Here is a 415,497-nt window from a genome sequence, read left to right as displayed (position 1 = left end):
AACTCAGAAGTGAAACGTATTAGCGGCGATGGTAGTGTGGGGTTTCCCCATGTGAGAGTAGCACACTGCCAGGCTCCTATTCCTAAGAAGCCCTGTTCGTATGAGCAGGGCTTTTTTTATTTATAAACCAAATAGCAACCCAACTTCGTTCCCTTCTATTTATTACTTCTAAAGTATCTGTTGGTGCATGACATATTCAAATCGAAGCCTGTTTCCAACTCCTATAAGCTCCCTTTTGTGCTAGTATTCTGTCCGAATTTAATTCCCAAATTTAGAATAAAGAATAATGCTAGAAAGAGTAAAAATTGTATTAGTTAATACTTCCCATACCGGAAATATAGGCTCTGCGGCTAGAGCGATGAAAACAATGGGGCTCTACGACTTAGCCCTAGTTCAACCGGTGTCTGAACCTGATGGAAAGGCGAGTGCCTTAGCAGCAGGAGCAGGAGATGTTTTATCAAAAGCTGAAATTTTTAATTCCTTAGATGAAGCGATTGCTGATTGTGGCTTAGTCATCGGAACCAGTGCTAGATCTCGAACGCTCTCTTGGCCGATGTTAAGTTCACGTGAATGTGGGGAAAAAATCATAGCCGAATCTACTAACCATAAGGTGGCATTAGTATTTGGTCGTGAAAATAGTGGCCTCACAAATGAAGAGCTACAGCTTTGTAACTACCATGTATGCATTGATGCTAATCCCGAATATAGTTCATTGAACCTTGCGGCTGCTGTGCAAACATTGTGCTATGAAATCCGAATGGCCTTTTTAGCACAAGATAAAATTAAACCGAGTCAAAGTGAATATCCTTTATCTGAAGAGCTGGAACAGTTCTATGTACATTTAGAGAAGACACTTAGGCATACAAATTTCATTATACCTAAGCACCCTGGTGTAGTTATGACAAAGTTACGTCGATTGTTTAATCGAGCTAGGCCAGAAGCACAAGAGTTAAATATTCTTAGAGGAATTTTAAGTTCAATCACCAAATTAAAAAGGGACGAATGAGCTATTGATCAAGATTTAGCAAAATATCTAATACTTGACTGTTTTAGTAGGGTATGTGAATATCCGCTCAAATTAACAACGGTTGCTGCTATGAAACTAACATCAAAAGGTCGTTATGCTGTTACTGCGATGCTTGACGTCGCACTACACTCCCAAAAAGGTCCAGTATCTCTTTCAGACATCTCATCAAGGCAGGCCATCTCTCTTTCTTATTTAGAGCAACTATTCTCTAGATTAAGAAAAGAAGAATTAGTGACTAGCGTACGTGGTCCAGGTGGAGGTTATCAATTGGGTAAAGAGCCCAGTGAAATTTCTGTTGGACAAGTAATTAAAGCAGTTGATGAAACGATTGATGTGACTCGATGTAATGGTACCGCTGACTGTCAGGCAGGTGAGCGTTGTTTAACACATAGTTTATGGCACGATTTAAGTGAACGCATAACCGCGTTTCTTGATAATATTACCCTAGGTGAGTTGATGGCTAATGCCGATGTACGTTTAGTTGCTGACCGCCAAGATCATATACTTCCATCAAAGGAAATTGAAATTAGTCTGCAAATGTAAGGTGTTTTAAAGGATGCCATCTCCTATTTATCTTGATTATGCCGCAACGACGCCGGTTGACCCTCTTGTAGCTCAGGCAATGTCCAAGCACCTTTCAATAGGGGGAGTCTTTGGAAATCCAGCTTCTCGTTCACATTGGTATGGTTGGCAAGCCGAGGAAGCGGTAGAAGTAGCGCGCGAAAATACGGCAGACTTAATTAATGCCGATCCAAGAGAAATCGTATTTACCTCTGGTGCAACGGAAGCCAACAATCTCGCATTAAAGGGAATTGCCCAACAATACGGTGATAAAGGGAAGCATATAATTACCGTCAAAACTGAACACAAAGCGGTACTAGACCCTTGTCTATGGCTTGCCGATAATGGTTTTGAAGTTACTTTTCTTGATGTAGGCAGTGATGGTCTATTAGATATAGAAGTGCTTCGTAGTGCTCTGCGGCCTGATACCATCTTAGTCAGCATTATGTTAGTGAACAACGAGACTGGGGTCATACAGAATATCAACTCAATTTCAGCGCTTTGTCAGGAAAATAGTACCTATTTTCATGTTGATGCAGCTCAAGCATTGGGGAAAATCCCGATAGATGTTCGAGATAGCGACGTCGATCTAATGTCATTTTCTGCTCACAAACTTTATGGACCAAAGGGTATTGGCGCATTGTACGTTAGGCGTAAGCCAAAGGTGTTTTTGCAGGCGCAGATTCACGGTGGAGGCCATGAAAGAGGAATGCGCTCAGGTACACTTGCAACGCATCAGATTGTGGGGCTCGGTGAAGCTTGTAAAATTGCTCAGGGCAAAATCCATGATGAAATGGAAGGCATTCGTGCACTTAAAGTCAAATTTTGGAAGAAAGTTCAAACACTCTCGGGGGTTTTGCTAAATGGCAATTTCGAACAATCTGTTCCGGGCATCTTAAACCTGAGTTTTGAAGACGTTGAAGGTGAAACCTTGCTTATGGCGCTAAAGGATTTAGCTGTATCATCTGGTTCGGCCTGTACTTCGGATAGTTTGGAGCCTTCTTACGTACTACGAGCAATGGGGCTTTCACCAGAGTTGGCGCACAGCGCTATTCGTTTTAGTTTCGGTCGTTTTACTTCCAATGAAGATATTGAGCAGGCCGCAAATATCGTTTGCGAAGTCGTTCATAAGCTGCGTTGATCGCTTAAATTCGTACTTTTTAGCTTTTGTGTTCCGAGTTTTACGCGAAAAAATATAAAAAAGTCATGTTCAAGCATAGGAAACGCTTGTGTAATTGCATATAATCCGCGCCGTTTTTAGTTTTAATAAATGGAGCCAACAGATGGCACTTGAACGTACTTTTTCTATTATCAAACCTGATGCCGTAGCCAAGAATGTCATTGGTGCGATCTACAACCGCTTTGAATCTGCAGGCTTACGCATTGTTGCTTCAAAAATGGTTCACCTAAGCAAAGATAAAGCAGAAGGTTTTTACGCAGAACACAAAGAGCGTCCTTTCTTCCCAGCTTTAATCGAATTCATGACTTCTGGCCCTGTAATGGTTCAAGTTTTGGAAGGCGAAGATGCAGTTAAGAAGAATCGTGAAATCATGGGGGCGACTAACCCAGCAGATGCACTAGCGGGTACTTTACGCTCTGACTATGCTGAGTCAATTGACGAAAATGCGGTACATGGTTCTGATGCGCCTGAATCAGCGGCTCGTGAAATTGCTTACTTCTTCGCAGACGAAGAAATTTGTCCTCGTACTCGCTAAACCAGCGAATAAGGAAAAAGAATAAGGGCGCTTTAAGCGCCCTTTTTGCTGATAGAGATAATGAATTCGCTTTTTGTGAGTGAAATTTGTACAATCCCAGCCCCGATTTATAGGGCATAGTATTTTGAAACTCATTTGAGGATAGAGACATGAGCGCAATGGCATCGCCAGCTTCTAAGATCAACTTGTTGAATTTTGATAAACAAGGGCTGCGTCAGTTTTTCAAAGATATGGGAGAAAAGCCCTTCCGCGCCGATCAGGTGATGAAGTGGATATACCATGAAGGCGAAGATGATTTTCAAAATATGACCAACCTTAATAAAGCGCTTAGGGAAAAACTCATTGAGACTTGTGAAATTAAGGCGCCTGAAATTTCGGTTTATCAAGAGGCAAGTGATGGCACCATTAAGTTCGCTATGATCCTAGACGGTGGTCAAGAAGTCGAAACGGTCTGGATCCCTGAATCAGATAGAGCGACATTGTGCGTTTCTTCCCAAGTCGGCTGCGCGCTAGAGTGCAGTTTCTGTAGTACCGCGCAACAAGGGTTTAATCGAAACCTAACGGTTTCGGAAATTATTGGCCAAGTGTGGCGAGTGGCCCGATTCATCGGACTAAACAAAGACACTTCGAAACGCCCTATCACAAATGTTGTAATGATGGGAATGGGCGAACCTTTGCTTAACTTGAACAATGTCGTTCCGGCGATGAACTTGATGCTCGACGACTTTGGTTTTGGTTTGTCTAAACGCCGTGTAACTTTGAGTACCTCGGGGGTTGTACCTGCGCTGGATAAGCTAGGCGATCAAATAGATGTTGCTCTGGCGATTTCCCTTCATGCACCTAACGATAAACTGAGAGATGAATTAGTCCCCGTAAATAAAAAATATCCCATTGCAGATTTTTTGGCGGGCGTACGTCGCTATCTAAACAAATCCAATGCTAACCAAGGTCGAGTAACTGTTGAATACGTGATGCTTAATCAAGTGAATGACAGCATGGAACAGGCTCATGAATTGGCACAAACATTAAAAGATACACCATCAAAGATAAACCTAATCCCATTTAATCCATATCCCGGCTCTCCCTATACTAAGCCGAGCAATAGTCGAATGGACCGTTTTGCTAAAGTGTTAATGGAGTATGGATTTACTGTGGTAGTTAGAAAAACGCGTGGTGATGATATTGATGCAGCCTGTGGGCAATTAGTCGGTGATGTGGTTGACCGCACAAAACGTGTAATGAAAAAACAGGCAAAAGGCCCTTCTATTGAGGTTTTTGCCAGTCATTAAGTCTTCACTTCTAATTGTGCAAGTTTGTATTCTCTGGCAATCTTGCACAGTCCACATAAACTAAAATTATTTAGTCAACTGAATTAAATTTGCGGGGATTCATGGGAGTAAGGAAAAAATACAGTCGCCATTTTGTCAGGTTATCCTATCTTTCCCGTTTTACTATTTTCCTTGTTGCTTTATTCCTGTCGGCTTGCGCCAGCCGCTCCCCTCAAGAAAGTATTGATCGACAAGAAGCGGCAAAGACTCGAATTTCGTTAGGACTAACTTATTTGCAAAATGGCAGTTATGCTCAAGCCAAAGCAAATCTTGATAAAGCACTCAAATTTGCACCTGAATTAACAGATGTACATTTTGCACTCGCTTATTATTATCAAACAATCGACGAAATCGTTTTAGCAGAAAAATCGTACCAAAAAGCGCTAAGTATCAATTCTGAGGATGCTGATTTACTGAATTCCTATGGCGCATTTTTGTGTTTACAAGGCCACTATCAATTAGCAGAAGATTATTTACACAAAGCTATTCAGACACAACAATACAGTCATGCAGCGGCTTCATATGAAAATTTAGCTATTTGCCAACAAGCGCAAGCCGATACCGCGCAAGCAATACGTTATCTTGAAACCGCCATTAGCCATGATCCAACACGAATTAAAACAGCATATTTACTGCTTGAATTGAATGTCTCGCAGAAGCGTTGGGAAGAGGCTCAAAAAGCCCTTACAAGGTACGAGCGACTCGCTCCTGTAACTGCCCAAACGCTTGATTATGCCGTTAAAATTCAAAAGGCTTTAGGCAATATGGACATTGCGGATGGGTATGCTAAAACACTATTGAAGTTGTACCCTGAGCATGACATTGCTAAAAAATACTTGAAACAAACCTCTCCAGAATTAAAACAGATTCAGAATCCTGCATTGGAAAAGAAATCGATGTCGGATAGAATTCACGTGGTTCAGCCCGGAGAGAACCTGTACCGAATTTCTTTGAAGTATAATGTCCGTATGCAACGCTTGATTGAGTGGAATAATTTAACGGATGGAACGCCGCTGCATACTGGTAAAAAACTATTTGTTTCTGACCCCAACGCTAACTAGCGGGAATTGTTGTAAGAATGAGTAAAAACGACGACACATTGGAAGAAGTAGAATTTGTTGGCCCTGGTGCCATGCTGAGAACTGCGAGGAAAAAGTTGGGGTTATCGCAAGATGAAGTCGCAGAAAAACTTCATTTGAGAGCTTCCATCATTTCCAGCCTCGAAGATGACCAATATTCAGCAGATATTTCCCCTACCTTCACGAAAGGTTATTTGAAGCTTTACTCAAAGCTGCTTGGCTTAAATGCTGACGATGTATTAGATGCGTACAAGAAGTTAGGTAAGCTGGAGAAAGAACCCGCCAAATTGCAAAGCTTTTCTAAGCAAGTTGCCCGTCAAGCCAGCGATCAGCGACTTATGATGGTGACGTATCTGGTACTTGTTATTGTCATCGCCTTGGTTGTTGCTTGGTGGTTCCAGCAAGATGAAGCGCCCTTTGAGTCAATGATAAGCGGTGTGCAAAAAAAGGAGACAACGTCTCCTAAAGAAGAAACAAAACCTGAGGTTGAAGAGTCACTTCAATCGAATGCTTTACCTGTTATTTCTGATACTTCAGAAACAGAAAGCATGAGCAGTCCATCCGATACAGCTGCACCTGAGAACGATGCAACAGAAAGTATGGTTAACGACGTCACCGATGATAATGTCGAGACTTCCGAGACTTCCGAGATTTCCGAGACAACCGAGACTTCAGTTTCCGAGAGCGCTGACATTGAAACAACTGTGAATGAACTGCCTCCTCAGGTTGATACCAGTAGCGAAGAGGTTTCCTCAGATCAACAAGAAGTTCAGCCAGTGCCAGTTGATATAGAAGTGACGGAAAGCAATAGTGATAATACAGAACAAGAGCAAAAAGCGGCAGTAGAAGAGGGAGCCGATGCAACGACCACAACGGTAAGTGAAGCGCTTGATATCGTACAAGAACCAAGTGTCCCTTTAGGCGATGCCGTTGACCTTGTGTTTGAATTTGCGGGCGATTGTTGGATGAAGTTAACTGATGCCACAGGTGAAGATGTGGCGTACGGCATTAAAAAATCAGGTCGTGTTATGCCCGTTTCAGGCATCCCGCCATTTGAAGTGGTGCTTGGTGCGCCAGAAGTTGTGCAAATTAGCTACAATGGTGAAGCGATTGATATGACACAATTCAGAGCAGGTTACACTGCACGCTTTACTTTACCTTTGAGTGAATAGCCGAGTTTTAGAGAGTTTATTATGTTGACCGAGTCTCCGATTAAACGTCGAGAATCTACACAAATTCATATTGGTAAAGTTCCCGTTGGCGGCGGCGCACCTATTGCTGTTCAGTCGATGACCAACACCCTAACAACAGACGTTGAAGCCACTATTAATCAAATTAAACGAATTGTTGCTGTGGGCGGTGAAATTGTCCGTATTTCAGTGCCGACAATGGACGCTGCCGAAGCATTTAAACAAATTCGTAAACAAGTTGATGTGCCGCTGGTTGCCGATATTCATTTTGATTATCGGATTGCGTTAAAAGTGGCTGAATATGGCGTTGATTGTTTACGCATCAATCCCGGCAATATTGGTAAAATGGATCGCGTTAAAGCCGTTGTTGATTGCGCTCGAGACAACAACATTCCAATTCGTATTGGTGTTAACGCCGGTTCTTTGGAAAAAGACATTCAAGAGAAGTTTGGTGAACCGACACCCGAAGCGCTTGTTGAATCTGCAATGCGTCATGTCGATATTCTCGACAAGCTTAATTTTGACCAATTTAAAGTGAGCGTAAAGGCGTCCGATGTATTTCTTGCTGTAGGCGCTTATCGTCTTCTTGCGCAACAAATCAAACAACCTTTGCATTTGGGGATTACCGAGGCCGGTGGTTTTCGAGCTGGCGCAGTAAAAAGCGCGGTTGGTTTGGGAATGCTATTAGCAGAAGGAATTGGCGATACAATTCGCATTTCGTTAGCAGCTGACCCAGTTGAGGAAATTAAAGTCGGCTTCGATATTTTAAAGTCACTGCGTATTCGCAGTCGAGGTATAAACTTCATTGCTTGCCCAACCTGTTCTCGTCAAGAGTTTGATGTCATAGGCACAGTGAATGCGCTTGAAGAACGTTTAGAAGATATCGTGACACCAATGGATGTTTCCATCATAGGGTGCGTGGTAAATGGTCCTGGCGAAGCAGAAGTGTCTGACTTAGGGTTAACGGGGGCCCGCAATATGAGCGGTTTTTATCTTGATGGACAACGCCAAAAAGAGCGCATTGCAAACGATAACCTTATTGATACGCTAGAGCACAAAATTCGTGCTAAAGCAGCAGTTCTCGATGAGAAAAATCGCATACCCACACAAACGATTTAATTTTCAATTTCCATATCTTTTTTAGAAAGCGCGAAGCTGCGTAAAACGCTCGCGCTTTATCCACCTCAAGCGTTGTTGTTTAACGAGAAAATCCCTATAATGCAGGGCTTTTTGCTAATTAGTAATTTAATAATCCCCCGAGAGAACCGACGCCGTGAGCAAATCTATCCAAGCAATTCGAGGAATGAATGATTGTCTGCCTGAGCAAACAAGGCTATGGCAATGGATGGAACAACAAATTCGCACTGTTGTTGCCAGTTATGGGTACGAAGAAATTCGTATGCCAATTGTAGAAAGCACGGACCTTTTCAAACGATCTATTGGTGAAGTAACCGATATTGTCGAAAAAGAAATGTATACCTTTGAAGATAGAAATGGCGATAGTTTAACGCTTCGACCTGAAGGGACGGCAAGTTGTGTTAGGGCGGGCAATGAACATGGTTTGTTATACAACCAACAACAGCGTTTATGGTATATGGGACCTATGTTCCGCCACGAAAGACCCCAAAAAGGGCGTTACCGTCAGTTCCATCAGTTTGGAATAGAGGTTTTTGGCTTGCACGGTCCCGACATCGATGCCGAAGTGATCTTATTAAGTGCGCGCCTATGGAAGCATTTCGGAATCCAAGACAACGTTGTACTTGAGTTGAACTCCCTTGGTTCAAACGAAGCTCGTGCGCAGTACAAAGAAAAGTTGGTTACGTTTTTATCGCAACATAAAGACAAGCTAGATGAAGATAGCTTGCGTCGTTTAGAAACAAACCCGCTTCGCATTCTTGATAGTAAAAATCCAGAAGTTCAGGCCGTTGTTGCCGACGCACCGAAATTGTCCGACAACCTCGATGCCGAATCTCAACAACATTTCCAAGATTTATGTGAACGATTAAGCGCTTTAGGTATCAAATACCAAGTTAATGAACGCTTAGTGCGCGGTTTAGATTATTACAATCGCACCGTTTTTGAATGGGTGACAAAAGACTTAGGCGCGCAAGGCACAGTATGTGCCGGTGGTCGCTATGATGGTCTTGTGTCGCAGTTGGGCGGAAAGCCTACACCCGCAGTTGGTTTTGCTATGGGCTTAGAACGATTAGCACTTTTGCTTGAGCAAGTGGAAGCATTGACCATTCGTGAGGCCGTTGATGTATACATTGCCGCAACCGGAGCGGAGGCAGAAGTAGCAGCAACACAACTTGGTGAAACTTTAAGAGATGCCCTGCCGCAAATTAGGGTTCAAAACCATTGCGGAGGCGGAAATTTCAAAAAACAAATGAAGCGTGCTGATAAAAGTGGTGCGAATATTGCGCTAATTATTGGTGAGAGTGAACTGCAAAACAGTGTTGTTACACTTAAGCATTTACGTCAGGAAACTGAGCAACAAAGTATTCCTAGGCAAGATGTGGTTGCCACAGTAGCTTCACTCACTAACGTAAGCAAATAACAGATAACAGGTACACAGAGACCGGCAGAGGATCAAAATGGATCAATTCAGAACAGAAGAAGAACAAGTCGAAGCCATTAAAAAGTTTTGGAAAGAAAACGGAGCGGCCATCGTGCTAGGTGCAGTGCTTGGATTCGGTGGTTTGTGGGGATGGCGTTATTACAATGCAGAGCAGTTAGCATCCCAAGAACAAGCTTCAAATGCTTATGAGTCAGCTGTGCGCTCGCTTGGACAAAGCCAAGAAGCTTTTACGGAAGTGAAAGCCTTTGTTGATGAAAATAATGAGAGTAGCTATGCCGTTATGGCCGCGCTTCGTTTAGCGAAAGAAGCGGTAGAACGCGGTGATTTATCGGAAGCACAAAAGCAATTGGAATGGGTGACTAACAGCCAAGCCGATATTGTCATTAAAGACATCGCTTTACTTCGATTGGCGCGTGTACAAGCTGAGCAGGAAAACTTTTCTGCGGCGCAAGCGAGTTTGAACAAAATTGTTTCTGAGTCTTATCTCGCGCAGGTAGAAGAAATTAAGGGCGATATTTATCGGAAGCAAGGTATGTTTGATGAAGCTGAAAAAGCCTATACCGCCGCGTTAGGCAGTGATGAAACCAATGATCTTCTACAAATGAAACTTGATGACCTAGCATCTCAAAAGCAAGGATAGAGCAGTGGTAAAAGGAAAGCATTTTTTAGCAGCTTTAGTACCGGTACTTTTCCTAAGCGGCTGCTCGAGTATACCTGAGTGGGTTAATCCAACCACTTGGTTTGACGATGAAGAAGAACAAGACGTTCAGCAATTAAAGCCAATTGATGAGCTATTTCAGCCTGATATTAAATGGGATTCTGGTGTTGGTGATGGCGTGAAACACTATTTTTCCCGTCTGTCTCCTGCCAATGCATACGGCAAAGTATTTGCTGCTAATCGCCAAGGGCTTGTTAAAGCGGTGGATGAAAATACAGGCGATAAAGTGTGGGAAATTGATTTGGCTGAGTACCATAATGAAGGGTACTTGTCTGCTGTCACTAACCTTTGGGCAGATGGTATTTCTGCTAAAATCTCAGGCGGGTTAGTTGCTTCCTATGAAACCTTGTATTTCGGTACAGAAAATGGCCTCGTTCTTGCGCTTGATGAAGCGACAGGTGAAATTAAATGGCAACAAAAGGTCAAAGGTGAAGTGCTTGCTACCCCCGTTGTTGATGGCGGCTTTGTTGTCGTGAATACGGGCTCCGGCATATTGTATGGATTAGATGCTGAAACTGGCGAAGAAAAATGGATTTATGAGTCCGAAGTGCCGCCATTAACGCTACGCGGCATATCCGCACCGGCATTAAGTGCAGGGGCGGCGATTGTAGGAACTGCAAACGGCAAGTTATCCGCGGTGGTACTAGAATCAGGACAAGTCGCTTGGGAGCAAGTTATCGCATCGGCTTCAGGGACAACAGAGCTAGAACGCTTAGTTGATATTGATAGCCAAGCATTAGTGCTCGGAGGCGTAGTCTATACCATTTCATACAATGGCACATTAGCGGCAGTTGAATTACGAACTGGACGTGTTATTTGGAAGCGTGAGTATCGCTCTTATCGTCGTATTAGCTTAGATGGAAATACATTGTTTGTGGTTGATGATAGCAGCCAAGTTTACGGTTTAGATCGTCGTACAGGCGTTGAGTTATGGGCACAAACAACACTTCGAGGCCGCGATCTCACCGCGGCAACACCAATGGATTCGTATGTGGTCGTTGGTGATAAATTTGGTTTTTTACATTGGTTACGCCAATCTGATGGTCAGCTCGTTGCCCGTATCGAAGTGGGAGGCGACGATGAAGAAGAAGGAATTTATGTTGCACCCGTCAGAAATGGAAAAGTGCTTTATACTCAAACCAGAGACGGTGATCTGGTCGCGATTAGCATTCCTTAACGTTACCGTCTAAATCTGGTCTGGAGAAAAAGAAAGCATGTTGCCTGTTATTGCCTTGGTTGGTCGCCCTAATGTTGGTAAATCGACCTTATTTAACCGTTTAACCCGTACACGGGATGCTTTAGTGGCAGACTACCCCGGCTTAACTCGGGATAGAAAGTACGGTCAGGCTAAATATCAAGGATTGCAATTTATTGTTGTTGATACTGGTGGCATCTCGGGTGATGAACACGGTATTGATGCTGCAATGGCTGGTCAGTCACTTCTTGCAATTGAAGAAGCCGATATTGTTTTATTTCTCGTTGATGCTCGCGCCGGTTTAACCGGGGGCGATGAGGGAATTGCAAAACATTTAAGAAGCTCTAAAAAACCTGTTTATATTGTGGCGAACAAAGTTGACGGTATAGATGCAGACAGTGAAACCGCAGAGTTCTATGCGTTAGGTTATGACAATGTTTGGCAAATCGCGGCTAGTCATGGACGTGGTGTCAGTCATTTACTTGAATCTGTATTGGAGCCTATTGAGTCTCAATATCCTGAGATGCGTATTCCTGAGCGAAATCTTGAAGAAGAAGAGCTTAATGCCGAAGCGCAACGGGAAAAATTACAATCGTTGCCTATTAAGCTTGCTATCGTCGGTAAACCTAATGTAGGTAAGTCAACGCTTACTAACCGCATACTTGGTGAAGAACGAGTTGTTGTATACGACCAGCCGGGCACAACGCGAGACAGTATCTATATTCCAATGCAACGTGATGAGCGCGAATACGTGCTTATCGACACCGCAGGTGTGCGTCGTCGCAAGAAAATTTCCGATACCGTCGAAAAGTTCTCTGTTGTTAAAACCATGCAAGCCATTGAAGAAGCCAACGTAGTGTTGTTGGTGATTGATGCGCGCGAAGGCATTAGCGATCAAGACTTAAGTTTACTTGGTTTCGTTTTAAACTCGGGTCGCGCCTTAGTTTTAGCCGTCAACAAATGGGACGGCTTAGACATGCGCGTTAAAGATGATATTAAGCGCGAGCTGGATTATCGTCTTGGTTTTATCGACTTTGCTCGATTGCACTTTATTTCCGCACTGCACGGAACGGGTGTTGGTCATTTGTTCGAATCAGTACAAGAAGCCTATGGAGCCGCAACAAAGCGTGTCAATACGGCACTATTGACGCGTATCATGGTTTCAGCGCAAGAAGAACATAATCCGCCTATGGTGCGAGGACGTCGCGTTAAAATGAAGTATGCGCACGCAGGTGGATATAACCCTCCTGTGGTTGTTATTCATGGAAATCAGGTTGCGGATTTACCAGAGTCTTACAAGCGTTACTTGATGAATTATTTCCGCAGAGCATTGAAAGTCATGGGAACGCCTATCAAAATAGAGTTCCGAGAGGGTGGTAACCCTTATGAAGGCAAAAAGAATACGTTAACGGTTTCACAGCAACGTAAGCGTAAACGTCTGATGAAGCATCATAAAAAGAAAAAATAGCACGTTAGCGTGCCGAAATTTCTGTAATTGAAAAAGGAGCTTTTGCTCCTTTTTTCGTTTTTGAATATCAAAATGACTATTTTACGGGACGTTAAACAGCGTTAGCTTAACTGACCGTGCTGTTAATTTCGCCATCGGCAAAGCGAGTTACGATGTTATCGCCGCTATTTACCTGTTCCGCTTTTTTCACTAGCTTCCCATTTTTATAGGTAAGGGTATAACCCCTTGCTAAGGTCGCAAGCGGGCTAACGGTATCCAATAACTGACAGACGTTTGCTAGTTTTTGACTCTTATTAGCCAACATTTGTTTTTGTGAATGAGCAAGCTTTTCTTGAAGGTATTGCAGCCGTTGTTGTAATCCCGAAAACTGGTGTTTTGGATGCACTTGAGATAATCGAGAAAGTTGCTGCTCACTTTGCATTGTTTTTTTCAAAAAGGTGTCTCGCCACAATGCGGCTAGTGTCATCTGCAAGTTATCAACACGTTGTTGCTGTTGTAAAAGCTGATTTTTAGGATGACAGCCTTGAAGCTTATGTTGCAACAAAGCGTATCCATGTTCCTTAGCGCGGAGTTGATCTTGCCAATTTTTCAATAAACGTTGCCTTAAATGATTCAAGGAATCAATGGCATTCTGTAACGGTGGTGCAGCAATCTCAGCGGCGGCAGAGGGCGTTGGTGCTCGTATATCTGCGACAAAATCGGCAATAGTGAAATCCACCTCATGACCCACCGCGCTAATAACAGGAATGGGAGACTGATAAATCGTTCGGGCTAGCATTTCATCGTTAAAACACCACAGGTCTTCCATGGAGCCGCCACCGCGTCCCAAAATAATTACATCTACTTCATTGCGCTGATTCGCTACATGCAATGCTCTACAAAGGTTATCGGCTGCTAACTCTCCCTGAACCAAGCTCGGATACAGAATGACTTCAGTCGTTGGGTTTCGGCGTTTTAACACGGTAATAATGTCATGCCATGCGGCACCCGTATCCGAGGTAATTACACCGATGCGCCTAGGGTTAACAGGAATGCTCTGTTTATCTTCTTGAGCAAATAACCCTTCTGCTGCCAATTTTTGTTTCATCTGCTCGAATTGTTGTTTTAATAACCCTTCACCTTCGGGTTCCATGTGAGTGGCAATTAGCTGAAAGTCGCCACGGGGCTCATACAAACTCACATTGCCTCTTACGAGCACTTTATCGCCATTTTTAGGTGTAACTCGACTAAAGCGATTATTACCTTTAAACATGGCTGCTTTAATTTGAGCACGAGGATCTTTCAGAGTGAAATACCAATGTCCCGATGATGCAGCAATGAAGTTGGAAATTTCTGCGGAAATCCATATTTGCCCAATTTCGGACTCTAAAATGTGCTTGGCAAATTTATTGAGTTTACTAACAGTGTAGATATGGCTTTGCGTTTGGCTGGTCATTAAATTTCTCGGTTAGGAGATGTTCATAGAATATTGTCTCTTTCAGTTTACCTGATTAATGAAACCCGCTACAATTGCGCCGCAACAAAATCCCCAATATAGGTCGTTTTACATGTTGCGTTTAGCCAAAGAAGCTCTCACTTTTGATGATGTGTTACTTGTTCCTCGACACTCTACAGTGTTACCCCATCAAGCCAGTCTCAAAACACGTCTAACCCGTAAAGTTGAATTGAATATTCCGATTGTTGCTGCGGCGATGGACACCGTAACCGAAGCGCCGCTTGCGATTGCGTTGGCCCAAGAAGGCGGAATGGGGTTCATCCACAAGAACATGTCCGCTGAGCAACAAGCTCAACATGTTCGTACCGTTAAAAAGTACGAAAGTGGGGTGGTATCCGATCCCATCACCGTTTCCCCTAATGCCACTCTCAGACAAGTCGAAGAAATGGGCCGCCAGCACGGCTATTCAGGTTTCCCTGTTGTTGATGACCAGCATAATCTTATTGGTATCGTGACAGGACGCGACTTGCGTTTCGAAAAGAATTTATCTTTACCTGTTAGCAGTGTGATGACGCCAAAAGAGCGTCTAGTTACGGTAAAAGAAGGCGCAGAGGCAGAACAAGTTTTGTTTTTGATGCATGAACACCGCATCGAAAAAATTCTTGTTGTTGATGACGACTTCAAATTACGCGGTTTGATTACCGTTAAAGACTTCCAAAAAGCCGAAAGTAAGCCAAATGCGTGTAAAGACCATCTTGGACGTTTACGTGTGGGAGCTGCTGTTGGCGTGGCAGCAGACAATCGCGAACGCATTGAATTACTCGTAGAGGCGGGTGTAGATGTGCTGCTTATTGATACATCTCATGGTCACTCGCAAGGCGTGCTAAACGGTATTGCAGAAGTAAGAAAAGCCTATCCTGACTTACAATTAATTGCGGGCAATGTGGCAACTGCTGAAGGTGCTAAAGCACTAGCAGACGCGGGTGTTGATGCGGTTAAAGTCGGTATTGGTCCCGGCTCTATTTGTACAACGCGTATTGTGACAGGGTGTGGTGTACCACAAGTTACCGCTATTGCTGATGCGGTTTCTGCTATCGGTGATTTGGGCATTCCTGTTATTGCTGATGGTGGTATTCGCTTCTCCGGTGATATAGCAAAAGCCCTTGTTGCTGGTGCAAGCTGCGTAATGGTAGGCAGTTTATTGGCAGGTACAGAAGAAGCGCCGGGTGAAGTCGAGCTGTATCAAGGTCGTTATTATAAATCTTACCGAGGAATGGGCTCATTAGGAGCAATGAATCAAAAACACGGTTCATCGGATCGCTATTTCCACATTGATAATTCAGCCGAAAAACTTGTGCCAGAAGGCATCGAAGGCCGCATCGCCTATAAAGGGCCGATTGCTAACATCGTGCATCAACAAATGGGTGGATTGCGTTCTGCAATGGGGTTAACAGGCTGTGCCACTATTGATGCGTTACGCACGGAACCAAGCTTTGTAAAAGTGACGGCGGCAGGTATGGGAGAATCTCATGTTCACGACGTTACTATCACAAAAGAAGCGCCAAATTACCGTTTAGGGTAATAAAGCAATTCGGGCTACCTAATTAGAAATAGATAATCGGTAGCCCATACCTCCAGCCGATTTAACGGCTATGATGATTAAAGGAACACAGCCGTGTTTCTTCCTCCAATTTGTACATTTTTGGAATGAGTAGGCCATGATGACTGACATACACAAGCACAAGATCCTAATTTTGGATTTTGGATCTCAATACACTCAACTAATAGCCAGACGCGTGCGTGAAATCGGTGTTTACTGCGAGCTTTGGGCTTGGGATGTCGACGAAGAAAAAATCAAAGCGTTTGCACCAAACGGCATTATTTTGTCGGGAGGTCCTGAGTCTGTTACCGATACAGGATCGCCTCGAGCGCCTGAGTATGTATTCCAAGCCGGAGTACCCGTGTTGGGCGTTTGCTATGGCATGCAAACAATGGCGGTGCAGCTTGGGGGCAAGGTTTCTGGTTCATCAGAAAGAGAATTTGGCTATGCTCAAATTGAATTAACCGGTAAAAGCTCATTGTTTGATCGTATCGAAGATCACATTAATGCTGACGGAAACGGTGAGCTCGACGTTTGGATGAGTCACGGCGATAAAGTGATTGAATTGCCAGAGGGTTTTGAATGCATTGCAAAAACCGATACCTGTTCTTACGCAGCAATGGCCAATGTAGAAAAACAACTCTATGGCGTGCAATTCCACCCTGAAGTCACTCACACTCGTCAGGGCGAGCGCATTTTGGCACATTTTGTATTGGATTTGTGTCAATGCGAAGCGCTTTGGACACCTGCTTCTATCATCGAAGATGCTATTGAGCGAATCAAAAAACAAGTGGGTAATGATGAAGTTATTCTTGGTTTATCTGGTGGTGTCGATTCTTCTGTGACCGCTATGCTTTTGCACCGAGCCATTGGCAAACAATTAACGTGTGTATTTGTTGATAATGGCTTGTTGCGTTTGAATGAAGGTCAACAAGTCATGGATATGTTTGGTGATCATTTCGGTTTGAACTTAATTAAGGTGGATGCCGAATATCGCTTCTTAAATGCGCTTGCTGGTGAACACGACCCAGAGGCGAAACGTAAAATCATCGGACGCGTATTTGTCGAAGTTTTTGACGAAGAAGCGAAAAAGTGCGAAAACGCGAGATGGTTAGCGCAAGGTACCATTTATCCTGATGTGATTGAATCTGCGGGTTCCGATACAGGCAAAGCTCATGTAATCAAATCTCACCACAATGTAGGGGGCTTACCTGAGGATATGGAGCTGGGTTTGGTTGAGCCACTTCGTGAATTGTTCAAAGACGAAGTTCGCCGCATTGGTCTAGAACTGGGTTTACCTTACGACATGCTTTATCGCCACCCATTCCCGGGACCGGGCTTGGGAGTTCGCGTACTTGGGGAAGTGAAAAAGGAATACTGCGACTTATTACGCAGAGCCGATGCCATCTTCATTGATGAGCTGCATAACGCAGATTTGTATCACAAAGTCAGCCAAGCGTTCACGGTTTTCTTGCCAGTTCGCTCTGTTGGCGTTATGGGAGATGCGCGTAAATACGATTGGGTAGTTTCACTACGAGCCGTTGAAACAATCGATTTCATGACAGCGCGCTGGGCGCAGTTGCCTTATGACTTTTTGGGCAAGGTGTCGAATCGTATTATTAATGAAATCGACGGTATATCTCGCGTGGTATACGACATTTCAGGAAAGCCTCCTGCTACCATTGAGTGGGAGTAGTCTTTTACTTGTCGTTTATATTGATGTAACCAAAGCCAAGGATGGCTTTTGATTATCCAGCATGTGTTTTATGATGAATCACTCAATAGTCAAAAACGAAAAGCAGTTCAGTTAGACGTTTAAATCAACCACTTCAACAGGGCTGACATGCTAAAAGGTATCTTCTTTATTTTTCTGTTTCAGTTAATTGGAGAAGTGGTACAAAAGCTACTTCAACTCACGTTTCCCGGGCCGGTTATTGGCTTAATCCTCCTCGTTATTTTTCTTCTCGTCACCGACAACACGCCATTGAAGTTGATTTCGAAGCCTTTTGAAAATGAAGTGGTTCGAACCGCAGAGGGGATCTTGTCCTACCTTTCTTTGTTGTTTGTGCCGATTGGCGTAGGCGTTGTGATTCATATCTCGTTGATAGAAGACCAACTGTTACAAGTGCTTGTTTTATTGTTTGTTGGCACGTTAGCTACTATCGGTGTTACTGCATGGGTAATGCAGCTTATTCAGAAACGTAAGCAGGGAGCGGCGCATGACAACGAGTGAGTTGTATGATATTTGGGTATACCTACAAGCCGAGCCATTGTTTTGGTTAACACTGACCATTGGGGCCTATTTGGTAGGAGATTGGTGCTATCAGAAATCCAATAAATTTCCTTTAGTTAACCCCGTCGCCATCAGTATTCTTATTGTATCTAGTACCTTGTTTATTTTTGATATTGAATATGAACGCTACTTCTCCGGTGCTCAGTTTATTCATTTTATGCTTGGTCCTGCGACAGTAGCACTAGCCATTCCTATTTATAAAAAGTGGCATTTAATAGTGGTTAATGCCAAAGCAATTTTTGTTTCCGTTTTTGTGGGAAGTTGCTTTGCAGTTGTTAGTACTTACTTCATAGCAAATGGCCTTGGAATTAGCGAGAAAGTCATGCTTACTATGCTACCCAGAAGTGTAACAACCCCGATTGCGATGGGAATCTCTGAGGTTATTGGTGGCATTCCATCATTAACCGCAATCATGACCATTACCACGGGTATTATTGGGGCAACTTTCGGCGCCTTTATCCTAGATATACTCAGAGTAAACTCTGCTTCTGCTAGGGGTTTTGGTATTGGGTTAGGGAGTCATGGTGTCGGCACAGCAAAAGCCATGAGTCAGAATGCTGAAGCAGGCGTGTTTGCAGCGGTAGCGATGGGGTTAAGCGGCATTGTGACTTCACTCATTATGCCGCTATTTATGCGATTAATTAGCTAACGGAAGGTTGGCAGAACAAGCTTTTCAGCAATTTATTGTTTCTTTAAATCTTCAAATTGCTTATTTAAATCGTATTTTTCGTCGGTCACAATCTTTTCAAGAGTAACGATCCTTTCTTGAAGGTCGGCAATTTTTTGATTGAGCTCTGATTCACTTTTCTTATTCATTGTGGCGCGACGCTTATTGGATGTAAGCTCAACAATTGCCCAGCAAATGATGGCAACAATAGCAACTGCGGTCATATTCATTACGTGTTCCTCTTTCGTATACGACTTGCTAGGTAAATAATGGTTTTTTACGTCTCTTAGGTCAATCCTTTTAACATGGTGTTTCAATTTACTCCTTCGTATAATTGCCATCGCTATTAATTACCTAACACGAAAGCGAATATGACTCACGAGTATTGGATGAAGGAAGCCTTGAAGCTGGCTGAGCGGGCTGCGGCTGTTGGTGAGATTCCCGTTGGTGCTATTGTTGTCATTAACAACCAGCGCGTGGGTGAAGGTTGGAATCAATCCATTCTTAATCACGACCCATCCGCTCATGCGGAAATGATTGCTATACGCCAAGCTGCAAAAAGAGTAGGAAACTACAGGCTTATTAATGCTGATTTATATGTGACACTGGAGCCGTGCTCCATGTGCGCAGGTTTGCTTGTCCACAGTCGGGTCGCTCGCATTATTTTTGGTGCATCGGATTATAAAACCGGTGCCGCTGGTAGCATCATGAATTTAGTTCAGCACCCAAACCTTAACCATCAGGCTGAGATTGTCGGTGGTATCTTAGAAAATGAATGTGCTAATAAATTATCGGATTTTTTTAAACAAAGGCGGGAAGAAAAAAAACGCTTGAAGTTAGCAATGAAAGAGGCGGGAGACAACGCCAGTTGGGAGGAGTCTTAACTTGCTTCTGCCCAACTAGCGCTTTCTAGTTGTTGTTGGAACTTCTGTCTTCTGTGTGACAATTTTTGGTGTAGTTTCTTAATAAGGTGTCTTCTTCTCGACCCATTATTGAGTGAGCGTCGTTTCAATGACATTTTGTTTTTTCTCAAGTTAATCTCCTATATAGGTTTCATCATTTTAATGAACAAAATGGCTACGCATAACCAGCTTGCTCGATTAGTGACAGTGTCTCAGTCAATTGTGTCAGAAACATGGCAAATCAAGGTTTATACATATTTTCTAACGAATTGGATGGCGTATTCGGCCATATTGTGTCGCTATAAGAAGAGCGACTTTGCAATATGTGATCGATTGGATGGTTAAAAAATTTCATCCAAGGCTGAGGAATATTACACAAACTGACCGGATGGTAAAGAATAACGATGTAAAAGTATATGAAAGTTTTAATAAAGACTTTCAAAAAATGCTTTATCTTTACGCTAATTAAGGTTGTTTTTCGGTCAGATAAATCAGGCTATCGTAATAACGGCGGATATTTGAAACATAGGTCAGCGCCTCATGGCCTCGTGCATAGCCATATTGAGTTGTACGGTAATAGCGTTTCTTACTTAATAGAGGAAGGTGTTTTTTAACATCTATCCAAAGGTCGGGATTGCCACCGAGCTTTTGCGTTAGCACTCGCGCATCTTCTAAATGACCAAGTCCAATATTATAAGCTGCAAGAGCGAACCAGATCCTATCGGGAGAGCTAATTCTTTCGGGAATGCGACGTAATAAGCTCTCAAAGTATTGAGCGCCACCACGAATGCTTTCTTCAGGATCAAGGCGAGAATTCACTTCCAATTCTTGTGCCGTTGCAAGCGTCAACATCATTAAACCACGCACGCCAGTTGGGGATTTAGCTTTCGGGTTCCAGTGACTTTCTTGATAACTCATCGCCGCCAATAAACGCCAATCAATACTGGAGGAATATTTCTTAAACCATGCTTGATATTGAGGAAGAGTCTGATTGGCTGCTTGTAGAAAAGCTTTGGTGTCAACATAATTAAATTCCTTTATGTGACCAAAGTATTTTTCCATCAATACTGCGAGCGTGCCATTGTCATTGACCTCACCAAAATATTCCACTAAAGCGGCAAGTAAAGAATCATCCTGATGTTTAGCGAGCGCCCATGCTAAAGGCTGCTCTTGAACAACGGTAAAACCTACACTTAAGTTGGGATGTAAGCGGCGTAATACGGCTAAGCTGTTTGAATCAACGATGGTGTAGTCCAGTGCGCCACTTTGAATGTTTAGCGCTAATTCTTCAACATCCTCCAATTCCGAAATTTTCCAATCAATATTGCGCCATTTGGATTGCGCCTGTTCATTTGAAGTGAGCCAATCCTCAAAGCCGCTTCCCTCGGCAATGACCAATTTACCGTCTAAATCTTCGGGGGACTTCGGGCGCACAATACCTTGCTTATAGACTAATTTCTGGCTTGCGCGTTGATAGCTTGGGGCAAATTTAAAACGTTCTTGATTGCTGGTCTTAGCAATGCCCACGGCGATTAAATCGATATGGTCTTGCTCTAAAAGTGGGTATAACGAAGTGCGGTTGTAATGAGGATACACCTCAAGCGCCACCCCCAAATGATCAGCAAAACCTTTAGCAAGCTCATACTCCAGCCCTTCCGGTCCTTTTGCGCCTTGATAATAAGTGTTAAAACTGTATTGCGTGCCTACTTTTAAGACGCCCGCATCCAGGATCTTTTGTAATTGATTTTGTGGCTTGAGAAAGCGATCACAGGCTTGAAGAATCAAAACGAGAAAAAACAAAAGCAGTATTTTGACAGAATTGGTAATTAATCTTTGCACAGGAATACGTTGTTTAATGCAATCAGTCTTTATTCTGACGAATTTACTTTTCAACTGCCAGTTTATTCACGTTAATTACTGCACAAATCTTTATCAGCGGAAGGGTTTTAGTCTATAATCGCCGCCTTCTTAAAAGGTTCACTCAGCATGTAGTTTATCTCCAAATTGTTTAAAGAAAGATCAGGTCTTGGTCGGCATTTTGGTTTGTCACTGGCGCGATGTCGGTGATTCATTGTTGGCATGGTTGTCTACAATGAAGTGAACACATTTGAGCATTTGAATCTCTATTCTCGGCAATCTAAACCCTACAACGGTGGTATTTAGTATTATGTTGACGTTGCGCGGTGCACCGGCACTTTCCGGCTTTCGAATCGAAAAGTTACTTCACGCTTTGCAAGCAATGGGTCTGCCCATTACTTCAGTTTCTACTCATTACATGCATTTTGCGCATCTTAGTGCGGATTTAGACGCACAAGAAACCGAGTTGCTGAAAACCTTATTAACCTACGGACCAAAGCTAAATGACAGTCAACCTGAAGGTGAGTTGTTCCTGGTAACGCCTCGCCCCGGCACCTTGTCACCTTGGTCTTCGAAAGCCACGGACATTGCTATTAACTGTGGTTTAAGCAAAGTCAAAAGATTGGAACGAGGATGCGCTTATTATCTTCAATCTGATGCGCCGCTCTCTGAACAAGATAAGGCAAAAGCCACTACTGTTCTGCATGACAGAATGACAGAATCAGTGTTTTTTGAATTAGACGATGCACAAGCGTTGTTTGTTGAATCTGAGCCTAAGCCTTTTAATCGCGTCGATATTTTACAAGGTGGAAAAGCACAGTTATCGCAAGCGAATATCGATTTGGGCTTGGCCCTTGCAGATGACGAAATCGATTACTTAGTCAAAAGTTATCAAGGATTGGAACGTAATCCAACGGACGTTGAATTATACATGTTTGCCCAAGCAAACTCGGAACATTGCCGACATAAAATTTTCAATGCAGATTGGACAATCGACGGCGAAGTACAGCCTAAATCCTTGTTTAAAATGATTAAGAACACTTTCGAACAACATGGCGATCATGTGTTGTCTGCTTATAAAGATAACGCCGCGGTGATGACGGGCTCAAAAGCAGGGCGCTTTTTTGCCGATGCCAGCGATGCAGAATATCGCTACCACCTTGAAGATATTCATATCTTAATGAAAGTGGAGACCCACAATCACCCAACCGCTATTTCACCCTTCCCAGGCGCAGCGACGGGTTCTGGCGGTGAAATTCGTGATGAAGGCGCAACGGGCAGAGGTTCTAAGCCAAAGGCCGGATTAGTCGGCTTTAGCGTTTCCAATTTAGCTATTCCCGGTTTCGAGCAACCTTGGGAACAAACCTACGGTAAGCCTTCGCGCATCGTTAGCGCTCTCGATATTATGATTGATGGTCCGCTAGGTGGCGCGGCTTTTAACAACGAATTCGGTCGTCCGAATATTCTCGGTTACTTCCGTACATACGAAAACCAAGTGAATAGCTTTAACGGAGAAGAAGTTCGCGGCTATCACAAACCGATTATGATAGCGGGGGGCTTGGGTAACATTCGTGAAGATCACGTACAAAAAGGTGAGATCACCGAAGGCGCAAATCTGATTGTACTAGGCGGCCCAGCAATGAATATCGGCCTTGGTGGTGGCGCGGCGTCGTCTATGGCATCGGGTCAATCTAACGAAGACTTAGACTTTGCTTCTGTGCAGCGCGATAACCCGGAAATGGAGCGTCGTTGTCAGGAAGTGATTGACCGTTGTTGGCAGCTTGGCGACCAAAACCCGATTCAATTTATTCACGATGTTGGCGCAGGCGGGTTATCTAACGCTTTCCCTGAGCTCGTAAACGATGCTGGCATGGGCGGCGTGTTTGAATTGCGTAATGTGCCAAATGATGAACCGGGTATGTCGCCTCATGAAGTCTGGTGTAACGAATCTCAAGAGCGTTATGTATTGTCGGTTTCTGATGAAAACTTGCCATTGTTCACCCAAATCTGTGAGCGTGAGCGAGCGCCATTCGCGGTTGTTGGTAAGGCCACCAAAGAGCAACACTTAACTGTTACCGATGAGCACTTTGATAACAGCCCAATCGATATGCCGTTAGATGTATTGCTAGGCAAACCACCAAAAATGCATCGCGATGTGCAAAGTGCGCAGTCTCAAGGTTCTGAATTTGATGTTAAAAACATCGACATTCAAGACGCCGCAGAGCGCTTACTGCGCTTGCCCGCCATTGCTGAAAAAACTTTCTTAATTACTATTGGCGACCGTTCGGTAACGGGCATGGTGACGCGCGACCAAATGGTAGGTCCTTGGCAGGTGCCTGTGGCAGATGTCGCAGTAACGGCATCTGCGTTCGATACTTATCATGGTGAAGCCATGGCAATGGGCGAGCGTACACCAATCGCCTTACTTAGCTATGCGGCATCAGCGCGTATGGCGGTCGCCGAATCGATCACCAATATTGCCGCAGCCGATATTGGTGATTTAACACATATTAAACTTTCTGCAAACTGGATGGCAGCGGCGGGTCATCCCGGTGAAGATGCGGGTTTATATGAAGCGGTTCACGCCATCGGAGAAGAGTTGTGTCCGGCACTCGGTTTAACCATTCCTGTGGGTAAAGACTCCATGTCGATGCAAACCCGCTGGCAAGACGGCGAAGACGAAAAAGCCGTTATCGCGCCCCTATCCTTGGTTATTTCCTCTTTTGCACGTGTTGAAGATGTCAGAAAAACCTTAACGCCTCAGCTTCGCACGGATAAAGGCGATTCGGTGTTAGTGCTGGTGGATTTAGGTCAGGGCCAAAATCGTTTAGGTGGCTCTTGCTTGGCGCAGGTTTACAATCAATTAGGCACAGTTCCTGCGGATTTAGACTCGCCAGAATTGCTAGGTGGTTTCTTTAATGCCGTTCAAAGTTTGATTCAGCAGCAGCAAGTGTGGGCGTATCACGACCGTTCAGACGGTGGTTTATTTACAACGTTGGCTGAAATGGCGTTTGCGGGTCACTGCGGTATCAGCGCGCAGCTAGATGGTTTAGGTGAAGATGCCGCTTCCATTCTTTTCTCGGAAGAATTAGGTGCAGTATTACAGGTTCCCGCATCGGCGTTGGAAAATGTGCAGGCAACATTTGCAGAGCACGGATTGTCGGATTGCACACACGTTATTGGTTGCGTTACTGAAAATGACGAATTGTCATTTAGCTATCAAAATAACGTGGTGCTGCATGCGAAACGCAGTGAATACCGTACTTTGTGGGCGCAAACAACACATCACATGCAATCCATGCGTGACAACCCAGAATGCGCCAAAGAAGAATTAGCGTTGAAATCGGATGCCAATGATCCGGGTATGTTTGCTGAGCTAACGTTCGATATCAACCAAGATGTGGCCGCGCCTTTCATTGCAAAAGGTATTAGCCCGAAGGTGGCTATTTTACGTGAACAAGGTGTAAATTCGCATGTAGAAATGGCGGCCGTGTTTGACAGAGCCGGTTTTGCTGCGGTTGATGTACATATGAGCGACATTTTACAAGGAAGAGTGAATTTATCGGACTTCCAAGGGCTGGTAGCCTGCGGCGGTTTCTCCTACGGGGATGTGTTAGGGGCAGGTGAAGGATGGGCAAAAACCATTTTGTTTAATGCCCGTGCTCGCGAACAATTTGCTACCTTCTTTAGCAACCCAAATACCTTCAGCTTAGGCGTATGTAATGGCTGTCAGATGCTGTCTAATTTGAAAGCGTTAATTCCGGGTGCTGAACATTGGCCACGTTTTGTGACTAACCGTTCTGAACGTTTTGAAGCGCGCTTTGCCATGGTCGAAGTGATGCAAAGTCCATCGTTGTTCTTCACTGATATGCAGGGCTCAAAAATGCCAATTGCGGTTTCGCATGGAGAAGGCCGCGCAGAGTTTACCGATGCTGCTCACCTTGATGCTTTAGTGAACGCAGAGCAAACCAGTTTGCGTTACATTGATCACCAAGGACAAGCCACAGAACAATATCCGCTAAATCCAAATGGTTCGCCACAAGGTATTACTGCGGTGACTTCTGAAGATGGCAGGGCCACAATTATGATGCCGCATCCTGAACGTGTTTTCCGTACCGTCGCAAATTCGTGGCATCCAGATGATTGGAGTGAAGACAGCCCTTGGGTACGTATGTTCAGAAATGCACGAGCATGGTTGAAGTAATCTAAAGTGCTGTTATAAGAACACAACTTTGGCTAATTCGCCCGAATGAAAAAAGCCAAAGTTGTGTGAACTTCCTCGAAATTGCGTCATTTATTATCCGAAATTGTCAAAAAATACCAAAAAATGACATAAATTCCTTTTTTTTTCATCAAGTTGTTGTTTAATTACATGACGTTGTATATTATTTGCGCTCGGATAGTTGTATTTGTCGAATCCCTTTTAGGGTAAGGCTTGTACAGTTTGTATTCGCTGATAATTAAAATAATAAAAACTGAGAATTTTATGAATCGTTCTTCAAAAGGTTTCGGGTTAATCGGTGTCTTTTTGGCAGTGGTCGTTTTGATTGTCTCCGCAGTGATGAGCACAAAAGTGTCATCTGATGAACCTAAAGTGGAAGTGAGTCAGTCAGAGCAATCGGAATAATATTCTGATAGTTGGACTAGCGGAGCAGAATTAATAAAAAGGACCTTTTCATATAACCTTTCAAGTCATGCTTGACTAGGTGCAATGCTCTATTCTCTTAATCTATCCCTTCTTATTGTTAAATCTAAATCTCCTTTTTATCCAGATTTGTGCTTTTCCCTGTTATCCAGTTTCAGTTGTTCATTTTTCTTTAACAACACATATACCGCGCCATAGCCGCCATGTTGTTTTATTGCGGTATGAAACGCCAATACTTCAGGCAGGCTGCGGAGCCAAACATTGATGTAGCTTTTGTAAAAACCCGGGTAAGGCTTACTGTGAATGCCCATGCCGTGTTTTATTAGTAAAGCGCGATTGCCAAATTTGTAGTTATCGACAATAAAGTGAAATACCTTTTCGTGTGCGTCTTTAAACTTCATCCCTTGCAGACTTAGCATACGAGTAATGTCGTACTTTCCTAAACGCAGGTTCTTAAACACACCTTCTTGAACCCCCTCTTTTTTGTAGGCGATAACATCGTCCGGCGCAATCGGTTGTACCGATTCCGTTGTTAAGTGGTTCTGATAGCTCCCTAACTCCTTTTCTAATGCTTGTCGCTTAAGTTGCTTGGCTAGGATGTCGGCTTCAGAGGGCGCGTGATAAACGGTATCGACTTGTTTCAAAGGTTTAATGCCATCGAGTTGGAGCATTTCGGCTTGAAAGTCGGAGGGGGAAGCGTTGTTATCTTGGCTCATTTTCATCATCCTAAAAGCGAATGGGCTAGAAAGTATATATGAGAAGGGAAGGGTTGTGCTAAAGCATTTGTCAGCAAATCCCCTGTTTGCACCCGTAGAATGGGATTACGACAAAAAATATAATTTGGTCTTGGTGTTACACCCTGATATCGAAGGAAAACCATCGTCATATGCTGCTCGCTCCATCTTATATTATTAACCAAAAAGAATGCGGCGAACCTATCGATAAGTTAAATCGTAAAATGCAAGCTGTATTGCCCCAGTAAGGCGACATATATTAGGGAGAATGACTCAATTCTCCCTGTGTTTCATCTAAGACTTTTCTTACATAGCTGGCTGCTATTCATCTATTGTTATTGTGCTAACCGCCCAATCCACCTTACTTTTTGGCCATACTTTTGGCTTGCTAGGGGCTTTACCGGGCATAATCGTGGTGCCTTGTCCGGGCTGTAATAATTCTACTTTTCCGTATTCGTTTTCAATGCTAATTGGATGCTCTCCATCAATAAACAGAATGTCGATTTGATCTGGTTTCAAATACCCTCCCCAAAAGTCGGTGCCTCTGATCCCGATACTTCCAAGTGGTGTTTTGACATTAAATGAAGGGTCTTTCATTTTCGTTATTTTGCCGGTGATGGCACGAAATACCCCTTTTACCAGCTCAAAACTTGCACTAGGTTGTGCTTCTTCCGAGTAAAGATAGGTATCAATAACTAACGACGAATTCTCTCCTAAGGTAAAGAGCGTGCCGTCTTTCAAACGAAATTGTGATCTGGCTTCTTCCCCAGTATTAACAATATCTTTTTGTTGGAGCGTGGATTTACGCTTCAGCGGGATAACCGATTCCTGCCTTTGGGCTTCTACTTTCTTCTTGACTGTAATGACCTGTCCGATAGCAGAGTCGGTCTCGGCTTGTAGTGAAAACATGGCGCAAATGGCAATGAGTAATATAAAAAAACGTTTAAACATAAGTGTTGGTCCTTTTACTGCAAGCGATTGATTCGAATTAGGAGTGAAATGGCTATTCATTGATTATATGAGCTAAAGGGAAGTGTAGTGCAAAATTATTTTTCCACAGATTACTAGGCATAGTGCTCCGATCTGTCTTCTTAGTGTGGGGAGTAGGGGGCTATGACAGTCATTAAGGACAACATAATAGTGTATGTGGTGATAAATTTAATAGAACTAAAGGCACAAAAGCAAATAAGTTAGTAATTATTTACCATAAATGTATCGCCAACCATGGTGTCCCCACCGCGACTCGAACGCAGTTCTAAAGCTCAAGAGGCTTCAGTCGTTTTTTCGGTTGTTGCAGCAAGCACTTCTTCAAAGATAAGTAGTCCGTCTCCTGACGTGTCGCCATTATCAAATCTGTCTTCTGGAGATAAAAACTTATCAGCGTCAGGAACAACAATGTTTTCGTCGCCAAACTCTGCCTTTAGCTCAGCTACACACTGCACTATTTCGTCTGCAAGGTCCGAAAAGTCCGGGGCTTCACATCGACGGGATGCCGTTGCTTCAGCAAGAGTGAGGAAACCGTCATCATTTGCGTCTTTGCGATTAAATCCGCGTTCGGTTTTACTGGTGGCTTTGGCTAATCACTCTGAGTGATCAATAATGCTATCGCCTGATGTATCAATACGCTCAAAGGCTTTTTCGGAATGAAAACCGTGACTAGGTCCTTTGCTGGGGCCATGTCCGCGAGCGTGAATAGTAGGCGCGATCAATAATGTGCTAACCGTAATTGTTGCAATAGTGGCAGCGATTTTTTGGTGTTGAAATGGGTCATATCAAAATCTCCTTGGGTTTCTATTTTGATGCTGCTATTAGGATAAGTTCTCGTTACTTTCAACGATTAAAACGTGCAGTCTGGGTATTGGTTGACAAGGAGAACGAAAAAATTTTCATATTTTTTCTCGATTGAGTTTTAGAACCACAAATGAACACGGCTGTATCCCCCATAAAATAAGATTTACAGGGAGGGTGCTAGCCGCCACAATATTTTTTAATAACGATAATAAAGATTAACCCTTTGTGTAGCTTTCACGTTCCAAGTCACTGATCTCTACAGTGAGAGATGTATTCATCAGCTTGAGCTGGGTCAGCGCTGACAGAACGGATTCTGATAATGTTTGCCTTTGTTCCGGTGTTCTTCCGCTGAGCATTTTGACCGTAACATGAATAAAGTGCTCATGTCCTCCCATCAGTCGATAGTCATCAAACGGGATACTGCGCAATTTGATATCTTCCGGGCTAAATAGCTGGGCTGTCAGACAGCCTTGTAGAACGGCCTTTTGGATGTTGTCGACTTGTTCTTTTTCTGTCAAAGGTCGAGAGTATTCAATAATGCAATGTGGCATATACGTTCCTATGTTGTCAGCTTGTGACCGATTGATTCGTTGCGATGATATGTCCATCTGCATGGGGCTTTTTTAGCAGCAGTAACATTAATGGGGTAACGAGCAGCGTTAGCAGGGTGGCAAACACTAGCCCAAATGAAACACTGATACCGAGGGGTTGCAGTATATCTTTACCCGGCCCAAAACCAATGGCCAATGGGACCATGCCTGCCACGGTTGTCAGGTTGGTGACAATCAAGCTGCGCAGTCGAATGAATAAGCTATGGGCAACGGCTTCGACTTTGTCATGGTGATGAATTTGATGATTAAATTGATCGATCAACAAAATAGAATTGTTAACGGTTAAGCCAACTAATATTAATACACCGAGTAAAGAGTTTATCGAAAAGGTGCTATTGAAATAGTATAACGCCAGAGTAGCGCCGCTAATGCCGAAGATGATGACACTCACAATCATCAATGCCTGACGAATACTGTTGAATTGTAGCAGTACGATTAAGAATACGGCGAACATTGAAAATATCAGCGCGATTTGCAGAGAGCTTAATGCTTGTCGGATTTCGGTTTGCGTGTCGTTAAACAGAATCGGAATGTCGTCCAGACCTGACTGAGTTTTAAGGTATTGGATCAGCTGCTTTTTGAATTGTTCAATATCAGCCGATTTTACATTCTTATTAAACCAAGTATCGACTTGGTATCGAAGTACACCGTCTTTGCTATAGTATTGACGCCAATCTTTTTGGCTTTCCAGATAGACCAAGTCCTTGAGAAATACCGCGTTGTCGTCAATAGACAACGGCACGCTCAGGAGCTTGGTGAGACTGTCTTTGGTGTTGTCTACTTCCACTTTCAAAGGAATGTTGCCCTTATTGAGTTTTACGTCATACAGCTTGCGAGGCTCAGCGCTAAATTCAATGAAGTCTTGTAATTGAACAATTTCATCCTGATAGGATTGGCTATTCAACAGATGATCGACAACTTGCTCGTTTAGATGCACATTGAGAGACTGTGAGCGCTTATTGCCGGGCTTATTTTTGCTTTTACGTACGAGCTGTTTTTGCTCTTTGGTGAACAGATAAGTCCATTGTGCTAACTCTCGATTCCGTGATTCATTTTGACCTAAAAATTGAATTTCCAAGCTAGGGTAATCTTTTAAATTTAATGCTGATGTCACCCAAGGGCTAAAACTGATATCCGCATGTTCATTGGGCGGAAGGACTTCACCTAAGCGTTTATAAACTTCGTCAAAGGTTTGATAGCTCTTCAGGTGCAATGACAAAAACGCCACATTTTCCCGGACATCGGTATAAACGTATTTCAGGTGTTGTGACAAGGTGGTATAGAGGACTTCTCTGATGGGTTTAATAATGGTGAGTTTATTTTTATCATTTAAACCGGATTCGTTGAAAACGATATTGATGTCAATGATTTCAGCTTTAGGTTTGGCGACGATTTCGGTCCTGAGCTGGGGAGCAAAATGGTAAATGGAATATAAACAGCCCATAAATACAGAAGCGATCAGTAAAACACGTATTGCGCGTTGCTGATTAAAAAAGCGTAAATAAGCGGCAGTGGCCCGAAACATCATGCTTTGTTGTCTGACCTCATCAACATCAATGTGCTCGGTGAGGGCGCGTTTTTTGGTGAGTGCCATATAACAAACGGGCACAAAAAAGAGGCTGAGAAAGCTGGATGCAAATAAGATGGTCACCGTGACCAGAGAAATATCTTTTAAGATGGCAGATACTGCCGGGGCGGTAAAAGCCAAAGGCAGAAATACGATGATGGATGTGAGCGTTGACGTCAAGATAGGTGGCGTGATGCTTTTCATCGCTGCTTGCATTGTTTCAGTGTTTAACACGCCCGATTGCTTTTGCTGACGCTCTAGCCTGTCCAAAATGATAATGACGTTGTCTACTACTAATCCTATGCATATGCTCATACCGCCCAGAGAAAGCAGGTTGATGCCAACGTCGAGTAGCTTCATAAACAATATGCCGATCATGAGCGCAATGGGCATGGTGATGCAGATAATAAATGTACTTTTTAGCTTCCGATAAAATATCAACACTAACAATGCCGCCGTCATCATACCCATGCATAACGCATAGATGATGCTCATAATGGCATCTTCGATAAATCGCTTGGGATTATTGAGAATGATGACATCCCCAATATCCTGAGTGAATTCATGTACTAATTGTTGGAATTGGGTTGATACCTGATAGATATTGGCATCTGGCTTTGGCCAAACCGCGATGGATACGATGGGTTTTTCGTCAAGCTGGAAAAAGCGGTGGTTCACTTCGGTTTCGATTTGAACGGTTGCGATATCCGAAAGGTGTATGGGTTTGCCCAGAACAGCATTAACTTTGATATTTCTGAGCTGATCTAGAGATTGAAAGCTTTTCTTGAACTTAATACTGAGGCGACCTTGATCCTGAGTATTGAGTTGCCCTAATTTATAATCGTACTGATGCTTCGCCAGTGTATCCAGAATCTGATCAAGAGAAATGCCATACTCCAACAGTTTATACGGCTTAATTCGTACATTGATAAAGGGCACTTCTTTTTGGGAGATCTTACTTGCTGCGACGCCTTCAATTGCATCAAGTTGTGGTTTGAGGATGTCCTTTAATAATTCGCTAAGTTCTTGGTTACTATATTTTTTAGAGGTAATGGCCAGATAGTTTTCGGAACTGGGGTCCAGAATATCGACGATAGCGTCTGGCTCGTGCTCGGGTAATTGAGCTTGATAAAAGGAAATAACGGTGGCGACATCGCGCTTTGCCGTTTCGGGAGTCACGTTCCAATCAAAGTGAATATGGAATCGTATCAAACCTTGTTTATAAGTACCTTCTACAGATTTGACGTGCTCAATACTTTTCATTGAGCGCTCCATTTCAATTCCCCATTCCTGATAGAAACTGAACATGTCTTGAGTCGCTCTTAAGGTGACCCTAACTGTGGGTTTATTGACGATTGGATACAAAGAAATCGGAATGTGACTGGCGAGTAACATGCCACATAAGGTGATGAAAACGGTAAAGCTTAGAATGAACTTAGGTTTTTGATATAACAGCATTGAGGTTTACTACTTTGGGGAATTTGGCGTTTACAGTGAGGTAAACTGGAGCTTAACAAAGTTGCCGATCTTATAGTGAGTTGAGCATATGGGATCAGCAAAGCAAGCATTATTATTGATACTAATTTCGGCTTCTACCGTGGGTATTTTGCCGTGTTGAATCGGGTGACTATGCAAGGAACTGATGATGCCAGATGTTTGATATGGTTCACCATCGGGATCAAATATAACACTCACTTCCTGTCCAATATTCAGCTTTTGGCTTGTTGGTGGGTAGCTTAATGCTCGGATTTGCATATCGGATTTGTGATTCAGCCTTACAACCGCTTCATATTGTTCAATCTTTTCACCTTCTCTCACTAAAACTTCGCTAACCTCAATACTGTCAATGTCGTTGATGATTTGCTTACGCGAGATATTGGGGTTGAAAGGTGTAACGTCGAATAAAGGTTGCCCTTTGGTTAATGTGATTCCGGAGCGTACATGGATATCGCTCACAACGCCCTCGAAAGATGAATAAATCAGATGTTGGCGGCTGTAATCCACATTACCTATCAGAAAGAGGGCTTCTGTTGCCATTGAATAGGTTGAAATGATGAGTAGAGTCAAAGACATGACTACTACTTTAAGATGTCTTAACATGACGAAGCACCTTTAGTATTGTTTTAAAGTACTGCTAAATACAAGGTCAGCATTGGTTCCTAGCATTTATCGGTAAGGAACCAATGTTGTACTGATCGAAAATTTACAACGTTTGACCGACTTAAAGATTCGCTTCTAGCGCTCTTACTCGTGGGATAACTAACTCAGTGAAATATTTCATTTCTTCTAAATGTGGCCAACCTTGCATGATGAAAGTCGACACGCCACCCGCTTTATACTTCATGATGTAATTAGCAACTTCATCGGGATCACCAACCATTGCAAGCGAAGAGCCGCCGCGAATTTGAACCGCACCTGTCCATAAGATTTCATTTAACCAACTGTTTCCGGCTTTTTTGGCTAAGTTGACGATGTCATTTACGGCCTGAGAGTCACAGGTCTTCATAAAGTCACCTAAAAACTTTACCCATTCAGGATCAGTTCCGGCTAGCATTTCTTCAATGCGATCCAGTGCTTGTTGTCTTTCTGGGCGCACAATAACTGACATGCGGATCCCCATTTTATGCCCGGACTCAATACAAGGCTTGGCACTTTCGGCGATGTTTTCTGCGGTGTCGCTGTAGCGCAACCATAAGGCATTGTGTTTGGCGGCAAATAGGCGAGAGATTTCGGAGTTACCGCTGACCATAATTTCAGGTCTGTCGGACGACGTGTTGTCATAGCCTATGTGCAACTCGCCATTTTCAATCTGGTAATATTTACCTGTGTAGTTGACTGGACCCTTGTTTTTTTCCCAAAACAGCTCACACACATCAAGAAACTCATCTAATCTTGCTTGACGCTCTTCTTTGGGTAAAAAGTCACCATAGTATTTTTGTTCAACAGGAGAAATGCCTGCCACCATGTTGATAGAAACCCGGTTTTCGCCAAAGCCACTAAGCGAGTTAATCATTTGAACAAATGTGGTAGGCGCAACCATGCCTGCACGATAGGCAATGATAAATTTGATCTTCTTGGTTGCGCGAATGAGCGAGCCTACATAGGTAAAGGCATCTGCACAGTGATAACCGACCCCTAACAGTAACTGCTCAATTCCCATCTCTTCAGCTTGCTGTGCATAGCTGATGAGCTCGTCCACATTGAACGAATATACAGAACGAATGCCACTATCGTGGTTTTTAGCGTTGCCACCAACTGGCACATTCCACATGAAGCGAGCAGGCTGTACTTGTTGAGTCATTTTTAATCTCCATTTTATGCGTCTTTGTACTCTAAAATCAGCTCTTCTTCTAACATTGTATAAAGGCTATCCAGAGCGTTATTAATGTTGTTCACATCGACTTCCCATAGGGCATTCAATATGAATATGCCACGGGTTGATTCAGGTAAAGTCGCTCCCTCTTCAACGGCTATTTCGCAGATGTCAGGTTGGTGATGTAAGCCCTCAGTAGAGAGCCGACTGATGGTTCTGCCGGGTTCTCCATATTGGCTAATGAAGACGGCCGCTTTTGTTATTGTTTGTTCTTTACGGCGCAGACTTTCCTGCAAAGCACTTAAGGTTTGTTGAAATGCGCTGCGCTGTTCTGGCGTGTCGGCAATGAGCGACATCACCCACAGTTCCAGAAAAGAATATTGTCCAGTAAAGACTTCCACGCTTTGATTTATCAGCGCCCCTCCCATACGGGCGTTGATTTCAATAATGTTCCACGTTTGAGAAGCGCGGTCATATCGGGTTTCAATGTGGTAAGCGCCTTGATCCAAGAGCAAGGTTTTTAAGCAGTTGGCAACAAACTGTTCTCCAGACAATTGTTCATCGTCGGACAGATTGGGAGCGGGAAGGGTGTTGCCTGTTTCTAAGGTGGTACCGAATAGGTCGCTTACGTATTTCGCATGGGTTCCAACTACGGTGCATTGAGCATCAAAAACAATCACCTCGAAACTGTATTCTTCACCTTGAATGAACTCTTCTGCGAGAAAATCGTACTGGTTGTTAAAGATATTTTTGAATCTTAAATCGGTTTGCATTTCATTTTGCAAGGCTTCAATGGTTTCAAATTTGAGTTCATCTTTTAATTTGAAACAAGCAAAGCTTCCGATCCCTCGTCGCGGTTTGACAAAATATTCTTGAGTCTGAGATTTTATCTCTGGCAGGTTTTCTCTGGTGATCACATGGCAATCTACCGAGCTTAATCCTGCGTTGTATAACGCTTTTCTGCAAGTGTATTTGTCCATGCAATTTGCAAGTGAATCCGGGTTTGCATCTTGCACACTCAGGCTGTTGTTTATGCTAGCCATCAATACTCGATAACCTTCATAGGTCGCTAATGAGGCGATGACATGGTATTGCGCTTTGGCTTCATCGACTGCGGTTTGAACATTTTGAGCAGTCAAATCATCGTCATCAATGACCCACGTTTTTTCCGCATAAGATTGCACTTTAGCAAGGTTGGCTTCACTAAGCGGATTGGAAGATATCACTAGCATTTTAATGCCTCGTGATTGGCAATATTGCGTAACCTGCCCACAATACACATGTGAACGAGCTTGGTGGACTAGCATGATTAATGCAGGTGACTTCATGATGCGTTTAACTCTTCAGCGTTAAATTCAAAGTGTTGTAAGACGTATTCCATCGCGTTTTGGACATTCTCAAATTCGTTATCGGCAAAAAGGAAGCGTCCGGCTTGCAATGCACAGTAGCCACGAGGTTTGGTAACAATACTGCCAATTTCTGGCACCAATTCGTTATATAAGGTGTCTACTTTGCCTTTAAATGGTGTTGCTTTAGCGACTTTTACCGGTAATTCAGGCGGCAAACCAAACAATAACCAGCCACCTGATTTGTGTTCAACTTGGGTCAGATTGGGTTGCTCACCCATGATCATGGCTGTCCAAGCGGCAAATAAATTAACGCCGGTGCAGTCTGCAATCATGTAAGGAATGTCGGCGCCTGCGACTCTGGCGGCGGTCTCCAGAAAAACCAGTTCGTTTTCAGGGGTAACAATGAGTTCCAAATGAAAAGGGCATGCAGATAAATGTAATGCGGTGATACAGGCTTCGGTAAAAGCATTTGCTTGCTGATAAAGCGGATCATTTGGCTCAATAATGTAAGAGCCTGTCGGTGTGCCTCTTAAATAATCAAATAGCGTATTGATATAGACACTGGGGATACAAAACTGAACCTTACCTGCCGCATCAACAATGCCGTCGATGTGAAGCACTTTTCCTTCAACGAATTCTTCTAGTTCCCAATTTTCACTATCGACAAGCGCCAACGCGGCAGTTAACTCTGCGTCGTTGGTAAGCTTTTGAACACCGATGCTCGATGCGCCGTTGGTCGGTTTAAAAATTAATGGATACCCGGTTTTAGCGACAAAGTCTGTGACTTCTTCTCTTGTGATTTGTGGGTGAAGATGCATGAAGTAGGGGATTCGAAGACCCGCGTCGCCGACATATTGTTTCATGACCACTTTGTCTCTGGCTCTGAGCGTTTCTGCAATGTCAGGCCCGGGAATATCGTGGGCTTCACGCAACTCTGCCAGCAAATCCATATGATTTTCACTGAATGAAATCAGCCTGTCGACTTTTCCAAGACGTGTAATTTCGTTTTCAATGATGTGTTTTAGTTCATTGTTCTGACCAAAATTTTCGATTTTAATCAGCTGGTGAGGATGAACATTGCTGGGAACACCGCTTAAACCGCGGTCGTCGGCGATATAGGTAACATGATGAACAGTGTGATCAATAAAATCATCATAGTTAATTAATTCAAAATCCCATCGTTCAGAATCTGGAAATTTATTGAAGGGATTGAGGATAATAATGTTCATTACACCTCACTCCATAGCGTTTGCCGAGCCGTTATTGCTTCTATTAAGCGTTCGTTTTCAAGGGCTGTTCCAATAGAAATTCGAATATATTCCGGTGCGTTATAGGCAGACATTTGGCGGGTAATGAAACCATTCTCCAACAAGTCCTGATATAGTGCGTTGGCGTTGGCTCCAAAATGCCCCAAAACGAAATTTGAATGGCTGTCTGAGGTTGAAATACCCAAAGTATTGAGTTGTTCATTTAGCCACTTTCGTCCGGCTTTAATGCTATTGATGGTGTTTTCAGAATAGGCTGTATCTTGAAGTGAAGCGATTGCTCCTTGATTAGCTACATGGCTGATAGGAAAAGGCTGTTGCTGACGGTCCAACCACGAAATCACTTCTGGGTGAGCGAGACCATATCCAATTCGCATCGAAGCCAGTGAATATGCCTTTGAAAAGGTTCTGGTGATGATGAGGTTGGGATAGCGTTCAAAAAGTTCAGGGCTAATATCGACAAAGGGAATATCGGCGAATTCAGCGTAAGCCTGATCCAATACGACAATGGTTTTTTTTGAAACTTGCGACAAGATCCACTTAATTTGCTCACCGTTTAGCGCTGTGCCTGCGAAATTGGTGGGATTGTCAATGACTAACAAACTGGTTTGGTCATCGCATTGTGCAACTAGATTTTCAGCGACATGAGCAAAGTTATTGTCGCTGGCTGCGGTGTTAATCTTAAGCCCGGTTTTTGTTGCTAATAAAGGATAAGCAAAGTAGCTATGACTAGAGAAAACAACATTGTTCCCTGGCAGATTAAAAATTTGGAAAATCAGTTCCAGAACATTGATTGAACCGGTTCCCAATATGATCTGGGAAACGTGTAAATTAAACTGGTTTGCGATCGCGCCTTTTAGCTTATCGTAGTCAGGGTAACGATTAGATTCAGCTAATGCTTGCTGCATCGCCTCAATAGCGAGCGGGGAAGGCGGGAATGGAGACTCGTTACTGGCGTACTTGTAAACGTCTTCGATTTCGTATTGTTGCTTAATCTTCTCGGTTGTTAATCCGGGCTTATAAGGAGCTAATAAGCGACAATGACTTGAAACCAATTCGACACAGTTCATACGTATATTCTCTTTACAGATTGCAGGCAAGTTGTCTTTCATTTACTCGGGCGCGAATGCTGGCGAGTGAAGAAAGGCAACCTAGTGAAAGTGAACTCAAAAACGGTTATTCACCAACGTAAGTTCGGCGATAGTTATTTATCGCTTTAACTAATTTGCTTGCACTTTGTTTGATGACATCAGCACTTGGTAAACCGGTTTCGGATTCAATCTGAGCGACGACTTTTTCAGCTTCATCTTCGGTCAGACCTGCGCAATTTACGCTAATTCCAACGATCTTGCACGGACGCATAAAGGAGCCAAGCGTTTCATATATTTTTATGAGCTCATTTAGCGGTAATAAGGGGATTTGTTCCCAATCTTTATGTGCTTTCAGACCCGCTTCATGGCATAAAATTAGGGCTTGAGGCATCGCGCCATGAAGTAGTCCCAGTGTCACACTGCTATATGCGGGGTGAGTAATAGAGCCTTGGCCTTCCAATAATACCACCTCGGCTTGGGTTCCTTTTACGCTATCCAAAATTAACTTCTCTGTCGCACCTGCAATGAAATCGCCGGGGACGGCATCGATGGCGATTCCTTTACCTGAGATATAAATTCCGCTTTGGCCTGTCGCAGCAAAAACGTTTTCGATGCCTTGATTGCTTAATTCGTTACAGATTTCTAATGCGGTTGTCTTTTTACCAACTCGGCAGTCTGAACCGACAGTATGAACAACAAACTGTTCGATATCTTTGATGAGGTTTTGGCTGGTGGTGAGATCTTTAGGAGGCTCTTTAGTGTCCCAGATGACGGCACCTGTTTTCTGGGCTAATTCGGCAAACTCTGGATCGTCTGCTAATCGGAAGTGAATACCACTAACGACATCCATTCCTGATTCGAGCGCCATCTTGATTTGTTCTCTGTAGGCGGCAGGTAATTCATTGTGGAATAGACCGTTTCCAATCAAAAATATATCTGGTTTGCTATCTATTACATCGCTTAACGATTTGACTACCGGAATGTCTCCGGCATAGCCAAGAATCTCCTGACATTTTTTACCTTCTTGTGTCGAGTCAATGACGGCAATGCATTTTTCGGCATGATACCGAAGAAAAGACGCGGCGACCTTCGCATTTATTGAATTAAAACGACCTTCTGCATAAATAACAACTTTCTTCCGATTAAAAATTACCATCTTTCCCTCAAAAAATTTTACTTTATCCGCCTTATGGTCGGGATAATAATAATAATGCTTCATTTATGTCAACTGAATCAAAAAAGAGTAGGTATGTTTTATTTATGTAAAATAAGTAAAAAAATGGCTGCTAAACAATGTGTTAGGTATTTTTTTCTACAAAAAAGGATTGAGTTTGTAAGTTTTATTTTTTAAGGGGTGAAATTTACTCGCCTTGGTGAATGAAAAGGCGTAAATAAATTAAAAGCTTTTTTTACAAATGGTTACAGTGGCGTTATGTGCTTGGAGAGCGCGGTTTTTCTGCGGGTCGATTATATCACCAACATTACAGAATAAAAAATAACCATTAATGTGTTGAAATTGGGAATTAATTATCGTTAAATTTCGCGGTGTTTATGGGTTAAAATTGCTGTGATGCCTAAAATTAGTTGTTTAGGTGTTATTTTGACTCATTTTAATATCCAAAACTTAGCGGTAATTAATGGAACCATATGATGATTAAGGATTCACAAAAGAACAATTTTCTATCATTCCCGTTGTATATGAGCGGGGCTATTATTCAGCAGTACCACGGAGCCGAAGCTGGCGCGGAACACGCCTATGAACATGGCTATACACATTGGTATATTGATGGTGCGAATAAAGAAGACAGACCAAGTGAATGGTCATCTGAGCGCATTAAAAACATGCGTAATAAGATACAAGAATTGGGAGTGAGTCCAGTTTTTCATGGTAATTTCAAGGCTCCTTTGGCAAGCGATGTGCCTGAATTGCGTAAAGCAGCCTTAGAGTACCTAAAGACAGAAATAGATTTGTCGGCCGAATTAGGCGCGCCCGTGATTTTACATGGTGGTGGAATTGTTGAGCCTCGTTCAGTAAAAGAAGCAATTGAGCAGGCCCTGGAAGGTTATGTCGAAACTATCCAAGAGGCGATGTCTTATGCGCAGAGCAAAGGCGTTGAATTGTGGCTAGAGAACCTGTCTAACTATCAACGTTTTCATCCTTTCTATTATGTTTTTACTAATATCAAACATTACCGTTATGTTCTCGACCGAGTGCCGGGTATCAAGATGATTTTTGATGTCTGTCATGAGACGGTTGGGGGTGGCGATCCTCTGGCGGTGTTTAATGAGTTACATGATCGTATCGCCGCTTTTTCATTTAGTGATACAGATGGTACTCGTGATTCACATTGGCCATTGGGCAAAGGAAAAATTGATTGGAATGGCTTAACTAAATGTATTGTCGAAAAAGACTGGCATGGTTTGGTGGCATTTGAAACCAGAAATGTCGAGCCAAAAGAAAACATTCAGTTTGTGAATGCTTTATATGATAGCAACGTGCTACCTGAGAACGCGGTCCCTGAGGTTGTGTAGACAATACTAAATTGTTTTAATAGCTATTTTTCCATAAAGACCCTGTCTTTTGGAGACACTCAATTCAGTTTTCTATCTATGCAGCCTAATAGAGGTTAAATCGGCTTGTTCGCTGGTTTAACTCCTTGTTGGTTTAATTCAAGGAACCCCGATGAAAATTCTCGTAATAGGAAATGTCCGCCCGGGTCATAAGTCTCTTATTGAACTGGGGCATGATATTGTTGTCCTTATGCGTAAAGAGCATAGCCATGTGCCGGATGTTAGCTTTCCTTATCAATGTTTGACGCTTATGGATAATCAGGCGAGCTCTCAGGAATATGCAGCGGTGGCAGAGGCATTGCATCGCTTTCATCATTTTCAACGCATTGCTTGCTTTAATGATACGTATCAAGCTGATGCCGCCGTTGTTGCAGAACTCCTATCAATTCCGTACCCGCATACGTTAGAACTGGTAAATACCTTAAACGATAAGTACGAGACGCGCAGACAATTAGCGTTAAAGGATATGGACGATACGTTTTTTCAAATCGTGCATACCGAAGACTCCTTGTATGAAGTGGTCGCGGAACATCAATGTCCTCTCATGTTTAAACCCCTACATGGCAACGCTAGTAGCGGGGTTTCGAAATTGAGTGGCGTGGAGGATATCGAACCTGCGCTTGTTAAGCTGCGTGAATCGGGTTTTGGTTTTCCGGTACTGGTTGAAGCGTATCTTACCGGGCCAGAGTTTAGCGTGGAGGCTATCTCAGAAGGTGGTCAGCATGTGATTATTGGGATCACAGAGAAGTTAAAAGACGATATAACCTTCATTGAACTTGGTCATATTTTTCCAGCTCAGCTTGACGAACAAGTTGAAAAGCAAATTAATCAGTACGTTGACGATGTGTTGTCGGCACTAGGGGTGACTGATGGACCTACTCATACCGAGATTATTTTAACCGAGAGTGGCCCTCGGATCGTGGAAACGCATTCCAGAGCGGGAGGTGATAATATTTTTCGGTTGATGGAATTGTCGACTGGAATTGATATTTATCAATATGAAGCTCGCCAATTAGCAGGTGAGAGCATTCTGAATGATGCCCTTGAGAATAAAAGTATCAAGCGTACATCGGCAGTAAAATTCATTGGATTGGGCTTCGATCAAAATACCGGTTTTCAATCTGTTGAGCATTTAGAAACCGCCAGAGAAATTGAGAATGTGGATCAGTTGGTTGTTATTAAACAACCCGGTGACGCATTGCCACCAATGAGAAGCAGCAGAGAGCGTGCAGCCTTCGCCATTGCGACAGGCCATGATAGTGAGAGTGCAATGGGTGTTTGTGAACAGGCGCTCGGTCAATTGAAGTTTAATATTACATGGAGACATGATTAGTGCCTTGGTTGGTAATGAGTGAATTCTCGATAAATATCGCTCGGGGAATCTTTACACTTGCTATTGGTATGCTGCTGTACGAACAAAGTGAAAGCTTATGGGCGTTTGCGTTTGTATTTGCGAGTGAGTTTTTCATTGGCTTGTTTTTACAAGGTCTGGCGGGGTCGTTGGTAGATAAGATAGGTCCATCTAAGGTCTTGTTAACTGCTACCTTTGCCAGCTCATTAGTGCTAGGTGCGCCTTTTCTTCTCACTGGGGATCTTAACACTGTCATTCTGATCCAAATTGCCATCTGCCTCAATCTATTCCGTCCTTTTATTCGTAACTCTGTATTTGTGTTAACGCCAGAGCTGGTAGAAAAGAGTAAGTTGGAAAAACTCAACGCTTATATTTCTATGGCACTACAATCTGGTCAAATCATCGGTATGGGATTAGCGGGTCTGTTGTTGGAGTTATTTGAGTCGGTCTGGACGATTTATGCAGTTTTCTGGGGGTACTTAGGAGCGCTTATTTTTTATGGGTTAGCTACGCTCAAGCATAAACGTATTCAGGTTCAGAAAGGAAAAGCTGAAAATCAATCCAAAGGGAGTTGGAAAGAAGCGTTGCAGTTTTTACGTACTCATCATCATGCTGTGTATTTATATTTAGTCGCAACCCTCGATTTTATGGTGTTGGGTTTGTTTAACTTATTGTTAGCTCCCGCGGTAAAACACAATTTTGATAACCTTCCTCGTTGGTTAACCTTTATTGATGGGGCGTTTGCTGCGGGAGCGATTCTTGGTGGCATCTTTATCGCCAAACGACAATTTGATGGGCGACAGCGTTTATGGCTAACAACGCTATCTATGGCAATGGTGATGTCTGTTTTTGTCGGGTACGCATTGAATTGGAGTGTGTGGTTAATCATGCTATTCACTTTTGCCTTTGGCATTCTCACTACCGTTTCGACGGTGACTTGGATGTCGGCTCAGCAGCGTATTGCGCCGAGTGAGATTAAAGGGCGATTGGCTTCTGTGAGATATATTTCTAATGCATGTTTTGCGAGTATCGCTGTGTTCATCGTTTCTTTTGCCAACGATGTGAATTTAACGCTCGCATCATTTGCAGCAGTGGCATGTATTGGATTTATGCTTTCTTTGGCTTGGATGTTTAATTCGTCAATGGAAAGCGAACCATCGCCTTCAACAGAACCGGAGACGAGTATTTAGCGTAGCGTGATATAAGAGTCCAGTTTTAATGGTTCAGATCATTCATGGGAATAGGGTATAAGTTTGTATAGAAAATATAGGGCAAGGCACAACTAAGGCACCGTTTGGGCAAAGAATAAAATTAGTTAGTGATTATTTACCACAAATGCCATGATATTCATGGCGTCCCCACCGCGACTCGAACGCAGATCTAAAGCTTAGGAGGCTCTTGTTTTATCCAGTTAAACTATGGGGACAATGCTGCCGATTGCAGCAGCATTATACGTATTGGTGAAGATTATCAAAGTGTTACTGTCTGACGACGAAGTCATTTGGCTGAATATTGGCCAGTGGTACAGCGCCAACAGGACGCAATATAGCATGGTCATGAAATACGCGTGCGACCTGTACTGTTGTTGGGTGAATCTCATATTGATAATGTGGTGAGCCATCCACATTGAAGAATTGTCTCATTTGGAAAATCTTAAGTTGATCGCCTTGCTTTACGCCTTGTGCTGAGCCCATATTGGCCGACAACTGGTTGTTACTCACTTGAATGATTCTTCCGTAGGCGGGTAGGCAACTGAGCCTTTCATCAACTTCTTGTACTATATTTTGTACTACGCGTTTTATTCCTGCGCCAAAATTAGAACGCCAGAGTTTGCCGCTGTTTACATCCAGTGTTTCAAAACGATCAAAAGGCCATTCGGCTTCGCCACGAAAAACATTATCCATGAGCAACTCTCCTGTCGCGCCATCAATTAATTTTGTATGAATGGCAATATTTCGCACAGCAGACTCATTGTCCCAGAACGTCAAATAATCGACATATTTATCTTCAGGTATATCTACGCTGAGGTTTTCAATTTCGTTTAATAAAACAAACTGGGCTTGCTTCTTGCGTGCCATATCCATGGCTTTACGTTCAATATCTGGCATGTTGGGCGAAAAGTAAAACGGTTCTACGTGGTTAATATGGGAGTAACGAGCATACCTATTAAAGGATTCCTTTATAACGCCAGCCATAGGTTTGCCAATATCAAAAATGTTGCCAATGGTCGCTTGGTGACGGTTAGACATGGGCAACCATGCGGTGACGATGTTCTTTTTGTAGTCCGCTGCTAGACATTGGGTGTCTTGAGGGAAAATATCCGCACGAATTGAAACGGTAACAATGTCGCCATTATAGGTTTCGTTAATTAATTCAATGTTTGACACCTCCCCTGACGCTCTTACTTCAAAGCGATCATCTTGCAATAAGCCTTGAGCCATACGTTGTACGCTGGTTACTGATGCGCCGGAAAACAGCAACGCTTGTTTGATCGCCTCTTGCGTTGCTTCCTGTCTTGCGAGGGGCTTATTACCATTATTGATGACGGCTTGTCCCGTAGCTTCAAACCAAATTGCGCTTGCGCTGTGACTAAAACTCACTAGCGCTGCCAATACAACATAATTGAAGAATTTATTCATAACACATATCCAGAATTATCAAGGCTGTACTACTCATTGATGATCAATCGTTTCATGCTGTTATTTAACAACAGCTCATTACTGATTGGGTATTATGTATTTGCTATGCATTTTCTGTACCGTTTGTTTTATTTTAAATTAAGGCATGAATATTGTATGTAAGCTGGGTATAACGATGAGCATTAATTTCAGAGTTGCTTGTAAGTTGACGATCAACTCATCTTTACTCTAGAGGTGCATTATGAATGCCAAAATAGGAATCGCGTTTGCTGGTTTATTTGGATTGTCGGCATGTAGTAGCGTGTTTGAAAAGCAAGTTGAGTGGGAATACGTGCAACCTAGCAGTTATCCCGTGATTAAAGCAGTAGGATACGCACCTATTTCAGCTCAACCCGGCGCAACCGATTCAACAAAGATGTTATTGGCAATCAAGGCTTCTAAGTTAGATGCATACCGAGAGTTAACTGAGCAAGTCTATGGTCAGAAAATTGGTGGTAATCAATCTTTAGAGCAGTTCGTGTTAACTAACACGCAGTTGAAATCATCGGTGCAAGGTATTATCCGCGGTGCAGAAGTTGTTAAAACTTATCCTGTCGGTGAAGATACCTATGCAACTGAACTCAGCTTAGATTTCAAAAAGGTTTACGACATTTATATTTCTACCGCTCGTCCAAAGCGTATTAAAGATGTTCACTATTTCTAGCGTTACGCCTTAGGGCGTGTTTGCATTAATTAAGCAATTACAACGGATTTTAAAAACAGGGAAGTAAAAATAATATTGCTGGGGGGAAGATGGATAGAAGAGTTTAGAAATGGAATGTGTTGTTAGGCTTTGACACCCCCGAGTTTAGTTCCCCCTTGTGCTCTGCCTGTTTTATCGTAAGTCATTGATTCTTTACTTCTAACTTCAATCAGCAATTTTCTTAGATGCTCAAGGCGAAGTTGACCTTGCTCAACTGCTTTAGCGTTGACCTTGGTGCCATATTTACATTCTTCAAGCAGCTGCTTTGCCTGTGCAAACAAGGTTTCAACTTCTTCTGGGTACTGCGCATTTGCGTCATACAGAGAAGAGATAACCTGATCCTGCTGTTGAATGTCATCTAATGTTGTTTGTTTATTTTCGACAAGCTTAAGTAACGCTTCTGCGTCGCGAGCCGTAATGAGCTGTAACTCATTATCCAATAATTGCTTTAATTGGCTAAGTAGGGTGATTTGTTGTTTAAGCGCTTCACTTAACGACATACTTTAAATCACCCTTAACCTTTAGAAAGACCAAATAATTCTGATTCTGCTTTTGCAATCTTGCTTGCTAAAACCTCAGCATTCACTTTGTATTCACCGTTTTGGACCGCCTTTTTCAATTTGTCGACCTTTTCGGAATTCACCGGGGCATCAGACCCTTTCTTTTGAACCTGAGATATTTGCTGGGCAGATTGTGTAAGCGAGACAGAGTCTTGCTTTGGTGCAGAGGCAGCAGCTTGTGCTTGCTTCTGATCACCTGCGGCTTGAGCCTGTTGCTGTTGGTTGAGCTTTTGACTCTCCAACTGCGGCTTGGGGCCACTGTTACCTATGTTATTGATAGCCATAACTATTTCCCACCACTTGATTATCCTCTTCTTCTATATCGGCTGATTCACCGCGCTCTTTAGAGAAAATAACCATTTTTTATCGTTTTGGGGATGATTTTTTCGATCCCAATAATCTTTGTTATAAAGATCAGTTAATAAGTGTAGCGAAAGCCTCGCCCGAATAGTAGTAAAATCTTGTAAAAAGCCATATTTTTATTGGCCTTAACCACACATGAATTGCTTTATATCAACCTGTAATTAGGTATGAAATTTGAATACTTTATGTACTTAAATGCTCACGACAACTTGGTTAACACTAACCACTCTTGCACTAATCCGCTTTTTGGAACGCTTGTTACGGATCAAAATAGTGTCTCCTATATTTCCATCTTGCTCAGCCATGCCAGTGGCTTTAATCTGCATCCCTTCCACTTCCGCAACAATTGTTACTGCATCGCCTTTGCAAACAAAACACAACATGTTTGGGCTAATAGGATAGCCGGGGCGACTGCGCCTTTTTAATCGAGCGCCAATCAAATCCTCTTCTTTTCTGAAGGTTGTGCCACGTAGGCGACTTCTCTCTATATCAACCACTTCTAGGTTTGCAGATGTCAAAATGCTGCCGGGTGACAAAGCTGAGCTTGGTACGACAACGGGTTGCATTTCTTCCACAGTGACAACTAAGTAAATAAACCAATCATTGCTTGGGCAATTAACTTTCACAGTAACATTACGTTGATGAAACGAGCCCGAGCTTGACGTTTCAAGTGGCAACGGGCAATGTGGCACTTGAATTCTTTGATCAATTTCTTTCGCTTTCACGGTTAATGTTGAGTCAGGACCGGGCGATATATTACTAAGCACATATTGTTCAGCAGCCTCTGTTACTTGGTGATGCGCCGAATTTTGCTGCGCAACTGAAACGAAAGACGTGCTAATACCTAGCAAGAATACGGGAAATTTTAATCTTTTTAGTATCTCAGATGTATTTTTCATGTTCACTTGCAGTCAATTTGGCTATGCTTTGAAGAAGGCATATTTTACAAAATAAAGAGATCGTCAACTTTCAGGCAGTCTTCAACCTCTTAGCGTTAGTTAAGGTGGGTATCGCAAGTTCTGTGCCTGTTTGACTCTAACTGAGGATTTTATGGCTGGAATATTAGACTCTGTGAACCAACGGACGCAATTAGTTGGTCAAAACAGGCTTGAATTATTGTTGTTCAAGTTACCTGGGAAACAACGTTTTGGAATTAATGTCTTTAAAGTAAGGGAAGTACTTCAATGCCCTCCTTTGACATCTATTCCTAAATCGAACTCGTTAATTCGTGGTGTGGCGCATATCCGTGGTCAGACTATTTCTGTAATTGATTTAAGCTTAGCAATGGGGGGGCGTAAAATTGAAGACGTCACCAATTCTTTCATTATTATTGCTGAGTACAATAGGACGGTGCAGGGCTTTCTGGTTGCCTCTGTTGAGCGTATTATTAATATCAACTGGGAAGCGATTATGCCGCCCCCTGAAGGCACTGGGAAAGCCAGTTATTTAACCGCTGTAACGGAAGTGGATAAAGAACTGATCGAAATTCTTGATGTTGAAAAGATCTTAAACGAAATTTCCCCCGCAAATGCAGAAGTAAGTGACGAGTTTGCGAACAATGTTAAAGTGGAAAATCCGAAAGGAAAAATCATCTTTATTGCCGACGACTCATCTGTTGCTAGAAGCCAAGTGAAAAAGGCTTTATCGAGTTTAGGACTCAATATTGAGGTGGCAAAAGACGGCAGAGAAGCGCTTATCAAATTAAAAGAGATTGCTTCTGAAACTGGAGATGTAACAGATAGAGTAGCGGTACTCGTGTCTGACATTGAAATGCCAGAGATGGATGGTTACACCTTAACAGCCGAGATAAAAAGTACACCTGAGCTTGCCAAGCTGCATGTTATTCTTCATACCTCATTGAGCGGGGTATTTAACCAAGCGATGGTTCAAAAAGTGGGTGCCGATGACTTTATTGCCAAGTTCCACCCAGATGAGTTAGCAACCTCAGTGCAAAAATGGATGGAGACTGATTAGGTCTCCTTCTATTTAATCGCTAACAAAGTTCTTTTTATTCCACTCTCCATAATGAGAAAAGTAGAGTAAAGTAGTGGGAAGTTAATCGGGCTTTCATATAACTATATGAGTCCGTTTACATTGGTTTAAAACGGTTATCAATTGCCTACAGGAAAAAGACATAGTGCCGGATAAGCAAATTCATGATGACGATTATCTTCGTTTCAGACATTTTCTGGAGCGTCGGTGTGGTATCGTGCTTGGCGACAATAAACAGTATTTGGTGCGTAGTCGCTTATCTCCGCTCATGCGTAAACATGGTTATCAACAACTGTCAGAGGTTGTTGATGAAGTCGTCAACGAAACTTGTAGGGGATTAGTGGACGAAGTCATTGATGCAATGACGACAAATGAAACCTTATGGTTTAGAGATAGTTATCCATTTCAATTACTGTCAGACACTATTTTGCCAGATTATAAATCTCAACCTTCTCCGCTTAAGATATGGTGTGCAGCGTGCTCCTCGGGGCAAGAACCATATTCGGTGGCAATGACAATTAAAGAGTTTTCGCGACGTTACCCCGGGTCATTTCGCGCAGGTGTTCAGATTTTGGGCACAGATATTTCGTCGGAGATGTTAGAGCGTTGTCGCGAAGGACGTTATGACAACCTGTCGCTTTCTCGCGGATTGTCAGAGGAACGTCGACGTCAGTTTTTTGACGATATGGGGCAGGGCGTGTTAACAGTGAAGAACGAAATAAAAAGTATGGTTCAATTTCGCTCGCTTAATTTATTAGATTCCTTCTCGATGCTCGGTAAATTCGATGTGGTTTTTTGCCGAAATGTCCTGATTTATTTTTCCGCAGAAATGAAATCCCGAATTTTGAGTAAAGTTGCTTCGTCATTAAATCAAGGTGGTGCTTTATTTTTAGGCGCTTCTGAGTCTATGGCGGGGTTGTCTGATGACTTTGAATTAGAGCGTCGTCCCACAGGGTTATACTACATCAAAAAATAATTAGGTAGAGGTGTCAGCAAACACCTTTACTTCACCTTTCTCTCCTCATTTCTTTCCCGTTTACTTATTTTGACCTAATTAAAGCCTTTAAAATCAATCATTTATTTGTAATTTTATTTTTGGCATTAAGTTTGCTTTATCAATCCTGAGATTAGTTTTTTGACACGGGAGAATTGCAATGGCGATAAGTTTAGACCGCTTAACTGCTTTTCAGCATAAAGCAGTAAACCTTCGAAATGATCGTATGGAAATTATTGCTGGCAACTTAGCCAATGCAAATACACCAGGTTATAAGGCGCGTGACATTGATTTTAAAGCGGCAATGCAAAGTGCAACTTATGGCCAGTCCCACCATATGTCTCGAACCAATGAAAAGCACCTGCAAGGCAGTTCGAACATTCTCCCCAATGAAGTTAAGTTTCGAGAAACGACACAACCAGATACCGGCGATGGTAACAACGTAGAAGTGCAATTAGAGAGAAATACCTTTCTAGAGAACGGGTTACGTTATCAGGCCAGTCTGCAATTTCTGGATGGAAAATTTAAAGGTTTCAAAAAGGCGCTCAGTGGTGGACAGGGCGGCTAAAAAATTATGGTACATAGTTTGCTTAACTTTTCAGTGGATGGCTTATTTGCCGCTTGGAATTGAAAAGCAAACTGTTGCAAGCAAGTTTCAATATTGCAAATAAATGCAAGGCATTAAGTCAAAGCGGAGGCAGAGAGTATGAGTCTGTTTAATGTAATGAGTATTGCGTCGACAGGTATGCATGCTGAAAACGTAAGGTTAAACGCGACAGCAAGTAATGTGGCTAACGCCAATAGTGTGAGCAGTAGCTACGATCAAACGTACAAGGCTCGTCATCCTGTCTTTGCTGCTGAGTTAGATAAGGCCAATCAAAGCCAAGTCGGAAGCGGAGTAAAGGTGCTTGGTGTTGTTGAGAGCCAAAAGCCTCTGCAAATTGAGTATTCTCCGGGTCATCCACAAGCTGACGAAAACGGTTATATCTACAAACCAAACGTCAACATAGTAGAGGAAATGGCAGATATGATGTCTGCTTCTAAGAGTTATCAAACTAATGTTCAAGTTGCTGATACGACGAAGAATCTGTTCCGTCGAGTGCTCCAGCTTGGGCAAGGCCGTTAGGGGTAAACAATGTCCGATGTTAATAATCGTAGTGGTCTGGATCCCAATTTATTTTGGCCAACTGAAACGCAAGTTCCAGTTTCAGACGGCAATAATCAGCAGCTTACTCAAGAAGATTTCTTCTCGATGTTGACCGAGCAGCTAGCGAATCAAGATCCATCAAAACCTGTTGATAATGATCAAATGGTCGCACAGATGACGAGCTTCACTATGGCTGACAGTTTGTCTAAGTTGAATGACAAATTTGATGCTTTTGCTCAATCAATGAATTCTAACCAAGCGCTACAGGCAACTAGTTTAATCGGGCAACAAGTTTTAGTGAACACGGACTCCGGCTCAACTTGGAAGGACGGTAACGTGTTTGGCTCTGTGGTAGCCGATACCGATGTGTCAGACATGCAAATTCAAATAACAGATGAATTTGGGCGTGTTGTTCGTTCCATTGATGGTGGAGATCAGACCGCAGGCAATATTACCTTTGGTTGGGATGGAACCGATGACAACGGCAACTTCTTGCCTCGGGGCAAATATAAAATTGAAGCAACCGGAACCGTAGACGGTCAGGCGCAACCATTACAAGTCAGAATGGATGCTCAAGTGACAGGCTCCGCAGTCGCAGTTCAAGATATGCAAGATGTACAGATCATCGTTGAAGATCAAGCTGGACAAGTCATCCGTACGATGAATGTCGGCAATCAACGAGCAGGTAATATCGACTTTGGGTGGGATGGCACCAATAACAATGGTGAGTTAGTTCCTCCTGGAAATTACAAAATCAAAATTGAAGGAACGGTAAACGGACAAGATGAAGCTTTGCCGTTTGGCGTAAACAGGCGTGTTGCCAGTGTAAGTGTCACCGGGAGTGGCTCTGACGGGGTGTTATTAAACCTTGGCGGCGATACCAATATTCGACTAGCTGACGTGATCCGCGTCGGTGGTTAAATGAAGAATCCAAGAGGAGAGTAATCCATGTCTTTTAACATTGCATTGAGTGGTGTATCTGCTGCTCAAAAAGACCTAGACACTACAGCAAACAACATTGCTAACGTAAATACTGTTGGATTTAAAGAATCGCGAGCAGAATTTGGTGATGTTTATGCTGCATCATTGTTATCTGGTGGTCGAACCAAAGTAGGTGATGGTGTACTAACAACTGAGGTAGCACAGCAGTTTTCTCAGGGGAGTTTACAATTTACCAATAATGCGCTGGATTTAGCGATTACCGGAAATGGCTTTTTTGCGACGGTACCGGAACAGAATTCTCGAGATTTTTCATTTACCCGTGCTGGTCAATTTAAACTCGATGACGACAACTTTGTTGTTAATTCAAATGGGGATCATTTACTTGGTTTCCCTGTTAACGGCGATGGTACATCAGCTTCTGTTGCATTGAGTACAGCAGAACCTGTACGAATTCCAGATTCATCAGGTTCACCAACGCCTACATCAGAAATTGCGATGAAAATGAACTTGCCTGCGAATGCCGATGGCGTTGACCCAGCCTTGTTCAATCCAGATGATCCGCTAACTTATAATGCATCAACGTCCGTCACGATTTATGACTCGTTAGGTGATTCTCACGTCATGACGTATTACTTTATGAAAGATGCTGCCAACGCGAACGAATGGGTTGGGGTGGTTCACGTTGATAATACGCCAATTCCAATTGTTGATGATGCCGGTGCCATTCCTGCACCTGCAACAAACGTTGCTGGTGACACCTTCGCAGCACCGGGTACGCCAGCGTTTAGAATGGTATTTTCACCGGGCGGTGATTTTATTCAAATGGAAAACTCTGCCGGTCAGGTTCAACCAACCGGTGATGTGAGAACCGCGGCTTTAGGAAATCCTCCTATCACCAACGGTGCATCTACAACACAGCAGTTAACGCTTGACTTTGCACTTGATGCTGCCAATGCAACACCTGATGAACCAACGCAGTTTGCTTCAAACTTTGAAGTTACTCAGTTGGAGCAAAACGGTTTACCTGTGGGTCGATTAACAGGAATTGACATTGGTCCTGACGGCTTGGTTCGTGCCACATTCTCTAACGGTACATCGACTCCAATTTCTCGTGTTGCACTTGTGCGTTTTGCCAACGAACAAGGGTTAACACAAGCGGGTAATACCCAGTGGAAAGAAAGTATTTTATCGGGAGAGGCGCTAGCTGGTGAAGCGACTACAGGGACCTTTGGTGAAATTAACTCATCGGCATTAGAGCAAGCCAACGTTAACTTAACGACCGAGCTTATCGATATGATCATTGCTCAGCGTAACTTCCAAGCTAACTCAAGAGCACTTGAGGTCAACAACTCACTTAACCAGACAGTATTGAACATTCGATAGAGACCATTTCATAACCTAGTTCCTTTGAACTTTGGCCGCCTTCGGGTGGCCCTTTTTTTACCTCCCTTATTGATTTCCTTCTCCTATAAAGCATCATTTCGAACACTTTGGCATCACCCTTGCATAATTCATCTTAAGTATCATAACGTCGGATTATTGTCATGGATAAAATGTTGTACATCGCGGCCAGTGGCGCTAGTCAGGACTTACTAGGCACGGCAGTCCGCTCAAATAATTTAGCGAATGCACAAACAACAGGTTTTAAAGCTATGTTGACTCAGGCGCGAGCGATGCCCGCGTTTGGTGATGGGTTGCCAACCCGTGTTTTTGCCATGACCGAGTCTCATGCTACCAAAATGAGTAGCGGTCCGACGGTGCAAACAGAACGCGCCATGGATCTTGCAATTCAAGGAGATGGTTGGTTTGCAGTACAAGATAAAAACGGAAATGAGGCATACACCCGAGCAGGTTCAATGCAGGCGGGTCCTGATGGCTTATTAAAAGATGCTCATGGAAATCCGTTAGTAGGTGAAGGTGGCCCAATTTTTCTGCCACTGCCTGTAGAGAATATCACCTTTACTAACGATGGCACGATTACCGTTCGGCCACAAGGTGCGCCAGCTAACGTGCAAGAAGAAATTGGCCGTTTGAAGTTGGTCAATCCAGATACCAAACAGTTAGCTCGAGGTGATGATGGTTTGTTCCGTCAAAAAGATGGCAACGATGCTGACTTAGATCCCAATGTTCGCATTCGTAGTGGTGCGCTTGAATCGAGTAACGTTAATCCTATTGATGAAATGATGACAGTGATTGGCCTACAACGACACTACGAAATGCAAGTGAAACTGATGAAAGAAGCGGATGAACTATCTGTCCGTGGTAATCAGATGTTGAGAATTATTTAACGACTTAAACGAAAGCTTAATCAGGGTGGAGGTGACCTATGCACCCAGCATTATGGATAAGTAAAACAGGGTTAGATGCAGCGCAAACCGATGTGTCTGTTATCTCAAACAACTTGGCAAACGCCAGCACGGTTGGTTTTAAGAAAGACCGCGCTATTTTTGAAGACCTGTTATACCAGAATATTAACCAACCAGGCGGGCGCTCGTCTGCGGATACAGAACTTCCCTCAGGCTTAATGCTTGGTGCGGGGAGTAAGGTTGTCGCTACACAAAAGGCGCATACGCAGGGCAATTTGTTAACAACAGATAATGCACTGGATATGTCAATTCAAGGTCGTGGGTATTTTGAAATACTTCAGCCGGACGGCACTATCGCCTATACACGAAACGGTCAGTTCACATTGGATGATCAGGGACAGATAGTAACGCCAGGGGCAGGTTTCTTATTGCAACCTAATATCACCATTCCTGAAGATGCACAGCAAATCAATATTGCGCAGGATGGTGAAGTGTCTGCCACCGTCAGAGGTCAGGCTGATCCCATTGTCTTAGGCCAAATCAATTTATCGGACTTTTTAAATCCGGCAGGGTTGCAACCCATTGGGCAGAACCTCTATGTCGAAACGGCAGCGAGCGGCAACCCCATTCAAGGGATTCCCGGCTTAGAAGGCATAGGTTCGATTGCACAAGGCTCGTTGGAAACATCCAACGTCAACGTAACAGAAGAGTTAGTGAATTTAATTGAAAGCCAGCGTTTGTACGAGATGAACTCGAAAGTGATTTCATCAGTAGACCAAATGCTAAGCCAGGTCATTCAGCAGCTTTAATGAATACATTAATGTGAGGGCGGTAACATGAGGTACGGTAAGAAGTTAGTCAGTGTGGGTGCGGTAGTAGTTGGCTTATTAAGCGGCTGCTCGTCAACGGTTAAGCATGATCCGTTACCGAACGACCCGTTTTACGCACCCATTGTTCCAGATATGGCCATGCAAAAGGTGTCAGATGACGGCAGCATTTTCCATGCAAGCCTAAGCAACAGTTTATATTCCGATGCCAAAGCGCGTCGTATTGGTGACATTATTACCGTTATCTTGCGTGAAAATACTTCCGCAACCAAATCTGCCAGTACCACACTCGAAAAAGAAAGTGAGGTTGAACTAGACCCCATTCTTGGTTTAGGTGGCAACCCGGTCAACATCGGCAATGAGTCCATCCAATTAGATTTCAGCTCCACTAACGACTTCGAAGGTGATGCTCAGGCAAACCAAAGTAATAACCTTAGCGGCAATATTTCCGTGACCGTGATTCGAGTTTTGCCCAATAACAACTTAGTCATTCGTGGCGAAAAATGGCTCACCTTAAATAATGGTGATGAGTATATTCGATTAACTGGCATTGTTCGTCCAGCGGATGTGAATCCTGCTAACGAAGTGCTTTCAACCAAAATTGCAAATGCCCGCATTCAATATAGTGGAACCGGTCAGTTTGCGAAAACGCAAGATCGTGGCTGGCTAGGTAAGTTCTTCCTATCAACAATTTGGCCTTTCTAGGGGGAAGACATGAAACACATCATTGCGCTTTTTGTTTCTATTTCGATGTTGCTACCAAGCTTTGCTTATGGGCAACGTATTAAAGATGTCGCCTCTATTCAAGGGGTACGTAGCAACCAATTGGTTGGTTACGGTTTAGTCGTGGGCTTACCGGGGACGGGGGAACAATCGCCTTTCACCGAGCAAAGTTTTCGTGCCATGTTATCGAATTTTGGCATCGCACTACCAAGCAACACCAAGCCAAAAATCAAGAACGTTGCCGCTGTTGCCGTTCATGCCGAATTACCGCCTTTTATCAAACCGGGTCAAACAATTGACATTACGGTTTCTTCTATTGGTGAAGCAGAGAGCCTTCGAGGCGGTACATTATTGCAAACTTTCTTAAAAGGTGTAGATGGAAACGTGTACGCCGTTGCTCAGGGAAGCCTTGTGGTTAGTGGCTTTGGGGCGCAAGGTGCAGATGGTTCTCGCATTGTTTCTAATACTCCAACGGTTGGTCGTATCGCAAATGGCGCGATTGTTGAAAGGGCAGTAACAAGTGGTTTAATGGCGAACGATTATTTGACACTCAATCTGAACTACCCTGATTTTGGCACGGCTAAAAATTTGGCAGATACCATCAACCGTCGATTAGGCGCAGATCCGTCAAAAGGTTTTATTTTAGCAACGCCCATTGATGCTGCATCGGTTCGCGTTTCGGCGCCAAGAGATGTGGGGCAGCGTGTTGGCTTTGTTGCAACACTCCAGAGTTTTGAGTTTACCCCAGCAGAGGCGCCAGCAAGAGTCGTTATTAACAGTCGCACTGGCACCATTGTTATCGGTAAAGAGGTGAGATTGTTACCTGCTGCAATTACTCATGGTGGTTTAACCGTCACTATCGCGGAAACTCAGACGGTTTCTCAACCGAATGCATTTGCCGAAGGCGAAACCGCAACCACGACACAGTCCATTGTGGATGTCAGCTTAGATGATACTCGTATGTTTAAGTTTGATCCCGGTGTGACACTTGACCAATTGGTGCGCGCAGTGAATGAAGTTGGCGCAGCGCCAGGGGATTTAATGGCGATACTTGAAGCGCTTCGCGAAGCTGGAGCGTTACAAGGTCAGCTCATTATCATCTAGGTGAGAGTGATGGATATTTCATCTCAAATTCAAACACAAATCGACCAAGCGCAAAGTGCCTATGACTTCTCGGGCTTAGATAACCTAAGACGTGGAGCACAAAAAGGTGATAGTTCAGCGCTAGAAAAAACGGCGAAGCAATTCGAAGGGATTTTCATCCACATGATGTTGAAGTCCATGCGAGCGGCGGAAGATGTGTTGGCAGATGATAGTAATCCATTGAACTCAAGCCAAGTGAAGTTTTATCGCGATATGCACGACCAACAGCTTGCAACCAATATGGCCGAGACTGGCTCTATGGGATTAGCCGAGTTAATAGTGCAACAACTCGACCCTAAAGGCAGTGGCGTCATGCCTGCGGGCTTGGTTCGCAGTGGCGCAAATTTAGAAGATATTGTTCGCGCTGCTGGCTCCTCTCAATCTTCCGGTTTGGGCGATGCGAAAGCATCAAATGCGGAGGCTAGCTCGTCGGATAAGGCAGAAAAAAGAGCGGCTTTCCAATCGCCTCTAGATTTTGTGCGCTCCTTGTTACCCGTAGCGGAAAAAGTGGCAGGCGAGATTGGTGTTGAGCCAAAAGCATTAGTAGCCCAAGCCGCGGTAGAAACTGGCTGGGGAAAATACATGATTCATTCCGGTAAAGGCGAAAACAGCCACAACTTGTTTGGTATTAAGGCTGATCGAAATTGGAATGGTAATAAAGAAGTAGTGGAAACGTTGGAATACGCACAAGGCGTTCCACAAAAACAAAAAGCGGCATTCCGTGCTTACGGTGATTTCCATGAATCAATGCAAGATTATGTGAAGTTTATTAAAGAGAGCCCGCGTTATCGTGGTGCAGTAGAGCAATCTGCCAATCCTGAAGCTTACTTTAAACAACTACAGCAGGCGGGATACGCAACGGATCCTGCCTACGCAGATAAAGTGATGTCGGTAATGAAAAGCGACACCTTATCATCCATTTCCAGCGCGTTAAGCGGCTTATAATTGTTGGGAGCAGAAGGTCATGATAGATTTATTTACGGTTGCTAGTTCCGGCTTAAATGCAAGCTCCCAGCTACTTAACACGGCTGGTAAAAACATCGCAAACGTTAATACTCCGGGGTACATTCGTGAACGCACTTACCATGTTACTCAGGAATTAGGCGGTGTTGGTCGAGCCACAACGGAGCGTGTGCTTGATACGTTTGCTCAAGACCAGCACCGACGCGATGTGTCGGTGTTAGGTTTAGCCGATACCTTTGCATCTAAAACCAATCAGGTTGATAACATTTTCGCCAACGAAGCAAATAGCCTTTCAGGGGCAATGAGTCGCTTTTTTGGCGCTATGCAAACAGCAACTGATGAGCCTACTAATGTTGCTGCAAGGCAATTGGTACTTGGTCAGGCTGAATCCATGATGGGGCAGTTTGCAACCATGGAAAAATTCCTGAACTCTAAACAAGACGAAATAAACGATGAATTAACGACAACTATTAGTCGAGCCAATGAGTTAATTCAAAATATTTCGACTTTGAATAATCAAATCCGAACGACTCAATTTAATAACCAAGATGCAGAACCGGGCGCGTTAAAAAACCAGTTGGATCAATCCATACTTGAGCTTGCTGAATTGACTTCAATTCATACGCGGGACAATGGAGATGGGACAACATTAGTAAATTTAACCTCTGGTCAATCGCTGGTTTTGGAAGATGGCTCATTTAACTTATTCGAGCTTACCGGCGACCCAGATTTAGAACGTCGGGATTTAACTCTCGCTACACCGGATGAAAGCATTAATATCCAATTAGCCGAGCCAAATGTCGGCGGCAAAATTGGCGGCTTATTCAAGTTTAGAGACGAAGTGTTAGAGCCAACGCGTCGAGAAATCGGTCAAATTGCGTTGTCGATGACAGATGCGTTGAATCAACAAAACCGTTTAGGCATGGACCTCGATGGTCAGCTAGGCAGCAATATTTTCACTTTGCCAACATTCCAAAGCCTAAACTACGCGAATAATTCCGCTGCTACTTTATTAGTGAATGGACGCGTTTCTGAAGGCGGACATTCGTCGTTAACCAGTGCTGATTACCAAGTCACAATTGATGCGGTTAATGCTGGGCCAACGCTTGATGTGACCGTGGCCTTTTTAAATCCTGATGGCTCACCTGTTTTAGATACATCGGGCAACCCCATCACACAAACGCTAACAGGTGTTACAACTGGCGCGGGTAACTTTACGCCGGTTAATGGCGGCATCGAATTAGAGTTTCCTAACGGCGGAGCATATGCGGTCGGCGATCGTTTCTTGATGCAGCCAACTAAAGAAGCTGCGGCTCAAATTGAAGTGAGCATGACTCGGCCGGAAGACTTGGCGCTTGCCTCGCCAATTCGAATTGAATCAGACATAAACAACCTTGGTGACGTAACTATTATCAATTCGGTTGTTAGCAATACAAATGTCGATACGGCTGCGCCTTTTGACGCTAACGCGTCGGCATTTGATGGCGCTGGGGGAATTAGTAATGGTGTTGGTGTCGGTAACGCGCCTGCGCGAATTGTGTTCACATCACCCGATACCTTTGAGGTGCAAGATGCGGGTGGTGCGGTTATTACCACTGTAGCGGGTGCAACCAATTTAGATAGTGTGATGGCCCAAGCACAGGCATCCGGTGGTTGGCCTTTTGGGGCTTTCCCCGATTACCCCGGCTATGACTTCAGCATTCAAGGTGTGCCCAAAGCGGGAGATACGTTCAATATTAATTTTAACACCAATGGTACAGACGATAACCGTAATGGCTTGGCGTTATCGGATTTACAAAGCCAAGATACCATGGTGCGAGATAGCGGCTCCGGCAGCAGTAATTTGATTAGCTTTCAAGAAGCGTACTCCACTATCGTGAGTGATATTGGTGAAACTGCTGCTACGGCCCAAGTATCACAAGGTGCCGCGACGGCGATAGAACGTCAATCTAGAGATTTATTTGAATCAACATCGGGCGTTAATCTTGATGAAGAGGCCGCAAATTTGATTCGTTTTCAACAGGCATATTCGGCATCTGCTAGAGTATTATCAACAGCTCAGAGCTTGTTCGAAACTATTTTGAGCTCAGTAGGGTAGGTAAATCGTTATGCGTATTTCTACAAATCAGCTTTATGATCGTAGCTTACGAAATATTTTGGATAACCAAGGTCAGTTATCTGATATACAGCAACAACTCGCTACCGGAAAACGAATTCTCAGACCATCGGATGATCCCGTTGGTGCTTCTCAAGTGGTACGGATTACCGAAGAGTTGGAGCAAATTGAACAATTCAAGAAAAACAACATCCTGCTAGAAAACTCCTTGTCCCAAGAAGAAGCAGTGTTACAAAACGTCACAGAAGCCGCTTTGAAAGCAAGGCAGTTAACGATTCAGGCGGGGAACGGTATCAACGGAACAGAAGATCGAAAAGCCTTAGGGGTGGAGATCGGTCAAATCCGTGATCAGATTTTTGACTTAATGAATTTTCGTGACGCTAATGGTGAGTATATCTTTGCCGGTTATCAATCCGATTCACCTGCCTTTATTTTCGATGCAACGGCTACTGGCAATCGTTATATTTTTCAGGGTGATGATGGGCAAAACGAAATCCAAATATCACCCACAGTAAAAGTAGAAGGCGGTGACTCAGGTAAAACCGTATTTGAGGATGTACTGGCAAGGTTAGATGCAAATTTAACGGGTGGGACAACCACATCAAGTTTCCGAATTACACAGCAAAATGCATTCGATACTTTCCATAAAGCCAATTACGATGCAGTGACCCCGGCGAACAATGTCTTTCGGGGAACGATAAACGCTGCTGGCGACCAAATTGATTTTATTAACGTAGGTACGGGGGCCGCAGCAGGCTCGGTTGCCTATACCCCCGGACAAGACTTCACTTTTGGAGGGATTGAATTCAATAGTCCGGGAACGGCAGGGCAAACGTTAGAATTTACTTTGCAGCAGCCAGAAAAGAAAAACTTAGCGCAAACGTTGGATGATTTGTTTACGGCTTTGAACGATCCCAATATTAGCGATGCGGACTACGTAAAAGCCATTGATAGTGCCTTGATTGGCCTTGATAACGGTTTAACCGCGGTTGCGGACGCAAATTCTGCGGTAGGTGGTCGCTTGAATGTTGCGGAATCAGTTTTAAAATCTAATTTGGATTTGGAAATTGCAAACAAGGCTGCCCGTTCTGATATAGAAGAAGTGGATTATGCGGTTGCTGCATCAGAGCTAAGTCGACAAGATACTGCCTTGCAAGCTGCACAAGCGACTTTTTCCCGTGTAACACAGCTATCGTTATTTGACTTTATTTAACGCGAATTTTTTACGCTAGGGTGTTTTGTTTAAAAAACGCCCTGTTTAAATAGAATTGTGGTGTTGTGACCATGATGGTCCCCGTGGGGTTAAAGCCCGGGGACTTCCTCCGCTAAAGCAACGAAATCTTCAATATAGTGAATATTCCTATCGCTTTCTCTTACTCCTAAATAGATATGTTTATGAATGCCTTTTTTGCTCAATGGAATGCCGACAATATTCAACGTTGGTTGATACTCTTTTACTAACCAGCCCGGCAAGGCCGCTACGCCGCGTTTGGCGGCAACCATTTGCAGCATAATTTCCGTGGTCTCAATAATTTTGTGTTTTTTCACTGTGCATCCTGCGGGGTGTAAAAATTGGGAAAAAATATCTAAGCGTTGCGGTTCAACAGGATAAGTGATGAGAATCTGATCGATTAAATCGTTTGGTTCAACGTAAGCTTTTTGGGCTAGAGGGTGAGAAGCTGAGACGATAAGTTGATGCTCATAATCAAAAACTGGAATAAAATCGACGCCCGGCTTATAAAGTGGATCGGGTGTGACTAACATATCAATCTCGTATCCTCGTAATGCGCCCATGCCACCGAATTGGAATTCTTGTTTTACGTCTAAATCGACATCAGGCCATTGCAGTAAGAAAGGCTCAACCACTTTCAATAGCCATTGGTAACAAGGGTGACATTCCATTCCAATACGCAATATCCCGCGATGCCCTTTCGCCAATTGAGTTAATAACAACTCAGCATGTTCAAACTGCGGGTTGATTCTATTTGCTAATGAATTCAGTAGTTTTCCAGCTTGCGTTAGTTGTAGAGTGCGTCCCTGCTTCTCCCAAATTTTGACTCCAAGATGGTTTTCAAGTTTTCTAATGGAGTGGCTAATTGCGGATTGACTTAAACAGAGACTGTTCGCAGCTTCAGTAACCGTACCCGTTTTAACCACGTTTTGAATAATGGCTAGGTGATGTCTATCTAACATAATATATGAACAAAACTCATTGAATTTCGAAAATATACCACTTTGTTACATGAATGAAAGACTACAAGGCGATTTGCGCAAGGTATATCTGACAGCGTTGGTTTTCATGAGCGGAGTAATAACTTAAATAAAGTGTGTCATCAGTTCTTTGGAACTTTGCTAATCCGGGGTAGGCGTTATCGCCCGCAGATGGGAGTAGCAATCTATCCAGAATTTTCCCCGTAGATTTTTGCATCACAACTAACGTGGTTTTCGGTTGCCGGTTTAGCCATTCTCGTCCAGCAATAAAGAAGGAATCGTCATCACGCTCATAAAATACAGGACTACCGATGTAAGTATTAAGATCTTGCCAGCGCCATTGTGTATACGGGGATTTCGCTCTGCCAAGTTGTGCTGTGAAGGTGTCGGCGTCGCGCCTAACAATAGCAAAAGCATCGCCATTTTCTTCAAAGAATAAATCGGACTCATTAGGATAACCAAGCCCATGTGTTGCTAAGCCCAACACACTCTTTTTCAGCAATTCATAGGTGCGGCCGGGTACGCCTTTATATAAATCTAAGGATTGCTCAACGCGGTTATAGGCAAGTCCATAACTTTGCCCTTGATGCCAGCGTAATCGCCAAAGCCACCAGTAAGTCGGACCAAAATATTGTGCTTGAGACCAGCTCTTACCCGTGTTTGAGCGCCAAACTAAAGAGCGGCTCCAATGCGTTCGGTTTTGCGCATCGGGAAATCGGGCATAGGCAATTAGCATCAACTCTCCGTTAGCGGCAATGCAAAGTTTGGGATCCCGTAAATCAGCGTTTGGAACAGCAATGCGTTCTTGCCACAAGATAACGCCAGATTGATTAAGTGTCAGAATTCGAATGATCCCATCACCACTGACGTGATTGGTTGCTTCCCGAAAAGTACAAAACAATTGATTGTTGTAACAGCAGAGATCGGTAAATGCATTGTGTTTTGCATTTTGCCAGAGCGTTTTTAGCCAATTAATTTGCATGATTTTTACCCGCCCATTTTAAGTGCCGCTTTACGCATTATTGCTGACTCTATCAGGTTCGTATAGGCATTTCATCCGACGAAAAATGTTATTCCAAAGAATAGTTTAGAAAAAAGTTTAAAAAATGACTTAAGGATTTTTTTGGGACGACGATAACCTAAGCGAGAGAGCCAGTGACAGTAATTTGCATAAGTAACTTACTGTTTTTATTCAAATAATGACGAGAATTCGTCAACTGCCCATTATTGTCTAAATAAAATGGGCGGGTCAAGAGTGTAGGAGTAAACCCATGGCAGGTTTATATGTAAATACCAATGTGTCTTCATTGAATGCACAACGTCAATTATTCAATTCTGGTAATGAATTAAGCACTTCGTTCGAAAGATTATCTTCAGGTTTCCGTATTAACAGAGCCGCTGATGATGCTGCAGGTCTTCAAATTACAGACCGCATGACTTCTCAAATTCAAGGTTTAAATCAAGCTGTACGTAACGCAAACGATGCCATTTCACTATCGCAAACGGCTGAAGGTGCATTACAAGAAGTTACTCAATCACTTCAACGTGTACGTCAATTAGCAGTGCAATCTCAAAACGGTATCAATACATCGGCTGACCGTTTAGCGCTTCAAAAAGAAGTTTCTGCACTTAAAACAGAAATTAGCCGTGTTGCTCAAACCACTCAATTTGCAGGTGTTGACGTACTAACTGGTGGTTATTCAGCCGCATTCTTAGTCGGCGCGAACGCAGGTCAGACAATTTCTATCAACTTGTCTCGCTCTGGTGGTTTCGGTGCTTCCGGCTTAGGTTTGACTAATACAACGGTTCAAACTGCTGAAGGTGCGTCTGCGGCTATCGCTTCTATCGACGCTGCAATTTCAACTATTGGGGCGACTCGAGCAGACTTAGGTGCGCTTCAAAACCGCTTCCAGTCTACAATTCGTAACTTGAGCAACATCTCAGAAAATGTATCAGGTGCACGTTCACGTATCAGAGATACTGACTTCGCAACTGAAACTGCCGAGTTGACTCGTAACCAGATCATCCAACAGGCAAGTACCACTGTACTGAGTCAGGCGAACCAGCGTCCACAGTCAGCATTGTCATTGTTGGGTTAATCAAACGGTTAACCTTCATCCAGAGGAAACGGATTTCTCTGGTTAGTTTCTAAAGCGCCAGGAGGTAGGTCCTTAAGGTCAATACTGAAACTAACCAAATAAGAGCAAAAGCTCGCCCTCAAGAGAAAGCAGTTTGGTCGGGGAAACCCGACCAAATTTGTCATTTCAAACCAAAAGAGGGAGTGGGATGAGACAAAAATACAAACTATAAATAATTGAAATAATTGGACTTTTTTAATTAATTAAAAAAAGTCTAAAGGATTTTTGCTGTCCGAACGATAAATAGAGCAAAGGCACTGAGCATTAAAAACAAAAACAAGCCAGCGTCTAGGTAAAGGTCAATACAAAAACAATAAAAACCAAGACCTTACCAATCCAGATAAAAAACAAAAATAAATATATCTGGGCTTTAAACATAAAAAATCGTTAGGAGAAACAGCAATGACTTTATTCGTAAACACGAATGTGTCGTCTTTGAATGCGACACGCCAATTATTCAATTCAAACCTTTCTTTAAACACTGCTTTTGAGCGTTTGTCTTCTGGTTTCAGAATTAACAGCGCCAAAGATGACGCGGCAGGCTTACAGATTTCTGACCGTATGACGGCGCAAATCCAAGGCTTGAACCAAGCGGTTCGTAACGCAAACGACGGTATTTCACTAGCGCAAACAGCGGAAGGTGCATTATCTGAAACAACAACAGCGTTACAACGTATTCGTGTACTTGCAGTGCAATCACAAAACGGTATTAACTCTTCTGCTGACCGCTTAGCACTCCAAAAAGAAGTGTCTGCGCTTAAGCAAGAGATCAGCCGTATCGCAACAACAACTCAATTTGCCGGTGTAACCATCCTAGATGGATCATACTCAGCTGTGTTCTTGGTTGGTGCAAACGCGGGTCAGTCAATTAGTGTCAATATTTCTCGTCCGGGTGGCGGTTATGGAACCTCAGGCTTAGGTCTGGCGAACTTAACCGTTGGTACCGCAGGTGGGGCTTCAGCAGCACTAACCTCAATAGACTCTGCAATTTCAATCATTGGTGGTATCCGTGCAGATTTGGGTGCGATTCAAAACCGCTTCCAGTCCACTATTAGAAACTTGAGTAACATCTCTGAAAACGTTTCTGCGGCAAGATCACGTATCAAAGATACAGACTTTGCCATCGAAACGGCAGAATTGACCCGTGCTCAGATTCTTCAGCAGGCAAGTACAACTGTACTTAGTCAGGCGAACCAAAGACCGCAGGCAGCACTTAGCTTACTAGGTTAATAACGCTTGAAGAATGAGACTTCAGTTACCAAGCGTGTGGGGACAGGCAGGTAACTGAAATCTAAAGAAAAGGTCGGTGAGCAAAATGTGGGGACAGGCTGCAATCCGACCGTATAAGGAATGAGTGGACATTTTTAAAAGCTATGCATCAATGTGCTAGGGACAGCACGGTTACCTACTACTAAGAAAAAATCAAGGTAACAGCCGACTTACAGAACCAACGCCAGGAGGTAGTGAGGTATTGAGGTATTAGGCCATCAATCCCGCAAGTCGGCTAGAGCAAAAGCTCCCCTGAAGCATAGGCTTTTGTTGTTTAAATGCCCAGCTATTGTCTGTCGAATAATCGTCAGACGAAATAGATAAAGCACATAGCGTGCCAAAAGTTTTAAACAACAAAAAACCGGAACGTAAAAACAAAAATAAATATCCGGTAGAAAAATCGTTAGGAGAAGAGCCATGACTCTATTTGTAAATACAAATGTGTCTTCATTAAATGCAACAAGACAGCTATTCAATAGCAGCACACAATTAGGTGTTTCTTTTGAACGACTATCTTCAGGGTTCAGGATTAACAGCGCAAAAGATGATGCGGCAGGATTACAGATTTCTGACCGGATGACCGCGCAAATTCAGGGCTTGAACCAAGCAGTAAGAAATGCGAACGATGGGATTTCGTTAGCGCAAACCGCAGAAGGGGCGTTATCTGAAACCACTACTGCGTTGCAACGAATTCGAGTTTTAGCCGTGCAATCACAGAACGGGATTAACTCATCGTCGGACAGATTAGCATTACAAAAAGAAGTGTCTGCTTTGAAGGCAGAAATTAGCCGGATAGCATCAACAACTCAGTTTGCTGGTGTCACCATTTTGAACGGGACATACTCGGCTGTTTTCTTAGTGGGAGCGAATGCGGGTCAAAGTATTGGCGTCAATATTTCCAGAGCGGGCGGTGGATATGGCACATCTGGTTTGGGAATGTCGGATTTATCGGTTGCAACTGCGCCGCAAGCGTCGGCCGCATTAGCCACAATTGATTCAGCGATTTCAATTATTGGTAGCAAACGAGCCGATTTAGGTGCGATACAAAACCGATTCCAATCAACTATCAGGAACTTAAGTAATATTTCTGAGAACGTGTCGGCGGCAAGATCCCGCATCAAAGATACAGACTTTGCCGTCGAAACGGCAAATTTAACCAAGAATCAAATTATTCAACAGGCCAGTACCACAGTGCTGAGTCAGGCGAACCAAAGACCGCAAGCAGCCTTGAGTCTTCTGGGATAATTCGCCAACTAATTAAGCGTTTTACACAAGGGTGGAAGTGAGAGGCCAACCCGTGAAGCGCTGACCAACAGGGTCAAGAGTGTAGCGTTTTGGCTGAGAGGCCAGTGTTTTTTCTAACAGTTTTTGCTCGTACTCCTAACGTGAGCATCTCGGCTGGGTCGTTTGACCCAGCTTTTTTAACGCGCAAAGGAGTAAGGTGTCGAGCGCCATTTATTTGACAGATAATGGAGGTTTGTGACCTCTTTAAATGGATGTCAACCGATAAGCTGGCAAAAGGAAGTCAGTACGAATTTGCAAGAAAAGGCTGCAAATTAGTATTAGATCACATAAACACACAAGAACAGTAGCCAGAATGTTTGCTAGGATTATCAAAAGTTTCAATGAAATTAGATAGTTTATGAAAGGGGGGGAAATGAGAGGCCGGCCCGAGAAACGCCGACCAACAGGGTCAAGAGTGTAGAAGTTTTGGTTGAGAGGCCAGTATTCTTTCTATTACCTGCTAGTCGGTCAAAACTGTTATAGTAAGTTTTTGCTCGTACTCCTAACGTGAGCAAGTTGGTCGGGTCATATGACCCGGCCTTTTTTATTTCCATTGCATCCCAAACATCCGTTTATCGCGGTCTCTTCAATCCGCTAGGGTGTAGCCAAAACACATTGTCAATTTTTTGTTGTTACTAGGCTACCAACTTGCTTACGAGAATTATAAAGCAGTTACCGTGCCAACTTTTCACAATGCTAATAAAACCAACCAATAATGGCGCACAATATCTTCAACAATTTGCTTCTTGTCAATCTTCCATGATCTTATTTTAGCCCTTTCACCCCTATTTCAAGCAAAATAAACTCAAATAAAATATTTGCAAATCAATGGTTTAAAAATAAATTTAAAATATATTAAATTTTTTCTAAAGATGCTTTAGTCGGTGTCGATAACTATAGCTGAGGGGTAGTTTAACTTGTTGGATTTGGTTAGAGGTAGCCAAGCCAGCGTTAAAGAGTTAACACATTGAGGCAATGTCTAGCTGTTTAGGCGTTGAAATATTAGGCGAACTGAATTGTAAATGATAGAGGTGTCATTAGATTCGGTTCTCAGGAGGTATTATCATGGGTTTATTTGTAAACACCAATGTTTCTTCTTTGAATGCACAACGTCAGTTGTTCAATTCTGGAACACAATTAAGTACATCTTTTGAAAGATTGTCATCTGGTTTCCGTATCAATAGTGCTGCGGACGATGCTGCCGGTCTACAAATCTCTGACCGCTTAACTAGCCAAGTACAAGGTTTGAACCAGGCGGTACGTAACGCAAACGACGCAATTTCCCTTTCTCAAACTGCTGAAGGTGCATTGCAAGAGGTGACTCAATCACTTCAACGTATTCGACAATTAGCGGTTCAATCTCAAAACGGTATTAACTCTTCTGCTGACCGTACAGCACTTCAATCAGAAGTATCTGCACTTAAGCAAGAAATCAGTCGTATCGCACAAAATACTCAATTCGCGGGTAATAACATTCTTGACGGTAGTTTTTCTGCTGCATTCTTAGTGGGTGCAAACGCAGGCCAAACTATCTCAGTTAATATCTCGCGTTCTGGTGGGTTTGGAGCGTCAGGTCTTGGTTTATCCAATACTACAGTTGGTACTGCGCAAGGTGCATCAGCGGCTATCGCATCAATTGACTCAGCGATTTCATCGATTGGTTCAACTCGAGCGGATTTGGGTGCATTGCAAAACCGTTTCCAATCGACTATTCGTAACTTATCTAACGTTTCTGAAAACTTATCTGGCGCACGTTCTCGTGTACGTGATACAGACTTCGCAACAGAAACAGCAGAATTGACTCGTAACCAGATCATCCAGCAGGCGAGTATCTCGGTATTGAGTCAGGCGAACCAGAGACCACAGTCGGCATTATCCTTGCTAGGGTAAATTAAGCCGCACTCGGTAATGGTAATGAATATTGGCAAGGCTACTATAATTTCTTATAGTGGCCTTCTTTTGTTATTAGCAGTCTTTCCTCAAACTTAAATGAGGGGGAGGTGAAAGATGGATGTTGATTTAACGCGTTCTAGTGAACTTGCCAATGTGTTGACCAGCAACCAAAATGCGAGTGAGCGTTTGTCTGAGTCTCGGTCGTTAAATGCAGAAGTCAGTGGGCCAAATTCTACTAATGCTTCCAGCGAAAATGCCGATATACAAGGTAACAGTGTTGAGCTAAACCCTGCTAATCTTGAATCAGCTGTTGGCGAAGTTAGTGAATTTGTGCAATCACAAAATAGAAACTTAAATTTCTCGTTTAATGAAGATTCAGGCCGGTCAATAGTGCAAGTAACCGATTCGGAGACAGGTGAGTTAATACGCCAAATTCCATCGGAAGAAGTATTACGTTTATCTGAACGAATCAAGAATTTGCAAACCGATGTCGGCGCTGCGGTAGGAGTTTTGTTCAACAAAGAAGTTTAGTCCATATAGAGGTTAATCATGGGTATCCAGAGTTTAGGTGTTGGTTCTGGTCTTGCGTTAGACGATTTAGTGTCGCAGCTTATTCAAGCTGAACGTGAACCAAAAGAAAGAAGGCTGAACGAGCGTGAAGAGAATTTGGATGCTGTTATCTCCGGGATCGGCGCGCTACAGTCAAAGCTCAGCGATTTCGAAGATTCTGTAGAAGAATTACGAAGTGATTTTAACCTTAATGGACGAGAGCCTTCGATTTCACATCCTAGTTCTCTTTCTCTCGGCGAAGGGGAGCAAGGTCCTTTTACAGCAGAAGCCTCTAACAGTGCGCTTGAAGCTTCCTACGATGTCGTTATCACCAGTCTCGCCGAAGGTTCTCGCCATCAGACATCCGATGGTCAATTTGCTGACGCGAGTGCTTCAGTGTTGTCTGCCGGTTCCGGTAGCATTAGTTTTAAATTTGGTACTTCTGCCGATACTTTCGATATTAATGTGACTGCGGGAACCAGCTTACAACAGCTGGCTAATTCAATTAATAATTCTGCCGATAACCTTCAGTCCGATGGCCTTACCCCACTTGTCACGGCAAACATCATTGATACTGGCACTGCAGCCGGTGCGAAACTGGTTTTCACCTCGAATTTAACGGGGCAAGGTAATGATCTCATTGTTGTTAATAACAACGATTTAGCTGATTTAAATCGCATTACAACAACCGACTCAACAGAAACACTTAATAATGATCTGAGTTCTAATGGTTTAGCACGAGCTGCGGCCGACGCAACGGCTACCGTTGATGGCATTGCTGTTCAAAGTAGCACTAACCGCTTTGAAAATGTAATTCAAAACGTGGCGTTTGACGCATTAGAGGTTTCGCCAGATACCAATGGAGATGGCACGCCAGATGGCAAGTCGGTGCTAACGATTGGTAACGATAGAGATGGTCTCGACAAAAAAATCCGCGATTTCAAAGATGATTACAATACGTTAGTTGAGGAAATTGGCCGTTTAACACGATTTGGTGAGTCCGATCTGGAAGAAGATGGCCCACTTGCCGGTGACTTTATGGTTCGAGGGTTGCAAAATCAATTAGCGACCATTATTGGCGGTAACGTACCGGGGTCATCCCTTGGTACTCTATATCAAATCGGGCTATCTTTTGATGATGATGGTAAGCTTGAGATTACCGCAACGGACGAGTTTGGTTTTGGAAGTGGTGAAGATCGCTTAAAAGAAGCACTGGAAAATAATTTCGATGAAGTAGCGACAATATTCACCGATTCCGAAGATGGTATCGCAAAGAATATATACGACTATGTTCGAGAGTTTACACGTTTTGGCGGCTTGCTACGTTCTAGAGAGCAAACCTTTAAGGATGAAAAAAGTAATTTAGAAGAAGAAAGAGCGAGATTTGAGCTTCAGATGTTAAGTTTTGAGCAGATACAAAGAGATAAGTTTCTCGCGTTGGACCAAACGGTTTCGCAATTAAACCGAACAGGTAACGCACTTTTAGCTTCGCTCGGTGGCGTTTAGGGGGGAATTAAATCATGGCGCTCAAAGGTATTAATGCCTATAAAAAAGGTAATTTAAAACAAGAACTGTCATCGGCCGATCCTCATAAAATCACTTTAATGTTGATGCAAGGCGCATTAGAAAGAATGGCTTATGCGAAAGGGTCGATGGAACGCAAAGAGTACGAGAAAAAGTCTGAACATATTTCTAGAGCCGTAGCAATTTGCATGAATTTACGTGACACACTTGATATGGAAGCGAGTGCAGAACTTTCTGGCAATTTATATGCATTATATGATTACATGATCCAACGCCTTACAGATGCTAATATTCAGAATAGTCAAAGTATTTTGGACGAAGTTATGGGGTTAATGCTGCCAATTAAAAGTGCTTGGTCGCAGATTCCAGAAGCTGCGAAACAAGAAGCTTACGAAATGCAACGTCAAAAGAGACAAACTGCAGTTTGAACAAACATATCTCACTTATTCACGATCTTACACCTTTTAGCCTGGAAGCAAATTGCCAGGCTATTTCCGATTTATTTGCCCAAGATGAATTAGACGCGGATGCTTTGCTAATATTGGTTCAAGAAAGGGACGAGCTTATCCTCAAGCATTTACCAACTTTGCAAAGTGAGGAAAAAAAGGAATATATTAACAAGGAGTTAGAGGTTAACAATAAACTTGTTGAAATCACCAGCCATCTACAAAAAGAACAAAAGCAGCGCCTTTTGGGGTTAGTGCGTGGACGGTCGGCGGTTTCTAAATATAAATAATGATCTTAGCTGCTTATCATCTGAGCTAAGGTTGTGAACCGCAGTTGGTAACGAATAATGTTTGATAATAAATCGATTCTAATTACAGGTGGCACAGGCTCATTTGGGCACGCTTTCGTTGCCCGCTTACTAAAAACCTACAAACCTAAAAAGCTCATCATTTATTCCCGCGATGAATTAAAACAATACGAAATGCAGCAAAAATTCGACCAACCTTGCATGCGCTATTTCATTGGTGATGTGAGAGACGGGCAGCGTTTAAAAGCGGCGATGCGAGATGTCGACTTTGTTATTCATGCTGCTGCGCTAAAACAGGTTCCTGCTGCGGAATATAACCCGAACGAGTGTATTAAAACCAATATTATGGGGGCGCAAAATGTAATAGATGCCGCCATCGAAAACAACGTTCGTAAAGTGATTGCACTTTCCACTGATAAGGCTGCAAACCCCGTTAATTTGTATGGTGCGACCAAACTTGCATCAGATAAACTTTTCGTCGCTGCGAATAATATTTCTGGGGCGAAGGGGGCTCGCTTTGCCGTCGTAAGATATGGCAATGTCGTTGGTTCTCGAGGTTCAGTTGTTCCGTACTTTCGTTCGCTCATCGCCGAAGGTAAAAAAGTGCTACCTGTGACTCACGAAGAAATGACGCGCTTTTGGATTACCCTGTCTCAAGGCGTTGAATTTGTTGTTAAAAACTTCACTCGAATGCAAGGCGGTGAAATTTTCGTTCCCAAAATACCTTCCGTACGCATCATTGACTTGGTAGAAGCGATGTCAGGTTCAAGAGACTTTGACATTATAGGTATTCGTCCAGGAGAGAAGCTTCATGAAGTAATGGTGCCTGAAGAAGTTGCTCATCATTCACTTGAGTTTGATGATCATTATGTCATCACTCCCCCTATCACCTTTTTTGATAAAAACATTGATTATTCAACTAATCATAATGGTGAAAAAGGTAAACCTGTTGAAGAGAAATTTGAGTACCACTCTGGTACAAATCCGCATTTTTTAAGTATTTCTGAGCTAAGGGAACTTGATCGCGAGAATCCTTAATTTTAGCTGCACTCGGATAATATTATGATTCCCTATGGAAAACACCATATAGATGCCGCAGATATAAACGCTGTGGTTGACGTATTGGAAAATCAATTTTTGACACAAGGCCAAATGGTACCTCAATTTGAGCAGGCCCTTTGTGACTATCTCAACATTACACATTGCGTCGCGGTTAACAGCGGAACTTCTGCTTTGCACATTGCTTGCTTAGCGGCAGGGGTTGGGCCCGGCGACGTCGTTTGGACATCACCAAATTCTTTCGCGGCTTCAGCAAATTGTGCCCGTTATTGTGGGGCGGACGCTGATTTTGTTGATATTGATCCAGCAACTCGAAATATCAGTGTTGAAGGATTAGCGACTAAATTAAAACAAGCAGAAGCTGCCGGAAAGTTACCTAAAGCGATTGTAGTCGTGCATTTCTCAGGAATGTCTTGTGACATGCAATCTATTCAAGCACTAACAAAACCTTACGGCATTATTCTGATTGAGGATACGGCACATGCTCTCGGCGGTACCTATCAGGGACGAAAAATTGGCAGTTGTCATTTTTCTGATATGAGCATTTTGAGTTTTCATCCTGTCAAAGCGATTACAACAGCAGAAGGTGGAGCAGTAACAACAGCGGACCCTGAACTAGCAAAACGATTAGTGTTATTTGCTAAGCATGGTATTACCCGTACGGATATACAATCCCCGGAAGCGCATCAGGGCGAGGGATGGTATTACGAGCAGCAATTGCTGGGCTTTAACTACAGAATGAGTGATCTTCATGCTGCATTAGGCATTACTCAGCTCAAAAAGTTGGATCAGTTCATTGTTCAACGTCAACAACAGGCGCAGCGATACAGTGAGTTATTAAAGTGCCTACCAGTGATTTTGCCAAGTGTTTCTGAGCAATCACAAAGTGCATGGCACATTTATGTGATTGAGCTTAAGCAGCATTGCCGAAAAACGGTATTTAATGCTTTAGTCGATAAGGGCATTGGTGTGAATGTGCACTACATACCTATTCACACGCACCCCTATTACCGCTCTTTAGGCTTTAATTGGGGCGATTTTCCTCACGCAGAGCAATACTACAAAATGGCATTAACTTTGCCTCTATATCCGTCATTAACGGAAGAAGAACAAATATTTGTAGTGAATAGCTTGAAAGAGGTCTTAAATTGAATGTAGCAATTATTCCTGCTCGTGGTGGTAGCAAACGTATCCCCGGAAAGAACATCCGTTTTTTTTGTGATAAGCCGCTAATTGCCTATTCTATTGAGGTGGCGCGGGAGAGTGGGGTGTTCGAAAAAATTATTGTTTCTACTGATAGCGAAGATGTTGCTGAGGTGGCTCATCGCTATGGGGCGGACGTTCCATTTTTGCGTCCTGAGTCTCTATCCAACGACATAGTGGGTACACGACCAGTGACCAATCATGCGATTGAATACTGTCAGAAGCACTTCTTTGAACCTGAATACGTTTGTTGTATTTATGCGACGGCTCCTTTTCTACAAGCAGAATACCTGAAAAATGGGCTAGATCAGTTAAAGGCAAACCCACTCAAAAAGTTTGCATTTTCTGTGACGAGCTTTCCATTCCCGGTGCAGCGTGCAATTAAATTGAAAGACGGTGGGGTAGAGGCAATGTACCCAAAGGATATTTGGAAACGTTCTCAAGATTTAGAAGAAGCGTACCATGATGCAGGGCAGTTTTATTGGGGGACGACAGCAGGCTATCTTTCCGACGAAGCGATTTTTTCAAAAGCTAGCATACCAGTTGTGTTACCTCGTCACTTGGTACAAGATATTGATACTCAAGAAGACTGGACTAGAGCAGAATTAATGTATAAAGCCTATTTAGGTGGTGAGCAGCAAAAGGAGTCTGCATCATGAGCGACGCGCTCCCGAAGCAAAAAATTCTATTAATTCGTATGTTAGGCCTTGGGGATGTTACCTGTGTGGGTATTCCTGCCATTCGTTATTTTAAAAATAAATTCCCTGATGCTGAATTGCACTTTTTGACGTATGCAGCGGCAGAAGAAGTGCTGACCTTAGCTGAACCTGAGGTTACTGTGAAAGCCATGAAGAAAGGTGAATGGCCGGATGACTTCTTGCCTGCTTTAGAAGCATTTTTGGGCTTAGCTGAAGATATTATCGGTGAGGCTTACACGCAAATCGTTAATTTAGATACGTGGTTTATGCCATGTTTCCTCGCGCGATTTTTGAAGGATGCGGGAGAATCCGTTAGTGGTAATTACATCGCTAAGTCACTGCAAGAATTGCTAAACGAATTTCAAGCGCAAACACTTCGCCCAGAATTTGTTAATGATCCGTCTGAGTACATTGAAAGCTCTTTTATGGCAATGCCTCGATGGCATAGTCCTTGGTGGGAGTTTGGTACGCTGCCTGATTATGGTTATCCTGAATTCTTCTTACGTTCATGTTGTGGATTCTCTGACATAGAAATGGACATGAATATTGACGTTGCTAGTAACGAAAGGTTTGAAAAACTACGTAAGCGTAAAAAAATCGTCGCATTGGCAACGCAAGCAAGAACCGATGAACGAAGTTATCCCTATGGTGATAAACTCGAAAGCTTATTAAAACAAGCCGGGTTTGAGGTCTGGACAGGGTTTGATGGCAGTGTTTCAATGCGTAAAACCTTATCGAACTTAAAAGCAAGCGACTTGTTAGTGACCGTTCCATCTGCGCCGCAGTGGTTAGCGACAACGGTGGGTTGCCCTAGTTTAGTGATTAGTGGTGTAATTGACCCACGTACATTAATGCCTGACTATGCAACTGATCCGAGTGAAACCCCAGTTCCAGCGGAAGAACTCGTTGAAAGTATTAAATCCATTTTTTCTGAGCAAGACGCCGCCAATGCATAGAGTCGTCACATGAAAACACAATCCGAAATACTGAAACCCATTCAAATAGGGGATTACGTCGTTGGGACGCAATCCCCTTTTATCATTGCAGAGCTTAGTGGTAATCATGGGCAGGACATCAGTGTTGCCAAACGTATGATTGATGAAGCCGCAAAGGCTGGCGCTCATGCGATTAAACTGCAAACTTATACACCGGATAGTATGACATTGGACGTGGATAATGAGCACTTCGTTATCAACGAAAAAGATAGCCTCTGGTATGGAGAGTCGTTGCATAAATTGTATGCGCGTGCGGCAACACCTTATGAATGGCATGAACCCCTTTTTCAACATGCGAATTCATTGGGAATGGAGGCGTTCAGTTCTCCTTTTGATGAAGATGCAGTCGACTTCCTAGATGCGCTTGGTGTACCTTGCTTCAAGATAGCTTCATTTGAGCTTACCGATCTCCCGTTAATCCGCAAGGCTGCAAGCAAAGGGAAACCGCTGATTATGTCTACGGGCATGGCAACATTAAGTGAAATAGAAGAGGCGGTCTCAACAGCAAAACAAGCCGGGTGCGATGAAATTATTTTATTAAAGTGTACAAGCACTTATCCAGCATCACCTGAAAATACTAATTTACTCACTATCCCTCATATGAGAGAGGCATTTGGTTGCCATGTTGGTTTATCGGACCATACTGCTGGGATTGGTGTTTCTGTTGCTAGCGTTGTGCTGGGTGCGCCAGTTATTGAAAAACACTTTGTGTTGGATAGAAGCGCGGGTGGTGTGGATGCGGAGTTTTCGATAGAGCCGAATGAGCTTAATGCGCTGGTTTTAGAGTCAGCGCGGGCTTATCAGGCTTTAGGTAACGTTGTTTACGGTGGTTCCAAAGCTGAAGAAAAAGCAAAGTATTATCGTCGCTCAATTTTCATTTCTGAAAATATTAGTGCTGGGGATAAAATCACCAAAGATAATATTAAAATTGTTAGGCCCGCTTTAGGGCTTTCGCCAAAACACTTGGATGATGTGTTAGGGCAAACGGTATCAAAAGATTTAACTAAGGGCACTCCCTTAAGTTGGGATGTGATTTCTCGCTCATGAATGTGTGGTTTCGGGTTGATGCTTCATCGCAAATAGGCGTTGGGCATCTTATGCGTTGTTTGGCCTTGGCTCAATTACTCGATGAGATAGGCGCGGAGATCGTTTTCTTTGTCAATGATGAGACTCGGGCCATTTGCTTATCCCGTCACGACTGGATTGGCAAACTTAAGCTCATTCCTACAGAGGTGACTGAAGTCGATGAGAGCAACTGGCTAGCTGAACAAGAAGGCTTCGACAGCATTCGTGCGTTAATTCTGGATGGGTATCAATTTTCAACCGAATATCGCGCAGCGCTACGAAAGGCGCTACATAAGGTCAAGTCACGACTGGTTCTTTTCGATGACACCAACAACTCCGGGCCACTTCATGCGGATGTCATTATTAATTCAGCAGATAATGCAAATTTGCTCAACTACATGCAAACAGCACCAGATGCTCAATTGTGCTTAGGGGCAAGCTATCGTGTTTTGAGAAGAGAGTTTTCAATATTGCCGCAGCACCCATTTTCCATGCGGAATAGCCTTAGCATTATGATGGGTGGCAGCGATGTTAATAATCTTACTATTCCTATTCTAGAGTCACTCGTAGAGTCTGAATTCGACGGTTCTGTGCGCGTATTGACAGGGGCCGCATACCCCCACAAAGAAGAGTTAGAAAGCGTTATTAAGCACGCCAATTTACCAATTCAACATTTGCACAATTGTCAGCAAGTTGCCGAGGTTTTTTGTTCATCTCGATTAGCCGTTTCCGCTGCGGGTTCATCACAATTTGAATTGTTGGCATGTGCGACCCCCTCTATCTTGCTTACGGTGGCAGATAATCAGGTTTTGGCAACTCGATCTGCGGTGGAACAAGGTTGGTGTCAAAGCATCGATTTACAAGAGAAAATGGGATTAGATGCCTTGCTAGTGCTGGTTTCTGATCTTTGGCAGGATGAACAAAAGTTAATAGAGATGTCGTCTAAGGCAAAGTCATTAACACAGTTCAATACTCTTAATGAAGCCGCTTTACTGACTGCCGTGCTTGGAGAATAGTGAGTGGTACTGGAAGGTTATCAGGTTAGATTAGAGCCTGTAAAAGCATCAGATCTCCCCATGCTACGTCAATGGCGTAACGACCCTAAAATTAGTCAGCATATGTTGTCTAACGCATTGATTACGGAAGAACAACAGTTACGTTGGTTCGAAAGCATTGTTAATGATAATTCTCAGCAACATTTTGTTATTTACTATAAAGGGGCTCCGATTGGATCTGCGAATATTAAATCCGCTGATGGTGTGTGTTTAAGAGACAGCAACTGCATCGAGCCGGGCTTGTATATATATGAAGATAAATATCGGGCAAATTTGTTGGCCTTTGCTCCCACATTATTGTTAAATGACTTTAGCTTTTACGACATCGGTGTCGAAAAATTGAAAGCCGTTGTATTAGCGGAGAATTTGGCTGCTTTGAATTACAACAAAAAGTTAGGATACGAAGTCGTCAGTGAAGGACCATTAATCGAAATAGAGTTGGAACCGCTACGTTATGAAGTAGCAAGCAAGCCATTAAAACGCTTGCTATCAAGGGTTTCTGGAGGAAAATAAAGTGGCGTCTGAGAATCAAAGTAAACTGATTGCAGCCTTTGCGACCGCATTAAATATAGAGCCTTCCTTAGTAAAGGATGAACTTGCCTACAATACCATTCCTGAGTGGGATTCTACCGCTCATATGTCCCTTGTGGCAGAAATAGAAGATGCGTTCGATATTATGTTGGACACAGATGACATCATCGATATGAGTTCCGTGCAAAAGGCAAAGGAAATAGTGGTTAAATACGGAGTTGAATTGTGATTTTACAAGGGAAAACCATTCTAGTAACGGGAGCTTATACAGGTATAGGCTTAGCAACTGCAAAGTATTGCTTAGCAGAAGGGGCGCGAGTTTTTGCCAATGTCAAAGAAGAGCATATGGTTGGGCCCACCTATGATGCACTCTCCGGTGAAGCTGAGATATTGCAGTATGATGTAGCTGATGCACAATCTGTTAGAGCCGCGTTTGCAAAAATTGAGGCTCAAACCCATTCAACGCTTGATGGATTAGTAAATAATGCGGGTATTTTTCGAGAAGAGTCTTTTTTGGAAACATCCCTTGAGCAGTTTTCTGAATTGTTAGATGTGAATGTGAAAGCCACATTTTTCCATTCTCAACTAGCGACTAAGTTAATGCTTCCAAAGAAATCTGGCAGTATTGTGAATATGTGTTCTTATGTTGGAACTCATGGCGCAGCGTTTTTTGCAGCTTATGCCTCAACCAAAGGTTGCCTTGCTTCCATGACTAAATCTATAGCAAAAGAAGTTGGTGCCGATAACATACGAGTTAATGGTGTAGCACCGGGCTTTATTGCCAGTAATATGACAGCGCATTATCAAGATGAAATTCACGATATGCTTATGACCAACGTCGCTATGGCGAGACCTGGGCAGCCTTTAGAGGTTGCTAGTGCGGTTGGTTTTCTGCTTTCTGAGCAAGCATCTTATATTAGCGGGCAAATCCTAGAGGTAGACGGTGCTGCGTTTTTCTAGAGGTTAGAATTTGGCGGCTTTTTACCAAGATTTATCAAGATGGGGTGAGGCAGTTGCGGTAAGCTACGCCACTTCATCTGGTACATTTACGCATATTACATATCAACAACTACAAGCAGCTTGCGACCAATTTATCGAGCAATTAAATGCGTCTGGTCGAAGCTTAATAGGCATTGTTTGTCATAATAACTTGCCCACCTTAGTTGCATATATCGCGTGTTTACAAGCAAAACATCCTGCGTTATTAATTGATGCATCCTACTCTGAGTCACAGCTTGACTCTCTTCAAGCCCACTTCGCATTTCACTACCTTGTCGATTCAGGCACTGTCACGCCAATACATCAACAGAGATACGTGTTTGATAAGCGTTTGGCTTTGTTGTTATCTACATCAGGCTCCACAGGGTCGCCTAAACATGTCGCGTTGAGCTATCAAAATATAGAGGCTAATACCCAGAGCATTTGTGCTTATTTACCCATTCAGCAGGAAGATGTCACCCTTACAACGCTCCCCTTCAACTATTCTTACGGACTCTCTGTTATCAATACGCACCTTGCAAAGGGCGCTCATGTTGTTATGAATCAGCACTCCGTGGTAAGTAAGGCATTTTGGCAAATTTTAGAAACGCAAAAGGTTAGCTCCATTGCTGGCGTGCCGTATACCTATGAAATGTTGTTACGACTCGGACTTACAAGAAAAGAACTACCATTCTTAAAGTATTTTACTCAGGCCGGTGGAAAGTTAGATGAGAAAAGAGTGCGAATGCTGTCTGAGTATGCGCAGAACAACAGTAAATCCTTTTTTGTGATGTATGGTCAAACAGAGGCCAGTGCAAGAATGGCCTACATGGAACCCAAAAAATTGCCGTATAAACCCCAAAGTATTGGGAAAGCCATTCCTAACGGGCAGTTTTCACTCAATACTGAACAAGGAGAGATTATTACTCACCCAAATACGGTTGGTGAACTGGTATATCAGGGGCCAAATGTTATGTTGGGCTATGCTCAAAATACCTCTGAACTTGCCTATTTTGATGAGTTGAGCAAACTGAGAACCGGCGACTTAGCTTATTTTGATGATGAAGGGGATTACTTTATAGCTGGTAGGCTCAAGCGTTTCGTAAAAATATTTGGAAAACGCATTGCTCTTGATGAGGTTGAACAATTATTGAGTACCAAAGGAGTAGAGACCTATGCCGTTGGCGACGATAATACGTTGCGTATTGGGGTGTTGTTGGAAAAAGATGCAGATGAGAATGAGCGTTTGTCGAATGTGTTGAAATGGCTTACTTCAGAACTTAGTATTCATCATTCAACGATAAAAGTTATGGCGCTTGATCATCTTCCAAGGACCGCAAACGGAAAACCTGACTACGAAGCATTAAAACATGATCTTCTAAAATCTTAAGGCAGGCTAACAAATACGATGCTTTCCAATTCGAACGATAATTTAAGTGACAACATAGAAAGCTATGAAACGGCGTTCAATGGCTTGTTAAATGAAGATGGTTTTAGCTTATTACAGGCAGAAAAAACGGAACGCTTAAAGCCATTACTTCAGCAATTACATCAGCATCATCTGTCTCATTGTTTACAATATCAGAATATCTTTTCTTCATATGACATTGGGCCATTTTCTCTAAGTGGCGAGCTGCAACATTATCCCTATTTAGCAGTTCGCCTATTTAAATACTTGTCATTATCAAGCGTGTCTGATGAGGTCGTGTTTAAAACTTTATATTCATCGGGAACCACATCTCAGACGCCAGCCAAAGTCATTTTGGATAGGGATACGGCGGTCAGGCAGTCCAAAGTATTGGTGAAAATTCTACAAGGATTTATTGGCAAGTCTCGCTTGCCAATGCTGATAATTGACAGCCCTGATGTGGTCAATGGTCGAGAAACATACAGTGCTCGAGGTGCCGGCATTCAAGGGTTGTCATTATTTGGTCGCGATCATACCTATGCGCTTGATAACCAAATGCAGCTTAATATGCCTGTGATTGAAGCGTTTTGTGAAAAGTACCGAAACAAGCCAGTGTTGCTATTTGGTTTTACTTTTATGGTGTGGAAATACTTTATTCAAGCGCTTAAAAGTAAAAACCTTTCATTCGATTTACCAGATGGGATACTTATTCACAGCGGTGGTTGGAAAAAGCTAGAAGCCGAAAAAGTTAGCAATCATAGTTTCAAGCAAACAGTAGCGGAAACACTAAACTTGAGTCGAGTACATAACTTTTATGGCATGGCAGAGCAAGTGGGTTCTATTTTTGTTGAGTGTGAAGCGGGACATCTACATACACCTGTTTTTGCCGATTTATTAATACGTGATCCTTTTACCCTTGAGCCATTGACGTTGCATCAGAAAGGGTTGATTCAGGTGATCTCTACTTTACCCACTAGTTATCCTGGGCACAGCATTCTTACAGAGGACTTAGGCGTTGTACTCGGCGTTGATGACTGCGCTTGTGGGCGTAAAGGTAAGTACTTCTCTGTTGAGGGGCGACTACCTAAAACAGAAATGCGAGGTTGCAGTGACACAGCCCAATAAAATTGATGCACCTGACTTTCAAGTTCAAATACTGGTGCCAACATCGTTATCGAATGAAGGCGAACCCGCTTCCTGTGATAGTCGAGGGCTAGGGTGTGTGCTTGAGCGTATGCAACTTCTTCCTTTAGAGCCGTTTAATGCCCCAACACTCACCTTTCTTCATGAGTTCTCGAAGGCGTTATTATTGGAGAAGGAACCTGAACTGAAAGCGCTGGGTTTTTGGTTGAGAAAGAGCCAAGTTGTTAAATGGCAAAAGGAATATGAAAGTTCACTGGAAAAGGATGCGGAAAATCATATTTTTCGTTTCCCTTTAGGCCGTATTTTACATTTTACCCCAGCCAACGTAGATACCATGTTTGTTTATAGCTGGGTTTGTGCGTTGGTACTTGGCAATATTAATGTTTTAAGATTGTCTCGTCAGACGTCTTTTGTTAAACAGCGTCTACTGAGTATGATTAATACTCTATTTCAAAAACCGCAATTCAACGCGTTGTCTGAACGCAATATCTTCATCACTTATGAACACCAAGCCCACATTACATCGGCGCTATCAAGCCTATCCGATGCTCGTATATTATGGGGAGGGGATGAAGCGGTTAATCAAATTAGAAGCGTCCCCGCAAAGCCTAAAACACGTGATATTGGCTTTTCTGACCGCTATTCAGTTGCGGTAATCAACGGTGAAAAGCTTACGTCTAATCATGAGCTTGCGGAGGTGGCAGAAAAGCTGTGGCGAGATATTCAACCCTACCAACAGCAAGCGTGCTCTTCTCCTAAAGTGCTGTTTTGGTTAGGTGATGACAGCCAAAAAAATGCTTTGGCTCAGGCATTGAATCAATTGGCAGAAATGTATCAAGCGCCTGAGCTGACCCGGAAAAATGAGCACCTTGTCACTACTCAGTTAATTCAGTCGCAAAGTAAAGAAATAAATATTCTTTTATCTGAGCACTTATGCATACTTGAGCTGCCAACGTTTAGTCCAGAGAAACTAAATTGGCATGCAGGTAATGGCTTACTTTATGTTGTTGACGTGGCTTCCTTAGACGACGCGATTGAAAGTGTTGATGAACGTTGCCAAACCTTAATCTATTGGGGAATCGACAGGCAGCTTTGGGTTAAGTTGATGCAACAATCGCCGATAATAAGTTTAGATAGAATCGTCCCATTAGGTCAGGCACTTGATTTTAATGTGATCTGGGATGGGTTTGATTTGATGGAGCAACTTCAAAGAAAAATAACTATTCTTTAATCTTGCTAAACAGTGTAAGTGAGAATTGATAAGCTTTAAATGGCAGTCCCTTGGTGATTTCTGCGGCAATATTCACTCAACTTCCAAAAGGATAACGGCATGGCGAACACCCTAGAAAAACCCAAAGTGATCATCTTTGGTGCAAGTCAGTCAGGCTTAAGTGCATTAGACAAGCTGGCCCAAGATTATAGTGTGCTTGCGTTTGCAGATAACGCGATGGAAAAGGTAGGGGCATCGTTGAAAGGCATTCCGGTTATCTCGCCACTGGCACTATCTAACTATGATTTCGATAAAATCCTCATTGCGAGCGAGTTTTTTGAACAGATTCAAAAACAACTCACATCTGAATTGAATATTTCTCCTAATAAATTAGAAGTGCTTTCAACTTCCTACATTAAGCCTCTGATGTTAGGTGGCGATGGTGACATGCTTGCTTTGGCTGAATTTATTTTATTTTTGGTATGCGATGCACTTAAAAAAGCCAATGTACAATTTCATGTGGACGCAGGAACCTTACTTGGTATTTATCGTGATGGTGGCTTGATTCCTTGGGATGACGATCTTGATATTGCCGTCCCAAGTGAACAAGCTCTAGAGGCCGAACAAGCGCTAATATCAGTATTGCCTATCCTAGCGCAACACACTGGTAAAGCGTGGGATGTTCAGGTTCACAAAGCCAGTCGTGACTTTGGTGCCGTACCCAAAGGGGCGATTAGGGGAATTAAACTAAAATGTGTGGAAGATGGTGTTACTTTACCTATGTTGGATATTTTCCTGAAATATATCCAAGGTGACAATATGGATTATGCGTTGTCTTCTAGAGGTTTAAGTATGCCCAGCTACCACCTAAAAACGCTTGATTACGTAGAGTTTAAGGGGCAGTCAATCCCTATTCCTTCTGATGTGGAAGGGTATTTACAGCGCCACTATGGTGACTGGAAAACACCTGTGAAAGATTGGCACTTAGGTATGCTGAAAAATGCCACTGTATTTGAATAATTCTGTTCAAAATGAAGTAATTAGGTAAACTAGCGCCCATGAATACCTCTGCATCGACATCTGCTTCAAAACTTAAAACCGTTATTACCTACGGCACCTTCGATTTGTTCCATATTGGTCATTTGAAAATGCTGCAACGCTTGCGTAGTTTGGGCGATAAACTCATCGTTGGGGTATCAACAGATGAGTTTAATGCTGATAAGGGTAAGCAAAGTGTTTATGCCTATCAAGAGCGTGCTGAAATTGTGCAGGCCCTATCCTGTGTAGATCTCGTAATCCCTGAGAATAGCTGGGTACAAAAACAGCACGATATTCAGCATCATGAAGTCTCAATTTTTGGGATTGGCGAAGATTGGCGCGGCGAGTTTGATCATTTAGCGCCTTTGTGTGAAGTTGTTTACTTACCCCGAACACCAAGCATTTCCACCACGGAAGTGAAAAAAGCCTTATCTAGCCTAGATGCCGATAAAATCCAGCAAATAAAAGCTGGTTTGGATGGTGTTCTTAGCATTGTGAAAGCGATTGAGTGATATATGGAAGACTATCTGTTCTTACCTTCTCAACTTCACCAAAAAAAAGTGCTGTTATACGGTTCTGGTTCTTCAGCCCGTTATTTCATTGAACATTTGCAAGGACAATGTGAACTTGTTGCGATAACAGATGCCCAGATAAACACAGAGTCGCTATGCGGCTTACCCTGTTTTTCCATTGATGAAGCAATGGGCCTAATGTTTGATTATATCGTTGTTGCCTCGTGGGCAATTTCCGACATTAGCCAACGACTGAAAGACATTGGAGCGAAAGGCGAGCACATTTATTGGTTCCAACATAATAAAAATCGTGTTGTAGAGCATGATCATAACGATGCTTTGTCGGCTCACAGGGAGTTTGCCCAAGAGCAAGTGTTGTATGCGTTTTACGATTTGGATGTGGCTAGGGCAACCTTTGATGTATTGGGTTTTTTGTGTTTAGCAGAAGCACAGCGGCAAAAGCTAGGATGCGATAGTGTCCATGTTGTCGTTGTTAATGCGTCCAACAACGATTTTAATATTGCTGCTCGTGGCATCATTTCTACGAATGAACATATCTGGCGTAAGCGGCAAATCTTAGCGCAATCCTGTGGCTTGCTACCTTCTTGTCATGGTTTTACCTTAACAACCACAAAAGAGGAGGCTGCATCGTTGCTCTTTCAGGCGCAGCATGTGTTCCCGCACAACTATTCCGTTGAGCAACCGATTGCTTGTTGGGAATTTGACCAACTTTTTAAACTAACGGAACAGGGTGAAAAGGTCGCGTATTTACAAGCTTCTCTTCAGGCGAGGCAATGTGTGCAGCAGTATTTAGATTACATGAACCCTGCTAAAAGTGGTGCTTGCAAAAAAGTAGTAACGGTTACAATCCGGGAGTCGCATATTAAGCCTGCACGAAACAGCTTATTTAGCGAATGGTGTGCATTTCTTCGTCAGCTAGACAAAAATATTTATTTTCCTGTGATTTTGCCCGATACAGATAGATGCTGGTCGGAAAATGTTTTAGCGCTAGCTAGCGAAACCGGGTGCGATATTTATCGGGACCCGTGTTTTAACGTTGAACTTAGAATGGCGTTGTATGAGCTAAGCCACATTAATTTAGGGGTTAACAACGGTCCAATGCATTTGTGCGCGCTTAGCTCACATTGCCGATACATAATGTACAAACAGGTGACGGAAGATTACGCCCACACCTCTACCCAATCTTTCCTAGATAGAGGTTTCACCATAGGGGCTGATTTTGCAGGAGCAAACGCAATGCAAAAGCTGGTATGGCAAGATGACACCTTTGATGTCATTAAGTCCAGCTTTGATAAATTGGATAGCATGGTAGTGTCGCAAGAACAAAATGAGACATGTTAAAAGTAAGAACAAGTAATCTTATAAATGTAAATGCAGAGCAAACTGCGTTTATAAACAACTAAATTTAGTGAAATCTATATGAATAAAAGTGTAGCCATTTGGGGAACAGGATCATTAGCTCAGCGCTACTTGCAAGCAAGCGATGCCTTATCTGAGGTCGTCTGTTTTGTTGATTCTAATAAAGAAGGTGAGTTTCAAGGGAAACCGGTGATGTTGCCGCAGCAATTAACAAACAATGTAGTAGAAAGACTCATTATTTGTTCCACTTACATCAATGAAATCATCGCGACGTGTAGAAGCCTCGGGTTTGATGATTCTCGCATTTCTATTGTTTTGCCTCGATCCTTACAGGAAGTGGCTTTTAGTGATTTCATATCTCTTTCTAAAGAAAACTATTACTACTTACCTTGGCTTTCATTAGAGGAAACATTATCGACTTCATTAAGCAGTGATATCGTATTTCCAGATGTGTACAAAGAAATTGTTAAAAGTATTGCCTACGTGTTTATTTCCTCTGTGGAAGGAGACTTTGCGGAGTTTGGTACCTGTTCAGGTTATTCAAGCTCACTTATAGCAAAAACCATTAACTACTATTCAAGTCACTTATCATCTCATGAAACGATGCACTTGATGAAACCTCGCGAATTGTGCCTATTCGACAGCTTCCAAGGCTTTCCTGCTTCAACAAAAGACGCGGATTTACAATCGCCTCATGTCGCTTCAGGCGCATGGGGAGAAGGGACGGCAAAGGGGCTATCTGCTAACGAACTTAAACAGTTATGCAGTCAGTTCCTAGATGAACAAAATATCAATATCTATGAAGGTTGGTATAAAGATACGCTTTCCAGCATCGAACCTGAGCGCAAATTTGGCTTTGTTCACCTTGATTGCGATTTATACGAGTCTACCTACGATGTGCTTTACCATTTGTTTGAGCAGGCTCATTTAAGCGAAGGGGCGAAGTTGTTGTTCGATAATTGGTATTGTAATCGTGCCTCTAAGTCCTTTGGTGAGCAAAAAGCATGGCATGATATATGTGAGCAATTCAACGTAGAATGCACGCATGTTGGCATGTACGCTGCGGTTGGACATAAAATCATTATTCATAGCTACAACAAGAAATAGAAAGAGAGATATTATGAAAGTATTGGTAACAGGTGCTTGCGGATACAAAGGAACAGTGCTTGTTCCGAAATTGCTAGAGCAAGGTTATGACGTTGTAGCGTTGGATACTCAATGGTTTGGCAACTTTTTGCCTGAAAACCCCAATTTAACTGTGCTTAAACAAGATGTTCGCGATACGCACGCCATTAATTTAGAGGGTGTGGATGCCATTATTCATCTCGCTTCCATTGCCAACGATCCATGTGGAGACCTAAACCCGAAATTAACATGGGAAGTGAGCGCGCTAGCTACCATGCAGCTTGCCGATAAAGCAAAACGTTGTGGTATTAAGCACTTTATTTATGCATCTTCTGGCAGTGTGTATGGCGTGAAAGAGGAAGAGCAGGTTACAGAAGAATTGCCGTTAGAGCCTATTTCTGAATACAACAAAACGAAAATGGTATCTGAGCGCGTATTGTTAAGCTATTCCGAAGACATGACCGTTCAGATTGTTCGTCCGGCTACAGTCTGTGGTTTGTCCAAACGTATGCGTTTGGATGTGTCGGTGAACATGTTAACAATGCAAGCGCTAACCAATGGTCGTATTACCGTATTCGGTGGCAAACAAACCCGTCCCAATATTCACATTGATGACATTACCGATCTATATGTATTTTTGTTGCAAAATCCACAAGTGACTGGTGTTTATAACGCTGGCTTCGAGAACATTTCTATTTTGGATATTGCCAATATGGCTGTAGAACAAGTTTCTAATTTAGAAGGAAAAGAAGCTGAAATTATCGTCACCCCTTCAAATGACCCACGTTCATATAGAATTAACTCAGACAAATTACTCGCAACTGGTTTTGAGCCGAAGAAATCGGTGCAAATTGCCATAAATGAAATTATTGATGCCTATATGGCTGGTGCGTTAAAAGATGAAACGCGTTTTCATAACCTAAAATGGATGCAGGAAAATAACTTGGCATGATTACCTTAATCAATCAGTACGTTGCGCGCTTGCAGTCGGTTTTAAATGATGTCGACTGGTCTCCCGTGGAAGTGCTTGCAGAAGCCCTTATTGAGGCCGTTGAAAACAAGCGACAAGTGTTTTTGTGCGGAAACGGCGGTAGTGCTGGTAATGCAATTCACTTAGCTAACGACTTTTTGTATGGCATTGAGCCCAACGGTCGGGCGTTAAATGTTGAGGCGTTGTCTGCTAATTCCGCAGTGTTAACTTGTCTAGGCAACGACATAGGCTACGACAATATCTACGCACATCAGCTTAAAGTTAAAGCTAACGCCAAAGACATACTGATAGTGCTTTCAGGAAGTGGCAACTCGCCCAATATTGTTAATGCGCTAGAACAAGCGAATACACTAAACATGCAGAGTTTCGCGATTTTGGGCTACAGTGGCGGCAAAGCGAAGGCGCTTGCGCAGTACCCTATACACTTTAATATTGATGACATGCAAATTTCTGAAGATACTCAGATGATTGTCGGGCATATGCTTATGCAGCATTTGGCGAGCGTACTAAAAAAGGGTTGTGAATAATGGGACGTAAAGTTTGTGTTGTTGGCAGTAACTCATTCTCTGGAGCCAATTTTTGTAAGCATCTGATAGAGCAAGGCTATGACGTTGTTGCTATGAGTCGCTCCGCAGAGCCAGTTGATGCATTATTACCCTATAAATGGGTTACGCCTGAGCAGTCCTCTCGTTTGAAATTCTATCAGCTCGATTTAAATCAGAATCTTAGCGAAATTGAATCGCTTCTCGACAAGGAAAAACCATCGCATATTTATAATTTTGCAGCGCAAAGCATGGTCGGGCAAAGCTGGGATTTCCCGGAGCATTGGTTTATGACCAACGCAGTATCAACCATCAAATTCCATAACATGCTGCGCCAAAAAGATTACATGGACAAATATATTCATATTTCTACACCAGAAGTGTATGGCAGTTGTAGTGGCTTTGTTCAAGAAGATCACGTGTTTAATCCGAGCACGCCTTATGCCGTTTCCAGAGCCGCGGCAGACATGAGTTTGAAAACCTTCTTTGACGTACATCAGTTCCCCGTTATTAGTACTCGGGCGGCGAACGTTTATGGTGAAGGTCAGCAGTTGTATCGCATCATTCCCAAAACCATTATGTGTATTTTGCTTGGTGAAAAACTGCCATTGCATGGCGGCGGGCATTCAGAACGTTCGTTCATTCATATGGATGATGTATCCGATGCCACTTTAAAAATCGCTGAAAAAGGCGAGCTTGGTAGCGCCTATCATATTTCCACAACGGAAACGGTATCGATTCGTCAATTAGTGCATATGATTTGCGAAATGATGCAAGTACGTTTTGAAGATGTGTGTGAGGTGACAGAAGATCGTCCGGGTAAAGATGCCGCTTATTTGCTTGATGCATCGCGTTTGCGCGAAACCTTAAACTGGCAGGACAAAGTATCCTTGAGCCAAGGTTTGGAACGAACAATTCGCTGGGCAAAGGATAACTTCGATGTGCTTCGTCAGCAGCCAAAAGTGTATATTCATAAGCCTTAATTAAAAAACAGGCAGCTTTGACTGAAGCCGCCTGTATCATAGTCTTTAGGTTATGGGTTTAAAGGTAAGAAACCTATGGTATCGGAGCAAGTTCCATCATTGCCCCCTCTAACACGTAAAACTCGCCAATATTGACCGCTACGCACTGGTGCTGTCATTGAACCATAATTTTCTAACCTTGAGACTAAGGCATCTGGTGAAGGTGTATCGCCAACCTGAATGAAGTGCTGAGCTTGCGTGCATTTCCCTCCATTCAAATAGATAATGAAACCGTCTGTAGAAGCTTGATAAACCGTGCTTACAGCGTAAGTTTGCCCACCAAGCGCCGGGTGATTCCATTGACCAAATTGGCTTGTTGTGTTGCCCGAACCTGCAACGGCATCAAGGGTAAAGTTGTCTAGTAAAACTTGTCCGTTATCTTTTGCTTCAACTTCAATTACGATAGGGTTTCCGGCGGTCGCTGTTTGTCCTGTGCTGAATGTTAATGTAACTGGGGAAAATGCCCCGCCATTTGGAATGAGCGGATTAATCGCAGTGAACACAGTGTTACCGCCCGCTTTTACTTTGACGATATAGTTAGGGAAGTTGGTGTCTAATCTATCACCCACATCAAAGGTTAAAGTATAGTCAGTATCAGACGCCAAATTGGTATTTAGCGTTTGCGTGACTAGTGAGTCGCCATTTAGATACAGCACATTCTCGTGTGATCCTGCTCCCGCCTCACCGATGATAAGTGACTCTGGGGGATTATAAACCCCAGCATAACCATCAATAACAGCCCAACCCTGTACACTGTTGGTGAAAGCTCCGTCTGATAGGACTTGAGAATCTAAGTCAGGATTGGTAATGGTGATAGGTGTTGCAAGGGTATTTGCAGATAGAAGTGCTAGGCAGCATGCTAGTGACTTTAATTTCATATTGATTTCCTTAATAAAAAGATACAGCTATTTTTCTAATCCTTAACGATGCTTATTTGGCTAACTTTGGGATAGAGCCTTTAAATAATCATCGCACAGTTAGTTATCGCATAAGCTTTGGGTTTCTTTAGGAATAAAGGAGCCTATAATCTCGCTGAAATATGTTTTGCATCAAAGGCTCAAGGCTGATGTTGCGATTTAATTTTCAAAGATTTTTGTAAATAGGACGATATAAGAATATCGGTATAGGTGAGCGGATGCGGCTCATCGCAAAGATTAGGAGTTTCGATGAACAACTATCATGTGGTTCGAATTGCCCCCGTTGTCAACCTGACTTTAAGACAAGAGATTGCCGCGGATCCAAGCTATCAAGGTCTAAGCTACGATGCTTATTTAGAAAAAATTCTAGCGGGTAATTATAACTATTCGGATGTGTTTGCTTATGAGATGCGTAAACTGGGCAATCGAGTTGATGAAATAGTTTACGATGTTGAAGGGTTGCAAAAGCAGTGGGCCAAAGAAAATGATTTAGCAATGGCCGATGGAGAGTTGTGGCAGGTAAAAATTGTTCTTGAGCAGCTTAAATCGCTTAACCCTGATGTAGTTTATTTGCAAGGGTTTACTCGCATAACCGCTGCTGCTATTTACGCTATTCAAGATGAATTACCCAACGTGAAAAAAATAGCCGTTCACTCTGGTTTTCCTAATGGTCATGATGTCGTCACCAAAGACACGATTATTTTTGCGGCATTTCCTAATATTCAAAAATCCTTCAGTGAATTGGGCTGTGAAACCCACCTAATTTATCATTTCTGGGATGAGCGTATTTTAGCGCGCATGAAACCTACGCAACGGGAAATTCCATTTAGCTTTATTGGCACTTCTGGCAACGGTTTTGGTCCCGGCCACAAAACCCGGTATTGGGAGTTACTTAAGCTGGCACATAACACGCCATTAGAAGGCTGGATAGACGATAAAGACGCCTTTGTGGATCCTGAAAGTGATACAAACCCATTCATCGAATTTCCTTTGAAAGAGCAGTATTACAAAGACTTAGATGCGGATTACAGTACGTATCCTAACCCCTTTGCGCCAATGCGTTACTTGATGCCAAAAGGTACGGTCCATAAGCCTGTTTATGGTGATGATTATTTTCAAACATTGCATGATTCACTAGTCACATTTCAACGCCATACCGATGCCATGTATTCTGAAATTGGCGCGATGCGAGTATTCCAAGCAACCGGCGCTGGAGCATGTTTGTTGACCAATGACGGTGACAACATGAGTGATTTGTTTGAGCGCGATACCGAAGTGGTGACTTATACCTCGCTGCATGAATGCATTGAAAAAGCGAACTACTTGATTGAGCATCCTGAAAAAGCGCGTGAAATTGCCAAAAAAGGGCAAGAACGCACGTTGCGTAGCCATACAGCGAAAGAACGTTATGCAGAAGTGCATCAGCATTTAGTAAATGCATTGAAGCATTGTTAAATACTTTATTTTGAGTATGTTAACGCTAACTCAGCGAAAGGTTTAACCCCCGATTTAACTTAGGAAACACAATGGAAATCGATTTACTTAGGAACTATCCAAAAAGCAAACGCGATACCAAAGGCCGTAGCGAAATTATGACGGAAGAAGTGCGTGCTATTGCACGACAATACGGCAAGGAATTTTTCGATGGTGACCGCTTGTACGGGTATGGTGGGTTTCATTACAATCCGCGTTTCTGGAGCCCTGTTGTCCCTGATTTTGAATCACATTTTGCGCTTACTGCTGATAGCCGATTTTTAGACGTTGGTTGTGCGAAGGGCTTTACCTTATTTGATTTAATGCAGCATATCCCTGGCATTACGGTTGCCGGAATTGATATATCTGAATATGCCATTGAGCATGCGAAAGAAGAAGTGAAGCCCTTTTTGCAAGTTGGTGACGCTATGTCGTTGCCTTATGACGACAATCAGTTTGATGCGGTCATTAGCATTAATACCGTACACAATCTGGAAAAAGACGACTGTGCCAAAGCGTTGCAAGAAATTATGCGCGTGAGCAAAGGTAAAGCGTTTATTACGGTAGATGCGTATCGTGACGATGAAGAGAAAGAGCGCATGATGCAATGGGCATTAACGGCAAAAACCATTTTACATGTGGATGAGTGGAAAGCCTTTTTTAAAGAAGTGGGTTACACCGGTGATTATTACTGGTTTATCCCGTAAAAATCCTTTTTAATAATGGCGGCTTAATATCATTCAATATGTTGAGCCGCTGCATTAACAGCCATTTTGTTAACGTTCACACGATTCGTACTAATATTGAGACATGCCTCGCTTTCTCACCTGCCTGTTATTCATCTAGTTTGACTTCTGCCGCAAAGTTTTGACCGTGGGTTCCATTTAAAGGCTGATTAAATCTAAACCATATTTTACTAATATAGCCAGTTTTTTACTCATCTGTTATTCCTAAAAATAGCTTCCCTGTCGTGTGTGTTGGGGGGCCACAATAACAATAAGTACAGAGGAAGAGAAAGATGAAAAAATTCATGCAAAAAGCTATGGTCGCTTTGACCTGTAGCTGTCTTATGGCGCCTGTCGTATTCGCTGATATTAACGCATCAGTAGATCGTGTTCGTTGGAAGAAAAGCCTGTTTAGTTGGACAGACCACGGTGAATATCCAGAATGGAAAAACGAAGGTATTTGGACGGAATACCGCAAAAATACGTTTGTTTCTAAAGTGTGGCAACCAAGCCGAGGTAACGTACGCACAATGGTTATGTTGATCGCGGGCCAGCAGGGCTTTTCGGGTTCATCCGGTGCATCTAACTGTTTGACTGGACAAAATCACACATGGGATCAGGATTGGGGTAAAGGTGATAAATCGAGAAATACGCTTTTAAACGGCCAGTCTCTTGCTGCCAAACTAGCTAGTTCAGGCCACTTGAGCTCATCGAATACCTTTTTCAGTGTCGTACTGAACAGTAACTTTAACTACGAAAACACCGCAAGCGCAAAAGATAAAGCTGAGAATGCCTTTACTCAATGGTTTTTAAAACATGGTTACTCGAGCCAAGTTGACCGAATTGTGCTTTTAGGTTCGAGCCGCGGAGGTGCGTTGGCGACACGTATGGCACGAGAAATTCGTCGACATTCTGGCTGGGGGAATACTCCCATTTATGTTGGTTTATTAGATGCCGTTGCCAATGATTTGCAAAATGAACTAAATACAGCCGATCAGCCTATTTGCAGAAACCCACTGAATGGTGATTACTATTCTCGTTATGCTGACCTTGGTAAATATTTCTCGGGCGTGACTAAACCCAAGTTCCGTCATATCGCCACAGGTGCTCCTGTTGTTGCGGGCGCGGTTCATTCTTTCTGTTATAGCCAAACATCTTGGTATGAGCATAGCTGGGCGAATTTGAGTCATACGCAAATTGGCCGCTGTAATAACAGTGAAGGTGGTGCCTACGATTACCGCTATATGGATGCAGGCATTGATAAGTTACTCGATTGGGTCGTTGCACACCTATAATTAATTGAAAGCCAAGGAGAAGGACCTCTTTGGCTCTTACGATGAAAATCCTAAGTGATCTCAAGTTTGGATTGAAGTAGTGCATACGTTTGTATTGTTAAAATTCTGGCAATTTCTTGGTTTACGCCATAGCCTTTTTTGATGCTGGTTTATTTATACCGATTCAATATGTTTGTTTCTCCTTGGTTTTGTGCCCATCATTTCGTCCTAAACTCATCCAAATCAATTGTTCCGATTTTACTTGCAACTATAGCGCTGTTCTCATGCAGTCCTCAGTCAGAGCATTCAGGGACTCAGGCAAAGCTCACAGCGCAGGCAGGAAAGCCTCTGTCCTCGGAATCTGGCTTATTGCAGGTGTCATCGCCGGATTGGCGTGATCAAATTATTTATTTTTTGATGACAGATCGTTTTAACGATGGTGATGTTTCAAATAACGACTTAGGTCTAGGTGAGTTCAATCCGACAAAAGAGAGCCATTACAACGGGGGGGATCTCCAAGGCGTCATTGATAAGCTTGATTACATTCAACGTTTGGGCGCAACAGCGGTTTGGATGACGCCGCCGGTGAAAAACCTTTGGTGGAGTGAAGCGTCGCAATACGCTGGTTATCATGGGTATTGGGCGCGAGATTTTAAAAGTATCGACCCGCATATTGGCACACTAGAGGATTACCAGAGGTTATCTAAATCCCTACACCAGAGAGACATGTATTTAATTCAGGATATTGTGATTAACCACAGCGCGCCGTTGTTCACTTACAAAGGCGGTTATGATCCTGATAACACTCGCCAAAATTTCACCTTGTTAGGCGATAAAGCCGATATATTCCCCACACAAACGCCGTTTGATAAAGCCGATAGACTCAATCACAAACATGCTCAGGCAAATATTTATAATTGGACACCGAGCATTAACGACTACAACTCGTACGAGCAGCAATCGCGTTATCAGCTAGGGAATTTGGCAGACATCAACACACGTTCCCCCGAGGTTTTAAAGGCGTTTAAAGAATCATATCGTTATTGGATGAAAGAAGCTGGAGTCGATGCTTTTCGGGTCGATACGGCAAAATATGTTGACCATGATTTTTGGCAGCATTTCTTTCACGATGAGGATGGCATTCAAGCTCAGGCTCGTGAGCTTGGAAAGTCTCATTTTCTCACATTTGCCGAAGTGTTCGCCTTTTCTGAACCCTATCAAGACAACGGTGAACAAAATCTCAGGTCATATTTAGGCTCAAAGAGCACTCCTGAGTTTAATTCCGTTATTAACTTCCCTTTGTATCAATCCATAAATAAAGTGCTAGCGGAAGGGCAGCCAAGCAAACAGTTGGCGTATCGCCTAGAACAACATATGCACTATCCTGATCCTTTTACCGTTGTTAATTTTGTCGACAACCATGATGTAAAGCGCTTTTTATCAGCAGCATCTATAGCAAATTTCAAGCAAGCCTTGAGTGTTATTTTTACGATTCCGGGCATTCCGGTTATCTATCAGGGCAGCGAACAAGCGCACAAAGAAGCGCGACAAGCCATGTTTTCCGGCGGGTATTTAGCGGAATCAGATCAGTTTGACACCACTTCTGAAATGTTTGTTTTTATTCAATCTTTGGCAGAGCTAAGAAAACGTTATCGGGTGCTGTCCAGAGGGCATTTAACGTTGCTCGATGCGAATGAATATGGCGCGGGGTTACTGGCGTATCGTCGTGACTATCAGGGTCAAACCGCATTGATATTAATGAACATTGCTCCACATTCTATTTTGGTAGAGGGTTTGAGCATTAGCGCGCAAAAACAGAGAATAAAAGAAAAGAATGATGCTTCTTTAAACTCATTACACCTAGTGTTCTCCGAACAACTGGACTCGCCCCCAAGCTTGAACAAAGCCGGTGAGCTCAATGTGGTTTTGCCCGCTAATGCTATCGCCTTGCTAGTGACCAATGTTGCGCCCGATGACGCTGGAGCGAAACCCATTTCGGTGATACAAACTGATTCTGCGCTTAGTGATGTGATTGTTGAACTGGATAACCATATTAGTGGTGAGGTGTATACCCAAGACATTGAAATTAGTGGCAGTATCACCACAGGAAAAGAAACCCTGAAAGCCATAATAAATGGCAACTTAGACAAAGCCATTACACTCCATTCAGATGAAAATGGGCGCTTCGGTTTTGTGTTTCCCGTTAGAAACTTGGGTGAGAGCCAGTACACTTTACAGTTCTATGCGCCTCGCTATCAAATAACGTCCTCCATTCAGCAGTTCACAACGCGAGTGCAAAAGCCTGAATATGGTGTTGTTGTTGAAGATAAAGCTAACGATGCTCATGGACCCACTGGGCAGTATAAATCTCCGCAACATGAAAACAGTGCTGGGCAACGGGAGATCTTAAAAGCCGATGCAAAGGCTGCGGGTGGGAATTTAATACTGACCCTAGATATGCAAAAGGTGACGAATGTTTGGGGCGCGGCCAATGGTTTTGATAACGTTGCTTTTAGCGTTTACTTTAATTTCCCTAAAGCGCTAGCGGGGCCGATACAGTCGGCAAAAGTCTTGCCTTACCTGAATGCGAGTATGCCTCATGACCTAACATGGTCTTTAGGTCATATTATTTTTGGCTGGGGCAATTCACTGTTTACTCCGAATCTCAGTTTGCCACAAGAGAAAGGCGATAAGCTTGGTATGGCGCCAGAGGTGAATGTGGATTATCAAAAACAACAAATTCAATTCATCTATCATGGCGACTCATTTGGTGTATCTAGTTGGCAAGGTGTTCAATTTTATGTTGCTACTTGGGATATGACGGGAGAAGGCACTTTCCGCGAGCTTTTACCTGAAGTGGGTCCATGGCATTTTGGGGGAGCGACCGCGCAATCGCCAAAAATTATGGATGATATTTTATTAAGATTTTAGGTGAAAAAATCTAATGGTTTTGTATAAATGTACTTTTTATCCTAATTTTATAGCGTTTATGCATGTGTATACTCTGCGCTAGCTATTTTTATGGAGATGAATGTTTTACCTGACTTGAGGGGGTAAAACCTAAGTTTAATGCGTGTTGTAGTAGAATTGTCAGCTTTCTTTTAATATTTGAGTGGGAATCTTTCTAATAACCGCTTAACGTTAACCATTTCTTAACGCTTTTCTTTCTAAATAAAGGATGAAATATACTAAAGTTGAAAGGCTTGAGTACGGAATCTTCATCATCATATTAAGCAGTAAAGCTATCTTGACTATACAAGTTGTAGGCTTGCTCAGATAAACCGGAAGCTAATGTTGGTAGTTTGTTAAAATCGAGTTAAAACAAGTCTCTTTTTTCACAAACATGGTTCTAAATGTCATGAACGAGACTCAAATCCAACAAGCAAAAATGTTGTCCCCAAAAAGAAATTCGACAGAGGCAACAAGCATTGAGCAGTTAGCAGAAGAGCAATTACAGCATTTTGGCATCGACCCTAAAAGTGAGTACGGGCAAAGTTTAAATCAAGCGGCGAGCCACTTGTACCAAGCTCAACTTGATATTAACAATTTATGGCAAGTTACAAATCGCACGCTAGAAGGTTTAGATAGAAAAGATAAAATCGCCTATTTCAATGCGAAAAAATTCCTATCGTTTCAGATTGCAAAGGTATTAGATACACTCCAAAACCCATTCCGCGCCACTTTCCAAAGCTTGCAACAACAAACGGGATCTCAGGTAGGAAAAACACACTATCCATTGTTTGATAACGTGACGGCACTTTTTTCAGCAACGCCTGTGGTTGTGCGCACCGCTACTTATGTTTATGCCTGTACAGAGTGGGTAGATGATGCGTTTCAAGGAAAGGAAGCGACTCACCAAATTTATTCGCGTTTGCTTAATCCCACGAATATTTCGTTAGCTAATGCCATTGTTGAGCTTGAAGCGGGTCCTTATGCCGCGGACTATTTGGCATGGAACTTTAACTCAGGGATGGCTGCCATTGATGCAATGCTATCGAATGTGTTGTCTCATGGCGATGTGCTGGTGGTTTCTCGCAATGTGTATGGCGGTGTTTTCCAACTTTTAGAGGATTTCTTCGCGCGTGAAAATCGCATGGCAATTCAAATTGAATGGTTTGATGGTTATAGCGAAGCAGAATTTAGTGAATTCCTACAAAAGTCCAAAGCTAAGCACGAAGCTCGTCTAAAAAATAATGCATTGCATGTGTATGTTGAATCGCCTTGTAACCCGCATGGATATGTTTTAGATGTGCCGGGGATTTGTCGCGTTGCTCATGCTAACGGACACTTGGTTATGTTAGATTCGACGCTTGCAACGCCGGTATTGAATCAACCATTACAGCGTAAGAATAAAGATGAACGTCCAGATTACGTTGTTCACAGCTACACAAAGGATATTTGTGGTAGTGGCGCAACAACCGCCGGTGTAGTGATTTCAGAAACCTATCGTATGTTCCAAGCGAAAGGCCAAGCGGTAAATGGCTATGACTGGAGCAAAACCATGTTCTGGGATGTGTATTACATTAAGGGAGCCTTCCTTGATTCGGAAAAAGCCTTTGATGTTCTTACAGGAATGAAAACCCTTGAGCAACGTATGCTCAGTAAGTGTATTAATACCAAGGTGTTGAGCGAGTTTTTATTCTCCCATCCTGATATGAATGTGAATTGTCATGCGATTGATTCGCACCCTAACGCTAAAATTAAGAATGATTTAATGCGTCATGGTTGGCCATGCGCATTGTTTACTGTCGACATGGAAAAAGCAGGGTTAGACAGAGATACCTTCGTGCGCTTCTTTGATGCATTAGAGCCAGCTTTTAGCCATCAGGTGAGTATTGGGCAAAATAACACGATTATACTTTGCCCTGCGTTAACGTCGCACTCGGAAATGGGCGAGAAAGACCAGCACGATGCTGGTATCTATTTAACGACTATGCGTATTTCCACAGGAACAGAGAGCATTAAAGAGTTGATTGCACACTTCTTAAATGTAGTGCGTTTGCATATTGACCCGGTGAAGCCCGGCTTTAGCGAAGGTTTTATGTCTCCTGCTCAGGTTGATCAGTTGTATTTGGATACAGCAAAAAATATGTGCGCTCAGCATTATGAAAGTGTGGCGTCTACCGAGGAACTGCTAAATGGTCGTTTTTCAGGTTAACAAAGGCTGCTAAGCAGGATTCTAGGATGCTTCGATAGTAGCATGTCTAAAAAAATGAAAAGCCCAGTGAGCGGAGAGCTACTGGGCTTTTTATGTTAGAAATTGCATTGAGGCAAGAGCAAAGAACGATTGACTTTATGCCGCCGGATAAAACCCGCCAAGAACAGCCGATCTTCTTGCGCCTGTAACTGATGGCATATTGCCAGCTATACGATGAATATGCGCATAGGCAAGCCAAGCAAAAGCGGCGGCTTCCACAGAGTCAGGATGAATTCCCAAGGCTTCTGTTGAATAAACTGGAATGGTATTACAAGCACTTTGTAATACTTGCATTAAAGCCGTGTTACGGGCACCTCCACCGCAAATGTACACTTCTTCTAAACCCTCGAGTTGGTTCAGGTGTAAGCATATGCTCTCTGCGGTAAAAGCCAACAACGTGCGTTGCACATCGACGGGATCGATTACTTGATAGTTTCTTTTAGAGGCGAGTATTTGATTTAACCAAGTCAGATTAAATATTTCACGGCCAGTACTTTTAGGGTAAGGCTGAGATAGGTATGGGTGAGACATAAGAGCGGTGAGTAAATCTTCATCCACTCGGCCTTGGTTTGCCCACATGCCATTTTCATCGAAAGAGAAGTTTTTATGCTGCTTACACCATGCGTCCATTAAGACGTTGCCCGGGCCTGTATCAAACCCTAAAACAGGTTGCTGGGGAGATGCGGGTAGCCAAGTAATATTAGCAATGCCGCCAATGTTAACAATGGCTCTGTTCTGAGCATTTTTTATCGCATTCGAATCGTCAGTGCGAGAGGAAAAAACGGCTTGATGGAAAGCAGGTACAAGAGGAGCACCTTGCCCCCCAAGCGCTATGTCTTTACGCCTAAAATCCGCCACAACATCAATATCGGTGATAGTAGCAAGAGTATTGGCATCACCTATTTGTAGTGTAAACGGATGAGATAGTTCAGGGTGGTGTCTGACCGTTTGTCCGTGACTGCCAATGGCTTGGATGTCCTGCGCCGATAAACCATGCTTTTTCAACATGGCAAATACGGCATCACTAAACGCTAAGGCTACGGCAATATCGGCTTCACCTAGGTTTACAATTTCATTGTGATCAGGTTCACATAAGCTGTGAAGCGTCGTTGCTAAGGCCGGCGGGTAGGGATGCGTAAAGCAATCAACAAGCTTAGAATTGCCCAGATGCATATCGAGCAAGGCGACATCAATTCCATCGACGCTGGTGCCGGACATCAATCCAATGTAGAGCTGGCTTGAACTCATTGGTTCATAGCCAGCATAATGCGGCGGTTTTTTTCTAATTGCGTTTGATAGTTGCTTGCTAAAGCAAGGAATTCATCGCGTTCTTTGGAGGCGATAGGGGTTGCTTTAGGCAGGCTAACGGTTCGAGGGTTTTGGTGAACCCCATTGACTAAAAATTCATAATGTAAGTGAGGCCCACTTGCTAAGCCTGTTCGGCCTACTAAACCAATGGTTTGACCCTGTTTAACCCAGTCACCCTTTCTAACTTTACGCTTAGAAAAGTGTAAGTATTTGGTGACGTATTTTTCACCATGCTGAATAAACACATGATGACCATTGTACTTGTCATAAGTGGCTTTAATGACGCGTCCATCACCTGCTGCCACGACAGGGGTTCCTGTATTGGCTGCATAATCGATGCCTCTGTGTTGCTTCCAGCGTTTTAAAACGGGGTGGAAGCGGCGAGGTTTAAAGCTAGAACTGATATATTTGAAGTTCACTGGCGCGCGTAAGAAGCTCTTACGCATACTACGCCCTTCGGGTGTGTAGTAGTTACCGTCTTTATATCGAATTGCGGTAAAGGTTTCGCCTTGGTTAGTAAACTCGGCGGCCACGATATCGCCATATCCTGCAAACTCACCTTCAACGAAGTTTTCTTCAAAGATCACATTAAAGTAATCGCCATCACGAATATCTAGCGCAAAGTCGATGTCCCAGCCGAAAATATTAGCTAGGCTCATAATCTGATTATCGGTTAAGCCTGCCTTAACACCTGCATTCCAAAAGCTGCTTTTGATGTCACCAGTGGCAAAATCTAAGCGTTTGCTAATGGCTTTTTCTTCAATGTGGGATGCGTATAAATCGCTATTGTGTTCAATAACCAGCGTTTTGGTTTTAGAGAAAGGGTAGCGAAGTGCCTGAAATTGCTCGTCGTCATCCAGTAAAATTTGAATGGTCTCGCCAGGCATCATTTTCAACAACTTTTTAGCGTCTTTGCCAGCACGACTCACATGATGCACATCACGAGGGGATAACCCTGCTTTTGCAAAAATCTTGGCAAGGTTGTCGCCAGAGCGAACGATATAACTCTGCCAATCTTGTTTAGTTGTGTCTTCCAGCTGTTCCTCGGTCACGACCACTGTTGGCTGAACATCAAGCGTGTAACGTTTGCCAAGTTCTAACTCTACGCTTTTGGTTTGACGCGAGGCTCGGGCGGGTTCAGAGGGAAGTGCAGCGAAAATAATAACGATTAAAGACACCACCGCTACCATCCATTTATGACGGTTCGGAAGCGCTTTTATGGTGTGGATTATTTGTTGTTTTACCATAGTAGCCAATATATCTGCCATGAAACTAAAAATAGCACAATTCGCAGAATATACCCATTTCACTCTATTTTCTAGGCGCAATCCCCTTTATTTGCACTTTTATGAGCAGTAGAATGCGGCATTCCTTAATTCCCCTGTAGGTTGAGAAAAGTACATGTCCGATTGGCAACAAGCGTTCGCAGAGTTAAAACGCGGCGCAGATGAAATTTTGTTGGAAGAAGAGCTGATTGAGAAGCTCAAAGAAGGTAAGCCGTTAAAAATTAAAGCTGGCTTTGATCCAACCGCACCAGACCTACACCTTGGTCATACTGTTCTGATCAATAAACTCAGAGCGTTTCAAGATTTAGGCCATGAAGTGATTTTTTTAATCGGTGATTTCACGGGTATGATTGGCGATCCGACTGGTAAAAACGTTACGCGCAAACCTTTAACGCGTGAAGACGTGCTTGCCAATGCTGAAACTTATAAAACGCAGGTATTTAAAATCCTCGATCCAGAAAAAACGCAAATTCGTTTTAACTCTGAGTGGATGGAAGACCTTGGTGCAGCCGGCATGATTAAACTGGCCGCGCGTCAAACGGTTGCCAGAATGTTAGAACGTGACGATTTCAAAAAACGTTACGCGAATGGTCAACCTATCGCTATTCATGAATTTTTGTATCCGCTTGCTCAAGGCTGGGACTCCGTTGCCCTTGAAGCCGATGTTGAGTTAGGCGGCACAGATCAGCGCTTTAATCTATTAATGGGGCGCGAGTTGCAAAAAGAAGAAGGCCAGCGCCCACAAACGGTTCTAATGATGCCGCTACTTGAAGGGCTTGATGGCGTTCAGAAAATGTCGAAGTCGTTGAACAATTACATTGGTATTACCGATGCGCCAAACGATATGTTTGGTAAAGTGATGTCGATTTCCGATGAGTTGATGTGGCGTTACTATGAATTATTGAGCTTCCGTCCGTTGGATGAAATTGAAGGTTTCAAACAGCAAATAGCCGATGGTGCGAATCCTCGCGACATCAAAATTTTGCTGGCGAAAGAAATTATCGAGCGCTTTCACAACGCACAAGCCGCAGAAGGTGCGCATCAAGACTTTATTCAACGCTTTCAGAAGAACGCGATTCCTGATGACATGCCGGAAGTCTCTCTTGCGTTATCCGATGAAGGCATTGCTATTGCTAACTTGTTGAAAGAAGCAAACTTAGTGGCATCGACCTCAGAAGCCATACGCATGATTAAACAAGGCGCAGTGAAGATTGATGGCGAAAAAGTCACGGATAACAAGCTTATGTTAACCGAAGCAGGCGAGGCAGTGTATCAAGTTGGTAAGCGTAAGTTTGCGAGAGTAAAGCTTGAAGCGTCAATCTAAATTAGCTGTGTTTAATTGTTCGTTACCCGATTGGTGATTTATCGCAAACTCGAGGTAGATACAGCCATGCGGCTGAGGGGTTGCTCCTAATTCTCTAAACGTGATTGGAGCAAGCATGTCGTCATTTTAACAATTGTTGTTTTAGCTAATAAGAAAACCCTTGTTCTTGAAAAAATGCAAGGGTTTTTTATTGAATAAACTCGTTCCTAACACACTGATTTAAAATACTAAAGTGACAATTTTTAGCCTGTGTATTGGTTTCGTTGTGTTGGGTCATCCGACATATATTCTACAAATTCCACTTCGTAACCGTCTGGGTCTAGAAAATAAACGTTCTTCCTAAATTCAGTTGGATTTCCCGGTTTGTGAATTGTGAATCCTGCGTTTTGTAAGCGTTCAATTGTGGCGTCTAGGTTGTTGGTAATAAAACCGAAATGCGCTAAGCCTAACTGGTTTGATTGTAGATCACGGTTTTCTCCTGTGCCTGAATCTGCGAATGATAGGTAGTCGTTTTCATCACCAAAATGCAGCCACGTACGTTTCATACCATACCAATCTTGTTCACCTTGTCCTCTTACTTTCCAGTAAGGAAAAGCCGCGCGATAGAATGTCAGTGTGGTTTCTAAATTCGTCACTACCAAATTAATGTGTTCGATATGCATCTTGCTCTCCCGATTAACGCGCTGTTTTCATGAATAGAGTAATTTGGTTTGCTATGCTAAAACCTCAAGTTAACTTGAGGTAAAGCGTTTTTTTCATTTACACTGTTAGTTTTTAAAAATTAGGCAAAACAAAGCGTTCTTAGATGATAAGAAACAGGTGAAAACATGCAGAAAAAAGCATTGTCAGTTGGCATGGTAGCGAAACGCTGTGGTGTTTCCGTGGCTACGCTGCATTTTTACGAGGATAAAGGGCTTATTCATAGTCGACGCAACCAAGGCAATCAGCGGCGTTATGCGCCCGATGTACTGCGCCGAGTGTCAGTTATTAAAGCGGCACAAAAGGTAGGAATTAGTTTGCAGAGCATTAAAGCGGCGCTGGATACTTTGCCGAATCAACGCACCCCAAACAAAGAAGATTGGCAACGTTTGTCGGAAAATTGGCATCAAGATTTAAGCGATCGCATTCGCTATATGACGCGGTTGCGGGATTCGCTTTCGGGCTGTATTGGCTGTGGGTGTTTATCCATGACAAATTGCCCTATTTATAATCCAGACGATGTACTTGGGAGCCAAGGGGATGGACCGGTTATTCTTGATCAAGCTTCGAAAGAGTAAAGCCCAAATTTGTTTACGACACCCAATCCATCAGGCTTTGCCATTGATAGTAACCCCATAACCCCAAGCGACGAAACGGCGCGAATGGAAAGTCTTTAGGGAAAGTGTTGTATATGGGAAGTTCTGGGACATCATTTTTACTGGTGACAAGCTGGGCTAAGCGTTTTCCTGCTGTGTGAGTGAAAGCCACCCCTGAGCCGCAATATCCCATGGCAAAGTGAATATTAGGATCGCTTGGTAAACTACCAATATGCGGAATTTCATCTTGTGACACACTGACCCAACCGCTCCAAAAATAGTCGATTCTGGCATCGTCTAAATTGGGGAAACTGGATTTTAGTGCGTTAATCAACTTGCGCTTAATCAACGGACTATCGTGATTATACCCCCAAACCGCGCCGCGTCCGCCAAACAAAATTCGGTTGCCCGGCAATAAGCGGTAATAGTATTTCAATGCACGCGTATCCATGCACATTAGCCCTGCTTGTTTTACGAATTTGAGTTGTTCATCGCGCAGAGGGTGGGTCACGAGTACGCTGGATAACACCGGAAACTGAGCACGATAAAACACCGGCAATGATTTATTCGGCGTGTAAGCGTTAGTCGCAAGTATGATGTGATCGCAGTAAATTTTCCCCTTGGTAGTGGTAACAACGTACCTTTTTCCGTGGCTTGCATTTTGTGCCTTTTCATAACTGAGCACAGGAGAGTTCTGAAAAACATGAGCACCATTCTCACGAGCAAGTTCGGCCATTGCTAAGGCCATTTTTAATGGATTAATCCCAAAGGAAGAGGAATTGTATAATCCACCAAATTGTTGGTGGGTTTCAATAAAGTGCGTATCAACCTCTTGAGCCGACAATAACGACAACTTAGATGCATAAGTGCTGGGTAAATCGTTAAGTTGTTGCTCGAATAAGTTGATGTCTTTGGCTTTGCTGGCAATTTTTAAATAGCCACCTTGTACCAAGTCGACTTGCAGGTTGTTACTGTCAATAAAGTGTTTGAGATTATCGACTGCTTGATAGTATTCGCTAATAATGCCTATGGCTGCATTCTTACCGTAAGCGCTTTTTAGTGCGCTAAAACCAAGGCGACCCGAGCCGGGTAGGGCAAAGCCAGCGTTTCTTCCTGCGCATCCCCAGCCAACGCTGTTGGCTTCCACAAGAGCGGTTTCGACGCCTTTTTCGCGTAACGCGATTGCCGCAGAAAGCCCAGTGAAACCTGCGCCAATAATAACAACTTCGGTTTGCACCGTTGCTTCAAGCTGTGGAAAGTGCAGGCGCTTCCCAGTGTTAAACGCCCAAAAGCTTTCTGGGTAGGGTTGATTTGGGCTTAATTGGGGATGGGCAAGTGGATCGTACATATCTTAAAACTTGATCATCATTTCAGCGGCGGTACAGGTGCAAAACTCGCCGCAAACGGGGCACATGTAGCCATGAGAATCAAACCAACCTTGCCAACGATTTGGGTGGTCTTTAACCAATTCGCCACCACATTTCGAGAAGTATTTAAACGCACTATTGCCGGGACTCGCACGCCAAATATGGGCTAACCCGGCTTTCGCGCCTTGCAGTTTTGCCTGTTCGATTGAACGCTTGAGTAGCGCCGAACCAATACCTAAACCACGATAAGTTTCATCTACTGTGTTGCATTTGAAGTAACACACATCGCTAATGGGGAAGCCCCAGAGATCTGGTGAGCACCATTCATCAATGGTCCATTGTTCCGCAGCTTGGGTTAAACGAAAGCCTACTAGTTTATCGCCTAAATAGGCGACTAGACTGGCATTGATACCATTTTTGTGACCAGCATCAAAGAGATACTGAACTTGTTTATCGTCTAAATAGTTATCTCCGTGCACATGATTGCCCAAGGCAATAACGGCGGCAAAATCCTCGGGTTGATAGGCTTTATAAATTACGTCTTCTTTGGTGTAGGACGTCATTATCCCCTCCGTTGTTTAGGCTTGCCAGTTCAACAAATGCATCCAAAGGCTGGCTTTAAAACCGTTGTGCTGGCAAAAAGTGGCTGAGTATAAAAGCGGCGAAGGAGTGACGCAATAGTTGCACATTTTCACCAGAGTGGTTAATAATCGCTATTCTTACACATCGGACCAGTATTCAGTGAGCACTATTTATGAACTTTGATGACATGCTTCAGTGGGTGAAAGTAGCAGAAAACCCTGAAAAGATTGTTATTCCCGGCATCCCAAAAGATTGGGCGCAAGGGCGCACCGCATTCGGTGGAGCCTCTACTGGCTTGGTGGCGGCTGCAATGAATAAGCTTATTCATGATGGCAGGGTGATGCGATCTATTGCGGTGAACTTCGTTGGTCCCATTCATTTAGAAAAGCCTTTTACGATTCAGGTGGAAAAACTCAGAGAAGGTCGCAATGTGACTCACACTGGTGGCCGAATTATGCAAGATGACAAAGTCTGTTTGATTATTCAGGCTTGTTACGGCTTTGGACGTTCTTCAAAATTAACGCTACCGGTGACGGAACGTCATGAAATGCAAATTCCTAAAAAACCAAAGTTTATTCCTCAAATACCTAAAGTAGTGCCTAAGTTTCTTCGTCACTTTGAACTGGCTATTGAGAAGGGACTCCCTTTTACAGGGCGTAAAGACGTAGCTGTGCATGGTTGGGTGAAGTTTAAAGAAGCGCCAGACAAGATTACTGATGCTCATACGTTAGCCATGATAGATGCGTGGCCGCCGACGATGTTGCAAAATTTACGTTGGCCTGCGCCTGCAAGTTCTTTGAGTTGGTATGTTGATTTTTTGCATCCTCATAAAAGTATTGAGCCTGCGGATTGGTTTGCGTATCAAGCGGAGGCGCAAACCGCAGGTGATGGCTATATTCAAGAGGAAGCAAATTTTTGGAATGCACAAGGTGAGCTTGTGGCGGTGAGCCGTCAAACCGTCGCTGTATTTGATTAAACGGGTGAAGTATTGAGGTTAGGCAACGTGACTCCATTGAGATTTCATACATGCTAAAGCCTCAGTGGCATTAATACGTAAGAAATCGCTGGTTTGACTCTGCTTTTCAATTACGTTGAATAACGGCGCTAGAGCGGCGGTTTCTTTTTTGGTGCTGAGTAATTGCAACTCACTCCAATCATCGAACATGCGTCTTTGAATAGGCCCTTGCTCTAGTATTTTAAAATGTTTGTGGCGACGATCTTTGGCAATACTCTCTGCAAGGTAGATGACCGCTTTTCGGTTTCCTTCAATGCGCTGTAAAAAAAAGCCATTCCGATAAACTAAAATACCTGAAATTTGTTTTTCTCTATTAAGCTCGGAAGCCGCTTTTTGAATGATTTCGAGTTCTTCATGCAACCCAAGCGGGTGCAATTCAGACTGACTCATATAAGTAAGTTGAAATAAATTCATAACGTTAATTACTGATGTTCGTTGTCAAAAGATTTCTCACAATCCTGAATTAGAGTAAACACCCAATTGGGAATAAGGAAAGTATTCTAGAGAATAAAAATTTACCCAAATTAACTAACTGTTTGAATTTTAATGGTAAATAAATTTTTTTATTTACGGTGCCTTTAAGCGATAAAGGTGAATTTTAAATAAAAAAGATGGTAAAACGTGAAGGCGCTAAAAATAAAAAAGCGCCGAGGTGGCGCTTTTTGGTAAATAACTTCTAAGTGAACAAAAAACTTAGTATTTGTAGCTTTCTGTTTTATAGGGGCCTTCAACAGGAACGTGGATGTAATCCGCTTGTTGTGTTGTTAGCTTAGTAATAACACCGTCGAAGCCTTGAACCATGTAGGCTGCCACTTCTTCGTCTAACTTCTTAGGAAGCACTTCAACACGCATTGCGTTAGCTTTATCTGCATCGTTCATGTTAGCAAACGCTTGCTTGTACAAGTGAATTTGCGCTAATACTTGGTTGGAGAATGAACCATCCATAATACGTGAAGGGTGGCCTGTAGCGTTCCCTAAGTTAACCAAGCGACCTTCAGACAACAAGATGATGTTGTCGTTTTCGTCATCACTACGATAAATTTTGTGAACTTGTGGTTTAACTTCGTCCCAACGCCAGTTTTCACGCATGAAAGCTGTGTCGATTTCGTTATCGAAGTGACCGATGTTACAAACAACAGCCCCTGACTTAATCGTGCTAAGCATGGCAGAATCGCACACGTTAACGTTACCTGTAGTCGTAACAATGAGGTCAGTGCTTTGCATCAGTGCTAAGTTGATGTCGTCTGCTTTGCCTGTGTTTACACCATCGTTGTACGGGGAAACCACTTCGAAGCCGTCCATGCAAGCTTGCATGGCGCAGATTGGGTCGATTTCTGTTACGCGTACAATCATGCCTTCTTGACGAAGCGATGCCGCAGAACCTTTACCTACGTCGCCGTAACCGATAACCAACGCTTTTTTACCAGAAAGAAGGTGGTCAGTACCACGCTTAATTGCGTCGTTTAAGCTGTGGCGGCAACCGTATTTGTTGTCGTTTTTAGACTTAGTCACAGAGTCGTTGACGTTGATAGCTGGCACTTTCAATTTGCCTGCTTCAAGCATTTCAACTAGGCGGTGAACACCGGTAGTGGTTTCTTCGGTGATTCCGTGAACATTTGCTAGCACTTCAGGGTATTGATCGTGAAGCATTGCCGTTAAGTCGCCGCCATCGTCAAGTACCATGTTGGCATCCCAAACTTTGCCATCTTTTTTGATGGTTTGTTCAATACACCAATCGTATTCTTCGTCTGTTTCGCCTTTCCATGCGAAAACCGGTACACCAGCGGCGGCAATCGCTGCTGCTGCGTGATCTTGAGTAGAGAAGATGTTACATGAAGACCAACGTACTTCTGCTCCAAGAGCGATGAGTGTTTCAATAAGAACACCCGTTTGAATTGTCATGTGAATACAGCCGAGGATTTTAGCGCCCGCTAGTGGCTGTTCTGCACGGTATTTTTCACGAATCGCCATTAATGCAGGCATTTCGCTTTCTGCAATTGTTAATTCTTTACGGCCCCATTCTGCGAGGGAAATATCAGCAACTTTGTAGTCACCGTCTTTGATCATATTTGCTGTCGTCATCGTTAATCCTGTCTGACAAAGTTATTTTGTGTGAATTCATTACTTCTACCTGACACTGTACAAGCCCGCTGAGACCAAAGCCAGCATAGCCAAAAACACAGCCAAAGACTGAAGTATGCCTAATCTAGCGCGGCTAATGTCACCTGAATCAGGTGCCTTATTTCCACCACACTTGGGTAATCTTATTTTACACTTATTGTAGTAAGCAGGGCCACCCAATTGTATATCTAGTGCTCCACCAAATAGGGTTAAAAGTAGAGTATGCCCTGATGCAACGCCATTTTGACGGCGAACTGCTTGAATTGCTTTGCTCAAGTTAACGGCAACAATAAACAAAACGCCAGTTAATCTCACTGGAACCCAGTTTAAAATAAAACTAACCCAAGATACGGGGCGGCCAAAATGTTTGTAGTGCGGGTTTTTAATATTCCATGTTTGAGACATTTCATAAATGAATCGGTATATCAGCGCTGCGATGCCGCCGCCAATCAAGTACCAAAAAATCACACTCATGTATTGATAGCCGAAACGTAACAGTAACGTTTCGATGGTGGCCTTACAAATGCCCATTTCAGATAAAGATTCTGTTTCTCTTAGTGTCCAACGGGATAACTCATATCTCGCAAGTGCTTTTTTACGCTTTTCCAGCGCCTGTTGGATCTTTTTACTGCCTTCAACAACAGGCTGAAAACGCAACGCAATGAGTAACAGCAGCCCATCAAAAAAGAAGGTGAACTCGGCAAAAAACAAAACAATAGCTACGATGAAAACAACGGGAACGCTAAGTACCACGATGGCAAGCGCCCCTGATATTTTTTGTTGGGCGGGTGAGTTGCTTTTATCTTTATGAACTTTAAGCGCCATGGTTTTCGCCATGCTGTTCAATAACGTCAGTGGATGGCTTCTGGCTGACCAAGGAATGACTTTCTCCAATAACATCACCACCACCATAGTGGCGATGGAAAGTAGAGGAATATTGGCAATTTGATTGAGTTCGTCTGTCACAATTTAGGTGTTTTCTTCGATAAGGTTTTCAATCATTCCTAACACGATTTGGGCTGATATTTCACCTGCTTTTTCAAGGTATGTTTGAAATGAAATGGTAGAGGTTTTTCCTGCAATATCGGATAGCGAGCGAATCACCACGAATGGGGTGTTCAATGTGTAACAAGCCTGCCCAATGGCAGCGCCTTCCATTTCAACTGCGCTCATGTCTGGAAAGGTGTTTCTTAACTTCGCCGCAGCATCGTCGCAACCGATAAAGGCATCTCCGCTGCAAATTAGCCCTTGTTTTGTGGTGAGGTGAGTGAGGTTGGCGGCTGCCTTCGTCGCAGCCTTGATTAATCGGTTGTCACTGACATAGCGGGCTGGCATGTCAAACACCTGTCCCGGTTCAAACCCAAAGTGGGTAACGTCGACATCATGATGCATGACTTCATTTGCTACTACGACATCACCAATGTTCAATTCGGTGTCGAACCCGCCAGCAGAGCCCGTATTGACGACATAGTCGGGGGCATAGCACTGAATCAGCGAGGAAGCCGCAATGGCGGCCGCTACTTTGCCAACACCGCAACGGACCAACACGATGTCGACCCCATGCAATGTGCCAGTAATGAAATGTAGTTGCCCATGTTGAAATGTATTTTTGTTATCCATTTGCGCTTGCAAAAGTGCTATTTCTTGCTCAAGCGCACCTAAAATGCCAACTTTCAAACTCTGTTTTCCCCTTTAGGTCGGATACTAAGACAATCTATTTTTAAAGTCTTCGTAGGTGAAATGACGCACTAACTCAAAACGCCCGTCTTTCTTTAGTATGCCAATATCGGGATGTTGTACGCCATTGAAGAAAGTTGTTTTTACCATGGTGTAATGGACCATGTCTTCAAAAATTACACGATCACCAACTTGTAGGGCTTGATCAAAACTGTACTCGCCAATCACATCGCCAGCTAAACAAGAGTTACCACCTAGCTTGTAAGTGAAGGCTTTTTCGTTAGCTTCTTCTGCGTCAGTAATGGTTGGACGATACGGCATTTCAAGTACATCGGGCATATGCGCGGTAGCGGAAATATCTAAAATGGCAATTTGCCCTTGGTTTTCCACAATGTCGATGACTTCGGCAACTAGCGGCCCTGTTTGCCATGCAACCGCTGAACCCGGTTCAAGAATAAGTTCAATATCGTATTTTTCACGGAAGGTTTTTAAGGTTTGGATAAGATGATCAACATCATAACCTTCTCGTGTCATTAAATGTCCGCCGCCTAAGTTGATCCACTTCAATTGTGGCAACCATTTAGCGAATTTGGCTTCAACAGCTTTGATAGTGCGCTCTGTAGCGAATGAATCGCATTCACAAAGGTTGTGAATATGGAACCCGTCAATGCCATCAAAGCTATTGCCTTGCGTTTCCCATGCTTCGAGTTCTGCTGCTCGTACACCAAGGCGAGAGCCTGGTGCGCTGGGATCATATAATTCGGTGTCTGCTTCTTGGTGTTCAGGATTAACGCGTAATCCCATTGAGACCCCTTTGTTAGCAACTTGCTGCTGATAGTGCTGCCATTGATTCAAGCTATTGAAGGAAATATGGTCGACTAGCTCAACTAACTCGTCGATTTCTTTTTGCTTATAAGCTGGAGAATAAGCGTGAACTTCTTGGTTAATTTCTTCTCGAGCGAGCTTGGCTTCCCATACTGAGCTTGCGGTTGCGCCTTGAAGATATTGTTTAACAAGATCAAATGTCGACCACATCGAAAAGCCTTTTAATGCCAGAATGATTTTGGCACCAGACGCCTCTTGCACTTTTTTCATCAGTTCAAGATTGGCCTGCAAACGAGACTCTTCGCACACGTAACAGGGCGAAGGTATGTCGTTGCCGTAAAAAATAGCTGGGGCTTTTCCCTGATATTGGCTCATATTGCTGCTTATTCTCCGCTTAAATTTTTAAGTTACTTTTTAAATGGACTTTCGTCGCATTCAATCACATGCCAAGGCAAGCCGTGTTCATTAAGCATTTCCATGAATGGATCAGGATCGAATTGTTCCATGTTCCAAACGCCCGGTTTATGCCACTTACCTTGTAACATCATGGTCGCACCAATCATGGCAGGTACACCTGTTGTATAAGAAACGGCTTGCGCGCCTACTTCTTCGTTACAAACCGCGTGTTCACAGTTGTTGTATATAAAGATGGTTTTTTCTTGGCCATCTTTGATTCCTGTAATGTAAGTACCAATACAGGTTTGGCCTGTGTAGCCTTCTGCTAAAGAACCCGGATTAGGTAACACGGCTTTCAAGAACTCTAGTGGCACGATTTTCTGACCTTGGAATTCAACCGGTTCAATGGATGTCATGCCAATGCCTTCTAATACACGTAAGTGCGTTAAGTAAGCTTCACCGAAAGTCATCCAGAAGCGGGCGCGTTTTAGCGTTGGGAAGTGCTTAACAATGGATTCCAATTCTTCGTGGAACATTAAGTAAGACGCACGGACACCGATGTTTTTGTAGTCCAAATCTTCGCGAACGCTTAATGGATCGGTTTCTTTCCACTCGCCATTTTCGAAATAACGACCGCGTTGGGTAATTTCACGGATGTTGATTTCAGGATTGAAGTTGGTTGCAAAGGCTTGGCCGTGATCGCCGCCGTTACAATCAACAATATCCAAATAGTGAATTTCGTCGAAGTAGTGTTTTGCAGCATAAGCGGTATAAACATTGGTTACACCCGGATCAAAGCCACTGCCGAGCAATGCCATAATGCCTGCTTTTTCAAAACGCTCTTGATAAGCCCACTGCCAAGAATATTCGAATTTAGCTTCGTCTTTCGGTTCATAATTGGCTGTATCTAGATAATCTACGCCGGTTTCCAAGCACGCATCCATAATCGGTAAGTCTTGGTAAGGAAGAGCTAAGTTAATTACTAGCTTAGGCTCTACTTTGCGAATAAGTTCAGCAACTTGTGTTGCATCGTCGGCATCAACGGCAAATACGCCTTTAATGCGATCTTTTCCACACGCTTCTTGTAATGCTTCACACTTAGAAAGTGTGCGACTAGCTAAGTAAATTTCATCAAAAAGTTCAGGTGAACGGGCACATTTTTTCACTGTTACTGTGCTCACGCCGCCAGCGCCGATAATCAGTACTCTGGACATGGATTTCTTCCTCAATAGAACCTGTAAAAAATGGCTGCATCGTACCACCAATTTTAGGCAACGCAACTGGTTAAATAAAAGACTTGCTGTTTAGGGCGTGTTGATCTTTCGTATACAGACGCTGTCCTCTGGGTTCGTTATCTATACACGAAAGATCAACACACCCAAATAAGTTGAGATGATTTTTTTTACTGCAAAATGAGCACGACATAGGGGCTTGGTCTTGGAGGAGTATAAGAAAATTTTGGTAGGAAAATGGGATTGAAGTCGGCGTCCTTGCCCTTGATGAACAACGGGTTGCTAATTAGCTAACGCTTTGGGAGCGTTTGCTTTACCTGTAGCGATATTTAAGGGCGCAAGCTGGCTTTCAGTGCTTGACGCTTTTGATGCAATACTGGTTCGGTGTAGCCACTTGGCTGCTTCATGCCTTCAAATATTAAATCCTGTGCAGCTTGGAAGGCGATACTGTTTTCAAGGTCTGGCAACATGGGTATGTATTCAGGGTCGTTAGCGTTTTGCTCGTCAACAAATTTGGCCATTTTAGCCATGCTTTCCCGAACTTGCTCTTCTGTGATGATGTTGTGACAAAGCCAGTTGGCTAAATGTTGACTGGAAATACGCAATGTTGCTCTGTCTTCCATTAGGCCAACATTGTTAATGTCTGGCACTTTGGAGCATCCCACACCTTGGTTAACCCAGCGTACAACGTATCCTAAAATCCCTTGTACGTTATTGTCGATTTCACGTTGCAATTCGTCAGCTGAGAGCGTGGTGGACTCGTCCATTAGTGGAATGTTGAGGATGTCGTCTAACCCATCAAATTCTTCAGCTAATAAGCTTTGTTGAACCGCAGCAACATCCACTTCGTGGTAGTGCAACGCATGTAGAGTGGCGGCCGTCGGTGAAGGTACCCAAGCGGTATTGGCACCCGCCTTTGGATGGGCAATTTTGGCGCTCATCATGGCGGCCATGTTATCTGGTTCTGGCCACATGCCTTTACCTATTTGCGCACGACCGCTCATACCTGCGGCTAAGCCTGTAGCAACGTTTGAACGTTCATAAGCCTGTATCCATGGCAAGGTTTTGAGAGTGGCTTTGGGGGCAAAGGGGCCAAATAACATAGAGGTATGAATTTCATCACCAGTTCTATCTAAAAAGCCTGTGTTGATAAAGACAACTCTGTCTTTGGCGGCGGCAATACACGCGGCAAGGTTAACACTGGTGCGTCGTTCCTCATCCATGATGCCCATTTTTAGTGTGTTGGGTGCTAAATGTAAGAGGGATTCGATACGATCAAATAGGGTATTGGCAAAAGCCACTTCTTCGGAACCATGCATTTTAGGTTTAACAATGTATACACTGCCTTCACGGCTGTTTTGTACTTTGCTGTTGCCTAACAAGTCGTGTTTGGCAATGAGACTGGTAATGACGCCATCCATAATGCCTTCAGGAATTGCTTCGCCATTGAGCAAAATCGCATCGCTAGTCATTAAGTGACCCACATTGCGCACGAACATCAGTGCTCGTCCGGGGAGTGTGAGTGTTTTGCCGTTCTTATCTTTGTATTCACGGTCTGGTCGCATTTTGCGCAGAATGCTTTTATCGCCTTTCGAAATTTCCTCTTTCAATGTTCCTCGCATTAAACCAAGCCAATTACGATAAACATGTATTTTGTCTTCTGCATCAACGGCAGCAACGGAATCTTCACAATCGATAATTGTGGTCAATGCCGATTCTACGGCGATGTCTTTCATGTGGGCGATGTCATCTTTGCCAATTGGATGCTCAGCATCGAATTGGAGTTCGATATGTAACCCATTGTGAATCAACAAGATGCTTTCAGGGGCTTTTGCTTCACCTTGATAGCCTTGGTAAGCGATGTCACTTTGGAGACAGGTTTCTGAACCGTCTTTTAAAGTGACTACCAGTTGATTGTTGGTAATTTGGTAATTGGTTGCATCATGGTGACTTCCTCCCTTTAAAGGGAAATGCGTATTTAACCAATTACGTGCGTAGGTAATGACCTTTTCGCCTCTTTGCGCATCATAACCGGGCTCTTCATTGCCCGTTTTTGGGATGACATCTGTACCGTAAAGAGCGTCGTAGAGGCTTCCCCAGCGCGCATTTACAGCATTTAATGCATAACGCGCATTACTAATTGGCACTACAAGTTGAGGCCCTGCAAGTTGTGCAATTTCAGCGTCTACATGTTGAGTGCCAATTTTAAACGGCGCAGGTTTTGGCTCAAGATAACCAATATTTTGTAGCAAGGTTTTGTATTCGTCGGGATTCGGGCGTCCCAGATGTGCTTTAGCGTAACGGTCAATTTCCTGTTGAAGTTGTTCGCGTTTTGCTAAAAGGGCTTGATTGACAGGCACTAAATCCACTAAAAGCTGTTCAAAATCAGCCCAAAACTGTGTTTGTTCAACTTGTGTTCCCGGAAGGGCTTCCTCATTGATGAATTGGAATAAGCGGGCATCGATAGTCAGTTGACCAATAGAAATAGTGGAATCGCCAGGATTCTGCATAACTTACTCCTTGCAGGCTTTCGATAAACTGTAGTGCGGAGGCGTTTCCTCCGCAATAAATGCCAGTGTATGCAGAACTTAGGGTTAAAACTTAATTTATGGTTTTTATTTTTATGATAACTTTGGTGAATGGCTTAGATTTGAGGCTACATCAGCAATTAAGCGTCTGAGCCAAATGTGCCCTGCATCTTGATGCAACAAAGAGCTCCACGCCATCTTTAACCCAATAGGAGGAATATCAAAAGGAGGCTCTAGAATTTTCACTTGGGGATCGTCTGCATACATGTTGGCAATTTTGCTAGGAAGGGTTGCTACTAAATTCTGTGTTCGAGCTAACTGTAGAGCAACATGATAGTGACGAGTGAAGACCCGAATGTCACGTTTTTGCCCGAATTTATTGAGCTCCGAGTCTACCCACCCTAGTTTCTGGACTTCGGTAGGGTCGATACCAACGCCAACACCAAAACCCGTTTTACTCACCCAAACATGTTGCGCTTTTAGATAATTTTCTAAGTCAAATGAGTTTAAAACGGGGTTGTTTATGTTAACCACACAGGAGAATGCATCGTACCAAATTACCTTTTGATGGAAGGAAAGTGGCAGTTCTTCAAAGCGGTTAATTGCCATATCTACCTTTCCATGCTCAACGTCATGGAAGGTTACATCGCTTGGTGTAATAACGTCTAAGACGATTTTTGGTGCCTTTTCTTGAAGTGCGCCTAATAAAGAGAGCAATAATGTGGATTCTGCATAATCACTTGCCATAATCCTAAATGTGCGCTTGCTTTCAAGGGGATCGAAATCTTGCTCTGGCTGAATTGCATTTTCAAGTTTGCCAAGGACATCACGAATGACGGGTTGTAGCTCTAGCGCACGTTTGGTGGGGGTCATACCATCGCTAGTGCGAACTAAAATGGGGTCGTTGAAGAGGTCGCGTAAACGTCTTAGCCCGTTACTCATTGCCGGTTGAGTGATGCTAAGTCGGTTGGCTGCGCGAGTGACGCTTCCCTCTCTTAACAGCACATCTAAATAAACTAAAAGGTTAAGATCGATTTTATTTATATTCATAATATTAATGTCGGCAATTAAGTTTATAAATTTATTGAATTGTACATCGTAGAACTACACTTGTCAGCGAAAGGTTTACAAAACCCGTGAATTTTTATCACTCGGTTTTCTATTTAGAGCATAAAAGTTAGAGGAATCAACTATGTCTAGCGGATATTTTGATGAGCAACAAGAAATCGCCAATTTAGAACGTGACTGGGCGGAAAATCCCCGCTGGAAAAACATCACGCGTACATACAGCGCTGCTGATGTGGTTCGTTTGCGTGGCTCTGTTAAACAAGAAAACACTCTCGCTCGTCGTGGAGCAGAAAAGCTTTGGGCTTTGGTTAATGGCGAAGCAAAGAAAGGGTATGTGAATTGCTTGGGTTCACTCACTGGTGGACAAGCTGTACAGCAAGTTAAAGCGGGTATCGAAGCGATTTACCTTTCGGGCTGGCAGGTAGCAGCAGATAACAATAGTGCTTGCAGTATGTATCCCGATCAATCTTTATATCCTGTTGATTCAGTTCCTACTGTAGTAGAGCGCATCAACAATTCATTTACCCGCGCAGACCAAATCCAATGGAAGAACGGTGTGCGTCCGGGGGACGAAAACTTCATTGATTATTTTGCGCCAATCGTTGCCGATGCGGAAGCTGGCTTCGGTGGCGTACTGAATGCATATGAGCTTATGAAGTCTATGATCAAAGCCGGAGCTTCAGGCGTTCACTTTGAAGACCAACTAGCGTCAGTTAAGAAGTGTGGTCATATGGGCGGTAAAGTGCTTGTGCCTACTCAAGAAGCCGTTCAAAAGCTTGTGGCTGCGCGTTTAGCAGCGGATGTCGCAGGCATTCCAACATTATTGTTGGCGCGTACAGACGCAAACGCGGCAGACTTAATTACGTCTGACATCGACCAATACGATGCACCGTTCTTAACAGGTGAGCGTACAAGTGAAGGTTTCTATCGTGTTAACCCGGGTATTGAGCAAGCAATTTCTCGTGGCTTAGCGTATGCGCCTTATGCAGATTTATTGTGGTGTGAAACGGCAACGCCCGATTTAGAAGAAGCGAAAAAGTTTGCAGATGCGATTCATGCTAAATACCCAGGAAAATTATTAGCTTATAACTGTTCTCCGTCATTCAACTGGAAAAAGAATCTTGATGATGCGACTATTGCTAAGTTCCAACGTGAACTGGGTGCAATGGGTTATAAGTACCAGTTCATCACTTTGGCGGGCATTCATAACATGTGGTATAACATGTTTGAGCTGGCACACGCTTACTCAGGCGATGAAGGTATGAAGCATTACGTTGAAATGGTTCAAGAGCCAGAATTTAAAGCAGCAGATAAAGGATATACATTTGTTGCTCACCAACAAGAGGTTGGGACAGGTTATTTCGACGATTTAACCAACGTTATCCAAGGTGGTGCCTCGTCGGTTACTGCACTGACGGGCTCTACCGAAGAAGATCAGTTCTAAACGTGTTAATTGCATAACCTTTAGGGAGCTTAGGCTCCCTATTTTTTTGCGTGCGATTGGGTACGCGCCTCACGTCTGTGTTTGTCATTCTTTTCATGCAGCATCATCTTAATCGTGAATACTTATCGGGAAGTAGGTTGATTTGAACGGCTTATTGCGAAAACTACGAACAGCTCGAACACCGGCAACTCTAGGGTTGTTACTTGCTTTCTTTGGAACACTATTATTTTCATTTAAATCCATCGTGGTGAAATTGGCATACCATCACGGAATTGGTGGTGAACAACTCATCGCATTAAGAATGCTTTTTTCGGCACCTATTTACCTTGGTATTTTCTTATGGCATCAAATTAGAAAACCTATCTTAGTGACTAAGTTGCGCGATATTTTCTGGGTTTTAATGGTGGCAGGTATTTTTGGTTATTATTTGGCGAGTTTGTTGGATTTGTGGGGGTTAGAGTTAATTTCTGCACAGTTGGAACGTCTCATTTTATTCACTTATCCGGGGTTTGTGATGCTCCTCTCTTTTATGTTGTTTAAAAAAGTACCAAGCAGAACTACTGTGATTGCACTATTGCTCACCTATGTTGGCATTGCCACTGTCGTTGGCGTTGAAGCTCAAGGGCAATGGCAAGATGTGTTAACAGGTGGAACGCTCGTTCTTATCAGTGCTTTTTTGTTCGCTTGTTACTTATTGTTAAGTAAACGAGGAATTGCCGCTTTAGGCAGCCAAGTTTATACTTGTTTAGCCTTGCTTATCGCATCGGTGGCAGTCGCCGTACACATGATGCTTGCTGGAAATATCAATCTTGTTGGACTGCAATGGCAGGCTTATTTTTGGGCTGCGGTTATGTCAATTGTGTGTACGGTGATCCCTTCGTTGCTTATTGCCGGAGCGATTGGGCGATTAGGCCCTCAGTTGACCAGTATTTTAGGAGGGTTAGGACCGGTAATGACCGCAGGCCTCGCCGTTATTGTACTTGGAGAAGTCTTCACAATCTTGCATTTGATTGGGACGGCACTTGTGGTAGCCGGCGCTTGGCTGGTGGTGTTTGAGGCTAAATCTGCTTAGTTTGGTCATAAGGGCCGTAACTCAGCCCCCATTTTTAGGTATTAAAGGTCATTCAAAAAGTGCTCAATGTCTTTGCCTGTGAGCTTTTTCATTTGAACAAACAAATACCAAATGGCTGCAATCAGCAAAACCATTGACGGTAAAACGATGACGGGGTAACTCAATGCTGTCATTTTCCCTAGCTCTTCGTTATACGCTTCTGTGCCGGGCTGACTCACAACTATCCATTTAGCCAAAATGTAATTCAATGCTGATGACAAGAAAAACGAGGCCGCAACAATTAGCGAGCTGAAGTTGAGTTTCTTTTCAAAGAGCGAGCGTTTACCTTGTTTTTCGAGCTCATCATGTAGCACCGACATGTTGATGACTTGGTCATTGAGGATGAAGGTTTTAACGAGAGGGTATTTTGTAAACTGAGAAATGAGCACTGCGACACCAATAATGCCGGGGATCATCGCTTCTTTAATGGCAATGTATTGAGGGTCAAGCTCAAGTAAACTAATGCCGCCAGTCAAAAAGACACTAATAATCCCTAAGATGGAAATTGCGTTGACTTTCCCTGATTGTTTAAGATCCCAAAGTCCATATCCGATAGGAAAGGCGAGGGCAACAACAATACCTAAGCTTGGTCCTAAATATTCATCCGAACTTAACTTAGTGAGAATAAGCGTTGGAATAATGATATTGAAGATAAGATCTTTAAATAGGCCGCCTTTTTTGGGTATTGGCTTTGCGACTTGAGAGGAATTTTCGCTCATATTTGATTTGTCCAAATCAGGTGAATTTTGTTCGGTAAAAGTTTACCGATTATAAATGAAATATTGTTCTATCGCATCATTGGCTCTGTGGTGTTGGCCAAAGGTATGCGGCAATTAACCCTGAAATCAAACCGAATAAATGCGACTCCCAGGAAACAAAGTTTTGGAGCGGAAGAATTCCGAAAATTAATCCACCGTATAGTAAACCGACAAATAGCGATATGAAAAGCAGGCGAGGCTTTTTACTGAGAAATCCCGCTAGCACCAAAAAGCCAAAGTAGCCATAGATTAAACCGCTGGCCCCTAAATGGAAGGCTGGACGCCCCAAAAGCCACACCAGTAATCCTGTCACAATAATGATAAAGGCACTCACCATTAAATAGCGCGTCTTTCCCCATTGCAAAACGAGATAAGTAAATAGGCAAACAGGGAAGATGTTAGAAGTGAAATGCCAGAAGCTGCCGTGTAAAAAAGGGCTAAAGAAAATGCCTGTTAAGTGTTCTAAACTTCTTGGCAAGATGCTGAATTGGTTGAGCATTCTGCCAGTAAAAATATTGATAACCTCCAAAACGGTTAACAAAACAAATAAAGCTACACTGATTTGTAAAGATGATGGAGTAGAGGATTTCATTATGATGACCTTCCATTTACTACAGAATAATGTGAGGTAAATAACGGGAAGTATCTTGTGTGATCATGGAGGCATCTTCCCGAATGGATATACCAGCAGCTTGGTCGCCCACTAACCAACTGCCAATTAACGTATAGTTGTCGCCAAATTTAGGCAGCGGACAGTAAGCTTGATAGATATATCCTTCCTCTCCGTAGGGGCCGCCAGTATTAATGTGTGCCTTGCCTTGCTCAATTACGCTGATGTTGGCTCCTTCTCTGGAAAAAATGGGCTTTTTTACCAAAGGTGTAGAAGAGCTTGTTGGTAATTCCGATTCGAACCATGACGGAAGCAGATTAGGGTGATTAGGAAACATTTTCCAAAGCATGGGGAGCAAAGCTTTATTGGATAACACCGATTTCCACATGGGTTCAATCCAATTTACCTGTGCGGCTTCTATATGTTCACCGAAATCTTCTCTTTGCATGAATTCCCACGGATACAGTTTAAATAATGTGTCGATGGTATGGTCGTGCGTGTCGGTGAAAAAGCCAGTTTCGGATAAGCCGATGTTTTCAATAAATACAAAGGGGGCGTCGATGCCTGCTTCGCGCGTGCAGTCTTGCAAATATTGCGCTGTACCACGGTCTTCTTGGGTGTCTTCACAACAAGAAAAGTGGATGTGAGAAACGCGGTAATGCTCCGCGATGTAGCGAAGTTGATGGACGAGTTTCTCTTGAAGCGAGTTAAATTGGTCTGAGCCACGGCTCAACTTTCCACGATTAACTTGTTCTTCCAACCATAACCATTGCCAAAACCCAGATTCGTACAAGCTTGTCGGGGTATCGGCATTGTTTTCGTAGAGCTTCGCTACTCCTTTACCTTGATAAGCGAAATCCAATCGAGAATAAAGGCTGGGATCTTTGTTGCGCCAAGAGTCAGCAATCTGTTGCCAAAATAACTCAGGAATTTGAAAGAGACGTAAGAGCTCCTCGTCCTTTACCACGTTATCGACGACCTCGAGGCACATCTGATGAATCTCTTCAGTTGGAGCTTCAATGTCGTTTTCGATTTGCTCAAGGCTGAATTGATAATAAGCGGTTTCGTCCCAGTACGGTTCGCCATCAAAGGTGTGAAAATGAAAGCCAAACTCTTCGGCTTTCTGACGCCAATGTGGACGCTCGGGAATTTGAATTCTTAACATGTGGATAGTGAAGGGAAGGCTAACCTCCCCAACCACCTCTTGAACTGCCCCAAGAGGATTTTGCTCTGACTGATGAACCAAACCCACCGCGTTTGATGGTTTTGGAGACCGTTGGTTTAGGAGAGAAGGCCTTTTTGCTAACTTTTACTCTACGCTTTCGGATGTCACCGTATTCGTAACCATCTGCACTAATCCAGCGATAACGGTAAGGAGAGTACCGAGAATAAGAAGTGAAAACCGGTGACGAATAATATCGTGACGAGCTTAAGTTGCTTAGCATGTAGCCGGCCATAAAGGGCATGAACCAGCTATTGCCATCATTGCTTCGATAAGATGTGCATTGTCCGGCGCCAAATTCGTATTCACAAGCCGATTGCTCTGCATATTTTGGTGCTGTTCTTTGCGCTTCCTCTAATGCATTGCGGTAGGCCAATTCACATTGTTCCGCTTGCTCAGGCATTTGACTCACACAATCTTGTAGATTGGTGAAGATCATTGCTTGCTCTCGGTTATCACCACAGGCGGTTAGCATAATTGAAGCAACACCTAAGGAAAGAGGTTTGGGAGCAAACACCTTACGCATTCTTCCCAAGTTAATTTGGGCGCTGCGTTTCTGATGAATTATCGGGTTAGTCATAATGCGTCTCCCGAAGCGTTAGTACGTCATGCAAGCTGCATTGAGTAAACCGACAGCAATGGACATAGCCGCGAGCATAATGCCTGCGGAGTCTTCATTGTTATCAATTCGCTCTACGATTTTAGGCATAAAAGTAAAACGTAAGAGAGCAAATGCAAAGCATTGTGCCACCAGTGCAACGGCACCCCAAATTACAAAGTCGACCAAACCTTGCGAGTTAGATGCTGCACTTCCTAGTGCAATCGCAAAACCAATCATGGCACCACCGAATCCGATAGCGGCTGCGGTGTTTTTGTCTTCTTTAACCAGTTTCCATTCGTCATGCGGCGTCACAAATGCGTAGGCAATTTTGAAAACAAATAGAAGGGAAATTGAAATAATAAAGTAGAGCGCGAAGCTGTCGAGTCCTGAAATCGATTCTAATACTGCATCCATAATACCATCCTAATTTAGCCGTTTATTGTGATGTCACTTGGTTGGATATTAAATCCGGTACTGGTTACCAAACAACGATCATGATTTTGATTAATAATTTTTTCTTCAGCACTTATCATTAGTGCTTCAATGTTATTGGTATCTAATTCTCGCTCATAAAGCATAATAAACTGGTCTGTTTCTGAAATATCGCCGTCTTCTTCATACGTTTTTTCAGTCATGGCAACGGGAGGCGATTCTTCACCTACCGCTTCCCAGACACGCTGAAAAGTTTGGCCTTCCAGTTCATAAGTGGGTTTAGATACGTTTGATGTCAATGTGTGCTGCCATTGCTGTTCATTGCCAATGGTCTTGGTATTGTAGTAATACCACAGTTTGACATCGGTAATATGATTTTCCGTGTCGCCACCATCCATAACCACTTGTAAGAAAGCATCGTCATCGGTGTAAAAACGCAGAATTTTACCACCCGTATCCAAATTCACTTCGCCAACAGCTTGAATGATATGGGCGCTTGTGGCGCCTTCAATGATAAGTTCAGGTTCAATGAGTCTAAGTTTTAATGGATCAATTTTAAATGAACCCCCTAAGTACAGCCCCATAATTTCCGGTGCTTTAGGTGCGCTTTTTTGCTTCGATTGATTAAATTTACCAAATAACTTACCCAGCATTGAATTTGTTCCATTGTATGTTTTTAATACGGTTTTGGGCGATATAAAATATTTTATCGCCTGCTTGGATCACTTGCTCTAAAGAAGGGTTGAGTTCGAGATGTTGCCTTGACCCTCCAACAGCTAGCCCAATAAAGGTAGCGCCATAGTGCTTTTTCATCCCCAAGAATACATGTTCTACTGTCATGGACTCGGTGTTTGCGGGGATATTGACGGAGAACTGTGCTTGTCCGCCATCATCAACATTGAGTAAATCGTGATGCAGTACGCTTGAGCCGGGATCAAAGGCCGACTTCGCTAACATTTCAACACTTACGCTAGGCATGCATTCGGCGTTAGGGCAGTGCAGTTGCAGTAATCTGACGAGATTGTCGTCGTCGAAATAGGCGAGTAAATGAGAATCAGGGTTGCGGCTGTTCACATATAACGACGTTGTCATGGTTAGGTCGTCTTGTGGATTATCAATAATAATGACAGCGGCATCTGCGACACAGCAACGATTCATGTCTTCATCTTCACTGAAAGAGTTCACTTTCACGAAGTCGATTTTTCCCGGCATAGGGTTTTCGATATCGGCCTTTACGCACAACACGACATCGCGATGTTCTTCAATGTCTTTTTGTTCTCGTAATAGAAGATGTAATAGTTGGATTGTGCGTTGACCATTCCAGCCGATAACCAAAATGTGATTGGAAACGTTGAGATTTTTCAAACCTCTTACTCCTTTACGCCATTGATCGCTGGTCCATGATGCAGCACGACCAATGATTAATGCAAATAAACTCAGCCCAACAGGAATAACGAATAGGGAAACAATCCATTTTCCTGCTTGTGTAGAAGGAGATATATCGCCATAGCCTACGGTAGACGCGGTGACGATAATCCAATAGAAGAATTCATGAATATTCGAGAATGCGGTTTCACCAGCAAGCGCCAGTAATCCCCAAGAGATAACACAGTAAGTGAGAAGCACGATCAAGGTCGTGCTCCACTTCATTTCCAGAAATTGCCTGAGTAGTAGTTCCTTTATTTTCTGTAACATCAAACCGTGTTATCACTCCTATACTACGTGCGGCGGGTGTTACTTTCCTAGGATACGCGCTAGCTCATCCTCTGCGGATTCTTTTCCACCTTTAATACCGGCACTGGCGAGACGCTTTTCTAAGTCACTGGTGGACTCATCGGCCGCCAATTCTTCGGCGGCTTGCAGTTCTGCTGCCCGCATGTTTTGTTTGCTTTGTATACGATCTAGCGACTCGGTCGCAGTTTTCATTTTACTATTAGCACCTAAGTGACGAGATGATACGGCAACCTGTGCTTTTTGAACAGATTCAGTTGCTTTCACCATGTCTACTTGTTGCTCTAAGCGACGTAAGTTTGCTTTTGCTTGTGCAATATTCTGAGACAGTTGCTTATCAGATTGCTGAAATTGCGCTAAAAACTGAGCTTCAGCTTCGCGCTCTTCTTTCAACTCGGTGACTTTTTGCGCACAATCCAAGGCTAATTGTTTATCGGTGTCGATGGCTTTGCGGGCATGGACCTCGTATTCGGCAATCGACTCGTCCAGCTTATCGACTTTTTGTTGTGCTAATTTACACTTGGCTAAAATTTGTGTACGTGCATGATCCGATTTCCGCAGCTCTTCTTTGGCTTCGCGAATTTCTTGATCTAAGATGCGAAGTGCTTGGCTATCGACCACGGCTTCTGCGGCTTCTGTTGCGCCACCTTTAATTGCGGTTACTAACTTTTTCCAAACAGACATGATGCTTCTCCGGTATTTACTTTAGGTACTCTTGGTAGGCATCTAAAAATGCCTCAACATTTTGGAACAGGGTTTCGATTTCAATTAATACGCTGGATTCTTTTGATTGCGCACTAAGTGAACCGAAGGCGGTGTAGTAGTCTTCACCATTAATATTGGAAATGCCTACGGTTGTGAGTGGGAAAATCATGTGGCTTCGCAATACCGCGGCGTTTAATGCCGCTATATCTGCCACTTCTGCTTCTGCAAAAAGAAGTGATTCTACGAGAATTTGTTCGCCACTGATTGCCATCCATGCGTCTAGGCCATCAGCATTCGCAATCAATAAACAGTCATCTTCACGCGTTACAACATAGTCAGTTTGTTGGCCAACTAACGTGGCAAGTTGATCGAGATCCCAATTCATACTTTATCTCCTATTGCTTGGGCTCATGAGAATGCTTTGTAAGACTTCATCATAGCGATGGCGCTTAAATAATGTCAAACTTTGTTTTTTCAATTGAATAATAAAGGTTATGTATGTAAATTATCATTCACGTTTGTGATGGAGTTTTTCATGTCTAAAAATTTAAGTCAAGCAGACTGGCGACAGATGCTACAACGGTTGATTAAAGCAGAAATGACACGTCGAGGAGTGAAGTACCAAAATCTTAGTGAAAAGCTGAAGGAGATTGATGTACATCAGAGCGCAGATAACTTACGAAATAAAGTAAACAAAGGCATTTTGGGAGCGGATTTATTGTTACAGATTGTGTTTGTGCTGAATCTACCACAGATCAAACGCTCGGAGATCGTGAACATTTTTGAAGCGATGGGCGTGAAACTTGATTAGCGGCTTTGATTCTTGTTGCAGTGAACATCCCTGTTACACGGATATAGTTCGTTTTTAAAGAAGTTAGTTGGCTTTATGTTTACCCATTAACAGGGCGATTTGGTCAGCCAGCACCGACTCCATTGTGCTAAGTGTTTCGTTATCTTTCTGACAAGATTTTGCATGAACTTCATTGGTTTTTGCGATGGCCCTGAGATCGTGCAAGTTATTATTAATCGCTAAGGTAACGTTTGATTGCTGCTGGATAGCACGAGCAATCTCGTTATTTAAATCGCTAATTTTAGTAATGGCATTAGTGATGGATTTTAAGTTTTTGTCTGCGTCATAAACTTTTTGAACGCTAATTTGCGATGTACTTTCGCCTTGCTCTATCGCTTTTACTGCCTCATGAGCGCCTTGTTGTACATTTGTTATCATTTGTTGAATTTCTTCGGTGGATTGTTGAGTGCGAGCCGCCAGCGTCCTTACTTCGTCGGCAACAACCGCAAAGCCTCTCCCTTGTTCGCCCGCTCTTGCCGCTTCGATAGCGGCGTTTAATGCCAACAAGTTGGTTTGTTCGGCAATGCTTTTTATCACATCCAGTACCGAACCGATGTTGGTTGCGTCCTCATCTAGTTTAGCAATGACGAGACTGGTGTCTTTGATTTGGCTCGAGGAGTGGGTAATGGTATCGATGGTTTCTTGCATGAAGGCAATGCTCTGAGTGGCAGTTTGTTCAGCTTTAGCGGCAACTTCTGCTGCATTTTCTGCATTCGCAGAAATGTGCTCTGCCATATCGACCATGCTTTGCATTGAATTACTGACCATATCCGTTTCTTTGTTTTGTTCGGCCACACCTTGGTTAATGGCGTGAGCGCTGTCGGTAAGACTAAAGCAGACTTGTTTTAAACCTTGTTCAGCGCCGCTCATTTCAGAACAAATTCCAAGTAATTTTTGTCTGAGCACCTCAATAGCTTTCGACATGGCGCCTATTTCGTCGCTTCGATAGAAAGCCAGTTCATCATTGAAATTACCTTTACTAACTTTTCTTAAATGTTCTATCAGCAATGTAATGGGGTGTACCACCTTCTTATTCATAAAAATCAATGTTAAAAACATGCTGAGCAGTATGGTAACTAAAATAGCAATACTGCCGTACAAAACAGAATTGGCGGCACCTTTTGAATACATAGAGCTGTTTGTGAGTATGGCTTTGTTTAAGTTTTCGGAGAGGGTTTCTAAAATTTTCGTTGGTTCCCTATCTATGCCCCTTACTACCTGATCGGCTTGTTTGTAGCCGAAATCACTGTTAACAAACACGCGAAATGCTTGTTGATATTTTGGCAGTAGCCCCATGTGGATTTCTTGGAAGCGCTGCATGTCTTGTCGTAAAGAGGGGGAAACATCCAGCGTTAGAAAGGTATCCGTTTGGTTTTGAATCGTATGATGGTGGTTGTTAAAACGCTGCCAGTATTTTTCTCTGTCTGCTTTTTCATGACCCCGTAATAGTACATTCTTCCATTCTTGAACTTGTCGTTTAAAGTTCAAATTCATGTTATTTGCTATTCCTGCGGCATTAACTTCGTTGGACATGAGCGAGTTAAAATCGCCAATGTCATCAGATAAGACAATAAAGCTGTAGATCGCAATAAAGCCCACAGATAAAATACCGCCGCCGAGGAGACCTAAAACTTTGTAACGTAGTTTTCTGTAACGTGCTGGGATCATTTTTAAACCACAAATCGATTCCGCGGGTTACCGCATAATATAAAGGCGGCACTTTATCGGTCACAGATGACAATAGAATGACAAGGTGAATAGGTCTGGGAATGATATTAACTTTATGAAATGTAAAGAAAAAATGAACCCGAAAATCGGGTTCCTAAAGTAATTGGGAGAAAGACGGAAAAGAAATATTCCGTACCTCAGGACTATACAGAAGTGGCGCTAAAAGTGTCATGTTTTAGGTTATAAGCACATTCCTTAAGGTATCTATTGGTATACAAAAGTACGCGTTATGAGCTCAGTTATTGGGGCTTTAATGTTACTAAGGTAGTGAAAAATAAAAGGAATTTTACTTGGGTGCCGCAGAATATAAGCGTGACTTTGCACGACAAAGGTGTGCAGTGACGACAACAAAGTGAGATTTATGAAGTTATCTGATTTTAGCTATGAATTGCCTGAAGCGTTAATCGCGCGTTATCCAACTGAGCAGCGCACTGCCAGTCGTTTACTCTGTCTGGATGGAAACTCCGGTGCGCTAGAGCATAGACGCTTTACCGATGTTTATGACAAGCTGAATGCAGGTGATCTAATGGTGTTTAACAACACCAAAGTGATTCCGGCTAGAATGCTTGGCCAAAAGGAATCTGGCGGTAAGCTTGAAGTGTTGGTTGAACGAGTTTTGGATGAACATCGGGTTTTAGCTCATGTACGTTCCAGCAAATCGCCTAAACCGGGCAGTAAGCTTATTCTTGAAGGCGCGGTTCACGCAGAAATGGAAAGTCGTCAAGAGAGTTTGTTCGTACTTCGTTTTCTACATGATGAATCGGTGTTCACCTTGCTGGAGCAGTACGGTCATATGCCATTACCACCCTACATTGAACGAGAAGATGAGCTTAGTGACAAAGAGCGCTATCAAACGGTTTATGCTGAAAAGGCGGGTGCGGTAGCAGCCCCTACTGCGGGTTTGCATTTTGATGAATCAATTATTGACAAGTTAAAAGCCAAAGGCGTGAATGTAGCGTTTGTGACACTGCATGTTGGGGCTGGCACGTTTCAACCTGTGCGGGTTGAGAATATCACTGAACATCAAATGCATTCCGAATATGCAGAAGTGCCGCAGGATGTGGTCGAAGCGATCCTTGAGACTAAACGCAATGGTGGAAAAGTGGTGGCAGTTGGGACAACGTCTGTTCGCTCTTTAGAGTCGGCAGCACAACAGGCAAAACGCGAGGGGAAAGCGTTGGAGGCTTTTGCTAGCGACACCAGTATTTTTATTTATCCCGGCTATGAATTTCAGGTCGTCGATGCCATGGTAACTAACTTTCATTTACCAGAATCAACGTTGATAATGTTAATTAGTGCGTTTGCAGGAAAAGAAAATGTGATGCAAGCGTATAAAGTAGCGGTTGAAGAAAAGTATCGTTTCTTTAGTTATGGTGATGCTATGTTCATTAGCAAGCGAGATATATAGCTTTTTGTCATGCGCGAGAACGAAAAAAGCCTCTACATAGGTAGAGGCAAAACCTTGAGGAAGTTTTGGTAAAACTAGGCTGCGATAGGTCGCGTAAGAGGCGCTTTTCTATCTGGATTATTGGTGCCAGCAACAATCGGTTTTTGGGGTTCTTTAAATCGGACCGGTGCTAATTTGGCATCAATGCAGTTGCGAATATCTTGAGGCTTATAACCACCTTTTACTTTGATTCTTAGATGGGGGATACGAGCGGCGTCTAGTGCGCCAGCAACAAACCAATCTCTTTGTGTTTTATAGCCTTCGCCTCTGTTGTGTACTAAGTCAATTCCAACAATAGGGGTCATGTCGCTTTTTGAGCACAAAACAAAATCTAAGTTCCTGCCGCTTGCTCGTTGCATCGCTGTTCGAATGGTGCGTTTAGCGGTGTTCTTCCTGACGTCAATAATATCGGTGAGTTTAACTCGACAAATAATGCGATACTGATGACCCACAGCGGTTTCTAGTAGTTCCAGAAATTGTCTCTCCACTGGGGTAAACAAAGTGGTGCGCTTTCTGAATGGAAATGCTAGGCCACCGTCATTCAGCTTGATTGCAAAAATGGTGACGGCAATCAATAAAATGATAAGTACAATAACAAGTTCCATATTCACTCCGTCAAATAACTGAAATTAAAGTTGAGAGCGTTTGCTCTTTCCCAGACTAAAGCACGGAGTGTGCCAACTTATTTATTGATAACGAGCAAATCCACCTGAGTGCCTTGACCATCTTTCGATATGACGACTCTATGCTGGTTGTTCTCATCTTGAATAACAACCCGTCCTAACTGGCTTTGGGTAATTAAAAGCTGGCTTTTTGAAGCTGTGTAAAATGACTCAATTTGCTCTAGACTCAATCTCGTATGAAAGCTAATAGATGCCGGAAAACTGTCATCAAATTGATGGCAAGTGGTGGCATCGCTTGGTATAGGCAGAGAATAAAAGTGCGATGGGCAAGAGGTCGCGGCGAGACTTTGACTAATACCGATTAATGCTAATAACACCGTCGGTTTTATGGCGCTCAAGTATTTTTTCCAGTGTATTGACGCGGTTGAGGTCCAAGACAACATAATAAGACTCCCTATGTGATGGTATGCCTAACTATATGCAGTGTTTGTTGTGACGGCGAGAAAGAATAGGTATTGGGGATTTATCGCGGGTATGTTAAACACAAAAAGAAGGAGGCCAAGTGCCTCCTTCAATGAACTATGTTTCTCAAGGTTTAATGGCTATTCGCAACTTCAGGTAGTACCGTGCCCGTTGCTTTATCAGGGTAGCCCACTTTCATTACTGATGAGAGTGTTACAGCAATATCTTCGGGGGACGTTAATCGAGTAATACGTTGAGGTTTTAACTTCCAACCCGCAAAGTACATAGGTACATGTGTATCGTACTTATAAGGTGAGCCATGCGTTGCCGCAGAATAGCTCTTCATAATCGCTGATGGCGCTTGTACCAGTACAATGTCACCTGAACGTGTTGGAACAAAGTTGTTGTAAACGCGTTGGCTAACATCATCGCGGAAGCCTGGCTTTTTCAATACCTCTTTGGTGTAAGCTCTATCAACCGCAGGATCTTTGATAACTTCTTTAATGAAGTCTTCTGCGAAATCGTCTGCGTCGACATCTGCTTTCTCTAATGCAGCATGGTCAAAATAGATATTGGGTAGCTCGGCCGATTTAATAAAGGAGCTTTCTGAACCGTATTTTTGCATTAGCGCTTTATTGACGGTGTCTACTGCTTTATCAACTTCACCCCTTAGGCCACTAAAACCGCGTGCTTTTTTATATTCAGGAATGGCATCAACGCCGTGATCAGCCGCAATAACAAGCAAAACGTTATCTAAGCCAATTCGTTTATCTAAATAGTAGAAGAACTCCGCTAGTAAGCTATCTAGCTTAATGAGACCATCTTCTGCTTCGATGCTATTTGGACCATAAGTGTGTCCAATGTAATCATTCACTGAGAAACTCATAGACAAATAATCGGTAATATTGTCGTTACCCAGTTTCTCATTCTCGATGATGGACTTAGCAAAATTGATGGTCATTTCATCGCCAAACGGGGTGCTTGCGATCATTCTGTAGTAAAGATCATTGGTTAGTTTCGGCATATTATGCGGGAAACCACGATTAAATCCCTTAGGTGGAATTTGGAAAATGCGGTTTTGTGCATCGTTGTGGTAGTCATCTTCGTTAAGAGAAAGGCGCCACTGTTTTCCGATATAACTGTCTTTTAAACCTGATTCATTAAACTCCTGTGCCCACTCTGGTAATGCATCGTAGTAATAGTTGCTCGTGACAAAATTACCCGTTGATTTGTTGTACCAAAATGCTTTGCCGAAGTGCCCGCCAGTTAATACAGCTCCTCTGTCTTTGATCGACACGGCGTAGACTTTGGCTTTGCCATTGCTTCCCATATAAAGTTGATCGGAAAAGGTTGATGCATTGAGGTTGGCTGGAGAAGCACCTGAACCAGCATCACCTAACATTTTTGCTTTGTCGTCGGCAACACAGTACATGCCTTGTTCTGTGATAGGATCGTACCAATGATTTGCTACGATTCCGTGGTGAGCTGGGAGAGTGCCTGTCGCTAGTGTCGCATGCCCTACAGCCGTTAACGTTGCGGCATGACGATAATGGGTATTATCGTAGGTGATGCCTTGCTCTAAGAAACGATTAAAGCCTTTACGATTACGTTGATTGACAAAATGCTGTTTGTACCTATGTAGAAGATCACCACGAAGTTGGTCGATTGTGAGTTGTACGATCAGTTTAGGTTGCTCAGCAAGCGCCGCTTTGGAGAGCACACACAAGGAAAGAATTGCTAAAAATTTTTTCATGGTTAAACGGTTGATGCTTTAAAAGCTGATAAGGTTAGCGTAAAGATGAACAAAGAGTCACGCTTAAAGTGACAATTTTGATATGAAAAAGGGCCTAATGGCCCTTTTCTTAGATGAATGACGCTTAGAGTACGCCTAATTCTTTCAGACGCTCTTTCAGGTAGCTATCTGCGGTGTAACGTTCAGAAAGTTTAACTTCCGGTTTTGGGTGCAAGAATAACGGTAGCGAAATTCGTGATTTGGTTTGATCTTGCCCTTCTGGGTTAATAACTTGATGGGTCGTTGATGGGAAATAATGCCCTGATGCTTCCTGAAGCATGTCACCAATGTTGACAATCAAGTTGCCAAAATCACAAGGGACATCTAACCAATTTCCATCTTTACCTTTTACCTGTAAGCCCGGCTCGTTCGCGGCTGGCAAAATAGTTAATAAGTTGATGTCTTCATGGGCAGCAGCACGGATTGCGCCTGCTTCTTCGTCGCCTTGTAAAGGAGGGTAATGCAATACACGAAGTAAGGTTAAATCACTACCGTCAATCATGCTGGATAGGGATTGGCTGTAATGTTTAGAGATGTTTTCAGGGCTATACGATTCTACCCAACCTAACAATTCTGCTGCTAGGGACATTGCTTCATCGTAATAAGTTGAGATTTCCTGCTTAAGCTCAGCTGGACAACGGCCCCAAGGATAATAGTGGAAATACTCTTTTATATCCTTGATTTTAAAGCCTTTAGCGACTTCTGATATATCAGGCGGGAAATAACCATCTTGCTTATCTTTGTCAAAAAGAAAGTCGTGTTTTGCCTCTGAGTCGAAGAACTTTTGCCAATTTGAGTAAATGCTGGAAACTAATGCTTGCTTGATGGGATGGTTTTTTAATACACCAAATCCCGTTTCTCTTAGCGATTCAACAAACTGTTGAGCAGCGTTTTCTGCTTGATAGTCTACGGCAACAAGTTTCATTTTCTACCTCTGATAAAATAACAGTGCGGCGATGTTAGCAGGAGTTCGCATCGCCGATTTGATCTTAATCATAATTTAGTAAAACGCTCAGCATCAGGAGCGTAAATTATGAGTGAGTTTACAGGCTTAGGAAAAAGCCAGCCATAGCCGCGCTCATTAGATTAGCAAAACTAGCAGTTATAACGGCTCTTAAGCCTAATTTAGCGATGTCACTGCGGCGGCTGGGGGCCATTGCACCAATTCCACCCATCAAAATGGCGATAGAAGAAAAGTTGGCAAAACCGCATAAGGCAAATGTGATGACAGCTTGGCTGATGTCACTTAATTGCTCTTTGTGGCTGACAAAATCGAGATAGGCGACAAATTCATTTACGACGAGTTTTTGCCCGATGAAACTACCAGCTAAATTCGCTTCATTCCATGGAACACCCAGCAACCAAGCTAAAGGCTGAAAAACAAAACCTAAAATAACTTGGAAAGTGAGATCGGGTGAACCGAATAATCCACCAACGTAACCAATTAAACCGTTAAGCATGGCAATCAACGCGATAAAAGCCATAAGCATTGCACCGACATTCGCGGCAATTTTTAGTCCACCGGCTGCCCCTTCTGCTGCTGCTTCAAAGACGTTGGCACTGGCTTCGATTTCTTCATCCAGCTCATTGACATCATTCTTCGCCGTTTCGGTTTCGGGCATTACGATCTTAGCCATTAATAACCCACCGGGAGCAGCCATGAAAGAGGCTGCAACAAGGTATTTGATTTCGACCCCAAGACCGGCATATCCCGCCATAACGGAACCTGCAATAGAAGCCATACCGCCAACCATCAAGGCAAATAGTTCAGAGCGTGTCATAGAAGAAATAAACGGTTTTACGACTAACGGGGCTTCCGTTTGACCAACAAAAATATTGGCGGCTGCATTCATCGATTCGGGACGACTCGTTTGCAAAATGCGTTGCAAGAAACCGCCAATTGCTCTGATCACCCATGACATAATGCCGATGTGATAAAGCACACTGATTAATGCAGAGAAAAAGATGATCACCGGGAGCACTTTAAAGGCAAAAATGAAGCCAAGAGAATCCCCGCCTAACTTGCCAAACATAAAGTCGATACCGGTTTGACTGTATTCAATAACGTTTCTTACGCCGCCTGCAACGACCAGCAAAAACTGTTTTCCAGGGGGGAAATACAACACCAATAGCCCAACGGCAGCTTGAATGGCAAATGCGCCCGAGACCGTTCTCCAATTTATTGCTTTCCTGTTGTAAGACAGACCATAAGCAATAGCCAGCAAAGCTATGATTCCCAGCAAGCTAATCATACTGAATCCTATTTATTATTTTAGTATTTGTTTGATATGGGACTTTATAACGTCCAAAGCGATGCGGTTTTTCCCTCCTTGGGTCACCACTACATCCGCAATAAAGCGGCTTGGTTCAATAAATTTATGATACATAGGTTTGACGGTTTCTTGGTACTGCGAGATAACGGAATCTAAATCACGATTACGTTCTTGAATGTCGCGTTTAATACGGCGTAACAAGCAAATATCAAGCGGTGTATCAATAAATACTTTCACATCAAACAAAGGGAGTAACTCTGGGCTTGCCAGCAATAATATGCCTTCAACAATAATAACTGGCGCTGGTTGAATGAGTAATTTTTCTTCCAGACGAGTATGTTGTTCGTGTGAATACAGTGGGCATTCTATTGCCTCACCAGATTTCAATTTTTGCAAATGGTCAGAAAGTAGAGAATGCTCGAACGCTTGAGGATGGTCGTAATTGGTTTTTAAACGTTCTTCCATTGATAGATGCGATTGATCACGGTAATAGTGATCTTCACATATAACAATAATATCTGCCCCTGATTGCGCAATTTCTTCTTTAATCGTTTTCGTAAATAAGGATTTGCCGGAGCCGGAGCCACCCGCGATGGCGATAATGCGCGATTCATTCATTTGGTAAAAAGTAGTCAATTTGCAAATGCGACAAGACTACCAGCGAATTTGAAAAATGCTAGCGGCACGATGCATAGTTTCAAATAAAAAGTCATTTTTATTACAGAAAATCGTGTTTTTTATTTGCCAATCAATTCGTAGTCATTCGCTGATAACCCCGAGAGTGAAAAATTATTCAACTTTGAGCGAGAACCTTCACCTTGAGCCTTTTTAGGATAGAACTTCAATTTAGCTTCAGATTCTGTTTGGAAGACTTCATCAAGTGCATTACGAATTTCACTCAACATTTTATCGATGTTTGCATTGAAATCGGGGCGCTTTCTTTTGGTGTGTCCTAAATCCATCAAACGAGAAAAATATTTGCTGGTGAGTGCTAAAAACTCTTCAGGCAGAGCTTTGTTGTGATACAGCGATGCTTCTTGCTCATCGGCACAGAAATCCAACATAGCAAGATAGAAGCAAAAGGGTTTGTTGGCTAACGGAACGGCTACGTCTCTTTCCCGATTGATATAAAGGGTTCGTGTGGTTAGGTCGAGTATTAACTTACAAGGCTCTTCAACAAGATCCCCGGATTTGGCATTGAGTCGTGCTTTGTCGCCTATAAGAAAGGGAATCGCTAAGTAGGTTAGCAAGCAAGCAAGTGTAATGGGCACAAGATAAATAATAAGGTTAGTTTGAGAAGGTAGCAGGGCAAACTGCACAATAATGGTTTGGCGAGGGAAGAGTAAACTTCTAGCAAAACGATGCTGTATCGCTTCATCTATCTTAATTTCGGTATTTTGAATGGCCAATGTTCGTATTGGGTGGCCTTGAAGCGCGAGATATTGGTTCAGTTGGTTAATGTAATTAATCACTTTCGATGTATTAACCGCCTGATTAAATCGATTATCGGCTAGCTTTAATTCGGGAATATCAAGTGCAATGCGGTTTAATGTAGCATCTGTAAGCCTCCCCGTAGCGTAATTTTTGAAGGTCATGGAGGTGTAATAGTGCAGAAATATAAATAAGCAAAGAAGTACAACAAACGCACTAGCAATTCTTCCCCAATGTTGTTTTAGCGGCTCAATATTCACGTTATTCAGCCTCACAAGGTTTGATAATGCTTATATTTTTATAATATTTCGAGAATTGCTCATTTTCTGCTTGTTGCGTCAGGATTTTTTGAACTTCACACTTTAAATTTGTATTGCGCTCAAGCATTTTTAAATACCATTTACTGCCACTAATTTGCTCTTCTAATGGGGTGATGTAGTTTCTAGAAAAGTGTTTCTCATCCTCTTCTTGCCAGTAAGTTGAAATGATGTCGACATGACCGGATTGCAGGAGTTGGCGAAGTTCGGAGTGGGATTTGGCATAAACTAATTTCACTTGTTGTGTGGACAGGTCCAGATCTTTTAACAAGCGTATAGGGGCAATATAGCCTGAACGGCTGGTTGGGTAGTCTAAAATACCGATACGTTTTCCTAACAAGTATTCTTTCGTCAGAATAGGTTTTTCACGTGCAGACATTAAGAATGCTTGGTAATCAGCATAAGAAGCAATCATCTCGTAGCCGTAGGTTGTGTCGGAACCAAATGCATTAATAAAGTTTTCTTTTATTAAAATCAGATCAACAACACCTTTACCAATTAATTGTAAAATATCGCGTTCTTCTGTTTGCCAATATGCCGTGACTTTTCCAAATTGTTTCCCAACTATGGCACTATCGCATAATTGTTGTAAAATTCTTTTGGCCATAAAAGAATTTGGTGCAAGTAAAATCAAAGAATGCGGATTTGATTGATTTTTGGTTTGACAAACATCTTCGAACTCAAGAATTCGAGGCAAGGGTTTATCTACCACGCTAATTTGGCTTTTAGCTGCATACCAAATTAAGATAACAGCGAGTAAAAAACAGAGGTACCAGTATGCCTTTGACATTCGAATTAATAACACGGTTTAGGTGGAAGTTTGCTTTCAATTAGTCCAATTTCACCAATTAACCTTACTTATTGCAATAAGTAAAATTACTAGAATGTGCTAACATACTGAAAAATAAATAATATTGATAAAATATTATGAATATTGTTAAGTGCTAGCAATTTTTTTTCTATCAACGAGAATGCGCACATTAACTTCATAAATTGACTGATTTATAATCAGGGGAATATTTGTAAAAAAGCGGATAATTAAATTGCCCGTATATTTCCCCGGAAGTGAAAAGAATTTCATCTTGGTGGTTTTTTTATAAGTTTTAAAATTAGAATTATTTGCAAAAAGTAATTTCTATAACGGCACAAGTTTATACGAAATAAACGCGTTAATAGGAATGCAATATAATGTTTTTAAAATCGCCAAAGATATAGCGGAAAAAATTCGTTTTACACTCAATAACACTTAGGAAAACACAATGAAACACTCCAATCTCAACCGCATCGCTCTAGCAGTTGCGTTGTCTGTTGGCATGGGTTCTACCGCAATTGCGCAGGAAACTGCATCAAGCATTCGTGGTACGGTTATGACTGATAGCGGTCAGTTAGTATCAGGTGCAACTGTTACTATCACGGACAACCGTACTGGTGCTGTAAAGGTTGTTGAATCTAACCAGACTGGTTCCTACTCTGTACGTGGTATGCGTGTTGGTGGCCCATATACCATCGAAGTTAATGATGCCTCCGGTTCTAAGAAAATCGAAAATGTTTTCTTGAACTTAGGTGAAACCAAGAGTGTAAACCTTGGTCTAGAATCGCAAGAACAACTAGAAAGCATCGTGGTAACAGGCTCTGTTGTTAACTCAACCTTCGGTGCTTCTGGCCCAGTTGCTAACTTCGGTTTGGAAGATTTGGAAAATGCGCCGTCAATTAACCGTGATATTAAAGACTTGGTTAAAATTGACCCTCGTATTTATGTTGACGAGGCTTTTGGTGACTCAATCCAATGTGCGGGTGCAAACTCGCGTTTCAACAGCTTAACGGTTGACGGTATTCGTACTAACGATAACTTTGGTTTAGGTAGCAGTGGTTATCCAACAATCCGTATTCCTTTCTCATACGATTCAATCGATCAGGTTGCTGTTGAACTAGCACCTTTCGATGTTCAGTATGGTGGTTTCACAGCGTGTAACATCAACGCCGTTACTAAATCTGGTGGAAATGAATTACACGGTGGTGTGTTCTTCGATTACACAAACGATGATTTACGTGGTGATAAGTTAGAAGATGACGACATCGCAACAGGCGCATTCAATGAGCGTCGTTTCGGGTTCAACGTTGGTGGTGCACTAATTGAAGATAAATTATTCTTCTTTACTTCTTACGAGAAATTAGAAGGTGCAACATTGTTTGACCGTGGCGCTGGCGACTCAAACGCAGCGGTTCGTGTTCAAGGTGTTTCTCAAGCACAACTCGATCGCATCGAGCAAATCGCTCGTGACCTTTACGATTATGACCCAGGTGCTTTCGCTACTTCTATTCCGGTAGAAGACGAAAAAATCATGGCGAAGTTGGATTGGCAAATTACTGATGCACACCGTGCTTCATTAGTTTACAACTACAACGATGGCGACATCATCCGTGAATCAGACGGTGATTCCAACGAATTCGAATTCTCTAATCACTACTACGCACAACGTGGTGAGTTTGAGTCTTATGTTGCGTCTTTGTATTCAGACTGGACAGACAACTTCTCAACTGAATTCCGCATCGGTACATCAGACTTCGAACAGTTTGTAACGCCGTTAGGTGGCACAGACTTCGGTGAAGTTCAAATCACAACTAACTACGATCACGATGGTGACGGTAACGCATCTCGTGCAACAGTTTACTTAGGTGCGGATGATTCTCGTCACGCTAACAAACTTAAGTATTCAAACGATACCATCAAAATTGCTGGTACTTATATCACTGGTGATCACATCATCACAGGTGGTTATGAATACGAAAGTCTAGATGTATTCAACCTATTCGTTCAAGAAGCAGAAGGTGAGTATCGTTTCAGCTCTATTGATGATTTCGAAGCGGGTCGTCCAAATCGTATTACATACGAAAATGCTGCATTCACTAACGATCCTAACGATGCCGCTGCATCATTCGAGTATGAAATTCATACAGCTTATATTCAAGACGAGTATTTCTGGCTAGACCAAGACATGACTATCACTTTTGGTCTACGTTATGACTGGTACACAAGTGATGATCTTCCTCCTTTAAACGAGCAAGTCGAAGAGTTGTATGGTTTCTCAAACCAGCAAAATTTAGATGGTCTTGATTTATTGCAACCGCGTTTAGGTGTTAACTGGTTAATTAACGATAACCTAGAGCTTCGTGGTGGTATTGGCTTGTACTCTGGTGGTAACCCGAACGTTTGGATTTCTAACAACTACTCAAACAATGGTGTTATTCAGTTAGAAGTTCAAGACCGTACCTTAGATGATGACGGCGTAACTGATACTCTATTTACACTTCCTCACGCTGGTGGTGGCCGCCCAATTTATGATATTCCACAGCACCTTTATGATTCAGTAGCGAATGGTCAAGGTGGTAATGGTGGTATCAACTTGCAAGACCCTGACTTTGATATTCCATCAGAGTGGAAGTACGCCATTGGTGCCACTTACACCTTTGACAATGAATATGTGTTAATGGCTGATGTGTTGTACAGCGATAAGCGAGATGCAGCAATTATCCGCGATCTTTCTCGTGTTCAAGTAGGTACAGCCCCTGATGGACGTCCAATTTACGATTCTGTAAATGGTCGTGGAGAAGACTTCTTTTTAACCAATGTTCGTGGTGATTCTGGCGATAGCCTAAGTGCTTCATTAGCGCTAACTAAATCTCATGACTTTGGCTTAGATTGGTCAATCGCGTACGCCTACACTAAAGCTGAAGATGTCAGCCCGATGACGAGCTCGGTTGCTTTCTCTAACTACATCAGCCCAGCAGTATCTGATCCAGAAAATCCAGGTACAGCGACGTCCAACTTTGAGATCCCTCATCGTTTCACACTTCGTTTGAGCTATGCACATGAGTTCTTCGATGGCTATGAAACGAAGTTCTCTGTGTTTGGCACAATCAACGAAGGTCGCCCATACAGCTATGTATTTGATGGAGACTTAAGCGGTGGATTCGGTAGCTCTGTAGGCTTTATCGACCACAACTTGTTGTACATCCCAACCGTTGACGACCCGAACGTAGTTTATGCTGAAGGCTTCGACCTAGATTCATTCAATGCCTTTATCGAATCTGAAGGTTTGGCTCGCGGTGAAATCATGGAGCGTAACAGCATTAACAGTTCTTGGTTCCACAAGTTCGACGTTAAGATTGAGCAAGAATTCCCTGGCTTCTACAAAGGTCATAAGGGTAGTGCATTCTTAATTATCGAAAACTTCGGTAACTTGTTGAATGACGATTGGGGCGTATTGTATGAAGCAAGCTTCCCTCGTGCTCAAGAAGTTGTATCGGGTAGCATCAACGAGCAAAACCAGTTTGTTTATGAAGAGTTCATTGAACCTGCGGGCCAAACTCGCGTAGCAGACGCTTCATTGTGGGAAATCCGCATGGGTGTTAAATACAAGTTCTAATCACTGAATTTATGAATCAGAAGCCGGCTTTCATCGCCGGCTTTTTTATGTGTGATATAGTGTGTTTTACCTGCTGTATGAGGTTGATATTTTTTAATGAAGTTGCTTATTCGCTTTTTATTATTGTTAGGAGTTTGTTTTTCCTTGAATGCAAAAACAATCAAAGTCGCTACATTTAATGCCAGCATGGATGGAAGTAATTACGTCGCAAAAGGTGAAAAACCTAAAGGAAATGAGTTAGTAAGTCGTTTAGCGACTGGGCATGAGCAGCAAATTAAAAATATTGCTGAAATTATTCAACGTGTGCGCCCAGATATTCTTTTAATGAATGAATTTGACTACATTGCTGATTCTCAAGTTGGTGTAGAAGCTTTTTTGAAAAATTACCTAAAGAAAACCCAGTCAGGACAGTCCCCTATTGATTATCATCACTATTTTGTTGCTCCGGTGAATACTGGTGTTCCTATGAAGCTAGATGCTAATGGTGATGGGAATTCCAATGATGTTTTTGGATTCGGACATTATCCCGGGCAATACGGAATGTTGCTATTAAGCCGATACCCTATTGATACCAAAAATGTGCGGACGTTCCAGCGTTTTTTGTGGAAAGATATGCCTGATAATTTGCTTGTAGAGATTAAGGATGAAAATGGCGTCCCTTGGTATCGCCCCCAAGGAACCGAGATAATGAGGCTATCTTCAAAATCACACTGGGATATTCCCGTGAACGTAGACGGTGAGGTTATTCATGTGTTGGCAAGTCATCCTACACCTCCCGTATTTGACGGGCCAGAAAATAGGAATGGTAAGCGGAACCACGATGAAGTTCGCTTTTGGGTGGACTATCTAAACAAAGATGCCTATTTTTATGATGACCAAGGAAAACGCGGTGGGTTCACAGGTCGGCGTTTTGTTATTGTAGGTGACTTAAACTCGTCAATGGTTGAAGGTGATTCCTACGGCGATGCTATTAAAAAGCTGTTGATGCATCCACTTGTCAATCAGAGTATTACGCCAACCAGTGCGGGTGGTAAAAAGACGAGAAAAGATAACCCATATAGTGAAAGCCATACGGCAGCGTGGGGAATGCGAGCGGATTACGTATTACCTTCCGTTGATGGTTTTAATATCGAGGGTGGGGCCGTTTATTGGCCGGAAAAAGAAAGCGCTGAATTTCGTTTAGTTGCGGATAGATCAGCATCATCGGATCATCGATTAGTGTGGCTTAAGCTATCGCTTAGGCAATAAGTAGGGAGATTGCCTTCTTGGGTTGGATTGATAAAGCTAAAGGGCTGTTTGTTGTTGTCGTTGTTGCAATCACTTTATATCTCTTTTTTGCTTCGGATAAATCCGTTAAGCCTGAGTCTTCAGTGTTAAGTGAGCAAACCGAGGTATTTCAACTCGCTTTCTTTCCAGAGCCTGAGCCAGATCAGGCTGCATCAACAGCCCAAAAAGATGCGCCTAATACCACTGAGAATAATAATCAATGTGAAACGTTAATTAATAAGCGTGTGCTTACACCTGATTGGGCAAAATCAAAAGTGTTGGCGTTGAGGCACTTATTAGTTGATGAAAATACATTGTTACCTTCTTACGACTTTGCGTTTAGCACATTAGGCTTAAGTGTCGTTAAAGCACGAGAGTTATCATTAGATTCAACTACCCTAAAATCTAAACCGCGTTACCAAAATACGGTGTTACCAGAAGCAACTCACAGCCAATTAAGGCTTATTACCAATTTGATTCGCTATGGTGAGCTGCTGCCTATTAAAAAAGCCCTTGTTAATGGAGAGTTTCCATTTAATGTCGCTATCCGAAAAGGTCGCGGCGTAACGACTTTACTTGAGCATATTATATTGGACTCAGATAACCCCGAGCCATTCATTCAACAGATGATGGAACTTGGGGTTTTGCCAACCTATACCGATTTGGCGGCAGCAACTATGTTCAGCGTTGATACGGAAACGGTTATGGACATGTACTATGCCAGTGGCTTAACTGCAAATAAGGTTTTGCGCCTTGGGGGGCGCTATCAATCGTTACTTACCCATGCTGTTGAAGTGAAAAACCCAGAGCTTATCGCTTTTTGGTTAGAGCAAGGGAGTCAAGTGAACCCCGACCCTTATTCGCCAAATGCCTTGGATATGTTGCAAGAGGCTGAGACACAAATCGGCACAGAAAAAATTCATGAACTGATCATCGCGATGCTGCATGTTGGCGCATCGCCAAATACCTCAATGGGAGCTGATTGGGTAAAACAGCACCTTTCAGACTCTGAGCGACAACAATTTGCTAGCTTACTTAAGCCATCAACGCCCTCTTTGTTAAGTTCCGAGGAACTTATGTCGGCACAATTATTAGTGGAAAAGGTGCGTCAGCTTATTTTACCTTCGGTCGTAGATTTCGATATCAGTGCTGAGCCAGCACATCCCTGCTTAGCTGAGAGTTCTCGCTATGTCATGCATTACCTTGAAAATAATGCAATGCAGCAACGAGGAAATAGTGTCGTTAAACAAAAACAGGAAAGAAAGACATTGCTCTCGAAGTTTGAGGAGGCTGAGTCGTTATATATTCAACAAGAAGACATTGAAGCGCATTTAGCTTCCGATAACAGCATAGAAAGTAAGGAGTTAGTGGAAGCTTACAGACGGGAAGTGTTGGATCGCGAAGTAAAGGAAAGACGCCAAGAAGCCAGACAAAGTAATCGCGATATTGACACCTTGAATCAAGAAGCCAAATCTTTATTTCAGAGTGTGCTTGAGTTGGTTAAATCCCGCCGTTGGCAAGAGGCCATTGACCATGTTCGAGCTGAGGGTGGGCCGGAAGCATTGAGCTTCTTGGTCAATCTTTTGATTCTTTATAATGCACCCAATGAATATGTATTTAGCTTGTTAGATGATGGTGTTGAGCTATCTTCGACAATCATGTACCAATTGTTGAGGCAAGATGATGTCAATCTGGCAAAAGCGCTTATCCCATATGGGCTCGATTTGAACTTTAAAAACCCGTTGGGTGAGAGTGGGATAAAATTGAGTGTTAATTTTCGAGCTGAGAATATGTTCCACTTTTTGCTGTCTCAGGGCGTGAATTTATACAGTGAGCGGCATACATTCGATGCTTTAGATTCCGCATTGCAACATATTGATATACAGCATGGCAAAGATGTCTTTGTGAAAGGATTAATTGAAGCTGGGGCACCGATTAGGCTCAGTCACAGGCAATGGGTAGAACGGAAAAAAGTCACCTCACCGCAAACCTATGAATACCTTGTTGAGCAATATCCTCAGTTAAAAATGCCCTGAATGTGAGTGGATAGAACGGCTGCAAATAGCCGTCCAATCCATGCATAGTCGTGGTTAAACTGCTTCAAACATGCGCTCGACTTGTTGTCGCATTTGTTCAATTTCGTCAATGTTCGCAGGAGCGATGAAAATAGTATCGTCTCCAGCGATTGTGCCTAATACGCCCTCTGAGCGACCTAATGAGTCCAGCAATCGAGCAATGAGCTGTGCTGCTCCGGGTGTGGTACGAATAACGATCATAACGTTATTGTGTGTGACGTCTAATACCAGTTGCTTCAATGAACTTTTAGCCGTTGGCATCCCTAATTCGGGGGGTAAGCAATACACCATGTCACCCTTGGCATTGCGAGCCCTAACTGCGCCGAATTTGCTCAGCATTCGTGACACTTTAGATTGGCTGATGTGAGAGAAGCCCATATCCTTTAGCGCTTCTACGATTTCTCCTTGAGACCCGTAACTTTCGTTATTTAATATTTCTCGGAAAGCTTTAATTTCGTCTTCTTGCTTCGATGCCACTTTGTGTCCTCATTACATTACGTTTTGATATTTTCCATATCACTATTAAAAATGCAATCTAATCTCTCTAGACGCCCTCAGCACTTGTATGAAGGGCTAAAGAGAAGTATCTTTACGGCCTCATATTATTACGCTTGCGTAAAGCACTCATAGGAGAATGAAATGAAAGTAGCAGTCTTAGGCGCTGCCGGTGGTATTGGTCAGGCTTTATCTTTATTGTTAAAAACCAATTTACCAGCGGGTTCTGAGTTGTCCTTATATGATGTTGCTCCAGTCGTACCTGGTGTAGCTGTAGATTTAAGTCACATCCCTACCGATGTGAAAGTAAAAGGTTTCGGAAAAGACGATTTAGCAGCAGCATTAACAGGCTGTGACATCGTACTTATCCCAGCGGGTGTACCGCGCAAGCCGGGTATGGACCGTTCTGACTTATTCAATATCAATGCAGGTATCGTAAAGAACTTGGTTGAAGGCATTGCAGAAAACTGCCCTAACGCATGTACTTGTATCATCACAAACCCTGTGAATACAACCGTGGCGATTGCTGCTGAAACGCTAAAAGCAAAAGGCGTTTACGACAAGAACAAATTGTTTGGTGTGACGACACTCGACGTTATCCGTGCAGAAACATTCGTTGCTGAGTTGAAAGATAAAGACCCTGCGAACATTCACGTTCCTGTTATCGGTGGTCACTCAGGCACAACGATTCTACCATTGCTTTCTCAAGTTGAGGGTGTTGAATTCTCAGACGAAGAAATTTCAAGCTTAACTCACCGCATTCAAAACGCGGGTACAGAAGTGGTTGAAGCGAAAGCTGGCGGTGGTTCAGCAACGCTTTCAATGGGCCAAGCGGCTGCACGTTTCTGCTTGTCTCTTGCTAAAGCAATGCAAGGTGAAGACGTTATCGAATACACATACGTTCAAACGGATGACAGTGAAGATGCAGCATTCTTCTCTCATCCAGTACGTTTGGGCAAAAACGGTGTTGAAGAGATCTTACCTTACGGCGAGCTAAGCGCATTCGAACAAAAAGCAAAAGAAGACATGCTTGAAGGTTTGCGTGGCGACATCAAGTTAGGCGTTGACTTCGTAAACGGCTAATTATTTGTCAATACATTTCAAGTAAGAATGATAAAACCGGTACTAATGTGCCGGTTTTATTATGTGTGTTATTTTTCGTCCGATAAAATGCTAATTTGCCCCGCACTCTTGTTAATTAATGCTTCTTTGAGGTCTGCTGTTTGCCTCGCATCTAACGATAACGTCATGCTCAGCGAGTCGGAATAATCTCTCGATAAAATGTCGGCGCTAAACTCTTGGCAAAGGTGCTCTACTAAGCTGATTTGTTCATAACCACACTGTAAGGTTATGTTGTCTTGAGCAATTTTCTCAATGGTTGGTAGCGTGGCAAGGGCTTGCTTTACCCCGCCGCCATAGGCTTTTACTAAACCGCCTGTCCCGAGCTTTACGCCGCCAAAATAGCGTGTAACCACTGCGGTAATTTCACCTACGCCACTCCCTGAAAGTTGCGCTAACATTGGGCGACCAGCAGTACCGGAAGGTTCGCCGTCGTCGCTGCATCCCCAAAAGGTTGAGTCTTCTGGCCTCGAAGCTACAAATGCCCAGCAGTTATGTCGTGCGTCTTTGTGTTTTTCTTTAATGCTTTCAACAAAGGCTTTGGCAGCCTCTACACTGGGTGTATGTGCAATATATGTGATAAACCGGCTTTTTTTGATTTCTTCTTCAAAAATATGCGAAGAAGCGGGGATAAGGTAGGGTGTATTTGGCATCAGAGGGCATGAATTGTTTTAAAGACCTCTGTATTGTCTTATTTATCGCGGTTGCTGCGCAAATAAAAATTAGAATTGGCTGATGCTAGTGGAAATCCTCTTTCAAACACAAGTTATCTGAAAGAGGATTCTGGTTTTGAAAGTTAGTTCTTCGGATTGGTTAATGATCTGTACAGTAACGGAATATAGTTCTTGACTAAAACATCTTGATTATCAATTACACCATCTCTGTTGGCGTCTGCCGCTAACAAGAGGATTTGCATTAATTCTCTATCGTATGAGCCGTAGTTGACGAAGCCAAAGAGTTCTCGGTGCGAGTTATTACGCTTTTCTTCTGTATACCAAAACACATAACAATAATCCTTGAGTCTGCTTTCAGGATTATTGAAGTTTTCTTGGCAATAACCATTAATGAATGCATCAAATTTTGGAAACTTAAACCCTTCAGTGCCTTCAATGTTTGTTACCCAAGCTTTTTCTTTTAGGGTCTTGATTATGGCTGTTCTCGATAAGCACGATGAGCCGTCTGTTTTACAGATTTGTTCTAAGCCGGTTTTTTCAAAAGCGTGCATTGGAATGGCTAAGTGACTTAAATCGTTAGAGGCGGTTAATCCGAGCTCATATTCTCTCCATCCACATGCTTGGGAGCCTGATGGGTGTCTGCATGTGAAATTCACATACTCTCCGTTAGGAATGGCATATTCGAGTAATTTGTCCATTTGAGAAGATATTGCAGGGATAGTTTTTAAGCAATTCTCTTCACATGAATAGTTGTGCTCAATGTCTTTTGTTGCTTCAAATAAATCAACAATTAGTTCTACCCAAGCGATGTAATGCATAACGCTGAGTTCTTCGATAGGCGTTTGAAGCTTTAACCAAACTTGTTCATAAATCATGCGCCTAATGTTTTTGGCTCGGCATGAAATGCTTTGATCTCGTACTTGGCTCGGTAGGTCACTTACCAAACATACTTCGCTGTTGTTTGGGTGCTTAAGAAGTATGTGCTTCAACGCTTGAGATATACCTGCTGCTGAGCGCAATTCTACCTTTGCATGGTTTTTTCTATATAACTCGGAGTTGTTTTGTGGACTTCTCCATAGGTAGTAACCATCTACTTTTTCTTCGGAGCGGCAGGAGGCTGGAGCGCCATTTTCAAAGTCGTAATTGAAGCAAGGTTGGAAATACCATTCTGCTGTATTAATTAAATAGTTTTCTACGCGTTCTAGAACGGGGTCATCTTCTTCTAGATTAAATAAATGTGGCTCGCTATAAATACTTGTATTTGATATTAAATTATTAATTTCGTAATAATAATTTGGCTGAACTCTATCTATTTCATCTGCATTAACATTGTTAAGCGGATAATCTGGAATGAATTGTAAATATGACGCAAAGAAATCTTCAACATCGGCTCTTGTCGACTTAATATTTAACTGAACAGTGTTAACTTCATCATCTATTTTACATTCCAAAGTAGCTATATCGTTTAGATAAGATGGGATGAATGCACCAGTCATGCGATTTTCATCAAGCGTCATTTCGCTATCGTTTAATGTACAACGGGTGTTTTCGTTTTCGGAGTTAAGGGTGAGAGTGATATTTAACGCAGTGCCGTCAATTTCGCCGTTAACATACCTAATAACACTTTCTGCTTCGGATAAAGGTGTTGGTTCCGATTCACCAATAATCACATTAGAAATAACCGATGGAGATGATTCTACTGGAACTGGGGGAGGGGTGTTAGGTGTTTCAGAAGTGCTAGAGCCGCTTCCACCGCATCCACTTATCAATAAACTAATTAGGACCGATAATTTAAAAAAATGCTTATTCATTGTATTTTCCGTTTTTTACTTTAATTCCTGCGTACTGCATGCCTTCTAAGCGCTGTGATGATAACAGAATAAAGCGCTTTGATGATCTGGTTTTCCCTAAATTTCCTCTTAATTTTATAGTTAGTGTGTTCTAATTTAGGTTCAACATTTCTTCCGGCGAGACGATATAAGTTTAAGCCCTAGTAACTTTTTCCTAATGAAGAATCATCAATCATGACAGCAAAAAAACAAGCGAAAGAGCAGCAGTACAGCGGGAACTTTGATTTTGATAAAACCGAGCTGGGTTGGATGACTAATCAGGTCTGGCATGAAGACCCAAAGCGTGTGGTGTTTGTGTTATCCCGATACAAATTTGTTGCCAAAATGCTGGCTGGAAAAGCGCGTGTTGCTGAAGTGGGATGCGGTGATGCCTTTGGTTCTCGTGTGGTGGCAAGTGAAGTCGGTGCGCTTACTGTTACCGATTTTGATCCGCTTTTCATTGAATCTATCGAAAACTCCCCTAACAAACGCTGGCATGAACAAGCGTTGGTTCACGACATTACCCGTGGTCCATTAGCGGTAGAGCAAGGTCCGTTTGATGCCCTGTATTGCCTTGATGTATTTGAACATATTGAGCCTGAGAAAGAGCATCGGATTGTTGAAAACCTAAAACAGTCAACTCATGATGATGGCGTAGTGATTATTGGCATTCCTTCTTTAGAAAGTCAGCAGTATGCTTCTGAGCAAAGTAAGATAGGCCATATTAATTGCAAATCGGGTAACGATTTTAAAGCGCTCTTACAGCAACATTTTCGTCATGTTTTCCTATTTTCAATGAATGATGAAGTGGTGCACACAGGCTTTTATCCGATGGCGCATTACTTGTTTGCAGTTTGTGCTAAATAAGGATTAAGGAGCAAGAATGAGCAGTATCAAACAAGACGCATTGGTGTTTGGTGCGGGTGTCGTCTTCGAGAAATTTGTGCAGTCGGGCGACCTTAAACCTTACGAAATTTGTGCGCTGTTGGATAACCACAAAACAGGTGACTTCCTCGGTTATCAAGTTGAAAAGCCAAGCAAGGCGCTTATCCAAGCACAGGAATATGACCTAATCATTCTGACACTATGGGATAAACCGGAGGTCATTGAGGCGGTGTCTGAGCAACTTATCGCCCTTGGCGCTTCAGCCGATAAAATTAAAGTATATAGCTATGATCGCCATACTTTATGTGATTTGTCTGAACATAAAGCCATGTTGCAAGCTATTCAGGATGACGACATTCTTTACGCTTATTACGATTTAAACCGAAGCTCTGAAACTTATGATGTGACCTCCTTTTTAGCTATTGCCGATTGTTATCGGGAGCAGCAAGGTTTAACGCATTTGCATATGGTGATTGTTGCCCGCGATACTCAATGGCAGGCTCAAGCCTATTGTTTGGAGGAATCTGAGCGCCTATGGCGAGCCGAAAACATTGTTAAGCAAGCATGTGCGCTAATTCCTGCGTGTAAAGGCATGACTTATTGCACGTCGCGCACCCAAGCACAAATGTATTTAGACAACCAAGTTCATCATTTCCCAGCGGATTACCGATTAGACAACCCGCCGCCGATTTCCGTCCACAAAGACTTTTACTTTTGGTTGGACCAAGGCATCGACCCAAGGCGTTTTCATTCTACGCCTAAAGCCTCGCATTATGTTCAACAGTGGGTTGAAAATCAGTTGCCGCAAGGACAACCGCGATTTATTTCCGTGACGTTGCGCGAAAGTACACTTCAGCCTAAACGTAACAGCGACATTGAAGAATGGAACCAGTTCTTTGTGTGGTTAAGTGAGCAGCATCCAGAATTGTCGGTAGTGGTCATTCGAGACACTGAAAATGCGTTTTTATCCGAGCCATTTACCGCGCCAAACGTGTTCTATTTTCCTGTGGCCTCGTTTCATATGGACTTACGCATGGCACTGTATGAAGCAGCGTATGTTAATACTGGTTGCTCCAATGGACCAAAGCAGTTATGTCATTTGAGTAAAACCGCATCTTACATTACCACCAAAATGATAGTGGAAGATTACCAAGGCTCCAGTAGTGAGCGCTTTATTGAACGTAATATTGAAATAGGCAAAGACTTCCGTTTTGCCGATGAAAATCAGCTAATTGATTGGAACCCAGATACCCAAGCGTGTTTGATTGAATCCTTTATTAGATTTGAATCAATTCGTCCTTTGAGCTAACGCTTTACAGTACGCGAGATGCGTATCAGCGCGTTAAAGCAAGTTAAAGTCATAAAGAGGATAAGCAAATGTACGTTCATGCATTAGAGGAAATGAGTCAACATTCGTTGCTTTCGCAAATAAACGAAGCGGAAGGGTTTTATCTTGGGCAAATGTCCGAAACGGATTTGGCGCAATTACGCGCATGGGTAAAAGAGCAGTTTTTACATACGATTCAATGTGTTGCGCCAGAACATGTTGCTCTGTACAAAGATGCAGGGTTGGCGAATTATCATCGAGTTTACCAGAGCACACATTTTGACCATGGCTCAGTATGGCGTAAATCTGCCCGCGTGTTAGGTCCGTTGGCGGTGGCACAGGTTCAGCAATTGCAATTTTATCAAACGTTAACTCAGCATTTGGGCGAGTTTCTTGTGTCTGATGAAGAAGGGTTTGGTTGGCCGGGCATTTATTGGCGTTTGGTCAGACCTGGAGCGTCAGATATTGGTCCGGTTCATGCCGACAAATGGTTCTGGGATTTAGGCCACGGCACTATGCCGGGAGAGCCGGATGAATATTATATGCCGGGAGAGCCGGATGAATATTATCGATTAAAAATTTGGATGAGCTTGTATTCGCAGCCGGGTAAAAGCGGCCTGCGTGTAGTGCCAAGTTCGCAAAAAAGTGATGAGTGGCGCTATCACGGCGAAGAGCGTGGCGGCATGACGAAGCCAGTATTGGATGAAAAAGAAGAAGATTTAGATTTGGTTGGCTTGCCTTTGGGGGCGGGTGGTTTTGTGGTTTTTCACGACAAACTTCTGCACGGCGGTATGCCCAACTTAGGTGACGATAGCAGAGTGAGCTTAGAATTCACCATGTTGGTGAAAAATCACAAATAGATAAGAGATAACTAATCAGTAATGGGCCTTTTATACAGAAAGGCGAAGGCAAAAGCATGAGCGCAGACGTAGCAGAAACTATCGCAAAAATTCGACAGCAACTGGTTGCTGTATCGAATCAAAATAAAGTGCCGCATTTGGCATGTTCTCTTTCGAGTGTGGAGATCCTCTACACTTTGTATTTTAAAGTGATGAATATTCGCCCAGATGAGCCGGATTGGGCGCCGCGCGATCGCTTTTTGCTCGGTAAGGGCCATGCGGCTGCCGTTTTGTACAGTGTGTTGGGCTATCGTGGTTATTATCCACCAGAGCAAACCATGACACTTGGACAAAACGATAGCGCCTTTGAAGAACATCCCGGAAAGCACCCGCCAGCAGGTGTCGAGAATATTTCCGGCTCTCTTGGTCATGCGCTCGGGCTGGCTACTGGCATGGCAAAAGCCGCCAAAATTACTGCTTCACCAGCGCATTTTTATGCTTTAGTTGGGGATGGCGAGCTAAATGAAGGGACGAATTGGGAAGCGGCAATGTTTGCGCCTGCGCATCAGCTCGATAACCTGACAGTGATTGTCGATTTCAACAAACTACAAGGCACAGGCAGAAGTTGCGACATCATGCAACTAGAGGATATGGAAGCGAAGTGGAAAGCCTTCGGATGGCAAACCGCAAGAGTGAATGGTCACGATGTTGATGCGCTTTATCATGTGCTCAAAAGTGATTACATCGAAGCTGGAAAGCCGCGCGCGATTATTGCTGATACCGTGAAAGGAGGCGGGGTGTCGTTTATGGAAGATGACAACAACTGGCATTATCGTATTCCGACTGAAGAAGAAGTGGAATCTGTGGCAAAAGAGTTAGGTTTAGTGAATTAATTAGCAGGAAATAGAGACAAAAATGAGAAACAAATTTGCTCAATGTTTAACGAATATGGCTTCGGAAAACGACAAAATTTGCCTGCTATACGCGGATATTGGTAATCGCCTGTTCGACAAATTGAAAGCTGTTGCACCGGAAAGAGCCATTAATGCAGGTATTGCCGAGGCGAACATGGCAACCATGGCGTCTGGCATGGCAAACCTCGGTATGCGCCCGTTTATTTATACTATTACGCCTTTTACCACTGCTCGCAATTTTGAACAGATAAAAATCGATTTAGCCTACGCCGATATGCCAGTGGTAATTGTTGGTACTGGTTCGGGATTATCTTATGCGAACTTGGGCCCAACGCATCATAGTTTTGAAGATATTGCACTAATGCGTGTGTTGCCAAATATGCAGGTGGTATGCCCCGCGGATTCATTGGAATTAGAAGCGCTCATGCCGCAAATGTTAACAGTGAATCACCCAACTTACCTTCGTATTGGCAAGAAAAACGAACCGCTAAATTATGAAGAAGTGCCGGATATTCAATTAGGTAAGGCGCATGTGCTGAAGGAAGGTTCAAGTGTATTACTTCTGTGTACAGGCACGGCATTGCATCTAGGTGGCAAGTTACATCAAGCGCTTGAGGAAAAGGGTATTTCCGCTGAGTTAACCAGTATGCATACGGTAAAGCCCCTTGATACCGACTATTTACAAAAATTAGCCGATTTTGATGTGGTGGTGACACTAGAAGAACACAGTTTAATTGGTGGCTTTGGTTCAGCTATTGGCGAGTGGATTATCGATCATTATTCAAAGCCAGTGAATTTGTTGCGTTGTGGCATTCCAGACGCATTTATTGATAAAGTTCATGACCCAGATTCGGCGCGGAAGCGTATAGGATTAACCGAAGCAGCTATACTTCCTAAGATACTGGCTAAATTAGAAGGTTAACCACGTCATTATGATTCGAGTTGGCATCGACTTTGACAATACGATAGTGAATTACCAGGGTGTATTTCATAAAGCTGCGGTTGATTTGGGCTGGCTACCTGAGTCCGTGGGAACGAGTAAACAGGAAGTAAAGCACTACTTTATCGACAGAAATGAAGAATCCCGCTGGACAGAACTTCAAGGCGTGGTGTATGGCAAAGCCATTCGTCATGCAAAACCATTTGAAGGGCTTACACAATCACTGGTGCAAATGAAAACCGATAACATGTTGCTTTTCGTTATTAGCCATAAAACCCAATATCCGATTATTGGCGATAAACTGGACTTTCATGCCGCCGCCCGACTCTGGTTGGCAACAAATGGCTTAGAGCGGTGCTTCGACCAAGTATACTTTTGCCCGGAGAAGGATGAAAAAGTTCAGCAAATTGCTGACTTACATCTTGATTGGTTTATTGATGATTTGCCTTCAATTCTTGAGCATGACGATTTTCCTGAGCATACCAAAGGGGTGTTGTTTGATCCCGATGACCATCATCAAACATTCAGCTCTGCTCGACGGGTGAGCCATTGGTCTGACATTCCACATTTAATTCGGGGAGGCTAATGTTGCCGAGTTTTGCTCAATGGTTAGATGAGTCTTCATTTCGATGGCTTGAGAAAGCATTAGGGGTCGCACCTGAGTCCATCCAAATTGTAACCGGAGGAAAAAACAACCGAGGATTGCAAGTTGTTGCCAATGGTCGCCCGTATTTTGTTAAACAATACTTTGACGATGATTGTCACCGTTTTCACCGAGAAACTGCTTTTACAAAACTCCTACAAAAACATCAGGTTGGCGCAGTTGCTCAACTGATTGATTGCCGTGGCGCTTCTGAATTAGGAGGCGAGGAAAGTGAAATCGCGATCTTTAGCCATTTGTCAGGGCAATTACCAAACGAAATCTGTATTTCAGCTAAACAAGATGTGTACATTCAACAAGTAGCGAATTTTATTGCCAGTGTTAATCAAGATGTGGTGAGCCAAGATGCCTCGCATTTGTTGCCTGCTCGAGGGGGACTAAGCCTTGCTGCTGAATTTATTCGAGAAATTCAGCGCAGAATGCAAAGTTTATTCTCGTTGGAGGTAGAAAATGTGAGTGACTTGGAAACACCGTTATACGAATCAATGCGAGAGTGGTTGAAAACCGTATTTGAGCCTGCTTTTCGACGAGTAGAAAAGCAAGTCATGCATGATTTTGGCGATGATCTTCACGCGCCATTTGAGCGAGTATTATCGCCTTCCGATATTGGTTTTCATAACACTTTGTTAGACAGCGAAACGGATACTTTATCTTTTTTTGATTTCGAATACTCAGGTTGGGATAGCGCCGAAAAACTAGTCACAGATTTTTTTGCCCAGCCGCGTTTTGAGCTTCACGCTCATTGGATCGCATCCTTTTGCGAAATTGCCTTTCCCAAACAACCGAATTTAGTTGAGCGATGCACGAGCTTATTGCCTTTATCGCACTTAAAGTGGGCGTTAATCTTTTTAAATGAATTTAAGCACCCTGATGACGAGCGACGTTTATTTGCAAGTAAACATCAGGAGGAGCGCAATAATGCCTTCAAAAGAAAGCAACAACAACTGGATAAAGCAAGACACAGAGTAGCTCGTGCCGAGTAGCTCGCGTTACCAATCAGCATTAATTTGAAAAATAAGGATGAGCAATTCATGACGCAAGGTATGAAAGCCGCAGTGCTTTTTGAAACGGGTAAACCGTTACAAGTGGTTGAAGGCGTTCAACTGCCTGCGCTAGAAAGTGGGCAGGTACAAGTAAAAGTACATTACTCCGGGCTTTGTCATTCTCAGTTGGCCGAAGTAAGAGGGCATCGAGGAGAAGACAAGTGGTTGCCGCACTTATTAGGTCATGAAGCCGTTGGAACGGTTAAAGCTATTGGTAGCGGCGTCACCAAAGTCAAAGAGGGTGATAAAGTGGTGCTTGGTTGGATAAAAGGACAAGGCATGGACGTTGCCGGTGCGCGTTATCCGTTGGCGCTAAATGGGCAATCGTACTTATTAAATTCAGGTGGCGTAACGACGTTTAGCGAACAGACGATTGTTTCTGAAAACCGTTTAGTAACGCTACCACAGGGCATGCCTGATAAGCTCGCAGTATTGCTTGGGTGTGCGTTACCAACTGGAATGGGATTGGTGTTTAATGAAGCCAAACTGTTACCCGATGATGACGCTTCCCAAGGGAAAAGTATCGCAATTTTTGGATTGGGTGGCGTTGGCCTAAGTGCATTGATTGCGGCCTACGCAACCAAGCCTAAAACACTTATTGCGATTGATGTTGAAGCGCACAAGCTCGAGTTGGCAAAGCAGCTTGGCGCAACCCACTGTATTAACTTATCAACGCAGGATTTAGACACCGAATTGAAACGTATTTGTCCACAAGGTGTCGATTATAGTTTTGAAGCGGGTGGTAAGGCGAAAACCATTGAAATGGCTTTTCGTTCAGTGAAAGATGGCGGCGGTCAATGCATCTTTGCTTCGCACCCTCAAGAAGGTGAGCTTATCCAACTTGAACCACATGCTTTTCATCGTGGTAAACATATTCGTGGGAGTTGGGGAGGCGGCAGTCAACCAGATCGCGACATCCCTTATTTTGTTGAACTATACAATGCCGGACGATTACCAAACCTTGCCTTGTTATTGAGTCACGAATATTCGTTGGATGACATTAACCAAGCGTTAGATGATTTAGAACAACGAAAAATCACCCGCGCATTGATTAATGTATCCACATAGGACTGAGGTCTGATTCTCAAACGTCGATAAAACTGGTAAAACCTGTTGTTAATAATCTTTTTGGGCCAGCATACTCATTAATGCAAAACGACACTGTTTTCTTCACGTTAGCCGCCATTACTGAGTGCTAGGTAAACGTATTAAGGGTAAATCGATGAATACCACGAATATTTACGACATAGGGCTGGATAAGAATGAAGCAAACTTTGTCCAGCTTTCGCCTATTTCTTTCCTTCGCCGCACAGCAAGTGTCTATCCACAACGCACAGCGGTGATTCACGGACACATTCGACGTAATTGGGCGGAAACTTACATCCGTTGTAAACAACTCGCTTCAGCATTGGAAAACGTTGGTATTGGAAAAGGTGACACGGTGTCGATTATGGCACCCAATATTCCAGAATTCGTCGAAGCGTCTTTTGGTGTACCTATGTGTGGCGCAGTGCTTAATTCACTGAATATTCGTTTAGATGCTGAGGCGTTAGCTTTTATTTTGAATCACAGTGAAGCCAAGGTGTTATTGACGGACAGGCAATTTTCTTCGGTCATTAGTGAAGCGCTGGAAATTGCAGGACGCGATATTTTAGTTATTGATATTGACGACCCTATTTACGACGGCGAAGGCGATCTGATTGGCAAGCAGGATTATGAAGCCTTTATCGCAATAGGGGAGCCTGACTATCCATATCGTTTGCCAGATGATGAGTGGGACGCCATTGCGCTTAATTATACCTCTGGTACTACTGGCGATCCTAAAGGCGTTGTTTGTCACCATCGCGGCGCCTATTTGAATGCCGTTGGCAATGCCTTCACTTGGGGAATGACACACTTCCCAGTGTATTTATGGACACTGCCTATGTTTCATTGCAACGGGTGGTGTTTTCCTTGGGCGGTTACATCCCTTGCAGGAACTCATGTTTGTTTGCGTAAAACAGAAGGTCACGCCATTTTAGAAGCAATCAAAGAGCATAACGTAACGCATTTATGCGGTGCACCGATTGTCATGAGTATGATGATTCAAGCAAACGATGAAAAGGATTATCAACTGGATAGTCCTATTGCGATGATGACAGCTGGCGCAGCGCCACCTTCTTCGGTTATTGGTAAGCTCGAGGCAATGGGATTTGATGTTACTCATGTTTACGGTTTAACTGAAATTTATGGGCCGTCCATTGTGTGTGCGTGGAATCCCGATTGGAATGAGCTTTCTGCCAATGAGCGAGCCGTGTTGAAGTCACGCCAAGGCGTACCATACGAATTGCAAGAAGAACTCATGGTTGCTGACCCTGACTCCATGCAGCCTGTGCCAAGTGATGGAAAAACCATTGGTGAAGTGTTCACTAAAGGTAACATCACCATGAAGGGGTATTTGAAAAATCCCGAATCGACGAAAAAATCCTTTGCTGGTGGCTGGTTCCACACAGGGGATTTAGCGGTTATGCATCCGAATGGATACATCGAGATTAAAGATAGATCTAAAGATATTATTATCTCTGGTGGAGAGAACATATCCTCCATTGAACTTGAAGATGTATTATATCGACACCCTGCTGTTGCTGCTGCGGCAGTCGTTGCTAAGCCTGATGATAAATGGGGTGAAGTCCCTTGCGCTTTTATTGAGTTGAAGGAAGGACTTTCAGCGACAGAAGAAGAGATTATTGGGTTTTGTCAGGAGAATGTTGCGCGCTTTAAGTGCCCGAAATTTGTGGTATTTGGTGAATTAGCAAAAACCGCGACAGGTAAGATTCAAAAGTTCATTTTAAGAGAGCAAGCGAAAGCTGTGTAATCGCTGTTTTGATTTATCCCTTTTTTGTCGTGAATAATGGTCTCTCAATCGAGACCATTTTTTTATGATCATTGTTCACTTACCTAGGTAGTAAAATAATTACCAAAAATAGTTGTTTCCTGACAATTTTTTTTTAAGAATGGTAAAGCTTGGTTAAATAATTAGGCTGTTTTCTAAGGCGATACTAAGCGAACAACACATCAACAGAATTTTGGCTAAATAAAGGCAATTCCCCGAGTGATGTAGCGGTGCAGCAGTGCGGTTTTAAGCACTAATAGGAGCGTATTTAGTAGGTAGTTGACGTTAGCTCCCAACAATTGGGCAATAACTTTGTTTCGGTCGAAAGTGACTAAAGAAAGGCGGGAGCATTGTGATTGCACTGACGAAAACGGAAACCGAATTTGAGTTGTCTCCAACACTCGCTATCAACGAGCTTGTCGTTAAAAAGCGCGCAGAAGGAAAGGAAATTCTGCACATGGGATTTGGCGAATCGCCATTTCCAGTTCCTCATCGGCTTGCTGAAGCATTAAAGAACAATACACATCATAAACAGTATTTGCCGACAGCAGGTTTGCCAGAATTAAGAGAAGCCGTAGCAAGTTACTATGCTGAGAAGGTCGGTGTGGATACCTCTGCTTACGATGTACTGATTGCGCCGGGTAGCAAATTAATTATTTACAGCCTACAGATGGCCGTTGACGGTGACTTTATCATGCCTGTACCCAGTTGGGTTAGCTACGCGCCTCAAGCAAAAATGCTGGGACGCAATGTGATTAAAATGCCCACGACGTTGGATGATGATGGAATGCATTTGAACGCAGATACGTTACGTACTGTGATAAAAGATGCGCGCGAAGCGGGGCTAAAACCAAGCAAAATCTTATTAAATTATCCTTCTAATCCAACAGGATTAAGTATTCCCGACCATGAGTTGGAAGCAATAGCAAGAGTGTGTGAAGAAGAAGATATTCTCATTATTTCCGATGAAATTTATGGTTTTGTTAATCATCAACGCAGCTACCAAAGTATCTCAAGATTCGCCCCCAATCATACGGCAATTTCATCAGGTTTATCGAAACATCTGTCTTTAGGTGGGTGGCGTATCGGAATTTGTTTTATACCTAAGGCTATCGATGGCATGTTTTCTAGAATGACTAATATTGCTAGTGAACTTTGGTCGTGTGTGCCTGCACCGATTCAAGTTGCAGCAATCGAAGCGTACAAAGGTCATGCTGATATAGAAGAGCATGTGGCAGCATGTAGCGAACTTCACAGCCATATGAATCGGTATATCAGTGATGAATTAAAAGCGTTGGGAATAAAAGCGCCTACACCTCAAGGAGCGTTTTATAATTATCCCGATTTTGAAGAACATCGCGATGCATTAAAAAATGTAGGCGTGGAGACCTCCAAAGATTTAGCTCAAGTTTTATTAGAGAAGTATGAGATTTCTAGCTTACCCGGTGTGGCATTTGGTGCTGATGCGAATCAACTAACGCTCAGGCTATCCGGGTGTGATTATGATGGCGCTGCTGCATTAGCGCAGTTGATGTCATTAAGACGGGAAAATCATGCCTATGCTTTGGATGAAGATTTTATCAAGCAATATGCGCCAAGAGTGTATAAAGCAGGGCAAGTTTTTAAACGATTTATTAACGATACAACTGGTAGTATATAGGAGATACTGAAGTCTATCGCAACTCATACAAGCTGTAACAAATGCATTACCAAGGTTGCGCTATATTTCCGTTATACTGACATTTACCTAAATAATATCTGTAATGACTGTCTGATAAGAGCAAACTAACCAACGATGAAATTTTACCTAACGGCAAAGAATTATGTGCGAGAAAGAGGGCATTCTGCGAAGCAGAAAGCCAGTGCATCTATGCGCCGTAATTTATTGGTAATTAAGCGTGGTTTAGCTATAGAAACACAAGAAACCAAAGTGATGCTGAATATTTATCATCAGTACACAATGGGGAAGGCAAGCAAGGATGAAATGCGTCAGGCGAATAAACAGTTTGTTAATTTAATGCGGGGGTTAGGGTTAGGAGTGCTTACGGTTTTACCATTTTCTCCTATCACGATTCCTGCCATTGTTAAGCTTGGAGAGCGCTTTGGTATTAACGTGCTGCCAAGCTCGTTTGACTTTTCTCAGCCAGAGGTTGAGATAAGCACTGAGACCGAAGCAGAAGTTATTGTGTATTCAGAAACGGAGTCCACTGTTAATGTGGATTCTGCTAGTGATGCAACGTTGTCTCAAGTTTTGGATCCTCAAGAAGATGATCTGGCTAAACGGGATTAGTGCTTTTAACGCTCTAAGAGACTCGCTCTACAGCCGCTTCTGCTAAACCTTTTAATGCATCTTTATATTCTGATTCTGGGATAATCGAGAGCGCATCTAACGCTTGTTGTTTCGCCTTTAATGCTTGTTCTTTAACGTATTCGAGCGCCTTTGTTTCTTCCATTGCTTGTAAGATTGTATCTAGGTTTTCCATACCATTACTGTTTTCAATGGCACTGCGAATTAGCGCAGCTTGGTTTTCATTTCCATTCCACATTGCATATAACAGAGGCAAAGTGGGTTTGCCCTCTGCCAGATCATCCCCTAGATTTTTGCCCATCTCTTGAGCATCGGAAGAATAATCCATAATGTCATCCACTAATTGGAAAGCGGTGCCAAGGTATTTTCCATAATTTTGCATGGCAGTTTCCATTTCAGGAGGTTGACGTGTTAGTACCGCAGCAAGCTGAGTTGCAGCTTCGAATAAGCGCGCCGTCTTATAATAAATGACTTGCATGTAGCTTTCTTCGGTGGTGTCAGGGTCGTTGCAATTCATCAATTGCAGCACTTCCCCTTCTGCAATCACATTCGTTGCTGTCGATAAAATCTCCATTACGCGCATATTATTGAGGCTAACCATCATTTGAAAAGAGCGAGTGTATAGAAAATCACCGACTAATACGCTAGCTTGATTTCCGAATACCTCATTTGCCGTTTTTTTCCCTCGGCGTAAGCTTGATTCGTCGACAACATCGTCGTGAAGTAAGGTTGCAGTATGAATAAACTCGATGATTGCGGCGAGTGTATGCAGATCGTCATTATTTGCTTTAAGTGCACGACACGCAAGCACACACAGCAGTGGGCGCATACGTTTGCCGCCGCTGTTAACAATATAAAATCCGAGCTGATTAACCAAGCTCACATCCGACTTAACTTGAGTTTGAATGAGTTGATTGACGGCGAGCATATCGGGCTCGGATAGCTTTATAATCGCGTTGATATCCATTGGGTTTTAAGTCGGTCCGCTTTATCGGTGTATTTAAGTGCGGCAATTTTACAAAAATTTAGCCAAGTATCCAGTATTTGCTGTATTGACCCTATAAATGAAGTTTATTTCTCTGATTTTGTACAAATTAAATTCAAGATTGGGCTTGCGGGACGAATTCGCTTCACGTACAATTCGCGCCCTGTTTTAGAATCCTAATATACGCTAGAAACGCTAGCGTGAGAGCGGAGTAAGTTATGTACGCGGTTTTCCAAAGTGGTGGCAAACAACACCGTGTGGCTGAGGGCCAAACTGTTCGCCTAGAAAAGATCGAAATTGCGCCAGGTGAAACCATTGAATTCGATAACGTTTTAATGGTTGGTGATGGTGCAGACGTGAAGATAGGCACCCCGTATGTTCAAGGCGGTAAAGTGACTGCAGAAGTAGTGACTCACGGCCGTGGCGATAAAATTAAAATTGTTAAGTTCCGTCGTCGTAAGCATTCACGTTCACAAATGGGCCACCGCCAGTGGTTCACTGAAGTGAAGATTACGGAAATCAGCGGATAAGAGGAGCGAGAACTCATGGCACATAAAAAGGCTGGTGGTAGTACCAAAAACGGACGCGACTCTGAAAGTAAGCGTCTAGGCGTTAAGCGTTTCGGTGGTGAATCTGTTTTAGCAGGTAGTATCATTGTTCGTCAACGCGGCACGAAGTTCCACGCTGGTGACAACGTTGGCTGTGGTCGTGACCACACTCTATTTGCATTGTCAGACGGCAAGGTTCAATTCGAAGAGAAAGGCAAATATAATCGCAAATTTGTGAGCATTGTTGCTGAGTAATTCGTTGAGCGAATTAATTTTTTAAAACCCCGCTTTTGCGGGGTTTTTTATTTTGGTAGAAGAGAAAAATACAAGCTAAAATTCCTAATCTATATTGCTCATATTGGGCATGGAATTTGGCGCGTTATATAGGTATGTACGATGAAATTTGTCGATGAAGTCGAGATTCGGGTTGAAGCTGGAGATGGTGGAAATGGAATAATTAGTTTCCGCCGCGAAAAGTATGTCGCCAAAGGTGGACCTGATGGCGGTGACGGTGGCGATGGTGGCGATGTTTATTTAGAAGCCGATGAAAACCTGAATACGTTGATTGATTATCGATTTGAGCGATTTCACAGAGCTGAACGCGGGCAAAATGGTCAAAGTGCAAACTGTACAGGGAAACGTGGCTCAGACTTAGTGTTGAAAGTACCTGTTGGTACTCGTGCGACTGATGGCGATACACTGGAAGTGTTAGGCGAAACAATGAAGCATGGTCAGCAATTAATGGTGGCGAAAGGTGGGTTCCATGGTTTAGGTAATACACGCTTTAAAAGCAGTACAAACCGTGCGCCACGTAAAAAGTCTAATGGTACACCGGGTGAAATTCGCAACCTTAAATTAGAGTTGTTATTGCTCGCTGATGTTGGTTTATTAGGCTTGCCTAATGCGGGTAAATCTACCTTTATCAGAAGTGTTTCCGCAGCGAAACCTAAAGTCGCGGATTACCCTTTTACCACCTTAGTACCAAATTTAGGTGTGGTAAGAACGGATGCAAGCAAGAGTTTCGTCATCGCCGATATTCCCGGGTTGATTGAAGGCGCAGCAGACGGTGCTGGCCTTGGTATTCGTTTTTTGAAGCACCTAGAGCGTTGCCGAGTGTTGCTACATATGATCGATTTATTACCTGCCGATCAATCTGACCCAGTTGAAAATGCGAAAACTATTATTGGCGAGCTAGAAAAGTACAGCCCTGAGTTAGCTAACAAGCCGCGTTGGTTGGTTTTCAATAAAATTGATTTGTTGTTGCCAGAAGAAGTAGAAGAAACCTGTGAGCGTATTCGTAAAGCGCTTGATTGGGACGCCCCTTGCTTCTATATCTCAGCCTTCCAGAAGGAAGGGACAGACAAGCTCTGTTATGAAATTAGCGATTTACTAGCATCACTTCCTGTTGAAGAAGAAAAAGTCGAAGACGATAAACCGATTGAGTTTAAATGGGATAACTACCATAAAGAAATTGTTGAAGACATTGAAGAAGATGACGATGACCTTGACGACGATGATGATGATTACGATGTTGAAGTAGTTTATCAGCGTTAACAACAAAGGTTTATAAGTGTGCAAGAACAACGTATTTCTATGATAGCGGCAATGGCGAATAACCGCGTTATCGGTAACGATAATGCTATGCCATGGCACCTACCCGCTGATTTAAAGCATTTTAAAGCCACTACACTAGGTAAGCCTGTGGTGATGGGACGTAAAACTTATGAGTCCATTGGCAAGGCGTTACCAAAACGTCGCAATATCGTTGTCAGTGGATCTGGCTTTAGTGCGCCCGATGCAGATATCGTGTCATCTGCTGAAGAAGCGTTACTGATTGTTCCCGATGAGCCAGAAATCATGATTATTGGTGGTGGCAATATCTATGCTCAGTTTTTGCCTGTAGCTTCACGTTTATATCTTACTTTCATCGACTTAGAGGTAAACGGGGATACATGCTTCCCTGATTATGCTGCTGAGGCTGCGTGGGCGGTATTAGAAGAGGAACTTCACAGTGCTGATGATGCTAACCCTTATAATTATCGGTTTGTTACCTTAGAACGAGTTTAAGTTCGAGTTTCTATCTGTATTACTACCCAAATAAAAACGGTGCTTAGGAAGGAAATCCAATAAGCACCGTTTTTTATTTCTGACAATTGTGTTATTTAAAGAATACTGTCAAATACCCTTCCACAAGTTCGCTCTTTTTAGCTTGCTAAACTTGGAACTTACGTACCGAACTTTGCAACTCTTCGGATAAACTCGCTACTTCTTGGCTTGCACGAGAGGTATGCTGCGCCCCCGTCGCTGTTTCTTCCGCAATGGCAACGATGTTCTCTAACTTCTCACTAATATCGCGGGATACAGTATGCTGCTCTTTTGCTGCTTGTTCGATCTGAGTGCTCACATTGTGTGCTTCTTGCACTGCTGCGGTAATAGAGTTTAAGGCTTCAGCTGCTTTTTCTGCCTGTTCAACACACAGAGACGTTTGCTCTTTACCTTTTTGCATGACAGATACCGCTTGTTCCGCACCGCTTTGAAGGATTTCAATCATGGATTGAATCTCCTGTGTTGACTCTTGCGTTCGGCTGGCGAGCGTTCTTACTTCATCGGCTACTACAGCGAAACCTCTACCTTGTTCCCCTGCTCGTGCCGCTTCAATGGCTGCATTCAGCGCCAATAAATTGGTTTGATCGGCAATGCCTCGGATAACATCTAAGATACTACCGATACTGGCACTATCTTGGTGAACTTTATTAATTACCTCTGAAGCTGAATCCACATCTCCCGATAGAACAAGAATGGTTTTCTTGTTGTTTTCGGAAATATGCTTAACGGTTTCAGCTTCTTTATTTGCTTGCCCAATTTGTGCCAATGTATCTTCTGCGCTTTGTGCAACCATTTGAGCAGTGCTGTTCAATTCAGTTGTCGCGGTAGCAACTTGGCTGACTTGTGATTTTTGCTCTTGGATAGAGCGTGTTGTTTGTTCTGTAACGCTAGACGTTTGTTCTGATGCCGCAGCAAGTTGTGTTGCGCCAGAGCTGATACCAGAAATAAGCGTTTTAAGGCTATTGATGAGCGCGTTACAGTTTTTCGCTAATTCGCCAAACTCGTCTTTTGAGCTGTCGTCAAGTTGATGCGTAAGGTCTCCCGTGGCTACAACATTGAGTAAGGTATTGACTTCTCGTAATGGGCGAGTGATGGCTCTTACCGTGAAAAAGCCGATAGCAATGGCCGCTGCAATCGAAAGTAGGGTAATGATGATGGTGCTGATTCGGCTATTAGAAACACTTTCACCCACTTCAGCTTTAATATCATCGGCTTTTTTGTCGCCTAAAGACACGACTTGGTCGAGTTGAGCTGACGTTGAGTCCATTTGTTGAATTGCTGTTTTTAACGTCGCTTCTGATTGCTCAATTAAATTTAGTCTGTGATTATGTTGAGCAATAATACCTGAGGAACCAAGGATTAAATCGTTTAACTCGTTGATATTATCTTTCATTTCTTCCAACGCGCCAGAATCATCTTTGCCGTTGGCTTTACTCAGCATTTCGTCGCTTCCGCTATTGATACGCTCTATTAAAATTCGAACTTCACTTCCAAGCGTTTCTGCTCGTGCTTTCGTTTGAGTTTTGAGGAAATTATTACTGGTTGTCACCACTGACATTAAGGCAGTGTCAACGGATTCGCCGATTTTCGCAGCTGATTTTAGCGCTTTATTTTGGGCAGTAGCGCGACTGTCGTTGAAATCAAGAATGAGGGTTGATGTGTCGTCAACAAAATCTTCAACATCGGATGAAAAGCCGTCTAGGGCTCGATTGATTTCAAGAATTTTACGCTTGTTCTCAAAAATAAGGTTAACAGAGCCAAAATATGCTTGGTAAAGCGGATCAAGCTTGTTCGTAGCATTACGGATACCCTCTTCATTGACGACAACCTGCTTGAGTCGTTTGATGTCCTTTTCGAAGTCATTTTCTAATTTTTTAAACAGGCTTTCTTCATTCTCTAAGCGCGAAAGGTTTGTTTCAAAATAGCTTTTGTAAGTTGATGTATTGACCTGAGATAACAAAATTTTCAGGCGGTCACTGGTAACTAACGTTGGGATAGCTAGATCGATAACCTCATCGGACGCGTCGTTAATGTTGCTGAGATTAATTAGAGAGGTGAAACTAATTACGAATAATAGAACACTGATGGTGGTAAATCCGCCGATTATTCGCAAAGCAACTGTAATGTTCATTACTTCTCCCAATGCTGATTAGAAGCATTATGCTTCCTTAAAACCGCTAAAACCATGTAATTGTATTTTAGTCGGTCGAACTTATTAAATCTTAAATTTAGTTGCTTACTGAGCTTATTTGCATCGTATCTAAGCATATTGCGGAAAGTTTTCCGCCCCAAATGTAACCTGTATCGAGTGCTATACAATGTGAGACTGAGGTGGTTCCTTCCAAAGATGCCCAATGACCGAAAATCAACTTGACCCCTTCAAGAGATGTAATCCGGGAGTGCTTAAACCATGGTATAAGCGGCTTAGGTGCATCTTTTACCGATGTTTTACAAGTATACTCAAGGGTGCCATCTTCACACAGATAGCGCATTCGTGTAAAGGCGTCGATAATAAACCGAAAACGGTCCTTTGCCGTCATTTCGGAAGAAAAAACTACCGAATTTTTGTGGTACATATTTCTTAGAAGTTGAATATAACTATCGCTTTGTAAAGCTTTTTCCACCTCTTGAGAGTAGCCTAGTGCTTCATTTATGTTCCAATAAGGATACAATCCTGCGTGACTTAAAAATGTTTCAGAATTTAATTGTATAGCGAGTGGTTTGTGTCTAAGCCATTCCACAAAATTAGCTGTTTTAGAAGATCTTAGGAGTGGTTCAAAGCCATCTTTGGGATTGTTCTTCTTAATCCCATGGTAAACGGCTAAAAAATGTAAATCATGGTTTCCCAATACCGTATCGAAGCCATCTCCAAGTTGATAGAGGAAGTCTAATGTTTCGAGTGCATTCGGTCCTCTACCAATCAGGTCGCCTACTGCATACAGTTTATCTTTTTGTGGGTTGAACTGTAATTTCTCCAGTAAAGCCATTAACCCGAGATAACATCCTTGAATATCACCTACTACATAAGTTGACATGTGTCTGATTCCACCGTTATTAGGAATATTAATACATACTAATTAATGGCGTTTGGGATCGCTAAACCGAAAGGGGGAATGGGGACTCGAATTTTTTTCCCATTTTCTAATTGCATTTCGTAGTGCCCTTCCATTGCACCTACAGGTGTATCAAGCACGGCACCGCTGGTATAGCTATATGATGAGCCGATTTTGATAACGGGCTGTTCGCCAATGACTCCAGCTCCTTGTACTTCCATTTTCTTTCCATCTGCATCGGTAATAAGCCAATATCGGTTCAATAAAGTGATATTGGTGTCGCTATTATTTACGATCGTAATTTCATAACTAAAAGCAAATTGGTTATCTCTGGTTGCAGGGTGATCTGGCATAAAAGCTGTTTTTGCTTCAACAGAAATATTGTCTGTAACGGATGATGACATAAGGTGTTGACTCTAAACTGATAAATTTTAAGTTACAGCGTTCGCGAGATTGGCATAGTCCGCGAGGGATAGGGTCTCTGCTCTGGCGCCGGGATCAATACCGAGGCGCTCAATAGCCTCGGCATCCAGAATCTCTTTTAAACTATTCCGCAACGTTTTACGACGTTGTCCGAACGCTGCTGAGCAGACCTTTTCCAAGGTTTTAACATTGTTCACTTTAACGCTTTTATTCGCGTGAGGAATAAGCCTAACAACCGCTGAATCCACTTTTGGGGCCGGTTTAAATGCATGAGGTGGTACATGCAGGACTGGGATCACTTGACAGTAATACTGCGTCATTACCGATAATCGACCATAGTCTTTATTACCCGGTACGGCAGCCAAGCGATTAACCACTTCTTTTTGCAACATAAAGTGCATATCTTGAATGTGCTCAATGAACTCAAACAAATGAAACATGAGGGGCGTTGAAATGTTGTAGGGTAAGTTGCCAAAAATACGCAGAGGCTTTCCTGTTTGATACAACGTGGAAAAATCCATTTTCATTGCATCAGCTTCAACAATGGTTAGTTTGTTTTGAATGAAAGGGTGACTGCGTAGACGTTTTGCTAAATCGCGATCTAGCTCAACAACCGTCAGCTTTGATACTTGTTCGCAAACAGGCTCTGTTAATGCCCCCAGACCTGGCCCAATTTCAACTAGGTTTTCACCGTCTTGTGGATTAATAGAGGAAACGATGCCATCTATGACACCTTCGTCGTGTAAAAAGTTTTGTCCGAAACGTTTTCGGGCGGTATGACCTAAATGAGTTTTACTGTTCACTGCTTTGTTGTCCGAGTTGAAGCGAGCTTAATTGCTTCTTCAATGGCTATTCTAAAACTGCCTTTGTCGATGTTTCCAGTTCCCGCTAAGTCTAATGCTGTGCCATGATCAACAGATGTGCGAATAAATGGAAGACCTAGGGTGATGTTCACTGATGCGCCGAATCCTTTATATTTTAATACAGGAAGACCTTGGTCGTGATACATGGTTAATACCGCATCGGCATCATCTAAATATTTCTTTTGGAAAATGGTGTCGGCGGGAAGTGGGCCAACAAGGTCGAGTCCTTTTTCTCTGAGCAGCGCCAGTGTAGGCGAGATAACTTCAATCTCTTCTCTGCCGAGATGCCCATTTTCCCCTGCGTGAGGGTTGAGTCCACAGACATAAATTCGTGGGTTCGTGATACCAAACTTTGTTTTTAGGTCGTGATGTAAAATGGTAATGACTTTATCTAAACGTTCTTGTGTAATCGCTTTATTGACGTAGGCGAGAGGAATATGAGTTGTCACTAAAGCAACCCGTAGCCCCTCTGTTGCCAACATCATTACTACATCGGAGCAATTCGCTTGTAGTGCAAAATATTCTGTGTGACCGCTAAAGGATACGCCTGCCTGATTGATGATGCCTTTATGCACGGGACCGGTAACAACTGCATCAAACTCTCCGCTCATATTAGATTCGCTGGCCTGTTTTAGCGTTTCCACAACGTAGTGGCCGTTTTCAGCGTTCAAATCACCCGGTGAGACCTGAGTTTGCACGGGAATATGGCTAATATAGAGCTGTCCAGCTTCCTGTAGTGCTTTGGTTTCAGGATGATAATCAAGGAGTGTTAAAGGAAAACCTAATATTTGGGCTCGTTGTTGTAACATCTCTCGGTCGGCAAAGACGACGAGTTGTGCATCCCATTTTTCTTGTGCTAACTGGATAATTAAATCCGGGCCGATACCCGCAGGTTCGCCCGGAGTTATTGCTAATTTAATGGACATCGATGCTCCGCTAGTCCGCTAATACCTCAACGTAGGCATTGTCACGCATTTCTTTTAGCCATGAGTCACGCTCTTCGGCGTATTTACGTTTGAAGAGTAACTGATAAGCTCTTTCTTCTTTCAGCTTCTCAGTAACATCATCTACGCGGCTATCAATTAACTGGACAAGGTGCCATCCATGTACAGATCGAAACGGTTCTGATAATTCATCTTTCTCTAAGTTTTCTACCACTTCTTTAAAGGCAGGAACATACATGTTGGGGTCAGCCCAACCTAACTCGCCTCCCTTTAATGCGGAACCCGGATCAACGGAGTGCTCTTTTGCGAGCTCACCAAAGTCAGCTTCTTCATTTAATATTTGTTCACGGAAATCCGCTAGCATTTGTTTAGCGCGTTCCTCAGAAAGAATAATGGTAGGTTTGATGAGAATATGGCGTGCATTGACTTCTTTGACTTCTGCGATTTCAAGCCCGCGAATATTTTTAATTTTAAGAATATGAAAGCCTGCACCGCTTCGAATCGGACCGATAAGGTCATTTTTTCGAGCTCCCTGAACGGCTTCGGCAAAAAGGGTAGGCATGGAGTTTATATTCATCCAACCTAAATCACCCCCTTCTAGCGCTTTTGCGCCTGAAGATGCTGTTGCCGCAATTTTGGCAAAGTCAGAATTCTCATCTTTTAATAACTCGAGCACTTTTCCGGCCCGTTCTTTCGCGCTATCAATGTCTTCTTGTGAGGGTTGAGATGGGAAGCCAACAAGGATATGTCCTAAATGATACTCGACCTGTTCTGCACCTTGTTCATCAATTAACTTGAGCAGATTTGTTACTTCTTGAGGCGTAATATAGACGCGGCGGCGCACATTAGCTCGGGTTACTTCGCCAGTGATGAGTTCAGTGCGTAAATGATGACGATAGTTATCGTAGGTCATGCCATCCGCAATAACCCCTTTTCTTAACTCTTCCACAGTTAAGCCTTGGTCTCTGGCGATGTTCGCAATCGTTTGCTCAAGCTGAGGGTCACTAATTTGAATACCCATGCGCTCGGCTAACTGCATTTGTAGGTTTTGTGTTATCAAACGCTCAATTGCTTGGGTGCGGAGAATATTGTCCGATGGTAGTTCCTGATTGTTCCTAATGGCATTACTCTTTACAGTGGCAATAAGCGTTTTAATTTCGCTTTCTAGGATAACGCCTTGATCGACTATAACAGCGACTTTGTCTAGCATTTGTTGCTGAGCAAAAGCACTTATAGAAATAAATAAGCCGAAGAATACTGATAAAACTCTAGTGTAATTCATGTAATTTATTGCTTTGTTAATTACTTAAAAAATAAGGGCGACGGTAGCCATACAAGCCTTCATCCAACAAGGTGCGACTACTTTTACCACTTCCCATTCCTTTAAACACAAACTTAAAGTTGATACCCGAATCATACGCATTGAAGCTTTGATTACCAAGTGCATCGAAGCGATTGCTTAGGTGACGTTGCCAAACAAGCTGCATTCCCCAGCAACAAGATTCGTATTGAATACCAATGAAACTCTCTGTTGAGCGGTTTAAGTCCATATCACGATAGTAGCGGCCAACCCATTGCCAGTTATGGGTAATGGGCCAAGAAGCTGTTACCCCGAGTTGATCAATTTCATCACCGGAAATGTCCCTAATGTAGCGGTGATTAAGCTGCAATAATTTATTGGCCCCTAAACGGTATTCCAATGCAATATTACTACGCTCAACCTTTTCACTGCGACTGGACACTTGGATTTCAGTGTTGATTGTCCATTTACTGCTAATATTCCAGTCAAGCTCAGCGGCAATTGCTGAGCGATTACTTTCCTTTGATGCTTCCAATACTCGGTTATCGTCAAAGTAGAATATCTGACCCAAACCAAGGCGGAATTGTTCCCTATTATTCTTATCTAAAATACGAGAGGTAACACCAAGCGCAATTTGATTGGTGTCACTAATACGGTCCAAGCCTGTAAACTCTTGCCCTCTGAAGATACCTACTACGTCGTTTAAGAGACGAGTCGTATCGTACAAACCAATATCATTTTGATCTTCATAGCTTGTGTAATGGTACTGGAATTTGGGTTCTAGTGTTTGTGTGACTTGCTGACCAAACCAGCTTGCGGGGCGCTCTAACGACATTGAACCGTATAACCTTACTTGCGCGAGTGTTCTGCTTGCGTGACTATCAAGTTCACCTTCAATGTTGTCTTGAAAATATTCGGTATGCAGTAGGCTGGTTTCTGCAAGGAATTCTGCCCAACTTGTTCGATAAGGTAAGGAGAGTTTGGGGGCAATGTGAATCCGCGTTGCTGATGGCGCATCTTCTTCATTGTTATCAAAGTAGCTCACTTCTGAGTTAATTTGTAACTGATTTAACCCGGACTCCCACGCTTTATATTGCAACTTAAGTTCAGGTAGCGAACGGTAGCTATCAGGATGGTCGCCAATGGTTTCAAAGTCTCTAAATTTCGCACTAAAAAAGAGGTCATCACTGTGATAATTCATTCCGAGCGTTTTGAACAAATGTGTATCTGCGCGGTTATAAAAATCGGAACCGAGGTCTGTGATGTAATTATCGTCACTTAAATCATTCCATTCGGCATGGACTGACCAATTTTCGTCTAAATAGCCTTTATGTGAGAAACGGTAGAAATAACGTTCGTCTAGATTCTCATCTTCTTGATCGTTGTTAAGGTACTCTAGGTGCATTTCGCCGGTATGCAGTGGCGTGAGATAACGCAGTTCCGTTTTCAACTGCAATCCTCTACGCGTCATGTACCGAGGTGAAAATGTCATGTCTATGTTTGGAAGAATATTCCAGTAGATAGGTTGCTCGTAAGACAAACCTGTACGGTTATTGCTAGAAATTTGTGGAAATAGCAAGCCTGATTGGCGTTGCTCTGTTACCGGAAAAGCAAAATAAGGGAGATAAAATACGGGGACATCTTTAATGTAAAAGCGAGTATGTTTTGCCGTACCCCAAAGACTGCCCGGTTTAAGTTCAATAGCACTTGCCTGAATATGCCAGTCCTCAGCGCCGACAGGACAGCTACTAAAACTCACATCCTGTAGTTCAACACCATTTTCTTCACTTAGGACAATACGTTCAGCTTTTCCTCTACCGGGGAGACCTCTCAATTGATATAGCGTGTTATCCAGCTGTAGCCTGTTATCATTGATGTCTAGGTCAACGTTATCACTATCGATTTGAATTGAGGGGTCTGAATATTGGATATTGCCTTCTGCAGACAACTCTTGGCTATCTTTATTAATTAGAGCACGTTCAGCATTAATCAGTGCATTACGATTCGATATTGCAACTTTTCCGTTGAACTCAGCAATAGTATCTTGCTTTATTTCTACTTTTTCAGCCTGTACTACTATTTTGTCGCCATTAGCTAAACCATTGTTTTCAAATGGTTTTAGAGGGGCTAGGCATTGTTCCTGAGCAGCAATTGGCAGTGCGATACCAAAGAACAAAGGAATTCGAATTAAATGGTTATAATACATACAATGTTGAAAAGTGGCGGCCTTAAATGCGCTGATTATCGATAAATTAGAGGGCGATTTTATCGCTTTCATGAGTATTTACCAGCACAGAACGAAAAAAAGCCATATTTCCCTCGATTTAGGTGATCCATGTTTATTAATTTACTCATCTGTTTGGGAATTATAAGTGGCACTGATTTTACTAGTATCCATAATCATAGCGCGAGTTAGCAAGCTTGGTGGACTATTGTGTTTCTTCCTTGCTTTTTAGCATCGTATAAACATAAATCGGCTGCTTTTAGTGAATCGTCAAGGGATGTAGAAAGGGCATCTGTGCAACCAATACTGGTTGTCACGTTAAAGGTATTACCACCAAATTCCAAAGTCGTTTCTGCCAATTCTTTTCTAAACGCTTCGAGTTGATCTAGCACAGATGGTAAAGGTTCTTGGAACAAGATCGCGAATTCTTCCCCTCCGACTCTGGCAGAAAGTGTATGACTAAAATGGTTGTTGATGAAAATGGCTAGCTGAATTAATACCTTGTCGCCGACATCATGTCCGTAGGTATCATTGATTTTCTTGAAGTGGTCGATATCTAAAAGAGCCGTGACAAATGGTTTGTTTTGTTTTTTACTGTCCGCTAACAATTTCTCACCTTTTCGGTAGAAGTAACGTCTGTTATGCAGATTGGTAAGATAATCTCGATTGGCAGAATTTTCGATAACCTCTATATAGCTCATGGTATCGAGATTTTGATTTATCCGCATTATTAATTCTTCGGCTATAAAAGGCTTGGTCAGAAAGTCGTTGGCGCCGTTACGAATGAATTCAAGTCCCAACCTAGGCTCGTTATCCGACGATAGGCCGATAATGGATAGCTTTGATTTAGCGTATTTTTTACGCAGCTCTGTTGTTAATTCAACACCGTTCATATTAGGCATAATGTAGTCTGAAACAATCAACTTGATTTCAGGTGTTGACTCAATGAGTGAAAGTGCTTCTTCCGCACTGCCAGCGTTAACCACCTTAAAGTTCTGGGTTTCTAATACTTGAGTAATCACTTCCCGGGAGAGTTTTGAATCGTCAACTATCATTAATGTGGTAAATTGATTGAAGTAAAAACGGCCCACTTGGTCAATGAGGTATTGAACCGAATTAGTCTGACTTTTAAGTATGAAATCAACAACGTGAGTGTGCAGACTTTTGTGAAAATGCCCTTTCTCCATGGTGCCAGTTATCACGATAATAGGTAAGCCAGTCCGCTTTAGTAGTTCCACTATTTCGCCATTTGGCGCATCAGGAAGATTGAGATCACTAATGGTTAAAAAGTATTCTCTACGGTGCGCTTTAAGAAGGGTAATGGCTTCCTCATAACTACTAGCAACATGAACATCACATCCCCATCTATTTTCAACTTGCGACTTGATAATATTCGCTATACTTCGACTGTCCTCAATGAGCAGTAGAGGCTTTGAAATGTTATTTCTATTGAGTGAAGAAGGGCCTCTTTCACCACGACGAAAGTTCATTGATTAATGCCGCTCCAATTATTTTAATCAGGGTTAAAACTGCTAGGAAAGTTAACAGAGAATGTGATTTGAATACTGAGTAGACGACGCCAGTTTACCAGTGATTCAGTGGTTAACATTCTACTCATAATAACGTGATTAAAAGAGGTTGAATAGATCTAATCTATTAAGAGATTTTGATATCATCTATAGGTATTTTTACTAATAACTATTACACACATCGAGTGGTTACTATTTGTACATGCCTTTGCTATACTTAGAGGTGAGGTATAAAGAGGAGTAGATTATGATTAATCTAGATGCAAAGAATAATTCATCTATTTTGCAGCAAGTGCAAAATAAACAAGATTCGATTTTTGAACGCCTAGCGTCAGGAAAACGAATCAATAGTGCTGCTGATGGTGCAGCCGCGCAGCAAATTATCGACAGACTGACGGCCCAAGAAAATGGCTTAGGCCAAGCTGTCAGAAATTCTCTAGATGGTGTTTCACTCGCACAAGTAGCAGAGGGTGGGCTATCTGGGATTAATAACGATGTTAATCGTATTCGTGAACTATCAGTGCAAGCAGGCAATGGTATTTTAAGTCAATCTGATCGTGATGCGATTCAGTCTGAAATTTCCCAGCTTCAAGGCAATATTCAACAAACTATCGACCAAACTGAATTCGCTGGTAAGCCTCTATTGCAGAGCGAAGGAACATTGGATTTTCAAGTGGGGGCTAATGCAGGGCAGAATATTGGTGTAAACACTCAAGATTTTGCTTCCAGTTTGTCAGGTATTTTAAGTGTCGATGTGTCAACATCTCAGGGAGCTCAAGATGCGCTTTCTATCGCAGATACAGCTTTGGAAACAGTCGGTGGTGCAAGAGCTGAATTAGGTGCTGTTCAGAATCAATTTGAAAGTGCAGCGCGAAATTTAGCGCAAACACAAGAAAATGTGGCAGCCGCAAATAGCCGTATTGGTGATACCGATTTTGCGCAGGCGACAGCCGAGCAGGCAGCAAATAGTATTTTGAGTCAATCTTCCATTGCGGTTCAAGCGCAGGCAAATCAACGCCAAAGTCAAGTATTGAGCTTGCTTGGTTAGTTTCTCATTATCCTTCTCGTATCTCCGCCGCTCAAAGGAAAACCTTTGGGCGGTTTTTGTATCTAATTCCGAATTTTATCAGCGTCTCTTTTTATTATCGTTTTACTCTTCCGTTAAATGCACAACGTACATTGTGAAAGGCGTTGCGTAGTCGTCAAATTAATGACGTTTAAGGGCAATTCTTCCTTGCAAAACTGTCAAAATCCCAGCAAACTAACGCTAACTGTTCGGAACATAACCACTTTCTGTAATGAGCCATATACTAATAATAAGTTCAAAGGAATCGCGCTATAAAAATCTAGAGATTGTTTGTTCATTTATTGGTGAAGAATGTAGTGTCGTTTCACCTGAGCAAGCCTCATCGTTTTTAGAGTCTACGCCCGGTATTCAGGCAGTCATCATTGACGCTGAATGCAACAATGCCACCCAAATTGTTAAATCTACACCTAGTCTACCCTTTATTGCCGTTGCCGATTCTCAGCAGTTAGAGAGCCAACTGGCGAATGTTGTTGGAGAGCTACACGAGCCCGTACGTTATCCCGAGCTGGCACGTTTAATTCATCGGTGTCAGGAATATATACGCCATAAACCCGGTTCCAACGCTAAACCAGAGAAAGCGACATTCCAGAATCTTGTTGGTAAAAGTGCTGAAATTCAAAGAATCCGCTTGATGATCCAACAAGTGGCGCCAACCGACGCCAATGTATTGGTGCTGGGGGAGTCGGGTACAGGGAAAGAAGTGATTGCGAGCAATATTCACTATTTATCGAATCGACAAAAAGGCCCTTTCATTCCGGTAAACTGTGGAGCTATCCCCGGTGAACTTTTGGAGAGTGAGCTTTTTGGTCATGAAAAAGGGGCGTTTACAGGGGCGGTTTCTGCTCGTAAGGGACGTTTTGAACTGGCACAAAGCGGCACATTGTTTTTGGATGAAATTGGCGATATGCCATTGCAAATGCAGGTGAAGTTACTTCGTGTTCTACAAGAAAGAACATTTGAACGTGTTGGCGGTACTAAGCCTATCGATTGTGATGTGCGTATTATCGCAGCCACTCACCGCAATTTGGAAACCATGATTGAAAAAGGCGATTTCCGAGAGGATTTATATTATCGCTTAAATGTTTTTCCCATTGAAAATCCTGCATTAAGAGAAAGAAAAGAAGATATTCCGTTACTGTTGCAAGAAATTGTGTCCCGTTTCGAAGAAAGGGAAGGGAAGAGTGTCCGATTTACCCAAGAGTCCATTGCTTCATTAATGGAGCATCGCTGGTCCGGGAATGTTAGGGAGTTGTCGAATTTGGTTGAACGACTCGTGATTCTCTATCCTAACCAGATTGTTGATGTGCAAGACCTTCCCGCAAAATATCAGCATGTTGAAGTAAATGGGTTTGAGCCAGAGTATCCTGATGAATTGGCTGAACGCGATGCAATTAATGCGTTATTTACTGATGAAGGCTTTGATTTTAGTGACGATAGTGATGATGAAATCATTGTTGATACCACCTCTGAATCACCCGCTGGAGCCTTACCGTCAGATGGGCTTAATTTAAAAGAATATTTGTCTACGCTTGAAGTTGATATGATAAAACAGGCGTTAGAACAACACGATTGGGTTGTTGCTAGAACCGCAGAGTTTTTAGATATGCGCAGAACCACCTTGGTTGAAAAAATGCGTAAATATAATATCAGCCGATAGCATCGCTATCGGCTTTTGTGTCGGATAACTGACGCCTTTCCTATCTCACTCCATTCTAAATTTTTTAATTTAAGCAGTTGATAAATAAGAAGTAAATAATTGGCACACATGCTGCATTAATCCTTGCGTGATTATTTTGACGCGAGGTGAGTATGTTATATTCAGGTCTTCAAACAACAGCAGTTAAATACCATTCAGATGCAACACAGATTGCAATGTCGTGTGCGGCAGCGGAGTCGGTTTCTGCTGAGGTTTTGCAAAAAGAAACGCTCCAAGAAGAAATATTGGCAACGTCAAAAAGTATGAACCATATTCTAGATGTTATGCCAGCAGGCGTTGTTGTTATTGATGCAGAAGGCTATGTTAAGCAAGCTAACCTAGTTGCAAAGGATATGTTGGGTGAGCCACTAGAAGGGCAACTTTGGCGGACGATTATCGCGCGTTCATTCCGTCCTCGCCAAGACGATGGCCATGAAATCTCATTAAGTGATGGTCGTCGCGTCAAACTCTCCATTTCGCCATTAGTTGAAGAACCGGGTCAGTTAATTTTGATGACAGACCTAACCGAAACACGCTTATTGCAGCAACGAGTGAGCCACATGCAGCGCTTATCGTCGTTAGGCAAAATGGTCGCTTCACTCGCTCACCAATTAAGAACACCTTTATCTGCGGCAACCTTATATGCGGCAAACTTACTGAATCCAACGATTTCAGATGATTCACGAGAGCAGTTTTGTCAGAAGTTACAATCTCGCTTAAAAGACTTAGAAAGCCAAATTAATGACATGTTGATGTTCGCTAAAAGTGGCGAAGAACAAGTGGTCACTGAATTATCGTTACGTTCATTAATGACGGAAATTCACGAAGGCGCTGAAGCCATGCTAATTGCAAAAGGCTGTAAGCTAAAAATTAATGTGCCGGAGCCGGATCTCATTATTTTGGGCAACAAAACAGCGTTAGCCAGCGCTTTTCAAAATCTTATTCACAATAGCTTGCACTTTTCTCCTTCTGAAAAACCAATCTCATTTACTGCGAAGCGCAGCATTAGCGAGCCCGATATGGTTGAGGTGATTATTGCTGATGAAGGCCCAGGAATTCCCGAAGCTAAAATGCAGCAAATATTCGAACCGTTTTTTACCACGCGGACGCAAGGTACAGGGTTAGGCTTGGCCGTCGTGAAGTCTGTCGCGCAGGCGCATAAAGGGGAAGTGCTCGTTAGTAATCAAAAAAATGGCGGTGCCAGCATTGGTATGAAACTGCCAATTAGCCGAGTGTGCAGTTCAACAGCGGTTAACAAAACTCAATATGAACCAAGCGCGTTAGTTGCGGGGAAATAAGTCATGTTAAAAGCAAATGTCATGTTGGTTGAAGATGATCCGGGTTTGCGCGAAGCGCTAACGGATACACTCTTACTCGGTGGTTATCACGTTATCGCTTGTGATAGTGCAGAATCTGCTCTTGCACAGTTGCCACAACAAAATATTGATATTGTGATTAGCGATATTCAATTAGGTGGGCTGACAGGGTTAAACCTGCTACAAAACATTAAGAATAAATTTCCAAATATGCCAATGTTGCTCATGACGGCTTATGCAACGATTGATGATGCGGTACAAGCTATGCGTGAGGGCGCTACTGATTATTTGGCAAAGCCCTTTTCGCCAGAAGTGTTACTAAACATTGTTGGTAAATATGCGCCAGCTCAAAAAATCGAAGCTTGTAAACCAGTAGTAGGCGATGCTAGCAGCAAGCAGCTTTTACAGCTTGCCCAAAAGGTTGCGAATACGGATGCCACTGTGATGGTGTTGGGACCAAGTGGTTCTGGTAAAGAAGTGTTAGCGCGTTATATCCACGATCAATCGCAAAGAAATGAACAGCCCTTTATCGCTATTAATTGCGCAGCTATTCCAGAAAACATGCTGGAAGCCACCTTATTTGGTTATGAAAAAGGCGCGTTTACGGGCGCTTTGCAGGCATGTCCAGGAAAGTTTGAGCAAGCTCAAGGTGGGACCATTTTACTTGATGAGATAACGGAAATGGATCTTGCTTTGCAAGCTAAACTATTACGAGTGTTACAAGAACGCGAAGTTGAACGGTTAGGTGGAAGAAAAACCATTAGCTTAGACGTGAGAGTCATTGCGACCAGTAACCGAGATTTACGTCAGGCTGTACAAGACGGCGTTTTCCGCGAGGATTTATATTATCGCTTGAACGTCTTCCCTCTGACTTGGCTTTCGTTGAATCAGCGTCCCGATGATATTGTGCCACTCGCTGAGCATTTATTGGAAAGGCACGCAAAGCAACAAGGCTTGGCGATCCCGAAGTTATCCGCTTCTGCGAGAAATAAGCTGGCACAACATCAGTGGCCGGGCAATGTACGAGAATTAGAAAATCTCATCCAACGCGCGCTTATTTTAAGTGGAGGTCAGCAGATTGAAGTCACTGATCTCATGCTCGATAATTCGCCGATGGACAGTATATCTATCAAGCCGGAGGTGAGAGAAGAACCTCAACAGGCGAGCGTTTTAGGCAGTGAACTTCGCCAGCAAGAGCATCAAATCATACTGGATACACTAGCGTCCTGTAATGGCAGCCGTAAACAAGTTGCAGAAAAGCTAGGTATTAGTCCAAGAACATTACGCTACAAACTCGCCAAAATGCGAGATATGGGGATTGAACTTCCAGCGTAGTGCCGTTTTCCCACATAGCTAGACTCTTATTTACGCTAAAAGTGTTGTCATATTTTTAGCGTAAATAAGCTCGTCAAAAAATAACCTTATCAAAATTGGCTTTAACTAATTGATTTTAAAGGGTTATTTTTTGGCATGTTGTTTGCATTTTATCCATCAGATAGTTAACGAATTGATCCCGTGTCAATTAATAGTCACCCTTAGGAGGGGAGAACGATGGATATTAAAGCGCAAGCTCTTTACAGCGAAATGCAATCTTTGGCGACTCAAGCCCAAGTTGGCATGCCTGAAGTCCCATCTATTCAAACTAATCCTTCATCGAAAGACAATTTCGCCAATATGCTATCCAACGCGATTAACGGCGTAAACGAAATGCAACTCAATGCGAAAACACAAACAAAAGCATTCGAAATGGGTGATCCAAGCTTAAGTCTTGCGGATGTGATGGTCGCAAAAGAAAAGTCCGGGATTGCATTTGAGGCAACAGTTCAAGTACGCAATAAAGTGCTTGAAGCCTATAAACAAATTATGAACATGCCAGTATAAGACGAGGTGAATCATGGCTGATGCAACTGGAACAGAGCTGGCACTTCCTTCGGGTAATGATGATGCCGATAACGAGTTAAACTCAGAGCAAAAATCTGGCTTCATGGAAGCCCTTGGCAGTGTTGATATGCTGCGCCAAATCGTGCTTGTTATTGCATTAGTTATTTGCGTGGCAATCGCTATTTTCATCGTTATTTGGGCGCAAGAGCCGGACTTCCGTCCACTTGCAAAAATGCCAACCGAAGAGCTTATCGAAACCCTCGACTATTTGGACCAAAACCAAATTGAATATCGTTTAGAAGGCAACACCATCTATGTTAATGAAGAGCAATACCGAGACATCAAGCTTGGGTTAACTCGCTCTGGTATCAATCAAGACCCTACCGCAGGTGAAGACATCATCCTTCAAGATATGGGATTTGGTGTGAGTCAACGTGTTGAAAAAGAACGTTTGAAACATGCCCGCGAACAACAAATAGCTAGAACCATTGAAGATATGTCATCAGTTGCTAAAGCCAAGGTATTACTAGCTTTACCGAAAGAAAATGTATTTGCACGCAGAGAGAAAAAAGGCAGTGCAACGGTTGTTGTAACGATGCGTCGAGGCGCGTTACTTTCAGGTGAAGAAGTTGATTCTGTAGTTGATATTGTCGCATCAGCGGTACAAGGCTTGGAGCCAAGCCGCGTAACTGTCACCGACAGCAATGGTCGTCTGCTTAATTCCGGTTCCCAAGATTCGTTGTCAGCGCGTTCTCGCAAAGAATACGAGATTGAAAAGCAGCGCGAACAAGAATACATGGAGAAAATCGACTCTATTTTGATTCCTGTTTTGGGTTTAGAAAATTATACCGCGCAAGTTGACGTTACCATGGACTTTACATCGGTTGAGCAAACACAGAAACGTTACAACCCAGACTTACCCGCCGTGCGTAGTGAAATGACCATGGAAAATAACACCATTGGTAGCGTGGTTGCAGGCATTCCGGGAGCGCTAACTAATCAACCGCCACTGGATGCAGAAATCCCTCAACAAGCAACAGGCTCGAATCAGACACGCTCAACACCGGGGTCAAGCCGAAAAGAAGCAACAAGAAACTATGAACTTGATACAACTATCAGCCATACTAAGCAACAGACTGGTGTCATTAGAAGACTCAGCGTGTCTGTGGCAGTTGATTATCTTAACTCAACTAATGCCGAAGGCGGCAAGGTGAGCGAGCCGCGCTCTCAAGAAGAACTGATGAGCTTGCGTCGTTTATTGCAAGGTGGTATCGGTTTCGATGTGACGCGTGGTGATTCGTTAGAAGTGGTTAGTATTCCGTTTAGTCGTGTTGATCAAGGTTTAGATGTTAAGTTAGAAATCTGGGAACAGCCTTGGTTCATGCGTGCATTGAAGTTGGTTGTTGGCGGTTTGGTTATCATTGTATTGATGCTATTCATTGTCAGACCGATGCTGAAACGCTTAATCTACCCAGAAGACACAACGGAAGCTGAAGAGTATAGTGTGGATGAAGGTCTGGACTTAGGTGACGAAACCATCAGTATGTTGTCCCAAGAGTTTGATGAAGGTCAGGTTGGCTTCTCCCCAGATGGCTCACTGATGCTACCAGATTTACATAAAGATGAAGATGTATTGAAAGTCGTGCGTGCCCTAGTGGCAAATGAGCCAGAGCTTTCAGCTCAGGTGGTACGCGGCTGGCTAATGATGGATGAATAATCATGGCAACTGAAATCGCAAATGTTCAACAAGAAGGCAGTATTATGGATGCCGCTCCAACTTACGATGTTAGTAAGTTGGAGGGGGTCGAAAAGGCCGCCATTCTATTGTTGAGCTTATCTGAAGAAGATGCAGCACAAATTCTAAAGCATCTTGAACCCAAACAAGTTCAAAAGCTGGGTCAAGCCATGGCTACCATGGATGAAATGACCCAACCTAAAATCACGGCAGTTCATAAGCACTTCATCGAAGAAATCCAAAATTACAGTACCATTGGTTTCCATAGTCATGACTTCGTGAAGAAAGCGCTGACAGCGGCGCTCGGTGAAGACAAAGCGGCAAACCTTATCGACCAAATTTTGGTTGGCGGTGGTGCTAAAGGTTTGGACTCCTTGAAGTGGATGGACTCCAAACAGGTTGCTGGCATTATCCGAAATGAGCACCCGCAAATTCAAACCATTGTGTTGGCGTATTTGGAAGCAGAGCAATCTGCCGAAATTTTGGCGCAGTTCCCAGAAAAAGTACGCTTAGACTTGATGATGCGTATTGCCAACTTAGAAGAAGTTCAACCAGCAGCACTACAGGAGTTAAACGAAATTATGGAGAAACAATTCGCAGGTCAGGCCGGTACACAAGCCGCGAAGATGGGCGGCTTGAAGTCTGCCGCAGAAATCATGAACTACTTAGATACCAATATCGAAGGTCAGTTGATGGATGCAATTCGCGAGCAAGACGAAGAAATGAGTCAGCAAATCCAAGACTTAATGTTCGTATTCGACAACCTTGTTGATGTTGACGACAGAGCTATGCAAACCATTCTGCGTGAAGTTCAGCAAGATGTCTTGATTAAAGCAATCAAGGGTGCTGAAGACGAATTACGCGATAAAATCTCACGTAATATGTCGAAGCGTGCGGCAGAGATGTTAATGGATGATTTAGAAGCGCTTGGGCCAGTTCGTGTAAGCGAAGTGGAAACGGCACAAAAAGAAATTCTCTCTATTGCTCGTCGATTAGCGGATGCCGGTGAAATTATGCTTGGCGGCGGTGGCGGCGAAGAATTCTTATAATTAGGATTAAAGCAACATGATAACCAACGAGCCAATTGCAGATGAAGCCGCAGCCGAAGTAAAAGCATGGGAATTGCCTGTTATCGACGAACAAAAAGTGAATACAGGTTCAACCAATGCGTTAGGCCGAACCAGCGAATGGAAGTATGAACCGCCGGAAGAGGAAGAGGTGGTTCTACCGCCGACGCTAGAAGAAATTGAAGCGATTCGCCAAAATGCCTATGAAGAAGGGCTGGAACAAGGTACGCAGGAAGGCTTAGAAAAAGGATATCAAGAAGGTTTTGAGAAAGGTCAAGCTGAAGGGCATGAACAAGGTGTGCAAGCCGGACAAGAACAAGGTTTGCAAGCGGGTGAAGCCATCATTCAGGAACAGGTTGGCGTATGGCAAGAACTGATGCAAAAGCTTCATACGCCCGTTGAATCAGTGCAGCAAGAACTGCAAAAAGAATTGGTTGCGCTCTCTGTTGGTTTAGCGAGAGCGGTGATTAAGCAGGAAGTAAAAACTAATCCAGATGTTATTTTTCAGGCATTAGCAGAAGGCTTGAAAGTATTACCTATCGGCGAAAAATCTTATCAAATTCGCATGAATCCAGAAGATATTGCCTTAATTAAGACACAATATACGCAAGAGGATATTGAACGACATCGTTGGATATTCATTGAGTCACCTGAATTATCTCGAGGTGGTTGCGATATTACGACAGAAAGCAATGCGGTTGATCTGACTGTTGAAAGACGTTGTCGTGACGTGTTGGACAAGTTCTTGCATGAGCAAGGATTATCGTCTGAGGTTGTGGCTAACGACTAAATTTTGACATCGTTAGCATCAGCCTGTTTACACACTTAGGCTGCTATGGATTTTTTAGAAAAAGTCAAAACTCTACAAACGCAAATTCCACATTCCAAACCTGTGGCATCTGGTAAATTAGTGCGAGGCGTTGGCCTAACATTAGAAGCCGTTGGATGCCAGTTACCTGTTGGCAGTCAGTGTTTAGTACAAACAATTGACGGTGAAATCGAAGCCGAAGTGGTTGGCTTCGCTGACGCAGTAACCTACCTCATGCCAACCGAAGCCGTAAAAGGTATTGTACCTGGCTCGCGGGTGATGCCTCTTAATCGAGAAGGTGGGATTCCTGTTGGTATGTCCTTACTTGGTCGAGTAGTTGACGGTAACGGTCAACCCTTAGATGGTCTTGGTGCGATTAAAGCGGAAAAACGGGTTCCATTAACACGCCCACCAATGAACCCTCTGATCCGTAAACCGATTACTCAGCCTTTAGATGTTGGCGTGCGAGCCATTAATTCAATGATAACTGTCGGCGTTGGGCAACGTATGGGGTTGTTCGCTGGAAGTGGTGTCGGTAAAAGCGTATTGCTTGGCATGATGACACGAGGTACGACCGCCGATGTCGTTGTTGTTGGATTAGTGGGGGAGCGTGGTCGAGAGGTTAAAGAATTCATTCAAGACATTTTGGGCGAAGAAGAGCGCCAAAAATCCGTTGTAGTTGCTGCACCTGCCGATACCTCACCCTTAATGCGCTTAAAAGGCTGTGAAACCGCGGTGAGTATTGCGGAATATTTTCGCGATCAAGGCATGAATGTGTTGCTGCTCATAGATTCCTTAACACGCTATGCCATGGCGCAGCGCGAAATTGCATTGGCTGTGGGCGAACCGCCGGCAACAAAAGGTTATCCACCCTCAGTATTTGCGCGTTTACCTGCTTTAGTTGAGCGTGCGGGCAATGGAGCCGAAAATCAGGGTAGCATTACCGCATTTTATACCGTTTTAACAGAAGGGGATGATTTGCAAGACCCGATCGCTGACTCCGCTCGCGCGATTTTAGACGGACATATCGTTTTAACGCGACAACTCGCAGATTCAGGACATTTCCCAGCAATTGACATTGAAGCATCCATTAGTCGTGTTATGCCAATGGTCGTGAGCGACCAGCATCTAGATTCGATGCGAGCGTTAAAACAGGTCTATTCGACTTATCAGCAAAACAAAGACTTAATTAGCATTGGCGCCTATAGCAAAGGCACTGACCCTCGAATTGATCTTGCTGTTCGGGCCGAACCTCATATCAATCAATTCTTACAACAAAAAATGAAAGAAATTATTCCTTATGATGAAAGTTTACAAGGCATGGTTCAACTTATTCAAACCGTGCAAAACAGTTAGTTTAGGGAGTAAAGACGTTGGCAAATTCACAGCTTCATTTAGTTGCCCAATTAGAGCAAGAGAAAGAAGAAAAGGCGGCGATGAACTTCCAATTGGCTCAGAGTTACGTTAACGAGCAAAGAATGAAACTCCAAGGTTTGGAGCAGTACCGTCTAGATTATTTTCGTCAAATCCAGTTAAAAGGCCGTTCAGAAGGGTTAAAGGCCATGACTTTTAACCAACATCAAGATTTTATTGCCAAGCTGGATTCAGCCTGCGAGCAGCAACGAAAGATTATTCATAACGCGGTGTTAGCAGCAGACCAGCGAAAGTCGATTTGGTTACAGCACCAGCAAAAACGCAAAGCCGTTGAAATGCTGCTGGAGAAGAAAAAGCAAGAAGCATTAATGAAAGAAGCCAAGCAGGATCAGAAGTTAATGGACGAAGTCGCAACACAACGCTTTTTCCGAAGGATTAAAAATTAAACAAGTTTTGATTAGTTGGAATAACTCTTGCATTAGTTTTTGCATAAAGTATCGGTATCTTGACGAATTTCACAATACCGTCAGTGGATAAGTTTGAAATTCGATAAAATTCAATTTGTTATGTTGATTTTGTCACATACGTTTTTCGAGGAATGCAAACGATGATGCAACATCTTGCCGCTCAAAAAAATGACCTTGCCTCTCCTAATAAGTTAGGCGCTGGAAATAATGCTTCGAGTCATGATAGAGGACGAGGGCAGGAGTTCGCGTCTGTATTCGATCAAAATCGCCATATTGCAGAAGCCAATGAGCGTGGTGAACGACAAGCGATTCGTGATAACGAAACTCGCCAAGCCAGTAAACGAGCTTCATCCGAAAAGCTAAATAGCGCGAAAGAAGCTGATAAAAGAAGAGACACAGAGGTGCTTGAAGCCGAAAAACAGGCTGATGCTTACAAGCAGGAAACGTCCCGAACTGAGCAAAATGAGCGTTCCAGCGCCGACAAGCCATCTTCAAATAATGCAGAATCCTCATCACAGGAAGCATCAGAACATCATAGTGATGAGGCTGACTGGAGTGCAAAAGAAGCGGAACAGGCTGGAGACGTATCGGGAGATGAACAGATTGGCGAACCTGCTCCTGATGAGCAAGGTGGTGAAGTGGCATCAAAACCAGCAGAGCATTTTGATTGGTTAACGATGTTAGATAAAATCTACGGTCAGTCTAGGGGAGCTATCATTGAAACTGATGGTACAACTCCACCACCCGAGACTGATATTCCAGCCGATATTTCTCAATTATCAGATTTGCAAAAAGCACTAAAAGATATTGTTAACTCTCAATCTCAAACGTTAGAGGAAGTGTCAGAACAGATTGTGGGGAGTGCCGCGAGTACAGATAACACATTGGCAACAGATGAAGCCACTGGTGAAGCGGAAGGTGAGTCATTAGCGGATATTTTAAGTCTGATTGATGCGCTCAAGTCTCAAGATGAAGTGTCTGAGGAAGAACTCGCCAAGCTTGATCAAATGATTGATGAATTTATTGATACAAAACCCGAATTAGCAGGTTCAGCATTAAAAGAGCTAAGCGGCGGTGAATGGCTGAAACTAGATACCAAGCTTGTCGCTAACGTGTTGCAAACACCCATAACAGCAGATAAAGCAGCGGAAAGCTTAGATGAAGTGCTTCAGGTAACAGACACATTAGCGCGTCAAATTGCGAAGGCTGAGCCTGAACAAGTGCAGAAAGTAGCAGAATATGTGGCCCAGCAAATATTACCGAAAGATGCTTCTCCAGAATTAAAAGAAAGCTTTGTTGAAAAGTTAAAAGCAGGGCTGGAAGACTTAAAGTCACAGTTGAAACAAGGCGATAGTGCAGCGGATGTTGCCCAAGTTGTTAAAGATGCATTGGCAAGTGTCACTGATGTGAATTCATCTGTTAATGTTGAGCAGGCGAAACTGCAACAGGTGTTGTCCGTTGCTAGTAGTAGCCTTGAAGTATCTAGTCAATTAACGGAGCAAAAACAACTGGTCGCTGAAACAAGTCGACCTCAGTCGACTTCTACCGTTTCCGCTAAAGAGTTAAATACAGCCCAGTTGGAGGCTTCAAGACAACAACAAGCCGCACAAATGGATAAGACCGTTAACATGCATAAGCCGGAAGCGCCTCAGCATTTGGCTGAAAAAGTGCAGGTTATGGTTAACCAGAAAAACATGGTGGCGGAAATTCGTCTCGATCCACCCGATCTTGGTGGAATGAAGATTAAGTTAAATATGACAGGTGACGCCGCATCCGTTAACTTTGTTGTACAGACTCAGCACGCTAGAGAGGCATTGGAACAAGCTACACCTAGGTTAAAAGAGTTGTTAGATGAGCAAGGCATTGAGCTTGGACAATCTTCCGTTCAACAAGAGTCTAATCAACAGGGGGAAGCGGGTGATGGTCAATTAGCGGATGGTCGTGGTGGAAATGGTGACGGTTCCTCTGAGCTAGAAGAAGACGTACCAGAAGTGCAAACCATTCAAATGGTGAACGGTTCGGTCAATGGTATTGATTACTTTGCTTAAAACAACACAATAAATTTATAGCTTGTTGTAGAATTAAAGAAATGCGGGTTTAATTGCTGCGCTAACAATTTGTTCTAAACAAACCACGAGATTAAGCAATGGCTGACAACGAATTAGAAATGGAAGAAGGCGGTAAAAAAGGCAAGATGATGTTGATCATCATTATTGTCGTTGTACTGGCAATAGGTGGCGGTGCGGCTTACTTCTTCTTAGGCGGCTCCGAAGAAGTTCCTGAGGAAATGATGGCACAAGAAGGAGACGGGGCTCAGGGTGGTCAAACACTCAATGCAGATGTTGGAACGGCTTTATATGTTGCAATGCCAAGACCATTTATCTTTAACGTGCCTGGTTCTGGTCGAGATAGATTAGTCCAGATTAAAGTGCAACTCATGGTGCGTGGCGCAGAAAGTGAAGAATTAGCAAAAATGCATATTCCCATGATAGAAGGAACTTTATTAAAAGTGTTTAGCTCTTCTAGTGCGGATGATTTAGTCACAGAAGTGGGTAAAGTTGCAATGCGGGACCAGTCTTTACGAGAAGTCCAAAAGGCGTTAAACGAGGTCGCAGGTAAAGATGTCGTTGAGCAAGTATTATTTACCGGCTTTGTTATGCAGTAACCAAAGAGGCGTGGTGTGAGCGATTTATTATCTCAAGACGAAATTGATGCCCTGTTACACGGTGTTGATGAAGTCGAAGAAGAAGACATAGAAGATTCGGACGTTAGCACGTCCGCGATGGAATATGACTTTTCTTCACAAGATCGTATTGTTCGTGGGCGAATGCCAACGCTTGAAATGGTAAACGAACGTTTTGCGCGTCATATGCGTGTCAGTTTATTCAACATGATGCGCCGTTCTGCTGAGGTGTCGATTAACGGCATACAGATGATCAAATTTGGCGAATATATCCATACTTTGTTTGTGCCGACCAGCTTAAACATGGTGCGTTTCCGTCCGTTAAAAGGGACAGGGCTCATTACTATGGAAGCCCGTTTAGTTTTCATATTAGTGGATAACTTCTTCGGTGGTGATGGTCGATACCATGCCAAAATCGAGGGGCGTGAATTTACACCAACAGAGCGTCGAATTATCCAGATGCTTTTGAAAATCATCTTTGAGGATTACAAGGAAGCTTGGGGTCCTGTTATGGATGTATCCTTCGAATATTTAGATTCGGAAGTAAACCCCGCGATGGCCAACATTGTTAACCCAACGGAAGTTGTGGTGATTAGCTCGTTCCATATCGAGCTTGATGGTGGCGGTGGGGATTTCCATGTAGCGTTGCCTTATTCAATGCTTGAACCTATTCGAGAACTGCTAGATGCTGGTGTACAGAGTGATAAAGAAGACACGGATCTACGGTGGAGTCGAGCACTTCGCGATGAAATCATGGATGTTAATGTTGAATTGGGCACGCATATGATGGATTTTGATATGCCTTTAGGTAAAGTTATGGATCTAAAAGATGGCGATGTTATCCCGATTGAAATGCCTGAATACATTACGGTTTTGGTGGAAGGCTTGCCTACCTTTAGAAGTAAACTAGGTCGTTCGCGTGAATATCTAGCATTGAAAATTGTTGAGAAGATCCCAAGACCGGTTTCGGTTAAATCTCAGCTACACCTGCTAACGAAAGGTGGACGCAGAATTGACAGTGATGCAGAGCTACAAGTCCTAGAAGAAGATTTGTAGTGCGAAATAAGAAAGAGGTGAAGTATGAGTGGTGAAGACGAAGGCGGTATGGATGATTGGGCAGAGGCAATGGCAGAACAAGCCGAAGCTGAGGCTCAAGAATCAGGAGATGCCGGGTTACTTGGTGCAGAAGATGTGCAGCCCGCCGAGCTTGATGAGCTGGTAGCTGATGAAATCACCGGTGATGAAAAACGTAAACTCGATACAATTCTTGATATTCCTGTTACCATTTCGATGGAAGTGGGCCGGAGTTTGATTAGCATTCGTAATCTGCTGCAATTGAACCAAGGTTCGGTTGTAGAACTCGACCGGGTTGCTGGTGAGCCGTTGGACGTGTTGGTAAATGGCACGTTGATTGCTCATGGAGAAGTAGTTGTGGTCAATGATAAATTTGGTATTCGGTTAACGGATGTTATTAGTCAGATCGAAAGAATTAAAAAGCTCAAGTAAATTCAAATACTTACAGAGAGGTTGGTGGGTTTCACTGCCTCTCATCCTTATTTCCTATCCTTTATTTGCGGAAGAAAAAAACTCCCAGTCAATTGGTTCAGCAAGCACACTAGTGTCCGTTTTTTTGTCACTCATCGTGGTAATAGGCATTGTGTTCATGCTGGCTTATTTATTGCGCCGATTAAATGTCACGCATACGGGATCAAATCAAATGCATGTCGTGGCAACGATGATGGTGGGAACCCGGGAGCGTATGATGGTGGTGCAAGTGGGGGATGAACAGCATCTTATCGGTATTACTGCGAATAATATTAATCATCTCGCAAAGCTTGAACAGCCTATTTCCGGGCCGCAAGTGAATGAAAATCTCAAGTCGAAATTTCAGAGTTTATTAACCAAGCAGCAAACGAAGGTCAATGGAGATTCAGAATGACTTTACGCGTGATTTCATCGTTATTGGTTGCGTTTGTGTTACTGTTTTTACCCGAAGTGGCGTCTGCTGCTCCGGGAATAAAAGCGCTAACCATCACGAGTAACCCTGATGGCTCTCAAGATTACACCATGACTCTGCAAGTGCTGTTTATCATGACGGCACTAAGCTTAATTCCAGCATTTGTGGTGATGATGACATCCTTTACACGTATTGTTGTGGTGATGTCGATTTTACGTCAGGCAATGGGGTTACAACAGGCTCCCTCAAACCAAGTCATTATCGGTATTAGTTTGTTTTTGACCATGTTTATCATGGCGCCCGTTTTTGAAAAAATTAACGAAACGGCACTCCAGCCTTACTTGAGTGAAACCATGACCGCAAGAGATGCGTTTGAAAACGCAAAATTACCTCTTCGAGCTTTCATGATGTCGCAAACCCGAGTAAAAGACTTGGAAACATTTGTTGAAATCGGCGGCTATCAAGATCAGGTTCAAGATGTGGATGATGTGCCTATGACCGTACTTATCCCAGCGTTTGTTACCAGTGAGCTGAAAACCGCATTCCAAATTGGTTTTATGTTGTTTATTCCCTTCTTGATCCTCGACTTAGTTGTTGCGTCGGTTTTGATGGCGATGGGGATGATGATGTTATCGCCAATGATTGTTTCTCTTCCCTTTAAGCTGATGCTGTTTGTTCTAGTTGATGGCTGGAATTTAATATTCGGCACATTAGCCACCAGTTTTGGCATGTAGGAGAGACAAATGAGCCCAGAAGTCTTTGTCGAGATACTCCAAGAAGCACTTACCATGGTCATTATATTGGTAAGCGCCATTATCGTTCCGAGTATGATTGTGGGCTTAATTGTTGCCGTATTCCAAGCGGCAACGTCAATCAATGAACAGACTATCAACTTCTTGCCTCGTTTAATTGTGACGCTGCTCGCGTTAATGTGGGGCGGGCATTGGCTCGTTCAAAAAGTGATGGATTTTACCATTTCAATGGTTCACCGCATCCCGGAAATTGTTGGGTGAGCCGATGAATTTTCCTCTGGATACCATTTATCAGTTTTTAGCGGATTTAATGCTGCCCTTTATGCGCATATCGGGCATGTTTGCAGCAATGATTGGCATTAGTGCTAAATCTATTCCAACGCCTATCCGTGTTCTGTTAACACTGCTTTTGTCTTTTATGATTATGCCGGTTATTGAACCTGTGCATGTAAAAGAAATGGTGAGCGTAGATACCATGGTAATAGTGGTTCAGCAGTTGATTATTGGCGCAGGAATTGGCTTCATTTCTACAATGGTCTTAAACACTTTTGTTATTGCAGGTCAGGTGATTGCAATGCAAACAGGGTTGGGATTTGCGTCAATCGTCGATCCCGTAAACGGTATTAATGTCCCTGCCGTTGGGCAGTTTTATCTGATTTTGGCCACATTGCTGTTTTGGGCCTTTGATGGGCATTTGTCCATGATTCGTATGATTGTAATGAGTTTTCAAGCCTTCCCCATTAGCGAAGGCTGGTGGACCGCAGGTCAAATGAAAAGCATTGTGGATTGGAGTGCCTGGATGTTTGTTGCTTCCCTCACCTTGTCATTAGCGCCAATCGTGTCGCTTCTTATTATTAACTTGGCTTTTGGGGTCATGACTAAAGCAGCACCGCAGCTGAATATTTTTACGATTGGTTTTTCCATTGCACAAATCACTGGTCTAATTATTATGGCTTTAACGTTAAGCAACTTCACTACGCACTTTTTAGCGCAGTGGGAGCGGGCGCAATTATTGATGTGTCAGCTTTTGAGAATTTGCCCATAGAGGAATGCGCTGATGGCTGAAGATTCCCATGATAAAACGGAGGAACCCACATCCAAACGGATAGAGGATGCTCGAAAAAAAGGGCAAATTGCTCGATCCCGGGAATTGGGAACGGCGCTTGTTCTTCTGTTTAGTGCCATCTCTATTTTCATACTTGGACGTGATATTGGTAAGGCCGTATACAATATTATGGGGCGCATGTTTGCGTTGTCTCGGGATGAAACCTATGACTACACGCATATGTTTCAAGCGTGGGGTTTTGCGTTATCAGAAGTGGCTATTCCCGTCATTTCATTTCTAGTGATCACTGTTATCGCAGGCTTTTATGGCAGTATTGCCTTGGGAGGCTACAACTGGTCATGGGAATCAGCTAAGCCTAAAGCAAGTAAGCTGAGTCCTATCGCCGGGTTGAAACGCATGTTTGGGATGAACGGCATTGTTGAATTGTTCAAGGCCCTGGCTAAGTTTTTGATAGTTGGGACCATCACGTTTTCGGTTTTGCGTTTTTTCAGTGATGAAGCGTTGCATTTAGATTTAGAACTTTATCCTCGTAATGTCTATCACGCTCTAGAGTTAATTGGTTGGAGCTTTATCATTATCTGTTGCGCTATGTTGCCTATTGCAGCGTTTGATGTGCCTTATCAGTCATACAAGCATAACGAACAAATGAAAATGACGAAGCAAGAAGTGAAGGATGAGCGTAAGAATGCAGAAGGTGATCCGCTTGTTAAAAGCCGTATTCGTAAGTTGCAGTTCCAAGCTGCTGCAAAGCGTATGATGCAGGCGGTTCCCGAGGCTGATGTTGTCGTCACCAACCCAACGCATTATTCCATCGCCATTAAGTATCAAGATAATGGAGACAGAGCTCCTGTTGTAGTTGCAAAAGGGGTTGATGAGTTAGCAATGCATATTCGGAAAATTGCAGAGGGGAATGATGTCCCCATGGTGGCATCACCTGCGCTTGCTCGTGCTATTTATTATTCCACTGAACTTGACCATGAAATACCGGAAAAACTCTTCATGGCGGTTGCACAAGTATTGGCTTATGTCTTCCAGCTTAAGAAGTGGAAAGCAGGCAAGGGTCATCGGCCAAAATCGTTATCTACGAATCTACCCATTCCGCCAGAATTACGTCGCTAATAAATTGGCAGGATTATTGCTTTTAGCTTGCATCTGTCAATTTTTTAGTGAAACAGCATGCAACTGGCGACTTACTTTAAGCAGGTAGATCAAGCTCAAATCAAACAAATAACCAGCGGGTTAGGCACTCCATTAGTGCTACTTGCTATCATGGGAATGGTTATTCTTCCCATGCCTGCATTCCTGCTGGATATTCTTTTCAGTTTCAACATTGCGCTTTCTCTCGTAGTTATTCTGGTGTCGGTTTTTACCAGAAAACCGGTAGACTTCGGTTTGTTCCCTTTTGTCCTGTTGATTGCAACGGTATTAAGGCTTGCGCTGAATATTGCATCTACCCGAGTTGTTTTGCTTGAAGGTCATGAAGGTGGTGACGCAGCAGGTAAGGTTATTCAGGCGTTTGGTGAAGTGGTTATCGGTGGTAATTTCGCGGTTGGTATCGTTGTTTTCGCTATCTTACTTATTATCAACTTTAAAGTGGTAACTGCTGGTGCGGGTCGTATCTCAGAAGTTAGTGCTCGCTTTACATTGGACGCTATGCCAGGCAAGCAAATGGCTATCGATGCAGACCTCAACGCAGGCTATATCGACTCTGATGAAGCACGTAAACGCCGCGAAGAAATCACCGCTGAAGCAGACTTTTACGGGTCAATGGATGGTGCGTCTAAGTTCGTAAAAGGGGATGCGGTAGCCGGTCTATTCATCATGTTGATTAACGTGGTAGGTGGTTTGTTTATCGGCATGATCCAACACAACTTACCATTTAGCCAAGCCATTGAAATTTATACATTGTTGACCATTGGTGACGGCCTTGTTGCGCAAATTCCATCATTACTTCTTTCTGTTGCAACGGCAATTATCGTAACCCGTGAAAATGATACCCAGGAAATGGGTAGCGTAATGAAAGAGCAATTAGGTAATCCTCGTGCCTTGTGGGTTACTTGCGGCATTTTATTCGTGATGGGCGTTGTACCGGGAATGCCTCATGTTGCATTTTTGGGTTTCTCTGCATTGATTGGTGGAATTGCATACTGGGATCAAAAGCGTGCCAAAGAATCGACAGAGATAGCCAAAGCCTCGGATGCATCGAAAGAGCAAACGTCTAATAAACCCATTGAAGTAAAAGAGCTTGGCTGGGATGACGTACAACAGGTCGATACCATTGGTTTAGAAGTAGGGTATCGTTTAATTCCGTTGGTTGATAAGGCGCAGGGTGGTGAGTTGCTTCAACGTATTAAAGGAGTTCGTAAGAAGTTATCTCAAGAGTTGGGCTTCCTTATTCCACCTGTGCATATCCGAGATAATTTAGATTTGACGCCGAATACTTACAGTATTTCGATGATGGGGGTCAGTGTGGGGGATGCTGAAATCAGTCACGACGATGAATTAGCGATTAATCCGGGTCAAGTTTTTGGCACCTTAGAGGGCACGCCAACAGTTGATCCTGCATTTGGTCTTGAAGCCGTATGGATTCGCCCAGAACAAAGAGAGCACGCTCAAACTCTAGGTTACACAGTAGTAGACGCTGCAACGGTCGTTGCAACTCATATGAGCCAGTTGCTCACCACTAATGCTTATCAATTGCTTGGCTATGAAGAAGTTCAGCAGCTTCTGGATATGCTTGCTAAGAATAATCCGAAGTTGGTTGAGGGCTTAGTACCTGACATTTTACCGTTAAGTACCGTGGTTCGTGTTCTACAGACATTACTATTTGAAGGCATTCCAATTCGCGATTTACGCACTATTGTTCAAACACTTTCTGAGTATGGACCGAAGACGCAAGACCCTGATGTACTGGTCTCTGCCGTGCGCATCGCCCTGAAGAGATTAATCGTTCAGGAGATAAACGGATCTAACCGAGAAATTCCTGTCATAACTTTGGCGCCAGAGTTGGAACAGATGTTGCATCAGTCTCTTCAAGCTGGAGGGGAAGATGGCGCTGGCATCGAACCTGGACTCGCAGAAAAACTTCAATCTTCGCTAAATGAGGCATCTCAACAGCAAGAATTAGAAGGTGAACCTGCGGTACTACTCACGTCCGGGATGTTACGCCCAGTGTTATCTCGCTTCTTGAAGCACAGTATTTCAGGGTTACATGTACTGTCTTATCAAGAAGTCCCTGATGACAAACAAATTAAGATTGTAAGTGCCGTTGGCCAATAATCTGACACTAGCACGAAGGTGATGTATGAAAATTAGACGTTTTTTCGGTAAAGACATGCGTGAAGCGTTAAATCAGGTGAAAACGGAACTGGGCAGTGATGCAGTGATCATGTCTAACAAGAAGCTGGCAGACGGCGTAGAAATCGTAGCAGCTTATGACAATGAGCCAGCGCCAGCACAAACTGCTCCAAAAGCAGGGGCAGGTTCGCCACCAAGGTTTGTTCAAGATACGCCTGTTAAAGCAAAAAGTAGCATCAAGCCTTCAGCTTCTTTAAGTGAAATTATTGGCGAGTCGGGCTCTGATAGTTTAAAAGCATTATTGGAAAAACAGCAGCAATCTTTGGGTGGAGAGTCTGTGCATAATGCACCAGCGACACCTGTAACTAATGCAACAGCACAAGCACCAAAAGCATCTCCAGCCTCACATTATCAGTCGAACCCTGAGACTGAAGTGAGCAAAGCATCGAATACAAATAATGTTGCATCCATGTCAGATTATCAAAGACCAGCTTCAAATCCTTCGCCTGCTGATGACACTGCGATTGATGAAATTCGCCAAGAACTCAAATCATTACGTGATGTTTTAGAATTTCAAGTGTCTGGTTTGTTAAAGCAAGAGAAGCAACGCAGCCACCCTTTACAATCTTTTTTAGTTGCCCGTTTGGTTGATATGGGCATTAGCCAACAGTTAGCCGAAGATGTCGTTTCTTATGCGCCTGAAAGTGCGAATGAGCGCGAAGCTTGGTTGTTTATTCTTAAATTGTTAGCAAATAAATTGAGAACGGGGACTGACGATATTTTGACAAAAGGTGGCGTTGTAGCCTTAGTGGGTCCGACGGGCTGCGGAAAAACAACGACAATTGCGAAGTTGGCCGCACAATTCGCGCAAAAATATGGTGCAGACCAAGTCGCTATGGTAACAATAGATAGTTATCGCATTGCTGCTTACGACCAATTGGCTACTTATGGGAAAATTCTGGGGTGTCCGGTTAAAAAAGCAGCGAACGAACAAGAGTTATCAGATGTTTTATACCAATTTAGAAATAAAAAGTTAGTATTGGTAGATACAGCAGGGTTTGGGCAGCGTGATGCGCGTTTAATCAAGCAGTTAGAGACTTTAAATGCAAACACTGGTATAAAAGTCGACAAATACTTGGTTGTCCAAGCGAACTCCCAAAGACAAGTATTAGAGAAAACGTTCTCTGCTTTCCAGCAAGATGCAATGAAAGGTTGTATATTTACGAAGTTAGATGAATGCTACAGCCTTGGCGAAGCAGTGAGTGTAGCCATCCAAAGGGGACTGCCAGTGTGTTATTCAACAGATGGTCAGCGGGTTCCTGAAGATTTAAGAATTGCAGATGCAAAATATTTAGTATCGGCCGCGGCAAAGCTTTATAAAAAATATTGTTTACCGCATACTACAGCAGAACAAATTAAACGGTCAGCAGTCGCAGTATGATAGAGGATCAAGCGAGTAGTTTGAGAAGAATGAATCAACCAGGATTAACAAAAGTTATAGCAATTACAGGCGGAAAAGGGGGGGTTGGTAAAACCAACATCACCCTTAATACGGCTATTGCTATGGCAAAACTGGGAAAACGCGTTATGGTGCTGGACGCTGATTTAGGTCTGGCCAATGTTGACGTTATGCTGGGATTGCGTGTTAGTAAAAACCTCTCCCATGTCCTTTCGGGAGAATGCACACTAGATGATGTGCTCGTCGAGGGGCCTCACGGAATTAAAATCGCTCCAGCCACAAGTGGAACTCAGTCAATGACAGAATTGACTGCTGCTGAACATGCTGGCTTAATAAGGGCGTTTAGCGAATTACGCACACCGATTGATGTATTACTCGTTGATACGGCAGCTGGAATATCAGGAATGGTGTTAAGCTTTGCCAAAGCGTCGCAAGATGTCATGGTGGTTGTGTGTAACGAACCTACCTCGCTTACTGATGCTTACGCTTTGATGAAGTTGTTAAACAGAGATTATGGTGTTTTCCGCTTTAAAATTGTGGCTAATATGGTTCGTAATGTTAGAGAAGGTCAGGAACTCTTTGCTAAACTATCAAAAGTAACAAATCGCTTTCTTGATGTTGCATTAGAATTAGTAGCAACGGTACCCTACGACGAAAATATTCGCTTAGCGGTTAGAAAGCAAAAAGCAATTGTAGAAGCATTTCCTAATTCACCAGCTTCCATTGCAGTAATGAATTTGGCTAAGACGGCGCTTAAGTGGCCAATCCCGAATCAACCGGGCGGTCATTTAGAGTTTTTCTTAGAGCAACTGGTGAACAAACAGGCGATAAGTGACCAAGCGTGAATAACAAAGCAGCAGCATATCGGCAACTTGACACAAAACAGCAGTTGGTAGAGAAACATGCGCTACTTGTTAAGCGCATTGCTCATCATTTAATGGCAAGATTGCCCGCAAGTGTGTTAGTTGATGATTTGATTCAAGCAGGAATGATTGGATTGCTTGAAGCCGCGCGTAATTTCGATGGTAGTAAAGGCGCGAGTTTTGAAACTTTCGCAGGCATTCGCATCAGAGGTGCTATGCTTGATGATATACGTAAAGGTGATTGGACTCCCCGCTCTGTTCATAAAAACAGTCGAGCCATTGCCGAGGCTATCAACGAAGTCGAAAGAGAAACTGGCGCTGATGCAAAGGACGTAGATATTGCGCGAAAGTTAAATGTGTCGGTTAACGATTATCATCAGATGCTAAATGAAGTAAATGCTGGCAAAATGATCGGCATTGAAGATTTAGGCGTTACGGAAGACGTTCTGACGACAGAGAGCAACAAAGGTTTGGATCGTCCCTTGGATGATCTTATGCAAGGGGAATTTCAAAAAGCATTGGCGCATGCCATTACAACCTTGCCTGAGAGAGAGGCGATTGTGTTGTCTCTCTATTACGATGAAGAGCTAAATCTTAGAGAAATTGGTGAAGTACTGGAAGTGAGCGAGTCGCGAGTTAGTCAGATACATAGCCAGGCTATGATGAGGCTAAAGTCACGGATGCAGTCTTGGCAAGCTGAGTAAATAAGTACAATAATAGCAGTTGATCTGGTCCTTTTTGGAGGCGGTTTTGGATAAAAATATGAAGATTCTTGTTGTTGACGATTTTTCAACAATGAGGCGTATCATTAAGAACTTGTTAAAAGATTTAGGGTTTACAAATGTGCAGGAAGCCGATGATGGCAGCACCGCGTTGCCTATGCTTCAACAGGGTGATTTTGACTTTGTTGTTACTGACTGGAATATGCCAGGTATGCAAGGAATCGATCTTTTAAGAGCAATCCGCGCAGATGATAATCTTAAGGATATTCCCGTTTTAATGGTAACAGCAGAAGCGAAAAAAGAACAAATCGTTGCGGCAGCGCAAGCGGGCGTGAATGGTTATGTTGTAAAACCGTTTACAGCAGCTACGTTGAAAGAGAAGCTCGATAAAATCTTTGAACGTTTAGATTAGTCTGGGCTGATCCTGTTAATCTGAGGAGAGGTCTCACCATGAGCAATCCAAGCAAAGCGCCAATGTCAGTGGAAGATGCCAAGCGCCTCGTTGAGTTTCTAGAAACGGGCAATAACGAGGCTGCCACGGCGTTGTTGGAAGCAACGCAAATACAAGATTCAATGGAATTATTTGCCGAAGTAGGCAAGTTGACTCGACAACTGCACGACTCATTGAATAGTTTTAACATTGATTCAAGAATTGCTGATCTTGCAACTGAGGATATTCCAGACGCGCAATCAAGATTAAATTACGTTATTGAAACAACAGAGCAAGCTGCTAATCAAACGATGGATGCCGTAGAAACGAGTATGCCCATTGCAGAAAAGCTCAATAGTGAAATAACGGAAATCTTGCCTCACTGGAACAAGCTCATGAATAGAGAGCTAGAATTAGGTGAGTTTAAAGCACTGTGTCACAGCATTGATAAATTCTTGAAAGAATCAAGCGCCGACTCCTCCAAGTTAACAGAATTAATGACCGAAGTGCTCATGGCTCAGGGGTATCAGGATTTGACGGGACAAGTTATTCGTCGAGTCATTGAGCTGGTTAAAGAGGTTGAAGACAGCCTTGTAAATGTTCTTAAAGTCTTTGGTGAGCCCGAAGTGAGCGAAGAAACGAAGACTAAGAAAAAAGAAATCGAAGCGCATTCTCCTGAAGGACCAATCATTGATGCAGAATCGCGAGATGATGTGGTATCAGGCCAGGATGATGTTGATGACCTGCTATCGAGCTTGGGTTTTTAGGGGGACTAATCTATGTCTTTTGATCTTGACGAGGATATTCTTCAGGACTTTCTAGTTGAAGCTGGTGAGATTCTTGAACAACTGCAAGAACAACTCGTCGATCTGGAAAATAATCCCGAAGATTCAGATTTACTTAACGCAATCTTCCGTGGGTACCATACAGTAAAAGGTGGTGCGGGCTTCTTGTCCCTTACCGAGTTGGTTGAAATATGTCACGGTGCAGAAAACGTTTTTGATGTCATGAGAAATGGGCAAAGGAAACTAACACCGGAATTAATGGATGTCATCCTACAGGCTACCGATGTTGTCGTTGATATGTTTGAAAAGGTTAAAGCGAGAGATCCGCTAGAGCATGCCGATGCCGCCTTAATTGAAACACTGCATAAATTAAGTAAGCCCGAAACCGAAGACGAAGCACCGATTGTTATCGAGAAAACGTCACCCACTCCCACTCCTGAAACAAACTCCAATGACGATTTAGGCGTCGATTTATTCGATGATGATGAGCCTGAAGCGCCAACGAGTGCTGGCAGTGATGATTCTGGCATCGACGAAATTTCGGAAGATGAATTTGAAAAGTTACTAGATGAACTCCATGGTCCAAATGGTGCGCCTGGTAAGAAAGAATCGAAAACGTCGGAAGCTCCTCCTCCCGCTATTGATGTTGGTGGCGATGAAGACATAACAGACGATGAGTTTGAGGCACTTCTTGACCAGCTCCACGGCAAAGGTAAGTTTAGTGGTAATGGGCAAGATGAAGCAGCTCCAGCTAAAGCAGAAAAGCCTAAAGCGGTAAAAACTTCAACGAATGATGATGAAGATATTACCGATGATGAGTTTGAAGCACTTCTTGATCAGCTCCACGGTGAAGGCAATGGGCCCGGTGCCAAAGTGGATAAAGAAAAAGAGGCGAGCCAATCCTCAGGAGAAAGCTCGTCATCTAAGGAAGCGCCTAAGGCTGATGTTAAACCTGCGCCTGCGCCAGCTGCTGAAGCCAAGCAACCGCCTGCGCCAGCTTCAGCCTCAGCGCCGAAAAAAGATGAAAAGAAACATGCTGCTCCGCCTCAAGCAGAAACGACCGTTCGTGTTGATACTAAACGTTTAGATCAGATAATGAACATGGTCGGTGAGCTAGTGTTAGTTAGAAACCGATTGTTGAGCTTAGGTATCAACACTAACGATGAGAATATGTCTAAGGCAATTGCTAACTTAGACGTCGTTACCGGTGACTTACAAGGCGCAGTAATGAAAACCCGGATGCAGCCAATTAAAAAGGTATTTGGCCGCTTCCCTCGGGTAGTAAGAGATTTGGCGAGAAGCTTGAAGAAAGAAATTGTTCTTGAGCTTATTGGTGAAGAGACAGACTTAGATAAAAACTTAGTAGAGGCATTAGCCGATCCGTTAGTCCACTTAGTTCGTAACTCTGTAGACCACGGTATTGAAATGCCAGATGAGCGTGAAGCAAGCGGTAAACCTCGTACAGGTACGGTGACGTTATCCGCTTCGCAAGAAGGCGACCATATTCTGTTAACCATTGAAGATGATGGTAAAGGAATGGATGCCGAAAAGCTGAAAAGTATTGCAATTAGTCGAGGCGTGTTAGACGCCGATGCCGCGGCAAGGATGTCAGATATTGAGGCATTTAATTTAATATTTGCCCCAGGCTTTTCAACGAAAACTGAAATTTCTGACATTTCCGGCCGTGGTGTAGGGATGGATGTGGTTAAGACCAAAATTAATCAGCTAAATGGCTCGGTTAACATCTTCTCTGAACTTGGCAAAGGAACTCGACTAGAAATCAAAGTACCATTGACGTTGGCGATTTTACCGACATTGATGATTATTGTTGGCGGGCAAACATTTGCGTTACCGTTAAGTTCCGTGAACGAAATTTTAAATGTCGATTTAAGTAAGACGAATACCGTTGATGGGCAGCTGACTATGATTGTTCGTTCAAAGGCTATCCCTCTGTTTTATCTGAGGGAATGGGTTCGTCGTAATCCTGGGGAAATTGAACGAGATAAAGGGCATGTTGTTGTTGTTCAAATTGGAACGCTTCAAGTCGGCTTCGTAGTGGATGCGCTTATCGGACAAGAAGAAGTTGTCATTAAGCCCCTTGATGAATTATTACAAGGGACTCCAGGTATGGCCGGTGCAACCATTACAAGTGATGGTGGTATAGCCCTTATTCTGGATATACCAAGCTTACTTAAAAAGTACGCGAAGAAGGCGCTTAAATAGTGCCAAAACATCACCAATTATACTAAGTGATGATTAAAGCTCTTGTATGATTTTATACAAGAGCTTTCTGTTTTTATGGGGAAACAGAATACTTATTGCTATAACTTAAATAAGAAGTATCTTGCTTTTAATGTTTCGGTTTGTTTTTGTCTAAGCACTCGCCTATAAAGTGCCTTACAAGCTAGATAAGGCGCCTTAGCAAGTTGAAGGATATATTCCCTTATATGTTGATTTTAAAAGTGGCTATACAAGATAACGGAGCCGCTTGGTTTACCGAAAGAGTACGAGATAATGCCCTATAAGGTATTGGTTGTAGATGATTCTACCTTTTTCCGGCGTCGAGTCAGAGAGATTCTAAGTCAGGATCCATTATTAGAAGTAGTCGGTGAAGCCCGAAATGGCCAAGAGGCTTTAGACTTAGTTGATGAGCTAGACCCTGATGTGGTTACTATGGATGTGGAAATGCCAATTATGGATGGTATCTCCGCTGTTAAAAAGATCATGTCCACACATCCTGTTCCTATCATCATGTTTTCCTCATTAACTTATGAGGGGGCTCAAGCAACATTGGATGCTTTAGAGGCGGGAGCACTGGATTTTCTACCTAAAAAGTTTGAAGACATCGCTCGAGACAGAAAAGAAGTCGTGGAGTTGCTGCAAGCAAGAGTCAGGGCTTTAGGCTTACGTAAAAGAAGTATTCGTCGTTTTCGTAAACCCCCTGAGCCCGTTTCTATTCCCGGTAGGACAAAAGCAACGCGGACGTTTATTCGTTCTGCTACTTTAAATGACTCGCTTTCAAGAAGAACAAAGCAGTATAAATTATTGGCAATCGGGACCTCAACGGGTGGACCTGTCGCGCTTCAAACGATCTTAATGGATATTCCAGCGACATTCCCCTATCCGATAATATTAGTGCAGCATATGCCAGGAACCTTTACAGCGGCCTTTGCTGAGCGACTAAATCAGATGTGTCAAATAAAGGTGAAAGAAGCCGAGGATGGTGATGTGTTGAAGCCCGGAGTTGCTTATTTGGCTCCTGGTGGTAAGCAAATGGTCATTGAAGGTTCAAGTAGCAATGCGAGAATTAGTATTACAGAGTCTTCAGTCCTAGAAAATTTAACGTACAAGCCAAGTGTTGATTTGACGTTTACCTCTTTAGCAAAAGTATTTAAAGGGGATGTGCTAGGGGTTATCTTGACGGGAATGGGGGCTGATGGCAGAGAAGGTTGTCGCAAGCTCAAACAGTTCGGTGCTAAGATTTGGGCACAAGACGAACAGTCATGTGTCGTTTATGGAATGCCGCAAGCAGTAACAAAAGCAAATATTTCTGAAAGAAACATAGCGCTATCTGAAATGGCGGATTCTATTCGCAAAGAAATGTAGCTCTGTAGCGACAGAATCTAACCGATTATGCTATTTTGAACGCAGCTAACTAATTAGAAAGGGCAACTTGTGATTATCTGGTCAGTCGCTAATCAAAAAGGCGGCGTAGGAAAAACAACAACGACCGTAACGTTAGGGGCATTACTAGCACAAAGAGGGAAACGGGTTTTACTAATTGATACCGATCCTCAGGCGTCCCTAAGTTATTATTTTGGTATTGACTCGGAGGAGTTGTCGGCTAGTGTTTACGATCTTTTTGTCTCTAGTCAGGAGCTGACAAAAGATAAAGTGTTAGATTGCCTATGTCCGACTAAATTAGATTCATTATTTATTTTGCCTGCTACAATGGCGCTATCAACATTAGACCGCCAAATGGGCAAAAAAGGCGGAATGGGCTTAGTATTACAAAAAGCTCTGAAAAGTGTAGAAGATGAATTTGATTACGCTTTGCTGGATTGCCCTCCGGTGTTAGGCGTTTTAATGGTGAATGCTTTAGCAGCATGTTCTAGAATATTAGTGCCAGTGCAAACCGAGTTTCTTGCGTTGAAAGGGCTGGATAGGATGATGCACACGCTCGTCATCATGGGTAAGTCTCAAGGGAAAACATTTAATTACACGATTATCCCAACCATGTTTGATAAGCGGACTAAAGCAGCGATAGATGCGTACAAAAAGCTTAGAGGAAAGTATGGTAAGTCGGTTTGGTCAAGTGTAATACCGATAGACACTCGGTTTCGAGATGCCAGTCAGGCGCAAACTCCGCCGTCTGTTTTTGCTCCTCGTTCTCGAGGTGTGTACGCCTACAACAGTTTACTTAATTATGTTCAGTCGTTAGAGCCAACATCATGAATAACGGGTCATTCCAAAATGAAGACGTAATGGAAGATTATCTATCCGCGTTACTGACGGATGATGAGCCCGTTGTTGAAACTGTGCAGCGAGACTCGGTAGAGCGCTTGTTGCAGAATGTTGATGCACCGGTGAAAACGGAACAAGTCGAAACGAAAAACGAAGTCGCCGCTCCTGTGTCTGATGAGGTTTTACAAACACAAGAAGTTGCGCTGCCTTCTGCAATTAGTGAAAGGTTGTCTGAGTCGTTGGCTCATGTTGATTTGCCAGAAGAAGTTGGCATCTCAGAAGATAATCTTAAAGCACTAAAAGAAGGTGAGTTTCAAGCGTTGTTTTTTGAAGTGGCAGGTTTGACCCTTGCTGTTCCGCTAACTCATCTTGGTGGAATTCATAACCTTGAAAAGCCAAATCCACTGTTTGGTAAACCGGATTGGTTTTTGGGGGTCATGCTTTATCGTGAAGAAAAGCTCAGTGTGGTCGATACAGCTCAATGGGTCATGCCAGAAAAATGCAACGAAACATTAGCTGATTCGCTTCATTATCAATATCTTATTATGTTAGGTGAAAGTGCGTGGGGTCTGACCTGCGAAAGGTTGATTAATACCGTCACACTTAAGCCCGAAGATGTAAGATGGAGAACTGAGCGAAGTAAGCGTCCTTGGCTAGCGGGTATGGTCAAAGAAAAAATGTGTGCGTTACTCGATATCTCGCAATTAATTGATATGCTTGATAAAGGGTTGGCAAGTAATGAACAGTAAAGCGATCTAGTGGAGCGCATTTCATGAGTGATGAAAGAATAAATACGGCAGAAGACTTGAATGATGAAGTGTTACAGTGGGTTACTTACCGACTAGACGAAGAAACCTATGGCATCAATGTGATGCAGGTTCAAGAAGTGTTGAGATACACTGATATTGCGCCAGTGCCCGGTGCGCCTGATTATGTGCTTGGTATCATCAATTTACGTGGTAATGTCGTTACCGTTATTGATACTCGCTCTCGCTTTGGCTTACCACCAACAGAAACAACTGATAATACGCGTATCGTGATTATTGAGTCAGATGAGCAAGTTGTTGGTATTTTGGTGGATAGTGTGGCTGAAGTGGTTTACCTTAAAACTTCCGAGATTGACAGCGCACCAAATGTTGGAACAGAGGAAAGTGCCAAGTTTATCCAAGGAGTGAGCAATCGTGATGGCGAGCTACTCATTCTCGTTGATCTTAATAAGCTGCTAACCGATGATGAATGGGATGAGTTATCTAAAATCTAAGTGCTCGCATTAATTGGCCTTCGTTTGTACTCCTTGGCTCACTTACATCTAAGTGAGCCTGTGTCCCTTCATAAAACTCTAAAAATTGCATTTAATCTTTGTCTGAATGTCTTTCTGGTGCTTAAATAGGCGAGATTCTTAATCTATACTATTGATTCATTGTGAAAATTTTCTGAGGATGAAGACTTGTTAGTAATGCAGTACATCTCACTTGTTGTTGCTGGCATCGCAATTATCCTTGCTCTTTTTTTGTTTCGTCTTCTACAGAAAAAGCAACAGCATATTTTAACACTTATTCAGGCGTTGGAAGGTAAGCGACAATCCACTGACCGAGCGCATCAAAAATTGGATGAGATGCTTCATGAAGTCAGGACGGGTGCCATTGGCATTGGGAGTAAGTTAAAAGCGGTTGAAGCTGAGTTAAAAGCGCTGAAACAACAACAAATTGAATTAAGCAACAAGCAGGCTGACTTAGCACATCAAGAAGTCAGCTCCCCTATGTATACTCGGGCCGCTAAACTAGTGGCTTCTGGGGCCAGTATCGATGATATTATGGAAGAGTGTGATTTGCCGAGAGCCGAGGCAGAACTGCTTATATCCTTGCATCGAAAATAAAACCATAATTTAAACTTCTTTGGATATTTTGTTGTGTAATTTTGCCCAGTTTTCTGGGTATTTTCCTTGTAGTACATAAGAAAAAGCGATGAGTTCAGCAATAACATAATACAGCTCAGGAGGGATCTCTTGTCCTAAATCCAGCCGAGCTAAAAAGTCGCTCAGGTATTCATCTTCATGGACTAATACACCATTTTCTTTTGCCAGCGCAATAATTTCCTCTGCCAGATCACCAAAGCCTTTAGCGATGAGTTTAGGAGCGTCGCTGTCATCGTATTTTAATCCAACCGCTTTTTTACTGCTTTTATCGGTACTCTCTGAGCTCATGCTTTAGCCTCAAATAATTGATAGGGGCGCTCTTGAAGACTATCAGGAATTTTGCCGAGTTGGCACTGGCACTTTCCCATATCGATGCCAAGCGTTACAAAGCGCTTTTTTAACAGCGGAATAAAGTTAAAGACGAGCTCACGTGTTGCGGTATTGGAAGTATAAAAATCGAGGTCCAAGTTTTTGCCATTTATTTTTGCTTTGGCAAGTACCTGACCAATGTCGCCAACGGGCAATTTCATGGTTAATGCCCAATAAGTTCCCTTCGATTTTTCTTTTTCAGTTTGCTGTTCTTTTTCTTTTTCGCGACGAATACGCACTTCAATATCTTGCCGTCTTTCATTGCCACCAAAAGGGAGCACATAATAAAGACTCTCTTGCCCTTGAAGTTGAGCTTCCGCACTGGATAACTTACTGTACTGGTGCGAAGAAAGTAGCTTATCTATGCCTTTCAATAACTGAAATTTGTTATCTGCTTGTAGAAATTCATTCAGGCTTTTTCCAACTTGTTGCCGTGTTGTTGCTTTGACATTTTGTGCAGCAGCAGGCGAGAAAAGCTGGGTAATGGTTTCTAATTGCGCATTGTTTTTATTTGCGAGTCGAGCGGCGAGAGAAACCTGCATCATACCAATGAGTCCAGATAGAAGTTGGGACTGGTTTTGTGCGGGAGCGTTAAAAGATTGTGTGCTGACCGGTAGTGTGGCCGCGTTGAAGATTTGTTTAATCTCTTGAGCTGTTACATTGGCTGTCGGCCTTGATTGGCCTTCTGATGAGACATCTAGCGCTTTTGTAAATTGAGAAATTAGTTTATCGACAGGTGATTCAGTGTCTAATTTCAAAGAAGACAGCGCTAATTCCAGGCGGTTTATCATTAAGCTTGGGGATTCAATTTTAGCCTGAAGCATACGTAGTAAGGGCTGAATATCAGACTTTGCGCTTTGCGCTTCAACTGAAGCGAGCGCATTTGCTCGTATTGTAGCTGGTGAAATAGTCTCTACTGATTGGCTGGGTTTTATGTTTTGGACTTCAGTGTGTTCTTTTCCCGATAAAGTGCTAGCTCCGCTTTTTACTGGTTCAGATGGCGGTGCAAGGCCAACCTTTGAGGGGAGGGGCTTTTCACCAAAGGCTACGTTAGCGAAGTCGGCCACTTTCCCTTTGAATTGACCATCGAGGGGGATTTTGGCAAGAGAGGGCTCAGTCTGGTTCCACTGTAGCTTCACTTGCTGTTGTTTGTTGACATAAATGACCGGTGAAGTGGTGCTATTTAACTTGAACTCTGTTTGGATTGAGGCAGGAAGGTTTTTTTGGATGTTGAAATGTGACGCCTTGTCATCAAGTTGCAAAGGAATTGCAGTTTGCTTTGGTAAAATGGCGCCTAATACGACAGGCATTTGTTTACTATTTGGATAACCAATATGGGACTGTATCGGTTTGTTTTGTCCCTGTGTGTGAGGTTGAGATACTTCAATTTGTAGTGGACTGTTAACGTTAGCAAGTTTTAAGGATACTTGTTGCCCTGTCTTAAACTGTTGCGCCGCATTATTAACGGTGAGTGTTATCGCCTTAGCGCCAACTTGCAGTGTGAGTTGGTTTCCAACAACGTGTTTTACCTTCGCCTCAACTTCTGGCCCACGTACGGCTGCTAAAATCTCTAACTGATTGGCTAATGAAGTGAGTAACTGTTGGCTCTGTGTCGGCGTTAATTGCAATGATTGGCTTGTGGTTCCGGGTTTAATAAGCTCAAGTAGCGTGTGCGTGGCTTGTTCTTTAATTTTTAACTGAACAGTCTGTCCTTGCTGAGAAGTATTGGGCAACCTTGGAAGCAGCAGAGTTTGGCCCTTCATAATAAGCTGTGCGGCGCCTGTTGGAGAGGTCTGCAATTGTGCTAGCTGTCCATTGAGTTTAGACAGTGCACCTTCGATGCTGCCTGAATCACCTTTCGTTATTGCCTGAGAAGTAATTTGGGAATTGACTATTTGTGCCATAGTTTATTTATCGGTAACTGGCGCTAAGAGATTAATTCTAAATGACGTTAGGGCGTCCCACCAGTGCAGAACCTTAGCAAAAAGAAATAATTATCCTAATAATGACTTAATAACGTTGCAATACTATAGGGTTGTAGGGTACAAATTTGCACCGGCCAACCATTTTGGATGTCTACAAAGTCCATCAAATCTCACAATTGCTGTGCTATTATGCGCGAGTTTTATAACGGTCTGGTGATAAATTGATACAGTTGAAAGCGCAAGATCTCGCTTGCATTAAAAGAGACAAATTACTTTTCAACAATTTGGCGTTAAAGGTTGAAGAAGGCGAGATGCTGGTTATTGCAGGTCCAAATGGTGCAGGTAAGACAAGTTTGCTTCGAATTCTTGCGGGTTTGTCTTCTCCAGAGGCCGGTGAAATACATTGGGGAACCAAAGCAATTGATGACGATGAGTCGGATTATAAGTCCGCGTTAATTTACATCGGGCATAAATTAGGTTTCAGCATTAATTTAACGGCTCTCGAGAATTTACGCTTTTGGATGCAACAGCGAGAACAACCCGTTAACGATGACGTTATTATCGATGTTCTTGATGATTTGGCCTTGGTAGGAATGGAAGATGTGTTAGTGCGACAAATGTCAGCAGGTCAACAGCGTCGAGTCGCATTGGCGCGTTTGTGGCTTACACCCGCTAAAATATGGATTTTGGATGAGCCACTAACCGCTCTTGATAAATTTGGTATTAAGTTGCTACAAGCGAGGATGCTCGCACATATAAAAAGGGGTGGAATGATTATTTCAACGTCGCATCAACAATTCGCGGAAGACATCCCTGTCAGGGTGTTGGAGTTGGAGCCCAGCTAAGTATGAGTGTATTTTGGTCTGTGTTTAAGCGCGATTGGTTACTGGCATTTAGGCAAAATGCCGAGTTTTTACAGCCAGTTTTGTTTTGTTTGCTCGTAGTTACCATGTTTCCTCTGGGGATCGGCCCCTCTCCCCAAACCTTACAAAAGGTCGGCCCCGGTATTATTTGGGTTGCTGCGTTATTGTCTTCCCTGTTAGCGCTAGAAAAGCTATTTAAACAGGATTTCTTGGATGGTTCATTGGAGCAGTTAGTGCTTACTCCTGCTTCTCTGCCTATGCTTGCTATTGCCAAAGTGCTGGTTCACTGGTTGGTGAGTTCACTTCCCCTTTTATTACTTTCTCCGTTGCTGGCTTTGTTTCTCAATCTTACATGGGATATGTATTGGGCGCTTTTGCTTACTTTACTCATTGGAACCCCATTGATGAGCCTAATTGGCGCTATCGCTGTCGCGTTAACTGCGGGCTTGAATAAAGGTGGGACGCTGCTTGGGCTGTTGCTTTTACCTGTTTACATTCCCTTACTAATTTTTGCTACCTCAGCGGTAGAGAGTGCCAGTCTGAATATCCCTTTTGTTGGTCAACTCGCTATCATTGGGGCCATGCTGTTGTTTGCCATCGCACTAACACCCTTTGCTGTGGCATATGCGATTAAAGTGAGTCAAAACTAATGTGGAAATGGTTGCACCCTTACGCAAAAACTGAAGAAACTTATGCGCTTTGCGGACGTCTTTATCCGTGGCTTTTATGGCCTGCTATCGTCTTATCTGTTGTTGGAACTCTTTGGGGGCTCGCGTTTGCTCCCACCGATTACCAACAAGGTGACTCCTTTCGAATTATCTATATTCATGTGCCAGGGGCGATGCTATCAATGGGCGTATATGCAGGCATGGCAATTCTCGGTTTTATCGGCTTAGTGTGGCAAATCCGAACCTGCTATATGGCTATTGCCGCACTCGCACCTGTGGGGGCGGTAATGACTTTTATTGCATTATTTACCGGAGCCGTTTGGGGAAAACCTATGTGGGGAACATGGTGGGTTTGGGATGCAAGACTCACATCTGAGCTCATTTTACTCTTTTTATATCTGGGTGTTATTGCATTGTACGGTGCTTTCGATGACAAGATTCAAGCGGGTAAAGCCGTGGCGGTTATGTCGCTGGTTGGCGTGATTAATTTGCCGATTATTCACTATTCTGTGTACTGGTGGAATACCCTGCATCAAGGCGCGACGATCAGCAAATTTGACAACCCTTCGATCTCTTCTGACATGCTTTGGCCGTTGTTGCTGAATATTCTAGGTTTCGGATTACTCATTGGCGCATTAGCGTGTCGCCGACTTCAAAACGAAATCTTGACGCGCGAAATGCGTAGACCTTGGGTTCAGACATTATTACTAGGAGAGGGCGCCAAATAATGCACTTTTCATCTTTTTCTGCTTTTTTCGAGATGGGAGGTTACGCCTTTTACGTTTGGACCTCTTTTGCCGTGACGCTTTTGAGTATTGTCTTACTGTTTGTAGAGCAGAAGTGGCGTAAAAATCATATTCAACAAGTGGCTAAAAAAGAGAAAAAGCGTTTAGAGCGTATTAAAAAGGCCAAAGATAAAGCGCGACAGAGTTAGGCTAAATTTCACTTAATAAGCGGACTGAATTTAAATTTAAGAGAAAATACTATGAACCCTAGAAGAAAAAAACGAATGTTTGCTGTTTCCTCTGTGGTTGCTGTCATTGCGGCCGCCATTGGGTTAATGCTATTTGCCCTAAGTCAAAATATTGATTTGTTTTATACCCCGTCAGAAATCTTACATGGTAAAGATGGTACTCGTCCTACAGTAGGACAGCGGCTCCGCATTGGAGGCATGGTCGTCGAAGGCTCGGTGGAAAGAGCAGATTCCTCGCTGGATGTAAGCTTTGATCTTGTTGATACCGGTCCCACTGTTAAAGTGGTTTACAGTGGGATACTGCCTGATTTATTCAGGGAAGGACAAGGTATTGTCGCTACAGGAGTATTACAAGAAGGTAACGTTATTCGTGCTGATGAAGTATTAGCAAAACACGATGAAGAATATATGCCTCCTGAACTCGCTGAGGCCATGATAGGCATCAAGCATGAAAAGCCACAATATTCTCAAGGCACTAACTAAGGGGCGCAAGATACATCATGATTGCAGAATTAGGCCATTTTTCATTAGTGTTGGCATTGCTCGTTTCAATGTTAATGTCTATTTATCCTTTATGGGGAGCGCATACTGGCAACCAAATGTACATGGCGATGGCTAGACCCCTATCCGTTGGCCTATTCTTGTTTACCGCGATTGCTTTTGCTTGTTTAACCTATTCTTTTGTTACTGATGATTTTACGTTGTCGTATGTTGCCCATAACTCAAATAGTTTATTACCCATTCAATATAAGTACACAGCGGTATGGGGAGGGCATGAAGGCTCATTTTTGCTGTGGGTGCTAATGTTTTCAGGTTGGACGTTTGCTGTTTCTTTATTTAGTAAAGCTATTCCACAGGAGATGGTGGCTCGGGTACTCGGCATTTTAGGTGTCGTTGCCGTGGGGTTTTACTTATTCATCATTATCGCTTCCAATCCGTTTGAAAGCCTCTTGCCTTTCTACCCTGTTGATGGACGTGATCTCAATCCACTGCTTCAAGATATTGGCATGATCATACACCCTCCCATGCTTTATATGGGTTACGTAGGATTTTCCGTCGCATTTGCTTTTGCTCTTGCAGCGTTGCTATCTGGTCAACTTGATTCGGTTTGGGCTCGTTGGGCAAGACCTTGGACTCAAGCTGCATGGGCTTTCTTAAGTATTGGTATAGCATTGGGCAGTTGGTGGGCATATTACGAATTAGGCTGGGGAGGCTGGTGGTTTTGGGATCCAGTTGAAAATGCTTCTTTTATGCCTTGGTTAATAGGAACGGCATTATTGCATTCTCTGGCTGTTACTGAGAAACGTAAGCTCTTTAAGTCATGGACAATACTGCTTGCTATTGCCGCTTTTTCTTTGAGCCTATTAGGCACGTTTCTTGTTCGTTCCGGTATTCTGATTTCCGTTCACTCTTTCGCGAGTGACCCTGAACGTGGACTGTTCATTTTAGCGCTACTTGTTACCGTCATTGGTGGCTCATTACTGCTCTATGGCCTTAGAGCAAGCCAACTAAAAAGTGTTGGACGCTACGGGTTGGTTTCGCGTGAAGTGATGTTGTTCGGGAACAATGTGCTGCTAAGCGCTGCAACGCTGGTGGTGCTGCTTGGAACGCTTCTACCACTGGTTCACAAAGAACTTGGAATGGGCTCTATTTCTATTGGAGAGCCATTCTTTAACCAAATGTTTACTGTGCTTATTGTGCCATTTGCCTTTTTGATGGGGGTTGGCCCGCTATCTCGCTGGAAAAAACAAAATCTAGTTGATTTAAGAAATCAATTAGTCATGGCGTTTATCATCGCTATATTGGGTGCTCTGGCAATTAATTACTCTTATGACAGCTTAGCAACCATCACGCTTCTTGGTAGTTTCCTAAGTATATGGATTGCTGTTTCAACAATTTTTGAAATATTGCAGCGTACAGGGAATCAGTTTTCACTTTCCTCGCTAGGTAAATTGTCTCGGAGTCACTGGGGGATGGTATTAGGGCATTTGGGCTTTGCTATTTCTATCATGGGAATTGCTGTGACTAGCCATTTTACGACAGAGATGGAAGTAAGAATGTCGGAAGGAGAAACAGTCGCTTTATCTGGATACAATTTTACTTTTAAAGGGATTGTATCGATAGAAGGACAAAACTATTCAGGACATGCAGGGATTGTTGATATTCACAAAGATGGCGACTTTGTGAGTTCTTTACGAGCCGAAAAGCGCTTTTATTCAGTGCAACGCTCAACGATGACCGAAGCTGGAATCGACAGCAATTTGTCTAGAGATCTGTTCGTGGCTCTGGGCGAGCAACTAAAGGATGGTTCATGGGCTTTGCGTTTGTATGTTAAGCCGCTCGTTACTTGGATTTGGATTGGTGCGTTTATTATGGCGTTTGGCGCCTTTTTAAGCATGGCAGACAAGCGTTATCGTTTGTCGAAATTTGCAACACGTAAGAAAGCTGTTTTAGACAATAATGCAGTACCTCAGGGAGTCCCTCAACAATGAAAAAGATTTTGCTGTTTTTAATTCCTCTAGGTGCATTTATCGCGGTAACAGGGTTTTTATTAAAAGGCTTATATTCAGAGCCTCGCTACGAAGTGTCGGTCTCGGTAAGCAAACCGATTCCTGACTTTGAGTTACCAGATGTAATGGATCCCAAAAAACTTTATACCAAAGAAACCTTTTTAGGTCAGAAAACGTTACTCAATGTTTGGGGGGTGTGGTGCGTTACATGCGCGGTTGAGTTGCCTTATTTAACAGAGTTGAGAAAGCAAGGAGTACGCATTGTAGGACTGTACTATCAGCTCAATAATGATCCTGACTTCGATCAAAAGCCATTGCCACAACTACAGTGGGAAATTCGTCAAATGTTAGGTAAGCACGGTAATCCATATCAATTCAATATGTTCGATAAAGATCGCAGTTACGGAATGGATCTCGGCGTGACGGGTGCGCCAGAGACTTTTCTTATTGACGAACTTGGTGTCGTAAAAGTCCATCACGTGGGTGACTTAAATACCAGAGTGTGGAAAGAGAAGTTCTCAATGTATTTTGGGGAGTCTTAAGTGAAGTTGAGTTTACCGATCGTTGTGTTATTGATAAGCGGTTGGATAATCGCGGTCGCACATGCTACAGAAACAACCTACCAGTTAGATGACCCCGCGAAGCAAAAAATCTTTTTGGAGCTTAAGCATGAGTTGCGTTGCCCTATGTGTCAGAACCAGACCATTGGGGATTCCAATGCCATGATTGCGTTGGACTTAAAACGCAAAACATTTGAATTGGTTGAATCAGGAAAGTCGAAACAGGAAGTGATTGACTATATGAAGGCACGATATGGTGAGTTTGTTCATTACAAGCCGCCAGTCACCCCAATAACGATATGGTTATGGTTATTGCCAGCGGGATTTATTGTGGTTGCATTTTTGGTGATGTTTTTTGCAAGACGAAATGCCAAATCTGACCTCAATGAAGCAGGTGAATCCCCACTTAAAAGTGAAGATGCATCGCCTCAGGATTTGGAAGAAGCGGATAAATTGTTGGATAAATACAAGTGACATTATTTTGGATTGGTGCGTTCGCACTTTCTTTAATTGCGGCTATCGCAATTTTCTGGCCTTGGATATTTAAAACACAGCGTACAGAGCATGATAGAGAAAGACTCAATGTGATGCTGGTGAAAGAGCGCGTTACTGAGCTACAACGTGATTTAGAAGAAGGCATATTAACAGCCGAGCAAAAAGCGCAAGCGGAAGAAGAACTAAAACTTTCTTTACTTAATGAAGTTGAACAAAACTCCACTCCTCCTTCTCAAGGCTTATTGAAGTCTAAAGGCTCCAAGATGTTAAGTGTGGGCGCGCTTTGTTGCGTCTTGCTTTCAGGCTGGGCGTATTGGAAAAGTAATGAATTAGCAGATCTTCAAGATTGGCAAAGAGCGAAAGGGCGTTTAGGCGAGCTTGGAGAACGTGTGGTGATGAAGAATGATGAATCTCTCACTTCCAAAGACTTACAAGACTTTTTGCTTGCTCTACGTACTCGCCTTGCTGAGAAACCCGATGATGCCGTGGGGTGGTTGTTGATGGGACGCATTTTTGCATCGCTCCAGAGTGTTGATTATGCAATAGAAGCGTTCGAAAAATCGCTAGCGATTGAACCTGAACGTGTAGGAACGCTGGTCAGTTTTGGGCAAACACTGTTACTGACAGATCAAGAGAATAATATAAAAAGAGCGAAGCAATTGTTATTAAAGGCGGTCTCCATAAACCCCAAAGAAACCGATGCGCTTGGATTATTGGCTATTGCCGCAACTCAGCTAGGTGAAAAGGACCTAGCGAAAACTGCGTGGACAGAATTGGGGAAAGTATTAGAGGAAGATGATCCGTTACAACAAGTTGTTAAGAACAAAATAGCGGAGTTAGATGCGGTAGAAACAGAATTGAAGGTTGCTATTAGTATTGAGCCTGCACTGACATCGGCGTTGCCAGAACAAGGGTATTTAATTGTCTTCGCGCGTCAAGCCAATTCAGATATGAAAATGCCGGTTGCGGTGGTGAAACAACCTTTAACACAATTGCCACTGGTTATTACGCTTTCTGACAAAAATGCAATGATACCGGCTTTAAACTTGTCCAGCCTTGAACTCGCAGATGTTGTTGTGCGGATCTCAAAAGATGACAAAGTTGAAGCGCAAACTGGGGATTTGGAGGGAGAGGTAACAGTCCCTATCACTCGATCTCAGCTGAATGAGATTACTATTGAAATAAATAAGGAGTTACCCTAAATGATTTGGCGTAGCATTATCGTTGCTGGCTGTCTTGTTCTCACAGGCTGTGCTTCATCGAAGAATGTGTCTGAACAAGCACAAAAAGCTAATAATGAAAATACTCCAGAGGTTGATACTTCAGTATCTGATCCTCGCGATCCTCTAGAGTCTTTTAACCGAGTCATGTGGTCGTTTAATTGGGATATTTTGGATAAATACCTAGTGCGACCAGTAGCGGTTTCTTATCGAGAAAATGTCCCGAGTTTTATTCGCCGTGGTGTGCACAATGCAGCGTTAAACTTAGAAGAACCCGCGAGTACCGTGAACAACTTATTGCAAGGCGAAATGCAAGGGATGGCGGTCAGTTTAGGTCGTTTTACTATCAACACGACGATAGGCTTGCTGGGAACGATTGATGTGGCCCGTGAGATGGGGATAGAACGTCGTCCCGAAGACTTCGGAGAAGTGTTAGGGCGATGGGGGTCAGGCACCGGGCCTTATATTATGTTGCCAGCATTAGGACCTCACGATGTGAGAACCACATTGGGTCGGGTTGTCGATAACGCATATTTCCCTCTGGCCGATTTAAACATCTATTTTTCCGTTCTACAAAATGGCGTTAAGTTGCTAGAAACCAGAGCTGATTTAGTCGCACAAGAAGATCAGCTTTACAACTCTTTAGATCCTTATGCATTTGTAAAAGACGCATATTTCCAGCGCCTACAAAACAAAGTCAATAATGGTGTGGAGCAGAAGCAATCAGAGGAAGAAGTCGAGTTAAATGAAGAGTTAGACGCCTATCTCGAAAATATCGATTAACCCTCTATTTACGCTACGCTCATTGTTGGTAAAGACCCTTTGAGACTAATGCCAGTCAGTTAATAGCCGACTGGCATTTTCCTTTTGTTTACTTGTTAGAGCTTTCCTTTAGATATTTGGAAATGATGGTTAGGTGAATTGGTCGCAATATTAATGGGAAAAGCAATAGTGCGACAATCACCCCAACGATAACAGTCACTAAGGCAAACTGCCCAGTCAATAAAACAAAGATACAAGTAAAAATGAAGAGCTTGAGTAAATTCAAAAATAGCTTTTCAGGCAGAGTGAGTTTTTGCTGAGCCGTCGCAATAGCCGCTAGCCTCTCTTGCAGCGGTAAATCTTGTAAACCGGGTAATTGTCTTGCTGTTAAATAAAGCTTCATATTCTCTTATATCTATGCCCATCACAGAAACAAAGTCAGTATAACGCATGTCATCGATTAGGGACTTTCTAAGTGTGGTCGTTACTATATAAAAAAGCCTGCGCTAGGCAGGCTTTAGGTAATGTACGCTAGACGGTCTATTTTACACCATGCATACCCTTTTTCAGTATGGGGGAAATAGCAATCATAAAGATACCCACACCGATACCGACATACATCAAGAATTGGAATAGTTCAGTGTAAGTAGAAATAATAGAGGCAATATCTCCTGTATCCGCTGATGCCGTATCAATAGCAGCCATCTTACCAAGTCGCATTGCGACGGTTTCCGCTAGAGCCGTGGCAAGGAACCAAGTACCCATTGCCATGCCAACAACGCGATGCACAGCAAGCTTAGTTACCGCAGATAGGCCAACAGGCGATAAGCAAAGCTCACCAGTTGTATGCAATAAGTAAGCGAGTACGAGCCACCACATACTTATTTGTCCTGCTTCATTTGGGTATTGAACGCCCACCACTAATGCACCGAAACCAAGACCTACTTGAATAATACCTAAGCCAAATTTTACCGGTGTATTGGGGTTTAATTTGAATTTCTCTAGCCATACCCACAGTGCGGCGATAGGAAGCGAAAGCATCATGATAAAGCCTGCATTCAAGCTACCAAACTGCGATGCGGTAATCTCGAAGCCATTAAACTCGCGGTCTACTACGCGGTCTGCGTAGAGGGTCATGGAGCCTGCACTTTGTTCAAACAGTGCCCAAAAAATAATGGTAGAAGCGATGAGAATGACCAATACGATCATCCTGTGGAATTCTTCACGTGTGCCTTTTAATAGTGAATAAGCTAATAAACCAATGCCTGCTATAACCAGAAGAGTTTGTTGTGCCATGAAGACGAAAGGTTCGTGTTGAACCATCAACCAAATCACAGATAAACTGGCAATAGATGCAAGGTAGATCAGGTGTTCTTTCTTGATGAAGCCGCCGACCTTTTCTTCTAATACTTCAGGGTTAGTAGGTTCCGCTAAACCGTGTAGGTATTTTTGGCCTCGGATAAACGTAACCAAACCAACTAACATACCAATCCCAGCAGCGCCAAATCCGTATCCCCAGCCGTAAGTTTCGCCTAAGTAACCACAGATTATGGTTGCAAAGAAAGAACCCACATTGATTCCCATGTAGAAAATGGTGAAACCAGAGTCACGGCGAGGGTCGCCTTCTGGATATAATTGACCAACAATTGTTGAGATGTTTGGTTTTAAGAAGCCTACGCCCGTTACAATAAGCGCTAACGCGAAATAGAAAACGTTTAGCGCGGCTACATCTTGGATTTTGATAGTTTCTTGAAGTTGTGTACCAGCGGCAAGCACAGAACCGTCAGTTAAGGTAATGGCCGACTGGAGAATCGTTCCTGCATCGTATTGGATAGCTTGGTGGCCTTCGTATGCCATCAATAAGTGGCCTAAGCAGAGTAAAATGCCTCCAAACAGTACGGCTTTTCTCATACCTAGGTATCTGTCGGCTAACACGCCGCCAATAACGGGGAGGGCATAAACTAACCCAGCATAAGAACCTAAAATTTCTAAACCCGCTCCGTCACTGAAAAGGTGGTACTTTGTGAGGTAAAGGAGGAGCAAATACTTCATTCCGTAGAAGGAAAAACGTTCCCACAACTCTGTAGCGAAGCAGACATAGAGTCCCTTCGGATGTCCGAACAAATTATCGGAACTATTAACGCTAATAGCGGTCATAAATCGGCCTCAAAGGTGATGGATTTTGTGTAGCTTTATTCTTTTTATTATTAAGGCATGAGCTAAAGGTGGCTCGATAAGTTCGCCTTAAAAAGTACACGTCATTTTTACATAAAGGAGTGGTTATACCGAGCACGTCAGGCAAAAGCAAGTTTAAACGGCGAAGTTAAGGTTAATCACGACAGCCTGAAAGCTTTACGAATTGGCTGTATTTTGCCCCTCAAATGGATTCTGTATAAAAATTTGGGCGACTATTGTCGGTGCAATAAATAGCGTGATGTTGTAGAATCACGGCCCTTTGTAAGTAGTAGAAAAGAATTACACGTGTTCAGTAATTTAAACAAGCGAGTTTTACTGGAAATGAAAATAAAAATTGGTTTAGCACTTAGTTTATTCATCTTGATGTTCACTGCATCTCCTGTGATGGCTCAACAAGGGTTCCAGCCTTCAGATGAGCAACTTGAGTTGTTTAAACGATTGTCTCCTGAACAGCAAGCCGAGCTTGCAGATAAATATGGGTTTGATCTTGCTGAATTGGGTCTTTCCAAAAAAAACAGTGAGCCGGGTGAAGATTCTTCATCTCCTTTCGTGTTGCCGCGTCCAAATGGCAAAAAGAAAAAGTCATCTGATGAAGAGTATGACGAAGAAGAGGAAGGCAAAAATGATGAGGAAGAAGATGAACTCAAGCCTTTTGGGTATGACCTTTTTGCTGGACAACCTACTACTTTCTCTCCGTTAGCTAAAGCCCCTGTACCTGCCAATTATATTATCGGTTTAGGGGACATGCTGCTGGTCACGCTTTATGGCAAAGAGAGCCAAGAATATGAGCTGGAAGTTAACCGTCAAGGACAAGTCGTCGTTCCGGGCCTCGCACCTATTAACGTTGCTGGTTTAAGCTACTCAGAAGCAAAATCCTACATAAAAAGCCGCATTGAAGAACAAAATATCGGGGTAACTGCACATATCGCTTTTGGTGAGTTAGGGGCTATCCAAATTTTTGTATTAGGTGACGCATATACGCCGGGCACCTATACCGTGAGTTCATTGTCTACCATCACCCACGCTTTATTTGCGAGTGGTGGTATTAAAGAAAATGGATCGTTAAGAAAAATTCAACTGAAGCGCTCAGGTAAAGTTATCAAAGAGTTGGATCTATATGATCTGCTGCTTCGTGGCGATACTAAAGACGATGTAATTCTGCAATCCGGTGACGTTGTGTTTATTCCTTCCGTTGGTAAGCAGATTCGTGTTGACGGTGGTGTTAATAGACCTGCTATTTATGAAGTTCTACCGGATGAAACCTTTGATGATTTACTCAGTATGGTTGGTGGTGTTTCCAATGAAGCCTACGTCAATAAAGTCAGTGTTTATCGTTTCAAAAATGGCACTAAGTTGATTCAAAATCTTAACCTTAATGAGATAGATGCTAAGCGTATTTCTGTGGCTAATATTGCCGAAGTTAAAGTCCCTCTTTCTGCGGATCGCCTGCAAGATGCTATTCAGGTATTAGGTGAAGTGTCTCGTCCCGGTTTTTATGAGTGGTATCAGGGAGTGACATTATCTACCTTGATTGAATCAGAAGTGAGCTTTTTCACTGAGCACTCGGACATTAATTATGGGCTAGTGATTCGTCAATCCAAAGGAAATGTTGAAGCACTTCAGTTTAGTCCGGCAAAGTTACTTCATGGTGAGCATGCGGATATTACCTTATCACCTAACGATAAACTGTTTGTTTTCTCTACGAATACTAAATCCAAACAGCTATTAAGCTTTGAGGAGCTTGCGGGAGAAAAACCTAAATTAGACCTGATCAAGAGTCATGTTGAACAAGACGTTGAAAATCAGTTTTTCTGGGATTTATACGCAAATTTACAAGAGGACGAAGAAGAAAAAACTGAAAAAGAGGAAGTTGAACAGGACCTACCCTCAATCTTTGAATTAGAGAACCAAAGCTTCTCCGAGTTAATCAACAAATACCAAATTTATAAATGGGATGCGAGCTCAAGACACTATCTTCTTTGGCCTGCCTACAAATTAGTGTTGGATGCAAACCGCATCGGCAACTCGTTACCATTAGTTGAAGTAACCGGTAATGTACGTTATCCGGGAACCTATCCTCTAAGTGCTGGTGGAACATTGGAAAGTGCCCTTGATGCAGCAGGTGGTGTGACAGATCTTGCTTCTCCTATCATTAAAGTTTCAAGAGAAACGGAGAGTGGCGTTGAGCAGTTCGATGTTCACGTTAGCATGGCAGAGGACTTTAAGGTCTCAGGTAAAGATAAAATATCGGTATTTACCAAGCCTGAAGCAAATGACTTCGCACAGGTCCAAATTAAAGGTGAAGTGCGTTTCCCGGGCACCTACACAGTGAAACGAGGCGAGTCGCTTTCTAGCTTAATCAAAAAAGCGGGTGGTCTAACAGAATACGCGCACGCTGAAGGGGCAATTTTCACGCGAGAATCCCTAAAACTGAAAGAAAAAGAAAACTTACTTAGCTTAGCGGATGATTTGCGTAAGCAGGTGGCTGCCAAGCGACTCAGTAATAATGTGACTGATAGCACCAATACCGACTATCAAGAATTGCAAAAAGTGTTAAAAGACCTAACCGATACGAAAGCGGTTGGCCGTATGGTCATTGATTTGCCTACCTTATTAGGGGGTGACTCAGATGCCGATGTAGAATTGATCCGAGGTGACACTTTAACAATTCCACCACGTTCACAGACAGTTTCAGTAGTTGGTGAAGTCTTCTTGCCTACATCGCATCGTTTTGAACCTGGATTGAGCATTGAGGATTATCTTGGTCGAAGCGGTGGTATTAAGCATCTTGGTGATGAAGAAAGCGTTTTCGTTATCCAAGCTAATGGCTCGGTTATTCGCCCTGAACAAGGTTTCTGGTTTAGTTCAGAAAGCTCTTCTTTGAAACCCGGTGATACTATCGTCGTACCGCTAGATTCAGCGCCAATTGATAACTTAACCTTGTGGTCATCGGTGACTCAGATCTTGTATCAATCGGGTGTTGCTCTTGCTGCGATCAGCTCGTTGTAATCTGGTTAGGAGCGACGCGTAGTGTTGAAGGTATTGACCGTATTTGGAACACGGCCGGAAGCTATTAAAATGGCGATGGTCGTGAAGGCGCTGGAAGCATCGCCAAACATAACGTCGAAAGTGTGTGTTACAGCTCAGCATCGAGAGATGTTAGATCAAGTGCTTGAGTTGTTTAAAATTGCACCTAACTATGACCTCGACATCATGACTAAACAGCAAGATTTATCTGATGTTACGTCACGTATTTTACTTGGGATGCGTGACATTCTTGAGGCGGAAAAGCCGGATGTCGTTTTAGTACATGGTGATACAACTACCACGTTTGCTACCAGTTTGGCGTGCTATTACGCCAAAGTAAAAGTGGGACATGTGGAAGCCGGGTTAAGAACAGGAAATATTTATTCTCCTTGGCCTGAAGAAGCAAATAGAAAGCTTACAGGGGCTCTCGCCCAACTGCATTTCGCCCCAACTGAAACAGCAAAGCAGAACTTGTTACGTGAAGGTGTGAGTGACGATGTGATTTGGGTGACAGGAAACACGGTAATTGATTCGTTGCTTGAAGTCAGTCACTTGGTTAAGCACGATGAAGACTTGCGTCACGACTTGGTCGAAGGCTTCAAGCAAGCGTTTGGTTTTCAACCCGAACGAGAATTTGTGTTGATTACCGGTCATAGACGAGAAAGCTTTGGCTCGGGATTTGAAAACATTTGCTCAGCAATAGCAGAGCTGGCTGATAAATACCCCAATATTGATTTTATCTATCCAGTGCACTTGAATCCTAATGTACAAGAACCTGTTCGCAGGGTGCTGTCTGACCGTGAAAATGTGAAGTTGATCAAACCTCAGGATTATCTCCCTTTTGTTTATTTAATGAATAACTGTAAGGTGATTTTGACTGATTCGGGTGGAATCCAAGAAGAAGCACCGTCGTTAGGGAAACCTGTCCTCGTAATGCGAGATACAACCGAACGCCCAGAAGCGGTTGATGCTGGAACGGTTAAATTGGTTGGTACGGATAAAAAGCAGATCATTGATCAGTTATCGCTACTGCTCGATGATGCGAGTTGTTATGCCAAGATGGCAGAGTCTCATAACCCTTATGGTGACGGTAAAAGCGCACAACGTATCGCAGACATAATAAGTTCATTATAAAGTTTAGGTAGTAAGCAATTGTTTAATAAAATATCTGTCGTTGGGTTGGGATACATTGGCTTGCCGACGGCAGCCATGTTCGCTTCTCACGAGAAAGCAGTCCTTGGTATTGATGTTAATGAAAACGCTGTCAATACTATCAATGCAGGGCAAATTCACATCATTGAGCCTGATTTAGACATTGTTGTTAGAGAATCAGTCGAAAAAGGGTTTCTTCGAGCCAGCAGTACTCCTGAGCCAGCAGATGCTTTCCTTATCGCGGTTCCCACGCCCTTTAAAGCAGACAAGCAACCCGATTTAAGTTACATCGAAGCCGCTTGCAAAGCGATAGCTCCGGTTTTAGAAAAAGGCAACGTGCTGGTATTAGAGTCGACCTCACCTGTAGGTGCAACCAAGCAAATGGCCTATTGGATCGCAGAAATGCGGCCTGATCTCGCTCTACCTGATTCGGTTAACTCCACAGAGCATGATATTTTTATTGCGCACTGTCCTGAAAGAGTGCTGCCGGGCCATGTAATGCGAGAATTAGTGGAAAATGATCGTGTGATTGGAGGGATGTCTCGTCTTTGTGCAGAAAAAGCAAGGTCTCTTTATCAAATTTTTGTTAAAGGTGAATGCGTTCTTACTGATACCGATACGGCTGAAATGGCCAAGCTAACAGAGAATGCGTTTAGGGACACCAATATTGCTTTTGCCAATGAACTGTCGATTATTTGTGACGAATTGAATATTGATGTGTGGGAGCTGATTAGCATTGCGAATCGTCACCCTCGGGTGAATATTCTGCAACCCGGTCCCGGAGTAGGTGGGCATTGCATCGCGGTTGACCCTTGGTTTATCGTTTCAAAAACACCGGAACTGGCACGACTCATCACCACAGCAAGAGAAGTGAATTCCCATAAGCCAGAATGGACCATCAATAAAATAAGAGCATCACTTCAACAAAAAGCGATCGACTTACAAGTACCACCCAATCAAGTGAAAATCGCATTTCTTGGTGCGGCCTTCAAAGCGAATATCGATGATTTAAGGGAAAGTCCGGCTCTTGATATTATTAAAGCGTTTTCCTCGGACTTAGACTCTGTCATGGTTGTGGAACCTAATATTGACTCTATTCAAGGTGTGGAAAAGTTGGCCGACACTAAGTTGGTAAGTTTAGAAAAAGCCATAGAAACAGCGGACATTTTGGTTTTGCTTGTCGAGCATAAAGAGTTCATCGCTGTGCCTGTAGAGCGGCTCATTGATAAAACGGTTTTAGACTTTAAAGGTGTTTGGAGAAAATAGTGGGCAGCGTGAAGCATATTTGTCATGTGACGACCGTTCATGCTCGTTACGATACGCGTGTTTTTGTTAAACAGTGTGCTTCTCTTGCTAAAGCTGGATTTAAAGTCACCTTAGTTGTCGCGGACGGCAAAGGTGATGAGGTTTGCCAAGGTGTTGAGATTCGAGATATTGGTAAACCCACTGGAAGATTCGCCAGAATCACCAAAATGGCAGTTCTAGCCAAAAATACGGCGTTATCGTTAAAGGCTGACATATACCAACTGCACGATCCTGAGTTAACCCCTTATTTTTTCATTCCCGCGCTTCGAGGACGTAAGGTTGTCTTCGATATTCATGAAGATCTCCAAGGCCAGATTTTCCGAAAGTATTGGTTGCCTAAATGGGCGGCTTATTTATTGCTTCCTTTTGTGAAGGTTTGGGAGTGGTTATGCGCTCGCCTATTTGAAGCATTGATAAGCGTTACGCCGAAATTAGTTAATCGATATTTGACTTATACTGAGAATGTTACAGAAGTGCGCAATTATCCGCTTGCTAGTGAATTTTCCAGTGCGGATTTAAGTGATTATTGTCAGCGTCCGAAAAGCATTTTTTATGTTGGTGGCATTACTTTGGATCGCGGCATAAAAACCATGTTAGATGCGTTACAGCGCTTGCCAGATGTTCGTCTTAACTTAGCCGGGCGGTTTAGTAATGGTGAATTAGAGGGATTCTGCCAGTCGCATCCTTCTTGGGCTCAGGTCGATTATCATGGATGGTGTTCACGGGATGATGTAGCAGCATTGGCGCAAAAAAGTCGAATTGGCATTGTTGTGTTAAGTGCAACAGGGGATTACGAAGACGCGTTACCCGTAAAAATGTTCGAATACATGGCGTCAGGTTTGCCCGTTATTTGTAGTGATTTTCCGCTTTGGAAAAGTATTGTTGATGAAGCCCAATGTGGATTTTATATTGCCCCAGAAAATGCCAAGGCGCTAGCGGACAAGATTCAAACGTTAATGAGCGAAGAAGACACAGCGAAAAGCATGGGTGACAATGGTCGTAGGGCAGTTTCTGAAAAGTTTGAATGGCATGTTGAGTTTAATGAACTTAAAGCCCTTTACGAACGTCTTTTGAATTAGCCATTGGGCATCTGTGGAGGTACTTTTGTACGCGAATCTTATCAAAAGCTTACTGGACCGAGTGCTTGCAATAGTGCTGCTCGTCTGTCTGAGCTGGGCGTTTATTCTTGCCGCAATAGTGCTGATGTTCAGCCTCAAAGGAAACCCTTTTTTTGTACAACAACGCCCAGGATTAAAGGGGAAGCCCTTTAATTTGATCAAATTCAGGACCATGAATAATCTTACCAACGAAGTGGGGGAGCTTTTGCCCGACAATGTCAGGCTAACCTCAGCCGGTAAAATCATTAGGAGCCTGAGCATCGATGAATTGCCGCAACTTCTCAATGTCATCAAAGGCGAGATGTCTTTTATTGGACCAAGACCTTTACTCATGGAATACCTTCCTTTGTATTCTGAGACAGAACGCCATCGCCATGATGTGAAGCCTGGTATTACGGGGTGGGCACAGGTTAATGGTCGAAATAGTTTAGCTTGGAAGCAGAAGTTTAAGTTGGATTTGTATTACGTTCAGAATGTTTCTTTTCGTTTTGACGTGAAAATCGCGTTGCTCACAATATTGAAAGTATTGAAGCGTGAAGGTGTAAATGCATCATCTCAAGTCACGATGGAAAAATACAATGGCTCAAACTAGCATGCTGATGGGATTTTTTGACTCTCCTTTTTCTCATATTTGTCACCGTCAATAAGGATATTTTCAGTGAAGGTACTCTTTGTTCCTTTCAACTATAAGAACCACTATTTCCCTATGGCAGGAGTGTTTGTTGAGGAGCAAATAAAAGCGCTGCAACAAAAAGCTGTTGATGTAAGAGTCTTGAACGTTGTCGCAATCCCACTGCCGAAAGCCATAAAAATGGGAGTAAGGGCGCTAGGTTATCAGAGCCGCACCGAAAACGGTGTTGCCATTATCCAGTATTTGTTCCCTGCGATTCCGAAGTTACCCAAATTGACTCAATGGTTACGTGAAGTTATCCAAAAAAGGCTGGCCAAGCGCTTATTAAAAACGTGGCAGCCCGATGTTTGTCATGTACACATGTTTCCCGGAGGGGGCGTTGCTCGTTGGCTCAAACAAGCTAAACGCATTCCGTATGTAGTGACCGAGCATCTATCAGGCTTCGCAGAAGAGCGATATGATAAAGGACAGTTACAAGTCGCGAAGCAATGCTATCAGGATGCATCGGAGCGTATTGCTGTGAGTCAGCATTTAGCAAACACACTACACCGTTCGTTTCAGCTGTCGTTTCAAGTCTTACCTAATTGTGTTGATACCGCGTTTTTTGTACCTCAACAAGCCGCCGTCACTGGCAATATCAAACGGCTGATTAACATAGGTCGTATGGTGGAAGTTAAGAATCAACTTGGGTTACTTCATGCTTTTGCTGAAGCTAATTTACCTCAAGAGGTGACACTTACCCTCATTGGTGATGGTCCTTTAAAAACGAATATAGAGGATAAAATTCAGGAGCTTGGGTTGATACATAGGGTGCAGTTGCTAGGGCAACTGAATAAAACACAAATACGGGATCAATTGGCGGCTCATGATGCCTTTGTCTTGTCTAGCCATTATGAAACGTTTGGTGTGGTACTCATTGAAGCCATGAGCATGGGGTTGCCTGTGTTATCGACGCCATGCCAAGGTGCCTCAGAAATTATTACGGATGCGCGTGTTGGTTTCATATGTGACGATAAACATAAATTAGCTGAAAGTTTATGTCGGTTTGTCTCGCTATCTTTTGAGTCAAATGTGATTCGTCAGCACGTGTTAACGCATTACTCTTATGACCATGTGTCTGATGAATTGGTTTCGCTCTATCAAGCCTCATATCATCGCTCTCAGATAAACGGTGCCCTGTAATATGGCGGCTTTGAAAGGTTCTGTGAGTCTATTGTCATCGGTTGTTAAGCTGGCATCAGGCAACGTGGCCGCGCAGATAATTCCGTTTGTTGCACTGCCTTTTCTGGCTCGACTCTATTCGCCGCAAGACTTTGGTCATCTCGCTTTTTTTATGGCGTTGTGCACATTCCTTTCTATATTAATGGCGTTGCGTTTTGATGTCGCGCTTGTTTCTGTATCTGAAGCGAAACAAAAAATGGCGTTATTAAGCGCAGGTCGAAGAATGGCAATCTTTCTTGCGTGTTGTATTTTCATCATTCTTTCAATCGCGCTTTTGGCCGGCATCGTAAATCAGCATTATGGCTGGTTTTTGCCTGTCTCGGCGTTAGCACTTGCAATACACAATTTGCATGTCGGTTGGTTAAATGCCAACGAGCACTATTCTGCGATTTCCGGTTTTCTCGTTTTAAGGGCGTTGCTTTGGGTTGGCATTGCAGGGGCATGGCCTTTCGTTTTACCTGAAGTTGAGTTGGGGATTGTTTATGCGTTCGCAGCGTCTTATATCCTTGTTAGTGTTATAGAGTATTGCTTTATAGCCGTCTTAACCTCTGCTACAGCGTTGGAAAAAGTGAGCGTTATTCAGGTTGTTAAAGCATTTAAAGACTTCCCCAAATTTAATCTTCCCCATGCTTTGTTAAGTAATGTGAATGCATCTGCACCGGCTTATGTGTTGCAGTTTTTTGGATTAACACAAATTCTTGGGCAATTTTCCCAGACCAATCGATTGATCATGACTCCGTGGCATATGGTGTCAAATGCCCTATATCGCGTTTTATATCAACATTGTGCAAAAACACTCCAAAGTGAACACCCAAATTTGTCGAAAGTAGGGAAACTGTGGGGGGGGTATAGCGCTGTGGCGATTGTCTTCTATTTCATTCTGTATTTTATCGCTACGCCGCTATTTATATTGGTTTTGGGTGAACAATGGCGAGAGGCAGGGCGCGTTGCACAAATTATGATGCCTTGGTTTGCGTTAAGAACGATAACAGGGGTTTTGGCTTTTATGCCCATTCTTCGAGAAAAACAGCATATCGCGCTGATTTTTGAAATGTTTTATACCGGTGCAATGATTGCCTCATTGGGTCTTGGGGCAGTGCTATATGATGGATTAACGGCTTTGAGCTGGTTTAGTTGGGTTGGGACATTTTTTGTTCTCATCCAGTTAAGTTGGTATCTGGGCTTAATAAAGAGTAAACCATAGTCTTGGAACTTTGCCATGTTAGTGGAATAACCTGTTTTGTCTTGGTGGTGGTTGTATTAGAATTGCGCGGCTATTTGGCGGCTTCAGATAAAAGAATTAGGAAATTTTTAAATGGGTAATTCAGTAGAGTTAATTAGTAAGTTAAAAAAGCGTGATGCGACCATTGGCATCATTGGATTGGGTTATGTTGGTTTGCCGCTGGTATTACGCTTTTCATCTATTGGTTACAAAGTGATTGGCATTGATGTTGATGAGAAAAAAGTCAGTGCGTTAACGAATGGCGAAAGTTATATCGAACATATCGCTTCCAAGGACATTCAAGTTGCTAGAGACACAGGCTTCTATTCCTCCACGGATTTTTCCGAAGCCAGTGCGTGTGATGCGCTCATCATTTGTGTTCCAACGCCTTTAAACAAATACCGTGAACCAGACTTAGGCTTTGTGATTGGCACGGTTGAGTCTTTACAGCCGCATTTACGTAAAGGGCAAGTGTTGTCTCTGGAAAGCACAACATATCCGGGGACGACCGAGGAAGAAATTGTGCCACGTTGTGAAGCTCAGGGCTTTGTCGTTGGTGACGACATTTTTGTGGTTTATTCTCCAGAAAGAGAAGACCCAGGCAACGCGCATTTCTCTACGGCCACAATTCCTAAAATTTGCGGTGGTCACACAAAACATTGTTTGGATGTTGGCTTAGCGCTTTATGATCAAGCGGTTAATCATGTTGTTCCGGTTTCTTCAACTAAAGCCGCAGAAATGACCAAGTTGCTAGAAAACATCCATAGAGCGGTTAATATCGGTTTAGTTAATGAAATGAAGATTGTGTCTGACAAAATGGGCATCGACATTCACGAAGTGATAACCGCAGCGGCTACTAAGCCATTTGGGTTTACGCCATACTACCCCGGGCCAGGATTAGGGGGGCACTGTATTCCAATTGACCCATTCTATTTAACTTGGAAAGCCAGAGAATATGGTTTGCATACACGTTTTATTGAGCTTTCCGGTGAGATTAATCAGGCCATGCCCCAATGGGTTGTGACCAAAATAATGGACGGCTTAAACGACAATGGCGTTGCGTTGCGAGGCGCCAAAGTATTAGTGCTTGGCATTGCTTACAAAAAGAATGTAGACGACATGAGAGAGTCGCCGTCTGTTGAGATTATGGAAATGCTCAAAGAGAAAGGGGCTCATCTTGCGTATAGCGATCCACATGTGCCAGTGTTCCCGAAAATGCGGCAACATGAATTTGATTTAAGCAGTGTTGAGCTAACACCGGAAAACCTAGCGAGTTACGATGTTGTCTTGGTTGCAACCGACCATGACCGTTTTGATTATTCCTTGATTCAACAACATGCCAAACTAATTGTTGATACTCGCGGTAAGTATTTGAAAAATTTTGAAAATGTAGTGAAAGCGTAGAATGACTAGGAAAAACTTTGCAATTGTTGGTGCGTCCGGTTACATCGCGCCACGACACATGAAAGCAATTAAAGAGCTGGATCATAATCTGGCGGTTGCTTACGATCCTAATGACTCAGTGGGCATCATTGATAGTATTTCGCCTGATACTATGTTTTTCACTGAATTTGAACTTTATGAAGATCATTGTTGGCGACTTAAGCGCAATTCTGCAGCGAGTTTAGATTATGTAGCAGTGTGTTCACCTAACTACCTTCATCATTCGCATATTGTTTCGGCAATGCGTTTTGGGGCGGATGTCATCAGTGAGAAGCCACTTGTCACAACGATTGAAGATTTAGATGATTTAAAGCGTGTAGAAGATGAAACCGGAAAACGCGTGTATAACATCCTTCAATTGCGTTGCCATGATTCAATTAAAGCACTCAGAAAAGAATTAGCGCCTGAAAACAAAGCCGGTAAAAAGCACGAAGTTGAATTGACCTATATTACTTCCCGTGGGCGCTGGTATTTAGGAAGCTGGAAAGGTGATTTAAGACGGTCGGGCGGCCTTGCAACTAATATTGGTGTGCACTTCTTCGATATGCTGCACCACCTCTTTGGAGCGCTTCAAGAGAACCAACTACACTACCAAACGGCAACAAAAAGTGCAGGATACTTAGAGTATGAAAATGCTCGGGTAAAGTGGTTCTTGTCTATTGATTCTGACGACTTGCCAGCTGAAGCTAAGCAAAAGCAGACGACCTATCGTTCCATTACTGTGGGTGGAAAAGAAATTGAGTTTTCCGGTGGTTTCACCGATCTGCATACAGTGAGCTATAACGAAATTTTGCAAGGGCGAGGTTATGGAATAGAAGATGCCCGAACCTGTATTCAAGCTGTGGAAAATATTCGCAATGCAGTTCCTAATATTAACGATGAAAGTTTTGTTCATCCTTTCTTAATGGCATTGCTAAATAATAATTAAGCGCGTGAAAGTGTGAGAAAAGGGGCTGGTTCAGCCCTTTTTTCTTAGAAACGAAGTTACGATAAAAGGCTTTATCGCTGAGTGTTAATTCCTAGCCTTGGTCGCTTAGCGATGAAGTGCTACTACCCCCAGAGAACGTCATGTCTGTATATATTCATTCTTCCGCCATTGTTGATGAAGGCGCTCAAATAGGCGAGGGTTCTCGCATTTGGCATTTTGTACATATTTGTGGAGGCGCTCGCATTGGCGAGTCTTGCTCTTTTGGTCAAAATGTCTTCGTCGGGAATAACGTTAAAATAGGCAATCGCTGTAAAATTCAGAACAACGTTTCTGTTTATGACAATGTGTTCCTAGAAGACGATGTCTTTTGTGGTCCAAGCATGGTATTCACCAATGTATACAACCCTCGTTCTTCTATCGAAAGAAAAAGCGAATATCGCGACACATTAGTCAAGCGCGGGGCAACGTTAGGGGCAAATTGCACTATCGTGTGCGGTGTGACCATTGGTCAGTATGCATTTGTAGGTGCGGGCGCTGTCATTAACAAAGATGTAAAAGACTATGCCTTGATGGTGGGGGTACCTGCAAAGCAAATTGGTTGGATGAGTGAATATGGTGAGCAATTGGATTTGCCTGTTACAGGTCACGAATTAGAAGCGGTGTGCCCTCATAGTGGCGATGTGTATTACTTAAAAAATGATGAATTGGTAAAAGCATAATGGAATTTATCGACTTAAAAACTCAGTATCAACAAAATAAGCTAGACATCGATAAGCGTATTCAAACGGTACTTGATCATGGCAAATTCATTATGGGACCTGAAGTTGCTGAGCTAGAGAAAAAACTAGCTGATTATGTCGGCACCGAATTTTGTGCGGGCGTTGCGAATGGTACAGATGCCTTACAGCTGGCATTAATGGCTCTGAATATTGGAAAAGGTGATGTGGTTATCACCACGACATTTAGCTTTTTTGCTACTGCTGAGGTTATCAGTTTAGTTGGCGCTACTCCCGTTTTTGTTGATATTTGCCCAACTACTTACAACATGTCGGCGGAGTCATTAAAGCAGGCAATCACTCAACTAAAGCAAGAAGGGATCAAACCGAAAGCATTAATTGCAGTGGATTTATTTGGCCTTCCAGCGGATTACACACACATTGAAACCATAGCCAAAGAAAACGACATTTTTGTTATTGAAGATGCAGCCCAAGGTTTTGGCGGGCAAATTGACAACAGAAAAGCCTGTAGTTTTGGTGATATTGCAACAACGAGTTTTTTCCCAGCGAAGCCATTAGGTTGTTATGGTGATGGTGGCGCTGTTTTTAGTAATAATGCTGCGTTGATGGAAATAGTTGAGTCGTTGCGTGTACATGGAAAAGGAAATGATAAGTACGATAATGTGCGTATTGGTATGAACAGTCGGCTAGATACCATCCAAGCAGCTATTCTTTTGCAGAAGCTACGCATCTTCGATAATGAAGTTGTCGCTAAACAAGCGTTGGCTGAAAGTTATTCTGCACAATTATCTGAGCGGTTTATCGTGCCACATGTTCCTGAGAATATGAAAAGTAGTTGGGCGCAATATTGCCTCATTCCAAAAATGGGTAACCGTCAGCAGTATATGAACGCATTAAAAGAAAAAGGCGTTCCAAGTGCCATTTATTACGGCAAACCTCTTCATAGTCAAAGTGCATATGAAGGCTTGCAGCATTATGTGGACTTATCGGTTTCGGAGCGTATTTCCGCGTCTATTTTTAGCTTGCCCATGCACGCCTATATGAGCGAAGAAGAAAGGCAGCAGGTTGTAGATACCTTGCTTAACGCCAGTTAACCCAAGTCGCGAAGATAAGCCAAAATGTAAGTTGGGCGTTGCATATAACAACGAAGGACGGTTTAAACTTAGCTGTTCTACACCAGAAGATGTGGAGGTAAATTGCGGCGCAAATCTTCTATTTCTCTCTGTGTTTTTATGTAATACACTCCGCTCGCTCAGCTTATCTTCAGATTATTTATGCATTCTATGTCACAATTCAGTGAGCATATCCGTGATGATGTTCTAAATGGAGTAGAAAATTTGAAAACGAACAAGAAAAACCAAGGTTTCAGTTTGATTGAGCTTTTGGTGGTAATGGTAATTTTGGGCTTATTAGCCTCATTAGTTGGCCCAGCAATGTTTGGAAAAGTTGATTCTTCTCGTGTTAAAACGGCGCAAACACAAATCCAAATGTTAGGTACGGCATTGGATACTTTTCGTTTAGATACCGGGGATTACCCAGATAGACTCAGTGAGCTACGGGTTTCTGAACGCAGAGGATGGGATGGCCCATATCTTCCAAAAGATGTGCCGCTGGATCCATGGGGCAATGAATATACCTACCAAAAGCCGGGTGAAAATGGCCAAGAATACACCTTAAAGTCGTTTGGTAAAGATGGTAAGCCAGGTGGTGAAGACGACTCTGCCGACGTAACTAATTAAGTCGTATGAAATTTACCGACATTCTTATTCAAAAGTTTTCTGTAGCGGAGTCTGAAATTGATCGGGCTTTGCAGTTTCAAGCTAGCTATGGTGGCAAAATCGAGACCATTCTCTCGAACTTGGGCATTGTAAATGGCGAGGTGATTTGTGAGGCGCTAGCGGAGTCACTCCAGTTGACTTATGTCTCACAAGAACAAGTTGAAGAAATGTATCAACGCTTTTCGGGATCACAAGTTGAGCAGAGCAAGTTTTTAAAAGAACGAAATTGGTATCTTCTTGGCGAATCGCCCACGGAGGTTGCCTACTATATCACCTTTAATCCAACCAATTTAGAAGCTATCGAGTACCTTGAATACCTCAATAAGGAATTTGAGCTTTTTGTTAGTTCCGAAGGTACATGGCGCGAATTAACGGGTCGTTTAAGCGCAGACGCTGGACTGGAATTAGCCATAGATGACTTTTCCGACCTCGAGGTCGAGCGTTTAAAAGAGCTAGCCTCAGAAGCGCCAGTGGTGAATTTGGTAAATGCGTTAATCAGCAAATCGTTACAGCTTGGGGCATCTGACCTTCATATTGAGCCTAGTGGCAATATTTTTAAGGCCCGAGCGAGGGTTGATGGCGTGCTTCGGGATTTGGAATTTATCCCAAGTGCGATGTCACTTGCGGTTATCTCCAGAATTAAGATTTTATCGTCGATGGATATTGCCGAAAAACGGCGTCCTCAGGATGGCAAAATTGCCATGAAAATATCAGGTTTCGATCTGGATATTCGTGTTTCGGCGCTGCCGTTGAACGCGGGAGAAAGTATCGTCATGCGTTTCCTTTTAAAGGAGTCGGTGCGCTATGAACTTTCCACGTTAGGGATTTCCGATGATATTCGTCAGTGGATCGATGAGGACCTGACTAAATCATCCGGCGTTATTTTGCTTACCGGACCAACCGGAAGCGGTAAAACCACGTCGTTATATTCATTCTTGAATAAGCTTAACAACGACAAAGTGAAAATTATCACGTTAGAAGATCCTGTTGAGTATCAGCTAGATGGCGTAAACCAAATTCAAGTAAAGCCGGACATAGGTTTCGACTTTGCCGCAGGTCTAAAGAGTATCTTGCGTCAGGATCCCGACATTCTGATGCTAGGTGAGATTCGTGACGCGGAGTCTGCAAAAATTGCGATGCAATCTGCACTTACAGGTCACTTAGTTTTTAGTACCGTACATACCAATGATGCGCCAAGTGCTTATACACGTCTAATTGACCTAGGTGTGGAAGAGTTTTTACTTAATGCTGCGTTAGTGTCGATCGTTGCACAGCGCCTTGTGCGTAAAGTTTGTTCACATTGCAGTGAACCTCATGAACACGCACAGGAACTTAAAGTAAAATACAATTTAGAAGCATATGCGAAACAATTTGGTGTTGAAAATGTTGACTTACGGGTGGGAAGTGGCTGTAAGTCTTGCGCGTTTACCGGTTATCAAGGACGTGTGGCAATCCTCGAATACCTTCGTGTTGATGATGAGATTCGCAGTATGCCCAAAGGGGCTGATTTTTTACTGAAAGCCACGCGCCATATGCAGCAAAATGGCGTTCGGGATTTATACGAAGATGGCTTGTATAAAGCCATTCAAGGAATTACCACGATTGATGAAGTGGTTAGGGTTGCCGGATGATTCAATTCGAATGCACAGTCTACGATCAGCATGGTATTCGTCAGGTTGTGACGATTAATAGCACGACAGAAGAGGCGGCTAAAAGAAAGTTAGTTGAAGCAGGCTATAGCGTTGCTAAAGTCGTTGAAATCAGTGAGAAAAAAGGCACATCACTATTCGCCAAAAATCGACTCACGTTAGAGCAACTCGAATTTTTTAGCGCTCAAATGTCTTTGCTGTTGGGTAACGGTTTAAAACTCGATGAAGCGCTTGAGTTACTGCAAAAAGTAGCGGTTGAGAAGAATATTAAATTTGTTGTTGGAAAAATGCTCAATCAGGTAAGAGAGGGGCATCCGTTATCGGGGGCGCTAGAAAGCCGATGGGGGTTCGACAAACTCTATGTCAGCTTAGTGCAGATTGGTGAATCTTCAGGGAATATCTCAGATGTCTTTGCTGGCATTGCCGCTGATTTAAAGTTCAAAAAAGCGCTGGCCGGAAAAGTCAAACAAGCGGTATCTTATCCCATCTTAGTGTTGGTGTTTTGTACGCTAGCCATTTTGTTTGTATTCAATGTTGTTATTCCTCGCATGTCGGTACTGTTTGAGAACCAAGAAAATCTGCCTTGGTATACCGAAGTTATGCTCGCTTCAGCAAACTTTGTTACCACATACCAATGGTTAATGTTGCCTCTGGTCGTTGCGATTCCCGCTTTATTAATCCAATTAAAGCGCCGACCTGAACTGAAAGCTTCTATTGATACCGCTTTGATCCATATTCCCATGGTGTCTCAGTTAATCAGAATGTTAGAACGTATTCGCTATAGTTCGGCAATGTTTCTAACAATAAAAAGCGGCATCTCCGTTGAAAGGGCGATGCAATACAGTGCTAAGGTTATTAAGAATATTGTTTTACAGCGTCAGGCTGAAGCCGCAGAAATGAAAGTAAGACAAGGTAATGCTTTGGCATCGTCCTTTAAGCAAACCTTGATCTACGATGAAATTCATACGGGCTTGATAGAAGTTGGCGAGCGCAGCGGCGACTTAGAAAGTATATTTAAGGAAATTACCGAGCGTGAACAGTTTAACTTCGATGCTTTAGTGACTCGTTTCACCGCGCTACTTGAGCCTGCGCTGATCATGTTAATGGCGGGTATCGTAGGGAGCGTAGTAGTGGTGATGTTGATGAGCATCATTGCTGTGCAGGATATCGGCTTTTAAGCTTTTAGGGTTATATCATGCGTAAGTCATCGGTTGGGTTTTCATTGATAGAGTTGTTAGTGGTCTTTATGATCATTGCTATGGTGATGTCCGTGGTGGCCCCATCTGTGAACAAAATGTATCGCCAACATATGGCTCAGCAAGAAATACGTTTAATGCAACAGTATGTGAAAGACATTTCCAGTAAAGCGTATTCTCAATATCAAGATCTAACCATTCTGCTGGAAGATAATCGGCTCTCTGTGATGTCTAGTTCAGTCTCCAGTCACCCAGAACAATCCAATAATACAGATGAAATAGAAAGTGAACGTCAGGAGCTATTTTCTGAAAATGCATCGGGGCCTTCAGTTTTAAATGAACCCAATCTATTTGAAGTGTCTTTTGAGTATTTGAATTTCGTGCCAGCTTCTATTGTAGCGTCAAAAAGCGGGCATATTCAGCAACATTCCATTGATGTCATGGTGGGCTCGAAAGGCGTGGTGAAACAGGTTGCAATACGGGGGCTAGCGTTTGTTAATGCGTATTAGTCTGCGAAGCGCTAAAGGGTTTACGCTTATTGAGGTATTGATTGCGAGTGTCATTCTCTTCATGGCTATTGCGCTTGTATCTATGGCGTACAAAAGTGGAATTCGCGCGGAAATGGCTGCTGAAAAGCATGTTTTTAGGGCTGTGGCGCTTGGCTTTATTGAAGCGGCAATCAAAGAAGAACTACGAGCTTCCCCAAGCAATACATCTGGGGAAGGTCGATGGAGTCGATTCGAGTATTCGTGGAAGGTTGTGGATGTTAAAGAAAAATGGTCTAAAGCTGGTCTCGATTATGAATCAAATACCCAAGTGCAATTTGGAAGAAAAGTCTTTCTACAATATATCAGTGTTGAGATAAATGAAGTTGAATATGAATTCACGCATCTCACTTGGGTTTAGAAAAAGTAGTGGGTTTACCCTGATAGAGTTGATGGTCTCTATGGTGTTAATGGCTATTGTCATGTCGCTAGCAACCATGGCTCTATCACAATTTAATGGTTATGCGGATAAGTCGGGAAAGGGGTTTGAGGCGCGAATTAACGGATACCTAAACCTTGAACAATTGAAAGAACTTATCAATCGAACGTCAGATTATTACGTCAAAAATAATAACGGAAATAATGTACTGTTTTATCAGGGAAATGAGAGAGAAATTCGTTTTGTTTCGACCACAGGGTGGCGTGAAGAGCAAGATACACTCAATATTTTGCGAGTTGAAAGTGACAAGCTGGATAATACGTTGGAAGCATTAGTTTTGTATCAACGCCCTTTGTCGCAAGATGTTTTTTTTGAGGTTAATCAGTTTCCATCACAAGATTCATTGCAAGGTATTATATTGATTGATGGAGCTAAGCGTATTGCGTTCGATTATTTGGGTATAGAAAACATACGTCAACTTTACCCCTCAGGAACGACAGAGAATTTCAACAGTAACTTACGCTGGCTTGGGGATTACGACGGTAATGCCGTTGGTTATTTGCCAAGTAAAGTCAGAATGCAGGTTGACTGGCCGGATAACAACTCTTGGCCTGCTATTTTTGAGGTGAAAGCTTTCAATTTGGCTAAGCGGGGCTTGATGCTCGGAGGAGCTCGATAATGCGTGCGCTCCCACAAAAACAGTCAGGAGCAGCCCTGATTTTTTCATTGCTGGTGGCTATTTTATTAGGTGTTTTTGCTGCTTTTTTTACTCACAAGGCGCAGAAAAATATCAAGTTGGCTGAAAGTGTTAGTAAGCGAATTGAATTGAGCCACAAAACTGAAAGTGAATTGAATAAAGCTATTTATGGCGCACTAAATTTAGGTTTTTCGGGTTTGGTTTGGCCTGATTCCGGTGTATTGTATCCCGCCCAATTTTGGGGAAAGCCCGAAAAAGTGTCTGCGCAGACTAACATCTCTTTGTTGGATTTGTCAGCAATGTTGAATGTTGTGCCATTTCGGGCACATGAGTGGCGCTCTGTCCTTCAATATTATGGTAAGGAGAAAGCGGAAGCTGAGGCAATTGTTGATCGTATCGAAGATTGGATGGATACGGACAATTTTAGACGCTTACAGGGGATGGAGGCGAGAGCATATCGCATAAGTGGACTGAGTATTTATCCTCGAAATGATATTATGCAGTCGCTTGATGAGTTGACTTTTATACCTGGGATGGATTCAACACTATTTGCTCAGTTAAAAGATGAAATGAGTTATTGGGGAGCAACGTCTCGCTCGCCTTTGTTAGGAAGCCCAGCGATGATTCTGGCGTATTCATCTCAAGAGCAATATCAAGAGGTAATGCGTAAGCGCGCGGAGTCAGGTCAGTTAAGGGTATTATATAATCGCTTAGAAGGTGTTGATGCGACGTTGGTCAATGATGTGCCTTCTGGTATTTTTAGAATTACGGTGGAAGTTGCATTCGATAATGCTGCAACATTCCGCCGAGAGGCAGATGTCAATATGGCCGGAACGGATGTGATGCCCTTTTATATAAATGGTTGGCAATGAAAAATATTGGGTTAAAAGTAAAAGCCAAATTAGTTGGAATCCTGTCGAATAATATTTCACCGCTTTTTATTGAGAAGCGTGCTGATTCTCAAGTATCAGAGTCGACAAAGCGTATAGGCATTTTGCCAAAGCAAATGTATTTATCGATGGATCGACGTTATAAGGTTATCTCGAAAAAAGAGCTATTAGCGATTGTCGAGAATGAAAAGCTGTTACGCTCACCCTTTAAACAAAGCTATGTCCTGTATCGTGTTGATAGTATTGGGGATGGGGAATGGAATGTTAAATTCTATTTTGTTGACCTAGAAGCTCATCCAGAGGTGCTTCAGTACAAGATGCTATTGCTATGGGAAGAAATTGCTAACTTCCTGCTGAAAAAAGAAAGTCTTTCTGTTCTTCGAGTTAGTTCGTGTTGGGGGGCGGAAAAGGCAACCCTCAATGAAGGGAAAGTGCACCTTTCAAGTGAAAATGCTAAGAGCTTAAAAAACAAAATTTTAAACGTAGAAAATCACGGCACTATTAAAGAAATGCATTTTGATGATAAAGCGTTACATCAGTTAACGGTTGATTATCTAGTGACATTTGCATGGTGGGAAATTGCCGGGACCTTTAATAAGCAAGCGTTTAATCAATCAACTTCCACACAATTCCTCCAGCAAATTAATTATAAGTTTTTGGGGTACGCAGTAATTGCCGCTGTGTTATTGGAGTCAGGTTTTTTAATTGCGTCAACCCAATATCTGAATAATCAAATTGATTCAAATGCAGAGTTAAGACAAAGCTATTCACAGTTGAAGCGCAACTATAACAATTTGCTGGAACGTTATGGGCATTACGCCGAAGCAGAATCGAAACGCAGTTACGCATCAGATGTTCCTAAGTTACTGGGGAGCATCGATACCAAGGCTGGCCTCAGAATTGATCGATTTGATTATATCCAAGGCGAAGTTCGTATTGGAGGTTTGGTAGATGATGTCGATTTATTTGTTGGATACTTGTCCGAGCAGAAGCGTGTTAAACAATTGGAATTCATTTCTCCTATTAAACCTGACAAGAGCGGTAAAGACAGGTTTGCAATCAAATTTGAGTTTATAAATGATTGATAAGTATAAAGAAGAGCTGCAAAAGCCGATAGTTAAGTATGGTTTAATTGCTGTCGCTATTTTGTTTGTACTGCAAACTATATTAGTGCCTTGGCTCGATTGGCGTGGAGAAGTTGCGCAAGATTGGCATAGTAAATCAGCGTTAACGTTCAGTGACGATGATTTGACACTTGCGATTGATGAACTTAAAGCAAAAACTGAAGCGCTTCAAAAAGATTTAGCGACCTTGGGCTCCGACTACAAAAGCAAAGGCAATAGTCAGGTTGTTTTGCCCAGTCAAATTCGGGAGATTAGCCAATCTCACAATATTACGATTAATCAGGTTGCTGTCTCCGAGCTGGAAGACTTAAATTCGACCCTTTCTGTATTTGCATTAAATATTGAAGCGACTGGCACGGTAGATGAGTTGTTTCGGTTTGTTCGAGCGTTAGAACAAGATGATTCCTTGTTCGCTGTTCAGCGCTTGACAGTATACAACCGTCGTAAGCAAGAAATGAAAATAAGGATGGAGCTACGTAAGTATGTTGAAAAAGCTTAATCCTAGTCAGGCGGTTTTAATAGGATTCATTACCTTATTGCTCATAGAGTTTGTGGTGAATGTTCTTATTGATGAATCAAACTCCGGTAGGAGTTTATCAACAGATAGCTGGGATAAGACAATTTTGGCACAGCAGAAAAGTGCAGACTTGTCTCCACTAAATGCGTTATTTGGTTTGCGTTCTGAAGCAGAAATTGAGCAAGAGCGATTGGCCGAGGAGCAAGCTAGGGCTGCTGAGCAATTAGCCCAGAAGCAAAAAGAGAATGAAAAGAAAAAGCGAGATGATGTTCTTGTTTTTGGTAAAGACAATGTTCGTTTATTTGGTATTTCAGTCAATGGTGATGAGAAACTTGCAATCATCTCTGTAAAAAATACAAGTAAAGAAGATAAATTGCTGAAGATTAGACAAGGAGACTCTCTGGCCTTGCAGGATGGTAAAGTTAATCTAACACTGGATAACGTGTTGAGTGACTCTATTCAAGTCTCTGTTATCAATAATATAGAAGAAAAATCGTCGTTCAACTTGGTGATATTTAATTATGGGATTTAGTGTTTTTTCAAAGAGTCAGGTTAAAACTCCTGCGAAGCTTGCCTTGCTTATGTGCATGTCGGGTTTGTTGTTGCAAGGGTGTGCCACAAATAGCGATAGCCCATTTAAATCTGTATTTGAGAAGCAACGTGGGGACAATTCTTCTGAAGCGGCAGAAGCGGAAACGAATAAGTCAGATGAAGGGCGTTCTTCGGGATCGTCTGAGTCTTTATCTCCTTTTTCTGTAGATAGAGGCAATACCATTTCTACGTCATCTGAACAGCTTGAGTTAAGTGATGCGGAAACGATCACCGTTTCTTTTGAACAAATCCCACTAGAGCAATTCATTAACCACTCGTTGGCAAATGTACTTAAAGCTAATTTTGTTATTGAGCCGCAGGCTAACATGAGCGGTAAGTCGGTGACGTTGTCGATCAAAGAAAAAGTCAGTCAAAAACGGTATTTAGCACTTTTTCAAGAGGTTCTTAAACAACACAATCTGACTATGAAAGTGAGAAATGGTGTTGTATTCCTGCTTCCAGTCAATGCGCGTAATGGTTTACCTGATTATGATTACGGCTTTGGGCGCACTAAAGAGAGTGTGCCAGAGGGGTCTCAACCTATATTCCATGTTGTTCCTATTGATTTTATCGACCAAAAAAGTTTAACGACCTTCCTTTTGCGTTTAACGAATGGTTCACCTGAAGCTATGGCTGATCCCAACTTGATTGGCATTAGAGGGGCACGAAATGATGTATTACGTGCGCTCGATGTTATCAGTATGGTCGACGTACCTAAAGTTAAAGGAAAACATATTAGCTTTATCAAACTAGAGTATCTGCCTTCCTCAGAGTTTATTACTCAGGTCGAAGAGTTGCTAGAAAACGAGGGAGTATCGGTCTCACAGGTCGTCAGTTTTGCTGATTTAACACGACAAAATGGCGTCGTTGTGCATTCGAGCAGCCCTGAAGTGATCCAAAGAATTAATTTTTGGCGTGAGAAGTTGGATACACCAGAGTCTACAGATGATAAGCAATACTTTATGTATTACCCCGAAAATATTGAGGCGAAAAAGTTAGCGGAAGTGTTAGGCAAACTGGTTTCTGTATCGCAGGGAGGAAGGGGGTCTTCCAGTAATTCCCGCAGAACAGGGGGGGCGAGCTCGGAATCCAGCGGTGGCGGTAGTGCTGCATCAACCTCAAATAGCTCTAGAGGCAGTTCAGGGGGGACAGATGATTTTAATTATGTCGTTGACGAAAATCGGAATGTGATCATTATTTATTCGGATGCGAGTCGCTATAAAGGGCTTTTACCGCTGCTGAAAAAGTTAGATGTTACCCCGTCCCAAGTGCTGATCGAAGCTCGATTAATTGAAATCACACTGACGGACCAGTTTAGTCAAGGTATTGAGTGGAGCCTCTTTGGTGGCGGCGCAAAGCGTGAAATCGGTACGTCACAATTGAGTTCATTTTCTAACGGAAGTTTTTCCTACACAATCAGTGGAGTTGATTACAACGCAGCGTTAAATTTACTGCAAAGCCAAGATCGCCTTAAGGTGCTGTCAAGCCCACGTATTGTTGTTGCTAATGGGGAAAAAGCCTCTCTCAACGTCGGGACTGAAATTCCAGTACTTTCGACTCAGGCCGCAGATGTTGATAGTGATCGTGTCTTACAAAGTATTCAATATCGATCTACTGGTGTGGATTTGACTGTTGAGCCCACAGTGAATTCTAGCAATGTCATTTCAATGTCCATCTCTCAGAATGTGAGTGAGACTTCTGAAAATGCGTCTTCTGGAATAGATTCTCCTCTTATCTTAAACCGTTCTTTCGATACCTATGTTATTGCCAACTCTGGGCAGACATTAGTGCTTGGTGGATTGATTCGGGAGAATAATTCGTCAGACGACTCAAAGATACCTTTGTTAGGTGATATTCCTGTTGTGGGTAAATTATTTCGAAGTGATTCTCGCTCTACATCAAGGACTGAGTTAGTGGTTCTGATAACGCCTAGAATTATCTCAAATTCGAGTGATATCGACGACATTAAAACCTTATTTCTTGATGAGTTGACGCAATTCGACTAAAAGTAAGAGAATGCTGAGAAATTTTAACGAGTACGGATTAATCTGGCCTTGACATATAGCTATGTAGCTTTGATAATCCACGGCGAGCACATTTTTAAGGAATTGTGCTAATTGCAATTAACACATTCATTTTGAATTGGAGTTTAAAATAATGAAAAAGCTAAATATGAATAGTTTGGCTCTTGGAGTAGCTCTTGCAGTTGCTTCTACTGGCGCTTTCGCTGGTACGATCGCGGGTACGTCCGCAGCAGTTGGTGTTGAAGCAGCAACTACTGGTAGCTTAGTTGCTGCAGGTGGTGTTTTTGAAATCGTTCCAGCTGTTGGTACAAATGCTTCTGACCGTATCACTGTTACTTTAAGTGACGGTGCAACGTTTGCTGATGGTTCATACACGTTATTCACAAGTGACGGCGCTGACGTTGGTAATACGGCCTTTACAACAGTAACTAATCCTGTTGCAGGCGCGTCTTCTATCGTATTCCGTTCAGCGAGTACAGTTTCAACTACAGCTGAGTACGTGCTTTCTAGCTCTTCGGCAATTGCTGGTGTTGGTGCTGGTTTCACTGTAACGCTTCCTAGCCTAGCTGCTGGCAACTCAGTTAACCTAAGCGCTTCAATGAGCGATCTTGGTGGTGTCTATGATATCTACCCAGGTGTTGAAATTTTCGAATATGCTAACCAGTTTAGTGGTGCAGTTAGCGACCTAGCAGATGAGACTATTGATGTTAACACTAATCGTTTAACATTCTTGAATGACGGCTCATCAGATGACATCGCACTAGAACTTAGTGATGCGGCTGTTGCAAATGGTGTTACTTTGAATGACAACGATGAAGTTGATTTCGTTCTTTCTGGTGACATGAGTGGCTTGGTTTCTGTAGCGTTAATTACTACTGAAACTAATGGTGCAAATGCGGTTGAGCGTGGCGAATTTGTTGTTGCTGACGACAATGCATCTGCAACATTCTCTGCGAGTGCTTCTGATGTGTTTGGTACCGCGTCAAGCGTTATCCGCGCTACAGTTGACGGCGAGACTGCTTTGACTACACGTACTTTCACTGTTAAAGCTGACTTGAACTTCGAAACTGAAACTGACAAGAACTTAGTGGCTGAAGGTACTCCTGCTGGTTTGTGGAATATCAACGGTTTACAAGCTAAAGTTGCACACCTAACATTGAATTCTTCTGGCTTTGTTAGCTGGTTGAAAGTTGCTAACGAAGGTACAACTTCTGCGCAAATCAATGCTGACATTATCTACACGCTAGCTGATGGCACAGAAGGTTCTGTTGATAACGCTGCTCTAGGTACAGTTGATGCTGGCGGTGTATTCACAGTTTCAGAAGCTTCTATTCTAGAAGCAATGGGCAACCCTGAAGGTATTGTTGATGCTTCATTAACAGTGACTGTTGCTGGTCAAACTAACTTGATCCACTTGATTGCTGAGAAGAAAGCATCTGATGGCCGAGTTTCTCTACCAGTTTACTACAATATCTCTGGTGCTAACCCACGTAACTGGGTTCAATAATAATATTGAAATAAAGTTATGATCTAAAAAAGGAGCGCTTTGCGCTCCTTTTGTCTTTTTAGTGAGGGTAAAAGACACTTCCTCCATGTAATATCTTTCCTGAATTCTTAGTCTATAAATCTGAATCTAAAAATGAAAATTTTGTATTTCCACCAACATTTTTCCACCCCTGATGGTGGAACGGGAACTCGTTCTTATGAGTTTTCTAAGGCGCTTGTTTCTCGTGGTCATGAAGTAACGGTTATATGTGGTAGTTATGATGTTGGTCGCACAGGGCTTAGTCATGCATTTGTTAAGAATCGACGAGAAGGGTTAGTTGAGGGAATAAAGGTAATAGAGTACCAAGCTCCGTACTCTAATCGATTAGGCTTGTTGAAACGAGCTGCACAATTTTTAAAGTTTTCTTTGGTATGTTGTAAAGAAGTCTTCAAACAAAAACCAGAGTTGGTTTTTTGTACGTCTACACCCTTAACCATTGCTATTCCTGGTATCTTTGCCAAACTTTTTGCTAGAAAAAAGTTTGTTTTCGAAGTTCGTGATCTATGGCCAGAATTGCCCGTGGCAATGGGCGTTATTAAGAATCCTCTAGTGATTTTTGCGCTTAAACTACTTGAGGTTGTAAGTTATAAACTTGCAGATCATGTGATTGCATTATCTGCTGGGATGGCCGCTGGTGTTAGTAAGCATGTTGAAGCCAATAAGGTGTCCATTATTTCTAATGGATGTGATTTACATTATGTTGAGCAAGCTTCTCAATCTATAGATCTTCCAGATTATTTATCTCCTTCTGATAAAGTTTTTATTTACAGTGGAACCTTGGGTATTGCCAATGGCTTGATGGCATTAAATGATGCGGCTGAGGTACTCAAAAAACGGAAAGTTGAGAACATAAAAATTCTTCTCGCTGGTGATGGAATGTTGAGGGAGTCGTTAGAGGCTGATGCTAAGGCAAGAGGCTTACATAATATTTTCTTCCTAGGTAATTTGCCGAAAAAACAAGTTTTTTCAATTTATACACGGTGTACTGGAGGGTTAATGATTTTGGATAATATCCCTGCATTTTATAATGGTACATCCCCAAATAAATTTTTTGATTATTTGTCTGCTGGATTACCTATCATTTGTAACTATCCGGGTTGGATTGAGAAACAATTAGATGAAACAGGGGCTGGCATAGCCGTTAACCCGGATGATGCAGAAGCGTTAGCTGATGCTTTAATTAAAGTTGCAATGGATGAAGAACGAACTGCTGAAATGGCTGAAAAAGCTAAAGAGTTGGCGGTAAGTAAATTTAATAGAGAAGATTTGATTTGTCAGTTTACACAAAAAATAGAAGAGGTTGGTGGACGATAGGATGATGAGTTATAACCGTCTTAGAAAAATAAACACTTGGTATGATAGAAGTCTATTTTTCTTTCTTGCGCTTTCCTTTTGGTTTGGAATGAATCATGTTGGGCGTAACCTCGGTGGTTCAGGTATTGAATTACCCTACAATATCTTTTTTATCATAGGTATCGTTGTTTTTGCGCTATTCGCGGTGTTTAAAATTGCGCTGACCTCTCGCATTAACATTCCCAAACCATATTGGTTAGTTGTGATTTCTGCTCTACTTATTGTTTTTCCCTTGCTTTATGTTAATCGAGTTTTGCTTGATACTGCCATGGAGCGTTTTTATGGTTTAGCAGTAGGGCTCTTTTATTTGCTGCTGTTGTACCAATTAACGTCGTTTAGGTCTAAAAAAGTCGTCTTGATGATTTTGTTCCTATCTACCCTGATTCAGACTTTCTGGGGGCTGTTGCAGTTTTATTTTATCTACGAGTCGCAGGTTTTGTTTTACCGTGCTGATCTAGGTCAGCCTTACGGTGTTTTCCAACAAATCAATGACTATGGAAGCTATTTAGCTGTAGGTTCAGTGATGGCGCTGTATTACGCTTTTTATGCTAAGCAACAAGTTATTTGGAAGTATATTGCCGCGACCCTATTAGTCTTTGCCAATACGCATTTAACGGAGCTTGCTCTTGCCGAAACAGGTAAAATTGTCAATCTAGTATCTGTCTTTGTTTACTTAGCATTTGTGGCTTATGACAAAAAACAAGTTACTAAACCAGTTGTTATTCTGGCGGTTTGTATCATTAGTGCGATTATTCCAAGAGAACTGGTTCATTTTCGACCTCACCCCTCAGAATATTTCCTTCCGGGACAACAGGTAGCTAAGCCTGTTACGGCTTCAGACGCCGTAAATCAAGTAACCAAACAAAGTGAGTTATCGGCTCCCAAACAGGGAGATAATATTTGGTGGCGGTTATTGGGCACTCGCTCAGTTATTTATCCAATAACTATCAAAATGATTATTGAGCATCCCTGGGTAGGTGTAGGTCCCGGTGCTTTTACTAAACAATACTTACTTCATCAGGGCGAATATTTAAAACAATATCCTGATGCGCCGGCAGAATTCAATTTAGATCATCCGCATAATGAAATCCTATATTGGGTTGTTGAACTCGGTCTGTTTTCCGCTCTTGGTTTTTTGCTATTAGTTTGCGGATGTTGGTGGTTATCATTTCGAGGGATAATTGACTGGCGACTTTTATTGATTGGTTTGCCTTTGATTGTTCACTCGATGTTGGAGTTACCTTTGTATCATTCGGCGCCACATGCTTTTTTATTGGTGTCATTGTTTTTTGTTGCCACACGTTCAACAAAGGTACTAAGAATAAAGCTACCTAAGTTTTCAAAGTTATTGATCGTGCCAGTGGCTATATGGGCCTTTGTTCAAATCCAAATGTTTATGCTGTCCACAGTTTATGCATTACAGATGTTTTTATTGTTTAATAAATCTAATAAAACGCATATCAAACTGCTCACGTCCATCAATAACCCAGCAGCGTTTAAATTGCGTCGCGAGTTCGAGATACTTCAATATCGATTACGTAAAGCAAAAGAGTCAGGCAATATCTCCTTTAATGATTTACAGAGCTTCCTGTATTGGTCTTATTCTACTATTCAGTACGCGCCCTTAGAGGTGACTTATCAGAACTTTGTAGAAGGTCTACGGTTGGGGGGTAAACATATTCAGGCATTAAAATACGCGAAAGAAGCAAATTTAATGTACCCAAGAAACGAGAAGTTCAAAGAGTATATAGATTTTTACCACAAACGAAGCGACCTTATTTCTAGTAAACCCAAAGCTGTAGATCAAAAGGAAGGGCGTAATGAATAGTAAACCGCCTCTCGTTATTGTGGGTGCAGGAGGGCATGGAAAAGTTGTTGCAGATGCTGCCCATGCACAGGGAGGCTTTGATACTGTAAGCTTTCTTGATGATAGATTCGAATCATTACCGATTCAGATAGGCTTTCCTGTTATCGGTAATGATAGTCTTATTCCAGAGCTGATAGTGCAAGGGTGTCAGTTTATTATCGCTATAGGCGATAACGATGTCCGAGCGGAGAAATATCAGGCGTTGTGTAAGGCTGGGGCAGATTTGGCTACGGTTATCCATCCGTCTGCAACGGTTGCATCAAGTGTGCGTTTGGGCAGAGGCGTAGTGGTGCTAGCTGGTGCAATCATTAACGCGAGTGCAACGGTGGCTGATAATGTCATTATTAATACAGGGGCCATTGTTGAGCACGATTGCTATATTGGTGCGAATACACATATTGCTCCTAAGAGTGCTTTAACAGGCGGTTGCTCTGTAGGGGAGTCCTGCTTAATTGGAGTTGGGGCAAGTGTGATTCCAGGAAAAACAATCGGTAACCGTGTTACTGTTGGTGCAGGGGCAGCAGTAACTCAGAATATCCCTGATAATCATGTCGCCATTGGAGTTCCTGCTCGTTGGTAGTTGAAGTATAATGGGCACCGAATCTGAGGATGTCCTCGAAGTTGTTAACGGTAAGAATAAGAATGTTAGGAACTAAGTTACCCTCTTGGCCGAATTTTAGTCAGGAAGAAGTCGAAAAAGTCAGTAATGTCTTACGTAGTAATAAAGTGAATTACTGGACTGGCACCGAAGCTCGATCTTTTGAAAAAGAGTTTGCCGATTATTTTGGTGTTGAATATGCCATTGCGTTATCTAATGGCTCCGTTGCCATTGAGCTTGCCTTGATTGCAATGGGTGTCGGGCAGGGGGATGAGGTCGTTGTTACTCCTCGAACATTTATTGCCTCTATTTCAAGTGTTATTAATGTAGGGGCAACCCCCGTATTTGCCGACGTTGAATTAGATTCCGGTAATATCAGCGCCCGCACTATCCTGCCTGTATTAACTGATAAAACTAAAGCAATTATTTGTGTTCATCTCGGTGGTTGGCCCTGTGAAATGGACGAGATCATGGCTTTAGCTAATGAGCATGAGCTGTATGTTATTGAAGACTGTGCTCAATCTCATTGTTCAAGTTATAAAGGGAAGCGGCTTGGTAGTATCGGCCATGTAGGCGCGTTTTCCTTCTGCCAAGACAAAATCATGACAACTGGCGGCGAAGGGGGCATGTTAGTGTGCAATGACAAGGGGCTCTGGTCTAAGGCGTGGTCTTATAAAGATCATGGAAAGAGCTGGTCGGCAGTTTATGAAAAAGAGCACAAAAAAGGCTATCGTTGGCTACATGAATCTTTTGGCACGAATTGGCGTATGACCGAAATGCAAGCCACGATTGGTCGCTATCAACTTACTCAATTAGATGAGTGGGGCCGAATTCGTAAGTCCTATGCTGAACGTTATAACCAAGTTGCAAGGCAGTTTTCCGCAATTGAAGTGCCTGAAGCTGCAAATTACTTTGAGTATGTTCCCTACAAACATTACCTATACGTTAAACCAGACGCGTTGGCAGAAGGCTGGACTCGAGACCGCATAATCCAATCGATTAATGAAAAAGGGATTCCTTGTTTTTCGGGTACGTGTTCGGAAGTTTATTTAGAAAAAGCCTTTGATAATACGCCTTATCGCCCTGTTGAACGCTTACCTAATGCAGCTCAAATGGGCAAAACAAGCTTGTGTTTTTTGGTCCATCCAACGATTACCGAAAATGACATGGATGAAATATGCTCGGCATTACATGCCGTGTTTGAACAAGCTAGTTGTTAAATATTCCAAGAAAGATAGGAACGAATGTTGCTGAAATTATTAAATCTTTCAAGACTGAACAAGAAATTGATTGCTCAGGCGATAGATGCTTTGTCGTTAACGATGGCATTCCTTTTGGCGTTATCAATTCGTCTAGGAGAAATTCATATCCCTCACTCTCCTTATGCTTGGGGCTGTTTGGTATTTTGTATCATCTTCACGATTTCATTTGGCGAAAAGATAGGCGTTTATAAAACAGTTGTGCGCTTCTTTGGTAATCAAAATATCGTTTCAATTTGCTCTGTTGTGGCGGCGTCTTCTATTGTTATGTCGCTGTGCTTGTTCTTTTTCTCCATCTCCTTACCACGTTCAACGCCTATTATTTATGGTTGTTTAGCGATTTTATTGATGTTAGGAACCCGCTTTGGGTTAAGGCTTTTATTCCAACATTATGCAAAAGAACAGCTTGGTGAACCTGTCGTTATCTACGGGGCTGGGTCAGCAGGAAACGAATTAGCGGCGGCTTTAAAGCATGATAATCGCTATATGCCGATTGCCCTTGTTGACGATAATCCCAAATTACATGGCCGGAGAGTTCAAGGTATTGAAGTTTCTCCCCCGGATAAAATTGATGATTTGGTTAAGACCTATGGTGTTAAGCGTATTCTTTTAGCAATTGCAAACTTACCCTCCGAACGCAGAAAAGACATTTATGAGCAGTTTGCTCATCTACGCATCAAGATTAAAACAATACCGGCTTATTCTCAGCTTGTTTCCGGTGAGATGAGCGTTGAGAATCTCAGAAATATCAACGTAGAAGATCTGTTAGGGCGCACTCCTGTTGAACCAATAACGGAATTGATGGATAAATGTATAAAAGGAAAAGCGGTCATGGTCACAGGGGCTGGCGGCTCCATTGGATCGGAGCTATGTCGGCAGATTATTAAATTATCCCCCCGCAAGCTAATTCTTTTAGATAGTTCAGAATTTTCTTTGTATTCCATTCATAAAGAGCTTTTAGGACCATCTCAAGTCGATCCCTCGAATACAATTATTCCGGTGATTGGAAATGTGCTTGATAATGCTCTTATTGAAGATGTGATTAGCAATAATAAGGTCGATACAATTTACCATGCCGCAGCCTACAAGCATGTTCCCTTAGTGGAGCAAAATATTGTTGAAGGCGTGAAAAATAATGTTATTGGTACTTATCGAGTGGCGCAAATGGCGCTCAAATTTAATGTTGAAAATATGGTACTGATTTCCACGGACAAAGCGGTGCGTTCAACCAACGTAATGGGCGCGTCAAAACGCGTTGCCGAATTTGTTTTGCAGGCTTTTTCCACGATGGAAAGTAAAACCTGTTTTAGCATGGTGCGATTTGGTAACGTTTTAGGTTCGTCGGGCTCCGTTGTGCCCCTGTTTAAGTCCCAAATTAAACAGGGAGGGCCGGTCACGGTAACACACCCAGAAATTACACGGTATTTTATGACCATCCCCGAGGCCGCTCAGTTAGTTATTCAAGCCGGAGCATTGGCTAAAGGGGGTGAGGTTTTTGTCCTTGATATGGGAAGCCCTGTTAAAATTGCAGATTTAGCCAAGAAGATGATTCATTTAATGGGATATTCAGATGACCCAACGTCTGAGCGATTTATAGACTTGCAATATTCAGGACTAAGGCCGGGTGAAAAGCTATACGAAGAATTGTTAGTTGATGACAATGCGTTAGGAACTCAACATCAGCGCATTATGTGTGCTCGAGAGTCATACCTAGAGTTAACCGAATTAGAAGCGCTAGTTAAAGCCCTTATTAATGCAATTGATGTTCGCAACCCGGCGACCGTCCGAGAGCTGCTTTTAGAAGCCCCAACTGGCTTTAAGCCGGCTTCACAAGACGCGCTTTCTCATCAAGAGGCGAGCTCCACGCACGATAGGCCCAATTTGCATTAGTGATGAAAATGAACATTTTGATAACTGGGGCAACTGGGTTTGTAGGTCGCCAGCTTGTTAGCGACCTACTCAAGCAAAGCCAAGATATAGAACTGTTTTTGGTTGCCAGAAACGATCCGAGGGAACATCTCCCGATAGCGCATTTGAAAGATAGGAATATTCACTTTATTCAAGTGGATTCTATCGAAAATTTATCAGCGCAGCAGCTTAGTTCCAATATTGATGTCGTCATTCATTTAGCTGCCAAGGCTCATGTGGTTGAAAATAATGAGTTAGCTGGCGAGTACGAACGAATAAATGTGGATGGAACCAAAGCGGTAGCACAAGTCGCTATCGCTAAGCAGGTGAAACACTTCATCTACGTAAGCTCAATTAAAGTCAATGGTGACGAAACATCAATTCAAGCCTTTTCTGAAGACGATATACCTTCACCTGAAGGTGTTTATGCTTTAACGAAGTTTCAGGCTGAACAGTACCTTCGAAGTATATCGAGTTCATCCTTGAGGGTTTCTATTATTCGCCCTCCCTTGGTCTATGGCAAAGGAGTTAAAGCTAATATGAATGCTTTAGTCAGCCTAGTGAAGCGTTTACCAGTATTGCCTCTAGGGGCCATTAATAATCGTCGCTCATTAATCAGTGTTGGGAATTTGAATCATTTCATATTGACAATACTCAGTACAAAACCTGCGGAGCAATACGATTATTCCGTGTTTCTTGTTGCCGATAAATCCCCTGTTAGTACCGCCCAACTTTGTCAAAATATTGCCCAAGCACTTGGTAAATCCATTATGATGTTAAGCATTCCTCCCGCATTAATGGCGTTTGCTTTTAAGCTTATTGGTAAAGGAACGATGTGGAATAAACTGTCTAGTAATCTTGAGATAAGTGGGCAAAATGCCATGAGGTATTATCATTGGGAAGCTCGTTATCCGATGGTTGAAGAGCTCGCCTACTTAAAAGAGGAAAATAATTAAATGCGCTTGTGGTTATTTTTGTTTTCTCTCAGCTTTGTGTCAGCATTTTTAACGTGGTCGTTAATTCGACACACCAAGCAAAAGGCGATGCTTGATATACCCAATGACAGAAGTTCGCATACTGTGCCTACTCCTAGAGGTGGTGGCGCGGCTTTGATTCTAACGTTTTTCATCGGGTTATTTGCTATTTATGTTAAAAATGTTGTTACTGACCCTATGTTTATGGCGCTTATTTTAGGCGGTGGATTTATTGCGTGGATTGGTTGGATTGATGACAAAAGAGGCGTTGATGCAAAGTGGCGTTTACTTGTTCAAACTATTGCCGCAGTCGTTTCCCTCATATTGCTAAAGGATGTTCCCGAGCTTCCATTTTCAGACCGTTTTCCTTTACTTGATTATATTGCTTATTTGGTTGCTTTGCTTGTTATCGTTTGGTCGACCAACTTGTTTAACTTTATGGATGGAATTAACGGCCTTGCTGGATTCGAAACGCTAACGGTAAGTATTGGAGCCGCTATCATTTTATATACATCGGGTGAAACCATGTATTCGGCATCGTTGCTTTTGTTAAGCGTTAGTACCCTTGGCTTTTTAGTTTTTAACTTTCCCAAAGCCCGTATTTTTATGGGAGATGTTGGCAGCAGTTTCCTAGGTTTTGCCATGGCTATCTATGCGATAGGTGTGTCATCAGTCGATGTCATTAGCCCATGGAGTTGGGTGATTCTGTACGGCTATTTTGTCGTGGATTCAACAGTCACGCTCATTACTCGAATGCTAACCGGACAACCGTGGCTTAAAGCGCATAATTTGCATGCATATCAAAAGTGGAGCAGGAAGCTGGGTTCTCACACGCGCGTGACTTTATGCATTGTATTGATGAATGTGTTTTGGCTATTTCCACTTGCGTGGTTAGCAACGACTTTTTACGACTACTCTGCGTTAATTGCGATCGTTGCACTGTTACCCTTAGTCATTGGTGTAGCTCGTTCGAAAGCCGGTGTAAAAGGCGCTGAGCTGAACTCGTAGGACTTAAGTTTGAAAGCCGCTTAACCTGTATTAATTTCCTATTAATACAGGTAGACTACACTGCTTCCAAAGTTAGGTTGAAACTTCTTAAATTAAAGATCAAATTGAATGAACGTATTGGTTACTGGTGCAGCCGGATTTATTGGTATGCACGTCGCTCAGCGCTTATTGGAAAGGGGAGATAATGTCGTCGGTATCGATAATATCAACGACTATTACGATCCAAAGCTCAAGCACGATAGGCTTTCTTTAATACAAAATCATCCTCATTTCGAATTTCATAAAGTCGATTTGGCAGATACGTCAGCTATTAGCGACATTTTTTCAGCGCACAAATTTAACTTAGTGATCAACCTTGCTGCTCAAGCCGGTGTACGTTATTCAATGGAAAACCCTCGGGCTTACATTGATAGCAACATTGTTGGTTTTCTAAATATTCTTGAAGGTTGCCGAAATACTGGGGTAGAGCATTTAGTTTATGCTTCTTCTAGCTCGGTATATGGTGCGAATGAAACACTTCCATTTTCGGTAAGCGATTCTGTCGATCACCCACTTTCCATGTACGCCGCAACCAAAAAATCTAACGAATTGATGGCGCATACTTATAGTGCTTTATATGGCATTCCGACCACGGGATTACGCTTTTTTACCGTTTATGGTCCGTGGGGTCGTCCTGATATGGCCCTATTTAAATTTGCCAAAGCCATTCTAAACGATGAAGAAATTGAGGTCTTTAACTACGGCAATCACCGCCGTGACTTCACCTACATCGATGATATTTGCGAAGGCATTATTCGCGTATCAGATAACATAGCTGCGCCCGACCCAGAATGGTCAGGTGCAAATCCAGATCCCGGTTCAAGTAAATTCCCGTGGCGTGTTTATAACATTGGTAACTCAAGCCCTGTTATGCTGATGGACTATATTAAAGCCATTGAAAAAGCATTAGGCAAAAGTGCATCCATGAAAATGTTGCCACTGCAACCGGGTGATGTGCCTGATACCCATGCAGATGTGGGCGCGCTGATTAAGCAAACGGGTTTTAAGCCAGAAACCACTGTAGAAACCGGTATTGCGAAATTTATTGATTGGTTTGTAGATTACTACAACTATAAATTGTGAGGAAAGAATGAAAAAAGTGTTAGTTACTGGTGGCGCAGGTTACATCGGTAGTGTGTTAGTTCGTTTATTGTTGGCTCAAAATTATCATGTTGTCGTTGTTGATAACTTAAGCTTTGGCGGCGAAAGCATCGTTGAATTACTGAATGCTCCTAACTTTACTTTCGTAAAAGGTGATATTCGTGATGAAGCGCTAATGAAAGACGTATTAGCGGACATCGAATATGTTGCACACCTAGCTGCGATCGTAGGCGATCCAGCTTGTGCTAAAGAGCCGGAAGTAACTCGCTCAATTAACTTGGATGGTTCCAAAAAGCTTTATGAGCTAGCGCAAGAAGCGGGCGTTAAGCGTTTTGTTTTTGCATCTACATGCAGTAACTACGGAAAAATGGAAGACAGCGAAGGCTATGTTCATGAAAACTCGCCATTAACGCCAGTTTCTTTGTATGCAGAAACCAAAGTTGAATTTGAACAGTTCTTGTTAGGTCAAGACAAAGCGACAGGCTGTGTGCCAACTTGTTTGCGTTTCTCCACTGTTTACGGTTTGTCTCCGCGTTTGCGTTTCGACCTCACAGTGAATGAATTCACTAAAGAATTGGCGTTAGACAGAGAACTGGTTATCTTTGGTGAGCAATTCTGGCGTCCTTATTGCCATGTTGTTGATTTGTCTCGTTCCGTGGTTGAAGTATTCAATGCTGACGCAGAAAAAGTGTCTTTTGAAGTATTCAACGTTGGTAATACCAGCGAAAACTATCAGAAGAAAATGATTGTTGATGAGATCCAAAAATTCTTGCCAGAAGCTAAAATCAAATACGTTGAAAAGCAAGAAGATCCGCGCGATTACCGCGTTAACTTCGACAAGATTAAGTCTGTACTTGGGTTTGAAATTACCAAAACTGTACCAGATGGTATCGAGCAAATTCTGCAAGTTGTTAAAGATGGATTCATTGTTAATCCAGACGACGGACGTTATAAAAACGTTTAATTTAAACTGGTTCTATAAGACGTAAACATGTCACAGAATATCAATCAATTGGCAGAGTCATTCTGCCAATTCGTCCAAACGACATTTAAAACAACCGACTTTATCCCTTTACATATTCCCACGCTTAACGGCAACGAAGAAGCTTATGTTGTTGATGCTATCCGTAGCACGTTTGTTTCAACTGTTGGGCAACGTGTGGTGGATTTTGAGCAGCAAATGGCCACTTATTTAGGGGTAAAACACGCGGTTGCTATGGTTAATGGCACAGCCGCTTTGCACATTGCCTTGCTGGCAGTAGGCGTAAAGCCTGATTCCGAAGTGCTAACCCAGCCTTTGTCATTTGTTGCCACTACTAATGCCATTCACTACTGCAATGCAGAGCCAGTATTCATCGATGTTGATGCCGCCTCCATGAGCTTATGCCCGAAAGCCTTGGCGAGTTGGCTTGAGCAAAACGCAGAAATAGTTGACGGGAAAGCCATTAACAAGCATACCCAAAAGCCCATTTCAGCTTGTGTGCCTATGCACAGCTTTGGTTTTATAGGCGACATCGAAGGTGTTATCGAAGTTTGTCAGCAATATGGCATCCCAGTGGTTGAAGATGCCGCTGAATCGCTAGGTTCCACCAAAAACGACCAACATGCTGGAACGTTTGCTTCTTGTGGTGCGATTAGCTTCAATGGCAACAAGATTATGACCACCGGAGGCGGTGGTATGTTAGTGACTAATGATGATGAAATCGCACAGGTTGCGCGCCATTTATCAACCACAGCAAAGGTGCCCCATAAGTGGGAGTACGTGCATGATGTGGTCGGTTTTAATTTCCGAATGCCGAACCTCAACGCAGCATTAGGGGTGGCGCAATTAGAACAAGTGCCTAGCTTTATGCGAGCCAAACGTGAGTTGGCAAAATCGTACCAAGCGTTTTTCGCTGATACCGAAATTACTTTCATTACAGAATTACCCAATACTCAAGTGAACTATTGGTTATGTACGGTGAAACTTGCAGACAAAACGCAGCGTGACGCGTTCTTAACCGTTACTAATGATAGTGGCATCATGACCCGCCCAGCGTGGCAGTTGCTAAATACTCTGCCAGCGTTCAAGCATTGTCAGGCAGGCCCGTTACCGAATGCCACACATTTAGCCGATTGCATAGTAAACATTCCGAGTTCGGTGATTGTTTAAGGTTTTTAACGACTTAAAAGGTGATAAATGAAAGTTTGTGTCGTAACAGGAACCCGAGCGGAATACGGACTGTTTTATTGGCTGCTTAAAGCACTCAATGACGATCCAAGTTTTGAATTGCAGCTAGTTGTTACAGGTATGCATTTATCACCTGAGTTTGGTTCGACTTATCAAGAAATTGAAAAAGACGGCTTTCCCATTCACGACACCGTTGAAATATTGCTTTCTGGTGATTCCCCAGTTGCTATCACCAAATCTACAGGGTTAGCGTTAATGGGGTTTGCAGAAAGCTTTAAGAATCTGCAACCGGATTTGGTTATGCTGCTTGGCGATCGTTTTGAAGCGCTTGGTGCGGCGACAGCGGCTCTGTTTGCCAATATTCCTATTGCTCACTTGCATGGTGGTGAAGCTACATTTGGCGCGGTGGACGAATCTATTCGACATGCTATTTCAAAAATGGCGCATATTCATTTTCCAGCAACCGAAGAATATCGAGCGCGTTTAATTCAAATGGGTGAGCAACCAGAATCGGTTTATAACGTGGGCGCGTTAGGCGTTGAATCCTCGGTGAAAACCCAAGCCTTATCGAAACAAGCGCTAGAAGAATCCATTGGTTTTGATTTAGGCGAGCGCTTCTTTTTAGTGACGTATCACCCTGTTACTTTGGATGTACAAGAGCAGCGCGAAGGCATGCAAGCCATGTTAGAAGCGCTAGATGCATTCCCTAATGTAAAACTACTCATTACGTTTCCTAACGCGGATGCGCACGGTAGGGAGCTTATCGATACGCTTAAACGGTATGTCAGTCAAAATAGCGAGCGTGTTTATCTTACTGAATCCTTGGGGCGAGTGCGTTATTTGAGTGCCCTAAGTCATTGTGCTTGTGTGGTCGGGAATTCATCAAGCGGTGTTATTGAAGCGCCTTCGTTTAGCGTACCAACGGTGGATATTGGTTGTCGCCAACAAGGCCGAGCTAGGGCCGATTCGGTGTTTAATTGTAAGCCAACTAAGGACAGTATTTTAAAAACGCTTAATCACGTTATGGCCCAGAAGTACTCGGCAGCCGACCCCATTTTCACTAATCCCTATGATGGCGGTGAAACAAGCCAGCAAATTATAGAAATACTAAAAGCCATAGATTTAAATGACGTTGGCAAAAAAATATTTAACGATTTGAATTAAGCAGTGAGTTATCGAGTTTTTGTTAATGGCAATGTTTGTCAGTCAACATCGTTTAACAATTCGAATTTAAGAACACACTACATCTAAGCAAGCATTATCAGGAAAGGTTTGAACATGAGCACATTTATTATTGCAGAAGCCGGCGTTAATCATAACGGTGAATTAGACAAAGCTTTACAGTTAGTGGATGTTGCTGTGGAAGCGGGTGCGGATGCTGTTAAATTTCAAACCTTTAAATCGGAAAATTTAGTCACAGAAAGTGCATCAAAAGCAGAATATCAGAAAAAGCTAACTGACAGTGAAGAGAGCCAAATCGATATGCTGCGCAAGCTTGAGCTGCCCCATGAACATCATTTCAAAATAAAAGATTACTGTGAAAGCAAAGGGATCGAGTTCATGTCGACGGCCTTCGACCTAGAGAGCCTCGACTTTCTGTTAACGCAAATGGATTTAAAAAGGCTCAAGCTGCCCTCGGGTGAAATCACCAATTTACCGCTGGTTTTCGAGCACGCCAAAAGTGGATTAGATGTTATTGTTTCCACTGGCATGGCAACCCTAAGTGAAATTGAGCAAGCACTGAAAGTCATTAGTGGCGGTTTTTTAGCGCGCGAAAATATCGATGTAAATCATCAGTGGGATCTGGCTTATACCAACCCACAAGCGCAAACGTTACTAAAAGAAAAAGTGTCAATTTTGCAATGTGTAACCGAATATCCTGCACCAGCGGATTCGTTAAATCTAAAAGCAATTCAAAGTATTCGAGAAACCTTTGGTTTAAACGTGGGTTATTCGGATCACTCCCTTGGCATTTGGGCACCGATTAGCGCGGTAACACTCGGCGCAACTATTGTCGAGAAACACTTTACCTTGGATAAAACCCTTCCTGGTCCAGATCATCAAGCTTCCTTAGAGCCATATGAGCTAAAAGCCATGGTTGATGCTATTCGCAATGTTGAAGTGGCGCTAGGTGATGGCATTAAACGTCCTGTTGCCGCAGAGCTAAAAAATCGCGAGCCAGCTAGAAAAAGTTTAGTAATTACCGCGCCATTAAAGCAGGGTGAAGAAATCACCGCGGCGCATTTATCAGTGAAGCGCCCAGAAAAAGGCATGTCGCCTTCGCGCTACTGGGATTTAATCGGCAAAACGGCTAACAAAGACTACCAAGTTGGCGACTTTCTTGAAGATTAATTTCCAAAAAAGCCGCTAGCATCAAGCAAGACTTCAAAGCGATATTCGAATTTGACTATGTTGAAATACAGGCCAGAGATTGACGGACTCAGAACCATTGCGGTGATGTCCGTTATTTTATTTCATGCTGGATTTGAGTTCATTAGTGGAGGCTTTCTTGGTGTTGATGTCTTCTTCGTTATCAGCGGTTTTTTAATCACCTCCCTGATTTTACAGGAGTTGGAAGAAGGGCGTTTTTCCTTATTTAATTTTTACGAAAGGCGAGTGCGGCGAATCGCTCCTGCACTTGCGGTAGTTCTGTTGGTTTCTGTGCCTTTTGCATGGTGGTTGTTGTCTGAAGATCAGCTTATTAACTATTCCCAAAGCCTCGTGGCGACCACTTTTTTTGCATCCAATGTGTTGTTCTGGTTAGAAAGTGGCTATTTCGATACTGCCGCCGAGCTGAAACCGCTTCTGCATACATGGAGCTTAGCGGTCGAAGAACAGTATTACGTTATTTTTCCTTTACTTTTATCCCTATTTAGCGCGAAAAAAGCGTGGCGTATATTGGGTTTAATTAGCTTTTTGCTGATTGTGAGTTTGATTGCCGCAAACCATTATTCGGCGAGTTACCATTCTCTAACTTTCTTTTTGTTACCGTTTCGCGCGTGGGAGTTGTTGATTGGGGCATTGCTTGCAAGCTTGATGTTTTATCAACATTTACCGAAGCTTTCGGTTGCATGGCATAACCTACTTAGTTTGATTGGCTTATTCGCGATAGTGGGCAGCATTTTACTTTTCGGTGAGCATACGCCAACCCCAAGCTTTTATACGTTGATTCCCACTGTTGGTACTGCTCTGATTATTTTATCGGCGGTAAACGGAACCTTAGTTAACACGTTATTGCGTAGGGTACCGTTTGTGTTGATAGGTAAGCTGAGTTACAGCCTATATTTGTGGCATCAGCCGGTTTTCGCTTTAGCAAAAGCATACAGTTTGCGGGCATTAACCAATATTGATTATCTTGTGTTAATACTGGTGGTGTTTTTGCTATCGGCGGTTACTTATCAATTTGTTGAACAACCTTTTCGAAATCGACAAAAGGTTAGCTCCCCTCGGTTGTTAGTTTTTTATGTTTTGACCTCAATTGCTACGGTTGCTATTGGATTGTATGGACATTTCAACGTTAAGGTTGCTGACCGACTCCAGCTCCAACAGGAAGTGTTGCAATTACCCAGTGCTTTTATGGGAATTGAACATCGCGGGCGAAATTGTAGTTTCCCCAGTATCAAAGAGGATGATGTTTGTGTATTAGCAGGCAAGAAGGTGGAGCCGAGGTCCTTATTTATCTTAGGTGACAGCCAATCTCGGGTTTTGAGTGGCGCACTGTGGCAGGATAAAACGCTCTATTCAGAGTTGGTGGATTTATCGGCCAGTGGCTGTCCTTTTTTACTCGATCTCTCCATCTATGAAGGCGCGGCGCAAAATCCGCAATGTACGCCGGAGTATCAACAACTACGTTTAGACTTTATTAAGCAATTTGAATCTGAATACAAGGTAGTGGTGGTTTCTGCTCATTGGCTACATTACGGCTATGATGATGCCGTGGATAACGGAGTGGGAGGCATCAGCGCTGAAAGGCATATAAAGGCCGCTACTGGATTGAATCAATCATCAGAGCAAGTGCGCGCAAACTTTAAAACCGCGTTAGCAAACTCAATTAAAAAATTAACCCAAGTTGCTGACCGCGTTGTGCTAGTGTACCCCTCCTACTCGAATGGGTGGAGTCCAGTTGAACGCGCAAGAAAACTTGTGCGCCTCTATCCAGAAAAACATGCTACGAGCAAGGCATTATTCAATGCGTTAGCGATTCCTCAGGCGGCGATTAACCAACAAACCGCCGATTTTGAACAGTTTGTAGAGTCATCGTTGTCAACCTATTCAAACCTTACGCTGATTAATTCGAAACAGATAACATGCCGCCCTGATTCTGATGTTTGCATCGCGGGTGAAGACGGACAGTTTTTATTTACTGATGAGTTACATTTATCCGCTGCGGGGAATCAAAAGTTGGTTAAAGTGATCGCCAAGCGCTTGGCTGAATGAATACCGTCTTAATCAAATACATTATAGACGCTGAAATACCCTTTAACGCTGGTATAGAAAACGGAGTTCTGTATAATCCGCAGTTTCTGTGAGGCATATGAAAAGTCGGGCCTTCCCCGTATTTTTTATAAGATTTGAAACCCGTTTCAGTATAAGCGATTGGATTAATGACAAATAAATGGAGAAATGCACTCGCATTTCCGCACTGTTCTGTTCGTGAAGTCATTCAAATTATTGATCGAGAGTCACTACGCGCGGCATTCATTGTAGATGAAAACGACATGCTGCAAGGTGTCGTGACTGATGGCGACATTAGACGGGCGTTGTTAAAAAACGTCGATCTTGATTCTTCTGTAAAAGAAGTCATGCATGTTAATCCGTTAACGTGCTCACCATCGCAAAGTCGAAAAACGATTAAATCTATTATTGAACAGAACAAATTGCTGCATATGCCAATTGTCGATAACGGCAAGTTGATCGATGTGGTCATTCTTGAAGATTTTGTCGATTATGATCGTTTAGAAAACCCTGTCTTTATTATGGCGGGTGGATTCGGTACACGTTTACGTCCCCTTACCGACGATTGCCCGAAGCCTATGCTGAAAATTGGTGGAAAGCCCATTTTAGAAAGCATTATCTCGCGTTTTATCCATGCCGGTTTTTACCGCTTTTATATTTCCACGCATTACAAAGCGGACATGATCAAATCCTATTTTGGCGACGGCTCGTCTAGCGGCATCCAAATTGAATATGTCGATGAAGATTCGCCATTAGGTACGGCTGGCGCCCTCGGTTTATTGCCAGAGAGTTTACCCAACTTACCATTAGTGATGATTAACGGCGACATCCTAACGCAAATCAATTTCCGTCAATTATTGGAATATCATGCCGAAAACAACGGTATTGCGACGATGTGTGTGCGTCAATATCAGTATCAAGTACCTTATGGCGTTATCGAGACGGATGGCAAGCTGATTACCTCGATTACCGAAAAACCCTCTTATAGCTTCTTTGTGAACTCCGGTATTTATGTGCTAGAGCCAAGTATCATCAAGAAAGTCAAAACGAACGAAGTCGTTGATATGCCAGAGCTACTAAAAGCCCAAATGGATGCTGGGCTAGACGTTACTATGTATCCGTTGCATGAATATTGGTTGGATATTGGTAAGATGCAAGATTTTGAGCGCGCGCAGGTGGAATATCACCAAGTGTTTGATGAAGAAAATTAACGTCTATGCTCCAGAATAAGAAGATACTTACAGTCATACCTGCTCGTGGTGGCTCAAAAGGGCTGCCGGGGAAAAATGTTAAAACACTTATCGATAAGCCGTTGATAGCATGGACAATAGAACTTGCTAATCGTTGTGAGTTCATCGATAGAGTGGTGGTTTCCACCGACGATACGGACATTGCTGAAGTTGCTAAAGCCCATGGTGCGGATGTGCCTTTTATGCGTCCAGCGGAGCTGGCAACAGATTCAGCACCAACGAAAGATGCGTTAGTGCACTGTGTTAATGCGCTGGATGAAAATTACGATGTGTTGGTGTTATTGCAGCCAACATCGCCATTACGCACACTCGAAACCTTGCAAACAGGCATTGAATTAAGTGTGCAGGAAAACGCTTCGGTTGTCTCCGTTAGCGAAAGTGCAAAACCCATAGAGTGGATGTTTTATCGTGCAGAAAAAGGGATTGAGTACGTCACTCAAGAACACCCAAGACCAACACGAAGACAAGAATGTAAACCCGTCTATTATGTAGATGGCTGTGTTTATGTGATGCCGATATCCGACTTATTAGCAGGTAAGCCAATTTTCGACGAAAACGCATTAACCGTGGTTTCTCAAAGTGGCGAAGCTGTCGACATTGATACGATTAAAGATTTTGAATTTTGCGAATTTCTATTGAAGGGGAAATAAATGATTATTAAAGCGCCTACGATGGCCGACTTATCCCAATTTGCGCCAGATGCTAAAGTGAAAGACACCAAATATGGTCTTCCTTTAGACGTTAAATATTGTAAGCGTTGTGTAGTATCAAATCAGAGACCAAACTCCGCCGTTGAATATAAGCACAACAAAGATTCTAAAAAGACCACCATTAACTTCACAGAAGATGGTATCTGTGAAGCCTGTGTGCAAGCGGAAAGAAAGAAGCAAATCATTGACTGGGAAGCCAGAGACAAACAGCTTAGAGAGTTATGTGACCGTTACCGTAAAAATGATGGTAGCTACGACTGTCTTGTTCCCGGTTCAGGTGGTAAAGACAGCTTCTATGCCGCGTATAAACTGAAGTACGAATATGGTATGAACCCACTCACCGTAACGTGGGCGCCGCACATGTACACCGATTGGGGTTACAAGAATTTTCACGCGTGGATTAACGCGGGTTTCGATAACCAATTAGTGACGCCAAATGGTCGTATTCACCGACTACTGACCCGTTTAGCGGTTGATGTATTGCTACATCCTTTCCAACCTTTCATGTTAGGCCAGAAGTTCTTAGCGCCGAAAATGGCTGCTCAGCTTAACATCCCGCTAGTGTTCTTTGGTGAAAACGAAGCCGAATACGGCAACCCAATTGCCGAAAACGATTCAGCGCAGCGTGATTGGCGTTACTTCACTGCCGAAGACAGAGACCAAGTTATGCTTGGCGGCGTGAGTGTTAAAGAGCTTGAAGAAGAGTTTGGTGTAACCAAAAACGAGTTATTGCCATACATGCCAGCCGATCCACAAGTGATTGAAGATGCGAAAGTGGAAGTGCACTACTTGGGTTATTACCTAAAATGGCATCCGCAAAGCTGTTACTACTTCTCAGTAGAAAAAGGCGGCTTCCAAGCGTCTCCAGAAAGAACCGTGGGCACGTACAGTAAGTACAACAGCATCGACGATAAAATCGATGACTTCCACTACCATACGTCTGGTGTGAAATTTGGTATTGGTCGCGCCACTTACGATGCGGCACAAGAAGTAAGGTCGGGCGACATTACCCGTGAAGAAGGCGTGGCACTGATTCACCGTTATGATCACGAGTTCCCTGAGCGTTTTGCTAGTGAAGTATTCGATTATTTATCAGTAAAAGAGCACGAGTTGCCAATTGCTTATAAGCAATTTGAAGAACCGACTTTCACACACGATTATTACGAGCGATTAACCAGTAATTTCCGTTCTCCACACTTGTGGATGAAAGACAACGGTATTTGGAAATTACGTCATACAATTAAATAATTATGAGAAATACACGCGTTATCGCCCGTTTAGATGTTAAAGGGCCAAATTTAATCAAAGGGATTCACTTAGAAGGGTTGCGGGTTTTGGGCGATCCTCAAGTTTTCTCTCAAGATTATTTTCAACAAGGTATTGATGAAATCATCTACATGGACGCGGTGGCGTCCTTGTATGGGCGTAACAGCTTGACCGACATCGTAGAAAAAACATCGAAGAATATCTTTATTCCTATTACTGTAGGTGGCGGTATTCGCAGTGTTGATGATGCTTGGGGATTATTCCGTAGCGGTGCCGACAAAGTAGCATTGAATACTGCCGCCATCGCTAACCCGGATTTGATTACCCAAATTGCTAAGCGTTTTGGCAATCAAGCCGTGGTGATCTCAATTGAAGCAAAGGCAAAAGCTGATGGTTCATGGGAGGCGTACGTTGATAATGGGCGAGAAAAAACAGGCGTTGATGTTGTCGAGTGGGCGAAAAAAGTGGAAGCACTTGGCGCAGGCGAAATTCTGCTTACGTCTATCGACAAAGAAGGCACGCAAAAAGGCTTTGACCTTGACTTGGTTAGGTCTGTTAGCAAGCTGGTTAGCATTCCGGTTATCGCCAGTGGTGGCATGGGCAGTTTAGAAGACTTTGACGCCTGTGTTACTGATGCCAGCGCCGATGCAGTCGCCGTTGCTCACATGCTACATTACAAAAAACTGTCGGTTGCCGACATTAAGTCCTACGCAATGTCGAAAGACATTCCTGTCAGACCTATCTCAGAGCTTGCTTCTTAAGTAAGCTCTTTTTTCGAGTAACAAGCGATTGCTGTCTTAGGGGTTTCATGAGTATCAGCCTGCCTAAAAAATTCTTGTTAAATACCAACTGGGTTTTTATTGAAAAAATTTCCAAGGCCGTTATTTCTGGCTTGACGAGCATCCTCATTGCGCGTTACTTAGGCGCAGAAGGGCTTGGCGTTATTGCGATTGTGCTTGCTGTTTTTTCCATATTTTCGGTTGTTGGTACACTCGGACTCGACCGCGTTTTATTAAAAGAACTGGAAGTTTCCAAGTCGGTAGAAACCTTGGTGGGAAGTGTTGTCGCACTTAGGTTTACCGCTGCAATTCTTGGTTTTGTGCTTATTAATGTGTATAGCTTTTTTGCCTACACCAGTGAGCAAGTGCAATGGATGATTTTCGCCATTTCCTTTGCCTTCTTTTTTGCCGTTGGCAATACCTTTGAGGCATTTTATCGCAAGGCGTTACGCTCGGAAGTGGCGACTATGGTTCGCGTCTTGGGTTTACTTGCGTCTGCTGCGGCGAAGATTATTTTCTTGTTTTTCGATGCCAATATTATTTGGTTTGCTATTCCCGCCGTATTAGAAACCTTTTTAGTGTGTGCCTGCTATGTGTTTCTTTGGCGCGTCAAAAAAGACATTGAATTACCACCATTGTGTTTCTCTTTGACTGAATGCAAAAGGCTTATCCGATTGTCGTGGCCATTAACGTTAAGTGGCATAGTTGGCACCCTGTTTTTTCAAATGGATAAGATGTTTTTATACGACTTGGCAGATGAAGCAACGCTCGGTCAATATGCGCTATTAGTGCAAATCGTGTCGATTGTGTTGTTTGCTTTTGCTGCATTCAATATGTCATCTGTCCCTATTTTAAATAAGTTATTCTTTCGCTCAAAAGAGCAGTTTTGGCAGCGCTATCAAGAAGCAACAGCACTGAAGTTTCTTTTGGCTTTATTCGCTGGCGGCGGGTTGATTTTGTTTGGTAATCCAGTCATTACCTTTTTTGTAGGCCCTGAATTTCATTACTCAACGGCAACATTAGTGATTTTTGCGCTATACGTTGTGGTTGTCGCCATGTCGTCGCTCAAAACAGAATATTGTTTACTCAATGGCATAGTTAAGCCACTTTTCTATTTAAGAGTGTTGACCTTAATACTCAATTTTATTTTGAACTATCTGCTTATTCCGCGCTGGGGTATTGAAGGTGCAAGTGTTGCAACGTTGATTAGTTATTTTGCCAACGAAGTGGTTTTCCCTTTGTTTATTAAAGAGATGCGAGTTGCACTATTCAATGAATATAAGTCATTGTTGAGGCTACTTCAGCCGAGCTTCTACTTGAATTTGCGCATTTACCTTTCAAAAGCAAGATAGGTTGGCAAGTTAGGAGACATTTGCATGCAGTATCGCCCAGAAATCGATGGACTAAGAGCGTTAGCGGTACTGCCCGTTATTTTCTTCCACGCAGGTTTTACACTTTTTAGTGGCGGTTATGTAGGTGTTGATGTTTTCTTTGTTATCAGCGGCTACCTTATTTCTCGTATTTTGCTGGATGAAATAGCACAACGTAAGTTCAGCATTACGCGATTTTATGAAAGACGAATAAGACGAATATTACCTGCTTTATATGTGGTGATGTTGGCGTCTATTCCTGTCCCTTGGCTACTGTTTTCCCCGCCGGAAACCAAAGTTTATTTTCAAAGCCTGACAGCCGTTACATTATTTTCCTCCAATATTCTTTTCTTTTTACAAAGTGGTTACTTTGATCTCGCCTCAGAATTAAAACCGTTATTACACACTTGGAGTTTATCGGTTGAAGAGCAGTTTTATCTGTTTTTTCCGGTATTCCTGCTAGTGCTAACAGCGCTTCGACTAAAAGTGCTTGTTCCTATTTTTCTTATTTTTATCGCGAGCTTGTTGTATGCCAACTATGAGGTGTACAACAATCCGAGTGCGGCGTTTTATTTATTACCCAGCCGAATGTGGGAGTTGTTGGTTGGAGCGCTAACTGCGGCTTGGGTGTCTTATTATGGTTTGCCGAATATTTCTCAAAAGCGCCGAGAGGTATTCAGTTTAATAGGCGTTGCCGCGATTCTGTTTAGTATTTTTGTTTACGACCACAATACGCCATTTCCGAGTGTTTATACGCTAGTGCCTACCTTTGGTACGGCATTTATTTTGCTGTTTGCCCGCGATTCGGGATTCGTTGTTAGCCTATTAAGAAACCGTATTTTGGTTGGAATCGGTTTACTCAGTTACAGCTTGTATCTGTGGCACCAGCCACTCATCGCCTTTGTTAAGTATCAACACTATTTTCAAGCCTCTAATGCAGTAATGTTGATAATGGTATTGTTAACTTTTCCTTTGTCCTACTTAACGTGGCGTTTTGTTGAAACGCCTTTCAGAGACCGCAGTCGAGTTGGCTCGAAATCATTGATGGTTAGCACCGTAGTAGTAAGCAGCGCATTTATTATTGTTGGTGTAGTAGGCCATGTGAAAGAAGGCTTTCGAGACCGCTATGAATTGCCGCCTAATGTGCAATGGATAAGTTTGGGCGATAAAATCGATCAGCAAGGAGAGGTTTGCCGCTATGCTCCAGTTGAAAATTATCCGGGTGTGATCGCCTGTTATTTTGGTGATGCATCAAGCGCAACAACGATAGCCTTGTATGGCGACTCTCATGCTGATGCAATGTTGGAAGAGACTCATCATGCTTTTGAAAAGAAAGGCATTAAGGGATTACGTGTGTTTAACGATGGTTGCGGAACCGTCCCACTCATTACCAAGCTGCCGATTAAAGATGGCAAAACGTATTACGATAAATGCACGCAAGCACAAGAAAACCTCGCTCGTTATATTGAGCAGCAGGCGGATGCCGTGTTGCTTTTTGCTCGTTGGACATTGATTTACTATCCGGTTTCAGCGTCGCAAGGCGCTTCCGATGCGAAAACCCCGCAAATTAACGCGCTAGGGTTTGATAATACCGTTGGTGGTGTTGAGCACATTCAATATCGTGAAAATGTGGCAGTAAGAAACGATGGCAGTGTGAGTGTCGCTGCGTTAGAAAAACAGGAAAAAACACAGCAGTTTTTATCCCGCTTAAGCCAAAATATCCCCCTTTATTTGCATTACCCTGTACCTGAGATTGGCTGGGACATTTACAGCGAAAATCTAGAATATTACACCGAGAATGGAAAACCCTTAGAGACGTTGGCGTACCCATACTCGGCTTATCAACAGCGCCATCAATTTGCGACAAGTGTGCTTGATGTTGTTTCAAATCAAAATTCGAACATCGTGCCTGTGCAACCATCGCAGGTGTTTTGCGATACCTTGGTTGAGGCTCATTGTGTAGCGCAATTTAATGGCGAACCCTTGTATTTAGATGATGATCATTTATCCAATGCAGGGGCGCGATTATTACTGAAGAAAACCTTATCGAAAATAGATTTAATAAGTCGATAAAGTTAGAATCGGCGCAAGCAATTACATCCAACAGGAAGTCTCTATTTATGCCAAGTAAAGTTACGATTATTGATTACCACTGCGGCAATTTAAAAAGTGTTGAGCAGGCGATAGCCCATATTGGCGCAGAAGTAGAAATGACCTCCGATCCTGAAGTGATTTTGGCAGCAGAAAAGCTGATTTTACCGGGCGTTGGGGCATTTCCAGTCGGTATGGAAAATATCAAATCGTTGAACTTATTTGATGCGATTATAACAAAGGTCAATGCAGGCACGCCTATTCTTGGTATTTGTCTTGGTATGCAACTTTTGCTTGAGCATAGCGATGAGCACGGTGGTGCTGATGGTTTAGGCTTAATTAAAGGCCAAGTGAAGAAAATTGTGTCTACTAACCCATCGCTCAAATTACCGCATATTGGTTGGTGTAAATTAGAAGTCGTTAAAGAAAATGATGCGCTTCTTTCTCAAGCCGACTACTTTTATTTCGTACATACTTACATGGCACTACCTGAGAATGAATCAGCGGTGCTGGCGAAAGGCCAATACGAAGATGTTGAATTCTGTGCTGCCGTTAGCCAAGACAACATTTGGGGGATGCAGTTCCACCCTGAGAACAGTGCTGATGCAGGATTAGCGATTCTAAAAGCCTTTGCTGAACTACCATTAAAGAGCTAGGGAAATGAACAGTATAAATAAATTATTGCACGATCCTTTTGGTGTGGGGTTGTATTACCTTTTTGAAAAATGGCGCACTAAAGATGGCAGACGTGTACTCAGCACGAATTTGTACAAGAAATTGGCTAAGCAGCTAAATAGCCGAAAATACAAAACGATTGCTGAACAACGTAAGGCGTTTCTCGAAGACTTCCAAAAAGAAAACGACTTTCCCATTCCTGATGACTTTATGAAAGACGGTTGGACGTTATTCGATAGTGAATATTTCCCCTACACAAAAGAAGTCGTAGAAGAATCATTAAAATTATTCGAAGAAAAGGGCCCGGATACCTCTCGCGTTGATATGCCGTATTCGGTGGTTTATGCCGACGAATTACTGGCGAATGACGCATTTTATAACTTTGCCTTCTCGAAAAAGATGATTGCACACGCCGCTAAATATCTTGGCGAATACCCGATCTTAAATAACATCGACTTATTACGCAGCGACCCAACGGACCGTAATGGTTGGTTAAATAGTCAACAGCTTCACCTCGATGTGATCGACACCAAAATACTCAGAGTTGTGGTGTATATTACTGATGTCGATGAAGAAAATGGGCCGTTTACTTTCTTTCCATTGTCTGTTTCTAATGAGATGAAGAAAGATAAAGAACTCAATTACGGCAGCGCAATGTCGAATATGTCGGTTGAAGATGCAAAGTTAACCAAGTACGAAAACGCTGAAAAAGTGATTGTGAAAGGAAAAAGTGGCAGTGTGCTCACCGTCGATTCTTGTAATTGCTTCCATTATGGTTCAAGAGCAAAATCGAAATCCCGCTGCGCCTTGATGTTAAGTTTCACATCTATGTCGTTAGAGAATTTGCGAGATAGAATGAATCTTGATATTTCCGAGCACAAAAACTTAGATGATCCTCTGTATATTAAGTTAGTTCGCAGTAGAGATGCGACAATACAGTAAATGCAAAGGGAGTGAGCTTCATTTATCGCCGTCGAGGTGGTAATATCCCGCGTGGTTTTTACTTGAAGTATTTGTTAAGAGTCCTCGCTAAATAGGGCTCGCCAAGCACTAACCACTTTTATGGCGGTCGTTGATAAGTATGTGGCGCTGAGCGTGCGCATATTTCAAGACCGCTTTTCTAATTTATCCCCGAATGATTAAATCCTGAAATCACTAAGTCAGAATAATTAAAATATGTCGTTAGAAAGCTACAGAAATCGACGAGTTCTTGTTTCCAGTTATCAGCCCTACGTTGTTAAAACCGCGCAGAAGTTTGCTCAGCAATTGAATTGGGCTCCGACTGTTTGGTTTGTGGCAGATGAAAACAGGGAGTTAGTGAAAAACACATTTCCCGATGCGTTTCAGTACGACTTTTTTGATGTAGTAAAAGGCATTTTACCTCAAGGGATGGCATATAATGACTTATTGCCACCGACACCGGATGATTTAGACTTTCTTTCCAAATACGAATTTAACTTTATTTATATGTTAGAGCGCAACGACTCTAACGATTCTGCCTTTGAATACAAAGAACGCTTGGCGTTTTTCTATCATGTTATCTCTTTGTGGAAAAAGGTTATTCAGCAATACCAAATCGACCTCGTATGGTTTGAAGAAGAACCACATCAAGCTGTAGATTACGGTTTGTACCTCACGGCAAAGTTGTTAGGTGTAACCACCATCATGACAACACGAACTATTTCTGAATTAGGCATATTGCCGTATCACGATTTTGAAGAAGGTTTTCCCGAATTAAACACGCGTTATGCCAAAGTGGTAGAGGATTACACCACATCAGGCAAGCAAATCGAGATTTTACCTAGCATCAACGAATATGTAGATAAACTCAATCAAGATTACCAAACTGTATTAAAAGAACATTTATGGGATCAGGTTGAGGAATACAATCAGTTGGCTTCCAATCGCAAGCGTGTGTTTCCTTCACCAAGTGCATTAATCAAAAAAGTGAAAACAGCCATAGATGTAGGTGGCCGCTTTATCAAAAACGTACCGATGCGCTCGGATCAATACAAAGCGGGTTCAACCATGATGACCTCGCAGCATACCTACCGTGAATACGTTTTTAACAAAATGCGAGCGATTAAAAAGAAAGACGCCATCAAAGCGGTTTACAACAACTTGGCGTTAGACGACTTGTCGCGTTTGCCAGAGAATAAAAAATTCATTTATGTGGCGTTGCAATATCAACCAGAAAAGTCCACTTGCCCACTTGCAGGGCGTTTTGTGGATCAACGTTACATGATTAAGTGGTTAGCCTCTATGCTTGGCGATTCATGGCATATTTTGGTGAAAGAGCATCCAAGCCAGTTTATAAGCAGTTACACGCGTTTCGGTGAATGTTTCCGAGATGAGCGTTACTACACAGAATTAAATGATATTCCTAATGTTTCTTTAATGAGCTTGTCTTTAGATTCGTTCACCTTAATGGCGAAGAGCGAAGCGGTTGCGTCTGCTGGTGGAACGGTCTGTTGGGAAGCGATTGCACGCGGATTGCCTGCATTGAGCTTCGCCGTGTCTTGGTTTCGTCCATGTCATGGCGTGTACTTTATTGATTCAGAAAAGGCTCTGCAAACCGCAATCAACAACATTGAGCAAGGCGTTCGTCCAGAGGTGTATTTGGTGAAAGCTTTTGCGCAGCTAATTAAAGAGTACGGATTTGATGCCGCCATTGGTGGGCAAGCGAGTTTGGACCATAAAAACATTGATGCAGAGACCAACGCCAAGGCCCATTTTGATGCGATTACATACCTTCTTAGTTAACGCGCTGTCTCGATCAATTGTCGCCAATGCTTTATACATGCTTTATCGGTATGTGTATGTGGTTGTGGTGCGAGGCTTAAAAGTCAGTCGTGCGGATAAGATGGTGCGCTCTCAGCGTCGTTCTAAATTAGCCGTAATTGGCTGTGGTCCAAGTATTAATCAACTGGATTCAGATTTTTTCGACAAGCTGGGTGATTACGACATTGCGGCGTTTAGTCATGCCGCGTTATTGCCAACACGAATTGATTACTACATGTACGAAATTCCCGAGGGTGAGCTATTAAAGCAGCATGAAGCGCTTTTATATCCAGCTCTAAAGCAGAAACAAGAGGCGGGATTGTTGCATGGCATTACCCTTAAAAATCCGCATTCCAAAAGTTCCTCTTTTCAAGCACTTTTTCCCTCATGCATTAATACCATGACATTCCCTATTCATTTGAAGTCGGCGAAAAAAATAAAGCAGTTTATTAAGCTTATTAGTTTCTTTGGGTTGGCAAAAAAGTATTTTTTTCAATCCAGAGCCTCTTTATTTGCCACTTGTTATTGGGCGGATGCCTTAGGCTACGAAGAAATATTGTTAATCGGTATCGATTTAAATTCGCCTCGGTATTTTTACGAAGAAGAAAATCATTGGTTGACGCACATTATTCCTAACCCTTTTTCGGAAGAAGAATTGCAGGATGTAAAAGCGCATCCAACTAATGATAGTGCGACAGGATTAAAGGTTGAAACCGCGCTCGCTCTGTTAAAAGAGTCGATGCAGGCCGAAGTGTTTATTAATAACCCGAATTCTGCGTTAGCATCGGTGTTTAAATTCAAAGAAAACCCGTAAGTCGCTTCAGCAGCTATTAAATTAATTAAAATGAATAAGTCAGTGTAGAGTCCCGTTATGAGTAATCACGTGCTAATCAACATCGCTAAACAAGCTTTGAATGTGAAAAGACTGCCGGTTTTGCTTGGCAAAGTGTTTCAACGACTAACCGACAAAAAGCAGGAAAACAATGAAGCTAACTTGCGTTGGTTAGCACAGCAACAACAAGATTTTGCAGAATACGCGCAATCTTTAGATGCTGAGTTGTGGCAGGAGTCACTAGCTTATGCAAAGTCTTTGGAAGCTCATGCCAACAAGGTGTTAAGCAATATTGATGTGACGCTGGGTGGTGGTGGTTTTTATCCGTTAATTTACTTTGTAACCCGTTACTTAAAGCCGCAAACCGTTGTTGAAACGGGCGTTGCCGCAGGGTATTCCTCTCATGCGTTTTTATCTGGGTTGCAGAAAAATGCCGATTCAGGTGCTGATGGGCGCTTATTCAGTAGTGATTTTCCATATTTTCGTATTGAAAACCCCGAAAAATACATTGGCATTTTAGTGCCAGAAGACTTAAAAGCACGTTGGCATTTGTTCATTGATGGTGACGCGAAAAACCTATCTAAAATTGCGCAGAGCGTGTCGAGTGTGGACTTATTTCACTACGATTCGGACAAGCGCTATGCTGGTCGCGAGCAAGCCATGCAAGCCCTAAAAACCAAGCTTTCCGATAATGCACTTATTATTATGGATGATATTAACGACAACAGCTTTTTTATGGACTTGTGTTTAAGCGAGCAGCAAAAACAGCCTTATCGAATCTTTGAATTTGGCGGAAAATACATTGGCATGTTGGGCGAGTTAGCCCTGCTAAAGCGTTAGTGTTTTCGCGCTAGTCACTGTTTACTATAAGCAAATGCAACCTATCAAAGTGATGCACATTATAACGGGTCTTGGTACAGGTGGTGCCGAGGCGATGTTGTATAAGTTGTTAAATCAGCAAGGAGCCGATAATCGCGTTGATAATATTGTGGTTTCTTTAACGCCCGGTGGTAAACACCACGCCATGTTAGAAGAAAAAGGCATTCGCGTTATCACATTGAATGTAAAGAAAGTTTGGCTACTTCCCGTCTATTTGTGGCGCTTGCTGAGTGCCATCAAACAAGAAAAAATTCAGATTATTAATGCATGGATGTATCACGCCATGCTATTTGCCTGTTTATTATCTCTTTTCTCCTTAACGCGTGGGCCTCGTTTGTTGTGGAATGTACGCCATAGTTTGCAAAACCTGAATCAAGAGAAACCGAGTATTCGATTGATTATCCGCTTATTAGGTTTGTTATTAGTGTTGCCGGAACGCGTGGTGTTCAACTCGCAAAAAAGTGCGTTGGAGCACCAAAAATATTGGAACATGAAAGACAAAGCGCAATTCATTGCCAATGGCTTTGAGTTGTCTACATGGCTTCCCAAGCGCGAGCTTGCAGATACAACTCAGGATCCACTGCGCGCATTACTCAATATTGAACAAGGTCGCATTATCGGTAATGTTGGTCGAGCTCATCCAATGAAAAACCAGCTCGGCTTGATTAAGCACTTCTTGGCGTTGGCGGATAAATATCCTAATGCACACTTGGTGGTTATTGGCAAAGGGACCGATGCCCTTCCTATACCTGACATACCTGGCAAGTCTCGCATCCATTTATTGGGGGAACGAAATGATGTAAACGTGCTGATGCCGTTTTTCGATTATTTCGTTTTAAGCTCGAATTGGGGGGAAGGGTTCCCCAATGTGTTGGGCGAAGCTATGGCGTGTGAACTTGTTTGTTTAACAAATGATGTTGGTGATAGTGGGTACTTACTTAATGATGCTGACTGGATTGTGCCTCCTTATCAAGACAAGGCGCTAGAATCGAAACTCGGAGAGCTTTTGGATTTAGACGCCGCGCAATGTTCTGTGCTTGGCAAAACACATCGCCAGCGGATGCAGGAACATTTTTCTATAGAGGCAATTAGTGAGCAGTATTTGGATTTGTATCACTCTTTATGCTCTCTTAACTTACAAAGCTAACAATGCAGAGCTAACAACATAGGTTTTTGATGTCCAAGTTATTATATTTTGTCTCTGAAGATTGGTATTTCTGTTCACATCGCTTGGAATTGGCAAAAGCGGCGGTTGCTAAAGGCTATGATGTGTCTATTCTTTGCAATGTTAATCGGCATCGAAGCGTGATAGAAGAAGCGGGTATTCGAGTTATCCCCATGGATATTGATCGCGCTAATACGGGGTTGTTGGCGAACCTGATGCTATTGCTGCAAGTTATCAAGATTTTCTTAAAAGAAAAGCCCGATGTTGTGCATAACGTAGCGCAAAAACCAGTATTGATGGGGACCATAGCGGCGCACTTATGCGGCGCGAAACGTATTGTGAATGCGCTTGGTGGACTTGGGTTTGTCTTTATGTCGAAAACCACCAAAGCCAAAATTTTAAAGTACGTGATGTCCACGCTTTACAAATTGTTGTTTAACTTGCGTCGCACGGTGTTGATTTTGCAAAACCGTGATGATTATCAATTTTTTGTTGAGACAATTGGCGTTAAACAAACGCACTTGTGTTTGATTCGTGGCGCGGGAATTAATATTGAGCAGTTTTCGCATCAGCCATTTCCCAACACCGATAAAGTGCGTTTTACTCTGGTTGCGCGCATGCTAAAAGACAAAGGTGTAGGAGAGTTTTTGCAAGCCGCGAAGCGTGTGAGCGACAAACTAACAAATGTTGAGTTTGTGCTGGTGGGGGATGTGGACGCCAAGAATCCTAATGCCTTTACCGAAAATGAGTTGACTCGCTTGGCTAAAGACGCGGGGGTTATTTGGGATGGCCCAAGTTCGCAAATTTTTGATGTATGGAAACATTCTCATGTTTCCGTTTTGCCTTCTTATCGTGAAGGTTTGCCGAAGTCCCTATTAGAGTCGGCCTCGGTGGGGCGGCCAATTATTACTACAGATGTGCCGGGTTGTAGAGAAGTCGTCGAAGACGGAAAAAATGGCTTTCTGGTGCCGTTGTATGATGTTCAGACGCTTGCTGAAAAGATACAACTTCTTGCTGAAAATAAGTCACTTAGGCAAGAAATGGGGGAGATTTCCCGTAAAATGGCTGAAGAAGAATTCGCATCACATAAAGTTAATGAAAAGACAATACACTTATATGAGCAATAGGTGATAACAGTTGGCTCCTTATATTTGATAAAGACGGTGTCAAAGAAAATGATTCGTAGGGTGGGTTAAGTGAAAGTAACAGTATTTGGAATTGGCTATGTTGGCTTGGTTCAAGCAGCAGTGCTTGCGGATTTGGGCAATGTAGTGACATGTGTTGATGTTGATGAAGCGAAAATTGCGCTCTTGAAACAGGGTAATATTCCCATCCATGAGCCTGGATTAGCAAGCTTAGTTCATTCTAATTACCAATCGGGTAGGCTGATTTTTACCACTGAGCCTGAACCCGCTGTGGCCGAGGCTGAAATTATCTTTATCGCTGTTGGTACGCCGATGGACGAAGATGGTTCAGCAGACTTAAAGTACGTGCTGAACGTATCGCAAACCATTGCTACTTACCTAAGTGAATATACGGTAGTTGTCACTAAATCAACGGTACCCGTAGGCACGGGGGATTTAGTGGAAGCGGAAATGAATCGTGTGTTAGCACAGCGTGATGTCAGTATTGCTTTCGATGTCGTGTCGAATCCCGAATTCTTAAAAGAAGGTGCTGCGGTAGCGGATTGCTCGAAGCCGGATCGCATTATTTTAGGCACAGATAGCGATAAAGCGTTGGCTGCGATGAATGTGCTTTACGCGCCTTTCAACCGTAATCACCAACGCACTATCGTGATGGATCGCCGCAGCGCTGAGTTAACCAAATATGCTGCAAATTGTATGTTGGCAACCAAAATCAGCTTTATGAACGAAATGTCAAATATTGCTGAGCAGGTGGGAGCAGATATTGAAATGGTACGCCAAGGAATGGGGTCAGATCCTCGAATTGGCTACCACTTTATTTATCCCGGTTGTGGTTATGGCGGCTCATGTTTCCCGAAAGATGTGAGTGCGCTGATAAAAACCTCTTCTGAACATCATTACGAAGCGAATATCTTAAAGTCGGTTGAAAAAGTTAATCAGGTTCAAAAAACCAAACTCGAACAGATGATCCGTCTACGTTATGACTCTCTCGAAAACAAGCATTTTGCTCTTTGGGGCGTAGCGTTTAAGCCGAATACTGATGATATTCGCGAAGCGCCGAGTTTAGTATTAATTGATTCATTATTAAAAGCCGGTGCAAGCGTGACGATTTATGATCCGGTTGCGAGCGCTGCGGTTCAACGTTACTTCAATAACCATGCGAATTTGCAAGTTGCTGATGATGTATTTGGCGGCCTTAATGGTGCGGATGGTCTTGTTATTTGCACTGAATGGAAAGCATTTAAGGCCCCCGATTTTGAACAAATTAAGAAACGACTTGCGAAGCCCGTTATTTTTGATGGCAGAAACCTGTATGAGCCCACGTATGTTGAATCGTTGGGCATAGCGTACTTTGCTATTGGGCGTGGACGTTCAGTAAAGGAGAAGAATTAAATGTCGAAGGTGACGAAAGCAGTTATTCCCGTTGCCGGGCTCGGAACTCGTATGCTGCCAGCGACTAAAGCCATTCCAAAGGAAATGCTGCCTATTGTTGATAAACCATTAATTCAATACGTGGTTAATGAATGTGTTCAAGCTGGAATTAAAGACATTGTATTAGTTACTCATGCGAGTAAAAACAGCATTGAAAACCATTTCGATACTAGCTTTGAGCTTGAAGCCGTGCTGGAAAAGCGAGTGAAGCGCCAACTTTTAGACGAGGTCAAAGGTATTTGTCCTTCTGACGTGACTATTATGCACGTGCGCCAAGGCGTAGCGAAAGGGCTTGGCCACGCGATCAAGTGTGCTCATCCACTCGTGGGAGACAGTCCATTTGCAGTTGTGTTGCCGGATGTCATTATCGATGATGCTTGTTGTGATCAGAGCAAAGATAATTTAACCAAAATGCTAGAACGTTATGATGTGACCGGAAATAGCCAAATCATGGTTGAGCAAGTGGCAAAAGATGAAGTGAGTAAATTCGGTATTGTGGATTTATCTGGCGCTGATATTAAGGCGGGTGAGTTTGGCGCGATTTCTCAAATGGTGGAAAAACCTTCTATTGATACTGCTCCTTCTGACTTAGCTATTGTTGGTCGTTACGTATTATCCCCAGCAATTTGGGAGTGGTTAGAGAAAACTCCTCCGGGCGCGGGTGATGAAATTCAGTTAACCGATGCTATTGCTTCATTGATGGACACTCAAGCCGTTGAGGCCTATGCAATGGTAGGTAAAAGTCATGATTGTGGTAGCAAATTAGGGTACATGAAAGCCAATGTTGAATATGCATTGCGTCACCCTGAAATCAAACAAGATTTTAAGGCTTTTCTAGACAGCCTTAGCTAAGCTTGTTCCAGATTAGGAATGCTAGCGGGAGAGGGAAACCGCTAGCATTTACCGTTTCTTGTCACAAAGAAGTTGAAAGCGGGATTACACTTCTATTTTGTCTCTGAATTTAGAAAGCAACTTGTTTCCCACTCCCTTCACCTTAGTAACAGAATCCACACTGGTAAAGTTACCGAATGCTTCTCTGTATTCAACAATGGCTTTGGCTTTTTTAGGGCCGATGCCTGGCAAGCTTTTCAATTGCGCTTCAGTTGCAGTGTTAAGGTTAATAAGATTACTTTGCTCAGCGCCAACACTTGCTACTGATTGTGTGTTGCTATCTGCTGCGAAAGCAGGATTTAGCACGCCAAGCTGAAGTAAAATAAAGGTAATAATCGCTGAAAAATGTTTTTTCATGATTGTCTCCATTTCCATTATTTGATTTAAAGTTAAGTTCCATTTTCTTGAAGCTTTCGCTTCGACTGTTATCTAACCAGTTTCTTATTTTCCCTGCAATTATGGGAAGACATGCTTAATAATGGGGAACAATACTGTGTGAGAAATAACGCTGATAAGGCGAATATAAAGTTGGAGAAAGGGTGATGAAAGCGAAATACAAAAAAGGCGAAACACCGAAATGATTCGCCTTTTGCATAGTGCTAGCAGTGCCGTATTTTGTTGTTACTGCTTTCTTGATTTATAGACGGTCAAGAACTGCTTGAGTGAAATCAGTTGTACCGTGCGTACCACCTAAGTCACGTGTTGTACGGTCGCCCGTTTCAATTACGTCACGCAACGCTGCAATAATTCGTTGTGCTTTGTCACCCATGTTTAAGTATTCCAACATTTGAACGGATGCAAGAATAACGGATGAAGGGTTTGCTAAGTTTTTGCCTGCAATATCAGGTGCTGAGCCGTGAACCGCCTCAAAAATTGAGCAATCTTTACCGATGTTAGCTCCTGGTGCCATGCCCAAGCCGCCAATTAGACCCGCACATAAGTCGGAAATGATGTCGCCAAACAAGTTGGTTGTCACGATAACGTCGAATTGATGAGGGTTCATTACCAATTGCATACAGGTGTTATCAACAATCATTTCTGCGGATTCAATATCAGGATATTGCTCACCAATTTCACGAGCAACTTTTAAGAACAAACCTGAAGTTGATTTCAAAATATTAGCTTTATGAACTGCTGTTACTTTTTTACGCCCTTCGCGTTTTGCTAATTCGTAAGCAAAACGAACAATGCGCTCTGCGCCTTCGCGCGTAATTCGACTCATTGCTTCGGCGGTACTGCCATCCTCTGAAACCACCTGTCCTAGACCAGAGTACATACCTTCAGTATTTTCACGAACAGTTAGGATGTTGATGTCTTCATAACGTGCTTTGGTGCCTTTGAAGGAAATAACTGGGCGCACATTAGCGTAAAGCTGGAATTGCTTACGTAAGCTAACGTTAATAGACGTAAAACCTTCACCAACAGGTGTTGTGAGTGGGCCTTTTAATGTAATTTTGTTTTTAGCGATGAGATCGAGCGTAGCTTGAGGCAATAATTCACCATGGTTTTCCAAAGCGACCAAACCCGCATCGGCGAAATCATACTCAAAATTGCAACCAACTTTGTCGAGCACTTGAAGGGCAGAATCTACGATATCCGGCCCAATGCCATCGCCTTTAATTACGGTAATACGTTGTGTCATCAAAATTTCCTTAGAATTGAATGGCGGCTATTCTTCAAATCTAGCCGATTACGGATGTTTTTGCGGGGCGCTTTATACCACTTCTGACCCATTTTTTCTATATATCGTAGCTCAAACTTTGTTCTTAAACCATTTAGTCTCTTTTTGCTGAGCATTTCAAAATAGAATGTATTATGGGTGGGTAAAAAATGATACCTTTGGGTATTTTAAATTTACTTATGTTAACGTTTTTTGGATGTTAACGGGGAGTAGCTATGTGCTTTTGCAAGCGCTTTTTCTATGGTTTCCTGATAATCAAGCGCCTTGCCTAAGAAGCGCGGTGCAAGTTTGAGCCAGTCTTTGTCAGGCTCTGTAAATGTATAATCCGCTGCCCAATATGTTGCTTTCGCAAGTATTAGTCCAAGCCCCAAAATGTATGCGATCGTATCGTGTTGTTTGGGTGAGTTAAGGTTAAGATTGCCTGATTCTAATGTGCGTAGGGCGAGTAGCAGTTGTTTGGGTTGATCCCAACACTGACAGAGTTTTTGTGCATGTTGGGATAATAGATGTGCATTTTCTGTTTCTATTACGTGAGACAAAGAAGGACCACCCTGCTGATTTACCGTCACCGAAAGTTTGCTTTTTAAGCTTGGGCTGGTGAAAAAACCAGCACTGGCAAACCCTGCCCAACACGCCATCAATTCCGGTGTTAATGGCTTTTTACTCTCTGATATTGTCGCAACTAAGTGTTTGAAGAGATGGCAAAATTGCAATAGCTGTTCTTGTGCAGGAAAGTAATGCTGATTGAGCCTTAGCGTTAAAGCATGATCCATAAGAATCGAGTTGGCTCGTTCGAATCCATGCATTAATAAACCATGTTTCACGTCAGTGATAACGATATTTTCCCGGGACGAAAGTGTCGCAGTTGTTTTGATATGCATGGCAAAAACCGGTTCAGCGAGGATGAGGTTGGTTAGTGTATTGGTGTCTAAATCATCACTGTATAAATGGGCTTGAATTGATAACAAAGTTGGGGGCGGCGTGTCCAACTTAAATAGCTTAGGACGCAGTTGCGGCCGTTCTATCTCGGTATTGCTGCTGTCGTCTGAGTCTATCTGATTTTGATACCCACAATGTTGCAAACTGCTTTCATCCCACCAAGTATCAAAGCTGCTTAGGGTTTTGATAGGTTGTTGGCTGAGCACCTGTTTAATATCAGACGTTGAGTGACTTTCAACCTCATTCGCACAGTCTCTGGTTTCGGCCGAAAAGGCTTTTCCAAAAAGGTGATTTTTGAACGTTGTAAGCACTAATAGATAACGACCATCTTTCAGTGACACCAAACTCCCCGGTGGAACTAATGTTGGGTACTGTAATAAGCCATCAAGAAGTGAATAATCTGCGCTTGATAATTTTCTGGCGATAAGTCGCAGTATTTGCGGGAAAGCTAACGCTTTTTCGGACTTAGTTCGTGTGAGCCTTTGACCAATATAGGTGCCTAAACACAATATTGATAACTCATGAGATTGCTTGTTAATTCGACTTAATATCAGTTCAGGGTGTGCATGGTAACGCAGTTCAGCATGGCGAACTCCTGAAAACCAAATCTCTAAATGTAATTGATTGAGAATACGTAATAGTGGCAAATTATGTTGAGTAATGTGTTTGCGATCGATATTAATACTTGGATCTTTAGCACGTCTGTCTAGAGACTCAATAACCCCGCCAAATTGTGATATCACGCAACAAAGTAAATGTTGTATTGCGGTGTCGTTCCACTGATTGCGGCTGGCAATAACGTAAGTCGCCAGCACCTGATTAAACACCAAGTTAACGCTGTAAGAATATTGCACTTTATAAAATTGAAGCTGGGCTAATAAAGCTTCAGGGAAGTGTTTGCTAACATCAATGAATTCTTCGGAGAATGCCAGCGTTTCTTGAATGAGTGATTGGGAGATACTTTGTCGCTGATACTTATCAATTAATCGTGTAAGCGATTGATAAAGAGAGGCTAAATGTATTGAAAAAGGCTGTGTAATATCGTTTGCTTCGGCACTCAAAGTAGTAACTTTTTAGCTGTCTTTAAATTGATTATAGGCATTTTCACCGAAAGCGATAAGTACATCATTTTTGAACAGCAACGGCGTACATTCATCTTGTGTGGTTATGCCGTCGGGGGTTTTACGTTGAGTACGGTAAAACATGACCTGCACTTTCTCGTTCTCCACCAATTTGGCCTCACTAATATCAGGGGAGCCAAGTAAGTTGATAATATCCTTATGTGTTACACCTAACTTGAGTTTACCAATTTGGATGCTGTTGTATTGCTCACGGTCCTCCCAATTCATATTGTCAGGTTCATCGGGGTAATACAGTACAACAACCGCTGCGAAAGTGATGTAAACGGCAAATCCAATTGAAACCCTTTTAACAATTTTATTCATGAAATTGATATGTAAGCAAAAACAAAACTGAGGTGATTGTAATCTGCTACGGTGATTTTTTCACGAACTAATCTTTATCGAATGGTGAAGATCAGTTCGTGAGGTTTTTTTACATAAGTTTGAATGCTTAAATAACGACCTGATAGCAAGGTTCGTATTTGGTCCCTGGCAGTTTCATCCGGCCTTGTTCAACAAAAGATTGAAGTAGCTCATCCATCAATTTCATTAAGTTATGATCGCCATTGATGGTAAATGGGCCATTCTTACGAATTTCTTCCAAGCCTTCCGCTTTTACGTTACCCGCTACAATACCTGAGAAAGCGCGACGCAGTGCGGCGGCTAACTCGGCCTTAGGCTGATCTAAATTCAAGTTTAAGTTTGCCATATTCTCGTGAGTCGGAGCGAATGGACGCTGGAATTCCGATTCGATTTTCAATGACCAGTTGAAGTGATAAGAATCGCCAGTTTCTTTACGGTATTCTCTGACTTCAGTTTGCTGTGCTTTGATACGTTGCGCCGCTTTCACGGGATCGTCCACGATGATTTCGTAAAGTTTTTGTGCTTCGGGGCCTAATGTTGCTGCAACAAATTGGTCAATCGATTTAAAGTAAGCTTCGCATTCTTTAGGACCCGTTAAGATTATGGGTAATTTTTGTTTTTGGTTTTGTTCATGCAACATGATGCCGAGCAAATACAACAATTCTTCTGCGGTGCCAACGCCACCGGGGAATACGACAATTGCATGGGCTGAGCGCACAAAAGCTTCCAAGCGTTTTTCAATGTCGGGCATGATAACCAATTGATCGACGATAGGATTGGGTGGCTCGGCAGCAATAATGCTGGGTTCAGTAATGCCCAGATAGCGTCCTTGTGCATATCGTTGTTTGGCGTGACCAATGGTGGCACCTTTCATTGGGCCTTTCATGGCTCCCGGGCCGCATCCGGTACAAATATTCATTTCCCGTAAACCTAACTGATAACCCACCTTCTTGGTGTAACGGTATTCTGTTTCGTTGATGGAGTGACCACCCCAGCAAACCACAAGATTAGGGTCCTGTTCGCTGTTAATCACTTCTGCATTACGCAACATATCGAAGACCATGTGAGTAATATGAATGGAATCTCTTAGGTCGAGTTCGTGAGTTTCATATTTAGCTCCCATGTGCAACAAATCGCGCAATACAGAGAACAAATGTTCGTGTACGCCACGCATCAATTTACCGTCAACAAAGGGCATTGATGGTGGGTTAATTAATTCTATTTTTACACCGCGCTCACGGCGTACCAAATTAACGTCAAAATCTTCATAGGAAGCCATCATCGCTTCCAAGTCGTCTTTTTCTGCACCACTATTTAATACAGCAAGACAGCACTTTCTGAAGATTTGGTACAACTCCTTGCTCTTAGATTGGCTTAAACGATCAACTTCAAGTTGAGAAAGTTGGCTCATTACTCCAATTGCATTTAATTGTGTTGTGGTCATTGGATATTTATTCCTCTTTTGAGGTGTTGCTGCCTCGTGAACGAACTAATTGATTCATGCTGTAAATCTCAGGCTTTGCAACGACGATTATTTTACGAGTTACTGAATTAGACCTTGTTTAAGACAAAATCGTACTGTACTCAGTCGCACTTTTTATTGTCGGATTGTTAACGTTACCGCAATTTATTGTGAAAAAGAATAACCCAATTATTGACGAACCAGTCTCAAGTTTGGGAAATGTGTTTCAAAATTGCTTCGGATTGGATTGATGTCTAATCCGCCGCGTCGTGTGTAACGAGCATAAACAGTGAGCTTCTCAGGGTGACAACGGGATTGAATGTCTGAAAAAATTCGCTCTACGCACTGCTCATGAAACTCGTTGTGTTGGCGAAAACTAATTAAATACTTAAGTAAGTTTGCTTGGTCGATTCGCGCACCTTGGTATCGAATCATGATACTTGCCCAATCAGGTTGTGATGTGATCAAACAATTAGATTTTAGTAAGTGGCTCACCAGCGTTTCGCTGACGTGCTCACTAACCGAAGTACGGAGTAACTCGGGTGCGGGCTGATATTGTGAGATTTCGACATCAATATCGTCAATGCACTCTCCTGAAAACTCAGTGATTTGATGAGTTTGGGCAATGCGATGAACAGGCTCAAGAAACACCTCCACACTTTCTCCGGCACATTCCGATAAATCTTTTTTTAGCGTTTTTAGGACGGATTGCTGATGGTCAAAATGCGTTTGATTGAAGCTATTTAAATAGAGTTTAAAAGACTTCGATTCGATTAAATTAGGAGAGGTTGACGGCACGACACATTGAAGAATTGCCACATTGGGTTTGCCTTTTGTGTTCAACCATGAAAATTCATAACCGTTCCAAATATCGACACCGTGGAAGGGAAGCGGGCTTTTCAAACTAATGGCATTTCTGCCCATGGCTCGGGGAACTGCTTGCAGCAACGTTGGGGTATAGTTTTCCTGATAGGTAACTGATTTACCCAAGGTTAAATCGGCGAGTTCATTGGCTTCTGAAATTGTTGAATTTGTCATCTTTTTGATAAACCAAAATACGTTATTTTGTGGTAGTTTGTGCGGGTAACATTACCCTTTACTCATGGTTAAATAGGATATTTTATGCAGTCCAGGACTCAAATTGCGCTAGCAAATTTCATCGGGAAATACATCGCAAGATATGAAGAGGAGGGTGTACCTCTAAAAGTTGATTGTGATGATAGTTGGTTATCTCCTTGTTGTACAACGACGATGGTTGATGGTGTATGTGTTTGGCAGCCTGTCAGGCATGATGTTTCTGTTGATTTTAGTCAAGTTGAGAAAGGCATGGATATGCGAATTCACCAAGACTTTCAAGATTATTTTTGTACATATTGGGCCGACCATCTCAACGCGAGAGCGAGTCAAGGTGATTTACAATTACTCATGGTTTGGAATGAAGATGATTTTATCCGGTTACAAGAAAACTTAATTGCGCACTTATTAATGAAGCGCCGTTTAGGGCAGCGCGATACTTTGTTTTTTGCACAAACAGAAGATGATAATTATATTCTTTCTGTTCTGAATGAGACTGGTGAGGTGATTTTGGAGCCTGTTGGACAAGAACCTAAAAAAGTCATTGCTAGTGATCTCGCAACGTTTTTAAGAGGGTTAGAGCCAGTTGTTTTATAACGTTTTATAGTGCTTTCATATTCTATCCTTGCGGATGTAAAAGCTTGTTGAGTTTTGCTTCCAATAGAGCGACTTTCGTTTCTAGGTATTCGACCCTTGCTTCTAGCGTTGCTGGGGAAGGGCCTTGTGCAGAAAGCGCTTCATTACCTGCTTCTTCACTAACTTCCACTCCTTTTAATGTTGGATTGGCTTTCCAATATTGAACTGCGGCAATAATTTGCGGTAGAGGGTAATTCGCAGGGGCCTTACCTTTGAGTAATCCAACACTGGGCTTTTTGCCTTGCTTGGCGAGTTGGGCGCAAATAAAGAGTAATTTTTCGTCAATCATAATAAGCATCATTTCGTTAAAAAAACGACATTTTAGTAAGAATTACTAACTAAAGGGTAATCTATCGTTTATTTTAATTAAAATTATATAATAATATCAATAAGTTATGATTTGGCATTGTTATTGATAGAGTGGCAACACTAGCACAACTTAATATTGATATGGGAATTAGAATAATGAAATTTAACAAGCTAGCTATTGTTGCGGTATTACCTTTGGCATTGTCACTTGGTGGCTGTGTGGTAAAAATCGATGGAAATGGTGATATTCGCAGTGGATACAGCGATTGGGAAGATCGTGAAGAAAGCAATAGAAAAGCAATTTCAAACCTAAAACTTGATTTAAGTGCCGATCAAGTTAAAAGCATTCTTGGAACCCCTGATTTTACAGAATTCCACAAAGCCGACGGTGAGTACATGGTGTTATTTTATCGTACACAACGCGTTAAAGGCGATGGTATGACAACTAAGGATGAATGCACACCACTTGTCTTCAAAGAAAATAAGCTCATTGGTTGGGGCGACGCTACCTATCGAAAAATTTAAGGATTCGTTCTTCCTATTATTAAGGCGTGTTGATCTTTCGTGTATAATTTTGCAGCGGCCTGTATATATTTAGAACAAAATTCATACACGAAAGATCAACACGCCCTAGCCACGAGAGTTTAAAACCTCGTGGCTTTTTTGCGTTTGAACGTTATTTAGTGGATTTAACACATTATATTTTGTCTCTAATCAACAAAATGCTAAAGGGACTTACCAAAAAAAAGAAAACTGCTATGCTAACTTTCAAGATTAATGTGTTTAAACACATTTTTAAGTCAGTTAAAGCAAACAACTTTTGTTAATTGGTGATTATTAAGCTAGGTATGGGCATTAAATACTTGGCGAACAAATTGTAAGGGCGGCTATGAGCAACGACATAGATGTTGAGAAACGTAGTAAAATCAAAGCGATTTACCTTGCAGACAGCGATTTAAAAGTAGCAGGATCGTTGATCTATCAAGCTTATCGAAATGACTCTGTGTTCCAGGATATATTTCAATCGGATCAAGAAGGATATGGGGACCGTTTGCGTTCTGCAATTCGGGAAGAATTAAAAAACTTTTTGCGTGCAGAACAGCCCATGATTGGATTGTTTGATGATGAGCGTTTGGTCGCGGTCGCATGTTTGAATAGTTCAGAAGCCGCATTTGGCGGTGGGCGTTATTGGCATTGGAAGTTTAAGATGCTACTAACAGCTGGATTTGTAGGAACAAAACAGCTTTTGGAAAAAGAGCAAAAAATTCTAGAAAATGTACCGGTAGAGCACTTTCATATTTTGTCTTTCATTGCGGTCCATCCCGGCGAGAGAGGCTTAGGCTTACCAACAATGTTGTTATCTGCTGTTGAAAGCGCCATGTTGGAAGATGAAAATAGTCAAGGAATTGCGGTGTTTCGGACGCTAGACAGAAACAGAGAATTGTTTGAGTCTTCAGGTTATCGTCCACTAAAAGAAATGGAGGTCGGTAACATCAAAGGTATGTTGATGTTTAGGGATAGAGTTAAACCCAAATAGACGCGGTTAATCAATTCGGTAAGCAGGCATATCGACATCAACTGCCTGTTTACCTTTCATTATCAACTTGCCGTTATATTTATCTTCCCCATTTCCAGAGAATTCAAATTCAAAGATAGTGTGCCAATCGGGCTTGCCTCGGTGCATTCCTATACGAGTCTTAAAACGGGCAACGCTGAGAAGCTGCAATCCTCGCTCTTCGCAAAATGCCGCCAAATAACGATTAGCGGTTTCAGTGATGGCTCTGATATGCCAGAATTGTGCGATGACGACAAAGGCTGCCAGTAAAACAACCACATCCGTTAGAGTAATGTACAAGGTTAGCTCCTTAAATTAGCCGAGTAAAAGAGTGGCTAGGCCAATACTGGGATAAAATACTGCCGCCGCTATGTTATTCGCTAATAGAAATTTTACAAGAGCAGAAAATTTCATAATCCCACGCCATTATGGCTTAACTAAATTGACACATGCAGACACACGTATTAGAACAACCTTATTTACGAGTCAGTCAACTGCTCAAGCAGTTAGAATCTGAAATTCGAGGCGCAGGTCTTTGGTCTGAGGTTGCCCCAGATGAAAAAGCGCTGCAAAGTGCATTGTCATTTTGTTGCGATACTTTGCATTTCCAACAGTGGTTGCAGTTTGTCTTTTTGCCGAAAATGCACACGCTTATTAAACACAAACAGAGTTTACCTTCAAACATGTTGCTTTTGCCGATGGCAGAAGAAACGTTACCTGTTGACAATACGCATGCGTTAAAAGACGTTATTGGGCATCTCGATGCTTATTTCTCTCAGTTAAGTATGCATTCGGTTGTTGACGCATGACTTTACCTATTTTGTATCAAGATGACGCCATTGTGGCTGTCGATAAGTCACCGGGTTTACTGGTTCACCGAAGTCTAATTGATAAGCGAGAAACGCGCTTTGCCATGCAAATGGTACGTGATCAGATTGGTCAGCATGTATACCCTGTTCATCGTCTGGATAGACCAACCTCTGGGGTATTATTGTTTGCGCTATCTTCCGGTATTGCCCGTGAATTAGGCGTGCAATTTTCGGAGAATCAAGTTCAGAAACGCTATACCGCCATTGTTCGAGGCTATACCGATGAAAGCGGCTTTATTGATTACGCCTTAAAAGAAGAATTAGATAAGATTGCCGATAAATTGGCAGATAAAAACAAAGACGCACAACCCGCACAGACTGCTTATCAGCGATTGGCAACGTTTGAACTGCCTTTCGCCGTAGGGCGTTATGCATCTGCCCGATATTCGTTGTTGAGCTTATCTCCCAAAACGGGACGAAAACATCAATTGCGGCGCCATATGGCGCATATTAGTCACCCTATTATTGGTGACACGACGCATGGCGATGGTAAGCATAATAAATTTGTTAGGCAGCAATTTCACTTTCAGGGTTTAGCGTTGAATGCGACCAGCATGTCGCTGCATCACCCTGTAACCAACAAGCCTATAACGATACACACCAATGTCGATGATCGGATGGTGAAACTGTTATCGTTATGGGATTATCCGAAACAAGCAATACGGAAAATTTGGAGTATTTAATTCATGTCAAACATCAGTATTTTTGTGGGTACTGTATATGGCAACGCACAAAATGTTGCGGAGCAAGCTCAGTCAAAGTTAGAGGAAATGGGTCATACGGTGACGTTATTTGATGATCCATTAATACCGGATTTTAAAGAGGCTGAAAATATTTGTTTTATCACCTCAACTACAGGACAAGGTGACTTTCCGCCAAATATTGAATTCTTTATTGCGGATTTGCGTGACCAAATGCCGATGCTCAATGGTAAGCCGTTTAGCGTAGTGGCCTTAGGCGATAGCAGTTATGGAGATAGCTTTGCGCAAGCTGGTAGAGAGGTATATGAGTTAATGCTTGAATTGGCGGGGAGTCCGATTTCAGAGCTTAAGATCGTAGATGCGTTAGAGACATTTAACGCGGAAGAAGAGGTATTACCTTGGATAGAGACGGTTTATAAAGCCTAACCTGCTGATAAATTAAGAAAGTTGCTATTTCTGAGCTACCTACGTGCCGTCAATGCAGATTTACTGTTTTTAACGGTGCGCAGGTAGTCATTCCATTGTGCCTAGTTACTTAAACATATCTCAATAATGTTTAGTCGGCTGCTCTTAATAAGGCATTGATGCCTACTTTTGCGCGGGTTTGTGCATCTACTTTCTTTACGATAATAGCCGCATATAAGCTGTATTTTCCGTCAGCCGATGGCAAGTTGCCTGGCACCACAACTGCGCCCGCAGGAACTCGGCCATAATGGATTTCACCCGTTTCACGGTCGTAAATACGCGTACTTTGACCAATGTAAACTCCCATTGAAATCACCGCGCCTTCCTCAACAATCACGCCTTCTACGATTTCAGAGCGTGCGCCAATAAAACAGTTGTCTTCAATGATGGTTGGGTTTGCTTGAAGTGGCTCTAGCACGCCGCCAATGCCGACACCGCCAGAAAGATGCACGTTTTTACCAATTTGAGCACAAGAGCCAACGGTTGCCCATGTGTCGACCATTGTGCCTTCATCAACAAAAGCTCCGATGTTGACGTAAGAGGGCATTAACACCACGTTTTTTCCAATGTATGACCCCGTGCGCACGGTCGCTGGTGGCACAACTCGCATGCCTTCTTTTTGAAACTGTTCTTTGGTGTAATCTCTAAATTTTAAGGCTACTTTATCAAAGTAACGGTTTTCGGATGTTAGCATCATGTGGTTTTCATTGATGCGAAACGACAGTAATACCGCCTTTTTTACCCATTGATGTACCACCCACTCACCGGCGATTTTTTCTGCAACACGAATGCTGCCATCGTTAAGCTTAGCAATGGTTTCATTGATAGCCGATTTCACTTCTTCAGAGACCAAAAGTGGCGAAATGTTATCGCGGTCTTCGAAGGCATTTTCAATGATAGTTTTTACATCAGACATGGGGGTTAAATCCTGTTGTGGTTAAATCTTTGTGAGCAACTGGGGTTAATCCGATAATCGCTCTAATAATTCTTTTTTTAGTTTGACTTGTTCATTCTGGGTGAGCGCGATACCGTCTTTATTACTGACGATAAACAAGTCTTCCGCACGCTCGCCAATGGTGGTTACTTTTGCCACTCGCAATGTTAATTCTTGATCAACGAAAACATGGGCGATTTTAGCGAGTAGGCCCGGTGCGTCGAGTGCTTCTAGTTCCACCATAGTTTGTTCTGGCTGAGAGAAGAAGCGTACTTTTGTCGGCACATTTAGCTGTTTTAGCTGTCTTGGCATTCTGCGCAAGTTTTTGTGTTCAACACCGGGGCGTCTCAATTGGGTGATAACCGCGTCTTTTAACGCTTCCAAACGGGCTTTAGATTTTATCTGCTTGCCGTCTTGTTCCAAAATAATAAAGCTGTCAAAGATATAGCCATTATTTAAAGCGCAGATTTGTGCATCGTTAATTGAGCAGTTTTTGCTGTCTAGCACCGAGGCCGTTTGGGCAAATAATGCGGGTCTATCTTTGCAAAAGATAATTAGTTCGGTTCCCGCTTTTAGCGTGCCATTGGCAATGTCTACCATAGGAACTTCCCCGTTATCTTCCGATAAATCTGTATGATAAATAATAGACTGTGAATGCCAGGCAACCTGTGTTGGCTTAAAACGAATAAAATAGTCATCGGGAAATTGTGACCATAGCGCTTCGTATTTACTGGGTTCGCATTTGAAGTTTTCCAGTAATGCTCTTGCTTTCGCCTTATTTTTTTCGATCCTTTCTTGCACATCGACTTCGTTTTCCAAGCCATTTTCAAGTGCTTTGCTGGTAAGCAAGTAAAGCTCTCTTAGCAGTGAGGACTTCCAGTCATTCCATAAATTATCGTTGGTTGCACGAATATCCGCTAGGGTTAATGCGTACAAGTGTTCTAGATTGACATGGTTACGTATGGTGGTCGCGAACTCTTGGATCACTTCTGGGTCTTGAATATCGCGGCGTTGGGCCACCACAGAAAGCAGTAAGTGCTTTTCAACCAGCCACGAAATGAGCTTAGTATCTTCAGGCGGTAGGCCGTGTAGCTTGCCAAACTCTTTAACGGTTTCGGCACCAAGCTTGGAATGATCGCCGTTTCTGCCTTTGTCTATATCGTGAAAAATGCCTGCTAGGAAGATGATTTCCGGCTTGTCCATGTTTTGCATAATACGACCACAGCGCGGGAAAGTGTCGTTTTGGTCTTTATTAGCAAAATAAGCCAGTTGTTTGATTAAACGATGCGTATGTTCATCGACCGTATAGGCGTGAAATAGGTCGAATTGCATCATGCCAACAATGTGGTCCCACTGAGGCAAATATGCTTGCATGATGCCGTGTCGATGCATTAAATCCCAAGATAAACCAAAGAATCTGACTTGCTTAACAAGGCGCATGAAAATTTCTCGGCAAACAGGGAACTCACAAAAGTATTGTTTAGAGAATTTACGCCGACCATTTCTCAATAAGCGCATGGTTTTGGAATGCAATCCTTTGGCGTCAGGTAAATTGGTGAGCAACAAGAAGAAGCTCATGATGTCTTCTGGACTTGAGAAAACATCGTCATGGCGCGCATGAACCAGACCATCCCATAAATCAAAATCGTCATTAATAACTTTGGTGTTTTTAACATCAGCACTGAGGATGTCTTGTAAAAAGTGCTGTAGTAGCATGCCGTTTAATTCAGACACGCGGCGAATGATGCGGAAAAATTCCTTCATCATTTTCTCGACAGCACCTTTGTCGTTATCGGGATCAGTAGGGTCAACGTAACCCAGTTTTCGCGCAATATCGGCCTGATAATCAAACAATAAGCGGTTTTCGTTGCGACCAGTATGAAAATGCAGGGTGAAACGAATACACCACAAAATTTTCCGGCACGCCATAAGCTCATCAAGCTCTTCTTGGGTAAAATAGCCGTGTTCAACTAAGGACTTACCTTTTAAAACATGAAAGTGCTTTTTAGCCACCCAACCAATGGTTTGAATATCACGAAGACAGCCGGGATTTTCTTTGATATTCGGCTCTAGGTTATAGGACGTGCCATTGAATTTAGCGTGCCTATTTTGTTGTTCTTGATATTTCGCGAGGAAGAAGTCTTTACTCGACCAAAACTTCTTACCATGAATTTTGTTGTAGAGCGCTTCGTAGTTTTTTTCGTTACCAATGAGTAAGCGCGATTCCACCAAATTAGTTGCTATGCTGATGTCTTGCATCGCTAAGTCAAAGGTTTCGTCTATGGTCCGTACTGATTGACCAATATCTAAACCAATATCCCAAAGTAGCGTAATAAATTGTTGGACGAGGGCTTGTTGTTCACTGTTGAGACTACGTTTGCTTAAAATGAGTAAATCGATGTCGGAATGTGGTTGAAGATGACCTCTTCCATATCCTCCTACAGCGACAAGACTGATTTTATCCTGCTCATCTAATTTGAGTAAGCGCCAAATATGGCACAGGAGCACGTCAACAAAGGCGGCTCGGCCTTCTACCAAGCTGGCGATATTTTCCGTGCCGTTATACATGGTTTGCATCCATGTATAATAATCCGCGATACAGGATTTAAAGGCATCGCGGTCATCGGCGGAATTGATTTGTTTTATTTGGCTAAGTAATAAATGCGCAGTCATTAAATCACTCCGACGAGGTCACAATGCCTATTAAGGTTAGGAATAGAAACGATTAGTGGGTGATGACGCGTTCAATGTCTTCGTCACTTCTCAAGGTGAGAATTTCACAACCATTTTCAGTCACCAGTAAAGTGTGCTCCCATTGGGCGCTCAGGCTTCTATCTTTGGTGACAACTGTCCACTCATCGGGGAGTAATTTGCTATGGCGCTTGCCCGCATTGATCATCGGTTCAATGGTGAAACACATGCCTGCTTTGAGTTCTTCGCCTGTTCCATACTTGCCATAGTGCACAACTTGCGGTTCTTCATGGAAGTTTGCGCCAATCCCGTGACCGCAATATTCACGTACAATCGAATAATTATGGCTTTCAGCGTAATCTTGGATGACGGCACCAATATCACCTAAACGACAGCCAGGCTTCACCAAACGAATGGCTTTATATAAACATTCTTGAGTGACGCTAACCAAACGTTCTGCCATGATTTTGGGTTTACCAACGATAAACATTTTTGAGGTGTCACCGTGGTAGCCGTCTTTAATAACGGTGACATCGATGTTGACAATATCACCGTCTTTGAGCTTTTTGTCAGAGGGAATACCGTGACAAATAACGTGATTTACCGACGTACAAATTGATTTAGGAAAGGGAGGATTACCATAATTTAAAGGCGCAGGGATCCCTTTTTGCACATCAACAATATAGTTGTGACATAAGGTATTGAGTTCATCTGTGGTGACGCCTTTTTTAACGTGTTCACCAATCATTTCAAGTACCTCAGCTGCCAGTCGCCCTGCGACGCGCATTTTTTCGATTTCTTCCGGTGTTTTAATCGTGATAGACAATGAACTGTTCCAATATTGCTAACTTTGCTCGGCATTTTAGCCGAGCCAGCGCTAGCTGTACATCACCACAATATGGGGATTTGCTATTAAATATAAATTTGAGTTGGTGGGCTTATCATGGTATAAAGCGCCCGCGATTTCGAAGCTCGAAATAGGCAAAATAACTTAATTTAAATAACACACATACATCGACACGATTTTCGGGGTGTTCAGAGGGCGGTAACGCTCGGCGTGCTGAATCGAAAATTGGGATGTGTGGAGGCATAACCCCGTACAAGAGGAAAATTCTCATGGCAAATGTGTCAATGCGCGACATGCTACAAGCTGGTGTTCACTTCGGTCACCAAACTCGTTACTGGAACCCAAAAATGAAGCCTTTCATCTTTGGTGCTCGTAACAAAGTTCACATCATCAATCTTGAAAAAACCGTTCCACTTTTTAACGACGCAATGAGTTTCCTTTCTGGCGTAGCTGCTAAGAAAGGTAAGGTATTGTTCGTTGGTACTAAACGTGCTGCCGGTGATGCAGTTAAAGAAGCGGCGAAAAAGTGCGATCAATACTATGTGAACAAGCGTTGGTTGGGTGGCATGTTGACTAACTGGAAGACAGTACGTCAATCAATCAAACGTTTGAAAGAGCTAGAGCAACAAGCTCAAGACGGCACTTTCGAAAAGTTGACCAAAAAAGAAGCGCTAATGCTTCAAAGAGAAATGGAAAAGCTTGAAAGCAGCTTAGGCGGTATCAAAGATATGGGCGGTTTGCCTGACGTATTATTCGTTGTTGATGCTAGCCACGAGCACATTGCTATCCGTGAAGCGAAAAGCCTAGGTATCCCTGTTGTATCTGTTGTTGATACAAACAGCAACCCTGACAACATCGATTACATCATCCCTGGTAATGACGACGCAATCCGTGCGGTTCAACTTTATTTGAACGCTGCTGCTGACGCTATCAGTGCTGGTCGCGATAGCAATCTTGAAGTGCAAGCAGAAAGCGATGACTTCGTAGAAGCTGAATAAGTTTCTTCACGCATCGTCTTGAAGTCGACAAGATTTCGGGAAAGTAGACTAAGCAGGGGCGTAAAGCCCCTGTTTAACATGAATTCTGGATGACAGACACGCAGCCAAGTCCTGTCTGTTAAACACTAAAAATTATTTCTGAGGAAAGCAAAATGGCAGTGACTGCAGCCCTTGTTAAAGAACTTCGTGAGCGTACTGGTGCAGGTATGCTTGATTGTAAAAAAGCGTTGGTTGAAACTGACGGTGACATCGAGCTAGCCATTGAAAACATGCGCAAGTCTGGTCAAGCAAAAGCCGCCAAAAAAGCGGGCCGTATCGCAGCTGAAGGTGTGATCTTAACTAAGATCGACAGCGGCGTAGCAACCATGATGGAATTGAACTGTGAAACTGATTTCGTTGCGCGTGACGAAGGTTTCTTAGCGTTCGGTAACAAAGTTCTTGAGCTTGCTCACACAAACAAATCAAGCAGCATCGAGGATGTAAACGCACTTGAATTAGACGGCACAACAGTTGCTGATACTCGCGACACATTGGTTGCTAAAATTGGTGAAAACATCTCTCCTCGCCGTGTCGTTAGCGTTGAAGGTGACAACCTTGGTGCATATGTACACGGTGGTCGTATCGGCGTTATTGCTATTCTAAATGGTGGTGATGAAGAATTAGCGAAAGACGTAGCAATGCACGTTGCTGCTGCAAGCCCCCAATTCGTGAAGCCTGAAGATGTACCAGCTGATGTTGTTGAGAAAGAAAAAGAAATTCAAATCGACATTGCTGTTCAAAGTGGTAAGCCTGCTGATATTGCTGAAAAAATGGTTGCTGGTCGCATGAAGAAATTCACTGGCGAAATCAGTTTAACAGGTCAGCCTTTCGTTAAAGATCCAAGCACAAGCGTTGGTGATCTTCTTAAGTCTAAGGGTGCTGATGTCATCAACTTCGTTCGTTTCGAAGTCGGTGAAGGTATCGAGAAGAAAGAAGAAGACTTCGCAGCAGAAGTTGCAGCTCAAATGGAAGCTGCTAAAAAATAAGTTGGTTGTCCGGCTTTAGTCTTTAACTGGAGTCGGTTAAACTAGCGGAAGGCACCTAGCGGGTTTGTTCTCTTTTAAGTGAAGGATTATTCTCCGTCCTTAAAAGAGAACAAACCTTAGAGGTGCCTTTTCGTAATTACGAACCCAAGGATTGGGGAAAAGTGAAAATTACGTCCAATGGAGCATTAACCACTGAGTGGGGTTCCGTAGGCAAATCTTGAGTAAATAATTCAGGTGAAGGGGACATCCGATTCAATGACTGATTCATTTAGTACGACGAAAAAGGCAAAGTATAACCGTATTTTGTTGAAATTGAGTGGCGAAGCGCTCATGGGTAGTGAGGGGTTCGGAATCGACCCAAAAGTCTTGGACAGGATGGCCGGAGAAATTAAAGAGATACTTGCCATGGGAGTGCAAGTTGGCTTGGTTATTGGTGGTGGCAATCTTTTCCGTGGGGAAGGATTAGCAGCAGCTGGAATGAACCGAGTCGTTGGTGATCACATGGGGATGCTAGCGACTGTGATGAATGGTCTTGCGATGCGTGATGCATTACATCGAGCCAACGTTGCAGCCAGAGTGATGTCAGCAATTCCTCTAAATGGTGTTTGTGACCCTTATAACTGGGCCGATGCAATTAGCTTATTGCGCACTGGCCGAGTTGTTATCTTTTCTGCGGGCACAGGCAATCCTTTCTTCACAACCGATTCTGCAGCCTGTTTACGCGGCATAGAAATTGACGCTGATGTTGTTATGAAAGCAACGAAAGTTGATGGCGTATACAGCGAAGACCCAAATAAAAATCCTGACGCAGTCTTGTATGATGCGCTGAATTACCAACAGGTATTAGAGCGTGAATTAAAGGTAATGGACTTAGCTGCCTTTACTTTGGCGCGCGATCATAATATGCCAATCTGTGTGTTTAACATGAATAAGCCTGGCTGCTTAAAGGCAGTGATTGAAGGGCAGCCTGTCGGGACATTAATAACAAACACTGCACAATAATTAAAGGTAAGTCATGATTGATGAGATCAAAGCTGATGCAGAACAGCGTATGGAAAAAACTATTTCTGCTCTAAAATCGAACTTTAGCAAAATCCGCACAGGTCGTGCGCATCCGAGCCTTTTAAATGGCATTCAAGTTTCTTACTACGGTGCTGATACGCCGCTAAATCAATTAGCAAATGTGACCGCAGAAGATTCAAGAACCTTGGCTTTAACGGTTTTTGATAAAAGTACCATTCAGGCAGTTGAAAAGGCCATTATGTCTTCTGACTTGGGACTAAACCCTGTTACTGCCGGGACAACAATCCGCATTCCTATGCCTCCCCTTACGGAAGAACGGCGTAAAGACCTTATTAAAGTAGTCCGTAATGAAGCTGAGCAAGGTCGTGTTGGTATACGTAACATTCGTCGTGATGCGAATAGTGACATCAAAGAGCTTTTGAAAGAAAAAGAAATCTCAGAAGATGAATCACGCAAAGGCGAGGAAACAATTCAAAAATTAACTGATTCCGTGATTAAGCAGATTGACGAACTACTCGCTGCTAAAGAAGCTGAATTAATGGAAATCTAGTCTCTTAAATTGCATGAGTAACCCTAATATGCCTCGTCATGTTGCCATCATTATGGATGGCAATGGTCGATGGGCGAAAAAGAAAGGGAAGCTACGTACGTTTGGACACAAGGCAGGTGTCGAGTCCGTGCGTAGCTCAGTAAGATTCTGTCGCAAGAACGATATTGAGTCCCTTACACTGTTTGCCTTCAGTAGCGAAAACTGGCTTAGGCCGGCCAAAGAAGTTAGTACATTAATGGAGCTGTTTCACTTCGTGCTTGGTAGCGAAGTGAAAAAACTTCATAAAAATGATGTGCGTTTAAAGGTTGTCGGAGACAAGTCTCGCTTCGACGATAAGCTTGTCCGTAAAATCAATGAGGCTGAGGCGTTAACGCAGAATAACCAATCTTTAGTTCTCAATATCGCAGTTAACTACGGCGGTAAGTGGGAGATTGTGAATACTTGCAAGCAATTAATTCAGTCAGTTCAGTGTGGTGAATTAACGATGCAAGATATTAATGAAGATTGTTTCAATGAATTCACGACATTGTCAGAACAACCTGATGTTGATTTATTGATTAGAACGGGTGGAGATAAGCGTATTAGTAACTTCTTGTTGTGGCATATTGCTTATGCTGAGTTGTACTTTACCGAAACTCTTTGGCCAGATTTCAACGAAGATGCTTTCCAATTGGCGGTAGATGAGTTCTGCTCAAGGCAGCGTCGCTATGGCAAAATCCCGGATCACCAAGATGATGAATAATACAAGGGGGTTCCAGTGTTAAAACAACGTATTGTTACGGCATTGATATTGGCGCCTCTTGCCCTGTTTGCCATTCTGTTTCTACCTCTCCAAGGATTTTTATTGGCTGTGGCGGTTGTTATGGCCTTAGGTGCATGGGAGTGGGCAAATCTAACTGGGCTCACCATTGGTATTTTTAAGTCTATTTATACCGTTCTTATTCTAGGCATATGTTTGTTCCTTACGTATTCAATTCCCATAGAGGCAATCTGGGTTCAGGGCCAGCTAAATGCAGTTTATCGTTGGATACTTTCGGTTGCTGCCCTATGGTGGTTTATCTCCTTAGCACTGATTATTGTGTACCCGCGATATAATTCATTTTGGCGAACCAGTGTATTTTGGCGTGGTAGTTTCGGTATCCTCACCCTTATTCCAACATGGGTGGCGATTGTCACCTTACGTACGAGTCTCTACGATGTTGAGCCACTGTATGGCGCTTCTCTCATTTTCTATGTGTTAGGTATCGTATGGGCGGCAGATATAGGTGCCTTTTTCGTAGGTGTTAAGTTTGGTCGCTTGAAGTTACGTCCAAACGTGTCTCCGGGTAAAACCCTTGAAGGTTTATTTGGCGGTATTGCTGCGTCTTCAGCGATTATTGGTTTTGCTGCTTTGCATTATCAGGTGGAATACAGCCGTATCTGGATTCATCTATTAATTGGTGGGTTAACAGTAGCAGTATCCGCGTTGGGTGACTTAAATGAAAGCATGTTTAAGCGCTCCGCAGGTTGCAAGGACAGTGGTAATTTGCTGCCGGGTCACGGTGGCTTGCTTGACCGAATCGATAGTTTAACCGCCGCATTTCCTATTTTTGCGCTTTGCTACGTTTCGTGGATGGCCTAATGCAGAACATTTGTGTCTTAGGCTCCACGGGATCCATTGGTATTAGTACGTTAGATGTGGTGAAGCATCACCCTGATAAATACCGTGTGTTTGCTCTATCCTGTTTCTCACAAATTGATATGGTGGTTGAACAAGCCAAGGCGGTTCATCCTCAATATATTGTGTGTGCTGATGAAGCGCAGTATCAAACGCTGAAGTCGAAACTGAACGACGCGGGTGTTGTAACAGAAATATTGGTTGGGGAAGAAGGGCTAATCACCATAGCCACCTTGCCAGAAGTTGATATGGTGATGGCTGCCATAGTGGGCGCTGCCGGTTTAGCTCCCACCTACGCGGCAGCAAAAGCGGGTAAACGAATCTTGCTGGCGAACAAAGAATCCTTAGTGATGTCTGGTAGTTTGTTTATGCAATCGGTTAAAGAAAACAACGCTTTGTTGTTGCCCGTTGACAGTGAACACAACGCTATTTTTCAATGCTTGCCTCAAGCTATCCATTCAAATGAACAGGCAACTCAGCTTGGTATTAAAAAGCTTTTGCTTACCGGCTCAGGCGGGCCTTTTTTGAATACGCCTTTAGCCGAGCTTGAGACTGTAACGCCAGAACAGGCATGTAACCATCCTAATTGGGATATGGGACGAAAAATTTCTGTCGATTCCGCCACAATGATGAACAAAGGGTTGGAATTTATCGAGGCGCACTGGTTGTTTCATATGCCCAAAGACATGATTCAAATTGTTGTCCATCCGCAAAGCGTTATCCATTCAATGGTGCAGTATCAAGACGGTTCGGTTTTAGCGCAAATGGGACGTTCCGATATGCGTATCCCTATTGCTCATGTGATGGCCTATCCCGAACGTATCGATTCAGGTGTTGAGGCTCTCGACTTTATGCAGCTTAATGAATTAACCTTCTGCCCGCCTGATTTTCAACGTTTTCCTAATCTTGAGTTAGCGATTAACGCTGTAGATGCGGGTCAATGGGCGAGCACAGCCTTAAATGCCGCGAATGAAATTTCCGTTGCCGCGTTTCTTAATCGTCAAATCCGCTTTACCGATATTGCTCGAATTAACGCTAAAGTAGTTGAGCGTATCAATGCTTGTGATTTAAATAGCATTGAATCTGTCATCACACATGATATTGAAAGTCGCCATATTGCCAATCAAATACTGCGGGAGCTCACCTAATGTTTGGATTTGTTTGGAGTTTTGTTTTTTTCGTTATTGCCATTGGCGTGCTCATTGCGGTACATGAGTGGGGGCATTTTTATGTGGCACGACGTTTTGGTATTAAAGTGCTGCGCTTTAACATTGGCTTTGGTAAACCTCTGTGGAAAACAGTTGATAAACAGGGAACGGAATACGCGCTCTCTGCGATTCCTCTTGGTGGGTATGTTCGTATGTTGGATAGTCGTGTAGATGACGTATCTGAAGACGAAAAAGAAGTCGAGTTTCACGGACGACCAGTACCTCAGAAAATGGCAGTATTTGCTGCCGGGCCTTTGGTTAACCTTATCTTTGCCGTTTTCGCCATGTTTTTGGTCTACCTCATTGGGGTGGAGTCAGTTAAGCCAGTGATTGGTCATGTAACTGCAAACAGTATTGCGCAACGTGCAAATTTGCCAGTTGGCAGTGAAATCGTGGCCATAGATGGTAATCAAACGCGTGATTGGGAAGCGGTAAATTTCGAGTTGGTTTCCCATATTGGCGATGAGAAAATGGTTATCGATGTGCAACATGAGGGCATGCTTTCGACATCCCAAGTGGTGTTGGATATTCGTCAATGGCAGTTTGATCCAGATAAAACATCGCCTTTGATGAGTTTGGGGATAGAACCATTCCGTCCAGCAGTGACCACAGAAGTGGGGTTAGTAGCCGAAAGTTCACCTGCGAGCCGAGCAGGATTGCAGGTAAATGACAAAATTGTGCAATTAGATGGAACTCCTATCGGAAAATGGGAACAAATAGTGGAGTACATCTCTGCCAGACCCAGTAAAACCATTGGCATTATGGTGGAAAGAGAAGGAAAGACTGTACCAATAATGGCCGCAGTTGGAGTGCATCCTGATCGTCAAGGACAAGGATATTTGGGGATAGTCCCAAAATCTGAAGCTTGGCCAGAAAAATACCGCTTCAACCAACAATACGGTGTTATTGGTGCAATTGAGCAAGCAATACTAAAAACATGGCGTTTGATTACACTGAGCTTCGAAATGATCGGCAAATTGCTGACGGGAGATGTTTCAGTGAAAAATCTTAGTGGTCCCATATCAATAGCCCAAGGGGCAGGGGCAAGCGCAGGGTTTGGTGTTGTTTATTTTTTAAGCTTTTTGGCGTTGATTAGTGTCAATCTTGGGATAATCAACCTTTTACCCCTTCCGGTGCTTGATGGCGGGCACTTACTCTATTATTTTATAGAGCTTTTGCGGGGCAAACCGGTTCCAGAGCATATTCAAGAAATAGGGTTCAGAATCGGCGGAGCAATTATCATGTTACTCATGGCAGTGGCTATTTTTAATGATATTGCTAGGCTCTGACGTTTTGGTGTTACCAAAGCCGGAATTTATGGGTGAGAGATTGCCGTTACTTGTTAACTTTAATTGGATAAAAATAATTAAATGAAGTTTATTCGTTTTGTTGCAGCTATGTCATTGCTGTGTACAGGGACTAAAGCCTACGCAGCCCCATCCAGTGAATTCATCATTCAAGACATTAAGATTGAAGGATTGCAGCGAGTAGCACTGGGTGCTGCGCTGACCTACATTCCCGTTAAAGTTGGTGACTCTTTAAACGGTTTTCGTACCACACAGCTCATTCGCTCGCTTTACTCCTCTAGCCACTTTGAAAATATCGAAGTGTTCCGTGATGGCGATATATTAGTTATCAAGGTAAAAGAGCGCCCAACTATCAGTAATATTATTTTTGATGGTAACGACGACATCAAAGATGAGCAGTTACAAGAAAGCTTGGATGGCAGTAATATTCGTATAGGTGAGCCGTTGGATAAAACGGTGCTTACCTCTATCGAAAATGGTTTGAAAGACTTCTTTTACAGTGTGGGTAAATACAACGCGGATGTATCCGCTATTATCACTCCTCTACCGCGTAATCGTGTGGATCTAAAATTCCTATTTGAAGAGGGTGATGCAGCCGACATTGAACAAATCAATATTGTGGGCAATGAAGTATTTTCTGACATTGAACTATTAAAAACCTTCGAACTTGAATTTGATGCGCCGTGGTGGGATTTCTTAACGGAAACACGTTACCAGAAGCAGACACTAGAAGGTGACATTGAAACGCTAAGAAGCTATTACATGGATCGTGGTTATTTGAAATATAACCTTGATTCAACACAAGTTTCTATGACGCCAGATAAGACGGGCGTTTATATTACACTCAATTTGACTGAAGGTGAGCAGTATACCGTTTCAGGTTTTGAGCTGTCTGGCGAATTGTTAGGTCATGGGAAAACGTTAGAATCCGTTATCCCATTAGCGGAAGGCAAGTTATACAATCAGGCAGAAGTTACCTATACAGAAGAATTCATCAGTAAATACTATGGTCGATTTGGCTACGCTTACCCTACCGTTACGACGATTCCACAGATCAATGAAGACGATAAAACCGTTAAGTTGATTATTTCGGTTGATCCTGGCAAACGTGTTTATGTGCGTCGTATTAATATTGCTGGGCACCAAGTGACCTCCGATGAAGTGTTGCGTCGTGAAATCATTCAGATGGAAGGTGCGTGGCTGTCAAACACGGCTCTTGAGAACTCCAAGGCCAATATGACACGTCGTTTGAATTTCGTTGAAGAAGCTGAATTTGAAACGGTACGTTTACCTACTCATGACGATAAAGTTGACGTTAACTTTACTGTGAAAGAACAGCCCTCAGGTTCATTTAACGCAGGTATTGGTTTCGGGGATCGAACGGGATTAAGTTTACAAGCAGGTGTGCAACAGGATAACTTCTTAGGAACGGGTAAACAGGTCGGCTTTAACGTTAATACAAACCGTTTCCAACAGCGCGTCGCCGTTACTTATAATGATCCGTATTTTACGATTGATGGCATCAGTTTGGGTGGGAGTATTTCGTACAGTGAATTGGACGCAGGTAATGTTAACCTCATTCAGTTCAACACCAAAACCTATGCGATTGGCGCTAATTTAGGTTTCCCGATTGACCAATACAACCGCTTGAGTTTCGGCATTTCTTATCGAAATGAAGAGTTATCACAACGTGATACCTATATTCAAACGGCAAGATTCTATGATTTATTCTCTGATCCAAACGATCCTGATGCTGCTATCAAATATGATACTTTCCTATTATCGGGGGTTTGGTCGCGGACCACATTAAACCGTGGTGTTTTCCCGACAGCAGGCTCAAGTCAGCGTTTTAATGTAAGTGTGGCGTCGCCAAATTCAGACGCGAAATACTATAAACTTGAGTTTGATTCACGCTTCTACTTCCCTATTAGTCGAGATCAACGCTGGTCATTTTTAGCACGTATGAGAGCTGGCTATGGTAATGGTTATGGCAGTATTAATGGTCGCGACCACTTCTTGCCATTTACGCAAAACTTTACCGCCGGTGGTAGCGGTACTTTGCGTGGATTTGAGAATAACACCGTAGGCCCAAGAGGGGTTCAACGAGCTCCTCAAACCATTACAGCGCCGGACGGTTCAAGCATCACATTGGGACCTGAGTCGGACCAAGTCTTCGTGACCGAGCGCTCTATTGGGGGGAATGCTATGGTCTTAGGTGGCGTGGAGTTAATTGTGCCAACGCCATTCATTTCTGAAGATTTCTCAAACTCAGTACGTACTAGCTTGTTTGTTGATGCAGGTAACGTGTGGGATACAGAGTTTGATTATGATGATATTAAAGAACTTGAAGCCAGTGATATTTCGGCGGATCGCCTAATCGACTTTAGTGATGAAACACAATTCCGTGCTTCTTATGGGTTGTCGGTTCAGTGGTTATCGCCAATGGGGCCAATGACTTTCAGCTTCGCTCGAGCGATTCAAGAGCGAGCTGGAGATGAAGTTCAGTTCTTCTCATTTAATATTGGACAAGCATTCTAATTCGAATTTTTATAAACTTGCGGGCCGAGGTGTTAGACACTTCGGTTTCAATTGAAATGAATACATTAAAATAAGGAGTCTCTCTTGAACTTTGTAAACAAAACTCTAGTTGCCGTGACAGTTATGCTAGCGGGTCTTGTACAAGCGAATGCCGCTGAAAAGATTGGTGTTGTTGATGTGCAGTCTATTTTTCAGGCGTTGCCTCAAGCGGCTTCGATTCAACAGGATATCGCTAGTGAATTTAAAGATAAGATGGAAGAAATTCAGCGTATAGAGAAGGATCTTCAATATTATCTTGAAAAGAAAAAACGCGATACTGCTACGATGAGCGAAGCTGAAATCAAAGAACTTGACGATAAGCTACGTACTTTAGGTGATGACTATAAAGCGAAAGCGCAGCCATTACGTGAACAAATGCAAGGTCGTGCAGCGGAAGAACGCAATAAAATCTTAGCCTTGATCAAGCAAAGCGTTGATACTATTGCTGCTGAAGAAAAATACGACCTTATCCTAAATGCTGGCGCAGTTGCTTTCATCGATGACTCTAAAGACTTAACTCAAAAAGTTATTGATAAAGTAAGCAAAATCAAATAGTTGACACTATGCCTTCATATACTTTGGCAGAACTTGCCAAACACGTTAACGCTACCGTCCAAGGTGATGATAGCGTTAGCGTTGATTCAATTGCCACATTGAGCAACGCTCGTAGTGGTCAGATTTCATTTTTGTCGAATAGCAAATATCGTAGCCAACTTGCAGCTACCCACGCTTCGGCAGTCATTTTACATCCAAACGATAGTGAACATTGCCCTTGTCCTTGCCTTGTAATGGATAACCCTTACGCAGGCTTTGCGCTAATTGCTCAACTTCTGGATAGCACACCTCAGGTGGCAGAGGGCATTTCTACGGCGGCGAAAATTGCTGACACAGCAACCTTAGGGAACCATGTTTCCATTGGGCCTAATGCTGTTATCGAAGAGGGCGCCATCGTAGAAGATAATGTACAGATTGGTGCAGGATGCTTTGTTGGTAAAAATGTAAAATTGGGCAGAGGCACGCGTTTGTGGCCAAATGTAACCATTTATCATGACTGTGAATTAGGCTCAGAATGCTTAATTCAAGCAGGAGCGGTTATCGGTGCAGATGGTTTTGGTTACGCACCTAACGCAGGTCAATGGATTAAAATTCCACAAGTTGGCCGAGTCGTTATTGGTAACAAAACGGAAGTTGGGGCAAACTCGTGTATCGATAGAGGCGCATTAGACGATACGATTATTGGTCACGGTGTGATCATCGATAACTTGGTTCAAATTGCACACAATGTAGTAATGGGCGATCATTCTGCAATCGCTGGATGTAGTGTTGTTGCAGGCAGCGTGAATATTGGTAAACATTGTGTTATTGGTGGATTCGTGGCGATTAATGGGCACACTGAAATAGCCGACAAAGTGCATATTACCGGCTTTTCTATGGTGACGAAAAGTATCACCGAGCCTGGCGTGTACTCCTCTGGTATGCCTGCAACTACCAATAAAGAGTGGCGCAAAAATATGGCAGTATTGCGTAACCTTGGCGATCTTCGAGCTAGAATCAAAGCGCTCGAAAAACGGTAGTGTTTCTTTCAGTGCTGAGCTTAGCGTTTCTGAGTTTGGCACATGGTCTAATTTTCTAAGTTAACATTAGTTTTGGTTAGCTTTCGTATAGGAGAGACTCGATTGAGTGAAGTAATCGATAGAATTGAAATTGAAGAAATTATGGCACTTTTGCCGCATCGGTATCCCATGTTATTGGTTGATCGCGTTACCGATATTAAGCTAGGCGAGAGCATTAAAGCTTATAAAAATATTACCTTCAATGAGCCATGCTTCACAGGTCACTTTCCTGGCAAACCTATTTTTCCGGGTGTGTTAATTCTTGAAGCTATTGCCCAAGCCGCCGGTATTTTAGGGTTTAAAACCGTTGGTAATAATGATGATCTATACCTATTCGCGGGAGTTGATAGTGCGCGTTTTAAGCGTCCTGTAACCCCAGGTGACAGAATGGATATGGAAGTCTTCTTTGAAAAAGAAAGACGCGGTATCTGGAAGTTTAACGGCTTTGCTTATGTTGATGGTGTTGAAGCCTGCTGTACGTCTTTCATGTGTGCAATGAGGAAAATGTAACCTGTGATACACGAAACAGCGATTATCCATTCGGAAGCTAAACTGGGGAACAACGTGAGCGTTGGTCCCTATACCGTTATTGGACCTAAGGTAGAAATTGGCGATGACTGCCAAATTCATTCTCATGTTGTGATCAAAGGGCCAAGCAAGATTGGTAAAAACAACCGGATTTTCCAGTTTGCGTCGATAGGTGAAGATTGCCAAGACAAGAAATTTGCAGGTGAAGATACCTTTTTGGAAATTGGTGATAACAACATTTTCCGTGAGTCTGTAACAGTGCATAGAGGCACTGTTCAAGATAAAGGTATTACCAAGATTGGTAGTAACAACCTGTTTATGGCTTATGCCCATGTCGCACACGATTGTATCGTTGGTGATAATTGTATTTTTGCCAACGCTTGCACGTTGGCAGGTCATGTAAAAGTTGGTGACGGTGCCATTTTGGGTGGCTTATCGGCGGTACATCAGTTCTGCCATATTGGTGCGTACTGTTTTGCAGGTGGCGGTAGTATCGTACTTAAAGACTTACCTCCCTACGTTATGTTAGGACATGATGGAAAACCTCATGGAATTAATTCCGAAGGGTTACGTCGTCGTGGTAAATCTAAAGAAACTATTATGGCGATTAAGCGCGCTTATCGTGCTATTTTCCGTTCTGGTTTAACGGCCGCAGGAGCAATCGTTGAACTCGAAAAGCTGGCTCAAGATGAGCAAGATGTGAATATTATGGTTGAGTTTATGAAAGACTCAACGCGCGGCATTGTTCGCTAATATCAAGCGTTGGCTGGCACAGCCGATGTGAGTGCTAAAGCGAAATAAAAACCGAGAAGTGTCCCGTATGTCTGAAAAACGTATCCGCATAGGAATTGTGGTTGGTGAGGTGTCGGGAGATATTCTCGGTGCAGGTTTACTACGAGAATTAAAACAGCGTTACCCCAATGCTATTTTTGAAGGTATTGGCGGGCCACGCATGATTGAGCAGGGTTTTAACTCCTTGTTCGATATGGAAGAACTCTCCGTGATGGGGCTGGTTGAAGTGCTATCACGTATCCGCCGTTTATTTCAGGTTCGCGGCGAACTCATTTCACACTTTTCCCAGAATCCTCCCGATATTTTTATTGGTATCGACGCCCCCGATTTTAACTTAGGCTTAGAAACTAAATTAAAAGCTCAAGGTATTAAAACCGCGCATTATGTCAGCCCAACTATCTGGGCATGGCGAGAAGGGCGTGTTCACAAGATCAAAAAAGCCGCTGACTTAGTGTTATGTCTGTTTCCTTTCGAACCTCAGATTTATAATCAATATGGCGTGAATGCGAAGTTCGTTGGTCACACAATGGCGGACCAAATTCCATTGGAAGTCGACAAACAAGCTGCGCGCGAGCAACTGCATTTGCCACAAGACAAACCGGTACTGGCGTTATTGCCAGGAAGCCGCGGTGGGGAAGTGGCTAAGTTGCTCGATGTGTTTATGCAAAGCGCTCAATTATTAAGTGAATCCGTACCCGAGTTGCAGGTTGTTGTCCCCGCCGTAAATCAACATCGGCGCGCACAAATCGAAGATTACTTAGCGCAACACCAATTTGCCTTTTCATTGCATTTAATCGACGGTCAGGCAAGAGAAGCAATGCTTGCTTCCGACAGCGTTTTATTAGCCTCTGGTACGGCAACGCTTGAGGCCATGCTCTGCAAGCGCCCTATGGTTGTTGCCTATAAATTAGCGCCAATTACACACTGGATTATGGGTTATCTGTATAAGCCCGATTACTTTGCGCTACCTAATATTTTGGCAGAAAAAGAAATCGTACCCGAGCTATTACAAGATGATGTAAATCCCGCTACAATTTGCAGCCATTTGCGCCGTATTATGCAAAATGATAATCAGGCGCTGATAAACACATTTACTGAGTTACATCAAAAATTGAACAAGCAAGCCGATGTTCAAGCGGCGGTTGCGGTTATTGACGTTATGGAAGGAAAATCAATCACATGCTAGTTGCGGGAGTCGATGAAGTTGGGCGAGGTCCACTGATTGGTGATGTTGTGACCGCTGCGGTTATTTTGCCGGAAGATCATGGCTTAACGGGGTTAACCGATTCTAAGAAACTGTCTGAGAAAAAACGGGCGCTATTGGAACCACAAATTAAAGAAGTTGCTATAAGTTGGTCGATTGGTATCGCCACACATTCTGAGATCGACGAAATCAACATCTTACAGGCAACTATGCTTGCCATGACACGGGCCGTACAGCAACTTGACGTCCAGCCTGATTTCGTAAAAGTTGATGGAAACCGTTGTCCCAAATGGCCTTACGCGAGTGAAGCTATTGTGAAAGGTGATGGCAGCGTGGCGGAAATTTCTGCGGCATCGATTCTGGCGAAAGAGTTTCGTGACCGACAAATGGGTGAGTTGCACTTAATATACCCTGATTTTGGTTTGGATAAACACAAAGGTTATCCAACAAAATTACATCGAGAGATGCTGCAAAAATACGGTGCTTTGCCACAACACCGCCGCAGCTTCAAGCCTGTTCAAAACGCGTTAAACATGGCTAACTAAGCCGAATTGCTCTGAGGTTAATTTTTTCATGCATCAACCTGAATTTGTACACTTACGAGTTCATAGCGACTTTTCCATGAGCGATGGCTTGAATAAAATCAAGCCTATTTTGCAAAAAGCAAAAGAGCTCAACATGCCAGCTATCGCTATTACTGACCAAATGAACATGTGTGGTTTGGTTAAGTTTTACAGCACTGCGCATGATATGGGAATGAAGCCAATTATTGGTGCCGATTTCTGGGTTCAAAATCCAGCGTTGCCCGACGAAAACGTTTCTCGTTTAACCTTAATAGCACAAAATAATAAAGGGTATAAGAACGTTACCCTATTGATTTCCAAAGCTTATCAGCGAGGTTATGTTGGAGATCGCCCCGTTATCGATGTAGGTTGGCTAGCTGAGCATGCCGAAGGTGTGATTGTGCTTTCAGGCGCAAAAGATGGCGATCTTGGCATGACCTTAGCGAAGGGTAATATGGCGCAAGCTGCCGCTATTACCGGATTCTATAAGCAACACTTCCCAAATAATTTTTACGTTGAATTGCACAGAACAGGTCGTGCTGGTGAGGAAGATTACCTGCATGCGGCAGTGGAGTGGGCGGCTGAAAACGATTTGCCTGTTGTGGCGACAAATGAAGTGGTGTTTAACGCACAAGAAGACTTCGACGCGCATGAGATCCGTGTCTGTATTCACGATGGTTACACATTAGAGGATTCTCGACGTCCTAAGCTGTACAGTGAACAACAATACATGCGCTCCACAGAAGAAATGCAGGCGCTATTTTCTGATATTCCTGAAGCGATTGAAAACACAGTTGAAATCGCTAAGCGCTGTAATGTTACTGTTCAACTAGGCACGTACTTCTTGCCAAAGTGCCCTACAGGGGATTTATCGGAAGAAGATTTCCTTGTGGTTAAGTCTAAAGAAGGGCTTGAAGAACGCTTAGAATTTCTATTCCCAAACCCTGAAGTGCGCGCCGAAAAACGCGGTGAGTATGATGAGCGTTTGGATATTGAGCTGGAAGTGATTAACCAAATGGGATTTCCCGGTTACTTCCTGATCGTAATGGAATTCATTCAGTGGAGTAAGGACCATGGCATCCCGGTTGGGCCCGGGCGCGGTTCTGGTGCAGGCTCCTTGGTGGCATACGCATTAAAGATTACCGACCTCGATCCATTGGAATTTGACCTACTATTCGAACGCTTTTTGAACCCTGAGCGGGTTTCTATGCCAGATTTCGACATTGATTTCTGTATGGATCGTCGTGATGAGGTTATCGATCACGTTGCTGAATTATATGGCCGTGAAGCGGTCTCGCAAATTATCACTTTCGGGACCATGGCGGCAAAAGCCGTCGTGCGTGATGTTGGGCGCGTATTAGGCCATCCATACGGTTTTGTTGACCGTATTTCCAAACTTATTCCGGGCGATCCCGGTATGACCCTCGAAAAAGCCTTTAATGTTGAGCCGCGCTTACAAGAAGCGTGCGACGAAGATGAAGATGTCAGCGATCTTATCGCTATGGCGCGCATCCTTGAAGGTGTGGTGAGAAATGCTGGGAAACACGCTGGAGGTGTGGTAATTGCGCCAACGCAAATTACTGATTTTGCTCCTTTATATTGTGATGACGAAGGTAAAAACCCCGTTACCCAATTCGACAAAAACGACGTTGAAACGGCGGGTTTAGTTAAGTTTGATTTTTTAGGACTACGCACACTGACCATTATTCAGTGGGCGCTGGATATGATCCGCGATGGGCAAGGGAAAGACATCGACATCTCCGCTATTCCGCTGGAAGACAAAGACAGTTTTGCCATGTTGAAACGAGCGGAAACCACGGCGGTGTTCCAGCTTGAATCCTCAGGGATGAAAAACCTTATCAAGCGCTTGCAGCCTGATAATTTCGAAGAAATCATCGCACTAGTAGCACTATTCCGCCCCGGTCCTTTGGATTCTGGCATGGTGGATAACTTTATTCTTCGTAAAAAAGGCGAAGAAGAAGTTGCTTACCCCGATCATGAATATCAACATGATTGTTTAAAAGAAATTCTCGCACCAACCTACGGCATTATTGTTTATCAAGAACAGGTTATGCAGATTGCACAGGCGATGGCGGGTTACTCACTTGGTGGCGCTGACTTGCTGCGTCGAGCCATGGGTAAGAAAAAGCCAGAGGAAATGGCAAAGCAGCGTGGCATGTTTGCTGATGGGGCAGAAAAGAACAATATCGACCCTGAATTGGCGACAAAAATCTTCGATCTTGTAGAGAAGTTCGCGGGTTACGGATTTAACAAATCACACTCCGCAGCTTACGCTTTGGTTTCCTATCAAACTTTGTGGTTAAAAGCGCATTATCCAGCCGAATTTATGGCCGCGGTTATGTCCGCAGATATGGATAACACTGACAAAATCGTAACCTTGGTGGACGAATGTCAACGTTTAGGGCTGGAGGTGTTACCGCCAGACTTAAACACCGGCAAGTATAAATTTTCGGTCAACACAGAGGGCGATATCGTATACGGGATTGGGGCGATTAAAGGCGTGGGCGAAGGCCCGATTGAAGCGATTATTAAAGCGCGAGAAACTCACGGCTTCTTCACCGATTTATTCGATTTTTGTACTAAGGTTGATCTTAAAAAAATTAACAAGCGTGTGCTTGAGAAATTAGTGCTAGCTGGTGCAATGGATAATCTTGGACCGCATCGTGCAGCTTTATGGGAAACCCTTCCTGATGCCATTGCCGCAGCCGATCAGCACGCGAAAAATTTGCAATGTGGTCAAGGCGATATGTTTGGTTTGATGACCTCAGAGCCAGAAGATGTTAGCGGTGTGTTTGCAGATGTGCCAACGTGGCCTGAAAAACGCTGGTTAGATGGCGAGAAAGAAACTCTAGGGCTGTATTTAACCGGCCATCCTATTAATCAATATAGAGAAGAGCTTAAGTATTACCGTAAAGGTCGCTTAGTTGATTTAAAACCAACACCAAGAGATGGCTCCGTTACTGCTGCGGGTTTGGTATTAGGCGTGCGCGTCATGGTTAATAAGAAAGGTCGACGTTGGGCAATAGTTACACTTGATGATAAGAGCGCACGCGTTGATGCACGCTTCTTTCCTGATGATTTTGAGCGGTTCGAGGAAATCCTACAAGCCGACAAAGTGTTAGTGGTAAGCGGGCCGGTGAGTTTCGATGATTTTAACGGTGGCAATACGATTACGGTGAGAGAGTGCGTTGATATTGTTACAGCACGAGAAAAACACTTACGCCGTATTCGTTTGGACGTTGAGAAATCATGGTGTGTTCCTCAGAATATTGAAAACTTAAAATCGCTCCTAAAAGAATACAGCAATGGAACATGTCCGATCAGTATCCATTATCAGCAGGATGAAGCAGAAGTCGTTTTAGACGTAGGGGCAATGTGGTATCTTGTCCCGGAAGACCAGCTGCTACATGAACTAAAACAGATGTTGGGACAAGAGCAAGTAACGATGCTTTTCCAATAAGCGTATTCTTTAGTCCCTAAAGTAATAGATATTCCAAATAAGTAAAAACTAAGCCAAAAGGTAAAATAAATTGTTGTTTTGCTAACGAGGTGTTAATTTACTTGACTGTTCTAAACGTAGCCAAAATATATAATAACCAATAAAGAGTAGTAGGAACCTGAATGAGTTTACATTTCCTTGAGTTTGAGCAACCTATCGCCGAGTTGGAAGCGAAAATTGAAGAACTACGTTCGGTTAATCAGGGTGGTGAGTTTGATTTAGGGCTAGAAGAAGAAATCACCAAATTACGTGAAAAAAACGCAGAATTAACGCGAAAAATCTTCGATAACTTGGGCCCTTGGCAAATTTCACAAATGGCCAGACACCCCATGCGTCCCTATACGCTGGATTATATTCCTCGCATTTTTACCGAATTTGATGAACTTTGCGGTGATAGAGCTTTTGCAGATGACAAGGCTATCGTTGGCGGGTTAGCAAAGTTGGATGATCAACCCATTGTGATTATTGGGCATCAAAAAGGGCGCGATACAGCAGAGAAAATTAAACGTAACTTCGGAATGCCAAAACCAGAAGGCTACCGCAAAGCACTACGTTTGATGGAAATGGCTGAGCGTTTTCAGTTGCCGATTATTACCTTCATCGATACCCCGGGAGCTTATCCGGGCGTTGGTGCGGAGGAACGTGGTCAAAGTGAAGCCATTGCGCGTAATCTTAAAGTGATGGCAGAACTGACCGTTCCTATTATCTGTACTGTTATTGGCGAAGGTGGCTCCGGTGGTGCATTGGCGATTGGTGTGGGTGATCGCGTGAACATGTTGCAATACAGCACCTATTCCGTTATCTCACCGGAAGGCTGCGCCTCTATTCTTTGGAAGAGCGCCGAAAAGGCGAACTTGGCAGCAGAAGCGATGGGTGTATCCGCGCCACAAATTAAAGAGTTAGATTTAATCAACAGCATTGTTGATGAGCCTTTAGGCGGAGCACATCGTGACTACGACACAATGGCAGCAAACATCAAAGCGTGTTTAAAGCAGCAGTTATCTCAATTAAAAGGATTAAGCAAAGAAGACTTGATGGAACAGCGTTATCAACGCTTAATGTCTTTCGGATACTGTTAAGTAATACCTATTGGGCTAAGGCAGAATCGTGATCAGTTTGTATGATTTTGAATGTGCTTTAGCCCAGTCAGTTTTCCCATTTTTCCAAGCAAAATTCAAACCTTCAGCTAACACCTCAGAGCTTCTATTTAAAAATCTTTCTTCGCAACAACTTGAGCGGATCAAGCTAGTTGTTGCTTATAGTGGTGGTGTCGATTCACAGGTGTTGTTGCATCTGTGTATGCAACTTAAAGCCAACTATCCAGCAATGCAACTTCGCGCATTACATGTGAATCATGGATTGAGCATAAATGCTGACAAGTGGACACAACACTGCCGCGATTTTTGCCATTCTCAAGGTATAGGATTTGAATCTCAAACGTTGTCTTTACAAAAGCAAGCGCGAAAAAGCCTAGAAGCGGAGGCTCGTAATGCTCGTTATCAGGCGTTGTCGGCAATGATGTTTGATGATGAAGTGCTGCTTTTAGGGCAGCACCAGCAAGATCAGGTAGAAACGTTTTTGTTGCAACTAAAACGTGGCGCAGGGCCCAAAGGACTCGCATCAATGGCGGCTTTTGGTGAAATGTCGCTCGAAGGTGGAGTGCTGCGTTTTGCTCGTCCGTTACTTAATACAAGTAAAGCCGATATTTTCGCCTATGCAGAAACACATCAGTTGCATTGGATAGAAGATGAGTCCAATCAAAATCGAGACTTTGATCGTAACTTTCTTCGTCATGAAATCATGCCTGAACTTGAAACGCGTTGGTCGGCTTTTGTTCAGTCGGCGGCACGTTCAGTTCGACTCATTGCCGAGCAAGAAGCAATGTTAAACGAAGTTGGGGAGGCGTATCTTATGCCTTGTCTGAAAGACGATGGAAGTTTGTGTTTGACGGCGTTAAATTCGTTATCTGTTGCATGGCAAAAGTGGGTTATACGAGTTTGGGTCAAGCAGTTTTCCACAATGTCAAAAAACGGGCATTCATTACAATTGCCTTCCGAGAAAACGCTGAATCAGATTCTGCATTCATTGGTAAATGCCAAGGAGGATGCAAACCCTAAAGTGATGAATGGAGAGTGGAGTTTTCGGCGTTTCCAAGCGCGCTTATTTTTAGTGGAAAACGTCAAGTCTTGCCAGCAGTTAAGTATTGAGTGGCGAGGTGAAAAGCAACTAACCTTACCCGAGAAAATGGGGGTGATTCACTTTGATGCTCTTCCTAAAGAAAATAAAAAACACGCTATTTTTATTGGGGATAAAGACAAAGTTAGTATTTACTTCAGAAATTTTTCTTCTCGCTTTAAACCTAAAGGAAGCCCCCATTCAAAACCGTTGAAACAATGGTTTAAGCAATGGCAAACTCCACCTTGGGAGAGAGAAAGAATACCCTTAGTGTACGTGAATGGTGAACTCGCTATGGTAGGCGAAGTAGTGGGGCAAGGGTTTGAAAAACAGAGCGCGGCGGCTGTCCGGGTGTGTTACTGGTCCCGTTAACTTCGTTACCGCTCTCGGCAGCGAATCGCCGCGAGGCTAACGCTTGCCGTTTTGCTGGCTAAGCGTTAACAACGCAATCTTTTCCCTGTTTCTTAGCTTGATATAACGCGGTATCTGCGCGCATAAAAAAGGTTTCTGGCGTATCGTTTTTCCCTAACAAAGCACTGCCGATACTGCATGTGACATGGTATTGGTTCAGGATGGGATTGTTTTCGATATTATTCATGAGCCGGCGAATCACCGTTTGGTTGGTGTCATCTTCACTGCCTTGTAATAGGCAACAAAATTCATCACCACCAAATCGAAAGGCATAATCCGACAACCTAAGTGAGGATGATAGTGTTTGAGCAAACGCAATCAGGACTTTATCACCCTCAATATGACCATAGAAGTCGTTTACGGGCTTAAAATTGTCGAGGTCCAATACAAGCAAGGTTAAGCTCTCGTTAGTACGTTGGGCTTGGCGCATTTGTTTGGATAAGGTTTCATCGTACATATTACGATTACCTAAGCCTGTAAGTGGATCTTTTAAAGCGCTTTGTTGCAACTGTGCAAAAGCAATAGCGTTTTTCAACGGAATTCTAACTAACCTATTGAATTCTCTTATGATTTGTTGTGCTTTGATGCTTAGCGTGTTGCAATAGTAGTGACGCACTTGAACATGATTATCTTCGCCCAATTCTGTCGTCATGGACTTTTCTGTTCTATTGGCATCGGCTGTACCAACGTGATACTGTCCAACGGGGGTGTCGATGCTTAAGTGATTGACGGGCACTCTGGCATGTAACTCGCTGAAATACTGCTGTATAAGTTGCTGAATATCCAAGCAGGACGAAAACTTTTCCAGCAAGCGATGTAATTCTTTGTCAGAAAACGGGGATTCATGTTGGCTTAAACTGAAAAAGCCAGAACCTGCGTTACCGTCATAGAAAGGTGTCAAATTTTCCAAGTTTACACTCCTGCCAAAAATATGACTTTTGGGACAAATTTGCTTTAATTGTTACTACTCTGGCAAGTAGTGTGCCAGTTATCTTCAGACCAACTCGAAAGAAGGATGTAATGCCGGGCGGATTTGTTGATATTCTTATTTTGATGACGGTCTCTGTGGCTTTTGTTTGGCTATTTAAGCGCGTTCATTTGCCGCCTATCCTCGCTTACCTGTGTTGCGGTATTGTCATTGGGCCGAGTCTTGTCGGGGTGTATCAAAATCCTGATGAGATGCATTTCATGGCTGAGCTAGGGATCGTGTTCCTACTTTTCTCTCTAGGTTTAGAATTCTCGCTTCCCCGTATGATTTCTATGCGACACCTCGTATTTGGTGTGGGGTTTGGGCAAATGCTAACAACAACATTGCTGTTTATGGCGTTAGCCATGTTGCTAGGGTTAGAAGCTGTCCCTGCACTGGTTATTGGAAGCATGTTGGCTTTGTCTTCCACGGCCATTGTTATCAAACAGTCTTCTGAACTTGGCATTCTAAATACCTCTCGAGCGCAAATGGCGGTGAGTGTGCTGTTGTTCCAAGATCTAGCCGTTGTGCCTTTGCTAATCGTTATTCCTTTATTAGCCGATGGTAATGATGCCAACTTCATCGTAGCCATTGCGGCGGCGGTGGCAAAAGGTGCGCTAGTCTTTGTCATTTTGCTTTCAACGGGGAAATGGCTGTTGCCCCGCATTTTTAATGAAGTGGCGAGAACGCGTACTGATGAGCTTTTTGTCTTAACCACCATATTGGTTGCGCTAATCGCAGCCGGTCTCACGTATTCTTTTGGGTTATCGATGGCGCTTGGCGCATTTCTGGCTGGCATGATGTTGGGTGAAAGTCAGTATCGTCATCAATTAGAGGCTGATATTCGCCCGTTTCGCGATATTCTAATGGGGTTATTTTTCATCACCATCGGAATGAAACTAGATTTGTCGGTATTACCTGATAGCTGGTACTGGATACTTTCTGGTTTAGTGGTCTTAGTTTGCTGCAAAGTGTTGATGATGCGATTGTCTGCATGGTTATTCAACGCACCTGTAAAAGATTCATGGGCAGCCGGAATTAAGCTCTCGCAGATGGGGGAGTTTAGCTTCATTATTGCCGCACTTGCCGTTCAAAATCACATTATTAGTAATCAACAATCTTCTTTGTTGATCAGTATTGGAATTTTGAGCATGGCAATCACGCCTTGGTTGATAGAAAACAGCGGCAAACTCGCTTTGAAGTTATCCCCTGTTCGAAGTGTCGATACGCCGTCAGAGCTTACCTCGGAACAAGAGTTCCAAGATCATATTTTGATTTTTGGTTTTGGTCGAGTAGGGCAGTCAGTTAGTCGTTTACTCAAAGCGGAAGGAATAGCTTATGTAGCGGTGGATATTGATCCTGTAAGAGTCAACGAGAGTCGCTTGGCGGGAGAGTCTGTGTATTTTGGTGACGTACGTAGTAAGGATATTTTACGTACTTTGGGTTTAGAGCGAGCAAAACTGGCGATTTTGACATTTGATCAACCTAATGCCGCACTTAATGTTATTGAAAGCGTAAAAGCGATAAAGGCTGATTTGCCCATTGTGGTTCGCACACGCAAAGATGAAAACTTAGCGTCCTTATATCAGGCTGGGGCGACGCAAGTTGTGCCGGAAATTTTAGAAGGAAGCTTGATGCTGGTGTCTCAGGTGTTGCATTTATCTGGTGTACCTATGTCGCGTATTCTGAAACGGGTACGAAAAGAGCGAAAGAGTCATTATCGTCATTTGCATGGTTTTTTCCCCGGTGAAAGTACAGATATGGCATCCAATCGAGTTGAAAAGTTGGTATTCATACACGCTATTCCGTTGCCTAGAGATGCATATGCTATTGGCAAAACCATTGAAGATATGGGGCTGGAAAATATGCGGATTACGGTTGGAGGTTTGCGCAGAGATAATACTGAAATAGCAGAGCCAGCGGGTGATACAGTCTTGCAAGCAAATGATATTTTGGTGGTGTCTGGAAAGCCCCGCCGTGTAGAACGAGCGGAGCGACGATTGTTAGAGGGACGGTAGTTGCGAAAGGTGATCGTCCTGCCAAATTTGACGGCTGGTTTTTTCAGCGATATTACCACCAGAAAGGATCACCAAAATACGTTTTCTACTGCTACTTTCTTGTTGCTTCAACCACTGCACAACACCTTGCATACACATGGCACTTGTTGGCTCAACGTGGAGTTTTAGCAGGTGTTGTAACCACTGCGCCCAATAAATAATGTGCGCCTCCTCAACTTCGATAAAGTCATCTAACTGTTGAACCAGTGGGAAGGTTAAGTCGCCTAAAGAAGGCGTGGCGACACCATCGGCAATGGTAGCTGGTGGTCCATCCAAAGATTCAATTTTGCCGCTACGACGAGAACGCGCTGCATCATTGGCTGCAACAGGTTCACAGCCAACAACTTGTGCTTGAGGTGACAACGCTCTAGAGGCCACTAAGGTACCTGAGACCAATCCGCCACCACCACAAGGAGCAAATACGGCATCCACCTCACCAAGTTCGGTTAACGCTTCATAAGCTGCGGTGCCTTGTCCTGCCATCACATCGTAATGGTTAAAGGGTGGAATCCACACTGTTCCAGCCTCGGTTTGTGCTTCTTGTGCCGCTTGATCCGCTTCTGGACGAGTGGGGAATTTACGTAATTCCGCTCCGTAGTATTCGGTTGCCGCGGCTTTCACTGGCGATACCGACTCCGTGGTAAATATAGTGGCTGGGATGTCAAATAACGAAGCAGCTAGGGCAACCGCCTGTGCATGATTACCTGAGCTATTGGCAACAATGCGTTTCGGTCGGCGCCCTTCTTCAATGGATCGTGCAATAAAGTTAGTTGCACCGCGCATTTTGAATGCGCCAATTTTCTGCAAACATTCAGCTTTGAAGAAAATATCATGGCCTAGCCACTGATTAAGTAAGCTAGAACTGACAATAGGGGTGTGATGAATAAAGGGCTTTACGCGCCTACTCGCCTGTACAATTTCTTGGATACTGAATGTTTGCATGGTACTTCTTTCCTATTATGCAGTTTGCTTTATTGTGGAGGCATTAGGTTACGATCGAAAAAGTTAGTGATCGTGTGATAAAGGTGAATGCCGGTTTGTTTCCCACGAATACTGTGCTTTTTACCCGGATAATCCATTACTTCGAATGGCATCCCCAAGTCTTGTAAATGCTTATACAGCTTAGTGCTGTTTTTAAATAGTACGTTGTCGTCTGCCATACCGTGATAAATCAGCAGTTTACCTTTTAAGTTTTTTGCGTAAGGAAATACTGAGGCATTTTCGTATGCTTCACCATCAATGCGAGGGTCTCCCATGTAGCGTTCGGTGTAATGGGTATCGTATAAACGCCAGTCAGTCACAGGCGCGCCCGCTACACCAGCTTGAAAGTAGTCTCCTGCTTTGAACATGCTCATCAGCGCCATGTAGCCACCATAGCTATGACCGTAAATGCCAATACGTTGCTTATCAACATAGGGCAAAGTATGTAAGAATTTCACACCGGCCACTTGGTCTTGTACTTCAATTTCACCCATGCGCTTATAAATGGGTTCTTCAAAAGCTTTGCCTCGGAAATTTGAGCCACGGTTATCCACGGTGAAAACAATATAGCCTTTGTTAACCCAATGCTGCATTAACAAGCCGCGTTGTTTGTACCAAGAGTTGGTGACTATTTGCGCGTGTGGGCCGCCGTATACAAAAACAATGACGGGGTGTTTACCTTTAATTTCTGTGGGCTTCCACATGCGATAATGCAAGGTCACGCCATCTTGTGTTTTGAACTTACCAAATTCAGGATAAACCCATTTATCTTGATACGGATGCAGTGGGTGTTTTTCGTCGACGGCATTTTCTTTAAGCCAGAATAAATGTTCGCCTTGGTTGTCATGTAAACTCACTTGGGGCGGGGTGTTGACGGTAGAAAAGTCGTCAACATAGACGCTTGCATCTTTGCTGAAGTTGATCTCATGAAATCCACTACGTTGGCTTACGCGAGCAAGTCCAGTCCCATCAAACTTAACTTTGTACAAGTGCTTTTCAATGGGCGTATCGTAGCGGCCTGTGAAATAGATGATTTGTTGTTTTTCATCAATGGCCGCAATTTCGTCCACAACCCAGTCTCCGCTGGTCAATTGACGAACTGGCGTGCCATCGTTGTTATGTAAATAAATATGCTTAAAACCATCTTTTTCAGATAACCAAACGAATTGTTCCGATGACTTTAGGAAATGTAAATCATCGTGAAGGTTCACCCACGTATCGCTGAGTTCTTGTAATAAAGTGTGCTGTTTTCCGCTTTGGGTATCCACAGAAATCAGTTGTAAGTCTTGCTGGTTGCGGCTTTGTATTTGGTAAGTAAAGTGCTGGCTGTTTTGCATCCAATTGCCTCGGGCGAGGTAAATGTCTTTATTCTTGCCTAAATCAACCCAATCGGTTTTTGCGCCATCTAGCGTATGAATAGCCAGTTTGATTTCAACGTTTGGAGTGCCTGCGCTTGGGTAACGTTGTTGAATCATCTTGATGCTGTCGGCATAAATTTCGCTACGAGTAATGACATTTACGGGGGACATATCCACGCGAGTGAAAGCAATTTTGCTTTCATCGGGAGACCACCAATATCCTGTCATGCGATCCATTTCTTCTTGAGCTACAAATTCCGCCATGCCGTTTTTAATGTTGTCACCACCATCGTGAGTGATTTGTGTTTCTTTGCCGGTGGCAATTTCCATTACATACAGATTTTGCTCACGAATGTAGCTAATGAAATTGCTTTTTGGTGATAAACGCACATCGGTTTCGAATTCAGGTGTGTTGAGTAGGCGTTTGGCTTTTTCGTCGCCAATTTTATAGAAGTAAGCATCGCCTGCTAAGGGGAAAAGTAGCGCCTTGCCATCATCAGACCACTCATAAAACATAATGCCGCTACCGTATTCACGTAAACGTTCACGGCGCGCTTTTTCTTCATCGGATAATACTTCGTTACCTGTGTGCAAATCGTCGGCGTCAAACAGGAGTTGCACTTTTTTCGTGGGGATATGGTATTCCCACAAATCGTAGCGTTCGTAATCGTCTTTTTTGCCTTGGGTAAATGTGACGCGTTGACCATCGGGAGAAATTTTTAGTTGTTTTGGGGCTGTGCCTTCAAGTGCGGGCGATGAAAAAATGCGTTCAATCGTAAGCTCTTCAGTAAAACCTTGAGAAGCCATTGTCAGGCTTGCCAAGAAAGAGAGAGCAATTTTTTTGTTAATCATTGCAACTTCCGTTAGTGGAGACTGGGAGAGGATGTATATTAAAGTGTATCCTCTGTGAGATGGGATCTATTCTAAGAAGTATTACAGCATTATTGAAGTTTCTTCATTGTTACTGTTTCTTTCTGAATCACGACTTTGCTATAGACACTACAGCGAAGCGTGAGTTCACTTTGTCTATAGCGTGGTGTTCTCACAACCATCAGTGACTAATTGAAATTAACACAGACTCGCTGTGAATCCATCATTTATGATGGCTGGTGGCGGGCATTAATTGTTAACACTTTGAATAAAAAGTAGGAAAGCGTGGCGTCGTCAGGATTTCAGTTTAAAGCTTTTTATGTACAACACGATCAATGTGCGATGAAAGTGGGTACAGACAGCATTATTTTGGGCAGTTGGCTGGATACAGCGGGAGCGCGCAATTGTTTAGACATCGGTACAGGGAGTGGTTTGTTAGCATTGATGCTGGCGCAAAAAACAGCATCGTTAACGCATGCTGAAATTGTGGCGATTGAGCCGGATGATTTGGCTTTTTGGCAAGCGCGGCACAACTTTTCTCAATCGCCGTGGAGCAACAAAATAAAAGCACAGCATGTAGATTTACAACACTTTGTTGCTCAAACTTCAGAGTTGATCGTCGAGGGAACAAAAAGATCACACAATAGGCCCCATGCCTTTGATTTAATTGTTAGTAATCCCCCTTACTACGCTGCACACCAACCTAACGAGCGCGATAATAATGTGCTGTCTATGCCCGATTCACGTAAGCGTGCGCGTCAATCGAACCATTTAACACTGCGGCTGTTAATCGAAAGCGTGAGTCAGTTGCTGTGTGAAACGGGGCGTTTTTATTGCGTATTGCCTGTTCAGTCTCAAACAGAATTGGAACAGGTTGTCTGTCAGTATGGCTTAACGATAACGCAACGACTCGATATTCAAACAACCAGTATAAAAGCGATTAAGCGTCAGTGCTGGTGTATTCAAAAAAAGAGGGAGGGGTTAATCGTAAAATGTGAGCGCCTGACGATTCATCAGGATGATGGAGATTACAGCGAGGCTTTCAAGCGGCTTTGCCAAGCTTTTTATCTTGCATTTTAAAAAGATATGGGAGCGTCATTATTAGGTGCGGATTAAGCGTTAACGCATAAAAAACGCCAGCTCAGTAACAGGCTGGCGAAAAGCGGCTTAGCACTACACGAAGTCTTTAACGATGCGATTAACCGAGCGATGGTAAAAGGGTAATGAAATATTGTGCTCGATTGTATCTGCCGGATACCCAAATAAACCAAAACGATTTCCTTTAGTATGGCTGACCACAACAACATGTTTTGGCGCCTCTAGTAAACTGCCTCTGAAAGGATCTATGACAGGAATAGAGTAGTGTTTCTGCTTTAATAAGCCTACTCTGCGGTTTTCACGATAAACGTAGCTTTCGATAACAGGGTTATCAATGACTGCATAAACTGCGAACTTCGGAATTTGAATAGGAACATCTCGCCATTCAATCTGAACGATTTGAAGATTCTTAATCAAATTTGACATGGCATCTGGCAATTGGATTTCGCGCATAAACAGCCTCCTAAATTTAAAAAAAACCGCTTTAGCTCCCTGCGATATTTCAAGCTCCGTTAAACCATCTTAACTGAACTCATTTGGAAATCGTTTCACAACCTGTTTGATTATTAATATAGCAACTCATCAAATTAATTAAACCTATTTTATTATTAGAAAATAGTATTAATTTTTCGATTCTTGTTAAAAGAAAATGTGGGACTGAATCAACTTTTTGAATAAAAAATTTATTTCATTCAGTTGGTTAACAAGGGGAATACTTCTAAAGTTTATGGAAATATTTAACCCTTAAATACATTTTAATTAAAAAGTTTTTACCTAATAACGCGATATTTTGCGACTAAAGTCTAGTAAATAAAGTCGATGATTTGTTTAAAAGTGCATCACCTAATTAGATTAATTGTTAAGTAATTGTTTTTATTTCGCAGTAATTTAAAGAAACTAATCGGTTTATTGAATAAAGGGGAGTTGTAAAATAGGCAATTGAACAAACTGGCCCTACTGAGTCAGTAGACCCTGTCCCCCAGCTAACGGCTTTGTTATGGTGTTTGACCAACGTCGTCCTCTCTACTAAGACAACGGCGTTTACGGGAGGTTCAAATTTCTACCACCATTTAGTGAAATAATTTGACCTGTCACGTAAGCGTTTTCCAGTAAATATAACAACGTATTCGTTACTACCGACTCACCTGGTTCAATGCCAACAAGGGATTTAGCCAGTGCTTTTTGGCGATAGGCAGCATCATCGTGTTCGTTAAAAATAATCATTGAGGGGGAGATGCTATTGACTCGAATGGCCGGTGCCCATTTGCGCGCAAATGAAAGTGTTAAATTGTCGAGTGCCGCTTTTGAGGCTGCATAAGCGGTGTGTTTAGTGCTACCTACTTGAGATACAAAGTCACTAATATGAGTAATGCTCTTTAGTGAATCTCTGAAGGCTTCTTCTAAAGCGTAGTTAATGAGGTAGGGCGCTTTGGCATGAACCTGCATCATGTTGTCAAAAATGCTGCCACGTTGCTCAGGTGTATCAGAAGACCATGTGGAAGCATTGTGAACGATTGCTGTAATACCGTTAGCTTTTGCTTTTATTTCATCGATGCAGCGAGAGATACCGTCGTCGCTAGCAAAGTCCGCTTGAATACATCGCGCTCCCATATCGCGGAGGCGATCCACGCCCACTTTTTCTGTGCGATAGGTAATCGTAACTTGGTGCCCTTTTTCAAGCAATGTCTGCGCGCAATGCAACCCAAGTCGTTGACCAGCGCCAGTAATTAATACGTGTTGTGTGTTCATGAATGTTACTTATTTTATTTAAAGGACTTTTTCGATTTCTTGGATTTCCAGCAAAATTTGTTCAACCCAATTGTCAATACGCTCCTCGCTTGATTGCCATTGGTTTTCATCATCCAAGCTGAGACCAACAAAAAATTCCCCATCTTCTGTAAGCGCTTTTGATTGCGTGAATTCGTAACCTTCGTTAGGCCAATATCCAATGCTATGGCAGCCCTGAGGTTGAATATGTTCGTGCAACATGCCCACAGCATCTTGAAACCAGTCTGGATAGCCGACTTGATCCCCTAAACCGAAAATAGCGACGATTTTATCTTTAAGGTTCAATGATGCAACATCATCCCACTGCGATTCCCAGTCTTCCTGAAGCTCGCCAAAATCCCATGTTGAAATACCAAAAATGATGACAGAGTAGTTTTCCGTATTGGCAAGGTTGGTATCTTTTATATTGTGCAAAGATACGCGCTCAAAGCCACATTTCGTGTTGATTGCTTCTTGAATTTTTTCGGCTGCCATTTCTGTGTAGCAGGTGGTGGAACCATAAAATAAACCAATTGGAGAGGGATTATCAGGCATAAGTTGCATCGACTACTTTTAGGTTAAAAACGACTGAGTGGAACAAACTGCGGCGATTGTAACATGAGAAATGTATGTTGCTAATTCTCAGGCCGATTCCACTTTCATATCGCTTTCAGATATGCTGATACCAATCGGCTTCGACAAAGAGTAGACCAAAGCCAATGAAGGCCAATGACCAACGCTTAAAACCCATTATTATTAATGATGAAAACACGCAACTTATTGAGCAGTTTGTTGATGCATTGTGGTTAGAAAAGGGCTTGAGCAAGCATACATTGAGTGCGTATCGGAGCGATTTGAGTAAGTTGGCTTTATATTTGGAGGGGCAAACGGCCTGTTCTAATTTGAGCCAAATTGAGGCAAATCATATCAATCACTATTTAGCGCAACGATACGAGCAAGGTTTGTCTGAACGCAGTACCGCACGTTTTTTAAGTAGTTTACGAAGCTTTATGCATTGGCTTCAGGACGAAAAGCTCCGAGAAGACGACCCTGTCGCATTAATTCAAAACCCCAAATTACCGCAAACCCTGCCCAAAGTGTTAAGTGAACAACAAGTGTTGGATTTGTTAGCTGCACCAAATGATGAAGATGTGGTGCAGTTCAGGGATAAGGCCATGCTTGAATTGTTGTATGCAACTGGTTTGCGAGTGTCTGAATTGGTGGGATTAAGTCTTAATAATATGAGTTTGCAGCAGGGGGTTATTCGCATCATAGGCAAAGGCGGAAAAGAGCGTTTAGTGCCGATGGGGGAGGTCGCTGTGGAGTGGGTGAGTCGTTTCATTAAACATGGACGGCGAGAGCTTTTAAAGGGCAATAGTGATATTGTTTTTCCAAGTAGTCGTGGGGTTCAAATGACGCGGCAAACGTTTTGGCATCGTATAAAAATCTATGCGCAAATCGCAGGGATTGCCTCAGAAATATTGTCTCCTCATACGTTACGCCATGCCTTTGCAACGCATTTGCTAAATCATGGCGCTGATTTAAGAGCCGTGCAAATGTTACTTGGTCATAGTGATTTATCGACAACACAAATATACACCCATATTGCCACTGAGCGCCTACAGCAGTTGGTAACTGAGCATCATCCGAGGGGGTAAATAATGGTGTTTAAGTTTGAACTCAACCTTAACCACGAGGTTTTTTGCTTGGAATTACTTGATTCACGGAAATATAATGCATGAAACTAGGTCTACTGAATCGATACCTCCCTGACCGGGGCACCAAATAAACTATCGGGATTACCTATGCGTACAATTTCTTATGTTATGTCGTTGTGCCTGTTGCTGATGACATTTTCTTTTCAAGCCCACGCTGAAAGTGAAAAAGAATCTGCGGCAAAAGCCAAAATTGAAAACTTGCTGAAAATGCAGGTTAGTGAAATCAAAAGCTCTCCTATCCAAGGTCTTTATCAAGTCATGACTGAGCGTGGCTTGTTCTACGTAAGTGAAGACGCAAAATACTTTGTTCATGGTCGTATCTTCAATTTAGATGAAGGTATGCGCAATGAAACTGAAGATGCGCTAGCATCTGTCCGTATTAGTGGTATGAAAAAATTTGAAAACGACATGATCGAATTCAAAGCGAAAGATGAGAAATACGAAGTTACCGTCTTTACCGATATTACCTGTGGTTACTGTCGTCGTTTGCATAATCAAATAGCAGAATATAATGACTTAGGTATTACTGTTCGTTACTTGGCATTCCCTCGTGGCGGCCCGAATAGTAAGGCATTCGGTGACATGCAGTCTGTGTGGTGTTCAAAGAACAAACGAGAAGCAATGACTGCTGCTAAGGCCGGTGATTCAGTACATTCTGCGTCTTGTTCAAACAAAGTACACGACCAATATATGTTCGGCATGCAAGTGGGTGTTAATGGTACGCCTGCTATCATGCTAGCCGATGGTAGTATGTTGCCAGGTTATCAACCGCCGCAGCAATTAGAGCAATTACTTAAAACGCTTTAATCCAATCGGTCTCCTTGATTAAATATAAAAAGTAGTGACCCTCTTTTGAAAATTCAGTATCGACCGCCGGTGGAAATCGGCGGTCTTCCTCAACATCTACACCCTATTATCCAGCGCATTTATGCCAGTCGAGGCGTACTTAGTGAGCAAGATATCAAGCACTCGACTAAAGATTTGCTGCACTATGATGGCTTGAAGCAAGTAGAGCTTGCCGTCGAACTCCTTACGCAAGCTATCAAAAATAAACAAAAGATCATGATCATCGGCGATTTTGATGCAGATGGCGCAACAAGCACTGCTGTGATGGTGCGAGCGTTAACGATGCTAGGATGTGTTAGCCATCACTATCTTGTACCGAATCGCTTCGAGTATGGCTATGGTTTAAGTCCTGAAATTGTCACCATGGCACATCAGCAAGGCGCGGAAGTCATTGTAACGGTTGATAATGGCATTGCCTGTTTGGAAGGGGTGAGTTTGGCGAAATCATTAGGTTTACAAGTGATCATTACCGATCATCATTTACCCGCTGAGGCACTGCCTAATGCTGATGCTATTGTGAACCCTAACCAGAGAGATTGCGCTTTTCCTTCGAAGAATCTTGCAGGTGTGGGAGTTGCCTTTTATTTGATGATGGCGCTTAGACGACACCTGCAACAGCAGCACTGGTTTCAGGAGCAATCTATAGCAGAACCAAATTTAGGGTCGTTACTCGATTTAGTTGCCTTGGGTACGGTTGCCGATGTTGTTCCCCTTGATACCAATAACCGTATTTTAGTGCATCAAGGGGTGCAGCGAATAAAAGCGGGGAAATGTGCTGCTGGTATTAATGCTTTGCTGAAGGTTGCCCAAAAGGAGGCGACAGACATTGATTCTTCTACATTAGGATTTGTGCTTGGCCCAAGGCTTAATGCGGCTGGACGCTTAGATGATATGTCCTTAGGTATTCAATGCTTGTTGACTGATAATCCGTACGAAGCAATTCAACTTGCTAGCAAGTTAGATTCACTCAATAGTGAACGTAAAGAAATTGAGTCTGGTATGCAAAAGGAGGCAGAAGCCGTATTGAATGCCTTTGCGTTGCATGATATTCCTCACGGAATTGTGCTTTACGAGGCAAACTGGCATCAAGGCATTATTGGTATTGTCGCAGGTAGAGTGAAAGATAAATATTATCGACCAACAATTGTTTTTGCTGAGCAGGATGACAATACCTTAAAAGGCTCGGCGCGTTCGATTCCCGGATTGCACATTCGCGATGTGCTTGAAGAGTTAAACACACGTTATCCGGGGGTCATATTAAAGTTTGGGGGGCATGCCGCAGCCGCAGGATTAGCCATCGAGCAAGACCAGCTAACAGCATTTACCTCATTGTTTAATCAGCTTTGTGAAGAAGCATTATCGCCAGAAGATTTGCATGATGCAGTATACAGCGATGGTAGCCTGCCCATTGAATGCTTGTCTTTGGATTTTGCACAACAACTGAAAACGGCGGGACCATGGGGACAAGGCTTTCCCGAGCCTATTTTCGATGGCAAGTTCCGGTTAATCCAGCATCGTGTGCTGGCCGGAAAACATTTGAAGTTGGTACTGCAACTGGAAAATAGCAATGAGTTAATAGATGCGATTATGTTTAATGTCGATCCTGCAACTTGCCCAGCGTCGTCAACATGGTTACATGTAGCCTATAAGCTCGATATTAATCGCTTTCGAGGGAAAGTCTCTTTGCAAATGTTGGTTGAAGCGATAGAAGTGTTATCCTAGTTATATCTTTGCGTTTGTAAGAGCAGTGGAATGGCAACTGAAACTGAAAAGCTTCTAACAAGACACCATGATCTAATTCAATCCGATAACTTAAAAGTGGTATCCCATGTACAGCGAGAGGATGGGGATTGGATTCAACATAGCTTGATGATTGAAGGTATTGAGGTACCATTTAAGTTCAAACGTAAAAAGCGTTATAAACCATTGCAAGGTGCCCGCGTGAATATGACTTACTATCCGATAACAGAAGAAGTGGCGGGTATTCCATTTGAGGTAATGAAAGTGGTGCGCTTGCGCCGTTCCTAGCGCTATTGGAATCTGTTCATGGCTTACAATCGAGGCGAAAGTCGTACAGCGAATGTGTACGTATTGCATAGCAGACCATACCGAGACACTAGCGCAATTGTGACATGTCTATCCCAGGAGTTTGGCAAACTCAGTTTTATTGCTAAAGGTATTCGCGCTAAAAAAAATGCTAAAATTGCACTGCTACAGCCGTTTATCCCTTTATCTGTATGTGTATTTGGTAATAATGAATTAAAAAACTTAGCCAGTGTCGAAGCGCTAAGTGTGGCCCTAACATTAACCGATAATCATCTGTACTCTGCATTGTATGCCAATGAGCTTTTGGTCAGACTCTTACCTCCAGAGTTAACCTATCCTGCTCTCTTTGAGCATTATCAACAAATGTTACACTGGTTTTCTGAGCAGAAACCTATTGAGCCAATTCTTCGAGAGTTTGAATTGAGTCTTCTCAATGAATTTGGTTACGGGATTGATTTACAATATGACGTGCAAAATGACCAGCCAGTCATTGCTGAGGGTCGCTATACGTTTGATCCAGAGATAGGCGTAACCTTGGTAGAAAATAGTCAATCGCTTTCTATCCCCGGTCAGTTGCTATTGGATGTGAGTGAATTTAACTGGCATCCAGCTTCGTTAAAAACGGCTAAATACATGAATCGACTAGCGCTTGGCGTCTTATTAGGTAATAAGCCATTGAAAAGTCGAGAATTATTTAATAAACCACAAAATACGCGTAAGTAACGTTTAAGGTTGAAAATTAATTGCGCATCTGTGCAGCAGCACAGGAAAGATAACAAAACTGTGAAGGTTTAAAACATGAAAGATATGCTTCTGGGTGTCAATATTGATCACATTGCTACGCTGAGAAATGCACGAGGGACGCATTACCCCGATCCGGTTCATGCCGCTGATATTGCTGAGCGTGCTGGGGCCGATGGAATTACGGTCCACCTACGAGAAGATCGTCGTCATATCAAAGATAGAGATGTACGTTTGTTGGCTCAAACTATCAATACACGTTTGAATTTAGAAATGGCTGTTACGGATGAAATGATTGATATTGCTTGCGAAATCAAGCCAACATTTTGCTGTTTAGTGCCAGAAAAACGCGAGGAGTTGACAACAGAAGGGGGGTTGGATGTTGTCGGTGGATTTGAAAAAGTGAAAGCTGCAACAGAAAAGTTGATGGATGCTGATATTATCGTGTCACTGTTCATTGATACTGATTTGAAACAGATTGATGCAGCCAAGGCATGTGGCGCTGAGTTTATTGAAATTCACACAGGTCACTATGCTGATGCGACGAATGAAAAACAAGCCGAATTGGAGCTTGAAAAAATCACGAAGGGCGTATCTCACGGACATGATATTGGTTTGCGTGTTAATGCAGGGCACGGATTGAACTATCATAATGTTAAGCCCATTGCCGCGTTGTACGAAGTTGTCGAACTCAACATTGGCCACGCGATTATTGCCCGTGCTGCTTTTGAAGGCTTGGAAAAAGCTGTTTCCGATATGAAGCGATTAATGCTTGAAGCGCGTGCTTAGGTTGACAAACATTTTTATCACATACTAAAAGCAGGAATATCGCGTGGTTAAAGCATTTCGTCCTCCCAAGAAAACACACCATAAAAAAGGGAAGACTTCACATCAAGCATTGCGTCTAGAGATTGACTCTCTTGATCACGAAGGGCTCGGCGTTGCTAAACAGCATTCACCAATTGTTTTTGTTTCAGGAGCCTTGCCCGGAGAAACGTGTTTGGTAGACATTACTGAACAAAAGAAACAGGTATTTAAAGGGCGGGTGAAACAAGTATTACAGGCCAGCCGACATCGTAAAGAAGCAATTTGCCCGCACTTTAATCAGTGTGGTGGTTGCCAAACACAATATGTTGATCACCAAACAATGTTGGGCTTTAAGCAGGAAGCTATTACGCAACTCCTGAATAAATTGGGTGCGGTTGACATTGAACAAGATGTACCGTGGCAAAGCCCAATTCTTGACTCGGATGTTGCTTACCGTCGTAAAGCTCGTTTAGCCGTGGATTTCCGCCAAGAACAATCCCCTCGCATTGGCTATCGAGGGAAAGGCACAGCGGAGGTGATTAATATCACTTCATGCCCTGTTTTAAAGCCTGATTTGGCAGCATTAATCGCACCGATTCGAACGCTTTGTTTTGAATTGAATAACAAGAGAGCGATTGGACATATAGAGCTTCTGCAAGGTGATAGACAGGAGGGGAGTGAATACGTTGATACGCGTCCTTTGGTGGTTTTTCGAATGACCAAAGACTTATCACAACAGGATAAACAGATTATTAGCTCCTTTGCTCAACAACAGGGCTGTGATGTGGCTTTAGAACTGCAAAATAGCCGTTTTGAAATGTTAGCGGGTATGTCTGCGAATATTGATTATTCGCTAACTAACTCTATTTCACTTAAAGCACAAGTAACTGATTTTATTCAAGTAAATCCGGTTGTGAATCGTAAGGTGGTAGCAACCGCAATAGAGTGGTTGGATATAAAAACTTCTGACATAGTGTTGGATTTATATTGTGGATTAGGTAACTTTAGTTTACCCGTGGCTGAAATAGCAAAGCAGGTTGTTGGTTTAGAAGGTGTACCTGAAATGGTGCAAAGGGCGTCGCAGAACGCACAACAAAATGGCATATCCCATGTAGATTTCTTTTGTCGGGACTTAGATCAACCTGAAGCGTTAAAAAAATGGTTGGGTTTAGGGGTCAATAAAGTCATTCTTGACCCTTCTAGAGTCGGCGCAAAAGCGCTTATGTCACAAATTGCTGAACTTAAACCAGAGAAAATACTCTATGTTTCATGTAATCCGGCAACCTTCGGCAGAGATATTGCTACTTTGATGCAACTTAAAGCATCTAACAAACGGTATGTGGGATACCAACTGCGCAAAATCGCGTTATTAGATATGTTTCCCTACACTGCGCATACGGAAGTCATTGCACTACTCGAGCGTGGGTAACTGAAAATAAAACGAGAGAATAACGAGAACAATGGTTTCTATACGTAAGGTTCATCAAGCTGATCGCCCGGGCTTTGCTGAGTGGTTAGAGCAGCTTGATCTGCCTGAAACCACAAAAGAAAAGCTAGCAACCACATCAGAGCAACCAGAAAGCTTGTTAATTGGGCAAGAAATGGTGGAAATTTTGCACGAGTTGCAAATGGACGACCGGACCCTGCAAGCAGCGTTGATCTTCCCTTATTGTCAAATCCATGAGTTAGACTCGAATCAAATCAAAGAGCAATTTGGTGAAGAGATTTGTCACCTCATTGAAGGCGTCAGGGAAATGGACGCCATACGTAGCTTGTATGTCACTCAGCATGTGCGCGCCGATGAGGCTCAGGTCGATAAAATTCGACGCATGTTACTTGCCATGGTCAAAGATGTTCGTGCGGTATTGATTAAATTAGCTGAACGTATTTGTCGATTGCGACAGTTAAAAAACGCCAGTGAAGAATCTAAAGTTATTGCCGCCCTCGAATGCGCTAATATTTATGCGCCATTGGCGAATCGCCTAGGCGTTGGTCAGTTAAAGTGGGAGTTAGAAGATCTCGCCTTTCGCTACCTGCACCCCGATACATACAAAAATATTTATGCGATGTTGGCTGAGAAGCGCTCAGACAGACAAAACTACATTAATAACTTTGTTTCTGATTTACAGAAGCAGTTAGATAAAGCCGATATTCAAGCCAAAGTACAAGGTCGACCAAAACACTTCTTTAGCATTTGGCGGAAAATGCAGAAGAAGAATTTAGATTTTAACGAGTTGTTTGATATTCGAGCTGTGCGTGTCGTAGCGAAGCGCGTTCAAGATTGTTACTCATGTTTGGGGCTGGTTCATTCCGTTTGGAAGCATATTCCAAAGGAATTTGATGATTATATTGCCACCCCGAAAAGCAATGGCTACCAATCCATTCATACGGTCGTTATTGGCCCTGAAGGTAAGCCGATTGAAATTCAAATTCGTACCGAGCAAATGCATGACGATGCCGAGCTTGGGGTTGCCGCTCACTGGAAATATAAAGAAGGAAAAAGCGGCAGTGACGAAAAATATGAAGAGAAAATTGCTTGGCTGCGGAAAATCCTGCAATGGCATGAAGATATGGCTGGCGATGGTGAGATGGTTGAAGAGCTTCGCAGCCAAGTCTTTGAAGATCGCGTATATGTGTACACGCCAAAAGGTGATGTACTGGATTTACCGACAGGCAGCACACCACTTGATTTTGCTTACTATATCCATAGTAACGTTGGTCATCGATGCACTGGGGCAAAGATTGCAGGGAGAATTGTACCGTTAACCTACGAATTGCAGACGGGCGATCAGGTAGAAGTATTAACCAGTAAGAATATGAATCCGAGCCGAGATTGGATGAACCCGTCTTCTGGTTATATTCACTCCTCTCGAGCACGGGCTAAAATTCAAACATGGTTCAAAAAGCAAGATAGAGAAAAGAACCTTGCAGCGGGTAAAGAAATGCTGGAAGTGGAGATCCAGCGAGCTCGTTTGACTCACGAAGGAATAGATAAGTGTGTTGAGCGGTTCAATATGACATCTTTAGATGATCTCTACGTGGCGATTGGCGCTGGCGATGTGCGTATTATGCAAGTCATTAACTATTTGCAGCAACAACAACGCCCCGAGCCACAAATCGATCCACGTGTACCTAAGCCAAGCAAGGCAAAATCTACGGGTAATAAGGAACATATCATTGTAGAAGGTGTGGGGCGCTTGATGAGCCAGATTGCGCGTTGCTGCCAACCACTACCCGGAGATCCAATTGAAGGCTATGTCACAATTGGTCGAGGGGTAAGTGTTCATAAAGAAGGGTGTGAGCAGTTGGCTCAATTGCTTGAGCAGCACCCAGAAAGAGCCATCGAAGTGAGTTGGGTTCAAGATCTTCAGGAGAAGTTCCAAGTTGCTTTGGATGTGATGTGCTGGGATCGTGATGGGATTCTGCGGGATCTTACTACCGTGTTAGCGAATGAAAAAGCGGGATTGCTTGGCGTTGAAACGGCGTCTTTGAAGGATGAACAAACCGCGAAGATTAAGCTCAAGATTGAGGTTAAGAATCTCAACAGTCTAGCGCGGACAATGAAGCGTATTCAAAATATCCCAAGCGTCATTGATGTCATCCGGGCTAATCGCTAAACAGCCGTTGCAATGAAATTAGGTTGAGCTTATTCTCGAGTAAGCTCAACCTACTATTTTATCATTCCTTTCATCATGCAAAATGCCTCCAAACCGTTAACTCGCTTGCTTGAGATTATGGCTCAACTCAGGCACCCCGAAACAGGATGTCCTTGGGATATTCAGCAAACTTTCCAAAGTATCGTTCCTCACACACTTGAAGAAGCTTATGAAGTTGCAGATGCGATTGAATTTGGCACGATGGACGATGTAAAAGAGGAGCTCGGCGACTTACTTTTTCAGGTTGTTTTTTATGCGCAATTAGGAAAGGAGCAAAATCAGTTTGATTTTTCTGATATTGTTGAAACCTTGTCAGATAAATTGGTCCGCCGTCACCCCCACGTTTTTGGTGATACTCAAGTTGATTCACCCGAAGCCGTTAAGCTTAATTGGGAGCGGATCAAGGAAAAAGAAAAGGAAGATAAAGGCGAGATTGATACTAGCGTCTTAGCGAATATCCCCGTAGGTTTAACGCCATTAATTCGTGCTCATAAGTTACAAAAGCGTTGTGCTAAAGTGGGTTTTGATTGGGGAGAGTTGTCACCGGTTATCGATAAAATCAACGAAGAAGTTGGCGAAGTATTGGCCGAGCTTGAGCAGCCAGAAGTGGATAAAGATAATTTAACAGAGGAAGTCGGTGATCTGTTCTTTTCGGTAGTGAATCTTGCTCGTTACCTTGATGTTGATGCTGATGCCGCGTTGCGGAAGGCTAATCATAAGTTTGAACAGCGTTTTCGAAAAGTTGAAGCTGCACTTCGGGAGCAAAATAAACAACCTAAGGAAGCCTCTTTGGACGAAATGGAGTCACTTTGGCAAGCCGTTAAAAATAAGTAGCCTTTTTATTGTGCCGAGGAATAGTTGAATGAAAGTCATTGGTTTATTGGGTGGTATGAGTTGGGAAAGTAGTCAAATTTACTACAGAGCACTGAACGAAGCCATTAAGCAGCGTTTAGGCGGATTACATTCCGCTGAAATGGTGCTGTACAGCATCGACTTTGCTAGGTTAGAAGTGTTACAACAAGCTAAGAATTGGGGAGCCGCAGCTGATTTACTCATTGACGCTGCTCGAAAAATTGAAAACGCTGGGGCTGACTTTTTGTTAATTGGTACCAATACCATGCATATTGTTGCTGAACAGGTCGCCAATGCTATTGATATTCCTCTGCTGCATATTGCTGATGCGGTAGGTGAACGCATTGCAAAGCAAAATATTGATAATGTCGCTCTGCTCGGAACGGCTTTCACTATGACCGAGGCATTTTACCGAGTGCGTTTACAAGAAAATTTCGGTTTAAATGTGATGACGCCTAGTCAGAGTGAGCGAGACATTATTCACCGAGTAATTTATGAAGAGCTATGTCAAGGCGTGGTCTCCGACGATGCCAGAAGGGCCTACCTAAATATCATCGACAATTTGTCTCAGAAAGGCGCACAGGGCGTCATTTTGGGCTGTACCGAAATTGGTTTGTTGGTAAAACAGGAACACAGCCCATTACCTTTATTTGACACGGTAGAATCGCACGTCGAAAAGGCAGTAGAATTTGCGCTTGAGAGGGACGTTACGAGCGCATAAACCGTCATTCATTGCATTTTATAGTTACCTTGTTATTTATTAAATGTGTTGTTCAAGGCGACTTGTCAGTTCGACATTCCGCTTTTCACCGGGAGGGTAAGAATACAATGCTAAGTCTCGAGCTTTATCACATAACAAGTTAATGCTTTGGATATAATCTGTTTTCGAGTGGTCTTGCTCGGTAATTAACTCAGAGGCAGTAAACACAAATTGCGAAGCAGTTATTTTCTTATCACCTTCAGGCATCGCATGAATAAGATCTTGAATTGCTTCTACTCGGTTATATGCCTGATCAACTTCCTTCAAATAAGCTTCTGTCGATAAAGTACGAAAGCCATTACCAATTGATAGTTTAACCAAGTTGCTTGATGGAGTTTGTGGCATCGGGATGACATTATCGATATTGGCGTATTCACCATTAAAATTAATATCAGCCTCCTCTGTACTCTTATTTTTAGTGAACAGACCAACAGGCAAAAACAAGCTTACAAAAATAATAGTATTAAAGAGATGGCTTAAAATGGTTCTTACATCCCACAGCCACCATGCACTGCCTCTTTCATAATTCACCCCCACTCCTGTGTTTAATGCAATAACATTACGATCAATGTGAACGAGGAAGGTTAATATTAAATCAAAGACCAATAACCCCATGGCTAATTTTAATTGCCAGTGGAAAACGAATCCTCGGATTCTGTTATAAATCAATGGGGTAACTGCTAGAACAAGGGCTGAAAAAGCGAGGTACAGGTAATGAATTTTAATTGGTTCGTGTAAAAATGCGATCCACTGTGAGAAAGCTAAATGCGCTAAGGCAAAGATCACTGCGGCAAATAGTGCAAAGTGAGTAATAGGTTTGTGTTCAGGGCGAAAGCTCTGGTTATACACTGCTGCAATTAAAAATCCGATAGTCCAAATATTACTAATTACAAAGGCAATTGCTAAATCCAACATTCTGTAAATCTATCTACTCATTGTGATAAGCCAGGTGTAACCCTGGCTTAAGCGTTATTCAGTTCAGGAAATCATGATGGATCACCACTCACGCCTGGGCCTAGTAGCGAAGCTGAGCTACTGGAAACTATTTTATCCAATAAACAATTCAACGACCAGTTGTTACATGTTGTGTTTACGTTAATTTCGCTACCTTGACTAAGTTGAGTCTGATCTAAAACAGCGTCTTCAGCATTAGATGCAAAGGATAAAGCGGAAAAGATAACGGGGAGCCAAATTTTGGTTTTTTTCATAAATACCTCTCTAAATATATGGGCCGTGTTGAAAACTTTCACGAATATATCTATGCAGACGGTAAAAATGTAGTCCAAGATAATACCAATTTCGGTAATCTAATTTCTTGAAATGATTAAATATTTAAGGATTTCAATTACTTTCGTGTCTATGGTGGGGAATGAAAAAATGTCTTTTTACGATAAAATTATTAACTAAAACGCTTTCATTTATTTGAAAATGATTTTCTATAATGTGCAATGGTATTTTCTTACCATTTGACACGAAAAACACAATATAAAAAATACCATAGTCGCGCCTAGTTTTATGGTGAAATAAAGCTAAGCGCGATGAATGGTGTTTTTCGTTAAGCTAGTTCACAAAGCAACGCGTCTTTGCTTAGCCCTTGTGCGGACAGTTGCTCGCGAATCTTACGTAAAGCTTCTACCTGAATTTGGCGAACGCGTTCCCTTGTAAGGCCAATCTCAGCTCCTACATCTTCAAGTGTTGAAGGTTCGTAGCCGAGCAGACCATAGCGTCTAGCCAATACTTCCCTTTGTTTCGGATTCAGTTCTTGTAACCAGTCAACAATGCTTGTCTTAACATCCTTGTCTTGTAACTCCTCCTCGGGGCCATGATGCTTTTCGTCAGGAATAACATCCAATAAGGCTTTTTCATTGTCTTGACCAAAAGGTGAATCAACGGATGTGATTTTCTCATTAAGGCGCAACATTTTGCTGACATCCTTAACAGGTTTATCTAATGCATCTGCGATTTCTTCGGCAGTAGGCTCATGGTCTAGCTTTTGTGCTAACTCTCTCGATGCACGCAAATAAACATTAAGCTCTTTGACAATATGAATAGGGAGGCGAATTGTACGCGTTTGGTTCATTATCGCTCGTTCAATAGTTTGACGAATCCACCAAGTTGCATAGGTAGAAAAACGAAAACCTCGTTCGGGGTCAAACTTTTCAACGGCACGGATTAAACCTAAATTTCCTTCTTCTACTAAATCAAGTAAAGCAAGGCCTCGATTATTGTAGCGTCTGGCAATTTTAACCACTAAGCGTAAATTACTGACAATCATGCGCTGTCTTGCACTAGCATCACCTTTTAAGGCGCGTCTAGCGAAGTAAACTTCTTCTTCAGCTGAAAGTAAAGAAGCATAGCCAATCTCACCCAAATACAATTGAGTGGCGTCTAAGCTTTTAGGTGAACCTTCCTGATTCGATAATGCTTCCTCAAACTCTTCGGTTTGTGATGTTTCTTGGATTAAGCCCGTTTTTGCTTCTGAATCCAGGGCTTCCAGTTCTTTAACTGAGGTATCGTTTGCCATGAGATATATCTCCAACATGGAATCAATGTATACCTATCCCCCTTTTGTACTGCTTTCTTCTTATTATTTTTTCTTATTCTTCTTATTTTATTTTTTATTTTGGTAAATACCTGAGTGGATCAACCGACTTCCCTTTGTAACGTATTTCAAAGTGAAGCATTGTTTGGTCCGTACCGGAATTTCCCATGTGAGCAACTCGCTGTCCTGCTTTTACCCACTGTTGTTCCTTAACAATTATGGTGTCGTTATGAGCGTAAGCGCTTAAATATGATTCAGAGTGCTTAATGATCACAAGATTGCCATATCCTCGCAATGCATTCCCTGTATAAACTACCTTTCCATCTGCTGCTGCTTTTACCGGGTCGCCTTTGCTACCTGCAATATCGAGCCCTTTATTACCTTCAGCAGCAAGTGAAAATTTGTTAATAATTTTGCCCTTGCTTGGCCATGTCCATTGGCTTATTTCAGACGGAAAAGATGACTTTTTTTGTGCTGCATTGCGTTTTACGTACTTACCATACGCCTTCTTTTTTTTGCGATCAACCGTTTGAATAGGTTTGTTTTTCGTGGTTTTTGTGCGGAAATTTGGTGTGTTTTTTTGCTGTCGGTTATTTGACGGTATAAGTGTTATTTTCTGCCCAGGGTATATAGAGTAAGGCTTTGAGATGCCATTGATTTGTGCAATTTCCCTGAAGTCTCGACCTGCAGAAAAAGCAATTGAGTAGAGAGTGTCGTCTTTTTTGACAATATAATATTTTGAATTAACAATCGGTCTTTTTATAACATTATGACCTGAATGCTTTCCTAGTCTAACGACGGGAGCAGGGCCTGTACGAGAACTACAGCCGCTGACCAATAAGGCGATAAAGGCGAAAAGTAGGAAAATGTAACCTCTATTCTCGGTCATTATATTTACCTATATTAGAAGGTAAGTCAACACCGCAAGGAAAATAGTCGTCCATCCAATCCAGTCCATATACTTTCTCAATTTTTGCTCCATGATCTCACCGCCCCAATACATCAACCCGGCAACAAGATAAAAACGCATTCCTCTACTGATTGTCGAAACTAACATAAAGGGAATGAAAGCCATACCTAAAAAGCCTGCGCTGATTGTAAAAATTTTATACGGGATAGGTGAGAAACCGGCTAAAAAAACGATGCCAATGCCATATTCTTTAAACCAACCTATAGCCATTTCGAGGCGATCTGCGTAGCCCCATTGGTTGATGAGCGGTTCAATATAATTATCAAAAGCTAGCCAGCCGAGCAGATAACCGCACGCTCCACCAATAACAGATGAAACCGTAGTGATTGTTGCATAAAACCAGGCTTTTGTACGATTAGCTAAAGCCATCGGTGCAAGCATGACATCAGGCGGGATTGGGAAGAAGATGGATTCACTTAATCCTAATAAGAAAAGGTAATACTGTGCGTGTTTGTGCCTAGCCCAACGTAGTGTTGTGTCGTAAAGCTTTTCAAAGATTCTCACGATAAATCACCGGGTACAAGCGGAACAAAGCGCACATCCTCAATGTATTTTTGTTCGAAATGATTGCCCCGCCGTGTAATTAGCAGCAGTGTTTGGGCATCAGTACCAACGGGGATCACCAATTGTCCCGCATCTTCTAATTGAGGGAGAAGTTTTTGAGGTAATGAGCTAGCTGCCGCAGTCACGATAATCGCATCGTATTTTCCTTTACTTGGCCAACCTTCCCAGCCGTCGCCATGCTTCATACCAACATTATATAAGTCGAGCTTTTGCAAACGTCGTTTGGCTTGAAATTGTAATAACTTGATGCGCTCTACTGAAAAAACCTGATCAAATATTTGCGCTAGAATTGCGGATTGATAACCGGAACCGGTGCCTATTTCGAGCACTTTTCGGTGAGGGTGCTCCCCATTTAAGAGTAGTTCTGTCATCTTGGCAACGATATAGGGTTGTGAAATCGTCTGCCCTTGACCAATTGGTAGCGCAGTATTTAAGTATGCTTGATGCTGTAGCGTTTCGGGGATAAACATTTCTCTTGGCGTACTGGCTATCGCTTTTAGTACGCCTGAGTGTGAAATGCCTTCCTTTTTCAGCAAAGCGGCAAGGGTTTCTCCTCGCCGTGTCAGTTGAATTTTAAATCCACTCATTGTTGTTATAGCTTTTCAATCCACTCTTGTATTTCTTCTAAGCTTTTATAAGCTGTCATATCAACCGAAATGGGTGTCACCGAGCAATAACCACTGGCGACCGCATGGAAGTCAGTTCCCTCTCCGGCATCTTGTTCCTGTCCCACCTTGCCATACCAGAAAATTTCTCTGCCAGCGGCGTCTTCTGCTTTGACCATTGATTCAGCACGGTGTCGACGACCTTGACGAGTGACTTTGATGCCTTTTAGCTCTTCAATCGGAATGTTTGGGACATTAATATTTAAAATTTGGTCTGCTTTTAATGGATGCGCTTTTAAGTGACGGATAATATTTCTGACGACTAGCGCTGCAGTCTTAAAATGTTCACCAGTGCGGCTATTTAATGATACCGCTATGGCCGGCAATCCCATGTAACGCCCTTCGGTGGCTGCGGCTACGGTACCTGAATAAATAACATCATCGCCTAAATTGGGACCATGGTTGATTCCCGATACTACTAGTTCCGGGTCATCATCCATAAACTGGTTAATGCCCAAATGCACGCAATCAGAGGGGGTTCCGTTAACTGAATGGAAACCGTTTTGCATTTTCTGTATACGCAAAGGGTACATAAGCGATAAAGCATTGCTAGCACCACTGCAATTTCGATCTGGTGCAATCACGGTTACATTGTGCTCTTCTGCAAGCACTTCATGCAAAGCTGCTAACCCCTCGGCATGAACACCATCATCATTACTGAGCAAAATTTTCATCTGCTTGATTCCTTTAATCTGTTATCACCAGCTCTCTTAAAATGGATGTTGCGAAACAGCCGGGCGGTAGATAAAACTGAAGTGTCAGGTTATTGCCAGATAACTCCCAATTCAATTTTAATGGATAAAGCCATAGGGGGCGACGCTCTTGTTTCAGTCCTAGCGCCTCTAACATTTCGCATTGTTCTGGGTGCTGTTCTGCAATACTCGACTCAAAGGCCAGAGCTTCACCTGTAGAACCTAGCTCACCTTTACCCCAAAGTGGGGCTGAGAGCTGAATATCTTGTTCTTTTAAGCGAGACTGAATCATAGCATCAGGTGTCTCGCAATGAAAAAAACTATTGCTGCCAGCCAGCATCAAAATATCGCCGGAAATCGCTTCATGAATAGATTGATTGTTGTGGCGAGCATAGTGAATACGTCCATGAACAAATTCGTTAAATAGCCATGAGCGTAAAGCTGATATGGCCATAGAGCGTTTGTTCCTGTTTCGTATGCTTTCGCCCTCTAACATCTTTTGCGCTAATTCTAAGTTACCACCGCGGCGTTTGGTTGTTTGACTGCTATCGTCTGTTTCCGGTTGGAGTCGAATTTCGCCGAATCGCTGAGAGCCGTAATAATTAGGTACACCGAGTTTTTCAATTTGTGCAAGCCGAGCTTCTAGTCCTTCTGTATGACTAAGATTACGCAATGTGATTTGGAATTGGTTGCTGTCTAAATTTCCGGGACGTAGCTTCTTATGATGTCTTTCTCTCCGAAGAATTTCGGCGCCAGGTAAGTTAAAAGTGGACCAGTCAGGCTCCGCTTTTCCCGGCATATGTAGGCTAAACCACTGTTCGGTGACAGCAAATTTGTCTTTTCTTCCCGCATAACTCACATTTCGAAGCGGTAGCTGTGCAAACTTTGCTAATTGTTCTGCTACAAACGCGGTATTTAGACCTGTTTTCTTCAACCAAATAAGGCAGTGCTCACCTTCTCCCAACGGCTCAAAGGTTAGTAATTCTTTTACAATAAAATCTTCTGGCCGAGATTTTAACTCAGCGGTAATATTCGGCGTGCCATGATAATGGAGCCAGTGATCCGTTTGCATGATAGGTGTGGTCATGGTTACAACTCTTTTTTATTATTTTAATTAACCAACTATTACTCAGGTTGTTGAGGCTTTTGAACCAGCAACACATTTGCGTAACTTGCGATGCCTTCTTTTCTGCCTGTAAAGCCCAATTTCTCTGTGGTGGTGGCTTTCACATTAATTTGCTCAAGTTGGCATTGGCAATCTTCGGCGATATTTTGTCGCATAGCGTTGATATAAGGGGCCATTTTAGGGGCCTGAGCTACGATAGTGCTGTCAATATTATTAACAGCATATCCACGCTCATGAATATCTAAAATCACTTTACGTAAAAGTAATCGGCTATCTATATTTTTAAATTCTTCTGCGGTATCGGGAAAGTGGTAACCAATATCCCGAAGAGCTAATGCGCCGAGAATGGCGTCACAAATGGCGTGTAATAAAACATCACCATCAGAATGTGCAAGTAAGCCAGTATCGTATTGAATGGTTTCTCCGCCAATGACAATCGGGCCTTCTCCGCCAAATTTATGAACATCATAGCCCTGACCTATCCGTAAAAAGCCTAGTGGGAGAGCGTTATGACTCATAAGTACCTCGATTTTTTATGTAGAATTCAGCCAGTTTTAGGTCTTGTGGGTGTGTGACTTTTATATTGCTCGAACAGCCTTCAACCAGCTTCACACTGCCTTTTTGGAACTCAATGGCTGATGCCTCATCGGTCACTTTCCGCCCCTGATTCAATCCCATTTCCAGTGCTTGGAGCAATTCCTGAGCAGGGAAAAACTGTGGTGTTAGAGCGTGCCATAAGTTGTCTCGTTCAACGGTTTGGTTGACCAGTGGTGTTGATGACGAAGTGGCTTCACTGCGTTTCATGGTGTCGCGGACAGGCGTTGCTAAAATGCCACCACAGCCACTGCCGTGTAAGGCGAGTAGCTGACTAATGTCGTGATGGGAAACACAGGGGCGAGCTGCATCGTGAACGAGTGCCCACTCGCTATCAAAATTTTCGCTGGTTTGTTGCAGATGTTGCAGACCAGCAAGCACAGAGTCAGATCGTTCTTTACCACCATCAATACGGGTTAGCCAAGGTGATTTAGCGATTTTGAGTGAACCAAAATATTCGTCGTTAGGGTTAATAGCAACAAGGATATGCTTGATTTGTGGATGACTGATAAGGGTTGCTAGTGTCCACTCTAAAAGGCTCTTGTTTAGCAACGTTAGGTATTGCTTTGGAATATTGGTTTTCATGCGCTTTCCTACGCCAGCGGCGGGAACAATCGCAGAAAACTGAGGGAGTGGATCAGCGCTGTGTATCATTGTCATGAAAATACTTTAATGAGTTGAATATCTGGGATTAATGCGTTTCTTTTAACGTTCCGAGGGAAGGATGCGATAGAACGTTTCCCCAGGCTTTATCAGGCCAAGCTCGTTGCGCGCTCTTTCTTCTATTGCTTCTAGGCCAATTTTTAAGTCATGAATATCAGCGCGTAACAAGCTGTTCCTTTGTCTCAGTTTTGCATTTTGCAATTCCTGTTTAGCGACTTCCTTTTCTTGCAGGAGGTAGTCCGGAATACTGTGTTTGCCGAACCAAAGTCGATATTGCAACAAGGATAAGCAAACTAACAGAATCATACTGACCCATTTGCCCATGAGATGCTACGCCTTCATTTTTAGTAGTGAGGTTATTATGCGTATTTGATAATAAGTCGCAACAAAAGATACACAAAATTAGTTAAATTTGTCGTTAAGCTACTGGCGAGAAAGACGAAAAGGTTTGTTGTGATCGACTGCGCCTGAGGGGGAGATGTCCAAGTCGAGTTGTCAATGGAAGAAAATGTGGCGACTAATTGTCGCCACAAGGCTTGTTTAAGGGGGTGAGCTTACCGTATTACTTAATCACCTAGGCTCAGCAAAGTGGTGTTACCACCAATTGCCGTAACGTTATTGCTATAGGTTTTTTCCGTCACAAATCGTGTTAAATAATGAGGACCACCGGCTTTCGGACCTGTTCCTGACAAGCCTTGACCACCAAACGGTTGTACTCCAACAATAGCGCCAACTTGGTTACGGTTAATATAAACATTACCGACATCAATACGGTCTGCCACATCGAAGGCGAAAGATTCGTTTCGACTGTGAATCCCCAATGTAAGGCCAAAGCCCGTGCCGTTGATTTCATCAATCACCACATCCAATTCTTTTGCTTTGAAGCGGATGATGTGAAGGATTGGACCAAAGTGCTCCTTATCCAGTTGCTTAATACTATCGATCTCAATGGCGCTTGGTTGCACATAGCTGCCTTTTTTGCTCATTTCTGGCATCGGTACTGTCGATATAAGCTTGCCGGCACGACTGATGGCTTCGATATGCGCAGTTAAGCTTGCTTGTGCAGTGTGGTCGATTACCGGTCCGACATCTGTTTTGTAAGAAAGCGGATCACCCACACTCAGTTCCTGCATTGCTCCATCAAGTAGTTCTAATACACGGTCTGCTACGTCATCTTGCACATACATAACGCGCAGTGCTGAACAGCGTTGTCCAGCACTCTTGAAAGCAGAGGCCAGTGCATCAGTTACCACTTGCTCGGGTAATGAGGTGCTGTCAACAATCATGGCATTTTGACCGCCGGTTTCAGCGATTAATGTTGCGATAGCACCATCACGTTGCGCCAAAGAAATATTGATTCGTTTAGCGGTGCCGGTTGAACCAGTAAAGCAAACGCCAGCAATGCGCGTATCATCGGTAAGTTGGGGGCCAATTACACTGCCTTTACCCGGCAAAAATTGGATGACTTCTTTGGGGAAGCCAACTTTTAACATCAGTTCTATAGTGCGGTGGGCGACAAGCCCTGTCTGTTCTGCTGACTTGGCTATGACAGTATTACCAGTCACCAGTGCTGCTGAAATTTGTCCTAAGAAAATTGCCAGCGGGAAGTTCCATGGGCTAATACAAACAAACACACCTTTGCCGGAAACGAAAATTTCATTGCGCTCTCCTGTTGGCCCCGGCAGTAATGGGTCTGCATTAAAGAGCTTGCGGCCCTCGATGGCATAAAAACGACAAAAGTCCACCGCTTCGCGTACTTCATCAATGCCATCTTGCAGCGATTTACCTGCTTCCATGGTGCAAAGTGCGATTAACTCATGCTCGTTGGCTTCCAATTCATCTGCCAGTTTTTCCAGTAAAGAGGCGCGCTCTTCAATAGGACGGCGGTTCCAGCTTCTAAATGCTCTGTGTGCGCTAAATACCGCATTTTCGGTTTCTTCCGGTGTTGCCCAGTAGATTTCACCCACCTGATGTTCGCGATTTTGTGGGCTGGTGACGGTAATTTTTTCGCCACCTGAACGTTTTTCTCCATCAACGATCGGGCCGCCATGCCATTGCTTTTTGGCATGGGTTTCCACGCTGGATAAAAACGGTTTCTGTAAAGACTCAATATCTAAGTTTGTGCCTTGTGAGTTTTTTCTTGAACCGAAAATTTGTGGTGGCAGTGGGATTTTATCGTTTGCCAAACTGGCATTACCTTTTAAAGACTCAAGTGGATGCTCAACAAGCGACTCCACAGGCGTGTTTGGATCAACAAGTTTGTGGACAAATGAGCTATTGGCGCCGTTTTCCAACAAGCGTCGAACAAGGTATGGCAGCAAGTCTTTATGCGCTCCAACAGGGGCGTAAATCCGCACATTCATATTGGGCGAGTTACTCAGCACCGTGTCGTAAAGCTCTTCTCCCATGCCGTGTAAGCGCTGGAATTCCATTTCACGGTCGCCAGCAATCCGTTTAATACAAAGCAGAGTATGGGCATTGTGGGTAGCAAATTGTGGGAAAATGTTGCCTTTGGTGTGATCGCTCAACAAGAAATGTGCACAAGCAAGGTAGCTGACATCTGTGCTGGCTTTGCGGGTATAAACCGGATACGAAGCAATGCCCATTTCTTGGCTCCACTTGATCTCGGAATCCCAATAGGCACCTTTTACTAAGCGCACGGGAATCGCGTCGCCTTGCGCATTTGCGAGCTGGTTAATCCACATTAATACCGGTAATGCGCGTTTTGAATAGGCTTGAACAACCAAACCTAAACCACCCCAGCCTTTTGATTGGGGAGACTGATACACTTTTTCGAATAAGCTAAGTGACAGCTCTAAGCGATTCATTTCCTCGGCGTCTACGCTGATAGCGACGTTGAGATCGCGTGCTAATTCCACTAAGGCAACAACGCGCTGATATAATTCAGTTAAAACGCGATCTTCATTTGCCACCTCGTAACGAGGGTGAAGGGCCGACAATTTAATGGAAATAGTGGGTAATGCCGGGTGAGTTTCCGCGATGCTTTCTGCGCCGATGGATTTAATCGCACTGGCGTATGCATCAAAATAACGTTGGGCATCGTGGTTCGTAAGTGCGGCTTCACCTAACATATCGTAAGAGTGTGTATAACCCTTGGTACGCTGGCTACGACTATGCTTTAAGGCTTCTTCAATACTGCGCCCTAAGACGAATTGTTTCCCCATGATCTGCATTGCCGCATACATCGCTTTGCGCACAACGGGCTCACCAAGTCGATTTACCAGTTTATCTAAGGCGTTGAGTTGGTCTTTGGGAGTGTTGGTTTGTAGGATTTTTCCTGTTAACAATAATCCCCAAGTTGATGCGTTAACTAGCATCGAACCACTTCTTTTTAAGTGCGCTTTCCAATTTGCGCTCGACAATTTGTCCTTAATTAAGGCGTCAGCAGTCGCGGCATCTGGAATGCGCAACAAAGCTTCCGCTAAACACATCAATACAATGCCTTCTTGGGTGTCGAGGCTGTATTCTTGAAGAAACTTGTCGATGCTATCTCCGCCGTTGGTTTCTTCACGCACGCGGTTAATTAAATTAATGGCATCCTGACGCAGCTTTAAAAGCTCAGTTTCGTCTTCATCTACAAGAGTAAGTAATTCATTTAAATACTCGTTTTCATCAACAATGTAGTTGTTGGTGATGATTTGTCTCAGCTCACTCAGTGAGGGTAGGGTGTAAGCATTGCTTTTGAGTTCACTTGCACGAAACATAGTTTGCGTCTCCTGACATTGGAATTAAAACATCAGTTTTTCAATTGAATCATTATTTTAATCATAGGGATTCAAAGGCGTTAAATGGGCCATTAAAGGGACAAATAACTACTGCAAATTCAAAAAATCGCCCCCCAAAAACAACAGTATCATGGGGGCATTTAGGAACCTTAATAGGTTTGCGCCATTATTTTCAAAATGCTGACAAAACCAATGCCTTCTTTATGGTCAGACCAGTGAAAACATGGGTTTTTTGTAAATAAAACGAGACAGCAAGCGCGCCGGGTCTGGGCGCTTTACATCCAAGTGTCACGGCGCTGACGTTTTTTAGGAAGATAAGTAATCACGATACCAATAATGACGCCGCCGAGTGCAAGTAAGCCACCACGGACAAACCATTCCTTTTGTGAGGCATAACTTTCCTGTGATATACGTTGCTGAGATTGCTCGTGTTCTTTCAATAACTGATCATATTGAGTTTGTAGACTCACCTTTTCTGACTCTAGCTTTTCGATATATTTACTCAGCTGGGTGATGCGTGTTTCCTTATTCATTAACGTTTCCCTGAATCCCGCCATTTCTTCCTTTAACTGTGGAATTTGGTCTCGAAGACTCGGCGTTTCGGAAACGTGACGACCCTCTACCCAACCTCGTCTATCCTTATCATCAATAATTTCGACATACTGGGTTTCGGCGTCGGTTTGTAATTGAGTGATCGGTGTTCCCGCAGAGACAGAGCCTAGAATGCGATAGTTACGACCTGGCCCACTATGTAAATAAATATACAGGTCGTCTGAGATAAACCGGGGCTCTCCGTCGACTAACTCATTGCCGGATGAATCATTGCTTTGAGCGACGACATGAGCGGAAAATATCAGTAAAAACACAAGAAATAATCGATTAATTTGTGCTACCAAGGTAAGGCTCCATGTTGAAACTTTTTATAACAAACAGGATGTTAGGGGGATTCAAAAAGAAAGGCAACTAACGAAGAGTAGAAACTCATTGCCAAATAATATTTCTCGGGATAAGGTTCCTGTTTACTGTTAACATTTATTTAAAATAACAACGCCCGCCAAAAAATGGACGATGAAATTGAACTGAAGCTGTTAGTTAAGCCCGAAGCCGGCGACCAACTCTATGAAAGCTTCATTAAGAATCAGCAGCCTGATTACACTCGCAACTCTTCTCAGTTATACAATAGCTACTTTGACACTCCTGATAAACGCCTCCAATCCCTTGGTATGGCTTGTCGTGTGCGTGGCAAAGATGGCAAATTTGAACAAACCATCAAAACGCGTGGTGAATCCACAGGTGGTTTAGCGCAGCGTCCAGAATATAACGTCGCGATAGAAGGTAACAAACCAAATTTAATGTTGTTTGAAGCGATTCAATGGCCTGAAGACGTGTCAGTGAGGGCACTTCAAGATGACTTACACTGTTTATTTGATACGCATTTTGAGCGTGATGTGTATTTACTAAATATTGATGACGATACCGAAATAGAGTGCGTTTTTGATTCAGGCATGATTGAAACAACAAAACATCAGGACCCAATTTGTGAAATTGAATTGGAACTGAAAAAAGGTCAGGCTTCAGCATTATTGAAAACAGCGAAAGCTATTTTACAGTTTGTGCCATTCCGTTTGGGTACGCAAAGCAAAGCACAACGAGGTTATCGTCTAGTTGACGGTGTAAGGATGGAGCGTAAACGTATTTCCGAAGCGATTCATCCTCAGACTCAAGGTAATGTTGAAACTGTTCTGATGACAGCACTACAAGAAGCACTATCCTTCTGGCAGCATTGTGAGCAATTCTATTTAGAAGAAGCTAAACCTCGCGAATTACAGAGTATTGCCAATGTTCAAGGCTTCATCCACAAGGTAACGACGCTGTTTGGTGATTACCTGAGCTGCCCAGAATTGAAAAAGGTCTCGCAAAAAGCACAATCGCTCCGTCAATCTTGGATGTGGGCTGAACGCGTCGATGCTATTCGGGAGTTGCATTCTTCAAAGGGCGCCTTCCGTAAAAAGCTATCGAATAATGACGGATTAAGAAAACAGTTGCGTGTGCAATTACGCGATTTACTTGAGCAGGAAAAACCGGAGGAGTGTTTTTTTAATAAAGAATATACTTCGTTGCAGTTAGATGTGCTTGAATTGCTGTTGCTAAAACCTTGGCGTAAACACGGACAAGCGTATTTGAATGATATTACTGATTGCGCTTCGCAGTGGGTGGTCAACACGGTCAAACAAATTCAAACTTTGATTGGAAGTCAGAAATACGCAACTGCTCAGCAAGCAATGACATCCTATACTTTACTAAAGGACATGGATTATTTGGCATTATTCCTTGATGAGTCGTTGTTACAGCGGACGCATTCCTGTGACGTTAATTGGCGAAATATGCTTGATGGCGTTGTGGATCTGCTTACCTTGCAAGTATTCGAGGAATCGCTTTCAACGATGAATCTTGAAGACAAAGCATCGTTAACAAAATGGTGTACAAGGAAACAGCGCGATACGCTGGAACTCATGGGTGAAGTTCAGCATCTTCTTTAAAATGAATGTGTTGTACTGTACTTGAGCGCTTCAATTTTGCTAGGCCAAGTGCCAATACCGTGAATCCAATGGTCAGGTAAATGAATCAAGTTACAATAGCGTTTCAAATTTTTCTTATTGCCATTGGGTGTGCTTGGATATTTCCTCTGGTTTTAACATGGGTGAGATATGATCGCCTCCCTCATGCGCGTTATGCGTTTATCTTCATTTTATCTGCGCCATTGATGCTGCTAGATAACGTGCTGGTGGTATTTAATTGGCATGTTCCCTTTTCCTATTTACTTGGTCTTTTTGACTTTATCCCCGTATTGTTGATTGTGTTGTCTTTTTTGAGCGTGCAAAAAATGTTGCTTGAAAGGCCCGAGAAGCCCTCGCGGCATTTGTGGGTAGTGGTTTTTTTTGCGTTGCTCCAGTTCCCTTTTTTGTTGATGAATCCCGAAGCTAAAGTGCTGATTAATGTGTCTCCAGTTGTAGGGGAGTTTAAGATATTTTGGTTTGTTTATTTGTATCAGTTGCTGGTGGCAATTGTGGTATTGGCTTATGCCGCTTTTATACTGCTGGACTTAAATGCCTATAAAAATCACTTACCTGAACATACGGCCGACACGGGATTTTATAAAGTTAAATCACTAACAGTCATGCACGCTATGATGTTAGCTGTTTCTGCAACAGCCATTGTTACGGTGTTGCTGGTTGCGTTGGATTTAAGTTACATAGCAGTGTGGCAATTTGGCCTTGTGATGTTGTATTCATTCTCTTTGTGGTTGGTCGCTATGGTGCTGGTGGAAAAGCGGTTATATGCACCTTCTCCAATAAATTACTTTTCACTGCACCATAAACAATTAAATGAGCAAGATATGCAACTTATCTTGGATAAAGCGGATGCGGCAATTGTTGAAAATAAAATCTATAGGAAAAAAGGCATTCGTTTACGGCAATTGTGCGATTTAAGTGGAATTGAGCCCACTGAGTTCGCTATTGCTTGTCGAGAAATCCAAGGTAAAACGTTTAGAGATTTCATTTTCCACTATCGGTTAGAGTACGCCAAGTTACTGCTTAGCCAAACGGATACCAAGGTCTCCGTCGTAGCTCGCAAGCTCGGATTTGATTCCGAAAAATCGCTAAGTGAAATGTTTGAGCGATATGTTGAAAAGTTAACGAAAGAACATGATGCTTCGAAAGAAGGATGAGAATACGCCTTGGTTACATGGTTCCAAAATGTTGCTCTAGTATTGCCTGAGTAAACTGCTTTCGTAAGTAAAAACCACGTGGGCGGGTTTTGATTATTTGCCCCTTGTTACCAATAGCATCAGTTAACACATCTCCATTTGCTGCCTTAGGGCGAAGTTGTAAAAACTCGCCGTGACGAGCCGTAATGTCTTCTATGCGTCCCAGTACAATAAAATCCATGAGTTCCTCCCAATCCGCTTGTAATTGCTGTTGTTGCTCCTGAGATGGCTGCCATAAAAAAGCCGTCCCTATCATTCGCTCGGCTGGGGGGATGTCTCGGCTACCTTGAATGGGCAACCACAACACCTGGCGCAACTTGTTATACACATTTGAGTGCTGCCATTGAATACCTGTCAAACCAAGCAAAGGGGCAAAGCAAACGTAAGTGGTTTCCAGCGGTTCGCCTTTGCTACCAATTGGAATAGTTTTTAATTCAATACCGAGTTCTGGGAAGTCTTGCTGCGGCTTTGAACCTGCGGTTGCACCTAGCATGAGTTCTATGAGTTGCCCGCTCCAACCTTTCTCGGTTTTAAAATTATCAGGGACTTTCACGTTGGCGATTTTTGCCAGTTCTCCTAAACTCAAACCGGACAGGGATAATGCTCGTTGCATTAGCTCTTCTGGACTTTGTGGCGGGTTCGAAGGCACAGATACAGGCATGCAAAAACTCTCTTACTGATGTAATCGTTGGATTTGTTTTCTTAAAGCTTTGAAAGCGTATCAGTTTGTGGAAGAATGGAAAACATCTATAAGGTTATGCGCCCGGAGTCTAAGTGATAGATACAGAGGGGTTCCGCGCGAATGTTGGCATTATTATTTGTAACCAGCAGGGCCAATTGTTTTGGGCTCGGCGTTACGGGCAACATTCATGGCAGTTTCCGCAAGGCGGAATAGACGATGGTGAAACTCCAGAACAAGCAATGTTTCGTGAATTGCATGAGGAAGTGGGGTTAAGAGCCAATCAAGTTAAAATACTTAAAGCGACGAAAAACTGGGTACGATATCGTTTACCGAAACGGCTTATTCGCCGTGAATCAACGCCTATTTGCATCGGACAAAAACAGAAGTGGTTTTTGCTTCAGTTAACCTGTCCAGAGCAAGAAGTGAACTTAACCCATTCAGGGCATCCTGAATTTGATGAGTGGCGTTGGGTAAGTTATTGGTATCCAATCAGAAATGTTGTCTCTTTCAAACGAGAGGTTTATCGCAAAGTAATGAAGGAATTTGTAACGGTTGCTATGCCTAGTCAGCCGTTTTCAAATCGCCATTCTACTTCTGAGCGACCCCAAAAAAGACGACGTAGGAGATAGTTGACGGAGCGGTTTTCCGTAGGAGATTTAGCTAAGTAATGCTTACCAAACTTAAGGAAATTGTGCAGGAGATTGGCCAGATTCCGGTTTTGGATGAAGCATTAGCCTGTGTTGCCCATCGCCTAGTTGAGGTGATGAATATCTCTTGTTGCAGTATTTACCTTGCCGACTACCAAAATAAGGTATTTGAATTAGTGGCAACTGATGGGTTGTCCGCTGATTCCGTTGGTAAGGTATCAATTGGCTTTTCAGAAGGGTTAATTGGGTTCGTTGGGCAAAAAGGCGAACCTATTAATGTGCCAGATGCGCAAACGCATTGGCGCTATAAACACATTCCAGAGGTTGAAGAGGAAGCTTATCACGGCTTTCTTGGCACCCCTATCATCCATCAACGCCAAGTTTTGGGCGTGATTACCATTCAAGATAAACAAACTCGAAAGTTTGGTGAGGAAGAAGAAGCTTTTTTAGTGACGCTTGCTGCCCAAATGGCATTGGAGATTGCGAATGCCGAGGTGCGCGGTGTCATACGGGTAAACGAGCCTAGGCATTTGGGTAAAAAGCGCCAAAGTGTCATCTTCGGTGTACCGGGTTCTCCTGGGCTAAATATAGGCTTGGGGTTAGTTCCAGAAGATAGAATTCAATTAAAAGATTATGTATTGCAGCGTAGCGATGATATTTCCGAAGACATTGCCGTGTACCGGGAGGCTGTGCTTGCAACCAAAGACGACATCCAAGAGCTAACAGAACGCATTGCCGGAACTGTGCCTCAAGATGTTGCGTCCATTTTCCAATTATACGAACAGTTGCTTGATGCCAATAGTTTAGGCAATGAAGTTGAAAGTAAGATTTTAGAAGGTTGGAATGCACCTTCAGCGCTAAAGCTTGTAGTGGAAGGCTATCGCAATCAGTTTGCAATGATGTCCGATCCTTACATGAAAGAACGGGCAATCGACGTTGAAGATCTTGGTGGGCGGGTTTTTGCTTATTTAGTGAATGATAAGGTTGTTCCTGAGGTTGACGTAGACTCCATTATTCTTGTGGCTGAAACGGTAACAGCAGCCATGCTTGCCGAATACCCGATGGAAAAACTCAAGGGGATTATTTCACTAAGAGGCTCAGGAAATTCCCACACTGCGATTATGGCAAGAGCAATGGGGATCCCGGCGGTGATGGGACTTTCCGATGTTCCTCTTGCGGTTTTTAATCGTTATCCAATACTAATTGATGGGTATTCTGGGACGATTCGGGTTAATCCTGAAGAAGCTGAGCTAAAACGCTTTAAACGGCTCATAGTTGAAGAACAAGAACTAGAGCGGATCATCGCGCAATATGCCGACCTTTGTGCCATCACCCGAGATGGAGAGCCGTTAGAATTGCTCATTAACGCAGGGTTGTCAGCCGACTTGGATGCTTCTTATCTTGCTCTGGGCGATGGTATTGGCTTGTACCGAACAGAAATTCCTTTTATGCAAAAAGAGCGCTTTCCCTCTGAGCAGGAGCAAGTCAATTTGTATCGGACGATGCTCAAAGCTTACCCCAACAAAAGTGTGACTATGCGAACGTTGGATGTGGGAGGAGACAAGCCGTTACCCTATTTAAGCTACGAGGAAGATAACCCTTTTCTTGGTTGGCGTGGTATTCGCTTAACATTAGATCATCCAGAGATATTTATTGTTCAAGTAAGAGCGATGCTTCGGGCCAGTATTGGTTTCTCCAATTTGCGGATTATGTTGCCAATGATTACTTCTGTTTCGGAAGTGAAAGAATCAAAACGTTTGATAAACCAAGCATTTTCGGAGGTACAAGATGAATGGCTGGCTGAAGGAGAAGTGCTTAAGCGACCTGAAATCGGTGTGATGATTGAGGTGCCTGCAACTGTTTATCAAATTCCAGCGCTAGCTGAACAAGTTGACTTTTTTTCTGTAGGTACAAACGATCTTATTCAATATTTGCTAGCGGTTGATAGGAATAATCCTCGGGTTTCGTCCATATACAATAATTTGCACCCCGCAGTTTTGGCGGTGTTGAAACAAATTATTGATCAGGCGAATGCTGTCGATACACCAGTGACGTTGTGTGGTGAATTAGGTGCAGATCCTGCCGCAATTATTCTTTTGTTGGCGATGGGATACCGAAAACTCAGCGTTAACGGTCATAATCTGGCGAAAGTAAAATGGGTCGTCAGTCAAATTGACATTGTGGAAGCACAACGCATTTTGGATGACGTGCTAAAACAACCCGATTCATTGGAAATTGGGGAGATTCTGAATCTTGAACTGGAAAATATGGGGCTAGGGGGCCTCGTTCGCGCAGGTAAATAATCAAATTCAGCGCATTCTAAAAGAAGGTCAATTGGGGTATAGCCTTCAAAACTCATTTTTCGACAATTTTAAAATAGTATGTGAAAGCGTACTCGGTAGAGTGCGGTTTAAACAAAAGTGGTGATTGAGACAACATAATATGGCAAATAACTATTTAACTTTTCCGAGCATTGACCCCATTATTTTTGAGGTAGGGCCGCTCGCTTTACGCTGGTACGGCTTGATGTATCTTCTCGGCTTTCTTGCTGCTTGGTGGTTAGCTAAACGGCGTTTATATCGCACAGGGTGGACCGAAGAGCATTTGAGCGATCTCCTGTTTATGGCATTTATGGGGGTCATTCTAGGTGGTCGGATTGGCTACGTGTTTTTTTATCAGTTTGAGGCATTTCTCGATGATCCACTCTACTTGTTTAAAATTTGGACAGGCGGCATGTCGTTCCACGGTGGCCTGCTTGGGGTTATCGCGGCACTGATTTATTTTGCCAAAAAACGGCAAGCAACCTTGTTAAAAGTCGGCGATTTCGTTGCACCACTGGTGCCAATTGGTTTAGGCTTTGGTCGATTAGGCAACTTCATCAATGCAGAGCTTTGGGGACGAACAACCGATGTTCCTTGGGCTTTTGTCTTTCCAAACGCAGGACCTTTGCCAAGACACCCTTCACAACTTTATGAGTTCTTCCTCGAAGGTGTTGTGCTATTTGCAATTTTATGGCTGGTTTCGATTAAGCCAAAACCAACAGGTGTGGTGTCGGGATTATTTTTAACAGGATATGGTGCATTCCGTTTTATTGTTGAATTTTTCCGCGAGCCAGATGAACATATTGGTCTCTATGGTAATTATTTGTCTCAAGGGCAATTACTGTCATTACCTATGATATTAGTTGGGTTGTTTATCATTGCTTATGCTTTTAAAAATGCATCAAAAAGTGCTAAAGCTTAATCGATAATATTTGAATAAAGATAGAATACATTCATGAAACAGTATCTCGAATTAATGCGTCACATTAAGGAAAACGGCACAAGGAAGGACGATAGAACAGGTACCGGTACCCTGAGTATTTTTGGGTATCAAATGCGCTTTGACTTACAAGAAGGGTTTCCTTTAGTAACGACAAAGAAATGTCACCTTCGGTCAATTATTCACGAGCTTTTGTGGTTTTTGAAGGGAGAAACAAATGTCGCATACTTAAACGAAAATGGTGTCAGTATTTGGGATGAATGGGCGACTGATGGGGGCGAGTTAGGGCCGGTTTATGGTAAACAATGGCGTAGCTGGGAATCACCCGATGGTGAATCTATTGACCAGATAGCACAAGTGATTGCGGAGATAAAATCTAACCCAGATTCGCGTCGGTTATTGGTCAGTGCTTGGAATCCTGCTGTGCTCCCAGATGCTAAATTAAGCCCAAAAGAAAATGCAGCCCAAAATCGTCAAGCACTCCCTCCTTGTCATACGATGTTTCAGTTTTACGTAATAGATGGTAAATTGTCCTGTCAGTTGTATCAGCGAAGTGGTGATGTGTTTTTAGGTGTGCCATTTAATATTGCCAGTTACGCCTTGTTAACCATGATGATTGCGCAGGTTTGTGAACTGGAGGTAGGCGATTTTATTCATACACTTGGTGATGCTCATTTGTATGTAAATCATTTAGAACAAGTTGATTTACAATTAACTCGTGAGCCTTATACAAAACCCAAAATGCATATTAATCCAGACATCAAGGATATTTTTAGTTTCAAATTTGATGACTTTGAACTAACGAATTATCAATGTCATCCACACATCAAAGCACCTGTAGCGATATAACATGTTGAGGTGTGAAGCCGTAGGTGAAAAATGGGTAGTAAACAGTAAACAATGACAATCTCGGTACTGATTTGCGACGATTCTAAGTTTGCCAGAAGCCAAATGGCACGTTCTATTCCTAGAGGCTGGGACGTTGAACTGAGCTATGCGGAAAATGGGCAAGAGGCACTTGATCTTATTGCTAAGGGAAAAGGTGAAGTGCTTTTTCTCGATCTCAATATGCCTGTACTGGATGGCTACGAGACCATGTTACGTATTCAGCAAGATGAGTTGCCCTCTATGGTGATCGTGGTTTCTGGGGATGTGCAAGAAGAAGCTCGTACTAGGATGATGAAGATGGGCGCGCTTGATTTCATTCAAAAGCCCATCGACAAAGATAAACTGTTTGTTATTTTGAAGCAGTACGGTTTGTATTCTGGTGATATTGGCGATGACTTACCCGCCCTAAAAAAGCCCGCCGACCTGAGTGAACGTCTTGATGCTTATCGTGAAATGGCCAATGTTGCCATGGGTCGAGCAGGTGAAAAGCTTGCCAAACTGCTTGGTGTCTTTGTTAATTTACCTATTCCAAATGTAAATGAAATTGCCTCAACAGAATTGCATATGGCTATTGCCGAGGTTCAGGAAAAAGAATCTATTTCTGCAATTTCTCAGGGGTTTGTGAGTCCGGGCATTAATGGAGAAGCTTTGCTGATTTTCGATGATGCTAATGTCAAGAGCATGGCGCGCTTATTGAAATACAGCGAAGTGAATTTAAATGCGGAACTCGAACTAGAGGTTTTAATGGATATTGCCAACATTCTGGTTGGTGCGTGTTTAACAGCTCTATCTGAGCAAATTCACGTTAAATTAAATATTAATCATCCCATCGTGTTGGGGCGTCATACCGATTTAAAACAACTATTGAGTAACAATGTCAGTCGTTGGAATAAAATAACGGCGATTGAGATTGCCTACGCGATAGAAAACTCGGATGTGAGTTTTGATTTGATGCTGTTGTTCCCTGATACGTCAATGGAGAACATTTTAGAAAGACTGGTTAGCGTGGTGGAATGATTGTGTCGAAACGAGCTGAACTAGAAGACATTCATTTAAAACATGATTTATTAGGTTCCATCGAAGTTGGGATTTTAATTCTGGATAGAAAATTCCATGTCCAACTTTGGAATCAATTCATGGAGAACCACAGTGGGTTAACGCCAAACGCAGTGCGTGATAAATGCTTGTTCGACTTATTTGAGGAAATAGACAGAGATTGGTTTACCAAAAAATGTGATCCTGTTTTTGCGTTACGGAGCCCCGCTTTTATTATTTGGGAGCAGCGCCCTTACGTTTTTAAATTTAATGCGTATCGTCCTATTACCTCGCAAAGCCCACATATGTACCAGAATGTGACTATTTTCCCGTTAACCTCCTTGTCTGGTGAGGTCGAGCAAATTTGCGTGGTGATTTACGATGTCACCCTTGAAGCGGTGAGCAAACAGCGCTTTTTATCGGTAAATACCCAACTGCAAAAAATGAGTCGAACAGATGGATTAACAGGCTTATATAATCGCTTTTACTGGGAGGAAATGTGTGAGCTGGAATTTAAGCGAGCCAAGCGTACCGAGCAGTTTTCCTCTTTGATTATCTTGGATATTGATCATTTTAAAAATATTAATGATACATATGGACATCCTGCGGGTGATCTGGTGATTAAAACGATGGCGAAAATTATTAAAACGGCCATCAGAGAAACAGATGTGGCCGGGCGCTATGGAGGAGAGGAATATACCATCATATTGCCGAATACAGAGGCTAAGAGCGCCAAAATGGTTGCGGAAAGGATAAGAAGGCTAACGGAAGCCTTCCCTGTAGAATATGAAGGCATCGAGATTAACTTTACTATTAGTTTAGGGATTTCCATGTTGGATATGTCTTACGACAATTACACAACATGGATAGAGCGTGCCGATAAAGGTTTATATGAAGCTAAAGAGCGTGGACGTAATCGAACGGTGATGTCCAAGTAATTCAAAATGGATGAGGTTATCGACGCGATTATCGTTGTTCTAGCGCCTCAACATGGTGTTTTATCCGCCACAAAAAGACCAGCCCCGGAGTCACCATTACAGAGGTGATGATAAAGAACAGCACCCAGTTTCCATCCATTCCATCCACAATAAAGCCGCTAGCGGAAGCAAGTACCGTTCTTCCCAATACTCCAAGCGAGGCCATTAAGGCGTACTGCGTTGCTGAAAAGGCTTTGTTACACATGAGTGAGATGAAGGCGACCATCGCAACTGAAGACCATGCTGTGGTGAAGCCATCCACGAAAATAGTAGCGATAAATAGCGGAATATTCGGCCCTGTCATGGCAATGGCTGCGAACATTAGGTTGCTAGATGCCATTGCGATACCGCTTATCATTAGTCCACGATAAATGCCGTAACGGATGTTAACCAGCCCACCAATACCCGCAAATAGAATCGTCACCCACCAATTGAACAATTTTGAATAGGTGCCAATATCGGTATTGGAAAAGCCGACTTCTTTGTAGAACACAATCGACATTCGGCCGAGAAAGGCTTCCCCCATTTTAAATAGAAAAATGAAGAGTAAAACGGAGAGTGCGAATTTAGTACCGTTTCTGGAGAAAAATTCTCTAAAGGGCTCAAACAGCGTCACCATTAACCAATTCGAGATTTGATGTTTAATGCTGTGTTTGTTACCTGTTATAAAGTGAGCATTGTAATAGCGTGAAGCGGACTGAACAGCGCTGTCTCTGTCAATGTTAGGCTCTTTTGCGAGCAATACCGGTATACCGAGCAATAGCATGATACCGCCTAAAATGAGGTAAATATCGCTCCATTGCCAATTTGGCAAGTCGGCAATGAAAAAGGGAATAGCTCCCAACCCACCATAACCTGTCCACCAACCCGCAGTTGCAGCAGCGGAAGCCGCAGACATGGTTTCGCGGCCGCCTGATGGGATGCTATCAATGCGGAAAGCGTCAATAGCAATATCCTGAGTAGCTGAAAAAATCGCAATAAATAAACCAAACAAGGCGATAAAGAATAAATCTTGTTGGACGTTGAAAGTGGACATAATTAGGCAGCATAGTGCGATGGCGAGTTGCATGGAGTAAACCCAACCTCTGCGCAGCCCAAGACGTTTTATCCCCATCAATGGTGTGCGGTATCTATCCAGCAAAGGCGACCATAAAAAGTTGACAGAATAAGCGCCAAAAATCACACCAAATAAGCCGATAGCTGAACGAGTTAGATCCTCTTCTTTAAGCCATGCAGTTAAAGCTGAGCCTATCATGACCCAAGGAAATCCACTGGATATACCGAATAAAAAGATGCTAAGGACGCGTTTGTCCTTGTAATGGGAGAACTGTTGAATGAATTGGCTCAATGCAGGTTAACTTCGTGATTTTTTTGCTATTTGATCACGGTTACGTTGGGAATGCAATGTTCAGGTTATATTGTTAGGGAAGGGGAGGGTGTTTCTCGTAATTTGTTGGAAAGGTTATGGGCGAACACCAACACAATCTAATGGACAAACTTGTTCACCCTCAAGAAACTTCACGCAGGTTAGTAACTCCAAGCGTAAAAATTGATCCTCGCGTAATTTCTCCTCAGACCAAAAGTGTAACTGATGCAATAAATGCCAGAAAACGCGTTCCTTTTGAGACTCAGGTTCATGAGAATGCGTTTCAATTTGCACCCACTCCTCCATCGTATCCCAGAAATATAAGTTCACTTCATTATAGGGAATACGTTCGTCCCAAAATGCTCGTACGTAGTACACCAGCTGATTGGATTTTGACTCGATAAAGCTTTCAACCGTTACCATTTGAGCAGTACTGTTCGTGTCGTTATTCAATGAGTATAGCCTCTATTAACCCGATATTCTTTGCCATCAAAGAACAAAGAAGTATCTAATTGAAATTAAGTATTATTTTTAACACCTAATATCTTATATATTGTTACTTACCTAAAAATACTGCCCTATAACGTTAGTCCCCACTACCAACCCATATGAGTCAACCAACCGTAAATTTCTTTCGCAACATACAAAAATTGTTGCTTGTCGTATGGTTGACCAACTATTTCTCGCTGCCGGTAGTGTAGCTTCAAAGCTTTCTCAGCTTCGATGACACGTTGAGGAGCGGTTTTTTTGATCCAAGCGTTATCCCACGAGTTATATATATCTAATACGGGAGCCGGAACTCGGGCTAGCCATTTAGGTAACTGTTTGTTGTAGCGGTAATCAGGCCAGTAAGGGCTAATTGCCACAAGAGCATCGGGTTGTGAAATTGTTTGTTCAGCATAAATCTTGGATAACCAAGCTGCGGAAGTTCCCTGGGCAACCACTAAAAAAAAGCCTGGGTAGTTATTACTTACTTCTACCACACGTTCCATCAATTCTGTCATATGCGATTCATGGGTCGTGAAATCCGAATCAGGAATTTGTTCTCTGTCTTCGAATGGAAAAGGCTGTTTTGTTGTTGCCTTATCTTCTAATGTAGGAGGTATTTTCTCAGGGTTCAAGTTTTTACCCTTTATGGGTTCAAAGGCGAAGGTTGGGGCAGGTAAAAGTACCGTCACCCAGCCTGTGGCATTTAATGGTTTTACCAGTTCCGCTAAGGCGTGCCGGCTTAAACTGTTAGTGCCGGTTTCTGCCACAATCACCGCAACTCCTTTGGTGAGGGCGGTATGTGACTCACTAATTACCAATAGTTGCTCAACGCCATTTATTTCGAATTTACGGTAGTGGTCAGCATCCATGTAACGCTTAATGTCGTTATTTTGCTGTTTGGCCAATTCAATCACGCTAGGAGGGGGCAAATCTAACCTTGGGTTACGTTGACTTAAATCCTCTGTTGGCGAGGTGGAAGTTGCATCTGATGTGGCATTGGGAGGCGAGCTAGATTCGGTACTTGAGGCACTACTCGTATCTTGCTCAGTTTGCGTATCTTCGGCTTCTTGCGCGAAAGCAACACTGCTCAACAACAGTCCAAAAATGAGGCAAATTGTGAGGTGAAATGGCGTATTCAAGTTAGGTTTATCCAATGTCGAAGTGTATAAAGTATATCGGATAATTATGGTCTCGCTTTAATTTCCAATTTTATAAATTGACGCAGATCAGATTTAAATCAGGTAGATAAGTTGGTCGAATCGCACCGTTAAAAAGTGCGTCTAAATAGCGGTATTTAATTGTCAGTCACCCATAAAGATTTATCGCACATTCGCCATGTAGGCTCCTCATTTTCTACAGGTAACGGGGAGTTTGGAACAGGTAAGTTAGAAAGCGCCCCTAGAAAGGGCTATCAGAAAGGAAGTGCATATCGGCTTGTGTTACAGGGTGTTGAAAATGCAACTCGCAAGCATGAAGTTGAAGCCGTGGTGCTGCGGCAAGCGCCTGTTCATGAGCATACAAACGGTCCCCAAGAATAGGATGGCCCATACTCAGCATGTGTACGCGTAATTGGTGTGAGCGTCCGGTAACGGGTTTTAAGTCGACCACACTAGAATGGGCATCTTGCGACAGTAAAGACCAATGTGTGGTTGCAGGTTTGCCTTTTTCCATATCGACCATTTGCTTCGGACGGTTAGGCCAGTCGCAAATTAATGGCAGTGAAATGGTGCCAGATTCACTTTCAGGATGACCCCAAATTCGTGCTCGGTAGCGCTTTTGTACAGTGCGCTTTTCGAATTGTTTTGCAATGGCACCTTGGTTGGCTTTGCCAAATCCCATTACCAGCAAGCCAGATGTTGCCATATCTAAACGATGAATAATTCGGGCCTCTGGAAAGACCCGAGTTGCTCTTAGTTGCACGCTGTCCCTATGCTCCAGAGCTTTTCCCGGAACGGTCAGCAAGCCGCTCGGTTTATCTAGTACCAAAATACAATCATCTTGATACAGAATATTCAGATAAGGTCGAGTGGGTGGCGCATAATGCAGCAGTGCCATAGGGTAATTGCCTTAATGTTATGGATTATTAACGACTAAGCGAACGGCTTCCAAGCGCAGCTTGGCGTTGGAAATCGCGCTCAGTAATCCAGCCTTTTGTTGTTCAATAAAGGTAATTTCCTCTTCTCGAACAGACGGGTTCACTTTGCGTAACGCTTTGAGTCTGGCAATTTCATCATCAAGCAAAGTTTGCACGTTAGTTGTGGTTTGTTTCATGACTTCTGCGCTTTGTTTTTCACCTAGCACATTGGCTACGTCTAACACCTTTTTAACGTGTGGCTCAAGTGCCTTGCTTAGCTGATTCCCCATTTTCTTCTTAACCCGCTTCATTTCGCCAAAGTCGATGTCGATGGGCTGCGCTTTGGCATCCAATCTCACCATGAAAGGCGTAGGTGGGAAGAAGCGTTGCAGTTGTAATGATTTGTCGGCGTGACCGGTAAGCACAAATAAGCATTCTACCCAGAAGTATCCCGCGGGTTTGGCTTTGTCACTAAACAAGCTAATGGCGCTCTTTCCATGGTTTTCCGACAATAGCAAATCCATAGCGTTGTTGACTAATGGATGATCCCAGCTTAAGTAGTGAATATGTTCCAATTGGGTGGCGGTATCACGTTCATAAGTGACGGTCATTCCTTCTTCGTTCCAACCCGGAAGTTGCGTGATCATGCTTTCGGTTTGTTGCAGTAAATAAGTGCCTTCGTCATGATCTTCTTGGGCAATACCAATGGCGTCGAATAATCGACCCATGAACTTTTCCAGATAGGGGGATTCGTCGTTATCAACCAAGCCGTCAATGAAACCGTCTATCTTACCTGCACCTGATGAGTTCATTTCTAGCAGTTTGTCACGGCCTTGTTCAAGTTTTTCCAACATTGCTAGGTGCTGATTTTTGGTGCTTTGAATGAGGGCTTCGATTGCGGCGTTATCATTGGGCTGGCGTAAACATTCACCTAATGATTCACGGATATTCTCGTAAATGACGCCACCTGTTGGGCAGGTGTGTTCAAAAGCATTTAACGCTTGGTGATACCAGTTAAACATCACTTCTTGAGCGGAGCCTTCAAAATACGGAATGTGTAAATGAATATCGGAATTTTGTCCGATACGATCCAAACGACCAATGCGTTGTTCTAACAAGTCAGGAACAAGTGGTAAGTCGAACAGCACTAAATGGTGTGCGAATTGGAAGTTACGACCTTCACTGCCAATCTCGCTACAAATAAGCACTTGCGCACCTTCTTCGGTTTGTGCGAAGTAGTTAGCGGCTTTGTCGCGATCCACAATGCTCATGTGTTCGTGAAATACCGCTGCGCGAGTGCCCGATTTTGTGCGAATCGCTTCTGCCAATGCTAATGCGGTGCTGGCTTTTGCACAGATGGTAAGGACTTTTTCACCTTGGAGGGATTGTAGGTGCTCAACTAACCAATTGACGCGCGGATCTTGTTCCATCCACTGTGCAACAACTAAGTTGGTTTTTTCCGGTGCTAAGCGTTTACGTAGTCCCGCTTCTGGGTGAGTGTCTTCCTGCTGCGCTTGTTCCGCATAAGCGTCAGGCATGACGAGCGGATAGCTATGCATGATGCGTTTTGGGAAACCTGAAATATTATTTCGGCTGTTACGGAACAATAAGCGACTCGTACCGTGGCGGTCTAATAAGTTATCAATAAGTTTTTGTGTTTGTTCAGCAGTGATATCTTGTTTTAGATAATCTAAAGATTCTCCATCAGCAAACTGTTCAATTGCTGTAATGTGATGTGCTTCAATGCTATTTACTTGCGACTCGCCAGAAGCAATGGCAACAAGCGGATGTATGGCTTGTGCTAAGTTTGCATATTGCTGCTCTTCTTCCACAAATTTTTGGTAATCGTGGAAGCGATTTGGGTCGAGCAAGCGTAAGCGGGCAAAGTGGCTTTCATGCCCCAACTGATCAGGCGTTGCTGTCAGTAATAATACGCCTTTTGTTTGTTGCGACAACGCTTCAACGACTTGGTATTCTTCCGAAGCGTGCTCCGAACTCCAGCGTAAATGATGAGCTTCGTCGACAATCATTAAGTCCCATGCAGCTTGCGTCGCCAGTTTACGGTATTTTTCATTTTCGGTTAGAAAGTCGAGGCTACAAAGTACAAGCTGCTCAGTTTCAAACGGGTTGCCGTTATCTTCTTCGATATTTTGGCAACGTTCTTCGTCGAAAATAGAAAAGCTTAAGTTGACTCTGCGTAGCATTTCAACAAGCCATTGATGCACCAAGCTGGAAGGCACGATAATTAGCACACGATGCGCGCGCCCAGTGAGTAATTGCTGGTGGATAATCAACGCGGCTTCAATGGTTTTACCTAAACCCACTTCATCGGCAAGTAAAACGCGCGGTGCATAGCGTTGGCCTACTTCTTTGGCAATATGGATTTGGTGCTTAATTAAACTGACGCGCGCGCCCACAAAGCCTAAATTAGGGGACGTGAGGTGATTATGCTGGTTTAGCAGACTTTGTTTTCTTAATTCGAACCAACGCGGCCCGTCGAACTGACTATTAAATAGGCGTTGAATCGGGTCGTTAAGTTGGTAATCGTGAGCCAAGAACGTTTCTTTGATTAACACATCTTCACCAGTATCGGTGCGAGTGCCTGTGTAACTTAACATGCCATCTTCATTGTGAACTTGTTTCACTTTGAAATGCCAGCCTTCATGATGCTCAACTGTTTCGCCCTCTTCAAAGGCTATGCGGGTTAATGGCGCATCTTTTAAGGCGTAGTTACGGCTTTCTCCTGTTGCAGGAAAAAGTAGAGAGATGATTCGGTCTGTTACGGTAATAACCGTGCCTAATCCCAATTCCATTTCCGCTGTGCTTAGCCATCTTTGGCCGGCGGCAAATTGTGGTTGTTGACTCATTGATACTTAACTTGTCTCTGTCGGTACGAAAAAACGTGAGATTCTACAATAATATCTTTGTTGGCCCCAACTCATTATCAGAAATTTATTATAGGTTTCTATTGATAGGGGGAACAAAACAGATGATCGATTGTAAAAAGTGTTTTAATGTGATCATTCAGGCTTACCAAGCCGAACGATAACTATTGAAAACAGTCTGGTAATTCATTAGCGGAGTAGCGGATGCCAAAAGATGCGAAACCCAGTACGAAATTATACGTTTTAGATACCAATATTCTCCTCCACGAGCCTCTAGCCTTTTTATCATTCAAAGAACATGACGTTGTTATTCCTATGACCGTATTGGAGGAATTGGATTACATTAAAGACAGCAAGAAAGACGTGGCCCGCGATGCACGAGTGTCTATTCGCTCCATGGAAGATATTTTGCACAATGCAACACCGGAAGAAATGATTGAAGGTGTAAGTTTGCAAGGGAGTACCGCTGGAGAAGCTGCACCAACTGGTCATTTATCTATTTTTGCCGACCAAAACCTTGAAGATGAGCATCGAGTCTTCACTTCTAACGAGAACGACAACAACATAATTTGCGCGGCCTTGTACTTGCAAAAAACACAAACGCCTAGGCAGGTTGTGCTTGTTACGAAAGACATCAATATGCGCTTAAAAGCAAAAGGCGCGGGTCTTGCTCATGTTGAAGATTATCGTACTGATCAGCTCATTAATGATATTAAATTCTTGTTCAAAGGGTTTTACCGTTTTGAAGGGAATTTTTGGGATGCCGTTAAAAATGTAGAGAGCCGCACAGAAGGGCGCGATACCATTCACACCATTGAGCGCAATGTATTACCAGAAGCGTATGTTAATGAGTTTATACTGGACGATGGTAACGAATTTGCAGGGTTAGTTGAGTCGATTACCGAAGACAAAATTGAGTTGCTTGATATGGGATATGAGCGCTTGATGGGAAAATCCGCGTGGGGTATTTCGCCGAAGAATATCGGTCAGGCAATGGCTTTACATGCCTTATTGGACCCTCATATTGATTTGGTGATTTTAACGGGTCCTGCTGGAAGTGGTAAAACCTTGCTGGCACTTGCCGCAGCTCTGGAGATGGTCGTTGAAAAGAATATGTACGATAAAATTATCGTAACTCGAAGCACACCAGAAATTGCAGAATCCATTGGTTTCCTACCCGGCACAGAAGAAGAAAAAATGGCACCTTGGCTTGCAGCTATTACCGATTCTTTGGAAGTGCTACATAAAAATGATGAAAATGTGCATGGCTCCATGAGTTACATTATGGAAAAAGCCAATATCCAGTTTAAATCAGTTAACTTTATGCGTGGTCGAAGTATTCAAAATGCCATTGTTATTTTGGATGAGTCACAGAACTTAACAGCTTCTCAGCTAAAAACTATCATTACGCGCTGTGGTGAAGGAACGAAACTGATTTGTGGTGGTAACTTGGCGCAAATCGATAGCAATTATTTATCCGCAGTAACGTCTGGCTTAACCTACTTGGTTGAGAAGTTTAAAAACTTCTCTGGTAGTGCAACGGTTAACCTAGACGGTGTTGTGCGCAGCCGTTTGGCTGAGTTTGCTGAGCAACATCTCTAATAGCAACAAAGTATTGAATAAAACGGACGATACTCACTGGAGTCTTTCGAAAGTTCGTGTCATCAATGAAAGAGGAATAACCCACTTAAGCGCAGCCAGTCGTTTAGTTGCGACTGGCTGCCGAATAGGGGGAACATTCCACTTATCGGCCAATTCAGTCAGTGAAGTAATGATGCTTCGGTTATGTTGTTGAACTTGCAATGTCACCGCCTTCATAGGCATCTCCCGATATTTTTATCTTTTCAGTTCCTTACTAAACCCATGTACATAGGTTTATTTAGGGCTTTTCGTCTCTTCGACTCAATTTTCAATCAAGCTGTCACTTCACAAAATTATTAGGGCGTATTGATGGAATAGTCGTAATCTGATAGCCATTGTTTATTTGTAGTGATATCCGGTTGAACCTACTTTAATGGAAAGGTTGAAGAATTTCTCTGGTAGTGCCACGGTCAATTTAGACGGCGTTGTGCGTAGCCGTCTGGCAGAATGTGATGAACAACACCTATAATAGCGATAGGATATTTGAAAGCGTTTTAATAAGGTGGGTTAAAGTGTTACCCCTTGATTTAAGGAAAAAACTTTTCAAACAGTAGCGAAATATCCACTAAAGTCGTTATACTCAGGCGAGTACACGAGTTTAGTGGTTCGTGCTGTGAAGTTGAGGTTAGTACAGAACAAGGTGTAAATGTGGACACTCACTTAAAAAAACCAACAGTATTGATAGTCGATGATGATTACATAAACCGGGAAATGTTGGCTTATGCATTTCAGAGCGATTATAGGGTCATCCTCGCTAGTTCTGGTGAAGAAGCCATCAAAATGGCAGAAGAAGAATTACCAGACACAATTCTGCTTGATATTGTTATGCCCGACATCGACGGTTATGCGGTTTGTCGTGCATTGCGATTAAGTCCTATTACCCAAACCATTCCCATTATTTTTTCGACCAGTAAAACCTCCACTGAAGAAGAAGTTATGGGACTGAATATGGGTGCGTCAGATTACATTACTAAGCCGTTTAATATTCCACTTGTTAAGGCGAGAGTACGCAACCAAGTTTTGCTCAAACAGAAAACCGACTTGCTGTCGCGCTTAGCGAGCTTTGATGCATTAACGAAAATCCCTAATCGTCGATACTTTGATGAGATCTTTGAGCAAGAGTGGCGTCGGGCGTTACGTAACCAATATCCTATTTCGATAGGGTTATTTGACATCGATTTTTTCAAACAGTTTAACGATACCTACGGCCATATCGCTGGTGATGATTGTTTGGTGCAAGTTGCAAGAAAGCTCTCTTCGCAAAACCGCCGGGCAGGTGACTTCGTGGCGCGTTATGGCGGTGAGGAATTTGTATTTGTTTGGCCTCATTGCCCTCCCCAAAAAGCGTATAGTCTTGGTGAGCGTGCGCGACAGGCTATTGAGCGTTTAAATATTAAACACGAAGATTCCGATGTTTCCGATATTCTAACTATCAGTGGCGGCATTGCTTCTGTGACTCCCACTCCAGAAATGGAGCGCGTGGCGTTAATCGAACTCGCCGATAAAATGCTTTATAAAGCAAAGAAATCGGGTAGAAATCAAAGCCAACATGCCGAGCTAGAAGTTTAGACTTCGAATGGTTTTTGTTATTCAATACAAGGCTTTGTCATCCCATCACGTTATCTATCAAGCTAAAAATAGGATTGCCCCCGTTCTTCTTGGTTCTTTCTATTTTACCGCTGTCGCTTCCACTATTACGGCACTGGCTTTTAGATAACTTACGAAAGTGCGAAGACTCGCATTTCTCAGGGAGTCATTGTGTCTATAACCAATAGGGGATCGAGCTTTATGCCTGAAATGGCGCCAGTCAAAGTAATGACGTTTGCAACGCCTAACGATCTTGGTCAGTGGTTACAGATAAATCACAAAACCGAAAGTGAGTTGTGGATAAAGGTCTTCAAGAAAAATACAGGCATTGTTAGCGTAACTTGGGATGATATTGTGATTGAGGCCCTGTGTTGGGGCTGGATTGACGGTATTAAGAAGGCAATCGACGAGCAAGCTTATTTACAAAGAATTACCCCTAGGAAAGCTAAAAGCAGTTGGTCAAAAAGAAACAGAGAACATGCGCAGCGTTTGATAAACGATGGCCGGATGATGAAGGCTGGGTTTGTGCATATTAGTGCAGCCAAAGCTGATGGTCGGTGGGAAAATGCGTATTCGGTAAGTGAAATGGAAGTGCCTCAGGACTTCATCGTGGCGCTGGAGAGCAAGCCGAAGGCGAAAGCATTTTATGAAACGCTCACTAAATCGAATCGCTATGTCATTGCAAATGGATTGCTAAGTGCAAAGAAACCCGAAACCAGACAAAGGCGATTTGAGAAGTTCATGGATATGCTTGCCCGTGAAGAAAAGCCGGCGTGATTCTACGGGAATTAGAAGCGTAATACGCTCAAGGCACCTTTTCATAAGTGAACATGCCGCTATCTATCATGTGCTCAGAGCTTGGTGCCACTTCTCCAGCTACAAACAGAGCGGGGCCTGTTGGTTCCATTAATAAATAGTCTAGACCATCCAAGTTAATAAACTTCTCGTCTTCTCGATGTGGCAGAGCTGCACCCAATAGGGCGTGGTTTGGTAAGTAGATGATGACCATGCTGAGGTTGGGCAAAAGCGAGCGCATTAAAGAAGCTGCTAGCACGGTTTTACTATCACAATCGCCCAAATTGCCTGTAATGACCTGAGCTGGAGGCAAAAAGCCAGAACCATTGCTGGTGAGTCTATCTTCAAGCGGATCATAAGGAATACTTTGTAGCCAGCCGAGTAGTAAGTTGACATAGGCTCTAGTGGAACTGTCCTTTTCTAAGCGATCGTATATGGCTTGTGCGATTGGAAGCAGGAATACTCGGTTGTCTTTCACAAAGCGAATGTGATCAGGCTTAACACCTTGTTGCCCGGTTGGGCTTTGGTATCGATTGTAGTAATTCTCTTGAAGATAAGCATCAAAAGCAGCTTCTTTGGCGGTATGCATGTTGTTGAGCCAAAAGCGCTGTTTTTCCGAGGAATTGGCTTTAACGGAAATATTGATATTGTTGGTGAGCTTCTTGATCTTGATTCGCGCTTCTTTTGGCGATACTTTCATGGCTGCCTTTTGCAAAGCAATATAAATGTAACGTTGGGCAATATCTTGCTTATAAGATTTAATAGTCTGAAATTGGTCGTGAAGGAGTTGTTTATCTATGCTGAACTCAAGCGACTTTTGTGCGTCGTTTGCGTCACGCCACACGTAATGAAATTGGATGTCTTTTTCAGTTTCTTCTCGCGAAAACTGCTCTTGTTCTCCAAAGGCAGAGAACCCAATCGCGATCATAAAGAATGTAATGATCAGTCGCATAATATTAACAGTTTTATTACAGGGGGAGGATATTGTCTACAATTATATCCCCTTACGTGAAATTAGCGGCTTTTAAGTGACTTTCCTGCTCAAATTAGCCTGATGAACTTAAATGACGGTGTTTACTTGCCAATCACCAATAGCGATTTATCGCAAACTCGCCGGAATATTTCCATGCAGGCTTCACAGACGTTTCCCGGCGGTTGAGGGTTTGCTTTAGATTCTTATAGGTGATTAATGGCTCAGAACAGCTACGCAGATGATTACTCAGGAGTGTGAGACAAGGTTGCCTTAATTGCGGACTCCCAGCCGTTGAGTAATGTTTGCCTTAATTCCGATTGCATAGTCGGAGAAAAACGGCGTTCGATTTGGCGTTTTGCCACTAAATCTTGTGTCGACTCATAAATGCCATGCTGCAAGCCTGCCAAGTAGGCTGCACCTAAGGCTGTGGTTTCTTTTACTTGAGGTCGGTTGACTTGGGTATTAAGAATGTCGGTTAAATATTGGCATAACCAATCGTTTGCAATCATGCCCCCATCAACATTTAACGATTTGACGGTCACGCCGTCTTTTTTCATAGCTGTTAATAAGTCATGAGTTTGAAAACAAACGGCTTCTAAAGTTGCTCGGGCAAAATGGGCGGTTTGTGTTGCGCGGGTTAAGCCAAATATTGCTCCTTTTGTTTCTGGCGACCAATAAGGTGCTCCCATACCCGTAAACGCCGGAACTAAGTAAACCCCGTGTTGGTAATCAAGAGATTCCGCGAGTTGACTGGTTTCTTTAGCATTGTTGATAATGCCTAAACCATCACGTAGCCATTGCACTGCTGCGCCAGCAATAAAAATAGACCCTTCCAGAGCATAGTTGATATGTCCTTTGATATTAAAGGCCACAGTTGTGAGCAAATTATTTTGCGATTGAAGTGCTTTGTCGCCAGTGTTAACGAGCATAAAGCAACCTGTTCCGTAGGTACTTTTTATCTCGCCAGCTTCAAAGCAACATTGACCAATACTGGCAGCTTGTTGGTCGCCGGCAACGCCTTGAATAGGAATCGGTTTACCAAATAAAGATGCATCAGTTTCACCAAATTCATCGGTGCAGGCTAGCACTTTTGGCAACATCGGGTCAGGTACATTAAATAACTTAAGTAATTCGGTATCCCACTGTTGCGAGTGAATATTGTATAAGTTGGTGCGACTGGCGTTAGTGATGTCAGTGACATGCGATTTACCTTGCGTGAGGCGCCAAATCAAAAAGGTATCAATGGTGCCAAACAGTAATTCGCCTTTTTCAGCTCGCTGCCTTGCCCCTGCTACATTGTCTAAAATCCAGCTTACTTTGGTTGCAGAGAAATAGGGGTCCAGTAGCAAGCCTGTTTTACGGTTGACTCGATTTGCGTGTCCTTGCTTTTTTAATGCTAGGCATTGGGAGGATGTTCGTCTGTCTTGCCAAACAATTGCGTTATAAATAGGTTTACCTGTTTCGCGATCCCACACGAGAGTTGTTTCTCGCTGATTGGTGATGCCAATCGTCGCCACGTTAAGTTGCATGTTGTGGGCTGTATTGATGGCAGCGCGGGTAACGTTGAGTGTACTTTGCCAAATTTCTTCTGGATCGTGTTCTACCCACCCTGAATGCGGATAATATTGTTTAAATTCTTGCTGTTCGATCGTCAGAATATCGCCATTGGGACTAAATAAGATGGCACGGCTAGACGTGGTGCTTTGGTCGATAGCAAGGATACAAGTGTCGCGATTCATTCTATTTTTCTCTTATCAATTTATATAAAACGTATTGGACTTCATATCTATATCAGCCAAGTCCAGCGTCTTTTCATACCCGTATTTTTACTTACCTAATTGGTTAAAAGCCAGCAAAAACGGGATTCTAAGTAACTTGATGCTTTTTAAACACTTTTATTTTTGCATTTTTAAAAAGTATGTGAAGTCACGGTTTATCGCCGTTTTTTAGCTTGACAGGGGGAGGGGGTGGTTCCTAAACTACATTTTGTGGGTAAAAGTGGCATAAAGTGGATCGTAACTATCGATTTGTGTCGTTTCAAATAAAAACAATAAATTATGGGCTAGGGGAATGTTCCGCGGCGCTAACGCAATCAGTCTGGACTCAAAAGGGCGAGTAACGGTACCGACACGGTATCGCCAACTCTTGCTGGACGATTGTCAGGGACAGCTCGTGTGCACAATCGATATTCAACAACCCTGTTTGCTACTTTACCCACTCCCAGAATGGGAAGAAATTGAGCAAAAGCTCAGTCGTCTTTCCAGTATGAATCCTCATGAACGCCGTCTTCAAAGGCTCTTACTTGGTTATGCAATGGAAGGTGATATGGATAAGAGCGGGCGTTTTTTGCTTTCTGCGCCGTTACGTCAACATGCAAATCTCAACAAAGACATCATGTTGGTGGGGCAATTGAACAAATTTGAAATTTGGTCTGCCGAGGCGTGGAACAAACAAGTTCAAGACGACATCCAAACTGAACTAAGCGCAGGCTTTGAACTTACCGATAACCTTCAGGACTTCTCACTATGACTTCAGGCACTTTTACCCACACATCAGTGCTGCTTAATGAGTCCATTGAAGCGTTACAAATCAATCCTGACGGGGTTTACATTGACGCTACTTTTGGTCGTGGAGGGCATTCGTCTCATATTCTTCAACAACTTTCAGAGCATGGTCGCCTTATTGCACTCGATAGAGACCCAAGCGCCATTGAAGCCGCTCAGCGCTTTGCTGCTGATGCCCGCTTTACGATTCATCATGTGCCGTTTTCCGAACTCGTCGACGTAGTTGAACAAGAGCAATTAGTCGGTCAGGTTGATGGCATTCTGATGGATTTAGGCGTGTCTTCTCCACAACTTGATGATGCCGCCCGAGGTTTCAGCTTTTCCCGTGATGGCAAGTTAGACATGCGCATGGATACCACGCGTGGTGTGAGTGCGGCACAGTGGCTTGCGAGCGCAGACGCGGACGAAATTACACGAGTGATTAAAGAGTATGGTGAGGAGAAGTTTGGCAAGCGAATCGCTCATGCCATCGTGACAACACGAGAAGAGAAGCCTATTGAAACAACATTGCAATTGGCAGAAATCATTGATGCTGCTGTGCCAGTAAAAGATAAATTCAAGCATCCGGCAACACGGAGTTTTCAGGCTATTCGAATTTTTGTTAATGATGAACTGGGCGAAATTGAAACAGCCCTAAATGCCACATTGAAAGCCTTGAAAACCGGCGGCAGATTGGCGGTCATTAGTTTCCATTCATTGGAAGATCGCATCGTAAAACGCTTCATTCGTGAGCAGAGTAAGGGTAAACAAGTGCCTCATGGCTTGCCGATTACCGAAGCTGAATTGGCGGCAACTCGCACATTACAAGCAATTGGCAAAGCGATTAAGCCATCAAAAGATGAATTAGAACAGAACGTAAGAGCAAGAAGTTCGGTACTGAGGGTGGCACAGCGACTATGAGTACCCAACCCCAAACTAACTTCAATTTAGTTCGCATTATTGCAACTGATGTAGCTCGCCATCCAGTGCGAGTTTTGTTGTTTTTAGTGGTTTTAGCAAGTGCGATAGGTGTGATTTTGGCAACACACCATAATCGTCAACTGAGCATTGAAAAAGAACAACTCATGGCTGAGCGTGACCGCTTGGATGTTGAATGGCGCAACTTAGTGCTGGAACAAAGTGCATTAACAGAGCATACGCGTATTGAATCTAGAGTGCAGAAGCAGCTTGGTATGTATCGTCCTACGCCAGTGGAAGAAGTCGTGGTGAGGTTAAAATAAATGGCCGTACAAAAAAAGAAATCACAAGCTAAAGGATTACAAACACCGCGTTTGGTGCAATGGCGCTTTATCACCGTTTTAGTGGGCGTGTGCTTGGTTTTCGTTGGGTTAGCGGTACGTGCGGCTTACATTCAAATTGTGGAACCGGATATGCTGGTGGCACAAGGTGATAATCGTACAATTCGAACCCGTGAACGTCAGGTTCACAGAGGTCTGATTCTAGATCGTAATGGGCAGGAACTCGCTGTTAGTGTGCCAGTAAAAGCGATTTGGGCTGATCCCAAAGTTATTCATGAAAATGACGCATTAAAAGATAAGCGTCGCTGGCGTGCGCTTGCCGAGGTGTTAGGTCAACCCGTCGAAGAAATGCTCGCTTTAGTGCAAAACCCAGAAAGACGCTTTGTGTACGTTCAACGTCAGGTATCGCCTGCGATGGCGAACTATGTGAAGCAATTAAAGATTCCCGGATTGTACTTGCGTAATGAATCGCGTCGCTTTTATCCAACAGGTGAAGTGTCCGCGCATCTCATTGGTTTTACCGATGTTGATGATCGTGGGATTGAAGGCATCGAACGTATCTTTAACGAGCAACTCAGTGGTACGCCAGACCAGCGACGCATTCGTCGAGATGCCAAAGGGCGTCAGGTAGAACTGCTCTCTCAAACCAAAGGGAAAGAGCCGAGCAACATTCAATTAACAATCGACCAACGCATTCAATCATTAGCGTATAGAGAGCTGAAAAAAGGGGTGAAATACCTACAAGCTACATCAGGGTCTGCGATTGTTGCCGATGTGCATTCTGGGGAAATTTTGGCAATGGTGAATAGCCCTTCATTTAACCCCAATAACCGTCAGAACGTGTCTGCTCATCGTATTCGAAACCGCGCCATTACCGACACGTTTGAGCCGGGATCTTCTGTTAAGCCACTTGCAGTAATAGGGGCGTTAGAGTTTGGTTCAGCCGATCAGAAAACGATAATCAATACGAATCCGGGTTGGATGCGGCTTGGTGGCAGTTTAGTTCAGGATTCCCGCAATTATGGGCAAATTGGACTTACACAAATCATTAAAAAATCCAGCAACATGGGGACGTCCAAACTGGCGTTGTCTATCCCGAAAGAACACTTCATTGACCTGTATCACAGCATGGGGCTGGTAGGGGATACAGGGAGCAACATGATAGGGGAAAGTTCAGGCATTTTTCATGACCGTCGTCGTTGGTCCGACTTTGAATTAGCCACACTTTCTTTTGGGTATGGGTTGTCAGTTACAACACTGCAACTGGCACGTATGTATAGCATCTTAGGAAATGGTGGTGTGAAGGTGCCAATGAGCATCATAAAAGATCAACCCATTAGCGAATTCCAAAAAGAGCGTGTGATTTCAGCGGGCACTGCACAAGCGGTTGTTGAGATGATGGAGCATGTTGTTATAGAAGGTGGTACGGGAATTAAAGCCCGCGTTCCCGGGTATCGAGTGGCCGGGAAAACCGGAACGAGTCGTAAAGCGATTGCCGGTGGATACGGCGAGGAATACGTTAACAATTTTGCTGGATTGGCCCCCGTTTCTGATCCGCAGTTAGTTGTTGTGGTGATGATTAATGAGCCAGCCGGTGATCTTTATTATGCGGGCGATACTGCGGCCCCTGTTTTTTCTAAAATTATGTCTGGAGCATTACAAATGCTGAATATTCCCCCTGATGGACGGGATGTATCTTCTATTGCGGCAGTAAGGGGAGCAAATAATGACTCCTAAGTGGCCTGTAAGATTGTTAAGCGATGTGTTAGCTCCTTTCGGTATTGATGCGCCGGCTATTGAAATTGACGACTTAGTTCTCGATTCGCGTCAGGTGGCTATTCATAAAGCATTTTTGGCAGTGAAAGGTCATGAGCTAGACGGACGCGACTTCATTCCTCAAGCGATTAGCTTAGGGGCCAAAGTGATTATTGCCGAGTGTAATGATGCTGCGCAGCATGGCGAGACTGAAATGCGTGAAATGAGCATCATCATTAAGTTTTACGAATTGGCTAAGCAGCTATCCCGATTAGCTGAAGTATTCTTTTCATCGCCATCGGAAGGATTAAAAACATTTGCGGTAACAGGCACCAATGGCAAAACGTCAACAACGCACTTTATTGCACAGTTTGCTCAGCTTCTTGGGGAAACCAGTGCTTTAGTTGGCACCTTAGGCGCAGGCTTATTGGGTGATTTGAAAAAGACACAAAACACCACGCCAGATGCCATTACCATGCACCGTATTTTAGCTGAAGTGAAAGCAGATGGCGCGCAATCTGTGGCATTCGAAGCATCCTCTCATGCCTTGGTTCAAAATCGCATTAAATACTTACAAACCGGTGTTGCAGTATTTACAAATTTGACACGTGACCACCTTGATTATCACGGTGATATGCAAACCTACGCGGCAGCGAAACGTCTTTTGCTCAGACAACCGGGATTACACCATCTTGTACTTAACATTGAAGATGATGAGCACAAAAATTGGGTCGCAAATAAGCCCTCTATGGTTAACGTTATCTATTTCGGTCTTGAGCAGAGTCAGCAACCACGCTCAGAAGAAGCTGCATATTGCTTTGCTAATAATATTCGGTACCACGCTAGTGGGGTGAGCTTTACGTTAAATACTAGCTGGGGTGATGCCGAGGTGACGAGTTGTTTATTGGGCGGTTTCAATATCGCCAATTTGCTCGCAGCGATTGCCTCTCAGTTGGCGTGTGGCGCGAAACTAGCAACATTGGTTGATAGCATTGCCAGCATTCGTCCCGTGCCGGGCCGAATGGAATTATTCAAGCAACAACAAAGCGCTACCTTTGTTGTTGATTACGCTCATACACCGGATGCCTTAGAGAATGTACTTACATCCATTAAAAAACATGTAAGTGGCAAGCTTTGGTGCGTTTTCGGTTGTGGCGGAGAGCGTGACTTAGGTAAACGTCCGTTAATGGGGAAAGTGGCTGAGACCCTTGCTGATCAAATTATTCTGACAAGTGACAATAGTCGAGGCGAAGCGACTCTCAATATTATCAAGGACATTCAAAAAGGAATGACGCTAGAAAGTGCTCAATCGCCAAACGTTCACGTCATCGAATCACGCCAATTGGCGGTAAAAACCGCTCTGGAAAAAGCAGAGATTAATGATGTCGTGGTGCTAGCGGGCAAAGGGCATGAAGATTATCAAATCATTGATGGGCAAAAGAAAGCCTACGATGAACGCGAATACCTACAAACACTTCTATCAGAGGTAAAGCAATGATTCCGGTAACACTCGAGTGGGTTGCAGAAAAAGTTGATGGAAATTTGATGGGAGACAACGTCACCATCGAAAACGTAAGCACGGATACCCGTAAAATTGCTAAAGGTGATTTATTCATCGCGTTATGTGGGCCTAATTTTGATGGGCACCAATTTGTTGAGCAGGCTCGAGAAAAAGGTGCGATAGCGGCTATTGTTGAGAAGCCTATGTCACTTGATATTCCTCAAGTCGTTGTTGAAAACAGCAAGATGGCGTTGGGTAAGCTGGGTGCTGCGGTGAAGGCGGAAGTTAATCCGTTAACTGTTGGTATCACAGGTAGCTGTGGAAAAACGACCGTAAAAGAGATGGTGGCCGCAATATTGTCTGCGCGTGGCAATGTTTTAGCGACAGAAGGCAACTTTAATAATGACGTCGGCGTTCCGCTTACGCTCCTGCGCTTGAATCACACACACGATTTTGCCGTAGTGGAAATGGGAGCTAATCACTTAGGTGAAATTGCTTACACCTGTTCGCTAACCAAGCCCAATGTGAGCACTATTGTGAATGCGGCGGCATCTCACCTAGAAGGTTTTGGATCATTACTGGGGGTTGCTCGGGCAAAAAGTGAAATCTTCAAAGAATTAGAAGTTGGCAGCACCGCGATCTTGAATCAAGACAGCCAGTTTTACGATTTTTGGAAAGGCAAGTCTTCGCATGTTGAACAACAAAGCTTTTCGATGGACAAAGATGCTGACTTTGTTGCCCATGAAATTACGTTAGGGATGGATGGTTGCGCACAATTTGAATTGCAAACTCCCCAAGGAACTATTTGGGTTGACTTAGCGCTTCCGGGTATTCACAACGTCAACAATGCGTTGGCTGCTGCGGCTCTTTCAATGGCCGTTGGCGCCACATTGGAAGACATCAAAATGGGTCTTCAGAACATGGGGCAGATCCAAGGGCGTTTAAATGTGAAGCAGCTAACGGATCAGGTGCGGTTATTAGATGACACCTACAATGCCAATGTTGCTTCAGTGAATGCCGCTATCGATTTATTAGCCAGCTTTTCAGGGCGCCGAATCTTAGTGTTGGGCGACATGGCAGAATTAGGTGATAAAGGTCGTTATTACCATGAGCAAGTTGGTGAACATGCTTTAGAGAGTCGCATTGATGCCATTTATACATTAGGGGTACTTAGCCGTCATTCCAGCGATGTGTATGAGAAAAACGGCAAGCATTTTAACGATATAGATAAATTGGTTGAGCAATTGAATAAAGATTATGCACATGAAAAGTGTGACATCAGTATTTTAGTGAAAGGATCTCGAAGTGCACATATGGAAAATGTGGTAACAGCGTTGGAGGTATCCCCCTTGGGAAAGCTAAAACGCGTTAGGGAGTCGATTGCATGTTAGTTTTGCTTGCTCAGTGGTTAGAGCAATTCGACCCAGGGTTTAACGTTTTTTCCTACGTGACGATGCGGGCGATTCTTAGCACCCTAACGGCGCTGCTTATTGCTATTTTAATGGGACCAAGCGTCATTCGTAAATTGCAAAAAATGCAAATCGGGCAAACGGTTCGAGAAGATGGTCCACAGTCACATTTATCGAAATCGGGCACACCAACTATGGGCGGCGTGTTGATCCTAGGTGCGATACTGGTTAGTGCTTTCCTGTGGACGGACTTGAGCAACCGTTATGTGTGGGCGACCATTGGTGTCATTATCAGTTACGGTATTATTGGTTTTGTTGACGATTACCGTAAAGTGGTGCGTAAAGATCCCAAAGGCTTAATTGCCAAATGGAAATTTTTCTGGCAATCCGTTGTCGCGATTGTTGTGGCTTTTTATCTGTTTGCGTCCAGCCAAGACCCAAAAGAAACCGCGTTACTTGTGCCTTTCTTTAAAGAAGTAATGCCCCAATTAGGGCTATTTTTTGTGGTTGTTTCCTACTTCGTAATTGTTGGTACCAGTAATGCCGTGAATTTAACCGATGGTTTGGACGGCCTCGCCATTGTTCCCACTATTCTAGTTGCAGGAGCGTTTGCCATCTTCGCTTACGTAACAGGCAATGTGAATTTCTCGTCTTACCTGAATATCCCTTATTTGCCGCTTGCCAGTGAACTGGTGGTGGTGTGCACCGCTATTGTCGGTGCTGGGCTTGGATTCTTATGGTTTAACACCTATCCGGCGCAAGTATTTATGGGGGATGTTGGCTCACTCGCGTTAGGTGGTGCGTTAGGCATTATTGCCGTGTTAGTGCGTCAAGAATTGGTACTTGTCATTATGGGCGGCATCTTTGTGGCGGAAGCCCTTTCGGTCATTCTGCAAGTTGGTTCATTTAAATTGCGCGGGCAGCGTATTTTTAGAATGGCACCTATTCACCATCACTACGAATTAAAAGGATGGCCTGAACCTCGCGTGATTGTGCGCTTTTGGATCATTTCCATCATCCTTGTATTGATTGGTTTAGCAACGCTGAAGTTGAGGTAAAGGCAAAATATGAATGTTCTGAATAGCTTATTTAATAAACGTATCATCGTGCTTGGTCTAGGTATGACCGGGCGCGCTTGTGTGCGTTTTTTAAAACAGCATCAGGACAACTGGAATATTCAAATCAGTGCAATGGATACGCGTGCTGATATTACCCCAGACCCGGATATTTCTTGTTTTCTTGGCGGTTTTGATGAAGCTGAAATCGCTGCTGCTGATGTACTAGTGGTAAGTCCCGGCATTGACATCGAAACACCACAGATTGCCCAAGCTGCTGCGGCTGGGAAGTGGATTCTGGGGGATATTGAAATTTTTGCATTGTATGCCGCTGCACATCGCCCAGATGTGCCGATTATTGCGGTAACAGGTTCCAACGGAAAATCAACCGTTGTTACTTTATTGGAGTGGATTGCAAAACAGGCCGGTAAGCGGGTCGCTTTAGGTGGGAATATTGGTATCCCTGCACTTGAACTTTTCGAACAAGAAGCGGAACTCTTTATTTTGGAGTTATCCAGCTTTCAACTGGAAACCACCGATAGTTTACAGCTTGCTTCGGCATGCATTTTAAATCTTAGTGAAGACCACATGGATCGCTATGAAAGCTTGAGCGATTATGTGGGTGCCAAGCAACGTATTTACACGCACAGTAAACAAGCCGTTTGTTTGAAAGAGGATGCGTTAACGCATCCATTAACCAGCGCGCACCTATCCGCTGCTGATGTTGATATTGTTTACATTTCGGCACAACAAAACGTTGAAGGGTGGGGGCTAAGTCAAGACAAAAACTCTATTTGCTTTAATAGTGAGCCCTTGTTAGCTGCAAAGGACATTCAATTAGTTGGAGTTCACAACTTATTGAATATTCAAGCTGCATTGGTCATGAGCGCACAAGTAGGGATTGAAACGCATGACGCAATCCGCGCAGCAAAAACATTTACAGGTTTACCCCATCGCTGCCAAAAAGTCAGGGAAGTGGCAGGTGTTACGTGGATTAACGACTCCAAGGCAACTAATGTTGGAGCCTGTATCGCAGCAATTGAAGGCGTCACCCCAAGTTTAAAAGGCCGCTTATTCTTGATTGTTGGCGGTGATGCAAAGCAAGCCGATGTCCAGCCATTAGCATCTGTATTTAACCAGTATGTATTTAAATTGCTGTGCTTTGGTAAAGATGCGGCTCTATTTATGCCGTTATCAGTACGAAGTCAAAGGGTGACAAAACTAGAAGAAGCTGTTCAGGTGGCGGCAAACGAAGCTAAAGCAGGAGACATGGTGTTGTTGTCCCCCGCTTGTGCCAGTCTGGACATGTTTCAAAGTTATATGCATCGCGGAAATTGCTTTGTGGAAGCAGTGGAGGCAGTAGCATGATTTTCAGTAATCGGTTCTCAACCAATAATGCTGTGTCTGCGTCATCCTCAGGGATGCCAGCTCAGCATTCCTCTACGGATGAGAATGATTCAATGCTGCAAAAGTTATTTAAATCAAAGCATGACGCTCATTCCGCTTTTAAGCCCTATGACCTTGGTCTAATTCTGGTTGCGTTTACCCTACTTTGTATTGGTTTTGTTATGGTGACGTCAGCGTCTATGCCTGTTGCTGAGCGTTTGTTTAATAATCCTTTCCATTTTGCGGTTCGTCATGGCATTTACCTTATCATCGCGATGACTGCCGCGTGCATTACCATGACAATTCCCATGTCTTGGTGGCGTCTGAGCAACGGTTGGCTTTTGTTACTTGCTGTTGCATTACTCTTTGCCGTGTTACTGGTAGGGAGAACGGTTAACGGTAGTACACGTTGGTTGGTTATTGGCCCGTTTACGGTGCAGGCGGCAGAACCCGCGAAGCTATTTTTCTTCGTGTATTTAGCTGGTTATCTGGTGCGCCGTTATGAAGAAGTAACGGAAAACTTAAAAGGCTTCATCAAACCTCTTGTCGTCTTCTTCTTATTGGCTTTGTTGTTACTTCGTCAACCTGATTTAGGCACGGTAGTAGTGATGTTTGCCACAACAGTGAGTTTACTTTTCCTTGCCGGTGCCAAGTTGTGGCAGTTCTTTGGCTTAGCCTTTGCTGGTATTTCAGCGGTGGTGGCGCTCATTGTTTTCGAAGAATATCGAATGAAGCGTGTGACATCGTTCCTCGACCCGTGGGCCGATCCGTTTGGCACAGGTTATCAACTAACACAGTCGTTAATGGCATTTGGACGAGGCAGCTTCTTTGGACAAGGGCTTGGCAATAGCTTGCAAAAACTCGAATTTCTGCCAGAGGCACACACCGACTTTATTATCGCCATTATTGCTGAAGAGACGGGCTTTATTGGTGTTATGGGTATTTTGACTCTGCTGTTTTTCATTACTGTTAAAGCATTGATTATTGGCAATAGAGCATTGCAAAAGTCGCTACCGTTTGAAGGTTATTTAGCCTATGCAATCGGTGTTTGGGTTGCTTTCCAAACCGCTGTTAATGTGGGCGCAAGCGCAGGAGCCTTACCCACGAAAGGGCTAACATTACCGCTTGTCAGTTCAGGTGGTTCGAGTCTCATCATTATGTGTGTTGCTATTTCTTTGCTGGTTCGCATTGACTTTGAGCTTCGTGTGATGGGAGTGCAAGCGTTAGCGAAAAAAACGACAAGAAAGGCTAAGTCACGGTTAAAAGCGCCTGCTGATGAGGCATCTAAAGACACGGCGGTAGCATCAAAACGAGAAGCGAAAAGCAGAGGAAATGCCACTTCGCATGATTTAGATGAACGCCCCGATTTTGGGCCGGACGCAGGCGAGGGAGGCGTTAATGACTAAGCGGCTTCTCGTTATGGCTGGTGGCACTGGTGGGCATATTTTCCCCGGTATTGCTGTGGCGAAATATTTGCAAAATCAAGGCTGGGATATTCATTGGTTGGGTACAGCAACCCGAATGGAAGCCCAACTCGTGCCAAAAGCGGGCTTTGCGATTAGTTACATTGATGTGACGGGGGTGCGAGGTAATGGTTTGTTAAGGCTTTTAGGTGCGCCTTTTCATATTGCAAAGTCGGTGTTTCAAGCCATTGCGGTAATCAGGCAATTTAAGCCAAATGTGGTGCTGGGAATGGGAGGGTTCGCTGCTGGACCCGGCGGAATAGCTGCATGGTTGCTTGGTGTTCCTGTAGTGATCCATGAGCAAAATGCAGTCCCAGGAATGACCAACAAGATTCTAAGCCGATTTGCATCGCGCTTGTTAGTAGGCTTTAAACAGGCTTTTAGTGGTCATAAAAAAGCCATATGGGTGGGGAACCCTGTTAGGGCTGAATTTGCTCAAATAGCAGAAAAGGTTAATCAGTCAGAAGAAAGTGTTGAGTCACAAAATACCACTACCTCTTTTAACATATTGGTGGTAGGGGGAAGCCTAGGCGCACAATGTTTAAATGAAACAGTACCAAACGCCATTGAGCAACTTTTTGCCGATGAAGCAGCAGTATCGATTTCAATTCGACATCAGTGTGGCAAAGGGCATCAGGATAAAGTGACTCAAGCGTACACTGAAAAAGTGGGAAGCCACTGTGAATGGCAGGTGAGTGAGTTTATCAGTGATATGGTTGAAGCATATGCTTGGGCCGATGTCATCATTTGTCGTGCTGGCGCTTTAACGGTTGCCGAGGTCGCGGCGTCTGGTCGCTGTGCGATATTCGTGCCGCTTCCTCATGCAGTAGATGACCATCAAACACTAAATGCAAAATCGTTGGCGGATGCAGATGCCGCCATATTAATGCCGCAGTCTGAACTAATGACAGGTGCGTTACCCATTGTTTTAAAAGAGTTGATTGCTGCGCCTTCACGCATCAATGCGTTAGCAAGTCATGCAAAACAACAAGCAAAAGTAGATGCCGCAGAACAAGTGGCGAAGGTGTGCATGGAATTATCAAAGGTGGGTGCATGAGCAAAGTGAATCACTCTGTACCTGAAATGAGAAGAATTAAGCAAATCCACTTCATTGGTATTGGTGGAGTCGGCATGGGCGGCATTGCAGAAGTGCTGCTCAATGAAGGTTATGTGATTTCTGGCTCGGACCAACAAGCGAGCCAAATGACGCAACACTTACAAAAGTTGGGTGCGACCGTGTTTTTCACGCATGCGGCAAGTAACGTTGAAAACGTTGATGTTGTGGTGGTTTCAAGCGCCATAAGCACAGACAACCCTGAGATTCAGGCAGCGATGGAAGCTAGAATTCCGGTTATCCGTCGTGCAGAAATGTTAGCAGAGCTAATGCGCTTTCGTCATGGCATTGCGGTTGCCGGTACGCACGGTAAAACCACTACCACAAGTTTAGTGGCTACTATCTTTGCGCAGGCAGGATTGGACCCAACGTTCGTGATTGGTGGCAAGTTGAATAGCTTAGGCAGCAATGCACGTCTTGGCAGCAGCCGTTATTTCATTGCCGAAGCTGATGAGAGTGACGCTTCTTTTGTGCACTTACAGCCCATGATGTCGATTGTTACCAATATCGAAGCGGATCACATGGAAACTTACGGCGGTGACTTCCAAAAAGTACAAGATACCTTTGTGGAGTTTTTGCATAACTTACCGTTTTATGGCTTAGCCGTTGTATGCGGAGACGATCCAATCATCCAACAATTGTTGCCTGACATTGGGCGTCAATACATTACTTATGGATTGGGTGAAAATGTTGATGTGAGAGCGGTAGATATTTCCAGCGGATTTAATCAAAGCCATTTCACCGTGCAACGTAAAGGCAAAGATGATTTGAGCATTACCCTGAATTTACCGGGCACACACAATATTTTAAATGCGTTAGCCGCGATTGCGGTGGCAACGGAAGAAGGCATTGACGATGCAGACTTACAAGCGGCGTTAGGCACCTTTTCGGGTATTGGGCGTCGTTTCGAGATGTTAGGCAACTTTAATAATGAACTAGGTACAGTGACGTTGGTTGACGATTACGGACATCACCCTACAGAAGTAGAAGTGACTATCGCTGCGGCACGCAATAATTGGCCAGATCGTCGCTTGGTGATGGCGTATCAGCCTCACCGTTATTCGCGAACACGAGATTTATATGAAGATTTCGTGCGAGTGTTGTCCCAAGTGGATGTGCTGCTGTTATTGGACGTTTACCCTGCTGGCGAAGAGCCTATTGAGGGCGCGGATAGCAAGGCGTTATGTCGCTCGATTCGTCAGCGTGGGCAAATTGAACCCGTGTATGTGGGGCAAACCGATGAACTGCAAACTGTCATTGCAGATGTAATGAAAAATGGTGATGTCTTGCTAACGCAAGGCGCGGGCAACATTGGGCGCATCGCCAAAGAATTAGAACAAAGCAAGCTAATGTTAAGCACACTGCGTCATCAAGCTGATTGATGTCGTTGGGTTAAGGTGAACGCTGTAACTAGCGAGCACCAGCAAGCAATAGAGAATAAGTTCGGAGAACAGTATTCATGACAACTAAAGAGAGTCTTAAACAGAAATACGGCAAAGTTGCTGTGCTGTTTGGTGGAGACTCTGCGGAGCGCGAAGTGTCGCTCAATTCTGGCAATGCAGTATTAAATGCATTACAAGCTGTGGGTTGTGATGCGTATAAGTTTGACCCAGCGGAGCAACCTCTGGCAGAACTCGTTACCCAAGGCTTTGATCGTGCTTTTATCGTTTTGCATGGGCGAGGAGGCGAAGATGGAACCATTCAGGGGGCGTTGACGTTCATGAACATTCCTTATACCGGAAGTGATGTATTAGGTTCGGCACTAGGAATGGACAAAGTTCGTTGCAAACAGCTCTTTCAAGCGTGTGATTTGCCAACGGCTGACTATAAAGTGCTGTTTAGTCACGAAGATTACAGCGATCAATTACCAGACATGTTGTCGGCATTAGGTGGAACTGTGATGGTGAAGCCAGCCCTTGAAGGATCAAGCATTGGTATGAATAAAGTTACCAATCTGGATGAGTTTATCAGTGCGTTAGCGCTCGCTTTCCAATATGATCACAGGGTTTTGGTTGAGCGTTTTGTTGAAGGTAAAGAATTTACGGTTTCTATCTTGAATGACCAAGCGTTGCCGTCCATTAGTATGGTAACGCCAAGAACGTTTTACGACTATGAAGCGAAATATCAAGCGGATACAACTCAATATCATTGCCCCAGCGGTTTGTCTGAGTCAGAAGAAGAGAGGCTTGCTAAACTCGCTACTCGAGCATTCAGTGTTGTTGGAGCTTCAGGTTGGGGACGAGTAGATTTTATGCAAGATGCGCAGGGCCAATATTATTTATTGGAGGTGAACACCGTTCCGGGCATGACACAGAAAAGTTTGGTGCCAATGGCGGCCAAACAACGAGGTTTGGATTTTCAAACTTTGTGCTTAGCTGTGTTAGATACGAGCTTTGTGTCGGGAGTCTAGGTGAGTCGGGAAATTGCTAGCCCGTGGCGCAATGTAAAGCTTTGGCTGGGGTTTGCGTTTTTTATCGTGGTAATGGCCTTGCTTGGTTATGTGTGGCACAGCTTGGCAACATGGCTAGAAGATGAGCAACGTGTTCCGCTGAAAACGATTTTAATTTCGGGGGACAGGCAGTTCCTTGATGATGAAGATGTGAAACGCATCATTCGAAAAGGGCAGCATGGCAGCTTTATTGAGTTAGATGTTGATAAGGCGCACGACGATGTTGAGTCGTTGCCTTGGGTGTATCAGGCGTCAATTCGTAAACAATGGCCAGATACTCTGCGAGTTTATGTTGTAGAGCAAACGCCAGTAGCGCGTTGGCAAGATGACATGTTGTTGAATCAGTACGGGGAGAGCTTTCAGGCTAAGGCGCCAGAAGCGCTTCAATATTTACCCGTATTGTTTGGGCCAGGTGGCAGTGAAACAACTGCGTTAGAAGGGTATCGCTCAATGCAAAGTTTGTTGCAGTCGAGTGGGCTTAAAATCGCTGAATTGTTCTTAAGTGAACGATTTGCATGGCATATCCGATTGGATAACGGTGTGAATCTTGACTTAGGACGAACAGAATTTATGGGACGGTTACAACGATTTATCGATGTGTATCCGTTGCTGTTAAAAAACGAAAAAGAGGTGAGTTATGTCGACCTTCGCTACGACACTGGTTTAGCGGTGGGGTGGGATAACTCGGAACAAGACAAAAATTAGCGGGCTCTACGTCAGATTCAAAATCGTAGGCGCTATAGATAAAGGCAATTAAAAGCGTGTCGAAAGTAATAGACCGGAACTTAATCGTAGGATTGGATATTGGCACCAGTCAAGTGAAGGCGGTGGTAGGTGAGCTGCTTGAAGATGGCGATATTAGTATCGTGGGTGTGGGTACACAGGCTGCGCGTGGCATGGATAAAGGCGGCGTCAATGATTTGGATTTGGTAGGACAGTCGGTCAAGCGCGCAATTGAAGAATTAGAACTGATGGCAGATTGTCGCGTGTCATCCGTATTTATGTCTATTTCTGGGCGTCATGTGCAATGCCAGAATGAAAATGGCATGGTGCCTATTAATAATAAGGAAGTGACTCAAGAGGATGTAGACAACGTTATTCACGCTGCACGTTCTGTTCCTATCGCTGCTGAGCGTAGGTTGCTACACGTGTTGCCACAAGAATATACGATTGATGTACAAGAGGGCATTAAAAACCCAATTGGTATGTCTGGCGTCAGAATGGAAGCCAAAGCCCACATCGTGACATGCGCTGATGATATGGCAAAGAATTTGGTAAAATGTGTTGAACGATGCGGGCTTACATCAGATCATATGATCTTTTCGGCGTTGGCTTCTAGTTACGCAATATTGACCGAAGATGAAAAAGAATTAGGTGTTTGTGTAGTGGATATTGGTGGCGGCACCATCGATATGGTTATCTACACGGATGGCGTTATTCGCCACACCGCAGTGATTCCTGTTGCTGGAAATCAAATTACCAGCGACATTGCCAAAATCTTCCGTACGCCAATTGGGTATGCGGAGGAAATTAAGATTAATTATGCGTGTGCTTTAAAAGACATGGTTAGCATGGAAGAAACCATTGAAGTACACAGTGTCGGCGGGCGTCCGTCTAGAACAATGTCCCGTCATACTTTGGCAGAAGTAATTGAGCCAAGGTATCAGGAATTATTTGAATTGGCTCAGGAAGAAATTCGTAGCAGTGGTTTAGAGGAACAAATCGCTGCGGGTATCGTGTTGACTGGCGGTACAGCGAAAATGGAAGGCGCGGTTGAATTTGCTGAAGAAATTTTTCATATGCCCGTGCGAGTTGGTCAGGCAAGAAGCGTAAAGGGATTAGCAGAGTATGTGGAAGATCCTGCTTACGCGACAGCAGTTGGTCTATTACATTACGGTAAAGACCTAGTGCAAACCAAAAATACCAATAAAAATGCATCTGGTGAGAGCTTGTGGAAGCGAGTTCATAGCTGGTTTAAAGGGGAATTTTAGTTTAGTAACGAAAGCACTCTATGCACGTTATTAGCTAGTAAAAAAGTGCGTAAAAATCGGAGAGTTGAATATGTATGAATTAATGGATAGCCATAGCGAAGAAGCTGTCATTAAAGTAATCGGTGTTGGCGGCGGTGGTGGTAATGCCGTTGAACACATGGTTTCACAAAATATTGAAGGCGTTGAGTTCATTGCTGTGAATACCGACGCGCAAGTATTAAGAAAATCCGCAGCGAATGTGACTTTACAGATTGGTTCTGAGGTCACTAAAGGATTAGGTGCTGGAGCGAACCCTGAAATTGGTCGTCGCGCAGCTGAAGAAGATCGCGAAACTATTAAGCAGTCGCTCGATGGCGCAGACATGATCTTCATCACCGCAGGTATGGGCGGTGGTACAGGAACTGGCGCTGCACCAGAAGTTGCCAAAATTGCCAGAGAGCTTGGCATCTTAACGGTCGCTGTTGTAACTAAGCCTTTTCCATTTGAAGGTAAAAAGCGCATCCAAATCGCAGAGGAAGGCATTCTTGAACTAGAAAAGTATGTGGATTCGTTGATTACCATTCCTAACGAAAAATTACTCAAGGTGATGGGACGCGGTACGCCTTTATTGCAAGCATTTAGCTCAGCAAATGACGTATTACGTGGCGCTGTACAAGGTATTGCTGAACTGATTACACGTCCAGGCTTAATCAACGTGGACTTTGCAGACGTTAGAACCGTTATGTCTGAAATGGGTACGGCAATGATGGGAAGTGGCAATGCTTCTGGTGAAGACAGAGCAGAAGAAGCGGCAGAAGCTGCGATTGCTTGCCCATTGTTAGAAGACATTGACTTGTCTGGTGCACGAGGCATCTTGGTTAACATCACAGCGGGCCCTGACTTTGCCATTGATGAATTTGAAACTGTGGGTAACGCAGTGAAAGCCTTTGCCTCAGAAAACGCCACGGTAGTTGTGGGTACGGTTATCGATATGGAAATGGCAGATGAGCTACGCGTTACTGTTGTGGCAACGGGTATTGGTGAACGTAAGCCAGAGATTTCTTTGGTTAATAATCGAGTAAACCGTACGCCAGCAGCGAGCAAAGAAGTTGAGGCACCACAGGCAGAAATGAATGAAAGCTTGTTTGTTGAGCCCATTAAAGCAACGGGTACAGATGACAAAGTTGAATCAGGTAATGATCTAGAATATCTCGATATTCCAGCATTCTTGCGTAAACAAGCAGATTAAGTAGGAAGTTGTTCATATAAAGTTTGCGTGGTAAATAATTGAACTTTTTATGAATCAGTAAGACTAAACAGCCTGAAAATTGTTTGATTTTTGACAAAATGGTCATAAATCACTACAATGCTCGGCCGTTTTGCGGTGAGTCAAAATAACTTACTGATTTTTAAAAACATTGGAAAGCAGTTGTGTGGGGATGATCCACACTTAGGCAGAATAAAGAACCCATGATTAGACAACGTACAATTAAACAATCGGTTTCTGTCACAGGGATAGGACTTCATAAAGGCGATAAAGTCACTATGACACTTCGCCCGGCTCCGGCAAATACAGGTATTGTATTTAGGCGTATTGACCTTGTTCCACATGCAGACATTCCCGCTAAAGCAGGTTTGGTTGGCGATACTATGTTATGTACTTGTTTGAGCAACGAAGAAGGTCACACGATATCAACGGTTGAGCACTTGGCGTCAGCGTTAGCTGGTTTGGGTATCGACAACATTATCGTAGAAGTGGATAGTAACGAATTGCCGATTATGGATGGCAGTGCGAGTCCTTTCATTTTCTTGTTGCAATCAGCTGGAATTGAAGAGCTAAATGCATCCAAAAAGTTCATTAAAATAAAGCGCAAAGTACGTGTTGAAGATGGAGATAAGTGGGCAGAGTTCCACCCTTATGAAGGTTTCCGCATCGACTTCCAAATCGACTTTGAACATCCGATTATTCGCCAAAGTAAACAACATATGGTGTTGGACTTCAGTAGTGATTCTTACATCGACGAAGTAAGCCGTGCACGCACTTTCGGCTTCTTAAGCGATTTAGAATTTATGCACTCGAATGATTTGGCACTAGGTGGCAGTATGGATAACGCCGTTGCTTTAGATGACTATCGCGTTCTCAACCAAGAAGGGTTGCGTTATCAAGATGAGTTTGTGAAGCATAAAATCTTAGACGCAGTCGGCGATTTGTACCTAGGTGGACACAGCATTATAGGCGAGTTGAAAGCCTACAAGTCGGGTCATGGACTCAACAATAAGTTATTAAATTGTTTACTTAATGATGAAAAAAGTTGGGAGCTTGTCAGCTTCGACGAAACGGAACACTCTCCAATCCATTTCGGTCTCCCTGCTTGGATGAGTTAATCATTAATTTTTTGAAGAAATGCCGCCTTTGTTGCGGCATTTTTTTTAACAGGGCTTATCATTTTTAGTTTGATGTTATATTGTCTATAAATAACGATTCCAAAAACTTTATCTCATGCCATAAAGTTTCTGATGATTGCACAGACGCAACCAAAGAAGTGAAGGAAAAGATGAGCTTTACCATCCTATATAGAAGTAAGAAATATCGGTTTATATATAGCCTTTCTCGCAGACAATTAGTCGCAGCCAGTGTTTTTGTTTTGGGGTTGGTTTTTGTCGCTGGTCGGTCAACACAAACGGTTTCTGACGCGCAAGCGCGTATTGACTTTACCCAAAGTGGCTTAGTGCAACAAAGACATGAAGTTGAAAACCTTAAGAAGAATACCGAGCAGCAATTGAGTGGCATGATGCTCAAACTGGCCGATTTGCAGAGTCGAATCTACCGCCTTGATGCGCTTGGTGAAAAGCTTGCTCAAGAATCAGACCTCGATGCGACAGAGTTTAATATGTCTTCCTTGCCTGCTGTCGGAGGGCCTACCGGTGAACTATCAGAGTCTGTTGAACTTGAAGTCACTTCTGGGCAAGACGTTATCCAACAAATTGATTTGATGTTATCGTCGTTAGATGACAAAACGCAGCAGCTTGAGGCGTTGGAGTCAATTTTATTGCAGCATGATGTTAATGATGCCAGCTTTATTGAGGGCCGACCTATTCGTTCGGGCTGGCTTTCGTCCTATTACGGTATCCGTAAAGACCCCTTCAATGGTTTACCTGCTATGCATAAAGGATTAGATTTCGCGGGCAAGACAGGAACTGAGGTAATTGCGACGGGAGCCGGTATTGTAACTTGGGCAAGTGAACGTTACGGCTATGGCAACCTGATCGAAATAGAGCATGGGGACGGTTTCGTTACTCGGTATGGGCATAACAAGTCGTTGCATGTTAAGATTGGCGATGTTGTTACTAAAGGACAAAAGATCGCCTCAATGGGAAGCACAGGAAGGTCGACAGGAGCGCATGTTCATTACGAGGTGTTACGTCATGGTAAGCAAGTTGATCCGCTCAAATATGTTTACCGGAATAGTCGCAAATAGCGTTTTTGTTTCGAATAGCAAAAAGTATTAAATAATAATCGGCCAGTTTTAGCCGATTATTTTTATGTTTAATTGAAGTAAAAGTGGAAAAGTTGTCGCGAGAGCATTGATAAATGCGTTAAGCGAACAAATATACAACTTCACCTGTTCTTATGTGTCAGTCATTCTCGTAATAGCCAAGAATGTAGGCCTCGCCTTTAAGTAACAAAGAACAAGCAGTTATTGGTTTTCCCTTGCATTGGGAGAACCTTTCTTTCGTCTGATTTTATCAGGTTTGTCGCGCCCATTGATTTGGGTTTTTAATTATGTAAATTGCAGCGGAATTTGCATCGAATAAGAATAATTGGGAAACGAAAAATCCATGTTGTCGAGCATTCTCAAAAAGGTCTTTGGTAGCCGTAACGACCGTACAATAAAAAAACTAAATAAGATTGTGGCTCAGATCAATGCGTTAGAGCCAGGATTGGAAGCGTTAAGTGATCAAGAAATCAAAGACAAAAGCACAGAGCTAAAACAGCGTGTTTTAGATGGTGCAACCTTGGATTCGGTTCTCGTGGAAGCCTTCGCCATTGTCAGAGAAGCCAGCAAGCGAGTATTTGAAATGCGTCATTTCGACGTTCAGATGCTGGGAGGTATTGTTTTACACCAAGGTAAAATTCCTGAAATGCGTACAGGTGAAGGTAAAACTCTGACAGCCACCTTACCCTCTTATTTAAACGCACTTAGTGGCAAAGGGGTTCATATCGTAACGGTAAACGATTACCTTGCTAGACGTGACGCAGATTGGAGCCGTCCCTTATTTGAATTCTTGGGTATGACCGTAGGCTGCAATGTGCCGGGCATGCATCCAGACGAAAAGAAAGCAGGTTATCAGTGCGATATTACTTACGGTACTAACAACGAGTTTGGTTTTGATTACCTTCGCGATAACATGGCGTTTTCTCCTGAAGAGCGTGTTCAGCGTCCTTTAAATTATGCCGTTGTGGATGAGGTCGACTCTATCCTAATTGATGAAGCTCGTACGCCACTCATTATTTCGGGTCCTGCCGAAGATAGCTCTGAAGTGTACAAGAAAATCAATGGCATTATTCCTCAGCTTGAACAGCAAGAGAAAGAAGATGAGGAAGGCGTTGAAAGTAGCGGTGACTTTACTATTGATGAAAAATCGAAGCAGATTTATTTAACGGAACGTGGTCAAGTTCGAGTAGAAGAAATCTTAAAACAAAATGGCATGTTAGAAGAAGATGATTCGCTATATGCCCCAGCAAATATTTCTTTGATGCATCATGTTAATGCGGCTTTACGAGCGCATAAGCTGTTTCACCGTGATGTTGATTACATCGTAAAAGGTGACGACGTTATTATTGTTGATGAACATACGGGCCGTACAATGGAAGGTCGCCGCTGGTCAGACGGTTTACACCAAGCGGTCGAAGCGAAAGAAGGTGTTCGTATTCAAAATGAGAACCAAACGCTGGCTTCTATTACCTTCCAGAACTATTTCCGTATATACAACAAATTGGCTGGTATGACAGGTACGGCCGATACAGAAGCATTTGAATTCCAGCATATTTACGGTCTAGAAACGGTTGTCATTCCTACGAACAGAGAAATGGTTCGTAAAGATATGGCAGACTTGATTTATCTGACAGCCCAAGAGAAATATGAAGCCATTATTGAAGATATCAAAGATAGGGTAAAAGCAGGCCAACCTACCTTGGTGGGAACCGCGTCTATCGAGAATTCCGAGTTGTTATCTTCAATTCTGAAAAAACAAAAAATCCCTCATAAAGTGCTAAACGCCAAATTCCATGCTCAAGAAGCAGAGATTATTGCGCAAGCAGGTCAGCCTAGCGCTGTCACGATCGCAACGAATATGGCGGGTCGTGGTACCGATATTGTCTTAGGCGGGAGTTGGCAAGCTGAGGTAGCCGCTCTTAGCGAGCCAAGTGATGAGAAAATAGCCAAAATAAAAGAAGCATGGAAAGAGCGCCATGCCAAAGTATTAGAGTCCGGTGGTTTACATATCATTGGGACTGAACGACATGAATCGCGTCGTATCGATAACCAGCTTCGTGGGCGCTCCGGTCGTCAGGGCGATCCCGGCTCATCACGTTTTTATCTATCACTAGAAGATCCATTAATGCGTATTTTTGCTTCCGAGAGAATGGCAAGCATGATGAAGCGATTAGGTATGGAGCGTGGGGAAGCAATTGAGCACCCTTGGGTTACAAAAGCAATTGAGAATGCACAGCGCAAAGTTGAAGGTCGTAACTTTGATATCCGTAAGCAATTGCTTGAATTTGATGATGTTGCAAATGATCAACGTAAGGTTATTTATGAGCAACGTAATGAGCTGCTGGATGAGGGAGACATCAAAGAAACTATCGAAGCGATTCGTGGTGATGTTTTAGAAAGCGTTATCGATCAATATATTCCGCCAGAATCTTTGGAAGAAATGTGGAGTTTGCCTGAATTAGAAGAGCGCCTTAAGTCCGAATTCTCATTAGACCTACCTATCCAAAAATGGATAGAGGAAGATGATAAGCTTTACGAAGAAAAGTTGCGTGAGCGCATTCACGATGAGTTAGCAAAAGCCTACGCAGATAAAGAACAGCAAGTTGGCGAAGAAGTATTAAGACACTTCGAAAAAGCTATTATGTTGCAAAGTTTAGACAGCCATTGGAAAGAGCACCTCGCGGCAATGGATCATTTACGCCAAGGCATCCATCTTCGTGGTTACGCGCAAAAGAATCCTAAGCAAGAGTATAAGCGTGAATCATTTGAACTCTTCTCTGAAATGCTAGAAACGCTAAAAGTCGATGTGGTTAGTATTTTGAGTAAAGTACAAGTGCGTGCAGAATCAGATGTTGAAGCCGTTGAAGAGAAGCGTCGTCAAGCGGCAGAGCAGGCACCAATGAATTTCCAGCATGAGCCTGTTACCGACAATACTGAAACAGCACAAAGCACGGCGGACCAGTATCCGAAAGTGGGTCGTAACGACCCTTGCCCATGCGGTTCAGGTAAGAAGTACAAGCAATGTCATGGTAAATTAAGCTAAACGTTAGCTTGTATTTATTGTTGCATTCATAAGGGTTGATAATTTTTTATCAACCCTTTTTTGTTTGAGGAAAATGAAAAATGAAACAAATTCATGTTGCGGTGGGCGTTATTTTAAGAGGAAAGGATACTTTTATTACGCGTCGCTTAGCTCATCAGCATCAAGGTGGAAAGTGGGAGTTTCCCGGCGGTAAAATAGAGCCCGGAGAGTCTGTTACACAAGCATTGTCTCGGGAGCTACAAGAAGAAGTGGGCATCTGTATTGATGCTTCTGAGCCATTGATGGTCATCGAACACAATTATCCAGATAAATCAGTAAAGCTGGATATTCACCGAGTTTTTTCTTTTTCCGGTGAGCCTGCTGGTGCAGAGGGACAGGAGTCAATGTGGGTGTCGATTCATGAACTGCCTAGTTTAGACTTCCCCGATGCAAATGGGCCTATTATTGAAAAATTAATTGAAGTCGCTTAATTGTGCTTAACACAGAGCAGAAAAGCGTCCCTTTTCCTACGCTAGTGCTAGATGCGATCAGCGTGTGTTTTAGCACGCTTCTCACCTTTATCCTCATCGATGGCCTTAGTTTTCACCCTGTTGTTGCATCGGCAATGGTCGGTTTTCTAGGTAGTTTTTTATCGGGCAACAAGTATGTGAAAACAACGGATTTACACAACAATATCTTTATTGGCAGCTTCGCAGGAATGTGTTCGGGAAGTCTGGTACTAGGGCTGAATGAAGTCTTGGCTGTGGGCTTAATCTCAGGCTTTCTGTGTTCAGCATCTAATGCTTATTTCCACGGCTTGGGTGGACGTTTGGGCTCAATTGCATTTATTGCCAGCCTTATCATATTAGGGGATCTAGTCTTGTGGAATTAGTTATGTATTTAGTTCCCTTGTTAGCAGCAGTTAGCACGTTTGCGTTATACAGGCGTTTTCAGGGAAATATTGTTCGAATAGCAACGGGTGTGACACTTGTGTTTTGTTTGTTGGTAACAGTGTTTATGAGCGTTCACTCATTGGCTTTTGATAGCCTATTGACACTGTTTTACGCGGGCACATTTGTTGGAATGTCGACGAGAAAGCACTTCTCCTATTTGGATATTAGTATTGCTTCATTGATATTAGCTGGTATTTACGCGTTGATGTATCGGGAAATTGACCAACTCGGCGGTGCGCTAGGGTTTATGTCTTTTTGTTCTGTGTTGGTTTCTATGGCTGTTAGAAAAGCGCACAGTGTGATGCAAGCGGCTATGGTCAATCAGAAGTAACGCGCTTACTCTTTGAAAAAATCATCAGGCATCTGGCTGAGCATTTCTTCAACACTTTCAGGATCAAGCAAGATCTCGCTTTGTTCATCTTTTAGTGGAATTGCATGGCTCTCTGAGGTCCATTCTCCTAAATCAATAAGCTGGCAGCGTTTACTACAAAAAGGGCGATATGGGTTACTGGAATCCCACTCAATAGATTTATGGCACTGGGGGCAATCAACTTTCATAAAATATCAGTCTTAACGAATTGGGGGGAGGCTAGCAACAAGCTAATTTAAATTCGGTGTCATAATCAACTGCCACTTTCCCCGATGAATCAGCCTCAAAAAACATGAAGCGGATGGCGTAGCGGTATTTGTTACCACTTAATGTTGGATAGTAGTTATGGTTATAAGCACAAAATACACGAATGAGATCATTTTTATCGTCGGCTACACCCTGATAAAAGCCATTGGTTGCTGTTACCGTTTCAAAGCGTCCTCGCTCTCTTAAGAAAGACAGCGTAATGTCGATCGCTTGGTGAATGAGTGCGAACTCTCCTACCCAACGTTTCATATCGTGTTGAACTTTTTCTTCTGGCTGTTTCAACCAAAAGTGTAAATTAGGAAGATCAAAGCTACAAGTTGCACCGGGGATGGAAAAACGTTGGCGAATAGAGCTTAAAAAACGATCATCTTTTAACTTGGTGCCAATCTTATTGCTATTTTTCAATTTTTCCCGAAGCTCGATGATTTTATTCATTGCTTGGCTTAGAGCTTCCTGATCAATTTTAGGGTGTTTCGACCAGTGTTGTAGGTTCTTTTTGTGAGCTTCAATATCTTTGAGAATATCGGTGCGAATATCAATGCGTTCTAAGAGGTCAAGCAGAGTAAAAAAACAGTCAAAAAAGCTAATGAACTGCCAATCCTCGGAGCAGTTTTGTGCGTAATCGAGTTGTTTGAAAAGTTGCTCCAATCTTAGGTAGGTGCGTACCTTTTCATTCAACGGAAATTCGTAAACCGTATTGCTCATTACTTTCTCTGTGTCAACTTCAAGGAGGTGTGCTAGCCATTTGCTTTAGTTTATATTCACTAAGTAATAACGTTACATTACTTTAGCTGAATTATCCTGTCATTTTGACGACTTGTCATGACTTTGCAATAGATATCCTTGATGTAATTGCTGCACGTTAGCTTTTAAAGCATCAAAGTCCCCGCTGTTGTCTATAATATCATCAGCATAGCGTAGTCTTTCCTGCCGAGAACATTGCGATTTCATAATGTTTTTAATCTGCGCTTCATGCGCTTGGTCGCGACTTTGGGTACGAGTGAGTTGCTGTTTCTCTTGACAGTCGACCACCAGAATTTTATCAACAAGGTGTTGCAGCTTATTTTCTACTAATAGTGGAATTTCAATAATGCAGTATGGTGATGTCGCTGCTTTAGCCTGTTCAACCATACCTTCACGAATGCGGGGGTGAAGTAGGTTATTGAGCCATTGCTTTGCCTCGGACTGAGAGAAAACAATTTCGCGCAACGCCTTTCTATCGAGTTCTCCTTCTGGTGTTAGGACTTCGCTTCCAAAGTGTGCTGTTATTTTTGCCAATGCATCAGAGCCTTTCGCTACGACTTCTCTTGCGACCACATCGGCATCAATAACATCAATGCCTAAATCAGCAAAAAGTGACGCTACGCTACTTTTTCCACTGCCGATACCACCTGTTAATCCAACAACAAATTCACTCATCCTAAAACGTATCCCCAATATTGCTGTGCAATCCAATCTCCGTATAAAAATGTTAGCCAGCCAGCAATGGCTAAATAAGGACCAAACGGTATTGGAATGTTTTTATCTTTGCCTTTAATACTCAGAATGATAATGCCAAGTATTGCCCCAACGAAAGAAGATAGAATGACAATAATGGCTAAATGCTGCCATCCTACCCAAGCGCCTAATGCCGCTAGCAGTTTGAAATCTCCATATCCCATGCCTTCTTTTCCCGTTAGTAATTTAAACCCCCAGAAAAGCGACCATAAGACTAAATAGCCAGCCGTTGCACCAATAATAGCCTCTGTTGGCGTAACAAAAATTGAGTCGATGCTTATCAGCAGACCTAACCACAACAAAGGTAGTGTGATTTGGTCTGGTAGTAGCATGGTATCGGCATCAATAAAGGTTAAAGCGATAAGTGACCAAGTAAGAATCAGGGCGGCAAGGCAAGCATAGGTTGGCCCAAAATGAAAAGCGATGACAAGTGATAGTAACCCTGTGAGTAGCTCAACTAACGGATAGCGCGCAGAAATGGCGGCTCTGCATGAAGTGCATTTTCCCCGCTGAATTAACCAGCTAATCAAAGGAATGTTTTCCCAAGCTTTTATTTTATGACCACATTTAGGGCAGGTTGAGCCGGGGGTGGCGAGGTTAAAAGCGGGCTCTGTATTGGACGATGTTGAGTCATCATTATCAAAGTAGCTATTAAATTCTGCCTTCCAGTTTTTTTCCATCATGATAGGTAATCGATGAATGACAACATTTAAGAAGCTACCAATCATCAAGCTGATAATAAATGTGATGGTGTAGAAAAAGGTTGGGTACAGGGAAAACAGTTCAAAAATGTGAAACATAAGAAGGGATAATTTATTTTAAGTTATATTTGTGAGCTGACTTTGCCAGAATTCGAGGTGTTATACCACCATTCCCATTTGGAAAATAGGTAAATACATTGCAACAATAAGGCCGCCGATAATAACGCCTAATACAGCCATAATCATTGGTTCAAGTAAGGAGGTAAGCCCATCCACCATATCATCCACTTCTCGTTCATAGATATTGGCAACTTTGTCGAGCATCGCATCCACAGAGCCAGATTCTTCCCCAATAGCAACCATTTGCGTCACCATATCTGGGAAAACATTAGTCGCTCTCATGGCGACATGCATGGGCAAACCGCCAGCAACTTCATGTTTAATAAAAAGAATGGCATCTCGAAATACGGCGTTGCCGGATGCGCCTGCGGCTGAATCTAGGGCTTCAATGAGCGGTACACCTGCTGCGAAAGTTGTGGAAAGCGTTCTTGTGTAACGAGCGATAGCCGCTTTTTTCAAGATTTCACCAATCACTGGAATTCGTAGGACTTTTTTATCGATATTGTCTCTTAATTTTAGGGAGCGTTTGTAAGTGCGTCTAAAAAATAGGGTAAAGGCAACAAGTCCAATGGCGATGAAAATACCGTAATCTTGTATAAAACGTGAGATGTTAAGCACCATCTGGGTAAATGCGGGTAGTTCCGCACCAACACTTTTGAAGATGTCTTCAAATTGAGGAACCACAAAAATGAGTAGAATAGCGGTAACGACAAATGCCACAACGAGCACCGCAATTGGGTAAAACATCGCTTTCTTAATTTTTGATTTAAGCGCTTCTGCTTTTTCTTTATAAGTCGCGATTCTGTCGTAAATGGTTTCAAGCGCACCAGATTGTTCACCGGTTTGTACCAAATCACAGTACAAATCGTCGAAATGTTCTCGATGTTTTCGTAGGGCCTGTGAAAGTGGGTTTCCCGATTTGACTTCATTACCAATGTCACCAAGCAGCTTTCGCATTGGTTGTTTGGCATGACCTTGTCCTATCATATCGATCGTTTGAATGAGCGAAACGCCCGCACTGAGCATGGTAGCAATTTGCCGAGAAATAACACATATATCAGCAACCTCTACTTTCTGTCCCGTGCCGAATAAAGGTTTTGCTTGTTTTCGCACTTTCGTGGCAGAAATCCCTTTTCGTCTTAGTAAATTTTTAACATCACTGATTGATTCACCAGTTAGTTCACCTTTTACGGTTTGCCCTTCTCGGGTTTTGCCTACCCAGTTAAAAATTTCCAAGGTTTGTTCGGTATTCGCCATGATGTTGTCAGTCATTCAATAAAGAAATTAAACGATAAAAGCCCAGAACAAAACTGGGCTTGGCTTCGAGGGGGACAATTCTTAGCTAAGCACTAGCAAAGCTGTGCTGCTTGGCAAGTGCCGCCGACAGTCCATGAAACAACTTGGTTGCCTGCTGCGTTTAGGTTTGGCGTTAAAATATAAGTTGAGTCACCAAACTCACCCGTTGGCGCTGTGGCGGTGATGACACCAGCGACTGTGTCTACACCTGCAATGTTAGCGGCAGCAGCTACTGTTGCAGGAATACCATTTTGACCCGCGTTACAGTTCGCAATTGTGCCAGTGACTTGTACACAAGTTTCAACCTGTGTTTTGGCGCTTGCGGTTGCATTTACCACCTCAGAGAATCCGGCTCGTTGTGTGTAGCCTTGATAAGCAGGTAATGCAATTGCTGCCAAAATACCAATGATTGCAACGACAATCATTAGTTCGATAAGCGTAAAACCTTTGTTGTTTTGTTGTTTCATGTCTTGTTTCTCCAAAGCTCATTCGATTTAGGAATGTTTACTTATTAATCAATCTGATTGTTATGACTATAGCCAATAATGCGGTTAGCTCCAGTCGATTTGGTTGTTAGTCTCAGTTGCAGTATATGAGTCAAAAGTCCTCTGGAAAGTATGCTTTGAAATACGTAAGTAGGCGTTTGAAACTAAAGTTTCTCGATTCATGGCGAGAGGGGGATGGGTTCGTGAACTAATTCACAGTTTGCGTATGGAGATTGTATGCTTATATATAAAACTTCATTCTTGAAGGCGCTACCGTCATAGGTAGCGCGCAAAGGTAAAAGGTGTGTTTTTCTATTTTCTGACTCTTAATGATAGGTCAATAGCGTGTATGTGTTTGGTAATTGCACCAGAAGAAATGTAATCAACACCGAGTTTTGACAAAGAGGTAAGGTGTTCATTGGTTATATTCCCTGATACCTCTAACTTTGCTCTGCCCTGATTAATTTGTACTGCTTTTTCCACATCTTCATAGCTGAAGTTGTCGAGCATAGTTACGTCTGCGCCAGCCTCTAATGCTTGGCTAAATTCTTGTAAATTCTCAACTTCTACTTCTACGGTTTTTTCTGGGTGCTGGCTTTTTGCCGTGTGCACTGCTGCTTCAATCGATCCGCACGCCATAATATGATTTTCTTTAATGAGATACGCATCAAACAAGCCAATTCTATGATTAAAGCCTCCACCACAAGTGACAGCGTACTTCTGTGCATAACGTAATCCGGGAATCGTTTTACGTGTATCCAATAACCGTGTTTGGCTACCTTTTAATAGGGCGACATAGCGACTTACTTGGGTTGCAGTTGCCGATAACGTTTGCACAAAGTTCATTGCAGTGCGCTCGCCTGTGAGAATGCTGCGGGCATTGCCTTCGAGTGTGCAAATACGATCATTGGGTTGCAACGTATCGCCATCTTGAGCAAACCATTGAATCACTACCTGACTATCAATGTGTTTGAATACCGCCTCCACCCATGCTTGACCAACAAAAACACAGTGTTCGCGAGTGATTAGATCGGCAACAAGTTGATTGTTTGCGGGAATAAGGTTTGCTGTAACATCCCCCTCGTTTGGCGACAATCCACCTAAGTCTTCATCTATAGCGTACTTCACGGATTGCTGAATTTCTTTTTTCAATAGCGCTTCGAAAGGCACTGGTTGGGTAAATGTGCTTTGTGTCATTTGATCTGCTTACTTCTTTTGGGTCGTCGTCAGGTTAAATTGATGGGAGTCTATGTTGCGTTAATCAATACTGTGTTGCCTAGTTGAAACGGGTATCTCTCAACACTAACCAGCCATCTTTTTGGGTGAATTCTAAATCTTTTAATGCGCTCATGCCTAATAAGATCTCATCACTTTTCATTCCGGGATTTAATGTGCCAGAAACATCATTGAGCGTAATGTCGCCTAGGGTGAGTTCGCTAATTCGGGTGTTGAATACTGTTACGATGCCATTGGCGGTTTGCGCGCGTCCTTGCATACCGGGAATTAAACCGAGTTCGTCAGTAAGATGTGCAGGAATGGACACACTTGTCGCGCCTGTATCTAGTAAGAATACGACTTTTCGCCCATTGATGCTCCCAGTCACCACATAATGTCCCATCATGTTTTGTTTTAATCGCACCTCTACACCGGAAGATGAGCGATAACTTTGTGGCTCAGCGTTTGGGTTAATTCGCTCCATGAGCAAGTCGTCAAACCAGATCGTTACCAGCAATAAAGCAGCGATCCACGCAAGAGCAAACATCCACTTTCCCGTTTTATTGTGCTGATTATTTGATTCTGGTGACTGGGGCTCTTGCATAACGTATTGCGCTCTTAATGATAAGTGTTTGTTGCGAGTGTTGTTTGATTTAGAAGTGTATTACACTGGCAGCTAAGTTCATATTTTAGCTGAATATAATGGGGGTTGAGTGGATATTATCCAAGGTAAACTTGGTGATGATTGCTTTGTTGAATCGCCTTTTTACAACCAAAGGCCGCTAGGTCAGGCGCCAAATCTATTAGTCATACATAATATTTCACTTCCTCCGGGCCAATTTGGTGGACCTTATATTCATGATTTATTTACTGGCAAACTAAATGCCGATGAACATCCGTTTTTTCAGGAAATCTCGCATTTGCAAGTGTCTGCACATTGTTTGATTCGCCGCAGCGGTGAAATTGTGCAGTTTGTCAATTTCAATGACCGTGCTTGGCACGCAGGAGTATCAACGTTCCAAGGACGTGAAAACTGCAATGACTATAGTATTGGAATCGAAATGGAGGGCACGGATGTTGAGCCTTATACTGATGCACAGTACCAAAAGCTGATAGCCTTAAGCAGTACAATTATGCAACACTACCCCGAGATTTCTTTAGGCCGCATTGTTGGTCACAACGATATAGCGTTTGGGCGAAAAACCGATCCGGGTGTTGCCTTCGATTGGTGTCGTTATCGCTGTCAGCTGGTTAACTACAGGAAAAATCATGGCGTTATTTAGCTTACTTTTAGTCTTCGCATTAGAACGAATGCTAACCAAGACACGCCTATGGCGAAACGAAACCTACTTATCACCTTACTATTCTGCCATTTCTCGCTTACTGAAATTTGAACAAAGACACTCAGTATTGATGATGTATGTCATTGTATTTATCCCTGCTGTGTTGGTGTTTGTGGTGCAGACACAGGTAGAAAACGTACTATTTCAGTTATTTTTGGGTACCGCCATTTTGATGATTGGGACGGGGTGTCCGAATGTCAGAACCGCTTTTAAAGGGTATCTTCAAGCCGCGAATCGAGGCGATATGGAAGCGTGTGACCTTTACGCCCAAGAATTAAGTTATAAGCCGGATTCAGGGCGTTCATTTGGTCAACATATTGCGTGGATTAATTACACTCATTACATGGCGGTGGCACTATGGTTTATTGCTTTAGGGCCCGCTGGAGTAATGCTTTATATTAGTGCTCGTTACATGGCTGTTCGTTTAGTTCAGGTCAATCATTCACTGACGGCGCAGATTTTTACGGTGCTGCATGTGCTAGATTGGATCCCCGTTCGACTGACGACTTTAGGCTATATGTTAGTGGGCAACTTTACTGATGCCTTCGGTATTTGGGGACGAGCGCTTGTTGATCCTAAAATTTCTGCTGCGGATTTAATTGCAAAAATAGCTAAAGCATCCGAAGTGGTAGAAGTCGGTGCTCAAGATTGCACTGAAGAGCCTTGCACAATGCTGAAATTAGCAAAGCGCAATGTCATGCTGATGTTAGTTGTCGTCGCATTACTTACACTAAGTGGCTGGCTAATTTAATGAACACTGATATTTGAAGGCTGCCATATGTCTATGTTGGCAGTCTTTGGAGTATGGTTGCTGCCGTTAACCTTTTTTCTTCCTGATTTCCTTTTGTAAAGCTAGTTTTCCAGTTAGCTTTCCCTGCATTTATACTGGTCAGATCTGTAACCTTATTGCCACAGAGTACCCATATTCAATGAGTTTTACTGAGTTCCGGTAGATGAAATTATCCCGATTAGAACCGTCAGTGGGTTTACCTAAAGGGAAACTTGGGCTATGCTTTTTGCGGTAAATTGGTCTTACCAATTTACCAAGATGCTGAAAAACACAATTTAAAATCAAGTAAAGCGTGTTAACTAGTGTCGTTTTATGGATTCTTGAGTTGAGAAAAATGGGTCAAATACAAACACGAAAACTCGCGGAAGTGATTGCTGAGCAGCTTGAAACCATGCTCATCGAAGGCAAGTTATTGCCTGGGCAGCGCTTACCTTCCGAACGTGATTTAGCCGCCCAATTTGAAGTTTCTCGACCTTCTCTGCGTGAAGCGATTCAAACGCTGGTGAGTAAGGGGTTATTGATGCGTAAGCAAGGTGGCGGCACTTATGTTGCTAACCAACTCACGCCGAAAGTAACCGACCCCTTGATGGAATTAGTCGCAACGCGTCCAGAGGGGCAATTTGACCTACTAGAATTTCGTCATGCTTTAGAAGGAATGGCTGCTTATTATGCAGCATTACGAGGCACACAAAGCGATTACAAGCATTTAAATACTGCGTTAGAACGTGTTCAAAAACAGGTGCAAAAGGACGATTTGTCCGCGTTGGCACAGGCTTTGGCTGAGTTCTACATGTGCATGGCAAAGGGCTCTCATAACATGGTGTTAATTCATGTGATGGGGAATTTGTCGACATTGCTTAAAGAAAATATCGAAGGCAACTTGCGATTACTCCAAACAGCCCCAGAAGCATGTAAAAAGATTCACCAGCAACGAGAAGAAATTGCAGCAGCGATTGTTGCTCGCAACCCGAGTCAGGCGAGAAACGCCAGTAATGAACATTTGGCATACATTGAGCAAACTTTGTTGGAAATCAACCAGAAAGACTCGCGTATGCAAAGGGCGTTACGCCGAATTGAAATCAACCAAGGTTAAAAGTGAGATTGGCACTTTTAGCTTTAATCAAAACCAAATATAGGAACGCACCATGGCAGATATGATGCAACCAGATGTCGACCCACAAGAAACGCAGGAATGGTTAGATGCATTAGAAGCGGTGATGGAAGAAGAAGGCGCTGATCGTGCGCACTTCTTGTTGGAAACATTAATTGAAAAAGCACGTCGTACAGGCGCGCATTTGCCGTTTGATGCAACCACAGCTTACATCAACACCATCCCCTCTGGTCAGGAACCGACCATGCCGGGCGATCAAACCATTGAAGCTAAAATTCGTGCAGCGATACGCTGGAATGCCTTAATGATGGTGCTTCGTGGTTCCAAAAAAGATCTTGAATTAGGCGGTCATATTTCCAGCTTTGCTTCTTCAGCGATGCTTTATGATGTGGGTTTCAACCACTTTTTCCGGGCAGCCAATGACAAAGACGGTGGGGATTATCTTTTCATTCAAGGGCATGTTGCGCCGGGTATTTATGCTCGGTCTTTTATTGAAGGCAGACTTAACGAAGGTCAATTAGATAACTTCCGCCAAGAAGTGGATGGCGAAGGTATTTCTTCTTATCCGCACCCCAAATTAATGCCTGATTATTGGCAGTTCCCAACGGTTTCTATGGGCTTAGGTCCAATGCAAGCCATTTATCTTGCTCGTTACCTTCAATATTTAACGGATCGCGGTATTAAAGACTGCTCAGATCAACGTGTTTGGTGCTTTATGGGCGATGGCGAATGTGATGAGCCAGAGTCATTGGGCGCAATCGGTCTTGCGGCGCGTGAAGGCTTAGATAACCTGACTTTCGTTATCAACTGTAACTTACAGCGCTTAGATGGCCCAGTACGCGGTAACGGGAAAATCATCCAAGAATTGGAAGGCACATTCCGTGGCGCAGGTTGGGAAGTCATTAAAGTCATTTGGGGCCGCTATTGGGACCCGCTTCTAGCCCGCGATACATCAGGCAAGTTGCTTGATTTGATGAACGAAACCATTGATGGTGAATATCAAAACTGCAAAGCCAAAGGCGGCGCGTATACGCGTGAACATTTCTTCGGGAAATACCCTGAATTGAAAGAAATGGTTGCCAATATGTCTGACGACGATATTTGGCGTTTGAACCGTGGTGGTCACGATCCCGTAAAAGTCTACGCTGCTTATGACCGTGCGGTGAAAACCAAAGGTCGCCCACAAGTGATTCTTGCTAAAACCGTTAAAGGTTACGGCATGGGTCAGGCTGGTGAAGGTAAAAACATCGCTCACCAAGTTAAGAAAATGGATATGGAAAGCATCAAAGGCTACCGCGATCGTTTCAATATTCCATTAAGCGATGAGCAACTTGAGTCTTTACCGTACTACCGTTTCGATGAAGATAGTGACGAGATGCGTTATTTGCGGGCGCGTCGAGAAGCATTAAAAGGTTATTTACCAGCGCGTTTGCCAAAGAGCACGGAAGAATTACCCGTTCCACCATTAAAAGCATTTGATGCTGTTTTACAAGGCTCTAAAGGTCGTGAAATTTCAACTACCATGGCGTTTGTTCGTGTATTAACGGCACTACTGAAAGATAAGCAAATTGGCAAACGCATTGTGCCAATCATTCCAGATGAAGCACGTACTTTCGGTATGGAAGGTTTGTTCCGTCAAGTAGGCATTTATTCTAGCCAAGGTCAGAAATATGAACCACAAGACTCGGATCAGGTAGCCTACTATCGTGAAGATAAAAAAGGCCAAGTGTTGCAAGAAGGCATTAACGAACTAGGTGCGATGTCGTCGTGGCTAGCAGCAGCAACGTCTTATTCTACAAACAATTTCCCGATGATTCCGTTCTACATCTACTACTCTATGTTTGGTTTCCAGCGTATTGGTGACATGGCATGGGCAGCAGGTGATTCACAAGCGCGTGGTTTCTTAGTGGGCGGCACAGCAGGGCGTACAACCCTTAACGGTGAAGGGTTGCAACACCAAGATGGTCACAGCCAGCTACAAGCTAACATGATCCCAAACTGTGTTAGTTACGACCCTACATACGGCTATGAAGTGGCTGTGATTGTTCAAGATGGTATGCGTCGTATGGGTGAAGAACAGGAAAACGTGTTCTATTACCTAACGGTAATGAATGAAAACTACGAGCAACCAGCGATGCCAGAAGGTATTGAAGAGGGCATCGTAAAAGGAATTTATCAGCTAGAAACAGTGACAGCAGATAAAGCCAAAGGCGAAGTGAAGTTGTTAGGTTCTGGCACCATCTTGTTGCAAGTACGCGAAGCGGCGCAAATGCTAAAAGACGACTTCAATATTTCTTCTGAAGTATACAGCGTGACATCGTTCAATGAATTGGGCCGTGATGGCTTAGACGTTGATCGCTACAACATGTTGCACCCAGATGGAGAAGACAAGAAAGCCTACATCACACAAGTGCTTGAGCAAGGTAACAGTGGGCCAACAATTGCGGCAACAGACTACTTAAAAGCCTTTGCAGACCAAGTGCGTGGTTTTGTACCTGGGGCGTATCGCGTATTGGGTACCGATGGATTTGGTCGCTCTGATAGCCGGGCTAACTTGCGTCGTCACTTTGAAGTGGATGCAAAATATGTGGTTGTTGCTAGTTTGCACGAACTTGTGAAATCTGGCGCTATCGATAAGAAAGTATTGGCTGAAGCCATCAGTAAATACGGTATCGATATCGATAAAGTTAATCCATTGTACGCGTAAATCAGGCAGGAGAAATTCTTATGGCAGATCTAAAAGATGTACTCGTGCCGGATGTCGGCGGTGATGAAGTAGAAGTCATTGAAATCTGTGTTGCCGTTGGCGACACCGTTGAGGCAGAGGATGCATTAGTCACAGTTGAAAGTGATAAGGCAAGCATGGATATTCCAGCGCCTTTTGCTGGTGAGATTGCAGATATTTTGGTCCAAGTTGGCGACAAGGTCAGCATGGACAAACTCATTATGAAAATGAAAGCGGCGGGTGCCGCAGAGTCGGCACCCGCTGAATCAACGCCCGAAAAAGAGGCAGAACCGGAAACTGCCACCCAATCGGAGCCCGTTGAATCTGAACAAGCGGCGGCAGAAACACCTGTTGCCAGCGGCGAACCTTCTGTTATTGAAGTCGCTGTGCCTGATATTGGCGATGCGTCCGATGTTGATGTGATTGAAGTGTTAGTTGCGGTTGGCGACGAGCTGGAAGAAGAACAAGGCTTGATTACCTTGGAAACCGATAAAGCGACAATGGATGTTCCCGCGCCGCAGTCTGGTGTGGTGAAAGAGCTTAAAGTGGCGGTAGGTGACAAGGTTTCTCAAGGTTCTTTGGTCTTACTACTCGAAGTAGCTGGAGCGCCAGCTCAAGCCTCTGAACCGTCAGCGCAATCTGCGCCAGCAGCAGAACCTACAAAATCGGAAGAACAAGCTGCGCCAGCACCAGTAAAAGCACCACCAGTTCCACATCATCCTTCTGCGGGTGAGAGGGAAAAAACCGGCAAAGTGCATGCCTCACCTTCTGTGCGCCGATTGGCACGCGAATTTGGGGTTGATTTAGCCGTTGTCAAAGGTTCTGGACGCAAAGGTCGTGTACTAAAAGAAGATGTGCAATCTTATGTGAAATATGAGCTTTCTCGACCTAAGATGACAGCAGGTTCCTCGGTTTCTTCCGGTTCGGGTGGTTTACAAGTGCTTGCGCCACCGAAAGTTGATTTCAGTAAATTTGGTGAAATTGAAGAGGTTCCATTAACACGTATTCAGAAAATCTCGGGTCCAAACTTGCACCGCAATTGGGTCACTATTCCTCATGTGACCCAGTTCGAGGAAGCAGATATCACAGATGTAGAAGCGTTCCGTAAAGAACAAAATGCATTGTTGGCGAAGCAAAAAGCAAACGTGAAGATTACGCCATTAGTTTTCATCATGAAAGCGGCTGCAAGCGCGTTACAAGCTTATCCTGTGTTTAACTCTTCGTTGTCTGAGTCAGGTGAGTCTTTGATTCAGAAGAAGTATTTTCACATTGGTATTGCTGTAGACACGCCGGGAGGTTTAGTGGTTCCAGTGGTTCGTGATGTCGATAAAAAAGGCATTATGGAGCTTTCAAGCGAACTTATGGAAATCAGCCAAAAAGCCAGAGATGGTAAGCTCAAAGCAGCGGATATGCAGGGTAGCTGCTTTACAATCTCTAGCTTAGGCGGTATCGGCGGTACAGCCTTTACGCCAATCGTTAATGCACCAGATGTCGCTATTTTGGGTGTTTCCAAGAGTGAAATGAAACCAAAATGGAATGGTTCAGATTTTGACCCTAGGTTAATGTTGCCATTGTCACTTTCATACGATCACCGAGTAATTGATGGCGCGGTTGCGGCGCGTTTCGCGGTGCATTTATCTGGCGTTTTAAGCGACATTAGAAGGTTGGTTTTATAGCCGTCATGTGCAGGGATATGATGAAATAGCACATTACCCGTCATATCCTTTGCCATTAAAGGCGCAGGTCGTTAGAATTGCGCCTAATTTATTGAGAAATAAAAGAACCAAGCTGCGGAAATTCGGAGCCTAGGTTTAAAAATTAAAACATTTAACTTTGTATCAAACAGTCATTGAGGTCACACATGAGTGAACTAAAAACTCAGCTAGTCGTATTGGGCGCAGGCCCAGGTGGATATTCGGCGGCATTCCGTGCTGCTGACTTAGGCATAGAAACAGTGCTTGTTGATGCACGCGATACCTTAGGTGGTGTGTGCTTGAACGTTGGCTGTATTCCTTCCAAAGCATTATTACACGTTGCAAAAGTCATTGATGATGCAAAAGAAATGGCGGCTCATGGTGTGTCTTTCGGTGAACCTAGCATTGATATTGACAAAGTTAGAGCGTGGAAAGATAGCGTAGTAGGTCAGCTTACAAAAGGTTTGTCTGGCATGTCTAAAATGCGCAAAGTGAAGAACGTGCAAGGTTACGGTAAATTCACTGGCTCAAATACCCTTGAAGTAGAGGGTAAAGATGGTAAGAAAACGGTTATCAATTTTGATAACGCGATTATTGCAGCAGGGTCCGAGCCTGTTAGTTTGCCTTTCATTCCAAATGATGACCCGCGCGTTATTGATTCTACAGGCGCGTTGGAAATGGCCGATGTACCAGAAAAAATGCTGGTGCTTGGTGGCGGTATTATCGGCCTAGAAATGGGTACTGTTTACCGTTCACTTGGTAGTCAAATCGACGTTGTTGAGTTCCTAGACCAACTTATCCCTGCTGCCGACAAAGACATCATCAAGATTTATCAAAAGCACGTTAAAGACAAATTCAACGTAATGCTAGAAACCAAAGTGACTGCGGTGGAAGCAAAAGACGATGGTTTGTACGTGTCTTTCGAAGGCAAACAAGCTCCAGCAGAACCTGTTCGTTACGACAAAGTATTAGTGGCTGTTGGTCGTCGTCCAAACGGCGGTTTGGTTGATGCAGATAAAGCAGGTGTTGCGGTTGATGAGCGTGGCTTTATTAACGTTGATAAGCAAATGCGCACTAACGTTTCACACATCTTTGCGATTGGTGATTTAGTTGGTCAACCTATGCTTGCTCACAAAGCGGTTCACGAAGGTCACGTTGCCGCAGAAGTGATTTCTGGCATGAAGCATTACTTCGATCCTAAGTGTATCCCTTCAGTGGCTTACACAGACCCAGAAGTAGCTTGGGTTGGCTTAACTGAAAAAGAAGCTAAGGAGCAAGGTATCAAGTATGAAACAGCAAACTTCCCTTGGGCTGCTTCTGGTCGTGCTATCGCTTCTGGACGTACAGAAGGTATGACAAAACTTATTTTCGATAAAGAATCTCATCGTGTGATTGGTGGCGCCATGATTGGTATCAATGCAGGCGAAATGCTAGGCGAAATTGGCTTGGCAGTTGAAATGGGCGCAGATGCGGAAGACATCGCATTAACGATTCACGCTCACCCAACATTGAATGAGTCTATCGGTTTAGCGGCGGAAGTGTACGAAGGTAGCATTACCGACTTGCCAAATCCTAAGGCGAAAAAGAAATAAGTTGTTTGAATAAGTTAAATGTCATTAGGCCGCTTTTAAGCGGCCTTTTTTATAAGATTTGAGTCGACTTAAGTCAGGTTGATATTTTCACTCCTTGTCTCTCTCCCCCTTCCCTTAATTTGATAATTTTTGCGCTTTTTGGTTGAAATGTTAACCTGTTTGAGATAAGTTTCTGCCCGAATTTTATCAGCCACAATTACATCCTTTAGGGAATGCAGGTCAGGGAATGAAACACACTACGCTTCTGTCGTTTTTTACTTTTCTTTTTTTCATCTTTAGTGCGCAAACCAGCGCTGCCGATGCGGTGCATTGGGACTCGTCGACGCATGTCGAGCACTATCTTGATGTTAACGGTGATGGGGTAAAAGATTTGTTGCTTCAGGCAGCGTCTTCCTCCTCAAAAAGCGCCTTGTATTTGGGTAAGCAGGTTAACTTTTCCATTCAATATCATGATGATGCAGCGCTTTTTCTGGAAGCGGAGTTGGACGGTGCAAGCTGGACGGTAGAAGAGGCGCAGGTGGTGCCGGGCTATTTTAACGATGATGCCTATGAAGATGCGCTGGTGGTGTTACCTGCCCTGCAAAAAGCGTATTTGTTAATGGGTGAGCCGCGCGGTATGTTGGGCTTTCGTCGTTTTCAAGCCGAGCAGTTCTCGTGGCTTAAGATGGGTGAGGACAATCAATATTACACGGGCGATTTCAACGGCGATGACCAAAGTGATTTATTGGTGCTGATGAATGATTCCGGTGCGCATCAGCTTTATCACAGCTTACCCAATGGCGATTTCACACTAGCCCAAAAGCGTAAACGCAAGTCCCGTTGGGGTCTTAAAAAAGCAGAAGCCTTGTACATTGCTGATTTTAACGGTGACGGGCGAGATGACATTTTTGCCTTGTCTAAGAAAAAGCGTAAAAAACACTATCTGGCGCTTGCCAATGAAAAGGGTGTGTTTAAGCGTAGAAATACGCAGGTCATTAAGGCGGATTTTACCGATTTCGATTGGACGGGTGATGGTTTTAGTTCGGTTATAGAGGAAAGTGGCGGTGTATCTTATTTAGTGCGCTTGTACAACAGTAATGGCGGCATAGATGAGGAAGGCCGCTTTATTCCTGATGAGACCGATACGCTGCGCCATAAGAAGTGCCGGTATGTGTATTTCATGCCTCATTCGCAGGAAAGCGGCACAAAATGTGAGCTTAAGCGCCAAAAGCGTAAGAAGCGTAAACACAAGCGTCGCGCTGGTCGCGATGGTGATACCGGTGAGCTAAGCGCAAAAAGTGATGATGCATACAGCGCTGGTGCCAAAGCGCCGTTGATGGCACAAAACGCAGCCACAGCCAGCAGCACGGTTGCGGTTACATCCACAGAAGGCACCACAGTGCCTGAAAATCCTCCGAGCGCGCCGGTTTCCTCGGTGGGGGCTTATCCTGCTATTAACCAACCTTTTACGTTAAGTTGGGCGCCGGTGGCGGATGCCAACAAGTATGAGATTTGGGTAAGTTATGACCGGGGTCAAACTCAAGAAAATACTTATCACTACACCAGTGGTACCAGTTTTACCTTGTCGGAAAGCACCGAAGGCAGCCGTTTTTATTATATTCAAGCGTGTAATGCCAAAGGGTGCAGTCCCAGCAGTCCTTATCGAAGTGTGTATATTTATAATATCCCGCAGCCTGTGACGCAGTTTGTTTCATCAATCGATACCGTTCCTGCTGATAGCGATGTCGAAGTGTCATTAAGTTGGTCGCGCCCTGATGGGCTGATTGGCTCCGGTGGTTACTATAAAATATTAGAAACAAACCCAAATGGTGTTCAGTCTTGGGTAAAGGATAAACTGGCTTCAACGACCACATCGGCTACGGTGCAGTTTAATCATCGCTTGGCGGGTCAATACAACTATAAAATCTACTCTTGCAATAAAACCTCAGCATATTGTTCTGGTCCTAGTCCCTATGAGGTGAATGTGAGTGTGCTGCCAAGTGCGGTGGGGCAAGCGAGCATTACCAACTTAACCTACACGCCGGTTGTGGCGTATGTGGGGCAGACCCAGCGTTTTAATTTTGACTATGAAAATGCCACTTGGTGTTATAGCCATAATTACTCTCATGATCCGAATGCATCTGTCACCTACATTGGTGGCCCTAATAACACCACGGTTTCCTCTTCACATTTTAGTTGGTCGGCTTATCGCGCGGCACCTGCAACGTGGACCTTTGATGTCACCTGCTACAACAGAATCAATAACAGCAAGAAAACCCAGAAAGTTTCTACCATCATTCATGCGAATCGGGCCCCGATCGCTTACGATGATTCGCAGGCGCTGTTTTATGACCAAACCGCCACTATTCGGGTGTTGGATAATGATATCGATGCGGATGGTCATGCTTTGGCGATTACCAGTTACACGCAGCCAAGTGCGGGCAGTGTTAACTGTTCGAGTGTGTGTACGTATACCGCGCCTTCGTCGCGTTTGGGGAATACTTCAACCAGTTTCTTTTATACGGTCAGTGATGGTTGGGGCGGCACCTCAACCGCTCAGGTGAGCATTAATGTTATTACGCCTGCGCCAGACCCGGCGCCAACCTTAACTGAATTGCACTATTTTCCGCAAATTGTGAAGGTGGGAGAGGAGCAAATGTTTTCTTTTTCCTATACCAATGTGCGGGAATGTAAAAACAGTCTTGGTGTGGATTATGTGCTGAACAATGGCCAATTGCAGTCGGGCACTTTTAGTTGGGGCCCTGTCCTGCGTGAATCGCCGACAGTATGGGATTTCACGGTGACCTGTTACAACAGTAATGGCAGTGTCACTGTGCCTGTGTATGGCGAGATACAACCAGCAGAGCCACCCGTTGCCAATCCTGATGAGTATACGGTGGAGCAATACTCAAGTAATAACCTTTTGTCGGTATTGGATAACGATACCCCTGATGGTGACCTTTTAAGCATTGTGCAGGTGGGGGATATTACCCAAGGGCAGGTGGCGATTGCCTCTGGCGGCAAGCAGCTTATTTTTGCGCCGCAAGGGGATTTTGTGGGTACGGTCAGCTTTGTTTATACCATTGAAGATGGCGCAGGGCAGACATCGCAAAGCACGGTCACTGTTACGGTCGGGGAAGTGACCACGCCAAATCCGGGGTTGATTGCAGAATATTTATTTGAAGATGCCAGTAATCTTGGTTTAGACACCTCCGGGCGTGGTAATCATGGCACCATTGATAGGTCGCCTAGGCAAACCGTCGGCAAAATTGGTATGGGGATGCACACCACCTATGGCGCACTTAAACAATTGCCCGGCTTTAATAAAGGGCAGGTGGTGACCATTAACTTTTGGTTTAAAACCAGCTCCACCCGCGAGTTCTTGTATTTGATGCACCAAGGATACTGGGATGTTGATGGCAGGCTACCGGCATGGGAGTTTCGACCTGAAATCATTAAAGATGGGCGTATCCATTTTGTGACCTTGGGTGATAACGGTGTCCTCCGCGATTTGGTGTATTTTTACGATACACAGAAAAACTACCGTGATGGCCGCTGGCATATGATGACCGTTATCACCGATGGCACCTTTATGGAAGGTTTCATGGACGGTGTGCAAAGCGGTATTGATAACAGCATTGGCGGGCCGGATAATTGGACGGCAGACCAGCCTAAATCGGCCAGAAAGGTCGGGGCCTTATGTTACTACGGGCACCTTCTTTGCAAACACGGCTATCAGTATTTTGACGGTGCGATAGATAACTACCGCATGTACAACCGCGCCTTATCGCGCGAAGAAATCACCGCCCTTTATAACGAAGAATTTAAAGCACCTAACCATGAAGCCCAAGGTGAAGTGGCGATTAGTGGTGAGCCTTTAGTGGGAGAAGTCCTCAATGTGGAAGAAACTGTTGCCATTACGGATGCGAATGGGTTAGGGGAGTTTCGTTATCAGTGGATGCGCCATAAAGACGGGGTGAGTCTGATTATTGATGGGGCGACGACTTCAAGTTATACCGTGAGTGCAGATGATATTGGTTACAACTTAAGTGCCTCGGTTCTTTTCGCTGATGGTGATGGTTATAACGAAAGTATTAGTGCCGTGCCAACGGCTGTGGTGGCAGCGCAATTGCCGATGAGCATTAGTGTGCTTGAGCCGCTGAGCGTGGATGAAGATACGCTCATATCTCCGCTGAGCTTTAGCATTTTAGGCGATGCGGTACCACTGGCCGATTTAACCCTTGAGGCTACCTCGGATAACCAAACCCTATTGCCTGATGAAAACCTTAGCATTGAGGGGACAGGTGCGCAGCGCAGTTTGAATATCACCCTTGAGGATGACCAATACGGTGAGGTTACTATCACGCTGACCCTTTCTGATGGGCGGTTGTCTAGCGGGACCGAGTTTAACCTTCAGGTTTTACCCATTAACGACCCGGTTGAAGGTAACGTGCTTATCATTGGTGAGGCGCAAATCGGCGAGACCTTAACCGCGCAAACCAGCGCCCTTCATGATGCTGATGGTATTGGTGCTTTGCAATACCAGTGGTTGCGTGATGGTGTGGTTATTACAGGTGAAACCGCCGCTAGCTACACAGTGCTTAGCAGTGACGATGCCAAGTCGTTGAGTGTTGAGGTGAGTTACACCGATGATGAGGGCATGGAAGAATCCATTGTTAGTGAGGTTGTCGTTGTCGGTCAGGCGCGCGTCCTAGACTGGGGACAGCTAGGCGGAGAAGCAGCAGATGCCGCACAGGTGAGCAAAACCGCATCAGCCAGTGACTTTAATGGTGCCACGCCGGCACAGGCCGGTGTCAGCGGCGGGGCGGCGTCATACCATATTCCAATAGTGATACCGCCGGGTCGAAACGGCGTGCAGCCGAATGTGGCACTGAATTACAGCAGTCGCAGTGGCAATGGTATTGCCGGTGTAGGCTTTAGTTTATCTGCAAGCAGCAGTATCACCCGCTGTCCTGCAACCGTGGCACAAGATAACTTTATTGCCGGGGTGGATTACACGGCAACCGACCGCTTATGTTTAGATGGTCAGCGCTTGGTGTTAGTCGGTGGCACCTATGGCAACGATGGGGCGACGTATCGCACCGAGATTGAATCCTTAGTGTCGGTGACCCAATCGGGTGACTATAGCGGCGCGGCGAGTTTCACTGTC

375 protein-coding genes, 1 tRNA gene, 1 rRNA gene and 2 pseudogenes are annotated in these 415,497 nt (G+C 43.2%); 263 read left to right on the top strand and 116 right to left on the bottom strand.

The features are described 5' to 3' along the window. From rrf to der, 13 genes are all read left to right on the top strand, one after another. A 5S ribosomal RNA gene (gene rrf, locus HJG39_RS19395) occupies window positions 1–74 on the top strand; the annotation flags it as partial. A 212-nt stretch (window positions 75–286) separates the two neighbouring features. Next, a complete protein-coding gene (gene trmJ / locus HJG39_RS04030; RefSeq protein WP_268407064.1) occupies window positions 287–1,006 on the top strand; it encodes a tRNA (cytosine(32)/uridine(32)-2'-O)-methyltransferase TrmJ in 720 nt (239 codons plus the stop codon). 90 nt (window positions 1,007–1,096) lie between these two features. Continuing rightward, entirely contained in the window at window positions 1,097–1,570 is a 474-nt protein-coding gene (gene iscR / locus HJG39_RS04025; RefSeq protein ID WP_268407061.1) for a Fe-S cluster assembly transcriptional regulator IscR, read from the top strand. 13 nt (window positions 1,571–1,583) lie between these two features. Beyond that, entirely contained in the window at window positions 1,584–2,729 is a 1,146-nt protein-coding gene (locus HJG39_RS04020) for an IscS subfamily cysteine desulfurase (RefSeq protein ID WP_268407060.1), read from the top strand. A 142-nt stretch (window positions 2,730–2,871) separates the two neighbouring features. After that, complete coding sequence (ndk, locus tag HJG39_RS04015) at window positions 2,872–3,303, top strand: nucleoside-diphosphate kinase (RefSeq protein ID WP_268407057.1); 432 nt, start codon at window positions 2,872–2,874, stop codon at window positions 3,301–3,303. Between the two features lie 149 nt (window positions 3,304–3,452). Continuing rightward, on the top strand, window positions 3,453–4,592 hold the full coding sequence (locus HJG39_RS04010) for a bifunctional tRNA (adenosine(37)-C2)-methyltransferase TrmG/ribosomal RNA large subunit methyltransferase RlmN (protein ID WP_268407056.1): 1,140 nt from the start codon (window positions 3,453–3,455) through the stop codon (window positions 4,590–4,592). A gap of 101 nt (window positions 4,593–4,693) precedes the next feature. Beyond that, window positions 4,694–5,692 (top strand): type IV pilus biogenesis/stability protein PilW, encoded by a 999-nt coding sequence (gene pilW / locus HJG39_RS04005; RefSeq protein ID WP_268407054.1) that lies wholly within the window; start codon window positions 4,694–4,696, stop codon window positions 5,690–5,692. A gap of 17 nt (window positions 5,693–5,709) precedes the next feature. Continuing rightward, entirely contained in the window at window positions 5,710–6,882 is a 1,173-nt protein-coding gene (locus tag HJG39_RS04000; RefSeq protein WP_268407052.1) for a RodZ domain-containing protein, read from the top strand. Between the two features lie 21 nt (window positions 6,883–6,903). Next, window positions 6,904–8,019: a flavodoxin-dependent (E)-4-hydroxy-3-methylbut-2-enyl-diphosphate synthase gene (gene ispG, locus HJG39_RS03995; protein WP_268407050.1), complete on the top strand. Its 1,116-nt coding sequence runs from the start codon at window positions 6,904–6,906 to the stop codon at window positions 8,017–8,019. Window positions 8,020–8,173: 154 nt separating this feature from the next. Further along, window positions 8,174–9,457, top strand: coding sequence for a histidine--tRNA ligase (hisS, locus tag HJG39_RS03990; protein WP_268407049.1), 1,284 nt, complete (start codon window positions 8,174–8,176; stop codon window positions 9,455–9,457). 37 nt (window positions 9,458–9,494) lie between these two features. Further along, window positions 9,495–10,118 carry a YfgM family protein gene (locus HJG39_RS03985; RefSeq protein ID WP_268407048.1) on the top strand — a complete coding sequence of 208 codons (624 nt, stop codon included), beginning with the start codon at window positions 9,495–9,497 and terminating at the stop codon, window positions 10,116–10,118. Between the two features lie 4 nt (window positions 10,119–10,122). Continuing rightward, window positions 10,123–11,373 (top strand): outer membrane protein assembly factor BamB, encoded by a 1,251-nt coding sequence (bamB, locus tag HJG39_RS03980; RefSeq protein WP_268407046.1) that lies wholly within the window; start codon window positions 10,123–10,125, stop codon window positions 11,371–11,373. A gap of 37 nt (window positions 11,374–11,410) precedes the next feature. After that, window positions 11,411–12,859, top strand: a complete 1,449-nt coding sequence (gene der / locus HJG39_RS03975) for a ribosome biogenesis GTPase Der (RefSeq protein ID WP_268407044.1) — start codon at window positions 11,411–11,413, stop codon at window positions 12,857–12,859. Window positions 12,860–12,965: 106 nt separating this feature from the next. On the opposite strand, the gene xseA is transcribed toward der, so the two are convergent. After that, complete coding sequence (gene xseA, locus HJG39_RS03970) at window positions 12,966–14,294, bottom strand: exodeoxyribonuclease VII large subunit (protein WP_268407041.1); 1,329 nt, start codon at window positions 14,292–14,294, stop codon at window positions 12,966–12,968. A 112-nt stretch (window positions 14,295–14,406) separates the two neighbouring features. Between xseA and guaB the strand changes: the two genes are divergently transcribed. From guaB to HJG39_RS03950, 4 genes are all read left to right on the top strand, one after another. Continuing rightward, window positions 14,407–15,876: an IMP dehydrogenase gene (gene guaB / locus HJG39_RS03965; protein WP_268407090.1), complete on the top strand. Its 1,470-nt coding sequence runs from the start codon at window positions 14,407–14,409 to the stop codon at window positions 15,874–15,876. Window positions 15,877–16,015: 139 nt separating this feature from the next. Next, a complete protein-coding gene (gene guaA, locus HJG39_RS03960; RefSeq protein ID WP_268407088.1) occupies window positions 16,016–17,590 on the top strand; it encodes a glutamine-hydrolyzing GMP synthase in 1,575 nt (524 codons plus the stop codon). Window positions 17,591–17,737: 147 nt separating this feature from the next. Next, complete coding sequence (locus HJG39_RS03955) at window positions 17,738–18,127, top strand: CidA/LrgA family protein (protein WP_268407039.1); 390 nt, start codon at window positions 17,738–17,740, stop codon at window positions 18,125–18,127. Beyond that, window positions 18,114–18,836: an LrgB family protein gene (locus tag HJG39_RS03950; RefSeq protein WP_268407037.1), complete on the top strand. Its 723-nt coding sequence runs from the start codon at window positions 18,114–18,116 to the stop codon at window positions 18,834–18,836. The genes HJG39_RS03955 and HJG39_RS03950 overlap by 14 nt, the downstream gene beginning before the upstream one ends. Before the next feature lie 32 nt (window positions 18,837–18,868). Here HJG39_RS03950 and HJG39_RS03945 read toward each other — a convergent pair whose 3' ends face one another. Next, the gene (locus HJG39_RS03945) at window positions 18,869–19,084 is read right to left on the bottom strand and encodes a hypothetical protein (protein WP_268407035.1); all 216 of its coding nucleotides are present in this window, start codon (window positions 19,082–19,084) and stop codon (window positions 18,869–18,871) included. A gap of 141 nt (window positions 19,085–19,225) precedes the next feature. Here HJG39_RS03945 and tadA point away from each other — a divergent pair, with 141 nt between their 5' ends. Further along, window positions 19,226–19,738 carry a tRNA adenosine(34) deaminase TadA gene (tadA, locus tag HJG39_RS03940; RefSeq protein WP_268407033.1) on the top strand — a complete coding sequence of 171 codons (513 nt, stop codon included), beginning with the start codon at window positions 19,226–19,228 and terminating at the stop codon, window positions 19,736–19,738. Window positions 19,739–20,221: 483 nt separating this feature from the next. Here tadA and mltF read toward each other — a convergent pair whose 3' ends face one another. Further along, entirely contained in the window at window positions 20,222–21,595 is a 1,374-nt protein-coding gene (gene mltF / locus HJG39_RS03935) for a membrane-bound lytic murein transglycosylase MltF (protein WP_268407031.1), read from the bottom strand. Between the two features lie 328 nt (window positions 21,596–21,923). Here mltF and purL point away from each other — a divergent pair, with 328 nt between their 5' ends. Next, window positions 21,924–25,817: a phosphoribosylformylglycinamidine synthase gene (gene purL, locus HJG39_RS03930; RefSeq protein ID WP_268407028.1), complete on the top strand. Its 3,894-nt coding sequence runs from the start codon at window positions 21,924–21,926 to the stop codon at window positions 25,815–25,817. A 282-nt stretch (window positions 25,818–26,099) separates the two neighbouring features. Beyond that, a complete protein-coding gene (locus tag HJG39_RS03925; protein WP_268407025.1) occupies window positions 26,100–26,240 on the top strand; it encodes a hypothetical protein in 141 nt (46 codons plus the stop codon). Between the two features lie 137 nt (window positions 26,241–26,377). Here the strand turns inward: HJG39_RS03925 and smrA are convergent, their stop codons facing one another. The 11 genes from smrA to HJG39_RS03870 all read right to left on the bottom strand — a co-directional run bounded on the left by smrA (window position 26,378) and on the right by HJG39_RS03870 (window position 39,135). Beyond that, on the bottom strand, window positions 26,378–26,974 hold the full coding sequence (gene smrA, locus HJG39_RS03920; protein WP_268407021.1) for a DNA endonuclease SmrA: 597 nt from the start codon (window positions 26,972–26,974) through the stop codon (window positions 26,378–26,380). A gap of 339 nt (window positions 26,975–27,313) precedes the next feature. Beyond that, entirely contained in the window at window positions 27,314–27,943 is a 630-nt protein-coding gene (locus HJG39_RS03915) for a FecR family protein (RefSeq protein ID WP_268407019.1), read from the bottom strand. A gap of 311 nt (window positions 27,944–28,254) precedes the next feature. Next, window positions 28,255–28,434, bottom strand: coding sequence for a hypothetical protein (locus HJG39_RS03910; RefSeq protein ID WP_268407016.1), 180 nt, complete (start codon window positions 28,432–28,434; stop codon window positions 28,255–28,257). 564 nt (window positions 28,435–28,998) lie between these two features. Then, window positions 28,999–29,334, bottom strand: coding sequence for a 5-carboxymethyl-2-hydroxymuconate Delta-isomerase (locus HJG39_RS03905; protein WP_268407012.1), 336 nt, complete (start codon window positions 29,332–29,334; stop codon window positions 28,999–29,001). Between the two features lie 16 nt (window positions 29,335–29,350). Beyond that, window positions 29,351–32,419 (bottom strand): efflux RND transporter permease subunit, encoded by a 3,069-nt coding sequence (locus HJG39_RS03900; protein WP_268407010.1) that lies wholly within the window; start codon window positions 32,417–32,419, stop codon window positions 29,351–29,353. 30 nt (window positions 32,420–32,449) lie between these two features. After that, on the bottom strand, window positions 32,450–33,061 hold the full coding sequence (locus HJG39_RS03895; RefSeq protein WP_268407008.1) for an HlyD family efflux transporter periplasmic adaptor subunit: 612 nt from the start codon (window positions 33,059–33,061) through the stop codon (window positions 32,450–32,452). Window positions 33,062–33,182: 121 nt separating this feature from the next. Further along, entirely contained in the window at window positions 33,183–34,262 is a 1,080-nt protein-coding gene (locus HJG39_RS03890; protein ID WP_268407007.1) for an LLM class flavin-dependent oxidoreductase, read from the bottom strand. 14 nt (window positions 34,263–34,276) lie between these two features. Then, the gene (locus HJG39_RS03885) at window positions 34,277–35,602 is read right to left on the bottom strand and encodes an ATP-grasp domain-containing protein (RefSeq protein WP_268407005.1); all 1,326 of its coding nucleotides are present in this window, start codon (window positions 35,600–35,602) and stop codon (window positions 34,277–34,279) included. Continuing rightward, entirely contained in the window at window positions 35,599–36,852 is a 1,254-nt protein-coding gene (locus HJG39_RS03880; protein ID WP_268407003.1) for an ATP-grasp domain-containing protein, read from the bottom strand. The genes HJG39_RS03885 and HJG39_RS03880 overlap by 4 nt, the downstream gene beginning before the upstream one ends. Then, entirely contained in the window at window positions 36,852–37,958 is a 1,107-nt protein-coding gene (hisC, locus tag HJG39_RS03875) for a histidinol-phosphate transaminase (protein WP_268407001.1), read from the bottom strand. The genes HJG39_RS03880 and hisC overlap by 1 nt, the downstream gene beginning before the upstream one ends. Before the next feature lie 106 nt (window positions 37,959–38,064). Continuing rightward, entirely contained in the window at window positions 38,065–39,135 is a 1,071-nt protein-coding gene (locus HJG39_RS03870; RefSeq protein WP_268406999.1) for a DUF1611 domain-containing protein, read from the bottom strand. Window positions 39,136–39,626: 491 nt separating this feature from the next. On the opposite strand from HJG39_RS03870, the gene HJG39_RS03865 reads away from it, so the two are divergent. From HJG39_RS03865 to HJG39_RS03855, 3 genes are all read left to right on the top strand, one after another. Then, complete coding sequence (locus HJG39_RS03865) at window positions 39,627–40,511, top strand: sugar phosphate isomerase/epimerase family protein (RefSeq protein WP_268406997.1); 885 nt, start codon at window positions 39,627–39,629, stop codon at window positions 40,509–40,511. 151 nt (window positions 40,512–40,662) lie between these two features. Then, window positions 40,663–41,883: an ATP-grasp domain-containing protein gene (locus HJG39_RS03860; RefSeq protein WP_268406996.1), complete on the top strand. Its 1,221-nt coding sequence runs from the start codon at window positions 40,663–40,665 to the stop codon at window positions 41,881–41,883. Continuing rightward, complete coding sequence (locus HJG39_RS03855; RefSeq protein ID WP_268406993.1) at window positions 41,883–43,091, top strand: MFS transporter; 1,209 nt, start codon at window positions 41,883–41,885, stop codon at window positions 43,089–43,091. Before HJG39_RS03860 ends, HJG39_RS03855 begins: the two co-directional genes overlap by 1 nt. A 160-nt stretch (window positions 43,092–43,251) precedes the next feature. On the opposite strand, the gene HJG39_RS03850 is transcribed toward HJG39_RS03855, so the two are convergent. Together HJG39_RS03850 and HJG39_RS03845 are read right to left on the bottom strand one after the other, a co-directional pair. Beyond that, window positions 43,252–43,327 (bottom strand) — tRNA-Arg (locus HJG39_RS03850). A gap of 52 nt (window positions 43,328–43,379) precedes the next feature. Further along, window positions 43,380–44,540 (bottom strand): flagella assembly protein FlgT, encoded by a 1,161-nt coding sequence (locus HJG39_RS03845; protein ID WP_268406990.1) that lies wholly within the window; start codon window positions 44,538–44,540, stop codon window positions 43,380–43,382. A gap of 241 nt (window positions 44,541–44,781) precedes the next feature. Here HJG39_RS03845 and HJG39_RS03840 point away from each other — a divergent pair, with 241 nt between their 5' ends. Further along, entirely contained in the window at window positions 44,782–45,243 is a 462-nt protein-coding gene (locus tag HJG39_RS03840; protein WP_268406989.1) for an LPP20 family lipoprotein, read from the top strand. A 122-nt stretch (window positions 45,244–45,365) separates the two neighbouring features. On the opposite strand, the gene flgN is transcribed toward HJG39_RS03840, so the two are convergent. From flgN to flgA, 3 genes are all read right to left on the bottom strand, one after another. After that, on the bottom strand, window positions 45,366–45,782 hold the full coding sequence (gene flgN, locus HJG39_RS03835; RefSeq protein ID WP_268406987.1) for a flagellar export chaperone FlgN: 417 nt from the start codon (window positions 45,780–45,782) through the stop codon (window positions 45,366–45,368). Window positions 45,783–45,796: 14 nt separating this feature from the next. Then, window positions 45,797–46,126 (bottom strand): flagellar biosynthesis anti-sigma factor FlgM, encoded by a 330-nt coding sequence (gene flgM / locus HJG39_RS03830; protein ID WP_268406985.1) that lies wholly within the window; start codon window positions 46,124–46,126, stop codon window positions 45,797–45,799. A 270-nt stretch (window positions 46,127–46,396) separates the two neighbouring features. Beyond that, a complete protein-coding gene (flgA, locus tag HJG39_RS03825) occupies window positions 46,397–47,104 on the bottom strand; it encodes a flagellar basal body P-ring formation chaperone FlgA (RefSeq protein WP_268406984.1) in 708 nt (235 codons plus the stop codon). 151 nt (window positions 47,105–47,255) lie between these two features. On the opposite strand from flgA, the gene HJG39_RS03820 reads away from it, so the two are divergent. The 13 genes from HJG39_RS03820 (at window position 47,256) to flgL (ending at window position 60,571) form a co-directional block, all read left to right on the top strand. Beyond that, window positions 47,256–48,179 (top strand): chemotaxis protein CheV, encoded by a 924-nt coding sequence (locus HJG39_RS03820; protein ID WP_268406982.1) that lies wholly within the window; start codon window positions 47,256–47,258, stop codon window positions 48,177–48,179. A gap of 163 nt (window positions 48,180–48,342) precedes the next feature. Next, a complete protein-coding gene (locus HJG39_RS03815; RefSeq protein ID WP_268406979.1) occupies window positions 48,343–49,173 on the top strand; it encodes a CheR family methyltransferase in 831 nt (276 codons plus the stop codon). 178 nt (window positions 49,174–49,351) lie between these two features. Continuing rightward, window positions 49,352–49,759: a flagellar basal body rod protein FlgB gene (gene flgB / locus HJG39_RS03810; protein WP_268406977.1), complete on the top strand. Its 408-nt coding sequence runs from the start codon at window positions 49,352–49,354 to the stop codon at window positions 49,757–49,759. A gap of 138 nt (window positions 49,760–49,897) precedes the next feature. Beyond that, window positions 49,898–50,317: a flagellar basal body rod protein FlgC gene (gene flgC, locus HJG39_RS03805; protein ID WP_268406975.1), complete on the top strand. Its 420-nt coding sequence runs from the start codon at window positions 49,898–49,900 to the stop codon at window positions 50,315–50,317. A 9-nt stretch (window positions 50,318–50,326) separates the two neighbouring features. After that, complete coding sequence (locus HJG39_RS03800; RefSeq protein WP_268406973.1) at window positions 50,327–51,259, top strand: FlgD immunoglobulin-like domain containing protein; 933 nt, start codon at window positions 50,327–50,329, stop codon at window positions 51,257–51,259. A 27-nt stretch (window positions 51,260–51,286) separates the two neighbouring features. Then, window positions 51,287–52,663 carry a flagellar hook protein FlgE gene (gene flgE, locus HJG39_RS03795; RefSeq protein ID WP_268406972.1) on the top strand — a complete coding sequence of 459 codons (1,377 nt, stop codon included), beginning with the start codon at window positions 51,287–51,289 and terminating at the stop codon, window positions 52,661–52,663. Between the two features lie 161 nt (window positions 52,664–52,824). Continuing rightward, on the top strand, window positions 52,825–53,568 hold the full coding sequence (gene flgF, locus HJG39_RS03790; RefSeq protein WP_268406969.1) for a flagellar basal-body rod protein FlgF: 744 nt from the start codon (window positions 52,825–52,827) through the stop codon (window positions 53,566–53,568). A gap of 38 nt (window positions 53,569–53,606) precedes the next feature. Next, the gene (gene flgG, locus HJG39_RS03785) at window positions 53,607–54,395 is read left to right on the top strand and encodes a flagellar basal-body rod protein FlgG (protein WP_268406966.1); all 789 of its coding nucleotides are present in this window, start codon (window positions 53,607–53,609) and stop codon (window positions 54,393–54,395) included. Between the two features lie 27 nt (window positions 54,396–54,422). Beyond that, window positions 54,423–55,118, top strand: a complete 696-nt coding sequence (gene flgH / locus HJG39_RS03780; protein ID WP_268406964.1) for a flagellar basal body L-ring protein FlgH — start codon at window positions 54,423–54,425, stop codon at window positions 55,116–55,118. 9 nt (window positions 55,119–55,127) lie between these two features. Further along, window positions 55,128–56,240 (top strand): flagellar basal body P-ring protein FlgI, encoded by a 1,113-nt coding sequence (locus HJG39_RS03775; RefSeq protein ID WP_268406960.1) that lies wholly within the window; start codon window positions 55,128–55,130, stop codon window positions 56,238–56,240. A 9-nt stretch (window positions 56,241–56,249) separates the two neighbouring features. Then, the gene (gene flgJ, locus HJG39_RS03770) at window positions 56,250–57,224 is read left to right on the top strand and encodes a flagellar assembly peptidoglycan hydrolase FlgJ (RefSeq protein WP_268406957.1); all 975 of its coding nucleotides are present in this window, start codon (window positions 56,250–56,252) and stop codon (window positions 57,222–57,224) included. 19 nt (window positions 57,225–57,243) lie between these two features. Beyond that, complete coding sequence (gene flgK, locus HJG39_RS03765; protein ID WP_268406953.1) at window positions 57,244–59,340, top strand: flagellar hook-associated protein FlgK; 2,097 nt, start codon at window positions 57,244–57,246, stop codon at window positions 59,338–59,340. Between the two features lie 10 nt (window positions 59,341–59,350). Further along, on the top strand, window positions 59,351–60,571 hold the full coding sequence (gene flgL / locus HJG39_RS03760) for a flagellar hook-associated protein FlgL (RefSeq protein WP_268406950.1): 1,221 nt from the start codon (window positions 59,351–59,353) through the stop codon (window positions 60,569–60,571). A gap of 89 nt (window positions 60,572–60,660) precedes the next feature. Here the strand turns inward: flgL and HJG39_RS03755 are convergent, their stop codons facing one another. After that, complete coding sequence (locus tag HJG39_RS03755) at window positions 60,661–61,551, bottom strand: LysR family transcriptional regulator (protein WP_268406948.1); 891 nt, start codon at window positions 61,549–61,551, stop codon at window positions 60,661–60,663. A gap of 61 nt (window positions 61,552–61,612) precedes the next feature. Beyond that, window positions 61,613–62,551, bottom strand: a complete 939-nt coding sequence (locus HJG39_RS03750; RefSeq protein WP_268406945.1) for a hypothetical protein — start codon at window positions 62,549–62,551, stop codon at window positions 61,613–61,615. Window positions 62,552–62,840: 289 nt separating this feature from the next. Here HJG39_RS03750 and HJG39_RS03745 point away from each other — a divergent pair, with 289 nt between their 5' ends. The 27 genes from HJG39_RS03745 to HJG39_RS03615 all read left to right on the top strand — a co-directional run bounded on the left by HJG39_RS03745 (window position 62,841) and on the right by HJG39_RS03615 (window position 88,896). Continuing rightward, window positions 62,841–63,668, top strand: a complete 828-nt coding sequence (locus HJG39_RS03745) for a flagellin N-terminal helical domain-containing protein (protein ID WP_268406943.1) — start codon at window positions 62,841–62,843, stop codon at window positions 63,666–63,668. 441 nt (window positions 63,669–64,109) lie between these two features. Continuing rightward, the gene (locus HJG39_RS03740) at window positions 64,110–64,937 is read left to right on the top strand and encodes a flagellin N-terminal helical domain-containing protein (RefSeq protein ID WP_268406941.1); all 828 of its coding nucleotides are present in this window, start codon (window positions 64,110–64,112) and stop codon (window positions 64,935–64,937) included. Between the two features lie 456 nt (window positions 64,938–65,393). Further along, window positions 65,394–66,221: a flagellin N-terminal helical domain-containing protein gene (locus tag HJG39_RS03735; protein WP_268406939.1), complete on the top strand. Its 828-nt coding sequence runs from the start codon at window positions 65,394–65,396 to the stop codon at window positions 66,219–66,221. 1,104 nt (window positions 66,222–67,325) lie between these two features. After that, complete coding sequence (locus HJG39_RS03730; protein WP_268406937.1) at window positions 67,326–68,150, top strand: flagellin N-terminal helical domain-containing protein; 825 nt, start codon at window positions 67,326–67,328, stop codon at window positions 68,148–68,150. A gap of 117 nt (window positions 68,151–68,267) precedes the next feature. Then, complete coding sequence (locus HJG39_RS03725; RefSeq protein ID WP_268406934.1) at window positions 68,268–68,684, top strand: flagellar protein FlaG; 417 nt, start codon at window positions 68,268–68,270, stop codon at window positions 68,682–68,684. 18 nt (window positions 68,685–68,702) lie between these two features. Then, window positions 68,703–70,208 carry a flagellar filament capping protein FliD gene (fliD, locus tag HJG39_RS03720; RefSeq protein WP_268406932.1) on the top strand — a complete coding sequence of 502 codons (1,506 nt, stop codon included), beginning with the start codon at window positions 68,703–68,705 and terminating at the stop codon, window positions 70,206–70,208. A 14-nt stretch (window positions 70,209–70,222) separates the two neighbouring features. Beyond that, window positions 70,223–70,654 (top strand): flagellar export chaperone FliS, encoded by a 432-nt coding sequence (gene fliS, locus HJG39_RS03715; protein WP_268406930.1) that lies wholly within the window; start codon window positions 70,223–70,225, stop codon window positions 70,652–70,654. Further along, a complete protein-coding gene (locus HJG39_RS03710) occupies window positions 70,651–70,962 on the top strand; it encodes a hypothetical protein (RefSeq protein WP_268406926.1) in 312 nt (103 codons plus the stop codon). The genes fliS and HJG39_RS03710 overlap by 4 nt, the downstream gene beginning before the upstream one ends. A 57-nt stretch (window positions 70,963–71,019) precedes the next feature. Then, window positions 71,020–72,018, top strand: coding sequence for a UDP-N-acetylglucosamine 4,6-dehydratase (inverting) (gene pseB / locus HJG39_RS03705; protein ID WP_268406924.1), 999 nt, complete (start codon window positions 71,020–71,022; stop codon window positions 72,016–72,018). Between the two features lie 24 nt (window positions 72,019–72,042). Next, entirely contained in the window at window positions 72,043–73,191 is a 1,149-nt protein-coding gene (gene pseC / locus HJG39_RS03700; RefSeq protein ID WP_268406922.1) for a UDP-4-amino-4,6-dideoxy-N-acetyl-beta-L-altrosamine transaminase, read from the top strand. Beyond that, entirely contained in the window at window positions 73,188–73,901 is a 714-nt protein-coding gene (pseF, locus tag HJG39_RS03695) for a pseudaminic acid cytidylyltransferase (protein ID WP_268406921.1), read from the top strand. The genes pseC and pseF overlap by 4 nt, the downstream gene beginning before the upstream one ends. After that, window positions 73,898–74,896 (top strand): glycosyltransferase family 9 protein, encoded by a 999-nt coding sequence (locus tag HJG39_RS03690; protein ID WP_268406919.1) that lies wholly within the window; start codon window positions 73,898–73,900, stop codon window positions 74,894–74,896. The genes pseF and HJG39_RS03690 overlap by 4 nt, the downstream gene beginning before the upstream one ends. A gap of 9 nt (window positions 74,897–74,905) precedes the next feature. Further along, window positions 74,906–75,982: a pseudaminic acid synthase gene (pseI, locus tag HJG39_RS03685; RefSeq protein WP_268406917.1), complete on the top strand. Its 1,077-nt coding sequence runs from the start codon at window positions 74,906–74,908 to the stop codon at window positions 75,980–75,982. After that, on the top strand, window positions 75,979–77,016 hold the full coding sequence (gene pseG / locus HJG39_RS03680) for a UDP-2,4-diacetamido-2,4,6-trideoxy-beta-L-altropyranose hydrolase (RefSeq protein ID WP_268406916.1): 1,038 nt from the start codon (window positions 75,979–75,981) through the stop codon (window positions 77,014–77,016). The genes pseI and pseG overlap by 4 nt, the downstream gene beginning before the upstream one ends. 3 nt (window positions 77,017–77,019) lie before the next feature. Next, window positions 77,020–77,568 (top strand): GNAT family N-acetyltransferase, encoded by a 549-nt coding sequence (locus HJG39_RS03675; protein ID WP_268406912.1) that lies wholly within the window; start codon window positions 77,020–77,022, stop codon window positions 77,566–77,568. Window position 77,569: 1 nt separating this feature from the next. Continuing rightward, a complete protein-coding gene (locus HJG39_RS03670; protein ID WP_268406909.1) occupies window positions 77,570–77,815 on the top strand; it encodes an acyl carrier protein in 246 nt (81 codons plus the stop codon). After that, window positions 77,812–78,546, top strand: coding sequence for an SDR family NAD(P)-dependent oxidoreductase (locus tag HJG39_RS03665; protein WP_268406906.1), 735 nt, complete (start codon window positions 77,812–77,814; stop codon window positions 78,544–78,546). Before HJG39_RS03670 ends, HJG39_RS03665 begins: the two co-directional genes overlap by 4 nt. A 10-nt stretch (window positions 78,547–78,556) precedes the next feature. Then, window positions 78,557–79,954 (top strand): AMP-binding protein, encoded by a 1,398-nt coding sequence (locus HJG39_RS03660; RefSeq protein WP_268406905.1) that lies wholly within the window; start codon window positions 78,557–78,559, stop codon window positions 79,952–79,954. An 18-nt stretch (window positions 79,955–79,972) separates the two neighbouring features. Then, on the top strand, window positions 79,973–81,097 hold the full coding sequence (locus HJG39_RS03655) for a LuxE/PaaK family acyltransferase (protein ID WP_268406903.1): 1,125 nt from the start codon (window positions 79,973–79,975) through the stop codon (window positions 81,095–81,097). Beyond that, window positions 81,081–82,346, top strand: a complete 1,266-nt coding sequence (locus HJG39_RS03650; RefSeq protein WP_268406901.1) for an acyl-CoA reductase — start codon at window positions 81,081–81,083, stop codon at window positions 82,344–82,346. The genes HJG39_RS03655 and HJG39_RS03650 overlap by 17 nt, the downstream gene beginning before the upstream one ends. A gap of 99 nt (window positions 82,347–82,445) precedes the next feature. After that, entirely contained in the window at window positions 82,446–83,345 is a 900-nt protein-coding gene (locus HJG39_RS03645) for a LicD family protein (RefSeq protein ID WP_268406900.1), read from the top strand. Window positions 83,346–83,383: 38 nt separating this feature from the next. Continuing rightward, window positions 83,384–83,875: an adenylyltransferase/cytidyltransferase family protein gene (locus HJG39_RS03640; RefSeq protein WP_268406898.1), complete on the top strand. Its 492-nt coding sequence runs from the start codon at window positions 83,384–83,386 to the stop codon at window positions 83,873–83,875. Between the two features lie 3 nt (window positions 83,876–83,878). Continuing rightward, entirely contained in the window at window positions 83,879–85,237 is a 1,359-nt protein-coding gene (locus tag HJG39_RS03635; protein ID WP_268406897.1) for a hypothetical protein, read from the top strand. A gap of 78 nt (window positions 85,238–85,315) precedes the next feature. Beyond that, window positions 85,316–86,362, top strand: coding sequence for a TylF/MycF/NovP-related O-methyltransferase (locus HJG39_RS03630; protein WP_268406892.1), 1,047 nt, complete (start codon window positions 85,316–85,318; stop codon window positions 86,360–86,362). Between the two features lie 13 nt (window positions 86,363–86,375). Continuing rightward, on the top strand, window positions 86,376–87,332 hold the full coding sequence (locus HJG39_RS03625) for an NAD-dependent epimerase/dehydratase family protein (RefSeq protein ID WP_268406891.1): 957 nt from the start codon (window positions 86,376–86,378) through the stop codon (window positions 87,330–87,332). Further along, the gene (locus tag HJG39_RS03620) at window positions 87,329–87,898 is read left to right on the top strand and encodes an SIS domain-containing protein (RefSeq protein ID WP_268406890.1); all 570 of its coding nucleotides are present in this window, start codon (window positions 87,329–87,331) and stop codon (window positions 87,896–87,898) included. The genes HJG39_RS03625 and HJG39_RS03620 overlap by 4 nt, the downstream gene beginning before the upstream one ends. Further along, complete coding sequence (locus HJG39_RS03615; protein ID WP_268406889.1) at window positions 87,898–88,896, top strand: GDP-mannose 4,6-dehydratase; 999 nt, start codon at window positions 87,898–87,900, stop codon at window positions 88,894–88,896. The genes HJG39_RS03620 and HJG39_RS03615 overlap by 1 nt, the downstream gene beginning before the upstream one ends. A gap of 50 nt (window positions 88,897–88,946) precedes the next feature. Here the strand turns inward: HJG39_RS03615 and HJG39_RS03610 are convergent, their stop codons facing one another. Continuing rightward, window positions 88,947–89,813 carry a hypothetical protein gene (locus tag HJG39_RS03610; protein WP_268406887.1) on the bottom strand — a complete coding sequence of 289 codons (867 nt, stop codon included), beginning with the start codon at window positions 89,811–89,813 and terminating at the stop codon, window positions 88,947–88,949. 288 nt (window positions 89,814–90,101) lie between these two features. On the opposite strand from HJG39_RS03610, the gene HJG39_RS03605 reads away from it, so the two are divergent. The 5 genes from HJG39_RS03605 to HJG39_RS03585 all read left to right on the top strand — a co-directional run bounded on the left by HJG39_RS03605 (window position 90,102) and on the right by HJG39_RS03585 (window position 98,482). Next, complete coding sequence (locus HJG39_RS03605) at window positions 90,102–91,307, top strand: glycosyltransferase (protein WP_268406885.1); 1,206 nt, start codon at window positions 90,102–90,104, stop codon at window positions 91,305–91,307. A gap of 71 nt (window positions 91,308–91,378) precedes the next feature. Then, complete coding sequence (locus tag HJG39_RS03600) at window positions 91,379–92,032, top strand: class I SAM-dependent methyltransferase (RefSeq protein WP_268406884.1); 654 nt, start codon at window positions 91,379–91,381, stop codon at window positions 92,030–92,032. 311 nt (window positions 92,033–92,343) lie between these two features. Then, window positions 92,344–93,345, top strand: a complete 1,002-nt coding sequence (locus HJG39_RS03595; protein WP_268406883.1) for a hypothetical protein — start codon at window positions 92,344–92,346, stop codon at window positions 93,343–93,345. 354 nt (window positions 93,346–93,699) lie between these two features. Then, window positions 93,700–96,255, top strand: a complete 2,556-nt coding sequence (locus HJG39_RS03590) for an alpha-amylase family glycosyl hydrolase (RefSeq protein WP_268407086.1) — start codon at window positions 93,700–93,702, stop codon at window positions 96,253–96,255. A 427-nt stretch (window positions 96,256–96,682) separates the two neighbouring features. Continuing rightward, complete coding sequence (locus HJG39_RS03585) at window positions 96,683–98,482, top strand: trans-sulfuration enzyme family protein (RefSeq protein WP_268406880.1); 1,800 nt, start codon at window positions 96,683–96,685, stop codon at window positions 98,480–98,482. A 135-nt stretch (window positions 98,483–98,617) separates the two neighbouring features. On the opposite strand, the gene HJG39_RS03580 is transcribed toward HJG39_RS03585, so the two are convergent. Beyond that, window positions 98,618–99,769 carry an anhydro-N-acetylmuramic acid kinase gene (locus HJG39_RS03580; RefSeq protein WP_268406879.1) on the bottom strand — a complete coding sequence of 384 codons (1,152 nt, stop codon included), beginning with the start codon at window positions 99,767–99,769 and terminating at the stop codon, window positions 98,618–98,620. Next, window positions 99,766–101,076, bottom strand: a complete 1,311-nt coding sequence (locus HJG39_RS03575) for a peptidoglycan DD-metalloendopeptidase family protein (RefSeq protein ID WP_268407084.1) — start codon at window positions 101,074–101,076, stop codon at window positions 99,766–99,768. Before HJG39_RS03575 ends, HJG39_RS03580 begins: the two co-directional genes overlap by 4 nt. A gap of 154 nt (window positions 101,077–101,230) precedes the next feature. Here HJG39_RS03575 and tyrS point away from each other — a divergent pair, with 154 nt between their 5' ends. Continuing rightward, complete coding sequence (gene tyrS / locus HJG39_RS03570; RefSeq protein WP_268406875.1) at window positions 101,231–102,439, top strand: tyrosine--tRNA ligase; 1,209 nt, start codon at window positions 101,231–101,233, stop codon at window positions 102,437–102,439. Between the two features lie 242 nt (window positions 102,440–102,681). Here the strand turns inward: tyrS and HJG39_RS03565 are convergent, their stop codons facing one another. Beyond that, complete coding sequence (locus HJG39_RS03565; RefSeq protein WP_268406873.1) at window positions 102,682–103,101, bottom strand: VOC family protein; 420 nt, start codon at window positions 103,099–103,101, stop codon at window positions 102,682–102,684. Between the two features lie 165 nt (window positions 103,102–103,266). On the opposite strand from HJG39_RS03565, the gene soxR reads away from it, so the two are divergent. Beyond that, window positions 103,267–103,716 (top strand): redox-sensitive transcriptional activator SoxR, encoded by a 450-nt coding sequence (soxR, locus tag HJG39_RS03560; protein WP_268406870.1) that lies wholly within the window; start codon window positions 103,267–103,269, stop codon window positions 103,714–103,716. Window positions 103,717–103,729: 13 nt separating this feature from the next. Here soxR and HJG39_RS03555 read toward each other — a convergent pair whose 3' ends face one another. Then, complete coding sequence (locus HJG39_RS03555) at window positions 103,730–105,082, bottom strand: NAD(P)/FAD-dependent oxidoreductase (protein WP_268406868.1); 1,353 nt, start codon at window positions 105,080–105,082, stop codon at window positions 103,730–103,732. Between the two features lie 3 nt (window positions 105,083–105,085). Beyond that, on the bottom strand, window positions 105,086–105,664 hold the full coding sequence (locus HJG39_RS03550) for a GNAT family N-acetyltransferase (protein ID WP_268406866.1): 579 nt from the start codon (window positions 105,662–105,664) through the stop codon (window positions 105,086–105,088). Between the two features lie 191 nt (window positions 105,665–105,855). On the opposite strand from HJG39_RS03550, the gene HJG39_RS03545 reads away from it, so the two are divergent. After that, on the top strand, window positions 105,856–106,659 hold the full coding sequence (locus HJG39_RS03545) for an acyl-CoA thioesterase (RefSeq protein WP_268406864.1): 804 nt from the start codon (window positions 105,856–105,858) through the stop codon (window positions 106,657–106,659). An 18-nt stretch (window positions 106,660–106,677) separates the two neighbouring features. Here the strand turns inward: HJG39_RS03545 and HJG39_RS03540 are convergent, their stop codons facing one another. The 8 genes from HJG39_RS03540 to HJG39_RS03505 form a co-directional block, all read right to left on the bottom strand. After that, entirely contained in the window at window positions 106,678–107,112 is a 435-nt protein-coding gene (locus HJG39_RS03540) for a BLUF domain-containing protein (protein WP_268406861.1), read from the bottom strand. A gap of 279 nt (window positions 107,113–107,391) precedes the next feature. Beyond that, a complete protein-coding gene (gene ahcY / locus HJG39_RS03535) occupies window positions 107,392–108,780 on the bottom strand; it encodes an adenosylhomocysteinase (protein WP_268406860.1) in 1,389 nt (462 codons plus the stop codon). A 45-nt stretch (window positions 108,781–108,825) separates the two neighbouring features. Then, a complete protein-coding gene (locus tag HJG39_RS03530) occupies window positions 108,826–109,785 on the bottom strand; it encodes a cobalamin biosynthesis protein CobD/CbiB (protein ID WP_268406857.1) in 960 nt (319 codons plus the stop codon). A 3-nt stretch (window positions 109,786–109,788) separates the two neighbouring features. After that, window positions 109,789–110,496 (bottom strand): 5'-methylthioadenosine/adenosylhomocysteine nucleosidase, encoded by a 708-nt coding sequence (locus tag HJG39_RS03525; RefSeq protein ID WP_268406856.1) that lies wholly within the window; start codon window positions 110,494–110,496, stop codon window positions 109,789–109,791. 27 nt (window positions 110,497–110,523) lie between these two features. Further along, window positions 110,524–111,696: a carboxynorspermidine decarboxylase gene (gene nspC / locus HJG39_RS03520; protein ID WP_268406854.1), complete on the bottom strand. Its 1,173-nt coding sequence runs from the start codon at window positions 111,694–111,696 to the stop codon at window positions 110,524–110,526. Window positions 111,697–111,728: 32 nt separating this feature from the next. After that, on the bottom strand, window positions 111,729–112,931 hold the full coding sequence (locus HJG39_RS03515; protein WP_268406852.1) for a saccharopine dehydrogenase family protein: 1,203 nt from the start codon (window positions 112,929–112,931) through the stop codon (window positions 111,729–111,731). A gap of 347 nt (window positions 112,932–113,278) precedes the next feature. Then, window positions 113,279–115,459: a malate synthase G gene (locus HJG39_RS03510; protein WP_268406851.1), complete on the bottom strand. Its 2,181-nt coding sequence runs from the start codon at window positions 115,457–115,459 to the stop codon at window positions 113,279–113,281. A 111-nt stretch (window positions 115,460–115,570) separates the two neighbouring features. Then, entirely contained in the window at window positions 115,571–116,527 is a 957-nt protein-coding gene (locus tag HJG39_RS03505) for a LysR family transcriptional regulator (RefSeq protein ID WP_268406848.1), read from the bottom strand. A gap of 142 nt (window positions 116,528–116,669) precedes the next feature. On the opposite strand from HJG39_RS03505, the gene aceA reads away from it, so the two are divergent. Together aceA and HJG39_RS03495 are read left to right on the top strand one after the other, a co-directional pair. Further along, entirely contained in the window at window positions 116,670–117,989 is a 1,320-nt protein-coding gene (gene aceA / locus HJG39_RS03500) for an isocitrate lyase (RefSeq protein ID WP_268406846.1), read from the top strand. A gap of 142 nt (window positions 117,990–118,131) precedes the next feature. Beyond that, on the top strand, window positions 118,132–119,061 hold the full coding sequence (locus HJG39_RS03495) for a DMT family transporter (RefSeq protein WP_268406845.1): 930 nt from the start codon (window positions 118,132–118,134) through the stop codon (window positions 119,059–119,061). A gap of 41 nt (window positions 119,062–119,102) precedes the next feature. On the opposite strand, the gene HJG39_RS03490 is transcribed toward HJG39_RS03495, so the two are convergent. From HJG39_RS03490 to HJG39_RS03450, 9 genes are all read right to left on the bottom strand, one after another. Continuing rightward, the gene (locus HJG39_RS03490; RefSeq protein WP_268406844.1) at window positions 119,103–119,819 is read right to left on the bottom strand and encodes a VC0807 family protein; all 717 of its coding nucleotides are present in this window, start codon (window positions 119,817–119,819) and stop codon (window positions 119,103–119,105) included. 76 nt (window positions 119,820–119,895) lie between these two features. Then, window positions 119,896–120,450 carry a rhomboid family intramembrane serine protease gene (locus HJG39_RS03485; RefSeq protein ID WP_268406842.1) on the bottom strand — a complete coding sequence of 185 codons (555 nt, stop codon included), beginning with the start codon at window positions 120,448–120,450 and terminating at the stop codon, window positions 119,896–119,898. Between the two features lie 19 nt (window positions 120,451–120,469). Continuing rightward, window positions 120,470–121,633 (bottom strand): glutathionylspermidine synthase family protein, encoded by a 1,164-nt coding sequence (locus tag HJG39_RS03480; RefSeq protein WP_268407081.1) that lies wholly within the window; start codon window positions 121,631–121,633, stop codon window positions 120,470–120,472. A gap of 19 nt (window positions 121,634–121,652) precedes the next feature. Continuing rightward, window positions 121,653–122,270: a DUF1190 domain-containing protein gene (locus tag HJG39_RS03475; protein ID WP_268406840.1), complete on the bottom strand. Its 618-nt coding sequence runs from the start codon at window positions 122,268–122,270 to the stop codon at window positions 121,653–121,655. A gap of 18 nt (window positions 122,271–122,288) precedes the next feature. Continuing rightward, complete coding sequence (locus HJG39_RS03470; RefSeq protein ID WP_268406838.1) at window positions 122,289–122,705, bottom strand: DUF350 domain-containing protein; 417 nt, start codon at window positions 122,703–122,705, stop codon at window positions 122,289–122,291. A 14-nt stretch (window positions 122,706–122,719) separates the two neighbouring features. Further along, window positions 122,720–123,376, bottom strand: coding sequence for a YjfK family protein (locus HJG39_RS03465; protein ID WP_268406837.1), 657 nt, complete (start codon window positions 123,374–123,376; stop codon window positions 122,720–122,722). Next, window positions 123,366–124,418 (bottom strand): potassium channel family protein, encoded by a 1,053-nt coding sequence (locus HJG39_RS03460; protein WP_268406836.1) that lies wholly within the window; start codon window positions 124,416–124,418, stop codon window positions 123,366–123,368. Before HJG39_RS03460 ends, HJG39_RS03465 begins: the two co-directional genes overlap by 11 nt. Before the next feature lie 39 nt (window positions 124,419–124,457). Further along, entirely contained in the window at window positions 124,458–125,138 is a 681-nt protein-coding gene (locus tag HJG39_RS03455) for a PspA/IM30 family protein (RefSeq protein ID WP_268406834.1), read from the bottom strand. A gap of 16 nt (window positions 125,139–125,154) precedes the next feature. Further along, a complete protein-coding gene (locus tag HJG39_RS03450; protein ID WP_268406833.1) occupies window positions 125,155–125,544 on the bottom strand; it encodes a DUF2170 family protein in 390 nt (129 codons plus the stop codon). A 150-nt stretch (window positions 125,545–125,694) separates the two neighbouring features. On the opposite strand from HJG39_RS03450, the gene HJG39_RS03445 reads away from it, so the two are divergent. Then, a complete protein-coding gene (locus HJG39_RS03445) occupies window positions 125,695–125,970 on the top strand; it encodes a DUF6471 domain-containing protein (protein WP_268406831.1) in 276 nt (91 codons plus the stop codon). A gap of 63 nt (window positions 125,971–126,033) precedes the next feature. Here the strand turns inward: HJG39_RS03445 and HJG39_RS03440 are convergent, their stop codons facing one another. Continuing rightward, window positions 126,034–127,677 (bottom strand): methyl-accepting chemotaxis protein, encoded by a 1,644-nt coding sequence (locus HJG39_RS03440; RefSeq protein WP_268406830.1) that lies wholly within the window; start codon window positions 127,675–127,677, stop codon window positions 126,034–126,036. A gap of 421 nt (window positions 127,678–128,098) precedes the next feature. On the opposite strand from HJG39_RS03440, the gene queA reads away from it, so the two are divergent. Continuing rightward, window positions 128,099–129,145, top strand: a complete 1,047-nt coding sequence (queA, locus tag HJG39_RS03435) for a tRNA preQ1(34) S-adenosylmethionine ribosyltransferase-isomerase QueA (protein ID WP_268406828.1) — start codon at window positions 128,099–128,101, stop codon at window positions 129,143–129,145. A gap of 74 nt (window positions 129,146–129,219) precedes the next feature. Here the strand turns inward: queA and HJG39_RS03430 are convergent, their stop codons facing one another. The 8 genes from HJG39_RS03430 to HJG39_RS03395 all read right to left on the bottom strand — a co-directional run bounded on the left by HJG39_RS03430 (window position 129,220) and on the right by HJG39_RS03395 (window position 136,872). Further along, on the bottom strand, window positions 129,220–129,789 hold the full coding sequence (locus HJG39_RS03430; protein WP_268406827.1) for a DUF2726 domain-containing protein: 570 nt from the start codon (window positions 129,787–129,789) through the stop codon (window positions 129,220–129,222). Window positions 129,790–129,866: 77 nt separating this feature from the next. After that, window positions 129,867–130,250, bottom strand: coding sequence for a hypothetical protein (locus HJG39_RS03425; RefSeq protein ID WP_268406824.1), 384 nt, complete (start codon window positions 130,248–130,250; stop codon window positions 129,867–129,869). 152 nt (window positions 130,251–130,402) lie between these two features. Continuing rightward, window positions 130,403–132,022 carry an alkaline phosphatase family protein gene (locus tag HJG39_RS03420; RefSeq protein ID WP_268406822.1) on the bottom strand — a complete coding sequence of 540 codons (1,620 nt, stop codon included), beginning with the start codon at window positions 132,020–132,022 and terminating at the stop codon, window positions 130,403–130,405. A gap of 124 nt (window positions 132,023–132,146) precedes the next feature. Beyond that, on the bottom strand, window positions 132,147–132,986 hold the full coding sequence (locus HJG39_RS03415) for a 2OG-Fe(II) oxygenase family protein (protein ID WP_268406820.1): 840 nt from the start codon (window positions 132,984–132,986) through the stop codon (window positions 132,147–132,149). A 118-nt stretch (window positions 132,987–133,104) separates the two neighbouring features. Next, window positions 133,105–134,313 carry a NupC/NupG family nucleoside CNT transporter gene (locus tag HJG39_RS03410; protein ID WP_268406819.1) on the bottom strand — a complete coding sequence of 403 codons (1,209 nt, stop codon included), beginning with the start codon at window positions 134,311–134,313 and terminating at the stop codon, window positions 133,105–133,107. Between the two features lie 15 nt (window positions 134,314–134,328). Then, window positions 134,329–134,952 (bottom strand): uridine kinase, encoded by a 624-nt coding sequence (gene udk, locus HJG39_RS03405; protein ID WP_268406817.1) that lies wholly within the window; start codon window positions 134,950–134,952, stop codon window positions 134,329–134,331. A gap of 119 nt (window positions 134,953–135,071) precedes the next feature. After that, a complete protein-coding gene (locus tag HJG39_RS03400; RefSeq protein ID WP_268406814.1) occupies window positions 135,072–136,025 on the bottom strand; it encodes a hypothetical protein in 954 nt (317 codons plus the stop codon). A 1-nt stretch (window position 136,026) separates the two neighbouring features. After that, entirely contained in the window at window positions 136,027–136,872 is an 846-nt protein-coding gene (locus HJG39_RS03395; RefSeq protein WP_268406811.1) for a hypothetical protein, read from the bottom strand. Window positions 136,873–137,341: 469 nt separating this feature from the next. Here HJG39_RS03395 and HJG39_RS03390 point away from each other — a divergent pair, with 469 nt between their 5' ends. The 3 genes from HJG39_RS03390 (at window position 137,342) to HJG39_RS03380 (ending at window position 143,811) form a co-directional block, all read left to right on the top strand. Further along, window positions 137,342–140,509 (top strand): TonB-dependent receptor, encoded by a 3,168-nt coding sequence (locus HJG39_RS03390; RefSeq protein ID WP_268406809.1) that lies wholly within the window; start codon window positions 137,342–137,344, stop codon window positions 140,507–140,509. Between the two features lie 96 nt (window positions 140,510–140,605). Next, window positions 140,606–141,757, top strand: a complete 1,152-nt coding sequence (locus HJG39_RS03385) for an endonuclease/exonuclease/phosphatase family protein (RefSeq protein ID WP_268406806.1) — start codon at window positions 140,606–140,608, stop codon at window positions 141,755–141,757. Window positions 141,758–141,774: 17 nt separating this feature from the next. After that, on the top strand, window positions 141,775–143,811 hold the full coding sequence (locus tag HJG39_RS03380) for a hypothetical protein (RefSeq protein WP_268406803.1): 2,037 nt from the start codon (window positions 141,775–141,777) through the stop codon (window positions 143,809–143,811). 54 nt (window positions 143,812–143,865) lie between these two features. On the opposite strand, the gene argR is transcribed toward HJG39_RS03380, so the two are convergent. Then, window positions 143,866–144,327 carry a transcriptional regulator ArgR gene (gene argR / locus HJG39_RS03375; protein ID WP_268406800.1) on the bottom strand — a complete coding sequence of 154 codons (462 nt, stop codon included), beginning with the start codon at window positions 144,325–144,327 and terminating at the stop codon, window positions 143,866–143,868. Window positions 144,328–144,489: 162 nt separating this feature from the next. Between argR and mdh the strand changes: the two genes are divergently transcribed. Continuing rightward, window positions 144,490–145,428, top strand: coding sequence for a malate dehydrogenase (mdh, locus tag HJG39_RS03370; protein ID WP_268406799.1), 939 nt, complete (start codon window positions 144,490–144,492; stop codon window positions 145,426–145,428). Between the two features lie 68 nt (window positions 145,429–145,496). On the opposite strand, the gene HJG39_RS03365 is transcribed toward mdh, so the two are convergent. Then, window positions 145,497–146,117: a YigZ family protein gene (locus tag HJG39_RS03365; protein ID WP_268406795.1), complete on the bottom strand. Its 621-nt coding sequence runs from the start codon at window positions 146,115–146,117 to the stop codon at window positions 145,497–145,499. A gap of 143 nt (window positions 146,118–146,260) precedes the next feature. Continuing rightward, entirely contained in the window at window positions 146,261–147,949 is a 1,689-nt protein-coding gene (locus HJG39_RS03360) for a hypothetical protein (RefSeq protein WP_268406794.1), read from the bottom strand. 213 nt (window positions 147,950–148,162) lie between these two features. On the opposite strand from HJG39_RS03360, the gene HJG39_RS03355 reads away from it, so the two are divergent. The 11 genes from HJG39_RS03355 to HJG39_RS03305 all read left to right on the top strand — a co-directional run bounded on the left by HJG39_RS03355 (window position 148,163) and on the right by HJG39_RS03305 (window position 159,738). After that, window positions 148,163–148,834 (top strand): class I SAM-dependent methyltransferase, encoded by a 672-nt coding sequence (locus HJG39_RS03355; RefSeq protein WP_268406792.1) that lies wholly within the window; start codon window positions 148,163–148,165, stop codon window positions 148,832–148,834. A 16-nt stretch (window positions 148,835–148,850) separates the two neighbouring features. Further along, complete coding sequence (locus tag HJG39_RS03350) at window positions 148,851–150,161, top strand: hypothetical protein (protein ID WP_268406790.1); 1,311 nt, start codon at window positions 148,851–148,853, stop codon at window positions 150,159–150,161. 68 nt (window positions 150,162–150,229) lie between these two features. Beyond that, window positions 150,230–151,039, top strand: a complete 810-nt coding sequence (locus HJG39_RS03345; RefSeq protein WP_268406788.1) for a phytanoyl-CoA dioxygenase family protein — start codon at window positions 150,230–150,232, stop codon at window positions 151,037–151,039. 56 nt (window positions 151,040–151,095) lie between these two features. Beyond that, window positions 151,096–151,911 carry a transketolase gene (locus HJG39_RS03340; protein WP_268406786.1) on the top strand — a complete coding sequence of 272 codons (816 nt, stop codon included), beginning with the start codon at window positions 151,096–151,098 and terminating at the stop codon, window positions 151,909–151,911. Between the two features lie 22 nt (window positions 151,912–151,933). Then, entirely contained in the window at window positions 151,934–152,854 is a 921-nt protein-coding gene (locus HJG39_RS03335; protein ID WP_268406783.1) for a transketolase family protein, read from the top strand. A gap of 10 nt (window positions 152,855–152,864) precedes the next feature. Next, a complete protein-coding gene (locus HJG39_RS03330) occupies window positions 152,865–153,458 on the top strand; it encodes an HAD family hydrolase (RefSeq protein ID WP_268406782.1) in 594 nt (197 codons plus the stop codon). After that, a complete protein-coding gene (locus HJG39_RS03325; protein ID WP_268406780.1) occupies window positions 153,458–154,516 on the top strand; it encodes a phosphotransferase in 1,059 nt (352 codons plus the stop codon). The genes HJG39_RS03330 and HJG39_RS03325 overlap by 1 nt, the downstream gene beginning before the upstream one ends. A 48-nt stretch (window positions 154,517–154,564) precedes the next feature. Further along, on the top strand, window positions 154,565–155,644 hold the full coding sequence (locus HJG39_RS03320; RefSeq protein WP_268406777.1) for a zinc-binding dehydrogenase: 1,080 nt from the start codon (window positions 154,565–154,567) through the stop codon (window positions 155,642–155,644). Window positions 155,645–155,798: 154 nt separating this feature from the next. Next, window positions 155,799–157,430, top strand: a complete 1,632-nt coding sequence (locus HJG39_RS03315) for an acyl-CoA synthetase (RefSeq protein WP_268406773.1) — start codon at window positions 155,799–155,801, stop codon at window positions 157,428–157,430. A gap of 370 nt (window positions 157,431–157,800) precedes the next feature. After that, window positions 157,801–159,108 carry a pyridoxal phosphate-dependent aminotransferase gene (locus HJG39_RS03310; protein ID WP_268406771.1) on the top strand — a complete coding sequence of 436 codons (1,308 nt, stop codon included), beginning with the start codon at window positions 157,801–157,803 and terminating at the stop codon, window positions 159,106–159,108. Between the two features lie 135 nt (window positions 159,109–159,243). Next, the gene (locus HJG39_RS03305; protein ID WP_268406768.1) at window positions 159,244–159,738 is read left to right on the top strand and encodes a hypothetical protein; all 495 of its coding nucleotides are present in this window, start codon (window positions 159,244–159,246) and stop codon (window positions 159,736–159,738) included. Between the two features lie 13 nt (window positions 159,739–159,751). Here the strand turns inward: HJG39_RS03305 and ispB are convergent, their stop codons facing one another. Next, window positions 159,752–160,723, bottom strand: a complete 972-nt coding sequence (gene ispB / locus HJG39_RS03300; protein WP_268406766.1) for an octaprenyl diphosphate synthase — start codon at window positions 160,721–160,723, stop codon at window positions 159,752–159,754. Between the two features lie 236 nt (window positions 160,724–160,959). On the opposite strand from ispB, the gene rplU reads away from it, so the two are divergent. The 4 genes from rplU (at window position 160,960) to folA (ending at window position 163,356) form a co-directional block, all read left to right on the top strand. After that, complete coding sequence (rplU, locus tag HJG39_RS03295) at window positions 160,960–161,271, top strand: 50S ribosomal protein L21 (protein WP_268406765.1); 312 nt, start codon at window positions 160,960–160,962, stop codon at window positions 161,269–161,271. A gap of 15 nt (window positions 161,272–161,286) precedes the next feature. Further along, window positions 161,287–161,544 (top strand): 50S ribosomal protein L27, encoded by a 258-nt coding sequence (rpmA, locus tag HJG39_RS03290; RefSeq protein ID WP_268406763.1) that lies wholly within the window; start codon window positions 161,287–161,289, stop codon window positions 161,542–161,544. Between the two features lie 141 nt (window positions 161,545–161,685). Further along, window positions 161,686–162,843: an Obg family GTPase CgtA gene (cgtA, locus tag HJG39_RS03285; protein WP_268406762.1), complete on the top strand. Its 1,158-nt coding sequence runs from the start codon at window positions 161,686–161,688 to the stop codon at window positions 162,841–162,843. Between the two features lie 39 nt (window positions 162,844–162,882). Beyond that, the gene (gene folA, locus HJG39_RS03280; RefSeq protein ID WP_268407079.1) at window positions 162,883–163,356 is read left to right on the top strand and encodes a type 3 dihydrofolate reductase; all 474 of its coding nucleotides are present in this window, start codon (window positions 162,883–162,885) and stop codon (window positions 163,354–163,356) included. A gap of 145 nt (window positions 163,357–163,501) precedes the next feature. Here folA and HJG39_RS03275 read toward each other — a convergent pair whose 3' ends face one another. The 8 genes from HJG39_RS03275 to HJG39_RS03240 all read right to left on the bottom strand — a co-directional run bounded on the left by HJG39_RS03275 (window position 163,502) and on the right by HJG39_RS03240 (window position 173,692). Further along, window positions 163,502–165,526 carry a HAMP domain-containing methyl-accepting chemotaxis protein gene (locus tag HJG39_RS03275; protein WP_268406760.1) on the bottom strand — a complete coding sequence of 675 codons (2,025 nt, stop codon included), beginning with the start codon at window positions 165,524–165,526 and terminating at the stop codon, window positions 163,502–163,504. 97 nt (window positions 165,527–165,623) lie between these two features. Next, window positions 165,624–166,430, bottom strand: a complete 807-nt coding sequence (locus HJG39_RS03270) for a symmetrical bis(5'-nucleosyl)-tetraphosphatase (RefSeq protein ID WP_268406759.1) — start codon at window positions 166,428–166,430, stop codon at window positions 165,624–165,626. A gap of 38 nt (window positions 166,431–166,468) precedes the next feature. Next, the gene (apaG, locus tag HJG39_RS03265) at window positions 166,469–166,852 is read right to left on the bottom strand and encodes a Co2+/Mg2+ efflux protein ApaG (RefSeq protein ID WP_268406756.1); all 384 of its coding nucleotides are present in this window, start codon (window positions 166,850–166,852) and stop codon (window positions 166,469–166,471) included. Window positions 166,853–166,879: 27 nt separating this feature from the next. Further along, window positions 166,880–167,674: a 16S rRNA (adenine(1518)-N(6)/adenine(1519)-N(6))-dimethyltransferase RsmA gene (gene rsmA, locus HJG39_RS03260; RefSeq protein WP_268406755.1), complete on the bottom strand. Its 795-nt coding sequence runs from the start codon at window positions 167,672–167,674 to the stop codon at window positions 166,880–166,882. Continuing rightward, window positions 167,671–168,660 (bottom strand): 4-hydroxythreonine-4-phosphate dehydrogenase PdxA, encoded by a 990-nt coding sequence (gene pdxA, locus HJG39_RS03255; RefSeq protein WP_268406753.1) that lies wholly within the window; start codon window positions 168,658–168,660, stop codon window positions 167,671–167,673. The genes rsmA and pdxA overlap by 4 nt, the downstream gene beginning before the upstream one ends. Before the next feature lie 10 nt (window positions 168,661–168,670). Next, the gene (gene surA / locus HJG39_RS03250) at window positions 168,671–169,960 is read right to left on the bottom strand and encodes a peptidylprolyl isomerase SurA (RefSeq protein ID WP_268406752.1); all 1,290 of its coding nucleotides are present in this window, start codon (window positions 169,958–169,960) and stop codon (window positions 168,671–168,673) included. Between the two features lie 16 nt (window positions 169,961–169,976). Beyond that, window positions 169,977–172,256, bottom strand: a complete 2,280-nt coding sequence (locus HJG39_RS03245) for an LPS-assembly protein LptD (protein WP_268406751.1) — start codon at window positions 172,254–172,256, stop codon at window positions 169,977–169,979. Window positions 172,257–172,390: 134 nt separating this feature from the next. Continuing rightward, window positions 172,391–173,692 carry a GGDEF domain-containing response regulator gene (locus HJG39_RS03240; RefSeq protein WP_268406749.1) on the bottom strand — a complete coding sequence of 434 codons (1,302 nt, stop codon included), beginning with the start codon at window positions 173,690–173,692 and terminating at the stop codon, window positions 172,391–172,393. Between the two features lie 286 nt (window positions 173,693–173,978). Between HJG39_RS03240 and HJG39_RS03235 the strand changes: the two genes are divergently transcribed. From HJG39_RS03235 to HJG39_RS03085, 31 genes are all read left to right on the top strand, one after another. Then, entirely contained in the window at window positions 173,979–174,779 is an 801-nt protein-coding gene (locus tag HJG39_RS03235) for a flagellin N-terminal helical domain-containing protein (RefSeq protein WP_268406746.1), read from the top strand. Between the two features lie 250 nt (window positions 174,780–175,029). Beyond that, entirely contained in the window at window positions 175,030–176,475 is a 1,446-nt protein-coding gene (locus HJG39_RS03230; protein WP_268406744.1) for a sigma-54 dependent transcriptional regulator, read from the top strand. Between the two features lie 152 nt (window positions 176,476–176,627). Continuing rightward, window positions 176,628–177,812, top strand: coding sequence for a sensor histidine kinase (locus tag HJG39_RS03225; protein WP_442780991.1), 1,185 nt, complete (start codon window positions 176,628–176,630; stop codon window positions 177,810–177,812). A 3-nt stretch (window positions 177,813–177,815) separates the two neighbouring features. Beyond that, window positions 177,816–179,165, top strand: a complete 1,350-nt coding sequence (locus tag HJG39_RS03220) for a sigma-54-dependent transcriptional regulator (RefSeq protein WP_268406743.1) — start codon at window positions 177,816–177,818, stop codon at window positions 179,163–179,165. 216 nt (window positions 179,166–179,381) lie between these two features. Beyond that, window positions 179,382–179,711, top strand: a complete 330-nt coding sequence (gene fliE, locus HJG39_RS03215; RefSeq protein ID WP_268406739.1) for a flagellar hook-basal body complex protein FliE — start codon at window positions 179,382–179,384, stop codon at window positions 179,709–179,711. Between the two features lie 13 nt (window positions 179,712–179,724). After that, window positions 179,725–181,428 carry a flagellar basal-body MS-ring/collar protein FliF gene (fliF, locus tag HJG39_RS03210; protein WP_268406737.1) on the top strand — a complete coding sequence of 568 codons (1,704 nt, stop codon included), beginning with the start codon at window positions 179,725–179,727 and terminating at the stop codon, window positions 181,426–181,428. Window positions 181,429–181,430: 2 nt separating this feature from the next. After that, window positions 181,431–182,495, top strand: a complete 1,065-nt coding sequence (gene fliG, locus HJG39_RS03205) for a flagellar motor switch protein FliG (protein WP_268406735.1) — start codon at window positions 181,431–181,433, stop codon at window positions 182,493–182,495. Between the two features lie 16 nt (window positions 182,496–182,511). Beyond that, complete coding sequence (fliH, locus tag HJG39_RS03200; protein ID WP_268406732.1) at window positions 182,512–183,303, top strand: flagellar assembly protein FliH; 792 nt, start codon at window positions 182,512–182,514, stop codon at window positions 183,301–183,303. Between the two features lie 45 nt (window positions 183,304–183,348). Continuing rightward, window positions 183,349–184,677, top strand: coding sequence for a flagellar protein export ATPase FliI (fliI, locus tag HJG39_RS03195; RefSeq protein ID WP_268406729.1), 1,329 nt, complete (start codon window positions 183,349–183,351; stop codon window positions 184,675–184,677). 17 nt (window positions 184,678–184,694) lie between these two features. Further along, a complete protein-coding gene (gene fliJ / locus HJG39_RS03190; RefSeq protein ID WP_268406728.1) occupies window positions 184,695–185,141 on the top strand; it encodes a flagellar export protein FliJ in 447 nt (148 codons plus the stop codon). 161 nt (window positions 185,142–185,302) lie between these two features. After that, the gene (locus HJG39_RS03185; RefSeq protein WP_268406724.1) at window positions 185,303–187,210 is read left to right on the top strand and encodes a flagellar hook-length control protein FliK; all 1,908 of its coding nucleotides are present in this window, start codon (window positions 185,303–185,305) and stop codon (window positions 187,208–187,210) included. A 98-nt stretch (window positions 187,211–187,308) separates the two neighbouring features. Beyond that, complete coding sequence (fliL, locus tag HJG39_RS03180; RefSeq protein ID WP_268406723.1) at window positions 187,309–187,827, top strand: flagellar basal body-associated protein FliL; 519 nt, start codon at window positions 187,309–187,311, stop codon at window positions 187,825–187,827. A gap of 15 nt (window positions 187,828–187,842) precedes the next feature. Next, entirely contained in the window at window positions 187,843–188,901 is a 1,059-nt protein-coding gene (fliM, locus tag HJG39_RS03175; RefSeq protein WP_268406721.1) for a flagellar motor switch protein FliM, read from the top strand. 24 nt (window positions 188,902–188,925) lie between these two features. After that, on the top strand, window positions 188,926–189,351 hold the full coding sequence (fliN, locus tag HJG39_RS03170; protein ID WP_268406718.1) for a flagellar motor switch protein FliN: 426 nt from the start codon (window positions 188,926–188,928) through the stop codon (window positions 189,349–189,351). A gap of 112 nt (window positions 189,352–189,463) precedes the next feature. Continuing rightward, on the top strand, window positions 189,464–189,784 hold the full coding sequence (gene fliO / locus HJG39_RS03165) for a flagellar biosynthetic protein FliO (RefSeq protein WP_268406716.1): 321 nt from the start codon (window positions 189,464–189,466) through the stop codon (window positions 189,782–189,784). After that, on the top strand, window positions 189,781–190,536 hold the full coding sequence (gene fliP, locus HJG39_RS03160) for a flagellar type III secretion system pore protein FliP (RefSeq protein WP_268406713.1): 756 nt from the start codon (window positions 189,781–189,783) through the stop codon (window positions 190,534–190,536). The genes fliO and fliP overlap by 4 nt, the downstream gene beginning before the upstream one ends. Before the next feature lie 9 nt (window positions 190,537–190,545). Beyond that, window positions 190,546–190,815, top strand: a complete 270-nt coding sequence (fliQ, locus tag HJG39_RS03155; protein WP_268406711.1) for a flagellar biosynthesis protein FliQ — start codon at window positions 190,546–190,548, stop codon at window positions 190,813–190,815. Between the two features lie 4 nt (window positions 190,816–190,819). After that, the gene (fliR, locus tag HJG39_RS03150) at window positions 190,820–191,599 is read left to right on the top strand and encodes a flagellar biosynthetic protein FliR (RefSeq protein ID WP_268406710.1); all 780 of its coding nucleotides are present in this window, start codon (window positions 190,820–190,822) and stop codon (window positions 191,597–191,599) included. A gap of 12 nt (window positions 191,600–191,611) precedes the next feature. Continuing rightward, window positions 191,612–192,739, top strand: a complete 1,128-nt coding sequence (gene flhB, locus HJG39_RS03145) for a flagellar biosynthesis protein FlhB (protein WP_268406708.1) — start codon at window positions 191,612–191,614, stop codon at window positions 192,737–192,739. 57 nt (window positions 192,740–192,796) lie between these two features. Then, window positions 192,797–194,899 (top strand): flagellar biosynthesis protein FlhA, encoded by a 2,103-nt coding sequence (gene flhA, locus HJG39_RS03140; RefSeq protein ID WP_268406705.1) that lies wholly within the window; start codon window positions 192,797–192,799, stop codon window positions 194,897–194,899. 25 nt (window positions 194,900–194,924) lie between these two features. Then, window positions 194,925–196,358: a flagellar biosynthesis protein FlhF gene (flhF, locus tag HJG39_RS03135; RefSeq protein WP_268406703.1), complete on the top strand. Its 1,434-nt coding sequence runs from the start codon at window positions 194,925–194,927 to the stop codon at window positions 196,356–196,358. Beyond that, window positions 196,355–197,221, top strand: a complete 867-nt coding sequence (locus tag HJG39_RS03130; protein WP_268406701.1) for a MinD/ParA family protein — start codon at window positions 196,355–196,357, stop codon at window positions 197,219–197,221. Before flhF ends, HJG39_RS03130 begins: the two co-directional genes overlap by 4 nt. Then, window positions 197,218–197,943 carry an RNA polymerase sigma factor FliA gene (locus tag HJG39_RS03125; RefSeq protein ID WP_268406699.1) on the top strand — a complete coding sequence of 242 codons (726 nt, stop codon included), beginning with the start codon at window positions 197,218–197,220 and terminating at the stop codon, window positions 197,941–197,943. The genes HJG39_RS03130 and HJG39_RS03125 overlap by 4 nt, the downstream gene beginning before the upstream one ends. Before the next feature lie 46 nt (window positions 197,944–197,989). After that, window positions 197,990–198,373 carry a chemotaxis response regulator CheY gene (gene cheY / locus HJG39_RS03120; protein WP_268406698.1) on the top strand — a complete coding sequence of 128 codons (384 nt, stop codon included), beginning with the start codon at window positions 197,990–197,992 and terminating at the stop codon, window positions 198,371–198,373. Between the two features lie 38 nt (window positions 198,374–198,411). Next, a complete protein-coding gene (locus tag HJG39_RS03115; RefSeq protein WP_268406697.1) occupies window positions 198,412–199,158 on the top strand; it encodes a protein phosphatase CheZ in 747 nt (248 codons plus the stop codon). A gap of 12 nt (window positions 199,159–199,170) precedes the next feature. Continuing rightward, complete coding sequence (locus HJG39_RS03110; protein ID WP_268406696.1) at window positions 199,171–201,399, top strand: chemotaxis protein CheA; 2,229 nt, start codon at window positions 199,171–199,173, stop codon at window positions 201,397–201,399. 291 nt (window positions 201,400–201,690) lie between these two features. After that, window positions 201,691–202,782 carry a protein-glutamate methylesterase/protein-glutamine glutaminase gene (locus HJG39_RS03105; RefSeq protein ID WP_268406694.1) on the top strand — a complete coding sequence of 364 codons (1,092 nt, stop codon included), beginning with the start codon at window positions 201,691–201,693 and terminating at the stop codon, window positions 202,780–202,782. Between the two features lie 69 nt (window positions 202,783–202,851). Beyond that, window positions 202,852–203,631, top strand: coding sequence for a ParA family protein (locus HJG39_RS03100; protein ID WP_268406693.1), 780 nt, complete (start codon window positions 202,852–202,854; stop codon window positions 203,629–203,631). Continuing rightward, window positions 203,628–204,389 (top strand): chemotaxis protein CheW, encoded by a 762-nt coding sequence (locus tag HJG39_RS03095; RefSeq protein ID WP_268406692.1) that lies wholly within the window; start codon window positions 203,628–203,630, stop codon window positions 204,387–204,389. Before HJG39_RS03100 ends, HJG39_RS03095 begins: the two co-directional genes overlap by 4 nt. Window positions 204,390–204,412: 23 nt before the next feature. Further along, entirely contained in the window at window positions 204,413–204,901 is a 489-nt protein-coding gene (locus HJG39_RS03090; protein WP_268406690.1) for a chemotaxis protein CheW, read from the top strand. A gap of 195 nt (window positions 204,902–205,096) precedes the next feature. Continuing rightward, window positions 205,097–205,516 carry a DUF2802 domain-containing protein gene (locus tag HJG39_RS03085; RefSeq protein ID WP_268406689.1) on the top strand — a complete coding sequence of 140 codons (420 nt, stop codon included), beginning with the start codon at window positions 205,097–205,099 and terminating at the stop codon, window positions 205,514–205,516. Window positions 205,517–205,525: 9 nt separating this feature from the next. Here the strand turns inward: HJG39_RS03085 and HJG39_RS03080 are convergent, their stop codons facing one another. Then, window positions 205,526–205,843 (bottom strand): EscU/YscU/HrcU family type III secretion system export apparatus switch protein, encoded by a 318-nt coding sequence (locus tag HJG39_RS03080; protein WP_268406686.1) that lies wholly within the window; start codon window positions 205,841–205,843, stop codon window positions 205,526–205,528. Continuing rightward, complete coding sequence (locus tag HJG39_RS03075) at window positions 205,840–207,828, bottom strand: hypothetical protein (RefSeq protein ID WP_268406684.1); 1,989 nt, start codon at window positions 207,826–207,828, stop codon at window positions 205,840–205,842. The genes HJG39_RS03080 and HJG39_RS03075 overlap by 4 nt, the downstream gene beginning before the upstream one ends. A gap of 242 nt (window positions 207,829–208,070) precedes the next feature. Between HJG39_RS03075 and ccmA the strand changes: the two genes are divergently transcribed. Genes ccmA through HJG39_RS03025 form a run of 10 tightly spaced genes read left to right on the top strand, consistent with a single transcriptional unit; the run spans window position 208,071 to window position 215,921 of the window. Further along, window positions 208,071–208,694, top strand: coding sequence for a cytochrome c biogenesis heme-transporting ATPase CcmA (ccmA, locus tag HJG39_RS03070; RefSeq protein ID WP_268406683.1), 624 nt, complete (start codon window positions 208,071–208,073; stop codon window positions 208,692–208,694). A gap of 2 nt (window positions 208,695–208,696) precedes the next feature. After that, window positions 208,697–209,362 carry a heme exporter protein CcmB gene (gene ccmB / locus HJG39_RS03065; RefSeq protein ID WP_268406681.1) on the top strand — a complete coding sequence of 222 codons (666 nt, stop codon included), beginning with the start codon at window positions 208,697–208,699 and terminating at the stop codon, window positions 209,360–209,362. Continuing rightward, entirely contained in the window at window positions 209,362–210,108 is a 747-nt protein-coding gene (locus HJG39_RS03060) for a heme ABC transporter permease (protein ID WP_268406679.1), read from the top strand. Before ccmB ends, HJG39_RS03060 begins: the two co-directional genes overlap by 1 nt. After that, window positions 210,108–210,314, top strand: a complete 207-nt coding sequence (ccmD, locus tag HJG39_RS03055) for a heme exporter protein CcmD (protein ID WP_268406674.1) — start codon at window positions 210,108–210,110, stop codon at window positions 210,312–210,314. The genes HJG39_RS03060 and ccmD overlap by 1 nt, the downstream gene beginning before the upstream one ends. Window positions 210,315–210,365: 51 nt before the next feature. After that, complete coding sequence (ccmE, locus tag HJG39_RS03050; RefSeq protein WP_268406673.1) at window positions 210,366–210,836, top strand: cytochrome c maturation protein CcmE; 471 nt, start codon at window positions 210,366–210,368, stop codon at window positions 210,834–210,836. 17 nt (window positions 210,837–210,853) lie between these two features. Beyond that, window positions 210,854–212,845, top strand: coding sequence for a heme lyase CcmF/NrfE family subunit (locus HJG39_RS03045; protein WP_268406671.1), 1,992 nt, complete (start codon window positions 210,854–210,856; stop codon window positions 212,843–212,845). Next, window positions 212,842–213,405 (top strand): redoxin family protein, encoded by a 564-nt coding sequence (locus tag HJG39_RS03040; protein WP_268406669.1) that lies wholly within the window; start codon window positions 212,842–212,844, stop codon window positions 213,403–213,405. The genes HJG39_RS03045 and HJG39_RS03040 overlap by 4 nt, the downstream gene beginning before the upstream one ends. After that, window positions 213,406–213,897, top strand: coding sequence for a cytochrome c-type biogenesis protein (locus HJG39_RS03035; protein ID WP_268406667.1), 492 nt, complete (start codon window positions 213,406–213,408; stop codon window positions 213,895–213,897). Further along, window positions 213,894–215,120 carry a c-type cytochrome biogenesis protein CcmI gene (gene ccmI, locus HJG39_RS03030; RefSeq protein ID WP_268406664.1) on the top strand — a complete coding sequence of 409 codons (1,227 nt, stop codon included), beginning with the start codon at window positions 213,894–213,896 and terminating at the stop codon, window positions 215,118–215,120. Before HJG39_RS03035 ends, ccmI begins: the two co-directional genes overlap by 4 nt. Next, window positions 215,121–215,921: an MlaA family lipoprotein gene (locus tag HJG39_RS03025; RefSeq protein WP_268406662.1), complete on the top strand. Its 801-nt coding sequence runs from the start codon at window positions 215,121–215,123 to the stop codon at window positions 215,919–215,921. 88 nt (window positions 215,922–216,009) lie between these two features. Here HJG39_RS03025 and HJG39_RS03020 read toward each other — a convergent pair whose 3' ends face one another. Both HJG39_RS03020 and HJG39_RS03015 read right to left on the bottom strand, forming a co-directional pair. Further along, complete coding sequence (locus HJG39_RS03020; protein WP_268406660.1) at window positions 216,010–216,303, bottom strand: DUF6170 family protein; 294 nt, start codon at window positions 216,301–216,303, stop codon at window positions 216,010–216,012. Window positions 216,304–216,440: 137 nt separating this feature from the next. Next, entirely contained in the window at window positions 216,441–218,057 is a 1,617-nt protein-coding gene (locus HJG39_RS03015; RefSeq protein WP_268406657.1) for a peptide MFS transporter, read from the bottom strand. Between the two features lie 360 nt (window positions 218,058–218,417). Between HJG39_RS03015 and HJG39_RS03010 the strand changes: the two genes are divergently transcribed. The 51 genes from HJG39_RS03010 (at window position 218,418) to galU (ending at window position 277,774) form a co-directional block, all read left to right on the top strand. Beyond that, entirely contained in the window at window positions 218,418–221,105 is a 2,688-nt protein-coding gene (locus HJG39_RS03010) for an SLBB domain-containing protein (protein ID WP_268406654.1), read from the top strand. Window positions 221,106–221,129: 24 nt separating this feature from the next. Further along, window positions 221,130–222,257 carry a non-hydrolyzing UDP-N-acetylglucosamine 2-epimerase gene (gene wecB / locus HJG39_RS03005; protein WP_326849238.1) on the top strand — a complete coding sequence of 376 codons (1,128 nt, stop codon included), beginning with the start codon at window positions 221,130–221,132 and terminating at the stop codon, window positions 222,255–222,257. Window positions 222,258–222,275: 18 nt separating this feature from the next. Beyond that, window positions 222,276–223,541 carry a UDP-N-acetyl-D-mannosamine dehydrogenase gene (wecC, locus tag HJG39_RS03000; RefSeq protein WP_268406648.1) on the top strand — a complete coding sequence of 422 codons (1,266 nt, stop codon included), beginning with the start codon at window positions 222,276–222,278 and terminating at the stop codon, window positions 223,539–223,541. Beyond that, complete coding sequence (locus HJG39_RS02995; RefSeq protein ID WP_268406646.1) at window positions 223,541–224,659, top strand: glycosyltransferase family 4 protein; 1,119 nt, start codon at window positions 223,541–223,543, stop codon at window positions 224,657–224,659. Before wecC ends, HJG39_RS02995 begins: the two co-directional genes overlap by 1 nt. Window positions 224,660–224,684: 25 nt before the next feature. Beyond that, complete coding sequence (locus HJG39_RS02990) at window positions 224,685–225,290, top strand: sugar transferase (RefSeq protein WP_268406645.1); 606 nt, start codon at window positions 224,685–224,687, stop codon at window positions 225,288–225,290. Window positions 225,291–225,356: 66 nt separating this feature from the next. Then, entirely contained in the window at window positions 225,357–226,511 is a 1,155-nt protein-coding gene (locus tag HJG39_RS02985) for a glycosyltransferase (RefSeq protein WP_268406643.1), read from the top strand. 1 nt (window position 226,512) lies between these two features. Continuing rightward, complete coding sequence (locus HJG39_RS02980) at window positions 226,513–227,754, top strand: lipopolysaccharide biosynthesis protein (protein ID WP_268406641.1); 1,242 nt, start codon at window positions 226,513–226,515, stop codon at window positions 227,752–227,754. A gap of 111 nt (window positions 227,755–227,865) precedes the next feature. Next, on the top strand, window positions 227,866–229,176 hold the full coding sequence (locus tag HJG39_RS02975) for a nucleotide sugar dehydrogenase (protein WP_268406640.1): 1,311 nt from the start codon (window positions 227,866–227,868) through the stop codon (window positions 229,174–229,176). Between the two features lies 1 nt (window position 229,177). Then, complete coding sequence (locus HJG39_RS02970; protein WP_268406637.1) at window positions 229,178–230,143, top strand: Gfo/Idh/MocA family oxidoreductase; 966 nt, start codon at window positions 229,178–229,180, stop codon at window positions 230,141–230,143. A 140-nt stretch (window positions 230,144–230,283) separates the two neighbouring features. Further along, a complete protein-coding gene (locus HJG39_RS02965; RefSeq protein ID WP_268406634.1) occupies window positions 230,284–230,862 on the top strand; it encodes an acyltransferase in 579 nt (192 codons plus the stop codon). Next, window positions 230,862–231,974: a DegT/DnrJ/EryC1/StrS family aminotransferase gene (locus HJG39_RS02960; protein ID WP_268406631.1), complete on the top strand. Its 1,113-nt coding sequence runs from the start codon at window positions 230,862–230,864 to the stop codon at window positions 231,972–231,974. The genes HJG39_RS02965 and HJG39_RS02960 overlap by 1 nt, the downstream gene beginning before the upstream one ends. A 180-nt stretch (window positions 231,975–232,154) precedes the next feature. Further along, on the top strand, window positions 232,155–232,619 hold the full coding sequence (gene gspG / locus HJG39_RS02955) for a type II secretion system major pseudopilin GspG (RefSeq protein WP_268406629.1): 465 nt from the start codon (window positions 232,155–232,157) through the stop codon (window positions 232,617–232,619). A gap of 5 nt (window positions 232,620–232,624) precedes the next feature. Beyond that, a complete protein-coding gene (locus HJG39_RS02950; protein WP_268406628.1) occupies window positions 232,625–234,289 on the top strand; it encodes a GspE/PulE family protein in 1,665 nt (554 codons plus the stop codon). Continuing rightward, complete coding sequence (locus tag HJG39_RS02945) at window positions 234,286–235,485, top strand: type II secretion system F family protein (protein WP_268406625.1); 1,200 nt, start codon at window positions 234,286–234,288, stop codon at window positions 235,483–235,485. The genes HJG39_RS02950 and HJG39_RS02945 overlap by 4 nt, the downstream gene beginning before the upstream one ends. 17 nt (window positions 235,486–235,502) lie before the next feature. Next, a complete protein-coding gene (locus HJG39_RS02940; protein WP_268406622.1) occupies window positions 235,503–236,012 on the top strand; it encodes a type II secretion system protein in 510 nt (169 codons plus the stop codon). Beyond that, on the top strand, window positions 236,002–236,409 hold the full coding sequence (locus HJG39_RS02935) for a PulJ/GspJ family protein (RefSeq protein ID WP_268406619.1): 408 nt from the start codon (window positions 236,002–236,004) through the stop codon (window positions 236,407–236,409). The genes HJG39_RS02940 and HJG39_RS02935 overlap by 11 nt, the downstream gene beginning before the upstream one ends. Continuing rightward, complete coding sequence (locus HJG39_RS02930; RefSeq protein ID WP_268406617.1) at window positions 236,381–237,106, top strand: type IV pilin protein; 726 nt, start codon at window positions 236,381–236,383, stop codon at window positions 237,104–237,106. Before HJG39_RS02935 ends, HJG39_RS02930 begins: the two co-directional genes overlap by 29 nt. Beyond that, on the top strand, window positions 237,106–237,996 hold the full coding sequence (locus HJG39_RS02925) for a general secretion pathway protein GspK (RefSeq protein ID WP_268406615.1): 891 nt from the start codon (window positions 237,106–237,108) through the stop codon (window positions 237,994–237,996). Before HJG39_RS02930 ends, HJG39_RS02925 begins: the two co-directional genes overlap by 1 nt. Continuing rightward, window positions 237,993–239,099 carry a hypothetical protein gene (locus HJG39_RS02920; RefSeq protein WP_268406612.1) on the top strand — a complete coding sequence of 369 codons (1,107 nt, stop codon included), beginning with the start codon at window positions 237,993–237,995 and terminating at the stop codon, window positions 239,097–239,099. The genes HJG39_RS02925 and HJG39_RS02920 overlap by 4 nt, the downstream gene beginning before the upstream one ends. Continuing rightward, a complete protein-coding gene (locus HJG39_RS02915; RefSeq protein WP_268406610.1) occupies window positions 239,092–239,637 on the top strand; it encodes a hypothetical protein in 546 nt (181 codons plus the stop codon). Before HJG39_RS02920 ends, HJG39_RS02915 begins: the two co-directional genes overlap by 8 nt. Next, complete coding sequence (locus tag HJG39_RS02910; RefSeq protein ID WP_268406608.1) at window positions 239,621–240,187, top strand: hypothetical protein; 567 nt, start codon at window positions 239,621–239,623, stop codon at window positions 240,185–240,187. Before HJG39_RS02915 ends, HJG39_RS02910 begins: the two co-directional genes overlap by 17 nt. Beyond that, window positions 240,177–242,252 (top strand): secretin N-terminal domain-containing protein, encoded by a 2,076-nt coding sequence (locus HJG39_RS02905; protein ID WP_268406605.1) that lies wholly within the window; start codon window positions 240,177–240,179, stop codon window positions 242,250–242,252. The genes HJG39_RS02910 and HJG39_RS02905 overlap by 11 nt, the downstream gene beginning before the upstream one ends. Before the next feature lie 151 nt (window positions 242,253–242,403). Then, window positions 242,404–243,777: a hypothetical protein gene (locus tag HJG39_RS02900; RefSeq protein WP_268406604.1), complete on the top strand. Its 1,374-nt coding sequence runs from the start codon at window positions 242,404–242,406 to the stop codon at window positions 243,775–243,777. Between the two features lie 132 nt (window positions 243,778–243,909). Then, on the top strand, window positions 243,910–245,130 hold the full coding sequence (locus tag HJG39_RS02895) for a glycosyltransferase family 4 protein (protein ID WP_268406602.1): 1,221 nt from the start codon (window positions 243,910–243,912) through the stop codon (window positions 245,128–245,130). A gap of 1 nt (window position 245,131) precedes the next feature. After that, window positions 245,132–246,997 carry a PglL family O-oligosaccharyltransferase gene (locus tag HJG39_RS02890; protein WP_268406599.1) on the top strand — a complete coding sequence of 622 codons (1,866 nt, stop codon included), beginning with the start codon at window positions 245,132–245,134 and terminating at the stop codon, window positions 246,995–246,997. Then, on the top strand, window positions 246,990–247,616 hold the full coding sequence (locus HJG39_RS02885; RefSeq protein WP_268406597.1) for an acetyltransferase: 627 nt from the start codon (window positions 246,990–246,992) through the stop codon (window positions 247,614–247,616). The genes HJG39_RS02890 and HJG39_RS02885 overlap by 8 nt, the downstream gene beginning before the upstream one ends. Window positions 247,617–247,678: 62 nt before the next feature. Next, window positions 247,679–248,854 (top strand): DegT/DnrJ/EryC1/StrS family aminotransferase, encoded by a 1,176-nt coding sequence (locus HJG39_RS02880; RefSeq protein ID WP_268406594.1) that lies wholly within the window; start codon window positions 247,679–247,681, stop codon window positions 248,852–248,854. Window positions 248,855–248,878: 24 nt separating this feature from the next. Further along, window positions 248,879–250,783: a polysaccharide biosynthesis protein gene (locus tag HJG39_RS02875; RefSeq protein ID WP_268406593.1), complete on the top strand. Its 1,905-nt coding sequence runs from the start codon at window positions 248,879–248,881 to the stop codon at window positions 250,781–250,783. 8 nt (window positions 250,784–250,791) lie between these two features. Further along, window positions 250,792–251,757 carry an NAD-dependent epimerase/dehydratase family protein gene (locus HJG39_RS02870; RefSeq protein ID WP_268406591.1) on the top strand — a complete coding sequence of 322 codons (966 nt, stop codon included), beginning with the start codon at window positions 250,792–250,794 and terminating at the stop codon, window positions 251,755–251,757. After that, on the top strand, window positions 251,758–252,783 hold the full coding sequence (locus tag HJG39_RS02865) for an MraY family glycosyltransferase (RefSeq protein WP_268406589.1): 1,026 nt from the start codon (window positions 251,758–251,760) through the stop codon (window positions 252,781–252,783). Window positions 252,784–252,891: 108 nt separating this feature from the next. Then, window positions 252,892–253,905, top strand: a complete 1,014-nt coding sequence (locus tag HJG39_RS02860; protein ID WP_268406586.1) for an NAD-dependent epimerase — start codon at window positions 252,892–252,894, stop codon at window positions 253,903–253,905. 7 nt (window positions 253,906–253,912) lie between these two features. Further along, entirely contained in the window at window positions 253,913–254,887 is a 975-nt protein-coding gene (locus HJG39_RS02855) for an NAD-dependent epimerase/dehydratase family protein (RefSeq protein ID WP_268406584.1), read from the top strand. 27 nt (window positions 254,888–254,914) lie between these two features. Beyond that, window positions 254,915–256,075, top strand: a complete 1,161-nt coding sequence (locus HJG39_RS02850; RefSeq protein ID WP_268406582.1) for a LegC family aminotransferase — start codon at window positions 254,915–254,917, stop codon at window positions 256,073–256,075. Between the two features lie 27 nt (window positions 256,076–256,102). Beyond that, window positions 256,103–257,257: a UDP-N-acetylglucosamine 2-epimerase gene (gene neuC / locus HJG39_RS02845; RefSeq protein WP_268406579.1), complete on the top strand. Its 1,155-nt coding sequence runs from the start codon at window positions 256,103–256,105 to the stop codon at window positions 257,255–257,257. 114 nt (window positions 257,258–257,371) lie between these two features. Then, window positions 257,372–258,445 (top strand): N-acetylneuraminate synthase, encoded by a 1,074-nt coding sequence (gene neuB / locus HJG39_RS02840; protein ID WP_268406577.1) that lies wholly within the window; start codon window positions 257,372–257,374, stop codon window positions 258,443–258,445. A 57-nt stretch (window positions 258,446–258,502) separates the two neighbouring features. Further along, on the top strand, window positions 258,503–260,530 hold the full coding sequence (locus HJG39_RS02835; protein WP_268406575.1) for an acyltransferase family protein: 2,028 nt from the start codon (window positions 258,503–258,505) through the stop codon (window positions 260,528–260,530). Between the two features lie 167 nt (window positions 260,531–260,697). Beyond that, window positions 260,698–261,759 carry a nucleotidyltransferase family protein gene (locus HJG39_RS02830; RefSeq protein WP_268406574.1) on the top strand — a complete coding sequence of 354 codons (1,062 nt, stop codon included), beginning with the start codon at window positions 260,698–260,700 and terminating at the stop codon, window positions 261,757–261,759. Window positions 261,760–261,764: 5 nt separating this feature from the next. Further along, entirely contained in the window at window positions 261,765–262,448 is a 684-nt protein-coding gene (locus tag HJG39_RS02825) for an acylneuraminate cytidylyltransferase family protein (protein ID WP_268406572.1), read from the top strand. Beyond that, window positions 262,449–263,756 carry an N-acetyl sugar amidotransferase gene (locus tag HJG39_RS02820; RefSeq protein WP_268406571.1) on the top strand — a complete coding sequence of 436 codons (1,308 nt, stop codon included), beginning with the start codon at window positions 262,449–262,451 and terminating at the stop codon, window positions 263,754–263,756. It abuts the gene before it with no gap. Between the two features lie 2 nt (window positions 263,757–263,758). Then, the gene (hisF, locus tag HJG39_RS02815; protein WP_268406568.1) at window positions 263,759–264,535 is read left to right on the top strand and encodes an imidazole glycerol phosphate synthase subunit HisF; all 777 of its coding nucleotides are present in this window, start codon (window positions 263,759–263,761) and stop codon (window positions 264,533–264,535) included. Between the two features lie 47 nt (window positions 264,536–264,582). Further along, entirely contained in the window at window positions 264,583–265,905 is a 1,323-nt protein-coding gene (locus HJG39_RS02810) for a flippase (protein ID WP_268406566.1), read from the top strand. Between the two features lie 24 nt (window positions 265,906–265,929). Then, entirely contained in the window at window positions 265,930–267,996 is a 2,067-nt protein-coding gene (locus tag HJG39_RS02805; protein WP_268406565.1) for an acyltransferase family protein, read from the top strand. Window positions 267,997–268,043: 47 nt separating this feature from the next. Further along, window positions 268,044–268,670, top strand: a complete 627-nt coding sequence (gene hisH, locus HJG39_RS02800; protein WP_268406563.1) for an imidazole glycerol phosphate synthase subunit HisH — start codon at window positions 268,044–268,046, stop codon at window positions 268,668–268,670. A 4-nt stretch (window positions 268,671–268,674) separates the two neighbouring features. Next, a complete protein-coding gene (locus tag HJG39_RS02795; RefSeq protein ID WP_268406561.1) occupies window positions 268,675–269,631 on the top strand; it encodes a hypothetical protein in 957 nt (318 codons plus the stop codon). Between the two features lie 234 nt (window positions 269,632–269,865). Continuing rightward, window positions 269,866–271,452, top strand: coding sequence for a hypothetical protein (locus HJG39_RS02790; RefSeq protein WP_268406559.1), 1,587 nt, complete (start codon window positions 269,866–269,868; stop codon window positions 271,450–271,452). After that, window positions 271,427–272,284 carry a hypothetical protein gene (locus tag HJG39_RS02785; protein WP_268406557.1) on the top strand — a complete coding sequence of 286 codons (858 nt, stop codon included), beginning with the start codon at window positions 271,427–271,429 and terminating at the stop codon, window positions 272,282–272,284. The genes HJG39_RS02790 and HJG39_RS02785 overlap by 26 nt, the downstream gene beginning before the upstream one ends. A 57-nt stretch (window positions 272,285–272,341) precedes the next feature. Beyond that, a complete protein-coding gene (locus HJG39_RS02780) occupies window positions 272,342–273,142 on the top strand; it encodes a class I SAM-dependent methyltransferase (RefSeq protein WP_268406554.1) in 801 nt (266 codons plus the stop codon). A gap of 34 nt (window positions 273,143–273,176) precedes the next feature. Then, on the top strand, window positions 273,177–274,328 hold the full coding sequence (locus HJG39_RS02775; protein ID WP_268406552.1) for a glycosyltransferase: 1,152 nt from the start codon (window positions 273,177–273,179) through the stop codon (window positions 274,326–274,328). 29 nt (window positions 274,329–274,357) lie between these two features. Continuing rightward, on the top strand, window positions 274,358–275,473 hold the full coding sequence (locus HJG39_RS02770) for a glycosyltransferase family 4 protein (protein WP_268406550.1): 1,116 nt from the start codon (window positions 274,358–274,360) through the stop codon (window positions 275,471–275,473). Between the two features lie 69 nt (window positions 275,474–275,542). Continuing rightward, entirely contained in the window at window positions 275,543–276,883 is a 1,341-nt protein-coding gene (locus HJG39_RS02765; protein WP_268406548.1) for a UDP-glucose dehydrogenase family protein, read from the top strand. After that, window positions 276,884–277,774, top strand: a complete 891-nt coding sequence (gene galU, locus HJG39_RS02760) for a UTP--glucose-1-phosphate uridylyltransferase GalU (protein ID WP_268406545.1) — start codon at window positions 276,884–276,886, stop codon at window positions 277,772–277,774. It abuts the gene before it with no gap. Window positions 277,775–277,858: 84 nt separating this feature from the next. Here the strand turns inward: galU and HJG39_RS02755 are convergent, their stop codons facing one another. From HJG39_RS02755 to queF, 6 genes are all read right to left on the bottom strand, one after another. Then, window positions 277,859–278,170 (bottom strand): ComEA family DNA-binding protein, encoded by a 312-nt coding sequence (locus tag HJG39_RS02755; RefSeq protein ID WP_268406543.1) that lies wholly within the window; start codon window positions 278,168–278,170, stop codon window positions 277,859–277,861. Window positions 278,171–278,450: 280 nt separating this feature from the next. Next, window positions 278,451–279,458, bottom strand: a complete 1,008-nt coding sequence (locus tag HJG39_RS02750; protein WP_268406540.1) for an isocitrate dehydrogenase — start codon at window positions 279,456–279,458, stop codon at window positions 278,451–278,453. Window positions 279,459–279,676: 218 nt separating this feature from the next. Further along, complete coding sequence (locus HJG39_RS02745; protein ID WP_268406538.1) at window positions 279,677–281,494, bottom strand: hypothetical protein; 1,818 nt, start codon at window positions 281,492–281,494, stop codon at window positions 279,677–279,679. A 12-nt stretch (window positions 281,495–281,506) separates the two neighbouring features. Then, window positions 281,507–281,878 carry a DUF3192 domain-containing protein gene (locus tag HJG39_RS02740; protein ID WP_268406535.1) on the bottom strand — a complete coding sequence of 124 codons (372 nt, stop codon included), beginning with the start codon at window positions 281,876–281,878 and terminating at the stop codon, window positions 281,507–281,509. Window positions 281,879–282,005: 127 nt separating this feature from the next. Continuing rightward, window positions 282,006–283,361, bottom strand: a complete 1,356-nt coding sequence (gene ppnN / locus HJG39_RS02735) for a nucleotide 5'-monophosphate nucleosidase PpnN (RefSeq protein ID WP_268406534.1) — start codon at window positions 283,359–283,361, stop codon at window positions 282,006–282,008. A 207-nt stretch (window positions 283,362–283,568) separates the two neighbouring features. After that, entirely contained in the window at window positions 283,569–284,417 is an 849-nt protein-coding gene (gene queF / locus HJG39_RS02730) for an NADPH-dependent 7-cyano-7-deazaguanine reductase QueF (RefSeq protein ID WP_268406532.1), read from the bottom strand. A gap of 84 nt (window positions 284,418–284,501) precedes the next feature. Between queF and syd the strand changes: the two genes are divergently transcribed. Beyond that, entirely contained in the window at window positions 284,502–285,050 is a 549-nt protein-coding gene (gene syd, locus HJG39_RS02725) for a SecY-interacting protein (RefSeq protein ID WP_268406531.1), read from the top strand. 22 nt (window positions 285,051–285,072) lie between these two features. On the opposite strand, the gene HJG39_RS02720 is transcribed toward syd, so the two are convergent. Continuing rightward, window positions 285,073–285,378, bottom strand: a complete 306-nt coding sequence (locus HJG39_RS02720; protein WP_268406530.1) for a hypothetical protein — start codon at window positions 285,376–285,378, stop codon at window positions 285,073–285,075. 176 nt (window positions 285,379–285,554) lie between these two features. On the opposite strand from HJG39_RS02720, the gene HJG39_RS02715 reads away from it, so the two are divergent. Then, a complete protein-coding gene (locus HJG39_RS02715) occupies window positions 285,555–285,923 on the top strand; it encodes a DUF3192 domain-containing protein (RefSeq protein WP_268406527.1) in 369 nt (122 codons plus the stop codon). A 364-nt stretch (window positions 285,924–286,287) separates the two neighbouring features. Continuing rightward, on the top strand, window positions 286,288–286,935 hold the full coding sequence (locus HJG39_RS02710; RefSeq protein ID WP_268406524.1) for a GNAT family N-acetyltransferase: 648 nt from the start codon (window positions 286,288–286,290) through the stop codon (window positions 286,933–286,935). A gap of 6 nt (window positions 286,936–286,941) precedes the next feature. Here the strand turns inward: HJG39_RS02710 and HJG39_RS02705 are convergent, their stop codons facing one another. Next, a complete protein-coding gene (locus tag HJG39_RS02705; protein WP_268406522.1) occupies window positions 286,942–287,253 on the bottom strand; it encodes a DUF3301 domain-containing protein in 312 nt (103 codons plus the stop codon). A gap of 149 nt (window positions 287,254–287,402) precedes the next feature. On the opposite strand from HJG39_RS02705, the gene HJG39_RS02700 reads away from it, so the two are divergent. From HJG39_RS02700 to HJG39_RS02690, 3 genes are read left to right on the top strand one after another with little or no spacing between them, the layout of a single operon-like run. Beyond that, window positions 287,403–287,762, top strand: coding sequence for a YqcC family protein (locus HJG39_RS02700; protein ID WP_268406519.1), 360 nt, complete (start codon window positions 287,403–287,405; stop codon window positions 287,760–287,762). Further along, on the top strand, window positions 287,759–288,505 hold the full coding sequence (gene truC / locus HJG39_RS02695; protein ID WP_268406517.1) for a tRNA pseudouridine(65) synthase TruC: 747 nt from the start codon (window positions 287,759–287,761) through the stop codon (window positions 288,503–288,505). Before HJG39_RS02700 ends, truC begins: the two co-directional genes overlap by 4 nt. 3 nt (window positions 288,506–288,508) lie before the next feature. After that, on the top strand, window positions 288,509–288,949 hold the full coding sequence (locus tag HJG39_RS02690; protein WP_268406515.1) for a flavodoxin domain-containing protein: 441 nt from the start codon (window positions 288,509–288,511) through the stop codon (window positions 288,947–288,949). Between the two features lie 130 nt (window positions 288,950–289,079). On the opposite strand, the gene dapD is transcribed toward HJG39_RS02690, so the two are convergent. The 3 genes and pseudogenes from dapD to map form a co-directional block, all read right to left on the bottom strand. Continuing rightward, the gene (gene dapD, locus HJG39_RS02685) at window positions 289,080–289,904 is read right to left on the bottom strand and encodes a 2,3,4,5-tetrahydropyridine-2,6-dicarboxylate N-succinyltransferase (RefSeq protein ID WP_268406513.1); all 825 of its coding nucleotides are present in this window, start codon (window positions 289,902–289,904) and stop codon (window positions 289,080–289,082) included. Window positions 289,905–289,949: 45 nt separating this feature from the next. Then, window positions 289,950–292,595: a [protein-PII] uridylyltransferase gene (glnD, locus tag HJG39_RS02680; RefSeq protein ID WP_268406510.1), complete on the bottom strand. Its 2,646-nt coding sequence runs from the start codon at window positions 292,593–292,595 to the stop codon at window positions 289,950–289,952. 52 nt (window positions 292,596–292,647) lie between these two features. Next, window positions 292,648–293,442: pseudogene (gene map, locus HJG39_RS02675) on the bottom strand (type I methionyl aminopeptidase); the annotation flags it as partial. Window positions 293,443–293,729: 287 nt separating this feature from the next. On the opposite strand from map, the gene rpsB reads away from it, so the two are divergent. The 18 genes from rpsB to tilS all read left to right on the top strand — a co-directional run bounded on the left by rpsB (window position 293,730) and on the right by tilS (window position 314,572). Then, window positions 293,730–294,458 carry a 30S ribosomal protein S2 gene (rpsB, locus tag HJG39_RS02670; RefSeq protein ID WP_268406505.1) on the top strand — a complete coding sequence of 243 codons (729 nt, stop codon included), beginning with the start codon at window positions 293,730–293,732 and terminating at the stop codon, window positions 294,456–294,458. Window positions 294,459–294,610: 152 nt separating this feature from the next. Next, complete coding sequence (gene tsf, locus HJG39_RS02665) at window positions 294,611–295,483, top strand: translation elongation factor Ts (RefSeq protein ID WP_268406502.1); 873 nt, start codon at window positions 294,611–294,613, stop codon at window positions 295,481–295,483. A 255-nt stretch (window positions 295,484–295,738) separates the two neighbouring features. Beyond that, window positions 295,739–296,485: a UMP kinase gene (gene pyrH / locus HJG39_RS02660; protein WP_268406500.1), complete on the top strand. Its 747-nt coding sequence runs from the start codon at window positions 295,739–295,741 to the stop codon at window positions 296,483–296,485. Between the two features lie 13 nt (window positions 296,486–296,498). Beyond that, window positions 296,499–297,056, top strand: a complete 558-nt coding sequence (frr, locus tag HJG39_RS02655; RefSeq protein WP_268406498.1) for a ribosome recycling factor — start codon at window positions 296,499–296,501, stop codon at window positions 297,054–297,056. 13 nt (window positions 297,057–297,069) lie between these two features. Beyond that, window positions 297,070–297,798, top strand: coding sequence for a polyprenyl diphosphate synthase (gene uppS, locus HJG39_RS02650; protein WP_268406496.1), 729 nt, complete (start codon window positions 297,070–297,072; stop codon window positions 297,796–297,798). A gap of 15 nt (window positions 297,799–297,813) precedes the next feature. After that, complete coding sequence (locus tag HJG39_RS02645; protein ID WP_268406495.1) at window positions 297,814–298,677, top strand: phosphatidate cytidylyltransferase; 864 nt, start codon at window positions 297,814–297,816, stop codon at window positions 298,675–298,677. After that, window positions 298,677–299,861: a 1-deoxy-D-xylulose-5-phosphate reductoisomerase gene (gene ispC / locus HJG39_RS02640; protein WP_268406493.1), complete on the top strand. Its 1,185-nt coding sequence runs from the start codon at window positions 298,677–298,679 to the stop codon at window positions 299,859–299,861. Before HJG39_RS02645 ends, ispC begins: the two co-directional genes overlap by 1 nt. Further along, window positions 299,861–301,210 (top strand): sigma E protease regulator RseP, encoded by a 1,350-nt coding sequence (gene rseP / locus HJG39_RS02635; protein ID WP_268406492.1) that lies wholly within the window; start codon window positions 299,861–299,863, stop codon window positions 301,208–301,210. The genes ispC and rseP overlap by 1 nt, the downstream gene beginning before the upstream one ends. An 81-nt stretch (window positions 301,211–301,291) precedes the next feature. Beyond that, window positions 301,292–303,766: an outer membrane protein assembly factor BamA gene (gene bamA / locus HJG39_RS02630; RefSeq protein ID WP_268406489.1), complete on the top strand. Its 2,475-nt coding sequence runs from the start codon at window positions 301,292–301,294 to the stop codon at window positions 303,764–303,766. Between the two features lie 84 nt (window positions 303,767–303,850). After that, a complete protein-coding gene (locus HJG39_RS02625) occupies window positions 303,851–304,360 on the top strand; it encodes an OmpH family outer membrane protein (RefSeq protein ID WP_268406486.1) in 510 nt (169 codons plus the stop codon). An 8-nt stretch (window positions 304,361–304,368) separates the two neighbouring features. Further along, window positions 304,369–305,379: a UDP-3-O-(3-hydroxymyristoyl)glucosamine N-acyltransferase gene (gene lpxD, locus HJG39_RS02620; protein ID WP_268406483.1), complete on the top strand. Its 1,011-nt coding sequence runs from the start codon at window positions 304,369–304,371 to the stop codon at window positions 305,377–305,379. A 102-nt stretch (window positions 305,380–305,481) separates the two neighbouring features. After that, complete coding sequence (gene fabZ, locus HJG39_RS02615) at window positions 305,482–305,928, top strand: 3-hydroxyacyl-ACP dehydratase FabZ (RefSeq protein ID WP_268406480.1); 447 nt, start codon at window positions 305,482–305,484, stop codon at window positions 305,926–305,928. Window positions 305,929–305,931: 3 nt separating this feature from the next. Further along, window positions 305,932–306,699, top strand: coding sequence for an acyl-ACP--UDP-N-acetylglucosamine O-acyltransferase (gene lpxA, locus HJG39_RS02610; protein ID WP_268406477.1), 768 nt, complete (start codon window positions 305,932–305,934; stop codon window positions 306,697–306,699). Window positions 306,700–306,766: 67 nt separating this feature from the next. Beyond that, entirely contained in the window at window positions 306,767–307,924 is a 1,158-nt protein-coding gene (gene lpxB / locus HJG39_RS02605; protein WP_268406474.1) for a lipid-A-disaccharide synthase, read from the top strand. Further along, on the top strand, window positions 307,918–308,487 hold the full coding sequence (gene rnhB, locus HJG39_RS02600) for a ribonuclease HII (protein WP_268406472.1): 570 nt from the start codon (window positions 307,918–307,920) through the stop codon (window positions 308,485–308,487). Before lpxB ends, rnhB begins: the two co-directional genes overlap by 7 nt. A 28-nt stretch (window positions 308,488–308,515) precedes the next feature. Then, the gene (dnaE, locus tag HJG39_RS02595) at window positions 308,516–311,986 is read left to right on the top strand and encodes a DNA polymerase III subunit alpha (RefSeq protein ID WP_268406469.1); all 3,471 of its coding nucleotides are present in this window, start codon (window positions 308,516–308,518) and stop codon (window positions 311,984–311,986) included. A 161-nt stretch (window positions 311,987–312,147) separates the two neighbouring features. Next, window positions 312,148–313,104, top strand: a complete 957-nt coding sequence (gene accA, locus HJG39_RS02590) for an acetyl-CoA carboxylase carboxyl transferase subunit alpha (protein WP_268406467.1) — start codon at window positions 312,148–312,150, stop codon at window positions 313,102–313,104. Between the two features lie 28 nt (window positions 313,105–313,132). Beyond that, on the top strand, window positions 313,133–314,572 hold the full coding sequence (tilS, locus tag HJG39_RS02585; protein WP_268406465.1) for a tRNA lysidine(34) synthetase TilS: 1,440 nt from the start codon (window positions 313,133–313,135) through the stop codon (window positions 314,570–314,572). A 58-nt stretch (window positions 314,573–314,630) separates the two neighbouring features. Here tilS and HJG39_RS02580 read toward each other — a convergent pair whose 3' ends face one another. Further along, window positions 314,631–315,521 carry a GGDEF domain-containing protein gene (locus HJG39_RS02580; protein ID WP_268406463.1) on the bottom strand — a complete coding sequence of 297 codons (891 nt, stop codon included), beginning with the start codon at window positions 315,519–315,521 and terminating at the stop codon, window positions 314,631–314,633. 110 nt (window positions 315,522–315,631) lie between these two features. Here HJG39_RS02580 and HJG39_RS02575 point away from each other — a divergent pair, with 110 nt between their 5' ends. Further along, window positions 315,632–317,596: a monovalent cation:proton antiporter family protein gene (locus HJG39_RS02575; protein ID WP_268407073.1), complete on the top strand. Its 1,965-nt coding sequence runs from the start codon at window positions 315,632–315,634 to the stop codon at window positions 317,594–317,596. Here HJG39_RS02575 and HJG39_RS02570 read toward each other — a convergent pair. After that, window positions 317,582–318,577, bottom strand: a complete 996-nt coding sequence (locus HJG39_RS02570; protein ID WP_268406459.1) for a serine/threonine dehydratase — start codon at window positions 318,575–318,577, stop codon at window positions 317,582–317,584. The two genes, HJG39_RS02575 and HJG39_RS02570, sit on opposite strands and share 15 nt — an antisense overlap. A 29-nt stretch (window positions 318,578–318,606) precedes the next feature. After that, window positions 318,607–320,826 carry a S9 family peptidase gene (locus HJG39_RS02565; RefSeq protein ID WP_442780990.1) on the bottom strand — a complete coding sequence of 740 codons (2,220 nt, stop codon included), beginning with the start codon at window positions 320,824–320,826 and terminating at the stop codon, window positions 318,607–318,609. Between the two features lie 303 nt (window positions 320,827–321,129). Here HJG39_RS02565 and HJG39_RS02560 point away from each other — a divergent pair, with 303 nt between their 5' ends. Continuing rightward, window positions 321,130–321,924, top strand: coding sequence for a tRNA1(Val) (adenine(37)-N6)-methyltransferase (locus HJG39_RS02560; protein WP_268406458.1), 795 nt, complete (start codon window positions 321,130–321,132; stop codon window positions 321,922–321,924). 93 nt (window positions 321,925–322,017) lie between these two features. Here HJG39_RS02560 and HJG39_RS02555 read toward each other — a convergent pair whose 3' ends face one another. The 3 genes from HJG39_RS02555 to fldB all read right to left on the bottom strand — a co-directional run bounded on the left by HJG39_RS02555 (window position 322,018) and on the right by fldB (window position 324,264). Further along, complete coding sequence (locus HJG39_RS02555) at window positions 322,018–322,395, bottom strand: hypothetical protein (protein ID WP_268406456.1); 378 nt, start codon at window positions 322,393–322,395, stop codon at window positions 322,018–322,020. 588 nt (window positions 322,396–322,983) lie between these two features. After that, window positions 322,984–323,691 (bottom strand): dihydromonapterin reductase, encoded by a 708-nt coding sequence (folM, locus tag HJG39_RS02550; protein WP_268406453.1) that lies wholly within the window; start codon window positions 323,689–323,691, stop codon window positions 322,984–322,986. 18 nt (window positions 323,692–323,709) lie between these two features. Continuing rightward, a complete protein-coding gene (fldB, locus tag HJG39_RS02545; RefSeq protein WP_268406451.1) occupies window positions 323,710–324,264 on the bottom strand; it encodes a flavodoxin FldB in 555 nt (184 codons plus the stop codon). Window positions 324,265–324,428: 164 nt separating this feature from the next. On the opposite strand from fldB, the gene xerD reads away from it, so the two are divergent. The 10 genes from xerD (at window position 324,429) to HJG39_RS02495 (ending at window position 335,096) form a co-directional block, all read left to right on the top strand. Continuing rightward, on the top strand, window positions 324,429–325,367 hold the full coding sequence (gene xerD, locus HJG39_RS02540) for a site-specific tyrosine recombinase XerD (RefSeq protein ID WP_268406447.1): 939 nt from the start codon (window positions 324,429–324,431) through the stop codon (window positions 325,365–325,367). A gap of 147 nt (window positions 325,368–325,514) precedes the next feature. Next, entirely contained in the window at window positions 325,515–326,234 is a 720-nt protein-coding gene (gene dsbC, locus HJG39_RS02535) for a bifunctional protein-disulfide isomerase/oxidoreductase DsbC (RefSeq protein WP_268406446.1), read from the top strand. A gap of 45 nt (window positions 326,235–326,279) precedes the next feature. Then, the gene (gene recJ / locus HJG39_RS02530; RefSeq protein ID WP_268406444.1) at window positions 326,280–327,995 is read left to right on the top strand and encodes a single-stranded-DNA-specific exonuclease RecJ; all 1,716 of its coding nucleotides are present in this window, start codon (window positions 326,280–326,282) and stop codon (window positions 327,993–327,995) included. Window positions 327,996–328,025: 30 nt separating this feature from the next. Beyond that, entirely contained in the window at window positions 328,026–328,301 is a 276-nt protein-coding gene (locus tag HJG39_RS02525) for a hypothetical protein (protein WP_268406442.1), read from the top strand. A gap of 18 nt (window positions 328,302–328,319) precedes the next feature. After that, window positions 328,320–329,042 carry a DNA repair protein RecO gene (gene recO / locus HJG39_RS02520; protein WP_268406439.1) on the top strand — a complete coding sequence of 241 codons (723 nt, stop codon included), beginning with the start codon at window positions 328,320–328,322 and terminating at the stop codon, window positions 329,040–329,042. 75 nt (window positions 329,043–329,117) lie between these two features. Further along, window positions 329,118–329,849 carry a pyridoxine 5'-phosphate synthase gene (gene pdxJ, locus HJG39_RS02515; RefSeq protein WP_268406437.1) on the top strand — a complete coding sequence of 244 codons (732 nt, stop codon included), beginning with the start codon at window positions 329,118–329,120 and terminating at the stop codon, window positions 329,847–329,849. Window positions 329,850–329,892: 43 nt separating this feature from the next. Then, window positions 329,893–331,296, top strand: coding sequence for a 23S rRNA (uracil(1939)-C(5))-methyltransferase RlmD (gene rlmD, locus HJG39_RS02510; RefSeq protein WP_268406434.1), 1,404 nt, complete (start codon window positions 329,893–329,895; stop codon window positions 331,294–331,296). Window positions 331,297–331,327: 31 nt separating this feature from the next. Beyond that, complete coding sequence (relA, locus tag HJG39_RS02505; protein WP_268406432.1) at window positions 331,328–333,484, top strand: GTP diphosphokinase; 2,157 nt, start codon at window positions 331,328–331,330, stop codon at window positions 333,482–333,484. Between the two features lie 75 nt (window positions 333,485–333,559). Further along, window positions 333,560–334,357: a nucleoside triphosphate pyrophosphohydrolase gene (gene mazG, locus HJG39_RS02500; RefSeq protein WP_268406430.1), complete on the top strand. Its 798-nt coding sequence runs from the start codon at window positions 333,560–333,562 to the stop codon at window positions 334,355–334,357. Between the two features lie 28 nt (window positions 334,358–334,385). Next, window positions 334,386–335,096: an aspartate/glutamate racemase family protein gene (locus tag HJG39_RS02495; RefSeq protein WP_268406428.1), complete on the top strand. Its 711-nt coding sequence runs from the start codon at window positions 334,386–334,388 to the stop codon at window positions 335,094–335,096. A 39-nt stretch (window positions 335,097–335,135) separates the two neighbouring features. On the opposite strand, the gene HJG39_RS02490 is transcribed toward HJG39_RS02495, so the two are convergent. From HJG39_RS02490 to HJG39_RS02430, 13 genes are all read right to left on the bottom strand, one after another. Beyond that, window positions 335,136–336,047: a hypothetical protein gene (locus tag HJG39_RS02490; protein ID WP_268406426.1), complete on the bottom strand. Its 912-nt coding sequence runs from the start codon at window positions 336,045–336,047 to the stop codon at window positions 335,136–335,138. Between the two features lie 74 nt (window positions 336,048–336,121). Beyond that, a complete protein-coding gene (locus HJG39_RS02485) occupies window positions 336,122–336,343 on the bottom strand; it encodes a hypothetical protein (RefSeq protein WP_268406424.1) in 222 nt (73 codons plus the stop codon). A 347-nt stretch (window positions 336,344–336,690) separates the two neighbouring features. Beyond that, window positions 336,691–337,659 (bottom strand): RNA polymerase sigma factor RpoS, encoded by a 969-nt coding sequence (gene rpoS, locus HJG39_RS02480; RefSeq protein WP_268406422.1) that lies wholly within the window; start codon window positions 337,657–337,659, stop codon window positions 336,691–336,693. Window positions 337,660–337,753: 94 nt separating this feature from the next. Continuing rightward, entirely contained in the window at window positions 337,754–338,566 is an 813-nt protein-coding gene (locus tag HJG39_RS02475; RefSeq protein ID WP_268406419.1) for a peptidoglycan DD-metalloendopeptidase family protein, read from the bottom strand. A gap of 9 nt (window positions 338,567–338,575) precedes the next feature. Next, window positions 338,576–339,151 (bottom strand): YqaA family protein, encoded by a 576-nt coding sequence (locus tag HJG39_RS02470; RefSeq protein ID WP_268406416.1) that lies wholly within the window; start codon window positions 339,149–339,151, stop codon window positions 338,576–338,578. Further along, window positions 339,148–339,798 (bottom strand): protein-L-isoaspartate(D-aspartate) O-methyltransferase, encoded by a 651-nt coding sequence (locus HJG39_RS02465; RefSeq protein ID WP_268406414.1) that lies wholly within the window; start codon window positions 339,796–339,798, stop codon window positions 339,148–339,150. Before HJG39_RS02465 ends, HJG39_RS02470 begins: the two co-directional genes overlap by 4 nt. 5 nt (window positions 339,799–339,803) lie before the next feature. Continuing rightward, window positions 339,804–340,550 (bottom strand): 5'/3'-nucleotidase SurE, encoded by a 747-nt coding sequence (gene surE, locus HJG39_RS02460; RefSeq protein WP_268406413.1) that lies wholly within the window; start codon window positions 340,548–340,550, stop codon window positions 339,804–339,806. A 13-nt stretch (window positions 340,551–340,563) separates the two neighbouring features. Then, complete coding sequence (gene truD, locus HJG39_RS02455) at window positions 340,564–341,640, bottom strand: tRNA pseudouridine(13) synthase TruD (RefSeq protein ID WP_442780993.1); 1,077 nt, start codon at window positions 341,638–341,640, stop codon at window positions 340,564–340,566. Between the two features lie 53 nt (window positions 341,641–341,693). Next, window positions 341,694–342,212: a 2-C-methyl-D-erythritol 2,4-cyclodiphosphate synthase gene (gene ispF / locus HJG39_RS02450; protein ID WP_268406409.1), complete on the bottom strand. Its 519-nt coding sequence runs from the start codon at window positions 342,210–342,212 to the stop codon at window positions 341,694–341,696. After that, the gene (gene ispD, locus HJG39_RS02445) at window positions 342,202–342,948 is read right to left on the bottom strand and encodes a 2-C-methyl-D-erythritol 4-phosphate cytidylyltransferase (protein ID WP_268406407.1); all 747 of its coding nucleotides are present in this window, start codon (window positions 342,946–342,948) and stop codon (window positions 342,202–342,204) included. The genes ispF and ispD overlap by 11 nt, the downstream gene beginning before the upstream one ends. Window positions 342,949–342,993: 45 nt before the next feature. Beyond that, window positions 342,994–343,275, bottom strand: coding sequence for a cell division protein FtsB (ftsB, locus tag HJG39_RS02440; RefSeq protein WP_268406404.1), 282 nt, complete (start codon window positions 343,273–343,275; stop codon window positions 342,994–342,996). A gap of 242 nt (window positions 343,276–343,517) precedes the next feature. Then, complete coding sequence (putA, locus tag HJG39_RS02435; RefSeq protein WP_268406402.1) at window positions 343,518–346,676, bottom strand: bifunctional proline dehydrogenase/L-glutamate gamma-semialdehyde dehydrogenase PutA; 3,159 nt, start codon at window positions 346,674–346,676, stop codon at window positions 343,518–343,520. A gap of 296 nt (window positions 346,677–346,972) precedes the next feature. Beyond that, window positions 346,973–347,593 carry a TIGR04211 family SH3 domain-containing protein gene (locus HJG39_RS02430; RefSeq protein ID WP_268406399.1) on the bottom strand — a complete coding sequence of 207 codons (621 nt, stop codon included), beginning with the start codon at window positions 347,591–347,593 and terminating at the stop codon, window positions 346,973–346,975. 165 nt (window positions 347,594–347,758) lie between these two features. On the opposite strand from HJG39_RS02430, the gene HJG39_RS02425 reads away from it, so the two are divergent. Both HJG39_RS02425 and HJG39_RS02420 read left to right on the top strand, forming a co-directional pair. Beyond that, window positions 347,759–349,237 (top strand): CYTH domain-containing protein, encoded by a 1,479-nt coding sequence (locus HJG39_RS02425; RefSeq protein ID WP_268406397.1) that lies wholly within the window; start codon window positions 347,759–347,761, stop codon window positions 349,235–349,237. Between the two features lie 80 nt (window positions 349,238–349,317). After that, complete coding sequence (locus HJG39_RS02420; RefSeq protein WP_268406395.1) at window positions 349,318–350,427, top strand: helix-turn-helix transcriptional regulator; 1,110 nt, start codon at window positions 349,318–349,320, stop codon at window positions 350,425–350,427. A gap of 13 nt (window positions 350,428–350,440) precedes the next feature. On the opposite strand, the gene mutH is transcribed toward HJG39_RS02420, so the two are convergent. Next, window positions 350,441–351,127 (bottom strand): DNA mismatch repair endonuclease MutH, encoded by a 687-nt coding sequence (mutH, locus tag HJG39_RS02415; RefSeq protein WP_268406392.1) that lies wholly within the window; start codon window positions 351,125–351,127, stop codon window positions 350,441–350,443. Window positions 351,128–351,240: 113 nt separating this feature from the next. On the opposite strand from mutH, the gene rppH reads away from it, so the two are divergent. The 6 genes from rppH to HJG39_RS02385 all read left to right on the top strand — a co-directional run bounded on the left by rppH (window position 351,241) and on the right by HJG39_RS02385 (window position 357,917). Then, complete coding sequence (rppH, locus tag HJG39_RS02410) at window positions 351,241–351,777, top strand: RNA pyrophosphohydrolase (protein ID WP_268406390.1); 537 nt, start codon at window positions 351,241–351,243, stop codon at window positions 351,775–351,777. Between the two features lie 38 nt (window positions 351,778–351,815). Beyond that, window positions 351,816–354,098 (top strand): phosphoenolpyruvate--protein phosphotransferase, encoded by a 2,283-nt coding sequence (gene ptsP / locus HJG39_RS02405; protein ID WP_268406388.1) that lies wholly within the window; start codon window positions 351,816–351,818, stop codon window positions 354,096–354,098. Between the two features lie 139 nt (window positions 354,099–354,237). Then, window positions 354,238–355,038, top strand: a complete 801-nt coding sequence (lgt, locus tag HJG39_RS02400) for a prolipoprotein diacylglyceryl transferase (RefSeq protein ID WP_268406386.1) — start codon at window positions 354,238–354,240, stop codon at window positions 355,036–355,038. A gap of 33 nt (window positions 355,039–355,071) precedes the next feature. Further along, window positions 355,072–355,905: a thymidylate synthase gene (locus HJG39_RS02395; RefSeq protein WP_268406384.1), complete on the top strand. Its 834-nt coding sequence runs from the start codon at window positions 355,072–355,074 to the stop codon at window positions 355,903–355,905. Between the two features lie 51 nt (window positions 355,906–355,956). Continuing rightward, window positions 355,957–356,961 carry a response regulator gene (locus HJG39_RS02390; RefSeq protein WP_268406382.1) on the top strand — a complete coding sequence of 335 codons (1,005 nt, stop codon included), beginning with the start codon at window positions 355,957–355,959 and terminating at the stop codon, window positions 356,959–356,961. 2 nt (window positions 356,962–356,963) lie between these two features. Next, window positions 356,964–357,917 carry a sensor domain-containing diguanylate cyclase gene (locus tag HJG39_RS02385; RefSeq protein WP_268406381.1) on the top strand — a complete coding sequence of 318 codons (954 nt, stop codon included), beginning with the start codon at window positions 356,964–356,966 and terminating at the stop codon, window positions 357,915–357,917. Window positions 357,918–357,945: 28 nt separating this feature from the next. On the opposite strand, the gene HJG39_RS02380 is transcribed toward HJG39_RS02385, so the two are convergent. The 5 genes from HJG39_RS02380 to rapA all read right to left on the bottom strand — a co-directional run bounded on the left by HJG39_RS02380 (window position 357,946) and on the right by rapA (window position 364,752). Then, the gene (locus HJG39_RS02380; RefSeq protein WP_268406378.1) at window positions 357,946–359,304 is read right to left on the bottom strand and encodes an AmpG family muropeptide MFS transporter; all 1,359 of its coding nucleotides are present in this window, start codon (window positions 359,302–359,304) and stop codon (window positions 357,946–357,948) included. Window positions 359,305–359,418: 114 nt separating this feature from the next. Then, window positions 359,419–359,775: a hypothetical protein gene (locus tag HJG39_RS02375; RefSeq protein ID WP_326849235.1), complete on the bottom strand. Its 357-nt coding sequence runs from the start codon at window positions 359,773–359,775 to the stop codon at window positions 359,419–359,421. A gap of 143 nt (window positions 359,776–359,918) precedes the next feature. After that, window positions 359,919–360,950: a DUF3530 family protein gene (locus HJG39_RS02370; protein ID WP_268406376.1), complete on the bottom strand. Its 1,032-nt coding sequence runs from the start codon at window positions 360,948–360,950 to the stop codon at window positions 359,919–359,921. A 259-nt stretch (window positions 360,951–361,209) separates the two neighbouring features. Then, window positions 361,210–361,866, bottom strand: a complete 657-nt coding sequence (locus tag HJG39_RS02365; protein ID WP_268406372.1) for a pseudouridine synthase — start codon at window positions 361,864–361,866, stop codon at window positions 361,210–361,212. 18 nt (window positions 361,867–361,884) lie between these two features. Further along, window positions 361,885–364,752, bottom strand: a complete 2,868-nt coding sequence (gene rapA, locus HJG39_RS02360; protein WP_268406369.1) for an RNA polymerase-associated protein RapA — start codon at window positions 364,750–364,752, stop codon at window positions 361,885–361,887. Between the two features lie 222 nt (window positions 364,753–364,974). On the opposite strand from rapA, the gene HJG39_RS02355 reads away from it, so the two are divergent. Continuing rightward, complete coding sequence (locus tag HJG39_RS02355; RefSeq protein ID WP_268406366.1) at window positions 364,975–366,372, top strand: PhoH family protein; 1,398 nt, start codon at window positions 364,975–364,977, stop codon at window positions 366,370–366,372. A gap of 33 nt (window positions 366,373–366,405) precedes the next feature. Here HJG39_RS02355 and HJG39_RS02350 read toward each other — a convergent pair whose 3' ends face one another. Next, a complete protein-coding gene (locus HJG39_RS02350; RefSeq protein ID WP_268406365.1) occupies window positions 366,406–366,588 on the bottom strand; it encodes a hypothetical protein in 183 nt (60 codons plus the stop codon). Between the two features lie 193 nt (window positions 366,589–366,781). On the opposite strand from HJG39_RS02350, the pseudogene HJG39_RS19390 reads away from it, so the two are divergent. The 3 genes and pseudogenes from HJG39_RS19390 to HJG39_RS02340 all read left to right on the top strand — a co-directional run. Further along, window positions 366,782–366,880: pseudogene (locus HJG39_RS19390) on the top strand (PhoH family protein); the annotation flags it as partial. A 179-nt stretch (window positions 366,881–367,059) separates the two neighbouring features. Beyond that, window positions 367,060–367,980: a diguanylate cyclase domain-containing protein gene (locus tag HJG39_RS02345; protein ID WP_268406361.1), complete on the top strand. Its 921-nt coding sequence runs from the start codon at window positions 367,060–367,062 to the stop codon at window positions 367,978–367,980. A gap of 219 nt (window positions 367,981–368,199) precedes the next feature. Then, entirely contained in the window at window positions 368,200–368,775 is a 576-nt protein-coding gene (locus HJG39_RS02340) for a YdeI/OmpD-associated family protein (RefSeq protein WP_268407068.1), read from the top strand. 28 nt (window positions 368,776–368,803) lie between these two features. Here HJG39_RS02340 and HJG39_RS02335 read toward each other — a convergent pair whose 3' ends face one another. Together HJG39_RS02335 and glpK are read right to left on the bottom strand one after the other, a co-directional pair. Next, window positions 368,804–369,745 (bottom strand): hypothetical protein, encoded by a 942-nt coding sequence (locus HJG39_RS02335; RefSeq protein WP_268406358.1) that lies wholly within the window; start codon window positions 369,743–369,745, stop codon window positions 368,804–368,806. Window positions 369,746–370,008: 263 nt separating this feature from the next. Further along, window positions 370,009–371,505 (bottom strand): glycerol kinase GlpK, encoded by a 1,497-nt coding sequence (glpK, locus tag HJG39_RS02330; RefSeq protein WP_268406357.1) that lies wholly within the window; start codon window positions 371,503–371,505, stop codon window positions 370,009–370,011. A 331-nt stretch (window positions 371,506–371,836) separates the two neighbouring features. Here glpK and mraZ point away from each other — a divergent pair, with 331 nt between their 5' ends. The 21 genes from mraZ to HJG39_RS02225 all read left to right on the top strand — a co-directional run bounded on the left by mraZ (window position 371,837) and on the right by HJG39_RS02225 (window position 395,473). Next, a complete protein-coding gene (gene mraZ, locus HJG39_RS02325; RefSeq protein WP_268406354.1) occupies window positions 371,837–372,295 on the top strand; it encodes a division/cell wall cluster transcriptional repressor MraZ in 459 nt (152 codons plus the stop codon). Next, window positions 372,292–373,230, top strand: a complete 939-nt coding sequence (gene rsmH / locus HJG39_RS02320; protein ID WP_268406352.1) for a 16S rRNA (cytosine(1402)-N(4))-methyltransferase RsmH — start codon at window positions 372,292–372,294, stop codon at window positions 373,228–373,230. Before mraZ ends, rsmH begins: the two co-directional genes overlap by 4 nt. Then, window positions 373,227–373,550 (top strand): cell division protein FtsL, encoded by a 324-nt coding sequence (gene ftsL, locus HJG39_RS02315; protein WP_268406349.1) that lies wholly within the window; start codon window positions 373,227–373,229, stop codon window positions 373,548–373,550. The genes rsmH and ftsL overlap by 4 nt, the downstream gene beginning before the upstream one ends. Continuing rightward, window positions 373,551–375,305, top strand: a complete 1,755-nt coding sequence (locus HJG39_RS02310; RefSeq protein ID WP_268406347.1) for a peptidoglycan D,D-transpeptidase FtsI family protein — start codon at window positions 373,551–373,553, stop codon at window positions 375,303–375,305. After that, window positions 375,295–376,821, top strand: a complete 1,527-nt coding sequence (gene murE, locus HJG39_RS02305) for a UDP-N-acetylmuramoyl-L-alanyl-D-glutamate--2,6-diaminopimelate ligase (RefSeq protein ID WP_268406345.1) — start codon at window positions 375,295–375,297, stop codon at window positions 376,819–376,821. Before HJG39_RS02310 ends, murE begins: the two co-directional genes overlap by 11 nt. After that, a complete protein-coding gene (locus HJG39_RS02300) occupies window positions 376,818–378,215 on the top strand; it encodes a UDP-N-acetylmuramoyl-tripeptide--D-alanyl-D-alanine ligase (protein ID WP_268406344.1) in 1,398 nt (465 codons plus the stop codon). Before murE ends, HJG39_RS02300 begins: the two co-directional genes overlap by 4 nt. Further along, the gene (mraY, locus tag HJG39_RS02295; RefSeq protein WP_268406343.1) at window positions 378,209–379,291 is read left to right on the top strand and encodes a phospho-N-acetylmuramoyl-pentapeptide-transferase; all 1,083 of its coding nucleotides are present in this window, start codon (window positions 378,209–378,211) and stop codon (window positions 379,289–379,291) included. Before HJG39_RS02300 ends, mraY begins: the two co-directional genes overlap by 7 nt. A gap of 9 nt (window positions 379,292–379,300) precedes the next feature. After that, window positions 379,301–380,656, top strand: coding sequence for a UDP-N-acetylmuramoyl-L-alanine--D-glutamate ligase (gene murD, locus HJG39_RS02290; protein WP_268406342.1), 1,356 nt, complete (start codon window positions 379,301–379,303; stop codon window positions 380,654–380,656). A gap of 92 nt (window positions 380,657–380,748) precedes the next feature. After that, window positions 380,749–382,080 carry a cell division protein FtsW gene (ftsW, locus tag HJG39_RS02285; protein WP_442780992.1) on the top strand — a complete coding sequence of 444 codons (1,332 nt, stop codon included), beginning with the start codon at window positions 380,749–380,751 and terminating at the stop codon, window positions 382,078–382,080. Continuing rightward, entirely contained in the window at window positions 382,073–383,194 is a 1,122-nt protein-coding gene (murG, locus tag HJG39_RS02280) for an undecaprenyldiphospho-muramoylpentapeptide beta-N-acetylglucosaminyltransferase (protein ID WP_268406340.1), read from the top strand. Before ftsW ends, murG begins: the two co-directional genes overlap by 8 nt. Beyond that, on the top strand, window positions 383,191–384,633 hold the full coding sequence (murC, locus tag HJG39_RS02275; protein WP_268406338.1) for a UDP-N-acetylmuramate--L-alanine ligase: 1,443 nt from the start codon (window positions 383,191–383,193) through the stop codon (window positions 384,631–384,633). Before murG ends, murC begins: the two co-directional genes overlap by 4 nt. Before the next feature lie 77 nt (window positions 384,634–384,710). Further along, window positions 384,711–385,661, top strand: a complete 951-nt coding sequence (locus HJG39_RS02270; protein WP_268406337.1) for a D-alanine--D-alanine ligase — start codon at window positions 384,711–384,713, stop codon at window positions 385,659–385,661. Beyond that, window positions 385,662–386,405, top strand: coding sequence for a cell division protein FtsQ/DivIB (locus HJG39_RS02265; RefSeq protein ID WP_268406336.1), 744 nt, complete (start codon window positions 385,662–385,664; stop codon window positions 386,403–386,405). It abuts the gene before it with no gap. A gap of 56 nt (window positions 386,406–386,461) precedes the next feature. Further along, window positions 386,462–387,691, top strand: a complete 1,230-nt coding sequence (gene ftsA / locus HJG39_RS02260; protein ID WP_268406334.1) for a cell division protein FtsA — start codon at window positions 386,462–386,464, stop codon at window positions 387,689–387,691. A 70-nt stretch (window positions 387,692–387,761) separates the two neighbouring features. Further along, entirely contained in the window at window positions 387,762–388,919 is a 1,158-nt protein-coding gene (ftsZ, locus tag HJG39_RS02255) for a cell division protein FtsZ (protein WP_268406332.1), read from the top strand. Window positions 388,920–389,140: 221 nt separating this feature from the next. After that, window positions 389,141–390,055: a UDP-3-O-acyl-N-acetylglucosamine deacetylase gene (lpxC, locus tag HJG39_RS02250; protein ID WP_268406331.1), complete on the top strand. Its 915-nt coding sequence runs from the start codon at window positions 389,141–389,143 to the stop codon at window positions 390,053–390,055. A gap of 170 nt (window positions 390,056–390,225) precedes the next feature. After that, window positions 390,226–391,149, top strand: a complete 924-nt coding sequence (locus HJG39_RS02245; RefSeq protein WP_268406328.1) for a M23 family metallopeptidase — start codon at window positions 390,226–390,228, stop codon at window positions 391,147–391,149. 361 nt (window positions 391,150–391,510) lie between these two features. Next, window positions 391,511–394,210, top strand: coding sequence for a preprotein translocase subunit SecA (gene secA / locus HJG39_RS02240; protein WP_268406326.1), 2,700 nt, complete (start codon window positions 391,511–391,513; stop codon window positions 394,208–394,210). Window positions 394,211–394,290: 80 nt separating this feature from the next. Beyond that, complete coding sequence (gene mutT / locus HJG39_RS02235; protein ID WP_268406324.1) at window positions 394,291–394,680, top strand: 8-oxo-dGTP diphosphatase MutT; 390 nt, start codon at window positions 394,291–394,293, stop codon at window positions 394,678–394,680. Between the two features lie 2 nt (window positions 394,681–394,682). Beyond that, the gene (locus HJG39_RS02230; protein ID WP_268406320.1) at window positions 394,683–395,081 is read left to right on the top strand and encodes a hypothetical protein; all 399 of its coding nucleotides are present in this window, start codon (window positions 394,683–394,685) and stop codon (window positions 395,079–395,081) included. Between the two features lie 2 nt (window positions 395,082–395,083). Beyond that, a complete protein-coding gene (locus HJG39_RS02225; protein ID WP_268406318.1) occupies window positions 395,084–395,473 on the top strand; it encodes a hypothetical protein in 390 nt (129 codons plus the stop codon). Between the two features lie 5 nt (window positions 395,474–395,478). On the opposite strand, the gene yacG is transcribed toward HJG39_RS02225, so the two are convergent. The 8 genes from yacG to HJG39_RS02185 form a co-directional block, all read right to left on the bottom strand. Further along, window positions 395,479–395,700 carry a DNA gyrase inhibitor YacG gene (gene yacG, locus HJG39_RS02220; RefSeq protein ID WP_268406315.1) on the bottom strand — a complete coding sequence of 74 codons (222 nt, stop codon included), beginning with the start codon at window positions 395,698–395,700 and terminating at the stop codon, window positions 395,479–395,481. A 31-nt stretch (window positions 395,701–395,731) separates the two neighbouring features. After that, entirely contained in the window at window positions 395,732–396,484 is a 753-nt protein-coding gene (gene zapD, locus HJG39_RS02215; protein WP_268406313.1) for a cell division protein ZapD, read from the bottom strand. Between the two features lie 99 nt (window positions 396,485–396,583). Next, a complete protein-coding gene (gene coaE, locus HJG39_RS02210) occupies window positions 396,584–397,198 on the bottom strand; it encodes a dephospho-CoA kinase (protein ID WP_268406312.1) in 615 nt (204 codons plus the stop codon). Further along, a complete protein-coding gene (locus HJG39_RS02205; protein ID WP_268406311.1) occupies window positions 397,195–398,076 on the bottom strand; it encodes a prepilin peptidase in 882 nt (293 codons plus the stop codon). Before HJG39_RS02205 ends, coaE begins: the two co-directional genes overlap by 4 nt. A 60-nt stretch (window positions 398,077–398,136) precedes the next feature. Further along, window positions 398,137–399,354: a type II secretion system F family protein gene (locus HJG39_RS02200; protein ID WP_268406308.1), complete on the bottom strand. Its 1,218-nt coding sequence runs from the start codon at window positions 399,352–399,354 to the stop codon at window positions 398,137–398,139. Window positions 399,355–399,446: 92 nt separating this feature from the next. Beyond that, entirely contained in the window at window positions 399,447–399,860 is a 414-nt protein-coding gene (locus HJG39_RS02195) for a pilin (RefSeq protein ID WP_268406305.1), read from the bottom strand. A gap of 330 nt (window positions 399,861–400,190) precedes the next feature. Continuing rightward, the gene (nadC, locus tag HJG39_RS02190; RefSeq protein WP_268406302.1) at window positions 400,191–401,075 is read right to left on the bottom strand and encodes a carboxylating nicotinate-nucleotide diphosphorylase; all 885 of its coding nucleotides are present in this window, start codon (window positions 401,073–401,075) and stop codon (window positions 400,191–400,193) included. Window positions 401,076–401,154: 79 nt separating this feature from the next. Continuing rightward, window positions 401,155–401,697: a retropepsin-like aspartic protease family protein gene (locus HJG39_RS02185; protein ID WP_268406299.1), complete on the bottom strand. Its 543-nt coding sequence runs from the start codon at window positions 401,695–401,697 to the stop codon at window positions 401,155–401,157. 109 nt (window positions 401,698–401,806) lie between these two features. Here HJG39_RS02185 and ampD point away from each other — a divergent pair, with 109 nt between their 5' ends. From ampD to HJG39_RS02150, 7 genes are all read left to right on the top strand, one after another. Further along, entirely contained in the window at window positions 401,807–402,376 is a 570-nt protein-coding gene (ampD, locus tag HJG39_RS02180) for a 1,6-anhydro-N-acetylmuramyl-L-alanine amidase AmpD (protein WP_268406296.1), read from the top strand. Next, window positions 402,363–403,187, top strand: coding sequence for a beta-lactamase regulator AmpE (gene ampE, locus HJG39_RS02175; RefSeq protein WP_268406294.1), 825 nt, complete (start codon window positions 402,363–402,365; stop codon window positions 403,185–403,187). The genes ampD and ampE overlap by 14 nt, the downstream gene beginning before the upstream one ends. A gap of 373 nt (window positions 403,188–403,560) precedes the next feature. Beyond that, entirely contained in the window at window positions 403,561–404,319 is a 759-nt protein-coding gene (locus HJG39_RS02170; RefSeq protein ID WP_268406291.1) for a GntR family transcriptional regulator, read from the top strand. A gap of 52 nt (window positions 404,320–404,371) precedes the next feature. After that, window positions 404,372–407,044, top strand: coding sequence for a pyruvate dehydrogenase (acetyl-transferring), homodimeric type (gene aceE / locus HJG39_RS02165; protein ID WP_268406290.1), 2,673 nt, complete (start codon window positions 404,372–404,374; stop codon window positions 407,042–407,044). A gap of 20 nt (window positions 407,045–407,064) precedes the next feature. Next, window positions 407,065–408,738, top strand: coding sequence for a dihydrolipoyllysine-residue acetyltransferase (gene aceF / locus HJG39_RS02160; protein WP_268406288.1), 1,674 nt, complete (start codon window positions 407,065–407,067; stop codon window positions 408,736–408,738). Window positions 408,739–408,923: 185 nt separating this feature from the next. Continuing rightward, window positions 408,924–410,348, top strand: coding sequence for a dihydrolipoyl dehydrogenase (lpdA, locus tag HJG39_RS02155; protein ID WP_268406286.1), 1,425 nt, complete (start codon window positions 408,924–408,926; stop codon window positions 410,346–410,348). A 226-nt stretch (window positions 410,349–410,574) separates the two neighbouring features. Then, window positions 410,575–415,497, top strand: a 4,923-nt coding sequence (locus HJG39_RS02150; protein ID WP_268406284.1) for an Ig-like domain-containing protein, incomplete at its 3' end; no start/stop codon positions are given.

Source organism: Alteromonas sp. a30, assembly GCF_026788005.1.
In the GTDB taxonomy this organism is placed as follows: Bacteria; Pseudomonadota; Gammaproteobacteria; order Enterobacterales; family Alteromonadaceae; genus Paraneptunicella.
Note: the sequence above shows the minus strand (reverse complement) of the source record. Positions and strands in the feature narration are given on the sequence as shown.

Coding starts and splice junctions, on each gene's coding strand:
- trmJ (WP_268407064.1), top strand. CDS start 287: ATGCTAGAAAGAGTAAAAATTGTATTAGTTAATACTTCCCATACCGGA.
- iscR (WP_268407061.1), top strand. CDS start 1,097: ATGAAACTAACATCAAAAGGTCGTTATGCTGTTACTGCGATGCTTGAC.
- HJG39_RS04020 (WP_268407060.1), top strand. CDS start 1,584: ATGCCATCTCCTATTTATCTTGATTATGCCGCAACGACGCCGGTTGAC.
- ndk (WP_268407057.1), top strand. CDS start 2,872: ATGGCACTTGAACGTACTTTTTCTATTATCAAACCTGATGCCGTAGCC.
- HJG39_RS04010 (WP_268407056.1), top strand. CDS start 3,453: ATGAGCGCAATGGCATCGCCAGCTTCTAAGATCAACTTGTTGAATTTT.
- pilW (WP_268407054.1), top strand. CDS start 4,694: ATGGGAGTAAGGAAAAAATACAGTCGCCATTTTGTCAGGTTATCCTAT.
- HJG39_RS04000 (WP_268407052.1), top strand. CDS start 5,710: ATGAGTAAAAACGACGACACATTGGAAGAAGTAGAATTTGTTGGCCCT.
- ispG (WP_268407050.1), top strand. CDS start 6,904: ATGTTGACCGAGTCTCCGATTAAACGTCGAGAATCTACACAAATTCAT.
- HJG39_RS03985 (WP_268407048.1), top strand. CDS start 9,495: ATGGATCAATTCAGAACAGAAGAAGAACAAGTCGAAGCCATTAAAAAG.
- der (WP_268407044.1), top strand. CDS start 11,411: ATGTTGCCTGTTATTGCCTTGGTTGGTCGCCCTAATGTTGGTAAATCG.
- xseA (WP_268407041.1), bottom strand. CDS start 14,294: ATGACCAGCCAAACGCAAAGCCATATCTACACTGTTAGTAAACTCAAT.
- guaB (WP_268407090.1), top strand. CDS start 14,407: ATGTTGCGTTTAGCCAAAGAAGCTCTCACTTTTGATGATGTGTTACTT.
- guaA (WP_268407088.1), top strand. CDS start 16,016: ATGACTGACATACACAAGCACAAGATCCTAATTTTGGATTTTGGATCT.
- HJG39_RS03955 (WP_268407039.1), top strand. CDS start 17,738: ATGCTAAAAGGTATCTTCTTTATTTTTCTGTTTCAGTTAATTGGAGAA.
- HJG39_RS03950 (WP_268407037.1), top strand. CDS start 18,114: ATGACAACGAGTGAGTTGTATGATATTTGGGTATACCTACAAGCCGAG.
- HJG39_RS03945 (WP_268407035.1), bottom strand. CDS start 19,084: ATGAATATGACCGCAGTTGCTATTGTTGCCATCATTTGCTGGGCAATT.
- tadA (WP_268407033.1), top strand. CDS start 19,226: ATGACTCACGAGTATTGGATGAAGGAAGCCTTGAAGCTGGCTGAGCGG.
- purL (WP_268407028.1), top strand. CDS start 21,924: ATGTTGACGTTGCGCGGTGCACCGGCACTTTCCGGCTTTCGAATCGAA.
- HJG39_RS03925 (WP_268407025.1), top strand. CDS start 26,100: ATGAATCGTTCTTCAAAAGGTTTCGGGTTAATCGGTGTCTTTTTGGCA.
- smrA (WP_268407021.1), bottom strand. CDS start 26,974: ATGAGCCAAGATAACAACGCTTCCCCCTCCGACTTTCAAGCCGAAATG.
- HJG39_RS03915 (WP_268407019.1), bottom strand. CDS start 27,943: ATGTTTAAACGTTTTTTTATATTACTCATTGCCATTTGCGCCATGTTT.
- HJG39_RS03905 (WP_268407012.1), bottom strand. CDS start 29,334: ATGCCACATTGCATTATTGAATACTCTCGACCTTTGACAGAAAAAGAA.
- HJG39_RS03900 (WP_268407010.1), bottom strand. CDS start 32,419: ATGCTGTTATATCAAAAACCTAAGTTCATTCTAAGCTTTACCGTTTTC.
- HJG39_RS03895 (WP_268407008.1), bottom strand. CDS start 33,061: ATGTTAAGACATCTTAAAGTAGTAGTCATGTCTTTGACTCTACTCATC.
- HJG39_RS03890 (WP_268407007.1), bottom strand. CDS start 34,262: ATGACTCAACAAGTACAGCCTGCTCGCTTCATGTGGAATGTGCCAGTT.
- HJG39_RS03885 (WP_268407005.1), bottom strand. CDS start 35,602: ATGAAGTCACCTGCATTAATCATGCTAGTCCACCAAGCTCGTTCACAT.
- HJG39_RS03880 (WP_268407003.1), bottom strand. CDS start 36,852: ATGAACATTATTATCCTCAATCCCTTCAATAAATTTCCAGATTCTGAA.
- hisC (WP_268407001.1), bottom strand. CDS start 37,958: ATGAACTGTGTCGAATTGGTTTCAAGTCATTGTCGCTTATTAGCTCCT.
- HJG39_RS03870 (WP_268406999.1), bottom strand. CDS start 39,135: ATGGTAATTTTTAATCGGAAGAAAGTTGTTATTTATGCAGAAGGTCGT.
- HJG39_RS03865 (WP_268406997.1), top strand. CDS start 39,627: ATGATGATTAAGGATTCACAAAAGAACAATTTTCTATCATTCCCGTTG.
- HJG39_RS03860 (WP_268406996.1), top strand. CDS start 40,663: ATGAAAATTCTCGTAATAGGAAATGTCCGCCCGGGTCATAAGTCTCTT.
- HJG39_RS03845 (WP_268406990.1), bottom strand. CDS start 44,540: ATGAATAAATTCTTCAATTATGTTGTATTGGCAGCGCTAGTGAGTTTT.
- HJG39_RS03840 (WP_268406989.1), top strand. CDS start 44,782: ATGAATGCCAAAATAGGAATCGCGTTTGCTGGTTTATTTGGATTGTCG.
- flgN (WP_268406987.1), bottom strand. CDS start 45,782: ATGTCGTTAAGTGAAGCGCTTAAACAACAAATCACCCTACTTAGCCAA.
- flgM (WP_268406985.1), bottom strand. CDS start 46,126: ATGGCTATCAATAACATAGGTAACAGTGGCCCCAAGCCGCAGTTGGAG.
- flgA (WP_268406984.1), bottom strand. CDS start 47,104: ATGAAAAATACATCTGAGATACTAAAAAGATTAAAATTTCCCGTATTC.
- HJG39_RS03820 (WP_268406982.1), top strand. CDS start 47,256: ATGGCTGGAATATTAGACTCTGTGAACCAACGGACGCAATTAGTTGGT.
- flgB (WP_268406977.1), top strand. CDS start 49,352: ATGGCGATAAGTTTAGACCGCTTAACTGCTTTTCAGCATAAAGCAGTA.
- flgC (WP_268406975.1), top strand. CDS start 49,898: ATGAGTCTGTTTAATGTAATGAGTATTGCGTCGACAGGTATGCATGCT.
- HJG39_RS03800 (WP_268406973.1), top strand. CDS start 50,327: ATGTCCGATGTTAATAATCGTAGTGGTCTGGATCCCAATTTATTTTGG.
- flgE (WP_268406972.1), top strand. CDS start 51,287: ATGTCTTTTAACATTGCATTGAGTGGTGTATCTGCTGCTCAAAAAGAC.
- flgF (WP_268406969.1), top strand. CDS start 52,825: ATGGATAAAATGTTGTACATCGCGGCCAGTGGCGCTAGTCAGGACTTA.
- flgG (WP_268406966.1), top strand. CDS start 53,607: ATGCACCCAGCATTATGGATAAGTAAAACAGGGTTAGATGCAGCGCAA.
- flgH (WP_268406964.1), top strand. CDS start 54,423: ATGAGGTACGGTAAGAAGTTAGTCAGTGTGGGTGCGGTAGTAGTTGGC.
- HJG39_RS03775 (WP_268406960.1), top strand. CDS start 55,128: ATGAAACACATCATTGCGCTTTTTGTTTCTATTTCGATGTTGCTACCA.
- flgJ (WP_268406957.1), top strand. CDS start 56,250: ATGGATATTTCATCTCAAATTCAAACACAAATCGACCAAGCGCAAAGT.
- flgK (WP_268406953.1), top strand. CDS start 57,244: ATGATAGATTTATTTACGGTTGCTAGTTCCGGCTTAAATGCAAGCTCC.
- flgL (WP_268406950.1), top strand. CDS start 59,351: ATGCGTATTTCTACAAATCAGCTTTATGATCGTAGCTTACGAAATATT.
- HJG39_RS03755 (WP_268406948.1), bottom strand. CDS start 61,551: ATGTTAGATAGACATCACCTAGCCATTATTCAAAACGTGGTTAAAACG.
- HJG39_RS03750 (WP_268406945.1), bottom strand. CDS start 62,551: ATGCAAATTAATTGGCTAAAAACGCTCTGGCAAAATGCAAAACACAAT.
- HJG39_RS03745 (WP_268406943.1), top strand. CDS start 62,841: ATGGCAGGTTTATATGTAAATACCAATGTGTCTTCATTGAATGCACAA.
- HJG39_RS03740 (WP_268406941.1), top strand. CDS start 64,110: ATGACTTTATTCGTAAACACGAATGTGTCGTCTTTGAATGCGACACGC.
- HJG39_RS03735 (WP_268406939.1), top strand. CDS start 65,394: ATGACTCTATTTGTAAATACAAATGTGTCTTCATTAAATGCAACAAGA.
- HJG39_RS03730 (WP_268406937.1), top strand. CDS start 67,326: ATGGGTTTATTTGTAAACACCAATGTTTCTTCTTTGAATGCACAACGT.
- HJG39_RS03725 (WP_268406934.1), top strand. CDS start 68,268: ATGGATGTTGATTTAACGCGTTCTAGTGAACTTGCCAATGTGTTGACC.
- fliD (WP_268406932.1), top strand. CDS start 68,703: ATGGGTATCCAGAGTTTAGGTGTTGGTTCTGGTCTTGCGTTAGACGAT.
- fliS (WP_268406930.1), top strand. CDS start 70,223: ATGGCGCTCAAAGGTATTAATGCCTATAAAAAAGGTAATTTAAAACAA.
- pseB (WP_268406924.1), top strand. CDS start 71,020: ATGTTTGATAATAAATCGATTCTAATTACAGGTGGCACAGGCTCATTT.
- pseC (WP_268406922.1), top strand. CDS start 72,043: ATGATTCCCTATGGAAAACACCATATAGATGCCGCAGATATAAACGCT.
- HJG39_RS03690 (WP_268406919.1), top strand. CDS start 73,898: ATGAGCGACGCGCTCCCGAAGCAAAAAATTCTATTAATTCGTATGTTA.
- pseI (WP_268406917.1), top strand. CDS start 74,906: ATGAAAACACAATCCGAAATACTGAAACCCATTCAAATAGGGGATTAC.
- pseG (WP_268406916.1), top strand. CDS start 75,979: ATGAATGTGTGGTTTCGGGTTGATGCTTCATCGCAAATAGGCGTTGGG.
- HJG39_RS03655 (WP_268406903.1), top strand. CDS start 79,973: ATGCTTTCCAATTCGAACGATAATTTAAGTGACAACATAGAAAGCTAT.
- HJG39_RS03645 (WP_268406900.1), top strand. CDS start 82,446: ATGGCGAACACCCTAGAAAAACCCAAAGTGATCATCTTTGGTGCAAGT.
- HJG39_RS03640 (WP_268406898.1), top strand. CDS start 83,384: ATGAATACCTCTGCATCGACATCTGCTTCAAAACTTAAAACCGTTATT.
- HJG39_RS03635 (WP_268406897.1), top strand. CDS start 83,879: ATGGAAGACTATCTGTTCTTACCTTCTCAACTTCACCAAAAAAAAGTG.
- HJG39_RS03630 (WP_268406892.1), top strand. CDS start 85,316: ATGAATAAAAGTGTAGCCATTTGGGGAACAGGATCATTAGCTCAGCGC.
- HJG39_RS03625 (WP_268406891.1), top strand. CDS start 86,376: ATGAAAGTATTGGTAACAGGTGCTTGCGGATACAAAGGAACAGTGCTT.
- HJG39_RS03620 (WP_268406890.1), top strand. CDS start 87,329: ATGATTACCTTAATCAATCAGTACGTTGCGCGCTTGCAGTCGGTTTTA.
- HJG39_RS03615 (WP_268406889.1), top strand. CDS start 87,898: ATGGGACGTAAAGTTTGTGTTGTTGGCAGTAACTCATTCTCTGGAGCC.
- HJG39_RS03610 (WP_268406887.1), bottom strand. CDS start 89,813: ATGAAATTAAAGTCACTAGCATGCTGCCTAGCACTTCTATCTGCAAAT.
- HJG39_RS03605 (WP_268406885.1), top strand. CDS start 90,102: ATGAACAACTATCATGTGGTTCGAATTGCCCCCGTTGTCAACCTGACT.
- HJG39_RS03600 (WP_268406884.1), top strand. CDS start 91,379: ATGGAAATCGATTTACTTAGGAACTATCCAAAAAGCAAACGCGATACC.
- HJG39_RS03595 (WP_268406883.1), top strand. CDS start 92,344: ATGAAAAAATTCATGCAAAAAGCTATGGTCGCTTTGACCTGTAGCTGT.
- HJG39_RS03585 (WP_268406880.1), top strand. CDS start 96,683: ATGAACGAGACTCAAATCCAACAAGCAAAAATGTTGTCCCCAAAAAGA.
- HJG39_RS03580 (WP_268406879.1), bottom strand. CDS start 99,769: ATGAGTTCAAGCCAGCTCTACATTGGATTGATGTCCGGCACCAGCGTC.
- HJG39_RS03575 (WP_268407084.1), bottom strand. CDS start 101,076: ATGGTAAAACAACAAATAATCCACACCATAAAAGCGCTTCCGAACCGT.
- tyrS (WP_268406875.1), top strand. CDS start 101,231: ATGTCCGATTGGCAACAAGCGTTCGCAGAGTTAAAACGCGGCGCAGAT.
- HJG39_RS03565 (WP_268406873.1), bottom strand. CDS start 103,101: ATGCATATCGAACACATTAATTTGGTAGTGACGAATTTAGAAACCACA.
- soxR (WP_268406870.1), top strand. CDS start 103,267: ATGCAGAAAAAAGCATTGTCAGTTGGCATGGTAGCGAAACGCTGTGGT.
- HJG39_RS03555 (WP_268406868.1), bottom strand. CDS start 105,082: ATGTACGATCCACTTGCCCATCCCCAATTAAGCCCAAATCAACCCTAC.
- HJG39_RS03550 (WP_268406866.1), bottom strand. CDS start 105,664: ATGACGTCCTACACCAAAGAAGACGTAATTTATAAAGCCTATCAACCC.
- HJG39_RS03545 (WP_268406864.1), top strand. CDS start 105,856: ATGAACTTTGATGACATGCTTCAGTGGGTGAAAGTAGCAGAAAACCCT.
- HJG39_RS03540 (WP_268406861.1), bottom strand. CDS start 107,112: ATGAATTTATTTCAACTTACTTATATGAGTCAGTCTGAATTGCACCCG.
- ahcY (WP_268406860.1), bottom strand. CDS start 108,780: ATGACGACAGCAAATATGATCAAAGACGGTGACTACAAAGTTGCTGAT.
- nspC (WP_268406854.1), bottom strand. CDS start 111,696: ATGAGCCAATATCAGGGAAAAGCCCCAGCTATTTTTTACGGCAACGAC.
- HJG39_RS03515 (WP_268406852.1), bottom strand. CDS start 112,931: ATGTCCAGAGTACTGATTATCGGCGCTGGCGGCGTGAGCACAGTAACA.
- HJG39_RS03510 (WP_268406851.1), bottom strand. CDS start 115,459: ATGCAGAATCCTGGCGATTCCACTATTTCTATTGGTCAACTGACTATC.
- HJG39_RS03505 (WP_268406848.1), bottom strand. CDS start 116,527: ATGAATATAAATAAAATCGATCTTAACCTTTTAGTTTATTTAGATGTG.
- aceA (WP_268406846.1), top strand. CDS start 116,670: ATGTCTAGCGGATATTTTGATGAGCAACAAGAAATCGCCAATTTAGAA.
- HJG39_RS03490 (WP_268406844.1), bottom strand. CDS start 119,819: ATGAGCGAAAATTCCTCTCAAGTCGCAAAGCCAATACCCAAAAAAGGC.
- HJG39_RS03485 (WP_268406842.1), bottom strand. CDS start 120,450: ATGAAATCCTCTACTCCATCATCTTTACAAATCAGTGTAGCTTTATTT.
- HJG39_RS03480 (WP_268407081.1), bottom strand. CDS start 121,633: ATGTTAAGAATTCAAATTCCCGAGCGTCCACATTGGCGTCAGAAAGCC.
- HJG39_RS03475 (WP_268406840.1), bottom strand. CDS start 122,270: ATGACTAACCCGATAATTCATCAGAAACGCAGCGCCCAAATTAACTTG.
- HJG39_RS03470 (WP_268406838.1), bottom strand. CDS start 122,705: ATGGATGCAGTATTAGAATCGATTTCAGGACTCGACAGCTTCGCGCTC.
- HJG39_RS03465 (WP_268406837.1), bottom strand. CDS start 123,376: ATGCTGGGTAAGTTATTTGGTAAATTTAATCAATCGAAGCAAAAAAGC.
- HJG39_RS03460 (WP_268406836.1), bottom strand. CDS start 124,418: ATGTTACAGAAAATAAAGGAACTACTACTCAGGCAATTTCTGGAAATG.
- HJG39_RS03455 (WP_268406834.1), bottom strand. CDS start 125,138: ATGTCTGTTTGGAAAAAGTTAGTAACCGCAATTAAAGGTGGCGCAACA.
- HJG39_RS03450 (WP_268406833.1), bottom strand. CDS start 125,544: ATGAATTGGGATCTCGATCAACTTGCCACGTTAGTTGGCCAACAAACT.
- HJG39_RS03445 (WP_268406831.1), top strand. CDS start 125,695: ATGTCTAAAAATTTAAGTCAAGCAGACTGGCGACAGATGCTACAACGG.
- HJG39_RS03440 (WP_268406830.1), bottom strand. CDS start 127,677: ATGATCCCAGCACGTTACAGAAAACTACGTTACAAAGTTTTAGGTCTC.
- queA (WP_268406828.1), top strand. CDS start 128,099: ATGAAGTTATCTGATTTTAGCTATGAATTGCCTGAAGCGTTAATCGCG.
- HJG39_RS03430 (WP_268406827.1), bottom strand. CDS start 129,789: ATGGAACTTGTTATTGTACTTATCATTTTATTGATTGCCGTCACCATT.
- HJG39_RS03425 (WP_268406824.1), bottom strand. CDS start 130,250: ATGTTGTCTTGGACCTCAACCGCGTCAATACACTGGAAAAAATACTTG.
- HJG39_RS03420 (WP_268406822.1), bottom strand. CDS start 132,022: ATGAAAAAATTTTTAGCAATTCTTTCCTTGTGTGTGCTCTCCAAAGCG.
- HJG39_RS03415 (WP_268406820.1), bottom strand. CDS start 132,986: ATGAAACTTGTTGCCGTAGACTATCAAGCAGAAAACGCTGCTCAACAG.
- HJG39_RS03410 (WP_268406819.1), bottom strand. CDS start 134,313: ATGATTAGCTTGCTGGGAATCATAGCTTTGCTGGCTATTGCTTATGGT.
- udk (WP_268406817.1), bottom strand. CDS start 134,952: ATGAATGAATCGCGCATTATCGCCATCGCGGGTGGCTCCGGCTCCGGC.
- HJG39_RS03395 (WP_268406811.1), bottom strand. CDS start 136,872: ATGTCAAAGGCATACTGGTACCTCTGTTTTTTACTCGCTGTTATCTTA.
- HJG39_RS03390 (WP_268406809.1), top strand. CDS start 137,342: ATGAAACACTCCAATCTCAACCGCATCGCTCTAGCAGTTGCGTTGTCT.
- HJG39_RS03385 (WP_268406806.1), top strand. CDS start 140,606: ATGAAGTTGCTTATTCGCTTTTTATTATTGTTAGGAGTTTGTTTTTCC.
- mdh (WP_268406799.1), top strand. CDS start 144,490: ATGAAAGTAGCAGTCTTAGGCGCTGCCGGTGGTATTGGTCAGGCTTTA.
- HJG39_RS03365 (WP_268406795.1), bottom strand. CDS start 146,117: ATGCCAAATACACCCTACCTTATCCCCGCTTCTTCGCATATTTTTGAA.
- HJG39_RS03360 (WP_268406794.1), bottom strand. CDS start 147,949: ATGAATAAGCATTTTTTTAAATTATCGGTCCTAATTAGTTTATTGATA.
- HJG39_RS03355 (WP_268406792.1), top strand. CDS start 148,163: ATGACAGCAAAAAAACAAGCGAAAGAGCAGCAGTACAGCGGGAACTTT.
- HJG39_RS03350 (WP_268406790.1), top strand. CDS start 148,851: ATGAGCAGTATCAAACAAGACGCATTGGTGTTTGGTGCGGGTGTCGTC.
- HJG39_RS03345 (WP_268406788.1), top strand. CDS start 150,230: ATGTACGTTCATGCATTAGAGGAAATGAGTCAACATTCGTTGCTTTCG.
- HJG39_RS03340 (WP_268406786.1), top strand. CDS start 151,096: ATGAGCGCAGACGTAGCAGAAACTATCGCAAAAATTCGACAGCAACTG.
- HJG39_RS03335 (WP_268406783.1), top strand. CDS start 151,934: ATGAGAAACAAATTTGCTCAATGTTTAACGAATATGGCTTCGGAAAAC.
- HJG39_RS03330 (WP_268406782.1), top strand. CDS start 152,865: ATGATTCGAGTTGGCATCGACTTTGACAATACGATAGTGAATTACCAG.
- HJG39_RS03325 (WP_268406780.1), top strand. CDS start 153,458: ATGTTGCCGAGTTTTGCTCAATGGTTAGATGAGTCTTCATTTCGATGG.
- HJG39_RS03320 (WP_268406777.1), top strand. CDS start 154,565: ATGACGCAAGGTATGAAAGCCGCAGTGCTTTTTGAAACGGGTAAACCG.
- HJG39_RS03315 (WP_268406773.1), top strand. CDS start 155,799: ATGAATACCACGAATATTTACGACATAGGGCTGGATAAGAATGAAGCA.
- HJG39_RS03305 (WP_268406768.1), top strand. CDS start 159,244: ATGAAATTTTACCTAACGGCAAAGAATTATGTGCGAGAAAGAGGGCAT.
- ispB (WP_268406766.1), bottom strand. CDS start 160,723: ATGGATATCAACGCGATTATAAAGCTATCCGAGCCCGATATGCTCGCC.
- rplU (WP_268406765.1), top strand. CDS start 160,960: ATGTACGCGGTTTTCCAAAGTGGTGGCAAACAACACCGTGTGGCTGAG.
- rpmA (WP_268406763.1), top strand. CDS start 161,287: ATGGCACATAAAAAGGCTGGTGGTAGTACCAAAAACGGACGCGACTCT.
- cgtA (WP_268406762.1), top strand. CDS start 161,686: ATGAAATTTGTCGATGAAGTCGAGATTCGGGTTGAAGCTGGAGATGGT.
- folA (WP_268407079.1), top strand. CDS start 162,883: ATGATAGCGGCAATGGCGAATAACCGCGTTATCGGTAACGATAATGCT.
- HJG39_RS03275 (WP_268406760.1), bottom strand. CDS start 165,526: ATGAACATTACAGTTGCTTTGCGAATAATCGGCGGATTTACCACCATC.
- HJG39_RS03270 (WP_268406759.1), bottom strand. CDS start 166,430: ATGTCAACTTATGTAGTAGGTGATATTCAAGGATGTTATCTCGGGTTA.
- apaG (WP_268406756.1), bottom strand. CDS start 166,852: ATGTCATCATCCGTTACAGACAATATTTCTGTTGAAGCAAAAACAGCT.
- pdxA (WP_268406753.1), bottom strand. CDS start 168,660: ATGTCCATTAAATTAGCAATAACTCCGGGCGAACCTGCGGGTATCGGC.
- surA (WP_268406752.1), bottom strand. CDS start 169,960: ATGAATTACACTAGAGTTTTATCAGTATTCTTCGGCTTATTTATTTCT.
- HJG39_RS03245 (WP_268406751.1), bottom strand. CDS start 172,256: ATGAAAGCGATAAAATCGCCCTCTAATTTATCGATAATCAGCGCATTT.
- HJG39_RS03240 (WP_268406749.1), bottom strand. CDS start 173,692: ATGAACTTTCGTCGTGGTGAAAGAGGCCCTTCTTCACTCAATAGAAAT.
- HJG39_RS03235 (WP_268406746.1), top strand. CDS start 173,979: ATGATTAATCTAGATGCAAAGAATAATTCATCTATTTTGCAGCAAGTG.
- HJG39_RS03230 (WP_268406744.1), top strand. CDS start 175,030: ATGAGCCATATACTAATAATAAGTTCAAAGGAATCGCGCTATAAAAAT.
- HJG39_RS03225 (WP_442780991.1), top strand. CDS start 176,628: ATGTTATATTCAGGTCTTCAAACAACAGCAGTTAAATACCATTCAGAT.
- HJG39_RS03220 (WP_268406743.1), top strand. CDS start 177,816: ATGTTAAAAGCAAATGTCATGTTGGTTGAAGATGATCCGGGTTTGCGC.
- fliE (WP_268406739.1), top strand. CDS start 179,382: ATGGATATTAAAGCGCAAGCTCTTTACAGCGAAATGCAATCTTTGGCG.
- fliF (WP_268406737.1), top strand. CDS start 179,725: ATGGCTGATGCAACTGGAACAGAGCTGGCACTTCCTTCGGGTAATGAT.
- fliG (WP_268406735.1), top strand. CDS start 181,431: ATGGCAACTGAAATCGCAAATGTTCAACAAGAAGGCAGTATTATGGAT.
- fliH (WP_268406732.1), top strand. CDS start 182,512: ATGATAACCAACGAGCCAATTGCAGATGAAGCCGCAGCCGAAGTAAAA.
- fliI (WP_268406729.1), top strand. CDS start 183,349: ATGGATTTTTTAGAAAAAGTCAAAACTCTACAAACGCAAATTCCACAT.
- HJG39_RS03185 (WP_268406724.1), top strand. CDS start 185,303: ATGATGCAACATCTTGCCGCTCAAAAAAATGACCTTGCCTCTCCTAAT.
- fliL (WP_268406723.1), top strand. CDS start 187,309: ATGGCTGACAACGAATTAGAAATGGAAGAAGGCGGTAAAAAAGGCAAG.
- fliN (WP_268406718.1), top strand. CDS start 188,926: ATGAGTGGTGAAGACGAAGGCGGTATGGATGATTGGGCAGAGGCAATG.
- fliP (WP_268406713.1), top strand. CDS start 189,781: ATGACTTTACGCGTGATTTCATCGTTATTGGTTGCGTTTGTGTTACTG.
- fliQ (WP_268406711.1), top strand. CDS start 190,546: ATGAGCCCAGAAGTCTTTGTCGAGATACTCCAAGAAGCACTTACCATG.
- fliR (WP_268406710.1), top strand. CDS start 190,820: ATGAATTTTCCTCTGGATACCATTTATCAGTTTTTAGCGGATTTAATG.
- flhB (WP_268406708.1), top strand. CDS start 191,612: ATGGCTGAAGATTCCCATGATAAAACGGAGGAACCCACATCCAAACGG.
- flhA (WP_268406705.1), top strand. CDS start 192,797: ATGCAACTGGCGACTTACTTTAAGCAGGTAGATCAAGCTCAAATCAAA.
- flhF (WP_268406703.1), top strand. CDS start 194,925: ATGAAAATTAGACGTTTTTTCGGTAAAGACATGCGTGAAGCGTTAAAT.
- HJG39_RS03130 (WP_268406701.1), top strand. CDS start 196,355: ATGATAGAGGATCAAGCGAGTAGTTTGAGAAGAATGAATCAACCAGGA.
- HJG39_RS03115 (WP_268406697.1), top strand. CDS start 198,412: ATGAGCAATCCAAGCAAAGCGCCAATGTCAGTGGAAGATGCCAAGCGC.
- HJG39_RS03110 (WP_268406696.1), top strand. CDS start 199,171: ATGTCTTTTGATCTTGACGAGGATATTCTTCAGGACTTTCTAGTTGAA.
- HJG39_RS03105 (WP_268406694.1), top strand. CDS start 201,691: ATGCCCTATAAGGTATTGGTTGTAGATGATTCTACCTTTTTCCGGCGT.
- HJG39_RS03095 (WP_268406692.1), top strand. CDS start 203,628: ATGAATAACGGGTCATTCCAAAATGAAGACGTAATGGAAGATTATCTA.
- HJG39_RS03090 (WP_268406690.1), top strand. CDS start 204,413: ATGAGTGATGAAAGAATAAATACGGCAGAAGACTTGAATGATGAAGTG.
- HJG39_RS03085 (WP_268406689.1), top strand. CDS start 205,097: ATGCAGTACATCTCACTTGTTGTTGCTGGCATCGCAATTATCCTTGCT.
- HJG39_RS03080 (WP_268406686.1), bottom strand. CDS start 205,843: ATGAGCTCAGAGAGTACCGATAAAAGCAGTAAAAAAGCGGTTGGATTA.
- HJG39_RS03075 (WP_268406684.1), bottom strand. CDS start 207,828: ATGGCACAAATAGTCAATTCCCAAATTACTTCTCAGGCAATAACGAAA.
- ccmB (WP_268406681.1), top strand. CDS start 208,697: ATGAGTGTATTTTGGTCTGTGTTTAAGCGCGATTGGTTACTGGCATTT.
- HJG39_RS03060 (WP_268406679.1), top strand. CDS start 209,362: ATGTGGAAATGGTTGCACCCTTACGCAAAAACTGAAGAAACTTATGCG.
- ccmD (WP_268406674.1), top strand. CDS start 210,108: ATGCACTTTTCATCTTTTTCTGCTTTTTTCGAGATGGGAGGTTACGCC.
- ccmE (WP_268406673.1), top strand. CDS start 210,366: ATGAACCCTAGAAGAAAAAAACGAATGTTTGCTGTTTCCTCTGTGGTT.
- HJG39_RS03045 (WP_268406671.1), top strand. CDS start 210,854: ATGATTGCAGAATTAGGCCATTTTTCATTAGTGTTGGCATTGCTCGTT.
- HJG39_RS03040 (WP_268406669.1), top strand. CDS start 212,842: ATGAAAAAGATTTTGCTGTTTTTAATTCCTCTAGGTGCATTTATCGCG.
- HJG39_RS03025 (WP_268406662.1), top strand. CDS start 215,121: ATGATTTGGCGTAGCATTATCGTTGCTGGCTGTCTTGTTCTCACAGGC.
- HJG39_RS03020 (WP_268406660.1), bottom strand. CDS start 216,303: ATGAAGCTTTATTTAACAGCAAGACAATTACCCGGTTTACAAGATTTA.
- HJG39_RS03015 (WP_268406657.1), bottom strand. CDS start 218,057: ATGACCGCTATTAGCGTTAATAGTTCCGATAATTTGTTCGGACATCCG.
- HJG39_RS03010 (WP_268406654.1), top strand. CDS start 218,418: ATGAAAATAAAAATTGGTTTAGCACTTAGTTTATTCATCTTGATGTTC.
- HJG39_RS02980 (WP_268406641.1), top strand. CDS start 226,513: ATGGCGGCTTTGAAAGGTTCTGTGAGTCTATTGTCATCGGTTGTTAAG.
- HJG39_RS02975 (WP_268406640.1), top strand. CDS start 227,866: ATGGGTAATTCAGTAGAGTTAATTAGTAAGTTAAAAAAGCGTGATGCG.
- HJG39_RS02970 (WP_268406637.1), top strand. CDS start 229,178: ATGACTAGGAAAAACTTTGCAATTGTTGGTGCGTCCGGTTACATCGCG.
- HJG39_RS02965 (WP_268406634.1), top strand. CDS start 230,284: ATGTCTGTATATATTCATTCTTCCGCCATTGTTGATGAAGGCGCTCAA.
- HJG39_RS02960 (WP_268406631.1), top strand. CDS start 230,862: ATGGAATTTATCGACTTAAAAACTCAGTATCAACAAAATAAGCTAGAC.
- gspG (WP_268406629.1), top strand. CDS start 232,155: ATGCATTCTATGTCACAATTCAGTGAGCATATCCGTGATGATGTTCTA.
- HJG39_RS02950 (WP_268406628.1), top strand. CDS start 232,625: ATGAAATTTACCGACATTCTTATTCAAAAGTTTTCTGTAGCGGAGTCT.
- HJG39_RS02945 (WP_268406625.1), top strand. CDS start 234,286: ATGATTCAATTCGAATGCACAGTCTACGATCAGCATGGTATTCGTCAG.
- HJG39_RS02940 (WP_268406622.1), top strand. CDS start 235,503: ATGCGTAAGTCATCGGTTGGGTTTTCATTGATAGAGTTGTTAGTGGTC.
- HJG39_RS02935 (WP_268406619.1), top strand. CDS start 236,002: ATGCGTATTAGTCTGCGAAGCGCTAAAGGGTTTACGCTTATTGAGGTA.
- HJG39_RS02930 (WP_268406617.1), top strand. CDS start 236,381: ATGAATTCACGCATCTCACTTGGGTTTAGAAAAAGTAGTGGGTTTACC.
- HJG39_RS02925 (WP_268406615.1), top strand. CDS start 237,106: ATGCGTGCGCTCCCACAAAAACAGTCAGGAGCAGCCCTGATTTTTTCA.
- HJG39_RS02920 (WP_268406612.1), top strand. CDS start 237,993: ATGAAAAATATTGGGTTAAAAGTAAAAGCCAAATTAGTTGGAATCCTG.
- HJG39_RS02915 (WP_268406610.1), top strand. CDS start 239,092: ATGATTGATAAGTATAAAGAAGAGCTGCAAAAGCCGATAGTTAAGTAT.
- HJG39_RS02910 (WP_268406608.1), top strand. CDS start 239,621: ATGTTGAAAAAGCTTAATCCTAGTCAGGCGGTTTTAATAGGATTCATT.
- HJG39_RS02905 (WP_268406605.1), top strand. CDS start 240,177: ATGGGATTTAGTGTTTTTTCAAAGAGTCAGGTTAAAACTCCTGCGAAG.
- HJG39_RS02900 (WP_268406604.1), top strand. CDS start 242,404: ATGAAAAAGCTAAATATGAATAGTTTGGCTCTTGGAGTAGCTCTTGCA.
- HJG39_RS02895 (WP_268406602.1), top strand. CDS start 243,910: ATGAAAATTTTGTATTTCCACCAACATTTTTCCACCCCTGATGGTGGA.
- HJG39_RS02890 (WP_268406599.1), top strand. CDS start 245,132: ATGATGAGTTATAACCGTCTTAGAAAAATAAACACTTGGTATGATAGA.
- HJG39_RS02885 (WP_268406597.1), top strand. CDS start 246,990: ATGAATAGTAAACCGCCTCTCGTTATTGTGGGTGCAGGAGGGCATGGA.
- HJG39_RS02880 (WP_268406594.1), top strand. CDS start 247,679: ATGTTAGGAACTAAGTTACCCTCTTGGCCGAATTTTAGTCAGGAAGAA.
- HJG39_RS02875 (WP_268406593.1), top strand. CDS start 248,879: ATGTTGCTGAAATTATTAAATCTTTCAAGACTGAACAAGAAATTGATT.
- HJG39_RS02870 (WP_268406591.1), top strand. CDS start 250,792: ATGAACATTTTGATAACTGGGGCAACTGGGTTTGTAGGTCGCCAGCTT.
- HJG39_RS02865 (WP_268406589.1), top strand. CDS start 251,758: ATGCGCTTGTGGTTATTTTTGTTTTCTCTCAGCTTTGTGTCAGCATTT.
- HJG39_RS02860 (WP_268406586.1), top strand. CDS start 252,892: ATGAACGTATTGGTTACTGGTGCAGCCGGATTTATTGGTATGCACGTC.
- HJG39_RS02855 (WP_268406584.1), top strand. CDS start 253,913: ATGAAAAAAGTGTTAGTTACTGGTGGCGCAGGTTACATCGGTAGTGTG.
- HJG39_RS02850 (WP_268406582.1), top strand. CDS start 254,915: ATGTCACAGAATATCAATCAATTGGCAGAGTCATTCTGCCAATTCGTC.
- neuC (WP_268406579.1), top strand. CDS start 256,103: ATGAAAGTTTGTGTCGTAACAGGAACCCGAGCGGAATACGGACTGTTT.
- neuB (WP_268406577.1), top strand. CDS start 257,372: ATGAGCACATTTATTATTGCAGAAGCCGGCGTTAATCATAACGGTGAA.
- HJG39_RS02835 (WP_268406575.1), top strand. CDS start 258,503: ATGTTGAAATACAGGCCAGAGATTGACGGACTCAGAACCATTGCGGTG.
- HJG39_RS02830 (WP_268406574.1), top strand. CDS start 260,698: ATGACAAATAAATGGAGAAATGCACTCGCATTTCCGCACTGTTCTGTT.
- HJG39_RS02825 (WP_268406572.1), top strand. CDS start 261,765: ATGCTCCAGAATAAGAAGATACTTACAGTCATACCTGCTCGTGGTGGC.
- HJG39_RS02820 (WP_268406571.1), top strand. CDS start 262,449: ATGATTATTAAAGCGCCTACGATGGCCGACTTATCCCAATTTGCGCCA.
- hisF (WP_268406568.1), top strand. CDS start 263,759: ATGAGAAATACACGCGTTATCGCCCGTTTAGATGTTAAAGGGCCAAAT.
- HJG39_RS02810 (WP_268406566.1), top strand. CDS start 264,583: ATGAGTATCAGCCTGCCTAAAAAATTCTTGTTAAATACCAACTGGGTT.
- HJG39_RS02805 (WP_268406565.1), top strand. CDS start 265,930: ATGCAGTATCGCCCAGAAATCGATGGACTAAGAGCGTTAGCGGTACTG.
- hisH (WP_268406563.1), top strand. CDS start 268,044: ATGCCAAGTAAAGTTACGATTATTGATTACCACTGCGGCAATTTAAAA.
- HJG39_RS02795 (WP_268406561.1), top strand. CDS start 268,675: ATGAACAGTATAAATAAATTATTGCACGATCCTTTTGGTGTGGGGTTG.
- HJG39_RS02790 (WP_268406559.1), top strand. CDS start 269,866: ATGTCGTTAGAAAGCTACAGAAATCGACGAGTTCTTGTTTCCAGTTAT.
- HJG39_RS02785 (WP_268406557.1), top strand. CDS start 271,427: ATGCGATTACATACCTTCTTAGTTAACGCGCTGTCTCGATCAATTGTC.
- HJG39_RS02780 (WP_268406554.1), top strand. CDS start 272,342: ATGAGTAATCACGTGCTAATCAACATCGCTAAACAAGCTTTGAATGTG.
- HJG39_RS02775 (WP_268406552.1), top strand. CDS start 273,177: ATGCAACCTATCAAAGTGATGCACATTATAACGGGTCTTGGTACAGGT.
- HJG39_RS02770 (WP_268406550.1), top strand. CDS start 274,358: ATGTCCAAGTTATTATATTTTGTCTCTGAAGATTGGTATTTCTGTTCA.
- galU (WP_268406545.1), top strand. CDS start 276,884: ATGTCGAAGGTGACGAAAGCAGTTATTCCCGTTGCCGGGCTCGGAACT.
- HJG39_RS02755 (WP_268406543.1), bottom strand. CDS start 278,170: ATGAAAAAACATTTTTCAGCGATTATTACCTTTATTTTACTTCAGCTT.
- HJG39_RS02740 (WP_268406535.1), bottom strand. CDS start 281,878: ATGAATAAAATTGTTAAAAGGGTTTCAATTGGATTTGCCGTTTACATC.
- ppnN (WP_268406534.1), bottom strand. CDS start 283,361: ATGACCACAACACAATTAAATGCAATTGGAGTAATGAGCCAACTTTCT.
- queF (WP_268406532.1), bottom strand. CDS start 284,417: ATGACAAATTCAACAATTTCAGAAGCCAATGAACTCGCCGATTTAACC.
- syd (WP_268406531.1), top strand. CDS start 284,502: ATGCAGTCCAGGACTCAAATTGCGCTAGCAAATTTCATCGGGAAATAC.
- HJG39_RS02720 (WP_268406530.1), bottom strand. CDS start 285,378: ATGATTGACGAAAAATTACTCTTTATTTGCGCCCAACTCGCCAAGCAA.
- HJG39_RS02715 (WP_268406527.1), top strand. CDS start 285,555: ATGAAATTTAACAAGCTAGCTATTGTTGCGGTATTACCTTTGGCATTG.
- HJG39_RS02710 (WP_268406524.1), top strand. CDS start 286,288: ATGAGCAACGACATAGATGTTGAGAAACGTAGTAAAATCAAAGCGATT.
- HJG39_RS02700 (WP_268406519.1), top strand. CDS start 287,403: ATGCAGACACACGTATTAGAACAACCTTATTTACGAGTCAGTCAACTG.
- truC (WP_268406517.1), top strand. CDS start 287,759: ATGACTTTACCTATTTTGTATCAAGATGACGCCATTGTGGCTGTCGAT.
- HJG39_RS02690 (WP_268406515.1), top strand. CDS start 288,509: ATGTCAAACATCAGTATTTTTGTGGGTACTGTATATGGCAACGCACAA.
- dapD (WP_268406513.1), bottom strand. CDS start 289,904: ATGTCTGATGTAAAAACTATCATTGAAAATGCCTTCGAAGACCGCGAT.
- glnD (WP_268406510.1), bottom strand. CDS start 292,595: ATGACTGCGCATTTATTACTTAGCCAAATAAAACAAATCAATTCCGCC.
- rpsB (WP_268406505.1), top strand. CDS start 293,730: ATGGCAAATGTGTCAATGCGCGACATGCTACAAGCTGGTGTTCACTTC.
- tsf (WP_268406502.1), top strand. CDS start 294,611: ATGGCAGTGACTGCAGCCCTTGTTAAAGAACTTCGTGAGCGTACTGGT.
- pyrH (WP_268406500.1), top strand. CDS start 295,739: ATGACTGATTCATTTAGTACGACGAAAAAGGCAAAGTATAACCGTATT.
- frr (WP_268406498.1), top strand. CDS start 296,499: ATGATTGATGAGATCAAAGCTGATGCAGAACAGCGTATGGAAAAAACT.
- uppS (WP_268406496.1), top strand. CDS start 297,070: ATGAGTAACCCTAATATGCCTCGTCATGTTGCCATCATTATGGATGGC.
- ispC (WP_268406493.1), top strand. CDS start 298,677: ATGCAGAACATTTGTGTCTTAGGCTCCACGGGATCCATTGGTATTAGT.
- rseP (WP_268406492.1), top strand. CDS start 299,861: ATGTTTGGATTTGTTTGGAGTTTTGTTTTTTTCGTTATTGCCATTGGC.
- bamA (WP_268406489.1), top strand. CDS start 301,292: ATGAAGTTTATTCGTTTTGTTGCAGCTATGTCATTGCTGTGTACAGGG.
- lpxD (WP_268406483.1), top strand. CDS start 304,369: ATGCCTTCATATACTTTGGCAGAACTTGCCAAACACGTTAACGCTACC.
- lpxB (WP_268406474.1), top strand. CDS start 306,767: ATGTCTGAAAAACGTATCCGCATAGGAATTGTGGTTGGTGAGGTGTCG.
- rnhB (WP_268406472.1), top strand. CDS start 307,918: ATGCTAGTTGCGGGAGTCGATGAAGTTGGGCGAGGTCCACTGATTGGT.
- dnaE (WP_268406469.1), top strand. CDS start 308,516: ATGCATCAACCTGAATTTGTACACTTACGAGTTCATAGCGACTTTTCC.
- accA (WP_268406467.1), top strand. CDS start 312,148: ATGAGTTTACATTTCCTTGAGTTTGAGCAACCTATCGCCGAGTTGGAA.
- HJG39_RS02575 (WP_268407073.1), top strand. CDS start 315,632: ATGCCGGGCGGATTTGTTGATATTCTTATTTTGATGACGGTCTCTGTG.
- HJG39_RS02570 (WP_268406459.1), bottom strand. CDS start 318,577: ATGCAAACATTCAGTATCCAAGAAATTGTACAGGCGAGTAGGCGCGTA.
- HJG39_RS02565 (WP_442780990.1), bottom strand. CDS start 320,826: ATGATTAACAAAAAAATTGCTCTCTCTTTCTTGGCAAGCCTGACAATG.
- HJG39_RS02555 (WP_268406456.1), bottom strand. CDS start 322,395: ATGCGCGAAATCCAATTGCCAGATGCCATGTCAAATTTGATTAAGAAT.
- folM (WP_268406453.1), bottom strand. CDS start 323,691: ATGAACACACAACACGTATTAATTACTGGCGCTGGTCAACGACTTGGG.
- fldB (WP_268406451.1), bottom strand. CDS start 324,264: ATGCCTGATAATCCCTCTCCAATTGGTTTATTTTATGGTTCCACCACC.
- xerD (WP_268406447.1), top strand. CDS start 324,429: ATGAAGGCCAATGACCAACGCTTAAAACCCATTATTATTAATGATGAA.
- dsbC (WP_268406446.1), top strand. CDS start 325,515: ATGCGTACAATTTCTTATGTTATGTCGTTGTGCCTGTTGCTGATGACA.
- HJG39_RS02525 (WP_268406442.1), top strand. CDS start 328,026: ATGGCAACTGAAACTGAAAAGCTTCTAACAAGACACCATGATCTAATT.
- recO (WP_268406439.1), top strand. CDS start 328,320: ATGGCTTACAATCGAGGCGAAAGTCGTACAGCGAATGTGTACGTATTG.
- pdxJ (WP_268406437.1), top strand. CDS start 329,118: ATGAAAGATATGCTTCTGGGTGTCAATATTGATCACATTGCTACGCTG.
- relA (WP_268406432.1), top strand. CDS start 331,328: ATGGTTTCTATACGTAAGGTTCATCAAGCTGATCGCCCGGGCTTTGCT.
- mazG (WP_268406430.1), top strand. CDS start 333,560: ATGCAAAATGCCTCCAAACCGTTAACTCGCTTGCTTGAGATTATGGCT.
- HJG39_RS02495 (WP_268406428.1), top strand. CDS start 334,386: ATGAAAGTCATTGGTTTATTGGGTGGTATGAGTTGGGAAAGTAGTCAA.
- HJG39_RS02485 (WP_268406424.1), bottom strand. CDS start 336,343: ATGAAAAAAACCAAAATTTGGCTCCCCGTTATCTTTTCCGCTTTATCC.
- rpoS (WP_268406422.1), bottom strand. CDS start 337,659: ATGGCAAACGATACCTCAGTTAAAGAACTGGAAGCCCTGGATTCAGAA.
- HJG39_RS02475 (WP_268406419.1), bottom strand. CDS start 338,566: ATGACCGAGAATAGAGGTTACATTTTCCTACTTTTCGCCTTTATCGCC.
- HJG39_RS02465 (WP_268406414.1), bottom strand. CDS start 339,798: ATGAGTGGATTTAAAATTCAACTGACACGGCGAGGAGAAACCCTTGCC.
- surE (WP_268406413.1), bottom strand. CDS start 340,550: ATGAAAATTTTGCTCAGTAATGATGATGGTGTTCATGCCGAGGGGTTA.
- truD (WP_442780993.1), bottom strand. CDS start 341,640: ATGCAAACGGATCACTGGCTCCATTATCATGGCACGCCGAATATTACC.
- ispF (WP_268406409.1), bottom strand. CDS start 342,212: ATGAGTCATAACGCTCTCCCACTAGGCTTTTTACGGATAGGTCAGGGC.
- ispD (WP_268406407.1), bottom strand. CDS start 342,948: ATGACAATGATACACAGCGCTGATCCACTCCCTCAGTTTTCTGCGATT.
- ftsB (WP_268406404.1), bottom strand. CDS start 343,275: ATGGGCAAATGGGTCAGTATGATTCTGTTAGTTTGCTTATCCTTGTTG.
- putA (WP_268406402.1), bottom strand. CDS start 346,676: ATGTTTCGTGCAAGTGAACTCAAAAGCAATGCTTACACCCTACCCTCA.
- HJG39_RS02425 (WP_268406397.1), top strand. CDS start 347,759: ATGGACGATGAAATTGAACTGAAGCTGTTAGTTAAGCCCGAAGCCGGC.
- HJG39_RS02420 (WP_268406395.1), top strand. CDS start 349,318: ATGAATCAAGTTACAATAGCGTTTCAAATTTTTCTTATTGCCATTGGG.
- mutH (WP_268406392.1), bottom strand. CDS start 351,127: ATGCCTGTATCTGTGCCTTCGAACCCGCCACAAAGTCCAGAAGAGCTA.
- ptsP (WP_268406388.1), top strand. CDS start 351,816: ATGCTTACCAAACTTAAGGAAATTGTGCAGGAGATTGGCCAGATTCCG.
- lgt (WP_268406386.1), top strand. CDS start 354,238: ATGGCAAATAACTATTTAACTTTTCCGAGCATTGACCCCATTATTTTT.
- HJG39_RS02395 (WP_268406384.1), top strand. CDS start 355,072: ATGAAACAGTATCTCGAATTAATGCGTCACATTAAGGAAAACGGCACA.
- HJG39_RS02390 (WP_268406382.1), top strand. CDS start 355,957: ATGACAATCTCGGTACTGATTTGCGACGATTCTAAGTTTGCCAGAAGC.
- HJG39_RS02365 (WP_268406372.1), bottom strand. CDS start 361,866: ATGGCACTGCTGCATTATGCGCCACCCACTCGACCTTATCTGAATATT.
- rapA (WP_268406369.1), bottom strand. CDS start 364,752: ATGAGTCAACAACCACAATTTGCCGCCGGCCAAAGATGGCTAAGCACA.
- HJG39_RS02355 (WP_268406366.1), top strand. CDS start 364,975: ATGCCAAAAGATGCGAAACCCAGTACGAAATTATACGTTTTAGATACC.
- HJG39_RS02350 (WP_268406365.1), bottom strand. CDS start 366,588: ATGAAGGCGGTGACATTGCAAGTTCAACAACATAACCGAAGCATCATT.
- HJG39_RS02340 (WP_268407068.1), top strand. CDS start 368,200: ATGCCTGAAATGGCGCCAGTCAAAGTAATGACGTTTGCAACGCCTAAC.
- HJG39_RS02335 (WP_268406358.1), bottom strand. CDS start 369,745: ATGCGACTGATCATTACATTCTTTATGATCGCGATTGGGTTCTCTGCC.
- glpK (WP_268406357.1), bottom strand. CDS start 371,505: ATGAATCGCGACACTTGTATCCTTGCTATCGACCAAAGCACCACGTCT.
- mraZ (WP_268406354.1), top strand. CDS start 371,837: ATGTTCCGCGGCGCTAACGCAATCAGTCTGGACTCAAAAGGGCGAGTA.
- rsmH (WP_268406352.1), top strand. CDS start 372,292: ATGACTTCAGGCACTTTTACCCACACATCAGTGCTGCTTAATGAGTCC.
- ftsL (WP_268406349.1), top strand. CDS start 373,227: ATGAGTACCCAACCCCAAACTAACTTCAATTTAGTTCGCATTATTGCA.
- HJG39_RS02310 (WP_268406347.1), top strand. CDS start 373,551: ATGGCCGTACAAAAAAAGAAATCACAAGCTAAAGGATTACAAACACCG.
- murE (WP_268406345.1), top strand. CDS start 375,295: ATGACTCCTAAGTGGCCTGTAAGATTGTTAAGCGATGTGTTAGCTCCT.
- HJG39_RS02300 (WP_268406344.1), top strand. CDS start 376,818: ATGATTCCGGTAACACTCGAGTGGGTTGCAGAAAAAGTTGATGGAAAT.
- mraY (WP_268406343.1), top strand. CDS start 378,209: ATGTTAGTTTTGCTTGCTCAGTGGTTAGAGCAATTCGACCCAGGGTTT.
- murD (WP_268406342.1), top strand. CDS start 379,301: ATGAATGTTCTGAATAGCTTATTTAATAAACGTATCATCGTGCTTGGT.
- ftsW (WP_442780992.1), top strand. CDS start 380,749: ATGCTGCAAAAGTTATTTAAATCAAAGCATGACGCTCATTCCGCTTTT.
- murG (WP_268406340.1), top strand. CDS start 382,073: ATGACTAAGCGGCTTCTCGTTATGGCTGGTGGCACTGGTGGGCATATT.
- murC (WP_268406338.1), top strand. CDS start 383,191: ATGAGCAAAGTGAATCACTCTGTACCTGAAATGAGAAGAATTAAGCAA.
- HJG39_RS02270 (WP_268406337.1), top strand. CDS start 384,711: ATGACAACTAAAGAGAGTCTTAAACAGAAATACGGCAAAGTTGCTGTG.
- ftsZ (WP_268406332.1), top strand. CDS start 387,762: ATGTATGAATTAATGGATAGCCATAGCGAAGAAGCTGTCATTAAAGTA.
- lpxC (WP_268406331.1), top strand. CDS start 389,141: ATGATTAGACAACGTACAATTAAACAATCGGTTTCTGTCACAGGGATA.
- HJG39_RS02245 (WP_268406328.1), top strand. CDS start 390,226: ATGAGCTTTACCATCCTATATAGAAGTAAGAAATATCGGTTTATATAT.
- secA (WP_268406326.1), top strand. CDS start 391,511: ATGTTGTCGAGCATTCTCAAAAAGGTCTTTGGTAGCCGTAACGACCGT.
- mutT (WP_268406324.1), top strand. CDS start 394,291: ATGAAACAAATTCATGTTGCGGTGGGCGTTATTTTAAGAGGAAAGGAT.
- HJG39_RS02225 (WP_268406318.1), top strand. CDS start 395,084: ATGTATTTAGTTCCCTTGTTAGCAGCAGTTAGCACGTTTGCGTTATAC.
- yacG (WP_268406315.1), bottom strand. CDS start 395,700: ATGAAAGTTGATTGCCCCCAGTGCCATAAATCTATTGAGTGGGATTCC.
- zapD (WP_268406313.1), bottom strand. CDS start 396,484: ATGAGCAATACGGTTTACGAATTTCCGTTGAATGAAAAGGTACGCACC.
- coaE (WP_268406312.1), bottom strand. CDS start 397,198: ATGAGTGAATTTGTTGTTGGATTAACAGGTGGTATCGGCAGTGGAAAA.
- HJG39_RS02205 (WP_268406311.1), bottom strand. CDS start 398,076: ATGTTTCACATTTTTGAACTGTTTTCCCTGTACCCAACCTTTTTCTAC.
- HJG39_RS02200 (WP_268406308.1), bottom strand. CDS start 399,354: ATGGCGAATACCGAACAAACCTTGGAAATTTTTAACTGGGTAGGCAAA.
- HJG39_RS02195 (WP_268406305.1), bottom strand. CDS start 399,860: ATGAAACAACAAAACAACAAAGGTTTTACGCTTATCGAACTAATGATT.
- nadC (WP_268406302.1), bottom strand. CDS start 401,075: ATGACACAAAGCACATTTACCCAACCAGTGCCTTTCGAAGCGCTATTG.
- HJG39_RS02185 (WP_268406299.1), bottom strand. CDS start 401,697: ATGCAAGAGCCCCAGTCACCAGAATCAAATAATCAGCACAATAAAACG.
- ampE (WP_268406294.1), top strand. CDS start 402,363: ATGGCGTTATTTAGCTTACTTTTAGTCTTCGCATTAGAACGAATGCTA.
- HJG39_RS02170 (WP_268406291.1), top strand. CDS start 403,561: ATGGGTCAAATACAAACACGAAAACTCGCGGAAGTGATTGCTGAGCAG.
- aceE (WP_268406290.1), top strand. CDS start 404,372: ATGGCAGATATGATGCAACCAGATGTCGACCCACAAGAAACGCAGGAA.
- aceF (WP_268406288.1), top strand. CDS start 407,065: ATGGCAGATCTAAAAGATGTACTCGTGCCGGATGTCGGCGGTGATGAA.
- lpdA (WP_268406286.1), top strand. CDS start 408,924: ATGAGTGAACTAAAAACTCAGCTAGTCGTATTGGGCGCAGGCCCAGGT.